This window comes from Gemmobacter caeruleus (assembly GCF_008271655.1).
Classification (GTDB): domain Bacteria; phylum Pseudomonadota; class Alphaproteobacteria; order Rhodobacterales; family Rhodobacteraceae; genus Gemmobacter; species Gemmobacter caeruleus.
In genome coordinates, this window is record NZ_VKKX01000033.1 from 167,998 (window position 1) to 564,923 (window position 396,926).

The 396,926-nt window shown below is 66.3% G+C and carries 370 protein-coding genes and 3 tRNA genes (1 of these 373 running past the window's edge); 202 read left to right on the forward strand and 171 right to left on the reverse strand.

Going from position 1 to position 396,926, the window contains the following annotated elements:
• The 9 genes from FOA17_RS11510 to FOA17_RS11550 all read right to left on the reverse strand — a co-directional run.
• On the reverse strand, positions 1–856 hold the 5' portion of the coding sequence (locus FOA17_RS11510; RefSeq protein ID WP_149141639.1) for a flagellar basal body P-ring protein FlgI. Its footprint begins 239 nt before the window's first position; 856 of the gene's 1,095 nt are visible here — the first part of the coding sequence; it begins with the start codon at positions 854–856; the stop codon falls past the left edge of the window.
• Positions 853–1,854, reverse strand: a complete 1,002-nt coding sequence (locus tag FOA17_RS11515; RefSeq protein ID WP_162528245.1) for a flagellin — start codon at positions 1,852–1,854, stop codon at positions 853–855. Before FOA17_RS11515 ends, FOA17_RS11510 begins: the two co-directional genes overlap by 4 nt.
• Position 1,855: 1 nt before the next feature.
• Positions 1,856–3,310 (reverse strand): flagellar hook-associated protein FlgK, encoded by a 1,455-nt coding sequence (gene flgK / locus FOA17_RS11520; RefSeq protein ID WP_149141641.1) that lies wholly within the window; start codon positions 3,308–3,310, stop codon positions 1,856–1,858.
• 9 nt (positions 3,311–3,319) lie between these two features.
• The gene (locus FOA17_RS11525; protein WP_149141642.1) at positions 3,320–4,630 is read right to left on the reverse strand and encodes a flagellar hook protein FlgE; all 1,311 of its coding nucleotides are present in this window, start codon (positions 4,628–4,630) and stop codon (positions 3,320–3,322) included.
• Between the two features lie 81 nt (positions 4,631–4,711).
• Positions 4,712–5,518, reverse strand: a complete 807-nt coding sequence (locus FOA17_RS11530) for a flagellar motor protein MotB (RefSeq protein ID WP_149141643.1) — start codon at positions 5,516–5,518, stop codon at positions 4,712–4,714.
• Positions 5,519–5,618: 100 nt separating this feature from the next.
• Positions 5,619–6,797, reverse strand: coding sequence for a beta-barrel domain-containing protein (locus tag FOA17_RS11535; RefSeq protein ID WP_149141644.1), 1,179 nt, complete (start codon positions 6,795–6,797; stop codon positions 5,619–5,621).
• The gene (locus FOA17_RS11540) at positions 6,794–9,010 is read right to left on the reverse strand and encodes an ATP-binding cassette domain-containing protein (RefSeq protein WP_149141645.1); all 2,217 of its coding nucleotides are present in this window, start codon (positions 9,008–9,010) and stop codon (positions 6,794–6,796) included. Before FOA17_RS11540 ends, FOA17_RS11535 begins: the two co-directional genes overlap by 4 nt.
• The gene (locus FOA17_RS11545) at positions 9,007–10,359 is read right to left on the reverse strand and encodes a TolC family protein (RefSeq protein WP_149141646.1); all 1,353 of its coding nucleotides are present in this window, start codon (positions 10,357–10,359) and stop codon (positions 9,007–9,009) included. The genes FOA17_RS11540 and FOA17_RS11545 overlap by 4 nt, the downstream gene beginning before the upstream one ends.
• A 13-nt stretch (positions 10,360–10,372) precedes the next feature.
• Positions 10,373–13,231, reverse strand: coding sequence for an Ig-like domain-containing protein (locus FOA17_RS11550; RefSeq protein ID WP_149141647.1), 2,859 nt, complete (start codon positions 13,229–13,231; stop codon positions 10,373–10,375).
• A 443-nt stretch (positions 13,232–13,674) separates the two neighbouring features.
• Here FOA17_RS11550 and hslV point away from each other — a divergent pair, with 443 nt between their 5' ends.
• Together hslV and hslU are read left to right on the forward strand one after the other, a co-directional pair.
• Complete coding sequence (gene hslV / locus FOA17_RS11555) at positions 13,675–14,232, forward strand: ATP-dependent protease subunit HslV (RefSeq protein ID WP_149141648.1); 558 nt, start codon at positions 13,675–13,677, stop codon at positions 14,230–14,232.
• Positions 14,229–15,527, forward strand: coding sequence for an ATP-dependent protease ATPase subunit HslU (gene hslU, locus FOA17_RS11560; RefSeq protein WP_149141649.1), 1,299 nt, complete (start codon positions 14,229–14,231; stop codon positions 15,525–15,527). Before hslV ends, hslU begins: the two co-directional genes overlap by 4 nt.
• A gap of 6 nt (positions 15,528–15,533) precedes the next feature.
• On the opposite strand, the gene FOA17_RS20380 is transcribed toward hslU, so the two are convergent.
• From FOA17_RS20380 to FOA17_RS11610, 10 genes are all read right to left on the reverse strand, one after another.
• Entirely contained in the window at positions 15,534–15,701 is a 168-nt protein-coding gene (locus FOA17_RS20380) for a hypothetical protein (protein WP_338029114.1), read from the reverse strand.
• A 67-nt stretch (positions 15,702–15,768) separates the two neighbouring features.
• Complete coding sequence (locus FOA17_RS11570; protein ID WP_149141651.1) at positions 15,769–17,325, reverse strand: nitrite reductase; 1,557 nt, start codon at positions 17,323–17,325, stop codon at positions 15,769–15,771.
• Entirely contained in the window at positions 17,300–18,508 is a 1,209-nt protein-coding gene (gene nirJ, locus FOA17_RS11575; protein ID WP_149141652.1) for a heme d1 biosynthesis radical SAM protein NirJ, read from the reverse strand. Before nirJ ends, FOA17_RS11570 begins: the two co-directional genes overlap by 26 nt.
• A 3-nt stretch (positions 18,509–18,511) precedes the next feature.
• Positions 18,512–18,997, reverse strand: a complete 486-nt coding sequence (gene ahbB, locus FOA17_RS11580) for a siroheme decarboxylase subunit beta (RefSeq protein WP_149141653.1) — start codon at positions 18,995–18,997, stop codon at positions 18,512–18,514.
• A complete protein-coding gene (locus FOA17_RS11585) occupies positions 18,994–19,464 on the reverse strand; it encodes an Lrp/AsnC family transcriptional regulator (protein WP_149141654.1) in 471 nt (156 codons plus the stop codon). The genes ahbB (FOA17_RS11580) and FOA17_RS11585 overlap by 4 nt, the downstream gene beginning before the upstream one ends.
• Complete coding sequence (ahbB, locus tag FOA17_RS11590; RefSeq protein ID WP_149141655.1) at positions 19,464–20,441, reverse strand: siroheme decarboxylase subunit beta; 978 nt, start codon at positions 20,439–20,441, stop codon at positions 19,464–19,466. Before ahbB (FOA17_RS11590) ends, FOA17_RS11585 begins: the two co-directional genes overlap by 1 nt.
• 3 nt (positions 20,442–20,444) lie before the next feature.
• Positions 20,445–21,584 (reverse strand): cytochrome D1 domain-containing protein, encoded by a 1,140-nt coding sequence (locus FOA17_RS11595; protein ID WP_149141656.1) that lies wholly within the window; start codon positions 21,582–21,584, stop codon positions 20,445–20,447.
• On the reverse strand, positions 21,581–21,889 hold the full coding sequence (locus tag FOA17_RS11600) for a c-type cytochrome (RefSeq protein WP_149141657.1): 309 nt from the start codon (positions 21,887–21,889) through the stop codon (positions 21,581–21,583). Before FOA17_RS11600 ends, FOA17_RS11595 begins: the two co-directional genes overlap by 4 nt.
• Positions 21,882–22,697 carry a uroporphyrinogen-III C-methyltransferase gene (cobA, locus tag FOA17_RS11605; RefSeq protein WP_149141658.1) on the reverse strand — a complete coding sequence of 272 codons (816 nt, stop codon included), beginning with the start codon at positions 22,695–22,697 and terminating at the stop codon, positions 21,882–21,884. Before cobA ends, FOA17_RS11600 begins: the two co-directional genes overlap by 8 nt.
• Positions 22,698–22,792: 95 nt before the next feature.
• Complete coding sequence (locus tag FOA17_RS11610; protein ID WP_149141659.1) at positions 22,793–24,556, reverse strand: nitrite reductase; 1,764 nt, start codon at positions 24,554–24,556, stop codon at positions 22,793–22,795.
• A gap of 131 nt (positions 24,557–24,687) precedes the next feature.
• Between FOA17_RS11610 and FOA17_RS11615 the strand changes: the two genes are divergently transcribed.
• The 9 genes from FOA17_RS11615 to FOA17_RS11655 all read left to right on the forward strand — a co-directional run bounded on the left by FOA17_RS11615 (position 24,688) and on the right by FOA17_RS11655 (position 34,314).
• The gene (locus FOA17_RS11615; RefSeq protein WP_149141660.1) at positions 24,688–26,697 is read left to right on the forward strand and encodes a NosR/NirI family protein; all 2,010 of its coding nucleotides are present in this window, start codon (positions 24,688–24,690) and stop codon (positions 26,695–26,697) included.
• Between the two features lie 67 nt (positions 26,698–26,764).
• On the forward strand, positions 26,765–27,937 hold the full coding sequence (locus FOA17_RS11620; protein ID WP_149141661.1) for an NnrS family protein: 1,173 nt from the start codon (positions 26,765–26,767) through the stop codon (positions 27,935–27,937).
• Positions 27,934–28,809, forward strand: a complete 876-nt coding sequence (locus tag FOA17_RS11625) for an FAD:protein FMN transferase (protein WP_149141662.1) — start codon at positions 27,934–27,936, stop codon at positions 28,807–28,809. Before FOA17_RS11620 ends, FOA17_RS11625 begins: the two co-directional genes overlap by 4 nt.
• Positions 28,810–28,902: 93 nt before the next feature.
• Positions 28,903–29,358: a c-type cytochrome gene (locus tag FOA17_RS11630; RefSeq protein ID WP_149141663.1), complete on the forward strand. Its 456-nt coding sequence runs from the start codon at positions 28,903–28,905 to the stop codon at positions 29,356–29,358.
• Between the two features lie 13 nt (positions 29,359–29,371).
• Entirely contained in the window at positions 29,372–30,736 is a 1,365-nt protein-coding gene (locus FOA17_RS11635; protein WP_149141664.1) for a cbb3-type cytochrome c oxidase subunit I, read from the forward strand.
• A gap of 5 nt (positions 30,737–30,741) precedes the next feature.
• A complete protein-coding gene (locus tag FOA17_RS11640) occupies positions 30,742–31,554 on the forward strand; it encodes a CbbQ/NirQ/NorQ/GpvN family protein (RefSeq protein ID WP_149141665.1) in 813 nt (270 codons plus the stop codon).
• An 8-nt stretch (positions 31,555–31,562) separates the two neighbouring features.
• Complete coding sequence (locus FOA17_RS11645) at positions 31,563–33,521, forward strand: nitric oxide reductase activation protein NorD (protein ID WP_149141666.1); 1,959 nt, start codon at positions 31,563–31,565, stop codon at positions 33,519–33,521.
• Positions 33,518–34,072: a cytochrome c oxidase subunit 3 gene (locus FOA17_RS11650; RefSeq protein WP_238991797.1), complete on the forward strand. Its 555-nt coding sequence runs from the start codon at positions 33,518–33,520 to the stop codon at positions 34,070–34,072. The genes FOA17_RS11645 and FOA17_RS11650 overlap by 4 nt, the downstream gene beginning before the upstream one ends.
• Positions 34,069–34,314, forward strand: coding sequence for a cytochrome C oxidase subunit IV family protein (locus tag FOA17_RS11655; RefSeq protein ID WP_238991798.1), 246 nt, complete (start codon positions 34,069–34,071; stop codon positions 34,312–34,314). The genes FOA17_RS11650 and FOA17_RS11655 overlap by 4 nt, the downstream gene beginning before the upstream one ends.
• On the opposite strand, the gene FOA17_RS11660 is transcribed toward FOA17_RS11655, so the two are convergent.
• From FOA17_RS11660 to FOA17_RS11705, 10 genes are all read right to left on the reverse strand, one after another.
• Positions 34,311–35,012, reverse strand: coding sequence for a Crp/Fnr family transcriptional regulator (locus FOA17_RS11660; protein ID WP_149141667.1), 702 nt, complete (start codon positions 35,010–35,012; stop codon positions 34,311–34,313). The two genes, FOA17_RS11655 and FOA17_RS11660, sit on opposite strands and share 4 nt — an antisense overlap.
• Before the next feature lie 112 nt (positions 35,013–35,124).
• A complete protein-coding gene (gene pta / locus FOA17_RS11665; RefSeq protein ID WP_149141668.1) occupies positions 35,125–36,135 on the reverse strand; it encodes a phosphate acetyltransferase in 1,011 nt (336 codons plus the stop codon).
• A gap of 3 nt (positions 36,136–36,138) precedes the next feature.
• Positions 36,139–37,152 carry a YeiH family protein gene (locus FOA17_RS11670; protein WP_149141669.1) on the reverse strand — a complete coding sequence of 338 codons (1,014 nt, stop codon included), beginning with the start codon at positions 37,150–37,152 and terminating at the stop codon, positions 36,139–36,141.
• Positions 37,153–37,200: 48 nt separating this feature from the next.
• Positions 37,201–38,982 (reverse strand): sulfoacetaldehyde acetyltransferase, encoded by a 1,782-nt coding sequence (gene xsc / locus FOA17_RS11675; protein ID WP_149141670.1) that lies wholly within the window; start codon positions 38,980–38,982, stop codon positions 37,201–37,203.
• Positions 38,983–39,009: 27 nt separating this feature from the next.
• A complete protein-coding gene (locus FOA17_RS11680; protein WP_162528246.1) occupies positions 39,010–40,407 on the reverse strand; it encodes an NAD(P)/FAD-dependent oxidoreductase in 1,398 nt (465 codons plus the stop codon).
• Positions 40,408–40,442: 35 nt separating this feature from the next.
• Positions 40,443–40,832, reverse strand: a complete 390-nt coding sequence (locus tag FOA17_RS11685) for a nuclear transport factor 2 family protein (RefSeq protein WP_149141672.1) — start codon at positions 40,830–40,832, stop codon at positions 40,443–40,445.
• A 16-nt stretch (positions 40,833–40,848) separates the two neighbouring features.
• Positions 40,849–41,340, reverse strand: a complete 492-nt coding sequence (locus FOA17_RS11690; protein WP_238991799.1) for a universal stress protein — start codon at positions 41,338–41,340, stop codon at positions 40,849–40,851.
• Position 41,341: 1 nt separating this feature from the next.
• Positions 41,342–42,682, reverse strand: a complete 1,341-nt coding sequence (locus FOA17_RS11695; RefSeq protein WP_149141673.1) for a TRAP transporter large permease — start codon at positions 42,680–42,682, stop codon at positions 41,342–41,344.
• Positions 42,682–43,221: a TRAP transporter small permease gene (locus FOA17_RS11700; RefSeq protein ID WP_149141674.1), complete on the reverse strand. Its 540-nt coding sequence runs from the start codon at positions 43,219–43,221 to the stop codon at positions 42,682–42,684. Before FOA17_RS11700 ends, FOA17_RS11695 begins: the two co-directional genes overlap by 1 nt.
• A 63-nt stretch (positions 43,222–43,284) precedes the next feature.
• Positions 43,285–44,295 (reverse strand): TRAP transporter substrate-binding protein, encoded by a 1,011-nt coding sequence (locus tag FOA17_RS11705; RefSeq protein ID WP_149141675.1) that lies wholly within the window; start codon positions 44,293–44,295, stop codon positions 43,285–43,287.
• A gap of 106 nt (positions 44,296–44,401) precedes the next feature.
• Between FOA17_RS11705 and pdxR the strand changes: the two genes are divergently transcribed.
• Both pdxR and FOA17_RS11715 read left to right on the forward strand, forming a co-directional pair.
• A complete protein-coding gene (pdxR, locus tag FOA17_RS11710) occupies positions 44,402–45,883 on the forward strand; it encodes a MocR-like pyridoxine biosynthesis transcription factor PdxR (RefSeq protein WP_149141676.1) in 1,482 nt (493 codons plus the stop codon).
• Positions 45,884–45,961: 78 nt separating this feature from the next.
• A complete protein-coding gene (locus tag FOA17_RS11715) occupies positions 45,962–47,083 on the forward strand; it encodes an alpha/beta hydrolase (RefSeq protein WP_238991800.1) in 1,122 nt (373 codons plus the stop codon).
• Here the strand turns inward: FOA17_RS11715 and FOA17_RS11720 are convergent.
• The 3 genes from FOA17_RS11720 to FOA17_RS11730 are packed head-to-tail and all read right to left on the reverse strand — an operon-like array spanning position 47,080 to position 49,369.
• Positions 47,080–47,685: a Smr/MutS family protein gene (locus FOA17_RS11720; protein WP_149141677.1), complete on the reverse strand. Its 606-nt coding sequence runs from the start codon at positions 47,683–47,685 to the stop codon at positions 47,080–47,082. The genes FOA17_RS11715 and FOA17_RS11720 overlap by 4 nt on opposite strands.
• 3 nt (positions 47,686–47,688) lie before the next feature.
• A complete protein-coding gene (gene mltA / locus FOA17_RS11725) occupies positions 47,689–48,708 on the reverse strand; it encodes a murein transglycosylase A (protein WP_149141678.1) in 1,020 nt (339 codons plus the stop codon).
• Positions 48,709–48,715: 7 nt separating this feature from the next.
• Positions 48,716–49,369 (reverse strand): Tim44/TimA family putative adaptor protein, encoded by a 654-nt coding sequence (locus tag FOA17_RS11730; RefSeq protein WP_149141679.1) that lies wholly within the window; start codon positions 49,367–49,369, stop codon positions 48,716–48,718.
• Positions 49,370–49,479: 110 nt separating this feature from the next.
• On the opposite strand from FOA17_RS11730, the gene FOA17_RS11735 reads away from it, so the two are divergent.
• Together FOA17_RS11735 and secB are read left to right on the forward strand one after the other, a co-directional pair.
• Positions 49,480–49,935, forward strand: a complete 456-nt coding sequence (locus FOA17_RS11735; protein WP_149141680.1) for an FxsA family protein — start codon at positions 49,480–49,482, stop codon at positions 49,933–49,935.
• A gap of 60 nt (positions 49,936–49,995) precedes the next feature.
• Positions 49,996–50,487, forward strand: coding sequence for a protein-export chaperone SecB (gene secB, locus FOA17_RS11740; RefSeq protein ID WP_149141681.1), 492 nt, complete (start codon positions 49,996–49,998; stop codon positions 50,485–50,487).
• 7 nt (positions 50,488–50,494) lie between these two features.
• Here the strand turns inward: secB and dnaQ are convergent, their stop codons facing one another.
• The 4 genes from dnaQ to FOA17_RS11760 are packed head-to-tail and all read right to left on the reverse strand — an operon-like array spanning position 50,495 to position 53,211.
• The gene (gene dnaQ, locus FOA17_RS11745) at positions 50,495–51,193 is read right to left on the reverse strand and encodes a DNA polymerase III subunit epsilon (protein WP_149141682.1); all 699 of its coding nucleotides are present in this window, start codon (positions 51,191–51,193) and stop codon (positions 50,495–50,497) included.
• Positions 51,186–51,779: a dephospho-CoA kinase gene (gene coaE, locus FOA17_RS11750; protein WP_149141683.1), complete on the reverse strand. Its 594-nt coding sequence runs from the start codon at positions 51,777–51,779 to the stop codon at positions 51,186–51,188. Before coaE ends, dnaQ begins: the two co-directional genes overlap by 8 nt.
• Positions 51,776–52,615, reverse strand: coding sequence for a shikimate dehydrogenase (locus FOA17_RS11755; RefSeq protein WP_149141684.1), 840 nt, complete (start codon positions 52,613–52,615; stop codon positions 51,776–51,778). The genes coaE and FOA17_RS11755 overlap by 4 nt, the downstream gene beginning before the upstream one ends.
• The gene (locus FOA17_RS11760) at positions 52,612–53,211 is read right to left on the reverse strand and encodes a Maf family protein (protein WP_149141685.1); all 600 of its coding nucleotides are present in this window, start codon (positions 53,209–53,211) and stop codon (positions 52,612–52,614) included. Before FOA17_RS11760 ends, FOA17_RS11755 begins: the two co-directional genes overlap by 4 nt.
• 420 nt (positions 53,212–53,631) lie before the next feature.
• Here FOA17_RS11760 and hemJ point away from each other — a divergent pair, with 420 nt between their 5' ends.
• The 7 genes from hemJ to FOA17_RS11795 all read left to right on the forward strand — a co-directional run bounded on the left by hemJ (position 53,632) and on the right by FOA17_RS11795 (position 61,024).
• Positions 53,632–54,081 carry a protoporphyrinogen oxidase HemJ gene (gene hemJ / locus FOA17_RS11765; protein WP_149141686.1) on the forward strand — a complete coding sequence of 150 codons (450 nt, stop codon included), beginning with the start codon at positions 53,632–53,634 and terminating at the stop codon, positions 54,079–54,081.
• 128 nt (positions 54,082–54,209) lie between these two features.
• Complete coding sequence (gene rho, locus FOA17_RS11770) at positions 54,210–55,481, forward strand: transcription termination factor Rho (protein ID WP_149141997.1); 1,272 nt, start codon at positions 54,210–54,212, stop codon at positions 55,479–55,481.
• A 19-nt stretch (positions 55,482–55,500) separates the two neighbouring features.
• Positions 55,501–56,793 carry a tRNA uridine-5-carboxymethylaminomethyl(34) synthesis GTPase MnmE gene (gene mnmE / locus FOA17_RS11775; protein WP_149141687.1) on the forward strand — a complete coding sequence of 431 codons (1,293 nt, stop codon included), beginning with the start codon at positions 55,501–55,503 and terminating at the stop codon, positions 56,791–56,793.
• An 11-nt stretch (positions 56,794–56,804) separates the two neighbouring features.
• Positions 56,805–58,673 carry a tRNA uridine-5-carboxymethylaminomethyl(34) synthesis enzyme MnmG gene (mnmG, locus tag FOA17_RS11780; RefSeq protein ID WP_149141688.1) on the forward strand — a complete coding sequence of 623 codons (1,869 nt, stop codon included), beginning with the start codon at positions 56,805–56,807 and terminating at the stop codon, positions 58,671–58,673.
• Positions 58,670–59,278 carry a 16S rRNA (guanine(527)-N(7))-methyltransferase RsmG gene (rsmG, locus tag FOA17_RS11785; protein WP_149141689.1) on the forward strand — a complete coding sequence of 203 codons (609 nt, stop codon included), beginning with the start codon at positions 58,670–58,672 and terminating at the stop codon, positions 59,276–59,278. The genes mnmG and rsmG overlap by 4 nt, the downstream gene beginning before the upstream one ends.
• Positions 59,271–60,095: a ParA family protein gene (locus FOA17_RS11790; RefSeq protein WP_149141690.1), complete on the forward strand. Its 825-nt coding sequence runs from the start codon at positions 59,271–59,273 to the stop codon at positions 60,093–60,095. The genes rsmG and FOA17_RS11790 overlap by 8 nt, the downstream gene beginning before the upstream one ends.
• A 2-nt stretch (positions 60,096–60,097) precedes the next feature.
• Positions 60,098–61,024, forward strand: coding sequence for a ParB/RepB/Spo0J family partition protein (locus tag FOA17_RS11795; protein WP_149141691.1), 927 nt, complete (start codon positions 60,098–60,100; stop codon positions 61,022–61,024).
• A gap of 2 nt (positions 61,025–61,026) precedes the next feature.
• Here the strand turns inward: FOA17_RS11795 and hemW are convergent, their stop codons facing one another.
• From hemW to rph, 3 genes are read right to left on the reverse strand one after another with little or no spacing between them, the layout of a single operon-like run.
• The gene (gene hemW, locus FOA17_RS11800) at positions 61,027–62,214 is read right to left on the reverse strand and encodes a radical SAM family heme chaperone HemW (RefSeq protein WP_149141692.1); all 1,188 of its coding nucleotides are present in this window, start codon (positions 62,212–62,214) and stop codon (positions 61,027–61,029) included.
• Entirely contained in the window at positions 62,202–62,810 is a 609-nt protein-coding gene (gene rdgB / locus FOA17_RS11805; RefSeq protein ID WP_149141693.1) for an RdgB/HAM1 family non-canonical purine NTP pyrophosphatase, read from the reverse strand. Before rdgB ends, hemW begins: the two co-directional genes overlap by 13 nt.
• Positions 62,807–63,523 carry a ribonuclease PH gene (gene rph / locus FOA17_RS11810; RefSeq protein ID WP_149141694.1) on the reverse strand — a complete coding sequence of 239 codons (717 nt, stop codon included), beginning with the start codon at positions 63,521–63,523 and terminating at the stop codon, positions 62,807–62,809. The genes rdgB and rph overlap by 4 nt, the downstream gene beginning before the upstream one ends.
• 116 nt (positions 63,524–63,639) lie before the next feature.
• Between rph and hrcA the strand changes: the two genes are divergently transcribed.
• Positions 63,640–64,713, forward strand: coding sequence for a heat-inducible transcriptional repressor HrcA (hrcA, locus tag FOA17_RS11815; protein WP_149141695.1), 1,074 nt, complete (start codon positions 63,640–63,642; stop codon positions 64,711–64,713).
• 20 nt (positions 64,714–64,733) lie between these two features.
• Positions 64,734–65,267: a nucleotide exchange factor GrpE gene (locus FOA17_RS11820; protein WP_149141696.1), complete on the forward strand. Its 534-nt coding sequence runs from the start codon at positions 64,734–64,736 to the stop codon at positions 65,265–65,267.
• Positions 65,268–65,304: 37 nt separating this feature from the next.
• Here the strand turns inward: FOA17_RS11820 and mutS are convergent, their stop codons facing one another.
• Positions 65,305–67,959 (reverse strand): DNA mismatch repair protein MutS, encoded by a 2,655-nt coding sequence (mutS, locus tag FOA17_RS11825; RefSeq protein WP_162528247.1) that lies wholly within the window; start codon positions 67,957–67,959, stop codon positions 65,305–65,307.
• A 112-nt stretch (positions 67,960–68,071) separates the two neighbouring features.
• Between mutS and FOA17_RS11830 the strand changes: the two genes are divergently transcribed.
• The 7 genes from FOA17_RS11830 to FOA17_RS11860 all read left to right on the forward strand — a co-directional run bounded on the left by FOA17_RS11830 (position 68,072) and on the right by FOA17_RS11860 (position 77,902).
• Positions 68,072–70,327 (forward strand): NADP-dependent malic enzyme, encoded by a 2,256-nt coding sequence (locus FOA17_RS11830; RefSeq protein WP_149141698.1) that lies wholly within the window; start codon positions 68,072–68,074, stop codon positions 70,325–70,327.
• A 14-nt stretch (positions 70,328–70,341) separates the two neighbouring features.
• The gene (locus FOA17_RS11835) at positions 70,342–71,208 is read left to right on the forward strand and encodes a ribokinase (protein ID WP_149141699.1); all 867 of its coding nucleotides are present in this window, start codon (positions 70,342–70,344) and stop codon (positions 71,206–71,208) included.
• Between the two features lie 155 nt (positions 71,209–71,363).
• The gene (locus FOA17_RS11840) at positions 71,364–72,311 is read left to right on the forward strand and encodes a TAXI family TRAP transporter solute-binding subunit (RefSeq protein ID WP_149141700.1); all 948 of its coding nucleotides are present in this window, start codon (positions 71,364–71,366) and stop codon (positions 72,309–72,311) included.
• 59 nt (positions 72,312–72,370) lie between these two features.
• On the forward strand, positions 72,371–74,458 hold the full coding sequence (locus FOA17_RS11845) for a TRAP transporter permease (protein ID WP_149141701.1): 2,088 nt from the start codon (positions 72,371–72,373) through the stop codon (positions 74,456–74,458).
• Complete coding sequence (locus FOA17_RS11850) at positions 74,455–74,820, forward strand: DUF1850 domain-containing protein (protein ID WP_149141702.1); 366 nt, start codon at positions 74,455–74,457, stop codon at positions 74,818–74,820. The genes FOA17_RS11845 and FOA17_RS11850 overlap by 4 nt, the downstream gene beginning before the upstream one ends.
• A 2-nt stretch (positions 74,821–74,822) precedes the next feature.
• Entirely contained in the window at positions 74,823–76,580 is a 1,758-nt protein-coding gene (locus FOA17_RS11855; RefSeq protein ID WP_238991801.1) for a sensor histidine kinase, read from the forward strand.
• Positions 76,577–77,902, forward strand: coding sequence for a sigma-54-dependent transcriptional regulator (locus tag FOA17_RS11860; protein ID WP_149141703.1), 1,326 nt, complete (start codon positions 76,577–76,579; stop codon positions 77,900–77,902). Before FOA17_RS11855 ends, FOA17_RS11860 begins: the two co-directional genes overlap by 4 nt.
• On the opposite strand, the gene addA is transcribed toward FOA17_RS11860, so the two are convergent.
• The 7 genes from addA to regB all read right to left on the reverse strand — a co-directional run bounded on the left by addA (position 77,882) and on the right by regB (position 89,362).
• Complete coding sequence (gene addA / locus FOA17_RS11865; RefSeq protein ID WP_149141704.1) at positions 77,882–81,187, reverse strand: double-strand break repair helicase AddA; 3,306 nt, start codon at positions 81,185–81,187, stop codon at positions 77,882–77,884. The genes FOA17_RS11860 and addA overlap by 21 nt on opposite strands.
• Positions 81,184–84,135, reverse strand: coding sequence for a double-strand break repair protein AddB (addB, locus tag FOA17_RS11870; RefSeq protein ID WP_149141705.1), 2,952 nt, complete (start codon positions 84,133–84,135; stop codon positions 81,184–81,186). Before addB ends, addA begins: the two co-directional genes overlap by 4 nt.
• Positions 84,128–84,823: a nucleotidyltransferase family protein gene (locus FOA17_RS11875; RefSeq protein ID WP_149141706.1), complete on the reverse strand. Its 696-nt coding sequence runs from the start codon at positions 84,821–84,823 to the stop codon at positions 84,128–84,130. Before FOA17_RS11875 ends, addB begins: the two co-directional genes overlap by 8 nt.
• A complete protein-coding gene (locus FOA17_RS11880) occupies positions 84,802–85,812 on the reverse strand; it encodes an aminoglycoside phosphotransferase family protein (RefSeq protein WP_203232324.1) in 1,011 nt (336 codons plus the stop codon). Before FOA17_RS11880 ends, FOA17_RS11875 begins: the two co-directional genes overlap by 22 nt.
• Positions 85,809–86,261, reverse strand: a complete 453-nt coding sequence (tsaE, locus tag FOA17_RS11885; protein ID WP_149141708.1) for a tRNA (adenosine(37)-N6)-threonylcarbamoyltransferase complex ATPase subunit type 1 TsaE — start codon at positions 86,259–86,261, stop codon at positions 85,809–85,811. Before tsaE ends, FOA17_RS11880 begins: the two co-directional genes overlap by 4 nt.
• Before the next feature lie 46 nt (positions 86,262–86,307).
• Positions 86,308–87,888 (reverse strand): PAS-domain containing protein, encoded by a 1,581-nt coding sequence (locus tag FOA17_RS11890; RefSeq protein WP_149141709.1) that lies wholly within the window; start codon positions 87,886–87,888, stop codon positions 86,308–86,310.
• A gap of 97 nt (positions 87,889–87,985) precedes the next feature.
• Positions 87,986–89,362 (reverse strand): sensor histidine kinase RegB, encoded by a 1,377-nt coding sequence (gene regB, locus FOA17_RS11895; protein WP_149141710.1) that lies wholly within the window; start codon positions 89,360–89,362, stop codon positions 87,986–87,988.
• A gap of 105 nt (positions 89,363–89,467) precedes the next feature.
• Between regB and FOA17_RS11900 the strand changes: the two genes are divergently transcribed.
• From FOA17_RS11900 to FOA17_RS11910, 3 genes are all read left to right on the forward strand, one after another.
• Positions 89,468–90,100, forward strand: coding sequence for an SCO family protein (locus FOA17_RS11900; protein WP_149141711.1), 633 nt, complete (start codon positions 89,468–89,470; stop codon positions 90,098–90,100).
• Between the two features lie 60 nt (positions 90,101–90,160).
• Entirely contained in the window at positions 90,161–90,715 is a 555-nt protein-coding gene (locus FOA17_RS11905; protein WP_149141712.1) for an ActR/PrrA/RegA family redox response regulator transcription factor, read from the forward strand.
• 96 nt (positions 90,716–90,811) lie between these two features.
• Positions 90,812–91,120 (forward strand): H-NS histone family protein, encoded by a 309-nt coding sequence (locus tag FOA17_RS11910; protein ID WP_149141713.1) that lies wholly within the window; start codon positions 90,812–90,814, stop codon positions 91,118–91,120.
• Positions 91,121–91,127: 7 nt separating this feature from the next.
• Here the strand turns inward: FOA17_RS11910 and FOA17_RS11915 are convergent, their stop codons facing one another.
• The gene (locus FOA17_RS11915; RefSeq protein ID WP_149141714.1) at positions 91,128–92,033 is read right to left on the reverse strand and encodes a helix-turn-helix domain-containing protein; all 906 of its coding nucleotides are present in this window, start codon (positions 92,031–92,033) and stop codon (positions 91,128–91,130) included.
• Positions 92,034–92,145: 112 nt separating this feature from the next.
• Between FOA17_RS11915 and FOA17_RS11920 the strand changes: the two genes are divergently transcribed.
• Together FOA17_RS11920 and aroE are read left to right on the forward strand one after the other, a co-directional pair.
• On the forward strand, positions 92,146–93,657 hold the full coding sequence (locus tag FOA17_RS11920; protein WP_149141715.1) for a GMC oxidoreductase: 1,512 nt from the start codon (positions 92,146–92,148) through the stop codon (positions 93,655–93,657).
• 20 nt (positions 93,658–93,677) lie between these two features.
• Entirely contained in the window at positions 93,678–94,520 is an 843-nt protein-coding gene (gene aroE, locus FOA17_RS11925) for a shikimate dehydrogenase (RefSeq protein WP_149141716.1), read from the forward strand.
• Between the two features lie 5 nt (positions 94,521–94,525).
• Here the strand turns inward: aroE and FOA17_RS11930 are convergent, their stop codons facing one another.
• Complete coding sequence (locus FOA17_RS11930; protein ID WP_149141717.1) at positions 94,526–95,896, reverse strand: four-carbon acid sugar kinase family protein; 1,371 nt, start codon at positions 95,894–95,896, stop codon at positions 94,526–94,528.
• A gap of 132 nt (positions 95,897–96,028) precedes the next feature.
• On the opposite strand from FOA17_RS11930, the gene FOA17_RS11935 reads away from it, so the two are divergent.
• Positions 96,029–96,856, forward strand: a complete 828-nt coding sequence (locus FOA17_RS11935; RefSeq protein WP_149141718.1) for a phosphogluconate dehydrogenase C-terminal domain-containing protein — start codon at positions 96,029–96,031, stop codon at positions 96,854–96,856.
• A gap of 27 nt (positions 96,857–96,883) precedes the next feature.
• Here the strand turns inward: FOA17_RS11935 and oiaX are convergent, their stop codons facing one another.
• A complete protein-coding gene (gene oiaX / locus FOA17_RS11940) occupies positions 96,884–98,143 on the reverse strand; it encodes a 3-oxo-isoapionate-4-phosphate decarboxylase OiaX (RefSeq protein ID WP_149141719.1) in 1,260 nt (419 codons plus the stop codon).
• Positions 98,144–98,275: 132 nt separating this feature from the next.
• Here oiaX and FOA17_RS11945 point away from each other — a divergent pair, with 132 nt between their 5' ends.
• The 7 genes from FOA17_RS11945 to nanR are packed head-to-tail and all read left to right on the forward strand — an operon-like array spanning position 98,276 to position 106,089.
• Positions 98,276–99,217: a D-ribose ABC transporter substrate-binding protein gene (locus FOA17_RS11945; protein WP_149141720.1), complete on the forward strand. Its 942-nt coding sequence runs from the start codon at positions 98,276–98,278 to the stop codon at positions 99,215–99,217.
• Positions 99,218–99,275: 58 nt separating this feature from the next.
• On the forward strand, positions 99,276–99,935 hold the full coding sequence (locus FOA17_RS11950) for a DUF2291 family protein (RefSeq protein WP_149141721.1): 660 nt from the start codon (positions 99,276–99,278) through the stop codon (positions 99,933–99,935).
• A complete protein-coding gene (locus FOA17_RS11955; protein WP_149141722.1) occupies positions 99,935–101,470 on the forward strand; it encodes a sugar ABC transporter ATP-binding protein in 1,536 nt (511 codons plus the stop codon). The genes FOA17_RS11950 and FOA17_RS11955 overlap by 1 nt, the downstream gene beginning before the upstream one ends.
• On the forward strand, positions 101,467–102,531 hold the full coding sequence (locus tag FOA17_RS11960; RefSeq protein WP_149141723.1) for an ABC transporter permease: 1,065 nt from the start codon (positions 101,467–101,469) through the stop codon (positions 102,529–102,531). The genes FOA17_RS11955 and FOA17_RS11960 overlap by 4 nt, the downstream gene beginning before the upstream one ends.
• 1 nt (position 102,532) lies before the next feature.
• Positions 102,533–103,552, forward strand: a complete 1,020-nt coding sequence (locus FOA17_RS11965) for a Gfo/Idh/MocA family protein (protein ID WP_149141724.1) — start codon at positions 102,533–102,535, stop codon at positions 103,550–103,552.
• Complete coding sequence (locus FOA17_RS11970; RefSeq protein WP_238991802.1) at positions 103,552–105,315, forward strand: D-apionate lactonase family protein; 1,764 nt, start codon at positions 103,552–103,554, stop codon at positions 105,313–105,315. The genes FOA17_RS11965 and FOA17_RS11970 overlap by 1 nt, the downstream gene beginning before the upstream one ends.
• 21 nt (positions 105,316–105,336) lie before the next feature.
• Positions 105,337–106,089, forward strand: coding sequence for a transcriptional regulator NanR (gene nanR, locus FOA17_RS11975; protein WP_149141726.1), 753 nt, complete (start codon positions 105,337–105,339; stop codon positions 106,087–106,089).
• Between the two features lie 9 nt (positions 106,090–106,098).
• Here the strand turns inward: nanR and FOA17_RS11980 are convergent, their stop codons facing one another.
• Entirely contained in the window at positions 106,099–106,716 is a 618-nt protein-coding gene (locus FOA17_RS11980; protein WP_149141727.1) for an HD domain-containing protein, read from the reverse strand.
• 84 nt (positions 106,717–106,800) lie between these two features.
• Here FOA17_RS11980 and ahcY point away from each other — a divergent pair, with 84 nt between their 5' ends.
• The 3 genes from ahcY (at position 106,801) to FOA17_RS11995 (ending at position 109,360) form a co-directional block, all read left to right on the forward strand.
• Positions 106,801–108,195: an adenosylhomocysteinase gene (ahcY, locus tag FOA17_RS11985; protein WP_149141728.1), complete on the forward strand. Its 1,395-nt coding sequence runs from the start codon at positions 106,801–106,803 to the stop codon at positions 108,193–108,195.
• A gap of 118 nt (positions 108,196–108,313) precedes the next feature.
• Complete coding sequence (locus FOA17_RS11990; RefSeq protein ID WP_149141729.1) at positions 108,314–108,916, forward strand: class I SAM-dependent methyltransferase; 603 nt, start codon at positions 108,314–108,316, stop codon at positions 108,914–108,916.
• A 102-nt stretch (positions 108,917–109,018) separates the two neighbouring features.
• Entirely contained in the window at positions 109,019–109,360 is a 342-nt protein-coding gene (locus FOA17_RS11995; RefSeq protein ID WP_149141730.1) for a DUF2853 family protein, read from the forward strand.
• A gap of 222 nt (positions 109,361–109,582) precedes the next feature.
• On the opposite strand, the gene FOA17_RS12000 is transcribed toward FOA17_RS11995, so the two are convergent.
• From FOA17_RS12000 to tsaD, 4 genes are read right to left on the reverse strand one after another with little or no spacing between them, the layout of a single operon-like run.
• The gene (locus tag FOA17_RS12000) at positions 109,583–110,002 is read right to left on the reverse strand and encodes an EVE domain-containing protein (protein WP_149141731.1); all 420 of its coding nucleotides are present in this window, start codon (positions 110,000–110,002) and stop codon (positions 109,583–109,585) included.
• On the reverse strand, positions 109,999–110,271 hold the full coding sequence (locus FOA17_RS12005) for a YciI family protein (protein WP_149141732.1): 273 nt from the start codon (positions 110,269–110,271) through the stop codon (positions 109,999–110,001). Before FOA17_RS12005 ends, FOA17_RS12000 begins: the two co-directional genes overlap by 4 nt.
• Before the next feature lie 4 nt (positions 110,272–110,275).
• Positions 110,276–111,211, reverse strand: coding sequence for an NAD(P)H-dependent glycerol-3-phosphate dehydrogenase (locus FOA17_RS12010; protein WP_149141733.1), 936 nt, complete (start codon positions 111,209–111,211; stop codon positions 110,276–110,278).
• The gene (gene tsaD / locus FOA17_RS12015) at positions 111,208–112,290 is read right to left on the reverse strand and encodes a tRNA (adenosine(37)-N6)-threonylcarbamoyltransferase complex transferase subunit TsaD (RefSeq protein ID WP_149141999.1); all 1,083 of its coding nucleotides are present in this window, start codon (positions 112,288–112,290) and stop codon (positions 111,208–111,210) included. Before tsaD ends, FOA17_RS12010 begins: the two co-directional genes overlap by 4 nt.
• A 22-nt stretch (positions 112,291–112,312) precedes the next feature.
• Here tsaD and FOA17_RS12020 point away from each other — a divergent pair, with 22 nt between their 5' ends.
• From FOA17_RS12020 to FOA17_RS12040, 5 genes are all read left to right on the forward strand, one after another.
• A complete protein-coding gene (locus FOA17_RS12020) occupies positions 112,313–113,080 on the forward strand; it encodes a uroporphyrinogen-III synthase (protein ID WP_149141734.1) in 768 nt (255 codons plus the stop codon).
• Between the two features lie 60 nt (positions 113,081–113,140).
• A complete protein-coding gene (locus tag FOA17_RS12025) occupies positions 113,141–114,241 on the forward strand; it encodes a COG4223 family protein (RefSeq protein WP_149141735.1) in 1,101 nt (366 codons plus the stop codon).
• Positions 114,242–114,254: 13 nt separating this feature from the next.
• Complete coding sequence (locus tag FOA17_RS12030; RefSeq protein WP_149141736.1) at positions 114,255–115,712, forward strand: heme biosynthesis protein HemY; 1,458 nt, start codon at positions 114,255–114,257, stop codon at positions 115,710–115,712.
• Between the two features lie 111 nt (positions 115,713–115,823).
• Positions 115,824–115,899, forward strand: a tRNA-Thr gene (locus FOA17_RS12035).
• Positions 115,900–116,025: 126 nt separating this feature from the next.
• Entirely contained in the window at positions 116,026–117,564 is a 1,539-nt protein-coding gene (locus FOA17_RS12040; protein WP_338029115.1) for a phospholipase D family protein, read from the forward strand.
• Between the two features lie 3 nt (positions 117,565–117,567).
• Here FOA17_RS12040 and FOA17_RS12045 read toward each other — a convergent pair whose 3' ends face one another.
• Entirely contained in the window at positions 117,568–117,846 is a 279-nt protein-coding gene (locus FOA17_RS12045; protein ID WP_149141738.1) for an SCP2 sterol-binding domain-containing protein, read from the reverse strand.
• Between the two features lie 125 nt (positions 117,847–117,971).
• On the reverse strand, positions 117,972–119,204 hold the full coding sequence (locus tag FOA17_RS12050; RefSeq protein WP_149141739.1) for an argininosuccinate synthase: 1,233 nt from the start codon (positions 119,202–119,204) through the stop codon (positions 117,972–117,974).
• A gap of 124 nt (positions 119,205–119,328) precedes the next feature.
• On the opposite strand from FOA17_RS12050, the gene FOA17_RS12055 reads away from it, so the two are divergent.
• Complete coding sequence (locus tag FOA17_RS12055; RefSeq protein WP_149141740.1) at positions 119,329–120,075, forward strand: hypothetical protein; 747 nt, start codon at positions 119,329–119,331, stop codon at positions 120,073–120,075.
• A gap of 36 nt (positions 120,076–120,111) precedes the next feature.
• On the forward strand, positions 120,112–121,359 hold the full coding sequence (ilvA, locus tag FOA17_RS12060; RefSeq protein ID WP_149141741.1) for a threonine ammonia-lyase IlvA: 1,248 nt from the start codon (positions 120,112–120,114) through the stop codon (positions 121,357–121,359).
• Here ilvA and FOA17_RS12065 read toward each other — a convergent pair whose 3' ends face one another.
• Entirely contained in the window at positions 121,360–121,689 is a 330-nt protein-coding gene (locus FOA17_RS12065) for an Hpt domain-containing protein (RefSeq protein ID WP_149141742.1), read from the reverse strand.
• Positions 121,690–121,846: 157 nt separating this feature from the next.
• On the opposite strand from FOA17_RS12065, the gene FOA17_RS12070 reads away from it, so the two are divergent.
• The gene (locus FOA17_RS12070; protein ID WP_420841706.1) at positions 121,847–123,118 is read left to right on the forward strand and encodes a PP2C family protein-serine/threonine phosphatase; all 1,272 of its coding nucleotides are present in this window, start codon (positions 121,847–121,849) and stop codon (positions 123,116–123,118) included.
• Here FOA17_RS12070 and FOA17_RS12075 read toward each other — a convergent pair.
• Entirely contained in the window at positions 123,115–123,552 is a 438-nt protein-coding gene (locus FOA17_RS12075) for an NUDIX hydrolase (protein WP_149141744.1), read from the reverse strand. The two genes, FOA17_RS12070 and FOA17_RS12075, sit on opposite strands and share 4 nt — an antisense overlap.
• A 71-nt stretch (positions 123,553–123,623) precedes the next feature.
• Between FOA17_RS12075 and hslO the strand changes: the two genes are divergently transcribed.
• The 7 genes from hslO (at position 123,624) to FOA17_RS12110 (ending at position 131,906) form a co-directional block, all read left to right on the forward strand.
• Positions 123,624–124,625, forward strand: a complete 1,002-nt coding sequence (hslO, locus tag FOA17_RS12080) for an Hsp33 family molecular chaperone HslO (protein WP_149141745.1) — start codon at positions 123,624–123,626, stop codon at positions 124,623–124,625.
• On the forward strand, positions 124,615–125,202 hold the full coding sequence (locus tag FOA17_RS12085) for a CoA pyrophosphatase (protein WP_149141746.1): 588 nt from the start codon (positions 124,615–124,617) through the stop codon (positions 125,200–125,202). Before hslO ends, FOA17_RS12085 begins: the two co-directional genes overlap by 11 nt.
• Positions 125,199–126,341, forward strand: a complete 1,143-nt coding sequence (locus tag FOA17_RS12090; RefSeq protein WP_149141747.1) for a CCA tRNA nucleotidyltransferase — start codon at positions 125,199–125,201, stop codon at positions 126,339–126,341. Before FOA17_RS12085 ends, FOA17_RS12090 begins: the two co-directional genes overlap by 4 nt.
• A gap of 61 nt (positions 126,342–126,402) precedes the next feature.
• Complete coding sequence (locus tag FOA17_RS12095; protein WP_149141748.1) at positions 126,403–128,244, forward strand: ABC transporter ATP-binding protein; 1,842 nt, start codon at positions 126,403–126,405, stop codon at positions 128,242–128,244.
• Positions 128,241–130,085: an ABC transporter ATP-binding protein gene (locus FOA17_RS12100; protein ID WP_149141749.1), complete on the forward strand. Its 1,845-nt coding sequence runs from the start codon at positions 128,241–128,243 to the stop codon at positions 130,083–130,085. The genes FOA17_RS12095 and FOA17_RS12100 overlap by 4 nt, the downstream gene beginning before the upstream one ends.
• Positions 130,082–131,302, forward strand: a complete 1,221-nt coding sequence (locus FOA17_RS12105; RefSeq protein ID WP_149141750.1) for a class I SAM-dependent RNA methyltransferase — start codon at positions 130,082–130,084, stop codon at positions 131,300–131,302. Before FOA17_RS12100 ends, FOA17_RS12105 begins: the two co-directional genes overlap by 4 nt.
• A gap of 103 nt (positions 131,303–131,405) precedes the next feature.
• A complete protein-coding gene (locus FOA17_RS12110) occupies positions 131,406–131,906 on the forward strand; it encodes a L,D-transpeptidase family protein (RefSeq protein WP_149141751.1) in 501 nt (166 codons plus the stop codon).
• 54 nt (positions 131,907–131,960) lie between these two features.
• Here FOA17_RS12110 and dalA read toward each other — a convergent pair whose 3' ends face one another.
• Positions 131,961–132,563 carry a divisome-associated lipoprotein DalA gene (gene dalA, locus FOA17_RS12115; RefSeq protein ID WP_149141752.1) on the reverse strand — a complete coding sequence of 201 codons (603 nt, stop codon included), beginning with the start codon at positions 132,561–132,563 and terminating at the stop codon, positions 131,961–131,963.
• 161 nt (positions 132,564–132,724) lie between these two features.
• Here dalA and FOA17_RS12120 point away from each other — a divergent pair, with 161 nt between their 5' ends.
• Together FOA17_RS12120 and FOA17_RS12125 are read left to right on the forward strand one after the other, a co-directional pair.
• A complete protein-coding gene (locus FOA17_RS12120; protein ID WP_149141753.1) occupies positions 132,725–133,294 on the forward strand; it encodes a L,D-transpeptidase in 570 nt (189 codons plus the stop codon).
• A gap of 143 nt (positions 133,295–133,437) precedes the next feature.
• Positions 133,438–133,617 carry a hypothetical protein gene (locus FOA17_RS12125; protein WP_149141754.1) on the forward strand — a complete coding sequence of 60 codons (180 nt, stop codon included), beginning with the start codon at positions 133,438–133,440 and terminating at the stop codon, positions 133,615–133,617.
• A 57-nt stretch (positions 133,618–133,674) separates the two neighbouring features.
• Here the strand turns inward: FOA17_RS12125 and hemH are convergent, their stop codons facing one another.
• Both hemH and FOA17_RS12135 read right to left on the reverse strand, forming a co-directional pair.
• Complete coding sequence (hemH, locus tag FOA17_RS12130) at positions 133,675–134,760, reverse strand: ferrochelatase (RefSeq protein WP_420841707.1); 1,086 nt, start codon at positions 134,758–134,760, stop codon at positions 133,675–133,677.
• Between the two features lie 51 nt (positions 134,761–134,811).
• A complete protein-coding gene (locus tag FOA17_RS12135; protein WP_149141756.1) occupies positions 134,812–135,624 on the reverse strand; it encodes a methyltransferase domain-containing protein in 813 nt (270 codons plus the stop codon).
• Between the two features lie 38 nt (positions 135,625–135,662).
• Here FOA17_RS12135 and FOA17_RS12140 point away from each other — a divergent pair, with 38 nt between their 5' ends.
• From FOA17_RS12140 to FOA17_RS12155, 4 genes are read left to right on the forward strand one after another with little or no spacing between them, the layout of a single operon-like run.
• Entirely contained in the window at positions 135,663–136,385 is a 723-nt protein-coding gene (locus tag FOA17_RS12140) for a ComF family protein (protein ID WP_149141757.1), read from the forward strand.
• Between the two features lie 45 nt (positions 136,386–136,430).
• Positions 136,431–136,688: a glutaredoxin 3 gene (gene grxC / locus FOA17_RS12145; RefSeq protein WP_149141758.1), complete on the forward strand. Its 258-nt coding sequence runs from the start codon at positions 136,431–136,433 to the stop codon at positions 136,686–136,688.
• A gap of 3 nt (positions 136,689–136,691) precedes the next feature.
• Positions 136,692–137,522, forward strand: a complete 831-nt coding sequence (locus FOA17_RS12150) for a carbon-nitrogen hydrolase family protein (protein WP_149141759.1) — start codon at positions 136,692–136,694, stop codon at positions 137,520–137,522.
• Positions 137,522–137,965: a MarR family winged helix-turn-helix transcriptional regulator gene (locus FOA17_RS12155; RefSeq protein WP_149141760.1), complete on the forward strand. Its 444-nt coding sequence runs from the start codon at positions 137,522–137,524 to the stop codon at positions 137,963–137,965. The genes FOA17_RS12150 and FOA17_RS12155 overlap by 1 nt, the downstream gene beginning before the upstream one ends.
• 21 nt (positions 137,966–137,986) lie before the next feature.
• Here FOA17_RS12155 and FOA17_RS12160 read toward each other — a convergent pair whose 3' ends face one another.
• Entirely contained in the window at positions 137,987–139,111 is a 1,125-nt protein-coding gene (locus tag FOA17_RS12160) for a polysaccharide biosynthesis/export family protein (protein WP_149141761.1), read from the reverse strand.
• Positions 139,112–139,224: 113 nt separating this feature from the next.
• Here FOA17_RS12160 and FOA17_RS12165 point away from each other — a divergent pair, with 113 nt between their 5' ends.
• The 7 genes from FOA17_RS12165 to FOA17_RS12195 all read left to right on the forward strand — a co-directional run bounded on the left by FOA17_RS12165 (position 139,225) and on the right by FOA17_RS12195 (position 146,831).
• On the forward strand, positions 139,225–140,079 hold the full coding sequence (locus FOA17_RS12165) for an NAD-dependent epimerase/dehydratase family protein (RefSeq protein WP_149141762.1): 855 nt from the start codon (positions 139,225–139,227) through the stop codon (positions 140,077–140,079).
• Complete coding sequence (locus tag FOA17_RS12170; protein ID WP_149141763.1) at positions 140,076–140,696, forward strand: sugar transferase; 621 nt, start codon at positions 140,076–140,078, stop codon at positions 140,694–140,696. The genes FOA17_RS12165 and FOA17_RS12170 overlap by 4 nt, the downstream gene beginning before the upstream one ends.
• A 96-nt stretch (positions 140,697–140,792) precedes the next feature.
• The gene (locus tag FOA17_RS12175; RefSeq protein ID WP_420841708.1) at positions 140,793–142,703 is read left to right on the forward strand and encodes a polysaccharide biosynthesis protein; all 1,911 of its coding nucleotides are present in this window, start codon (positions 140,793–140,795) and stop codon (positions 142,701–142,703) included.
• 90 nt (positions 142,704–142,793) lie between these two features.
• On the forward strand, positions 142,794–144,953 hold the full coding sequence (locus FOA17_RS12180; protein WP_149141764.1) for a YjbH domain-containing protein: 2,160 nt from the start codon (positions 142,794–142,796) through the stop codon (positions 144,951–144,953).
• Entirely contained in the window at positions 144,950–145,621 is a 672-nt protein-coding gene (locus FOA17_RS12185; protein WP_149141765.1) for a YjbF family lipoprotein, read from the forward strand. The genes FOA17_RS12180 and FOA17_RS12185 overlap by 4 nt, the downstream gene beginning before the upstream one ends.
• Before the next feature lie 63 nt (positions 145,622–145,684).
• Complete coding sequence (locus FOA17_RS12190) at positions 145,685–145,909, forward strand: hypothetical protein (protein WP_238991803.1); 225 nt, start codon at positions 145,685–145,687, stop codon at positions 145,907–145,909.
• 73 nt (positions 145,910–145,982) lie between these two features.
• The gene (locus FOA17_RS12195; protein ID WP_149141766.1) at positions 145,983–146,831 is read left to right on the forward strand and encodes a YihY/virulence factor BrkB family protein; all 849 of its coding nucleotides are present in this window, start codon (positions 145,983–145,985) and stop codon (positions 146,829–146,831) included.
• Here the strand turns inward: FOA17_RS12195 and FOA17_RS12200 are convergent.
• Both FOA17_RS12200 and FOA17_RS12205 read right to left on the reverse strand, forming a co-directional pair.
• Complete coding sequence (locus FOA17_RS12200; RefSeq protein WP_149141767.1) at positions 146,825–150,646, reverse strand: translocation/assembly module TamB domain-containing protein; 3,822 nt, start codon at positions 150,644–150,646, stop codon at positions 146,825–146,827. The two genes, FOA17_RS12195 and FOA17_RS12200, sit on opposite strands and share 7 nt — an antisense overlap.
• Positions 150,646–152,457, reverse strand: a complete 1,812-nt coding sequence (locus FOA17_RS12205) for an autotransporter assembly complex protein TamA (protein ID WP_149141768.1) — start codon at positions 152,455–152,457, stop codon at positions 150,646–150,648. The genes FOA17_RS12200 and FOA17_RS12205 overlap by 1 nt, the downstream gene beginning before the upstream one ends.
• Before the next feature lie 219 nt (positions 152,458–152,676).
• Here FOA17_RS12205 and xylB point away from each other — a divergent pair, with 219 nt between their 5' ends.
• The 6 genes from xylB to FOA17_RS12235 all read left to right on the forward strand — a co-directional run bounded on the left by xylB (position 152,677) and on the right by FOA17_RS12235 (position 159,093).
• Positions 152,677–154,116 (forward strand): xylulokinase, encoded by a 1,440-nt coding sequence (gene xylB / locus FOA17_RS12210; RefSeq protein ID WP_149141769.1) that lies wholly within the window; start codon positions 152,677–152,679, stop codon positions 154,114–154,116.
• Positions 154,117–154,213: 97 nt separating this feature from the next.
• On the forward strand, positions 154,214–154,867 hold the full coding sequence (locus FOA17_RS12215) for a transglycosylase SLT domain-containing protein (RefSeq protein WP_238991804.1): 654 nt from the start codon (positions 154,214–154,216) through the stop codon (positions 154,865–154,867).
• Positions 154,864–156,936: a flagellar biosynthesis protein FlhA gene (flhA, locus tag FOA17_RS12220; protein ID WP_238991805.1), complete on the forward strand. Its 2,073-nt coding sequence runs from the start codon at positions 154,864–154,866 to the stop codon at positions 156,934–156,936. Before FOA17_RS12215 ends, flhA begins: the two co-directional genes overlap by 4 nt.
• Positions 156,933–157,697 carry a flagellar biosynthetic protein FliR gene (locus FOA17_RS12225; protein ID WP_149141771.1) on the forward strand — a complete coding sequence of 255 codons (765 nt, stop codon included), beginning with the start codon at positions 156,933–156,935 and terminating at the stop codon, positions 157,695–157,697. The genes flhA and FOA17_RS12225 overlap by 4 nt, the downstream gene beginning before the upstream one ends.
• The gene (locus tag FOA17_RS12230) at positions 157,694–158,773 is read left to right on the forward strand and encodes an EscU/YscU/HrcU family type III secretion system export apparatus switch protein (RefSeq protein WP_149141772.1); all 1,080 of its coding nucleotides are present in this window, start codon (positions 157,694–157,696) and stop codon (positions 158,771–158,773) included. Before FOA17_RS12225 ends, FOA17_RS12230 begins: the two co-directional genes overlap by 4 nt.
• Positions 158,770–159,093, forward strand: coding sequence for a hypothetical protein (locus FOA17_RS12235; RefSeq protein WP_149141773.1), 324 nt, complete (start codon positions 158,770–158,772; stop codon positions 159,091–159,093). Before FOA17_RS12230 ends, FOA17_RS12235 begins: the two co-directional genes overlap by 4 nt.
• A 17-nt stretch (positions 159,094–159,110) precedes the next feature.
• On the opposite strand, the gene FOA17_RS12240 is transcribed toward FOA17_RS12235, so the two are convergent.
• From FOA17_RS12240 to FOA17_RS12280, 9 genes are read right to left on the reverse strand one after another with little or no spacing between them, the layout of a single operon-like run.
• Positions 159,111–159,614: a flagellar basal body-associated FliL family protein gene (locus tag FOA17_RS12240; RefSeq protein ID WP_149141774.1), complete on the reverse strand. Its 504-nt coding sequence runs from the start codon at positions 159,612–159,614 to the stop codon at positions 159,111–159,113.
• Between the two features lie 8 nt (positions 159,615–159,622).
• Positions 159,623–160,342: a flagellar basal body L-ring protein FlgH gene (flgH, locus tag FOA17_RS12245; protein ID WP_149141775.1), complete on the reverse strand. Its 720-nt coding sequence runs from the start codon at positions 160,340–160,342 to the stop codon at positions 159,623–159,625.
• Positions 160,343–160,351: 9 nt separating this feature from the next.
• Positions 160,352–160,771 carry a flagellar basal body P-ring formation chaperone FlgA gene (flgA, locus tag FOA17_RS12250; RefSeq protein ID WP_149141776.1) on the reverse strand — a complete coding sequence of 140 codons (420 nt, stop codon included), beginning with the start codon at positions 160,769–160,771 and terminating at the stop codon, positions 160,352–160,354.
• The gene (flgG, locus tag FOA17_RS12255) at positions 160,771–161,556 is read right to left on the reverse strand and encodes a flagellar basal-body rod protein FlgG (RefSeq protein WP_149141777.1); all 786 of its coding nucleotides are present in this window, start codon (positions 161,554–161,556) and stop codon (positions 160,771–160,773) included. The genes flgA and flgG overlap by 1 nt, the downstream gene beginning before the upstream one ends.
• 9 nt (positions 161,557–161,565) lie before the next feature.
• On the reverse strand, positions 161,566–162,279 hold the full coding sequence (locus FOA17_RS12260; protein WP_149141778.1) for a flagellar hook-basal body complex protein: 714 nt from the start codon (positions 162,277–162,279) through the stop codon (positions 161,566–161,568).
• A 1-nt stretch (position 162,280) separates the two neighbouring features.
• On the reverse strand, positions 162,281–162,547 hold the full coding sequence (locus FOA17_RS12265) for a flagellar biosynthetic protein FliQ (RefSeq protein ID WP_149141779.1): 267 nt from the start codon (positions 162,545–162,547) through the stop codon (positions 162,281–162,283).
• Complete coding sequence (fliE, locus tag FOA17_RS12270; protein ID WP_149141780.1) at positions 162,544–162,837, reverse strand: flagellar hook-basal body complex protein FliE; 294 nt, start codon at positions 162,835–162,837, stop codon at positions 162,544–162,546. Before fliE ends, FOA17_RS12265 begins: the two co-directional genes overlap by 4 nt.
• Before the next feature lie 11 nt (positions 162,838–162,848).
• On the reverse strand, positions 162,849–163,229 hold the full coding sequence (gene flgC / locus FOA17_RS12275) for a flagellar basal body rod protein FlgC (RefSeq protein WP_149141781.1): 381 nt from the start codon (positions 163,227–163,229) through the stop codon (positions 162,849–162,851).
• Positions 163,230–163,232: 3 nt separating this feature from the next.
• Positions 163,233–163,613, reverse strand: a complete 381-nt coding sequence (locus tag FOA17_RS12280) for a FlgB family protein (protein WP_149141782.1) — start codon at positions 163,611–163,613, stop codon at positions 163,233–163,235.
• 84 nt (positions 163,614–163,697) lie between these two features.
• Here FOA17_RS12280 and FOA17_RS12285 point away from each other — a divergent pair, with 84 nt between their 5' ends.
• Positions 163,698–165,086: a FliI/YscN family ATPase gene (locus FOA17_RS12285; protein ID WP_149141783.1), complete on the forward strand. Its 1,389-nt coding sequence runs from the start codon at positions 163,698–163,700 to the stop codon at positions 165,084–165,086.
• On the opposite strand, the gene FOA17_RS12290 is transcribed toward FOA17_RS12285, so the two are convergent.
• Positions 165,023–166,774, reverse strand: coding sequence for a hypothetical protein (locus FOA17_RS12290; RefSeq protein WP_149141784.1), 1,752 nt, complete (start codon positions 166,772–166,774; stop codon positions 165,023–165,025). The two genes, FOA17_RS12285 and FOA17_RS12290, sit on opposite strands and share 64 nt — an antisense overlap.
• A 279-nt stretch (positions 166,775–167,053) precedes the next feature.
• On the opposite strand from FOA17_RS12290, the gene FOA17_RS12295 reads away from it, so the two are divergent.
• Positions 167,054–167,578: a L,D-transpeptidase family protein gene (locus tag FOA17_RS12295; protein ID WP_149141785.1), complete on the forward strand. Its 525-nt coding sequence runs from the start codon at positions 167,054–167,056 to the stop codon at positions 167,576–167,578.
• 6 nt (positions 167,579–167,584) lie between these two features.
• Here the strand turns inward: FOA17_RS12295 and FOA17_RS12300 are convergent, their stop codons facing one another.
• Positions 167,585–168,499 (reverse strand): LysR substrate-binding domain-containing protein, encoded by a 915-nt coding sequence (locus FOA17_RS12300; protein ID WP_149141786.1) that lies wholly within the window; start codon positions 168,497–168,499, stop codon positions 167,585–167,587.
• Positions 168,500–168,589: 90 nt separating this feature from the next.
• On the opposite strand from FOA17_RS12300, the gene FOA17_RS12305 reads away from it, so the two are divergent.
• The 5 genes from FOA17_RS12305 (at position 168,590) to FOA17_RS12325 (ending at position 174,480) form a co-directional block, all read left to right on the forward strand.
• The gene (locus tag FOA17_RS12305) at positions 168,590–170,158 is read left to right on the forward strand and encodes a trimethylamine methyltransferase family protein (RefSeq protein WP_149141787.1); all 1,569 of its coding nucleotides are present in this window, start codon (positions 168,590–168,592) and stop codon (positions 170,156–170,158) included.
• A gap of 126 nt (positions 170,159–170,284) precedes the next feature.
• Positions 170,285–171,838 carry a trimethylamine methyltransferase family protein gene (locus FOA17_RS12310; RefSeq protein WP_149141788.1) on the forward strand — a complete coding sequence of 518 codons (1,554 nt, stop codon included), beginning with the start codon at positions 170,285–170,287 and terminating at the stop codon, positions 171,836–171,838.
• Positions 171,839–171,910: 72 nt separating this feature from the next.
• A complete protein-coding gene (locus tag FOA17_RS12315; protein WP_149141789.1) occupies positions 171,911–173,017 on the forward strand; it encodes a mandelate racemase/muconate lactonizing enzyme family protein in 1,107 nt (368 codons plus the stop codon).
• A gap of 9 nt (positions 173,018–173,026) precedes the next feature.
• Positions 173,027–173,752, forward strand: a complete 726-nt coding sequence (locus FOA17_RS12320; protein ID WP_162528249.1) for an SDR family NAD(P)-dependent oxidoreductase — start codon at positions 173,027–173,029, stop codon at positions 173,750–173,752.
• The gene (locus tag FOA17_RS12325) at positions 173,749–174,480 is read left to right on the forward strand and encodes an SDR family NAD(P)-dependent oxidoreductase (protein WP_149141791.1); all 732 of its coding nucleotides are present in this window, start codon (positions 173,749–173,751) and stop codon (positions 174,478–174,480) included. The genes FOA17_RS12320 and FOA17_RS12325 overlap by 4 nt, the downstream gene beginning before the upstream one ends.
• A 12-nt stretch (positions 174,481–174,492) precedes the next feature.
• Here FOA17_RS12325 and FOA17_RS12330 read toward each other — a convergent pair whose 3' ends face one another.
• Genes FOA17_RS12330 through FOA17_RS12345 form a run of 4 tightly spaced genes read right to left on the reverse strand, consistent with a single transcriptional unit; the run spans position 174,493 to position 178,961 of the window.
• The gene (locus FOA17_RS12330) at positions 174,493–175,833 is read right to left on the reverse strand and encodes an NAD(P)/FAD-dependent oxidoreductase (protein WP_149141792.1); all 1,341 of its coding nucleotides are present in this window, start codon (positions 175,831–175,833) and stop codon (positions 174,493–174,495) included.
• Positions 175,830–177,335, reverse strand: coding sequence for an aldehyde dehydrogenase (locus FOA17_RS12335; RefSeq protein ID WP_149141793.1), 1,506 nt, complete (start codon positions 177,333–177,335; stop codon positions 175,830–175,832). The genes FOA17_RS12330 and FOA17_RS12335 overlap by 4 nt, the downstream gene beginning before the upstream one ends.
• Positions 177,336–177,339: 4 nt before the next feature.
• Positions 177,340–178,242, reverse strand: coding sequence for a dihydrodipicolinate synthase family protein (locus FOA17_RS12340; protein ID WP_149141794.1), 903 nt, complete (start codon positions 178,240–178,242; stop codon positions 177,340–177,342).
• Positions 178,239–178,961: a GntR family transcriptional regulator gene (locus tag FOA17_RS12345; RefSeq protein WP_149141795.1), complete on the reverse strand. Its 723-nt coding sequence runs from the start codon at positions 178,959–178,961 to the stop codon at positions 178,239–178,241. The genes FOA17_RS12340 and FOA17_RS12345 overlap by 4 nt, the downstream gene beginning before the upstream one ends.
• A gap of 137 nt (positions 178,962–179,098) precedes the next feature.
• On the opposite strand from FOA17_RS12345, the gene FOA17_RS12350 reads away from it, so the two are divergent.
• Genes FOA17_RS12350 through FOA17_RS12365 form a run of 4 tightly spaced genes read left to right on the forward strand, consistent with a single transcriptional unit; the run spans position 179,099 to position 183,150 of the window.
• On the forward strand, positions 179,099–180,175 hold the full coding sequence (locus tag FOA17_RS12350; RefSeq protein WP_149141796.1) for a quaternary amine ABC transporter ATP-binding protein: 1,077 nt from the start codon (positions 179,099–179,101) through the stop codon (positions 180,173–180,175).
• Positions 180,175–181,128: an ABC transporter permease gene (locus FOA17_RS12355; RefSeq protein ID WP_149141797.1), complete on the forward strand. Its 954-nt coding sequence runs from the start codon at positions 180,175–180,177 to the stop codon at positions 181,126–181,128. The genes FOA17_RS12350 and FOA17_RS12355 overlap by 1 nt, the downstream gene beginning before the upstream one ends.
• Positions 181,129–181,160: 32 nt before the next feature.
• Entirely contained in the window at positions 181,161–182,147 is a 987-nt protein-coding gene (gene proX / locus FOA17_RS12360) for a glycine betaine/L-proline ABC transporter substrate-binding protein ProX (protein WP_149141798.1), read from the forward strand.
• 52 nt (positions 182,148–182,199) lie between these two features.
• Positions 182,200–183,150, forward strand: coding sequence for a GlxA family transcriptional regulator (locus tag FOA17_RS12365; RefSeq protein ID WP_149141799.1), 951 nt, complete (start codon positions 182,200–182,202; stop codon positions 183,148–183,150).
• A 6-nt stretch (positions 183,151–183,156) separates the two neighbouring features.
• On the opposite strand, the gene FOA17_RS12370 is transcribed toward FOA17_RS12365, so the two are convergent.
• The 4 genes from FOA17_RS12370 to ubiT form a co-directional block, all read right to left on the reverse strand.
• The gene (locus tag FOA17_RS12370) at positions 183,157–183,780 is read right to left on the reverse strand and encodes a TetR/AcrR family transcriptional regulator (protein WP_149141800.1); all 624 of its coding nucleotides are present in this window, start codon (positions 183,778–183,780) and stop codon (positions 183,157–183,159) included.
• 67 nt (positions 183,781–183,847) lie between these two features.
• Entirely contained in the window at positions 183,848–184,762 is a 915-nt protein-coding gene (gene ubiV, locus FOA17_RS12375) for a ubiquinone anaerobic biosynthesis protein UbiV (protein ID WP_149142003.1), read from the reverse strand.
• A gap of 4 nt (positions 184,763–184,766) precedes the next feature.
• A complete protein-coding gene (gene ubiU / locus FOA17_RS12380; RefSeq protein WP_149142004.1) occupies positions 184,767–185,744 on the reverse strand; it encodes a ubiquinone anaerobic biosynthesis protein UbiU in 978 nt (325 codons plus the stop codon).
• Positions 185,744–186,271 carry a ubiquinone anaerobic biosynthesis accessory factor UbiT gene (gene ubiT / locus FOA17_RS12385; protein ID WP_149141801.1) on the reverse strand — a complete coding sequence of 176 codons (528 nt, stop codon included), beginning with the start codon at positions 186,269–186,271 and terminating at the stop codon, positions 185,744–185,746. The genes ubiU and ubiT overlap by 1 nt, the downstream gene beginning before the upstream one ends.
• Before the next feature lie 116 nt (positions 186,272–186,387).
• Between ubiT and FOA17_RS12390 the strand changes: the two genes are divergently transcribed.
• The 4 genes from FOA17_RS12390 to FOA17_RS12405 are packed head-to-tail and all read left to right on the forward strand — an operon-like array spanning position 186,388 to position 190,252.
• Positions 186,388–187,872: a UbiD family decarboxylase gene (locus FOA17_RS12390; protein ID WP_149141802.1), complete on the forward strand. Its 1,485-nt coding sequence runs from the start codon at positions 186,388–186,390 to the stop codon at positions 187,870–187,872.
• The gene (locus FOA17_RS12395) at positions 187,869–188,450 is read left to right on the forward strand and encodes a UbiX family flavin prenyltransferase (RefSeq protein ID WP_149141803.1); all 582 of its coding nucleotides are present in this window, start codon (positions 187,869–187,871) and stop codon (positions 188,448–188,450) included. The genes FOA17_RS12390 and FOA17_RS12395 overlap by 4 nt, the downstream gene beginning before the upstream one ends.
• Positions 188,447–189,109, forward strand: coding sequence for an iron-sulfur cluster repair di-iron protein (ric, locus tag FOA17_RS12400; RefSeq protein WP_149141804.1), 663 nt, complete (start codon positions 188,447–188,449; stop codon positions 189,107–189,109). Before FOA17_RS12395 ends, ric begins: the two co-directional genes overlap by 4 nt.
• A 3-nt stretch (positions 189,110–189,112) precedes the next feature.
• On the forward strand, positions 189,113–190,252 hold the full coding sequence (locus tag FOA17_RS12405) for an NnrS family protein (RefSeq protein ID WP_149141805.1): 1,140 nt from the start codon (positions 189,113–189,115) through the stop codon (positions 190,250–190,252).
• A gap of 49 nt (positions 190,253–190,301) precedes the next feature.
• On the opposite strand, the gene FOA17_RS12410 is transcribed toward FOA17_RS12405, so the two are convergent.
• The 6 genes from FOA17_RS12410 to FOA17_RS12435 all read right to left on the reverse strand — a co-directional run bounded on the left by FOA17_RS12410 (position 190,302) and on the right by FOA17_RS12435 (position 194,100).
• Complete coding sequence (locus FOA17_RS12410; protein WP_238991806.1) at positions 190,302–191,045, reverse strand: DUF1217 domain-containing protein; 744 nt, start codon at positions 191,043–191,045, stop codon at positions 190,302–190,304.
• A gap of 71 nt (positions 191,046–191,116) precedes the next feature.
• Entirely contained in the window at positions 191,117–191,521 is a 405-nt protein-coding gene (flbT, locus tag FOA17_RS12415; RefSeq protein ID WP_149141807.1) for a flagellar biosynthesis repressor FlbT, read from the reverse strand.
• Positions 191,518–191,895, reverse strand: coding sequence for a flagellar biosynthesis regulator FlaF (gene flaF / locus FOA17_RS12420; RefSeq protein WP_149141808.1), 378 nt, complete (start codon positions 191,893–191,895; stop codon positions 191,518–191,520). Before flaF ends, flbT begins: the two co-directional genes overlap by 4 nt.
• A 70-nt stretch (positions 191,896–191,965) precedes the next feature.
• Positions 191,966–193,183 carry a flagellin gene (locus FOA17_RS12425; RefSeq protein ID WP_149141809.1) on the reverse strand — a complete coding sequence of 406 codons (1,218 nt, stop codon included), beginning with the start codon at positions 193,181–193,183 and terminating at the stop codon, positions 191,966–191,968.
• Positions 193,184–193,385: 202 nt separating this feature from the next.
• Entirely contained in the window at positions 193,386–193,718 is a 333-nt protein-coding gene (locus FOA17_RS12430; RefSeq protein WP_149141810.1) for a hypothetical protein, read from the reverse strand.
• Positions 193,708–194,100 carry a rod-binding protein gene (locus FOA17_RS12435; protein ID WP_420841709.1) on the reverse strand — a complete coding sequence of 131 codons (393 nt, stop codon included), beginning with the start codon at positions 194,098–194,100 and terminating at the stop codon, positions 193,708–193,710. Before FOA17_RS12435 ends, FOA17_RS12430 begins: the two co-directional genes overlap by 11 nt.
• Between FOA17_RS12435 and FOA17_RS12440 the strand changes: the two genes are divergently transcribed.
• The 3 genes from FOA17_RS12440 to FOA17_RS12450 are packed head-to-tail and all read left to right on the forward strand — an operon-like array spanning position 194,099 to position 196,804.
• Positions 194,099–195,280: a flagellar hook-length control protein FliK gene (locus FOA17_RS12440; RefSeq protein ID WP_149141811.1), complete on the forward strand. Its 1,182-nt coding sequence runs from the start codon at positions 194,099–194,101 to the stop codon at positions 195,278–195,280. The two genes, FOA17_RS12435 and FOA17_RS12440, sit on opposite strands and share 2 nt — an antisense overlap.
• 10 nt (positions 195,281–195,290) lie before the next feature.
• Positions 195,291–195,950: a flagellar hook capping FlgD N-terminal domain-containing protein gene (locus tag FOA17_RS12445; protein WP_149141812.1), complete on the forward strand. Its 660-nt coding sequence runs from the start codon at positions 195,291–195,293 to the stop codon at positions 195,948–195,950.
• 38 nt (positions 195,951–195,988) lie between these two features.
• Complete coding sequence (locus tag FOA17_RS12450) at positions 195,989–196,804, forward strand: phosphotransferase family protein (protein WP_149141813.1); 816 nt, start codon at positions 195,989–195,991, stop codon at positions 196,802–196,804.
• Here the strand turns inward: FOA17_RS12450 and ubiB are convergent.
• Together ubiB and ubiE are read right to left on the reverse strand one after the other, a co-directional pair.
• A complete protein-coding gene (gene ubiB / locus FOA17_RS12455; protein ID WP_149141814.1) occupies positions 196,801–198,324 on the reverse strand; it encodes a 2-polyprenylphenol 6-hydroxylase in 1,524 nt (507 codons plus the stop codon). The two genes, FOA17_RS12450 and ubiB, sit on opposite strands and share 4 nt — an antisense overlap.
• On the reverse strand, positions 198,324–199,073 hold the full coding sequence (gene ubiE, locus FOA17_RS12460) for a bifunctional demethylmenaquinone methyltransferase/2-methoxy-6-polyprenyl-1,4-benzoquinol methylase UbiE (protein WP_149141815.1): 750 nt from the start codon (positions 199,071–199,073) through the stop codon (positions 198,324–198,326). Before ubiE ends, ubiB begins: the two co-directional genes overlap by 1 nt.
• A gap of 94 nt (positions 199,074–199,167) precedes the next feature.
• On the opposite strand from ubiE, the gene mutM reads away from it, so the two are divergent.
• From mutM to gyrB, 10 genes are all read left to right on the forward strand, one after another.
• On the forward strand, positions 199,168–200,019 hold the full coding sequence (gene mutM / locus FOA17_RS12465; RefSeq protein ID WP_149141816.1) for a bifunctional DNA-formamidopyrimidine glycosylase/DNA-(apurinic or apyrimidinic site) lyase: 852 nt from the start codon (positions 199,168–199,170) through the stop codon (positions 200,017–200,019).
• A gap of 72 nt (positions 200,020–200,091) precedes the next feature.
• Entirely contained in the window at positions 200,092–200,868 is a 777-nt protein-coding gene (locus tag FOA17_RS12470; RefSeq protein WP_149141817.1) for an enoyl-CoA hydratase, read from the forward strand.
• A gap of 147 nt (positions 200,869–201,015) precedes the next feature.
• Positions 201,016–201,288 (forward strand): 30S ribosomal protein S20, encoded by a 273-nt coding sequence (rpsT, locus tag FOA17_RS12475; protein WP_149141818.1) that lies wholly within the window; start codon positions 201,016–201,018, stop codon positions 201,286–201,288.
• A 514-nt stretch (positions 201,289–201,802) separates the two neighbouring features.
• A complete protein-coding gene (dnaA, locus tag FOA17_RS12480) occupies positions 201,803–203,182 on the forward strand; it encodes a chromosomal replication initiator protein DnaA (protein WP_149141819.1) in 1,380 nt (459 codons plus the stop codon).
• Between the two features lie 172 nt (positions 203,183–203,354).
• Complete coding sequence (dnaN, locus tag FOA17_RS12485) at positions 203,355–204,473, forward strand: DNA polymerase III subunit beta (protein ID WP_149141820.1); 1,119 nt, start codon at positions 203,355–203,357, stop codon at positions 204,471–204,473.
• An 83-nt stretch (positions 204,474–204,556) separates the two neighbouring features.
• Positions 204,557–205,654 (forward strand): DNA replication/repair protein RecF, encoded by a 1,098-nt coding sequence (recF, locus tag FOA17_RS12490; RefSeq protein WP_149141821.1) that lies wholly within the window; start codon positions 204,557–204,559, stop codon positions 205,652–205,654.
• A complete protein-coding gene (locus tag FOA17_RS12495) occupies positions 205,651–206,076 on the forward strand; it encodes a VOC family protein (protein ID WP_149141822.1) in 426 nt (141 codons plus the stop codon). The genes recF and FOA17_RS12495 overlap by 4 nt, the downstream gene beginning before the upstream one ends.
• Complete coding sequence (locus FOA17_RS12500) at positions 206,066–206,254, forward strand: hypothetical protein (RefSeq protein WP_149141823.1); 189 nt, start codon at positions 206,066–206,068, stop codon at positions 206,252–206,254. The genes FOA17_RS12495 and FOA17_RS12500 overlap by 11 nt, the downstream gene beginning before the upstream one ends.
• Entirely contained in the window at positions 206,251–206,871 is a 621-nt protein-coding gene (locus FOA17_RS12505; RefSeq protein WP_149141824.1) for a LysE family translocator, read from the forward strand. Before FOA17_RS12500 ends, FOA17_RS12505 begins: the two co-directional genes overlap by 4 nt.
• Positions 206,872–206,952: 81 nt before the next feature.
• Positions 206,953–209,403, forward strand: a complete 2,451-nt coding sequence (gene gyrB, locus FOA17_RS12510) for a DNA topoisomerase (ATP-hydrolyzing) subunit B (RefSeq protein WP_149141825.1) — start codon at positions 206,953–206,955, stop codon at positions 209,401–209,403.
• Positions 209,404–209,420: 17 nt separating this feature from the next.
• Here gyrB and FOA17_RS12515 read toward each other — a convergent pair whose 3' ends face one another.
• Positions 209,421–210,455, reverse strand: coding sequence for a phosphatase PAP2 family protein (locus FOA17_RS12515; RefSeq protein WP_162528251.1), 1,035 nt, complete (start codon positions 210,453–210,455; stop codon positions 209,421–209,423).
• Positions 210,456–210,570: 115 nt separating this feature from the next.
• Between FOA17_RS12515 and serB the strand changes: the two genes are divergently transcribed.
• The 6 genes from serB (at position 210,571) to FOA17_RS12545 (ending at position 216,935) form a co-directional block, all read left to right on the forward strand.
• Complete coding sequence (serB, locus tag FOA17_RS12520; protein ID WP_149141827.1) at positions 210,571–211,446, forward strand: phosphoserine phosphatase SerB; 876 nt, start codon at positions 210,571–210,573, stop codon at positions 211,444–211,446.
• Complete coding sequence (locus FOA17_RS12525; RefSeq protein ID WP_149141828.1) at positions 211,443–211,922, forward strand: GNAT family N-acetyltransferase; 480 nt, start codon at positions 211,443–211,445, stop codon at positions 211,920–211,922. Before serB ends, FOA17_RS12525 begins: the two co-directional genes overlap by 4 nt.
• Positions 211,922–212,680 (forward strand): TSUP family transporter, encoded by a 759-nt coding sequence (locus tag FOA17_RS12530; RefSeq protein WP_149141829.1) that lies wholly within the window; start codon positions 211,922–211,924, stop codon positions 212,678–212,680. The genes FOA17_RS12525 and FOA17_RS12530 overlap by 1 nt, the downstream gene beginning before the upstream one ends.
• A 71-nt stretch (positions 212,681–212,751) precedes the next feature.
• On the forward strand, positions 212,752–213,669 hold the full coding sequence (locus FOA17_RS12535; RefSeq protein WP_149141830.1) for a hypothetical protein: 918 nt from the start codon (positions 212,752–212,754) through the stop codon (positions 213,667–213,669).
• Positions 213,670–213,681: 12 nt separating this feature from the next.
• Positions 213,682–216,117 (forward strand): hypothetical protein, encoded by a 2,436-nt coding sequence (locus tag FOA17_RS12540; protein ID WP_149141831.1) that lies wholly within the window; start codon positions 213,682–213,684, stop codon positions 216,115–216,117.
• On the forward strand, positions 216,111–216,935 hold the full coding sequence (locus tag FOA17_RS12545) for a glycosyltransferase family 2 protein (protein ID WP_149141832.1): 825 nt from the start codon (positions 216,111–216,113) through the stop codon (positions 216,933–216,935). Before FOA17_RS12540 ends, FOA17_RS12545 begins: the two co-directional genes overlap by 7 nt.
• A gap of 94 nt (positions 216,936–217,029) precedes the next feature.
• On the opposite strand, the gene FOA17_RS12550 is transcribed toward FOA17_RS12545, so the two are convergent.
• Positions 217,030–217,806, reverse strand: a complete 777-nt coding sequence (locus FOA17_RS12550; protein ID WP_149141833.1) for a glycosyltransferase family protein — start codon at positions 217,804–217,806, stop codon at positions 217,030–217,032.
• Positions 217,806–218,996, reverse strand: a complete 1,191-nt coding sequence (locus FOA17_RS12555; RefSeq protein WP_149141834.1) for a glycosyltransferase — start codon at positions 218,994–218,996, stop codon at positions 217,806–217,808. Before FOA17_RS12555 ends, FOA17_RS12550 begins: the two co-directional genes overlap by 1 nt.
• Positions 218,997–219,110: 114 nt before the next feature.
• Here FOA17_RS12555 and FOA17_RS12560 point away from each other — a divergent pair, with 114 nt between their 5' ends.
• The 3 genes from FOA17_RS12560 (at position 219,111) to FOA17_RS12570 (ending at position 221,951) form a co-directional block, all read left to right on the forward strand.
• Entirely contained in the window at positions 219,111–220,445 is a 1,335-nt protein-coding gene (locus tag FOA17_RS12560; protein ID WP_149141835.1) for an oligosaccharide flippase family protein, read from the forward strand.
• Between the two features lie 137 nt (positions 220,446–220,582).
• Complete coding sequence (locus tag FOA17_RS12565) at positions 220,583–220,786, forward strand: hypothetical protein (protein ID WP_149141836.1); 204 nt, start codon at positions 220,583–220,585, stop codon at positions 220,784–220,786.
• Positions 220,787–221,300: 514 nt separating this feature from the next.
• The gene (locus FOA17_RS12570) at positions 221,301–221,951 is read left to right on the forward strand and encodes a sugar transferase (protein ID WP_149142006.1); all 651 of its coding nucleotides are present in this window, start codon (positions 221,301–221,303) and stop codon (positions 221,949–221,951) included.
• Positions 221,952–222,020: 69 nt separating this feature from the next.
• Here the strand turns inward: FOA17_RS12570 and FOA17_RS12575 are convergent, their stop codons facing one another.
• Entirely contained in the window at positions 222,021–223,292 is a 1,272-nt protein-coding gene (locus FOA17_RS12575) for a Wzz/FepE/Etk N-terminal domain-containing protein (protein WP_149141837.1), read from the reverse strand.
• Positions 223,293–223,298: 6 nt separating this feature from the next.
• Positions 223,299–224,180, reverse strand: coding sequence for a CpsD/CapB family tyrosine-protein kinase (locus tag FOA17_RS12580; RefSeq protein WP_162528252.1), 882 nt, complete (start codon positions 224,178–224,180; stop codon positions 223,299–223,301).
• A 349-nt stretch (positions 224,181–224,529) separates the two neighbouring features.
• Between FOA17_RS12580 and FOA17_RS12585 the strand changes: the two genes are divergently transcribed.
• Entirely contained in the window at positions 224,530–225,486 is a 957-nt protein-coding gene (locus FOA17_RS12585) for a glycosyltransferase family 2 protein (RefSeq protein WP_149141839.1), read from the forward strand.
• A 13-nt stretch (positions 225,487–225,499) separates the two neighbouring features.
• Here FOA17_RS12585 and FOA17_RS12590 read toward each other — a convergent pair whose 3' ends face one another.
• Positions 225,500–226,249: a WecB/TagA/CpsF family glycosyltransferase gene (locus tag FOA17_RS12590; RefSeq protein WP_149141840.1), complete on the reverse strand. Its 750-nt coding sequence runs from the start codon at positions 226,247–226,249 to the stop codon at positions 225,500–225,502.
• A 280-nt stretch (positions 226,250–226,529) separates the two neighbouring features.
• Between FOA17_RS12590 and FOA17_RS12595 the strand changes: the two genes are divergently transcribed.
• From FOA17_RS12595 to FOA17_RS12630, 8 genes are all read left to right on the forward strand, one after another.
• A complete protein-coding gene (locus FOA17_RS12595; protein WP_149141841.1) occupies positions 226,530–227,912 on the forward strand; it encodes a hypothetical protein in 1,383 nt (460 codons plus the stop codon).
• A gap of 9 nt (positions 227,913–227,921) precedes the next feature.
• Positions 227,922–228,911 (forward strand): glycosyltransferase, encoded by a 990-nt coding sequence (locus FOA17_RS12600; RefSeq protein ID WP_149141842.1) that lies wholly within the window; start codon positions 227,922–227,924, stop codon positions 228,909–228,911.
• 193 nt (positions 228,912–229,104) lie between these two features.
• On the forward strand, positions 229,105–235,494 hold the full coding sequence (locus FOA17_RS12605; RefSeq protein ID WP_149141843.1) for a type I polyketide synthase: 6,390 nt from the start codon (positions 229,105–229,107) through the stop codon (positions 235,492–235,494).
• A complete protein-coding gene (locus FOA17_RS12610; RefSeq protein ID WP_149141844.1) occupies positions 235,491–236,495 on the forward strand; it encodes a glycosyltransferase family 2 protein in 1,005 nt (334 codons plus the stop codon). The genes FOA17_RS12605 and FOA17_RS12610 overlap by 4 nt, the downstream gene beginning before the upstream one ends.
• 36 nt (positions 236,496–236,531) lie before the next feature.
• The gene (locus FOA17_RS12615; RefSeq protein WP_149141845.1) at positions 236,532–241,046 is read left to right on the forward strand and encodes a MupA/Atu3671 family FMN-dependent luciferase-like monooxygenase; all 4,515 of its coding nucleotides are present in this window, start codon (positions 236,532–236,534) and stop codon (positions 241,044–241,046) included.
• Positions 241,039–241,665, forward strand: a complete 627-nt coding sequence (locus FOA17_RS12620) for a 4'-phosphopantetheinyl transferase family protein (protein ID WP_162528253.1) — start codon at positions 241,039–241,041, stop codon at positions 241,663–241,665. The genes FOA17_RS12615 and FOA17_RS12620 overlap by 8 nt, the downstream gene beginning before the upstream one ends.
• Positions 241,666–241,701: 36 nt before the next feature.
• Positions 241,702–242,781, forward strand: a complete 1,080-nt coding sequence (zapE, locus tag FOA17_RS12625) for a cell division protein ZapE (protein ID WP_149141847.1) — start codon at positions 241,702–241,704, stop codon at positions 242,779–242,781.
• A gap of 59 nt (positions 242,782–242,840) precedes the next feature.
• A complete protein-coding gene (locus tag FOA17_RS12630) occupies positions 242,841–244,451 on the forward strand; it encodes a DUF4139 domain-containing protein (RefSeq protein WP_162528254.1) in 1,611 nt (536 codons plus the stop codon).
• Positions 244,452–244,460: 9 nt separating this feature from the next.
• On the opposite strand, the gene FOA17_RS12635 is transcribed toward FOA17_RS12630, so the two are convergent.
• Positions 244,461–245,108 (reverse strand): carbonic anhydrase, encoded by a 648-nt coding sequence (locus FOA17_RS12635; protein WP_149142007.1) that lies wholly within the window; start codon positions 245,106–245,108, stop codon positions 244,461–244,463.
• Between the two features lie 139 nt (positions 245,109–245,247).
• Here FOA17_RS12635 and FOA17_RS12640 point away from each other — a divergent pair, with 139 nt between their 5' ends.
• From FOA17_RS12640 to FOA17_RS12655, 4 genes are all read left to right on the forward strand, one after another.
• Positions 245,248–245,628 carry a hypothetical protein gene (locus tag FOA17_RS12640; RefSeq protein WP_149141849.1) on the forward strand — a complete coding sequence of 127 codons (381 nt, stop codon included), beginning with the start codon at positions 245,248–245,250 and terminating at the stop codon, positions 245,626–245,628.
• A 56-nt stretch (positions 245,629–245,684) separates the two neighbouring features.
• On the forward strand, positions 245,685–247,061 hold the full coding sequence (locus FOA17_RS12645; protein ID WP_149141850.1) for a leucyl aminopeptidase family protein: 1,377 nt from the start codon (positions 245,685–245,687) through the stop codon (positions 247,059–247,061).
• 2 nt (positions 247,062–247,063) lie between these two features.
• The gene (locus FOA17_RS12650) at positions 247,064–247,888 is read left to right on the forward strand and encodes a C40 family peptidase (RefSeq protein ID WP_149141851.1); all 825 of its coding nucleotides are present in this window, start codon (positions 247,064–247,066) and stop codon (positions 247,886–247,888) included.
• A 74-nt stretch (positions 247,889–247,962) separates the two neighbouring features.
• On the forward strand, positions 247,963–248,724 hold the full coding sequence (locus FOA17_RS12655) for a pyrroline-5-carboxylate reductase family protein (RefSeq protein ID WP_149141852.1): 762 nt from the start codon (positions 247,963–247,965) through the stop codon (positions 248,722–248,724).
• An 18-nt stretch (positions 248,725–248,742) separates the two neighbouring features.
• Here FOA17_RS12655 and putA read toward each other — a convergent pair whose 3' ends face one another.
• Entirely contained in the window at positions 248,743–252,147 is a 3,405-nt protein-coding gene (putA, locus tag FOA17_RS12660; RefSeq protein ID WP_149141853.1) for a bifunctional proline dehydrogenase/L-glutamate gamma-semialdehyde dehydrogenase PutA, read from the reverse strand.
• Positions 252,148–252,257: 110 nt separating this feature from the next.
• On the opposite strand from putA, the gene FOA17_RS12665 reads away from it, so the two are divergent.
• From FOA17_RS12665 to FOA17_RS12680, 4 genes are all read left to right on the forward strand, one after another.
• The gene (locus tag FOA17_RS12665; protein ID WP_149141854.1) at positions 252,258–252,722 is read left to right on the forward strand and encodes an Lrp/AsnC family transcriptional regulator; all 465 of its coding nucleotides are present in this window, start codon (positions 252,258–252,260) and stop codon (positions 252,720–252,722) included.
• A gap of 119 nt (positions 252,723–252,841) precedes the next feature.
• The gene (locus tag FOA17_RS12670) at positions 252,842–253,627 is read left to right on the forward strand and encodes a ThuA domain-containing protein (RefSeq protein ID WP_149141855.1); all 786 of its coding nucleotides are present in this window, start codon (positions 252,842–252,844) and stop codon (positions 253,625–253,627) included.
• Complete coding sequence (locus FOA17_RS12675; RefSeq protein ID WP_203232315.1) at positions 253,627–254,676, forward strand: Gfo/Idh/MocA family protein; 1,050 nt, start codon at positions 253,627–253,629, stop codon at positions 254,674–254,676. Before FOA17_RS12670 ends, FOA17_RS12675 begins: the two co-directional genes overlap by 1 nt.
• 13 nt (positions 254,677–254,689) lie before the next feature.
• Entirely contained in the window at positions 254,690–255,838 is a 1,149-nt protein-coding gene (locus FOA17_RS12680) for a Gfo/Idh/MocA family protein (protein ID WP_149141856.1), read from the forward strand.
• An 8-nt stretch (positions 255,839–255,846) separates the two neighbouring features.
• On the opposite strand, the gene FOA17_RS12685 is transcribed toward FOA17_RS12680, so the two are convergent.
• The 4 genes from FOA17_RS12685 to FOA17_RS12700 form a co-directional block, all read right to left on the reverse strand.
• The gene (locus tag FOA17_RS12685; RefSeq protein WP_149141857.1) at positions 255,847–256,539 is read right to left on the reverse strand and encodes an RES family NAD+ phosphorylase; all 693 of its coding nucleotides are present in this window, start codon (positions 256,537–256,539) and stop codon (positions 255,847–255,849) included.
• The gene (locus FOA17_RS12690) at positions 256,536–256,925 is read right to left on the reverse strand and encodes an MbcA/ParS/Xre antitoxin family protein (RefSeq protein WP_149141858.1); all 390 of its coding nucleotides are present in this window, start codon (positions 256,923–256,925) and stop codon (positions 256,536–256,538) included. The genes FOA17_RS12685 and FOA17_RS12690 overlap by 4 nt, the downstream gene beginning before the upstream one ends.
• A 61-nt stretch (positions 256,926–256,986) precedes the next feature.
• Positions 256,987–259,653 (reverse strand): calcium-binding protein, encoded by a 2,667-nt coding sequence (locus FOA17_RS12695; RefSeq protein ID WP_149141859.1) that lies wholly within the window; start codon positions 259,651–259,653, stop codon positions 256,987–256,989.
• A 91-nt stretch (positions 259,654–259,744) separates the two neighbouring features.
• A complete protein-coding gene (locus FOA17_RS12700; protein WP_149141860.1) occupies positions 259,745–260,530 on the reverse strand; it encodes an IclR family transcriptional regulator in 786 nt (261 codons plus the stop codon).
• 144 nt (positions 260,531–260,674) lie between these two features.
• On the opposite strand from FOA17_RS12700, the gene FOA17_RS12705 reads away from it, so the two are divergent.
• The gene (locus tag FOA17_RS12705) at positions 260,675–261,796 is read left to right on the forward strand and encodes a type 2 periplasmic-binding domain-containing protein (RefSeq protein ID WP_149141861.1); all 1,122 of its coding nucleotides are present in this window, start codon (positions 260,675–260,677) and stop codon (positions 261,794–261,796) included.
• Entirely contained in the window at positions 261,793–262,923 is a 1,131-nt protein-coding gene (locus FOA17_RS12710) for a CaiB/BaiF CoA transferase family protein (protein ID WP_149141862.1), read from the forward strand. The genes FOA17_RS12705 and FOA17_RS12710 overlap by 4 nt, the downstream gene beginning before the upstream one ends.
• A gap of 173 nt (positions 262,924–263,096) precedes the next feature.
• Here the strand turns inward: FOA17_RS12710 and FOA17_RS12715 are convergent, their stop codons facing one another.
• The 12 genes from FOA17_RS12715 to FOA17_RS12770 form a co-directional block, all read right to left on the reverse strand.
• The gene (locus tag FOA17_RS12715; protein WP_149141863.1) at positions 263,097–263,936 is read right to left on the reverse strand and encodes a fumarylacetoacetate hydrolase family protein; all 840 of its coding nucleotides are present in this window, start codon (positions 263,934–263,936) and stop codon (positions 263,097–263,099) included.
• Positions 263,937–263,957: 21 nt separating this feature from the next.
• Positions 263,958–264,686 (reverse strand): SDR family oxidoreductase, encoded by a 729-nt coding sequence (locus tag FOA17_RS12720; protein WP_149141864.1) that lies wholly within the window; start codon positions 264,684–264,686, stop codon positions 263,958–263,960.
• A 10-nt stretch (positions 264,687–264,696) separates the two neighbouring features.
• Positions 264,697–265,890, reverse strand: coding sequence for a UxaA family hydrolase (locus FOA17_RS12725; RefSeq protein WP_149141865.1), 1,194 nt, complete (start codon positions 265,888–265,890; stop codon positions 264,697–264,699).
• Positions 265,887–266,201 carry a UxaA family hydrolase gene (locus FOA17_RS12730; protein ID WP_149141866.1) on the reverse strand — a complete coding sequence of 105 codons (315 nt, stop codon included), beginning with the start codon at positions 266,199–266,201 and terminating at the stop codon, positions 265,887–265,889. Before FOA17_RS12730 ends, FOA17_RS12725 begins: the two co-directional genes overlap by 4 nt.
• Positions 266,198–266,644 carry a MaoC family dehydratase gene (locus tag FOA17_RS12735; RefSeq protein ID WP_149141867.1) on the reverse strand — a complete coding sequence of 149 codons (447 nt, stop codon included), beginning with the start codon at positions 266,642–266,644 and terminating at the stop codon, positions 266,198–266,200. Before FOA17_RS12735 ends, FOA17_RS12730 begins: the two co-directional genes overlap by 4 nt.
• The gene (locus FOA17_RS12740; protein ID WP_149141868.1) at positions 266,637–267,674 is read right to left on the reverse strand and encodes a Gfo/Idh/MocA family protein; all 1,038 of its coding nucleotides are present in this window, start codon (positions 267,672–267,674) and stop codon (positions 266,637–266,639) included. The genes FOA17_RS12735 and FOA17_RS12740 overlap by 8 nt, the downstream gene beginning before the upstream one ends.
• Positions 267,667–267,996, reverse strand: a complete 330-nt coding sequence (locus FOA17_RS12745; RefSeq protein ID WP_149141869.1) for an L-rhamnose mutarotase — start codon at positions 267,994–267,996, stop codon at positions 267,667–267,669. The genes FOA17_RS12740 and FOA17_RS12745 overlap by 8 nt, the downstream gene beginning before the upstream one ends.
• 1 nt (position 267,997) lies before the next feature.
• A complete protein-coding gene (locus FOA17_RS12750; protein WP_149141870.1) occupies positions 267,998–269,110 on the reverse strand; it encodes a mandelate racemase/muconate lactonizing enzyme family protein in 1,113 nt (370 codons plus the stop codon).
• A gap of 2 nt (positions 269,111–269,112) precedes the next feature.
• Complete coding sequence (locus FOA17_RS12755) at positions 269,113–270,198, reverse strand: ABC transporter ATP-binding protein (protein ID WP_149141871.1); 1,086 nt, start codon at positions 270,196–270,198, stop codon at positions 269,113–269,115.
• A gap of 3 nt (positions 270,199–270,201) precedes the next feature.
• Positions 270,202–271,068 (reverse strand): carbohydrate ABC transporter permease, encoded by an 867-nt coding sequence (locus tag FOA17_RS12760; RefSeq protein WP_149141872.1) that lies wholly within the window; start codon positions 271,066–271,068, stop codon positions 270,202–270,204.
• A 1-nt stretch (position 271,069) separates the two neighbouring features.
• On the reverse strand, positions 271,070–271,966 hold the full coding sequence (locus tag FOA17_RS12765) for a carbohydrate ABC transporter permease (RefSeq protein ID WP_149141873.1): 897 nt from the start codon (positions 271,964–271,966) through the stop codon (positions 271,070–271,072).
• Positions 271,967–272,036: 70 nt separating this feature from the next.
• The gene (locus FOA17_RS12770; protein ID WP_149141874.1) at positions 272,037–273,341 is read right to left on the reverse strand and encodes an ABC transporter substrate-binding protein; all 1,305 of its coding nucleotides are present in this window, start codon (positions 273,339–273,341) and stop codon (positions 272,037–272,039) included.
• Positions 273,342–273,494: 153 nt separating this feature from the next.
• Here FOA17_RS12770 and FOA17_RS12775 point away from each other — a divergent pair, with 153 nt between their 5' ends.
• Positions 273,495–274,316, forward strand: coding sequence for an amidohydrolase family protein (locus FOA17_RS12775; protein ID WP_149141875.1), 822 nt, complete (start codon positions 273,495–273,497; stop codon positions 274,314–274,316).
• On the opposite strand, the gene FOA17_RS12780 is transcribed toward FOA17_RS12775, so the two are convergent.
• The 4 genes from FOA17_RS12780 to gabT all read right to left on the reverse strand — a co-directional run bounded on the left by FOA17_RS12780 (position 274,313) and on the right by gabT (position 279,143).
• Positions 274,313–275,227, reverse strand: coding sequence for a phosphate acyltransferase (locus FOA17_RS12780; protein ID WP_149141876.1), 915 nt, complete (start codon positions 275,225–275,227; stop codon positions 274,313–274,315). The two genes, FOA17_RS12775 and FOA17_RS12780, sit on opposite strands and share 4 nt — an antisense overlap.
• Positions 275,221–276,330, reverse strand: a complete 1,110-nt coding sequence (gene buk, locus FOA17_RS12785; RefSeq protein ID WP_149141877.1) for a butyrate kinase — start codon at positions 276,328–276,330, stop codon at positions 275,221–275,223. The genes FOA17_RS12780 and buk overlap by 7 nt, the downstream gene beginning before the upstream one ends.
• Before the next feature lie 2 nt (positions 276,331–276,332).
• Positions 276,333–277,772 carry an aldehyde dehydrogenase family protein gene (locus FOA17_RS12790; protein WP_149141878.1) on the reverse strand — a complete coding sequence of 480 codons (1,440 nt, stop codon included), beginning with the start codon at positions 277,770–277,772 and terminating at the stop codon, positions 276,333–276,335.
• Between the two features lie 75 nt (positions 277,773–277,847).
• Positions 277,848–279,143, reverse strand: coding sequence for a 4-aminobutyrate--2-oxoglutarate transaminase (gene gabT, locus FOA17_RS12795; protein WP_149141879.1), 1,296 nt, complete (start codon positions 279,141–279,143; stop codon positions 277,848–277,850).
• 150 nt (positions 279,144–279,293) lie between these two features.
• Here gabT and FOA17_RS12800 point away from each other — a divergent pair, with 150 nt between their 5' ends.
• Positions 279,294–279,872, forward strand: coding sequence for a cupin domain-containing protein (locus FOA17_RS12800; RefSeq protein WP_149141880.1), 579 nt, complete (start codon positions 279,294–279,296; stop codon positions 279,870–279,872).
• Positions 279,873–279,902: 30 nt separating this feature from the next.
• Here the strand turns inward: FOA17_RS12800 and FOA17_RS12805 are convergent, their stop codons facing one another.
• The 7 genes from FOA17_RS12805 to capB all read right to left on the reverse strand — a co-directional run bounded on the left by FOA17_RS12805 (position 279,903) and on the right by capB (position 288,470).
• On the reverse strand, positions 279,903–281,075 hold the full coding sequence (locus tag FOA17_RS12805) for an ABC transporter substrate-binding protein (protein WP_149141881.1): 1,173 nt from the start codon (positions 281,073–281,075) through the stop codon (positions 279,903–279,905).
• Complete coding sequence (locus FOA17_RS12810) at positions 281,072–282,151, reverse strand: branched-chain amino acid ABC transporter permease (RefSeq protein ID WP_149141882.1); 1,080 nt, start codon at positions 282,149–282,151, stop codon at positions 281,072–281,074. Before FOA17_RS12810 ends, FOA17_RS12805 begins: the two co-directional genes overlap by 4 nt.
• A gap of 3 nt (positions 282,152–282,154) precedes the next feature.
• The gene (locus tag FOA17_RS12815; RefSeq protein WP_149141883.1) at positions 282,155–283,063 is read right to left on the reverse strand and encodes a branched-chain amino acid ABC transporter permease; all 909 of its coding nucleotides are present in this window, start codon (positions 283,061–283,063) and stop codon (positions 282,155–282,157) included.
• On the reverse strand, positions 283,060–283,782 hold the full coding sequence (locus FOA17_RS12820) for an ABC transporter ATP-binding protein (protein WP_238991809.1): 723 nt from the start codon (positions 283,780–283,782) through the stop codon (positions 283,060–283,062). The genes FOA17_RS12815 and FOA17_RS12820 overlap by 4 nt, the downstream gene beginning before the upstream one ends.
• Entirely contained in the window at positions 283,779–284,507 is a 729-nt protein-coding gene (locus FOA17_RS12825) for an ABC transporter ATP-binding protein (protein WP_149141884.1), read from the reverse strand. Before FOA17_RS12825 ends, FOA17_RS12820 begins: the two co-directional genes overlap by 4 nt.
• 1 nt (position 284,508) lies before the next feature.
• Positions 284,509–286,629, reverse strand: a complete 2,121-nt coding sequence (gene capA, locus FOA17_RS12830; protein ID WP_149141885.1) for a caprolactamase subunit alpha — start codon at positions 286,627–286,629, stop codon at positions 284,509–284,511.
• A 92-nt stretch (positions 286,630–286,721) separates the two neighbouring features.
• Positions 286,722–288,470, reverse strand: a complete 1,749-nt coding sequence (gene capB, locus FOA17_RS12835) for a caprolactamase subunit beta (RefSeq protein ID WP_149141886.1) — start codon at positions 288,468–288,470, stop codon at positions 286,722–286,724.
• Between the two features lie 316 nt (positions 288,471–288,786).
• Here capB and FOA17_RS12840 point away from each other — a divergent pair, with 316 nt between their 5' ends.
• The 3 genes from FOA17_RS12840 to FOA17_RS12850 all read left to right on the forward strand — a co-directional run bounded on the left by FOA17_RS12840 (position 288,787) and on the right by FOA17_RS12850 (position 290,713).
• Positions 288,787–289,740, forward strand: a complete 954-nt coding sequence (locus FOA17_RS12840) for an AraC-like ligand-binding domain-containing protein (protein ID WP_149141887.1) — start codon at positions 288,787–288,789, stop codon at positions 289,738–289,740.
• A 41-nt stretch (positions 289,741–289,781) separates the two neighbouring features.
• Positions 289,782–290,132 carry a hypothetical protein gene (locus FOA17_RS12845; protein ID WP_149141888.1) on the forward strand — a complete coding sequence of 117 codons (351 nt, stop codon included), beginning with the start codon at positions 289,782–289,784 and terminating at the stop codon, positions 290,130–290,132.
• Between the two features lie 92 nt (positions 290,133–290,224).
• A complete protein-coding gene (locus FOA17_RS12850) occupies positions 290,225–290,713 on the forward strand; it encodes a copper chaperone PCu(A)C (RefSeq protein WP_149141889.1) in 489 nt (162 codons plus the stop codon).
• A 4-nt stretch (positions 290,714–290,717) separates the two neighbouring features.
• Here FOA17_RS12850 and FOA17_RS12855 read toward each other — a convergent pair whose 3' ends face one another.
• The 7 genes from FOA17_RS12855 to FOA17_RS12885 form a co-directional block, all read right to left on the reverse strand.
• A complete protein-coding gene (locus FOA17_RS12855) occupies positions 290,718–291,986 on the reverse strand; it encodes an amidohydrolase family protein (RefSeq protein WP_149141890.1) in 1,269 nt (422 codons plus the stop codon).
• Positions 291,986–292,933 carry an ABC transporter permease gene (locus FOA17_RS12860; RefSeq protein ID WP_149141891.1) on the reverse strand — a complete coding sequence of 316 codons (948 nt, stop codon included), beginning with the start codon at positions 292,931–292,933 and terminating at the stop codon, positions 291,986–291,988. The genes FOA17_RS12855 and FOA17_RS12860 overlap by 1 nt, the downstream gene beginning before the upstream one ends.
• Positions 292,930–293,973 carry an ABC transporter permease gene (locus FOA17_RS12865; RefSeq protein ID WP_149141892.1) on the reverse strand — a complete coding sequence of 348 codons (1,044 nt, stop codon included), beginning with the start codon at positions 293,971–293,973 and terminating at the stop codon, positions 292,930–292,932. The genes FOA17_RS12860 and FOA17_RS12865 overlap by 4 nt, the downstream gene beginning before the upstream one ends.
• Positions 293,963–295,465, reverse strand: coding sequence for an ABC transporter ATP-binding protein (locus tag FOA17_RS12870; protein WP_162528260.1), 1,503 nt, complete (start codon positions 295,463–295,465; stop codon positions 293,963–293,965). Before FOA17_RS12870 ends, FOA17_RS12865 begins: the two co-directional genes overlap by 11 nt.
• Positions 295,466–295,485: 20 nt before the next feature.
• A complete protein-coding gene (locus FOA17_RS12875) occupies positions 295,486–296,499 on the reverse strand; it encodes a BMP family protein (RefSeq protein ID WP_149141894.1) in 1,014 nt (337 codons plus the stop codon).
• Between the two features lie 155 nt (positions 296,500–296,654).
• The gene (locus FOA17_RS12880; protein WP_149141895.1) at positions 296,655–298,082 is read right to left on the reverse strand and encodes a mannose-1-phosphate guanylyltransferase/mannose-6-phosphate isomerase; all 1,428 of its coding nucleotides are present in this window, start codon (positions 298,080–298,082) and stop codon (positions 296,655–296,657) included.
• Between the two features lie 82 nt (positions 298,083–298,164).
• A complete protein-coding gene (locus FOA17_RS12885) occupies positions 298,165–299,058 on the reverse strand; it encodes a hydrogen peroxide-inducible genes activator (protein ID WP_149141896.1) in 894 nt (297 codons plus the stop codon).
• Positions 299,059–299,175: 117 nt separating this feature from the next.
• On the opposite strand from FOA17_RS12885, the gene katG reads away from it, so the two are divergent.
• Positions 299,176–301,383: a catalase/peroxidase HPI gene (gene katG, locus FOA17_RS12890; RefSeq protein WP_149141897.1), complete on the forward strand. Its 2,208-nt coding sequence runs from the start codon at positions 299,176–299,178 to the stop codon at positions 301,381–301,383.
• Between the two features lie 118 nt (positions 301,384–301,501).
• Positions 301,502–302,944 carry a cobyric acid synthase gene (locus FOA17_RS12895; RefSeq protein ID WP_149141898.1) on the forward strand — a complete coding sequence of 481 codons (1,443 nt, stop codon included), beginning with the start codon at positions 301,502–301,504 and terminating at the stop codon, positions 302,942–302,944.
• On the opposite strand, the gene FOA17_RS12900 is transcribed toward FOA17_RS12895, so the two are convergent.
• The 6 genes from FOA17_RS12900 to FOA17_RS12925 all read right to left on the reverse strand — a co-directional run bounded on the left by FOA17_RS12900 (position 302,941) and on the right by FOA17_RS12925 (position 311,692).
• Complete coding sequence (locus tag FOA17_RS12900; protein WP_149141899.1) at positions 302,941–306,792, reverse strand: non-ribosomal peptide synthetase; 3,852 nt, start codon at positions 306,790–306,792, stop codon at positions 302,941–302,943. The genes FOA17_RS12895 and FOA17_RS12900 overlap by 4 nt on opposite strands.
• A 363-nt stretch (positions 306,793–307,155) precedes the next feature.
• Positions 307,156–309,321, reverse strand: coding sequence for a hypothetical protein (locus FOA17_RS12905; protein ID WP_149141900.1), 2,166 nt, complete (start codon positions 309,319–309,321; stop codon positions 307,156–307,158).
• Entirely contained in the window at positions 309,321–310,190 is an 870-nt protein-coding gene (gene motA / locus FOA17_RS12910) for a flagellar motor stator protein MotA (protein WP_149141901.1), read from the reverse strand. The genes FOA17_RS12905 and motA overlap by 1 nt, the downstream gene beginning before the upstream one ends.
• Positions 310,191–310,246: 56 nt before the next feature.
• Complete coding sequence (locus tag FOA17_RS12915) at positions 310,247–310,816, reverse strand: MotE family protein (protein WP_149141902.1); 570 nt, start codon at positions 310,814–310,816, stop codon at positions 310,247–310,249.
• Positions 310,813–311,202, reverse strand: coding sequence for a DUF6468 domain-containing protein (locus tag FOA17_RS12920; protein WP_149141903.1), 390 nt, complete (start codon positions 311,200–311,202; stop codon positions 310,813–310,815). Before FOA17_RS12920 ends, FOA17_RS12915 begins: the two co-directional genes overlap by 4 nt.
• 10 nt (positions 311,203–311,212) lie before the next feature.
• Positions 311,213–311,692 carry a flagellar basal body-associated FliL family protein gene (locus tag FOA17_RS12925; RefSeq protein ID WP_149141904.1) on the reverse strand — a complete coding sequence of 160 codons (480 nt, stop codon included), beginning with the start codon at positions 311,690–311,692 and terminating at the stop codon, positions 311,213–311,215.
• 150 nt (positions 311,693–311,842) lie between these two features.
• Here FOA17_RS12925 and fliF point away from each other — a divergent pair, with 150 nt between their 5' ends.
• The 4 genes from fliF to fliP are packed head-to-tail and all read left to right on the forward strand — an operon-like array spanning position 311,843 to position 314,978.
• Positions 311,843–313,411, forward strand: a complete 1,569-nt coding sequence (gene fliF, locus FOA17_RS12930) for a flagellar basal-body MS-ring/collar protein FliF (RefSeq protein ID WP_162528255.1) — start codon at positions 311,843–311,845, stop codon at positions 313,409–313,411.
• Positions 313,411–313,989, forward strand: a complete 579-nt coding sequence (locus FOA17_RS12935; protein WP_149141906.1) for a FliH/SctL family protein — start codon at positions 313,411–313,413, stop codon at positions 313,987–313,989. The genes fliF and FOA17_RS12935 overlap by 1 nt, the downstream gene beginning before the upstream one ends.
• 3 nt (positions 313,990–313,992) lie before the next feature.
• Entirely contained in the window at positions 313,993–314,262 is a 270-nt protein-coding gene (locus tag FOA17_RS12940) for a FliM/FliN family flagellar motor switch protein (protein WP_149141907.1), read from the forward strand.
• On the forward strand, positions 314,262–314,978 hold the full coding sequence (gene fliP, locus FOA17_RS12945) for a flagellar type III secretion system pore protein FliP (RefSeq protein ID WP_149141908.1): 717 nt from the start codon (positions 314,262–314,264) through the stop codon (positions 314,976–314,978). Before FOA17_RS12940 ends, fliP begins: the two co-directional genes overlap by 1 nt.
• A gap of 39 nt (positions 314,979–315,017) precedes the next feature.
• Here the strand turns inward: fliP and FOA17_RS12950 are convergent, their stop codons facing one another.
• Positions 315,018–316,220, reverse strand: a complete 1,203-nt coding sequence (locus FOA17_RS12950) for an aminopeptidase P family protein (RefSeq protein WP_149141909.1) — start codon at positions 316,218–316,220, stop codon at positions 315,018–315,020.
• A 238-nt stretch (positions 316,221–316,458) separates the two neighbouring features.
• Here FOA17_RS12950 and FOA17_RS12955 point away from each other — a divergent pair, with 238 nt between their 5' ends.
• Positions 316,459–317,448, forward strand: a complete 990-nt coding sequence (locus FOA17_RS12955; RefSeq protein ID WP_149141910.1) for a P1 family peptidase — start codon at positions 316,459–316,461, stop codon at positions 317,446–317,448.
• A 3-nt stretch (positions 317,449–317,451) separates the two neighbouring features.
• Here the strand turns inward: FOA17_RS12955 and purU are convergent, their stop codons facing one another.
• Complete coding sequence (gene purU / locus FOA17_RS12960; RefSeq protein ID WP_149141911.1) at positions 317,452–318,345, reverse strand: formyltetrahydrofolate deformylase; 894 nt, start codon at positions 318,343–318,345, stop codon at positions 317,452–317,454.
• Between the two features lie 189 nt (positions 318,346–318,534).
• Positions 318,535–318,619, reverse strand: a tRNA-Leu gene (locus FOA17_RS12965).
• A 166-nt stretch (positions 318,620–318,785) separates the two neighbouring features.
• On the opposite strand from FOA17_RS12965, the gene FOA17_RS12970 reads away from it, so the two are divergent.
• The 7 genes from FOA17_RS12970 to gltB all read left to right on the forward strand — a co-directional run bounded on the left by FOA17_RS12970 (position 318,786) and on the right by gltB (position 328,816).
• Positions 318,786–319,772 (forward strand): complex I NDUFA9 subunit family protein, encoded by a 987-nt coding sequence (locus tag FOA17_RS12970; RefSeq protein ID WP_149141912.1) that lies wholly within the window; start codon positions 318,786–318,788, stop codon positions 319,770–319,772.
• A gap of 36 nt (positions 319,773–319,808) precedes the next feature.
• A complete protein-coding gene (locus tag FOA17_RS12975) occupies positions 319,809–320,603 on the forward strand; it encodes an undecaprenyl-diphosphate phosphatase (RefSeq protein WP_149141913.1) in 795 nt (264 codons plus the stop codon).
• Positions 320,604–320,811: 208 nt separating this feature from the next.
• Complete coding sequence (locus tag FOA17_RS12980; RefSeq protein ID WP_149141914.1) at positions 320,812–322,248, forward strand: NAD(P)-dependent oxidoreductase; 1,437 nt, start codon at positions 320,812–320,814, stop codon at positions 322,246–322,248.
• Positions 322,249–322,300: 52 nt separating this feature from the next.
• Positions 322,301–323,116, forward strand: a complete 816-nt coding sequence (locus FOA17_RS12985) for a hypothetical protein (protein WP_149141915.1) — start codon at positions 322,301–322,303, stop codon at positions 323,114–323,116.
• Entirely contained in the window at positions 323,113–323,829 is a 717-nt protein-coding gene (locus FOA17_RS12990) for a hypothetical protein (RefSeq protein WP_149141916.1), read from the forward strand. Before FOA17_RS12985 ends, FOA17_RS12990 begins: the two co-directional genes overlap by 4 nt.
• On the forward strand, positions 323,819–324,274 hold the full coding sequence (locus FOA17_RS12995) for a GFA family protein (RefSeq protein ID WP_149141917.1): 456 nt from the start codon (positions 323,819–323,821) through the stop codon (positions 324,272–324,274). Before FOA17_RS12990 ends, FOA17_RS12995 begins: the two co-directional genes overlap by 11 nt.
• 3 nt (positions 324,275–324,277) lie before the next feature.
• Entirely contained in the window at positions 324,278–328,816 is a 4,539-nt protein-coding gene (gene gltB / locus FOA17_RS13000) for a glutamate synthase large subunit (RefSeq protein ID WP_149141918.1), read from the forward strand.
• A gap of 60 nt (positions 328,817–328,876) precedes the next feature.
• Here the strand turns inward: gltB and mnmC2 are convergent, their stop codons facing one another.
• Positions 328,877–329,548 (reverse strand): tRNA (5-methylaminomethyl-2-thiouridine)(34)-methyltransferase MnmC2, encoded by a 672-nt coding sequence (mnmC2, locus tag FOA17_RS13005; RefSeq protein WP_149141919.1) that lies wholly within the window; start codon positions 329,546–329,548, stop codon positions 328,877–328,879.
• Between the two features lie 42 nt (positions 329,549–329,590).
• On the opposite strand from mnmC2, the gene FOA17_RS13010 reads away from it, so the two are divergent.
• Positions 329,591–330,631 carry an NAD(P)/FAD-dependent oxidoreductase gene (locus FOA17_RS13010; protein ID WP_149141920.1) on the forward strand — a complete coding sequence of 347 codons (1,041 nt, stop codon included), beginning with the start codon at positions 329,591–329,593 and terminating at the stop codon, positions 330,629–330,631.
• Between the two features lie 4 nt (positions 330,632–330,635).
• Here the strand turns inward: FOA17_RS13010 and FOA17_RS13015 are convergent, their stop codons facing one another.
• The 4 genes from FOA17_RS13015 to FOA17_RS13030 form a co-directional block, all read right to left on the reverse strand.
• Entirely contained in the window at positions 330,636–332,105 is a 1,470-nt protein-coding gene (locus FOA17_RS13015) for a carboxypeptidase M32 (protein WP_149141921.1), read from the reverse strand.
• Complete coding sequence (gene ctaA, locus FOA17_RS13020; protein ID WP_149141922.1) at positions 332,105–333,256, reverse strand: heme A synthase; 1,152 nt, start codon at positions 333,254–333,256, stop codon at positions 332,105–332,107. The genes FOA17_RS13015 and ctaA overlap by 1 nt, the downstream gene beginning before the upstream one ends.
• Positions 333,257–333,322: 66 nt before the next feature.
• Positions 333,323–334,981 carry an ABC transporter permease gene (locus FOA17_RS13025; RefSeq protein WP_149141923.1) on the reverse strand — a complete coding sequence of 553 codons (1,659 nt, stop codon included), beginning with the start codon at positions 334,979–334,981 and terminating at the stop codon, positions 333,323–333,325.
• A gap of 59 nt (positions 334,982–335,040) precedes the next feature.
• Positions 335,041–335,469, reverse strand: coding sequence for an organic hydroperoxide resistance protein (locus tag FOA17_RS13030; RefSeq protein ID WP_149141924.1), 429 nt, complete (start codon positions 335,467–335,469; stop codon positions 335,041–335,043).
• A 107-nt stretch (positions 335,470–335,576) separates the two neighbouring features.
• Here FOA17_RS13030 and FOA17_RS13035 point away from each other — a divergent pair, with 107 nt between their 5' ends.
• Positions 335,577–336,014, forward strand: a complete 438-nt coding sequence (locus FOA17_RS13035; protein ID WP_149141925.1) for a MarR family winged helix-turn-helix transcriptional regulator — start codon at positions 335,577–335,579, stop codon at positions 336,012–336,014.
• Here FOA17_RS13035 and FOA17_RS13040 read toward each other — a convergent pair.
• The 5 genes from FOA17_RS13040 to FOA17_RS13060 form a co-directional block, all read right to left on the reverse strand.
• The gene (locus tag FOA17_RS13040; protein WP_149141926.1) at positions 336,005–336,187 is read right to left on the reverse strand and encodes a hypothetical protein; all 183 of its coding nucleotides are present in this window, start codon (positions 336,185–336,187) and stop codon (positions 336,005–336,007) included. The two genes, FOA17_RS13035 and FOA17_RS13040, sit on opposite strands and share 10 nt — an antisense overlap.
• A gap of 66 nt (positions 336,188–336,253) precedes the next feature.
• Positions 336,254–337,282: a tRNA epoxyqueuosine(34) reductase QueG gene (gene queG, locus FOA17_RS13045; protein WP_149141927.1), complete on the reverse strand. Its 1,029-nt coding sequence runs from the start codon at positions 337,280–337,282 to the stop codon at positions 336,254–336,256.
• Between the two features lie 59 nt (positions 337,283–337,341).
• On the reverse strand, positions 337,342–338,007 hold the full coding sequence (fzlA, locus tag FOA17_RS13050; RefSeq protein ID WP_149141928.1) for an FtsZ-binding protein FzlA: 666 nt from the start codon (positions 338,005–338,007) through the stop codon (positions 337,342–337,344).
• 80 nt (positions 338,008–338,087) lie between these two features.
• On the reverse strand, positions 338,088–338,831 hold the full coding sequence (gene mtgA, locus FOA17_RS13055) for a monofunctional biosynthetic peptidoglycan transglycosylase (protein WP_149141929.1): 744 nt from the start codon (positions 338,829–338,831) through the stop codon (positions 338,088–338,090).
• Positions 338,832–338,878: 47 nt separating this feature from the next.
• Positions 338,879–339,391, reverse strand: a complete 513-nt coding sequence (locus FOA17_RS13060) for a DUF1269 domain-containing protein (RefSeq protein ID WP_149141930.1) — start codon at positions 339,389–339,391, stop codon at positions 338,879–338,881.
• A gap of 131 nt (positions 339,392–339,522) precedes the next feature.
• Between FOA17_RS13060 and FOA17_RS13065 the strand changes: the two genes are divergently transcribed.
• Positions 339,523–340,422 carry a DMT family transporter gene (locus tag FOA17_RS13065; protein ID WP_149141931.1) on the forward strand — a complete coding sequence of 300 codons (900 nt, stop codon included), beginning with the start codon at positions 339,523–339,525 and terminating at the stop codon, positions 340,420–340,422.
• A 6-nt stretch (positions 340,423–340,428) separates the two neighbouring features.
• Here FOA17_RS13065 and uvrC read toward each other — a convergent pair whose 3' ends face one another.
• The 5 genes from uvrC to FOA17_RS13085 all read right to left on the reverse strand — a co-directional run bounded on the left by uvrC (position 340,429) and on the right by FOA17_RS13085 (position 345,295).
• Entirely contained in the window at positions 340,429–342,300 is a 1,872-nt protein-coding gene (gene uvrC, locus FOA17_RS13070; protein WP_149141932.1) for an excinuclease ABC subunit UvrC, read from the reverse strand.
• 310 nt (positions 342,301–342,610) lie between these two features.
• Complete coding sequence (locus FOA17_RS13075; protein WP_149141933.1) at positions 342,611–343,390, reverse strand: SDR family oxidoreductase; 780 nt, start codon at positions 343,388–343,390, stop codon at positions 342,611–342,613.
• Positions 343,387–344,322: a calcium/sodium antiporter gene (locus FOA17_RS13080; RefSeq protein WP_149141934.1), complete on the reverse strand. Its 936-nt coding sequence runs from the start codon at positions 344,320–344,322 to the stop codon at positions 343,387–343,389. Before FOA17_RS13080 ends, FOA17_RS13075 begins: the two co-directional genes overlap by 4 nt.
• A 3-nt stretch (positions 344,323–344,325) precedes the next feature.
• Positions 344,326–344,493 (reverse strand): hypothetical protein, encoded by a 168-nt coding sequence (locus FOA17_RS19910; RefSeq protein WP_203232316.1) that lies wholly within the window; start codon positions 344,491–344,493, stop codon positions 344,326–344,328.
• Position 344,494: 1 nt separating this feature from the next.
• On the reverse strand, positions 344,495–345,295 hold the full coding sequence (locus FOA17_RS13085; protein ID WP_149141935.1) for a S49 family peptidase: 801 nt from the start codon (positions 345,293–345,295) through the stop codon (positions 344,495–344,497).
• A 104-nt stretch (positions 345,296–345,399) separates the two neighbouring features.
• Here FOA17_RS13085 and FOA17_RS13090 point away from each other — a divergent pair, with 104 nt between their 5' ends.
• The 7 genes from FOA17_RS13090 to queF all read left to right on the forward strand — a co-directional run bounded on the left by FOA17_RS13090 (position 345,400) and on the right by queF (position 352,943).
• Positions 345,400–346,284 (forward strand): LysR family transcriptional regulator, encoded by an 885-nt coding sequence (locus tag FOA17_RS13090; RefSeq protein WP_149141936.1) that lies wholly within the window; start codon positions 345,400–345,402, stop codon positions 346,282–346,284.
• Positions 346,285–346,373: 89 nt separating this feature from the next.
• Positions 346,374–346,841 (forward strand): formate dehydrogenase subunit gamma, encoded by a 468-nt coding sequence (locus FOA17_RS13095; RefSeq protein ID WP_149141937.1) that lies wholly within the window; start codon positions 346,374–346,376, stop codon positions 346,839–346,841.
• Positions 346,841–348,361, forward strand: coding sequence for an NADH-ubiquinone oxidoreductase-F iron-sulfur binding region domain-containing protein (locus FOA17_RS13100; protein ID WP_149141938.1), 1,521 nt, complete (start codon positions 346,841–346,843; stop codon positions 348,359–348,361). The genes FOA17_RS13095 and FOA17_RS13100 overlap by 1 nt, the downstream gene beginning before the upstream one ends.
• Positions 348,358–351,234, forward strand: coding sequence for a formate dehydrogenase subunit alpha (gene fdhF, locus FOA17_RS13105; RefSeq protein ID WP_149141939.1), 2,877 nt, complete (start codon positions 348,358–348,360; stop codon positions 351,232–351,234). Before FOA17_RS13100 ends, fdhF begins: the two co-directional genes overlap by 4 nt.
• Positions 351,231–352,037: a formate dehydrogenase accessory sulfurtransferase FdhD gene (fdhD, locus tag FOA17_RS13110; RefSeq protein ID WP_149141940.1), complete on the forward strand. Its 807-nt coding sequence runs from the start codon at positions 351,231–351,233 to the stop codon at positions 352,035–352,037. The genes fdhF and fdhD overlap by 4 nt, the downstream gene beginning before the upstream one ends.
• The gene (locus FOA17_RS13115) at positions 352,027–352,263 is read left to right on the forward strand and encodes a formate dehydrogenase subunit delta (RefSeq protein ID WP_149141941.1); all 237 of its coding nucleotides are present in this window, start codon (positions 352,027–352,029) and stop codon (positions 352,261–352,263) included. The genes fdhD and FOA17_RS13115 overlap by 11 nt, the downstream gene beginning before the upstream one ends.
• Positions 352,264–352,475: 212 nt before the next feature.
• Complete coding sequence (queF, locus tag FOA17_RS13120; protein ID WP_149141942.1) at positions 352,476–352,943, forward strand: preQ(1) synthase; 468 nt, start codon at positions 352,476–352,478, stop codon at positions 352,941–352,943.
• 3 nt (positions 352,944–352,946) lie between these two features.
• Here the strand turns inward: queF and FOA17_RS13125 are convergent, their stop codons facing one another.
• On the reverse strand, positions 352,947–354,182 hold the full coding sequence (locus FOA17_RS13125; protein ID WP_149141943.1) for an Hsp70 family protein: 1,236 nt from the start codon (positions 354,180–354,182) through the stop codon (positions 352,947–352,949).
• Positions 354,183–354,291: 109 nt separating this feature from the next.
• Between FOA17_RS13125 and pgsA the strand changes: the two genes are divergently transcribed.
• The 3 genes from pgsA to FOA17_RS13140 are packed head-to-tail and all read left to right on the forward strand — an operon-like array spanning position 354,292 to position 355,652.
• Positions 354,292–354,954 (forward strand): CDP-diacylglycerol--glycerol-3-phosphate 3-phosphatidyltransferase, encoded by a 663-nt coding sequence (gene pgsA / locus FOA17_RS13130; RefSeq protein WP_149141944.1) that lies wholly within the window; start codon positions 354,292–354,294, stop codon positions 354,952–354,954.
• Between the two features lie 4 nt (positions 354,955–354,958).
• Positions 354,959–355,210: a molybdopterin converting factor subunit 1 gene (gene moaD / locus FOA17_RS13135; RefSeq protein ID WP_149141945.1), complete on the forward strand. Its 252-nt coding sequence runs from the start codon at positions 354,959–354,961 to the stop codon at positions 355,208–355,210.
• Between the two features lies 1 nt (position 355,211).
• A complete protein-coding gene (locus tag FOA17_RS13140) occupies positions 355,212–355,652 on the forward strand; it encodes a molybdenum cofactor biosynthesis protein MoaE (protein ID WP_149141946.1) in 441 nt (146 codons plus the stop codon).
• Here the strand turns inward: FOA17_RS13140 and FOA17_RS13145 are convergent, their stop codons facing one another.
• Both FOA17_RS13145 and menC read right to left on the reverse strand, forming a co-directional pair.
• Complete coding sequence (locus tag FOA17_RS13145; protein WP_149141947.1) at positions 355,653–356,360, reverse strand: GNAT family N-acetyltransferase; 708 nt, start codon at positions 356,358–356,360, stop codon at positions 355,653–355,655. It abuts the gene before it with no gap.
• Positions 356,357–357,490, reverse strand: a complete 1,134-nt coding sequence (menC, locus tag FOA17_RS13150; RefSeq protein ID WP_149141948.1) for an o-succinylbenzoate synthase — start codon at positions 357,488–357,490, stop codon at positions 356,357–356,359. Before menC ends, FOA17_RS13145 begins: the two co-directional genes overlap by 4 nt.
• A gap of 87 nt (positions 357,491–357,577) precedes the next feature.
• Between menC and FOA17_RS13155 the strand changes: the two genes are divergently transcribed.
• Complete coding sequence (locus FOA17_RS13155; protein ID WP_149141949.1) at positions 357,578–358,456, forward strand: MurR/RpiR family transcriptional regulator; 879 nt, start codon at positions 357,578–357,580, stop codon at positions 358,454–358,456.
• 128 nt (positions 358,457–358,584) lie between these two features.
• Entirely contained in the window at positions 358,585–359,409 is an 825-nt protein-coding gene (locus FOA17_RS13160) for a L,D-transpeptidase (protein ID WP_149141950.1), read from the forward strand.
• 70 nt (positions 359,410–359,479) lie between these two features.
• Here FOA17_RS13160 and FOA17_RS13165 read toward each other — a convergent pair whose 3' ends face one another.
• Both FOA17_RS13165 and FOA17_RS13170 read right to left on the reverse strand, forming a co-directional pair.
• Positions 359,480–359,983 carry a YbjN domain-containing protein gene (locus FOA17_RS13165; RefSeq protein WP_162528256.1) on the reverse strand — a complete coding sequence of 168 codons (504 nt, stop codon included), beginning with the start codon at positions 359,981–359,983 and terminating at the stop codon, positions 359,480–359,482.
• Positions 359,984–360,044: 61 nt separating this feature from the next.
• Positions 360,045–360,386, reverse strand: coding sequence for a cupin domain-containing protein (locus FOA17_RS13170; protein ID WP_149141952.1), 342 nt, complete (start codon positions 360,384–360,386; stop codon positions 360,045–360,047).
• Positions 360,387–360,568: 182 nt separating this feature from the next.
• Between FOA17_RS13170 and panB the strand changes: the two genes are divergently transcribed.
• The gene (gene panB / locus FOA17_RS13175) at positions 360,569–361,408 is read left to right on the forward strand and encodes a 3-methyl-2-oxobutanoate hydroxymethyltransferase (RefSeq protein WP_149141953.1); all 840 of its coding nucleotides are present in this window, start codon (positions 360,569–360,571) and stop codon (positions 361,406–361,408) included.
• Positions 361,405–362,244 (forward strand): pantoate--beta-alanine ligase, encoded by an 840-nt coding sequence (gene panC / locus FOA17_RS13180; protein WP_149141954.1) that lies wholly within the window; start codon positions 361,405–361,407, stop codon positions 362,242–362,244. The genes panB and panC overlap by 4 nt, the downstream gene beginning before the upstream one ends.
• A gap of 9 nt (positions 362,245–362,253) precedes the next feature.
• Here the strand turns inward: panC and FOA17_RS13185 are convergent, their stop codons facing one another.
• Positions 362,254–363,537 carry an acetylornithine deacetylase/succinyl-diaminopimelate desuccinylase family protein gene (locus tag FOA17_RS13185; protein ID WP_149141955.1) on the reverse strand — a complete coding sequence of 428 codons (1,284 nt, stop codon included), beginning with the start codon at positions 363,535–363,537 and terminating at the stop codon, positions 362,254–362,256.
• A 195-nt stretch (positions 363,538–363,732) separates the two neighbouring features.
• Here FOA17_RS13185 and FOA17_RS13190 point away from each other — a divergent pair, with 195 nt between their 5' ends.
• From FOA17_RS13190 to FOA17_RS13215, 6 genes are all read left to right on the forward strand, one after another.
• The gene (locus FOA17_RS13190) at positions 363,733–364,794 is read left to right on the forward strand and encodes a coiled-coil domain-containing protein (protein ID WP_149141956.1); all 1,062 of its coding nucleotides are present in this window, start codon (positions 363,733–363,735) and stop codon (positions 364,792–364,794) included.
• Positions 364,795–365,925, forward strand: a complete 1,131-nt coding sequence (locus tag FOA17_RS13195; protein WP_238991811.1) for a hypothetical protein — start codon at positions 364,795–364,797, stop codon at positions 365,923–365,925. It abuts the gene before it with no gap.
• A gap of 3 nt (positions 365,926–365,928) precedes the next feature.
• Positions 365,929–367,854, forward strand: a complete 1,926-nt coding sequence (locus FOA17_RS13200) for an AAA family ATPase (RefSeq protein WP_149141957.1) — start codon at positions 365,929–365,931, stop codon at positions 367,852–367,854.
• 76 nt (positions 367,855–367,930) lie between these two features.
• Complete coding sequence (locus tag FOA17_RS13205; RefSeq protein WP_149141958.1) at positions 367,931–369,292, forward strand: DUF6638 family protein; 1,362 nt, start codon at positions 367,931–367,933, stop codon at positions 369,290–369,292.
• A complete protein-coding gene (locus FOA17_RS13210; RefSeq protein WP_238991812.1) occupies positions 369,271–369,555 on the forward strand; it encodes a hypothetical protein in 285 nt (94 codons plus the stop codon). Before FOA17_RS13205 ends, FOA17_RS13210 begins: the two co-directional genes overlap by 22 nt.
• 15 nt (positions 369,556–369,570) lie before the next feature.
• Complete coding sequence (locus tag FOA17_RS13215; RefSeq protein ID WP_238991813.1) at positions 369,571–370,224, forward strand: DUF1523 family protein; 654 nt, start codon at positions 369,571–369,573, stop codon at positions 370,222–370,224.
• A 3-nt stretch (positions 370,225–370,227) separates the two neighbouring features.
• Here the strand turns inward: FOA17_RS13215 and nagA are convergent, their stop codons facing one another.
• Genes nagA through FOA17_RS13235 form a run of 4 tightly spaced genes read right to left on the reverse strand, consistent with a single transcriptional unit; the run spans position 370,228 to position 374,004 of the window.
• Complete coding sequence (nagA, locus tag FOA17_RS13220; RefSeq protein ID WP_149141959.1) at positions 370,228–371,361, reverse strand: N-acetylglucosamine-6-phosphate deacetylase; 1,134 nt, start codon at positions 371,359–371,361, stop codon at positions 370,228–370,230.
• Positions 371,361–372,386 (reverse strand): SIS domain-containing protein, encoded by a 1,026-nt coding sequence (locus tag FOA17_RS13225; RefSeq protein WP_149141960.1) that lies wholly within the window; start codon positions 372,384–372,386, stop codon positions 371,361–371,363. Before FOA17_RS13225 ends, nagA begins: the two co-directional genes overlap by 1 nt.
• The gene (locus tag FOA17_RS13230) at positions 372,383–373,168 is read right to left on the reverse strand and encodes a GntR family transcriptional regulator (protein ID WP_149141961.1); all 786 of its coding nucleotides are present in this window, start codon (positions 373,166–373,168) and stop codon (positions 372,383–372,385) included. The genes FOA17_RS13225 and FOA17_RS13230 overlap by 4 nt, the downstream gene beginning before the upstream one ends.
• Entirely contained in the window at positions 373,168–374,004 is an 837-nt protein-coding gene (locus tag FOA17_RS13235) for a glucosamine kinase nucleotide-binding domain-containing protein (protein WP_149141962.1), read from the reverse strand. The genes FOA17_RS13230 and FOA17_RS13235 overlap by 1 nt, the downstream gene beginning before the upstream one ends.
• Before the next feature lie 151 nt (positions 374,005–374,155).
• On the opposite strand from FOA17_RS13235, the gene FOA17_RS13240 reads away from it, so the two are divergent.
• The 8 genes from FOA17_RS13240 (at position 374,156) to chrA (ending at position 382,526) form a co-directional block, all read left to right on the forward strand.
• Positions 374,156–375,043 carry an N-acetylmuramic acid 6-phosphate etherase gene (locus FOA17_RS13240; RefSeq protein ID WP_149141963.1) on the forward strand — a complete coding sequence of 296 codons (888 nt, stop codon included), beginning with the start codon at positions 374,156–374,158 and terminating at the stop codon, positions 375,041–375,043.
• A gap of 18 nt (positions 375,044–375,061) precedes the next feature.
• Positions 375,062–376,318 carry an ABC transporter substrate-binding protein gene (locus tag FOA17_RS13245; RefSeq protein ID WP_149141964.1) on the forward strand — a complete coding sequence of 419 codons (1,257 nt, stop codon included), beginning with the start codon at positions 375,062–375,064 and terminating at the stop codon, positions 376,316–376,318.
• Positions 376,319–376,401: 83 nt separating this feature from the next.
• Positions 376,402–377,322, forward strand: a complete 921-nt coding sequence (locus tag FOA17_RS13250) for a carbohydrate ABC transporter permease (protein ID WP_149141965.1) — start codon at positions 376,402–376,404, stop codon at positions 377,320–377,322.
• Between the two features lie 9 nt (positions 377,323–377,331).
• On the forward strand, positions 377,332–378,171 hold the full coding sequence (locus FOA17_RS13255; protein ID WP_149141966.1) for a carbohydrate ABC transporter permease: 840 nt from the start codon (positions 377,332–377,334) through the stop codon (positions 378,169–378,171).
• A complete protein-coding gene (locus tag FOA17_RS13260) occupies positions 378,168–379,190 on the forward strand; it encodes a Gfo/Idh/MocA family protein (protein WP_149141967.1) in 1,023 nt (340 codons plus the stop codon). Before FOA17_RS13255 ends, FOA17_RS13260 begins: the two co-directional genes overlap by 4 nt.
• A gap of 9 nt (positions 379,191–379,199) precedes the next feature.
• On the forward strand, positions 379,200–380,198 hold the full coding sequence (locus FOA17_RS13265) for an ABC transporter ATP-binding protein (RefSeq protein WP_149141968.1): 999 nt from the start codon (positions 379,200–379,202) through the stop codon (positions 380,196–380,198).
• A gap of 121 nt (positions 380,199–380,319) precedes the next feature.
• A complete protein-coding gene (locus FOA17_RS13270) occupies positions 380,320–381,162 on the forward strand; it encodes a chromate resistance protein ChrB domain-containing protein (protein WP_149141969.1) in 843 nt (280 codons plus the stop codon).
• A gap of 14 nt (positions 381,163–381,176) precedes the next feature.
• Complete coding sequence (gene chrA / locus FOA17_RS13275; protein ID WP_238991814.1) at positions 381,177–382,526, forward strand: chromate efflux transporter; 1,350 nt, start codon at positions 381,177–381,179, stop codon at positions 382,524–382,526.
• A gap of 10 nt (positions 382,527–382,536) precedes the next feature.
• On the opposite strand, the gene FOA17_RS13280 is transcribed toward chrA, so the two are convergent.
• Both FOA17_RS13280 and FOA17_RS13285 read right to left on the reverse strand, forming a co-directional pair.
• Complete coding sequence (locus tag FOA17_RS13280) at positions 382,537–383,409, reverse strand: hypothetical protein (RefSeq protein WP_149141971.1); 873 nt, start codon at positions 383,407–383,409, stop codon at positions 382,537–382,539.
• Positions 383,410–383,527: 118 nt separating this feature from the next.
• Positions 383,528–384,394, reverse strand: a complete 867-nt coding sequence (locus tag FOA17_RS13285; protein ID WP_149142013.1) for a branched-chain amino acid aminotransferase — start codon at positions 384,392–384,394, stop codon at positions 383,528–383,530.
• A gap of 144 nt (positions 384,395–384,538) precedes the next feature.
• Here FOA17_RS13285 and FOA17_RS13290 point away from each other — a divergent pair, with 144 nt between their 5' ends.
• From FOA17_RS13290 to FOA17_RS13320, 7 genes are all read left to right on the forward strand, one after another.
• Entirely contained in the window at positions 384,539–385,039 is a 501-nt protein-coding gene (locus FOA17_RS13290) for a MarR family winged helix-turn-helix transcriptional regulator (RefSeq protein ID WP_149141972.1), read from the forward strand.
• Positions 385,036–385,746 carry a response regulator gene (locus FOA17_RS13295; protein ID WP_149141973.1) on the forward strand — a complete coding sequence of 237 codons (711 nt, stop codon included), beginning with the start codon at positions 385,036–385,038 and terminating at the stop codon, positions 385,744–385,746. The genes FOA17_RS13290 and FOA17_RS13295 overlap by 4 nt, the downstream gene beginning before the upstream one ends.
• 8 nt (positions 385,747–385,754) lie before the next feature.
• Complete coding sequence (locus tag FOA17_RS13300) at positions 385,755–386,672, forward strand: histone deacetylase family protein (protein WP_149141974.1); 918 nt, start codon at positions 385,755–385,757, stop codon at positions 386,670–386,672.
• Entirely contained in the window at positions 386,669–386,908 is a 240-nt protein-coding gene (locus FOA17_RS13305) for an exodeoxyribonuclease VII small subunit (protein ID WP_149141975.1), read from the forward strand. Before FOA17_RS13300 ends, FOA17_RS13305 begins: the two co-directional genes overlap by 4 nt.
• Positions 386,905–387,774, forward strand: a complete 870-nt coding sequence (locus tag FOA17_RS13310) for a polyprenyl synthetase family protein (protein ID WP_149141976.1) — start codon at positions 386,905–386,907, stop codon at positions 387,772–387,774. Before FOA17_RS13305 ends, FOA17_RS13310 begins: the two co-directional genes overlap by 4 nt.
• 26 nt (positions 387,775–387,800) lie before the next feature.
• Positions 387,801–389,714 (forward strand): 1-deoxy-D-xylulose-5-phosphate synthase, encoded by a 1,914-nt coding sequence (gene dxs, locus FOA17_RS13315; protein ID WP_149141977.1) that lies wholly within the window; start codon positions 387,801–387,803, stop codon positions 389,712–389,714.
• Positions 389,715–389,793: 79 nt separating this feature from the next.
• Positions 389,794–389,867 (forward strand) — tRNA-Cys (locus tag FOA17_RS13320).
• Between the two features lie 204 nt (positions 389,868–390,071).
• Here FOA17_RS13320 and FOA17_RS13325 read toward each other — a convergent pair.
• Positions 390,072–390,284 (reverse strand): helix-turn-helix domain-containing protein, encoded by a 213-nt coding sequence (locus FOA17_RS13325; RefSeq protein WP_149142014.1) that lies wholly within the window; start codon positions 390,282–390,284, stop codon positions 390,072–390,074.
• Positions 390,285–390,401: 117 nt separating this feature from the next.
• Here FOA17_RS13325 and FOA17_RS13330 point away from each other — a divergent pair, with 117 nt between their 5' ends.
• The 8 genes from FOA17_RS13330 to FOA17_RS13365 all read left to right on the forward strand — a co-directional run bounded on the left by FOA17_RS13330 (position 390,402) and on the right by FOA17_RS13365 (position 396,875).
• Positions 390,402–390,821 (forward strand): ATP-dependent Clp protease proteolytic subunit, encoded by a 420-nt coding sequence (locus FOA17_RS13330; RefSeq protein ID WP_149141978.1) that lies wholly within the window; start codon positions 390,402–390,404, stop codon positions 390,819–390,821.
• Positions 390,822–390,845: 24 nt separating this feature from the next.
• On the forward strand, positions 390,846–391,163 hold the full coding sequence (locus FOA17_RS13335; RefSeq protein WP_149141979.1) for a hypothetical protein: 318 nt from the start codon (positions 390,846–390,848) through the stop codon (positions 391,161–391,163).
• A gap of 20 nt (positions 391,164–391,183) precedes the next feature.
• Entirely contained in the window at positions 391,184–391,555 is a 372-nt protein-coding gene (locus FOA17_RS13340; RefSeq protein WP_149141980.1) for a hypothetical protein, read from the forward strand.
• A gap of 65 nt (positions 391,556–391,620) precedes the next feature.
• Positions 391,621–391,830 (forward strand): hypothetical protein, encoded by a 210-nt coding sequence (locus FOA17_RS13345; protein ID WP_149141981.1) that lies wholly within the window; start codon positions 391,621–391,623, stop codon positions 391,828–391,830.
• A gap of 428 nt (positions 391,831–392,258) precedes the next feature.
• Positions 392,259–393,800 (forward strand): class I SAM-dependent DNA methyltransferase, encoded by a 1,542-nt coding sequence (locus FOA17_RS13350; RefSeq protein ID WP_149141982.1) that lies wholly within the window; start codon positions 392,259–392,261, stop codon positions 393,798–393,800.
• 36 nt (positions 393,801–393,836) lie between these two features.
• Positions 393,837–395,096: a restriction endonuclease subunit S gene (locus FOA17_RS13355; protein ID WP_149141983.1), complete on the forward strand. Its 1,260-nt coding sequence runs from the start codon at positions 393,837–393,839 to the stop codon at positions 395,094–395,096.
• Positions 395,096–396,211, forward strand: a complete 1,116-nt coding sequence (locus tag FOA17_RS13360; RefSeq protein ID WP_149141984.1) for a Fic family protein — start codon at positions 395,096–395,098, stop codon at positions 396,209–396,211. The genes FOA17_RS13355 and FOA17_RS13360 overlap by 1 nt, the downstream gene beginning before the upstream one ends.
• Before the next feature lie 127 nt (positions 396,212–396,338).
• Positions 396,339–396,875 carry a type I restriction endonuclease gene (locus FOA17_RS13365; protein ID WP_149141985.1) on the forward strand — a complete coding sequence of 179 codons (537 nt, stop codon included), beginning with the start codon at positions 396,339–396,341 and terminating at the stop codon, positions 396,873–396,875.
• The last annotated feature ends 51 nt before the right edge of the window (positions 396,876–396,926 follow it).

The following is a 396,926-nucleotide window of genomic DNA, read 5'->3' on the forward strand; positions in this document are numbered from 1 at the left end:
CCTCCTCGACCGTCAGGGTCAGGTTGCCCTGGGCCACGGCAACGCGGCTGATCCGCACATCCGCCCCCATGACGATGGTGCCGGAGCGCTGATCGACCACGACCCGCGCGCGGGTTTCGGGCTCGACAAGCAGGTTTTCCAACCGCCCGATCGCATGCGCGGGCGAGGTCATCCGCGTGCGTTGCAGGTCGAGCGAGACAGTTCCCGCATCGGTCATCAGCGCCACGGCACGACCGAATTCGCGATTGATCGCATCCTCGATGCGCGCGGCCGTGGTGAAATCGGGCTGGCGCAGCGCTAGACGCAGCGAGGTGACGGAGGTGAAATCGAATTCCACCTCGCGTTCAATCCGCGCGCCCGAGGGGATGACCCCCGCCGTCGGCACGCCCTGAACCACGCGCGCGGCCTCGCCTTCGGCCGAGATGCCGCCGGCAATGATCGTCCCCTGCGCCACGGCATAGATTTCGCCATCGGCGCCATTCAGCGGTGTCATCACCAGGGTGCCGCCCAGCAGGCTTTTCGCGTCACCGATTGCGGAGACGGTGACGTCAATGCGCCCGCCCGAACGCCCGAAGGCCGGCAGGCTGGCGGTGACCAGAACCGCCGCGACGTTCTTGGGGCGGATCTGCTCACCCGAGACGTTGACGCCAAGCCGCTCCAGCAGATTGGCCATGATTTCCTCGGTGAAAGGCGCATTGCGCAGCCCGTCGCCGGTGCCGTTCAGCCCGACCACCAGTCCGTAGCCGACCAGATCATTGCCGCGCACACCATCGAATTCCACCAGATCCTTGATACGGATCGGTGCCGCCGTGGCGGGCAGAGCGAAGAACAGAAGGACAAGAAGAATGCGGATCATCTGAGGTAATTCGCCAGAGAGAGGGAGGAGAGTCGCGAAGTAACGGCATAGAGGGTCTCAAGCCGGGTCTGCGCCTCGGTCAGGCCGGTCGCGGCCGCATAGGGATCGACCTCGACCAGCTTGGCGCGCGCGATTTCCAGCGCGGTCTCCTCGGCCTCGTTGCGGGTCTGCGCGGCGGCAACGCGATTTTCGATCACCGCAAGGCCGGCCCGCATATCGGCCCGGGCTGTCTGGCTGCCCAGCAGCGCCGCACCGGCCACCGAGGCGAGGGCGATCTTGCCTTCGTCATTGAGGGCGGTCGCGTCACTGCCCGTCAATGCCGCCAGTGACAGCGCCTTGAGGCTGTCCACCACACCCGGCGACAGGGCGGTGATGCCAGTGGCCGCGGTGACGCCGCCGCCAATCCCGATCGGTGCGACCGCATCACCACCCTGATAAAGCGCGGCATAGCCCGCGGGATCGTCGAACCAGGCATTGACCGCGTCGCGCAGGTCGGCCGCGCTGGTGGCGCCTGCGGCAACAATTTCGATCGCGGAAAGCAAGGTCTCGGCATCCGGCAGCGGCGGGCGATCGGTCATCTTGCCGGCAAACAGGCTCTGACCGCCGATCTCCGTGTTCAGGAGGGCGATTGTTGCCTTGAACTTTTCGCGGGCCTCGCCACCATTCGCGCGGATCGAGGACAAATCCCGCGCACTGGAGGAAGAGAGCAACGGCGTCGCCAGATCGCTTGCAAATCCGTCGATGCTTTCGAGCGCGGCCTGTATCGTCGAACTGTTCAGCGCCAGTTGCGCGGTCGCGTGGCGATAGCCGTCGAACCGCGCCAAGGCGCCATTGAGCGCGTCGAGCGGTGCGAGATTGCCGCGCAGATGTGCCGCCGTGTCGGCGACAACGCCTGTCGTCATCTCCTGGCTGCGGGTCTGGACCTGGTATTTCACCAGATTCATGTGCTGCCGCCGGATCATGTTCTGGGCCAGATCGCCCAGTGAAAGCATGGTCATCTCAGATCTCCAGCAAATCATTCAGCATGTTGTCAACGACCTGGATGACCCGGGCATTGGCGGCGAAGGCCTTTTCGATCAGCAGCAATTTCTGCAATTCCTGGTCGCTATCGACCCCGCGCGCGAGCTCCTGCTCCTGCAAGGCCGAGGCGCGGGCCTGGGCGAAGCTGACCGCCTCTTCAGTGGTGACGCGCTGGCGCGACAAGACAGAGGCGACCTCGGTGGCGAAACCGGCAAAACTGCGCTGGCCGGCAGCCAGGGCGCCGCTGCTGGCGCTGCGGGTCGCGGTCAGCGCGTCACGCAGGCCGGTCAGGAATCCGGTCTCACCGCTCGGCCCCGGCAGGGTCGCGCCCAAACCATCCCGCAGGCGCCAATAGGCACCGCCCTGCGCCGGATCGACGGTGGCCGAGATCTGCAATCGCGCCGCGAGACCCACATCATCGGCCGCGGTGAAGGCGGCCCCCAGATCGGTGAACAGGCCCGGCGCCCCCATGGGCAGGGTCGGATCCAGCCCGCCCTCCTGAAACCGCTCCACGAGATCGCGGGCCAATCCGTCAAGCCCGGCCTGCACCTCGGGCGCGAGACTGTCGCGCAGCGCGAAATTCGCCGCGAGCGACCCGCCCGCGATCAGGCTGCCATCGCCGGTGGAGATCGCCCTTCCGTTCAGCGTGAGCCCACTGAGCGGCCCACCTGCCAGCGTCATTTCCGGCGTGATCGCGCGCGTGGGCGTGAAGCCGAAGACCGAAGCCCGCCCGTCAATCAGCGGTGCGCCGTTCTGAGCATAGAGGGCGACCACCCCATCGTCGCGCGGGATCTGCCGCAGAGGCACGATGCTGGCGATCTGGTCGATCTGACGCTGCCGCAGATCCTCCAGCGAGGTCGTGTCGCGTCCTGCGGCCTGGGTGGCACGGATCTTGCCGTTCAGGTCCTCGACCTGCTGCAAGGCGCTGTTGAGCTGATCCACCTCGCCTGCGATGGTGGCATCTGCCTCGGTGCGGGCGTCCTGCACGGCGTCTGACAGCTGATTGATCTTTTCCACCAGGCGCGACGCCGCTGTAAAGACATCGCCCAGCTGGCTTTCGGATTCCGGCCGTCCGGCGGCGGCGATCAGGGCGGTGTCGAAATCGGCAATCAGTGCCGAGAGGCTGCCGCTATCGGAAGAAAGACCAAAGCCCTGTTCGATCCGCGCCAGAAAAGTCGCACGGGTGTCCTGATCGGCCAGCGCGGCCTCGGACCCGCGCCGCTCATTCAGCAGATAGGTGCTGACATCGCGCGAGACGCTGTCGATGGTGACGCCCGCCCCCTGCCCACCCAGCACGACCGAGGACACCTGCGCCTCACGCCGCACATAGCCGGGCGTCGCCGCATTGGCGATGTTGGTGGAGACGAGATCGGCCAGCCTGCTGGAGACCGAAAGCCCGGTCAGCGCCGAGCCGATGGCGGATGTGAGGCTCATCTTCTGTCCTTAGCGCTTGATGTTGGTGGTTTCCTGAAGCATCTCGTCCACGGTCTGAATGACCTTGGCATTGGACGAATAGGCCCGCTGGGTCTGGATCAGGCTGGTGAGTTCGGCCGCCATGTCGGTGGTGGACCCCTCACGCGCGAAACCCTCGACCGTGCCGGTGGGGCCGTCGCCCGCATTCCACAGGTAGAACGAGCCGGAATTGGTGGAGATCTGATAGGTCTGGTTATCGCCCGCCTTCAACCCGTTGATATTCGGCACATCCACCAGCGGGATTTGATAGAGCGTGCGGGTAAAGCCGGTATCGTAGGTGGCCTTGAGCATGCCGTTTTCATCCACCGTGACCTCGGTCAGGTTGCCCACGGGCGAGCCGTCCTTGGAAATCGAGGTCGGGGCAAAGGTATCGGACAACTGGGTAATGCCGGTCGAATCGCCCAGCTTGCCGATGGTCAGCGTCAGCGGCCCGCCATCGAGCGCAAGCTGCACCGTGCCGGAGGCCGCGTCATAGGCACCGCCCGACACCGCATTCACCGAGGCGAGGGTGCCGCCATTGGTGCGGCTGTCGTCGAAGGTCAGCACATATTCGCCCACCACGGCGCCGCCCTGGGCGGAATCGCGGATCTCCAGCGTCCATTCATTCGACCCCGCCGTTGTGCCAACGGTCGGCGTGAAGGTGACATCCAGCGTCTCGGAAGTGCCGAGATTGCCGAAATATTCGACCGAGAGCGGGATCGCATCACCGCTGGCGCCTGGCACCGTGGCGGTGGCGGGCAGGTTCACCCCCAGCTTCATCTGCGTCGTCGGATCGCCGGCCTGCTGGTTGGCGTTGATGACGATCGGCACAAGACCATTCGTCGTATCGCGCGCCATGGTGGGGATCGAGCCATCGGCATTGGCGGGCCAGCCCAGCAGGACAAGGCCCGACTTCGTGGTCAGGATGCCATTCTCGTCAGGCCGGAAGGCGCCGGTCGTGGTCATCATCAACCCGCCCTCGCCAACGCCGGTGCCATTCACGCTGGCCGCGTTCATCACCGGCAGCATCCCGCGCCCTGACACCGCAAGGTCCAGCGCGTTCGACGTGCCGACCAGCGCACCGCGTTCGTCGATCAGGCGCACCGATTGCGACCGCACGCCGCCCGCAGTATAAGCCCCCGCCCCCGCCGTGCTGGACAGCACGATGGATTCAAACTCGGTCGAGGCCCGCTTGTATCCGTAGGTCGCGGAATTGGAGATATTGTCCGAAATCGTGGCCAGGCGCGAAGCATTCGCATTCAGCCCGGCCACGCTGGCATTGAGAGCGGAAGAAATCGTCATGGGGCGCCTTTCTGAGCTTCGATTCCCGATCAAAGCCGACCCTGCGCCCTCCGTCTTAATTTCTGCCTAATGCCTCAAATTCTACCGATCCCGGCGCAGCAGGATCACCTCGATCCGGTTGTTGCGGATCGCCTGCGGATCGGCAGTGACCGGCACGCGATCGGCATGCCCGGTGACCCGCCGCAACCGGGACGGCGCCAGACCATCGGCCTGAAGCAGGGCGCGCATCGCCTCGGCCCGCGCGGCAGAAAGCGACCAGACCGGATTGTCGATCAGCGTCACGGGATAGGATCGCACATGGCCATTGATCGCGACACCATTGGTCGCAAGATCCATCACCTCGACCAGTGCCTTGGCGATTTCCCCGAGCGCGGGGGACGGGGTCGCACTGTCGCCCACGAACAGGCGCGCATCATCCAGATCGTAGATCTCGATCACCAGCCCCTCATCCGTCACCTTGCTGGTGACATGGCGCAGGGCGCGTTTCATCGTCATGCTTTCGCCGCCAAAGGCGGTGAGCAGGCGGTCCACCTCGGACTTGATTTCACGCAGGCGCGGCTCGCTCAGTTCGTTGCCCGGGGGATGACCCTTCAGCTCGACCTGACCCGAGGAATTGGCCACCGTCGCCGTCATCACGGAATCGCCGCCCAGCACATCGGCACCGCCACCGGATGCCGCGAGCGTCACTGTCGGATTGAAATAATCCGCCACCCCCTTGCGTTGCTTTTCGGTCGTCGCGCCCAGCAGCCACATCAGCAGGAAGAACGCCATCATGGCGGTCACGAAATCGGCATAGGCAACCTTCCACGCCCCACCGTGGTGCCCGTCACCGCCCGTGACTTTCTTCCGTTTGATGATGACGGGCGCGGCAGAATTCTTGCCGGCCATCACACACCCCTTTCTTCACCCGAAATCAGGTGTAGCAGCGGGCGGTGAACAGGGCCTTAAAGGGTAAAATGCCGGGCAATTTTGCTGCCCTGCGCGGCGATCAACGCTCGCGCAGCGCCTGCTGCGACTTGTAGAGCGGCTTGGTCAGATAGGTCAGCACGGTCTTGCCGCCGGTCTGCAATTCCACATCCGCCAGCATGCCGGGCCGGATCTCCAGCGCGCGCTGGCGTTCGGTGAGGCGGGACAGATCCACCTTCACCGTCACCTTGTAATGCGGATCGCCATCGGGATTGCGCGAGCGTTCGTCCTTGAACGTGTCGGCAGATATGAAATCGACCTTGCCCTGAAGCGTGCCATAGATCGTGTAATCATAGGCGGTCAGCTTGATCGTCGCCTCCTGATCCTTGCGGACCTGGGCGATATCCGAGGGCTTGACCCGCGCCTCGATGAACAATTCATCCCCCAGCGGGATGATCTGGAGGATCTCCTCGCCCGGGCGCACCGCGCCGCCCAGCGTCGTCAGCGACAGCTTGTTCACCACGCCGCGCATCGGCGCGATGAGGGTGGAGCGGGTCAGCTGATCCTGCGCGGTCTTCAGCTGCTGGCGCAGGGTGGCCAGCTTGGCCAGCGTATCGGAATAGGTGGTGGCGCGGTCCAGCTCCATCTGGGTGATCACGTCGTTCAGATGGGCCTCGGCCTCGGATTTCGCCTTGGTGGCCTGGGTCAGCTCGATCTTCGGGGCGACCTCCAGCTTGACCATGTTGGCGACGATATCCATTTCCTTCTGCGCCTGCGCGAGGATCTGTTCGGCGCCGTCCTTCTTCATCTTGAAGTCAAAGAGCCGGGCATTCAGCAACGCGGTTTCCGAGGCGACGATATCGGGCACCCGCGCGGCCAGATCGGCGGGCGCGTCGAATTCCACCACGCCAAGCGCCTCGGATTCCAGCCGCAGGCGGCGGATTTCCAGCGTGGCGATCTGGTCGTTCAGATCATCGACCTGCGACTGGTATTGCGTGCCGTAAAGCCGCGCCAGAACCTGCCCCTGTTCGACGATATCGCCTTCGGCCACGTCCAGCTCTGCCAGAATCCCGCCTTCGAAATTGGAGATGATCTGCGGGCGCGAGGACGAGACGACCGTGCCGGGGGCATGGACGATTTCGGCCACCCAGGCAAAGGCGGCCCAGCCCAGAAACACCAGAACCGCGGCACCGATGGTCCAGATGATCGCCGAGGGGCGCCGATGCGTTTCCGCCAGTTCGGGATCGTAGATCGCGCTCATGCCCGTGCCCCCGCCTGTTTGTTCAGATGCGCCAGCACCGCGTCGCGCGGCCCGTCCACCGCCATCTTGCCGTTTTGCAGGATCAGCGTGCGTTCGGTCAGTTGCAGGATCGGCACGCGATGCGTCGCGATGATCGCGGTGCGGCCTTGTAGCCAGTGATGCAGGCGGCTGACCAGCGTCGCCTCCAGCGTCTGGTCCAGCGCGGCGGTCGGTTCATCCAGAATCACCACCGAGGGGTCTTGCAGCCAGAGCCGCGCCCAGCCGATCGACTGCCGCTGCCCGACCGAGAGGCCCTCGCCCAGTTCGCGGATCTCCAGATCCAGCCCGCGCGGATGGTTGCGCACAAAGGGCCCCAGACCCGCGAAATCCAGCGCGGCCAGCAGGCGGCTGTCATCGCGTTCCAGCTGCGTCATGTTCAGGTTGTCGCGGATCGAACCGGCGAACAGCCGCACATCCTGGCCCAGATAGCCCAGGCTGCGCCGCAGATCGCGCGGATGCACCTGCGCCAGATCCACGCCATCAATCAGCACGCGACCCTTGGTCGGGTCATAAAGCCCCGCCAGCAGGCGCAGCAGCGTCGATTTGCCGGATCCATTGGCCCCCAGAACCGCCACATGCTGCCCCTGCGGAATGGCCAGCGCGGCGATATCCACCACCGGCGCCGCCTTGGGGTCATAGCTGAATTCCAGATTGCGCAGTTCGAAATGCCCGGCGATCTTGTCACGGCGCAGATAGTGGCGGCCGCTTTCCTCTTGCTGGGCCGATCCGGCAATCGCCTCCAGCCCGTTCAGCGCCTCTTTCACATTGGCCCAGCGGGCCAGCGTGGACGGGACCTGCGACAGCGGCCCCAGCGTGCGCGAGGTCAGGATACCGATGGCGATGATCGTGCCCACGGTGAATTCCCCGGCGAAAACCATATAGGCGCCGATCACCACCGCCCCGATATAGGTGATCTGCTGCATCGCCTGCGCCCAATAGGTCAGCAGCGACGAGATATGCCGCTGATCCGAGCTTTTCATGGCCGAAAGCGTGGTCAGTTCGGCCCAGATGCGGCGGATACGGTCCTGGCCGCGCTGCGTGGTGACCGTCTCATGTTCATAGACCGCTTCATACAGCAGCCGCGCCGCGCGGGTGGATGCGCCCTGCGTATCCTTGGTCAGCGCCATCATCTTTTTCTGGAAAAAGATCCCCGGCAGCACCATCAGCGCCGAACCCAGCACCAGAACCCAGACCAGATTGCCCCCGATCGAGGCGACCAGCGCAAAGAAGATGAACAGGAAGGGCAGGTCGGCCAGCGTGCCGATGGTGGTCGAGGTGAAGAATTCCCGCACCGCCGAAAATTCGCGCATCGCCGAAAAGGTCTGCGACGGCGTGGCGCGGTTCGGCCCGCCCTTCATGCCCAACAGACGCTCCATCAGCCGTTCCTGCACCGCCAGTTCGATGCGCCGCCCGGTCAGATCCATGAGGGTAGAGCGGGCGACCTTCAGGAAGGCCTCCATCATCACCGCCAGCATGGCGCCGATGGCCAGAACCCACAGCGTCGCCTGGCTTTGATGCGGGATCACCCGGTCATAGACCTGAAGCGAGAACATGGCGACCGCGACCGCCAGCAGGTTCGCCACCAGCGACCCCGCCGCGACCTCGATCATCTGGCGGCGGAAATTGCGAAACTCGCCCCAGAACCAGTGCGGGCGGCTGGCATGTTCGATATGCCGCGTCTCCAGCGCCTGCATCGACGGGCGGGCGCGCAGGATCGTGCCGCCATAGACGGCGGCGAATTCGGTGGTGGCGACCTCTGACCGCTTGTCGGGCAGGCTCGGGTCATAGATCGTGACCGTCGCGTCGCCCTGCCCCAGCACCAGAACAAGCTGCCCCGAGGTCATCTGCACCAGGGCCGGCCAGAGCGTCGGCGCCAGTTCCGGCGCGGTATCGACGCGCGCCGAAATGCCCATGCCGGTCAGGGCGCGGGCAATCTCGTGCAGGCCGGGCAGGTCATTGGTGCGCGTCGCGAGTTCGATCTGTTCCGACAGATCCGACACCGGCAGTTCCGCCCCCGCCAGCCCCAGATAGACCGAGGTCAGACGGGCGCGAGCCAGCAGCTTGTCGGTCTGGCGCTGCGGCGCGGCCTCGTTGGCGGCAGGCAGGGCGGGGCGCGGCGTCGGGGCGACGCGGCCGGCATTGATGTCAAAGGCAATGATCCGATTGTCGCTCACAATGACGCCCCGCTCACCAGAACACCCCTGTCGCGTGCGATCTGCACCTGCTTCAGGGCAATTTCATATTTCAGGCTGGCCTGTTCGCGCTGCATGGACGACACGCTTTCAAACATGTTGACCATCTCCATCAGGGTGCGCCGCCCGGCCTTGTATTGTTCGACGAACATCGCAAGGGTCTGTTCGCTCTGCGCCAGAACGCCGGCGCCTTCGGCCTGCCGCGCGGTCAGGGTGGCGATCTCGTGATGCAGGGCGACGATATCGCGGCTGGCCTGTTCCGATACCTTGGCCACGCGGCGATCCGTCACCTCGGTCGTCATCGCCAGCGCGTCCAGCTCGGCCCCGGTGCCCAGACCGATTGCCTTGTCAAACTCCACCGACAGGCCGCTTTCCACCTCGCCATCCTGATCCAGGGCGGCGCGGGCCTTCAACCCCGGGCCAAAGCCGGCGCGGGCGGCCTCGGCCTCGGCCACGCTGCGGGCGGCTTCGGCACGGGCCTTCAGCACGGCGAGCGGCTCGGGCGCGCCGGGATCGGCGGGCAGGCCCGACAGGCCCGTCACCCCCGACAGGTCGCGCGAAGCCATAGCGTTCAGCTCGGCCAGCGCCTGTTCGGCCTGAAAGCGGTCGTCATTGGCGCGGGCGCGCATCTCGGCGGCCTTTTGCTGGATGACTTGCTGTTCGGAACGGTCGGACATGCCGCCATCGACCCGGATCGTCACGATCCGTTCGTATTCCGCCATGCGCCCGGCGGCGGCAGTGGCCAGACGGCCCTGTTCGATCGCCCGTTGCGCGCGGATGTAATGGCCCAGCCCCTCGAAAACCCGCTGGTTGAAATCCAGCGCCAGCGTGGTGGCGGCAACCTCCACATCGGCGGCGGCAAAGGCGCGTTCGGCCTTGCGGGCACCGCCATCGAACAGCACCTGTTCGACCAGAAGCGAAGCGAAGGTTTCGCCCAGATCGGTCAGCGACAGGGTGGGCTTGATGCGCGGCAGCCAGTTCTTCGACCGCGCCTCGGCCTTGAGCCGCGCCACGCGCAGCTCGGCCCGGGCAGGGCCGGCATTGGCCTCGGTCACCGCCTGGGCGACCTGGCCATAGGCGCTGCCCGGCGACAGGACGCTGCCCCGGGACAGGAGATCGCCGATGATGGCAGAGCGTTGTTCACCCTGCCCTTCCGCCTGCGCCAGCGCACCGGCCGCCGCAGGTTGATCGGGTTGCATGGACGCACCGAAACCGAACTTGGAAACCCCCGGCCCGCCCCCCACGCAGCCCGTCAGGGCCAGGATGAGCGCGACAGCCGGGCCGGGGCGCAGGGCCCCGGCTCGTACTCTTTGACCCCGATGGCCGGGCATCCTGCCCTCCCCGTCAGATCGTGTGAACGTTGACGTCGTCCTCGATACGCAGGGTGGTGTCACCCAGCGTATAGATGTGGAAGCCGCCTTCGTGCTTGTAGCTCGCCGCGTCGAAACCGCTCAGGTTCACGGTATCGTCGGCGCCGCCCTTGATGACCAGATCGTCGCCCAGCCCGGTCAGCCGGTTCAGATCCGAGGTGGTCAGCGTGAGCGAGGCGCCCGCCGCTTCGCGCAGGTCGATCTGGCTGAAATCATGGCCCGACAGGCCCACATTCGCCAGGTTGACCTCGCCCACCGTGCCATTGTTATGCACGATGATGAGCGAGCTGCTGTCGTTGCCCGCCGCATCCTCGCCAGTCACGACCAGGAAGCTGCCATCGGGCACGAGGCCGTTATTGGTGAACTTGAACAGCGTGTCGTCACCGATGTTGTAGGCATTGGCCGACAGGTTGGAATGCGACCCGTCGGTATTGACCCGCTCAAAGGTGTAATGCGCGTCCGAGGCGTTGGAATAGTTGCCATCGGTATCCAGCGTCACCGCCGTCACGCCACCATTCACGGTCTTGGTGAACTCCACGAAATCCGCGACATCCGGGGCCGAGGTATCGACATGCACCGGGATGACCGAGGTCGCCGTGTAGTTGCCCGCCTTGTCCTGGGCATAGACCGAGACATTCAGCGTGCCATCCGCCATTTCCGGCAGTTGCGCCGCGGTGAAGGTGGCCTGCCAGTTGCCCGAGGCATTGGCCGTCACCTGCGCCGTCGCCCCCGAGGAGAGCGAGACATACACGGTCGAGCCCGGTTCCACCGTGCCGCTGAGCGTGACGCCCGCCGCCTGTTCGGCCGCGTTCATCACATTGTCGCCCGCGAACTGGCCGACGGTGAAGTTCCGCACGACCTGATCCACTTGCAGCGTGTCGTTCAGCGTGGCGGTGTTGCCATACTGATCCTCGATCTTGACCACGACATTCGCCAGCTTCTCGCCCGCCGGGATCTCGTTGGCGGGGATGTCCACGCTCCAGCCCGTGCCGGTGACGGTGGCCTGGTGGAACTGCTTGCCGTCGAAGGACAGCCAGACCTTCGCGCCCGCCTCGACCGTGCCGGTGATGGTGACCCCATCGCTGGCCTCGACCTTGTTCAGGATGGCGTCATCCTTGTTGTCATGGGTCGAATAGGTCTCGATCGTGCCTTTGGTCTCGGTATCGACCTTCACCACATGGGTGTCGGTGTCGGTGTTGCCGGCCTTGTCGGTCGCGGTGACGCTGACGGTGGATTCGTAGGTGCCCGCCTTGAACTCGCCGCCCGCATATTTCACCGACCAGGTGCCATTGGCGCCGACGGTGGTGACACGGGTCACGCCTTCGAAGGTCACTTCGATCTTGGCGCCCGCCTCGCCGGTGCCGGTCAGGGTGATGCCCGACGCCGCGCCGCGTTCGGCCCCCGAGATGACGTTGTCGCCCATCTGGGTCGCGTTGAACGCCACTTCGGTCAGCGTGTCGATCACCACGTTTTCGGTGATGACGGTCTTGTTGCCCAGCGGATCGGTCGCGGTGATGGTGGCCGCCACCTTGTGTTCGCCATCAGCGATTTCCGAGGTGGAGAAGGTGACCGACCATTCGCCCTTGGCGTTGGTCACAACGCTGTGGCTGAAGCCGCCGATCTTCACCTCGACGGTGGCGCCGGGTTCGCTGGTGCCGGCGATGGTCACGCCGTCCTTGTATTCGGCGGCATTTTCCACGTCGCCGACGCTTTCGACACCCTTGGTCGCATCGACCGGGGGCGGCGTCATGTCGATCAGGAAGTCCGGGCCATCCAGTTCATAGGTGAAGCCGCCGCCGGTGACGGTGACATGAGAGCTGTAATCGCCATCCGCCGGGAAGTTCGGCCCCTTGAACTCCACCCCCCATTTGCCATCGGTGCCGATGGTCGTGGTCTGGGTCTTGTCGCCCACCACCACGACGACATGGTCGCCCGGTTCACCCGTGCCGGTGATCACCAGCTTGGGATCCTTGGTGTTGGTGGTCAGCGTGGTGTCGGCGTCGGGGTTATCGACCGTCGGCTCCAAGCGGCCGCCGTCGTCATCGTCGTCGTCGCCGTCATCATCATCGCCGGAATCGTCGTCGTCGCCGGAGTCGTCATCGTCGCCGGAATCATCGTCGTCGCCGCTGTCGTCATCGTCGCCGGAATCATCGTCGTCGCCGCTGTCGTCATCGTCACCGGAATCGTCGTCGTCGCCGCTATCGTCATCGTCGCCGGAATCGTCGTCATCCGCGCCGGTGTCATCGTCGTCGTCATCGCCGTCGCCGCCGTCACCACCATTGTCGCCGTTGCCGTCACCACCGCCGCCGCCACCCAGCAGCGCGGCACCACCCAGCACACCGGCGGCGATGGCCGCAGCACCAAGACCGCCGGCGCCCAGCAGGCCCGGCACCAGGCCGCCCATGCCGGCCGGTTCATCCGAATAGATCTGCGCGTCGGCATAGGCGTCGCCGTCTTCAAAACGCAGGTCATCCAGGGTCGAAAACTTGTTCCAGGCATCCACCGGGCCGTAGCTTGCGGTGATCGGACCCTCAGCGCCGCTGTCATTCAGCAGAACCTCGGTCACCTCACCATTGGTGGAGAGATAGAGCCGGTTCAGATGCCCGGGCTGAACATCGTAGAACCCGCTCAGCGTGAGGTCGGTGCCATCCACCAGCTTCACGACCAGATTGCTGCCCTGGCGTTCATAGCCAAGCACACTGGACTGGGACAGGTTCAGCGAAACCTGCTCACCCGACCCGATCTGAATGAAATTTGCACCCGCGCCACCGGCAGTGCCATGAACGACCGCGCCCGCAGAATTGCGGACGGCGAAATCAATCGCCTGAACCATACTTACTACTCCGCCTCAAACCGGGCTGCTCGGCCCGTTCATGTTGTTGGTCCCGATTTGCCGGGATCCGATTGCATTCAGGAATAGCTGTGTTCAGGCACAATTTCTAGGGGTCTGTTGGCAAGCGCCCGCATTTTATCTTGGTTCTGTCATAGTTTCGCCCGGATCCGCATCCGCAACGCCGCATTGGCCGGGCAGGCGGAAACTAGATGTGGTGAGCATGGCGCAGGGCTTTCGCTAGAGTTTGACAGCACATTCCTGCATCTGCACGGTTTTCGCCGCAGCGGCAGCCCGGGGCAGACGGAGCAGACCGGCCTGTTCGGCGGAAAATCGCCCGTTTTCTGTGTCGGCCCTACAACATCTTGTGGCGCCAGACCGGCAGCCGCCCGCCTTGCCGGCGCAGGGCCGCCACGCCATATAGAGAGGGAGACAAGGGGGGCAGCATGGCCGAAGACAGATTTCCGGGCTGGCACGGCACCACGATCCTGGCGGTGCGGCGCGGCGGCGAGGTGGTGGTCGCGGGGGACGGGCAGGTCAGCCTGGGGCAGACCGTCATCAAGGGCAGCGCCCGCAAGGTGCGCCGGATCACCGCCGCCGGGCATGAGGTGGTCTGCGGCTTTGCCGGTTCCACCGCCGATGCCTTCACCCTGCTGGAGCGGCTGGAGAAGAAACTTGAGGCGACGCCCGGCCAACTGGCCCGCGCCTGTGTCGATCTGGCAAAGGATTGGCGGATGGACAAATACCTCCGCAATCTCGAAGCGATGCTGATCGTGACCGACGGCACCGCGCTGTTCGTGCTGACCGGCGCGGGCGACGTGCTGGAACCCGAACATGACGTGGCCGCCATCGGATCGGGCGGGAACTTCGCGCTCGCCGCCGCGCGGGGGCTGATGCAGACCGACCTGCCCGCCGAGGAGGTGGCCCGCAAGGCCATGGCGATTGCCGCGGATATCTGCGTTTACACGAATGGCAACCTGACGGTGGAGCGGATCGCGAAATGACCAACCTGACCCCGCGCGAGATCGTATCGGAGCTTGACCGCTTCATCATCGGGCAGGCCGATGCCAAGCGCGCCGTCGCCGTGGCGCTGCGCAACCGCTGGCGGCGCAAGCAGCTGGGCGATGACCTGCGCGACGAGGTTTACCCCAAGAACATCCTGATGATCGGCCCGACCGGCGTCGGCAAGACCGAGATCAGCCGCCGCCTGGCCAAGCTGGCCCGCGCGCCCTTCCTCAAGGTCGAGGCCACCAAGTTCACCGAGGTTGGCTATGTCGGCCGTGACGTGGACAGCATCATCCGCGATCTGGTCGATGCCGCGATGATCGAAACCCGCGACCGCATGCGCGAGGATGTGAAGGCCCGCGCGCTCAAGGCCGCCGAGGATCGGGTGATCGAGGCCATCGCCGGCAAGGACGCGCGCGAACAGACGCGCGAGATGTTCCGCAAGAAGCTCAAGTCGGGCGAGCTGGACCAGACCGTGATCGAGCTGGAGGTGGCCGACAGCGCGCCCTTCCCCATGATGATGGGCGGCGGCAACGGGATGGAGATGCAGATGCAGGGGCTGCAAGACCTGTTCAAGGCATTCGGCGGCCGCACCACCCGCAAGAAGATGACCGTCGCCGACAGCTATGAGATCCTGCTGGGGCAAGAGGCTGACAAACTGCTGGACGACGAGGCGGTGAAGGCCGCCGCGCTGGAGGCCGTGCAGGAAAACGGCATCGTCTTTCTGGACGAGATCGACAAGATCTGTGCCCGGGCCGAGGCGCGCGGCGCCGATGTCAGCCGCGAAGGGGTGCAGCGCGACCTGCTGCCGCTGATCGAGGGCACGACCGTTTCCACCAAATACGGGCCGGTGAAGACCGACCATATCCTGTTCATCGCCTCGGGCGCGTTCCATGTGGCAAAACCGTCGGATCTGCTGCCGGAATTGCAGGGTCGCCTGCCGATCCGGGTGGAATTGCAGGCGCTGACCGAGGGCGATTTCACCCGCATCCTGACCGAGACGGACAATGCGCTGACCCGGCAATATACCGCGCTGATGGCGACCGAACAGGTAACAGTGCGCTTTACCGAGGATGGCATCGCCGCGCTGGCGCGGCTGGCGGCCGAGGTCAATCGCAGCGTGGAAAACATCGGCGCCCGGCGGCTTTACACCATTCTGGAACGGGTGTTCGAGGAACTCTCTTTCTCGGCCCCCGATCGCGGCGGCGAGGAGGTGGTGGTGGATGGCGCCTATGTGGAGGCGCATGTCGGCGCGCTGGCGGCCTCGGCCGATCTCAGCCGCTATGTGCTGTGACGGCGCTCAGGCGCCGTCTTCCGCCGTGCGGATGAGGTGACGCGCCCAAAGCGCCGCCGCCCAGGTGGCAGGCAGGCCCAGCGGCAGCGCCCAGAACAGCGCCGTCAGCGGCGCGATCACCGGCAGGCCCAGCCTTTGCCACATCAGCCCCAGCAGGAACAGGTTGATCGCCACCGCCCCGGTAGCAAAGGGCCACAGGATCAGTGCCAGCCGCCACAGGCGGGTGTCCGTGCGCGCGGGATCAGTGGCTGGTGCCGTCCTCGAAGGTGATCTTGTTCCAGACATTGTATTTCCCCGAGGGTTTGCGCATCGGCAAGCGGCGCAGTTCCTGTTGTGTGGCGGCATCAAAGACGATCACCGCGCCGTCATCTTCCCAGATCGAGACAAGCGCCTTGCTGCCGTCGCGGGTGAATTCGGTATGGGCCACGGTCTTGCCCGGATCGGGGGTCATGACCTTGACCACCTCCAGCGACTGCTTGTCGATCAGGTGCATCTCGCCCTTGTGCGGGCCGGTAAAGACATCGGCCCAGAGGTAAGGCGTGTTGTGGTGGCTGCGCAGGAAAAAACCGGGGCCAGAGGTCTCGATCACCTTGACCAGATGCCAATCGGTCATGTCGATGATGCTGATCCGCCCCTCGTTCAGATGCGGCACCGCCATCACGCGATGACCGTCGCGCATCCAGCTGATGCCGGATCCCAGATGCGGCATGCCGGGCAAGGGCAGGGTCGCGATCTCGCGGCCCACATCCAGATTGACCACGACGCCGGTCTCGCCCTCGCGGTTGGCGCCGATCAGGTTGCGATAATCGGGATCGAAAAAGAAATCGTCCAGCGGGGCGGAAACGTCGATCCGGCGGCGGGCGAACAGGCCCTGTTCGCTGGCCAGCGCCTCCTCCATCCCGGCTTCGTGGCTATGCACGAACCCGTCATGAAAAGGGCCTGCCTTGGGGTCGGTCGCCACCTCCCAGATCTCGGGCACGTCTTTCAGCGCCAGCACAAAGGATTTGCGGCGCGGCGCCTGATAGACCGCCGAAACCCGGCTGGGCGTGCCGTCGCGCCCCGCCACGTCGATCACCCGCGCGACCGACAGATCGGCGGCCGACAGGATGGTCAGGGTGTTGGGCAGGTAATTCGCCACCGCAAGCCATTGGCCGTCCGCGCTCATGGCGATGTTGCGGCTGTTGAGGCCGGCGCGCACGCGGCCCACCTCATGCAGCGACCACAGATCGTATTTCTGCACCCAGCCATCGCGCGACATGACAAAGACGAACCGGCCGTCGGGGCTGAATTTCGGACCGCCATGCACGGCGAAGGGGGTCTCGAACCGATCCAGCACGGCGAAACTGTCGCCATCCAGCACCGAGATATGGCTGTCGCCGGTTTCCACCACCAGCGTCACGTTCATCGGATCGGCGGTAAAGACCGGCGCCGGCGCGGGGGTATAGTCGTCGCGCAGGCTGCGGCTGGCGGCGACATCCTCCACCGTCCAGGCCGGGGCCTGCGCCAGCGGCGCCGCGATATACTCGGCCACCGCGGTGATTTCGGCCGGGCCAAGCGTCGCCTTGAAGGCGGGCATCTGCGTCATGGCGCGGCCGTCGGCGATCACCGCCTGCAACTTGTCGCCCTTCAGCCGACCCAGGCTTTCGGGGATCAGCGCGGGGCCGGTGCCGCCCAGCCGGGTTTCGGCATGGCAGCCGGCGCAAAGATCGGCATAGATCGCGCCGCCATCCGGCCCGGCCGAGGCGGGGGCCGCCAGCGCGAGGCAGGCCAGGCTAAAGGAAACGATGCGCGGGATCATGGCTTTTCCCCCGGAAGGGCGTGACGGTCAGACGATCGGCATCCTCGACGCCGATTTCGCGATTGGACAGATAGCAGGCCGGGTCTTCGGCCCAGGGATCGCCGGTGATCTGCAAGGCCCGAATGCGGGTATTGCCGCCGCAGATCGCCTTGAAGGCACAATCGCCGCAGCGCCCTTTCAGCGGCCGGGGGCGCTGGCGCAGGGTGGCCAGCATCGGGTCCGCCCCGGTCCAGAGACTGCTGAACGGCGTGTCCTTGACCGAACCGACCGTATAGTCAGACCAATAGGTATCGGGATGCACCTTGCCCTGCGGGTCGATATTCGCGACCCCCAGACCGCTGGAATTGCCGCCCCAGGCCGCCAGATGCGCGGCCACATGCGCGGCCTTGTCGGCATCGAAATTCCGGCGCACCCAATGCAGGAAATAGACCGCATCGGCATCGTTATTGCCGGTCACGATCTCTAAAGGCTGATCCTCGGCCACGGCGACCCAGGCGCGGTCGATCAGCTGGTCCATCGCGTGCCGGGTGCGGCGCAGCGCGGTATCCTCGCCCCGGTTCTTGTCGCCCCGCCCGGCATAGACCAGGTGCGAGAGATAGAATTTATCCACCCCCTCGGCATCGCACAGGTCCATCATGGCGGGCAGCATCTGGGCGTTGTCCTCGGTGATGGTAAAGCGCAGCCCGACCTTCACACCCCTGGCCTTGCAGGCGCGCACCCCCGCCAGCGCGGCATCAAAGGCGCCGTCCACGCCGCGAAACCAGTCGTTCATCCCGCCGATCCCGTCGAGCGAGATGCCGACATAATCAAAGCCCAGATCGGCGATGCGGTCGATATGATCGGCCACCTTGGTGCCGTTGGTAGACAGCGAGAGGTGGCGGAAGCCCAGTTCGCGCGCCCGCGTCGCCAGATCGAAGAAATCGAACCGGCTCAGCGGTTCGCCCCCTGACAGGATCAGCGCGGGGATGCCGAAGGCGTGCAGATCGTCCAGCACAGCCATGGCCTGTTCATGGCTCAGCTCACCCGGAAAGGCCACGTCGGCGCTGGTGGTATAGCAATGCCGGCAACGCAGGTTGCAACGCCGCGTCAGGTTCCAGATCACCACCGGCTTCACCGCGCCAGAGCGCCGGCGCACCGGGGTCGGCGCGACGAGTTCGCGCATGTATTGGGTCAGACGGAACATGGATCAGCCCCCGTCGGCAAGGCGCATCCCGGTCTTTTTCAGGATGCGCGTGGAATAAAGGATGTCACGGCCGCGACAGGCATCGCCCAGCAGATCGGCGATGCAGGCGCGCAGGGCCTCCACCTCGTTGCGGCTGGCGCCGTGGATCATGGCGAACAGGTTATAGGGCCAGTCGGGCAGGCTGCGCGGGCGCAGGTAGCAATGGCTGACAAAGGGCAGCGCGCCGACCTGACGCCCCAGATCGGCGGCGCGGTCATCCATGACATCCCAGACGCTCATGCCATTCGCGACCATGCCAAGCGCATAATGGTTGGGCGCCACGGCGACACGGCGGATCACCCCGCTGGCCTGCATCGCGCGCATCCGCTCCATCACCTCATCGGTGGTGAGGTTGAGCCAGCGCGCCACCTCGGCATAGGGCGCCGCGGTCATCGGCAGGCCGCCGGCGGTGGCCTGAAGGATGCGGCGGTCTGTGGCGTCGATGGTCATGCCTCTACCCGGAAGCCGATGAAGAATTCCTGCAATTTCGGGAACAGATGCACCTTCAACCCGGTTTCCGCCCCGATCAGCCCCGCCACGCTTGCGATATCTTCCGGCCTTTCGCAGGCCAGCACGAACCACATGTTCAGGCGGTGCTGGCGTTCATAATTATGCGCCACCTCGGGATGGGCATTGACCAAAGTCATGACCTCGTCAAAGCGATCGTCGGGCACGGCCAGCGCGCAAAGGCAAAAGGCCCCGCCCATGGCCGCCGCGTCGATAAAGGGGCCAAAACGGGTGATCGCCCCGATCTCGCGCAGGCGGGTCAGGCGGGTCGCGATATCGACCTCCGGCAGGCCGGTTTCGGCGGCCAGCGCGGCAAAGGGTCGCTCGGTGATCGGCAGGCCATCTTGCAGGCGGTTGATCAGCAGACGATCCAGCGGATCAAGCGCGCCGTCGGACAAAATCTGTCGCATCAGGCCACCTCCGCGATACGGGCGCCGGTCTGCTTGAAGCAGCGGGTCGAGAACAGCACGCGATGCCCGGTTTCCGCCAGCAGCGGCAGGGCGCGGGCACGATCCAGCACCGCCAGTGCCTCGGGGCGGCTGCGGGCATGGATCATGCAATAGAGGCGATAGGGCCACAGCCCCGCGACGGGCCGGCGTTCATAGCACAGCGTCACCCCCGGCAGCGCCGCCAGCGCCTGCCCTGCCGCCGCCACGCGATCAGGCGGGCAATCCCAGACGACCATGGCATTCGCCGTCCAGCCAAGCGCGCGGTGGCGCACGATCACCCCCAGCCGGGTGATGATCCCGGCCGACAGCAACGCGGCGATGCGGGCACGCAGCCCGGCCTCGTCGCGCCCAAGCGTGGCGGCCAACGCGGCATAGGGCGCCGGCACCAGATCAAGCCCCGCGCTCAGCGCCTGCAACAGCGGGCGATCCTCGGGGCAAAGCGCGGCCAGATCGGGCGCCCGGCCGCCGGTCATCGCCGTGGCGGGGCCGGTCAGCCGGAACCCGAGGTCGATGTTGAAGGGCCGCACCAGCCGCAGGTCGATCAGCGGCACGCCGCTTTGCGCCTCGATCCGCGCCAGCAGGCGGGCCAGACTGTCGGGCGTGGGCGCGGTGGCGACGAACCACAGGTTCCAGTCATCCTCGCGCAGGTAGGAATGATTGACCCCCGGCTCCGCGCCCACCAGCGCGGCCACTTCCTCCAGCCGGTCGTCGGGCACGCGCAGCGCGGCCAGGGTCGAGGCGCCGGCGGTATTGGGCCGCACCGTGGCGCCGACGCGGGTGATCCGCCCCTCGGCCCGCATCCGCGCCAGCCGGGCCAACACCTCGGCTTCGCTCAGGCCCAGGGCCAGGCCCATCTCGGCAAAGGGACGGTGCCCCAGCGGCAGGTCACGCTGGAAATCGTCGAGCAGACGGATATCGCGCGGATCAAACCCCTCCATGACCTAAAGCCCCGGCTGATGCGCGCGCGCGGTGAAGAAGATGCCCGAGGGCGATTGCGCCGCGATCTCGGCCAGCTTTTCGCGGCTGCGGGTGTCGTAGATCAGCACCTTGTTGTCATCGCGGCTGGAGATCCAGACCTCGGCCCCGCGCGGGGCGAATTCCATGTGCAGGATCGCCTTGCCCGGGGTCAGGGTGGCGACGACGCTGTGGTCGCGGCTGTCAATCACCTGCACGGTATCATTCAGCGGCGTCGCGAAATTCACCCAGACATAGGGCGAGGCGGGCTGCGCGATGATGAAGACCGGCTGGCCATGCACCGGCGTCGTGCCGCGTTCGGCATGGGTTTCGCTATCGACCCACAGCACCTCGTGCCGGCCCACGGCGGGCAGGGCGAACTGGCCCTCGGTAAAGGCCCAGCCTTGCAGATGCGGCATCTTGTAGACCGGCATATCCTCGCCGGTCTTGCCGTAATCGGTCAGGAATTTCTCGGGCTGCGGCGCGTCGGACCACAGATCAAAGGCCGTCACGCCCTTTTCGCCGAACAGACCGACCAGATAGGTATGGGCATCGGCGGTCAGCACGGCGTCAAAGGGGTTCTTGCCGGCATTGCCGATCATGGTGACCTGCGGCGCGGGGGCCGAGAAATCGCCCACGAAAACCTCGCCCGTGTCCCAGACCGTCCAGGCAAAGCGGCGGCCCGGCAGATCGACCAGACCGATGGTCTTGCCCGCCGCCGGAATATCGGCCACTGGCGCCAGCGTTTCGGCATCGAACACCTTGACCCCGCCGGGTTCGTAATTCGACACCGCGACCAGACGCCCGTCATCGGAAATCGCGCCGCCAATGGAATTGCCGGCTTGCAGGGTGCGCGCCACGACCTTGCGGTCGATCAGATCGACCTTGCTCAGCCCGCCATCGCGGCCAAAGACATAGGCGAAACGCTCGTCGGGGCTATAGGTCATCGAGGCATGGGACAGATCGCCCAGCCCCTCGATCCGGCCCAGCGCGGCGCGGTCGGATCGGTCGATCAGCAGCAGGCTGCCGGTCGCGCGTTCGATCACCAGACCCAAATCGCCAGTGGCCTGACCCAGCGCGGGCAAAGGCAGCAGGGTCAGCAGAACAAAGGCAAGCGCGCGTTTCATCTTGTGTCCTTCGTCGTCAGATAGTCGGCGATCCAGCGGGCTTCGTCTTCGGTCAGCAGCGGCCGCCAGGGCGGCATCGCGGTGCCCGGCACGCCGTCAAGGATGATCAGCGCCAGCCCCTCGGGCGTGCTGTTGGCCAGCGCCTCGCGCGTGAGGGGGCGGCCAAGCCCGCCCTTCAGCGTCAGCCCGTGGCATGACCCGCAATCCTGCGTGACCATATGTTCCAGCGCGGCAGCCCGGTCGGGGGTCACCTCGGCCATGGCCGGGGCGGCGACCAGCGCCAGCGCGGCCGCAAGGCTACGCATGGGCCACCTGCCCGGCGGCCTCGGCCGCAAGGGCGGCGGGGTCGGCCAGGGAAACGACATGCCCGATGATGAACAGGACCGGCGCCTGCATTCCGGCGCGGATCACATCGGCGGCAATGTGGCGCAGCCGGGCACGCAGACGGGTTTCACGCGGCGTGGTGGCATGGGCCACGGCCAGAACCGGCAGGTCGGCGGGCATGCCATGCGCCATCAGTTGCGCGGCGATCTCTGTCATATTGGCGACGCCCATATAGACGACCAGCGTCGTCTCGGCACTGGCAAGCGAGTGCCAATCCAGATCCAGCGCGGCATCCTTGGCGCGATGGCCGGTGACATAGCGCACCCCGGTCGCCAGGCCCCGATGGGTCAGCGGCACCCCGGTCGAGGCCGCGGCACCCTGGGCCGAGGTGATGCCGGGGGTATAGTCGCAGGGCACGCCGGCATCCCGGCAGGCCGCCGCCTCCTCGCTGCCGCGGCCAAAGATCAGCGGATCGCCGCCCTTGAGCCGCGCCACGGTCAGCCCCTGCCGCGCCAGCCGCACCAGAAGCGCGTTGATCTCGTCCTGCGGCACCTTGTGATGTTGGGGCAGCTTGCCCACGTCGATACGCTGCATCGCGCCCGGCAGCAGCGCCAGAATTTCAGGGCTGACCAGACGGTCATAGACCACCACATCGGCGGCGCGCATCAGACGCAGCGCGCGCAGGGTCAGCAGATCCGGGTCGCCCGGCCCGGCACCGATCAGGTGAACCCGGCCCAGGGTGCCCTCGGGCAGGCCGGACGGGGTGCGAAGCTGCGAAAGATCGTTCATGGCTGTCGGGTCCGACTGGCTGGGCGGGAAGGGAAAGACCCCGGGCGGCGCACCGCCCGGGCAGTTTTCAGGGACCGCCCCGAAGGGCGTGGGGATCAGTAGATATCCTTCTGGGTGTTCAGCACGTTGAACTTGCCCGTCGGCGTGATCAGACGCGGATCCTTGATCACGGTCTTCAGCTCCAGCGTCTTGTCATCGACGACGACGATGGCGCTTTCCTTGTCCTTGGCGTTCCAGACGCTGAACCAGACCTCGGTGCCTTCCTTGTTGAATTCGGGCTGCACCACGCGCGGCTGACCATCCGCGATGCCGGCCCATTCACCGATCGGCAGGGTCTTGAACTCCGGGTCCACGTTCGGATCGCCACCCATGGCCGAAATATCGAACACCGCGACATTGGCCGACACTTCGGCATCCGGGTTCAGCGGCGCATCAACGTAAAGATGCGTGCTGTTCGGATGGGTCTTGATGAACAGCGACCCGCCGCCCAGACCAAAGAAGTTGTCCACGATCTTCCAGGCGTGGTCGGCATGCCCTTCCGGGTCGGTGCCGATCAGCGCGATGCTTTCATCGCCCAGGTGCGAGGTCGCCCAGACCGGCCCATAGACCGGGTGGGTGAAGTTCGCGCCACGGCCCGGATGCGGGGTCTGGCCGCCGGTTTCGATCAGCGCGGTCAGCTTGTCTTCCTTGGTGTCCACCACCGCGATCTTGCCGCGCTGGTTGGCCGCCACGAGGAAGTAGCGATGCGTGCTGTCAAAGCCGCCATCGTGCAGGAAGCGTTCGGCCTCGATCTCCACCGTCTTGAGGTTCTTCAGGTCGGTGTAATCGACGAACAGGATCTTGCCCGTCTCTTTCACGTTCACGATGAATTCCGGCTTGTAATGGCTGGCCAGGATCGAGGCGACGCGGGGTTCGGGGTGGTAGACCTGTTCGTCATAGATATTGCCACGGGTGGAGACGATCTTCAGCGGCTCCAGCGTTTCGCCATCCATGATCACATATTGCGGCGGCCAGTAGGCGCCGGCGATGGCCAGCTTGTCTTCCCAGCCCTCGAACTTGGAGGTCTCGACCGACCGTGCCTCGATGCCGATCTTGATCTGCGCGACCGAGGCCGGTTCCTTCATCCACAGGTCGATCATGTTGACCAGGCCGTCGCGGCCGATCACGAACAGATAGCGCCCCGAGGCCGAGATGCGGCTGATATGCACCGCATAGCCGGTGTCGATAATGGCGCGGATCTCGTGGGTGCCGCCGTCGATCAGCGCGATCTGACCGGCATCACGCAGCGTGACCGACATCAGGTTCTCGATGTCGATATCGTTTTCCTTCTGCTTGGGCCGGTCTTCGGGCTTGACCAGCACCTGCCAGCTTCCCTTCATCTCGGGCATGCCCCATTCCGGGGGGGCCGGCGGTTCCAGCAGCAGATAGCGCGCCATCAGATCGACCTGCGACTCGCTCAGTTCGCCCGAGGTGCCCCAGTTCGGCATCCCGGCGGGCGAGCCATAGGTGATGAAGCTTTGCAGATAGTCATAGCCATTGGCGCGGGTGATGTCGGTGGTCAGCGGCTTGCCCGTGGCCCCCTTGCGCAACACGCCATGGCAACCGGCGCAGCGTTCGAAATAGATCTGCGTCGCCTGCTGGAATTCCTCTTGCGTCATGACCGGATCGTCGGGTTTGCGGCCCGGGATCTCGACCTGCAACTGACCCAGCGTGGTCATCGAGGGTTCATAGGCGGCGGCGGGGCCATCGGTGTGGTCCTTGGGCTTGTCCTGTGCCGCAAGCGGCGCAGCCATCAGCCCGAGGGCCAAGGCGGCGCTGCCCAGCAGGACGCTCCTGGCGAATTTGGCTCGGGGTGTCATGGGATGTCTCCATAGAGCTGGTGAGGCTGGGCCGACCATGGCGCGCGCAGGGTGGCGCGACCTTGACTTTTGTTAAGGCTGGCAATCCGCCGCAGGGGCAGGGTCGGGCATCCTGAACGCGAGTGCCGAAGATGCGCCTTTTCCCCGCGCTCTGCCTGATACTGACCCTGATCGCGCCGGTGGCGCGGGCCGGCGGCGATGCGGTCGCCGCGCCCGACCGGCATGACCCGACCCCGGCCGAGGCCGCCGCCCTTCTGGGCAGTGCCACCCTGCCCGCCCTGCGCCGCATCGACGACGGCCTGCCGGGATGGGAGGCGACGGCGGACGGGCGGGTGATCGGGCAGATCGGCTCCACCTGGGAAATCGCGGGGTCGGTGGGCTATTCCGGGCGACCGCTGGATGTGCTGGTGGCGCTGGCCCCCGATGCCCGCATCGCCGGCGCCCTGCTGGTGCAGCATAACGAACCCGTGCTGACGCTGGGCATTTCGGATGCTGATATCGCCGCCTATGTGGACGGGTTTCGCGGCTATGACCTGGCCGCGCCTGCCGCCAGCGCCGAGCCGGGCCTGCCCGATGTGATCAGCCGGGCCACGGTTTCGACCGGCGTGATCCGTGACGGCATCCTGCGCACGGCGCGCACGCTGGCCATGGGGCGCGGGCTGATCGCGGGCGGGCGGGTCAACCGGCTTGACTATACCGCCGCCGGATGGGGGGATCTGATCGCCATGGGTGCCCTTGGCGAATCCGCGATTCCGATGACCGAGGCCGCCGCCGCGCTGTCCGGGGCCAAGGTGCCGCTGAGCCCCGGAAAGGGCGATTTCCTGCATCTCTGGGCCGGGATCATCGACCCGCCCGCCATCGGCCAGAACCTGCTGGGTCAGGCCGAATTCACCCGCGCGACCGGCGCGCTTGGTGCGGGCGATGCCGCCCTGATCGTCATGTCCTCGGGGCTTTATTCGCATCGCGGCACCGACTGGACGCGCAGCGGCGTCTTTGACCGGCTGGTGATCCGGCAGGGCGATACGGTCTGGCAGCCGACCGCCGACCGCTACCGCATGGTCAAGCGGCTGGCGCTGAAGGATGCGCCGGCAATCAAGGAAATCAGCCTGTTCGCCCTGCCCGCCGCCATCGACCCGACCCGCCCGATCCGGGTTGAGGTGACGGCGACCCGCGCGGCGGCCAGCGGCCCCGACCTGCATCTGACCCTGATGGCCGAGACCACCCTGCCCGTGCGCTTTCGCGCCGATCCGGTGGCGGAGGTGCCGCTCTGGCAGCAGATCTGGCAGCAAAAGCGCCTGGCGGCGGCCGTCGTCATCGTCATGCTGACGGCGCTGACCGTGATCCTGTTCGCGCAGGACTGGATCACCCGGCGGCCCCGGCTGTGGCGGGCGGGGCGTCTGACCTTTCTTGCGACCAGTTTTATGGTGCTGGGCATGGGGCTGAACGGGCAATTGTCGGTGGTGCAGGTGGTGGCCTTCCTGCATTCGCTGCTGAACGGATTCCGCTGGGAAACCTTTCTGATCGAGCCGGTGATCTTTCTGCTTTGGGGCTTTGTCGCGCTTGGGCTGCTGTTCTGGGGGCGCGGTGTGTATTGCGGTTGGCTTTGCCCCTTTGGCGCCTTGCAGGAACTGACCAATGCCGCCGCGCAGCGGCTGGGCGTCCGGCAGATCGCCGTGCCGCAGGCGCTGCATGAACGGCTGTGGGCGATCAAATACACGCTGTTCGTGGGCATCGTCGCGCTGTCCTTCTATTCGATGCATGACGCGCTGCTGATGGCCGAGGTGGAGCCGTTCAAGACCGCGATCTCGTTGCGCTTCGTCCGGGCCTGGCCGTTCCTGCTGTTCGTCGCGGTGCTGCTGGGGGCGGGGCTGTTCATCGAGCGGTTCTATTGCCGCTATCTGTGCCCTCTGGGCGCCGGGCTGGCGATTCCGGCCAAGCTCAAGATCTTCGACTGGTTGAAGCGTCGCCCGCAATGCGGCCGCGAATGCCGGATGTGCGAGACGAAATGCACCGTCGGCGCGATTGATGCCATCGGCCGTATCAACCCCAATGAATGCGTCCTCTGCCTGCGCTGTCAGGTCATCATGAATGACGGCACGCAATGCCCGGTGCTGAAGCGGCGGGCGCGGGCGGGCGATTGACTTTGCTCAAGGCGGGCGGCGGGCGCCGCGCCGATCTTGATCCGAACCATCAACCTTGGGGGCCGCCATGAATGCGCTGCGCATCCTGTTTTCCGAAGGGTTCCGGGCCTTTTTCTGGCTGGCCGGCGTCTTTGCCGTGCTGTCGGTCACGCTCTGGGACATGTGGCTGTCGGGCTGGATCGACCTGCCCGTGCCGGCGCCGCAGGACTGGCACGCGCATGAGATGATCTTTGGCTATGGCGCGGCGGCCGTGGGCGGGTTCTTCCTGACCGCAGTGCCGAACTGGACCGGCGCCCAGGCGGCGCCCCATCGCTATGTCGCGGGGGTGGTCGGGCTTTGGGCGGCGGGGCGGATCGCGGTCTGGGCTCTGACCGGCTGGCCCGTGCTGGTCGCGGTGATCGACCTTGCCTTTCTGCCGGTGCTGTCGCTGCGAATCGTGGCGATGCTGCTCAAGCGGCCCAAGGCGCAACAGATGATCTTTCTGCTGGCGCTGGCGCTGCTGTGGCTGGCCGATCTGCTGGTGCATCTGGATTGGATGGGCCTGACCGACACCGCCCCCGCCGGGCTGCGCGGCGGGCTTCTGGTCTTGTGCGGGCTGATCATGGTACTGGGTGGACGGGTCACGCCGGGCTTTACCCGCAACGCCATGGTGCAGGCCGGGCGTGAAGACCGGCTGCCGGTGAACCCCGCGCCGCTGGCCGCGCTGTCGATCACGGCGGCACTGGCGCTGCCGGTCGCCGTGCTGGCGGGGCTGCCCGCGCTGGTGCAGGCGCCGGTTGCGCTGATTGCCGGGGGCGCGGGTCTGGCGCGGGTGGCACTGTGGCGCGGGGCCTGGACGCGCAGCCGGCCGATCCTGTGGACCCTGCATCTGGGCTACGCGATGAACGCGCTTGGGCTGCTGGCCTATGGGCTGGCGCAGGCGGGAATCGGATCCGAGATCGCGGCGCTGCATCTTCTGGGGATTGGCGGGGTGGGCGGCATGACCCTGGCGATCATGTCGCGCGCCAGTCTTGGCCATACCGGGCGGCCGCTGGTCGCGTCGGGGCCGGTCGTGCTGGCCTATGCGCTGATCCCGCTGGCGGCGGCGCTGCGCTTTGCCGCCTCGGCCCTGCCGGGCTGGCGCGATATCGCGATGCCGCTTTCGGCGCTCCTGTGGATCATGGCCTTCGGTCTGTTCCTGCTGGCCCTGTCGCCCGTGCTGTGGCGGCCACGTCTGCCGCGCGGGGGGGCGTCGGCATGAAGCGCCGGCGTTTTCTGACCATCGCCGCTGCCCTGCTGGCCTGCCCTGCCGGGGCGACAGAGGCGGATTTCGTCTGGACCGGCACCGGCTTTGGCGGCGCCCTGTCGCTGCGCCTGTCGGGGCTGGCACCCGCGCAGGCGCCGCGCCTGACCCACCGCATCACGCAAGAGGTGGCGCGGCTGGAGGGGCTGTTCAGCCTGTTTCGCAATTCCGCACTGACCCGCCTGAACCGCGACGGCCATCTGGCCGGGCCACCGCCCGATCTGCTGGCGCTGCTGCGGCTGGCGCGGCAGGTGCATGAGGCAACCGACGGCGCCTTTGATCCCAGCGTGCAACCGCTCTGGCAGGCGATTGCCACGGGGGGCGACAGCGCCGCCGCGCGGGGGCGGGTCGGGCTGTCGCAACTGCGGCTGTCGGATCGCGAAATCCGGCTGGGGCCCGGGCAGGCGCTGACGCTGAACGGCATCGCGCAGGGCTGGGCCGCCGACCGTATCGCCGGGCTCTTGCGCGATGCGGGATTTGGCCCGGCGCTGATCGACATGGGCGAAATTGCCGCAGTCGGCCCCCGCCCCGACGGCACGCCCTGGCAAGTCGCGCTGGCAGGGCCCGAGGGGCAGGTGCTGGGCAGGGCGCGGCTGGAGGATCGGGCGCTGGCCACATCCGCGCCGCGCGGCACACTGATCGGGGCCGACCACCAGCCGCATATCCTTGGCCCGCAAGGGCAATCCCCGCTGTGGCGCACGGTTTCGGTCTCGGCCCCTTCGGCGGCGCTGGCCGATGCGCTTTCGACGGCGTTCTGCCTGATGCCGCGCGCGCGCATCGACCGCGCGCTGACGGCCTTTCCCGGCACGCGGCTGGAACTGCTGGCCTGACAGCACCTGCGAGATTGACTTTTGTTAAGGCCGGACTCGCGCCGCTCGTTCACAGAAGGGTGACTGCAACCGCTCAGGGAAGGACACCTCGCCATGCGCGAAGTCATGACCAAGAGCATGGCCCGGAATATCTTTTACGGCGGGTCACTGTTCTTCATCGCCATCTTCGTGGGCCTGTCGGTCCACTCTCACATCTACATCAACAATACCTCGACCGATCGCGCCACGCTGACCGACAGCGTCGCCGCGGGCAAGCATCTGTGGGAAAAACACGCCTGCATCAATTGCCACACCCTGCTGGGCGAAGGCGCCTATTTCGCGCCCGAACTGGCCAATGTGATGACCCGCTGGGGCATCGAACCGGGTGACAATGAGGGCGCCTTTACCGCGCTGAAGGGCTGGATGGATGCCATGCCCACCGGAATCGAAGGCCGCCGTCAGATGCCGCAGTTCAACCTGACGGATGACGAATATCGCGAGCTGGCCGATTTCCTGCTGTGGACGAACACGATCCGCGCGCAGGACTGGCCGCCGAATGACGCGGGCTGAGGGGGAAAGGATCATGAAATACCAATCGCAAAAGATCGCGCGGGCCTATTTCGGGGTCGCCATGGCGCTGTTCGCGGTGCAGGTGACGCTGGGCCTCGTGCTGGGCTATATCTATATCCAGCCCAATTTCCTGTCAGAGCTGCTGCCCTTCAATGTCGGGCGGATGCTGCACACCAACAGCCTGATCGTGTGGCTGCTGCTCGGGTTTTTCGGAGCGGCCTATTATCTGGTCCCCGAGGAAGCCGAACGCGAGATCCATTCGCCCAAGCTTGCCTATCTGCAACTGCTGATCCTGGTGCTGGGCACTGCCGGCGTGGTGGTGACCTATCTGTTCAACCTCTTTGACGGCAACTGGCTTCTGGGCAATGAGGGGCGCGAGTTCATCGAACAGCCCCGCTGGGTCAAGGTGGGCATCGTCGTCGCGGCGCTGATCTTCCTCTACAACATCTCGATGACGGTGCTGGCAGGCAAGAAGACCGCGATCACCAACATCCTGCTGCTGGGCCTCTGGGGGCTGGCGCTGCTGTTCCTGTTCGCCTTCTACAACCCGTCGAACCTGGCGCTCGACAAGCAATACTGGTGGTTCATCGTCCATCTCTGGGTGGAGGGCACCTGGGAACTGGTGATGGCCTCGATCCTCGCCTTCCTCATGCTCAAGCTGACGGGGGTTGACCGCGAGGTGATCGAGAAATGGCTTTATGTCATCGTCGCCACCGCGCTGTTCTCGGGCATTCTGGGCACCGGGCACCATTACTACTGGATCGGCATGCCGGGCTACTGGCAGTGGATCGGCTCGATCTTCTCCAGCTTCGAGGTGGTGCCGTTCTTCGCGATGATGGCCTTTGCCTTTGTCATGGTCTGGAAGGGCCGGCGCGACCACCCGAACAAGGCGGCGCTGCTTTGGAGCCTTGGTTGCGCGACGCTCGCGTTCTTTGGTGCCGGGGTCTGGGGCTTCCTGCATACGCTGCACGGGGTGAACTACTATACCCATGGCACGCAGATCACGGCGGCGCATGGCCACCTGGCCTTCTATGGCGCCTATGTCTGCCTCAACCTCGCGATCATTTCCTATGCGATGCCGATCATGCGCGGGCGCGATCCCTATAATCAGGTGCTGAACATGGCCTCGTTCTGGCTGATGTCGAGCGGCGTGGTCTTCATGACCTTCACGCTGACCTTTGCCGGCACCGTGCAGACCCACCTGCAACGGGTGATGGGCGAAGGTTTCATGGATGTGCAGGATCAACTCTGGATCTTCTACGCCATGCGCTTTGGCTCGGGCATCGCGGTGGTGCTGGGGGCGATCCTGTTCATCTATTCGGTCGCCGTGCCCCGCCGCGAGATGATCGAACCCGGCCTGCAAAGCCCGGCGGAGTGACAACCATGGATGGAACGCGCAACAACAACACGAAGGGGGGGGCCGAGGCCCCCTTCTACCTCGCGCAAGGCGATGAATGCGATGTCTTCGCGACCGCCGCCGCGCATCGCCTGCCGGTGCTGCTGAAAGGCCCCACCGGCTGCGGCAAGACCCGTTTCGTGGCGCATATGGCGGCGCGTCTGGGGCGGCCGCTTTACACTGTCGCCTGCCATGACGATCTGTCGGCGGCCGATCTGATCGGGCGCTATCTGCTCAAGGGCGGGGAAACCGTCTGGGTGGACGGGCCGCTGACCCGCGCGGTGCGCGAAGGCGCGATCTGCTATCTGGACGAGGTGGTCGAGGCCCGCAAGGACGTGACCGTCGTCCTGCACCCGCTGACCGATGACCGCCGCATCCTGCCCATCGACCGCACCGGCGAGGAGCTGGTGGCGCATCCCGATTTCCTGCTGGTCGCCTCGTATAACCCCGGCTACCAGAACATCCTGAAGACCCTGAAACCCTCGACCCGGCAACGCTTCGTGTCGCTGGAATTTGCCTTCCCCCGGCCCGAACACGAAATCCCGGTCGTCGCCCGCGAAAGCGGTCTGTCCGAAGATCGCGTGCAACCGCTGGTCCGTCTCGCGAACAAGCTGCGCGCGATGAAGGGGCAGGATCTGGAGGAAGGGGTATCAACCCGCCTTGTCGTCTATGCGGCCACGCTCATCGCCGGCGGTATGCCGGTAGAGCGGGCGATCCGCGCGGCCATGATCGAGCCGCTGACCGACGATGCGGATGTGAAGGCCGGGCTCCGCGATCTTGTGACAGCCGTGTTCGGGTGAGGCCGGTCATGTCACGGATCGAGTTCGAGCCATGGGAACCCGAAGAAACCGTCGGGAAACTGTGGCACGCCTTTGCCAGCCGTCTGGACGCTGATCCCGTCCACGAAGGAGCCCGTGTCCCGCTGTCACAGGTGGGTGGACGGTTGGCAGTCCTTTTTCGCGGTCTGGGCGGCGATCCGGCGGTGGAAATCCGCGCGGTGGCCGAGGAAACCAGCCAGCACCGCCTGTCGCTGTTGCGGCGGCTGGGCACCTGGGCCGAAAGCGCGCCGCGCGCCAGCTTTGACGGCGCGGCGTTGCGCCTGCCGGAAAGCCTGGCGGTATTTCCCGCGGCCGAGGCCAATGCCGCGCTTTATGTCTGGCTGGCCGCCGCTGCCGCCCATGCCGGCGCGGCGCCCGATGCGGGCGGCGATCCGCTCCATGCCGATCTGGCCCGCCTGGCCGCCGCGCAGGACATGGTCGCGGCGACGCTGGCCGATGCACCGGGCCTGCGCGCGCTCTATGCCGATCTGGCCGCCGCCACGCTGGCGCAGCGCAGCACCCCGCATCTGCCGCAGGCCGAAGCCATGGTCGAGGCGCTGATCCGGCATCTGCTGGGCGATCCGGCGCCACTGTCGGCCCGCGCCCGTGCCGCGCGCGCGCTGTTGCACAGCGGCGATATCGCCGCCCTGCCCCGTGCCCCGCGCGGCTATCGGCCGTTCCGGCCGGTCGCGCTCTGGCCCGATCTGCGGCTGCCTGAACGGTCAGAGGCGACGGCGGTCGAAACCCGCGCCACCGAGGGCACCCCCGAGGAAGGCGAGGGCCGCAGCCACCGCGCGCGCCGCCGCAAGGCCGATCAGGCCGAACGCAATGACAGTTTCATCCTGCACAAGTTCGAGGCGATCCTGAGCTGGGCCGAATTCGTGAACCTCAACCGCCGGGTCGAGGATGACGATCAGGACGACGCGAAAAAGGCCGCCGACGATCATGACGAGATCGGGCTGGGCCAGCTTTCCAAGGCCCCGGCCACGCGGCTGAAGCTGCATCTCGACCTTGCCCCCGAAGACGTGGATCGCGAGGCCCTGTCAGGCGTTTCCACCTATCCCGAATGGGATATGCGCAGCCGCAGCTACCTGCCCGCCCATGCCCGCGTGCTGTCAAGCCGTGCAGAGGCGGGGCTTGAGACCCCGGCCTTTCGCAGCGATCCGCGCGCCGTCGCCCGCATCCGCGCCGTGCGCCGCCAGTTCGAGGCGCTGCGCCCCAGCCGGGTCTGGACGCCGGGCCACCCGGATGGCGACGATCTGGACATGGATCGTGCGGTGCGCGCGCAGGTCGAACTGCGGGCCAATGGCGAAGGGTCCGACCGGGTCTGGCGCCAAAGCCGGGCCGAAAAGCGCGATCTGGCGGTGTCGATCCTGCTCGATATCTCGCGTTCGACCGAAAGCGCGATTCCGGGCCACGGCCATGGGGGACGTTCGGTGATCGAGGTGGAACGCGAGGCGCTGGCGGCGCTGTCCTGGGGGCTGGATGCCGTGGGCGACGATTTCGCGATCCATGCCTTTTCCTCGCTCAAGCGGCAGCGGGTCTTTGTGCAATGCGCCAAGGACTTCGGCGAGACCATGGGCCCAGAGGTCGAGGCCCGCATCGCCAACCTGCGCCCCGGGCATTACACCCGGCTGGGCGCGGCGATCCGACATGTGTCGCGCGGTCTGACCGATCAGGCACGGCGGCGGCGCCTGCTGCTGGTCATCACCGATGGCAAGCCCAATGACCTGGATCATTACGAGGGGCGCCACGGCATCGAAGACAGCATGATGGCGGTGCGCGAGGCACGTCGCGCCGGTCACGCGGTGTTCGGCGTCACCGTGGATCGCGACGGCAAAAGCTGGTTCCCGCGCATTTTCGGGCAGGGCGGCTTTGCGTTGATCCCCGATCCCGACCGGCTGACCCAGGCGCTGCCGGCGATCTATCGCCAATTGGTGACGGGATGAGCGCCGCCGATCAGCGCGCCCTGATCGACGATCTGCCCGGCGATCTGATGATGTGGGTGCTGATCGTGTCGGAACTGCTGGTATTCGGCGCCGGGATGCTGGCCTTTCTGGCGGTGCGGATCACCGACCCCGCCGGCTTTGCCGAGGCGCAATCGCATCTGCACCGCACCGCCGCGGGGATCAACACGCTGGTGCTGGTGACCTCGGGCTGGCTGGCGGCGCTGGCCGTGCGCGATGCCGAGGCGGGAGCCCTGGCCCGCCTGCGCTGGCGGCTGGTGCTGGCCGCCGGGCTGGGGGCGGTGTTTCTGTGGCTCAAGGCCGGGGAATATGCCGATCTGGCCCGCGAGGGCCTGAGCTTTGACAGTCACCCGTTCTTTACCTTCCATCTGCTGCTGACGGGCTTTCACGCGGCACATGTCGCGGCGGGGATGATCCTGCTGCTGATCGTGGCCCTGCCCGCCACCCCCCGCGCGACCGAGGCCGGCGCCGCCTTCTGGCATATGGTCGATCTGGTCTGGGTGCTGCTGTTTCCGGTGGTCTATCTGATATGACGCTGACCCGGGCCTGGATATTGCTGATCGCGCTGTCGCTGGGTTCGACCCTGGTCGCGGCCAGCGGGCTGAGCGGGCGCTGGCTGGCGGTTCTGGTGCTGCCCTTGGCCTGGGCCAAGGCGCAGGTGATCCTCACGCGCTATCTGGGTCTGGCGCAGGCCCCGGCCATCGCGCGGGGCTTTGCGCTGGTGCTGGCGCTGTTCATGGCGGCATTGATCGGGCTGGCCGCCTGGCCGGCCTAGCCGCGCGACCAGGCCAATGCGGGATCTTCCTCGACATAGTCGCGCAGCGCGGTGATATCGTCGATGATCGCGACGTTCTGGCGGATCTGCACGCCCTGATCCTTGAGCCTTGCAAAGGCGCGGCTCAGGCTTTCGGGCTTCATGCCCAGGCGGCCGGCGATCAGCACCTTGTCATAGGGCAGCGTCACCTGACAGGCGCCCTGGGTGCAGGGCGCCAGTTCCAGCAGGAATTCCGCCACGCGCTGCGCCCCGGTCTGCGCCTTGAGCTGTTCGACCTGCCCGACCAGACTGTGCAGATGCGCGAAGGTGGCCGACAGGATCGCAATGGCGACCTCGGGGTTTTCGCGGATCTGGCGCAGGATCACATCGGCCTCGATGCGGATCAGCGTGCAATCGGTGACCGCCTCGGCCGCGACGGGATAGGTGTCGTGGCGAAAGGCCACGGCCTCGCCAAAGCTGGCGCCCTTGGTAAATACGCCCACCACGGCCTCGGCACCGCTGGGGGCAACGCGATACAGCTTCACCCAGCCATCCACCACGATATAGATCGCGCTGGCCCGCTCTCCCTGCAAAAAGATCGTGCCGCCGCGCGGAAATTCACGGGCGCGGGCGGTGGCCAGCACGGCCTCGGCCACGGCGGGCGGCGCGGATTCCAGCAGCAGCGAACGGCGCGCGAGGGCGATATGGTCGGGCTTCATGTCTCCTCGGATCTGCCCCGCCTGGTGCGGGGTTCAGACGCGCGCATGGTGCAACGCCCCCGCCCCGGGTTCAATGCCAAAACGCCCGGAGCAAAAGCAGCCTGCCGGCAGGTCACCCCGCCGGCGCCGCGGCCATGGCCTGCATCGCGGTGACCGCGATCACCGCCAGCACCTCATCGGCGGTGCAGCCGCGCGACAGGTCATTGGCGGGTTTCGCCAGCCCCTGAAGCACCGGGCCAATCGCGGTCAGCCCGCCCAGCCGCTGCGCGATCTTGTAGCCGATATTGCCCGAGGCCAGATCGGGAAAGACAAAGACATTGGGGCGGCCGGTCAGGCGGCTGCCGGGTGCCTTGCGGGCGCGAATGGCATCGTCGAGTGCGGCATCGAACTGGATCTCGCCATCCACCTCCAGATCGGGATCGGTCGCGCGCAGTTGCGCCAGCCCGGTGCGAATGCGCCCCAGGCTTTCATGCTCTGCCGAGCCGGCGGTGGAAAAGGACAAAAGCGCGACGCGCGGCGCCTCATCCAGCAGCGCCCGGGCCGAGGCGGCCGAAGCGCGCGCGATATCGGCCAGTTCGGCCGCCGTCGGGGTGATGACCAGCCCGCAATCGGCAAAGATCATGCCGCCCTTGATCGGCGCATCCTTGGCGCAGGACAGCATGAGGAAAAAGCTGGAAACCGTGGTGATGCCCGGCGCGCGGCCGATGAATTGCAGGGCGGCGCGCACCGTATCGGCGGTGGTCGCCACGGCGCCGCCCACGGTGCCATCGGCCTGGCCCAGCCGCACCCGCAGCGCCGCCTGCACCAGCGGATCGCGCACCAGATCGCGGGCCTGTTCGATCGTCACGCCCTTGGCGGCCCGCAGGCGATGGCATTCCGCCGCCAGCAGATCGAGGTCGGGCGCGTGGGCGGGGTCGATCAACGCCACCGCATCGGGCGCGGCCCCCAGGGCGGCCAGCGCCGGCCCGACCCGCGCGGGGTCGCCCAGCAGGGTGATGCGCGCCAGCCCGTCGGCCACAGCCCGCACGGCGGCGGCCTGAATGCGCGGGTCTTCGCCCTCGGGCAGCAGGATATGCCGGGGCGCGGCGCGGCAGGTTTCGAAAATCCGGTCCAGCGGTTTCATCGCTTACTCCAGCACATGCAGGCCCATCAGCACGAAGGCGCCGATGAACGCGGTTTCGGTGACCAGCAGCGCAATGGCGAGCGGCCCCACCTCCAGCATCTTCGCAAGCGAAGTCTTGATCCCGACTGCCGCGATGGAAATCAGCAGCGCCCAGCGGGACAGGCCCGAGGCCGCCTCGGCCACCGCCGCCGGGATCAGCCCCAGCGAATTGAGCATGGCCAGCGCGACAAAGCCCAGCACGAAACCGGGCAAGAGCGGCGGGCGCTTGCCCTCGTCGCGGCCCAGCCCCTTGGCGCGGATCACCAGGGCCGAGGCCAGCACCACCGGCGCCAGCATCGACACGCGGATCAGCTTGACCAGCGTCGCGGTTTCGCCCGCCTCTTGCCCGACCGAGAACCCCGCGCCCACGACCTGCGCCACGTCGTGAATGGTGCCGCCCAGAAACACCCCGCTTTCCAGCGCGGAAAAGCCGAAGGCGGCGGAAATCATCGGATAGACCACCATCGCCACGGTCGAAAGCACGGTGACGGCCAGCACGGTGAAGACCAGATCGCGTTCCGATTTCTCGTGCCGCGGCAAGATGGCGGAAATCGCCATGGCGGCCGAGGCGCCGCAGATCGCGACCGACCCGCCGGTCAGCAGGCCAAAGCGCCAGTCGCGCCCGGTCAGCCGCGCCAGCAACAGACCGAACAGCACGGTCGCCACCACGCCCGCCACGGTCAGCGCGATCAGCCCGGGGCCAAGCGCCCCCAGCATATCGACCGAGATGCGCACCCCCAGCAGCGCAACCCCCAGCCGCAGCACATTGCGCGCGGTAAAGGCGATGCCGGGCGCGGTCTTGGTGCCCTCCTCCGACAGAAAGTTCAGCGCAAGCCCCAGCAGCAGCGCCAGCAGCATGGCCGGGGCGCCGTAATGTTCCGACAGGAACTGCGCGGTGGCGGCGACAAGCGTCGCGGTGATGAAACCGGGAAACAGCAGCCGGATCTGCGAAGGTGCCTGGGCGACGGTGGCGAGCATGATCATTCTCCGATGGGCGTGGCCCGCGAAAGGGCCGCGCCGTTGGCGTTAGAGTGCGCCTTTTTGCGGGCGCATGTCATCGCGGCTGATGCCCGCAACGGGCACCGGCTTTTTCATCGCATCGCGGCGGAAGGGCTCGCCCAGTTCCTGATTGAGCAGCACCTCGATGAAGGTGGTCTGGCGATCCTTCATCTGGCGATCGACTGCGCGGCGCAGCTCCTCGGTCAGCTCCTCGGTCGAACGCACCTGCACGCCATGGGTACCGCAGGCCCGGGCAATGCCGGCATAGCTGGTGTCGCGGTCCAGTTCGGTGCCGACAAAGTTGTTGGCATACCACAGCGTCGTGTTGCGCTTTTCGGCGCCCCATTGGTAGTTGCGGAAGATGACCATGGTGATGGCCGGCCAGTCGTCGCGTCCGCAGGCCGTCATTTCATTCATCGAGATGCCAAAGGCACCGTCGCCGGCAAAGCCGATCACCGGGGTATCCGGGCAGCCGATCTTGGCGCCCAGAATGGCGGGGAAGCCATAGCCGCAGGGGCCGAACAGGCCGGGCGCCAGATATTTGCGGCCCGCCTCGAAGGCCGGATAGGCATTGCCGATGGCGCAGTTATTGCCGATGTCGGACGAAATGATCGCCCCATCCGGCATGGCGGCCTGAATGGCGCGCCAGGCCTGCCGCGGCGACATCAGGCCGGCATCGCGGGCGCGGGCCTCCTCGTTCCAGACGGTGCCGGGGTCGTCCTGTTCATGGTCCAGGCTGGACAGTTCCTGCGCCCAGCGGGATTTGGTCTGCGACACCAGGGCGCGGCGGTCGGCGCGGCCTTCGTCGCCGGCGGTGCCCGAAAGCTGCGCAAGGATGCCGCGCGCCACCTTGCCCGCATCGCCCTGAATGCCGACCGTCACTTTCTTGGTCAGCCCGATCCGGTCGGCATTGATATCGACCTGGATGATTTTGGCCTCTTTCGGCCAGTAGTCGATGCCATAGCCCGGCAGGGTCGAGAACGGGTTGAGCCGCGTGCCAAGCGCCAGCACGACATCGGCCTTGGCGATGATTTCCATCGCGGCTTTCGACCCGTTATACCCTAGCGGCCCCATGGCCAGAGGGTGCGAGCCGGGGAAGCTGTCATTGTGCTGGTAGTTGGAGCAGACCGGCGCATCCAGCCGTTCGGCCAGCGCGACCACATCGGCAATCGCGCCGCCCAGCACCACGCCCGCGCCCGACAGGATCACCGGGAACCGGGCCTCGGACACCAGCCGCGCGGCCTCGGCCACGGCCTCTTCGCCGCCGGCGGGGCGTTCGAAATGCACCATCTGCGGCAGATCGACGTCGATCACCTGGGTCCACATGTCGCGCGGGATGTTGATCTGCGCCGGGGCGGAATTGCGCCAGGCCCGCAGGATCACGCGGTTCAGCACCTCGGGGATACGCGAGGCGTCGCGCACCTCCTCTTGGTAGCAGACGCTGTCGGCGAACAGACGCATCTGTTCCATTTCCTGAAAGCCGCCCTGGCCGATGGTCTTGTTCGCGGCCTGCGGCGTGACCAGCAGCATGGGCGTATGGTTCCAGTAGGCTGTCTTGACGGCGGTCACAAATCCGGTGACGCCCGGCCCGTTCTGTGCAATCGCCATGGCCATCTTGCCGGTGGCGCGGATGAAGCCGTCGCACATCAGCCCGCCATTGGTTTCATGCGCCACATCCCAGAAGGTGATGCCGGCCTGGGGGAACAGGTCCGAAACCGGCATCATGGCGGAACCGATGATGCCAAAGGCATGTTCGATCCCGTGCATCTGAAGCACTTTCACAAAGGCTTCTTCGGTGGTCATTTTCATCGCGTGTCTCCTTGTTCTCGCGCGGGATCAGCCGCGTTCGTCCCGATAGTGGTAAAGTTTGTAGAGGCCCCATTGGCCCAGCCGCCGGAACGGCGTCTTCCAGCCCTCATGCGGCAATTCCTGGTGAAAGATCGGCAGGCGCGGCACATCGGCGGCGCGGCCGGCGACCATCTGCGCCATGCGCCGCCCGGCCTGGGCGGAATACATGACGCCGTTGCCGCCATAGCCAAGCGCGTAATAGGCGTTCGGCAGGTCGGGCATGGCGGTGATGCGGGGCATCATGTCATGGCTGACATCGACCCAGCCCCACCAGCTGTAATCAAGGTCGATCCCGCGCAGCGCCGGAAACTTGCGTGCCAGTCCCTCGCGCAGGCCCGCCAGATGGGCGGGGTTGTCGGCATCCTGCCCGGTGATCGCGGCGCGGGATCCGATCTGCACCCGGCCATCGGGCAAAAAGCGGTAATAGTGACGCAGGGTGCGGGTGTCGGTCAGGGGCGAAAAGACCTGAAAGCCGCAGGCCTCGCGTTCCGCCGGGGTCAGTCTCCGCGTGACGATGGAATTCGACATGATCGGCATGATGCGGTCGCGCAGGCGCGGATGCAGGCCGCGCGGGGCATATCCCGCCGTCGCCACCGCCACCGCCCGCGCCCGCACCGTGCCGCCGGGGGTGCGCAGATGGTGGACGCCGTTCTTCGTCTCCCACCCTTCGACCGGGCTGTCGGTATGGATCTTCGCGCCCAGTTCGCGGGCCGCGCGCATATAGCCGAAGGCGAGCTTGGCCGCGTGAATGGCGGTGCCGTCGGGTTCCCACATGGCGCCATGCGCCTCGTGGTCGCGCACGGCGGTTGCGTGCAGCTCGTCCCGGGTCAGCATCCGCGCGCCGTAGCCGAAGGTTTCCCGCAACAGCGCGGCCTCTTGCGCCAGTTTCGGCATCATCCAGCCCTTGTGGGCGATGTAGTAATGCCCGCCGTCCTGCGGTTCGCAGTTGATGGCGTGATCGGCGATCAGCCCGCGGAACAGGTCGAAGGCCTCGGTCACCTCGGCATGCAGACCCTTGGCGGTTTCCAGCCCCCAGCGTTCGATCCATTGCGACCGCTTGAGCCGGCCAGAGGAGATCTGCGCCTGGCCGCCATTGCGGGTGGAGCAGCCATAGGCCACGCCATTCGCCTCCAGCACATGCGCCTTGATGCCGAATTCCTTGGCCAGATGCAGCGCACAGGACAGGCCCGTATAGCCCGAGCCGATGACGACGACATCCACATCCATGTCGCCCGTCACCGGGCCGTCATCCTGCGGCGGCGGGCCGGCGGTGCCGATCCAGTAGGTCGGGGCATAGTCGGAACCCGCGCCGATGGAACGATCGGTGATCGGGTCATATTTGGGGTTGTAGGCGGCGCGTGCGCGCATGGGTGTCGTGCCTGGCATCGACGTTATTCCTGCAATGAATTTCGGGGGTGGGATCAGCGCGTTTCGATCACGGGACGCTGCTTTCGGAAGGCCTGTTTCATCACCAGCTTGCCGTCGCGCAGGGTGAACAGATCGACGCCCTGCGCCTCGGTCCGGCGGCCCTCGGCATCGGTGCCGCGAAAGGTCCATTCCGACACGGCGCGGTCACCGCAGACGAAATGCCGGTGATCGGCCCATTCCGCATCGGGCATCGCGGTCCAGACGGCGGTGAAGGCGCGGGCGATGGCCTCGGCCCCGTCAATCCGGGTGCCAAAGACTTCGGGCCCGCCGACAGTGGTAAAGACGCAATCGGCCGCGAAATGGGTCATCACCGCGTCGATGTCATGCCGGTTGAAGGCGTCGAAGGTCGCCTTGAGGTCATCGGCGGTCAGGGTGCGGGTCATGGTCGGTCCTTTCAGATCAGTCTTCGGCATAAGGGACGATCAGCGTGGGCACCCGCGCGCGGCGCAGCACCCGTTTCGCCACCGTCCCGAGGAAGGTGTGGGAAATGCCATGGGCATGGCTGCCCATGAGGATCATGTCGGCGGGCAGGCTTTGCGCCCGCTTCAGGATGGCTTCGGCGGCAAAGCCCTCGATCAGTTCGATGTCATCGACCAGATCGCGCAGGGCCTGTTCGTCCTGCGGCATGGCGGCCCAGAAGGCCTCTTGCCGTTCCAGCAGGATCTGCCGGGTCGTCTCGGCCCGGCGGGTCATCGCCAGGCGCCGGGCCTCGGGATCCTGCATGAAAAGCTGGATGGTCAGCCTGGCCTCGTCGCTCATCGGTTCGATGGCGTGCAGGACATGCAGCCGCGCGTTCAACGCCGCCGCCAAACCGACCGCATGGCGGAAGGCATAGGCGGAGGTATTGGACAGGTCCGTCGCGTAGAGGATGGTGCGGATGGGTTTCAGCATCTCAATACCCCATGATCCTGGGCAGCCAGAGCGCGATATCGGGGAAGGCCGCGATGACCGCGATCATGGCCGTGCTGGCAAAGGCGAAGGGCAGGGCGCGCATCGAGATTTCCTCGATCGAGACATTGGAGATGCCCGAGGCGATGAACAGGTTTTCGCCCAGGGGCGGGGTCTGGAACCCGACCGACAGGGTGCAGATCATCACGATGCCGAAATGGATCGGGTCGATGCCCACCGAATAGGCGACAGGCAGCATGACCGGCACCAGGATCATGATCGCGGCCAGCGTTTCCATGAACATGCCGACGAACAGCAGGAAGACGATGATCAGCGCCCAGATCACGGCGATATTCTGCGTGAAGGACAGCATGGCCGAGGCGATATGCGCGGGGATCTGGTTTTCGACCAGAATGCGGCCAAAGATGGTCGCGGTGAACAGCACCAGCAGCACGCGCCCGGTCAGCCAGGTCGTTGCCTCCAATGCGCGCATCACCTCTTTCACGCGGATTTCGCGGTAGATGAAGATGCCCACGATCAGCGTGTAGAAGATCGCGACGATGGCCGCCTCGGTCGGGGTAAAGAACCCGGCATAGATGCCCCCCAGGATCACCACCGGCGCCATCAGCGACCAGAAACCCTTGTAGCAGGCCTCAAGGATATGGCGCAGCGACAGCGGCTCGCTTCCGCCGCGATAGCCGGCGGCGCGGCAGCGGATGTAGTTCATCACCAGCAGCCCCGACGCCATGAGGAAGCCCGGCAGGAAGCCCGCGATGAACAGTTTGGAAATCGACACGGTCTGAAAGGCGCCGAATTTCTCCACCGCTTCGGCCGGGGGCTGCATGCCCATGGCCGAGATGCCGAAGATCACCATGGGGATCGAAGGCGGGATCACGATGCCCAGCCCGCCCGAGGCGGCGGTGACGGCGGCGCCATAGCCCCGCGCATACCCGGCCCGCGCCATCGCGGGGATCATCAGCATCCCGACCGCCGCCGTGGTGGCGGGGCCAGATCCCGAGATCGCGCCGAAGAAAAGGCAGGCCATGACCGTGGCGGCCGAGATGCCGCCGGTGAAGGGCCCGGCCAGGCTTTCCGCCACCGTGATCAGCCGGCGGGAAATGCCCGCCGCCTCCATCAAGGCGCCGGCCAGGATGAAGGCAGGCAGCGCCATCAGCGGGAAGGCCCCGACCGACGAAAAGGCGATCTGCACCATCTTGATCGGGTTGTCGCCCAGATACCACATGGCCGCCAGCGCCGAGACGCCCAGCCCGACCGAGATCGGCGCGCCCAAGAGCAGCAGGAAAAAGAAGGTGCCGAACAGCACGAGAATGATCTGGCTATCCATCACGCCGCCCCCGCCTTGGCCGCATCGGCGGCGATGGCGTCAAGATCGACCTGATCGGGGTCGCGCGGGTCGATGCCCAGCACGAGCTTCATGTAATTCACCTGAAGGATGCGCAGCGTCATCAGGCCAAAGGCGATCGGCAGCACCAGCATGACATAGCGCATCGGCCAGCCCAGGGTCTGCGCCCGCACAAAGGGTTTCAGCAGGCCCAGATATTCGATGGCATACCAGACGAAGACCAGGTTGAAGCCGACCCAGAACAGGTCGCCCGCGGCCTCGACCCAGCGGGCCACGCGGCGGGGCAGGCGGTTCACATGGAAGGACACGCGGTTATGCGCATACATCCGCGCGGCATAGCTGGCGCCGAAATAGGCGAACCAGACGAACATGAAGACCGACAGTTCCTCGATCCAGGTGATCGAATTGCCAAAGACCGAGCGGGACACGATCTGGATGAACAGAAGGCAGACGAAGGCAGCCAGCAGAACCTGGCAGATATAGCTTTCCAGCTTGTCGAGATGTCGCCAGAAGGGGTGCATGGGGCATTCCTGTGGGCTGAGGGCGGACAGGACCGGGGCCGACGGGCGGCCCCGGCGCGGGCATCATTCGACCGTGGGCCGGCCCAGCGATTGCAGCACCCCGTTCAGCACCTCTTTTCCGCCGATGCTGTCATAGAATTTCGGCCAGACCGTCGTGGTGGCGAGGTCGATGAATTCCTTTTCGCCATCGGCGGGATCGGCGATTTCCATGCCCTTGGCGGCCAGTTTTTCCTTGATCGACGCCTCTTGCGCGCGCAGGAATTGCCCCGAGGCAAGCGTCGCATCGCGACCGGCCTCCAGCACCGCCGCCTGTTCCTCGGCCGAGAGCGACTGGAACATCTGTTCCGACACGATCAGCGGTTCGATGGAAAAGATGTAGCGGATGTTGGTGACGTATTTCTGCACCTCGTCGAACTTCATCGCGAAGACGGTCATGTAGGGGTTGTCCTGCCCGTCCACGACCTTTTGTTGCAGCGCGGCAAAGGTTTCCGACCAGGCCATCGGCGTGGGGTTGATGCCCCAGGACTTGTAGGTCTCGATCATGATCTCGTTCTTGGGAACGCGGATCACGAGATCCTTGAGATCGGCGACCGTGGTGACGGGATGTTTGGAATTGGTCAGCACACGGAAGCCCGAATAGGCCCAGCCGATGATGCGCACGCCGGCATCCTCGACCGTGCGGTCCACCATCTGCTGACCGATCTCGCCCTGGGTGATCTTTTCCGCATCCTCAAGCGACAGGATGACATAGGGCAGGGTCAGCGTGCCGACCGAGGGCGAAAACGGCGTGATGTTGTTGATCGCCAGGATCGAGAAATCCAGCGTGCCGGTGGCGGCGGCAGTGACGGTATCCTGTTCATCGCCCAGCTGACCGTTCAGGAACAGCTTGGCCGTATGCGCACCGGCCGATTTCGCCTCCAGCGCCTTGACGAAGGCGAGGCCAAGCGCCTCTTGCGTGCCACCGGCGCCATCGCCCACGGCGATGCGAAATTCCCGCGCGGCGGCGGGCATGGCGCTGGCCAGCAGCATGGCAAGGACGGTCGCGCGCCGCAGCGCCCGGAAAGAATGGAACATTGTAAACTCCCTGATTTCCCGACTCTGACGGCCGGACTGCGGCAGGTTGTCACGTTGCGCGGGTCATGGTTATATCCAGTTGAAAACAAGAATAGGTCCAGATTCGATGAGCCTGACCGGACAGATCTCGGCCGAAATGTTCTTTGTGGACCGGCTGCGCCCCGAGCCGTTGCAAATGCAGCTGGCGGCCTCGATCATCTCGGCGATCCTTGACACGCGGGCGCAGCCGGGCACGCGGATGCCCTCGACCCGGGCGCTGGCGGCGCATCTGGGCATTTCGCGCCTGACCGTCACGCTGGTCTATCAGGAGCTGGCCGCGCAGGGCTATCTGACCAGTCTGCCGCGATCGGGCTTTGCGATTTCGGAAAAGGTGCCGCATCGCCGGCTGGATCAGGCCGATCCCGCCCCGGCAGTGCAGGTGGACTGGGCCGCGCGTCTGCCCGACCTGACCAGCCGCCGGCAGATCCACAAACCGCTCGACTGGCGCAGCTATCCCTATCCGTTCATCTATGGTCAGGCCGATCCGCGCTTGTTCAACCATGTCGCCTGGCGCGATTGCGCGCGCCGGGCCCTGGGCGCGCGCGAATTTGCCGAACTGGCGGATGACCGGCTGACGCAGGATGACCCGGTGCTGGTGGATTACATCTGCCGCAACACCCTGCCGCGCCGGGGCATCCGCGCCCGGCCCGAAGAAGTGCTGATCACGCTGGGTGCGCAGAACGCGCTGTGGATCGCCATTCGTCTGCTGGCGCGGCAAGACCGGATGGCGGTGATGGAAGACCCCGGCTTCCCCGATTTCGCCGAGACGCTGCGCCTGCATGGCATGCCGATTCATTATGGCCGCAGCGACGCCGAGGGGCTTGAGCCCGCGGACCTGCCGGCGACCACCGGGCTGGTGCTGGTGACCCCCAGCCACAGCATTCCCGCCGGGTTGACCATGACGCTGGAGCGGCGCAACGCCTTGCTGGCGGCGGCGCAGGCGGGGGATTTCATCGTGATCGAGGACGATTACGATTTCGAGATGAGCTTTCTGGAACCGCCCTCGCCCTCGCTCAAGTCGCTCGACCGGGCGGGGCGGGTGATCTATGTCGGCAGCTTTTCCAAATCGCTGTTTCCGGGCCTGCGCATCGGGTATCTGGTCGGGCCGGAGCCGTTCATCCGGCAGGCGCGCGCCTTGCGGGCCATGATGTTGCGCCACGCGCCCGCGCATATGCAGCGCGTCACCGGCTATTTCCTCGCGCTTGGGCATTACGACGCGCATATGGTGCGGCGGCGCGAGGTCTTTCGCAAAAGGCGTGAGACGATGGTGGCTGCGCTGGCCGAAACGCCGGTGCAGATCGTCGGCGCCGCGAAACATGGCGGATCGAGTCTGTGGGTCGCCGCCCCCGAAGGGGTGGATAGCGGCGCCCTGGCGCGGGCGCTGCGTGATCAGGGCGTGCTGATCGAGCCGGGCCATCCGTTCTATCGCAGCCCGCCGGCGGTGTGCCAGACGTTCCGCCTGGGTTATGCGTCGATTGCCGACGGCGCCATCGCCGAGGGCATCGCCCGGATCGGCCGCATGGCGGCGCAGCTTGCCCGCGAAAGTTGAACGCCGCCGGCCCCGCTGGCCCTTGGCGCGCCCGCGAAAATCGGACAGGGTGCAAGGGTCGCGCCATGGGGGTTTGCCTTGCGTCATCTGGTCCGTTTCGTTCTTGTCCTGGCCGTGCTGACCGGCTGCGCCCAGCGCGGCACCGTCACGCTGGATCCCGACGCCGCGAAGGTCGGCGCGGTGCAGCAGATCTATGTCGGCACCACCCGCGAGATCGACCCGGCCACCGGGCGCTTTGGCAATGGCCGTTCCGAGGCCGAACAGTTCGCGCGCTTTGCCGTTTCGGTTCCGCCGGAACGGCAGCTGGGCAGCATCGTCTTTCCGCGCCGCCATGGCAGGCCCGATCCGCGCCGCGATTTTCTGACGACCGAGGCGGTGATGCAGCCCGGTCCCGCCGCCTTTCGCGCCGATCTGGCCGCCGGCCTGCGCCGGTTGCCCAAGGGCAAGCGCGACGCGGTGATCTATGTTCACGGCTTCAACAACACCTTTGCCGAAGGGCTGTATCGCATCGCGCAACTGTCGCATGACCTGGAAATGCCGGGCGTGACGCTGCATTACAGCTGGCCCTCGGCGGGCAATCCGCTGGGCTATGTGGCGGATCGGGACAGTTCGATGTTTGCCCGCGACGGGCTAGAGACGCTGATCCGCGAGACCGCTGCGGCGGGGGCGGAACAGATCGTGCTGGTCGCGCATTCGATGGGTTCGGCCCTGACGATGGAAACGCTGCGCCAGATCGCCATCCGGGGCGACACAAGGCTGAAAAGCCGGATTGCCGGGGTCATGCTGATCTCGCCCGATATCGACGTGGATCTGTTCCGCATGCAGGCCCGCGCCTATGGGCCGCTGCCGCAGCCGTTTCTCATCTTCGGATCGGATCGCGATTCCCTGCTGAACCTTTCGGCACGGCTGACCGGGCAGCCGGAGCGGCTGGGCAATCTGGGCGATCTGAGCCGGGTGGCCGACCTGAAGGTGACCTTTGTCGATACCAAGGCCTTCAGCGCCGGCACCGGGCATTTCAATCTGGGCGACAACCCCGCGCTGCTGCAACTGATGGGCCGCGTGCAAGAGGTGAACGCCGCGTTTGGCGCCGATCAGCGCGGCCGGGTCGGGCTGCTGCCGGGGGTCGTGCTGACGGTGCAGAACGCCACGCAGATCGTGCTGGCCCCGGTGGGCGCCGTGGCGCAGGAGCTGACGCGCTAACCGCGCCGACGCAGATAGACGTAATAGGCGCCGGCGCCGCCATGGCGCAGATGCGCCTCGGTGACCTGCAACACGCAAGGCCCCAAGGGCGGCAGGCGCAGCCAATGCGGCACCTGATGTTTCAGCACGCCATAGCGCATGGGGATCGGGCCGTGATCCGGCCCCTGCTTGCCCTTGCCGGTGATCACCAGCACCAGCCGCAACCCGCGCGACCAGGCGTTGAGGATGAAATGGATCAGTTCGGGATGTGCCTCGGACAGGGTCATGCCGTGCAGGTCGATCCGCGCCTCGGGGGCCAGCTTGCCGCGGATCATCCGGGCGTGGTTCTTGCTGTCCATCAGGACCGGCGCGGCGGTCAGACGTTCGGTCAGGCCGGGCTGGGTCTCGACCCCCGATTTCGGGGTGCTGCGTTCGCCCACGCGAAAGCGGTTCAGCTTGGGTTCCGGCGGGGCGGGGGTGACCTCGGGCTTGTGAAAGCTGGCGGGGGTTTCCGGCTCTGGTGCTTGCGGGGCGGGATGCGCGCCATGCATCGGCCGCAGCGTGCGCGCCACGGCCTGCCAAAGCTCTGCCTCCTCGGGCCGCAGGGATCGCCGGCGCGCCATGGCCTAGCCGTCCGGGTTCATCGCATAGGCGAGGTCGATCGGAAGCAGCACCAGCATCCGCCCGCCATCCTTGACCGTGCCCGCATCCTCGCCGGCATCAGCGCCAGTGCCGAAAAAGATGTCGGCGCGTTGCGCGCCCTTGATCGCGCCGCCGGTATCCTGCGCGACCATCAATTGCCGCAAGGGGCGGCGGCCGTCCTTTTCGATCCAGATCGGGGCGCCCAGCGGATTGTAGCGCGGATCGACGGCCAGCGACCGCATGCCGGTGATCGACCGGCCCATGGCACCGATTGGCCCCTTGTCCTGCGCCAGATCGGGCAGGCGGCGGAAAAACACATAAGAGGGGTTGTGATCCAGCACGGCATGGCCCGGCCCCGGATTGGCCCGCACCCAGGACCGGATCGACTGCGCCGAGACCTGATCGGGCGTATGGGTGCCACGACGCACCATTTCCTGCCCGACAGAGCGGTAGGCATGGCCGTTCTTGCCGGCATAGCCCACACGCATCATGCGGCCATCGGGCAGGCGAATGCGCCCCGAACCCTGCACATGCAGGAAGAACACCTCGACCGGATCGTCGAGCCAGGCAAGTTCCAGACCGCGCCCGGAAATCGCGCCGCCTTCGATCTGGGCGCGGGAATAATAGACCATCCCCTCTTTCAGCTCGGGCGGGCGGGCATAGATCGGATAGCGAAAGCGCGCGGTGCGATAGGGCGATCCGTCCAGCACGGGTTCGTAATAACCGGTGAACAGCGCCGGCGGATTGCCGATCAGCACCGGGCGATAGAACATCTCGAAATAGGCGCGGGCGCTTTCGGGGCTGTCGCCGGCATCGCGGGCCAGCGCGCAAAGCGGCGCCCAGGCCGGATCCTTGAGCAAGTCGCAGGTGACCAGAAAGGCCCTGAGCGCGGGGCGCGGGTCATCCTCATTCCAGGCGTCCAGTTCCTCGAAGGTCATGACCTGCGCCCGAACGGGTTCGGGCGCGGTCATGAACAGGGCCAGAAGCGCGAGGACCAGCCGCATCGGCGCCTCATTCCCCGGTGGCCACAAGCTGCCAGTTGGGGTCGCTGCTGCCCATCACGCGGCCAAAGGTCCAGATATCGCGCTGGCGCTTGACCTCGGTCGCGGAGCCTTCGATGACCTCGCCGGACTTGTCGCGCACGATGCTGGTCAATTCGCCCCCGAAACGGATCGTCACCTCGGCCTCGCGCGTGGCGGGGTCGAAGCTGGCCGATTGCAGGGTCAGTTCGCGCAGGCCCACGAAATTCGCCTCGACCGTCAGGCCCTGCGCCTCGCGCGCGGCGATGGCGGCGGCAAAGCTTTCATGCACTTCGGGCGCGAGGAAGGGGCGCACCGCCGCAAGGTCACCGCGTTCGAACGCCATGAGGATCATCTCATAGGCGCCACGCGCCCCTTGCAGGAAGGTGTTGACGGAAAAGCCCGGCTCGACCTGCTTCATCGCGGCCAGGGCGCGGGCCGTATCGGAACCTTCGGCGGCGTGGTCGGTGATGTCGAGATCAGGGCCACCCTCGATCACCTCGAACTGGCGGGTGACGGGTTTCGGCTCGGTCGGTTGCGGCGGTTTCTCGAACCCCTCGCGGCTGCCCAGCACCGAACGCAGCTTGAGGATGAGGAAGACCGCGATCCCCGCAAGCACAAGAAGTTGGATCAGGGCGTCGTTCATGCGGACCTCGGGCAGAGACAGGGAGGAGGGAGTGGTAAGAAGGGCCTTGAGCCCCTATGTAGGCAAGGGGTGTGGACAAGTCCACCTTGGGAAACGCGGAGAAAGCGAAGATGCGGCTGTTTGGCCCGATGATCGTGCTGATGCTGGTCGAAATTGCCCTTTTCATCACCGTGGGCGGCAAGATCGGGCTGCTGGCCTCGCTGGCGGTGATCGGTGGCACGGCCTTGCTGGGCGGCGTGGTGCTGCGCAGGTCGGGCGAGCGGATCGCGCTGGATCTGCGATCGGCCATGAGCGGAGCGCAGGTGGCGGCGGCGGGTGGGCATGGGCTGACCATGCTGGCCGGTGTGCTGCTGATCCTGCCGGGTTTTCTGGGCGATCTGCTGGGGCTGATCCTGCTGTTGCCGCCGGTGCGACATCTGATCGCGCGCCAGGTGGCGCGGCGGGTGCAGGTGCGGACAGGCTTTGGTATGGACCGGCAACAGGATGTGGTGATCGACGGCGAATTCATCGAACTGGACCCCGAGAATGTGCCACCGCGCGGCCCCTCGGGCTGGACGCGGCATTGAGGCCGCGCGCCCCGGCTGCTAGACAAGGCCCAGATTGGGCCGATTGGCGGGAGTAAAGAGATGGCAGAAGAAAACGGTGCGGCCGCGCCGCAGGTGAAGATGAGCGTGCTGGCGCAGTTCGTGCGCGACATGTCGTTTGAAAATGTGGTGGCGCAAAAGGGCCTGAACGGCGCCGATGTGCAGCCCGATGTGCAGGTCGCGGTCAGCCTGGATGCGCGCAAGCGCGCCGTGGAAAACCAGTATGAGGTGCTGAACAAGTTCCGCATCACCTCCAAGAACAAAGGAAATGGCGATACGCTGTTCCTGCTGGAGCTGGAATATGGCGGCATCTTCCATGTCGAGGGCGTGCCGGACGAACAGCTGCATCCGTTCCTGCTGATCGAATGCCCGCGTCTGCTGTTCCCGTTCATCCGTCGCATCATCTCGGACGTGACGCGCGATGGCGGCTTCCCGCCGCTGAACATCGACACGGTGGATTATCTGGCGCTTTATCGGCAGGAGCTGGCGCGTCGCGCGCAGGCCCAGCAGGCCGAGGCGCAGCCGGTGCAATAAGCCCGGCCTACTGGCGTTTCAACCAGATTGCGCCGTCGCCCAGCTTGGCCACAAAGGCCTCATGGGCGGCGGCTTCCTCGGCCGTAAGCCGGCTGGGAAGGGGCGCGGGGCGCGGCATGGGCCGCCAGGTTGCATCGGCCTGCGCCTGATTGCGCTGTGGCGTGGCCTGAGCCGCGGACAGGACCAGACCGGGCTGCCGCCCACCGATCAGTTCCAGATAGACCTCTGCCAGAATCTCGCTATCGAGCAGCGCGCCATGCTTTTCGCGCATCGAATTGTCGATGCCAAAGCGGCGGCACAACGCATCGAGCGAGGCCGGAGAGCCGGGAAACTTGCTGCGCGCGATCATCAACGTGTCAATCGCGCGGTCATTCGGGATCTGCGGAAAGCCATGCACGCGCAATTCCCAGTTCAGGAATTTCATGTCGAAGCTGGCATTGTGGATGACCAGCTTTGCCTCGCCGATGAAATCGAGGAAATTCTGCGCCTCATGCTTGAATAGCGGCTTGTCGCGCAGGAAATCGTCGCCCAGGCCATGCACCTCGAACGCCTCTTTCGGCATGGCGCGTTCGGGGTTGAGATAGACGTGAAAGGTCTGGCCGGTGGGCATGTGGTTGAACAGCTCCACCGCGCCGATTTCGACGATGCGGTGCCCTTCGGAAGGTTCAAAGCCGGTGGTTTCGGTATCCAGCACGATTTCACGCATGGCGGCCCTCGCGGATATAGGCGATCAGCGCGGCCACGGCGGCCTCGACCGCGGGCAGGCTGAGCGTTTCGATGATATGGGTGGCGCGGGCGCGTTTGTCGCGGTCGGGCATCTGGCGCGACAGGATCAGCGCCAATTGCGCCTCGGTCATGCCGGGGCGGGCCAGCACGCGGCGGCGTTGCAGATCGGCGGGCGCGGTGACCAGAAGGGTCGCGTCCATCTCGGCCTCGGTGCCTTTTTCAAACAGCAGCGGAATGTCGAAAACCGCAATGTCAGAGACGGTTTCGGCCAGAAATTGCGCCCGATCGGCAGCAACCAGCGGATGCACGATCCGTTCCAGCACCGCAAATTGCGCCGGATCTTGCGCGAGCAGGGCGCGCAGCGCAGTGCGCGACACGGCGTCCCCCTCGATCACGCCGGGAAGGGCCTGCGACATCGGCCTGACCGCCGCGCCCCCGGCGGCATAGAGCCGATGCACCGCGGCATCGGCATCCCAGACCGGAATGCCGGCAGCCTGAAAGAAGCCCGCCGTGGTGGATTTGCCCATGCCGATGGAACCGGTCAGGCCAAGGCGAAAGGCGGTCATGCCGACAGAACCACGCGGCGGGTTTCGTCATCCACCACGGGCTTGTGGCCGAACCAGCGTTCAAAGCCGGGCACAGCCTGATGCAGCAACATGCCCAGACCATCGACGACGCGGGCGCCGCGTTCCTCGGCCTCGATCAGGAACTGGGTTTTCAGCGGTGTATAGACGATATCGGTGGCCAGCGCCCCACGCTGGAGCGCATCAAGCGGCACGGTGAAATCGGCCTTGCCGGTCATGCCAAGCGAGGTGGTGTTGATCACCGTTGCCGCGCCTTCCAGCATGGCGCCGGCCTGTGTCCAGTCATGCACGACGACGCGGGCGCCGAAATCCTTACGAAATGCCTCGGCCCGCAGACGGGTGCGGTTGGCGATCCGCACCTCGGGCACGCCGACCTCCAGCAGGGCGGCGACGACTGCCCGCGCGGCCCCGCCGGCCCCCAGCACGGCGGCCGGCCCTTCGGCAGGGCGCCAGTCAGGCGCGTTCTGGCGCAGGTTGGCGATGAAGCCCAGGCCGTCGGTATTATCGGCGTGGATCTTGCCATCCTTGCGGAAAATCACCGTATTCGCCGCCCCGATCAGCGCTGCGCGATCTGTCACGATATCGGCGATACGCAGCAGGTTTTCCTTGTGCGGCAGGGTGACATTGACCCCGACAAAGCCCATCCGGGGCAACATGCGCAGCGCGGATTCAAAATCGGCGGGCGCAATGTCGAGCGGCACATAATGACCCTTCAACCCATAGCGCCGCAGCCAGAACCCGTGCAGCGCCGGCGAGCGGCTATGCGCGACAGGGTGCCCGATCACACCAGCCAGCGGAATGCGCGGAAGATCGGTCATGTCTCGATGAACCCCCTCTGTTCCAGATAGGCCAGCAGCGGCAGGAGCGGCAGGCCCAGAACGGTAAAGTAGTCGCCTTCGACCGAGGAGAAAAGGCGGATGCCTTCCTCCTCCAGCTTGTAGCCCCCGGCGGAGTGGCGCAGGCTGTCCCAGTTGCGCGTCAGATAGCCATCGAGCCAGATTTCGGAAAAGCGGCGCATGGTCAGATCGACGCGGCCGACATGGCGCCAGATCGGTTCACCCTTGTCATAAAGAACCACGGCAGAGAGCAGGCGGTGGGTCTGCCCGCGCAGGAGAAGCAGCTGGTCGCGGGCCTCGGCCGGCGAGGCAGGCTTGCCAAAGGCGCGGCGGTCGAATTCCAGCACCTGATCGCAGCCCAGAACCAGGGCCTCCGGGTGCTTGTCGGCCAGCTTGCGGGCCTTCATCTCGGCCAGGGCATCGGCGATATCACGGGGATGGGCGCCCTCTGCCTCCAGCGCGGCGCGGATGGATTCCTCATCAATGCGGGCGGGCAGGGCCGTGACGGTCAGCCCGGCATTGCGCAACAGGGAAAGGCGCGTCTCGGACGCGGAGGCGAGCAAAAGGGGGCGCGACATCTGAGGGTGCTTCTGTGGAAAATCCTGCTTTGTTCCGTTGGCCGGAAATCTGGGTAACCCGGCCCACAGCCCGGGATGGCGGGATGGGGGCCGAGTTGTCAAGACAAGCGCGGAAGATGTCCACCTGTGGGCGGCCTGTCAGGGCGGATGGGGAGGAGCGGTTGGCCCACAGGGGCAGGAAAAACGGCCCGGGACAGAATTGCTGACCAAACTGAGTCCATGATGTTGAATTTTATGAAATATTTGTGATGCCCGCGCTTTGGGCCTGACGATCATCCGACAGTTATCCCCGGAATCTGGACTGTGGAGAACTCTGGGGGCCGGGCGGGATATCCGGTTATCCCCATGCCCTATCACATCATTTTCTTTCTTCTTTCTTTTATTCATAAGAGGGGAAGAACAAGGAAGGCGATGGAACCGATGGGCGATTTTCTGGCAAGCGTTTACCCTTGGGTGAAGTTCCTGCATGTGATCTCGGTCATCAGCTGGATGGCGGGGCTGTTCTACCTGCCCCGGCTGTTTGTCTATCATGCAGAACAGGTCGGGCAGGGGAATGCGACCGATACGCTGTTTCAGACGATGGAGCGGCGGTTGCTGAAGGCGATCATGAACCCGGCGATGATCGCGAGCTGGATCTTTGGCCTGGCGCTGGTGCTGACACCGGGGATCGTGGACTGGACGATGGTCTGGCCCTGGACCAAGGCGGCAAGCGTGCTGGGGATGACCTGGTTTCACATGTGGCTGGCGGCACGGCGCAAGGATTTCGCCGGGGGGACCAATCTGCGCAGCGGCCGGACCTACCGGATGATGAACGAGGTGCCGACGATCCTGATGATCGTGATCGTGGCGTCGGTCATCGTGAAGTTCTGATTTTGTTGACTCGGGGCGGTGGCGCGCTTATGTGGGCGATTGAGCAGGGCCGTCCGGCCTGATGCCTTTCCCGATGACAGAATGATCCGGGCCCCCTGACGGGGCTTTCGTGGATGGACGATTTTCCCATGACCCTTGAGCGGCTGAACCTTTCCGATCTGAAAGCCAAGACCCCGGCGGAACTGCTGGCCATGGCCGAGGAGTGGGAGATCGAGAACGCGCCTTCCATGCGCAAGGGCGAGATGATGTTCTCGATCCTGAAAGAGCATGCCGAGGAAGGTTGGGAAATCGGCGGCGATGGCGTGCTGGAGGTGTTGCAGGACGGTTTCGGTTTTCTGCGCAGCCCCGAGGCGAACTATCTGCCCGGCCCGGATGATATCTATGTCAGCCCGGACATGATCCGCACCTTCAGCCTGCGCACCGGCGACACGATTGAAGGCGTGATCCAGGGCCCGCGGGACAATGAGCGTTATTTCAGCCTGGTGAAGGCGGAGCGGATCAATTTCGACGATCCCGAGAAGGCGCGTCACAAGGTGCATTTCGACAACCTCACGCCGCTTTACCCGAATGAGCGGCTGAAGATGGAAATCGACGATCCGACCATCAAGGATCGTTCGGCCCGGATCATTGATCTGGTGGCGCCGATCGGCAAGGGCCAGCGCGCGCTGATCGTCGCGCCGCCGCGCACCGGGAAAACGGTGCTGTTGCAGAACATCGCGCATTCGATCGAGGTCAATCACCCGGAATGCTATCTGATCGTGCTGCTGATCGACGAACGGCCCGAGGAAGTGACCGACATGCAGCGCAGCGTGAAGGGTGAGGTTGTGTCCTCGACCTTTGACGAACCGGCGACGCGGCACGTTGCGGTGGCGGAGATGGTGATCGAAAAGGCCAAGCGGCTGGTCGAGCACAAGCGCGATGTGGTGATCCTGCTGGATTCCATCACGCGACTGGGGCGCGCCTTCAACACCGTGGTGCCGTCGAGCGGCAAGGTGCTGACCGGCGGTGTGGATGCCAACGCGCTGCAACGTCCGAAGCGGTTCTTTGGTGCGGCCCGGAACATCGAGGAAGGTGGTTCGCTGACCATCATCGCGACGGCGCTGATCGACACCGGCAGCCGGATGGATGAGGTGATCTTTGAGGAGTTCAAGGGCACCGGCAACAGCGAGATCGTGCTGGACCGCAAGGTCGCCGACAAGCGGGTCTTCCCGGCGATGGACATCCTCAAATCCGGGACGCGGAAAGAGGATCTGCTGGTCGAGAAATCCGACCTGCAAAAGACCTATGTGCTGCGCCGCATCCTGAACCCGATGGGGACCACGGATGCGATCGAGTTCCTGATCGGGAAGTTGAAGCAGACCAAGACCAACGGCGAATTCTTCGATTCGATGAACAGCTGACAAGTTTCGGGGGCGGGACATGGACACCATCTTTGCCCTGGCGACGGCCCGGGGCCGGGCGGGCGTTTCTGTCATCCGGCTCTCGGGGCCCTTGGCGCATCAGACGGCGCAGCGGCTGACCGGGCGGGACTTGCCCGGCCCTCGTCAGGCGGCGTTGCGCCGGTTTTCCTGGCAGGGCGAGGTGCTGGACGAGGGGCTTTTGCTGATCTTCGGCGCGGGTGAGAGCTTTACCGGCGAGGAGGTCGCGGAGTTTCAGCTGCATGGCTCGATGGCAATCGTGGCGGCTCTGCTGCGGCTTTTGTCTGGCATGCCGGGCTTGCGGCTGGCGGAGGCGGGCGAGTTTACGCGCCGCGCTATGGAGAATGGCCGGCTGGATCTGTCGCAGGTCGAGGGTCTGGCCGATCTGATCGACGCAGAGACCGAGGCCCAGCGGCGGCAGGCGATGCGGGTATTTTCCGGCGCGATCGGGCAGCGGATCGAGCTATGGCGGCCCAAGCTCTTGCGGGCGGCCGCGCTGCTGGAGGCGGTGATTGACTTCGTCGAGGAAGACGTTCCGGTCGATGTGACGCCCGAGGTGCGCGACCTGGTGCGCGATCTTCTGACGGATTTGCGCCGCGAAGTGGCGGGAGCGCCCATGGCCGAGCGGATCCGTGAAGGATTCGAGGTGGCGATCCTTGGGGCGCCAAATGTCGGAAAATCTAGTCTTTTGAATATGTTGTCCGGCCGTGACGTGGCTATCACCTCTGAAATTGCGGGCACGACGCGGGATGTGATCGAGGTTCGGATGGATCTTGCCGGGCTGCCGGTGACCCTTTTGGATACCGCGGGTGTGCGCGACACCGAGGACCGGATCGAGGCGATTGGCGTGGAGCGGGCACTGGCGCGGGGACGCGTTGCCGATTTGCGGATCATCCTGCTGGACAATCCCGCGGATCCGTTGCCGGTCGAGCCGGGCGAGGATGATCTTGTCATGATCGGTAAGGCGGACCTGCGGCGGTTTGAGAATTGCCGCATGATCTCGGCCCGGACGGGCGAGGGGATCGAGGCGCTGATCGGTGAAGTTGGCGCCGTTCTGGCGCGGCGAAGCCTGGGTTCGGGTAGTCTGGTGCGGGAGCGGCATCGCCTGGCGGCAATTCAGGCGATTCAGGCTTTGGAATCGGCGCAGGATGAGCTAGACGGCGGGGCAGAGAGACTCGAGCTGGCGGCCGAGGAACTGCGCCGTGCGATTCGGGCGCTGGATTCTCTGGTTGGCCGGATTGGTGTCGAGGATGTGCTGGGCGAGATCTTCGCCTCGTTCTGCATCGGCAAGTAGGAGCGTTTCACGTGAAACATTTCGATGTCATCGTCATCGGCGGCGGGCATGCCGGATGTGAGGCAGCGGCGGCGGCGGCGCGGATGGGTGTGCAGACCGCGCTGATTACCCTGCGGCGTGAAGATCTGGGGACGATGTCCTGCAATCCCGCGATTGGCGGGTTGGGCAAGGGACATCTGGTGCGCGAGATTGACGCATTGGACGGTGTCATGGGTCTGGTCGCGGATCAGGCGGGGATACAATTCCGGCTGTTGAACCGGCGGAAAGGGCCGGCGGTGCAGGGGCCGCGCGCGCAGGCAGATCGCAAGCTTTACCGGGCCGCCATGACGGCGGCACTGGATGCCGAGCCGAGATTGACGGTGCTGGAGGCCGAGGTTGCCGATCTGCTGCTGGATGGGGACCAGGTGCGTGGCGTGCGGCTGGCCGATGGGGCGGAGGTCTTGGCGCAGGCGGTGATCCTGACGGCGGGCACCTTCCTGAACGGGATCATCCATATCGGGGATGTGCGACATTCGGCCGGGCGGATGGGGGACAGGCCCTCGATCTCGCTCGCGCAGCGTCTGGCGGAGATGGGCTTGCCGCGCGGGCGCCTGAAGACGGGAACGCCGCCGCGGCTGGATGGGCGAACGATCCGCTGGGAGGGGCTGGAGAGGCAGGACGGGGATGAGACGCCGACCATGTTCTCATTCCTCAATCGTGGCGGGCCGGTGGCGCGCCAGATCAGCTGCGGCATCACGCATACGAATACCCGCACGCATGAGATCATTCGCGAGAACCTGTCGCGTTCCGCCATGTATGGCGGGCATATCGAAGGGGTCGGGCCGCGCTATTGCCCGTCGATCGAAGACAAGGTCGTGCGCTTTGCCGAGAAGGAAAGCCATCAGGTATTCTTGGAGCCCGAGGGGCTTGATGACCACACTGTCTATCCCAACGGGATTTCGAGTTCGTTGCCGGTAGAGGTGCAGGAAGCTTATGTCCGGTCGATCGAGGGGCTGGAGGCGGTGACGATCCTGCAGCCGGCCTATGCGATCGAGTATGATTATTTTGACCCCCGCGGGCTGACGGAGACGCTGGAAAGCAAACGTTTCAAGGGGCTGTATCTCGCCGGGCAGATCAATGGCACGACGGGGTATGAAGAGGCAGCGGCGCAGGGCTTGGTGGCAGCGTTGAATGCCGCGTCTGGTGTCCTCGGGCGCGATCGGATCGTATTCAGCCGCACCGACAGCTACATCGGGGTGATGATCGACGATCTGATCACCTTTGGTGTGTCGGAGCCCTATCGAATGTTCACCTCGCGTGCGGAATATCGTCTGACGATTCGCGCAGATAATGCCGATCAGCGGCTGACACCTTTTGGTGTGGCGCGGGGATGTGTGCGGGAGGGGCGCCGCCAAGCCTTTGACGCGAAGATGGAGGCGCTGTCGCGTGGGCGTGATGCGCTTGCTGCGATTTCGTTTACCCCGAAACAGGCGCGGGAACTGGGCATCGAGGTCAGCCAGGACGGCGGGCGGCGCAGTGCGCTTGATCTGCTGACCTTTCCGGATGCGAGCGTGGATATGTTCGATACCCATGCTGCCGAATTCACCGCGCTTTCCCCGCTGATGCGGGAGCAAGTCCGTAATGATGCGCTTTATGCGCGGTTTGCTGAGCGGCAATCGGTGGATATCGCCGCGTTGCGCAAGGATGAGGCGACCCTCATTCCGGCGGATTTCGACTATGCTGCGCTTTCGGGTTTGTCCGGGGAGTTGACGCAAAAGCTCGTGCGGCAGCGACCTACGACTTTGGCGCAGGCGGGCCGGATCGAAGGGATGACGCCGGCGGCGCTAGTGCTGATCCTGGCGCATATTCGTCGCGGTCAAAGGAGTGTGGCCGCAGGATGACGACTAAAGGCATCAATGTTTCACGTGAAACACAGGAGAAGCTGGCGCTCTATGTTGATCTGCTGACCAAGTGGACCGCCCGTATCAATCTGATTTCCAAATCCACGATCCCGCATATCTGGGAGCGGCATATAGAGGACTCGCTGCAACTTGCGCGCTTTCTGGCGCCTGAACAGCGGGTCTGGGCGGATATCGGCTCTGGTGGCGGTCTCCCGGGGCTGGTTCTGGCGATTGCTGCGCTGGAACTGGCGCCCGATCTGTCATTTGATATGGTCGAGGTGGATCAGCGCAAGGCGACATTCCTGCGTGAGGTTGCGCGTCAGGTTGGGCTGCCGGTCCGGGTGCATGCCTGCAAGATCGAGCAACTTGCGCCGCTTCAGGCTGATGTTCTGTCGGCGCGGGCCCTTGCGCCTTTGGCCGAGCTTTGCGGACATGCCGCCCGTCATCTTGCGCCGCATGGAATGGCGATTTTTCCGAAAGGCGGAAACTACCTGAGTGAAATTGAACAGGCGCGGCAAAATTGGGATTTCCATATCCAGCAGCAGCCAAGTACAACCCTGTCCGAAGCCCGTATTCTGGTTCTGAGCAATATCCATCATGTCTGATCCCTCGCGCCCGCCGCTGCCCAAGATCATCGCCATCACCAATCAGAAGGGCGGCGTCGGCAAGACCACCACCGCGATCAATTTGGCGGCGGGTTTTGCCGAGCTTGGCGCGCGGGTCCTGATCGTCGATCTGGATCCGCAGGGGAATGCCTCTACGGGCCTGGGCGTGGAGCCGGCATCGCGTCAAGTGACCAGCTACGACGTTTTGCTCGAGGATCTGCCGATCGACGAGGCGGTCCAGCCGACGGTCATCCCCAATCTCTGGGTTTGCCCGGCCAATGCCGATCTGGCCTCTGCCGATATCGAGCTTGTCGCGAATGAAAAGCGGAGCTTTTTGCTGCATGACGCCCTGCGCGATGTGAAGATTGATGCGCTCGGGCTGGACTATGTGCTGCTGGACTGTCCTCCCTCGCTCAGCCTTCTGACGGTGAACGCGCTTTGCGCGGCGCATTCCGTGCTGATCCCGCTTCAGGCTGAATTCTTTGCGCTAGAGGGACTATCGCAGCTCATGCTCACCATTCGCACGGTGCGGGAGAGCGCAAATCCCGGTCTTCGGATTGAGGGTGTAGTGCTGACCATGTATGATGGGCGCAATAACCTGTCGCAACAGGTGGAGCGGGATGTGCGCCAGACGCTCGGGTCGCTGGTTTTTGATACGATCATCCCGCGCAACGTTCGCGTCAGCGAGGCGCCGTCCTTTGCGCTGCCGGTGCTGTCTTACGATGCGGCCTCGAAAGGGAGCGAGGCCTATCGCGGCCTTGCATTGGAAATTGCCACGCGCAATGGTTTCCGCGCGAGTTCGGCTGAAAGGAAATGAGCATGGAGCGCAAGTCGGATCGGCGGGGCTTGGGGCGCGGGCTTTCCGCGCTGATGGCGGATATCAATCTCGACAGCGCCCCCGTTGACACCGGAGCGGCCGCTGCCGGGCGACCCAAACGCGACATGATGCCGGTCGAAAAGCTGGAGGCCAATCCAGCGCAGCCTCGACGGCGTTTCTCTGACGATGATCTGCGCGACCTTGCCGATTCCATCCGCCTGAAGGGTGTCTTGCAGCCGCTGATCGTGCGGCCGATGGCCGGGCGTGATGGTATTTTTGAGATCGTGGCGGGCGAACGCCGTTGGCGGGCCGCGCAGATCGCACAAGTGCACGAAGTGCCGGTCGTCGTGCGTGATTTCGACGATGGCGAAGTGCTTGAGGTAGCGATCATCGAGAATATTCAGCGCGCCGATCTGGACCCGATCGAGGAGGCGCTGGCGTTTCGTCAGCTGATGGATCGTTTCGGCCATACGCAGGAAAAGCTGGCCGAGGCCCTTTCCAAGAGCCGGAGCTATATCGCGAACCTGTTGCGTTTGCTCGCTCTTCCCGATGAAGTGCGCGAGATGGTGTCGGATGGCCGCCTGTCTGCCGGCCACGCGCGGGCGTTGATCACTGTGCAGGATCCGGTCGAAATGGCGCGCCGCGTCGTTGAGAAGGGGCTTTCGGTGCGTGAGACTGAGGCGATGGTGCGGGCTCTGTCGGATCGACCTGAGCCAGTGAAGCGCGCGCGTAGCGCTGTTGCAAATCAGGAAGTTGATGCCGATACCCGTGCGCTCCAGCATGATCTGTCTGCCAACCTGAACATGTCGGTCACCATCCGGCATGAACCGGGTGGTGAGGTAGGGATCCTCAGCATCCGCTATAATACGCTTGAGGATCTGGATTTCCTGTGCCAGGCGCTGTCTGTTGCCAAGCGTGACATGTTCTAGGGCTACAGGGCCTCGACGAGCTTCAACAAAACAGCATTGAGCAGCGGACGGCCCTTCGGGGTTGTGCGCAGCCGATCTTCGGTATGTTCCAGCATGCCGAGTGTGGTCAGCTCCGCGACGATATCAGAGCTCGTGGTCAGGCCGGTCAGTCGTTGCAGCCGATCCAGTGCAACACCCTCCCTGAGCCGCAGACCCATGAGCAGAAATTCCGTGCCGATATCCTGTGCTGAGAGCGTGTGATCCAGATCTTCCAAGCGACCCGCGCTGGCCGCAGACAGCCACCCGGCTGGATCGCGCGCGGCAGCAGTCGCGATTCGCGCGTCTTTCAGCGTCACTCTCCCATGTGCGCCCGGGCCGATACCGATGAAATCGCCGGATTTCCAATAGATCTGGTTGTGCCGCGATTCCGCCCCCTCGCGTGCATGGTTGGAGATTTCATAGGCCGGCATGCCGGCGGCCTCACAAAGTTTCTGGGTCAGATCGTGGAAATCTGCCCCAAGGTCTTCGCTCGGCAGGCCCGGCAACAATCCACGCCGAAAGCGTTCGTTGAAGACGGTCCCTTCCTCAATTGTCAGTTGATAGAGTGACAGGTGATTGCTACCAAAGCTCAGAGCACGGGTGAGTTCGGCCTCCCAAGCCGCAAGTGTCTGGTTCTGGCGGGCATAGATCAGGTCAAAGGAGTAGCGATCAAACAGGTTCGCAGTCGTCTCCAATGCAAGCAGGGCTTCGGTGCTGCTATGGGTGCGACCGAGTCGGCGAAGATCTTCGTCATTCAGGGCCTGAACGCCGAGCGAGATTCTGTTCACGCCTGCATGTCGATAGGCGGCGAGACGCGCGGCCTCGACCGAGGTCGGGTTGGCCTCAAGCGTGATCTCGATATCATTCGCAAACCGCCATTCGCGCGCGGCCGTTTCCAGCAGCCGCTCCACCAACTTTGGCTCCATCAGTGAAGGCGTGCCGCCGCCAAAATAGATCGAATTGAGCGTTCGCTCTGGTGTCAATCGGGCATTACGGGCGATTTCCTTCACATAGGCATCGGCCCAGGCATTCTGGTCGATCTGCGCAGCGACATGGCTATTGAAGTCGCAATAGGGGCATTTCGAAAGGCAGAAAGGCCAATGAACGTAGAGCCCAAAGCCGCCTTGTCGCCAGTCGTCCTGCGTCGCAGCCGAGTGTTTCACGTGAAACATCCCGCCAGCAGCTTGCGGAAGGCATCGGCGCGGTGGCTGATCCGGTTCTTCAGTGCCCAATCCATTTCGCCAAAGGTGATGTCGTGGCCATCTGGGCGAAAGATCGGGTCATATCCATGCCCGGCCTCGCCGCGCATCGGCCAGACGATCTCTCCTTCAACAACACCCTCAAAGACCTCATCATGGCCATCTGGCCAGGCCATGACCAAGGTGCAGTGAAAGGCGGCGCGATATGGCGCTGACGTGCCGCTTGCCTGAAGCTCCGCCCAGACCCGCGCCATGGCAATATCAAACTGGCGGCCACTTGGCGTTTCCGCCCAATCTGCGGTGTAAACGCCGGGCGCGCCGCCCAAAGCCGCAACACATAGACCGGAATCGTCTGCCAGCGACGGCAATCCGGTTGCCGAGGCTGCCGCATGCGCCTTGATCCGGGCATTGCCGACGAAGCTGTTCTCGGTTTCAGCCGGCTCAGCCAGCCCCAACTCGCCAGCCGAAACCACCTCGATCTGCATGGGAGCGAGGAGGAGACGGATCTCCTCCAGCTTTCCCTTGTTGTGGGTCGCAAGAACCAGCTTCGATCCGGCGAGATTTCTCATCCCGCAATCGCCCGCGCCTGTGCGGCGAACAGCAAAGCGGCGCCGTGTTCGGCCAGATCCAGCAGTTGATCCATCTCTGCACGGCTGAAAGTGGCCCCTTCAGCCGACATCTGAACCTCGATCAGACGGTTATTGCCGGTCAGGATGAAGTTGCCATCGGTGCCTGCGGCGGAATCTTCAGCATAGTCGAGATCCAGCACGGGCTGACCGGCATAGATCCCGCAGGACACAGCGGCGACATGGTCGATGATCGGGTCCGAACTGATCACGCCAGCTTTCAGCAGACGATTGACGGCCAGGCGCAGGGCCACCCAACCGCCGGTGATCGAGGCGCAGCGCGTGCCACCATCGGCCTGGATAACATCGCAATCCACCACTATCTGCCGCTCTCCCAGGCCCGACCGATCAACGCCGGCGCGCAGCGAACGCCCGATCAGGCGCTGAATTTCCTGCGTGCGGCCGCTTTGCTTGCCGGCTGCGGCCTCGCGGCGGGTGCGGCTATGGGTTGCGCGCGGCAGCATGCCGTATTCCGCGGTCACCCAGCCCAACCCGGTATTCTTGAGAAAGGGCGGCGCCTTCTCCTCCAGCGTCGCGGTGCAGAGGACATGCGTATCCCCCATGCGGATCAGGCAGGATCCTTCGGCATGTTTCGTGACGCCGGTTTCAATGCTGACATCACGCAGTTGATCGAGGGCTCGTCCGGAGGGGCGCATGTTCTGTCCTTGTGTATAACTTTTCACCAGATATCCGCGCGGCGCAAACAAGTGCAACCGTTATTGACGTTGGCACCCGGCGCCTCCAAATTCGGAACAGGCCTTGGAATGGACGGATGATGGAGCGTTCACAACTGCTCTCGGAAATGAACGCGCGCTCGCGTGAGGTGTTTCGCCGGGTGGTTGAGGGTTATCTCGCCTCCGGCGATCCCGTTGGCTCGCGCACTTTGACGCGCGATTTTTCAGAGCGCATTTCGGCGGCGACCATCCGTAACGTGATGCAGGATCTTGAATATCTCGGCCTGCTGGGCAGTCCGCATGTCTCGGCGGGGCGGATTCCGACGCAGCTCGGCTTGCGGCTTTTTGTCGATGGATTGCTCGAGGTTGGCTCGGTCACCCATGCGGATCGTGAAATGATCGACGCGCATATGGGCGATGAGGCGGGCGATGTGGCGGCCCTGCTGGAGCGGGTCGGCACGACACTGTCTGGCGTGACGCGCAGCGCCTCGGTCGTGCTGGCGCCAAAGCATCAAGAGGCGGTGATCCGCCATATCGAATTCATTCACCTTGGCGCCGATCGCACGCTTGTCGTGCTGGTCTTCGCTGATGGCCATGTGGAGAACCGGATCTTCACACCGCCTGTCGGCCTGACCCCTTCGGCGATGCGCGAGGCGGCGAATTTTCTGAATGCGTTACTCGAGGGCAAGACCCTGTCCGATCTGCGCGGCTCCATCCGCAAGGACATCGCGGCGCGGCGGCAGGAAATTGATTCGCTTGCCGGTGCTCTGGTCGAAAGCGGCATCGCCCTATGGGAGAATGCGGGCGAGGCAGGTGAGCGGCTGATTGTCCGTGGTCGCGCTAATCTGTTGGATGGAACGCCCGTCGCTGACGATCTGACCCGGATTCGCAGCCTGTTCGACGACCTGGAGCGGGTGCGCGACATCTCCGACATGCTTGATCTGACCGAGCAGGGCGATGGCGTGCGCATTTTTATCGGGTCGGAGAACAAACTCTTTTCACTTTCCGGTTCCTCTTTGGTGGTCTCTCCCTATATGAACGCGGATCGAAAGATCATCGGCGCCGTCGGCGTGATCGGCCCGACGCGGCTCAATTACGGGCGCATCGTGCCGATCGTGGATTATACGGCGCAACTGGTCGGTCGGATGATCTCCGATCGCAGCCAGGGGTGAATGCGGAGAGAGGATGAAAGATGGCACAGGATCAGGCAGGGCCCAACGAGCTGAACCTGGAAGAATTCGAAGAGTTCATCGAGGCAGATGAACTGGCCGCCTTGCGCGCGGAACGCGACGAGTTGCGTGACAAATTCATGCGCGCGCTGGCCGATGCGGAAAACTCCCGCAAGCGGAGCGAGCGCGACCGGCGCGAGGCCGAACAATATGGTGGCTCGCGGCTCGCACGCGACATGCTGCCGGTCTATGACAATCTGCGCCGCGCGCTGGATTCGGTGAATGACGAGGCCCGTAGCCAGGCCGCCGCCGTGATCGAGGGCGTCGAGCTGACCCTGCGCGAGCTGACCTCGGTGCTGGGCAAGCATGGTGTCACCACCATCGCCCCCGCCATCGGCGATACCTTCGATCCGCAGATGCACCAGGCCATGTTCGAGGCGCCGGTGCCGGGCACCAAGGCCGGCCAGATTATCCAGGTGATGACCGAAGGCTTTGTGCTGCATGACCGCCTGCTTCGCCCCGCGCAGGTCGGTGTCAGTTCCAACACCGCCGGCTAAAGGGTGTTTCACGTGAAACGCGGGCGGGCGCTGATCCTCAGGTCAGCGCCCGCTTCAATTCGTACACCAGCTGCAAGGCCGCCATCGGCGTCAATTCATCAGGGTTCAACGCCGCCAGCCGCTGCTCCACCTCCGAGGCTTTGGGGGCCGGCGTGCTGACCGGGGCAGGGGGGGCGGCCCGGAACAGCGGCAGGTCGTCGATCAGCGCCTTCTGACGCTGACCGCCGGCCCGCTCTCCGGCCTCGAGCGCTTCCAGCACCACCTTGGCCCGGTCGATCACGGCCTTGGGCAGGCCCGCCAGCCGCGCAACTTGCACCCCATAGGACCGATCCGCGGCGCCCCGCTGCACCTCGTGCAGAAAGATCACCTCGCCTTCCCATTCCTTCACCGTCACGGTCGCGTTTTCCACGCCGGGCAACTTGCCCTTCAGCGCGGTCATTTCGTGGTAATGCGTCGCGAACAGCGCGCGGCAGCGGTTCACGTCATGCAGATGTTCCAGCGTCGCCCAGGCGATGCTCAACCCGTCATAGGTCGCGGTGCCGCGCCCGATCTCATCCAGAATTACCAGCGCGCGATCATCGGCCTGGTTCAGAATCGCGGCCGTCTCCACCATCTCCACCATGAAGGTGGACCGGCCCCGCGCCAGATCGTCCGAGGCGCCGACCCGGCTGAACAACTGGCTGACCAGCCCGATATGTGCCGCCCGCGCCGGCACGTAAGACCCCGCCTGCGCCAGCAGCGCGATCAAGGCGTTCTGCCGCAGGAAGGTCGATTTACCCGCCATGTTCGGCCCGGTCAGAAGCCAGATCGCCGGCGTGTCGCCTTCGGTCAAGGCGCAGTCATTGGCGATGAAGGGGGCGCCCTGCCGGCGCAATGCGGCCTCTACCACCGGATGCCGGCCGCCCTCGATTTGAAAGGCATGCGAGGCATCGACCCTCGGGCGGACCCAGTCCTCGCTCAGTGCCAGATCGGCAAGGGCGGCAATCACGTCCAGCTCTGCCAGCCCGCTCGCCGCCTGACCGATGGCGCCGGCTTGCGCCAGAACCTGCGCCCGCAGATCGGCGAAATGTCCCTTTTCCAGATCCAGCGCATGATTGCCGGCGTTCAGGATTCGCGTCTCCAGCGCGCTCAACTCCACCGTGGTAAAGCGCACCTGATTCGCCGTGGTCTGCCGATGGATGAAGGTCGCGTTCAGCGGCGGCGCCATCATCCGGTCAGCATGGGTTGTGGTGACTTCGATGAAGTAACCCAGCACATTATTATGTTTGATCTTCAGGCTCTGAATGCCCGTTTGTGTCACGAAATCGGACTGGAGCCCGGCGATCACACCACGGCCTTCGTCGCGCAGGCGCCGTGTGGCGTCCAGATCGCTGTCAAATCCGGTCGCGATAAAGCCGCCATCGCGGGCAAGCAGCGGGGGCTCATCCACAAGCGATTGATTTAACAGGTTTATTATATCTTCATTGCCGACAAGCTGCCGCGCGGCCGAAGCCAGAACCGGGTCTTCGCTGCCTGTCAGCTGATTGGCAATCAATGCCGCCTGCGACAGCCCGTTTCGGATCGCGGCAAGGTCGCGCGGCCCGCCCCGGTCAAGCGCCAGCCGCGACAGCGCGCGATCCATGTCCGGCACCCGGCGCAGCGAGTCGCGCAGCGTGTCGCGCAGGCGTGCAGCCTCCAGCAAGTTATCCACCGCATCATGCCGCGCCGCGATCAGCCCCACGTCGCAAGAGGGCGATGACAGACGCCGTTCCAGCAGCCGCGCGCCGCCCGCGGTCACCGTGCGATCCACCGCATCCAGCAGCGACCCGGCGCGCCCGCCCGACAGCGCGCCGGTGATCTCCAGATTGCGGCGGGTCGCGGCGTCGATCTGCATCGCACCGCACTGCATCTCGCGCTGCGGCGCGCGCAGCAGCGGCAGCTTGCCGCGTTGTGTCAGATCCAGATAATCGACCAGCGCGCCCATGGCGGCCAGTTCCGGCCGGGCGAAATTGCCAAAGGCCTCCAGCGTGCCCAATTGCCACAGCGCGCAAAGCCGCCGCTCGGCCCCGGCGGAATCGAAGGATCCGCGCGACAGCACGGTGACCGCGGCGCCCAGATCCTCGATCACCGGGCGCAAATCCGTGTCCATCGCCTCGCTGACCAGCACCTCGCGCGGGGCTAGGCGCGCCAGTTCGGGCGACAGGCGGTTGCGCGTGCAGGGCATGACCCGCAACTCGCCGGTAGAGATATCGGTCCAGGCCAGCGCCGCCTCGTCGCGCACCTCGGCATAGGCACAGAGGTAATTGTGGCGCCGCGCCTCCAGCAGCGTGTCTTCCGTCAGCGTGCCGGGGGTGACCAGGCGCACCACATCGCGCCGCACCACCGATTTCGACCCGCGCTTCTTGGCTTCGGCCGGGTCTTCCATCTGTTCGGCAATGGCCACGCGAAACCCCTTGCGGATCAGCGTCAGCAGATAGCCCTCGGCGGCATGCACCGGCACGCCGCACATCGGGATCGGCTCGCCCAGATGAAAGCCCCGCTTGGTCAGCGCGATGTCCAGCGCGGCGGCAGCGGCCACCGCGTCGTCAAAGAACATCTCGTAGAAATCGCCCATCCGGTAGAACAGGATCGCATCGGCATATTGCGCCTTGATCTCCAGATATTGCGCCATCATCGGCGTCACGGCGTCATCGGTCACGCGGAATTCCTCCATCAGCGTGACGACCCTACAAAAGCGCTTTCGCCGGGAAAAGCGGCAAACCGCAATTGGCAGGGGGCTGGCGGGGCGGTATGACGGCAGGGAACCCCAACAGGATGGCCCCCTGATGACCAAGACCAAGATCACCCCGGAAGAGGCGCTCGCCTATCACCTCGAACCCCGCCCGGGCAAATACGATATCGTCGCCTCTACTCCCATGGCCACGCAGCGCGATCTGTCGCTGGCCTACAGCCCCGGCGTCGCCGTCCCGGTCGAGGCGATCGCCGCGCGGCCCGAGACGGCCTATGACTATACGGTCAAGGGCAATATGGTTGCGGTGATCTCCAACGGCACGGCGATCCTGGGCCTGGGCAATCTGGGCGCGCTGGCCTCCAAGCCGGTGATGGAGGGCAAGGCGGTGCTGTTCAAGCGCTTTGCCGATGTGAACGCCATCGACATCGAGCTGGATACCGAAGACCCCGGGGAAATCATCAAGGCGGTCAGCCTGATGGGCCCCACCTTCGGCGGCATCAACCTTGAGGATATCAAGGCGCCGGAATGTTTCATCATCGAACAGCGCCTGAAAGAGATGATGGATATCCCGGTCTTTCACGACGACCAGCACGGCACCGCCGTGATCTGTGCCGCCGGGTTGATCAACGCGCTGACCCTGTCGGGCAAAAAGATCGAGGATGTGAAGATCGTCCTCAACGGCGCGGGGGCTGCGGGCATCGCCTGTCTGGAACTGCTCAAGGCCATGGGCGCGCGGCATGACAATTGCATCATGTGCGATACCAAGGGCGTGATCTATCAGGGCCGCACCGAGGGCATGAACCAGTGGAAGTCGGCCCATGCCGCCCGCACCGATGCCCGCACGCTGGAAGAGGCGATGGCGGGTGCCGATGTGTTCCTTGGTGTGTCGGCCAAGGGCGCCGTGACGCCTGAAATGGTGGCCTCCATGGCCGAAAACCCGGTGATCTTCGCCATGGCGAACCCCGATCCGGAAATCACCCCCGAAGAGGCGCATGCCGTGCGTGCCGATGCCATCGTGGCGACGGGCCGGTCGGATTACCCCAATCAGGTGAACAACGTCCTGGGCTTTCCCTATCTGTTCCGCGGCGCGCTGGATATCCATGCCCGCGCCATCAATGACGAGATGAAGATCGCCTGCGCCAAGGCGCTGGCCGAACTCGCGCGTGAGGATGTGCCCGATGAGGTCGCGATGGCCTATGGCCGCAAGCTCAGCTTCGGGCGCGATTACATCATTCCCACGCCTTTCGACCCCCGGCTGATCCATGTGATCCCGCCCGCCGTGGCCAAGGCGGGTATGGATACCGGTGTGGCGCGGCGGCCGATCGTCGATCTGAAGGGCTATGAGGCCAGCCTCAAGGCCCGGATGGACCCGACCGCCTCGATCCTGCAAGGGGTACATGCCCGGGCGCGCGCCGCGCAGGCACGGATGATCTTTGCCGAGGGCGACGACCCCCGCGTGCTGCGGGCGGCCGTGGCCTATCAGCGCGCCGGACTGGGCAAGGCGCTGGTCGTCGGCCGCGATAGCGATGTGCGCGAAAAGCTGGAGGCCGCAGGTCTTCAGGATGCCGTGCGCGAGCTGGAGGTGGTGAATGCCGGCAATTCCCGGCATCTCGACCAGTATCGCGATTTCCTCTACCAGCGTCTGCAACGTCAGGGCTTTGACGATCACGACATCCGCCGCCTTGCGACCCGCGACCGGCATGTGTTTTCGGCGCTGATGCTGGCCCATGGCCATGGCGACGGGCTGATCACCGGCGCCACCCGCAAATCCGCGCATGTGCTGAGCCTGATCAACCATGTCTTTGACGCCAAGGCGGCGGATGGGGCGGTGGGCGTCACGGCGCTCTTGCACAAGGGGCGGATCATCCTGATCTCTGACACGCTGGTCCATGAATGGCCCGAGGCCGAGGATCTGGCGCAGATCGCCATCCGTTCGGCCAGCGTGGCGCGCGGGCTGGGGCTGGAGCCGCGCGTGGCCTTCGTCAGCTTCTCCACCTTTGGCTATCCGGTGTCGGAGCGCGCGACCAAGATGCACGCCGCGCCCAAGGTGCTGGACCGGATGAAGGTCGATTTTGAATATGACGGCGAAATGGCGGTGGATGTGGCGCTGAACCCGCAGGCCCTGGCGCAGTATCCGTTCTGCCGCCTCTCTGGCCCGGCGAATATCCTTGTCGTTCCCGCGCGGCATTCGGCCTCGATTTCGGTCAAGCTGATGCAGGAAATGGCCGGGGCGACGGTGATCGGGCCGATCCTGACCGGGGTCAAGAAGCCGATCCAGATTTGTTCGACCAATTCGACGGTGAACGATATTCTCAACATGGCGGCGTTGGCCGCCTGCAAGATCGGCTGAAAACGGGGGGCGGCATGACGGTTTACAATCTGGGTTCGATCAATATCGACCATGTCTACCGCGTGCCGCATCTGCCCGCGCCGGGGGAAACCCTTTCGGCGCTGGCCTATACGCAGGGTCTGGGCGGCAAGGGCGCGAACCAGTCGGTCGCCGCTGCGCGGGCCGGGGCGCGGACGGTGCATATTGGTGCGATCGGGCCGAATAGTGACTGGGTGCGCGATGCGATGCGCGGTTACGGGGTCGATCTGGCCGGGGTTTCGCTGCTGGAGGAACCGACCGGCCACGCCATCATCAATGTCGATCCGGGCGCCGAGAATGCGATCGTGATCTATCCCGGCGCCAATCGGGCGGTGACCCCGGCAATGGTCGAAGCCGCGCTGGCCGAGGCCGGGCCGGTCGATACGCTGCTGATCCAGAACGAAACCTCGGCCCAGGCCGAGGCGGCGGCGGCCGCGCGGGCGCGTGGGCTCCGTGTGGTCTATTCTGCGGCGCCTTTCGACATCGACGCGGTCAAGGCCGCGCTGCCCCATGCCAGCCTGCTGGTGATGAACGAGATCGAGGCGGATCAGACCCGCGCCGCCCTTGGTGCGCTGCCGCCGCTTGATTGTCTGATCACCCGGGGCGCCAAGGGGGCAGAGTGGATTTCCGCCCGTGCAGAGCCGCTTTTCATGACGGCCTTCCGCGTGACGCCGGTCGATACCACAGGCGCGGGCGATACGTTCATCGGCACGCTGGCTGCGGGGCTCGATCTCGGGCTGGACCGCGCGGCGGCAATGCGGCTGGCCATGGCGGCGGCGGCGATCCAGGTCACGCGGGCGGGCGCGGCGCAGGCCATTCCTGACCGTGCCGAGGTCGATACCTTTCTGCGCGCCCAGGGCTGACCCGCGCCCGGGCAGAAACCTGCCACGGCACGGGCGGCCCCTTGCCCGGAAAGCGCTGGTTACGGGGCGGCTTGGGGTTGCCCCACGTGGCGGGCTTGCCCATGCTTGCCCCAGGCCTGCGAGGAGGCAGGCTTTGCAGATCAATGGGAGGAACCATGTCCAACCGCACCCGCTTTGCGGCAGCTTTCGCCTGCGCGCTTGCCGTCTATGCCCCTGCCGCCCAGGCAGAGGAATTCATCAACGTCCTGACTGGGGGCACCTCGGGCGTCTATTACCCGCTCGGCGTCGCGCTGTCTGACATCTATGCCAAGGGGATCGAGGGCGCGCGCACCCAGGTTCAGGCGACCAAGGCCTCGGTCGAGAACCTGAACCTCTTGCAGCAAGGCAAGGGCGAACTGGGCTTTGCGCTTGGCGATTCCGTCAAATATGCTTGGGAAGGCAATGCCGATGCCGGGTTCAAGCAGCCGCTGGACAAGCTGCGCGTCATCGCGGCGATCTATCCGAATTACGTCCAGATCGCCGCGCTGCAAGAGGCCGGCATCACCACGGTCGCCGATCTGAAGGGCAAGACCCTCTCGGTCGGTGCCGCGAAATCCGGGACCGAGCTGAATGCTCGCGCGATCCTGGCCGCGACCGGGCTGAGCTATGACGATCTGGGCAAGGTCGAATATCTGCCCTTCGCGGAATCGGTGGAACTGATGAAGAACCGTCAGCTGGAGGCGACGCTGCAATCCTCGGGGCTCGGCAATGCCGCGATCAAGGATCTGGCCTCGTCGCAGGCAATCACGATCGTCTCTATTCCTGCTGAAACGGTGGCGGCGATCGGCGCGCCCTATGTCGCAGCGACCATTCCCGCCGGCACCTATCAGGGGCAAGAGGCCGATGTGCCGACGGCGGCGGTGATCAATTATCTGGTCACCCATGCCGATGTCTCGGACGAAACCGCCTATCAGATGACCAAGCTGATCTTCGACAATCTCGACACGCTGAAGGCCGCCCATAGCGCCGCCGCCGGCATCAGCCTGGAAAGCGCCGCCAAGGATGCGCCGGTGCCGCTGCATCCGGGGGCCGAGCGGTTCTACAAGGAAAAAGGCCTGTTCTGAGCCTTGTCGGGCGGCCCCAGGGGGGCGCCCACGCATATCCATTTGGGAGGATGGATGGAATGACCCAACCCGATTCGACGGGCCAGGCCGCGCTGGTGCATGACCATGATCCGCTGGGGGCCGGATTTCCGCCCGGCGCGTTCGGGCGGGCGCTGTTCTGGCTGGCCGTGGTGTTTTCGGCCTTTCAGATCGCCATCGCGGCGCATCTGATCGACATGCCCAGCCAGGTTGCCCGGGCGCTGCATGTCGGTTTCCTCATGGCGCTGGCCTTTCCGCTTTTGGCGATTGCCAAGCGGATGGGGCCGGTTTCCCGGGCCGTCACCTATGCGCTTGCCGCGGCCGGCATCGCCGTCGCCGCCTATCAGGCGGTGGAATATACCGAATTGCTGCTGCGCGCGGGCGATCCGCTGCCGCGTGATCTCTGGGTCGGGGTTCTGGCGCTGATCGCGGTCTTTGCGGCGGCCTGGATGATGATGGGCCCGGCGCTGCCGATCATTTCGGGGCTGTTTCTGGCCTATGCGCTGTTTGGCGAATATCTGCCCGCGCCGCTCAATCATCGGGGTTACGATTTCGCGCAGGTGGTCGAACATCTGTCTTACGGGACCGAGGGCATCTACGGCATTCCGACCTATGTTTCCTCGACCTATATCTTTCTGTTCATCCTGTTCGGCGCCTTTCTGGAAAAGGCCGGGATGATCCGGCTGTTCACCGATGTTTCGCTGGGGCTGGTCGGGCACCGCACGGGCGGCGCTGCCAAGGTGGCGGTGCTGTCATCGGGACTGATGGGCACGATTTCCGGGTCGGGCGTGGCCAATGTGGTGACGACGGGGCAGTTCACCATCCCGCTGATGAAGCGTTTCGGCTACCGGCCCGCCTTCGCCGGCGGGGTGGAGGCGACGGCCTCGATGGGCGGGCAGATCATGCCGCCGGTCATGGGCGCCGTGGCCTTCATCATGGCAGAGACGTTGGGCGTGGAATATGTCGAAATCGTCAAGGCCGCGCTGATCCCGGCGATCCTCTATTTCGTCGGCGTGTTCTGGATGGTGCATCTGGAGGCCGGCAAACGCGGCCTGCGCGGCCTGTCGCGGGCCGAGTTGCCCTCGCCGCGCAAGGCGCTGCGCGAGGGGTGGTTCCTGCTCTTGCCGCTTGCGGTGCTGGTCTGGCTGCTGTTTTCCGGCTACACGCCGCTGTTTGCCGGCACGGTGGGGCTGGTGCTGACGGCGCTGCTGATCCTGGGCGGTTCGGTGGTGCTGGGCCTGCCCGAAGGCACGATCCGGGTGATCTTCTGGATCGGGCTGGGGCTGGTCGCCGCGGCGTTCTTCAAGCTGGGGATTGCGGTCGTGCTGGCCGCATTGGTGACGCTGATCGCGGTTTGCGCCTTCAGCGCAGGCGGGCGGGCGACACTGGCCCTGTGCCGCGACAGCCTGGCCGAGGGCGCGCGCACCGCCTTGCCGGTGGGCATCGCCTGCGCGCTGGTGGGGGTCATCATCGGGGTGATGACGCTGACAGGGGCCGCCAATACCTTTGGCCAGTTCATCGTGGGCGTCGGCAAAAGCTCGTTGTTCCTGTCGCTGATCCTGACGATGATCACCTGCATCATCCTGGGCATGGGCATTCCAACCATCCCGAATTACATCATCACTTCCTCCATCGCGGGGCCTGCCCTGCTGGAGCTGGGCGTGCCGCTGATCGTCAGCCATATGTTCGTGTTCTATTTCGGCATCTTGGCCGATCTGACACCGCCGGTTGCGCTGGCCTGCTTTGCTGCGGCACCGATTGCCAAGGAATCCGGGCTGCGGATCAGTCTGGAGGCGGTCAAGATCGCGGCGGCGGGTTTTGTCGTGCCCTTCATGGCGGTCTATACGCCGGCGCTGATGTTGCAGGATGGCGGGCCGATGGCGCAGGCGATCGGTTATTGGCCGGCCGTGGCCTATATCGTGCTGAAATCGCTGGTCGCACTGGCGCTTTGGGGTGTGGCCGTCATCGGCTGGCTGGGTCGGCCGCTGGGCGTGGCCGAGCGGGCTCTGGCCATGGTGGCGGCCTTCACGCTGGTCGCGGCGCTGCCCCTGACCGACGAGATCGGCTTTGCGCTGTTTGCCGTCTTTGCGCTGTGGCTCTGGCTTGGCCGGCGGCGGAGCCTGGCATGAGCGGCTGCCTGCTGGCCGGGGCGCTGCTGGTCGCGCTTGGCCCCGGCGGGGATTTCACGCTGGAATGGGCGCATTCGGTGGAAAAGACCCGCTGGCGGGAAAGCTGGCAGGTCACGCCCACCGGGCTGCGCCTGACCGAGGCGGCGGTGCAAGGGGCCGGCGCGGGGATGGAGCAGGGCGCGAATGGCCACGCCGAAGGTGGCTGGTGGGTGTGGCAACCCGATTTGCCGGCGGTGCCGCAGCTTGCGCTGGCGGCCTCGGGAATGACAGGGTCGGGCTGGCGGCTTTGCGGGGAACAGTGCCAGATGCTTGGCGCTGATGCCGCGGCGCCGCTGATCCTGCGCCCCTGTCCCAAGGATTGATCGTGACCCCGCCCCGCCGCCTTTCCCCGTCCGTCATGCTGCTGCTGGTCGGGCTTTGCGCCCTCAGCGCGGGGTGGGCGGCCTGGCTCTTGTCGCAGCGCGACATGGCGGCGCGGCTGGATCAGAGCCTGATCCTGACCCGCCGCGCGCTGGAGACGGAGATCGAGCGTTTCCGCTATCTGCCCCGGGTCGCGGGCGAGGATGCGCGCATCCGCGACGTGCTGGCCCGGCCCGACGATCCGGCCCGGGTGCAGGCGGCGAACCTCTATCTTGAAAGCGTCGTGCGGCATTCCGGGGCCAGCCATCTTTATCTGCTCGATGCGCACGGGCTGACGCTGGCCGCGTCGAACTGGAATATGGCCGAGACCTTTGTCGGGTCGAATTACAGCTTTCGCCCGTATTTTCGCGATGCAATGGCCCGGGGACAGGGTGATTTCTACGCGATCGGCGTGACGACGCTGACGCCCGGCTATTTCCTGTCGGCGCGGGTCGATCTGTCGGGCGGCGGGGTGGGGGTGCTGGTCGTCAAGGTCGATCTGGGGCCGTTGCAGGCCACCTGGAACGCCGCCGAACAGGATACCGCCGTGGTCGATGCCGACGGGGTGGTGTTCCTCGCCTCGGATCCGGCCTGGCTTTACCATCCGCTCAGCGCGCTTTCGGCCGAAGCTGTCGCGCGGTTGCAGGCCGAACAGACCTATTTCGGCACACAGGTCGAAACGGCAGCGCCCTTGCTGCGCCGGCCCGGGGGCTGGATCTCGGGCGGTGACGGGCAGAGCATGGCGATCCGCCGCGCCGATTTCGGCCCGGGCTGGCAGGTTGTCGCGGCGCTGCCGGTGCGCCCGGCGCTGCTGGCCGCGCTGCTTTGGGCCGCGCTGTCGGCGCTGCTGGCCGCGACCCTGCTGGGCTGGCTGAAGATTCAGCGCCAGCGCCGGGCGTTGATCGCGTTGCGGCTGCATCAGTCAACCATGCTGGAGCGCCGCGTCGCCGAGCGGACCGAGGCGCTTGCGCATGAGATCGAGGCGCGGCGCAAGACCGAGGCCGATCTGCGCGCTACGCAGGAAACCCTGATCCATGCCGAAAAGATGGCCGCGCTGGGCCGGATGTCGGCCGCCATCGTGCATGAGATCAGCCAGCCGCTTTCGGCCATGGAGGCAACGCTGGTCACCGCCGCGATGCTGGCCGAAACCCTCGCGCCAGAAGCCGCCAAGCGGATCGAGACTGCCCGCAACCTGATTCGCCGGATGCAGCGCACGACGCGGCGACTCAAGGGGTTTTCCCGCAAGGAAAGCGGGCAGCTTGAGGTGATCGACCTGCAACCCGTCATCGAAAGCGCGCTGGAACTGGTGCAGCCGCGGGCGCGTGCCGTCGGGGTCACCCCGGTCTTGCAGCCGATGGCGGCGCCCTGCCGGCTGCGCGTGGGCCGGGTGCGGCTGGAACAGGTTCTGGTGAACCTGCTGCTCAATGCACTGGACGCGGTCGAGGGGCGCGGTGGTCAGGTTCGGGTCGAGGTGTCGCAGACCCCGGCCCATGTCTGCATCGCGGTGCGCGACGACGGGCCCGGCATCGCACCCGATGATCTGGCCCGCGTGGCCGAGCCGTTCTTTACCACCAAGGCCAGCGGCGAAGGGCTGGGACTGGGCCTTGCCATCTCGCAGGAAATCCTGTCGGAATTTGGCGGAAGCCTGCATATCGCGGTGCCCGAAGGGGGCGGCGTGGTTGCGACGGCTTGTCTGCCCCGCATCCCGCCGGAGGAGCCGTGACCGCGCTGATCCATGTCGTTGACGATGATGCCGACCATCTGGCGGCGCTGTGCGATCTGTTGCAGGCGCGCGGGCATCGGACGGCGGGCTTTGCCTCGGCCGAGGCGGCGCTGGCGGCGGGGGATCTGCCTGACCTCGTGCTGTCGGATCTGCGGATGCCCGGCCTTGACGGTTTCGCCTTGCTGGAGGCCCTGCGCGCCCGCCACCCCGATCTGGCGGTGATCCTGCTGACCGGGCATGGCGACGTGCCCCATGCCGTGCGGGCGATGCGCATTGGCGCCGAGGATTTCATCGAAAAACCCTATGACGGCGCGCATCTCATGGCTGTGGTGGACCGGGCCTTGCGCGGGGCGGCGCTGCGGGCCGAATTGGGCCGCCTGCGCGACGCTCTGGCAGATCGTGAACAGCGGGTCTTGCTGGGGCAATCTGCGGCAATACAGTCTCTGCGCGGCCGAATCGACGCGCTGGCGCCGCTGGATCTCGATCTGGTCGTGTCGGGTGAAACCGGCACGGGAAAGGAGCTGGTCGCGCGGGCGCTGCATGCCGGCAGTTCACGCCGCAATGGGCCACTGCTGGCGGTCAACTGTGCCGCCCTGCCCGAAAGCCTGTTCGAGCTGGAGATGTTCGGCCATGTCGCCGGCGCCTTTCCCGGCGCGACCGACAAACCCGGCAAGCTGGAGGCGGCGGCCGGCGGGACGCTGGTGCTGGACGAGATCGAGGCGATGCCGCTGGCGGTTCAGCCCAAGTTGCTGCGCGCGCTGGAGGATCGGCAGGTGGTGCGGCTGGGCGAGAACCGCCCGCGACCGCTGGATTTGCGTCTGGTCGCGCTGTCAAAGGCCGATCTGCGCAAGATGACGCTGGATGGCAGCTTTCGCGCCGATCTGTTCTTTCGTCTTTGCGGGGCCGAACTGGAATTGCCGCCACTGCGCGTGCTTGGCGCGGATATCGGTCTGCTGTTCACGCATTTCGTGGATCAGGTCGCACAGCGGTCGGGGCGGCCGGCGCCAGAGGTGGATTATGCCCTGTGTCAGCGGCTTTCGCGCTTGCCATGGCCGGGCAATGTGCGCGAATTGCGCGCCGCCGCCGAACGCTTTGCCCTGGGGGTGACGATGCCCGAGCTTGCCGCCGTGCCCCGCGTCGCACCGCAGAGCCTGGCGGAAAAGGTAGCCGAATATGAGGCGCGCGAGATCCGCGCCGTGCTGGAACGCTGTCACGGCAATACCGAACGCGCGGCGCAGGTTCTGGGCGTGGCGCGGCGCACGCTGAATGACAAGATCAGCCGTTATGGCATCCGTCTGGGCTCAGGTCACGGGCATCAATAGGCCGGTCCGCGTCCAGAGGATCGCTGTCTCGATCCGCCGGTCGGGATAGATCTGGGCCATGGCGGCGCGATAGGCCCGCATCTGCGCCAGGATCCCTTCGGGCACCTCGGCCACATCGCGCGGCACGATCTGGTTCGATTTATAGTCGATGACGCGGATCAGATCAGGCGTGACGATCAGCCGGTCAATGGTGCCCAGCAGGCGCTTTCCCTCATATTCCGCGGTTACAGAGACTTCTGTCAGCGCATCGGGTGCAAAGATCGCGGCCAGATGCGGCGCAGTCAGCAGGGCCGACGCCTCGGCCAGAAGTGCGGCGCAGAGCGGCGGATCCTCGATCAGGCTGGCGGCCGCGCGCGGCCAATCGGCCTGTGGCAGTTCGGGCAGCGTCTCCAGCAGCAGGTGAAGCGCGGTGCCACGGTGCCGCGCGGCCTCGCCATCCTCGGGGCTACCCTCGCCGAACAGCACCTTGGCGCCGCCCAGCATTGACGGGCGCAGCAGCGCCTCTACCGCCTGGGGTGCGGGGGCCGGACGGCGCAGCCAGTCGGGCGGGGCGATATTGGGGGCATTTTCAGCGGTATCAGTGACGTTTTCGACCAAAGGCCAGGTGCCGAACTGATAGGTCAGCGCGCCATCCGGTGCGACGGTTGCGCCCAGTTGCGTTGCCCCGGCATGGATCAGATCATACCAGGCCGGCACTTTGCCACCCTCGCCCTTTTGCGAGGCAAGCTGCCCGGCGGCGCCCACGATCAACCAGCTTTGCGCCCGTGTCAGCGCGACATAGAGCAGGCGCAGCGATTCCGCCTGTGCGCGTTCGGCCCGGTCTTGCCGCAGGGCGGCGATCCGGTCGGGGCTGTCGGCCGAGGCGGGGCGCCAGACGGCAGTATCGTCCAGCCGATAGATCTCGTCCCGGTCATTGGCGCGCAGATCGGCGGTATCGGGCAGGATGACGATCGGCGCCTCCAGCCCCTTGGCGCCATGCACGGTCATCACGCGGATCTTGCGGCCGCCGCTTTCCATCTGACGCTTGACCTGCACATCCTCGCCCTGAAGCCAGGTCAGAAAGCCGGTCAGGCTGGGCACGTCATTGCGTTCATAGGCCAGCGCCTGATTGAGCAATTCGTCAATGCCATCTTCGGCCTCGGCACCCAAGCGTGCCAGAAAACGCCGCCGCCCGTCATGCCGGGTCAGCGCGCGTTCGATCAGGTCGAAGGGGCGCAGGAAATCGGCGTTATCACGCAAATCCTGCAATACAGAGACTGTTTCGGCGTGGCACGGGTCATTGCGCAGCGCCTCCCACAGAAAGCCCTTGCGCGGTTGCGCCAGCGCGTAAAGCGCGGCTTCCGACAGGTTGAACAGCGGCGAGCGCAGGCATTCCGCCAGCGCGAGATCGTCTTCGGGCAAGGCCAGAAAGGCCAGAAGGGCGGTGATGTCCTTCACCGCCATCTCGGCGCCCAGATGCAGGCGATCGGCGCCGGCAATTGGCAGGCCGGCGGCCTTGCAGGCGCGGATCACCTCGGCAAACAGCGGCGAGCGGCGCCGGACCAGGATCAGGATATCGCCGGCATGAACCGGCCGCATCTCCTTGCCCTCGGGGATCAGGGTGCCGGCGCGCAGGATCTGCGCGATGCGGTCGGCGACGCGCCGCCCCATCACGGCGGTATGATGTTCGCCGCTGATCAGATCGACGGGATCGGCCCAATCCTCTTCCTCCGGGGTTTCAGAGGGGGCGATGGGCGGCCAGATCTCGATCCTGCCCGGCATGGTTTCGTTGAAGGCGATGTGCCGCGACGGGCCGCCAAGCGCGGGGTGCAGCGGTTCGGGAAAGGTGCGGTCCACCAGATCCAGAATGGCGGGGGACGAGCGGAAGGAATGCAGCAGGTCAAGCGCCTGAAACGGTGCCTCAATGGCGGCAAGCCCGGTCTGGAACCGTTCGCGCATCCGGGCAAAGGCCGAAACATCGGCGCCCTGAAAGGAATAGATCGACTGTTTCTGGTCACCCACCACAAAGATCGTGCGGTCAATGTCGCGCGCGCCCTGGCCCGAGGTGAATTCCTGCGCCAGCAGTTCGATCACGCGCCATTGGTCGGGCGAGGTGTCCTGCGCCTCGTCCACCAGAATGTGATCCACGCCGCCATCCAGCCGGAACAGCACCCATTGCGCAACCGCCGGGTCGGTCAAAAGGCCGATGGCGCGGGCGATCAGATCGTCGAAATCCAGCGCGCCGCGCAGCAGCTTGCGCCGGGCATAGCGCGGCAGAAAGGCCCCGGCAAAGCGGTGCAGAACGGCGGTGCGTTCGGCGGCCAGCAGCGCCAGCCGCAACGGGCGCGCGGCCTCTACCCGCCGCATCAGCGCATCCAGCCGGTCTTGCAGGGGCGCAAGCTTTGGCTGCGTCGCCTTGGTGGCGATGGCTTCCAGCCTGGCGGTATAGCTTTTGCCCGGCACCTTCGATTCGCCATGCAGCAGCACGCCTTCCAACGCGGCGAGCGTTGCCAGATCGGGCGCATCAAGCGCTATCGCGGCCAGCTTGCCCGCCGCGCGCTGATCATTGACCGACCCGGTTTGCAGGATCAGCGCGGCGTCGCGCAGCAGTTCCGCCTCGCCGCCCCGCAGCACATCGGCGATCAGGCGGGGGGCGTCAGTGCCCGGCGGCAGATCGAACAGCGCGCCGGCGATGGCGCCGGCCTCGCCCCGGGGAAAGGCGGCAGCGTGGCGGGCGATCTCGGCTGTCAGTTGGGCGAAATCCTCGCCGGTGAAATGGGCGGCCAGATCGCGCACCACGTCCAGCCCCGGCCCGTCGGCCAGCTCCTCGATCACCGCATCGCGCATCAGCCGCGCGGCGCGGTCATCCAGTTCGGTGAATTGCGGGGATACGCCCGCCTCCAGCGGAAACCGGCGCAAAAGCGTGGCGCAAAAGCTGTGGATGGTCTGGATACGCAGACCCCCCGGGGTTTCGATGGCGCGGGCGAACAGGCGCCGCGCCTCGGCCAGCAGGGCGTCGGGCACGGCACCGGTGCCCAGATCCAGCAGCGCCTGCCGCAGCTCGGCCTCGGGCTTCATCGCCCAGGCACCGAGCCGCGCGAACAGGCGGTTCTGCATCTCCGAGGCCGCGGCCTTGGTATAGGTCAGGCACAGGATGCGCGCCGGATCGACCCCCGAAAGCAGCAGACGCGCCACGCGGTCGGTCAGCACGCGGGTCTTGCCCGATCCGGCATTGGCCGACAGCCAGGTTGACCATTCCGGCCGAGCGGCATCCTGCTGGCGGGCCGAGGCATCGTTCAGCGTCATGGCGCCTCTCCGCTCTGGTCGCCCACATCCGCGGCGGTGGCGGGGCTGGTCATATCCCATTCGCCGAAGCGCGACAGATGGTCGTAATCGCCGGGGAAATTCGTCTCGAACATGGCCCGGCGGGCGGTATAGCCCTTGGACCGCTGCATGTATTGCCCGATCAGGCGATGCAGCGATTCCCAGGTTTCACCGATGATCTGCGGCGTGATCTCGGTGCTGACCAGCTTGGGCGTGCTGCCCAGGCCCAGATAGCTGATCCGCGCCACCTCGGCGGGGCCAAGCTGGCGGAAACCGCCCTGTTCGGCCATGCAGGCCGCCAGCAGCAGTTGCTTGTCAAAGGCGCGTTGCTGGGCCTCGGTCGGTGGGGTGCCGGTCTTGTAGTCGATGATATGCAGTCGCCCGTCGGGCAGGGCGTCGATCCGGTCAGGCGTGCCCGACAGCGCGAAATCAAGGCCGGTCAGCGGCACACGGCCCTTTTCCTCCAGCATGACGGGCTTGCCGCCCTCCATGCCGTCATGCGCCAGAAAGAACCCGGCCGCTCGTTCCAGCCGCGCCAGCCAGAGCGCGCGGGCGGCGGGCCAGGGCACCTCGTCGGCCAGCACGCCCTCGGCCACGGCCAGAAGCTGCGCCCGCGCGGCGGCGGGGTCGGCGGGGCGGGGCATGCGCACATAGGTTTCCAGCACGCGATGCAGGATCGACCCGCGCAAGCGGGCATCGGGGCTGCGATGCAGCGGATCGAGCCGCGACAGCCGCAGCACATAGCGCGCATAGATGTCATAGGGGTTGCGGATCAGCGTCGCGATCCGGGTCAGCGCCAGTTCGCGCGGCCGATGCGCCACCGGCGGCCGGGGCGAGGGGCGCGGCGCCGAAGGCTCTGGCGCCTCGGGCTGTTCCAACTGCCGTGCCAGCGTCAGCCAGGCTTGCCCCCGCGCCTTCATCGCGGCCAGCGCCTGTGGCCCATTCCGGGCGGGCAGCCCCTCCATCAGGTTGGTCAGCCGGTTCAGCCAGCGCGAGGCGACCGTCTCGGCCTCGGCATCGCGGCGGGCGCGCGACAGCACGACGCGGGGCGCGGCGACGGCCTGCTGGTAATCATGCGCCGACAGGCCGATCAGTCGCTCGGGCAGACTCAGCCCGCATTCCTTGCGCATCCGGCGATTGAGCCAGGGGTCCGGCGGCGGCAGTTTGGGCCAGATCCCGTCATTCAGCCCGCCCAGGATCAGCAATTCGGCGCCGTTCACCCGGGCCTCCAGCGTGCCCCAGACCATCAGTTGCGGATGCACGCCGCGATCCTGGCGCACCTCGCCGGTTTGCAGCACGGCGTCGAACAGGTCGCGGTAATCCTGCACCGCCAGAACGCCGCCGGCCGCGGCCTCAGTGCGCAGCTCGCCGATCACGCGGGCGGCTTCCTCGCCGGCCGCATTCTGCCATAGCAGGCCCGGCGCATCGCCCCAGGGGCCGCGCGCCAGTGCCTCGGCGCAGGTCAGATGCCGGGTCAGATGGTCGGTCAGGCTCTGGCGGTCGATCCGGTCCAGCCCGTCAAGCGCGGCGATGATCCAGTCGGCCCAGGGGCGGGCATTGTCATCCTTGCGGGTGGCGGCCCAGGCGCGCAGGCTGTCGGGCGTGGGGAAGGGCGGCCCCTTGCGGCGCAGCGTCAGTTCCAGCTCGCGCGTCAGCAAGAGATGCGGCCCGCGCGCCCCGCCCGAGGCCGCCAGCGGATGCTTGAGCAGCGTCAGCAGCGCCTCGGAGGTCAGCTTTTCGCCCAGAAGCGCGCCTACATGGCGCAGAAAGCGCCCCGGCGCCGAAAGCGGCAGCGGCTTGCCGGCGGAATCATCGGGCGTGATGCCCCAGCGGTCCAGCGCGGCCTCTACCTGCCGGGTCAGGCCGCGGTCCGGGGTGATCAGCGCGGCGGCGGTGCCGGTCTCGGCCGCCTCGCGCAGGATCAGCGCGATCGACAGCGCCTCGGCACGCGGGTTGTCGGCCTCGATCAGTGTCAGATCGGCGGTGGCATCGGGCAGGTCATCCAGCCCCGCGCCCTCGCTCAGCCATTGATCGGTCACGGGTGCGGGCCGCAATGACAGCGAAATCAAACGGTTGCGCGCAGGGGCGGGCGGCGGCGCCTCGGTCCAGCGTTGCACGGCGGCGACGGGCGCGCCCAATTCGTTCAGCAGATGGCGAAAGCGGTATTGCGGATGATCCTCGGCGGTCAGGGCATCGGTCATGCCCTCCCAGATCGGGGGCGGCTGGTCGAAATCAAAGCCGGGCAGGATGATCGCGCCCTGCGGTTGCCGCGCCACCAGCTTCATCAGGCGCATCGTCGTGCCGCGCGACCCGGTGGAGCCTGCGATCAGGATCGGGTCTTGTGGCGGCGTCGCCTCCCACAGCGCGGCCAGCCCGTCGATCGTGCGGCGCAGGCGGGTCTGGGGGTCGGGCGCGGCCTCGGGGGCAAAGAAATGCCGCACGATGCCCATGAAGGATTGCGTCCGCGTCCAATGCGCCGAATGGTTCGACACATCCAGCGCGGCGATATCGTCGGGCGTCACCTCCTCGCCCTGCATTTCGTCCATCAACGTGGCCAGACTGTCGGCCAGATCGAACAGCGCGGCGCGGGGGGCAAGGTCGGGTTCGGCATCCAGCAGGCCCAGGATCAGCTGAATCAGCTCCAGCCGTCGGCGCAGGGCGGGGGGCGAAGGCGGGATGCCCAGCCGCATCGCCTCGGGCGCCAGGTCGGTGACCAGACGCAGCCGGGGCAGAAAGCGCGCGCCCTCGGCCGCCAGCAGCGCGCCGATCCGCCGTCGCATGCGCTGCGTGTTCACGAAAAGCGTGACGCGGGCCATGGCCTCGGGCGGCTGGCCGGCCATGCGCGCGATCAGGCCGCGCGCCAGTTCGGCCGGAAAGTCGCATCCCGGCGGCAGGGCGAACAGGCGGTGGCCGGCGCCCGGATCAAACATCGGCCAGCAGCCTTTCGGCCTCGGCAATGCCATCGGGGCGGCCGACATCGGCGCAGCCGCCGCGATGCACAAGGCCATAGGCCCGGCCCCGCGCGATTGCGTCATCCCAGAACAGATTGAGCGAGAAGGCGGTTTGCGGATAGGCCGCCAGCAGGTCGGTGCGGGTGACATGCGCGCCGATATAGCTGTGGCCGGGGCGACCGGCGGCACGGGTCAGCCGCCCATCCGGGGCCAGCACGAAATCGCCGGTGCCGCGATGGCCGGTGAAGTCGCCGGCAGGCAACAGCAGCAGCAGCGCGTCCATCCGTGCCGGATCCCAGGCGGCGGCCAGTTGCTGCAACGGGTTTTCGCCGGTCCAGACCCCGTCGGTATTCATGACGAAAACCGGATCGGGCCCCAGCAAAGGCCGCGCCGCGCGCAGCCCGCCGCCGGTTTCCAGGATCTCGGGCTGTTCGTCGGAAAAGGTGATCCCGGCGCGGTCATGCAGATGCGCGCGGATCTGGTCGGGCAGGTAATGCAGGTTGACCACGATCCGGTCGAGCGGCACCCCCGCCGCCTGCGCCAGCGCATGATCCAGCAGCGCGCGGCCCGCCACCTCGATCAGCGGTTTCGGGCGGCTGCGGGTCAGGGCGCCCATGCGGGTGCCGAAACCGGCGGCGAACAGCATCAGGGCGCGGGGCTGGGGCATGACTGGGCGATCCGGTTCAGGTTCTCGGGGGTTGGCGGTGGCAGCAGATCGGCGCAGATCCGCGCCAGCGGCGCCAGGGCGGGATGGGCCAGATTGCGCTGCAACTGCCCCCAGACCCGGGGCACCAGCCGCAGATAGCCGGGCTTGCCCGCCACCATGCAGAGCCGGGCAAAGATGCCCAGAATCCGCAGCGCCCGCTGGGCGCCCAGCACGGCATAGCTGCTGTCGAAATCGGTGGCCGTGCTGCCGGTCGCGGCGCGGAATTGCGCCTTGATGGCGGTTTCGGTCGCGGGGTCCACGTCGCGGCGTGCATCTTGCAGCAGCGATACGAGATCATAGCCCGGCTGCCCCATCTGCCCGAGCTGGAAATCCAGCAGCCCCACCCGCGCCAGGCCCGCGCGTTCCGGCAGCCAGAGCAGGTTTTCGGCATGGTAATCGCGCAGGATCAGCACGCGCGGACCATCGGCATGGCGCTGCATCAACCCGGTCAGGCAGGTGACGAAATCGCCACTATCGCAATCGCTGTTGGTGATGCCCCGGCGATACCATTGCAGTGCAAAGGCCGCGGCCGCGGCCCAATCCTGCGCCGAAAGGTCGGGCAGGCCGGGCGGGGGCGGCGCGGCTTGCAGATGCAGCAGAACCCCGGCCGCGGCAGCATAGAGCGCGGCTTCCTGCGACGGGTCTGCGTCCAGCACGCGGGCAAAGATCGCGTCGCCCAGATCCTCCAACAGCAGAAAGCCGTGATCCAGATCCTGCGCCAGAATGGCTGGGGCCGAAAGGCCAAGCGCGGAGAGGTGCCGCGCGATGCGGATGAAATCGGCCGGATCGTCGCCCTTGCCGGGCGGCGCGTCCATCAGCACCGCACGGCGACCGCCGAGCCAGAGCCGGTCATAGCTGCGATCCGAGGCATCACCGGCCAGAAAGGCGCGGCGGGCATCGCCCCAACCATTTGCCGCAAGAAAGGCGATGGATCGGCTTTGACGGGTCACGCGGGCCAGTCCTTCAGCAGCGGGTGATCGGTGGGGACGGGGCGCAGGGCGCGGCCCTCGCCCTCGGCCGCGAAATGCAGATGCAGCGCCTGTGGCGGCGTCTGGTCGCCCAGCCGGTCGGGCCATTCGATCAGGCTGATCGCATCGTCAAAGGCCGCCTCAAGCCCGAGTTCGACAATATCGTCGGGGTGGCCCAGCCGATACAGATCGGCATGCCAGAGATCGCCCCGCGGGTCTTCGTAGGTCTGGACCAGCGTGAAGGTGGGCGAGGGCACCTCGACCTCGGCGCCCAGCCGGGCGCGGATCAGGGCGCGAGCGAAATGGGTCTTGCCGGCGCCGATCGGGCCGGACAAGAGCAGCACATCGCCCGGCCGCAACCGCGCCGCGAACCACTGCCCCAGGCGCGTGGTCGCTTCGTCATCGGGCAGATACAGGCGGCGGTCGGTCATGCCGGCAATTTACCGCGCCTGCGTTCCGCCGCAAGCCGCTTTGCCCTCAGGCGCGCTTGCGGTCGCCGCCGCTGTCAAGAAGCGGCAGGCGCCCCTCATGCGGGGTGGTGCCGGCAAAGGTGACCAGCGTCATGTCGCCCGCCAGATGCTGCGCGCGGCACGAGATCAGCCGCCCGTCCAGCAGGCGCACTTCGCCCAGCAGGGTGTCGCGCTGGCCGGAACTGTCGCAAAAGGCCTGCAACTCCATCCAGAAGGCGCTGGGGGCAGAGCGCGTGCGCCAATGGGTGCTGATGCGGGCAAGGCTTGCCTCGCCCAGTTGGGCGGCGGGGTCGTGATCCCACAGCGCGGCATAGCTGGCATTGGCCATCACCAGCGCGCCGCCGGGGGCAAAGACCACCAGCGCCTGTTCGACGGTATCCAGCACCGACTGGCTCAGCTCCAGATCGGCGCGATAGCGGCGGATGCGCGACATTTCGGTGGTGATATCCTCGAACATCAGGGCCAGCGCGCCATTGGGATGCGGGCGCCCGGTCAGGCGGATGGTCTGACCGCCCGGCAGGGTCCAGGTTTCCTCGTGATGACCGCTGGAGGCGGCTTGCTCCAGCTCCGTCATCTGCCGGCGCCAGCTGCGGTAATCCTTGGGTTCGGGGATCATGTTGCGGTCGCGCAGCGCATCGAGAACGGCAAAGAGCGTGGGCCGCATCGACAGGAAATCCGGCGGCAGCGTGGTCAGATCGAGCAAGGCGGGGTTGAACATGGCAAGCTGGCGCTGACGGTCAAAGATCGCGATGCCGATCGGCAGATGGGCAAAGGTCTTGGCCAGGGTCTGCTTGAAATCGGCGGTGGATTCCTCGGCCAAGACCAGATCGTCGGCCGGTTCGGCAAAGACCAGACGCTCGGCCCCGTCATCGCGCGCCTGAAGCCGGAACCAGTGCGGCCGGCCATTGCCATCGGTCAGCTTGCCCCGCTGCGCGCCGCCGGTCGCGGCGGCCCCGGTATCGAACAGGCGCGGCAAGGGCCAGGTCAGATCCTCGCCGCTGGGCAGGCGCTCGGCCGCCTCGGACAGATAGGCGGCATTGGCCCAGACCACGTCGCCATCCCGCGTTTCGCGCCAGACAAGCCAGGGCGCATTGGCCAGCACCTGCCGCAACTGCCCCAGTTCCTGCTGGATCGCCTTTTGCGTCAGAAGATCCTGACCTGCCGTGCTGGCCGCCTCTTCGGCGTGGTGGAGCGCGATGCGGGTCAGGCCACCGCGCAGCTCTGCCTCGACCGTCAGCATGGCGCCATCGTCCTGCGGGGCGGTCAGCACGAAATTGCCCTCATCCGCCAGGCGGGCAAGGTGGGTTTCCAGATCGGGAAAGCGGGGCAGCAGGTAGGCAAGCAGCCGCGCGCGATGCGATCCGCTGCCGCTACGCTGGGCCAGCAGGGCGCGGGCCTGCGGCGTGGCATCCAGAAGCGCATCGCCATCGAACAGGAAGCACAGCCCGCCGCCGCGTTCGGCAAAGATCAGGCCCGCCTGTCGATCGGCCTGACCTTGCAGCGCGGCCAGAACAAAGACGCTGCCAAGCGCGATCAGGCCGCAGGTCACGAACAGCACCAAGGCGGGTGCCCAATCCAGACTCATCATGATCCCCAAGCATTCTTGCTGTTTTCGCTACTTTCGCGCGAGAAAGTTAACTCGGGGTTAATCGGAAATTGCGCGACAGGCAGACTGGCGGGCGGGATCAGGCGTTCAGCGGGTTGTCACCCAGGGCGCCCTTTGGCGCCTCGATCCGGCTCATGGGCCAGGTGACCTCGACAATGGCGCCGGTTTCGCCCTGGGGGCCGGGGCTGCGATTGGCGAAGGAAAGCTCGGCCCCCGTGCGCTCCAGCAGGGTCTTGGCGATGAAGAGGCCAAGGCCCATCCCGTCATATTCCGGGCGCGCGGCCAGATCGGCGGCGCTGCGGCGATTGCGCATGAAGGGTTCGCCCAGCCGGCCAATCACATGGGAGGGATAGCCCGGCCCGTCATCGCGGATGCGGAGCGTGAGGCGCGCCGCCGTCCATTCCGCCTCGATCGACACCTCTTGCCGCGCGAAATCGACGGCGTTCTGGATCAGGTTGCGCAGCCCGTGAATGACCTCGGGCTGGCGGCGCAGATCAGGCCCGGCGGCGGGGCTGCCGGCGCTGTCATCGGGCGGCAAAAGGTGAAACGCCACCCGTTTGCCGCGCGCGACATGCGGCTCGGCCGCCTCGCGCAGCAGCACCTCAAGGGGGGCGCGGCGCAGATGCAGGTCGTCCTTCCCGGCCCGCCCCATGGAGCGCAGGATCTCGCGGCAGCGGTCAGCCTGATCGCGGATCAGCTGCGCATCGGCCTGAAGATCGGGGTTGGTGTCCAGCTCGTCGATCAGTTCGGCGCTGACCAGCTTGATCGTGGCCAACGGCGTGCCCAGCTCATGCGCGGCGGCAGCGACCACGCCGCCCAGATCGGTCAGCTTCTGTTCCCGCGCCAGCGCCATCTGCGTGGCCAGCAAAGCGTCCTGCATCGTATGGATCTCGGCCGCGACGCGATGCGCATAGGCGCCCAGAAAGGCGATGCCGATGATGACCGACAGCCAGAAGCCAAAGGCGAACAGCGTGGGCAGGGTGAACAGCGTGCCATCGGGCAGGGTCAGCTTGAGATGCGACAGCGCCAGGATGGTGATCGCCGCCATAGCCAAAGTGCCCAGAACCAGGGTCGCCCGTGCCGACAATGCGGTGGCCGAAATGGTCACCGGCGCCACGATCAGCAGCGCGAAGGGGTTGGTCAGCCCCCCGGTCAGCCAGAGCAGCAGCGCCAGTTGCCCGAGGTCGAACAGCAGCGTCAGGAAGACCTGATATTCCGACAGCCGCGTGCTTTCGGGATAAAGAAAGATCAGCAGCAGGTTCACGATGACCGAACCGCCCACCACCAGCAGGCACAGGCCCAGCGGAAAGCCGATCTGGAACAGGTTGCTTGCAATCAACAGGGTGGCGATCTGCCCGGTGATCGCCGCCCAGCGGATCAGCACCAGACCGCGCAGATGCAGCACGCCGTTGCGCGGGCCGTGATCGGTCTCTGCGCGAAAGAAACTGGACCACATGATTGACACATCCTGCCGCAGGTGACGTTTTTGCCATTGTTATGGCCGCCCGGTTGCGGGATCAATGCGCGCCGGTCAGGTGCCGGAGAGACAAAGGGGGTTCCGATGCAAAAGCTTTATGCCGGTATTGCGGTGGCGGCGGTGGCGGCGCTGGTGGGGGGCAGCCTGTATTATGTGCAGTCGCGCCAGGCGGATGATCCCTTTGCGGCCTGCCGGGCCGGGGCCGTGGGCGGCGGCACGATTGGCGGGCCGTTCACGCTGGTCAATGGCGAAGGCAAGACCGTGACCGATGCCGACGTGATCACCAAACCCTCGATCGTCTATTTCGGATATACCTTCTGTCCCGATGTCTGCCCGATGGACAATGCCCGCAATGCGGCGGCCATCGACCTGCTGGATGAAAAGGGGGTGGATGTGCAGCCGGTCTTCATCTCCATCGACCCGACACGCGATACGCCCGAGGTGGTGAAGGATTTTGCCGCCAACCTGCACCCCAAGATGATCGGCCTGACCGGATCGCCCGAACAGGTCAAGGCGGCATCGCAGGCCTACAAGACCTATTACAAGGCGCAAAACCCCGAGCAGGAATTCTATCTGGTCGATCATTCGACCTTTTCCTATCTGGTTCTGCCAAAGCTGGGTTTCATGGAATTCTACAAGCGTGAAACCACGCCCGAGGAAATGGCCGCGAATGTCGCCTGTTATGTCGATGCGGCATCCGATCGCGCGGCAAATTGACCTTATGGGCAAAGCGGCCTAGGTTTTGGCGATAACGTGGGTCGTTGAAAGGATTTTGCCATGGTGGATGATCTGGGCGCCGAACTCGGGCCGGACCGGACCTTGCTGCTGGTCGATGACGACGAGCCCTTTGTGAAGCGTCTGGCGAAAGCCATGGAAAAGCGTGGATTTCAGCCCGAAACGGCAGAAAGCGTGGCGGCCGGCAAGGCCATCGCGCAAAGCCGCCCGCCGGCCTATGCGGTGATCGACCTGCGGCTGGAAGACGGCAACGGGCTGGATGTCGTGGAGGCCCTGCGCGAGCGGCGCCCCGATTGCCGGATCGTCGTGCTGACCGGCTATGGCGCGATTGCGACCGCCGTCGCCGCGGTGAAGATTGGCGCCACCGATTATCTGTCGAAACCCGCAGACGCGAATGAAATCACCAATGCGCTGCTGGCGCGGGGCGAATCGCTGCCGCCGCCGCCGGAAAATCCGATGTCGGCAGACCGGGTCCGCTGGGAGCATATTCAGCGCGTTTATGAAATGTGCGATCGCAATGTGTCGGAAACCGCGCGCCGACTTAATATGCATCGCCGGACATTGCAGCGTATTCTGGCAAAGCGCAGCCCCAAATAAGTTGCCGCAATTCGATTGGACGATTATACCGAGTTAAAGCCCGGCTCGAATAACCGCGCCGGGCTGCGATTTAATGGAAAGCGGGACTATCGAAACATGGATCTGAATGCGCTGTCTCTGAAGGAATTGAAAGACTTGCAGGCGCAGGTCGCGCGGGCCATCGCCTCTTTCGAGGAGCGCAAAAAGAAAGAAGCCCTGGCCGAGCTGGAAGACCGCGCGCGCCAGATGGGCTTTTCCCTGTCGGAATTGCTGGGCACACCGGTTGCCCGCAAGCGCGCCCCGGCCGCCGCGAAATATGCCAATCCCGAGAATGCGGCGGAAACCTGGTCGGGCCGCGGGCGCAAGCCGCGCTGGTTCGAAGCCGCGCTGAAGGCGGGCCGTGCGCCCGAAGAAATGTCGGTCTGACCGCGCCTCAATCCTGATCTGGTGCGGCGCTGCTCGGCCCTGTGGCGGCGGAGCGAAAGGTCGCGCGATAGGCGGTCGGGGTCTGGCCCCGCGCCCGGCGAAACCGCCGCGCCAGATCGGCGGCATCGGAAAAGCCGCAGGCGCCGGCGATCTGCGCGATGGTCCGGTCGGTTTGCACCAGTTGTTGACAGGCCTGCCCCAGCCGCAGCTGCATGACATAGGCGCTGATCGACATACGGGCGCTGCGCCGGAAAATGCGCTGCAACTGGCTTTCGGTCAGATGCACCAGATCGCAGAGCGGCGCCAGGCGCAGCGGCTGGTCGTAATGCTGGTGCAGGTGATCCAGCACCTTTTGCAGCCGGGCACGATCGCGCGGCAGATCGCTGATCGTGACGGCATCGGCCGCCAGTGGCCTGCGGTCGGGCGCCGCGGCCAGCGCAACGAGCAGCGATTGCAGTGCCATGACCTGCGAAAGATCGTCCATACCGCCCAGATCCAGAAACCGCTGGCGCAGCGCATCTGAGGTCGCGGGGCCGAAATGCAGCCCGCGCCGTGCCTGGGCCAGCAGATCGGCCACCGGCGACAGCTCGGGCACGGCGCGGATCAGGCCGGCGGCCCAATCCTGCGTGAACCAGCAGACCACCGCGCGGTGCCGCGTGGCGCCCCCGGTCAGGCCGCGCGACTGAAACGCATGGGGCAGGTTCGGCGCGATCAACACCAGATCACCGTCGCCATATTGCCCGACATGATCGCCGACAAAGCGCATCCCGTGGCTATCGACCGTCAGGGTCAGCTCGAATTCCGGGTGATAATGCCAGTTGAACGGAAATTCCGGCAATTGCCGGTCAAACACCAGAAGCGACCGGCCCGGTGCGATGGTCACGGTTTCGAAATAGGGCGGCGCTATGGGCATTGCGGATCATTTACCGTGATGGATGCGGCAATCATACAAGGATTCGCCGCTTTGGGGAATGGGCGCTGCGGGTGGCCTCTGGCATCAGGAAACGGTCAGGCGGGAGGCGGGCATGGACAGCATTCAGGCGGATGTGGTGATCATCGGGTCGGGCGTCGGCGGCTCGGCCGTGGCGCATCGGCTGGTCGGCAGCGGTGCCCGGGTGCTGATGCTGGAGCGCGGCGATTTCCTGCCGAACGAGTCGCAGAACAGCGATGCCCGGGCGGTATTCGGCGAACAACGTTACAAGACGCGCGACATATGGTTTGACGCGCGGGGCGCGGCGTTCCGGCCGGGGCAATATTACCATGTCGGCGGGCATACCAAATTCTACGGCACAGCGATGTTCCGTTTCCGTGAATCGGATTTCGCGGCGACGGCGATTGACGGTATGACCTCGCCGGCCTGGCCCATCGGCTATGGGGATCTGGCGCCGTTCTATGCCGAGGCAGAGCAGCTTTACGGGGTGCGCGGGGCGGCAGGGTTCGACCCGACCGAGCCGCCGCGCGACGCCTTTCCGCATGCGGCCATCCCGCATGAGCCGGTGATCGCCCGGCTGGCCGAAGGGCTGGCGGCACAGGGGTTGCGGCCTTTCCCCATGCCTTCGGCGGTGGATTACGGCCCGGGCGGCACCTGCCGGCGTTGCGACAGTTGCGATGCCTTTGCCTGCCGCTTTGGCGCCAAGGGCGATGCCGAGACGCGGGTCTTGCGCCCCTTGCTGGCGCAGGGCGATTTTCGGTTGGAGCGGCGGACGGAGGTGAGGCGGCTGATCCTTGACGATCAGGGCCGGCATGTCGTGGCGGCCGAGGCGCTGCGCGAGGGCGTGCCGATCCGGGTGGAGGCGCCGGTTTTCGTGCTGTCGGCCGGGGCGATCAATTCGGCGCTGATCCTGTTGCGCTCGGCCTGTGACGCGGCGCCGGCGGGGGTGGCGAACCGCTCGGGCGTGGTGGGGCGCTATCTGATGAACCACCACTTGACAGGGCTGATGGGCATCCGGCCGCTGGCGGTGAACGACACGCGCTTTCCCAAGACATTGGCGATCAACGATTTCTATCATGGCCTGCCGGGCGACGAGGGCGCGCGGGGCAACATGCAGATGCTGGGCAATATCCGGGGGGCGATGATCCGTCCGGCCTATCCGGCGCTGCCCGGCCCGCTGGCCGATTGGCTGGGCCGGCATTCCGTCGATGTGCTGGCCATGTCGGAAGACCTGCCCGACCGCGACAGCCGCGTGCGGCTGTTGCCGGGGGACCGGGTCGAGGTGGATTATCGCCCCGGCGGCACCGCGGCGCATGACCGCTTTGTGCGGCATCTGCGGGGCGTGCTGCGGCGCGCGGGCTTTCCGCTGGTGCTGCGTCACCGCTTTGGCATTCAGGCGCCGTCACATCAATGCGGCACGGTGCGGATGGGCCATGACCCCGCACAATCGGCGCTGGACGGTCTGTGCCGGGCGCATGACCACCCCAATCTGCATGTGGTGGACGGGGGGTTCCTGCCCTCATCCGCCGCGCTGAACCCGGCCCTGACCATCGCCGCGCAGGCGCTGCGGGTCGGTGCCCATCTGCGCGCCCGTCGCGCGCCCTGACCCGAGGGAGGAGAAGACCGATGAACTTTCTGTTGCCGCTGACCGGATCCTTTGCGCAGCCCGCCGCCGAGAACCCGACCGTCGCGATGATCGAGGCCGCCTTTGCGCATCACGGGCTGGACTGGCGTTACCTCAATGTCGAGGTGGCGCCCGCGGATCTGGGCGATGCGGTGCGCGGTGCGCGGGCGATGGGGTGGCGGGGGTTCAACTGCTCCATCCCGCACAAGGTGGCGGTGATCGCGCATCTGGATGGGCTGGGCCAGTCGGCGCAGATCATCGGCGCGGTGAATACCGTGGTGCGGCAGGGTGACCGCCTGATCGGCGAGAATACCGATGGCCGCGGCTTTGTCGCCGCCCTGCGCCAGGAGGTCGATCCTGCGGGCAAGGCGGTGGTGTTGTTCGGCGCCGGTGGGGCGGCGCGGGCGGTGGCGGTCGAGATGGCGCTGGCCGGGGCGCGGCAGATCACCATCGTCAACCGGAGTGCGGGGCGCGGGCAGGCTCTGGTCGATCTTTTGAACGATCGCACCCCGGCGCAGGCCCGGTTGGCGATCTGGGATGGCCCCTTTGCCGTGCCGGCCGGGACCGATATCGTGATCCATGCGACCTCGGTCGGGCTTTACCCTGATGTGGAGGCGATGCCCGCGATCGCGATCGAAAGCCTGACCCCGGCCATGGTGGTGGCCGATGGCATCCATAACCCGCCGCTCACGCCCCTGTTGCGGGCCGCGCAGGCACGGGGCTGCCGCACGGTCGATGGGCTGGGCATGCTGGTGCAGCAGGGGGTGATCGGTTTGAAATACTGGACCGGGGTCGATGCCGATCCGCAGGTGATGCGGCAGGCCTTGCTGGCGCTGCGGCTCTGACCGGATCAGCGCGGGCCGCCGCCGGCGCGGATCCAGCCAAAGTAATCTTCGCTGCCCATCTGCCCGCCCTTCAGCGCCAGTTCCAGCCCGTCATGCGGCCCGTCGCCATGGGCGCGGAACAGCGCCGCCCCGGGAATGGTGGGCGCAAGGGCCGAGAGCGCGAACAACCCGAGCTGCGCCGTGCCATGGCCCGACGTATCGCCGCCCGAGATCACCGCCCGGCGCAGGCCGGATTGGCGCAGGATCGTCTCCAGCACCCGGCCAAGCGCGGCGCCGATACGGGTATTCACCCGATCGGCTGGCAGGCCGCTGGTGGCGATGGCATCGCGCAGCGCGGCGACGGCGGGGTCGTCCGGGCCGGCGGCGCTGTGGATCAGCGGGCTTTGTCCGCGGTCCAGCGCGGCCAGGGCGGCGGCGATGGCGCGGCCTTCCTCGGCGGCAAGGTCGGCCTCGCTGCCGCAGGCGGCGCGGGCGTCCAGGCGGATGCCGGCAAAGCCGTTTTCCAGCGACCAGCCGATCTGCCCCGCCGTGATCGGCGAGACCGAGCCGGAGACCGCCACGATCCGCGCCACCGCCCCGGCAGATTGCGGCGGCGGGGCGTCGGGCAGCAGCCCCTTGTCCTGCCAGTGGCGGATCAGCGCATATTCCACCCCCTGCGACCCGACCGCGACCGGCATCCGGTCGCGATTGCGCCACAAGAGCCGGCCCACGGCGGTTTCGCTCGTGCTGTCCATCATGTCGCACAGGATCAGCCGCGCGCCGGCCTGCAAGGCATGGTCCAGCCGGGCCTGTGCGGTGTCGGGGCTGTGCAGGGTCTCCAGATCCAGCAGGGCGGGGGGCAGGTCGGTCTGCCCCGCCAGATGGCGCGCGACATCGGATTCGGTCATCGGGGTCACCGGATGGCGCGCCATGACCGGGTGGCGATCCAGCCGGAACACCCCGTCGGGCGTGCCGGCGAACAGATGACCGAAGGCCTGATAGCGGCGCATCTGCGGTGCGGCGACCACGACACTCGCCGCCTGCCCGCCCCGCGCCGCCAGCGCGAGTTCGGTGCCTTTGCCGATCGACCCGATCCCCGGCGCGGAGTCGAGGGTGGAGCAGATCTTCCAGTGCAAAAGCGGCGCCCCCAGCCCTGCCAGAAAACCCAGCGGTGCCGGCATGTTGGCCTGCATCCAGCCCGGATCCTGCGCCCGCGCGGTCGAGGCGATGCCGATGCCGCGCAGACCCGGAAACCGCGCCAGCCGTTCCGGCGTCGGGGTATCGAGGAACAGGATGGCGGGCAGGCCGGCGAAATGCAGCACCTCCATCACCGCGGCAGAGCCGGTGAAATCGTCGCCATACCAGGCGATCAGCAGGCCGGGGGGCAAAGCGGTCATATCGGGCCTCGGTGTTTTACTGGTATGATGAGTATATCATTGTTGCGGATTGGCAAGAAGCAATCTATGCTGCGCCAAAGGTTACCTCATCATACCAGTAAGGCGCTGGTTCCGGGAGGATTGGAGGAAGACATGACAACGATCGCTTTGTTCGGTGCAGGCGGCAAGATGGGCGTGCGCCTGTCGCGTAACCTGGCCGCGACCGATTTCACGGTGCGCCATGTAGAGGTGAGCGAGGCCGGGCAGGCGCGGCTCAAGGCCGAGGTCGGCGTCGATTGCATGGCCCCCGCCGTCGCGATCGACGGGGCGGATGTGGTGATCCTTGCGGTGCCCGATACCGTCATCGGCAAGGTCGCGGCCGGCATCGTGCCGCAGCTTGCACCCGGAACGATGGTGGTCTGCCTTGACGCAGCGGCACCCTTTGCCGGCCATCTGCCGCAGCGCGACGACCTGACCTACTTCGTCACCCATCCGTGCCACCCGCCGATCTTCAACAACGAATCCACGCCAGAGGGGCGGCGCGATTTCTTTGGGGGGGTGGCGGCGCAGCAAGGCATCGTGAATGCGCTGATGCAGGGCCCCGAGGCGCATTATGCACTGGGAGAGGCCGTGGGCCGCGCGATCTATGCCCCCGTCGCCCGCAGCCATCGCGTGACGGTGGAACAGATGGCCATCCTCGAACCCGGCCTGTCGGAGACCGTCTGCGCCTCGCTTCTGGTGGTGATGCGCGAGGCGATGGACGAGGCGGTGGCGCGGGGCGTGCCGAAAGAGGCGGCGCGCGACTTTCTGCTCGGCCATATGAACATCCTCGGCGCCGTGATCTTTGAAGAGGTGCAGGGCGTGTTCTCGGATGCCTGCAACAAGGCGATCGAATTCGGCAAGCCCGTGCTGATGCGCGATGACTGGAAGCGCGTGTTCGAACCCGAGGAAATCGCCGCCTCGATCCAGCGGATCACCTGACGAAAAGGGGCGCCGCGCAGCGGCGCCCTATTTGAGGAACTTCGCGAGACTGGCGGCCAGTTCGGGGTGGTCGCGGGCGTAATCGTCCAGCGTCACCCCGGCCTCGGCGGCCGCCCAGGCCTGACGGATGGCGCGCACGCCGTCGGCCGGGCCCCCCGGATGGCCATGAATGCCGCCACCGCCCAGATACATCAGATCGAGCCGCCCGCCGGTGCGGGCAAAGGTCTCGGGCGCCTGGCCGCCCCATTGGCCGGAACAGACCACCGGCAGGGCGCGGTCGGCCTCGGAAAAGATCGGCGTCAGGCAGGCGTCAAACGATCTGACAAAGCTGTCATCGGGTTCCCAGTATTTCGCGGCGATCCCGTTGACCTGAAACTGATCGACGCCCAGCAGCCGCCAGATCTTGTGCCAGGCGCGGAATTCCAGCCCAAGCGCGGGGTGCCGGGTCAGGATATCCCATCCGTTGCGATGCGCATGCAGGCACAGCGCCGAACGCCGGCGCAGAAAGCTCATGCCGCCATAGCCGATGGAGTTGATGTTGATCACCGCCGCATTGCCGCCCGCCGCCAGCACGCAATCATGGTTGCGCATCATCTCGTCCGGGTCGGCGGCCGAGATGCCAAAGGCATACATCACGCGCTTGCCGGTGCGTTGTTCATGGTCGCGGATCACCGGCATGATCGCCGCGACCCGCGCCGCCAGCGGCGAATAGGCCGGGCTCATCAGCTTTTCATCGTCCTTGATGAAATCCACCCCTGCCGCGCAGAGGGTGCGAACCACCGCCGCGGTATCTTCGGGGGAAAGCCCCAGCGAGGGTTTGATGATCGAGGCGATCATCGGCCCGCGCGCCACGCCCATCAGCCGGCGTGACCCTTCGATGCCGAATTGCGGGCCGGGGTGGCAGGCCCATTCCGGCGGCAGGTCGATATCCATCACCCGGATGCCGGTCAGCCCGCGCGCGGCAAAGACCCCGCCCACGGCGATGGTCATCAGGGCGGCGATATCGGTGCCCACGGCCTCCAGCGGGTAGCCGATCACCGCATCGGCGCGGTTGTATCGCGTGCCCGCCGGGGCGTCGGGCTGTGGAAAGCCGGGGGTTTCCGTGACGGGCAGGGGGGTGAGCGAAATCACCCGCGCCGCATAGCGGGCCTTGAGTGCGGCGGTTTCGCCGGGCAGGTCGGTAAAGGTGCCGGTCGATTGATCCGCCGCGATCTTGGCGGCCATGGCTTCGGGGTGGCCGGCTGTCTCGATCCGATAGGTTACCCGGATTTCCGCCCTGTCCGTCATCGCGCCCTCCCTCATTTGCAAATTGATATACTCATCATACCTGTTGACATCAAGATCATTCTACCTCAACGTCCATCTCGTCAGTGTGGAGACCGCGACCGTTCCGGCGCGGACTGATCTAGGGAGGATACAATGAAAATCTCGCGCCGGCTGATGCTCTCAGCCATCGGTATCGCCATGTCTGCCGCCATGCCAGGCCTTGCCTCGGCCGAGGGGCTGATCGCGATCCTGACCCCCAGCCATGACAACCCGTTCTTCAAGGCCGAGGCCGTGGGCGCCGAGGCGCGCGCCAAGGAACTGGGCTATGAAACGCTGGTTCTGGTGCATGACGACGATCCGAACAAGCAATCCGAGCTGTTCGACACCGCGATCGCGCGCGGTGCCAAGGCGATCATCCTCGACAATGCCGGGGCCGATGCCACCGTCGCCGCCGTGCAGCGCGCCAAGGATGCGGGGATCCCCTCGTTCCTGATCGACCGCGAAATCAAGGAATCCGGCATCGCGGTGAGCCAGATCGTGTCGAACAACTATCAGGGCGCACAGCTGGGCGCCGAGGAGTTTGTGCGCCTGATGGGCGAGACCGGCAAATTCGCCGAGCTGGTGGGCCGCGAGGCCGATACCAATGCCGGCATCCGGTCTTCGGGCTATCACGATATCATCGACCAGTATCCCGAGATGGAGATGGTCGCCCAGCAATCCGCCAACTGGTCGCAGACCGAAGCCTATGAAAAGATGGAAACCATCCTTCAGGCGAACCCCGAGATCAAGGGCGTGATCTCTGGTAATGACACGATGGCCATGGGCGCCTGGGCCGCACTGGAAGCGGCGGGGCGGACCGATGTGATCGTGGTCGGTTTTGACGGGTCGAACGACGTGCGCGATTCGATCAAGGCGGGCGGCATCAAGGCCACCGTGCTGCAACCGGCCTATCGGCAGGCGCAGCTTGCGGTGGAACAGGCCGATCAGTTCCTCAAGACCGGCACGACCGGACAGGATGAAAAGCAGCTGATGGATTGCGTGCTGATCAATGCCGACAATGCCGCCAAGCTGGAAACCTTTGCGCTGGCCGACTGAGCCCGCGCCTTTCGGGTCCGGCGCCGCGCCGGACCCTTTCCCCTATTCGGAGCCGCCCATGACCTGCCGCGCGCCGCATGTGCTTTTCGTCATCGTGCTGGGCCTGATGCCCCTGACGGGCTGCAAGATCGTCAAGACCCCGGAACCCGGTTCGGAAGCCGCCGGTTCCGCCACGGCCACCCCCGCCGATGATGCCGCCCGCATGGCGCGGATGGCGGCCGAAATCTTTGCGGCCAAGGTCGTGCCCTTTGTCGCCGAACAGGCGGTGGATCTGTCCACCCTGCGCGATGCGGTTGCGGGCGGGCTGGATGCCGCCGGCGCACAGCATGGCCACCGCCCGGAAAGCGAGGGCAGCCCCTGGAATTTCCTGGTGAAAGGGCAGGGCAAGGTGGTCAAGGCCGATACCGCCAGCCGCGCGGCAAAGCTGGAACTGGACAGCGACGGCGACGGGGTGGCGGATGTGACCGTGCAGCTTGGCCCTGTGATCAAGGGCACCTCGCTGCGCGATGCCGCCGATTTCCTGGTCTTTACCGATTTCCGCGATCAGATCGAATTCGCCAAGCTGGCCCGCGCCCTGAATGACGAGGCGCACAAGGCGCTGCGCCTGCCAGAGGGCGATCTGACCGGCCGACGCTTTGCCTTTGAGGGCGCGTTGACCTTGCGTGCCAAGGGCGATGCCCTGCTGCTGGTGCCCACGCAATTGTCCGAGGTGCCGTGATGGATCATCCGGTCGGCTTGCAGATCCGCGGCGGGACCAAGGTCTATCCCGGCACGCGGGCGCTGAAATCGGTGGATTTCGACCTGCGCATGGGCGCGGTCAATGTGCTGGTGGGCGAGAATGGCGCCGGCAAATCCACCATGATGAAGGTCATTGCCGGGGTCGAGCAACTGACCGAGGGCCGCATCCTCATGCAGGATCGCGAGGTGCATTTCCGGGGCACCGACGATGCCCGCCGCCATGGCATCGGCATCGTGTTCCAGGAACTGAACCTGTTTCCCAACATGACGGTGGCGGAAAACATCTTCATCGGGCGCGAGATCACACGGGGCGGCGTCGATATCGACATGGAGACGCAGCGCGCCGCCACAAGACGCCTGATGGAACGGCTGGAACATGACATCCATCCCGACACCCCGGTTGCAGAGCTGCGCGTGGGTCAGCAGCAGATCGTGGAAATCGCCAAATCGCTGGCCCAGGATGCGCGCATCCTGATCCTGGACGAACCGACCTCAGCCCTTTCTGCCGCCGAGGTGGAGATCCTGTTCCGCGTCATTGCCGAATTGAAGCGTGACGGGGTCGGCATCGTCTATATCTCGCACCGGCTGGAGGAACTGATCCGCATCGGCGATTACATCACCGTCCTGCGCGATGGCACCATCACCGGCGCGCGGGCCATGGCGGGGGTGGATGTGCCCTGGATCGTGCGCAACATGATCGGCGAGGCGTCCAAGGACTTCGCGAAAGAGGTCGAACACCCGTTCGGGGCCGAGATCTTTCGTGCCGAGGATGTCTGTCTGCCGCGTGCCGGCGGCGGGCTGGCGGTCGATCACGTCTCGCTTTCGCTGCGCGCGGGCGAGATCGTGGGGGTTTATGGGCTGATGGGCGCCGGCCGGTCGGAGTTTCTGGAATGCGTGATCGGCCGTCACCCCCATGCCACCGGGCAGATGGCCATTGCGGGAGAGCCGCTGCGCGACCGCAGCATTGCCGGGCGTATCGCCCGGGGCATCGCGCTGATCCCCGAGGATCGCAAGAATGACGGGCTGATCCAGATGGCCAGCATCCGCGAGAACATGACCCTGTCGAGCCTGGGCCGCTTTACCCGGTTGTTCCACATGGTTCTGGGTGCCGAACGTCGGGGCGTCGCCGAATTCGTGAAACGGCTGACGGTGAAGATCGCCTCGATGGAAAACCCGGTTTCCAGCCTGTCGGGCGGGAACCAGCAAAAGGTGGTGATCGGCAAGGCGCTGATGACCACGCCCAAGGTGCTGTTGATGGACGAACCCTCACGCGGGATCGACATCGGCGCCAAGGCCGAGGTGTTCCGCACCATGCGTCAGCTTGCGGCGCAGGGGCTGGGCATCCTGTTCGTGACCTCGGATCTGGAAGAGGTCATGGCCCTGTCGGACCGCATCATCGTGATGTCCGAGGGCCGCATCACCGGAGAATTCGACCGCGGCACGGCGACCGAAACCGCCGTCATCGCCGCCGCGGCGCCCGGACAGGGCCGCCCCGCACAGGAGCTTGTTGCATGAGCCACGCCGCCACCCATCCGCCCACCGGCGCCGCCGCGCCCAATCTGGGCCTGCTGGTGCTGAAGGCGCGCACCTTCATCGCCCTGATCCTGGTCTTTGCCTTTTTCGCCGTGGCCGCACCGAATTTCCTGTCGGCGGCGAATATGGTGATCATGTCGAAACATGTGGCGCTGAACGCCTTTCTGGCCATCGGCATGACCTTTGTCATCATCTCGGGCGGGATCGACCTGTCGGTCGGCTCCATCGTCGGGCTTTGCGGCATGGTCGCGGGCTGGCTGGTGCTTTATGGCGTCGATTTCGGGCTGGGCTGGTCGATCCAGTTCAACACGCTGGAAATTTGCCTGATCGTCTGTCTGGTCGGTATCGCCATCGGCGCGGTGAACGCGCTGCTCATCACCCGGCTGAACGTCGCGCCCTTCATCGCGACGCTGGGCACGCTTTACATCTGCCGGGGGGCGGCGATGCTGTCCTCGGACGGGCGCACCTTTCCCAACCTGAATGGCAGCGCGGAATACGGGTCGGAGAGTTTCCGCCAGATCGGGGCTGGCAGCCTGCTGGGCCTGCCGATCTCGATCTGGATGCTGATCGTGGTGGCGGCGCTGGCCGCCTATATCTCGCGGCGCACGCCGCTGGGGCGCTATATCTACGCTGTCGGCGGCAATGAACGCGGCGCCGCCCTGTCAGGGGTCAAGGTCAACCGGATCAAGCTGTTCGTCTACATGTTCTCGGGGTTTTGCGCGGCGCTGGTCGGGCTGATCGTCAGCTCGCAGCTTGTCGCGTCGCACCCCGCCACGGGCGAGACGTTCGAGCTGAACGCCATCGCGGCGGCGGTGCTGGGCGGCACCTCGATGTCGGGCGGGCGCGGGCGGATCGGGGGCACGATCATCGGGGCCTTCGTGATCGGCGTTCTGTCGGACGGTCTGGTGATGATGGGCGTCTCGGCCTTCTGGCAGACGGTGATCAAGGGGCTTGTCATTGTGGCCGCCGTGGTGGTGGATCAGGCACAGCAGAAACTTCAGGCCCGCGTCGCGTTGCAGGCGCAGGCCGCACTGGGGAAATGACATGCTGAACGGTGCCCTGATCGGATGCGGCTTCTTTGCACAGAACCAGATGCATGGCTGGGCCGGCATCGAGGGGGTGCGGATCGTCGCGGTCTGTGACCGCGACGCGACCCGCCGCGATGAAACCGCCGCCCGTTTTGGCGCCCGGCCTTATGCCGATGCGGCCGCGATGCTGGCGGCGGAACGGCTGGATTTCGTGGATATCGCGACCACCGTCGCCTCGCATCGCCCGCTGGTGGAACTGGCGGCGGGGGCGGGGCTGCATGTGATCTGTCAAAAGCCCTTTGCCGAAACGACGGCCGATGCCCGCGCCATGGTCGAAGCGGTGGAGCGTGCCGGCAAGACGCTGATGATACACGAGAATTTCCGATGGCAATCGGCGGTGCGCGCCGCGATCTCTGCCATCCGCGACGGTGCCGTGGGCAGGCCGTTTTTTGGGCGCGTCACTTTTCGGTCGGGCTATGATGTCTATGCCGGTCAGCCCTATCTGGCGACGGATGAGCGGTTCATCATTCAGGATCTGGGTATTCACATTCTGGATATCGCGCGCGCGCTGTTCGGCGATGTCGCGACGATCAGCGCCACCACGCGCCGTGTGAACCCGCGTATCCGGGGCGAGGATGTCGCGACCATGCTGCTGGAACATGAGGGCGGTGCGACGTCGGTGGTGGATTGTTCCTATGCCACGCGGCGCACGCCCGAGACCTTTCCCGAAACCCTGCTGGAGATCGACGGCGATCTGGGCAGCTTGCGGCTGGAGGCCGGCTACCGGCTGGTGATCCAGCGTGACGGCGAACAGACCCTGCGCGATGTGGCGCCGCCGGTCCTGCCCTGGGCATCGCGGCCCTGGCACAACATTCAGGAAAGCGTGCAGATCATCCAGCAACATTTCGTGGATTGCCTGCGCGCGGGCGGGGTGCCTGAAACCTCGGGTCAGGACAATCTGAAGACGCTGGCGCTGGTGGAGGCGGCCTATGTCTCGGCGCGCGAGGGCACGCGCATTGATCTGCGGGGCTGGTGATGGAGGCGCGCGCGCTCTATGGCACCGAGGCTCCGCCCGCGCTGCAACAGCGGTTGGTTGCAGGGCCGGTCTCGCTGGGGCTGGAGGGTGGCAATCTGCGCCATCTGCGTCATGGCGAGACCGAGCTGATCCGCGCAGTGGCCTTTCTGGTGCGTGACCGCGACTGGGGCACGCTGGCGCCCGAAATCCGCGATCTGCGCATCGAGGTGGGCGATGAAACGCGCGTCAGCTATACCGCGCATTTCGACAGCGGGGTGGCGCGGCTTGCGGTGGATGTGACGATCCGCCTGACCGCTGGCCTCCTGCGCTTTGCCGCCGAGGCGCGGGCGACCGGCGATTTCGAGACCAACCGCACCGGCTTTACGGTGCTGCACCCGATCGAGGGTGTGGCCGGTGCGCCGCTGCGGGTGGAACATGGCGATGCCCTGGCCGAAGACAGCCAGTTTCCCGTGCTGATCGCGCCGTGGCAGCCCTTTCAGAATATCACCGGGCTGATTCATCAGGCGGGCGGGCTGCGGGTGACCTGCCGGTTCGAGGGTGATGTCTTCGAGATGGAGGATCAACGGCAATGGGGCGATGCCAGCTACAAGACCTATGTGCGCCCGCTGGCCCTGCCCTGGCCCTATTGCATCGCCGATGGCAGCGTGATCCGGCAGGCGGTGGAAATCCGGTGGGAGGCGGTGGCGCCGGCCGCCCCGGTCGCGCCGCTGCGTTGTGTCGTGCCGGATGCGGTCTTTCCTGAAACCGCCTTGCTGCTGGACGCGGCCGAGGCCGCGCGCCCCGATGCGCCGGCGCTGATCCGTCAGATCGGGCCGCAGCGCCTTTTGTGCCATCTGGATGCGGCGGCGGGGCATGGGCTGACCGAGCTGCGGGCCTTTGCCGATTTGCAGGCGCGTCTGCCTGAATGCGCGTTCGATCTGGAGCTGATCGCGCACTGTCGTCCCGACGGTGATCTGACCGCAGAATTTACCGGCCATGCCGCCGATCTGGCGCGTGCGGGGTTCCACCCGGCCTCGGTCATGGTCTGCCCCGCGGTCGATCGGCAATCGACGCCGCCCGGGTCGGAATGGCCGGCCTGCACGCCGCTGGAGGCGATCCATCGCGCCGCGCGCGCGGCCTTTGCCGGTATCGCGCTGGGCGGCGGCATGGCAAGTTTCTTTCCCGAGCTGAACCGCAAGCGCCCGCCGGTGGCGCTGCTGGATTTCGTGAGCCATGGGCTGTGCCCCATCGTGCATGCGGCTGACGATCTTTCGGTGATGGAGACGCTGGAGACGGTGCCGCATATCATGCTTTCGGCGCAGGCGATCGCGGCGGGCGCGGCGCGGCGGCTTGGCCCTTCGACCCTCGCGATGCGGCAAAACCCCTATGGCAGCCGCACTTTGCCCAATCCGGGGCGGGGGCGGGTCTGCATGACCGACGATGACCCGCGTCAGGATGGCGCCTTTGCGGCCGCCTGGACACTGGGCCTTGCCACGCAGATCGCCCCGGCCGGGTTGCAGGTCTGGACACCCGCCGGGTTGACCGGGCCGCGCGGGCTGTTTCACACCGATGGAAGGGCGCGGCCGCTGGCGGCGGTGGTGGCGCGACTGGCGGGGCTTGCCGGCCAGCCGGTCAATGCGGCGGAACTGGGCGGCGGCCGGTCGCGGCTGGCCTGTGGGGCGCGCGTGCTGGAGGCGAACCTGACCGCCACCGCGCAGGGGCCCCTGCCGCCCTATGGCTGGCGCGAGGATTTGCAAGCGGGACGGCAAGGCACTATGCCTTGAGGAGCGCCGCAAGGAGAAGCCATGACCCGCCGAGCCAACCCGATTGCCCCGTCAGATCCTGCCGGTGCCCCCGTGGCGGAAAAGATCGTGCGGCGCAAGCTTTCGGATCAGGTCTTTGACCGCCTGCGCGACCTGATCGCGCGCGGTGAATTGCAGGCGGGCGATCCGATGCCCTCCGAGCGCGACCTGATGGAGCGTTTCGGTGTGGGCCGCCCCGCCGTGCGCGAGGCGTTGCAATCCATGCATACGATGGGTCTGATCACCATCGCCCATGGCGAACGCAGCCGGGTGAACGAATTGAATGCCGGCAGCGTGCTGAACCGGGTGGACGAGGTGGCACGGCTTCTGCTGTCGGCCGAGCCGGGGCAGCTTGACCATCTGAAAGAGGCGCGCGGCATGTTTGAATGCGGGGTGGTGCGCCGGGCGGCCGAAACGGCCGATGATGGCGCCGTGGCCGATCTGCGCGGCCTGGTGGCGCAGCAGCGTGATCGGCTGGGCGATCCGGCGGCCTTTGTCGCGGCGGATGTGGCCTTTCACGCGCGCATCGCGGCCATGACCGGCAATCCGATCATCGCGGCGGTCAGCCAGGCCATGCTGGGCTGGCTGTTCCAGTATCACGGCGGATTGCTGCACTGGTCGGGCAATGAGGACACGACGCTGCGCGAGCATGACGAGATCGTCAATCTGATCGCCGCGCGCGACGGCGAAGGTGCGGCGCAGGCGATGCGGCGGCATCTTGACCGTTCTAATGACTACTACCGCCATCCGGGCTGAGGCCGGCGCTCAGCTTTCCAGTTCCAGCAGGGCCTTGTGCCGCGCGGTGTAATCGGCCCGCACCAGCACGGGCGGGCGCAGCCGGATTTCCAGCGCGGCCACCAGCGTGGGGGCAGGCAGGCCGAACAGCTTGTTCGCCTCGGCCGGCGAGAAACCGGCGATCTGCACCGCTTCCAGCCAGGCAGAGACCTTGTCGGCGGCCTTGATCGCGCGTTTGATCGCAACCGGAAGGGCCGCCGGCAGGCCAAAGCGCAGATGAATGGCGGCGGTCAGGCGCTGATCCAGATCGCCATAGGCGGTGCCGATCGCGGCCTTGACCGGGCTGATCATGTCGCCGATCACATATTCCGGGGCGTCATGCAGCAATGCCGCCAGGCGCCACCGCGCCGCAATGCCGGGGTTTTGCCGGGTGAAGATATCCTCGACCAGCAGCGAATGTTCGGCCACGGAATAGGGGTAATCGCCCTGGGTCTGGCCATTCCAGCGGGCAACGAAGGCCAGGCCATGCGCGATGTCCTCGATCTCGATATCCATTGGGGTTGGGTCCAGCAGATCAAGCCGGCGGCCCGACAACATCCGCTGCCAGGCGCGCGGCGGTTGACCGCGCCGGGTGTTTGCAACCGCCATGATCCGCCCCACCCCCCAAAACATTGCCGCGCGTGTGTCAGAGTGCTATCTCAGCGCCAAATGTAAATGCAAGGAGTGCGGCGCATGCCGAAGGATTACATCGTCAGGGACATCGCGCTGGCCGATTTCGGACGCAAGGAACTGGATATTGCCGAAACCGAAATGCCGGGCCTGATGGCCTGCCGCGAGGAATTCGGCAAGGCGCAGCCGCTCAAGGGTGCGCGCATCGCGGGCAGCCTGCACATGACCATCCAGACCGGCGTGCTGATCGAGACGCTGAAGGCGCTTGGCGCCGATGTGCGTTGGGCCTCGTGCAACATCTTTTCCACCCAGGACCATGCCGCCGCCGCCATTGCGGCCTCGGGCACCCCGGTTTTCGCGGTGAAGGGCGAGACGCTGGAGGAATACTGGGAATATACCGACCGTATCTTCCAGTTCCCCGAGGGCACCTGCAACATGATCCTCGACGATGGCGGGGACGCGACGCTTTACATCCTGCTGGGGGCGCGGGTCGAGGCGGGCGAAACCGGCCTGATCGAAGTGCCGACCTCGGACGAGGAGGTTTGCCTGTTCAACCAGATCAAGAAGCGCCTGGCCGCCAGCCCCGGCTGGTTCACCAAGCAGCGCGAAGCGATCAAGGGCGTGTCGGAGGAAACCACCACCGGCGTGCATCGCCTGTATGACCTGCACAAGAAGGGCCTGCTGCCCTTCCCGGCGATCAACGTCAATGACAGCGTGACCAAGTCGAAATTCGACAACAAATATGGCTGCAAGGAATCGCTGGTGGACGGTATCCGCCGCGCGACCGACACGATGATGGCCGGCAAGGTCGCCGTGGTCTGCGGTTATGGCGATGTGGGCAAGGGCTCTGCCGCCTCGCTCCGCGGTGCGGGTGCCCGGGTGAAGGTGACCGAGGTCGATCCGATCTGTGCGCTGCAAGCTGCGATGGACGGGTTCGAGGTCGTGGTGCTGGAGGATGTGGTGCATGACGCCGACATCTTCATCACCACCACCGGCAACAAGGACGTGATCCGCATCGAGCATATGCGCGAGATGAAGAACATGGCCATCGTCGGCAATATCGGCCATTTCGACAATGAAATTCAGGTGGCCAGCCTGCGCAACCACAAATGGACCAATGTCAAGGATCAGGTGGACATGATCGAGATGCCTTCGGGCAACAAGATCATCCTGCTGTCCGAAGGGCGTCTGCTGAATCTCGGCAATGCCACCGGGCACCCGTCCTTCGTGATGTCGGCCAGCTTTACCAATCAGGTTCTGGCGCAGATCGAATTGTGGACCAAGGGGGGCGAGTATCAGCCCGGCGTCTATATCCTGCCCAAGGCGCTGGATGAAAAGGTCGCCCGCCTGCATCTGAAAAAGATCGGTGTGAAGCTGACCGAACTGCGCGCCGATCAGGCCGATTATATCGGCGTGAAGGTGGAAGGCCCGTTCAAATCGGATCATTACCGCTACTGAGGCGGCTTTTTTGCATCACGTCAAAGGCCCGCAGCGCGCTGCGGGCCTTTTGCTGTCGCAATCGCAGCGGCGGGGCCTATCATGCGGCCCAAAACATCGCAGAGTGTTGAGGGAAAGCATGACCGAGCAGGTTCTGGAAGAAAGCAAGCGTGACCGCATCCGCCGCAAGTTGCTGGCGGGTCTGCCCAAGGGCGCCCGCGTGGCCGAGGTCGGCGTCTGGGAAGGCGCCTTTTCGCGCCGGATCCTGGAGATCTGCGAGCCGGTCGAACTGCATCTGATCGACCCCTGGCTCTATCAGCCGGAATTCGCCAATACCGGCTTCGGGCGCAAGAAGAACGAAAACCTGATGGAGCAGAAGTATCAGGATGTCTGCGCCGCCTTTCGCGATGACGCACGGGTGAAGATCCATCGCGCCATGTCGGACGAAGCGCTGGCCGCGCTGCCCGATGCCTCGCTCGATTGGGTCTATCTGGACGGGAACCACAATTCTCCGTTTATCGACAATGACATCGTGCAATGCCTGCGCAAGGTCAAACATGACGGGATCATCGCGGGTGACGATTTCAACTGGATGTCCGATGCCCGGGGTGCGCCGGTCAAGCGCGCGGTAGAGGCCCTGGTGGCCGAGCTGGGCGACCAGGCAAAGCTGACCCTGATGGCAAATCAATGGGTGGTGCAACTGAACCGTCCGGCGCCCAAAGGGGGGAAGCTGCGGCGATAATTCCCTTTGTGATGATCGCCCCTTGGCCTAGTGTTCGCGCCGAGGCGGCACCTGCCAGAGTTTCAGCCGCCCGCAGTCATAAACGAATACAGGGAGTTTCACATGAGCAAACGTCAGGCTCTGATCGAGAAATACGCGGGCGATCTGCGCAACAAGTGCAAGGTCGAGCCGGATATGGCGCTCCTGACCAAGGTGACCATCGGTTGCGGCCCTGCGATCTATGACGCCGATGCCGAAACCGTTGCGGCCAGCCAGGAATCCGAGCTGGAAACCGTGAAGCGCAATTTCATGATCAAGAAGCTGGGCCTGAAGGACGGGCCGGAATTGTCTGAGGCGCTTTCTGCGGTGATCGACATTTACGGCAAGTCCGAGCGCAACAAATATCGCGCGGTCATCTATTATCTTCTGGTCAAGCATTTCGGCAAGGAAGCCGTCTACGCCTGATCGGCCGATAATCCCGCAAATGCCCGCCGTTCTGGCGGGCATTTTTCGTTTGATTGAAACAAATGCAAGAAAGACGGGTTTTGCGCCGGCCCGCCGGATCAGTTATACCTGATTCAACGGCAGTATGCCCGGGACCTTTATCGAACACGTGTGGTGCTAAGGGAGCACGTGGGGTGGATGGAGGGTCCCGTTGGGGTCGGGGCCCTCCGTTTTCATGAATTCTCAGGTCTCCAGACCGCCCAGCCGGCAGATGATCTGCCATTCGGCGTCTGTCACCGGCTGCACCGAAAGGCGCGAATTGTTCACCAGCACCATGTCCTGCAAGCCCGGCTCGACCTTGCATCGGTCCAGCGTGACCGGCTGCAACAGCGGCCTGACCGCGCGGATATGCACGCAATCCCAGCGGGGGTCGTCGGTGGTGCTGTCCGGCGCGCTTTCGGCGCAGACCTCGACTATGCCCACCACCGCCTTGCCGATGTTGGAATGGTAGAAAAAGCCCAGATCGCCCAGCCGCATCGCCCGCATGTTGTTGCGGGCCTGATAGTTGCGCACGCCGCCCCATTCCTCGCCCGCGGCACCCTTGGCGACCTGCTGGTCCCAGCTCCAGGTATCGGGTTCGGATTTGAACAGCCAATAGGTCATCCGACGACCTTTTTCCATTCGGTGATCTGCACGCTTTCGAACAGGCCGGCCTTGGCATAGGGGTCATTCGCGGCCCAGTCCTGCGCCTGGGCGAGCGTTTCCACCTCCAGGATCACCAGCGAGCCGCACATCTCGCCGGCCTCGCTCAGAAAGGGGCCGGCCATTTCCACGACGCCGGTGCTGCGGATATGCTCCAGATGGGCGGGGCGGTTTTCCTGGCGGATATGCAGGCTGGCGGGCTTGTCCTTGCAGACGAGGGCGACGCGCATCGGGTTACTCCTGTTTCAGCGGGCGGTTGAGAAGGCTCTGCATGGCGTCGGCAAGGCTGATCCTGCCATCCACCAGTGCGGCGACCATGGTCGAGATGGGCATGTCCAGCCCCTCGGTCCGGGCGATCTGTGCCACGGCGCGCGCGGTGGCGGCGCCCTCGACCGTGGTCGCGGGATCGAATTCCTGCCCGGCGCCAAGCGCCAGACCATAGCGGAAATTGCGCGAGTGATCCGAGGTGCAGGTCAGCACCAGATCGCCAAAGCCCGACAGGCCCGCCAGCGTCTCGGCCCGCGCGCCGCGCGCCAGCGCAAAGCGCAGCATCTCGGCATAGCCGCGGGTCATCAGCGCGGCGCGGGCGGAATCGCCCAGCCCGGCGCCAATCACCGCACCGGCGGCAATCGCGATCACATTCTTCAGCGCGCCACCCAGTTCCGCCCCGATGACATCCGGGCTGCGATACAGCCGCAGCGCCGCTGTCGAAAGCCGGGCCTGCAAGGTTTCGGCCAGCGCATCGTCGGCGCAGGCCAGGGTCAGCGCGGTCGGCAGGCCCCGCGCGATATCGGCGGCAAAACTGGGGCCGGTCAGCACGGCGGGGGCGGGGCCATCCAGCCGCGCCAGGATCTCGGCCGGGCCCAGCCCGCTGCGCAGATCGACCCCCTTGCAGCAGGCCACCAGCGGCCTGCCGCGCAGGCGGGTGGCGTGGTCATCGACAAACCGGCCCAGCACCTGCATCGGCAGCGCCAGAAGCACGATCTCCGCCTGGTCGGTATCGGCGATTTCAGCGGTGACAGTGACGTTTTCGGCCAATTCCAGCCCGGGCAGCTTTGCGATGCGGCGTGTCGTCTGGCTGCGGCCCCAGAGGATGACCGGCTCTTGCCGGCTGAGCGTTTCGGCCAGCGCGGCGCCAAAGGCCCCTGCGCCCAGAACAGCGATCGTCACGCCTTCGCTCCTTTCTTGCCCGACCCCAGCAGGGCGGGGCTGGTCTGATCCAGCGGCCAGCGCGGCCGCGCTGACAGTGTCATGTCATCGGCGCCGGTCAAGCGGAACCGCTCGATCCCGGCCCAGGCGATCATCGCGGCATTGTCGGTGCAAAGCGCCATCGGCGGCGCAAGGAACCGCGTGCCGGTGCTGGCGCAAAGTGCCTCCAGCCGGGCGCGGATCAGGCTGTTGGCCGCCACGCCGCCCGCCACCGCCAGGGTGGTGACCGGATGATCGGCCAGCACCCGGCGGGATTTTTCGGCCAGCACATCCGCCACGGCCAGTTGGAACGCGGCGCAGAGATCGGCGCGGTTCTGCCGGTGCAGGCCTCCCTCCGGCGTCAGCAACGCATCGCGCGCGCGCAGCACAGCGGTTTTCAGGCCCGAAAAGCTCAGGTCATAGCCGGGCCGGTCCAGCAGAGGGCGGGGCAGGGCGATGCGCCGGGCATCGCCGGTTTCGGCCGCGCGCTGCACCTCGGGGCCGCCGGGCTGTGGCAGGCCGAGGATCTTGGCGACCTTGTCGAAAGCCTCGCCCGGGGCATCGTCGATCGAACCGCCCAGACGGGTAAAGCGGTCGGCGGCATCCACGCGCAGGAACTGGCAATGCCCGCCCGAAACCAGCAGCATGACATAGGGATAGGCGATCGCATCGGTCAGGCGCGGGGTCAGCGCATGGCCCGCCAGATGGTTCACCCCCACCAGCGGCAGGCCGGTGGCAGCGGCCAGCCCCTTGGCGCACATCACCCCCGACAGCACGCCGCCAATCAGCCCGGGCCCGGCGGTGACGGCGATGCCATTCAAGGCCGTCAGCGGCAGGCCGGCCTCGGCCAGCGCCTGTTCGACACAAAGGTCGATGCGTTCGGCATGGGCGCGGGCGGCGATTTCCGGCACTACGCCGCCAAAGGCCGCGTGCAGGCTGGTCTGGCCCTGCACCACCGATGACAGGATTTCGGCGGCGCCAGAGCCGCTTTGCCGCACGACCGCCGCCGCGGTATCATCGCAACTGCTTTCGATTCCGAGGAAGGTCAGCGTTTCGGACATGGTGTCGCGGTTGAAACAGGGCATGACCGCAGGTAACACCGGACGCATGGTCAGGCAATCCCGTCTTCCCGACGACTCGGTCCTTGTGCTTGTGACGCGGCCGGCGGCGGATGCGGCGCGGTTCGCGGCGATGCTGGTGCAGGCGCGGCGGGGAACTTGTGTCCTGACTTCCCCTTTGCTGGCCCCGTCACTGCTGCCGGTCCATGTGCCGCCGGGCGGGCTGGGCGGGCTTGTCCTGACCTCGGGCACCGCGCTGGAGGTGGTGGCGGGGCTCGATCTGCCACCGGGCCTGCCGGCCTTTTGCGTCGGCCCCCGCACCGCAGAACGGGCGGCCGCGCTTGGCCTTGCCGCGCAAAATGCGGGCGGCGATGCCGAGGCGCTGCTGGCGCTGATCCTGCGGCTGCGGCCCCAAGGCCCCCTGTGGCATCTGCATGGCGCTGAAACGCGCGGTAACCTGTCGGAAAGGCTCAATTCCGCAGGAATAGAGACGATTTCAACCGTCTGCTACCGGCAGGAGGCCCAGCCATTGTCACCCGAGGCGGTGCAGGCGCTGGTGCGACCGGGGCGGATCGTGCTGCCGGTGTTTTCGCCGCGCTCCGCGCAGCTGTTGCTGGCCGCGTTGGCGCCGCTGGGACTGCGCGCGACGCTGGAATTCGCGGCGATATCGGAGGCGAGCGCCGCGCCGCTGCATGCGGCGGGGCTGGGTGCGATCACAGTTGCCGACCGGCCTGATGGCCCCGCGATGCGCGATTGTGTGCTGCGACTTCTGGACAGGGCCGAGTCGGGTTGAACCGGGGCGGCCGGAATGATTAGCTTGGTTGAAATCGACGCGGCACGAAGGGGGAGCGGAATGTCAGAGACCGAAAAACAAGAGGTTCCCGAACCCCGCGAGACTGACGCCATTCAAGATGGCACGCCCGATCCCGTTATCGAGGTGCCCGCCGTCACGCAAGAGGAGCCGGCGCCGCAAGAGGCCCCGCCGGTGATCGACACCATGCCGCCGCCGCCGCCCCGGCGGTCAGGCGGGTTCGGCCGCTTCCTCGGGCTGGTGGCCGGCGGCGCGCTTGCGGCGGGCATGGGTTTTGCGCTGGCGACCTATGGTGTGCAGCAGGGCTGGCCGTTGATGGATCAGTTCATGCCGCGCAACACGACTGAAACCGATGCGCTCCGCGCCGAGATCGACAAGCTGGGCCATGCGCTTGCCGCGCTTGAGGCCAATCCGGCCGCTGCCGTCGATCTGGCGCCGGTTGAACAGCGTCTGACCGCGCTGGAGGAACGCCCCGCCGCAAGCGCCGATCTTTCGGCGGTGGAGGGGCGCATCGCGGCGCTGGAAAGCCGGGTCGCCGCGCAACAGCCGGGCGACAGCACCGCCATCGCCGCCGAGATCGAGGCGCAAGTCGCCGCGCGGATGCAGGATGTAAAGCGCGAAGCCGACGCGATGCAGGCCGAGGCCGAGGCGCTGCGCGATAGCGCGGCACGCGATGCCGCGCTGATCGGGCTGCGCAGTGCCGTGCAGACCGGCATCGGTCTGCCCGCAGCCTTGGCCGAGATCGAGGCGCAAGGGATCACGCTGCCCGACCCCCTGCCGGCCTTTGTGGCGGCGCCGGTGTCGCTTGCATCCTTGCAGGACAGTTTCCCCGAGGCCGCGCGCGCGGCCCTTGCGGCGGCGCGGATGGCGGCGCAGGCTGACGGCACGGTGACCGACCGGCTGGCGGTGTTTCTGCTGAACCAGACCGGCGCGCGGGCGACCGAACCGCAAGAGGGCGACAGCCCCGATGCCGTGTTGTCGCGGGCCGAGGCCGCGCTGGCCAGCGGCGACGTGGCGGCGGCGCGTCAGGGCATCGCCACCCTGCCCGAAGCGGCGCAGCCCGCCCTTGCGGAATGGGCAGCCGAGGCCGACCGTTTTCTTGCCGCACAGGCCGCGCTTGCGGCGCTGATCCCCGCCCAATGACAGGAGCCATGGCATGATCTGGACACTGATCAAGGCGCTGACCTTCTTTCTGGTGGTCGCGGCGCTGACCTGGGGGGCGACACTGCTGCTCGATAGTGGCGAGGGGGTGCGCATCGTCGCGGCGGGCTATGAATTCACGCTGGGGCCATTGCAGGCGGTTGTGGCCGTGCTGCTGGCCCTTGTGGCGCTATGGCTGCTGGTCAGGATCGTCGGCCTGCTGATGGCGATCCTGCGATTCATCAGTGGCGACGAGACCGCGCTGTCGCGCTATTTCGACCGCAACCGCGAACGCAAGGGTTATGCCGCGCTGGCCGATGGTATGGTGGCGCTGGCCAGTGGCGAACATCGCGTGGCGCTGTCGCGTGCGCTCAAGGCCGAGAAGCTGCTGGGGAACCCGGAGTTGACCAACCTTCTGGTCGCGCAATCGGCCGAGGCGGCAGGCGATACCAGGCGCGCAGAACAGGCCTACAAGGCGCTGCTTGATCATGAGCGCACGCGCTTTGTCGCCATTCGCGGGCTGATGGCGCAAAAGATTACCGAAGGCGATCGCGATACCGCGCTCAAGCTGGCGGAAAAGGCCTTCACGCTGAAGCCGAAGCACGCGGATACGCAGGATATCTTGCTGAAATTGCAGGCGGAATCGCAAGATTGGAAGGGTGCACGCGCCACGCTGGACGCCAAGCGCCGCGCCGGCAGCCTGAGCAAGGATGTCTTCCGCCGCCGCGATGCCGTGCTGGCGTTGCAAGAGGCGCGCAAGGTGATGGAGGATGGCGCCAGTATCGAGGCGCGCGAGGCGGCGATCGCCGCCAACAAGCTGTCGCCCGATCTGGTGCCGGCGGCCGCGATGGCGGCGCGCAGCCTGTCGCTGGCGGGCGATGCCAAGGGGGCGACGCGGGTGCTGAAAAAGGCGTGGGAGGCACAGCCGCACCCCGATCTGGCCGCCGCCTTTGCCGAGATCGAGCCGGAGGAGACGCCTTCGGCCCGGCTCAAGCGGTTCAAGGCGCTGACGGCGATTCATCCGGACAATCCCGAAACCCGGATGCTGCTAGCAGAGCTGTTGATAGCGGCGGAAGATTTCCCCGAGGCGCGGCGCGCCCTGGGCGATCTGCCGGAAACCGGCCCGACCGGCCGGGTCATTGCCCTGCGCGCGGCGATTGCGCGGGGCGAAGGCGCCGACGAGGCCGAGGTGCGCGCCTGGCTGGCCCGCGCCCTGACCGCGCCGCGCGGGCCGCAATGGGTGTGTGACAAGTGCCACACGGTGCATGCGCAATGGGGCCCGATCTGCGACAGCTGCGGCGGGTTCGACACGCTGAGCTGGCGCGCGCCGCCAGAGGCCGAAGCGATGAGCCCGACCGGGACCGAGCTTTTGCCGCTTCTGGTCAATCCGCCCCGGCCCGAGGCGCCGCCCCCGCCCGAGCCGGAGCCTGAAGCGCCGGTCGATCTGGCCGAGATCGCGCGAAAGGGCAGTTGATCGCCCCCGCCCCGCCCCCGCCAGCGTCGCAAGACAAACTGGCGCGAAGCGGGGCCGGGGCCGGAATTGCTGTTGCACGCGCCCGACCGCTCGGTTAAACGAACTCCCGAAGCCGCAGTAGCTCAGCTGGTAGAGCACGTCATTCGTAATGATGGGGTCGGGGGTTCGAGTCCCTTCTGCGGCACCAGGTTTTCCCGCACAATCCTAACATTTGCTGCGCCCTGCTGGACAGGCGGGGGCAAAGGCGTCAGTCTTGGCCAAGGCCGGAGACGGTCTTTTGTCCTTGTGCGTGGGGTGTGCCGTGATGCGGCGGATGTTGCGAAGGCTGGTGGCGCTGATCGCCGGGGTGGCGGTGCTGATCGGGGCGGCGCGCCTGATCTTTCCGCTGCCGGATATCAGCGCCCGCCCGGCCGAGACCGCGCAGCCCGCCTCGGCGGATACGGCGCTTGGCGGGTTGATGGCGCGCGGGATGGCGGCGCATCCGGGCCTGTCCGGGGTGGTGCCACTGGCGAATGGCCATGACGCGCTGGCCAGCCGGCTGGCGCTGATCGAGGGGGCGCAGGCCAGCATCGACGCGCAATATTACATCTGGCACGACGACCTGTCGGGGATGCTGCTGCTGGCCGCGCTGGACCGGGCCGCACAGCGCGGGGTGCGGGTGCGGCTCTTGCTGGATGACAACGGGATTCCGGGCCTGGACGCGATGCTGGCGGCGCTGAATGCCGATCCGAAGCTGGACATCCGGCTGTTCAACCCCTCAACCCTGCGGCGGCCCAAGATGCTGGGCTATGCCTTTGATTTCTTTCGCATGAATCGCCGCATGCACAACAAGGCGCTGATTGTGGACGGCGCGGTGGCGATCATTGGCGGGCGCAATATCGGCGACGAATATTTCGAAATTGGCGAGGCCTTCTTCAAGGATATGGACGTGCTGGCCACCGGCGCCATCCTGCCCGATACCGCGCGGGTCTTTGACGAATACTGGAACAGCGCCTCGGTCTTTGCGCTGGAGACGATTGTCGCCGACCCCGGCGATCGCGCGGGGTTCGATGCGCGCCTGGCCGAAGTGATGGCCGACGCGGAAACCCAAACTTTGCTGGGCGATCTGCAAAGCAGTGCGGCGCGCTATGTGCAGGGCGCGCAGGCGATGGAATGGACGCAGGCGCAGCTTGTGGCAGATGATCCGGCCAAGGGGCAGGGCATCGCGCGCCGCGATCAGCTGATGATCACGCGGCTGGCCGAAATACTGGGGCCGGTGCAATCGCGGCTAGATCTGGTCAGCGCCTATTTCATTCCGGGCACGCCGGGCACCGCCTATTTCGCCGGGCTGGCGCAGGCGGGCAAGCAGGTGAACATTCTGACCAATGCGATGAACACGACCGATGTGGTCATGGTCCATGCAGGTTACGCGAAATACCGCCGCGATCTTCTGGCGGCCGGCGTGCGTCTTTATGAATTGAAGCTGCGCGGCGGGGTCACGCCGGAATCGCATCTGCAACTGAAACCGCTGGGCCTGTCGGGTGCCTCGCTTCATGCCAAGACCTTTGCGGTGGACGGGCGGCGGGTCTATATCGGGTCGTTCAACTTTGATCCCCGCTCGGCCCTGCTGAATTGCGAGATGGGCCTGCTGATCGACAGTCGCGACATGGCAAGCCGGGTCAGCGCGGGGTTCGACGGGCCGCTGGACAGGGTCAGCTATCGCCCGGATCTGAGCGCCGACGGGCGGATGATCTGGCACGAGGCCGGCGTGGACGGGCAAACCGAAACCTGGCAGCAAGAGCCGGGGACAAGCTGGTTCCGGCAGATCTCGTTGGCGGTGATCGGGCTCCTGCCGGTGGAATGGATGCTCTGAGCCTTAGCCCAGCAGCTTTGCCAGCCCCATTGCCACTGCCGGATTGCCCGAAAGCTTCAGCTTGCCCGTCGCCAGCGCCATCATCGGATTGAGCTTGCCTTTCAACAGGCTGACCAGATTGTCGCGCGACAGGCGCAGGGTGCAATCAGCGTCACCATCCTGTGTCGTCGCGGTGCCATCGGCCAGCACGATCACGCCATCGGCGCCGCAATCGAATTTCAGGCTGCCGGAAAAGCTTTTCGTTTCCAGCACGTTGCGAATATCTGCGGCGATCTGTTCCATGGCTCCCCCCTTGGTGTTGCCGCAGCTAATGCGGGATCGGAGGGTCGCGCAACCACGCCGTCACGTCACAAAAAAGGGCCGCGCCTGGCTGGCACGGCCCCCGGGTTCTTGTGGCGGGCGGGGCATCAGCCCTTGTTGGCCACCCGCGCATTGCGCGTCGCGATCAGTTTCAGGCGCAGCGCGTTCAGCCGGATGAAGCCGGCGGCGTCTTTCTGGTCATAGGCGCCGGCGTCTTCTTCAAAGGTCACATGCTTTTCGCTGTAGAGCGAATGTTCCGACCAGCGGCCGACGCAGGTGGCCGCGCCCTTGTAGAGCTTGAGCCGCACGGTGCCGGTGACATGTTCCTGGCTCTTGTCGATCAGGGCTTGCAGCATCTCGCGCTCGGGGCTGAACCAGAAGCCATTATAGATCAGCTCTGCATAGCGCGGCATGATCGAATCCTTCAGGTGGCCGGCGCCGGCGTCGAGCGTGATCTGTTCGATCCCGCGATGCGCCTCCAGCAGCACGGTGCCGCCGGGGGTTTCATAGATGCCGCGCGACTTCATGCCGACAAAGCGGTTCTCGACGAAATCCAGCCGGCCGATGCCATGCTTGCCACCCAGTTCGTTCAGGCGGGTCAGAATGGTGGCGGGCGACAGGGCCTCGCCATTGATCGCGACGGCATCGCCCTTTTCAAAGGTGACTTCGATATATTCCGGCGTGTTCGGCGCGTCTTCGGGCGAAACGGTGCGCTGATAGACATAATCGGGGGCTTCCTGGGCCGGATTTTCCAGCGCCTTGCCCTCGCTGCTGGTGTGCAGCAGGTTGGCATCCACGCTGAACGGCGCCTCGCCGCGCTTGTCCTTCGCGATCGGAATCTGGTTCGCCTCGGCGAATTCGATCAGCTTGGTGCGGCTGGTCAGATCCCATTCCCGCCAGGGCGCGATGACCTTGATCGACGGATCCAGCGCATAGGCCGAGAGTTCGAACCGGACCTGGTCGTTACCCTTGCCGGTGGCGCCATGGGCCACGGCATCGGCGCCATGCTTATGCGCAATCTCTACCAGATGCTTGGAAATCAGCGGCCGCGCGATGGAGGTGCCCAGCAGGTAAAGCCCTTCATAGACCGCATTGGCGCGGAACATCGGGAAGACGAAGTCGCGCACGAATTCTTCGCGCACATCGACGATATGGATGTTTTCCGGCTTGATGCCCAGAAGTTCGGCCTTGGCGCGGGCGGGTTCCAGCTCCTCGCCCTGGCCCAGATCGGCGGTGAAGGTGATCACCTCGCAGCCATATTCGGTTTGCAGCCATTTCAGGATGATCGAGGTATCAAGGCCGCCGGAATAGGCCAGGACAACTTTCTTGGGCTTCGACATGAGGATGCTCCGAACGGGTTTTGCCTGCGATTAAAGGGAAATCGCCCGGGTGGCAAGCCGGGCCACTGGTTGACAGCGGCCGATCCCTCTGCCTTTTGTGGCGCAACGGCGCAGGGAGATGGCGATGAAGGGCTGGGCAATATTCGTGCATTCGATCCGGCAGGTTTTCGGGAACCTGCCCGAGGCGCTGCATGTGTCGGGCCTGCTGTATCTGGCGCAGATGGCGGTGGCGGTGGCGCTTGGCGTCACGCCGTCGATGATGGCGCCGGGGGCCGAGCTGTCGGCCGGGCAGGCCGTCAATACGCTGGTTTCGGTGATCGTGCTGTTTCTGACGACGCTGTGGATCGCCGTCGCCTGGCACCGTTTCGTGCTGCTGGAGGAACGTCCGCAGGGCTATCTGCCGTCGTTTCATGCCGGGCGGCTGGCGGGCTATGCGGGGCGGTCATTGCTGATCGCGCTGGTCGTGGTGGCCATGGCGCTGGTGATCGGCGTTGCCGCGGCGGTGGTGCTGTCGCTTCTGTTGGGGCAAACCCCGCTGGCAAGCCTCTTGTCGGCGCTGGCGATGATCGTGCCGGCCTTTGCGGTGCTGTATCGGCTCAGTGCCGCATTGCCGGGGGTCGCGCTGGACCGCAAGCCGGGCTTTGCCGATGGCTGGGTCGCGACGGCGGGGGATACGGCGACGATCCTGATTCTGGCGTTCTTTACCGGGCTGATCGGCATCGTGCTGGGCGCGCCGTTGAACCTGATGGCGCAGGGGTCGGTTGTCGCGCTGATCTGGGAACTGGTGGCGGGCTGGCTGCAACTGATGATCTCCGCCTCGATCCTGACCACGCTTTACGGGCATTATATCGAAAAGCGCCCGCTGGTCTGACCTTGCCAAGCCGGGCTGGCCGGGTCTAATCGGCGCATGACCGATTTTGTCCAATCCGCCCGCCATACCACCGAGGCCCTGCGTGACCTGTTCGAGGCCACGCCCTTGCAGCGCAACGACCATCTTTCGGCGCGCTATGGGGCCGAGATCTGGCTCAAGCGCGAGGATCTGACCCCCGTGCGCAGCTACAAGCTGCGCGGCGCCTTCAACGCCATGCGCAAGATGCGGGCGGCGCGGCCCGATCTGGGGCATTTCGTCTGCGCCAGCGCGGGCAATCACGCGCAGGGCATGGCCTATGCCTGCCGGCATTTCGGGGTGCGCGGCACGATCTTCATGCCGGTGACGACGCCGCAGCAAAAGATCGACAAGACCCGCACCTTCGGCGGTGCGGCGATCGAGATCGTGTTGACCGGCGACTATTTCGATCAGACGCTGGCGGCCAGCCAGGCCTATTGCCGCGATCAGGGCGCACATTTCCTGTCGCCCTTCGATGATCCCGATGTGATCGAGGGGCAGGCCAGCGTGGCGGTAGAGGTGTTGGACCAGCTGGGCCGTGCGCCCGATCTGGTGATTCTGCCGGTGGGGGGGGGTGGCCTCGCCTCGGGCGTGACGCGATATCTGCGCGCGGCCGCGCCCGGCACGGCCTTTCGTTTTGTCGAACCTGCCGGCGGCGCCAGTCTGCGTGCCGCGTTGGAGGCCGGCGCGCCGGTCACGCTGCCGCGTATCAACAGTTTCGTCGATGGCGCCGCCGTGGCGCGGCTTGGCACCCATACGTTCGACGCGCTGAAATGGGCCGATCCGGCGCAGGTTCTGCTGGCGCCCGAGGATCGCATCTGCATCACCATGCTGGAGATGCTGAATGTCGAGGGCATCGTGCTGGAACCCGCAGGTGCGCTTTCGGTCGATGTGTTGCCGGTGCTGGCCGATGAAATTCGCGGCAAGACCGTGGTTTGCGTCACCTCTGGCGGGAATTTCGATTTTGAACGCCTGCCCGAGGTGAAGGAACGTGCCCAGCGATATTCCGGGTTGAAGAAGTATTTCATCCTGCGCATGCCGCAACGCCCGGGTGCGCTGCGCGAGTTTCTCAATATGCTGGGGCCGCAGGATGACATCACGCGGTTTGAATACCTCAAGAAATCGGCGCGCAATTTCGGGTCGGTGCTGATCGGCATCGAGACGAAACAGGCCGGTCAGTTTGCCTTGCTGGCCGAGCGGATGAACGAGGCGGGCTTTGCCTATCGCGATATTACCGGCGACGAGGCACTGGCCGAATTCCTGATCTGATCAGGCGGCGGGTTTGCGCTGCAACCGTTCCATCAGACTGCGCCGGGACGCGGCATAGATCTCGTGCAGCCTATTCAGATCGACACTGCCTGACCCGCCCGGCGCGCAGGCGCGCTCTCCCTCCTGGCAAAAGCGTGCCATCTGGTCGAAACCGAGATTGAGCGCGCTGCCTTTCAGGAAATGCAGATCCCGGCCCAGATGATCGGGTGCGGCACCGTGAATGCGTTGCATCACCTCATCGGTTTCCTCCAGAAACATGCCGACAACCTCATCAAAACCGTCTTCCCCGATTTCGGTGCGCAGCTCCTCCAGCCGTTCCCAATCCACCATGATCGCCCCCGTTTTCCTTTCGGCTGGTCGCAGTTTCGGGTGGCAAGGCTTAACGGCGGGTTAGGCGCCGCGGGCATTCCCTGTGCAATTTTAGCTTTCATGGTCTTTTAAGGTCCGGGCGCGAATCTGTCGGCTACCGGAGCTGATGGAGCCTGACGTGTCGTTTCCCAGTCGCACCCCTGTCGAACCCATTCCCGAGGCGCGTCCGGCGCGTCAGGTGCTTGTGGTCGATGACAGTCGCGCGCAGCGCCGGATCCTGACGCTGTGGCTGCAACGCTGGGGCTATGCCGTGACCGAGGCCGATTCCGCTGAACAGGCGCTGGATCTGTGCCGTGATCGCAGCTTCGACATCGTGCTGTCCGATTGGGTCATGCCCGGCATGTCGGGTCTTGAATTCTGCAAGGCTTTCAGGGCCTTGCCGCAAGACAGCTACGGTTATTTCGTGCTGCTCACCTCCAAATCCGAAAAGGGCGAGATTGCCGATGGCCTGGATGGTGGGGCCGATGATTTCTTGACCAAACCGGTCAATTCCGACGAATTGCATGCCCGCCTGCGCGCGGGTGAGCGGCTATTGGTCATGCAGCGCGAGCTGCTGCACAAGAACCGTCTGATCGGCGCTACATTGGAGGAATTGCAGCAGCTTTATGATTCACTCGACCGTGACCTGATCGAGGCGCGCAAGCTGCAACAGACACTGGTGCGCGAACGGTTCCGGCGGTTTTCCGGCGGCAGCGCCTCGATCCTGCTGCGCCCGTCAGGGCATGTCGGTGGCGACCTGGCGGGGTTCTTCGAAATCAGTGCGCGGCGAATCGCGATCTATTCGGTTGATGTCTCGGGGCATGGCGTGGCCTCGGCGATGATGACCGCGCGACTGGCCGGATTGCTTTCTGGCGCCGCGCCCGACCAGAATATCGCGCTGACCGGCGGGGTGGATGGCAATCGCGGCGCCTGGCCGCCCGAAATGGTGGCCTGGCGGCTGAACCGCATGATGCTCGACGATATGCAGGTAGAGCAGTATTTCACCCTCGCCTATGCCGAAATCGACCTCGTGACGGGCAAGGTGATGCTGGTGCAGGCGGGCCATCCGCACCCGGTGCTGATCCGCGCCGATGGCCGGGTGGAGCAGTTGGGTCAGGGCGGGATGCCCATCGGGCTGCTGCCGAATGTGGTCTATGAGCGCATTGATGCGCAGCTTGATCCCGGGGATCGGCTGTTTCTCGTGTCAGATGGCGTCACCGAATGCCCGGATTCGCAGGGGAATGAGCTGGGCGCCGAGGGGTTGGTGAAATTCCTGCACGAAAATCACCAGATGGATCCCCCCGATCTGCTGGAGGCGCTGGTCTGGATGCTGAACGCGCATACGGGGCATGGCGATTTTCCCGATGACGTGTCGGGTGTCCTCTTCGCGCGGTCGCAGGCACCGCCCTAGCGCAGGGCTTGTGCCAGAAAGGCGCGGTCGCCGGCATTGCCCAGACTTGTCAGCGCGGTTTCGATCGGCAGCCAGACAGCGCTGTGCCCCGGTTCCGACGGGGGCCCGATCGGGCGGGTCGGCCGCGCGAGATAGAGCGTGCAGAGCTTTTCGGCCCAAAGATCGTAATCCGGCATGTAGCAGAAGCGGCGGAACGCACCCAGGCGGCGCTGCACCTGAATGGTCCAGCCGGTTTCTTCACGCACCTCGCGATGCAGCGCGGCCAGGGGCTGTTCGCCGGGGTCGATTCCGCCGCCGGGCAACTGGAATTCCGGCTTGGGGGCCTCCTGAAAGGTGGTCAGGATGTGATCGCCATCCAGAAGCACCGCATAGACCCCCGGACGGCGCCGATAGGCAATGCCCGGCCTCACTGCCTCGCCAAAGCGTCGTATCATCCCTTGGGTCCTGATCTTGCTGCGCCTATATGATCGCGGTATGCCAGCAGTGGCGCCATCAGGAAACCCCCATGACCATCGGAACGCAGATTGCCTGGGACGATACCGTCCTGCCGTTTCAACTTGATCTTTCGGACATCCGCGGGCGGGTTGCCCGGCTGGACGGTGTGCTGGATCAGGTATTGAAGCAGCACGCCTATCCGCCGCAGGTCGAGGCGCTGGTCTGCGAAGCCGCCTTGCTGACCGCGCTGATCGGCCAGACCATCAAGCTGCGCTGGCGCTTGTCGCTGCAAATTCGCGGCACCGGCGCGGTCAAGATGGTCGCGACTGATTATTACGGCCCGACCGAGGACGGCGAGCCCGCCCGGATTCGCGCCTATGCGCATTTCGAGGCGGATCGGCTTGACCCCGAGGCGCGGCCCTTTGACCTGCTGGACGAAGGGTATTTCGTCATCGTGATCGACCAGGGGCAGGGGATGACGCCCTATCAGGGCATCACACCGCTGACCGGCGGGTCGCTTTCGGATTGTGCGCAGACCTATTTCGCGCAGTCGGAGCAGTTGCCGACCCGCTTTGCCCTGACCTATGGCCGCAGCCAGCAGCCCGGCGCCGCGCCGCATTGGCGGGCCGGGGGCGTCATGATCCAGCATATGCCGAAGGCCTCGCCCTTTGTCGCCGATCAGGGCGGGTCGGGCGCGGGCGGGCTGCTGCAATCGGCCGATATCCTGGACGGCTCCGAGGGCGAGAACTGGACGCGGGTCAATCTTCTGCTCGACACTGTCGAGGAGATGGAGCTGATCGGCCCCTCGGTCGCACCGACCGACCTGCTGATCCGCCTGTTCCACGAGGAAGCGCCGCGGGTCTATGACGCGCAACCGGTGCGATTCGGCTGTTCCTGCTCGGCGCAGAAGGTGCGCGATGCGCTGTCGATCTATTCGGCCAAGGATCTGCGCCACATGACGACGCCCGAGGGCGTTCTGACCGCCGATTGCCAGTTTTGCGGGGCCCATTACGAGTTTGACCCCGCGACGCTGGGTTTCGAGGCCGGAAAGGCCGCGCCCGATGGGGCCTGAAGCGCTGATCCGTGCGCTGGAGCGTCCCGCGCCGGAAAGCTCGGACTATGATCTCAACCCTGGCACGGTGCTGCCGCCCGGGCGCAAGCTGCGGGCGGCGGCGGTGCTGGTCGCGATCTGTGAAACGCCGCGCGGGCCGGCGGTGCTGCTGACCAAGCGTGCCTCGGGGCTTCAGCATCATCCAGGGCAGATTGCCTTTCCGGGTGGCAAGATCGACGCCGGTGATGCGGATGCCGAGGCCGCCGCGCTGCGCGAGGCGCGCGAGGAGGTGGGGCTGGACCCGTCCTTGGTGCGGATTCTGGGGCGGATGCCGGCGCATGAAACCGTGACCGGCTATAGCGTGACCCCCGTTTTGGGCCATATCAGTGACGTTTTCGTGCCCCGCCGCGAGATCGGCGAGGTGGACGAGGTGTTTCTGGTGCCGCTGGCGCATCTGCGCGATCTGTCTGCCTATCGGGTAGAGCGGCGGATGTGGCGCGGCGACTGGCGGCGATATTATGCTGTGCCCTGGGGCCCCTATTACATCTGGGGCGCGACGGCGCGGATGTTGCGGGGGCTGGCGGAGCGGCTGAGATGAAAGTGACCGGCGACTGGCTGGAAAATCCGGCGACTCAGGCGGTCTGCGCGGCCTTGTCGCAGGCGGGCTATCAGGCGCTGTTCGTCGGGGGCTGCGTGCGCAATGCATTGCTGGGCGCGCCGGTGGCCGATACCGATATCGCGACCGATGCCCTGCCCCAAACAGTCTCTGACATTGCGGAAAAGGCTGGTTTTCGGGTGTTTCCGACAGGAATCGAACATGGCACGGTGACGGTGATCGCCGAGGGTATTCCGCATGAGATCACCACCTTCCGCCGCGATGTGGAGACCGATGGCCGGCGCGCGGTTGTCGCCTTTTCGGACCGGATCGAAGAGGATGCGCAGCGGCGCGATTTCACGATGAACGCGCTTTATGCCCGTGCGGATGGCATCGTGCTTGATCCGCTGGGCGGTCTGCCAGACCTGCACGCTCGGCGTCTGCGTTTTGTCGGCGATGCCCATGCCCGCATCCGCGAGGATTACCTGCGCATCCTGCGCTTTTTCCGGTTCCATGCCTGGTATGGCGACCCCGATCAGGGAATTGACGCCGAGGGGTTGGCCGCCTGTGCCGAACTTTCCGCAGGAATAGAGACGCTTTCGGCCGAGCGGATCGGGGCGGAGATGCGCAAGTTGCTGGCCGCGCCAGACCCTGCGCCGGCGGTGGCGGTGATGGCGCAGGCCGGCGTTCTGGCGCGGGTGCTGCCGGGTGCCGACCCGCGGGCGCTGGCGCCGCTGATCTGGCTGGAAAAGGGGCAGCCGGGGCATTGGCTGCGCCGTCTGGCGGTGCTGGGTGGCCAGGATCCGAGCGAATCCTGGCGGCTTTCCCGGGCGGAATCGCGCGATTTTCGCCATGTCAGAGACGCTTTGACGGAAGATGCGGCGCCGGCGGTGCTGGGCTATCGTCTGGGTGTCGGCCTGGCAACGGACGCCATTCTGGCGCGCGCGGCGATGATTGCTGCGCCCCCCCCGACGGATTGGCAGGCCGAGGTCGCACGCGGTGCTGCTGCACAGTTCCCGGTGCGCCCGGCCGATCTGATGCCCGGCTTGCAGGGGGCCGCCCTGGGCGCCCGCTTGCGGGAACTTGAGGCGCGCTGGCTCGATTCGGGTTTGCGGGCCAGCCGCGCGGCGCTTTTGGGCTGAACTTTTCCTTCTGGTCAAACCGGTCTATATCAGGTGCCTGTCTGACCCGAAGGTTTCGCCGATGTTCCGGTTCTTTGAAGGGCTTGTTGACCCGTATCAGGCCTATCCGCGCTCTGACACGCCGCCGCGCCGGCTGTGGCCCTTTCTGAAGGAATATGTCCGCCCGTTCCGCAAGGTCTTTGCGGCGACGGCGGTTCTGTCGGTGATCGCAGCCGCGCTGGACGTGGCGCTGATCTGGTATGTTGGGCGGCTGGTCGATCTGCTGACGCAGGGCAGCCCGGCGCAGGTCTGGGCGGACTACGGCATCGAAATCGTCTCTGTCGGGCTGTTTGTGCTGATTGTGCGGCCCGCACTGATCGTGACGAATGTGGCGCTGCTGCATAATACGATTCTGCCGAATTTCGGCACGATGATCCGGTTCCGGGCGCATGATCATGTGATGCGCCAGCCTGTCGGCTGGTTCGAGGGCGATTTTGCCGGGCGTATCGCCAATCGGGTGATGCAGACCCCGCCCGCGGCCGGCGACGCGGTGTTTCAGACCTTTGATGCCGTGGCCTTTGCCAGCGTGACGGTGGTCGGCTCGGCGGTCATGCTGGCGGGGGCGGATCCGCGGCTGTTGCTGCCGATGCTGATCTGGTTCGCGCTGTATCTGGCGCTGGTGCGCTGGACGCTGCGGCGCGCGGGGCCGGCGGCCAAGGCGAGTTCCGACGCGCGCTCGGCCGTGACCGGGCGGGTGGTGGATGCCTATACCAACATCCATTCGGTCAAGCTGTTCGCCCATCATGGCCTGGAGATGCGGCACGCGACCGAGGCGATCGAACATGCCCGCGCGACCTTTCAGAAAGAAATGCGGATCATCACGCGGATGGACCTCGCGCTGACGGTGCTGAACGGGTTTCTGATCGTGTCGGTGACCGGCTGGGCGGTGCTGCTTTGGTATCAGGGCGCGGCGAGTGTGGGGACGGTGGCGGCGGCGACGGCGCTGGTGCTGCGGCTCAATAACATGACCTATTGGATCATGTGGGCGACGACCTCGCTGGTGCAGGCGCTTGGCGTCGTGCAGGAGGGGATGGAGACGATCACCCAGCCCATCGGTCTGGTCGATGCCCCCGGGGCGCGCCCGCTGCGTCTGACGGAAGGCGAGGTGCGGATCGAGGGCGTTTCGCATCACTATGGCCGCGGAACCGGCGGGTTGCGCGATGTGACGCTGACCCTGCGGCCGGGGGAACGGGTCGGGCTGGTCGGGCGTTCGGGTGCCGGAAAATCGACTCTGGTGAAGCTGATGCTGCGATTCTACGACTGTGAGGCGGGGCGGATTCTGATTGACGGGCAGGATATCGCGCAGGTCACACAGGACAGTCTGCGCCGCGAAATCGGCATGGTTCAGCAGGATTCGAGCCTGTTGCACCGCTCGGTTCGGGAAAACATCCTGTATGGTCGGCCCGACGCCACCGAAGATCAGATGATCGCCGCCGCCCGGCGGGCCGAGGCGCATGAATTCATCCTGACGCTGGAAGACCCGGAGGGGCGGCGCGGCTACGATGCCCATGTGGGTGAGCGGGGGGTCAAGCTTTCGGGCGGGCAGCGGCAGCGCATCGGGCTGGCGCGGGTGATCCTGAAGGACGCGCCGATCCTCATTCTGGACGAAGCGACCAGCGCGCTGGACAGCGAGGTGGAGGCGGCGATTCAGGATGCGCTTTATGGCGTGATGGAGGGCAAGACGGTGATCGCCATCGCGCACCGGCTTTCGACCATCGCGGCGATGGACCGGATTGTGGTGCTGGAGGATGGTGCTGTGGCCGAGGATGGCAGCCATGCCGAATTGCTGGCGCAGGGCGGGCTTTATGCCCGGTTCTGGGCGCGGCAATCGGGGGGCTTCATCGGAACAGAGGATGCGGCATGAACCTGACCCGGCGCCTTGGTGGCCTGATCGACGCCTTTCGCCCCGCCGAGGGGCAGCCGCCCCAGATGCTTGGCCCGTTCTTTCGCTGGTGTCTGCGCGGGGCCTGGGCACCGCTGATCGTGGCGGGGGTGATTTCGTCGCTGGCCGGCACGACCGAGGTGGTTTCGGCGCTGATCCTGGGCTGGGTGGTGGATGCCGCCGTCAATCACGGGCCGGTCGGGTTCTTTGCGCAGAACATGTCTCTGCTCTTGCTGTTTTTGCTGTTTTACCTGCTGTTGCGGCCTCTGGCCATGGCGGCCTCGGCCGCGTCGAATTCGATCATCGTGGGCCCGAATGTCATGCCCCTGGTGCTGAGCCGGCTGCATCGCTGGACGCTGGGGCAGGCGGTCACCTTCTTTGACAATGACTTTGCCGGGCGCATCGCGCAAAAGCAGATGCAGGCTGCGCGGGCGGTCACCGATGTCGCGACCGAGGTGATCAACACCGTCTGTTTCGCGCTGGCCTCGGTGATCGGGTCGGCGGTGTTCCTGATTTCCATCGACGCGCGCATCGCGCTGGCCTTGCTGGCATGGCTTGTCGCCTATCTGGCGCTGGTGCGGTTCTTTCTGCCCAAGGTGAAGGGAAATTCGGCGGCGCGGGCGGGGGCGCGGGCCATGGTCTCGGGTCAGGTGGTGGACACGATCACCAATATCAAGACGGTGAAACTGTTTGCCCATGCCGCCTTCGAGGATCGCGTGGCCCTGAAAAGCATGGAGGTTTTCCGCGAGCGCAGTCTCGAATTCGGGCAGATCTCCACCTGGTTCCGCTTTTCGCTGATGACGCTGGCGGGGGTGCTGCCGGTCTTGCTGCTCGGGGGCACGGTCTGGCTGTGGCAATCGGGCCATGCCACGGCGGGCGATATTGCGGCGGCCGGCGCGGTGGCGATGCGCATTGCGCAGATGACCGGCTGGGTCAGCTTTACCCTGATGTCGATCTATACCAGCGTGGGCGAGGTGGAGGACGGCATGCGCACGCTGGCGCAGCCGCATGTCCTGGCCGATGCGCCCGATGCGCTGGACCTGCCGCGCATCAAGGGGCGAGTGGCCTATGAGGCGGCAAGCTTTGCCTATGGGCGCCGGCGTGGCGGCATCGACGGTGTTACGCTGCATATCGCGGCGGGCGAGAAGATCGGCATTGTCGGGGCTTCGGGCGCCGGGAAATCGACGCTGGTTTCGCTGCTTTTGCGTCTCTATGACTGCGAAAAGGGGCGCGTTCTGGTCGATGGTCATGACGTGCGCGACGTGACACAGGAAAGCCTGCGCCGGCAGATCGGCATGGTCACGCAGGAAACCGCGATGTTCAACCGCTCGGCACGCGACAACATCGCCTATGGCCGCCCCGATGCCACCGAGGCCGAGATCATAGCCGCCGCGCAGGCCGCCGAGGCGCATGGTTTCATCATGGCGATGGAAGATCATCAGGGCCGCAAGGGCTATGACGCGTTTCTGGGCGAACGCGGGGTGAAGCTGTCGGGCGGGCAGCGGCAGCGCATCGCGCTGGCGCGGGCCTTTCTCAAGGATGCGCCGATCCTGGTGCTGGACGAGGCGACCTCGGCGCTGGACAGCGAAGTGGAGGCCAGCATCCAGGAGGCGCTGGACCGGGTGATGCAGGGCAAGACGGTGCTGGCCATCGCGCACCGGCTTTCGACCATCGCGGCGATGGACCGGATCATCGTGCTGGAAGAAGGTCGCATCGTCGAGGAAGGCAGCCATGAGGCGCTTTTGGTCAAGGGGGGGCTTTACGCCCGCTACTGGAACAGGCAATCGGGGGGCTTCATTGTCACCGACGAGGCAGCGGAATGAAACTGACGATCGCACGGCTGGGCCATCTGGGTGACGGCATCGCCGAAGGGCCGGAGGGGCCGGTCTATGTGCCGGGCATGCTGCCGGGCGAAGAGATCGAGGGCGATCTGTCGGGCGGCACCCTGCTGGCGCCGAAGATCGTCACCCCTTCGCCTGACCGGATCAAGGCACCCTGCGCCCATGCCAAAAGCTGTGGCGGCTGTCTGATGCAGCATGCCCGCGACGGTTTCGTGGCGGACTGGAAGCTGGGAATCGTGCGCGGGGCACTGGCGGGGCAGGGGCTTGAGGCGGCGCTGCGGCCCATCGTGACCTCGCCGCCCCGATCGCGGCGCCGGGCGACGCTGGCGGCGCGGCGCACCAAGGGCGGTGCGCTGATCGGATTTCACGCGCGCGGGTCGAACCTCATCATTCCGGTGCCGCAATGCCAGCTGCTCCATCCCGATCTGATGGCTGCCCTGCCTGCGCTGGAGGCGCTGGTGGTGGCCGGCGGGTCGCGCACGGCCGAGCTTGACCTTTCGGTCACGCGCACGCTGGCCGGGCCGGATGTGGTGGTGACGGGGGGCAAGCCGCTGGATGCCGAGCTGCGGCTGGCGCTGGCCCGCATCGCCGAGGCGCGGGGCCTGTCGCGCCTGACATGGGGCGATGAGGTGGTCGCCCTGCGCGCCGCGCCGATGCAGCGCTTTGGCAAGGCGCTGGTGGCGCCGCCGCCCGGGGCCTTTCTTCAGGCGACGGCCGAGGGCGAGGCCGCGCTGCTGGCTGCCGTGCAAGAGGCCATAGGCCGCGCGACCCGCATCACCGATCTGTTCGCGGGGGCGGGCACCTTTGCGCTGCCGCTGTCGGAACAGGCCGATATTCACGCGGTGGAGGGCGACGCCGCGATGATGGCCGCGCTGGACAAGGGCTGGCGTCAGGTCGGCGGCCTGCATCGCGTGACCTGCGAGACCCGCGACCTGTTCCGCCGTCCGCTGGAGCCGGATGAGTTCAAGGGCGTGGAGGCGGTGGTCATCGACCCGCCCCGCGCCGGGGCCGAGGCGCAGACCGCGACGCTGGCACGCAGCGCCGTGCCGGTGATTGCCATGGTGTCGTGCAATCCGGTGACCTTTGCGCGCGACGCGGCGGTGCTGGTCGCGGCGGGATACCGGCTGGATTGGGTGCAGGTGGTGGACCAGTTCCGCTGGTCGGCCCATGTGGAGCTGGCCGCGCGCTTCTGCCGCTGACATGCGCACGCAGCCGTGATCCGGTTGTGCGCCGGCGCACCTTTGCGGGCTTTGCAGAACATGCGAAAACCGCTAAGGGGCAGAAAAACACTCGGGCAGTTCCATGACATTCCTGCGCATCCTGATTCTGGTCACGCTGGCCTTCGGGCTGGCCGCCTGTGGCGGTGGCGGCAAGTTCCGCAGCTATCACGGACCGGCGGTGACGGCGATCCAGGTCCACAAGGCCGATCGCAAGATGTATCTGCTGCACAATGACAAGGTGCTGAAGCAATACGATATTTCGCTGGGTTTTGCCCCGGTCGGCCACAAGCAGTTCGAGGGCGACGGCAAGACCCCGGAAGGCGCCTATTACATCTCTTACCACAACCCCAAGAGCCGCTATCACCTGTCTGTCGGGATTTCCTACCCGAACCAGAACGATGTCGCCTTTGCCGAGGCGCAGGGCAAATCGCCCGGCGGGGACATCATGATTCACGGGCGGTCGCGCTACAAGGGGATCAACAAGGGCGACTGGACAGCGGGCTGCATCGCCATCACCGACAGCGAGATGGAAGAGGTCTATTCCATGCTGCGGCAATATACGCCGATCTATATCTTGCCCTGACGGCAGAAAGGGGGCCGCTGGCCCCCTTTTTCGTTTCGCGCAGGGTCGCTGGCCTTATTGGGCGGCCGCGAGGTTATCCATCTCGGAGGTGACGGTGCGGCCAAGCGCCAGCGAGGTCACATTGGCGACCGGCGGGCGGTTGCGGTCGCCGGTGACCAGCGTCCACCAGATCTTGCCGCTGGGTTCCTGATACCAGGAAAAGCCCATTTCATTGGCGGCGGCATCCATTATCACGCCCAGCGTATCGGCCTGACCCGACCATTCCGCCAGGGTCTCCAGATCGGATTCATAGGTTTCCGCGATCAGTTCGCCCTGAAGATGGCCGCCATAGCCGGCGCGTTGCGCCCGCACCAGCGGCGACGACCCGTCAGATCCGAAATGCCAGGGCCGACCCTGGGCCGACATGTCGCGCGCATGGGCCAGCGCCGCGGCGTTGAGGGCCGCGTTGAATTCCAGCGGAGCCAGACCACGCGCGGCGCGCAGCGTGTTCAGCGAATCGCGCACCCGCACGGGGATCTCTGCCTCGCTGCGCTTGTCGATCTTGTAGATCGTCGGCAGCGGGCGGCCGTCAGGCCCCAGTTGCGGCCCGGTCGGCGCCGAGGAACAGGCCGCCAGAAAGGCGGTAGCGCAGACCGCAAGCACGGTAAGTTTCGTCATTTCTCAAACACCAAAGGCTTCGGACCTGCTGTCTTTAGCCAATCACATGTGCAGGATCAAACCCAACTCTGCGTGAATTCGCCGAATGACACCTGTTTGATTTGCGATGCGGCGTTGCAGCGGCTAAAAACCGCCCAAAGTGCAATCTAAGGAGATCGCGGATGTCTTCGGACATGACGTTCAAGCCCAGCCGCCGGGCAGTTCTGGGTGGCGCGGCGGCGGTTCTGGGCGCCTCCGCATGGCCGGCGCTGGCGGAACAGGCGCCGGTGCGCAGCAATATCGCCAGCTTTCGCATGCTGGACTGGCAGTCGTATTTCCCGGATCTGAAGAACGGGGCGCTGCTGGTCGATACGCAGTCGCGGGCGCTGCATTTCTGGTCTGCCGACCAGTCGGTCTACAAGCTCTATCCGACCTCGGTCCCCGTCTCGCCGGAGCTGACCCGACTGGGCCGGACCAGCATCATCAAGAAAGACCCCGCGCCCAGCTGGCGCCCGACGCCTTCGATGAAGGAACGCAATCCCGACTGGCCGGATTTCATCCCGCCCGGGCCGGATTGTCCGCTGGGCACGCGCGCCATGTGGCTGTCCTGGGAATATTACCGCATCCACGGCACGCATGACACGCGCAAGATCGGGCGCAAGTCGTCGAATGGCTGCATCGGCATGTATAACGAACATGTCGAGGAACTTTACGATCTGGTGCAGGTCGGTGCGCAGGTGTTGCTGATTTGACGCCTTGAGGCGACTCGAACGGGGCGCCATATGCGCCCCGTTGCCAGAAAGATTGGCCGTGCTACAAGGCCAACACGAGGTCTGTTCGTGGCCTGATGTCCCACTCTGCAAACCCGGGCATCAGGTTCTATCTGGAGGTCATCATGAAAAAACTCGCTCTCGCTGCCGCCCTGTCGCTCGCTACCTCGACCGCTTTCGCGGGCGGCATGGTCCAGCCGGTGATGGAAGAAGAAGTCGTTGTGAATGGCACTTCGTCGTCGGCCGGCGGCGTCGTGGTTCCGCTGCTGCTCCTGCTGGTTGTGGCTGCTGCCGCCGCCAACTGAGCTGCGCTGTTTTCCAGTTGCGAAAGGCGCCGGGGCAACCCGGCGCCTTTTGTGTTTTCAGACCCAGCCGGCCAGATTGTCGCGAATCACCGCGGTCAGCGCGGCGATATGCGCGGGCCCGGCATTCAGGCAGGGGATATAGGTAAAGACCTCGCCCCCGGCATGTTCGAAACTTTCGCGGATCTCGCCATTGATTTCCTCCAGCGTCTCGATGCAGTCGGCGCTGAAGGCCGGGGCGATCACGGCGATGCGTTTCTTGCCCTGTTTCGCCAGTTCGGCAACATGTTCGACCGTATAGGGGCGCAGCCATTCCTCGGTGCCAAAGACCGACTGGAAGGTGGTGAGGATCTCGCCCTTGTCCCAGCCCAGCCGTTCCCGCAGCAGGCGCGAGGTCTTCTGGCACTGGCAATGGTAGGGGTCGCCTTCCATCAGATAGCGTTGCGGCATGCCGTGATAGGACGCGACCAGCACATCGGGCCGGTGGTCAAGGCCGGCATAGGCCGTCTCCACCGATTGCGCGAGGGCGTCGATATACTGCGGATGGTCGAAATATTCCGGCAAGGTGCGCGCGGCGGGCTGGCGCTTTTCCTTCATCAGCGCGCGAAAGAACTGGTCATTCGCGGTCGCGGTCGTCGCGCCGGCATATTGCGGGTAAAGCGGGCAGAACAGGATCTTTTCGCAGCCCGCCGCCACCATGGCCCTGACCTTCGATTCCGTTGAAGGATTGCCATAGCGCATGCAGAAATCGACCATGACGCTATCGCCCAGATCGGCTTGCAGGGCGGCGGCCACGGCTTCGGTCTGGTCGCGGGTGATGGTCATCAGGGGGCTTTCGTCGCGCTCCTGATCCCAGATCAGCTTGTAATTGGCGCCACTGGTGAAAGGCCGCTTGGACAGGATGATCAGCTGCAACAGCGGCTGCCATTTCCAGGCCGGATAGTCGATCACCCGCTTGTCCGACAGAAACTCGTTCAGATAGCGCCGCATGGACCAGTAATCGGTCGCGTCCGGCGTGCCGAGATTGGCAAGCAGCACGCCGATCTTGCGCGCCGCGACAGGCGGGTGCGTGGCGGGGGCATGTTCCAGCCGTTCCTCGCCGGGGCGGATCATCCGGGCCATGGTTTCGCGCAGCGCATCCAGCATCGCGTTCTCCTTCATTCCTGCCTTTCCCAGATAGCGGCGCGGCGCGCGGGGTCAACCACCCTGTTTTGTCGCAGCCTTCAGCGCGTCTTCCAGGCGCGCGATGGCCGAGCCGGGCCGCAGCGGTTTTTGCTGGCTTTCATGCGGCGCCCAGCCGGTGAGGCAGATCACCTCGAAACTGGCGGTGATGCGCCCGTCGGCGGTGGCAAAGCTTTCGGCATAGCGGCGGGCAGCATCGACAAACAGGCTGCGCCGCGTGGGGTGGCGCAGGCGTTCGGTCAGGGCATTGGTCTCGCCCATGGCGCGCAGATCGGCCATCAGGTGAAACATGTCGCGATAGCTGGCGGTGCGGGTGAACCCGTCGGCCACCGGCAGCGCCAGCCCTGCGCGTTGCAGCAAGGCGCCCAGATCGCGGATCTCGCCCATCGGCAGCACGCGGGGCGACAGGCCGCCGGTCAGTGCGGCCTCGGCGCCGGCCAGGCTTGCCCGCAGTTCGTGCAGGGTCTGGCCGCCCAGGGTAAAGGCCATCAGCAGCCCGTCGGGTTGCAGCGCGCGGCGGCATTGCACCAGCTGGCCCACCGGATCATTCGCCCAGTGCAGGCCAAGCGCGTGGATCACCAGATCATGCGCCCCGGGCGCGAGGTCGAGCAGTTCATCATCCGCGACGATGCGCGCGCCGGGCAACAGATCGCGCCAGATTTCTGCGAAAGGCGTGACGATGGCAGGTTTCGTAAACTGCCTGTTAACCGCGAGGAGTCTTTCCTGAACCTCGAAGACGGCTTCGTCATGCAGGAACAGCGCGTCGCGCCGGGCGCGGCGGCGGTTCCGGGTCAGGGCGGCGCGGTCTGTCAGCGGCGGGGGGGTCATGCGGCTCTCCTTGATCGCCGAGACCATAGGAGGGTCGGATGAGATTGCAAGCCGCGGTGCAACTGGTTTACCCGCCGCAATGCCTGAGCTGCGATGCGCTTGTGACCACCGATTTCGGGCTTTGCGCGAAATGCTGGCGCGATACGCCCTTTGTCACGGGGCTTGTCTGCGATTGCTGCGGCACCCCCCTGCCCGGGGATGATGCCGAGGGCGCGGTGCAATGCGACGAATGCCTGAGCATCGCCCGCCCCTGGAGCCGGGGGCGCGCGGCCATGCTTTATCGCGACAATGCCCGCCAGATGGTCATGGCGCTGAAACATGGCGACCGGCTTGATCTCGCGCGGCCGGTGGCGGGCTGGATGTATCGGGCGGCCGGGCCGCTCTTGCAGCCCGATACGCTGATCGCGCCGGTGCCGCTGCACTGGATGCGGCTGGTGCGGCGGCGTTACAACCAGTCGGCGCTGCTGGCCTCGGGGCTGGCACGGCTGGCCGATCTGCCGCATTGCCCCGATCTGCTGATCCGCCGCCGCAACACCCGCAGCCAGGAGGGGCGCGACCGCGAGGGGCGGTTCCTGAATGTGGAGGCGGCGTTTCGCGTGAATGAAAAACGCAGCTGGCAGGTGCAGGCTCGGCCCGTGCTGCTGGTGGATGACGTGATGACCTCGGGTGCCACGCTGGGCGCCTGCGCCGACGCGCTTCTGGCCGCGGGGGCGGCGCGGGTCGATGTTCTGGTGATGTGTCGCGTTGCGAAAGAAGGGTAAATGCCTATAGTTCGCGGCAAAACTGCCCTTGCCACGGATCCTGCCATGAAACCCGTCGAGATTTACACCACCCCGACCTGCCCCTATTGCGCCGCCGCCAAGCGGCTGCTGGGCAAGAAGGGCGCCGCCTATACCGAGATCGACGTGAGCCGCGACCCCGCGCTCCGCGCCGCGATGACCGACCGCGCGGGCGGACGGCGCACCGTGCCGCAGATCTTTATTGGCGGGCGGCATGTGGGCGGCAGCGACGACATTCACGCGCTTGACGCCGAGGGCAGGCTTGACCCGCTTCTGGCGGATTGAGCGATGCGTTGCGCCCTTGTCCAACTGACGGTGACCGACGATCCGGCGGCGAACCTGCCCGAGACGCTGACCTTTCTGCGCGCGGCGGCGGCGGGTGGGGCCGAACTGGTGCTGACGCCGGAATGCACCAACATGCTCAGCTCCAGCCGTGACCACCAGCGCGCCACCCTGCGCCACGAGGAAGAGGACGCCACGCTGGCCGCGCTGCGGGCCGAGGCGGCCGCGCTTGGCATCTGGGTGCTGATCGGCTCGCTGGGGGTGTTGACGCATGATGCGGACGGGCGTTTTGCGAACCGGTCTTTCCTGATCGCCCCCGATGGCAGCATCGCGGCGCGCTATGACAAGATCCACATGTTCGACGTGAACGTGTCGGAAACCGAGGTCTATCGCGAAAGCGCCGCCTATCGCCCCGGCACGCGGGCGGTGGTGGCGCAGACGCCGCTGGGCGCGATCGGCATGGCGGTCTGTTACGACCTGCGCTTTCCGCATCTGTTCCGCCGGTTGGCGCAGGGCGGCGCGCAGATCCTGACCGTGCCCGCCGCCTTCAACCACCTGACGGGCGAGGCGCATTGGGAAACGCTGTTGCGCGCGCGGGCGATCGAGACCGGCTGTTTCGTGCTGGCCCCGGCGCAGACCGGATTTCACCCCGAGACGCAGGGCAAGGGTCGGCGCACCCATGGGCACAGCCTGGCCATCGCGCCCTGGGGCGAGGTGCTGGTGGATGCGGGCACCGATCCGGGCGTGACGCTGGTCGATCTCGATCTGGCCGAGGTGGCGCGGGCGCGGGCGCGCGTGCCCTCGCTGTCGCATGATCGCGATTTCGAGGGGCCGTGATGGCGGAAAAGACCGACGATCTGGCAATCGCGCTGTTCGGCGAGCTGTTCATGGCCGATCAGCTGGCGCGCAACCGCATCTCCAAGGTGCTGCCCAAGGGGATGGAGCTGTCGCATTTCGGGGTGCTGAACCATCTGGCCCGCATCAATGAGGAACGCACCCCCGCGCAACTGGCACGCAGCTTTCATGTCACGCGTGGCGCGATGACCAATACGCTGACCAAGCTGGAATGGGCGGGGCATGTGCATATCCGCCCCGATTGGGACGATGCGCGGCGCAAGTTCGTGGCGATCAGCCCCGCCGGGCGTTCGGCGCGCGATGCGGCGGTGCAGGCCATCGCGCCGCTGATCGGCGAGGTGGTGCAGGCAATCGGCGCCGAACGGGTGCGCGCCGTGCTGCCGGTGCTGCGCGAGATGCGCACCCAGCTTGAGGGCGAGGAGTAACCTCGCCCCCGGCGGTCAGGGTCAGTTGGTGATCTGCTCTGCCCGCAGGCCGATGCCGAAGAGATCATAGATCAGCGTGATCGTCGCCGAATTGTTGATCAGCGGGCTTTCGGTGACCATGACCACGTCCCGATCCTGGATCAGGAATTCGCCGGCGCTGAACAGACCGTCGGCCGTGGTCAGATCGACGGTAAAGACCACGCGATCCTTGTTCGGGCCGGTGCCATCGCTGCGCACCTGCCGCGCGTCATAATCCCGCAACACCAGAACGGCCTTGGGATTGGCGCGCGTGTCCTTGAGACCGCCCGCCAGTGAGGCCGCGTCAAGTGCGGTGACCTTATCGTCGGGGAAGGGGATCTGCTGTTGCTTGTTGGTGGCGCCGAGCGACAGGAAATAACGCTCGTCGCTTTCGACATAGACCTTGTCACCGCCGCGCAGCGTGGTGTCGAGCGCGGGCGTCTTCATCAGCCGGTCGGCCGAGATGCCATAGACCTTGGACCCGCGCAGCAGCCGGACCTGCGGGTTCGTCAGATCCTTGGTCAGGCCGCCGCCCTGGGCGATCAGGCTCAGCACCGTGAAATCGCGGTCGGGCATCACGAAATTGCCGGGCTTGTTGACGCCGCTGATCAGATCGACCGAGCTTTGCCGCCCCGGTTCATGGCGCAGCTGCACCTGGGCCGACGGAATGATGGCGTCGAATTTTTCCTGCACGGCGGCGCGGGCGCGGTCGGGCGTCATATTGGCGATATAGACGCGGTCCACATAGGGCAGGAACACCTCGCCATCGGGCGAGACGCGGATGCCTTTCAGTTCCACCACCTTCTGTCCGTTCTGCGCCAGAAGCGAGCTTTCGCCGTTATCCCAGATCGACAGGTCGAGCGTGTCGCCCACCTCGATCGTCTGCGACGAGGGGCCGCGCACGCGGTCGATCCAGCCGGTCGGGTTGGGGTTGGGCTTGTGCGGCCAGCTGGACAGGATGGGCAGGGTTTCACGGGTGACCGGGAAAACCGCGAAAGTCGCATCTTCCTTTTCCGCGCCTTTCAGGATCTGTTCGGCGCGCGGCGCGGCGCCAGGCCCATCGGCGCAGGCCGCCAGAAGCGACATCCCCGCCGAAAGCAGGAGCAACTTGCCGGTCTTGTGAAACATTAACGAACTCCGGTGTCGTCGCACCTGCAAGGGTGGACTAATGCAGTCGGGGCAAGATACTTGGGTGCAGGAATGGGTTCAACGTCCAAATGCGGAGGCGGCGTCCGATCGGCATGATCTGTGTTCTTGGCGCAAATGGCCGGCTGGGCGGCATCCTGCGGCGTGGCTGGCAAGGCGGGGCAATGCCGGTGCTGTGGCAGGGCCGCGGCGTGGTGCCGGAGGGCTGGCTGAGCTGGGCGCCGCTGGAGGCGCCGGTGCCGGCATTGGCGGGTCCGGTTTCGGTCGTTCTGGCGTTGGCCGGAGTGACGCGGGGCGATGCGGTGGCGCTGGCGCGCAACACCGATCTTGCGCTGGCGGCCTGCGAGGCGGCGCGGATCTGGGGCGCGCGGCGGGTTTTTCTGTGTTCCAGTGCCGCGGTTTACGGGCGCAACGGTGCCGATGGCCGCAAGCTGCATGAGGACGCGCCCGCGCATCCCGCCAGCGATTACGGCCATGCCAAGCTGGAGATGGAACATGCGGTGGCCGCCTGGGCAGGCGCGGGCCGTCCGGCGGTCAGCGTGCTGCGCATCGGCAATGTTCTGGGGGCCGATGCGGTGGTCGGCCGCGGCCGCCGGGGGGAGGTCGTGCGGCTTGATCCGGTGCCGGGCCAGAAGGACGGGCCGCGCCGGTCCTATATCGGGCCGCTCGCGCTGGCGCGGGTGCTGGCCGCGCTTTGCGCCCGCGCGGCGGCGGGCGAGGCGCTGCCTTTCGCGATCAATATCGCGGCGCCCGGGGCCGTGGGCATGGCGGATCTGCTGACGGCGGCGGGCATCGACTGGCAGTGGGGGCCGGAAAACCCCGGCGTCTTGCCGCATGTGGAGCTGGATACCGCGCGGCTTGAAGCGCTTTTGCCCGGTCTGGCCGGCACCAGCCGGGCAGAGGCGCTGATCGCCGACTGGCGCGCGGCGGGGATGGAGGAGGGGGCATGACCCTGTCCAAGCGGCTGTTCGATCTGGTGCTGGCGGTGCTGCTGATCGCGCTTCTGGCGCTGCCCTTCGCGATTCTGCTCGGGGTGTTGCTGGTGGTCGAGGGGCGGCCGCTGTTCTATGTGGCCGAACGGATGAAGGCCCCGGACCAGCCCTTTCGCCTTTGGAAGCTGCGCACCATGACCGTGGTCAGTCAGGATTCCGGCGTGTCGGGCGGTGACAAATCGGCGCGGGTCACCCGCATCGGGCGGCTGCTGCGCCGGGCGCGGCTGGACGAGATCCCGCAATTGTGGAACGTGATCCGCGGCGACATGAGCTTTGTCGGCCCACGCCCGCCGCTGCGGCTTTATGTGGAGAAATTCCCCGATCTCTATGCCGAGGTGCTGAAATGCCGGCCGGGGATCACCGGCCTTGCCTCGCTGCATTTTCACGCGCATGAGGAATGGATCCTGCGCCAATGCGACAGCGCCGAGGCGACCGATGCCGCCTATAGCCGCCGCTGCGTGCCGCGCAAGGCGCGGATGGACCTGATCTATGCCCGGAACCGGTCGATCTGCTACGATCTGCGACTCATTGCCGAGACGGGTGGGCGCGTCCTTTTCAAAAAGCTGTTACAGTAGTAAGCGGGAAACAAGACAGGGTTGTATCGCCGCAGCGCGGCGCTGCGGCCCCATTGCAATTTGTGCAGTTGGCCTGCCACCAGGGCAAGGGAAGCCATGAAACAGATCCGGACGGCCCTTTTCGGCCTGCAATCCCGCCTGACGCGGCGCAACAAGCATGCGATCCTGCTCCTGATCGACGTGATCCTGCCGCCTGTCGCGCTGTTGCTCTGTATCGGGATGCTGCATGATGGCTGGGCGCTGCTGTTTCAGACCATGGGGCTGCGCGTCATCCTGCCGCTGAGCGGGGTTCTGGGCGGGCTGGTCGCGCTGCAACTGGGCCTGCCGCGCATCCAGCTGAAATCCTATGAAACCTCGGCCATGCTGCGGACCGGGATCTATGCGGCGGTGATGGCGGTTGCGGTGGGCATCCTGCTGCGGATCGCGCTGCCGGCCTTTCCGTTTCTGGGCATCGTCACCTTCGGGCTGATGCTGTTCCTGGCCTCGGCCGGGTTGCGCATCGCCATGCTGAACATGCTGCTCTGGGTGCTGCGGCAGGGCCAGCCCAAGCATCGGGTGCTGATCTATGGCGCCGGCACGACGGGGGTGCAACTGGCCGCCGCCCTGCGCTCGCATGAGCGGATCGCGCCGGTTGCCTTCATCGACGACAATGTGGCGCTGCAATCGACCACGGTCGCGGGGCTGCGGGTGCTGTCGCCCGACAATCTGAAACGTCTGGCCGAACGGCATGACGCGCATCGGGTGATCCTGGCGATGCCCTCGGTCTCGCCGCCCAAGATCGCGCGGCTGACGCGCAAGCTGCGCGACATGGGGCTGAAGGTGCAGTCGCTGCCGTCATTTTCGCAGCTTGTGGGCACCGAGGAACTGATCGACCGGCTGACGCCGGTGGCGCCGGGGCAGTTTCTGGGGCGTGAACAGGTGGATCAGGGTCTGTCGCGCGCGGCAGATGCCTATCGCGGCAAGTCGATCCTGGTCTCGGGTGCGGGCGGGTCGGTCGGGTCGGAACTGTGCCGGCAGCTTTTGCAATACGGCCCGGCGCGGATCGTGCTTTATGAGGTGAGCGAGGTCGCGCTTTATAATGTGGATCGCGAATTGTGCGACGCTGCCCGCCGCGCCGGGGTGGAGATCGTGCCGGTTCTGGGGTCGGTCACCGACAGCCGGCTGACCCGGATCGTGATGCAGAGCTATGGCATCCATGTCGTGTTCCACGCTGCCGCCTACAAGCATGTGCCGCTGGTCGAGACCAATCCGCTGGCCGGGCTTGCGAATAACGTGCTGGGCACCCGGACCATCGCCGATGCCGCGCATGAGGCCGGGGTGGGGCGGTTCATCATGATTTCCACCGACAAGGCGGTGCGCCCCACCAATGTCATGGGTGCGTCCAAGCGTCTGGCCGAACTGGTGGTGCAGGATATGGCCAAACGCTCGCGCGGGACGGTGTTTTCCATGGTGCGCTTCGGCAATGTGCTGGGCTCGTCTGGGTCGGTCATTCCGCTGTTCAAGGAACAGATCGCGCATGGCGGCCCGGTCACGCTGACGCATGAGGATGTGACGCGCTATTTCATGACGATTTCCGAGGCGGCACAACTGGTGCTGCTGGCGGGGTCTTTCTCCGACAAGGAAAGCTCGCGCGGCGGCGATGTCTTCGTGCTGGATATGGGGACGCCGGTGCGCATCCGCGAACTGGCGGTGCAGATGATCCAGGCCGCCGGCTATTCCGTGCGCGATGCCGATCACCCCGATGGCGATATCGAGATCAAGGTGACGGGCCTGCGTCCGGGCGAAAAACTGCATGAGGAACTGCTGATCGGCGAGGGGCAACTGACCACCCCGCACAGCAAGATCCTGCGCGCGCGCGAGGAAAGCCTGTCGGAAATCGAGATGGCTTCGGCGCTGCGGGCATTGCGCAGCGCCATTGCGACCGGCGATGAAGAGGCCGCGCGGCAGGTGATCCTGGCTTGGGTGAACGGCTATCAACCGCCGCAGCATGCCGCCGCCGTGCAATGATTCGCCTAAAATCATTGTCTCCGATTGTTGAACGCCGGGCTTTCTTCTAGACTGCCCGCGGATCCAAGTTTCTTGCAAGGCAAACGACGCATGACTTCTCTGGCTGCCCGGAAAGCCCGGCTTCTGATCGCAAGTTCCCTGGTGGCCATCGGCGCCCATCACGCCGCCCATGCGGAAACCGGAACCGTGGCGCCCAGCCTGAATGGCTACGGCGTGTCGGGTCTGATCGACATGCCCTCGGGGGAGATGCAGCCTGACGGTTACCTGACCATGACCACCGCGCATTGGGGGCCGATCAGCCGCACGACGCTGACCTTCCAGATCGCGCCGCGCATGTCGGCCAGTTTCCGTTTCCTGGGTATCCGCGACTGGTCGGATTGTCTGCCGGCCTGTAGCACCTCGACCTTCGGCACCTATTACGACCGTTCCTTCGATTTCCGCTATCAGCTGCTGGAAGAGGGGCGCTATCTGCCCGCCGTTACCGTCGGCTTGCAGGATTTCGCGGGGACCGGCGTTTTGTCGGGCGAATATATCGCCGCGACCAAGAACCTGACGCCGAATTTCAAGGCGACGGTCGGTCTGGGCTGGGGCCGGCTGGGCAGCCATGGCGCCATCGGCGCGCCCTTTGGCGAACGGGACAAGATCGACATCGGCAAGGGCGGCAAGTTCAACTACAACCAGTGGTTCCGTGGCGATGCCGCCCCCTTTGCCGGGGTCGAATGGCGCGCGACCGACAAGCTGACGCTCAAGGCCGAATATTCCTCGGATACCTACCGGATCGAGGATGACCAGCGCGGCACCTTCAAGCAGCGCAGCCACCTGAACTATGGCGCGGAATATCGCGTCAATGAATGGTTCCAGATCGGCGGCTATTACATGTATGGCAGCGAACTGGGCCTGACCGCCCATTTCGTGATGAACCCCAAGCAGCGGCCGCAGGGCAGCATCAAGGACGGCGCGCCCGATCCGGTGAAGCTCCGCCCCTCGCGCAGCGCCGACCCCGAGGCCTATTCGACCGACTGGGTCACCCAGTCCGATGCGGCGCCGATCCTGATCGTCAACCTCAACAAGCGGCTCAAGGCTGACGGGGTCGAGGTCGAGGCGATCTCCTACAGCGCCGACCGGGCGCAGGTGCGCATCCGCAACAAGCGCTATGACGCCGAGGCGCAGGCCATCGGCCGCGTGGCGCGCGCCATGGCCCATGCGATGCCCGAATCCATCGAGGTGTTCGAGATCGTGCCGGTGGTCGATGGCCTGCCCACCTCGCGCGTGACGATGCGGCGCAGCGATCTGGAGCGGTTCGAGAACAGCCCGACCGCGGCCGAATCGATGCGCGCGGCAATCGCGATCAGCGATCCGGGCCCGCGCCCGGCGCTGACCTACGACCCCGAGCGTTATCCCGACTTCACCTGGTCGATCAGCCCCTATAACCGCATCCGCCTGTTCGACCAGCGCGGCTCGCCCTTCAAGATGGATGTCGGCGCGCGTTTGGCCGCGCGTCTGGAATTCAGCCCCGGCTGGGTGCTGGAAGGCTCTGCCGTCAAGCGTCTGGCCGGCAATCTGGGCAATATCCCGCCGACCAAGCCGACGGCGCTGCAACCCGTCCGCTCGGATGTGGAGCGGTATGACGCCAATGGCGACCCGGCGCTGGAGCGGCTGTCGCTGACGAAATATGCCTATCTTGGCCATGATGTTTATGGCCGCGTCTCGGTTGGCTATCTGGAGCGCATGTTCGGCGGCGTGTCGGCCGAGGTGCTGTACAAGCCCGTCGATCGCAAATGGGCCATCGGCGCCGAGGCGAATTATGTCGCGCAGCGCGACAGCGACGGGTTGTTCGGCTTCAGCGAGTATGACTATCGCGTCGCCAGCGGCCATATCTCGGCCTATTACAACTTTGCGCCGGGCTATAATGCCCAGGTCGATGTCGGCCGCTATCTGGCGGGCGATGTGGGTGCGACCCTGCGGCTGGAGCGTGAATTCGCGAGCGGTTGGCGCATCGGTGCCTTTGCGACCAAGACCAATGTGTCGTCCGAGGATTTCGGCTCCGGCTCGTTTGACAAGGGCATCACGCTGGAGGTTCCGCTGGCCTGGGGCACCGGGCGTCCGGGCCGCAAGACCTATGAAACCACGATCCGGCCCTTTGGCCGCGATGGCGGCGCCAAGCTGGATGTCGAAGGGCGCCTGTTCGAGACGCTGCGCGACTATGATGCCAGCGGCATTGACGAACAGTGGGGGAGATTCTGGAAATGATGAGGCAAGGCGCCTTTCTGAGCGCGGGCCTCGTCAGCCTGCTGGTTCTGGCCGGCTGCGGCAACCAGACCGAGATCTCGCCCGTGCTGGGTGCCATGGCGGGGGCCGCCAAGGCGCTGACCAAGGGCAAGGCGGCTGCCGCACCCGCCGCCGAGGTGACGCGCGCCGATCTGGCCAAGCTGGGCGTGCCGGTGATCAAGGGCGAGATGAAGTCGGGCAATGCCACCTTCTATCTCGTGCCGATCGCGGTGAAGGGCAATGTGCAGACCTGGTCCACCTCGGATGACCTGACGGTGACCTTCCGCGATGGCGTGATGGTCGAGACCCGGGGATTCGGGCCGGACATCATGCAATCCACCGGCCCGAGCCTTGCACAACTGCGCGCAGGCAGCGGCAGCCACAAGCGGAGCTATACCTATCTGGACGGCGGCGACCAACTGGTTCGCTATTCCTATGAGTGTTCTGTCCATTTTGCAGGCGCAGCGAGCATCACTGTGGTAGCGCAGCAACATACGACCACTCGTGTTGTGGAGAACTGCACCGGAAAACAGGGTGATTTCACCAACGAATACTGGTTCGAAAACGGTGGAAAACTTAGAAAATCCAAAGAGTTACTGGTTCCGCAATGGGGCCATCTCGAACTCGCGCGGGTCATTGACGGCGGCTAGAAATCTGTCTTCCTTTACTAGTCCCGTTATGCTATCGCGTGGGCAATCGCCAATCTCAAGTGTATGGAGAAAATCATGAAAAAGTTTGCAGCTCTCGTCGCCGCCGCGTCGGTGATGTCGACCGCCGCCTTCGCCGGTGGCCCGGTCGCCGTTGAAGTCGAACCGACCCCGGTCGCCGTCGTTGCTCCGGCTTCGTCGGGTTCGCTGGGCGCTGGCGCCGTTGTCGCCGGTCTGGCCGGTCTGGCGCTGGTCGCCGCTCTGGTCGCCAACGACTCGGGCGATCACTAATCGTTCAGTTGCCTCTGGCAACGAATGACAGGGGGCTCGCATTTGCGAGCCCTTCTGCTTTTCTGGGGGAAGAATGTCGGATCTGCGCATCCGCCTGAAGCGGGTATTCATCCGCGCGGGCAATGCCAATATCAGCATGGCCGCCGCCGCAGTGGCGTTCTTTGGCCTGCTGGCCCTGTTTCCGGGAATCGCCTTTGTCATCGCGATCTGGAGCTTTGTGGCCGATCCTGCGGCGATCCGGCAGGAAATGATCCTGCTGGCCGAATTCCTGCCCGCAGACGCCTTTTCACTTCTCAATACCCAGGTCGAGGCGCTGCTGGCCGCCGATGGCAGCGAATTGGGCTGGACAAGCTTTGTCTCGCTGCTGGTGGCCTTCTGGTCGGCCCGTGCGGGCGTGCAGGGCATGATGTCGGGGCTGAATGCGGTGCATCACCGCCCCGATCACGACAGCCTGCGCGGCACGCTGCGCGCGCTGGTGCTGACGATGGTGCTGATGGCCATCGTGCTGGTGGCGTTGGTCGCCTCGGTCGCGGTGCCGCTGGGCATCGCGTTGCTGCCGTTGGGGGCGCTGGCCTCGATCGCGCTGGAACTGGCCAATACGCTGTTTGCGCTGTGCATGGTGGTGCTGGGGCTGGCGCTGACCTATCGCTTCGGTCCGAACCGTGCCGACCATCACCAGCCGCGTCTGCTGACGCTGGGGCTATTGGTGGCGGTGGTGCTGTGGTTCGCGGTGTCGCGCGGCTTTGTCCTCTACCTCGCGCATTTCAACACCTATAACCGGGTCTACGGCTCGCTCGGGGCGGTCGCGATCCTGCTGATGTGGTTGTATCTGAGCGCCTATGCCATCCTGTTCGGCGCCGCCGTGGATGCCGAGCGTGAGGGTGTGCCGGAGGCAGGCCTGCCTCCGGTCGAGGATCAGTAGTCCTTTTCCTTGAAGATGCCGATGCTGGTGCCGCCATCGGCGCCGACCGATCCGCGCAGGGTGACGGAATCGGTGATGTCGAGGTTCAGGTTGATCTTGGCCTTGCCCTCGCCATCCACCTGCACCTCGGTATAGGCGTTCTGCGAGATGTATTTGCCGGCCTTCAGTTCGGTCTGACCCTCGGCATTGGTGGACACGTCCAGATCGTCAAGCCCAAAGCCCTTGCGCAGCTTGCTCATGATGCCGTCGCCGCCCTTGCCGGCCAGCGTCGCCACCGCAGAGGCCAGCTGAGCCGCCTGAAAGGCCGACAGCGCGGTCAGGTCGCGCCCGAACAGCAGCCGCGCCAGCACCTCCTCCTCGGGCAGTTCCGGCGAGGAGACGAAGCTGACCTTCGGTTCGCTGGCCGGCCCCTCGATCTTGACCGAACTGGTGATGCCGTCGCTTTCGTTCGAGGCAAGGACCAGGATGTAGGGATCGAAATCGCCCTGCAATTCCAGCCGCCCCTCCGAGATGACCAGTCGCTTGCCCAGAATGTCGAGCCGCCCGCGCACCAGCTCAAAGGCGCCGGCGGGCACGACATTTTCAGTGGTGCCGGTGACACGCAGATCGCCGCCGAGTTCCATGTCCAGCCCGCGGCCGCGCACAAAGATGCGCTGCGGTGCCGAGATGTGCAGATCCAGCGGATAGGCCTTGCCGGCGCCGCCGGTGCTGCCAGAGGCCGCCTCGTCCAGCAGCCCGGCGTGGCGGCGCGTGGCCCTCACATCCGCCGGTTCAGCCACATGTTTCACGTCATCCAGCCCCTGCGCGGCGCCGATGCTGGTATTGGGGATGCGCAATTCGGTTTCGTTCAGCACGATTTCACCACCGATCACCGCGCCGCCCGTCAGCGGCCCGTTGACGGTGACGGTGCCGTTCAGCCGGGTCTGGTAAAGCTGCGGATCCTTGAGCCGGATCTGTTGCAGCGCCATGCGCAGATCGCCCGCATAGGGCGCGGCAAGGCTGCTGCTGCCGGTGACGGTAAAGCTGCCGCCGCTGTTCACGCCGCCGCGCAGGTCAAGCTGCGCCCGGCCGCCGCCCAGGGTGACGGTGCCGCCCAGCCCCTCGACCGTGGCGGGTGAGAGCGGGTTGGCGATGCGCAGCCCCTCCAGCCGCAGGGTGCCGCCCAGCGAGGCGGGCACCAGCGGCCCGTTCAGCCGCAGGTCATAGCCCAGATTGCCCGAAACCGTGGTCGGGGTGATGAAGGCATTGGCAAGGCCCGCCGCGGCGCTGCCGTTGATCGCCAGATCGGCGCTGGCCATATCCGCGGCAACCCGGCCCCGAATGCTGGAGTCGATGCCCCCCGGCCCACGCGCCGTCAGGTTCAGGTCATAGCCGCGCCCGTCATCGGTTGCGGTGCCGGCGACGGTCAGCTGGCCCGGAAATTCGGGCAGCAGGGTGGCAAGGCTGACCAGCACCGCCTCCAGCTTGACCTGCCGCTGCGTGCCGGCAATTTCGCCCGAGGCATTGGCGCGCAGTTGCGGGTTGGAAACGGTGGCATTGTTGATGCGAATGCGCCCGTCCTTGAGCGCGAGATCGGCGTTCAGCCGGGTTTCGCCCGACAGAAGGCGGTCGGTCTCGGCCTGGCCGATGGCCAGCCCGCTGGCGGTGGCGGTGGCGGTCAGGCTGCCCTCTTGCGGGGTGCCCTTGAACGCCGCCTGTCCGCGCAGCGCGCCGCGATAGCCGCCGCCAAGCGCGCGCAGGTCGTTGAAGACCAGATCCGCCGTCACGTCGCTGCCCTGTTGCGACAGCCGGCCCCGGGCGCGCGCCTCGAGGCTGGCGGCCTTGATCTCCAGGCTGGAAAGATCAAGTGTCGTGCCCGCATAATCGCCCGCCGCCGCGATGGTCGAGGCGCCTTTTAGCAGGTTGTCCACCTCGGCGATGCCGATGGCCAGTTTGTCGCCGGCGGCATCCAGCGTCACATTGCCCTTCTCGGCGGTGCCCAGCAGATGCGCTCGCCCCTTGAGCGCGCCGCGATATTGCGGACCCAGCACCGACAGGTCGCTGAAATCCAGATCGGCAGTCAGGTCGCTGCCGGCAGTGGCAAGGGTGCCAAAGGTCTTGGCCGTCAGGCTGGCAGTCTGGATATCCAACTGTTTGACATGGGTGCCCGCCTCGTCGCGCCGCAGCGCCAGATCAAGGATCGTGTCGCCCGACAGCAGGTTGTCAAACTCGGCCACGCCGATCTTCAGCGCCTGCCCGGTCACCTTGCCCGAGACATCGAAGGCGCCGGTCAGCAGTGTTGTCTTGCCCGACAGGGTGCCGTTGACGCGACCGGCCAGCGGCTGCCCGGCCAGATCGGCAAAGCGCGACAGGTCTTCGGCCCGCACACTGCCCTGGCCCTGCATGGTCAGCCCGGTTTCCAGGCCCTGCACGCTCAGCCCGCCGTCAAAGGCGTAATCGGTACCGTTCAGCCGCAGCGTCGGCAGCTCGAGACTGTCGCGCTCCTCTTGCCACTGAAAGGCGACCGTGCCGGACAGTTGATCGCCGACCGCTTTGGCCAGGGCCGGATCGGTGGGGTCTACCCCCTGCGCCACGATATCCAGCAGGCCGACGGCGCGGGCCTTGCCATCGGGGCGGGCGATGGTGCCGCCGCCCTTGGCCGTGGCCTCGCGCAGCGTGAAATCCGCGCGTTCCAGCCCGGTCATGGCGATATCGGCGGTCCATTTTTCGCCCGCCGCCTGATCGAAGGTCAGCGCGAGATCGGCATGGGTCAGCGCCGTAGGCATGTCGGTGGTCAGCGGCAGGGTGACCGGCGAGCCGTCCAGCCCCAGCTGTCCCTTGATGTCGAACCGCTCCGGCAGGCCATCGGCGGCCAGGACCAGCGCGCCGTCCAGCTCCATTGCCTGCGTGGCCAGACGGAACTGTTCCAGATCGAGGCGCCCGGTCGCCGCCCGGGTGCCATTGGCGCTGAGCGTGACCGAGGTGCCAAAGAACTCGCGATAGGCGGGCAGGAACAAGGGTGCCAGATCGCCGCCCAGATCGGCGTTGAAGGCCGTGTCGCCGGTTTCGGCCCGGGCGACCGTCACCTTGCCGGCCAGCCGATCCTCGCCATCCGAGGCAAGGCGGATCTCGGCGGTGTAATCCGACAGCGGCGCCTCGCCCTGCACGGTCAGATCGACCGCGGGCGCACCGGGCAGGCCGGCCAGCGTGGCGGCAATACCCTCGGCCCCCTCATGCGCGGTGAGGTCGAGCTTCAGCACCTGGCTCGTGTTGGAATAGGCAGCGTCCAGCTTGATCTCGCCGGCGGGGCCGCTATCGGTGCGCACCAGCGCCAGCTGGGCATTGCCCTCGCCGCCGGCCAGCGCCATGGCAGCCTCCAGCCGCGCCTCGATGGGCTGGCCCAGCACGCTTTCGCCAAGCGCGATGCGTTTGGCCGCCAATTCGCCGATATTCACCGAAACCGGTAGCTCCGGCAGGGCAAAGCTGCTGGCCTCGGGCGAGGGGGTGTCTTCGGCCACGGTATCGGGCAGGCGATCCAGAATGATCTCGGATGCCGTCAGCGTATTGACCGAAACCCGCCCCGCCAGCAGGGCAGAACGGTTCCAGTCCAGCACCACATCCTTGAGCGTCAGCCAGATGCCGCTGTCATCGGCGATGGTCAGTTGCCCGATCGTGGCCTGCGACGACAGCGCGCCGGCAAAATCGGTGATCGTGACCTTGCGCCCGGCGCCGGAGAGGTTGTCTTCCAGCAGGGCGGTCAGATAGCTGCGGTCATCCTCTTGCGCTTGGGCGGCAAGGGGCAGGGCGCAGAGGGTCAGAAGCAGGAACCGTTTCATCAGAATGCCTGTCCGATACCGACATAGATTTGAACACCTTCGCCGGTGTCGATGCTGCCGCTGACCGGCATCGCGACATCCAGGCGGATCGGGCCGAAGCCCGTTGCATAGCGCACGCCAAGGCCGGCCCCGGCATGCCAGTCGCCGCCGCCGAAATCGAACGGCCCGACATAGCCCGCATCGACAAAACCCACGACGCCGATCTTTTCCGTCACTCGGGCGCGGATCTCGGCCGAGACGGCGGCAAAGGCCATGCCGCCGATCTTGTCACCATAAATCTCGGTCAGATCGACGCCCAGCGATTGATAGGGCTGCCCGCGCACCGTGCCGCCGCCGCCGGAATAGAACAGATAGTCGCGCGGGGTAGCCAGCAGGTCTGATCCGACCACGGCGCCGACCTGCGCGCGGCCCGCCAGCGTCACCGGCCGGCGGTCGCCAAAGGTGACATAGGCGCGCCCGTCGGCCTTGATCTGCGCGCCGCTATCGGTGATGCCAAAACCCAGGAAGGGCCGCAATTCGGCGTCCAGGTAAAAGCCCTTCTTCGTGTCCAGCTTTTCGTCGCGCTTGTCCCAGGTCACCCCGATCGGAAGTGACAGATGCTTGTAGGTGTATTCGTCGATGGAATCGCTCAGCTTCGCATAGCTGTATTCCAGCCCCACCCGCCCCGTCAGCGTATCCGAGAAATAGTGCGAGAAGCCGAGCCCGAAGGTCGCGATATCGGCGGTGAAATCCTCTTCGGCAATATGTCCGAATTCGGTCTTCAGGCTGGCGGTGGTGTCGGGGGTGATGGTGGCCGGACGATCCAGCGTGATGCCGATGCCGTAATCGACCCCGCTGTTCTGCGCGCCGATATTGCGGATCTCGCCCTCGACCTTCAGCCGCTCGCCGCCGCCCATCAGATTGCGATGGAGCCAGTAGCCGGTCAGGTCCAGCCCCTCAAAGCTGGAGATCTCGGCCCCGATGGAATAGCGGCGCAGCTTTTCCTCGACCACGGCGGCGGTGATGTCCAGCAGGTCGGGGCTGCGGATCTGGTCGGCCTCGGTCAGCGAGACCGACTTGAACACGCCGCTGCGGCGCAGGCGTTCGGCGCTGCGGCGCAGTTCGTCGGGGTTGTAGACCTCGCCCTCGGGCAGGCCCGCGATCTTGAGGATGCGGCGCTCGCGCATGCGTTCCTCGCCCTCGACCGTCAGCTTGCCAAAGCGCAGGCGTGGGCCGGGTTCCAGACGGATATCGGCGGCCAGTTCATTCGTGCGGTGATCGGCGACGATGGCCTGATCGGCGACCTCGGCCTTGGCATGGCCCGCGTCGCGCCAGCCGTCGATCCCGGTCTGTGCCGCCTCGCGCACGATGCCGCTTTCGGCAGGCTTGCCGCGGGCAAACCCCTCGGGCAGGCGGGTTTCAGCGGGCACCGGCGCCACCCGCGCCTGCGAAAAGGTAAACTTCGGACCGGGGTCGATGCTGACCGCCACGGTGCCGATCCGCGTGGGCGCATCCAGCGGCGGGATCGCCGCCGCCTCGCGCCCGTCGATCAGCACATGGATCACCGGCGCGTAATAACCCAGGGCATAAAGCGAATTGACCAGCGGCGCATATTCGCCCCGCGCGGCGGCAAACAGATCTTCCGCCGTCATCTTGTCTTCGCGCCGCGCCGCCAGCACGGCCGAGGCGGCGCGCAGGTCGTCTTCCACCGCGGCGGCATGGGCCCCGGTCACGACAAAGGTCACCCGGTCATCAGCCAGAGCGGGCTGTGTCAGCCCCCAGGACGCGACTGCAAGCGCGGCCCAACCCGCCGCTGGACGCAAGGCACACATGGATGCGCGATCTCCCCCGAGAATATGGCGAAAACTATCGCAGCTTGTCGGTGCAACCTCAATGACAGAGGCGGGGCGCGTCCTGAAAATCTTGTGTGTGGCACGGGCTGCGCGACAATGGATAGCATGTTTGCGCAAACAATCCGCAATGGACGCGGGCCGGCGCAGGCCGTATTCAGAACGCGGTGGCACGACAGCGCGGCACAAGGAGGATTGTCCATGTTCATCGGTCTCGATCTCGGCACATCCGGCCTCAAGGGGCTGGTCATGGATGGCGATCAGCGCGTGCTGGCCGAGGCCTCGGCGCCGCTGACGGTGCAGCGCCCCGCCGAGGGCTGGAGCGAGCAGGCCCCAGAGGACTGGGTCGCCGCGACTGAAACGGTGATGGCAGCGCTGGCGGCCCGGATCAGCCTTGCAGCGGTGCGCGGCATCGGGCTTTCGGGGCAGATGCACGGCGCCACGTTGCTGGACCGCGACGACCGGGTTTTGCGGCCCTGCATCCTGTGGAACGATACCCGCGCCCATGCCGAGGCCGCCGCGCTGGATGCCCGCCCCGATTTCCGCCGCATCTCGGGCAATATCGTCTTCCCGGGCTTCACGGCGCCCAAGCTCGACTGGCTGCGCAAGCACGAGCCGCAGATCTGGGATCGCGTCGCCAAGGTCTTGCTGCCGAAGGATTACCTGCGCCTCTGGCTGAGTGGCGAACATGTCGCCGAAATGTCGGATGCGGCGGGGACAAGCTGGTTCGATACCGGCGCGCGCGACTGGTCCGACCGGCTGCTGGCGGAAACCGGGCTGAGCCGGGCGCAGATGCCCCGACTGGTCGAGGGGTCGGCCGTCTCGGCGCAGCTGCGGCCAGAACTGGCACGGCGCTGGGGCCTGTCCGACCGCGTGGTGATCGCGGGCGGCGGGGGCGACAATGCCGCCTCGGGCGTGGGGGTGGGCGTGGTGCGCGCGGGCGATGCCTTTGTCAGCCTGGGCACCTCGGGCGTGCTGTTTGCCGCCAATGACGGCTATCAGCCGGCGCCTGAAACCGCCGTGCACAGCTTTTGCCATGCGCTGCCCGATACCTGGCACCAGATGGGCGTGATCCTGGCCGCGACAGATGCGCTCAACTGGTATGGTCGGTTTGTCGATCGTGACGCCGCCGCGCTGACCGCCGAACTGGGTGCGGTGCAGGCGCCGGGCAAGACGGTGTTCCTGCCCTATCTGGGCGGTGAGCGGACGCCGCTGAACAACGCCGCCGTGCGCGGGGCCTTTACCGGGCTGGAACATGCGACCGACCGCGCCGCCGGCACCCGCGCCGTGCTGGAAGGCGTGACCTTTGCGATCCGCGATTGCCGCGATGCACTGGCCGCGACCGGCACCCGGCTGGAGCGTCTGATCGCCGTCGGCGGTGGGTCGCGTTCGGACTATTGGTTGCAGGCGATTGCCACCGCGCTGGAGGTGCCGGTCCTGCTGCCTGAGGCCGGTGATTTCGGCGGTGCTTTCGGCGCGGCGCGGTTGGCGCTGATGGCCGCGACCGGCGCCGGGCCAGAGATCGCGACCCTGCCGCCGATCGCCCGCGTGGTCGATCCGGTAACGGCGCTGGTGCCGGCTTTCGATGCCGGGCATCGCCGCTATTGCGCCGCCCGGTCGGCGATCTGCGCGATGGGTTGAAAGGCGAACAAAGCTAACGGTTTGGAAAGATTCGGCCCCTAGGCTTCGGGGAAACGATGCCTTCGGAGAATCCGATACCATGCCGTTGCGGCTGTTGTTGCTCGCCCTTCTGCTTCTCGCGCCCGGCCTTGGGCTGGCCCAGGCCGATCTTTGCGACCGTGCGGCGACCGGCGCCGCCGCGCAGACCGGCGTCCCGGTGGAGGTGATGCTTGCTCTGACCCGGGCCGAAACCGGCCGCAACCGGCAAGGCCAGTTGCAACCCTGGCCCTGGGCGGTCAATCAGGCCGGGCAGGGGCATTGGTTCGACACCGCCGCCGCCGCGCAGGATTTCGTGCAGGCCCAGCTATCGCTGGGATACAGCAATCTCGATATCGGCTGTTTCCAGCTGAATCACCGCTGGCACGGCATGCGCTTTCCCGATCTGGCCACGATGTTCGACCCCGAGGCCAATGCGCTATATGCCGCGCGGTTCATCGCCGGAAAATACCGTGAAACCGGCGATTGGGTGCGCGCCGCCGGGGCGTATCATTCCGGCACGGACAGTTTCGCCGAACGCTATGCCGGCCGATTTGCCGAGATCCTTGATGGGGTGCAGCCCGCGCCGCTGCATCTTGCCGCGCTTGACCTGCCCGGGGCCGCCCCGCCCCGGGTGAACGCCTATCCGCTGTTGCAGGCGGGGGCGGCGGGCGGGGCCGGGTCGCTGGTGCCGCGCCGCTCCGGCATGGGATCGCTGTTCGCGAGGCTGCCATGATCCGCATCAGCCCCCGCACGCTGTTCCAGCCGACGATCCTGCTTGCCCTCGCGCTGATGGCGGTGGTCGCCATGATGGTGCTGCCGGTGCCGGCCTTTCTGCTCGATATCGGCCTCGCGGCCTCGTTCGCGCTGGCGATCCTGATGTTCACCGTCACGCTCTTCGTAGAACGCCCGCTGGATTTTTCGGCCTTTCCGACGATCCTGCTGGCGTCGCTGATGCTGCGGCTGTCGCTCAACGTATCGTCCACCAAGTTGATCATCGGGCAGGGCCATACCGGCACCGCCGCCGCCGGTCATGTGATCGAGGGATTCGCGAATTTCATCATGGGCGGCAGTCTGTTGCTGGGTCTGGTGATCTTTTGCGTCCTGCTGATCGTGAACTTCATGGTCATCACCAAGGGCGCCGGCCGCATGGCCGAGGTTGGCGCGCGCTTTGCGCTGGACGGGATGCCGGGCAAGCAGTTGGCCATCGATGCCGACATGGCCGCCGGCGCCATCACCCATGCCGAGGCCAAGGCCCGGCGCGAGCGCGAACTCGCCGAGACGAATTTCTTTGGCTCGCTCGATGGCGCGTCGAAATTCGTCAAGGGCGATGCCGTTGCGGGGCTGTTGATCACCGGGTTGAACCTGGTGATGGGGCTGATCATGGGCATCGTGGTCCATGGCATGCCCGCCGCACAAGCCTTTGAAACCTATGCAATACTGACGGTGGGCGACGGGTTGGTCACCCAGATCCCCGCCGTGGTCATCTCGGTCGCTTCGGCGCTTTTGCTGGCGCGTGGCGGCACGACGGGGTCGGTCGATATCTCGTTTTTCCGCCAACTCGGGCAATATCCCGGCGCGCTGGGCACGGTGGCGGTGCTGCTGGCGCTGTTCGGCCTGGTGCCGGGGCTGCCGTTCCTGCCCTTCATGGCCGGGGCGCTGGCGCTGGCGGGCGCGGCCTGGTACCGGATGCGCCATCCACCCCTGCCCGAACCCGAGGCTGACGAGGCACCCGCCCCGCCGCCTCGCCGTTCGATGGGGGACATCCTCGATTTCGACGAGATTCATATCGAATTCGCGGCAAATCTTGTGGCCATGGTGCTGGATCCCGCGACGGGGCTGGATGTGCGGATCCAGAACATGCGCACCCATATCGCCACCGCCTATGGGCTGATCCTGCCCGAGATCCGGCTGACCGATGACGCCACGCTGCCGCCCGGCACCTATCGGATGCGCCTGCAAGGCGTGGAAAAGGTGCGCGACCGGCTGATCCCTGACCGGGTGCTGGTCCTGCTGAACGAGGGCGTCGCCGCGCCTGACGGAATGGATGTGCGCGAGCCTGTCTATGGCGCCCCGGCGCGCTGGATCCTGCCTGACGATCAGGAAACCGCGGCCCTCGCGGGGTTGACCGTGGTCACCGCGCCCGAGGTGCTGGCGACCCATCTGCTCGAGGTGCTGAAGGCCAATCTGGCAAGGCTGCTCACGCTCAAGACGCTCAGGCGGTTGCTGGACGAATTCACCAATGTCACCGACCCCGCCCGGGCGGCCGCCAACAAGCGCCTGCTGGATGAACTTGTGCCCGATCGGGTGCCGGTCGATCTGCTGCTGACGGTGCTGAAGCTGCTCTTGGAGGAGCGGGTCTCGATCCGCAACCTGCCCATGGTGCTGGAGGCCATCGCCGAGGCGCGCGGCCTGCCCTCGCCCGAGGCGGTCTGCGAACATGTGCGCCAGCGGCTCGGCTTTCAGATCGTGGCAGAGCTGAAGCGCGCCGATGGCACCATCCCCCTGTTGCAGCTGGCCCCGGAATGGGAGCGCACCTTTGCTACCTATCAGATCGACGGCGATCGCGGTTTGCGCGATGTGGCGCTGCCGCCCGACCAGTTCAGCCGCCTGGCCAATGCCATGGCTGAAAAGCTGACCAAGGCCGCCGAAAGCGGCACGCAGGCCGCGGTCGTCACCTCCACCGCGCGGCGCCGGTTCCTGCGCACGGTGCTGGGGGCCAAGGGCCTGCCGACGCCGGTCCTGTCCTATGAGGAAATCGGCTTCGAGGCGCGGCCGGCCATGATCGGCGTGGTGCCCGCATGACCGAGCTGATGGGCATCTTCGCCCGTCTTGCCGGGCTGGCGGAGCCGGTCTTTCTGGGCTGGTTCGTCGTGTTCTTGCGGGTCAGCGCGGCGGTGGCGTTGCTGCCGGCATTCGGCGAAGCGACCCTGCCCGCGCGGGTGCGCCTGGGCATCGCCATTGCGTTTTCGCTGATTGTCCTGCCGGCGGTCGCACCCGCCCCCGTCCTCACCCCCATGTTGATGCTGGCCGAGATGGCGGTCGGCGCCGCGATGGGGCTGGCGCTGCGCTTTCTGGTCTTTGCCTTGCAGACGGCGGGGGCGATCATCGCGCAATCCATTTCCCTCGCACAGCTTTTCGGTGGCGCCGGAGAGCCGCAGCCGGTGGTCGGGCACTTCCTCACTGTTGCGGGGCTGGCTTTGGCGGTCGCGCTCGGGCTGCATGTGCGCGCGGCGCAAATGTTCATCCTGTCCTATGATCTGTTGCCGGTCGGCGCGCCGCTGGCGGCTGCCGATTTCGCGCAATGGAGCGTGGCGCAGGCCGCGCGCTGCCTGTCGCTCGGGCTTTCGCTGGCGGCACCGTTTGTCATCGCGGCGCTGGTCTACAACATGGCACTTGGCGTGATCAACCGTGCGATGCCGCAGCTCATGGTGGCGATGATCGGGGCCCCGGCGATTACCCTGGGGGGGATCGCGCTGCTGGCCATGGCCGCGCCCGTGATGCTCCATCTCTGGCACGGCGCGCTGGAGACGACACTGTCCGCCCCCCTGGCGGTGCCGAAATGAGCGACGAGGACGAGGAAAAGCCGTTTGAGGCCAGCCAGAAACGGCTGGACGACATGCGCAAGGAGGGGCGGATCCCCCGGTCGCAGGATCTGCTGACCGCGGCCGCCTATGCGGGCTTCGTGCTGGCCATGGTGACACTGGGGCCGGCCATGCTCCGGCAGATGGGCGAGGCGCTGATGCAGCCGCTGGCCCGGGCCGAGACACTGGCCCCCGCACTGACTGCTGCGGCGCGGCCGGGCTTCGGGCGCGTCGTCCTCGCGCCCCTCTGGCCGCTGCTGCCGCTCTTTGTCCTGCCGATGGCGGCGGTGCTCCTGGTGCTTGTGGTGCAAAAGGCCGTGATCTTCACCCCCGCAAATCTGATGCCGCGCCTGTCGCGCATCTCGCCGCTGTCGAATGCGCGCAACAAGTTTGGCCCGAACGGCCTGTTCGAATTCCTGAAAAGCGGAATGAAGCTGGGGGTCGTGGCGACAATCCTCGCGCTGTTTCTCGGCTCGCGGCTGGACCTGATGCTCACGAGTTCCGCGCTGTCGGTGCCGGCGGGGCAGGTGGTGTTGCTCCTGCTCTTGCGGGACTTCTTTGCGGTGGTGCTGGTCGTGGCGCTTGGCTTCGGGTTGGTGGATTACATCTGGCAGATCCTGCGCCATCGGCGCGAGGCGCGGATGTCGCGGCAAGAGATGACCGATGAACACAAGGAGGCCGAGGGCGACCCGCATAGTCGCGCGCAGCGGCGCCAGCGTGGGCAGGAAATCGCGCTGAACCGCATGCTGCGGGATGTGGCGGGCGCCGATGTCGTCATCGTCAACCCGACGCATTACGCGGTCGCGCTGAAATGGGATCGTGCCTCCGGGCGGGCGCCGGTCTGCGTCGCCAAGGGCGTGGACGAGATCGCCGCCCGCATCCGCAACCAGGCGCAGCAGGCGGGCGTGCCCATCCACAGCGATCCGCCAACCGCCCGGGCGCTGCATGCCAGCGTCAGGATCGGGTCGGAAATCCCGCGGGATCACTATCGGGCGGTCGCCGCCGCCATCCGTTTCGCCGAGGCGATGCGCCGCAAAGCCAGGAGACATGCCCCATGACCGACCAGAAGCGCCTGGGCCAGCTGGCCGAGATTGCCCGTCTGCTGAGCGATCGCAAGCTGGAAGAGCTACGCCGGCAGCGTGAATTGCGCGCGGGCATTATCGCGCGGATCGCGGCCTTGGAGGAACGGCCCGCCGAGGGGCTTGACCCGGTGGCGGCGGCGCGTGCCGCGCTGGCCTATCAGGCCTGGGCCGACGGGCGGCGCAGCGAGCTGGGGCGGCAGCTTGCCGCGCAGGAAAGCCGGTGCGAGGAAAGCCGAATGGCCGCGCAGACCGCCTTCGGTCGCGCGACCATCCTGGATCGGCTGAGCCGGCGCTGAGGCGCACCGGCGGGGTGTCAGGAATCCTGGCGCCCGATATCGGTGATCAGCACATCGCTGACGAGATCGGGCATCTGCGCCAGGGCGACCTCGCGCAAGCGGACGCGCAGCCGGTCGATCGCGCGGCTTTCGGTAAAGGCGCCGTCAAAGCCGCCGGTATTGGCGTGGTCGAACAGAACCTGAAGAAAGGCATCGCGCAGCTTGGGTTCGCGGGCATAGAGATCTTCGGCATGGCCGGCGGTGACCTCCAGGCTGAGCGACAGCACCACGACCGAGGCGATGCGATCCTGCCGGATCAGCGGGATGATGAACTGATTGCTCATCTTCACATATTCCGGGGCATGTTCGTCACTCTGTTCGGCGTCATGTCCGGGCGCTACCGCCTCGCCATGGGCGGCGGGGGCCGCGTGGTCATCGGTTGCGGTGTCTTCGGCGGGGGCGGGGCGCAGCATGAGGCCCGCCCCCGCCCCGGCCCCGAGACCGATCACGCCAAGCACGATGGGGATCAACAGCTTCTTCATCGGTGACCTCAGAACGGAAGCAGGACGTCGGTGATCTGCTGGCCATAGCGCGGCTGCTGCACATCGCTGATCTGGCCGCGCCCACCGTAGGAAATCCGCGCGCCGGCGATCTTGTCGTAACCGATCTCGTTCTGGCGCGAGATGTCGGCGGGCCGCACATAGCCGGTGACCAGCAGTTCGCGCAGCTCATAGTTCACGCGCACCTCCTGCTGGCCCTCGATGCGCAGCACGCCATTGGGCAATTCCTCGACCACGGTCGCGGCCACGCGCAGCTCGAGCTTCTCATTGCGTTTGACGGTGCCATTGCCCCGATAGCTGGAGGCAGAGCTGGTATTCACCGCCTCGTCCATCGAGGCGCCGTCCGGCAGGTGTTCGTTCAGGCGTTCGGGGATGCCGAACAGCGAGGGCATGCCCATCGTGTCGCTGCCGGCGCGGCTGCGCCCGCTGGTGTTGGAGATCTCGGCGCTGTCGTCGATCTCGATCACCACGGTCAGGATATCGCCGCGCCGTTGCGCGCGCCGTTCGCCGAACAGCGATTCGCGGTCAGAGGCCCAGAGCGAGGAGGAGGAGGTCGGCAGGGTCTGCGGCAGGTCGCGCGGCAGCGGTGTGACATACATCGCATGTTGCTGGTCACTGCCGGCGACCGGGGTGAAATCGGGCGCTTTGCCCACTTCGCCCAGGCGACCGCAGGCGGAGAGGCACAGAAGGCTGAGAATGAGACGGCGCATCGGGATCCTTCAGGGTGCAGGGCCGACGCGCACGCTGCCATCCGCAGCGACGAAGCCGGACACGGTTGTTCGGGAAGACAGGTTCATGACCCGGACTGCATCGCCCAGGCCGCCGCGCGCGAGGGCGCGGCCTTCGGCGTGGATATTGAGCGGGCCGGTCGCATAGATCAGCGTGACGATCTGGTTGCGATCCACCAGCGCGGGCGGACCCAGATCCTCGGGGCGGATCGGGCGATTGGCATAGAGCGTGACCCGTGCCTCTTGCCCGATCGCAAGGTCGATACTGTCCAGCGCGCCCGTTGTGCCGGTGGGTTGCAGGGCCAGATCGGCCTCGGTCAGTATGGTATTCGCGCGGATCGTGTGGCGGGCGACCACCGTCTCGGCCAGGGCGGGGCCGGGCAGCAAGGCAAGGCAGAGCAGCAATCGCATCAGCGCACCTGCGTGGTGGCGGCCAGAATTTCATCGGCGGCGGTGATCACCTTGGCGTTCAGCTCATAGCCGCGCTGCGCCTTGATCAGTTCAGTGATCTCGCGCACCGAATCGACCGAGCTTTCCTCCAGATAGCCCTGGCGCAGCGTGCCGAGCCCGTCGGTGCCCGGCTGGCCTTGCAAGGCCGGGCCGGAGGCCGCGCTTTCCAGGAACAGGTTGTTGCCGATCGCCTCCAGCCCCTTTTCATTGGTGAAACCGGCGAGGTTCAGCTGCCCCAGCAATTGCGGCTGCACCTGATCGGGGAAATAGGCATAGACCTCGCCGTCGGCGTTGATCGTGATGCTGCGGCTGTCGGCGGGAATGGTGATGCCCGGCGCGACCTCATACCCTTCGGAGGTGACGATCAGCCCCTCGGCGGTGCGTTTCAGCGCGCCGTCCCGGGTATAGGCCGCGCCGCCCGAGGGCAGCGTCACCTCCAGATAGCCGCGCCCCTCGATGGCGACATCGAGATCGCCGCCAGTCTGCGCAAGCGACCCCTGCGCCAGGATGACCGAGACCGAGGCCGGACGCACCCCCATGCCGATCTGGACGCCGGTCGGCAGCATGGCGCCATCCGAGGCCGAGATGGTGCCGGGGCGGGCAACCTGTTGATAATGCAGGTCCGCAAACTCTGCCCGCCGGGCGTTATAGCCGGTGGTGGACATGTTCGCGAGGTTGTTGGAGACGACATCGACGCGCATCTGCTGCGCGGCCATGCCGCTGGCGGCGATCTGAAGGGCTTTCATGGCATCATCTCATTTGCCGAGGGTCTGGATGACGGTTTTCAGGCGGTCGTCCTCGCGGTCGAGGAAGGACTGGCCCAGTTCATAGGCGCGCTGCACGTCGATCATGCGCGAGATCTCGGACAGGGCATTGACGTTGCTGCCCTCAAGCTGACCTTGCAGAAAGCGCCCGGTCTCGACCGGGATTTCCCCCCGGGCGGTGCGAAACAGCGTGCCGCCTTCATGGATGAGGTCGGTCGGATCCTGCGGGCCCCAGAGGCCAAGCTGCGCCAGGGGGCGGCCGGCGGCCGAGAGCGTGCCATCGGCGGCAAGGGCGACCGGCCCCGCATCGGGGGGCACAAAGACCGGCGCGCCGCCCTGGTCCAGCAGGCGATATCCGTCGGGATTGACCAGCTCTCCCTCGGCCGAGGGCGAAAAGCTGCCCGCCCGGGTCAGCCGGTTGCCATTCGGCGTCTCGATCAGAAAGAAGCCGTCGCCCTCGATCGCGAAATCGAAACTGCCGCCGGTCTCTGATATCTCGGCCTGGCTCAGATCGACGTTGCGGGCCGAGGCATGCGCCATGGAGAGCGAGGGCGCACCGTCTAGCCGGCGCACATATTCCGAAAAGATCACGCCTTCGCGCCGGAAGCCGGTGGTGGAGCTGTTGGCGATGTTGTTGGCGATCGCCTGCATCTCGCGCAGCAGGCCTGACTGGCGGGTCAGGGTGGTGTGGCCGCTTGCGTCCATCTCAGCCTCCTGCGATCAGCGGGATGATCCGCTGTTGAAAGAACTCCACCAGGGAGCTCGTCATGAAGCTCATGCTCACCCAGAAGACCGCGAGCATCGCCGCGACCTTGGGCACGAAGGTCAGCGTCATTTCCTGCACCGAGGTCAGGGCCTGGAACAGGCCGATGACGACCCCTGCCACCAGTGCCACCATCAAGAGGGGCGCGGAGATGCGCACCGCCAGCCATAATGCGGCGCGCAGCATGTCATAGATCTGCTCCGCGCTCATACCGGCATCCTGAGGATTTCCTGGTAGGCCTCCACCACCTTGTCGCGGACGGTCACCACGGTTTCGACCGCCATCTCGCTGGCAGCAAGCGCCTGCACCAGCGCATGCGGGTCGGCGCCGCCCATCATGGCCGACCGCGCCGTCGCCTCGCCGGCCCCCAGCACGCCGACGAATTCTTCGGCGGCGGCGGTGAAGGCATCGGGCTTCTGCTCGCCCGTTCCGGGCTGGGGCGCCGCGGCCGTTCTGGCCGAGGCATAGGTCTGGCTGGCGACGTTCGTGCGCAAATCCATTCTGGATCTCCTTATTTGCGCAGAAGCTCGAACAGGCTCTGCGTCATCTGCCGCGCCTGATCGAACATCCGGAGGTTGGCTTCATAGCTTCGCTGCGCTTCGCGCGCGTCGGCGACCTCGATCACGAGATCGACATTCGAACCGTCGTAATGGCCGGTTTCATCGGCCAACGGGTGACCGGGGTCGTAGATCCGCGCGAGCACGGAGCGATCCAGATGCACCGGAGAGGTTTCGACGCCGCCCGTCTCGGCCATCTCGGCGAAGGAGATGGTCTTGCGGTGGTAGCCGGGCGTGTCGGCATTGGCGATGTTTTCCGACACATGGCGCAGGCGGCTGGCCTGGGCCTGCATGCCCGAGGCGGCGGTGGCCAGCGAGGTGGAGAGATCGGCCATGGCTTACCTCCGCCCCAGGCTGCTGCGCAGGATGCTGGAGCTGTTGCGATAGATCGCCAGCGCCATCTCGTGCTGCTGACGCACCTCGACCGCGCGGACCATCTCCTGCTCCAGCGAGACGCTGTTGCCGTCGGGCGAACTGGCGGTGGCCAGCAGCCGCTCTTCCGCCAGCGGGGTGCTGCCATCGGCCGCGAAGTGCCCGGGCCTTGTGGCCCGCATCGCCGAGGGTGCCGCCCCGTAGGATTCGGCAAAGGGTGCCAGATCCTGCGCCTTGAAGCCGGGCGTGTCGGCATTCGCGATGTTGCGCGCGATCTGGGCCTGGCGCGCGCCGGCATGAACGGCCAGTGACTGCGCCATTCGCACGATTTCAAGTTTTTCAAACATCGGGGCTTCTCCCTCGATCACCTTCATCAAGGCTTAAGGGTGATTCCTTTAGAAACGGTAAGCAGGGAACAAAGGGAGAAACCCATGGCCGGACTTTTCGATGGTCTCATCGCGGAAATCGGCACGACGCGGGTGACAACGCGCATCGGCCGCGTGGCCGAAATCGGCCGCGGCACCATCGTCGCGCAGGGCTTGTCGGGCCATGTCGGGCTGGGCGACCGCGTGACGATTCGCAGCGCGCGGGGGGCGCTTGCGGGTGAGGTGGTCCGGGTCGCGCGGGATGGGGTCTGCATCCTGCCGGAAAGCACGCCCGAAGGCACCACCATCGCCGATATCGTGGAGGTGGCGGGCCGCGCGGTGATTGCCCCGGATGACAGCTGGATCGGCCGGGTGGTCGATCCCTATGGCCGGCCGCTGGACGGGCGGCCGCTGTTTCGCGGTGCGGTGGAACGTGCGGTGCGCGCACCGGCCCCGCCCGCGGCGCAGCGGCGGCCGCTGGGCAGGCGGCTTGCCACCGGGATGGCGGCCTTCGACACGCTCTTGCCGCTGGTCGCGGGGCAGCGGATCGGGCTTTTTGCCGGCTCTGGTGTCGGGAAATCCTCGCTTCTGGCGCGGTTTGCGCGGGGGATCGAGGCCGATGTGGTGGTGATGGCGCTGATCGGTGAACGCGGGCGCGAATTGCGTGAATTCACCGACCGCGTGCTGGGTCCGCAAGGGATGGAGCGGTCGGTCATCGTCACCGCGACCTCTGACCAGTCGGCGCTGGCGCGGCGCAGCTGCGCCTGGACGGCGATGGCGGTGGCCGAACATTTCCGCGATCAGGGGCTGCATGTGCTGTTCCTCGCCGATTCGATCACCCGCTTTGCCGAGGCGCATCGCGAGATCGCCCTGACCGCGGGCGAAGAGGGGAACATGCGTGGTTTTCCGCCCTCGACCGCACATCTGATCATGTCGCTGGCCGAACGCGCCGGCCCCGGGCCCGAGGGGGCCGGCGACATCACGGCGGTCTTTTCGGTGCTGGTCGCGGGGTCCGACATGGAGGAGCCGGTGGCCGATATCCTGCGCGGCGTGCTGGACGGGCATGTGGTGCTGGATCGTCGCATCGCCGAACGCGGGCGGTTTCCGGCGGTGGATCTGCTGCGTTCGGTGTCACGGTCGCTGCCCGACGCGGCGACTGCGCAGGAAAATGCCCTGATCGCCGAGGCGCGGCGGTTGCTGGGCGCCTATGAACGGGCCGAGTTGATGGTGCAGGCCGGGCTTTACGCGCCTGGATCCGACCCGGTGATCGACCGGGCGATCAAGGTCTGGCCGGAGCTTGACCTTTTCCTGTCGGAAAGCGCCGAGGCGGGCGTGGATCAGAGCTTTCAGCGGCTGGCGGCCTGCCTCGGGTCGGGTGACGGTCCGGGCGGTCAGCCGCCCGGCACCAGCATGACGAGTGCCGCGCGCATGTCGTCGAGCCCGGCGCAGGGGTGACAGCCGAGTTGCCGCAGGTCAGGCGTGACATCGACCGGCAGGCCGGAATTCGAATCCGCCGGCACCTCGTTCAGGCGCCCGCCGATCAGCAGGGGGAGCGCCACCCCCCGCGCGGCCATCGCGGCCAGCACGGCCTTGGCATAGCTGAGCGCGACACCGTTATAGGTGCTGATCGCCACCGCCTCTGCCCCGCCTGCGATGGCGCGGTCGATCAGCACCTCGGCATCCACCGCGACGCCGGCATCCACGATCGCGGCGCCCAGCCCGTCCAGCGCCTGTTCGACCAGGTATTTGCCATGCTCGTGCACATCAGTCGTGCCGAGGCAGACCCGCAGGGGGCGCGGCAGCGCGGTCTGGGTGGCGAGCCAGCTTTCGGCCTTGTGGTTCAGTTCGCGCGCCCATTCGGCATGGATCAGCGGCAGGCGTCCGCGTGGCCCTTCGGCGCCGGGGCCGAACAGCGCCTCCATCCGCCGGGGGCCCATGCGCCGGATCGCCAGCAGAAGCGCGGCCGGATCGTCGATCGGCACGCCGCGATCGGCAAGCCCGGCCAGAGCTGCCGCCGCGAAATGCTGCCCGCCCGCGACCAGCCGGTCGGCCATCGCCTCGACCCGGGGCCAGTCGAAAACCGCGTCGTAAAAGGGCGCATGTTCGGCCAGTCGATGCGCAAAGATCTGGGCGTCGATGATTTCCTCGACATCGGGGATGCGCTGGTTCTCGGTCACCGGCACAGGGTTGATCGCGTGCCCCAGCGGCCAGCGGCCAAGCGCCACGATGTCGGTCAGCAGATAGCTGGCGAGGCTGGCGTAATTGCCGGCGGGCGAGGATTGATAGGCGACGGTATTGCCAAAGATCATCGAGCCGGGCGTATCGCTGACCCGCGCCAGCGCGGCGTGAAAGGCGCTGCGCGACAGCGGGTCGCTGAAATGGTGGCCATAGCAATGGGCGAGGCGGGCGCCGATCAGCCGCTCCACGATATGCTTTTCGATCAGCACCATGCCAAGCGCGCAGGACATGTCCAGAAACAGCCCGGCAAAACCGTCATCCAGGTTGGAATGGACCAGAATCTCGGCCTTTTGCGCGGCGAGAAGCGCGATGGCGGTGACCGTCGCCTCGGTCGTGGCGACGTCGTCGTCCCAATAGGGCAGGCGAAAGGTGAAATACTGGCCCAGATTGCCAAAGGTCGAAACCCCGGCGGCCAGCGCGGCGCAGGTGTTTTCGACGGCGCCGGGCAGGCCCAGCATGAAATCGCCGAAATGCGCTGCCGCCGGCGCGGCATGGGTGATGCGGACGAAATCCTCGGGCCCGTCCAGCACGATGCCGGTGCCGCGCGTCGCCCGGGCGCGCAGGGCGCGCGGATAGCCCATCGACCAATCGAGCGTGATGCCGAAGCGATCGACCGTCACGCCGGCGGCGCGGCAGTTCCGATGCACCTCGCCGATGGCCCAGATCGTGCGGTCCACATTGCGAAACCCGATATGGGCGTGCTGCATGATGCGGCCGCTGGCGGTGACCTGACGCTTGTATTCCGCCTCCGATCCGACGGCGTGGGTGGTCAGAAAGGGGCAGGGGCCCAGTTGCCAGTCGCGGGCCAGCCCACGCCCGGCGGCGATCAGTTCGACGCCGGGGCGCAGCCGGGGGTCGGTCAGGGGCGCGATTTCGGGGGCGGTTTCGGGCCGGGGCTCTGACATGCTCTGGCGTCCTTCGTTTCTGTCGGCGCGGCGGCAGGGCGCCCGCCCGGCCCGAGCCTAAGGGCGCGGCATTTCCGCTGCAAGCCGGCCGGTTTCCAACCCCGACCGGCACAAGGCGGCGATCCAGGGCGACATGCGCTGCGCGATGAACCTGCCGTCGTCACCCCCCGCTGCCTCTTCGCGCGCCAAAACGCCGGGCAGAGGAGGCCGCGCCGCAACAGGATGACTTTCGCGCGCTGGCCTGCCATTTTCCGAAGGATGACTGGACAGGAGAACGGATTGGATCTGATCGTGACCCCTCGGGACGAGACACAGGGCGGCGGCTGGCAGGCCCGGTTCGGCAGCCATGTCTGGCAGGCCGCTGTCGGGCGGTCGGGCATCGGGCCAAAGCGGGCCGAGGGCGACGGGATCAGCCCGCAGGGCTGCTGGCCGATCCACCGGGTGCTGTATCGCGCCGACAAGATCGCGGCGCCGGTTTCGGTGTTTCCGACCTTTGCCATCGCGCCCGATGACGGCTGGTGCGACGCGCCGGATCATCCGGACTACAATCGCCCGGTCCGACGCCCCTTTGCCGCCAGCCATGAGGAGATGTGGCGCAGCGATGATCTTTACGACATTGTCGTGGTGCTGGGGCAGAACGATGCGCCGGTGGTGCCGGGGGCCGGCAGCGCGATCTTTCTGCATGTGGCCAGCCCCGGCTATGGCCCGACCGCCGGCTGTGCCGCGCTGACGCGCGCGGATCTTTTGGCCTTTCTGGCCGAGGCCAACCCCGAGACGCGGCTGTGTTTCCGCGCCGACGGCTAGGAGCCGTCAGGGATGTGGGCTGCGTTGATCCAGCAGCCAGTCGCGCACCTGCGCCGCGTGGCGCGACAGCACCATGTCGCGCGGCCAGATCACATGGAAATCCTTGCCGGTGGCAAGCGACTGGTCGGTCATACGCGCCAGAACGCCCTTGGCGACCAACCCCTCGATCAGATGGTGCCAGCCAAGCGCCACGCCTTGCCCTTCGATCACCGCCTGCACGACCAGCACATAATCGTTGATCCTGAGCCCGCGCGGCACCGCCGAGGCGGCGATGCCCTGGGCGGCGAACCAGTCCTTCCAGGTGGTCGCCGACCGGAACGGTTCCTCCAGATGGATCAGCGGATGGGTCAGCAGATCGTGCGGCTGGACCGGGCCCGCGGACAGGCGCGGATGCGCGGCCGAGGCGACAGGATAGATCACTTCGGGCGCCAGCACGGCGGCCTGATATTGCGGCCAATCCGAAGGGTAGCCGCCGCGCACGCCCAGCGGAATGCCCTCGCCCACCAGATCGAGATCACGGTCCGAGGTCTGGATCCGCAGATCGACCTCGGGCAGGGCGGCGCGGAACCGCTCCATCCGGGGCACCATCCAATAGGCGGCAAAGGCGGTGGAACAGGCCAGCGTCACATGGCTTCCGGTCGCGGCCGCGCGCAGGCCCTGCGCCGAACGCTGGATATGCGACAGGCCGATCGTCACATCGGCATGAAAGCGCTGCCCCGCCTCGGACAGCCGGACGCGCCGGTATTCGCGCAGGAACAGCGCCGTCCCCAACTGGTTTTCCAGCCGCGCGATGGCGTAGGAGACGGCGGCCTGGCTCATGCCCAACTCGCGCCCGGCGGCAGAGAAACTGGCCAGCCGTCCCGCAGCCTCGAACACCACGAGACTGCCGAGCGAGGGGAGGAGATGGCGCAGCGTTTCCATAAGATCACCTTATCAGTTCAATGAAGATTTTCCAGCGTTACAGGTGGCGGGCGCAAGCCTAATCTCGCGGCAGATTCTGGAGGAACGATCATGGCGGACGGGAACGAGCTGGGCCGGGAAGCGAAACGCGCGCGCGGCGGTCGCACCCAGCGGCGCGAGGAGCGGTCGCGCGGTGCGGCGGTGCATCGGCCCTATATCGTGCGTGGCATCCCGACCTATGACATCCTGTCGGAAGAAAGCCTGGTGCGGATCGAACGGACCGCCGAGCGGATTCTGGCGGAAATCGGCATCGAACTGCGCGACGACGCCGAGGCGATGCAGCTTTACAAGCGCGCCGGCGCGCAGGTCACCGACCAGTCCGAGGGGATCTGGCGGATCCGGTTCGAGCCGGGCATGGTGCGCGAGATCCTGAAAACCGCGCCGGCCGAATTCACCCAGCACGCCCGCAATCCGGCGAACAATGTGCAGATCGGAGGGCGCAACGTGGTCTTCGCGCCGTCTTATGGCAGCCCCTTTGTCATGGATCTGGATCGCGGCCGCCGCTACGGCACGATCGAGGATTTCGAGAATTTCGTGAAGCTGAGCCAGGCTTCGCCCTGGCTGCACCACAGCGGAGGCACGGTCTGCGAACCGACCGACGTGCCGGTGAACAAGCGGCATCTGGACATGGTCTATGCCCATATCCGCTATTCCGACCGTGGCTATCTGGGTTCGATCACCGCGCCCGAACGCGCCGCCGACAGCGTGGAGATGTCGCGCATCCTGTTCGGCGCGGATTTCGTCGATCAGAACTGCGTGGTGATGGGCAATTTCAACACCACTTCGCCGCTGGTGCTGGATGGCGTCACGGCGGCGGGGATCCGCACTTATGCGGCGGCCAATCAGGGCTCCATCCACCTTCCCTTCCTGCTGGGCGGCGCAGTGGCGCCGCTGACCATTGCCGGGATGGTGGCGCAGGGCCTGGCGGAAAGCATGTCGTCCTGCGCGCTGGCACAGCTGGTGCGGCCCGGCGCACCGACGGTGCTGGCGAGCTTTTTCTCCTCCATGAGCCTGCGGACCGGATCGCCGACCTTTGGCACGCCGGAACCAGCCATCGGGTCGCTGGTCATGGGGCAACTGGCGCGGCGGCTGAACATGCCCTTGCGCTGTGCCGGGAATTTCAGCACCTCGAAACTGCCGGACGGGCAGGCGATGCAGCAAAGCATGATGTCGATGATGTCGGCGGTGCAGGGCGGGGCGAATTATGTGCTGCATTCGGCAGGCTTTCTCGACGGGCTCTTGTCGATGTCCTACGAAAAGCATGTGATGGATACCGACATGTGCGGCGCGCTGCATGCCTATCTGGATGGTATGGCCGTGGATGACGATGCGCTGGCCTTTGACGCGCTCAATGAGCTGGGGCCGGGGCAGCATCTGTTCAGCACCCAGCACACCCTGCGCCATTACGAAACCGCCTATTGGGATTCCGCGCTGGATGACAACCAGCCCTGGGAAACCTGGGATGAGCAGGGCGGCATCGACAGCGCCCGGCGTGCCAATACGCGCTGGAAAAAGACGCTGGCGGAATACGAGGCTCCGCCGCTGGATGCCGGCATCGACGAGGCGCTGCGCGACTTCATGGCCCGTCGCAAGGGTGCCGTGCCCGACATGTGGTATTGACCGCGAAAGGCGGGGTCGGAGCCCCCGCCGCATGTCGCAAAATCATCCGTCCGCTTCGCAGCCATGACTGTGGCGATTCGCGGTTCGGCGCCTGATGGCGTCATCCGTATCGCAAGGAGCCACGCGATGAACGAAGTCGTCAACAGGACCGGCCGTGCCGGTGGCCGCGGCGCCCGCCGCGCGATGCGGGCCGCGCCCGATTTCGACATGTTGCCGGCCCTGCGCCGGGGCATCCCCGAATGCGAGGTGATAGACCCTGCCCGGGTCGAACAGATCGACGCGGCCTCGATGGCGATCCTCGAAGACGTGGGCGTGGTCTTTCGCGACGAGATCGCGCTGGCCGATTGGCGCCGCGCGGGCGCAAAGGTCGAGGGCGACCGCGTCTATCTGGATCGCGGGCTGGTGCGCGAACTGATCGCAACCATACCCTCTGGCTGGACCTACCGCGCCCGCAACCCGGATCGCAGCCTGCCCTTTGGCGGCAAGCATTCGATCTTTGTGCCGATGACCGGCGCGCCCTTCCTGCGCGATCTCGACGACGTGCGGCGCTGGCCGACGATTGCCGACCTGAACATGTTTCACAAGTTGTCGCATATGTCGCCGGCGCTGCATTCGACCGCGCATCACATCGTGGAACCGATGGATCTGAAGGTGAGCCACCGCCACCTGCACATCACCTATTCGTCGATGAAACATTCCGACAAGACCTTCATGGGCATGACGACCAGCGGCCGGAACGCCGAGGATGTCATGGCGATGTGCGAGATCCTGTTTGGCCGCGACGTGATGGAGGAAACCCCGGTCACCACGGGCAATTGCAATGGCAATTCGCCGTTGGTCTGGGATGAAACCATGCTTTCCGCCATGCGCGCCTTCGTCAGGCGGCGGCAGCCGGTGCTGTGTTCGCCCTTCGTGCTGGGCGGCGCGAATACGCCGGCCTCGGTCGCGCCCGCCGTCGCGCAGCTCAATGCCGAGGCGCTGTCGGCGCTGGCCTATACGCAGGTGATCCGCAAGGGGGCGCCGGCGATCTATGGCCATTACCTTTCGACCGTCAGCATGAAATCCGGCGCGCCGATGGCCGGGACGCCGGAAATCAGCCTGATGAATTTCATGATCGGGCAGATGGCGCGGTTCTATGGCGTGCCGTGGCGCACCTCGAACCTGTTGGGCGGGGCCAAGACCTTTGACGCGCAGGCGGGCTATGAAAGCGCGATGACGATGAATGCGGTGCTGCATGCCGGGGCGAATTACATCTGGCATTCGGCCGGCTGGAACGAGGCGGGGATGCATTGTTCGACCGCCAAATTCGTCGTCGATGCCGAGATGTGCGCCATGGGCTATCGCATGGCCGAGGGTGTTCGCTGGGATGATTTCGATACCGCGATGCAGGCCGTGCGCGATGTGGGGCCGGGCGGGCATTACCTTGGCCATCCGCACACGCTTGAGAATTTCGAGCGCGCCTTCTTCATGCCCAGGCTCTTTGACAACAACTCGATCGAGCAATGGCAGGCCGAAGGATCGGTGGAAATCACGCAGCGCGCGCTGGATCGGGCGCGGCAATTGCTGGCCGATTACGAAGAGCCAAAGCTGGATCCCGGCACGGACGAGGCGCTGCGCGACTATATCGCCCGCCGCGAGCGCGAGATCCCGGCGGTGGACGAACTGAACACCGAATACTGACCCCCGCCAGGGGCCGCCCCGCATCGGGCGGCCCTTCTGCACCGCGATCCGCCAGCAGATGAACAGGGCATCATGAAGATCACCGAGATCCACATCTATTCGCACGACCTTCCGGTCAAGGACGGTCCCTATCGCATGGCCATGACCGAGGTCTGGACCCTGCCGACGACGCTGGTGAAACTGGTTTCCGACACCGGCCATGTCGGCTGGGGCGAGACCTGCCCCGTGGGTTCCACCTATGCCGAGATGCATGTCGGTGGCGCGCAGGCCGCCTTGCGCGCGATGGGGCAGGGCTTGATCGGTTGCGAGGTCGCGCCGATCCCGCTGCATCAGCGGATGGAGGCGCTGCTGAACGGGCACAACTATGCCAAGGCCGCCATCGACATTGCCGCGCATGATCTGCTGGGCCGGGCCTTGGGGGTTTCGGTGGCAACGCTGCTGGGCGGGGCGCTGACGGATCGTGTGCCCTCCTATTACTCGACCATCGTGGGCGACCCGGATGAAACCGCCCGGATCGCGGCGGACAAGGCCGCCGAGGGCTATCCCCGGCTTCAGATCAAGGTCGGCGGCCGGCCGGTAGAGATCGACATCGCCACCGTGCGCAAGGTGTGGGAACGGCTGCGCGGCACCGGCACCCGTCTGGCGGTGGATGGCAATCGCAGCCTGACCACGCGCGATGCGCTGACGCTCAGCCGCGAATGCCCCGACATCCCCTTCGTCCTGGAACAGCCCTGCAACACGGTCGAGGATTTGCAGAAGATCCGCCCGCAGATCCGCCATGGCCTTTACATGGATGAAAACAGCACCAGCCTGAATACGGTGGTCAGTGCCGTCGGCACCGGGCTGGTGGACGGGTTCGGGATGAAGGTCACCCGCATCGGGGGATTGCAGCCGATGCGGGTGTTCCGCGACCTTTGCGCCGTGCGCAACCTGCCGCATACCTGTGATGACAGCTGGGGCGGCGACATCATCGCGGCGGCCTGCGCCCATATCGGTGCCACGGTGGCGCCCAGGCTGATGGAGGGCGCCTGGCTCGCCCAGCCCTATATCGACGGCCATTACGATAGCCGCAACGGCGTGCGGATCGAGGGCGGGCATATCGCGCTGCCGCAGGGGCCGGGCCTGGGCGTGGTGCCCGATGACGGGCTTTTCGGCGCACCGATTGCTTCTTTTGCCTGAGGGGGGATCATGGATCTGCAAGGAAAATGCGCGCTGGTGACCGGCGCCGCCGGCGGGATCGGCGCGGCGGTGGTCGCGGCGCTGCGCGGGCAGGGCGCCCGGGTCGCGGTGGCGGACCGTGACGTGTCGGGCATCGTGGCCGAGGCGCATCTGCCGGGTGACCTGCTGGACCCGGCCTATGCCGATGGCCTGCCGGCGGCGGCGCAAGCGGCGCTTGGCGGGCTGGATATCGTGGTGAACAACGCGGGCGTCATCACGCGCGGCAAGGTGACCGAGACCAGCGACGCCGATTGGCTTCTGTCGCTGGGTGTCAATGTCGAGGCGCCGTTCCGCATCTGCCGCGCGGCGATCCCGCTGCTGCGGCCGGGGTCTGCCATCGTCAATGTCGCCTCGTGCTGGGGGCTGCGGCCCGGGCCGGGCCATGCGGTCTATTGCATGACCAAGGCGGCCATTGCCTCGCTCACGCAGTGCATGGGGATGGATCACGCCGAAAAGGGCATCCGCATCAATGCTGTCGCCCCGAATGAGGTGAACACGCCGATGCTGCGCAGCGGGTTTGCGCGGCGGGGCTTTGACCCGGATACGGCGGTGGCCGAGCTGGGCAAGACAGTGCCGCTGGGCCGCATCGCGGAACCCGAGGATATCGCCGATGTGATCCTGTTCCTTGCCTCGGACGCCGCGCGCTATATCTGCGGCGCGGTGATCGAGGTGAATGGCGGAAAGCCGGTCAAATGAGCCGCTTTGCAGGAAAGGTCGCGCTGGTGACCGGCGGGCGGTCGGGTATCGGCCAGGCCATTGCGCGACGGCTGGCCGAGGAGGGCGCGCGGGTCTTTACCGCGCAGCGCGGGCCGGACCCGGCATTCGAGGGGATCGAGGCCGATTTCACCGATCCCGCCAGCCCCGAAAGGGTGGTGGCGGTGCTGGTTGCGCGGGCCGGGCGGCTGGATGTGCTGGTCAACAATGCCGGCATGATGCAGGAGGCGGCGGTCGGCGACATGGCGCTGGCCGATTGGGAACGCACCCTCCGCGTGAACCTGACCGCGCCTTTTCTGTTCATCAAGGCCGCCCTGCCGCATCTGCGCGCCGTGCGGGGCGCCATCGTCAATATCGGCTCGATCGAGGGTCTGGGCGCCAATCCGCGCCACGCCGCCTATTGCGCCAGCAAGGCCGGGCTGCACGGGCTGACCCGGGCCGTGGCGGTGGATCATTCGACCGAATTGCGCTGCAACGCCGTGGCGCCGGGCTGGATCGACACCGATCTGAACGAGGCCTTTGTCGCCGCCATGCCCGACCCGGCGGCCTTTCGCGCCAATATCGGCCGCATCCACCCCGTCGGCCGCACCGGCCGCCCGGATGAGGTGGCGGCGCTGGTGGCCTGGCTGGCCAGTGACGAGGCGGGCTTTGTCACCGGACAGGTCTGGACGGTGGATGGCGGGCGCATGGCCCGGCTGTCGCTGCCGTGACGCGCGCGCGGCCTATTCCGCCGCCGCGCGCCATTCCTTGTAGCGCAGATAGGCATTGGCCCCGATGGTCGAGAACGGTCGCGGCGGCAATTTGCGCGGCGGCGCCTCGGCGGTGAAATGCCGTGTCGCGTCGCTCTCGATGCCGCAGGCCAGATCGGCGGCCGCGATGCCGGTCAGGGTGCTGCGGGTGGTGCCCAGCCCGTTGCAGATGCAGGCGGCGTAAAGATCCTGTTCCAGTTCGCGCATCATCGAGACGCCGTTCTGGCTCAGGCACAGATGGCCCGCCCAGGTGAATTCCATCGCCAGGCCGCGCAGCTGCGGAAAGCGGTCATCGAACTTTTCGCGATGCACGCCGGCGCTGCGGCGGATCATCGTTTCGGGGGCCTCCATCCCCGGTTCGAAACTGGCGCAGGTGCGGGTGATGATGCGATGGCCGCCCTGACCCGGGTCGATGCGGCGCATGGTGGTGCCCATCGGGTCTGACGGGGTCACCCCCCAACGGGGCTGCCCGCTCAGGGCGCGGATCCCCTCGGCGCCCAGATCGACGCTCATCGAGGCGTAAAGGAAGATGTGCATCAGACGGTTGCGGGCAAAGCCAAAACTTTCCAGCTGGCCGTTATTGGCCATGATCACCTTGCCCGCGCTGACCTGGCCCCCGGGCGTGCGCAGCGCCCAGCCCTGACCCTGCCGCACCATCGCCTGCACCGGCGAGGCTTCAAATACCCCGACGCCGTCGCGCCGCAGCCCTTCTGCAAAGCCGCGGATATAGCCGGCGGGTTGCAGCATCACCGTGCCCGGCGTGTACAGCCCCGAGACATAATGCGCGCTGCCGGTCAGTTCGCGCATGGCCTGCGCATCCAGATAGGTGCTGCCCTCGCCCATCGTCGCCAGATGGTCGGCATAGGATCGGTTCAGCCGGTCGGCCTGTTCCGAGGCGGCGCCGTTCACCTTGCCGGCGGGGTCAAAGAAATTGCGGTCGATGCCGTAATCCGCCACCACGCCCTCGGCAAAGCCGATGGCGCTGCGGTTCAGCGCGATCAGCGCGCGGTCATCGCCGCCGCCGGAATAATCCTCTGACGTCAGCTCATGCGGCAGGTCGATCATGAAGCCCGAATTGCGGCCCGAGGCGCCTTCGGCGATGCGGCTGGCCTCCAGCACCGCGATGCGGGCGGAGGGGTGCAATTGCCGCAGCCGTCGCGCCGCCGAAAGCCCGGCAAAGCCCGCCCCCACGATGGCGAAATCGACGACAAGGTCGGTGTCCAGCACCACCGGGCCGGGCTGGCCCGGCAGGATGGCGGACCATGCGGCGGGGCCCCGATGCACCGGGATCCGCCGCGCGGTGTGATCGGTCATTGCACCGCCTCGTCGCCGTCATCCGCCAGATCGACCCAGATCGTCTTGAGCTGGGTATACTGGTCATGGGCATGGATGCCGTTGTCGCGCCCGCCAAAGCCCGATTGCCGGAACCCGCCAAAGGGCGTGGTATTGTCGCCCTCGCCAAAGCTGTTCACCGTCACCGTGCCGGCGCGGATCGCCCGCGCGCCGCGGATCGCGCGTTTGACATTGGCGGTGAAGATCGAAGCGGCGAGGCCGTATTCGGTGTCATTGGCCAGCGCGATGGCCTCGTCAAAGCTATCGACCGTCAGGACGGACAGGACGGGGCCAAAGATTTCTTCGCGTGCCTGGCGGGCATCGCGGGCGACCTCCAGGATGGTCGGCTCCACAAAGCCGGCCTCGGCCTTGCCGCCCAACAGAACCTTCGGCCCGCCAGCCTTGCCGTTCTGGCCCAGGTAAGACGCGACCTTTTCAAAATGCGCGCTGCTGACCAGCGCCCCCACCCGGTTGACCGGATCGAGCGGGTCGCCCATCGGCCATTCGCGGGCATGGGCGCGGATGCGGGCCAGCAATGCGTCCTTGACGCCCTTCTGCACGATCAGCCGCGACGCGGCAGAGCAGTTCTCACCCATGTTCCAGAAGGCGCCATTGACGATATGCGCCGCCACGCGATCCAGGTTTTCGGCATCGTCCAGCACCACGGCGGGGTTCTTGCCGCCCATTTCCAGCGTGACTTCCTTGAGGTTCGATTCCCCCGCATAGATGAGGAAGCGCCGCCCCGTCGCGGTGGAGCCGGTAAAGGACACCGCGTCGATATCCATGTGGCGCCCGATGGCCTCGCCGGTCTCGCCGCCGCCGGGCAGCACGTTGAACACGCCCGGCGGAATGCCCGCCTCCATCGCCAGTTCCGCCAGCCGCAGCGTGGTGAGCGAGGTCTCCATCGCCGGCTTCACGATCACCGAACAGCCCGCCGCCAGCGCCGGCCCGATCTTCCAGGCCAGCATCAGCAGCGGAAAGTTCCAGGGCAGCACAAGGCCCACCACGCCCACGGGTTCGCGGACGATCATGGCGATGTGATTGTCGGAGGGGGGCGAGACCTGATCATAGATCTTGTCGATCAGTTCTGCATGCCAGGTCAGGCAGTGGATGGTTTCGGGCACATCGACGGTTTCGCAATCATAGATGGTCTTGCCGCTGTCCAGGCTTTCCATCACCGCCAGTTCGCGGGCATTGCGGCGGATCAGCTTGGCCAGCCGGATCAGCACCTCCTTGCGGTCGCGCGGATGCAGGCGCGACCAGCGACCGTCCTCGAAGGCGTCGCGCGCCCTGGCGACGGCGAAATCCACGTCCTCGGCACCGCAGGCGGCGATCTGCGCCAGCGCCGCGCCGGTGGCGGGGTTCACGCTGTCAAAGGTCTTGCCGGATTTCGCCGGGCAGAAATGGCCGTCAATGAAGGCCTGGGTCGGAAAGGTCAGGTCCGCGGCGATGGCCTTGTATTCTTCATGGGTCAGCAGGGTCATGGCCTTACTCCGCAACGATCTGGGCGATGGTGGTCTTGAGCACGCGCACCGTCTGTTCCAGCTGGCGCTTGTCGTCCTTGTTCAGGGGTTTCAGCGGCGGGCGCGGCGGGCCGGCATATTGGCCCATCATCTCGCAGCCATGCTTGATGCATTGAATGAACTTGCCGCCCTGTTCCAGCACCCGCATCAGCGGCATCAGCGCCGACATGATGCGGCGACCCTTGTCGAAATTGCCCTCGATCGCGCAGGCACGATACAGCGCCAGATGTTCGGCCGGCAGAAAGTTGGACCCGCCGCAGACCCAGCTGCGCGCGCCCCAGGCAAAGAATTCCAGCGCCTGATCGTCCATGCCGCAGGACATCTGGATATGCGGGTAATCGCGCGCCAGCAGATGCACGCGGTTGATGTCGCCGCTGCTTTCCTTGATGGCACAGATGTTGCGCGACCGGCCCACGCGGTCCAGGAATTCCTCGCCCATGGTGATGCCCATGCGGCCGGGATAGTTATAGAGCATGACCGGCAGTTCCGCCGCGCGGTCGATGGCCAGCGCGTTCAGGGCGTTTTCACGCTCGGTCGGGACGGAATAGGGCGGGCTGCCCACCAGGATGGAATCCGCCCCGATATGCGCCGCATGTTCGGCCATGGTCAGCGAATCCTCCAGCCGGATCGCGACGGTGCCCACCATCAGATGCGTGCGGCCGCGCGTCACCTCACGCGCGAGGGTCGCCAGTTCCTGCCGTTCCTGCATGGTCTGGGCATAATATTCGCCGGTCGAGCCGCCGTTGATGATGCCGTGAACCCCGGCCGCGATCAGATATTCCAGCTGCGCGACAAAGGCATCGTGGTCGATGCTGCCATCCTCGCGATGGGGGGTGATGGCGGGGGTGTAGATGCCCTCGAATCTCATGAGGCTCCTCTCTGCTCCAGCGGCTCCGGCGCGCGGCCGAGCGGGAAGCGAATGCTGACGGGGGTGACGAAACTTTCGATCTGGGCGCGCGACAGTTCCCAATGCGCCACGGCCAGATCGGCGGCGGCATCTGCATCGCCGGCCTCGATCAGCGCGATGAATTCGTCATGCTGATCGGCTGCGGTGGCCGAGATGCAGGCCATGGCGGCCTTGCGCGGGTCGTAAAAGGTCATGCCGATGCGGGTATGGTCGATGAGCAGGCGCCGCAGGCTGGGCATGAGGAATTCGTTATCGGCCATGTCGCCGATGATGGAATGGAACCGTTCATTGCCGACGGCGCGTTCGGCGGCATTGCCGTTGCGGATCGCCTGACGAAACGCCCATTGGCATTCCTTCAGCCGCGCGATCTGTGCGGCAGTGGCATGTTCGGCGGCCAGACGGGTGACCGCGGCATAGATCATCGGCGCCGCAACAAAGAAATTGCGCAGGGTCTTGTGCGTCATCGGCGCGACCTGCGCGCCGCGGTTTTCATGCAGCACCACATAGCCTTCGCCGGCCAGCTGGCGCAGCACCTCGCGCAGCGGGGGGCGCGAGATGCCATAGGTTTCGGCCAGCTCGGTTTCGTCCAGATAGACGCCCGGCTCCAGCACCTGGGTCAGGATCTTGCGGCGCAAGTCCTCGGTGCAGATGGCTTTCTTGCTGCGCGATTCGGTTTCCATGGGGATGCTCCTGCCTGAGTTGCCAGTCTGTTTTGACTGCGAGTCAGGGTTCGTGTCCATTGTGTAGTGCATCAAAATACATATTGTCTACTGAAAAAATCTGTGGTTAGTTTTCCTCAGTTCAAGGGGGATTCTGCATGGTCGAACTGCGCGAGGACGTCATCCGCTGCGAGGGGATATGGAAGATCTTCGGTGACAGATCGCGACAGGCGACAGAGGCCGTGCGCAACGAGGGCCTGACGAAAAAGGAAATCCGCGAAAAGTTCGACTGCGTGGTCGGCGTGCAGGATGCCAGCTTTACCGTCGGCAGGGGCGAGATCTTTTGCATCATGGGGCTGTCGGGGTCGGGCAAATCGACGCTGATCCGCCACATCAACCGCCTGATCGAACCGACGCTGGGCGCGGTCTATATCGAGGGGCAGAACGTCAATGCGATGAACGCGCAGGAGCTGCGGCAACTGCGGGCCGAAAAGATCGGCATGGTGTTTCAGTCGATGGCGCTGATGCCGCATCGCACCGTGCGCGACAATGTGGCCTTTTCGCTGGAGGTGCGCGGCGCGTCCGAGGCCGAGCGCGCCAAGGTGGCCGCGCGCGCGATCGAGATGGTGGACCTGACCGGCTGGGATCGCAAATACCCGGACGAGCTGTCGGGCGGCATGCAGCAGCGCGTCGGCCTGGCGCGGGCGCTGGCGGCGGACCCGACGATCCTGCTGATGGATGAACCGTTTTCGGCGCTCGACCCCCTGATCCGGCGGCAATTGCAGGGCACTTTCATGGATCTGTCGGCCGAGCTGCACAAGACCACCGTCTTCATCACCCATGACCTTGACGAGGCGATCCGCATCGGTGACCGCATCGCGATCATGAAGGACGGCGTGCTGGTGCAGATCGGCACGCCCGAACAGATCGTCACCGAGCCCGCCGACGATTATGTCGCCGAATTCGTGGCGGGGATCTCCAAGCTCGATCTGGTGACGGCGGCGCGCATCATGCAGCCGCTGGCCGCCTATACGCAGGCGCATGGCCCGCAGGATACCGCGCGCTGGCCGGTGGCGCGGCCAGAGCAAAACCTGAACGAACTGGTCGATCTGGCCGTGGGCACCGATCACCCGATCCTGGTCCGCGCCGAGGGCGTGGCGATCGGCGTGGTGACCAAGCGCGCGCTGCTGCGGGGCATCCAGGGCCGTGACGAAACCGAAGGGAGGGCCGCCTGATGGCCGAAACGACGACGTTCGACTGGCTCAACCCTTTCGCCTCGATCGACCTTGGCATCGCGACCTGGGCCGACGGGATCAAGCAATGGGCGATTTCCAACCGCGACATGATCCAGCCGATCAAGCGGGTCTTTGAAAAGGCGATCATCGGCATCGAGGGCGCGTTGCAGGCGGTGCCGCCGCTGGTCATGCTGATCCTGCTGGTGCTGATCGCCTGGCAGGCGGCGGGGCGGCGCGCGGCAATCGTGGTCGGTTGCTGTCTGATGGTGCTGGGCGTCCTTGCGCCCGAGGCCTGGGGCCTTGCCATGACGACGCTCGCCATCGTGACGGCTTCGGTGCTGCTTTGCGTGCTGATCGGGTTGCCGCTGGGCGTGCTGGCGGGCAAGAGCGACAGGTTCGAGGCCGTGATCCGCCCGGTGCTGGACACGATGCAGACCATCCCGGCCTTTGTCTATCTGGTGCCTGTGGTGATGATGATCGGCATCGGCAATGTGTCTGGGGTGATCGTGACGATCATCTTTGCGCTGCCGCCGCTGGTGCGGCTGACCTCGCTGGGCATTCGCGGCGTCAATCCCGCCGTGGTGGAGGCCGCCCGCGCCTTCGGCGCCTCGCCCGGGCAGATCCTGCGCAAGGTGGAACTGCCGCTGGCTACACCGACCATTCTGGCGGGGCTGAACCAGACGATCATGCTGTCGCTGTCGATGGTGGTCATCGCCTCGATGATCTCGGTCAAGGGGCTGGGCAACGAGGTGCTGCGCGCCATGGGGCGGCTGGATGCCGGCAAGGCCATCGTCGGCGGCCTTGGCATCGTCATGCTGGCCATCGTGCTGGACCGCATCACCCAGGGGCTTGGCCGGTCGGGCCGTGATCGCGGACACAAACCCTGGTGGCAGACCGGGCCTGTCGGCCTGGTGGCCGGATTTTTCACCCCAAAAAATGAAGAAACGCGCTGAACGCGACATCACCAACCAACCTGGAGATATCCATGAAACACCTCAGCACTGCCACGGCGCTTCTGGCGCTTCTGGCTTCGACCCCCGCCCTGGCGCAGGACAAACCCGGTGAAGGCGTGACCGTCCGGCCGATCATGTCCACCCAGATGGAGGAGGATTTCCAGCACAAGATCCTGTTCCGCGCGCTGGAAGACCTCGGCTATACCGTGGCCGAGCCGAACCAGGCCGATTATCAGACCATGATCCTGGCCGTCGGCGCCAATGACGCCGATTTCAGCGCGGTGGAATGGCGCAGCCTGCATGACGGCTTTTACCAGGAGGCCGGCGGCGATGCGGTGATGACCAAGGTCGGCACCTATATCGAAGGCGCGCTTCAGGGCTATCTGATTGACAAGAAGACCTATGACAGCGGCATCACCGATCTGGCCCAGCTGGCCGACCCCGAGGTGGCCAAGCTGTTCGATGCCGATGGCGATGGCAAGGCCGACCTGGCGGGCTGCATTCCCGGCTGGGGCTGCGAGCGCGTGATCGAGACTGGGCTTGACGCCTACAAGCTGCGCGACACCGTCACGCATAACCAGGGCGCGTATCAGGCGATCATCGCCGATACGATCGCGCGGTTCCAGAATGGCCAGCCGATTCTCTACTACACTTGGACGCCCTATTGGGTCTCGGGTGTGCTGGTCCCGGGCCGCGACGTGGAATGGCTGAGCGTGCCCTTCACCGCCCTGCCCGACGGCGCCACCGGCAATACCGAATACGAGGGCAAGAACCTCGGCTTTGCGGTGGACAGCATCGGCGTGATCGCGCGCAACGATTTTCTCGCGGCGAACCCGGCGGCGGCCAAGCTGTTCGAGGTGGCCAAGCTCGACATCAACGACATCTCGGCCCAGAACAAGCTGATCGCGGATGGCGAGAATACCCCCGCCGCCATCGACAAGCATGCTGCGGACTGGATCGCCGCGCATCAGGCGGAATATGACAGCTGGCTGGCGGCCGCGCGCGCGGCGGCAAAGTAACCACCACATGCGGGGCGCCTGTGACGGGCGCCCCTTTTCCCCGGGGCAGGCGATGACCGCGACCACCCATTTCGTCTTCCTGATGCTGCCGGAGTTTTCGCATCTGGCGTTTTCCTGCGCGCTGGAGCCGCTGCGCATCGCCAATCTGGTGGCGGGCAAGCCGCTGTATCGCTGGACGCTGATCAGCTCCGAGGGCGGGACGGCGACCTGTTCCAACGGCTCGGTCACGCTGGTGCAGGGCGGGCTGGAGCCGCTGCGTCATGCCGACCGGCTGTTCGTCATTTCGGGCATCCACATGACGCAGCATGTGACGCCCGAATTGCTGGCCTTCCTGCGCCGCGAAAGGGCGGCGGGCACGCCGCTGGGCGCCATCTGTTCGGGCGCCTATGTCCTGGCGCGGGCCGGATTCCTGGACGGGGTCGAGACGGCGGTCCATTGGGCCTATCACGATCTTTTCCTTGAGGAATTCCCTGACGTGCGACTGGTCCGCAACGTCTTTGTCGCGCGCGAGCGGATCATCACCGCCTCGGGCGGGACGGCGGCGGCGGATCTGATGCTGCATCTGATCGGCAGCCAGCACGGCACCGATCTCGCAACCGAGGTGGCCGACCAGATGGTCTACAACGCCGTGCGAGAGGGGAGTGCGGCACAGCGGGTTTCGCTGCAATCGCGGCACGGGATGCGCAATGACCATCTCAAGCGCGCCATCGCCATCATGGAGCGCTGCATCGAGGCGCCGGTCTCGCCCAGCCTGGTGGCCGAGGAGCTGGGCATTTCCACCCGGCAACTGGAGCGGCTGTTCGGCCGCTATCTGAATTCCACGCCCAAGCACTACTTCATGGAAATGCGGCTGAACCGGGCGCAGAACCTGCTGGTGCAGACCGAACAGTCGATCACCGAAATCGCGATGGCCTGCGGGTTTCAGTCCACTTCGCATTTTTCCAAGGTGTTTCGCGGCCATTTCGGCAAATCGCCGCTGTCGCACCGCACCACGCTGGCCTGACCGCCTTCAGGCCGTCAGACGGGCGCGAAACCGCGCCATCTCGTTCGCGGGGGGGCGCTTGCCGGTAAAGATCTCGACATAGTTCGGCACGCGGTCCAGCCGCAGGGCCATCGGTTCTTCGGTCTGCATCGAGATATAGCCGATCTGCACCAGATAGATCGTGCGCGCCCGCACATCGGCATCCTGCGGATCATGGCCCCAGCGTTCCAGCATCTGCTGCAAGGCGGCCAGACGCTCGGTATCCACTGCGCGCAGCCGCGCCAGCACGGCGGCATCCTGCAAGGCCCATCCCCGCACCGCGAATTCCAGCCGGGCATCAAAGCTGGTCTCCGACAGAAAGCAGCCGATGACGTTCAGCATCGCCTCGGTCCCGGTTTCGGCATAGGCGTGGCTGGCGGCGACCATCGGTTCGGTGGTGCGGCCGGCCCACATCTCGATCAGCGCGGACAAGAGCGCGGCGCGATCCTTGAAGAACCAGTAAAAGCTGGTGCGCGACAGTTTCAGCCGCGCGCCGAGGGTCTGAATCCGCACCGCATCGACGCCCTGTTCGATCAGCGCATCATAGGCGGCAGAGACCCAAAGTTCCGGCGACCCGCGCCAGCCCGTTTCCTGTTCATCCGGTCTGTCCATTGCGGCAGATTACGCCGCAAGCGGTGGGCGATCAAGGGAATGTGCAGCATTGCCCGCTGGCTGGACATTACTGAACACGGGCGGGGGTGGCATCGCCCGACCAGGCCGCGCCGGCTGGTCCGGTCAGGAACCCGTCCGACAGGATGCCATCGGGCACCAGCGGCCGCAAGCGCGCCGCCAGATCGGCCCCCGACTGTTGCCCCGCCAGCCCCGCCGCATAGGCCCGACAGATCTCGGCAAAGTCGCGCGATTGCGGCGACAGGCGCAGCGCGGCGACGCCCGCCTCGCGCAGGGCGTCGATCTGCAAGGCCATGCTGGCGGTGGATTGGCTCAGCGTCTGCACGCCGTTCACCGCCAGAAAGCGCTGATGGTCCAGCGTCGCCACGTCGCGGCCATCGGGATCCTCGCCGCAGACGAACTGGCAACTGTCCTTGGCGCGGTCATGCAATCGCGCGTGATAGCAGCGCGCCGAAATGGCCAGCGGCAGCCGGCCATGACCCCAGACCTCGATCGGCACGCCCTCCTCGCGCCCCAGACGGGCCAGCACGGCGACGGATTCCAGCGTCAGTTCCGGCGGCAGGCAGACCCGACGCGCGCCGCGCCGGATCAGCCAGCGCAGGGTGCCTTCGTTATAGACATTCACCAGCGGCCCGACCCAGAAGGGCTGTCCCGCCGGCAGATGCGCCAGGGCAGAGAGGTCGTTCACCTCGACCGGCAGGCCCGTTTCGAACAGATCGGCGGTCTGCCGGCGTTCGCGCCGTAGCGTGATCAGCGCGAGCGAGGTCAGCGCGACCTCCTTGCCGGCGGCGCCGAGCCTGTCGATGGCGGGGCCGATCTCATCTTGCCAGAAGGGCAGCCGCTTGGAACAGACCAGTTCCCCCAGCACGACGCGGGCGACCGGCGTCTCGGCAAGGTCGTGGTAAAAGGCGCGGACACGCGTGGCATCCCAGAAAAAGAAATTGGGGCCCACCGTCAGGTCCATCATGTCATCTCCAGGTCTTTGCATAGGCGCCGGTCGTGGCCTTTTGCCCCTCGGCCAGGCGGGCAAGCTGGCTTTCGGGCAGCGGCCGACCGGCGGCCTGCGCCTCGACCGCGGCGCGAAAGGCGCGCACCACCTGCGCCACATAGGCGCGGCTGCGCTGCCGCCCCTCGATCTTGAGCGCGCGCACCCCCGCGCCGGCCAACCGCGGGATCAGATGGGTGGCATCCAGGCTGACCGGATCCTCAAAGATATGGCCGGTCTGCGGGCCAGAGGTGAAACACCCCTTGCACAGCGTGGGATAGGGCGCCGGGGCGGTTCTGGCGGTGCGGTGGATGGTAAAGCCGCCCAGCCGCGCCGCCAGATCGTTGCCCTCTTCGGCATAGGCCACATGGCTGGCGGGCGAACAGACGCCGTTCATGTTGGGCGATTTGCCGGTGGCATAGGATGAAAGCGAACAGCGCCCTTCGGCCATCACGCAAAGCCCGCCAAAGACAAAGACCTCGGTCTCCACGTCGATCTCGCGATTGATGGCGGCGATTTCCTCGACCGTAAGGACGCGGGGCAGCACCACGCGGCGCACACCAAAGGCGCTGGCATAGAGGTTGATCGCATCGGGATTGGCCGCCGCCGCCTGCACCGACAGGTGTCGCCGCAGGCCGGGGTGATGTTCGGCGGCATGGGCCAAGAGCCCGAGATCGGCCAGGATCACCGCATCGACCCCCGCAGCCTCGGCATGGGCGAGGGCGCGGTGCCAGAGCGGCTCGGCCCCGGCGCGGGGAAAGGTGTTGATCGCGACCAGCACCTTGGCGCCGCGCGCATGGGCAAAGCGCACGCCCTCGGCCATGTCCTCGGGGGTAAAGTTCAGACCGGGAAAGTTGCGGGCATTGGTTTCATCGGCAAAGCCGCAATAGACGGCATGTGCCCCGGCCTCGACGGCGGCACGCAGGGCGGCGGGGGTGCCGGCGGGGCAGACAAGTTCCATCATGCGAAATCATCCTGGCGGTGAAGGGTCAGGCCGCTGGCGCGCTCGGCCCGCAGCAATGCCTGGCGCAGCGGCCCGGCCAGCGGGCCGGAAAGCGCGGCCAGTTCGCCGGCCAGATCCAGTTCGGCATCGTCGATCGCGTTGCGCAGGGCCAGCACGGCGGCGGTGTCGCCCTCAACCGCCAGATCGCGCGAAAAGAACAGCGCATCGCCATCCTCGGCCCCGTGCATCATCGCCAGAAAGGCCGAAAGCGGCCCGGCGATGCGCGCGTCACAGGCGGGCGGGCGGCTGCGGCGATGCGCGGTCATGGTCTGGCCCTGCGGATGCAGCAGCAAAAGCCAGGGCAGATCGACCGGATCAATCAGGAAATGCCGGTCGGCATGGTCGCCCATCCGGCGGGTCATCTCGGGGTGCGCTTGCGCCATGCGCCGGGTCAGGGCGCCCAGCAGCAGGCTCAGCGGTCGCAGCGGCAGGGGCAGGGCGGCCAGCCGCAGGGCATGCGGCAGGCGCGGCAAGGGTGCAGTCATGGATCGGTCCCGCAAGGCATGCGCCCTTTTAGGCAATCGGGGCGCGGCAGAGATTGACGATAGTCAAGTCGCCTCGCCGGGGCGGGCGTTATCCGGGCGGAAAAGGAACCCGTGTCATGCGCAGCCTGCCCGTCTTTGCCGATCTTCGCGCCTTTCTCGGCTGGACCGAGGAGGCGGGCGATCTGGCCCGCATCGCCGAGCCGGTGGCCCTGCGGCACGAGATGACGGCGGTGCAGCTTGCGGCGCTGCGGGCGGGCGGGCCGGTGCTGCGCTTTGACGCGGCGATGCAGGAAGGGCGGCCTGCGGCGATGCCGGTCATCGCCAATCTGTTTGGCACGCCGGCGCGGGTGGCGGCAGGGTTGGGCCTGCTGCCCGAGGAGGTGCCGGATTTTGGCGCCTTTCTGGCCGCATTGCGCAGCCCGCCGGCGGTGGAGGGCATGCGCGATGCGCTGTCACGCTGGCCGATGCTGCGGGCCGCGTTGCAGACGCGCCCGCGCATCCTACGGCGCGGACCGGCCCAGGATCACCGCGCGCCTGCCGACATGTCGCTGGTGCCGGCGCAGACGCCCTGGCCCGAGGATGCCGGGCCGCTGCTGACCTGGCCTGTGGTGATCACCCGGCCGCAGGATTCCGCCCCGGCGCAGGTGTCGCGGTATAATCTGGGGGTCTACCGCGCGCAGGTTCTGGGCGCCGACCGGCTAATCCTGCGCTGGCTGGCGCATCGGGGCGGCGCGGCGCATCACCGCACATGGGCCCGCGCGCAGGCGCCGATGCCCGTCGCCATCGCGCTGGGCGCCGATCCTGCCACCCTGCTGGCGGCCGCGCTGCCGCTGCCGGAAACCGTGTCGGAGATCGCCTTTTCCGGCGTGCTGCGCGGCGCGCGGGCGGAATGGACGCCGGCAAGCACGGTGCCTCTGCTGGTGCCTGCCACCGCCGAGATCATCCTGGAGGGCTGGATCCACCCTGGCGAAACCGCGCCCGAGGGGCCGTTTGGCGACCATACCGGCTATTACAACGCGGTGGAGCGGTTTCCGCTGATGCGGCTGTCGGCGATCACCCACCGGCGCGATCCGCTCTACCTGACCACGGTCACCGGGCGCCCGCCGGACGAACCCTCCGTCATCGGCGAGGTGTTCAATTCCCTGGCCCTGCCGGTGATCCGCGCCCAGATCCCTGAGGTGACCGACCTCTGGCTGCCGCCCGCCGCCTGTTCCTACCGCATGGCCGTGGTGCAGATCGACAAGCGCTATCCGGGCCAGGCGCGGCGGGTGATGCTGGCGCTGTGGGGCATGCTGGCGCAGTTCAGCTATACCAAGACCATCATCGTGGTGGATCGCGATATCGACCCGCGATCCTGGGATGACATCGCCTGGGCCATGGCCACGCGGATGGACCCCGCGCGCGATGTGATGCTGATCGACGGAACGCCGATGGATTATCTTGATTTCGCCAGCCCGCGCGAGGGGTTGGCCGGCAAGATGGGGATCGACGCCACCACCAAGATCGGGGCCGAGACGACGCGCGACTGGGGGCAGGTCATGGCACTGGATCCGGCGCATGCGGCCCGGGCAGAGGCGCTTTTGCGCGGTGTGCTGCGATGAGAGCGCGGGTCGTGCTGGGAGTTTCCGGGGCGTCGGGCGCGGTGCTGGCGCTGGATTGTGCCCGCGCCCTGGTCGCCCGCGGCGCAGAGCTGGATCTGGTGTTGTCAGCCATGGCCGAGCGCACGCTGGCGCTTGAGGTCGGGCCGGATGCGGTGGGCGCGCTGCGTGCCCTGGCGGCCCGGGTGCATCCGGTCACCGATCTTGGCGCCGCCATCGCCAGCGGTTCCTGTCCGCTGCACGGGATGATCGTCGCGCCCTGTTCGATGCGCAGCCTGGCCGCCATTGCTCAGGGGCTGGATGACAATTTGCTGACCCGCGCCGCCTCGGTCCAGCTGAAGGAGCGGCGGCCGCTGGTGCTTTTGGCGCGCGAGGCGCCGCTGACGCTGGCGCATCTGCGCAACATGACCGCCGCGACAGAGATGGGGGCGATCGTGATGCCTCCGGTTCCCGCCTTTTACCTGCGCCCCGCCACGACGGCGCAGATCACCGCCCAGATCGCCGCGCGCGCCGTCGATCTGCTGCGCATCGCCCCGCCCGCCGCGCCTGCCTGGACCCCGAACGAAGGACATGCCCCATGACCGAGCTTTCCCCTACCCTGCCTGTCGGTGATATCGCCGCCGATCTGCCCGGCGCCGCCGAGCTGTTCCGCCGGCTTGGCATCAGCTTTTGCTGCGGTGGCAATGTGACCCTGGCCGAGGCTGCGGCGCGCAATGGCCTTGCGGTCGCGGATGTGCTGGCCGCCTTGCAGGAACTGGCCGCCGGCCTGCGCCGCGATGCCCCGAACGAGACGCTGCCGCTGATCGACCACATCCTGTCGCGCTATCACGAAACCCACCGGACCGATCTGCACTGGCTGATCCCGCTCGCGCAGAAGGTGGAGACGGTGCATGGCGACCACGAGGCCGCGCCGCTGGGCCTGACCGAGGCGCTGCTCGCGCTGCGCGACGATCTGGAAAGCCACATGATGAAAGAGGAACAGGTGCTGTTTCCGATGATGCGGCAGGGTGGGCATGCGATGATCGCCCATCCGATCGCGGCGATGCGGCATGAACATGACAGCGCCGCCGCGCTGCTGGGCGCGGTGGAGCGGGTGACCCACGGGCTGACCCTGCCCGAGGGCGCCTGCGGGTCCTGGACCGCGCTCTATACCGGGCTGCGCAAATTCTCCGACGATCTGCGGACCCATGTCGCGATCGAGAATGACATCCTCTTTCCCCGGTTCGAACCGGCGCACTGAGCGATGCGGGCCTTCGGTCCTGTGGCGCCCTGGCGGGCGCCGCATCTGCCGTTTTTTCTGCTGGCCGCGCTTTGGGCCGCAGTCGCGCCGCTGGTCTGGCTGCTGCCGCTGGTGGCGGATCCGGTTGCCTGGCACCGGCAAGAGCTGATGCTCGGCATGGTGGGGGCCGCAATGGCCGGATACCTGCTCAGCGCGCTCCCGCACTGGATCAAGCGGGCGGGGCGCGGCTGGCGGCCGGGGCAGCGGGCGCTGCGCCTGCTGGTGCTGGCCTGGGTCGCCGGGCGGATCGCGGCGCAAGGGGGGGAAACGGACGGCATCGTGCTGGCCGGCATCGCGGCCTTTCCCTTGGGGTTGAGCTTTTGCCTGTTGCGTTCGGTGCTGTCGGCACGGCTCTGGTCGCGGGTGCCGATTGCGCTGGCGCCGGTCGGGTTGTTGATCGTGGGGTTGCGATTGCGACTGACCGGCGATGGCCTGTCGGCGGTGCTGGCGCTGGCCCTGCTGATCGCGCTGGTCGGCGGCCGGATCGTGCCGGCCTTTCTGGCGGCGCGGGCAGGGTTGCTTCCGCCCTCGCCCCCCATCTTGCCAAGGTTGGCCGATCTCGCGTTGGCGCTGGCCCTTATCGCCCCGCTTGCGGGTTGGACGGGGCAAGAGGCAGGGGCCTTGACGCTGATCGCCGCGGCAGGCCAGGGCGCGCGGATATGGTGCTGGCCCCTGCGGGCCGCCCGGCAGGCCGATCTGGCGATGCTGGTCATCGCCTGGTGCTGGTTGCCACTGGGCCTGCTGCTGACGGGCCTTGCGCTGGTGACGCCGGGGATCGTGCTACTGCCGGCAGGGCTGCACGCACTCACCATGGGGGCGATGGGCGGCATGATCCTGGCGGTGATGGCGCGCGCCTCGATGCGGCGCCTGCCCGGCGCACTGCTGGCCGGTACCGCGCATAAGGCCGCCTTTGGGCTGGTCATGTTGGCGACATTGCTGCGGTTTGCCTATCCGGCCTGGTCCGCGGCGCTGCCCCTGTCCGCAGCGATCTGGTGCCTGGGCTGGGCGGCCTTTGCGCTGGTCGCGCTCCGCGCGCTCTGGTCCCCGCTGCCCCATCCGATCCTCAGTGCGGCAAGGGTCAGCGTGGCCGCGCCGCAAGACTGACCGCGGTGCGCACACCGTGGTGGTGCAGGCGCGTGCTGGTTTGCGGAACTCATAACCGTAACGAGAGACTGCCCTGCCGGGCTTGCAGCAATTGCAGGGCCGCGCTCGCCGGACTTGTGCCGTTTGATCCTTCGGCGATCTGGGCCTGAAGCAGATAGCGCCGGACCGTCTTTTCCAGAACCTCGGGCTTGGCAAATTGCGACAGATCCGGCGAACCCAGCAGGGATTTGCTGCGCTTCCGCAGTGTCGCGACCTGCTGGTCGATATCAAGTGCGCCAAAGCTGGAGGGCAAGGCGAAAAGGGTCTGGAACATGTTGCGCAGCGGTTCAGACCCAATCACCTTGAACCATTTTGTCGTTTCGCTGTCAGAGGATTGTGCAAGGTCGGGCAGTTCGCGTTCCGCATAAAGCGCGATACGCATCGAGGCGCTCTGATCGCCAACCGCGGTCTCGAAACCCTGCTGGCGATATTGTGCGATGATCCTGTCGGCAAAGTCGGAAAGCTTGTTGCGCGGCGTCGTAAAGGTGCCGAAGCCAAAGGCATTGGCAAGATCGGCATAGCGCTTGTCCGACAGTTTGTTGGCGAGTGAATCGCCTTGCAAAGTGTCGCTTTCCAGAACCTTGCGCAGGAAGTAGCGGTTGTTGATATCGTCTGACAGGCCGAAGGCGCCGAGAGCGACACTCAGCAGGCGGCGATCGGCCACGAGCTGCTCGGCAGTGTCGATGCCGCCGATCTTTTCCCGGAAATACGTCTCGGCCCGGACCTGATCCGGTGCCTTGGCCAGCGTGGCCATCTGTTGCGCCTGGGTCCGTTTGAGGAAGGCCCAGCCGGCATAGCCGGCCAGGGGCAGAGAGATTTGCGCGCTCATGCGCGCCGCGCGGCAAAAAGACGCTCCTCCCGCGGCAGGAGTTCGCGCAGAGATTTCAGGGCCTGATAGGTCTGCCCGTCCAGAACCGCGCGACTGGCCTGGGCCAGCTGGAGCCGGCTGTCATGGTCGGTCAGAACCTGGCTCAGCTGCTCGATACCGCGCAAAAGCTGCTGGCGCGCATCCTCGGGGCTGGCATCGCCTGACAGCACAAGCTGCGCGATATAGCAGACCCGGCGGACGGGGGTATTCACCTCCTCGGGGTGAATCGCGTCGCGCAGGCGCAGGATATGCGCGTTGGGAGTCATGATCGCGATCCGCGACCGCCTGTCGCCATTCTCGATCACGGCACCATTGATCAGCACCCGTTCATGCGGGCCGAGTTTCAGCACAAGCCCGGTCATGGCCGATCTCCGTCACCGCGCAGGCCGCGCATGATAGCGGTATTGATCTCCACCAACACCTCGGGGGCGGCATTGCCGGACATGACCTTGCGGCTGTGCTGATCGGTGAATTCATAGAGATAGAACAGACGCGCCCGCAATTGCTGCGGCAGGCCGTTTTCGGGATGCGACACATCGGTCGCGAGCAGGCGCCAGAGCCGCAGGTTTTCGTGCAGGGCGCTGACCAGGCCCGGGAAATCCTTGCCCCGCAGGGCACAGGCATCCTGGAGGCGCCGGGTGATGCGCGCGAAGAGGTCATATTCGACCTGCCGCGGATTGCGGTGGGAGCCCTCGGGGCGGCCATAGGCGGCCCGGGCAAAAGCTTGTGCGTTCACGGATCATCCTTCCTGGATATGGGGTGCGAAGGAGAGGCCGCGGCGGTCTGGGTCGCCGCGGCCAGATCCGTCAACGGAACAGCGACAGGATCGACTGCGGCGCCTGGTTGGCGATCGACAGCGACTGGATGCCCAGCTGCTGTTGGGTCTGAAGCGCCTGGAGCCGGGCCGAGGCCTCCTCCATGTCGGCATCCACCATGGCGCCGATGCCGGTCTTCATCGCGTCAGCCAGCTTGCCCACGAAATCCTGCTGGATTTCGATGCGTTTCTGCGCCGAGCCGAGTTCCGCCGAGGCGTTGACCGCCGTTTGCAGCATGGTCTCAATCCGGGTGAGGGCATCGGTGGTATTGCTCACCACGTTGATCTGCGACAGCGCGCCAAGGCCACCGGCACCGGCATTGGTATACTGACCGTTCACCGACATGTCGTTCGTGCCGTCATTCACGAAGGAAAGCTGCCCCGGGGTGCCGCTGTCATAGTTCACCACCAGACCGTCGATGCCAAGGCTGTCGATGGCGTTCTTGAGCCCGACCGCGATCATGTCGGGCACGGTGTTCGACATGGAGGCGTTGGCGGCATCCACATCATCGGCGGTGACGGTATAGCTCACCGACTTTTCGCCGAGCCGCAACGAGATCTTGTCGCCCGCCACCCAGGCATTGGTGCCATCCGCGACGGTGAAGTCGCCGGTGCCGCCGCCGCCGTCGAGCGACAACACGAAGGTATCCCCATTGGTCGAGGCCGTGCCCGAGGTCGAGAAGACATCGTTCGCGGTATAGGTGCCAAAGCCCAGATCCTGACCGTTGACGGTGATCGAAGACGCGACCGTGGTGCTGCCCGAACGGTCAAGCGAGGCCAGCACCGCCATCGAGGCGGTATTGCCATCCACCAGATTGAGCCCGTTGAACTGCGCCGCCCCGACGACCGAGCCGATCTGGCCGGTCAGCGCGTCGATATCGGCCTGGATCTTGTTGCGATCGACATTGGCGCCCTGCGCCGCGACGATCTTGCCCTTGATCTCGGTCAGAAGGTCGGTGACGGTTTCGGCGGCCTGGCGCGCCACGGTCACGGTGGAATTGCCGAGGTTGAGGCTGTCGGAAATGCCGTCAAAGCCCTTCACATCCGATTCCATCACCTTGGAAATGGCCCAGACGGCCGCATTGTCCTTGGCGCTGGCGACGGATTTGCCCGTCGAGATCTCGCTCTGAACCTTGTTGAGGTTCGAATTGATGCCCTTCATGGTCTGAAGGGCCACCATTGCGCCGGTATTCGTCAGAATGGACGACATGTCCTGGTCCTTTTCATGCGCCGCGGCTTTGCTCGCGGCTGGGATGGCCATCTGGCCGATTTGGCTTTCGCGCCCTGCGGCTACCTCGGCGGCGCCGCGCCACCCCGTCGTGGGATGCCCTCCGATTGATGCGGTCCAACCGCTAACAGATCGCTAAGAGCCGGATATTCGGGCAGGCGGAATGCCTTGCATTTGAAGAAGATCAGAACCGTCTATGCAGCCGGGTCGCAGGTGCCGCGCTCTGGCGTTGCCCGGCATGGTCATAGGTCACGAGGCCGTCCAGCGCGGCCGCGATCTCGGCCAGGCGCCGCCGTGCCGCGCGCACGCCACGGGTTGCGGCTTGCAAGAGCGGACGGTTTGCCTCGGCCAATGCCAGCAACTGTTGCAGCGTTTCCGGGTCGCGGCCGGCCAGCCGTGGCAGCGCGGCGGAGAGGGCAACTTCGATCGCCTCGAGCCGCTCGATCCGCCCCGAAAGCAGGCAATCGCGCAGATCGCCCAAAAGCGATTCGATCTCGGTGGCGGGGTCATCCTTCATGGGTTTCGGCCCGGATCATGCTGCGAAAAAGGGCTTCGCTAAGGCCGATTCCTCCGGCGGCGACCATCTGGCGGGCTTGTTCCTCGCGCAGGAACGACGTGAACTGATTCTCGCCATCGCCGCCGCCAAAGGGGCCCCGCACGGGTTGGAGGCCAGCGCGGCCCAGCATTTCGGCCAGGAAGGCGCCCTCGAGCTCCTGCGCCTTCGCGCGTATCTTTTCCTGCCGGTCCACCGGAATGGCGGAGAGGTCTTGCGAATGCGAGGGGATTTGCATGGGCCACCTGATTTGCTGCGGATTTTCCCGATCATTTCGCAAGGCGGTAAACATCCGGTAACCAGTTGGCGGAATAAGATCGGGCAGATGCAGGAACGGATACCGCATGATCGAGCCCCTTCTTCCCGCACCCGTCGCGGTGCCCTTGCCGGCGATGGCCGTGGCCTCTGGTGATGGCGCGGCCTTCCTTGACGTTCTGACCGAGCTTGAGCCCGGAACTATAGACGACCCCGCGTCCGATGACGGTGAGGCGGGGCGTGAGACGGTCTTGCTCTGCGCGCCCCTGCCTTGCCCGCTTCCGACAGAACTGCCGCCTGCGTCAGAGGCGGCGGTTCCGGAAGCGACATTTGAAGGCGGGTGCAGGGTGGCGCCCGCCGAAGGAGGGGCCGAGTCAGCGCACCGGGTGCCGCTGTCTGAGGGCGCATTGCCGCCCGCGGCCGATGCAAAGCCCGAGGCCCCGGCGATGCCCGAAGGGACGGCAGACACTCCGCTACCCGACAGGGCTGCTGCTCCATCGCAGGTTTCCGAGAAAATGCCGACCGGTCCTGTCCTGCCCGCGCATGGGCCTGCGCCCACGCCTCTGCGAATCGCACCGGATGCCGCGCCGCAAAAGGTGGTTGCGCCCGACCTTCCCGAGGCGGCAGAGCGCGCCTTGCCGTCCCCCGAACGGCCCCATGGTCTGCCAGAGCCGCATCGGCATTCCCCGATTGCCGCTGCTGCCGATCCCGCGCCGGAGGGGCCGACGCAAATGACGGACGGCACGCCCGCGGCCGCGCTGGATATCGCGCAGGCAATGCCGCTCAGTCACCCACCTCTGATGCGCATCGGCAACCTCGTGCACGGCTATCTGCGGCAGGAATCAGTGCTGGTAACACACGCCCCCCAAGACGCGGCGCGGGCCGCCGAGCCCGTGATGATCGTCGCGCGGTCATCCGAGGGGGGCGCTGACCAGATCGAAATCCGGCTTGACCCGGAGGAGCTGGGACAGCTGCGAATCGCCCTAACGCGCGACGGCGACACCCTGCGCGTGTTGGTGCAGGTCGAGCGGGGCGAGACGCTCGACCTGATGCGCCGACATGCCGATACCCTCGCGCGCGAACTGCATCAGGCCGGTTTCTCCGGCGCAGAGATGAGCTTTGGGCAATGGTCGCAGCACGCGCCCCCGTCGCAGGCGGCTGTTGAAACGCCCGAGATGGCCGACCCGCCCAATGCGGCGCCTCACCCGTCCTACCTGTCCTCTCACCCCGCTGCGATGCCAGTGATGGCGGGACTGAACATTCGCATCTAGGAGGTTACCCATGGATGTTGCTGCAACGACTTCCGGCGCGACCAAGGTCAGTTCCGCCGCCTCGGGCAGTGCCGCGCTCACGTCGGATTTTCAGACCTTTCTCAAGCTGATGACAACGCAGCTGGAATTTCAGGATCCGATGAATCCGGTGGACAGCACCGAATACCTGTCGCAGCTGGCCAGCTTTTCCGCAGTGGAGCAGCAGACACAGACGAACAAGCTGCTGACCGGGCTTCAGTCCAGCGTCGCGATGCTGGGCATGGCGCAGGTCGCGACCTGGGTCGGGCATGAGGCGCGGGCGGTGATGCCGGCGCTGGTTTCGGGCGGTGAGGCGGTCCCGATCGTGCCCGAGATCGCGGCGGGCGCCGACAGGGCGGTCTTGGTCGTGCGCAATTCCGCAGGCCAGCTGGTGAGTCGCGTCGATCTGCCGGTGAATAGCCAGGGCTTTGACTGGCAACCGAAGGATATGGCGGGCCAGCCGCTTGCCGACGGGCTTTATGACTTGGTGGTGGAGAATTCGGCTGATGGCGAGGCGCTCGAGACGACCGGGGTCGAGGTTTATGGCCGGATCGACGAGGTGCAGAGCCTGAATGGCGAGATGATCCTGGTCATGCAGGGCGGGCGCAAGGTGGCGTCTTCGGCTGTGACGGCGCTGCGTGACGGGCTCTGACTTGCGCATGGCGGGGGCTGGCCCTAGCTTGCGCGGCGATGATGCAGGCAGCGCGCCCCCTCACGCCTTCGGCCCGGTTGAAACGGGCGGTTCAGCCCGTGCTGGACCCGGCCGCCTCATGGGAGCCGCTGAGGGGCGGGCGCAGCAATGCGGTCTGGCAGGTCGGGGATTGCGTGGTGAAGCACTACCGCCCGGAGGCCGCGAGCCCGCTTTTCGCGAATCTTCCCGCACAGGAACGGTTGGCGCTGGAAGCGCTGGCGGGGCAGGGTCTGGCGCCACGGCTGCGGGCCGCAGGCCCGGACTGGCTGGTCTACGATCATGTGCCGGGGGCGGTCTGGTCGGGCGATCCGGCGCCGGTGGCCCGCGCATTAGCGCGGCTGCATGGTCTGCCGCCGCCCGAGGGGCTGCGCAGGGGGGCGACCGGACCGATGCTGCGGGCCGAGATTCTGGGCTGGGCGCCTGCCGATGCCGGCCTGCCGGTCTGCCCCGCCTGGCCTGCCGACCTGTCGTCCTTGGGCCGCTTCATCCATGGCGACGCCGTGCCGGGCAATATCATCGCGGCGCCAGGTGGCCCGATCTTCATCGACTGGCAATGCCCGGCGCTGGGCGATCCGGCGGAGGATATCGCGACCTTCCTGTCGCCGGCGATGCAGATGCTTTATGTCGGGGCACCGTTGCAAGAGGATGCCGTGGCGCGCTTTCTGGCATCCTATCCGCAGACCGAGATCGTGGCGCGGTATCAAAGGCTTGCCCCGCTCCTGCATTGGCGTATCGCGGCGCATTGCGCCTGGAAGGCGGCCCGCGGCGATGCGGATTACGCGGCGGCGCTGCGGCTGGAACTGGAGCGGCGCTAAAGCAGCCCGCCCGCGACAACGCCCAGCAGCACGAGCCCGGCACCCGCCCCCATCCAGACCAGCGGATGCACAGCACGCGGCGGCTCGGCCGGTGGCCGCGACTGGCGCACCAGCTGCGCCTCAACCAGTGCCGGCAATTTGGGCCCGAAGCGGCCCAGCACGCGCGCCGTCTGCATCAGGTCCCGCAGCAGCGCGCGCGGGCCGATATTCGTCTTGATGTAATCCTCGACGATGGGGCGGGCGACCTGCCAGATGTTGATATGGGGGTCAAGCCCGCGCGCCACGCCTTCGACCACGACCATCGTGCGTTGCAGCAAGATCAGCTCGGTGCGGGTCTGCATCCCGAATTTCTCGGTGACTTCAAAGAGATAGGCCAGAAGGCGCGCCATGGAAATACGGCTGGCCTCCATCCCGAAGATCGGCTCGCCGACCACGCGCAGGGCGCGGGCGAATTCGTCGATATCGCGATCGGCGGGCACATAGCCGGCCTCGAAATGCACCTCTGCGACGCGGCGGTAATCCTTCTTGATGAAGCCGAACAGGATCTCGGCATAGACGCGGCGGGTATATTCGTCGAGCCGCCCCATGATGCCGAAATCATAGGCGATGATGCTGCCATCCGGCCCGACCTTCAGGTTGCCCTGGTGCATATCGGCGTGAAAGAACCCGTCGCGCAAGGCATGGCTGAGGAACAGCTGCAACACCCGCGCGCCAAGCGCCACGCGGTCATGGCCGGCGGCGTCGAGTGCGGCATTGTCGGCCAGCGGCACGCCTTCGGCCCAGCCCATCGTCATCACATTGCGCGACGACAGAGACCAGATCGGTTTGGGCACACGGAAACCGGCATCGCCTTCGGTATTGGCGGCGAATTCGGCGGCGGCCGAGGCCTCCAGCCGCAGGTCCAGTTCGCCCATTACCACGCCTTCGAAATGCGCGATGACATCCATTGGCCGCAGCCGGCGCGACGAGGGCGAAAGGGTTTCGATGGCGCGCGCGGCGAACCAGAAGGCGTCGATATCGCGGCGGAAGGCGCGTTCGATCCCCGGGCGCAGCACCTTGACCGCGACATCCTCGCCGGTGCCGGCAAGGCGCGCGCGATGCACCTGCGCGATGGAGGCGGCGGCGACGGGTTCGGAAAACGCGCTGAACAGGGTGTCAACCGGCTGGGCCAGTTCCTCCTCGATCATCGCGCGGGCGACCGAGACGGGGAAGGGCGGCAGCTTGTCTTGCAGATAGCGCAGCTGGTCGGCCAGTTCGTCGCCGACGATATCGGGACGGGTCGAAAGGATCTGGCCGAACTTGATATAAGCCGGGCCAAGTGCGGTCAGGGCGCGGGTGGTCGGCGGCAGGGACGGGTCGCCCTTCAGCCCCAGCCATTTGAATGGCCAGCCGAGGATGCGGGCGACGGCGCGCAGGCGCGGCGGCGCGTCCATCGCGGCCAGAACCTGCCCGATGGCGCCGGTGCGTTCCAGCGTCGCCAGCGTGCGCACGAGGCGGAGGATATTGTGGGGGCCGCGCATCAGATCTTCCAGCCGGAATGCAGCGCCGCGATCCCGAGCGAGAGGTTGCGATATTTCACCTGACCAAAGCCCGCCTTGCGGATCATGCCGGCGAAACTGTCCTGATCGGGGAATTTGCGAATGCTCTCGACCAGATACTGATAGCTGTCGCGGTCGCCCGCGATCACCTGGCCCATCACCGGGATCAGGTTGAAGCTGTAAAGATCATAGGCCTTTTGCATCAGGTCATTGGGGATCTGGCTGAATTCCAGCACCATCAGCCGCCCGCCGGGGCGCAGCACGCGATAGGCCTCGTTCAGGGCGTCCTGCACGCGGGTCACGTTGCGGATGCCGAAGCTGATCGTATAGGTGTCGAAGGTATTGGCCGGAAAGGGCAGCGCCATCGCGTCGCCCACCACCCAATCCAGCTGGTCGGTCATGCGACCGGCTTCGGCGCGCTGGCGCCCCTCGACCAGCATCGACTCGGTCATGTCCAGGACGGTGGCATGGGCGCCCGGCGCGCGTTTGAGGTAGCGAAACGAAATGTCGCCGGTGCCGCCCGCCACGTCGAGCAGCCTTGTCCCCGGGCGCGGGGCCAGCCAATCCATCATCGCATCCTTCCAGATGCGGTGGATGCCAAGGCTCATCGCGTCATTCATCACGTCATATTTGCTGGCGACGCGGGTAAAGACGCCATGCACCATGCCGGCCTTGTCGGCCTCGTTCACCGTCTGAAAGCCGAAATGGGTGGTTTTCTGGTCGTCGGTCATCGGATACTCGCAGGGCTTGCCGTCGCGGCGCTGGACCCCCTTATAGGCCAGAGCGCGCCCGCCGCAATGCGCCGATCTGTCCGAAGGGGAAGCCATGCCCGAACTGCCCGAGGTTGAAACCGTCCGCCGCGGCCTGTTGCCGGTGATGGAAGGGCAGGTGATCGCCCGCGCGCAGGTGAACCGGCCCGATCTGCGCTGGCCCTTTCCGCTGGGCATGGCCGACCGGCTGACCGGGGCGCGGGTCGATGCGCTGCGGCGACGGTCGAAATACATCCTGGCCGATCTTTCGACCGGCGAGACGCTGCTGGTTCATCTGGGCATGTCGGGGCGGATGCTGATTTCGGGCGCGCAGGTCGGTGGCTTTCACCACGATCACCCGGCGCCGGCCAAGCATGATCATGTGGTGCTGGATATGGCGGGCGGCGCGCGCGTGACCTTCAACGATGCCCGCCGCTTTGGCGCGATGGATCTGATGCCGACGGCGGGGGCCGAGGCGCATCCGCTGCTGTCGGTGCTGGGGCCAGAGCCGCTGGGCAACGATTTTCACGAGGATTATCTTGCGGCGCGGCTGCGCGGTCGCGCGACGCCGATCAAGTCGGCGCTGCTGGATCAGCATCTGGTGGCGGGTCTGGGCAACATCTATGTCTGCGAGGTGCTGTTCCGCGCCGGCATCCATCCGGCCCGTCTGGCCCGCGACGTGACGCCAGAGGAGATGGCGCGCCTGGTGCCGCTGATCCGCGCGGTGCTGGCCGAGGCGATCGAGGCCGGGGGATCGTCGCTGAAGGATTATCGGCAGGCGGATGGTGAGCTGGGCTATTTCCAGCACCGTTTTCGCGTCTATGACCGTGAAGGCCAGCCCTGTTTGACTCCCGGATGCGGGCAGGTGCTGCATCGAATCGTGCAATCGGGGCGGTCGAGCTTTTTCTGCCCTGCCTGTCAGCGGTAACGTCCCGTCCTTGCCCTTGCGCCCTGCGGTCAGGCTGGTAGGAGTCTTCGCAGACCAAAGGGGAGCCTCCGCATGGCCTATGAGACGCTGATCGTCGAGATCGAGGATTATATCGCGCTGATCCGCCTGAACCGGCCCGATGCGCTGAACGCATTGAACAGCAAGCTGCTGGGCGAATTGTCGGAGGCGCTGAAGGCCGCCGATCGCGACGATTCGGTGCGCTGCATCGTGATCACCGGGTCGGAAAAGGCCTTTGCCGCCGGGGCGGACATCAAGGAAATGTCCACCAAGGGCTTTGTGGAGATGTTCGGCGAGGATTTCTTTGCCGCCGAGGCCGATGCGATCACCCGCGTGCGCAAGCCGATCATCGCGGCCGTGTCGGGCTATGCCCTGGGCGGCGGCTGCGAGCTGGCGATGGCCTGCGATTTCATCATCGCCTCGGATACCGCCAAGTTCGGCCAGCCCGAGATCAATCTGGGCGTGGTGGCGGGCATCGGCGGCACGCAGCGGCTGACCCGTTTCGTCGGCAAGTCCAAGTCGATGGACATGCACCTGACCGGCCGCTTCATGGATGCCGCCGAGGCAGAGCGTTGCGGTCTGGTGTCGCGCGTGGTGCCGGCCAAGGATCTGATGAGCGAGACGCGCAAGATCGCCGCCAAGATCGCCGAAAAGTCGATGCTGACCGCGATGGTGGTCAAGGAATGCGTGAACCGCAGCTATGAGACCACGCTGCGCGAAGGCATCCTGTTTGAACGGCGGGTGTTCCATGCGCTGTTTGCCAGCGAAGACCAGAAAGAGGGCATGGCCGCCTTTCTGGAAAAGCGCACGCCGCAATTCCGCGACAAATAAGGCTTCCCTTTCCGCGGCCTTTCCCCTATAGGCCCACGTCACATGCGCGTGGGCCCGCTTAGGCAAGAATCATGACCGCTCTGTCGGAGGGGTCTGCCTTTGGGTCATTGTCGCCACCGAAACAGAAGATCCGAAGGAACCAAGCCCATGGCCAATACGCCCCAGTCCAAGAAACGCGCCCGTCAGTCGGAAGCCCGCTACGCCGTCAACAAGGCGCGTCGTTCGCGTATCCGCACCTTCCTGCGCAAGGTCGAAGAGGCCATCGCCTCGGGCGACCAGACCGCTGCTGCCGAAGCGCTGAAGAATGCCCAGCCCGAGCTGGCCCGTGGCGTCACCAAGGGCGTTCTGCACAAGAACACCGTCGCGCGCAAAATGTCGCGCCTGACCGCCCGTGTGAAGGCTGTCGCCGCCAAGGCCTGATGTAACGGCCGAATCCGGCGTGACATGAAGACCACGCACTAAGCGCGCCAATCGGCGCGCTTTTTGCGTTTTCAAGGGTTTTTTGACGAAATCTGGTGCCAAATCACCCCGGCGTGGCGTTTTTGCAAGGGGTGCGGGATTCGGTGCAACGGGCACCCCTGTCAACAGAGAAGATCGGTTGCAGGGCCTGCGCCCGCCTTGCTAGCTTGCCCATGCGATTCACGGTGTCCTGGGGGACAAGCCGAGATCGTGTGACAGATGAGGGGGCTGCCACCCTGCGCATTCACGCAGGTTCCCGTCAATTGTCACGCGAAGCTTGCTTGAGGTCTGCGCAACTTGCGCGACATGCACTTCTGTCACACGACGGGCCTTCCCGTCGTGCCGACTGTTTTGCGCCTCACCCCCCCGGCGCAGCCGCGCGCTGCGACGGTTCCCTGTTTGGAACCGCCAAGTTTCAAGACGGGCGTTTTGCCCCAATCAGGCCAAGAATGGCGCGGGACGGGTTGAGAAGAAAATGACGAACGAAACTTGGGGTGAGATTCGTGAGCAGCTTGAAAAACATCTTGGAAAGACCAACTACGCCACCTGGATCGAGCCGCTGCGGCTTTCTGATCTGAAGAACGGGGTTGCGCGGTTCGAGGTTCCGACCTCGTTCTTTGGCGATTGGGTCAACCGTAATTTCGGCGACCATATCCGGTCGCATCTGAATGCCAATGGTCAACAGGTCGATCGCGTGGAGTTCGCGGTCAAGGCCGCCCCGCGCGGCGCCGCCCGCCCTGCGGCCAAGACACCCGAATCGAAGCCCGCCGAGGCGCGGCCCCGCCCCGCCCCGCGCCGTGCCGCGGATGAGGATCTGCCCGGCGCGCCGCTGGATGCGCGTTTCACCTTTGACAGTTTCGTGGTCGGCAAGCCGAACGAGCTTGCCCATGCCGCCGCGCGGCGTGTGGCCGAGGGCGGGCCGGTCACCTTCAACCCGCTGTTCCTCTATGGCGGCGTCGGGCTCGGCAAGACGCACCTGATGCATGCCATCGCGCATGAATTGCAAACCCGACGCCCGGATCTGCGCGTGCTGTATCTGTCGGCCGAACAGTTCATGTATCGCTTCGTTCAGGCGCTGCGCGACCGGTCGGTGATGGATTTCAAGGAACTGTTCCGCTCGGTCGATGTGCTGATGGTCGATGACGTGCAGTTCATCGCCGGCAAGGACAGCACGCAGGAAGAATTCTTCCATACCTTCAACGCGCTGGTCGATCAGAACAAGCAGATCGTGATTTCCGCCGACCGCGCCCCGGGCGAGATCAAGGATCTGGAGGAGCGGATTCGCAGCCGCCTGCAATGCGGGCTGGTGGTCGATCTGCATCCGACCGATTACGAATTGCGGCTGGGTATCCTGCAACAGAAGGCCGATCAGTATCGCGACCAGTATCGCGGCCTGGTCCTGGCGCCCGGCGTGCTGGAGTTTCTGGCGCATCGCATCACCACCAATGTCCGCGTGCTGGAAGGCGCGCTGACGCGGCTTTTTGCCTTTGCCTCGCTGGTGGGGCGCGAGATCACGCTGGATCTGACGCAGGACTGTCTGGCCGATATCCTGCGCGCCTCGGATCGCAAGGTCACGATCGAGGAAATCCAGCGCAAGGTGGCGGAGCATTACAATATCCGCCTCAGCGACATGATCGGGCCGAAGCGGCTGCGCACCATCGCGCGGCCCCGGCAGATCGCCATGTATCTGGCCAAGCAGCTGACCCCGCGCAGCCTGCCCGAGATCGGCCGCCGCTTTGGCGGGCGCGACCACACCACGATCATGCATGGCGTGCGCAAGATCGAGGAGCTGATGGCGACCGACAGCCAGCTGGCCGACGATCTGCAACTGCTACGGCGTCTGCTTCAGGCCTGAGAAACGGGGGCTTCGGCCCCCTTTCTTCTGGCGCATTCGGGCCACGCTTCGGCCCGGCGCGGCCACATCCGCTTGACGCCCCCGACAATCCGGCGGAATGTCGCCAAAACTGCTTGAGAACCGGCGGGAACCGGGCCTATTTTGGTGTCCCGCAAGAAATAGGGTGACAGGGATGAAGATCAGCATTGAACGCGGCACGCTTCTGAAGGCCGTGGGTCAGGCGCAATCGGTGGTGGAGCGTCGCAACACGATCCCGATTCTGGCCAATGTGCTGATCGAGGCCGAGGGCGCGAATGTCAGCTTCCGCGCCACCGATCTGGATATCGAGGTGGTCGACAAGGCCGCCGCCATGGTGGAACGCCCCGGCGCCACCACGGTTTCGGCGGTGATGCTGCATGAGATCGTGCGCAAGCTGCCCGATGGCGCGCTGGTCACGCTGAGCGAGGATGCCGCGGCGGGGCGGCTGACCGTGATGGCGGGGCGTTCGACCTTCAATCTGGCGACGCTGCCGAAGGAAGATTTCCCGGTCATGGCCTCGTCGGAATATACCACCAATTTTGGCGCCCCGGCGCCGGTGCTGCGCCGGCTGTTCGACAAGGCGAAATTCGCCATCTCCACCGAGGAGACGCGCTATTACCTGAACGGCGTCTACATGCATGTCTCGACCGGCGAAGATGGCCCGGTGCTGCGCTGCGTGGCGACCGACGGGCACCGCCTTGCGCGGATTGACGCGCCGCTGCCCGAGGGGGCGCAGGGCATGCCGGGTGTGATCGTGCCGCGCAAGACGGTGAACGAACTGCGCAAGCTGCTGGACGATGACGAGGCGCAGATCGCCGTTTCTGTCAGCGAGACCAAGGTGCGCTTTGCCACGCCGACCATCACGCTGACCTCCAAGGTCATTGACGGCACCTTCCCCGATTACACCCGCGTCATCCCGATGAACAACACGCGGCGGCTGGAGGTCGATGCCTCGGATTTCGCCAAGGCGGTGGACCGGGTGGCGACCGTGTCATCGGAACGGTCGCGCGCGGTGAAGCTGAGCCTCGACGAGGACCGGCTGGTCCTGTCGGTCAATGCCCCCGACAGTGGCGCCGCCGAGGAAGAACTGGCCGTGGCCTATGGCGACGAGCGGCTGGAGATCGGGTTCAACGCGAAATACCTGCTGGAAATCGCGAGCCAGGTGGACCGCGAGAATGCGGTCTTCCTGTTCAACTCCTCGGGCGATCCGACGCTGATGCGCGAGGGCAATGACAGTTCGGCGGTCTATGTCGTGATGCCGATGCGTGTCTGACGACGCGCGGGCGGTGTGACCCGGGGGCTTTGCGCCCCCGGACCCCCGCAGAGTATTTGCACAAGAAGCAAAGGAAGCCGGGAGTGGCCGGGCTGGCGATCCTGTCCTTGCAGCTGTCGCATTTCCGCAGCCATCAGGCGGCGCGGCTGGTGTTTGACGGCCGGCCGGTGGCGCTTGTCGGTGCGAACGGGGCGGGCAAGACCAATATCCTGGAGGCGGTGTCGCTTTTGTCGCCGGGGCGGGGATTGCGGCGCGCGGCGGCCGAGGATCTGGCGCGACGGCCAGAGGCGATCGGCTGGAAGGTCGGCGCGACCGTGGCGGGGCTGAGCGCGGCGCATGAGCTGGAGACCTGGGCCGAGGCCGGGGCAGCGCGGCAGGTGCGTATCGACGGCAAGGCCGCGCCGCAGGTGGCGCTGGCGCGGGTGTTGCGCATGGTCTGGCTGGTGCCCAGTATGGACCGGTTGTGGATCGAGGCGGCCGAGGGGCGGCGGCGGTTTCTGGATCGCACGGTGCTGAGCTTTGTGCCCGATCATGCCGAGGCGGTGCTGGCCTATGAAAAGGCGATGCGAGAGCGCAACCGGCTGCTGAAGGACGGGGTGGCAGATGCCTTCTGGTATGGCGCGCTGGAGGCACAGATGGCGCAGGCCGGCGCGGCGATCCGGCGCAATCGCGAACTGGCGGTGGCGCGGTTGATGGCGGCGCAGGAGGGGGCGGAGACCGCCTTCCCGCGCGCGGGGCTGGCGATCACCGAGGCCGAGCCCTGGGGCGAGGATCTGGCGCTGGCGCTGGCCGAGGGGCGTCGGCGCGATCTGGCGGCGGGGCGCACGCTGGTCGGGCCGCATCGCGCCGATCTGGCGGCGGTCTTTGAGGCCAAGGGCGTGGCGGCGGATCAATGTTCCACCGGCGAGCAGAAGGCATTGCTGATCAGCCTGATCCTGGCCAATGCCCGTGCCTTGGCTGCCGATCTGGGCCGGCCGCCGATCCTGTTGCTGGATGAGGTGGCGGCGCATCTCGATATGGACCGGCGCGCGGCATTGTATGATGCGCTATGTGCCCTGGGGGCGCAGGCGATCATGACCGGCACCGAGCCGGGCCTGTTTGACAGTCTGGGCGCGCGGGCGCAGCGGATTCGTGTAACGGATGAGGCGGGCCGGTCGGCCCTGCAAGCGGAGGCACCATGACCCCTCAACGTGTGACCCTGATCACGCTTGGCGTGGCCGATCTGGCAGCAGCCAAGGCGTTTTACGCGCGGCTGGGCTGGCAGGAGCATGGCGCCCAGGAAGGTGTGGGCTTCTATCAGATGAACGGCCTGGTGCTGGCGCTGTTCGGGCGGGCCGATCTGGCGGCCGATCAGGGCAGGCCCGGGGCCGAACTGGGCTGTGGCGCCGTCACGCTGGCGCAGAATTTCGCGACCGAGGCCGAGGTGGATGCCGCCTTTGACGCGGCGCTGGCGGCGGGGGCGAGCGCGCTCAAGCGGCCGGAAAAGGTGTTCTGGGGTGGTTACAGCGGCTATTGGGCCGATCCCGACGGCCATGTGTGGGAGGTCGCGATGAACCCTTTCTGGCCGCTGGCCGAGGATGGCAGCCTGTGGCTTGCGCCGTGACGGCGATCCGGGCGAGAGGGGGCAAGGCGAGGCCACCGACCCGGCGGTGGATGCGCTGATGGCCGGCGAATTGCAGGCGGTGCAGGATTGGCTTTCCAACCCCCGCGCCACGGATTATCCCGATCACCGGGCGGCGGCCCACCGGCTGCATTGCGATCTGACGAGGCGTTTCGGATGAATGTCACCTTCTGGCAGTTGCTGGTCTATGCCGGGGGCATGGCGGCGCTCTGGGCGGTTCCCGGCCCGGTCTGGGTGGCGTTGCTGGCGCGGGCCTTGTCGGGCGGGTTCCGGGCGGCCTGGCCCTTGGCCGTGGGCGTGGCGCTTGGCGATCTGTTCTGGCCGCTGACCGCCATTCTGGGGCTGAGCTGGATCCATTCGGTCTATGGCGATGTGCTGGGCATGCTTCGCTGGGTGGCGGCGGCGGTGTTTCTGGTGATGGGGGTGCTGCTGATCCGCAGCAAGCCGCGCCCCCCGGGCAGCGACAGCCGACTGACGCGGCCGGGGCTTTGGGCGGGCTTCTCGGTCGGGCTGGCGGCGGTGATCGGCAATCCGAAGGCGATCCTGTTCTATATGGGCGCCTTGCCGGGCTTCTTTGATCTGGCGCGGCTGACATTGCCCGACATCGTGGCGATCATTCTTGTCTCCGCGCTGGTGCCGATGGCGGGAAACCTTGCATTGGCGCTGTTTCTGGATCGCGCGCGGCGGCTTCTGTCCACGCCCGAGAATATTCACCGGCTCAACCTTGCTTCGGGGGTGATGCTGATCGCCGTGGCCTGCGTGATCCCGTTCCTCTGACCCCCAAATCTTGTGGGGCAGGGGTGACATTCCCCGCCCCAACCGCTATAAATCGCGGGCAATTCGAAGGGTGCAGAGCATATGGCCGAAGCCGCGAAGAAGGCCGCCGAATACGGCGCCGATTCCATCAAGGTTCTCAAGGGGTTGGAGGCTGTTCGCAAGCGGCCTGGCATGTATATCGGTGACACCGACGATGGCAGCGGCCTGCACCACATGGTCTATGAGGTGGTCGATAACGGCATCGACGAGGCGCTGGCCGGCCATGCCGATTATGTGCAGGTGAAAATCCACGCCGATGACAGCGTTTCGGTGCGTGACAACGGGCGTGGCATTCCGGTCGATATCCACCCGGAGGAGGGCGTTTCGGCGGCCGAGGTCATCATGACCCAGCTTCATGCCGGCGGCAAATTCAACAACACCGATGACAGCGGCAATGCCTACAAGGTGTCGGGCGGCCTGCATGGCGTGGGCGTTTCGGTGGTGAATGCGCTGTCGGAATGGCTGGAACTGACGGTCTGGCGCAATGACCGCGAATATCGCGCCCGGTTCGAATTCGGCGAATGCGTGGTGCATGTGCATGATGTGGGGCCGGCGCCCGGTCAGCGCGGCACCGAGGTGCGTTTCCTGGCCAGCGCCAAGACGAACCGGCCCGATGGCACCTTTTCCAACCTGGATTACAGCTTCAAGACGCTGGAAACCCGGTTGCGGGAACTGGCTTTCCTGAACTCTGGCGTGCGGATCCTCATCGAGGATGACCGCCATGCCGAGCCGGTGAAGACCGAGCTGTTCTATGAGGGCGGCGTCAAGGAATTCGTGAAATATCTCGATCGTTCCAAGACCTCGGTCATGGCGGAGCCGATCTATATGGTGGGCGAGCGCGGCGGCATCGGGGTCGAGGTCGCGATGTGGTGGAATGACAGCTATCATGAATCGGTGCTGCCCTTCACCAACAACATCCCGCAGCGTGACGGTGGCACCCATATGGCGGGCTTTCGCGGTGCGCTGACCCGCACGATCACGAAATATGCCCAGGACAGCGGTATCGCCAAGCGTGAGAAGGTGGATTTCACCGGCGACGACGCGCGCGAGGGTCTGACCTGTGTCCTGTCGGTCAAGGTGCCGGACCCGAAATTCTCCAGCCAGACCAAGGACAAGCTGGTCTCGTCAGAGGTGCGACCGGCGGTCGAGAATCTGGTGAATGAAAAGCTGGCCGAGTGGTTCGAGGAAAACCCCGCCCAGGCCAAGATCATCGTCGGCAAGATCATCGAGGCCGCGCTGGCCCGCGAGGCCGCCCGCAAGGCGCGCGAGCTGACCCGGCGCAAGACGGCGATGGATGTCGCCTCGCTGCCCGGCAAGCTGGCGGATTGTCAGGAAAAAGACCCCGCGCTTTCGGAACTGTTCATCGTCGAGGGTGACAGCGCCGGCGGGTCGGCCAAACAGGGCCGGTCGCGCAAGCAACAGGCCGTGCTGCCGCTGCGCGGCAAGATCCTGAACGTGGAGCGCGCGCGTTTCGACCGGATGCTGTCTTCGGAAACCGTGGGCACGCTGATCACCGCGCTTGGCACCGGGATCGGGCGCGACGAGTTCGACATCAACAAGCTGCGTTACCACAAGATCGTCATCATGACCGATGCCGATGTGGATGGCGCGCATATCCGCACGCTGTTGCTGACCTTCTTTTACCGGCAGATGCCGGAGATCATCGACGGCGGTTACCTCTATATCGCGCAGCCGCCGCTCTATAAGGTTTCGCGTGGGAAATCAGAGGTTTACCTGAAAGATCAGGCTGCGTTCGAGGACTATCTGATCCAGCAGGGCATCGAGGGGGCGGTGCTGCGCCTGGGCGACGGGCAAGAGGTGGCCGGCGCCGATCTGCAACGCATCGTCGAGGGCGCGCGCGCCTTCCGCCGGGTGCTGGAGGCGTTTCCGACGCATTATCCGCGCAACATCCTGGAACAGGCCGCGCTGGCCGGGGCCTTTGATCAGGGCCGCGCGGATGCCGATCTGCAACTGGTGGCCGATACGGTCGCGCGGCGGCTGGATGGCGTGGCGGTCGAATATGAACGTGGCTGGGTCGGCCGCATCACCCAGGATCATGGCATCCGGCTGAGCCGCATCCTGCGCGGCGTCGAGGAGCTGCGCACGCTGGATGGCGCGGTGCTGCGCTCGGGCGAGGCGCGCAAGCTGTCGCAGCTTTCGGGCCAGGCGAAGGATGTCTATGCCAGCGAGGCGCGGCTGGTGCGCAAGGATCGCGAACAGCCGATCCATGGCCCGACCGAATTGCTGCGGGCCATTCTGGCCGAGGGCGAAAAGGGCCTGACCCTGCAACGCTACAAGGGGCTGGGCGAGATGAACCCCGAACAGCTGTGGGAAACCACGCTCGACCCCGATGCGCGGACGCTGTTGCAGGTGCGCGTCGATGACGTGGCCGAGGCGGATGACCTGTTCACCAAGCTGATGGGCGATGTGGTGGAGCCGCGCCGCGAATTCATCCAGCAGAACGCGCTGAACGTCGAGAACCTCGATTTCTGAGGCGGTCCGCGCCCGGTTCAGGCCGGGCGCGCCCAGCCGGCGCAGGCCCGCGCCGCCAGCGGGCCCGCCACCGCCCAGGCCATGACGGCCAGCACGGCCCCGGCGATGCCATCCACCGCATAGTGCCAGCCCAGCATGACCGAGCCGATAAAGGTCGCCAGCGCAAAGACCAGCGCGGCCCCGCCCAGCCAGCGGTTCGGCCAGAGCAGAAAGACCCAGAGCCAGGCCACCAGATTATGCATGCTCGGCATGGCCGAGATGCCGGAAATCGGTCCGTCCCAGTTCTGGAAATTGCGCCAGAACAGCGCCTGCATTCGCACCGACCAGTCAAACCCCGTCCGCCCGGCCGAGGCGTCCAGATGCGCCATCAGCGGCGCAAAGCTGTCATCGCCCAGCACCTGCTGGTAAAAGCAGGGCCCGGCCGAAGAAAAGACCGCCGCCAACAGATTTCCCGCCACCGCGAAGGACAGGATGAAGGCGATCAGGTAGCGTATCCGCCGCAGGTGGTGGCGGCTGAACATCAGCCAGGTGATCGACAGGATCAGGCAGACCAGCCAGGCCGGATAGATCAGGTTCAGCGCCGCCAGCATCCGGTCGCCCCCAAAGACCGGCAGCAGCCATTCATAGGGGTCACGCCCGGCAAAGATCAGCCGGTCCAGATCGCGAAACGGCTGGTCATGGGTAAAGGGCCGCAGCAGCGGGATCGACACCTTGACCGAGCCGAAGATGCTCAGCGATGCGGTGACGGCGACCAGGGTGACGATCGCATGGGCGCCGGTGGCCCGCGTCACCAGCCAGTCGCGCCCCTGCCGGGCCACCAGGCGCAGCGGATTCGGCGCGCGGTTCCACAGGGCGCGGAGCGTCTGCACCACCGTTGCCAGGATCAGCACCATGAGCGAAAGGGTCAGGGCCGACGTGGCATAAAACGCGCCGGTGTCGATATAGGGCCATGCGCCGGCCCGCAGAAAGGCCGCCGTGGCCAGCGCGAGATGCAGCGCAAGCAGGGCAAAGGCGGCGGCATAGCCCCGCAAAAGGCTGGTCAGTGCTGGCATGCGCCCCCTGTCATGATCCCCGCCGGGCGGCGGCCCGGTGCGGGGCTGGCATCCTTGCGGGAATTCCCCTATTCCAGCCACAGATTGCCGCAGCGTGAAAGACCGAAGTGCCGCCATGTTCACCGTGACCCTTCTGACCGATCCCGAAACCCCGGTGCTGGACCGCGCCACGGCCGAGACGCTGCGCAATGCCTGGGGCGGCGGCGCCTTGCGCTGGCTTGACCCGGGGGTCGCGGCGGAATTCGACATGCCCGCGCTGCCGGAAAACCGCTGGCAGGTCTGGGAGGACATGCAGGCGCTGCGCGTCGATCTGGTGGTGCAGCCGACCGAGGGGCGACGCAAGCGCCTGCTGCTGGCCGATATGGACAGCACGATGATCCGGCAGGAATGCATCGACGAGCTGGCCGACGAGGCCGGCGTGGGCGCCTATGTCGCCGATATCACCGCGCGCGCCATGAATGGCGAGCTGGATTTCGAGGCCGCGCTGAAGGAAAGGGTCGGGCTGCTCAAGGGCCTGCCCGAGGCGGTGATCGAACGGGTCTATCGCGACCGCATCACCTTCATGCCCGGGGGCAAGGCGCTTCTGGCGACGATGAAGGCGCAGGGCGGCTATGCGGCGCTGGTTTCGGGCGGGTTCACCGCCTTTACCGCACGGGTGGCGGCAGCGCTTGGCTTTGACGAGAACCGCGCCAATACGCTCTTGGCTGAGGGCGGGGCGCTGACCGGCGCGGTCGGCCTGCCGATCCTGGGCAAGCAGGCCAAGCTGGACGCGCTGGAGGAAATCGCGGCGCGGCTGGGTCTCGACATGGCGCAGACCATGGCGGTTGGCGATGGTGCCAATGATCTGGCGATGCTGAACCGGGCCGGGGCGGGGGTGGCGCTGCATGCGAAACCTTCGGTCGCGGCGCAATGCGATATCCGCATCAACCATGGTGATCTGACCGCGCTCCTGTTCATCCAGGGCTATGCGCGCGAGGAGTTCGCGGCGTGATCCTGCGCCCGGCAACCCGCGCCGATGCGGCGGCAATGACGGCGCTGCTGAACCGCATCATCGCCATCGGCGGCACAACGGCGCATGAGCAGCCGTTTTCCGAGGCGGCGGTGATCGCGCATTACATCGAAGGCGATGAGCCGATCTGTTGCCATGTGGCCGAGGATCCGGCGGGCCTGATCGGGTTCCAGTGCGTCGGGAACAATGCCGCGCTGCCAACAGGCTGGGGCGATATCGGCACCTTTGTCGATCCGTCGCGGCAGCGCAGCGGGGCCGGGGCGGCGCTGTTTGCCGCCACCGTGCCGACCGCCCGGGCGGCGGGTCTGCGGGTGCTGAACGCCACGATCCGGGCCGACAACCGGCCGGGCCTGGGCTATTACGCCCGGCGTGGTTTTGTCGATTATACCGAAGACCCTGATTTTAGACTAAAATCAGGGGCACGGGTCGGGCGGGTGTCGCGCAGGTTCGATCTGTGATGTTCGAGGTCTCTTACGATCTGGCGGCGATGTTGATCGCGGCGGCCTTTGCGGCGGGGTTTGTCGATTCCATTGCCGGGGGCGGCGGGCTGATCACCTTGCCGGCGCTCTTGCTGGCGGGGGCCAATCCGGTGCAGGCGCTTTCGACCAACAAGGTGCAGGGCAGTTTCGGCGCGGCGACGGCGGCGTTTTCCTATGCAAGGGCCGGGCATGTGGATGTGCGGCGCCAGATCGGCGCGGCCGCAATCGCCTGTGCGGCCTCTTGCGCCGGGGCCTTGCTGGTGTCCTGGTTGCCGACCGAGCTGCTGCGCATGGGGTTGCCGGTGCTGCTGATCGGTATCGCCCTGTTCTTTGCGCTGAAACCGGGGCTGAGCGACGAGGATCGCGTGGCCCGGGTCAGCCCGGCGGTCTTTGCGGCGACGGTGGTGCCCTTTGTCGGCTTCTATGATGGCTTGCTGGGGCCGGGCGCGGGCGCGTTCTACATGATCGGTTTCGTGCTGGTCGCGGGATATGGCGTGCTGAAGGCCACGGCGCATACCAAGTTCCTCAATTTTGCGTCGAATGTCGGTAGCCTTGCGGTCTTTGCCATGCAGGGGGCGCCCTGGTGGGCGATCGGGCTGGCCATGGGCGCGGCGCAGGTGGCCGGTGCGCGCATCGGGTCGCGGTTGGCGATGCGGATCGGCGCGCGGATCATCAAGCCCCTGCTGGTGTTCAGCGCTTCAGCCTTGGCGCTGCGGTTGATCTGGCAGATGTGGTAAACCGGCGCGGCGGGGCTTGTCAGGCCCGGCTTTTGCCGTGACACCAGAGGGAGCGAACCTGGCGGGGTGCCATGCGTCTGATTGTTCTTCTGCTGTTGATGGGGCTGGCCGCTGCGCTGGTCTGGCGGTTTGCGCCGGCGCGCAGCCTGGGCGAGGCGGCCTTTGCCGCGCGCTATGCCAACCCACCCGCGCCACGCCGACCGGCGGCAGTCTATCATCTGGGGCACAGTCTGGTGGGCCGCGACATGCCGGCGATGCTCGCACAGCTGATGGGCAACCGCTTTCACAGCCAGTTGGGTTGGGGGGCCTCTCTGCGGGATCATTGGCGCGACGAGGTGCCCGGCTTTGCCGAGGAAAACCGCCCGCCCGCCTTTCGCCCGGTGCGCGAGGCTCTGGCCTCGGGCGCGTATGACGCGCTGATCCTGACCGAGATGGTGGAGCTGAAAGACGCCATCCGCTATCACGACAGCGCCCGGTCTCTGGCGCTTTGGGCCGATCTGGCGCGGCAGGGACGCCCGGATATCCGGGTGTATCTCTATGAGACCTGGCACCGGCTGGATGACCCCGCCGGGTGGGAGGCGCGGATCGCCGCCGATCTGCCCGCCCTGTGGGAGGGCGCGGTGCTGCGTCCGGCGCTGGCGCGGGGCGATGCGACGATCCATGTCATTCCGGCCGGGCAGGTGCTGGCGGCGCTGGTGGCGCGGATCGAGGCGGGCGCGGTGCCGGGGCTGACGCGGCGCGCGCAGCTGTTCGGGCGCGATGCGGAGGGGCTGTCCGACCCGATCCATCTGTCGGATCTGGGGAATTACGTCGTGGCGCTGACCCATTTCGCGACGCTGACCGGGGAAAGCCCGCTGGGCCTGCCGCATCGTCTGCGGCGTGCCGATGGCAGCCCGGCTGACGCCCCCACGCCCGAGGCCGCGCGGATCATGCAGGAGGTGGTCTGGCAGGTGGTGACCGGCTATGCTCCCTCTGGTGTGCGGCGGTAAGGGGTCTGGTTCATGTCGATCTTCGCGGTTCTGGCGGAAATCCTGTTCGTGGGCCACAGCCTTGTCGGGCCGGATCTGGCGCCGATGGTGCAGGCTGGGTTGGCCGCGCAGGGGCAAGAGGCGGTGGTCGAGGCGCAGGTGATCAACGGCGCGCCGCTGGCCTATCAATGGGATCACGCGGCCGAGGCCGAGGCCGAGGGCGTGGATGGCAAGGCGCGGTTGGGCAGCGGCGCGGTTGGCACGCTGATCCTGACCGAGGCGATTCCGCTGGCAGGCGCGATCGAATGGAATGACAGCGCCGGGCAGGTGGCGAAATGGGCGGGGCTGGCCTGGTCGGCCAATCCGCAGACACAGGTTCTGATCTATGAGACCTGGCACAGCCTGAAATCCGGCACCGGCGCGGTGGTGGAACATGATCCGGGCGCCGACATCCCCTGGGCCGACCGGATCGCGGCCGATCGCGCGGCGTGGCAATCGCTGGCCTCTGCCGCCGAGGCGCTGCGCCCGCCTGAGGCGCCGCCCACCCGCATCGTGCCCGCCGGGCAGGCCATGGCACTGGCGGCACGGGCGGCGGCGGCGGGCGAATTGCCGGGGGTCGCGCGGATCGAGGATCTGTTCGCCGATGACATTCATCCCAATGCCAAGGGGCTTTATCTGGTGGCGGCGACGCATGTCGCCGCGCTGACCGGGCAAAGCCCCGAAGGCTTGCCCGCGCGGCTGGGGCGCAGCTGGCAAAACCGCGAGGCGCGGATCAGCCCCGAACTGGCGCTGGCGCTGCAACGCATTGCCTGGCAGGCGGCGCAGGGTCAGCAGGAACAGGTGGTGCCCGCCCCGGCGCCCTTGCCGAATGCCGCGCCCCCGCCCGCCGCGCCAGCCTTGACGGCGCTGCACAATCCGGCGCTGGCCTTTGGTCTGGCGGGGGTGAATGACTGGTCGGTGCAGCAGCCCTTTCTGGATGTGATGAAGACCGCCCGGCCCTGGACCGCCCATATCGGCGATCAATGGGGCGGCATGGATGAGGCGGCGCTGGCGCGTGACGGCTGGCTGGACGGCAATGGCTGGCCGAATGCCATTCCGCCGGGGATCAATGGCATTTCCACGCTGGTTCTGACCGATCTGCCCCCCGATGCCGCCGGGGTGGCGGGGCATTACCTGATGCGCTGGAAGGGGCGCGGCCAGCCCGAGATCAGCGGCCGCGCCACCGCCATCGCGCCCGAGGGCGGCGGCCTTGGGTTTGACTACAGCCCCGGCGAGGGCGCGGTGATCGTGACGCTGCGCGCGGTCGATCTGGCCGACCCGATCCGCGACATCACGCTGGTCCGGGCCGACCGGGCCGCCGCGCTGGATGCGGGGGAGCTGTTCAACCCCGACTGGCTGGCGCGCCTGCGCGGGGCGCGGATGATCCGCTTCATGGACTGGATGATGACCAATGATTCCACGCTGGGCACGGTGGAAGACAGCCCCAAGCTGGCGGATTACACCTGGGCGCGCAATGGTGTGCCGGTGGAGGTGATGGTCGCGCTGGCCAATGAGCTGGAGGCCGAGCCCTGGTTCACCCTGCCGCATCTGGCCGATGACGATCTGGCGCGGTTCTACGCCGAAACCGTGCATGATCTGCTGAAGCCCGGCCTGCGCGCCTGGGTCGAATATTCCAACGAGGTCTGGAACTGGCAATTCGCGCAGGCCCGCTGGGCCGAGGAACAGGGCAAGGTGCGGTGGAAACAGGATGGCACCTGGACGCAGTTCTATGCGCTGCGCGCCTCGGAGATCGCGGCAATCTGGGCCGAGGTCTTTCGCGACCGGCCCGAGGGGCTGGTGCGGGTGCTGGCCACGCAGACCGGCGGGCTTGGCGCCGAAACCGCCATTCTGGACGCGCCGCTGGTGGTGGCCGAGGGGCGGCCGGCACCGAAGACCGGCTTTGATGCCTGGGCGGTGACCGGCTATTTCGCGGCGCTTCTGGGCAGCGAGGCCAAGGCGCCGATGCTGCATGACTGGCTGGCCGAAAGCGCCGCGGCCGATCCCGCCCGGCCCTATGCGCTGGCCAATGCCCGCGCGGCCGAGGAATTGCGCGATGGCCGCCATTCCGGCCTGACCGAGGATACGTTGCAGGATGTGCTGACCCGCGTCCTGCCCTATCAGGCCGAGGTGGCGCGCAAGGCGGGTCTGCGGCTGGTGATGTATGAGGGCGGCAGTCATGTCGTGGGCTATGGTCCGATCGTGGAGGATGCCGCGCTGACCGCGTTTTTCACCCAGTTGAATTACAGCCCGGAGATGGGCGCGCTTTACCGGGATCTGCTGGCCGGCTGGGCGCGGCTGAGCGATGCGCCGTTCAACGCCTTTGTCGATATCTATACGCCGGGCAAATGGGGAAGCTGGGGCGCGCTGCGGCATCTGGGGGATGAAAATCCGCGCTGGCAGGCGCTGGCCGAAGGGTGCGGCGCATGCTGAGCGTGATCATCCCGGCCTCGAACGAGGAGGCGTTTCTGGGCGATTGCCTGACGGCGCTGTTTGCCTCGCAGCCCGTGCCGGGCGGGGCCGAGGCGGTGGTGGTGGCCAATGGCTGCCGCGACCGCACCGCCGATCTGGCACGCAGCTTTGCCGGTGCGGCGCGGCGGGCCGGCTGGCGGCTGGAGGTGCTGGATCTGCCCAAGGGCGGCAAGCCGGGCGCGCTGAATGCCGGCGACGCGGCGGCACGGGGCGAGATGCGCGCCTATCTGGATGCCGATGTGGTGGTGACGCCGGCCCTGATGGCGCAAATCGCGGCGGCGCTGGCGACCGGGGCGCCGGTTTATGCGGCGGGGACGGCGGTCATTCCGCGCGCGCGGTCGGCGGTCACGCGGGCCTATGCGCGCTTCTGGCAACGCCTGCCCTTCGCGCGCAGCGTGGCGCCGGGCTATGGGCTGTTTGCGGTGAATGCGGCGGGGCGGGCGCGATGGGGCGATTTTCCCGCGATCATTTCCGACGATACCTTTGTGCGACTGCAATTCCGCCCGTCCGAGCGGGTGCAACTGGCCGCGACCTATGCCTGGCCGATGATCGAGGGATTTGACGGGCTGGTGCGGGTGCGGCGCCGGCAGGATGCCGGCGTGGCCGAGATCGTCGCGCGCTGGCCCGAGCTGATGGCGCATGAGGCCAAGGCGCCGCTGGGGCCGGGGCAGATCCTGGCGCTGGCGCTGCGCGACCCGGTGGGGTTTGCGGTCTATGCGGCGGTGTCGGTCGCGGTGCGGCTGCGCCGGGCCGGGCCGGGCTGGACGCGGGGGCGCTAGGGCCTGCGCGCTGCGCGCCTGGCCGGCCGCCGGAGGGGTTTTGCACCCCTCCGGACCTCCCCGCAGGATATTTTTGAACAGATGAAGGGCAGGGTCAGGGATTGGCGCCGAGATCGAGCCAGCCACAGCGGCGGGCCAGTTCCTCGACCGGGGTGGCGGTGCCGACCGACATTTCGGCACGCAGCTTGAGCGAGCGGCGCGCCATCCAGAGGTCGCGGCGCAGATGCAGGCCGGAATGGCTGATCTTGGTGATGGGGGTGCGCAGCGGCAGGCGGGTGGCCCATTTGCGCTGCATCGCGCGATAGCAGTCGCGATAATCCGGGCCGAGCGCGGCATGGAAGCGGTCATTGTGCAGGCAGGGCAGGCTGGCCGCCCAGGCGCCCAGACCGCGTGCGCGGGCCTGGGTCACGATATCGGTGCCATACATGTGCCAGCCCGGCAGATCGGTGTCGAAGCGCAGCCCCGAGGCGCGGCGCAGCACGATGACCATTTCGTCATAGCTTTGCACCGCGACCGGGACGAGCGGCACCCGTCCGATGATCTGCCCCAGCGAGGAGGACCAGACCGGCCCGTAATGCGCGCTGTCCAGCCCGACGCCGAAGGCGCCGATCAGTGCCCAGTCGGGATCCATCGCCGCGATTTCGGCGATGCGGGCGGCGAGCAGGCGATCCCAGCCTTGCGGGAAATAGACATCCTGATGGGCGAGGACCACGATATCGGCCGTCGTGGCATCAAGCGCGCGGTTATAGGCGATGGCGGCCGAGGGGGCATTCCATTCCAGGTGCAGGCGATGGTCGGCCAGCAGGGGCGAGCGCGCCAGATTGTCGGCCAGCACCGTTTCGGAATTGCAGGCGGCGGCCAGGTCGAACATCACGCGCTCCGGATCAGCTGGGCGAGCTTGGCGGCCTCGCGGTCCACGTCGTGACGGATCAGCACGCGGGCGCGCGCCGCCTGTCCCATGCGCAGCAGTCGGGCATGGGGGGTTTCGGCCAGGGTGTCGATCGCATCGGCCAGGGCCTGCACATCGCCTGCCGGCACCAGCCAGCCGGTTTCGGCGGTGACCAGTTCGGGGATGCCGGCAATGCTGGTGGCGATGACCGGGCGGCCGGCTGCCATGGCCTCCATCACCACCATGGGCAGGCCCTCGGCGAAGGAGGGCAGGATCAGGGCCTGCGCCTCGTCGAGTTCGGTCTTGATCTGGGTCTCGTCCAGCCAGCCGGTCAGGGTGACGTGGCGGCGCAGGGTCAGTTCCTCGATCATTGCCTCGATCTCGCCGCGCAATTCGCCGTCGCCGACCAGGGTCAGCCGCAGCCCCGGATGCTGGCGCGCGGCCTGGGCGACGGCCTGGATCAGCAGGGGAAAGCCCTTTTGTTCGGAAAAGCGGCCAATCGCGACAAGGCGCAGCTTTTCGGGCAGCGGCGCGGGGGTGGGAAAGTGCGCGGGTTCGATGCCGCAATGGATGACCTTGAGGCGCGGCCAGATCTCGACCGGGGTCCAGCGGCAGAGCTGGCTGCGGCCATAGCTGGAGACCGCCACGCTGAAGGCGGCGCGGCTGGATTTCTCGCCCAGCGACAGCGCGCGGGGGGCGTCGAATTCCTCGGGGCCATGCACGGTATAAGACCAGCGCGGCCCGCCCAGAATATGCGCGAGGCAGGCGACGGTCGAGGAATTGGTGCCGAAATGCGCGTGCAGGTGACGGATGCCCAGTTCGGCGCAGCGGCGGGTGATCTCTACCGCCTCGACGAAATAGAACAGATGCTTGAGCCGCAGCCGCGCCCGCGCGCCCATGCGCAGCGTGCAATCGAGCGCCGCGACCGAGCGCAACGGATGGCGCAGCAGCCAGAGCAGCGCCGACAAGAGCAACGTCAGCCGGTTGCGTTCCAGCACATGTTCGGTGATCTCGTCCTCGGCCTTGTCCTCGGCGTCCTTGAGGTTGCGCCGGTCGGAGCGCATGGCAAAGCGATGCACCTCGAAACCCAGCCGCTCCAGCGCCTGAATCTCGCGGCGGATGAAGGTGTGCGACGGCCGCGGATAGGTGTTTACAAGATAGGCAATCTTCAAGATCGGGTTCCGGCTGCAACAGGTCGTTCATATCAGCATCTTTTGACTGACAGAAGCATGTGGCCGAAGAATGGCGCGATTGACCCTTTCCCATGGCGCGCCTAGGGTCCGCGCATGACCGAGTTGCGTGCCCCGCTGTTTTCCCGTGTCCTGCGAGGCTCTGCGCTGACCGCGGGTTCCTATGCCTTTTCGCAGGCGCTGCGGCTGGCCTCGAACCTGATCCTGGCCCGCCTGCTGTTCCCCGAGGCCTTTGGCCTGATGGCGCTGGTATCGGTGTTTCTGGTGGGCCTTGCGATGTTTTCCGATGTGGGCATCGGACCGGCCATCGCGCAAAGCCCGCGCGGCGACGAGCCGGGCTTTCTGGATACGGCCTGGACGATCCAGGTGGTGCGGGGCGGGTTGCTGTGGCTGCTGACCTGCCTGATGGCCTGGCCCGCCGCCTGGTTCTATGAGGCGCCGGAGCTGTTGCACCTGCTGCCCGTGGCGGGGCTGACGCTGCTGATCGGCAGCTTCAACCCGACGCGGATCGACACGGCGAACCGGCATCTGCTGCTGGGGCGGCTGACCGCGCTGGATCTGGTGGCGCAGATCATCGGGATCATCGCCATGGTCGTGCTCGCGGCGGTGCTGCGATCGGTCTGGGCGCTGGTGATCGGTGCGCTGATCGGCAGTTTCGCCAAGCTGGTGCTGACGCATTTCGGCCTGCCCGGGGCGCGCAACCGCTTTGCCTGGGAAGGCGAGGCGGGGCGTGCGCTCATCCATTTCGGCAAGTGGATCTTTCTGTCTACCGCCTGCGGGTTCCTGCTTTCGCAGGGCGACAAGGCCATTCTGGGCGCCTATCTCGATCTGGATGAGCTGGGGGTCTATAATATCGGCTATTTCCTCGCCTCGTTTCCGGTGATGCTGGGCGGGGCGGTGACCGGGCGGATCCTGATCCCGATCTATCGCGACCACCCGCCAGCCACGAGCGCCGAGAATTTCCGCCGGATGCGGCGGCTGCGCTTTGCCCTTTCGGGCGGCATGCTGGCTATGCTGGGGGTGATGGGGCTGATCGGGCAGCCGCTGGTTGGCCTCATGTATGACGCGCGCTATGTTCATGCCGGGATCATCGTCGTGGCCATCGCGGCGGTGCAATTGCCGCAGGTGATCGGCATGACCTATGACCAGTCGGCCTTGGCCGCGGGGGATTCGCGGAACTATTTCCTGGTCATGGCGCTGCGCGCGGCCTTGCAGACCGGGTGTTTCTGGCTGGGCGCGGCGACGCATGGCCTGCTGGGCGCCTTGGCGGGGCAGTTTCTGTCCAACCTGCTGGCCCATGCGCCGATCGTCTGGCTGGCGCGGCGGCATTCGGCCTGGGATGCGCGCCATGACCTTTTGTTCGGGCTGCTCGCGGTGGTGCTGCTGGCGCTGATCCTGTGGTGGAATGCGGCGGGCTTTGGCCGGCTTTAACACCGAATTGCCCCGGTGCCGCTCTGTTCGTGCCGCGATTTCGCCCCAATCCGTGCCTAGCTTCGGTTTCAGGACGGCAGGTGCGGAAGGCAGAGGGTCTGCACCGGTCGTCCTGGCGGTCAAGAGGGGACGGTGGAATGGCGATCGGTGTCATGATTTCTGGGATCCTGAGCGGGCTGACGGGCGTCGTCTGGATGCTGTTGGCCGGACACCCGGTGCTGCTGGCGCTGCTCTGCTATCCTCTTCTGGGGTTCCTGGGGGCGGCCGCCTTCATCGCGCTGACGCTGTCGCGCGGTGTGTCGCTGACCACCCCCGAAGCCGAACCCGCCCACGCCCACTGACCCCTACGAAGGCGCGATGCAGGATTGTCGCGTGGCACGGAACATTCGATCCGTCGCGACAAGTTGAAAGCTGGCCGACATGAGCCGATGACGAAAGCCGGGTGCATTGCGCCCGGCTTTCGTCTTGGTGCGAATCACTCCGCCCGTGGCTGGGTGTCCGGGATGCGGTGTCACAACCACTGATTGAGCCCCCCGCAATGTGGCAGGATCATGGCGTGAGTGAGGCAAAAATTCCCCCTCAGATTCAGCCTTAAACGACCTGTAAGGTTACCATTGGCTGTCGCCAAGCCTCCATCTGACCAAGTAAAATGGTCCTTGGGGGCGTTACATGTTGAGTAATCGCAATGTTCTGCAAGTTACCTGTCCGTTGGGGTCGTTTCCAAAGAAATGGCGTAAAATCAAGTTTTTGCGCGCCTGATATCGGCGCAGGACTGTTCACGGGGCTGGCACAATGACGATGGGGTATCCTCGTTTCCAGGGCGTTCGCCCTGTTCTTGCCGATGTGCCGCCGGTCATGCTGGCCGCCGCCAATCTGCGGGTGCGTCCGGTGGCGCCGCAGGGGTTTTATCGCCGCTATATCAAACGCGCGCTTGACGTGACGGCGATCGTTCTCGCCGCGCCTTTCGTGGTGCCGCTGGTGGCGACGCTGGCCTTTGCGGTGTCGCGTGACGGGAGCAAGCCCTTTTACAGCCAGCAGCGTGTCGGCCGTCACGGCCGGGCGTTCCGCATGTGGAAGCTGCGCTCGATGGTGCCCGATGCCGATGAGCGGATGGAGCAGTATCTGGCCGAGAACCCCGCCGCCCGCGCCGAATGGGACGAGACGCAAAAGCTCAAGAACGATCCGCGGGTCACGCCCTTTGGTCGCTTCCTGCGCAAAAGCTCGCTCGATGAACTGCCGCAGCTGTGGAACGTGTTTACCGGCGACATGAGCCTGGTCGGCCCGCGTCCGATGATGCTGAACCAGCAGGCGCTGTATCCCGGCATGGCCTATTACGCGCTGCGGCCCGGGATCACCGGCTATTGGCAGACCGCGGGGCGCAATCGCACGACCTTTGAGGCGCGCGCCGATTATGATGCCGAATATGAGGCCGGGCTGTCGCTGGCCACAGACCTGAACATTCTGGTGCGCACCGTGGGCGTCGTGATGAACGGCACCGGCTGCTGATCCACGCGCCGGGATGAAAAAGGCCGCCGGTTTTCCGGCGGCTTTTTCAATTGTGCGGGGCGGCTGGGCTCAGCCCAGGGCCTGTCGGGCGCGGCCGCGCAGCCAGGTGACCGCCCGTTCTGTCAGCGTGGCCTCGCGCGGGGCGCGCAGGCCCAGATCGGGCAGCACGATGACCGGGTGGATATCCATCTCGCGCTGCATCTGCGCGGCGCTGCGCAGCACCGGGTTCATCAGATCCAGAAACAAGGCTGCCGCGATGGCACCGACCAGGCTGGCCACCGCCCCGGCGATCACGATCTTCTTGCGGCCGCCGCCGCTGGTATAGGCCGGGGTGATCGCGCGTTCCAGCAGGGTGAAATGCTCGGCATGGTTTTCCTGTTCCAGCCGCAGCGCGGTTTCGGCCTCGACCTTGCGGGCGGTGACGGCCTCGAACTGGGTCTGGAGCTGTTCAAGCTGCCGGTCATAGGCGCTCAGCGTGCGTTCCACCTCGGGCGATTGGGCAGCGCGGGCATCCAGCGCGGCGCGTTGCTGCTCCAGCCCGGCCTTCTGCCGCTCCAAGACGGATTTCTGCGCGGCCAGATCGTCGATCCGGCGGCGATCGGTCTCGCGCAGGCGTTGCTTGGCCTGAAGTGCCGCCTGTTCCGCCTCGATCGCCAAGAGGCCCTGCGCCACGCGGCGCAGATCGGTGTCGATGGCGCTGCGTTCGTCGGAGGAGCCGCCGCCGACCGCGGCGATATTGGCGTTCTTGTAGGCGGCAAGCTCGGCCTCCAGCACCGCGATCTGCTGCGATACGCGCGCCTCCTCGGCCTGGAAAAAGCCCAGCGTTTCGCGCGCGCGGTCGTTCTGCCGGGCGACTGACATGTCCAGCACGCTTTGGGCGAAATCATTGGCGACGCGCGCGGCATGGTCGGCGGTATCCAGCCGCGTGGTGATCAGCAGCGCCGAAACCGAAGCGGCCGAGCCAAAGGTCTGTTCCCCCGCCCCGGCGACACTTTGAAAGGTGACGGCCTCGCGCAGGGCAAAGACCTTTTGTTCCGCGGTCATGCCGGGGGCCTGGGCGAACAGCCCGTGCCGGTCGATCATCGCCAGCAGGTTTTCGCGCGTCGTCAGCCGTTGTTCGATGGCCTGAAGGTTGGCGGCGGTCTGGCTGCGGGTCTGCTGTTCCTGCCCGGCGATGACCGGGGTCTGCACCTGGATGACGGCTGCGGTTTCGTAATACTGGCTGCGCGACAGCGCGAACATCAGCGCCAGGATCGTGCCGAGCAGAACCAGCGCGGCGATCAGCAGGCGCCGGCGGATCACCAGGTTCAGGAATTCGTCAAAGGTTTGAATCGGCCCCATCGGTCTTCACTTCTTGCCATAGCGATAGCGGCGCAGGCTGCGTTCCTGCGCGCGGTTCATGATGACCCCCATCAGGGTGGCGCGCCCCTCGAACAGGCGTTCGCAGGCGCGGATGTCGTCGGCGGTGGTGCGGGTCGCATCGGCCACCAGTAGCACCGCATCGACATGCGGCAGGACCGAAATCACGTCGTCGGACCCAAGCGCCGGCGGCAGATCCAGCACGATGACGCTTGGCTCCAGCAGCCGGGTCAGCGCGCGCAATGTGTCGGCCGTCTGCGGCGCCAGCAGGGTTTCGGCGGCATCGCCCACCGGCTCGGCATTCAGGGCCAGCGCGAGATTGCCGCCGACGCGGCGCAGATGGCTTTCCAGCGGCTGTTCGCCGGTCAGCACCTCGCGCAGCGGATTGGAGGCCACGCCCATCATCCGCGCCAGATCGGGGTGGCGCAGTTCCAGGTCCATCAGCACCGTCCGGGCCGAGGGCAGCCGTGCCAGCGACAGCGCCAGATTGCCGGCGACCAGGCTCTTGCCGCAGCCATGGGTGGGCGAGGTGACGGCGATCCGGTGCCAGCCGCGTTCCTGCATCGCTTGCAGCAGGCGGGTGCGCAGGATGTCGAATTGCGCGGTCACCTCATGCTGTCCTGTCTGTAGAAACAAACCGTTTCCGGCCAGATGGGCGGCGTCAAGCGTGATCGGGCTGAGGGATTCCCACGCCTTTTCAGGGCGATGCGGCGGCGCGATCGGGGGGGTATAGATCTCGGGCGTGGTGTTGCGCGCGGGTTGCGGGTTGTGCAGCGCGGGCAGTTCGCGGCTGCGAAACAGGGAAATGCCGGTCGGACGACGGGGGCGATCCGTCTCCAATCGTTCCGAGAAATCCGAATCGCTGCGCATGGAACCCACCATATCCGCGACGGAACTGCCCTCGGACATCAATATCCTGTGTTTCGTCATCAATCGCACCGGGCTCCAGTTCGCGCGGCGCGGTTGACGCCGGGCTTTGCGCATTCATCCCGCATTGCTGCGGGTCAAGGTCCGTAACGCCACAGAACCCACGGGCTGACCGCAGGCAGAGTGAATCGTCCGGGCCCCCGCCCAGTCATCGGAATATAGAGGATTTCTTAACAAATTGAAAGGCTCGGCGGGGTTTGGCGGCGTAGGGTCAGGGGGGCGGCGCGGCGTTTTGCACTGGACAAACCGGGGCCGGGCCGCTTCCCTTTGCGGCAGAGCAGCGGGGTTGGTAATGGTGCAGGATCGGGTCGATGCGGTGGTGATCGGGCGCAATGAGGGCGCGCGGCTGCTGGCCTGTCTCGACAGCCTGCGCGGTCAAGTCGGGCGGCTGGTCTATGTCGATAGCGGATCGACCGACGGCTCGGTCGCGGCGGCGCAGGCGCGCGGGGCCGAGGTGGTCACGCTTGACATGACGCAGCCCTTTACCGCCGCGCGGGCGCGCAATGCCGGCCTGGCGCGGCTGGCCGAGGATCCGCCGGCGCTGGTGCAGTTCGTGGATGGCGATTGTGCCCTGGATGCCGGCTGGCTGGCGGCGGCGCGGGCGGCGCTGGCGGCCGATCCGTCGGTCGTCGTGGTCTGCGGACGTCGGCGCGAGCGGCACCCGGAGCGGTCGGTCTACAACCGGCTCTGTGACCGCGAATGGAACACCCCCCCGGGCGAGGCGACGGCCTGTGGCGGCGATGCGTTGATGCGGCACGCGGCGGTGGTGGCCGTCGGTGGCTATGACCCGACGCTGATCGCGGGCGAGGAGCCCGATCTCTGTCTGCGGCTGCGGCGCGCGGGCGGGCGTATCCTGAGGATCGACGCCGAGATGACCTTGCATGATGCGGCCATGCTGCGCTTTGGCCAGTGGTGGCGGCGCAGCCGTCGCGCGGGCCATGCCTTTGCCGAGGGGGCCTGGCGGCATCGCCACGGGGCCGAGCGGTTCTGGCAGGCCGAGACGCGGCGCGCGCTGCTTTGGGGCGCGGTTCTGCCGGCGGGGGCGGTGCTGGCCGGAACGCTGTTGCACCCGGCGGGCTGGTTGCTGCTGTTGCTCTGGCCGGCGCAGGTGCTGCGGCTCTGGCCCCGGATGGGGGCCGAGGCCGCGTTCTTTACCGTGCTGGGCAAGTTGCCCGAGGCGCAGGGGGTGATCGGCTATCACCTTGATCGGTGGCGCGGGCGGCGTCAGGGCCTGATCGAATACAAGTGATCCCGGGCGCGGCTCAGCCGCGCGAGCCGAGCGCCTTGAGCGCCTCGCCGGGCAGCAGCTTGAAACAGGCCCAATAGCGCGGCGCCAGCCGGCCGGGATTGGTCATCATCCGCCAGACCCATTCCATCGCGATCTTCTGCACCCAGACGGGCGCGCGGGTCTGGGTGCCGGCAAGAAAATCCAGCCCGGCCCCGATCGAGGCAAAGCCGACATGCGGCGCGATTTCGCGGCCCCGCGCGGCCAGGATTTCCTGTTTGGGTGCGCCCAGGGCGAGGAAGGCAAGGCCGATCCCGTCACGCTCCAACCCCTGCAAGAGCGCGGCCGCCTCGGCGCCGGTCGGATCGAACCCCATGGGCGGGGCGATCATGCGGGCGATGCTCAGCTTGGGCAGGCTGGCTTGCAGGCTGACGGCGGCGGCGGTCAGCGCGGCCTCGGTCGAGCCGATCAGGGCGACCTTGACGCCACATTGCGCGGCGACGCGGGCCAGCGGCAGCACCATTTCCGACCCCGGCACCAGCGAGACCGGGCGCCGCGCCAGCCGCGAAAGCCAGACAATCGGGTTGCCATCGGCCACGACCAGATCCTGCGCGGCATAGGCATGCCGGAATTCGGGCATGGTGCGGAGCTTGACCAGATGATCCAGGTTGATGGTGGCCAGCGCAAAGCCTTCACCCGCGGCGAGGCGCGCCTTGACGGCGGTCAGCAGCGCGGCCGCATGCGGCACATTGACGGAAACGGGGGTATCTTCGAATTGAAACTGCATGGCTGGCACTGGCAAAAGGGTCTCTGGGAATGCCGCAGGGTCGCGGCTTGCCCCGCATAGCATGGAATTGCGGCAAATTCAGCGCCGCAGCCTGAAAAAACACTCTGTTTCCGCGCGGCGCATGGACAGGGGGGGCGGGCTTGACGTAGCGCTCGGCCATGACCCGTGCCCGCTTTTTGCCCCTTTTTCCTGTCATGATGACCGCGCCCGCAGGCCTGGCCCTGCTGCGGCGCCGGGAAGGAGGCCAACCCTGATCACGCCGAACCCGCTTGCCTGGCTGATGCTGGCGGTCTGGCCGCTGGTCATGCTGCTGCTGTTCCGGCGGCTGCCGGCGGATCGTGCGCTGATCTGGTCGGTGCTGGGGGGCTATATGGTGCTGCCGCCGGCCATCGCCTTCAACCTGCCGGTGGTGCCCGACATCACCAAGGACAGCCTGCCGGGGCTGGTGGCGCTGGCCATCGTGCTGTTCGTGCTGAAGGACCGCCTGTCGTTCTGGCCCGAAAGCTGGCTGGGCCGGGGGTTGATCGTGCTGTTCGTGCTGTCGCCCTTTGGCACCGTGCTGACCAACCCCGAGCCGGTGCCGATCGGGCCGGGCATGCTTCAGGGCATGCGGCTTTATGACAGCGTGGCGGCGGTCACCAACCAGATGATCGAGATCCTGCCGCTGTTCCTGGCGCGGCGCTATCTGGGCACGCCCGAGGGGATGCGCGCCATTCTGGTGGCGCTGGTCGCGGCGGGGCTGGCCTATTCGCTGCCGATGATGATCGAGGCGCGATTGTCACCGCAGCTCAATGTCTGGATCTATGGCTATTTCCAGCATGATTTCTTTCAGACCATCCGCAATGGCGGCTTTCGTCCGGTGGTGTTCATGCCGCACGGGCTTTGGGTTGCGTTCTTTGCGCTGATGGCCTTTGCGGCGGCGCTGGTCTTTCTGCGGCTGGGGCCGGTGGCGGCGCGGCCACGGCAATTCGCGACGGTGCTTTATCTGGGCGTCATGCTGGCGCTGTGCAAAAGCATGGGCGTGCTGATCGACGCGGCGGTGCTGCTGCCGCTGATCCTGTTCGCGCCGCGCCGCTGGCAGGTCTATGTGGCCTTTGTGCTGGCGCTGGTGGTCATCACCTATCCGGCGCTGCGCGGTCTGCATCTGCTGCCGCTGGACGAGGTGACGAATTTCGCGCGCGGCTTCTCGGCCGACCGGGCCGGGTCGTTCCAGTTCCGGCTGAACAACGAAGAGGCGCTGCTGGTTCATGCGGCGGAAAAACCGTGGTTCGGCTGGGGCGGCTATGGGCGCAACCTGCTGTATGACCCGCTCACCGGGGCGCGGCTGTCGATTGCGGACGGGGCCTGGATCATCACGCTGGGGCTTTATGGCTGGGCGGGCTATGTCGCGCAGTTCGGGCTTCTGGTGCTGCCGCTCTTGCTGCTGGGGCGCGAGGTCTGGCGCGGCGCGGGGCCGGCCTCGCCCTGGGTGGCCGGGGTGGCGCTGATCTTTGCGGCCAATCTGATCGACCTTTTGCCGAACGGGACGCTGGTGCCCTTTACCTGGCTGCTGGCCGGCGCGATCCTCGGTCAGGCCGAGCTGCTGTCGCGGCAACGCGCGCTGCGCCGTCAGCGCGATATTGCAACCCATTGGCAGGCCGGGCAGGGCCGCACGGTGATCTGAGGGCCGCGCATGAAGGTGGATATCGGGATCTTTGCCCATGATGAGGCCGCGGGGATCGCGGCGGTGGTCGCGGCCTTTCTGGCGCAGCGCCGCGACGGGCTGGATCTGCGCGTGCTGGTGCTGGCCAACGGGTGCCGCGACGCGACGGCGGCGCTGGCGCGGGCCGCCGGGGCCGAGGTGGCAGACCTGCCCGAAGGCGGCAAGAGCCGCACCTGGAACCGTTTCGTGCATGACCTGTCGCGCCCCGATGCGGCGATGCTGGTCTTTGCCGATGCCGATATCGAATTGCCCGAGCCGGATATGGTGCTGCGGCTGGTGCAGGGGCTGGCGGCGCGGCCCGGTCTGCATGTGATGAATTCGCGCCCCATGAAGGATATCGTGGCCCGCCCCGAGGGGCTGAGCCTTCAGGACCGGCTGATTGCCCTGGCCGGCGGCACACTGGATAATTGGCGTCGCGCGATCTGTGGCCAGCTTTATGCCATGCCGGCCGCGCGGGCGCGGGCGCATTGGATGCCGGTCGGCCTGCCGGTGGAGGATGGCTTTCTGCGCGCCATGGTGTTGACCGACGCACTGACGCTACCCGAGGATCTGACGCGGATCGACGGTGCCGATGTCTGGCATGTCTATGCGTCAGAGCGGGGTCTGGCCGCCTTGATCCGGCATCAGGTGCGCATCGTCATCGGCTCGGCGATCAATCTTGCGGTCTTCGACGCGCTGCGCGCCCGGCCCGCCGAAACCCGGGCCGCCGATCTGCGGGCGGCGGCGGCACAGCCCGGCTGGTTGCCCGCCCTGTTGCGGGCGCGGTTGCCGCGTTGGCCTTATGGCTTTGTTCCGCTTCACTTTCTGATCAAGCGCAGCCAGAACCTGCTGCGCGACCCGCGCCGGCTGCGCAGTCCCAAGGGAGTGATGCTGCTGGTGGCGGGCTTTGGTTTTGATCTGGTTGTCTATGTGCTGGCGCAAATCCGCATGGCGCGGGGCACCGGCGCCGGCCACTGGTAGCGCTGCCTGCCGCAATCTGCCGCGCATTGCGGCGCAAATGTGGCGGTTCTGTGGCATTGTGTCCCTGAAGGGGACGATTGGCGGATGGCTCCCCCTCGGGTATCGTCAACCCTTTCTTTACGTTAAGGTCTGACGGTGGGCTCCGCATGACTCGGTGGCGGAGTGGTGCGCAGATAGAGTGTGGCGGGTTTGAATGACGGATGCTGAAAGGCCGCGGTCCGAAGTCGCGGAAACGGATATTGCGATTGTCGGCATGGCGGCGCACCTTCCCGGTGCGGCCTCGATCAATGACTATTGGCAGAATCTGCGCGCGGGCGTCGAAAGTATCCGCCATCTGTCCGAGGCAGAGCTGATTGCCCATGGCGAAAGCCCGGCAAAGATGCGCCACCCCAATTATGTGCCCGCCGCCGCCCCGCTGGACGGCTTTGCCGATTTCGACGCCGATTTCTTTGGCTTTTCCCCGAAAGAGGCGGCGATCCTCGACCCGCAGCACCGGCAGTTCCTGGAGGTCGCCTGGGAGGCGCTGGAGAATGCCGGCCACATGCCCGAAGGGTTTGGCGGCGCGATCGGCGTCTATGCCGGCTGCGGCATGGGGTCGTATTTCTATTTCAACCTGTGTTCCAACCGCGACCTGGTCGAGAATACGGGCATGTTCCTGCTGCGCCATACCGGCAATGACAAGGATTTCCTGTCCACCCGCGTCAGCCATATCCTTGATCTCAAGGGGCCGTCGATCAATGTGCAGACCGCCTGTTCCACCAGCCTTGTCGCGCTGCATTACGCGGCGCAGGCGCTGTTGTCGGGCGAATGCGACATGGCGCTGGCGGGGGGGGTGACCATCGAATTGCCGCAGGCCCGTGGCTATGTGTTCAACGAGGGCGAGATCCTGTCGCCCGACGGCCATTGCCACGCCTTTGACCATCGCGCGCAGGGCACGGTGTTCGGGTCGGGCGCGGGCTGTGTGGTGTTGCGCCGGGCGGCGGATGCGATCCGGGACGGCGATCATATCTGGGCCATCGTGAAGGGTTCGGCGGTCAATAATGACGGTGCGGCCAAGGCCGGCTATCTGGCGCCCTCGGTCGAGGGGCAGGCGCGCTGCGTGGCCGAGGCGCAGGCGGTGGCGGGCGTCCCGTCCGATACCGTCGATTATGTCGAATGTCATGGCACCGGCACCTATCTGGGCGACCCGATCGAGGTGGCGGCGCTGACTCAGGGCTTTGCCGAAAGCGGGCAGGGCGTGGGCACCTGCCGCATCGGCAGCGTCAAGACCAATATCGGCCATCTCGATACCGCCGCCGGGGTGGCGAGCCTGATCAAGGTCGCGCTCAGCCTGCATCACCGCGAGATGCCGCCCTCGCTGGGCTATGAGGCGCCCAATCCGGCGATTGATTTCGAGACCTCGCCCTTTCGGGTGAATGACCGGCTGACCGCGTGGGAGGCAACCGCCCATCCGCGCCGCGCCGGGGTGAACAGCCTGGGCGTGGGCGGCACCAATGCCCATGCGGTGCTGCAAGAGGCGCCCGACCGCGCGGCCAGCGAAGAAAGCCTCTGGCCGTTTCAGCCCATCGTGATTTCCGCCCGGTCGAAGGCGGCGCTGGATGCGCAGGCGGCGCGGCTGGCGGCGCATCTGCGCGCGCATCCGGAACAGCCGCTCGCCGATGTGGCCTATACGCTGAAAGAGGGGCGCCGCGCGTTTGAAAAGCGCCGCGTGCTGGTCGCCGAAAGCCATGAACAGGCGGCCGATCTGCTGGAGGGCAAGGATCCGCGCCGTGTGTTCAATCATGAACCACTGGACGCGCCCGAGGTGGTGTTCATGTTCCCCGGCGGCGGCGCGCAATATGCCGGCATGGCGCGCGATCTTTATGATACCGAACCGGAATTCCGCGACTGGATGGATCGCGGCCTTGCCGTGCTGCAACCGAAGCTCGATTACGATATCCGCGCGCTCTGGCTGCCCGAACCGGGTGATGAGGCGGCGGCGAATGACCGGCTCAAGCGGCCTTCGGTGCAATTGCCGCTGATCATGATCACCGAATATGCGCTGGCAAAGCTGTATGAAAGCTGGGGGATCAGCCCGGCGGCGCTGATCGGGCATTCCATGGGCGAAAACACCGCCGCCTGTCTGGCCGGGGTGATGTCGTTCGAGGATTGCATCGGGCTGGTGCATCTGCGGGGTCAGTTGTTCGATACCGTGCCGCCGGGCGGCATGCTTTCGGTGCCGCTGGACGAGGCGGCGCTGCGCCCGCGCCTGACCGGCGATCTGGATCTGGCCAGCGTGAACGCGCCGGGCCTTTGCGTCGTCTCCGGCCCCGATGCGGCGCTGGCCGAGCTGGCCGCGACGCTGGCGGCCGAGGAGGTGGAGACGCAGCGCATCGCCATCGACATCGCGGCGCATAGCCGGATGCTCACGCCGATCCTGACGCGCTTTGGCGATTATCTGCGCGCGATCCCGCTGCATGCGCCGGCACTGCCGGTGATCTCCAACGCGACGGGCCTGCCGCTGACGGCGGAACAGGCGACCAGCCCGGAATACTGGGTCAGCCATCTGCGCAATACCGTGCAGTTCCGGCAGGGCATGGCGCATCTGATGGCCGATCCGAACCGGGTCTACCTGGAAATGGGCCCAGGGCGGGCGCTGTCATCGCTGGCCCAGGCCAATGGCGTGCCGCAGGGGCAGGTCATCGCGGCGCTGCGCCACCCCGAACAGCGCATGGCCGATGACCAGTGGCATATCGCCAGCATGGCCCGGCTCTGGGCTTGCGGCGTGGCGGTGGACTGGGCGCCGATCTGGGCCGAAGCGCGGCGCAACCGCGTGCCGCTGCCGGGCTATGCCTTCCAGCGCAAGACCTATTTCATCGAACCCGCGCAGCCCGCACTGGCCGAGGCAGATACCGCGCCCGAGCGGATCGAGGATCTGGCGCAATGGGGCTGGCAGCCGGTCTGGCGGGCGCAGGACGCCGAGCCGGCCGAGGAGGACAGCCCGCATGGCTGGCTGGTCTTTGCCGATGAGGCCGGGCTGGCCGCGCCGGTGATCGCCGGGCTGCGCGACCGGGGCCATCATGTGACCGTCGTGCGCAGCGGCGACGCCTTTGCCCGCGATGGTGAGGGGGGCTACATCCTCAACCCCGAACGCGGGCGCGAGGGGTATGACGCGCTGATCCGCGATCTGGTGGCGCAGGGCCGCGCGCCCGACCGGATCGCGCATTTCTGGCTGGTGACGGATCGCGAGACATTCCGCCCGGGATCGAGCTTTTTCCATCGCAATGTGGAGCAGGGCTTTTATGCGCTGATGTTCCTCGGACAGGCGATGGCCGAGGAAAACCTGCCGATGCCGATCCATCTGACGGTGGTGACGACCGGCGCCGCGCAGGTGGCGGACGAGGGCCTGCCCTGGCCTGAAAAGGCCACCATCTCGGGGCCGGCGCGGGTGATGCCGCGCGAATTGCCGGGGCTGACCTGCGCCACGCTGGATGTGGTCTTGCCGCCCCTGCCCAAGGGGCGGCGGGCAGTGCGCGATGGGGCGGCGCTGGAACGGCTGGCCGATCAGGTTCTGGACGATCTGCTGGCCGAGCCGGCGAACCGCGTCGCGGCGCTACGGGGCGATCGGCGTGTGGAACGCGGGCTGCGCAAGCTGCGGCTGCCGCCGGCGGCCATCGACCTGCCGCAGGGCGCGCCGGTGCTGATCACCGGCGGGTTTGGCGGCATCGGCCTGACCCTGGCGGAGCGGCTGGCGACCAGCTGCAAGGCGCGCATCCTGCTGGTGGCGCGGCGTGAATTGCCGCCGCGCGACCAATGGGCGGCGCATCTGGCACGCCATGGCGCGGCGGATGCCGTGGGGCGGCGCATACTGGCCGTGCAGCGGCTGGAGGGGTTGGGCGCGCAGGTCATGGTGGCGCGCGCCGATGTCTGCAATGCGCAGGAGATGCGGGCGGCCATCGCGGCGGGCGAAACCGCTTTTGGCCCCTTGCGGGCGGTGATTCATGCGGCGGGGGTGGTGGATGACGGCCCGCTTCTGACCAAGAGCCCGGCGGCGGTCGAGGCGGTCTTTGCGCCCAAGCTGCACGGAACCCATGTGCTGCATGACCTGTTCCCGGACGGGTCGATTGATCTGATGGTGCTGTTTGCCTCTACCTCCACGGTCACCGGGCCGGCGGGGCAGGTCGATTATGTGGCGGCCAACGATTATCTCAATGCCTATGCGCAGGGCCGCAAGGGCGGCAAGACCCGGGTTCTCGCGTTGAACTGGGGCATCTGGGCGGATGTCGGCATGGCGGCAGAGGCCCTCGCCGATCGCAGCGGCAGCGCCCCGGCGGCGCCGCGTCTGCCGGTTACGCGCCCGATGCTGGACAGCACCACCTATGATGCCACCGGCGCCCGGTTGTTCGAGACGCGGCTGACCACGGATCGCTGGCTGCTGGACGGGCACCGCACGACGGCCGGGCAGGCGCTGATCCCCGGCACCGGCTATCTGGAGATTGCGGCCGAGGCCGCCGCGGAGGAGGGTTGGAACGCCTTTGAACTGCGCGACCTGACCTTTTTCCGCGCGCTGGAGGTGGCGGATGATGCCGCGCGCGACATGCGGGTGCGGCTGCGCCCCTCGGATGAGGGATTCGGGCTGGAGGTGCGGTCGGGCCATGACATCCGGGGCCGCACCGGCTTTGCGCTCAATGCCCAGGCGCGGCTGATACCGTTGCGCGGCGCGGCGGGCCGGGTCGATCTGGCCGCTATTGCCGCGCGCTGCGGTGCGGCCGAGGAAGATCCGCGTGGCATCCGCACCTGGCAAGAGGCGCATCTGGCCTTCGGGCCGCGCTGGCGGGTGCTGAACCGCATGGCGCTTGGCGCGGGCGAGGGGCTGGCGATGCTGACCCTGCCCTTGGCGGCGCAGCCCGATCTGGCGCAGGGCTGGCTGTTGCATCCGGCGCTGCTGGATATCGCGACGGGCTGGGCGATGGGGCTGATCGAGGGCTATCAGCCCGATCACCTCTGGGTGCCGGTCTCCTATGGCCGCGTCCGGGTCTGGGCGCCGCTGCCCGCGCGCCTGCACAGTTGGGTGCGCAATGCCGCCGCCAATCGCGGCGCGGGGCCGGTTGCGGTGTTCGACATCACGCTGGCCGATGAAACCGGCGCCGTGGTGATGGAGATCGAGGGTTTCACCATTCGCCGCCTGGAAAGCGGCTTTGTTGCCCCCGCCCCGGCGGAGCGCGAGCTGGAATTTGACGGCGCCGCCGGGGCGAAGCCCGCCTCGGCGCAAGAGGAGCGGTTGTTGCACAACCTGGCGCAGGGCATCCGCGCCGCCGAGGGGGCCGAGATGTTCGGCCGCGCGCTGGCCACCGGGGCGGCGCAGGTCATCGTCTCGTCGCTCGATCTGCCGGCGCTGATCCGTCAGGCCGACCGGGCCGAGGCGACGCGCCCCGAGGGGCAGACCTTCGCGCGCCCCGATCTCGACAGCGCCTATGTGGAGCCGCGCAACGATCTGGAACGCACGCTGGTCGGGTTCTGGCAGGATCTGCTGGGGGTGGGGCAGGTCGGGGTCGAGGACGATTTCTTTGCCCTGGGCGGCCATTCGCTGATCGCGGTGCGGCTGTTTGCCATGGTGAAAAAGGCGTTTCGCGTCGATTTCCCGATCTCGGTCCTGTTCGAGGCGCCGACGATTGCCGGCTGTGCCGCGCTGATCGCAGACCAGATCGGCCCGCAAGAGGGCAGCGCCGCCCCCGTGCGCGAAGCCGCGCCGCGCCGCCGCTTTACCCATCTGGTGCCGATGCATGAAGGTGCGGGCGGGCCGAAGCAGCCATTCTTCCTGGTCGCGGGCATGTTCGGTAATGTGCTGAACCTGCGGCATCTGGCGCAGCTTCTGGGCGGCGACCGGCCGTTCTACGGCTTGCAGGCGCGCGGGCTGTTCGGTGAGGATCAGCCGCATGACACCCTGCCCGAGGCCGCGCGCGATTATATCGCCGAGATGCGGCAGGTGCAGCCCAAGGGGCCCTATCTGCTGGGCGGTTTTTCCGGCGGCGGGCTGACGGCCTGGGAAATGGCCCGCCAGCTCGAGGCCGAGGGCGAGGATGTGTCGATGCTGGTCCTGCTCGACACGCCGCTGCCGCTGCGCCCGCCGCTGTCGAGGCTGGACAAGGCCATGATCAAATGGGCCGAGCTGAAGGCGCGTGGGCCGGGCTATGTGATTGACTGGGCGCGCAATCGCTGGGCCTGGGAAATCGCGAAACGTCGGGGTGCCGACGCCACCGAGGTCGCGCATCAATTCCACAATGCCGAGATCGAGGCCGCCTTCCGTGCCGCGATCGCGGTCTATGCGCTGCCGCTGCGCAAGGGGCCGACGGTGTTGTTCCGCCCGCCGCTGGATCGGCGCTGGCAGGTCTCGAACGGGCAATGGGCCTCGGGTGCCAAGGAATATGTCTTTGCCGACAATGACCTGACGCGCTTTGCCCCGATGCTGCGGGTGCAAGAGGTGCCGGGCGATCATGACAGCATGGTGCTGGAGCCGAATGTCCGCGTGCTGGCCGCACGCCTGCGCGAGGTGATCGCCGGGGCAGAGGAGGCCGCGCCCGAACTGCGCCGGGCGGCGGAATGACCGCCGCGGTTCTCACCGTGATTCTCAACTGGCGCACGCCGGAGATGACGCTGCGATCCTGCGCCGCCGCCTTGCAGGCCATGGCGGGCATTTCCGGTGCAATCACTATCGTTGACAACGATTCCGGCGATGGCTCGTTCGAGCGGTTGCAGGCCGAGGTTGCCGCGCGCGGCTGGGGTCACGGCGCGGTGCCGGTGCGGGTGCTGCAATCGGGCCGCAATGGCGGCTTTGGCGCCGGCAACAATCACGGGATCAGGGCGGGGCTGCCGGGCGGGGCGCGGCCCGATTATGTCTATATCCTGAATTCCGACGCCTTTCCCGCGCCCGGGGCGATCCGGGCGCTGCTCGATCATCTGGAAAGTCACCCCGCGACCGGCTTTGCCGGCAGTTTCATCGCGGGCGAAGATGGCGCACCGCATCGCACCGCCTTTCGCTTCCCCTCGATTCTGGGCGAGCTGGAGGGCGCGGCGCGCTTTGGCCCGATCTCCCGGCTGTTGCGCAATCATATTGTCGCGCAGCCGCTGCCGGAACGCACCGGGCGGGTGGATTGGCTGGCCGGGGCGAGCGTGATGATGCGGCAGGATGTGCTGGATCGAATCGGCCTCTTTGATGAGACGTTCTTTCTCTATTACGAGGAAACCGATCTTTGCCTGCGGGCAGCGCGGGCGGGCTGGCCCACGGATTATGTGGTGGAAAGCCGGGTGATGCATATCGGATCGGTCTCGACGGGCATGAAGACCTGGGCGCGCATCCCGCAATTCTGGCTGGATAGCCGCCGCCACTTTTTCACCAAGAATCATGGGCATATCTATGCCGCCGCGGCCACGCTTGCCCATCTTGGGGGCGGGCTGCTCTGGCGGTTGCGCGTGTTGGTGCAGCGCAAGGACCGGGGCGATCCGCCGCATTTCCTGCGAGACCTGATCGTGCATTCATTGCGTCGGGCTGGGCGGGGCAGGCCGGGGGTAACCCCGGCATTGAACAAGGTCAGCCCCGAAGGATAGGGGCATCGCCGCCTTCAGGGGCGGAAGGAGTGTGAGATGAACCCGTTTTCCTGTTTCCTCATCGGCAATGAGAGTTTGACCCGCGAATGCGCCGCGCTGTTGCTCGCGCGCGGGCATCGCATCGCGGCGCTGGTCACCCGCAACCCCGATCTGCGCGCCTGGGCCGAGGCAAAGGGCCTTGCCGTCATCGCGCAGCAGGCGGGATGGGCCGAGGCCCTGCCGGGGCAGGTGGACTGGCTCTTGTCGGTGGCCAACCTCTCATTGGTGCCCGAGGCCGCCTTGCGGCGCGCGGCGAAGGGCGGGGTCAATTTCCATGACGGGCCGCTGCCGCGCCATGCCGGGCTGAACGCGCCGGTCTGGGCCATTCTGGGCGGCGAGGCGGAGCATGGTATCGCCTGGCACCGCATCACCGGCGGCGTGGATGAGGGCGCCATTCTGGTGCAGCGCCGCTTTGCCATTGCCGCGACCGATACCGCGCTGACGCTGAACACCCGCTGTTTCGAGGCGGCGCTGGACAGCTTCCCCGAGGTGATGGCGGCGCTGGAGGCCGATGCGCCGGGCGTGGCGCAGGATCTGGCCGGGCGCAGCCTGCATCTGCGTGCCGACCGTCCGGCGGCGGCGGGGCGGCTGGATTTCGCCCAAAGCGCGCCGCAGGTCGCGGCACTGGTGCGGGCGCTGGATCATGGCAGCTACTGGAACCCGCTGACCACGGCAAAGCTGTGGGATGGGCGGCGTTATGTCGTGGCCGGCGGGGCCGAGGAAGTGCCGGGCAGCGGTGTGCCGGGGCAGGTGCTGGCGGCGACCGAGGATTCGGTGGTGGTGGCCTGCGCTTCGGGCGCGGTGCGGCTGTCGCGGCTGACCTGCCAGAAGGGCTTTCCGGTCTCGGGTCTCAGCCTGCCGAACCCGCTGCTATCGGCAAGCCCGGCCGAGGCCGAGGCGCTGACCCGCGCGTTGGCGGCTGTGGTGCCGAAAGAGATGGCGCATCGCAAGGCGCTGCGGGCGCTTGACCCCGCCGAGGTGCCGGGCGCGACCGGCGCCGAAGGCGCGCCGCTTTGGGCGGCGGTGCCGCTGGCGCTGCCCTCGCTGGAACTGGCGGGTCTGGCGGCGGTGCGGCTGTCGGGCAAGCCGGTGGCGGATCTGGCCTTTGGCGCGGCCCATGCGGGCGAGGGGATCCTGTCGGATTGGGTGCCGCTGCGGGTGGCGGCCGAGGGTGCGTTGCCCGAGGCGCTGGCGCGCGTTGCGGCGGATTTGCAGGGGGCTGCGGCGCATCCGGCCTTTGCGCTCGACCTGCTGGCGCGCGACCGGGCGCTGTTCGGTCTGGTGCCGCCGGCCTTCGGCCTTGGCCTTGCGCCGGTGCAGGGCACGGTGGTCACGCTGGCCCCCGACGCGCTGCATTATGACACGAGCCGGCTGAGCGCCGATCAGGCCGAGGCATTGGCCGCCCGTCTGGCAACCTTTGCCGCCGCCGCGCAGGGCGATGCGCGGGTGGAACATCTGCCGGTGCTGACTGCGGCAGAGCGTGAGGCCGCGCTGGTCGCCCCGAACCGCACGGCGAAAACCTATGATGCCGCGCAATGCGTGCATCAGGCGTTTGAGGCGCAGGTGACGCGCAGCCCCGAGGCGGTGGCCGTGGTGTTCGAGGGCGAGAGCCTGACCTATGCCCAGTTGAACGCCCGCGCCAACCGCGCCGCGCATGTGCTGGCCGGCATGGGCGTCGCGCCCGGCACGCTGGTCGGCCTGCATTGCCGCCGTTCGCTGGACCTGTTGGTGGGGGCGCTGGCGATCCTCAAGGCCGGCGGGGCCTATGTGCCGATGGACCCGGCCTATCCGGCCGAGCGCACGGCGCTGTTCATCGAAGACAGCGCCTGCCCGGTGATCGTGACGCAGGCGGCGCTGGCCGGGGCCTTGCCCGGTGGCCCGGCGCACCTGTGCCTCGATACCGACCCCCGGCTGGTAGATGCGCCCGAGACCGACCCGCAAAGCGGCGTTGGCGGCGGCGATCTGGCCTATATGATCTATACCTCGGGCTCGACCGGCCGGCCCAAAGGGGTGATGGTCGAACATCGCAATGTCGCGAATTTCTTTGCCGGCATGGATGACCGGATCGACCATGCGGCGGGGGCGGTCTGGCTGGCCGTCACCTCGCTTTCCTTCGACATTTCGGTGCTGGAGCTGTTCTGGACACTGGCGCGCGGCTTCAAGCTGGTGCTGACCAGCGATGAAAACCGGGCGCTGGTGTCGAACGGGCGGATCGGGTCGGCCAAGGGGATGGAGTTCTCGCTCTATTACTGGGGCAATGACGACGGCGCGGGGCCGAAGAAATACGAATTGCTGCTGGAGGGCGCGAAATTCGCCGACAGCCACGGTTTCTGCGCGGTCTGGACGCCAGAGCGGCATTTCCACGCCTTTGGTGGCCCCTATCCGAACCCGGCGGTGACCGGCGCGGCGGTCGCGGCGGTGACGCGGAATATCGGCGTGCGGTCCGGCTCGGTCGTTTTGCCCTTGCATCACCCCGCCCGGGTGGCCGAGGATTGGGCGGTGATCGACAATCTGACCAATGGGCGGGCCGGGCTGGCCGTCGCCTCGGGCTGGCAGCCGGATGATTTCGTGCTGCGCCCCGAAAACACCCCGCCGAACAACCGCGCCGCGATGTTCGAGGGGATCGAGCAGGTCCGCCGGCTCTGGCGGGGCGAGGCCGTGGATTTCCCGACGAAAACCGGCACATTCGCGGTGCGCACGCAGCCGCGCCCGGTATCGAAGGAATTGCCGGTCTGGATCACCACCGCCGGCAACCCCGCCACCTGGCGCGAGGCGGGCGAGATCGGCGCCAATGTGCTGACCCACCTGCTTGGGCAAAGCATCGACGAGGTCGGCGACAAGATCCGCATCTATCACGAGGCGCTGCGCAAGGCGGGCCATGATCCGGCGGATTTCAAGGTCAGCCTGATGCTGCACACCTATGTCTGCCGCGACCGCGATCAGGCGCGGCGGGTGGCGGAAAAGCCGATGAAGGATTACCTCGCCTCGGCCGTCGGGCTGGTGCAGCAATATGCCTGGGCCTTTCCGGCGTTCAAGAAACCGCAGGGCATTGAAAAACCGCAGGATATTGACCTGCGCACCCTGTCCTCCGACGAAAGCGCGGCGATCCTCGATTTCGCGTTTCAGCGGTATTTCGAGGATTCGGGCCTGTTCGGCACGGTCGAGGATGCGCTGGACCGGGTGGAAGACCTCAAGCGTATCGGCGTGACCGAGGTCGCCTGTCTGATCGACTATGGCATCGCGCCCGAGGCGGTGATGGAGGGGCTTTATCCGCTGGCCGAGGTGCTGCGCCGCGCCAATGCGGGCGGCGAACCTGCCGCGGATGATTTCTCGATCGCGGCACAGGTGATCCGCCACAAGGTCACGCATATGCAATGCACGCCCTCGATGGCGCGGATGATCCTGATGAATGCCGAGGCCGGCATGGCGCTTGGTCAGGTCAAGACCCTGATGCTGGGCGGCGAGGCACTGCCGGGCGCCTTTGTGCGCGATCTGCGCAAGGTGACCGGCGCGCGCATCCTCAACATGTATGGGCCGACAGAAACGACGATCTGGTCCACGGTGGAGGAAGCGGGCGAAGGCGAGGGGGTGGTGAATATCGGCACGCCCATTGCGAATACCCAGGTCTATGTGCTGGATGACCGGCAGCAACCCGTGCCGCCCGGCGTGGCGGGCGAGTTGTGGATTGGCGGTGATGGCGTGACGCGCGGCTATTGGCAGCGCGACGATCTGACGGCCGAGCGCTTTCTGCCCGATCCGTTCCGGGCGGGCGGGCGGATGTATCGCACCGGCGATCTGGTACGGCTGCGGGGGGATGGCAAGCTTGATTACCTCGGGCGGGTGGATTTCCAGGTCAAGCTGCGCGGCTACCGGATCGAGCTGGGCGAGATCGAAAGCCGGCTGGAGGAACAGCCCGGCGTGACGCAGGCGGTGGTGCTGGCGCGCGAGGATCAGCCGGGCGATCTGCGGCTGGTGGCCTATGTCACCGGCACCGCGCAGGAGGCGGCGCTGAAATCCGCGCTGGCCGCCAGCCTGCCCGACCATATGGTGCCCGCCCATGTCGTCACGCTGGAGCGGTTCCCGCTGACGCCGAACCGCAAGGTCGATCGCAAGGCCCTGCCGGCCCCGCAAGCGCAGGCCGTGGCGGTGCTGCACGAGGCGCCGCAAGCCGGGCTTCAGGCCCAGATCGCCGAGGTCTGGCAGCGCGTGCTGGGCGTGCCCAAGGTGGGGGCCAAGGACAATTTCTTTGCGCTTGGCGGGCATTCCCTGCTGGCGGTGCAGGCGCATCGGGAATTGCGTGACGGGCTGGGGCTGGCGAAGCTGTCGATCACCGACATCTTCCGCTTTCCCGTGCTGTCGGCCCTTGCGGCGCATCTGGGCGATGGGGCGCGGCCGGCGGCGCCCCCGGCCAATGCGGGCGTCGCGCCCGAGGCGGCGGCTGCGGCGCGGGCGGATGCCCGGATGGATGCCATGGCGCGGCGCCGGGCGATGCGGGCGGGCCGGGATGGCTGATCACGGGCGTTTGCAACAAGTGGCGCGGGCGCTCTTGCCGCGCGCCGTCGGGCTGGGCGTCACCGATCCGCGCGGCGATCACCCGGCCTTTCCGGGCGAAACCGCGACGGGCCTGCCGCAGCGGCTGGCCGAGTTTCGCGCCGGGCGGGCCGCGTTGCGGCTGGCCATGGCCGAGATCGGCCTTCCGCCCCTGCCGGTCCCCATGGGCGAGGATCGCGCGCCGGTCTGGCCGCCGGGGATGATCGGGTCGATCAGCCATAGCGCGGATCTGTGCCTTGCCGCCGTCACCGTGCCGTCGCCGCTGCGCGGGATCGGGGTCGATCTGGAACCTGCCCTGCCGCTGGATCCGGCATTGCGCCCTGTCGTGCTGCGGGCCGAGGAACAGGGCGTGACCGACCATCAGGCCAAGCTGGTCTTTGCCGCGAAAGAGGCCGCCTACAAGGCGCAATATGGCATCAGCCGCACGCTGTTCGATTTCCATGTTCTGTCGGTGCGGCTGGAGGATGGCCGGTTCGAGGCGCGCTTCCGCGAGGAGATCACCCCCTTCCCCAGCGATTTCACGCTGCGTGGCCGCTGGGCCGAGATTGAGGGGCATTTCCTCTGTGTCGTGACGCTCTGATCTTTTCGCAGCGGCGCGGGCGCGGTATACAAACGTATGCGACAGACATTGACCGAGATCTATGAATCCCGTGTGGCCGAGGGCCGCCTGAGTGCCGACCCGGCGCAGCACGCGGTCTTGCCGCTGCTGGAGGAGTTGCGGCAATGGCTTGAGGCGAATGCGAACCGCAAGCTGGGCCTGTTTGCCGGTCTGTTCGCCCGGCCGGTGACGCCGCCCAAGGGGCTTTACCTCTGGGGCGGGGTGGGGCGCGGCAAGTCGATGGTGATGGACCTGTTTGTGGAAAACCTGGCCATCCCGCAAAAGCGGCGGGTGCATTTCCATGCCTTCATGCAGGAAATCCACAAGGGCATGCACGCGGCGCGGCAACGTGGCGTGGAGGACGCGCTCAAGCCCGTGGCCGAAGCGGTCGCGCACGATGTGCGTCTGCTGGCCTTTGACGAGATGCAGATCACCGACATCACCGATGCGATGATCGTGGGGCGGCTGTTCCAGTTGCTGACCGAACAGGGGGTGGTGGTGGTCACGACCTCCAATCGCGTGCCGGAGGATCTGTACAAGAACGGGCTGAACCGCGCGCTGTTCCTGCCCTTCATCGACTGGATCCGCGACCGTTTCACGGTGCATGAGCTGGAAAGCCCGAATGATTACCGCCAGCACCGGCTGCAAGGGGCGCAGGTCTATTTCCATCCGGCGGGGCAAAGCGGGGCGGCGATCGGGGCGATCTGGCGCGATCTGTCGGGCGGCGCGGCGGGTGAGCCGCTGTTGCTGGAGGTGAACGGCCGCAAGGTGGAGCTGCCGCTTTTCGCCAATGGCGTCGCGCGGTCAACCTTTTGGGATCTCTGCGCCAAACCCTTGGGCGCGGCCGATTATCTGGCCATCGCCCAGGCGGTGCGGGTGCTGATCCTGGAGGATATCCCGCAGCTTTCGGCCAGCAATTACAACGAGGCCAAGCGCTTTGTGACGCTGATCGACGCGCTCTATGAGGCGAAGGTGCGGCTGATCTGCTCTGCCGCGGATGTGCCTGAGCGGCTCTATATCGAGGGCACCGGCGCGTTTGAATTTGAACGCACCGCCAGCCGCCTGCGCGAAATGCAGGCCGCGACCTGGGGCCAATAGGCCCCTTGCGGGGTGCCGGGTGGTGGCGCATGCTGCGCGCATTGCAACCGGAGGGTTTGATGCGCCTGTTTTCATCCGTCAGTTTTCTGGTCCTGACCCTGGCCGCGCCGGCCCTGGCCGAGGTGGTCTCGGCGGGCTCGACCATCACCGCCGTCACGCTTTTCCCCGAAGGGGCCGAGGTCACGCGGCGGGTGCAGGTCGATCTGCCGGCGGGGGCGCATGAATTGCGCATCGCCGATCTGCCGCAGGGGATTGATCCCGGGCTGATCCGTCTGGCAGCGACCGAGGGCACCGGGCTGGGCGCGTTTTCAGTGCAGCAGGACGGGCTGGCGCCGGGCGAGACGGTCGCGCTGCCCGCACTGGATCAGGCGGTGGCGGCGGCACGGGCGGCGCGCGATGCGGCGGATCAGGCCCTGGGCGCGGTGATGGCCCGAATTGCGGCGGCCGAGGCGCGCGAAGGTTTCCTGCGCGGGCTGGAGACCGAGGGCGGCAGCCAGACGCCCGAGGGGCTGGCCGCGATGGCGCGCATGGTCGGGGTCGAGGTGCTGGCCGCGCGGCAGGAAATTCTGGCGCTGAACGCCGAGCGTGCGCCGCTCGATCTGGCGCTGTCCGAGGCCGACGCGCGACTGGCCGAGACGCTGGCCGCCCGTGATGACGCCCGCACGCGACTGGCCGATGCCGCCTTGCTGGTGGTGGCGGTGTCGCAGCAGACCGCCGGCCCGGCCGAGATCACGCTGCGGCATTTCGTATCCGATGCGACATGGCGCCCGGTCTATGATGTGAACCTGACGCGCAAGCCGGCACCGGCGCTCATCCTGACGCGCGGGGTGCTGGTCAGCCAGAATAGCGGCGAGGACTGGCGCGATGTGGCGCTGACCCTCTCCACCTCGCGGCCGTCGGATCAGGCGGCGCCGTCCGAACTGTGGCCCGATCTGCGCCGCGTCGAAAAGCCCCGACCGGTGATGCCGCTGGCGCGCGCGGCCGAGGCCGAAATGATGGGCGACGCCGTTGCGCTGGAGGCCGCGCCCGTGCCGATGGTCGTGGCGCAGATGCTGGAGGGTGAGGTGGTGCAGTATCGCGCGCCGATGCCGGTCAGCGTGGCGACCGGGGTGCAGGATCTGCGCATCGCCCTGTCGGAACTGGCGCTGACCCCCGAGGTCGAGGCCCGCGCCGTGCCGCGCTATGACAGCACCGCCTTCCTGATGGCTCATGCGGTGAATGGCGCCGAGGCGCTGCTGCCCGGCACCGCCTATCTCTTGCGTGACGGGGTGCTGGTCGGGTCAACCGATCTGGGTCTGATCGCGGCGGGCGACAAGATCGACCTGCCCTTCGGCCCGATCGACGGGCTGCGCCTGACGCGCGAGATGCCGCGCAATTCCGAGGGGGATGCAGGGTTCTTTGCCTCGGGCACCGCGCGGAAAGAGGCGGCGGTGCTGCGGGTGGAGAACCTGACCGATGAGGTCTGGCCGATCCATCTGGTCGATCAGGTGCCCTATTCCGAACAGGAGGAGCTGGAGATCAGCTTTGTCGCCACCCCCGCCCCGGACGAAACCGACCCCGAGGGCCGGCGCGGCCTGCTGGGCTGGCATTTCGACCTTGCCCCCGGCGACACGCGCGAGGTGACGCTGGAGGCCGATCTGCGCTGGCCCTCGGGGATGGAGCTGCGCTGAGGCGCGCGGTCAGATCGCGACGAAGCCGTGCTGGGCCGGATCGTAATGTTCCAGCCCGCCTTCGCCGATATCGTTCCACAGGCCATGCAGGGTGAGCAGCTCACCCTCCACCGCCTCGCGCACGAAGGGGAAGGTCATCAGGTTTTCCAGGCTGACCAGCACCGCCTGCTTTTCCAGCGCGCGGGCGCGATCGTCATCCGACAGATGGGCGATGCGTTCATAGCCGGGGCGCAGGATATCCATCCAGCGGCCAACGAAGCTTGATTTTTCAAGCAGTTGCGGTGCCTTGCCGGAACACATGTCATCGCAGCCCTTGACGCCGCCGCAATTGGAATGGCCGATCACGATGATATGCGCGACCTTGAGCGCGGTCACCGCATATTCCACCGTCGCCGAGGTGCCGTGATTGCCGCCATCGGGGCTGTAGGGCGGCACGAGGCCGGCGATGTTGCGGTGGATGAAGAACTCGCCCTCATCCGCGCCGAAGATCGAGGTCACATGCTGACGCGAATCGCAGCAGGAGATGATCATCGCACGGGGGTGCTGCCCATGGGCCGCCAGACGCCGATACCAGGATTTGTTGTCTTGATAGGTGGTGGCCTTCCAGCCGGCATAGCGGCTGATCAGATAGGAGGGCAGGGGCTTGGCGAGTTCCATCACATGCTCCATCGTGGATTTTGCCGTATCTAGTTTGCAATCGCAGAAAATTCGAGTGTTTTCTTTGGCGCGCCGCAACCTTTTGTTCAGCCTCGCCCCGCAGGATGGCCATGGGTGTTCCCTTGGGTTGGGTGTGAAAATGATGGGAAATGTGACGGTCTTGCGACCGAAGGATCAACTACGCCAGAACGCGGAGCCGGTGGCGGCCATGTATCGCGATCTGGGCACGGTGCAGGCCGAACAGGTGGTGACGCGGGCCCTGGGCGAACTTGCCCTGGCCATGTCGGGCCTGGCGGCGCAGGTGCGCGCGCATGAGATGCAGGATCTTTCGCGGCAGTTGCGGCGCTTGCAGCGCTTGTCGGAGCAGTTGGGCATGCTCAGCCTGGCGCAGGTGGCGGGGGATCTGCGGGTCTGTCTGGATCAGGCCGATGCCACCGCCTTTTCGGCGGTCTGGGCGCGGTTGCTGCGGGTGGCGGAGCGGTCCTTGGTGGTGGACAAGGCACTGCTGGAGACAAGCTGACTTGCGGGCGGCGATGGATGGGCTAGGCTTCGGACCGACTGACAGGAGGTTCGTCCATGAAGCCCGCCTTTGCCGATCCGCAAGCCGCGTCGCGCCCTTTGCATGCCGTGGCGCCCGAGGGGCTGGAGGTGTGGCTGGCTGCGCAGCCGGCGCCGGTGGCGGCCTGGGTGCAGGATGCAGGCTTCAAGGCCGGTCTGGGCGAGGCGCTGCTGCTGCCCGGTGCGGCAGGTGTCGGCGCGGCGGTGATCGGGCTGGGCACGGCGCGCGCGCGGTCGCGGCAACGCTTTGGTCTGGCAAAGGCCGTCGGGCAGTTGCCGGCTGGTGATTGGCATTTCGTCGGTCTTCCGGCGGAAATGGCCGATGAGGCGGCCTTGGGCTGGCTGCTGGCGCAGTATCGGTTCGACCGTTACAAGCCCGCCAGCACGGCGGTTCAGCCGGCGCTGAAATGCCCCGAAGGGGTGGATGCCGCGCGCCTTCTTGCCATGGCCGAGGGTGAATATCTGACCCGCGACCTGATCAATACCCCGGCGCAGGATATGGGTCCGGCAGAGCTGGAGGCCGCCTTCCTCGCACTGGCCGATCAATTCGGCGCCGCCACGCAGGTCATCGCCGGGGCGGAGCTGGAGCAGGGTTTCCCGATGATCCATGCCGTCGGCAAGGGTTCTGATCGGGCGCCGCGCCTTTTGTCGCTGCGATGGGGCCAGGCGGGGCCGAGCCTGACGCTGGTTGGCAAGGGGGTCTGTTTCGACACCGGAGGGCTGAACCTCAAACCCTCGGCCGGCATGCAGTTGATGAAAAAGGATATGGGCGGTGCTGCGACGGTCATGGGCCTGGCGCTGATGATCATGCGGCTGGGCCTGCCGATCCGGCTGCGCGTCATTGTTCCGGCGGTGGAAAACAGCGTGTCGGGCCGGTCGATGCGCCCGAAGGATATCCTGCATTCGCGCAAGGGGCTGACGGTTGAGGTGAATGATACCGATGCCGAGGGGCGGCTGGTGCTGGGCGATGCCCTGGCTTGGGCGGCCGAGGAAAACCCCGAAACGCTGGTGTCGATGGCCACGCTGACCGGGGCCGCGCGGGTGGCGGTGGGGCCGGATCTCGCGCCCTATTACACCGACGATGCCGGGATCGCCGCCGCGGTGGAGGCGGGCGCGCGTGCCGGGGCCGATCCGGTCTGGCGCCTGCCCTTTCACGACGCCTATGAAAGCGTGATCGAGCCCGAGATTGCCGATCTCGACAATGCGCCGGGCTTTGGCTTTGCCGGGTCGATCACGGCGGCGCTGTTCCTGCGCCGCTTTGCCGACCATCCGCGCTATCTGCATTTCGACATTTACGGCCATACGCCGACCGCCGCGCCGGCCCGGCCCAAGGGTGGTGTGGGGCAGGGCGCGCGGGCCTTGCTGCTGGCGCTGCCCGCCCTGCTGGGGATCTGAGGATGGACCGCCGCTTGACCCCCGCCAATGACCGTGCCGCGCTGGATCATCTGCGCGGCCAGGTTGACGCGCCCCGTTTCGTGCCGGGCGAGGCGGCCTCGGTCGCGGTGCCGTTGGCCGATCTGCTCAAGGCGCCGGGCGGCGCGCGCGACCGCCAGCTGATCTGGGGCGAGGCGGTGACCGTCATCGACCGGCATGAAGGCTGGGCCTTTCTGCGCGCCGAAAAGGATGGCTATTGCGGCTATCTGCCCGAAGGCGATCTGGGCCCCCACCAGACCGTGACGCATTGGGTGGCCAGCCCCGGCACGCATCTTTATGACGGGCCGAAGGTGCAGCATCGCGCGATTGCGCGGCTGTATCTGGGCGCGCGCCTGCGGGTGACGGGGTGGGTCGGCGCCTGGGCGGAAACGTCGATGGGCTTTGTGCCGGCGGGGCATCTGCGCGCGATTGGCGATACGTTGGACGATCCGGCCGCGGTGGCGCAGGGCCTACTGGGCACGCCTTACCTCTGGGGTGGCAACAGCCGTGCGGGGATCGACTGTTCGGGGCTGGCGCAGGTGGCGTTTCTGGCCTGCGGTCTCGGTCTGCCGGGGGACAGCGATCTTCAGTCCGGCTGCGGCAGCGCGATTGCCGAGGGCGCGCCGCTTTGCCGCAATGACCTGTTGTTCTGGAAGGGGCATGTCGCCATCGCCCTGTCGCCGGATCGCATGATCCATGCGACCGGCGCCTTCATGGCGGTGGTGGAGGAGGGGATCGAGCCCGCAATCGCGCGCATCCTTGCGGCGGGCGACGGGCCGGTGACGCATCGGCGGCGCATCTTGGGCTGATCCGGGCAGTTGATCGCGGGGGGCTGCGCGGGCATGCTGGTCGCGGGCCTGTTGAACGGGGGGAGGAACGCGCGATGCTGGGGTTTCTGGGGGTTGGCCATCTGTCGGCGGCGCTGCTGGCGGGGCTGGTGCGGGCCGGGCATGCGCCCGAGCGCATCCTGCTGTCGCCGCGCGGGCGGGCGGCGGAACTGGCGGCGCGGCATGGCTTTGGTCTGGCGCGCGACAATGCCGATCTGGTGAAGCGCGCGCGGCTGGTGGTGCTGGCCGTGCGGCCTGCCGATGCGCCGGGGGCGGTGAGCGGCCTGCCCTGGCAGGCGGATCAGCTGGTGATTTCGGCCTGTGCCGGGGTGCCGATGGCCGCGCTGGAGGTTGGACCCGCGCGGCTGATGCGCATCATGCCGGTGACTGCGGCCGAGGTGGGCGCCAGCCCGACCGCCTGCTTTCCCGATCTGGAGGAGGCGCGCGAGGTGCTGGAGGCCTTTGGCCCCGTGGTGCCGCTGACCAGCGAGGCAGAGTTCCAGTTGGCGACCGTCACTTCGGCGGTTTACGGCTGGGTGCAGGATCTGGTGCGCCAGACCGCCGATTGGTCGGCGGCGCAGGGGCTGGATCCGGCGGTGGCGCGGCGGCTGAATGCGCTGATGTTCAGCGCGGCGGGGGCGCTGGTTGCCGGCAAGCCGCAACCGATGGACCAGATGCTGCACGAATTGGTGACGCCCGGGGGCATCACTGAACGCGGCTTGCAGGTGCTGGCCCAGGGCGGCGTCGCCGATCAGTGGCGCGCCGCCTGCGACGCGGTTCTGGCCAAGCTGGAAGGCGCGGGCACGCTGCGCGGTTGACCGCGTGCCCGGCAGGGATCAACCCGCCAGCAGCGCGGCATTGCCGCCTGCCGCCGTGGTGTCGACGCAAAGGTGACGTTCATGCGCGACATGGGCGATGTCGGGCAGGGCTGTGATCAGTTGCACGATCTCGCCCTCACGCGCGGCCAGGGCCTCGGCGCAGGCGCGGGCGGCCTGGGCGTCACCCCACCACAAGGCGGCGGAAAAGCCCCCGAGGTCACGCAGGGTCTGCGGCGCGATGGCGCCCTCGGCCGACACGGCCACCCCGCCCAGCGATTGCACCGCCGCGACCTGTGCCGCCGCCGCCATGGCACCCGGCCCAAGGCACAGGACCGGCGGGCGGGTGTGCAGCGACAGGCGGTTCAGCTCTCCCGTCGGGCCTGGCATCAGCCGTTCGGCGATCTTGCGCGCGGGCTGTTCGGCCAGACGGCGCGAAAGATCGGCCAGATCGGCGCCGCGCGGCCAGTCGCCCGGCAGGACCGGCGCCGCCGCTGGGGCGTAGAAGCGCGCCAGATAGCTCGGTCCGCCCGCCTTGGGGCCGGTGCCGGAAAGTCCCTCACCGCCAAAGGGTTGGCTGCCGACCACCGCGCCGATCTGGTTGCGGTTCACATAGATGTTGCCGACATGGATCGCGTCGGTCACCTCTTGCACGCGGCCGTCGATGCGGGTGTGCAGCCCGAAGGTCAGCCCAAAGCCGCGCGCATTGATCGCGGCGACGACATCGGACAGGTCCTCGGCTCGGAAAGTCGCCAGATGCAGCACGGGGCCAAAGATCTCGCGCTCCAGATCGGCGATGCTCTTGACCTTCAGCAGCGTCGGCGGAATGAAGGTGCCCGCCTGCGGCACTGGCAGTTGATGCAGGATCTGCCCCTGTTTGGCGGCCAGATATTCGGCGATGCCGGTCTGTGCGCGAGCGTCGATCACCGGGCCGACATCGGTGGACAGCGCCCATGGATCGCCCACGCGCAATTCGTTCATCGCGCCCTTGATCATCTCGATCACATGTGGGGCAATGTCTTCCTGCACGTAGAGACAACGCAGCGCGGAACAGCGTTGCCCGGCGGAACGGAAGCTGGAGGCGACGATGTCGCGGACCGCCTGTTCCGGCAGGGCGGTGGAATCGACGATCATCGCGTTCAGCCCGCCGGTTTCAGCGATCAGCGGCGTGCCGGGGGCCAGATGGGCGGCCATGTTGCGCGCGATGGTCTGCGCGGTTGCGGTCGATCCGGTGAAGACCAGCCCCGCCACGCGCGGATCGCTGGCCATGGCGGTGCCGACCACGCTGCCGCGCCCGGGCAGGAGTTGCAGCGCGCGGACCGGAACGCCGGCCTCATGCAGCAGGCGCACGCCCAGCGTGGCGATCTGCGGGGTGGATTCTGCCGGTTTCGCGATGACCGCATTGCCGGCCATCAGCGCGGCGGCAATCTGGCCGGTAAAAATGGCCAGCGGAAAGTTCCACGGGCTGATCGCCGCGATGATGCCGCGCGGCGCGGCGGTCGCGCCTTCGCCCTCCGTCGCGTAGTAACGCAGGAAATCCACCGCCTCGCGCAGTTCGCCCACGGCGTCGGGCAAGGTCTTCCCCGCCTCGCGCGCCAGGGTGGCAAAGATCGTGCCAAAGTTCGCCTCATACAGATCGGCGGCCCGGCGCAGCACAGCGGCGCGCTCGGCGGGCGGCGCGGTCCAGACCTGCGCATCGTCAATCGCCCGGCGCACGGTTTCGGCATCGACATGGAGGCCCTGACCGATCACGGCGCCAGTGGCGGGGTTCAGGATGTCGTGCGCCTTGCCGGTGGCCGGGCGCAGCGTCAGCGCGGCGGCCTCCGCCCCCGCATCGCGGGCTGCGTCGATCACGGCCAGCGTGCCGGCATCCGACAGGTCGAACCCGGCAGAGTTGCGGCGGGCCGCGCCGAACAGATCGGCCGGCGCCACCAGCGAGGCCGGCGCCCGGGCCGTGGCCAGCGCGGCAAAGGGATCGCGTGCCACTTCCTCCGGCGGGATCGTGTCATCCACGATCTGATGCACGAAGGACGAATTCGCGCCGTTTTCCAACAGGCGCCGCACCAGATAGGCCAGCAGATCGCGATGCGCGCCGACCGGGGCATAAATCCGGCAGCGGCCCTTGGTTTCGGCCAGCACGATGTCATGCAAGCGTTCGCCCATGCCATGCAGCCGCTGGAATTCAAACGCCACACCGCCCGCCATTTCCAGCACCGCCGCCACGGTCTGCGCGTTATGGGTGGCGAATTGCGGATAGATGCGGTCGGCATAGCCGATCAGCTTTTTCGCATGGGCGATGTAGCTGACATCCGTCGCGGTCTTGGAGGTGAACAGCGGAAAGCCCGGCAGCCCTTCGACCTGGGCGCGCTTGATCTCACTATCCCAATAAGCACCTTTCACCAGCCGGACCATGATCTTGCGATCCAGCCGCGTGGCGGTGGCATACAGCCAGTCGATCACCGCACCGGCGCGCTTGCCATAGGCCTGCACCACCACGCCAAAGCCGTTCCAGCCCGCCAGCGACGGGTCGGACAGCACCGCCTCGATCACCTTCAGCGACAGGACCAGCCGGTCCTGTTCCTCGGCGTCGATGTTCATGCCCATGCCGCCGGCCTTGGCCTCTTGCGCCAGTTTCAGCACGACGGGCACCAGTTCGGCCAGCACGCGATCTTCCTGCGCGACCTCATAGCGGGGGTGCAGCGCCGACAGCTTGATCGAGATGCCGGGATTGGCCTCGACCGAGCCTTTGGTGCAGGCGCGCGCGATGGCGGCGATGGCCTTGGAATATTCCTGCGCGTAGCGTTTCGCGTCATGGGCGGTCATCGCGGCTTCGCCCAGCATGTCATAGCTGTAGGTGAAGCCCTGCGCCTCGCGTTTTTCGGCGCGTTCCAGCGCGGCGTCGATGGTCTGGCCCAGCACGAATTGCCGGCCCATTTCCTTCATCGCGCGGCCGACGGCGGTGCGGATCACCGGCTCGCCCAGGCGCTTCACCAGCCCGCGCAGCGTGCCGGCCAGGCCGGGCTGATCGGCGTCCAGCACCTTGCCGGTCAGCATCAGCGCCCAGGTCGAGGCGTTCACCAGGCTTGACGATGCCTCGCCCATATGGCGGCCCCAGTCCGACGGCGCGATCTTGTCCTCGATCAGCGCGTCGATGGTTTCGCGGTCGGGCACGCGCAGCATGGCTTCGGCCAGGCACATCAGCGCCACGCCTTCGCGGGTGGACAGGCCGTATTCCGACAGGAAATGTTCCATCAGCGTGGGCTTGGCCTCGCTGCGGATGCGGCGCACCAGATCGGCGCCGCGGGCCGAGATGCGGTCGCGCAGCGGTTGGTCCAGCGCGGCCTGCGCGACAAGCTGGTCCAGCAGCGCCGCTTCGGGGCGGAACTTGGCGTCAAGGTCGAAAGCGGCGAGATCGGCATGAGTCATGGGGGCACCCTCTGGCGTTTCCTCAGCATATACCGGAATCGCATTGGTCGATGCGCCTGTTTGTGGCAGTTTCCCTAGGCGATATGACCATGAAACGGGGTGTTTTCACGATGAGCGATGTTCTGGACCCGATCAACCGCAGGATTCTGGCCGAACTGGTGGCCAATGCGCGGATTCCCGTCAGCGAATTGGCGGCGCGGGTGGGCCTGTCCAAGACCCCCGTCGCGCTGCGGATCCGCCAGATGGAGGAGATGGGCCTGATCACCGGCTATCGCGCGATCCTGTCGCCGCTGCGGCTGGGCCTGACCCATGTCACCTATGTCGAGGTGAAGATGAGCGATACGCGGCAGACCGCGCTGGATCGGTTCAATACCGGGGTCCGCGCCATTCCCGAGGTCGAGGAATGTTACATGATCGCGGGGGGGTTCGATTACCTGCTGAAGGTGCGGTCGCGCGACATGACGCATTTCCGGCAGATCATGGCGGACCGCATTTCGGCGCTGCCATTCATTCATGCGACCTCCAGCTATGTGTCGATGGAGGCGGTGATCGAGCAGAACTGGATGGCGGTCTGACCGGGTCGTGATGCGCGGCCGGGCCGCCCGGCTTGACGGCGGCCGGCGCTTTGTGCAGTCTTTCCCAAAGCGCTTTGAATGGCTGTCGCCCAGGCGCGTTCTTCCGAAAAGGGGCTGTGATGTCGATCCGAGTGACCGTCTGGGGCGAGAATGTCCATGAACACGAGAATCGCGTTGTGGCGGGCGTCTATCCCGACACGATGCATGGCACGATTGCCGCGGCCCTGAACCGCGAGGAGGGGATCACCGCCCGGAGCGTGACCCTGCAAGACCCCGATCACGGCCTGACGCCCGAGCGGCTGGCGGAAACCGATGTGCTGATCTGGTGGGGCCATGCCGCCCATGGCGAGGTGCGCGACGAGATCGCGGAGCGGGTCTGCAATGCGGTCTGGGCGGGCATGGGGGCGATCTTTCTGCATTCGGCGCATTTCGCCAAGCCGTTCAAGCGGTTGATGGGGGCGCCCTGCAACCTGACCTGGCGCGAGGCGGGCGAACGCGAACGGCTCTGGGTCACCAGCCGCCACCACCCGATCACCCGCGGCCTGCCGGATCATTTCGAACTGGAACATGAGGAAATGTATGGCGAACCCTTTGGCGTGCCCGAGCCGCTGGAGACGGTCTTTGTCTCGTGGTTCGCCGGCGGCGAGGTGTTCCGCTCGGGTCTGACCTGGCGGCGGGGGGCGGGCAATGTGTTCTATTTCCGCCCGGGGCATGAAACCTATCCCACCTATCACGATGCCAATGTGCAGCGCGTGATCGCCAATGCGGTTCGCTGGGCGCATAACCCCCTGCCGCGCATCGCCGATCCCGGGGCTGCGCCCAATGTGCCGGTCAGCGCCGCGCTGGAACCGATCGAGGAACGCGGCCCCCGGCTTCATGCCGAGGGCGAGGCGGGGTATCGCTGATGGTGCGGCTGCTGATCGTGGGCACCGGCGGCATGGCGGCATCGCATGCCAAGGCCTTTGCCGCCATTCCGGGTGTCGCGCTGGTGGCCGGAGTGGACCGCGACCCCGCGCGGCTGGCGGCGTTTCAGGCCGCGCATGGCATCGCGCGGGGCTTTGCCTCGGTCGAGGCGGCGCTGGCCTGGGGCGGGTTCGATGCGGTGACCAATGTCACCCCCGATGCGGTTCATTGCGCCACGACGTTGCCCTTTCTTGCCGCCGGCAAGCATGTGCTGTGCGAAAAGCCCTTGGCCACGTCAGAGGCCGATGCCGCCCGCATGGCCGATGAAGCGCGGGCGGCGGGGGTGGTGGCCATGGTCAACCTGACCTATCGCAATGTCCCCGCGCTGCAACAGGCGGCGCTTATAGTGCGGGCGGGCGCGATCGGCGCGATCCGGCATTTCGAGGCGAGCTATCTGCAAAGCTGGCTCACGCAGGACGCCTGGGGTGCCTGGGACCGCGAAAGCCAGTGGCTCTGGCGGCTCTCCACCGCGCATGGGTCAAAGGGGGTGCTGGGCGATGTGGGGATCCATATCCTCGATTTCACCACCTTCATTGCCGGGCAGGAGGCGGCGCAGGTGTCGTGCCGGCTGGCGACCTTTGACAAGGCGCCGGGCGGGCGGATCGGGGATTATGTGCTGGATGCCAATGACAGTGCCACCATGCAGGTCACACTGGCGAATGGCGCGCTTGGCACGGTGGCGGCGACGCGCTTTGCCTCGGGTCATCTGAACGATCTGCGGTTGCGGATTTATGGCACCGAAGGCGGGCTGGAGGTGCGGTTCGAGGGCGGCGAAAGCCGGCTGCGCGCCTGTCTTACGCCCGATCTGAAAGCCGCGCGCTGGCAGGATATCGACTGCCCGCCGGTGCCCACGGTCTATGAACGCTTCATTGCGGCGATCCGCGGTGACGGCCCGGCCGAGCCGGATTTCGCCCGTGGTGCCGTGTTGCAGCGGCTGCTGGACCGGGCCGAGGCTTCGGCTGCGGCGGATGCGCGCAATCTGGCGATCTGAAGGGGGAGTGACGATGGAACCGAGGCTTCGGCTGGGCATGGTGGGCGGCGGGCAGGGGGCCTTCATCGGTGCTGTGCATCGGATTGCCGCGCGGATGGATGACCACTTTACCCTGCTGGCGGGGTGCTTTTCGTCGGACCCCGAGCGCGGCCGCGCTTCGGCCGCGGATCTGCGCATCGACCCGGCCCGCAGCTATGCCAGCTTTGAGGCCATGGCCCGGGCCGAGGCGCGGCGCAAGGACGGGATCGAGGCGGTGGCGATCGTCACCCCCAACCATCTGCATGCGCCGGTGGCCCGGGCCTTTCTCAAGCGCGGTGTGCATGTGATCTGCGACAAGCCGCTGACCGCGACGCTGGCCGAGGCCAAGGCGCTGCGGGCGCAGGCCGAAAAGGCCGGGGTGATCTTTGCGCTGACCCATAATTACACCGGCTATCCCATGGTGCGGCAGGCGGCTGCCATGATCGCGGCGGGCGAACTGGGCGAGATCAGGCTGGTGCAGGTGGAATATGCGCAGGACTGGCTGGCCGAACCGCTGGAGGCGACGGGCCAGAAACAGGCCGATTGGCGCACCGATCCCGCCCGCAGCGGGCTGGGCGGCGCCACGGGCGATATCGGCACCCATGCCTATCATCTGGCGCGTTTCGTGACCGGCCTGCCGCTGGAAAGTCTGGCCGCCGATCTGCACAGCTTCGTGCCCGGGCGGCGGTTGGATGACAATGCCCATGTGATGCTGCGTTTTGACGGGGGGGCGCGCGGGATGCTGTGGTGCAGCCAGGTGGCCACCGGCATGGAAAACCGGCTGGTGCTGCGAGTCTTCGGCACGAAATCCGCGTTGGAATGGAGCCAGGAAGACCCCAATTACCTCTGGGTCGGGCCATTGGATCAGCCGCGCTATCGTCTGACGCGGGGCGGGGCGGGCAGTGGGGCCGAGGCCGCGCGGCTGAGCCGCGTGCCGGCGGGCCATCCGGAGGGCTATCTTGAGGGCTTCGCCAATCTTTACGCCGAGGCCGCGCGCGCCATGGTCGCCCGCCGCGCCGGCGTGGCGCCCGATGCGGCGGTGCGCTTTCCCGGCCTGTCGGACGGGGTGGAGGGCGTGGCCTTTGTCGATGCCTGCGTGCGGTCGTCGCGCCGCAACGCGGCCTGGGTGCGGCTTGGCCTCTGAGGCACAGGTCAGACGGCGTTGACCGCGTAATCCTGCGTGCCGGACCAGACCAGATCCCAGCTTGCGCCCGGGCGCACGTTCTGGATCGCTGTCGGGGCAAAGGCCACCAGGCAGCGCCCGCGGGCCGCGCGCACCGACGGGTAGATCAGCCCGCGATGCCCCTCACGCGCCAGGGTCTGCGCCAGGGCCTGCCCCTGCGGATAGCCGGTCGCCGGATCGGGATGCAGCGCCGGGTGATCGGGGTTGTCGGTCAGGTCCGGGAAATCGCCGATGAAATCCGCCAGCAATTCGACATAGCGCGCGCGGTCGTGAAACAGGCCGATGAAGGCCAGTTCGCGCGTGCGGTGATACGCCACCTCGGCGACCGAGGTCAGGCTCTCCCAGCTGCAATACCACGCCCCCCGCGTTTCATCGTTGAAGCGGTTGCCGCCGGCGCGGGTATAGGTGAAGGCCGCGTTGACATGACTTTCGCCGTAAAGCCGCAGGTCGTTGCGCCGCCGCGCCCAGGCCAGTTCGCGGTGATCCAGATGCAGGTTGCGGCCGCGTTCGGCCTGAAGGCGCGCGCTGGTCAGGCCCTCGATCTCGGCCAGGATGGCCAGTTCGTCCTCGCTGTCCACCAGCCCGCGCAGGGCGGGCGGCTTGTGATAGGTGGCGGGGATCAGCCGCACCAGGGCGCGGTCACGGATGGCGGTGATCTTCACGCGCCGCCCCGCAGCGCATCGAGATAGGCGCGCACCCGCAGGAATTGCGGCAGGCCGTCCTCGATCATCGTGTCGATCGGCCGGGCGCCGTTGAACAGCGGGCCCTGATTGGGCAGCGCGATCCAGCGGGGCGCGATCTCGTCGCTGAAATAGAGCGCCAGCGCCTTGTAGATGCCGACCAGTGCCGACAGGCGCAGCAACTGGTCATGGGTCAGGTCGCCGGCAAAGCCGGGCTTGCGCGCGCGTTTCCAGGTGCTTTCCGACATGTCGGCCAAGGCGGCGGCCTCGGCCAGTGGCAGGTGCCAGGCCTCGGCGATGCGGGCAAAGGCCTTGAGCGCGACCGCAGCGCGGCTGTCAGCGGGGGATTGGGGCAGGGCAAGGGTCATGGATCATGCCTCCTGCCCTGCAATATGGATCATATGGCCAGAAATACAAGGCCATATGGCATCAGATAAAGCTGAAATCAGCGGCAGTGATCAGGGTATGGGCCAAATTCTCGATGATGATGACATTGGTGCCAAAGCTGACGCGCACATGGGCGCCCATATCCGCCACCGTGACGCCGGCGAAAGAGGTCGCGCCGCTGTCGATCACGATCCGGTCGAGACCATCTTCCCAACCGCGGATTGTGTCGGTGCCGTCGCCTGCGTTGAACAGGAACCGGTCCGTGCCGGCGCCGCCCAGCATCAGGTCATTCTGGGTGCCGCCATTCAGCGTGTCATTGTCGGCGCCGCCAAACAGGCTGTCATTGCCGGCCCGACCGTTCAGGATGTCATTGCCGCCGCGCGCATCGAGATAATTGCTGGCGCCATTGCCGCTGATGGTATCGGCCAGTTCGCCCGAGATCACCTGTTCCATGTTGCGGATGATGTCGGTGCCCTGGCCGGTGACCTGCGCCCCGGTGACTGACAGATCGACCCTGATCGCCGCCGTGCCATACATGTTCAGCACGTCGAAATCGGCGCCGCCGTCGATCAGGTCATTGCCGTTGCCGCCCAGCATCATGTCATTGCCGGCACCGCCATAAAGGCTGTCATTGCCGTCAAGGCCGTTCAGCGTGTCATTGCCGCCGCGCGCATCGAACAGGTTGGCGGCGGTATTGCCGGTCAGCCGGTCGTTCATGTCGCCGGAGATCACCCGCTCCACATTGCGGATGATGTCGGTGCCCTGGCCGGTGACCTGCGCGCCGGTCACGCCGAGGTTCACCGAGATCGCCAGCGGCACGAACATGATCAGCGTATCGGTATCGGCGCCGCCGTCGATCAGGTCATCGCCATCGCCGCCGACCAGGATGTCATCGCCGACCCCGCCATACAGGCTGTCATTGCCCTGCCTGCCGTCCAGCGTGTCATTGCCGGCGCGGGCGTCCAGCAGGTTGCCGGCCGCATTCCCCCACAGCTTGTCGTTGAAGTTGCCCGTGATGGCATTTTCCACGTTCAGGATGGTGTCGGTGCCCTGCCCGGTATTCTGCGCCGTCGCCAGGCCAAGATTGACCGAAACCGAGGCGTTCTCCCACAGGATCAGCAGGTCGGTATCGGCGCCGCCGTCGATGAGGTCATCGCCATAGCCGCCGATCAGCGTGTCGTTCCCCCCGCCGCCCAGAAGGCTGTCATTGCCGTCCTGGCCGTTCAGGTTGTTGGCGCCGGCCGATCCGGTGATGCTGTCGTTGAACTTGGTGCCCAGCACGTTCTCGATGTTGAACAGCTCGTGCAGGAACATCGGCACAGAGATGCCGCCGCCGAGATCCTGCCAGGCACCGGCCGAGTTGCCGGCAAGGTTGATATGCACCACCCCGCCGACGATGCTGGCGGCATTGGCCAGTTCGGACAGCACGTTGCGGTAATCGGCGGTATCGGTGTCGGCGCCGCCATCCAGCCGGTCAAAGCCGCGCCCGGCGACCAGCGTGTCATTGCCGTCGCCGCCATAGAGCGAATCGTCGCCGTCATAGCCGGTCACGCCATCGGTGCCGCCTTGCAGATAGTCGGCGCCGCCCCAGCCCACCAGCGTGTCAGAGCCCGCATTGCCATGCAGGCTGTCCATGCCGCTGCCGCCATTCAGCCGGTCATCGCCGCTGTTGCCATGGACAAGATTGTTGCCCTCGCCGGCCCAGATCACCTCATTCACAGTCGCGCCATAGATCGTGTCATTGCCGCCGGTGCCGTCGGTGGTCAGCTGGTCCATCTCGCCCGAGTAATTGTTCCAGTTCTGGAAGGTCACGGTCGCAAGATTGGTGACGACGCCCGCAATCGCGGTGATGCGCAGCGCGTCGCGGTCGTTCGATCCGCCGATGACCGTTTGCACCGTCGAGACGCCGCCCACCTGATTGGCGTTCAGCACGATCTCGCCCCAGGTGATGCGCACGGCCTCGATGTTGAAAAAGCTGACATTGCCGTAATCATGGCGCGGTTGCAGGCCCAGGCCGCTGGCAAAGGTGCCGGTCAGCGCCCAGGTGTCGAAATCGGCGCCGCCATCCAGGTAATCGGGGCCTTCATAGCCGACGAAGGTATCATTGCCCGCGCCACCATAGAGATCGTCGCCCGCCGCGCCCCCGATCAGCGAATCGTTGCCCGCCCCGCCATAGAGCCCGTCCGAGCCGCCATAGCCATACATCGTGTCATTGCCGTTATAGCCGAACAGCACCTCGGTTCCGGCATTGCCCTGAATGAGGTCATTGCCGGACAGCAGCGCATCGACAAAGGGCGTCTCGCCGGGGAGAAAGCTGTTGGCAAAGCTGTTGATCGCTTCGTTGTTGAAGGTCGTCTTGTTGGAATTCACCGCGAAGGAAATCCCGTCGAGCGAGTTGTAGATCTTGCCGGTCACGTCGATCACGTCGATCCGGTTGATGATGCTGCCGGCCATGACATAGGGCTTCAGCACACCGAAGGAATTATACAGGTTCTGGATGTTGAAATGGCCGTAGAGCCGGAAAAACAGCTGCGGAAAGCCGGAAACGCCGGACATCTGGATCGTCAGATAATCCATGTTGTAGGCCGCGCCATTCCAGGCGCCCTGCACCAGTTCCACGATACTGGCATAGGTCCAGTTGCCCATGGCCGATTGATCGAAATAGGTGGTCCCGTCAGGGCTGCGATTGACAACGGTGAAACTGGACATTTTTGCCTCCGGGCTAATGCCGAAGGCTTAATCCGCGGCGCGGCGGCGCGCATACTCCACAAATGGTATGGATCGCAAAGAGTTGCGGCGCCTATCCGTCCAGCGTGGCCCCGGCGCCGATCTGGTGCGAGATGCGCGCGCAGGTTTCCAGCAGCAGCGCCCGCGTTTCCTCCAGCGGCACGACCGAAGTGCCGGTCAGGCGGCGGATGAAGGGCACGGTGACGGCCGCCACCACGCGGCCGCGAAAATCGAAGATCGGCGCCGAAAGGTTCTGCACCCCTTCGATGGTGAAAGAGGGCGCCTCGCAGAAACCGGCGGCGCGCACGGCGGGCAGGTCGCGTCGAAAGGCGGTCTCGCGCTCGGGATCGGGCGGGGTGATCTCGGCCAGCAGGGCATCCAGCCGGTCCTGTGCCATCCAGGCCGCCAGCACCCGCCCCGAGGCGGTTTCATACAGCGGGATATGCGCGCCCAGCCGCACGCTGGTCAGGTTGTTGTCGGGGCAATCGACCTGGGCGATGACCAGCACCCGGCCGCCGTGCAGGATGCCCATATGCAGCGTCTGGTTCACCCGGTCGGCCAGACGCTGCATCGCCTCGCCCGCAAGCGCGGTCAGGCGGCGTGTCGGCGGGTGGCGATGCGCGATCTCGAACAGGCGCGGGGTCAGTTCATAGCGGTCGCCATCGGCGCTGACCTCCACATAGCCGCGTTTGCGCAGCACCATGAGCATGCGAAAGATCTCTGACGTGGTGCGCCCCAGTTCCTTGGCGATCTCGATCTGGCTCAGGCCCTGCGGGTCGCTGGCCAGCAGTTCCAGGATATCCAGCCCCTTGGACAGGGCAGGGGCACGATACTTGTCTTCTTCTTCGGATTCCGACATCGGCCCCTCTTTGCGCTTTGACGCAATAGACCGGGAAATTGCCTGTTGCGCAATCGTCCCGCAGCGGGATTTCGTTTGATATATAAAATTACCTTTTACTTGCGAACGCATCGCGCTAGTCTGGCGACAGGGATGGAGGACGGCATGACAGCGATCACGCTGAAAGGCATGACATGGTCGGACCCGCGCGGCTATGACCCGGTGGTGGCGGCGGCGCGGGATTTCGCGGCGCGGCATCCGGGCGTGACGATCGCCTGGGACAAGCGGAGCCTTCAGGGCTTTGAAACCACGCCGGTGGATGAACTGGCCACGACCTATGACCTGATGGTGATCGACCACCCACATGTCGGCGCCATCGTCGCGGAAGACTGTCTTCTGCCCTTTGACGCGCCCGAGGTGGCGCGGCTGGCCTCGGAAACCGTGGGCAAAAGTCATGCGAGTTACTACTACGCCGGCCGGCAATGGGCGCTGGCAATCGACACCGCCGCGCAGGTGCAGGCGATCCGCCCTGACCGGCGGCCCGCCCCGGCGACCCGCTTTGCCGAGGTGCTGGAGGCCGCGCGCGCGGGTCGTGTGCTGTGGCCGCTGCGCCCGCCGCATGTGTTGATGAGCTTTTTCACCCTGGCCGCCAATCTGGGCACGCCCTGCGCGGTGCTGCCCGGGCCGCTCTTGCCCGGGGCCGTCGGGGCACAGGTGCTCGCGGCGATGCAGGCGCTGGCCGATGCGGTCGATCCCGCCTGCCACGGAATGGACCCGATTGCCGCGCTTGATGCGCTGGCCGATAGCGCGCGCCACGATCTGATCCCGCTGACCTATCTTTACGCGACCTATGCGCGTGACGGCTATCGCGCGGCGCCGATCCGGTTTCACGACATCGCGGCGCTTGGGCAGAGCGGGCCGCTCGGCTCGGCCCTGGGGGGGACGGGGATCGCGGTTTCAGCCCGGACCCGGCACCCGGATCTTGCGATGCGCTTTGCGCTCGAACTGGCGGGGGCCGCGATGCAGCGGGGGCTTTACGCCCAGAATAATGGCCAGCCCGGCAATGCGCTGGCCTGGGGCGATGCGGCGGTGAATGCGGCGGTGAACGGCGCCTATCATCAGACCCGCATGACGCATGAGGCCGCCTGGCTGCGCCCGCGCCATGCCGGCTATATGGGCTTTCAGGAGGAGGGCTCGGCTATCCTGGCCGATGCGCTGCGCGGCAAGACCACGCATGCCGCCGCGCTGATCGCCCTCGATCACCGCTTTCAGGAGAGTTTCGGATGATGTTGCCGCTGGAAGGCCTGCGCGTGCTGGATTTCAGCCAGTTCCTTGCCGGGCCCTATGCCGCGCTGAAACTGGCCGATCTGGGCGCCGATGTGGTGAAGGTAGAGCGTGCGGGCCAGGGTGACCTGTCGCGCTATCTCTATCTGACAGATACAAGGATCGGCGGCGAAAGCACCATTTTCCACGCGATCAATCGCAACAAGCGCTCGGTAGCCATCGACCTGAAATCCGATAGCGATCGCGCGGCGGTGGCCGAACTGATCCGCGGGGCGGACGTGGTCTTGCAGAATTTCCGTCCCGGCGTGATGGAACGCCTGGGCTTCGGCTATGAGGCGGTGAAGGCGCTGAACCCGAAGATCGTCTATGGCTCGGTCACCGGCTATGGCAGCGCGGGGCCCTGGGTCGATCTGCCGGGGCAGGATCTGCTGGCGCAAGCGCGGGCGGGGGTGATGTGGCTCAATGGCGGGGCGGAGGACGGGCCGGTTGCCGTGGGCCTGCCGATTGCCGATATCCTGGCGGGTGCGGCTCTGGCGCATGGGGTGCTGGCGCTGCTCTTGCGCCGGGAAAGGGCGGGCATCGGCGGACAGGTCGAAACCTCGCTGATCGAGGTGCTGGCGGATTTGCAATTCGAACTGCTGACCACCTGGTTCAACGATGGGGGGCGGATGCCCAGACGCTCGGCCCAGAACCCGGCACATGCCTATCTCGCGGCGCCCTACGGGGTCTATCGCACGGCAGATGGTCATGTCGCCATCGCCATGGGCAAGCTGGACCTGCTGGCGCAGATCACCGGGCTGGACGCGGCGATCGCCGGCCTCGATGCCTTTGCCGAACGCGACCGCATCAAGGCGGGCCTCGCCGCGCGGCTGGCAACGCGGCCCACGGCGGACTGGATGGCGGCCTTTGTCGCCGCCGATATCTGGGCCGCCCCGGTGATGGACTGGCAGGAACTGACCAGCTCCGGCATGCTTGATCTGCTGGAGATGGTTCAGGAGGTGCGCCGCGGCGATGTGGCGCTGCGCACCACGCGCCTGCCGATGCGGATCGACGGCACCCGCCCCGCCTCGCCCCGCGCGGCGCCGGCGCTTGGCGATGCCAATGACCTTCTGTCGCGCGGCTGGGGCTGAGGTCGCAGGGGGGCTGTCTGCCCCCCACGGCCCTTCGGGCCTCCCCCCGAGGATATTTGTCAACAGATGAAGGGCAAGGCGCGCTTCTGCCCCTTCATCTGTTCATAAATATCCTCAGGGGGTGAATTGAGCCGCAGGCTCAAGAGGGGGCGCGAGCGCCCCCTTGTCTTGCGTCAGGCGTCGCTCTCGCAGACCTGTCTTTGGCTGCCCAGCCCCTCGATCCCGAGTTCCACCACATCGCCGGCCTTGAGATAGCGCGGCGGCTTCATGCCGAGGCCGACACCGGGCGGGGTGCCAGTTGAGATGATGTCGCCCGGATGCAGGGTGAAGAATTGCGACAGGTAGGAGATCAGGAAGGGCACCTGATAGACCATGGTGGCGGTCGAGCCATCCTGCATGGTCTGGCCGTTCACCTTGAGCCACATATGCAGGTCATTGGGGTTCGCCACCTCATCCGGGGTCACCAGCCAGGGGCCGGTGGGGCCGAAATTGTCGGAGGACTTGCCCTTGGACCACTGGCCGGCGCGTTCGATCTGATAGGCGCGTTCGGACACGTCGTTGATCACGCAATAGCCCGCGACGTGATTCAGCGCCTCGGCCTCGGTCACATATTTCGCGGGCTTGCCGATGACGAAGCCCAGCTCCACCTCCCAATCGGTCTTTTCCGAGCCGCGCGGGATCAGGATCGGGTCATCCGGCCCGCAGATGGCGGAGGTGTATTTGGCAAAGATCACCGGTTCGGGTGGCACTTCCATGCCGCTTTCGGCGGCGTGGTCGGAATAGTTCAGCCCGATGCAGATGAACTTGCCGGTGCCGCCGACGCAGGCGCCGAGGCGCGGGTTGCCTTCGACCAACGGCAGGGTTTCCGGGTCGAGGGTGGCGAGGCGGCCGAGGTCGGCCAGCACCGCGCCCGCGATGTCGGGCACATGGGCCGAGAGGTCGCGCAGCCGGCCGGCGGCGTCGAGCATCCCGGGTTTCTCGGCGCCGCGTGCGCCGTAACGGACGAGTTTCATGGGTCTTCCTTTCCGAAAGGCTCAGGTGGTCCAGCCACCGTCGATGACATGTTCGGTGCCGGTGGTGAAGGCGGATTCGTCGGCGGCCAGATAGCAGACCAGGGCCGCGATTTCATCGGCGCGGCCAAGGCGGCCCATGGCCTGACGGGCGATGAACGCCTTCATGGCGCCTTCGTAATCGCCCGTAGCGCGCAGGCGTTCATGAAGGCTGGGGCTATCGACCGTGCCGGGGCAGATGGCGTTGCAGCGGATGCCGCGGGTGACGTAATCGGCGGCCACGGCGCGTGTGAGGCCGACCACAGCCGCCTTGGAGGCCGAATAGACCGCGCGGTTGATCGGCCCTTTCTTCGGCCCTGCCACCGAGGACATGTTGATGATCGACCCCGCGCCCTTTTCCAGCATCCCCGGCAGCACGGCGCGGATCATGCGGAACTGCGCCTTGGCGTTCAGGTCAAAGGCGAAATCCCATTCGGCCTCGGTCGCCTCCAGCACGGTGCCGTTATGGACGACGCCGGCGCAGTTGAACAGAATGTCCACCGGGCCGATCTCGTCCATCAGGGCGGCGATGGCGGCGCCATCCAGCACGTTCAGCGCGCGGGTGGTGAGGCCCGGCATGTCGGCCAGCAGCGCGGGGTTTACATCGGTCGCGATGACCTCGGCGCCCTCGGCCGCCATGCGCAGCGCCGAGGCGCGGCCGATCCCTTGCCCCGCCGCCGTGACCAGCGCGCGTTTACCTTGCAGTCTTTGCATCTTTCCCTCCTCAGGCGGCGCCGGGCAGACAGGCCGGGCCGATCGGCTCGAATGACTTATAGGTCAGGATGAATTCGCGGTGACCCAGATCTTCGGATTTCGTCTTGGCGCCCCCGGCCACGGCCACCACCAGATCGCGGATCTCCTGCCCGACCTCGGCGATGGAGCGCGCGCCCTCGATGATGTCGCCGGCGTTCACGTCCATGTCGTCGGCCAGGGCGCGATAGGTATCGGGGTTGGCGCAGATCTTGATGACCGGCGAGATGGCGGAGCCGACGACCGAGCCGCGCCCGGTGACGAACAGCGTCAGATGCGCGCCCGAGGCGATCATTTCCACGATTTCGGCATTGTCGCTGATGTTCGGAAAGCCGAAGCGCACCTCGCCATCGGGCACGACATCCATCAGGTAAAGCCCGCCCTGCGGCGGCACGTCGCCGGGTTTGATCAGGCCGGAAATCGGGCTGTCACCGGATTTCACATAGGCGCCCAGCGATTTTTCCTCGATGGTGGAAAGGCCCCCGGCGGCGTTGCCGGCGGCAAAGCTGCCAAAGCCCAGCGTCGCGTAATAGCGTTCGGCCTTTTGCACGCTGTCGCGCAGGGCCTGCCCCAGTTCGGGGGTGATGGCGCGGGCTGCCATGATCTCCTCGCAACCGATCAATTCGCCGGTTTCTTCAAAGATGCAGGCGGCGCCCTCGGCGACCAGAAGGTCAAAGGCCCGCCCCGCCGCCGGGTTGCCGGAAATGCCCGAGGTGCCGTCCGACCCGCCGCAGACGGTGCCGATGATGAGTTCATTCACCGCCATGGCGACGCGCGGAACCCCGGCGATCTGCGTCAGCGCCCCGGCCACCCAGTCGCGCCCGGCCTGCACCGTGGCCCGCGTGCCGCCGGATTTCTGGATCACCAGCGTTTTCACCGGACGGCCCGAGGCATCGACGGCGTTTGCCGCGCGCACCTTGTCGAAACTTTCGCAGCCAAGGCTCACGAACAGCACGGCGCCGACATTGGGGTGGGTGCAGAGCCGCTCCATCATGCGGGCGGCGTATTCGTTGGGAAAACAGCCAGGAAAGCCGATTAGCTGCACATCCTGATCGCGGAAGGCCGCGACGATCTCGCTGGCGACGAAATGCGCGCATTCCACCAGATAGGCCACCACCACCGTATTGCGGATGCCCTTGCGCCCGTCGGCGCGCAACCAGCCCTTCATCGTGAAACCCCCGCGCTGATCCCGTCGGCATCCTGCAAGGCGTGGGTCGCCGTATAGGCCGAGCGGATATTGTGGATATGCACATGCGCGCCGGGTGCAATGTCTTCGGTCGCGATGCCGATGGGCATGCCGTATTTCAGGATCGTCTCCCCCGCCGCGATGGCATGGCGGGCGATCTTGTGCGCCATGGGAATGGGGCGGGCCAGGCGCACCGGGCCGCTGTCCAGCGTGATCTCCAGCCCTTCGGGTGCGTTCATGCGGGCGACCAGCACGTTATCGGCGTCATGCAGCAGCAGGAAGGGGCCGGTCATGGGCGACACTCCACCATATAGATATGATCGGCGACCAGCGCGGTTTCGCCGGTCTGCTTGGTGACGGTCAACCGTTCGGTGACGCGGCCGAAACCGGGGCGTTTTTCCATCAGCTCTTTCCCGATGATTTCGACCGTGCTGCGGATCGTGTCACCGATGAAGACGGGTTTGACGAAACGCATGCGGTCATAGCCGTAGGAAAAGGCGACCGGGTTGATGACGGTCGCCGTCAGGCCGACGCCGATGGTAAAGACCATGGTGCCATGGGCGATGCGCTGGCCAAAGGGCAGGGTCTTGCAGAATTCGGCATCCAGGTGATGCGGAAAGAAATCGCCCGAATGGCCGGCATGGACCACGAAATCGGTTTCCGTGATGGTGCGGCCGACGGTCTGCCGCGACTGGCCGATGTCGTAATCTTCGTAATAGCTGACCTGTTCAAGCATCGGGGCTTTCCTTGATCCTATGCGCCGGGGCGGCGGCGCTGTCATAGGCGGCTTCGACCAGCGCCATGGTGTGCCAGGCATCTTCGGCGCTGCCTTCCAGCGCGGGGTCAAGGCCACAGGCGAAACGCTGCACCTGCGTCATGCGGCCGACGAAGGCCGCGATGAACCAGTTGCCGGTCAAGGGCACCTGTTGCCAGTCGCCGCCGGTATTCAGCCAAAGCTCGTCCGGCTCGCCCTTGGGGTAATCGAGGTTCACGCCCAGCTTCAGATAAGCCGCGCCTTTGGTGCCGCAGATGCGGAACTCGCAGGCCTGAAACTTGCGGCCGAAGGCGTGGTTGTGGTTGATCGACAGGCTGCACCGCTTGCCCGGCCCGTAATCGAGGATCATCGCGCTGCGGGTGTTCGACACGGTGGAGGACGGATGCCCCGTCGTGCGGGCGAATACGCCCTGCGGGTTGCCCATCAGATCGCGGATGAAATCGAGGTAATGGATGGAATGCAGCAGGATTTCCACGCGCGGCAGGGTCGCGAGGAATTCCCACAGGTGCCAGGGCGTATCGAGCGCCAGCCAGGCGTCGAAATCCACCACCTCGCCCAAGAGCCCGCGCGCGATGGCATCCTTCAGCGCCAGCGCCATGGGCGCGAAGCGGAGCTGGAAATTCACCGCCGCGCGCAACCGGCGGGCGCGGACGATGCGCAGGATCTCGGTCGCTGCCGCCAGATCCGAGCCCATGGGTTTCTGGATCAGCACCACCGCCCCTTCGGGCAGTTCGCGCAGAATGCCGGGGATCGCGGCGGGTGGAACGGCCAGATCAAAGATCGCGTTAGGCACGGCGACCGCCTCGGCCAGCGTCACCGCGCGGCCAAGCGCGGCGGCCTTGGCGCTATCGGGGTCGTGGATCCCCGCCACCGGAAAGCCCGCCTGCGCATAGGCCGGCAGATGCGCGTCGCGCACGATGGACCCCGCGCCGAAGATGACGATGGGCTTCGGCTGCGCGGGCGGCGCAAGGGTCTGGCGCAGGTCAGTCATGGTGAAACACCTCGATCATTTCGGCCCACCATTCGCCCTCGGCCCGGGTCTCCAGCGGGCGTTGCAGCGGCATGCAGACCGCCCACCAGCGTTGGGTTTCCGGGTCTTCGGCCATTTTTGCCATATCGGCGGCGAAATCGGCCCCGTGATATTCGAAATAGGAAAACAGCAGGTTTTCCGGTTCCTTGAGGAAGATCGAGTAATTGCGGATACCGCATTCGGTGATCTTGCGCAGGACGCCCGGCCAGACCTCGGCGTGAAGGCGGCGGTATTCGGCCTTGCCCTCCGCGCTCAGCCCCAGAACAGATCCGTGTCGCTGCATGTCAGACCTCCGTCACGGTAAAGCGACTGCCCGGGGCGGTGCGGGCGGTCAGCACGGGCCAATCCCAGTCGATGCCAAGCCCCGGCGCGGTCGGGGCCAGCGCCATGCCGCCCTCGCGCGCCATCGGCGCCGATACGTCATCCAGTTGCGGGATATATTCCAGCCAGGGCGCGTTCGGCACGGCACAAACCAGGCTGACATGCAGTTCCATCAGGAAATGCGGGCAGATCGCCATGTTATGCGCCTCGGCCATATGCGCGACCTTGAGCCAGGGCGTGATGCCGCCCACCCGCGCCACATCGGCCTGCACGATGCCGCAGGCATCGGCGGCGATGTAATCGGCGAACTGGCCGGGGGAATAAAGACTTTCGCCCACGGCCACCGGCACGCGGCATTGTGCTTGCAGCCGGGCATGGCCGGCAATGTCGTCCGAGGGCAAGGGCTCCTCGAACCAGCCGATATTCAGCGCCTCCAGCATCGGCACGCGGCGCAGCGCCTCGGCGGCGGTCAGGGATTGGTTGGCGTCGGTCATCACCTCATAACCCGGGCCAAGGGCGGCGCGCACCGCCTCCAGCCTTGCGGCATCTTCGGCCAGATGCGGCTTGCCGATCTTGACCTTCGATCCGCGAAAACCCTGCGCCTGCGCGGCGAGGGCGTCGTCCACCAGCGCCTCGGGCGCCAGATGCAGCCAGCCGCCTTCGGTCGTATACATCGGCACCCGGTCCTTGGCGCCGCCGGCCAGCAGATGCAGCGGCAGCCCGGTCTTGCGTCCGCGCATGTCCCACAGCGCGCAGTCGATCGCGGCCAGCGCCAGCGCCATGATCGGCCCCACGGCGGTGGCGTGGGAATGGAACAGAAGCGCGCGCCAGTTCGCCTCGATCCGCTCCGCCTCGCGGCCCATCAGCGCGGGCAACAGCGTGTGCTGCAACAGCGACAAAACGGCCGGCCCGCCGTCACCGATGGTATAGCTGTAGCCGGTGCCCTCGGCCCCTTCGGCATCGCGCAGGGTGACAAAGATCGTCTCCTGGCTCTTGAAGCTCTGGATCGCGTCATGCCGCACCACCTTGGGCGGCAGATCGACCATGAAGGCCTCGGCCTGAACCACGCGCGCCATGATCACACCCGCAGCGCGACGCCGCTATCGGCGTCGAACAGGTGACATTTGTCGAGGCTGATCTGAAAGCGCAGCCGCTCACCCAACGGCACGGGGCGGGGGTTGAGCATCTTGGCCTGAACCTCGGTGCCCGCCAGCATGGCGAACAGCAGCGTTTCGGTGCCCAGTGGTTCGGACAATTGCACCTCCATCTCCACCTCGGCCATATGGGCCGTGGGCGGCAGGGCGTGGCCGACCGGCATGATATTGTCGGCCCGCACGCCAAAGGTGACGGCGCGCCCCTCGGCGGCGCCATGGCCGGGCGGGATGGGCAGGCGCGTGCCGTCGGCCAGTTCGACCGCGCCGCCGGCGATGCGGCCTGCCAGAAGGTTCATCGGGGGCGATCCGATGAAGGTGGCGACAAAGGTATTCACCGGGGTCTCGAACACCTCCAGCGGGGTGCCGATCTGTTCGATCCGGCCGTCGCGCATGATGACGATGCGGTCGGCCAGCGTCATCGCCTCCACCTGGTCATGTGTCACATAGACGATGGTGGTGCCAAGCCGCTGATGCAGTTTCTTGATCTCCACCCGCATCTGGGTGCGCAGCTTGGCATCCAGGTTCGACAGCGGCTCGTCGAACAGGAACACGTCGGGATGGCGCACGATGGCGCGGCCCATGGCAACGCGCTGGCGCTGTCCGCCCGACAATTGCCCGGGCTTGCGCTCCAGCAAGGGCGTCAGCGACAGAATCTCTGCCGCTTCGGTGACCGCCTTTGCAATCTCGGCCTCGGCGCGCTTGGCGATCTTGAGCGAAAAGCCCAGGTTCTCGCGCACCGTCATATGCGGGTAAAGCGCGTAGTTCTGGAACACCATGGAGATATTGCGGTCGCGCGGCGGCAGGTCGTTCACCACCCGGTCGCCAATGCGCAGCGCGCCGCCCGAGATATCCTCCAGCCCCGCGATCATGCGCAGCGTGGTGGATTTGCCGCAGCCCGAGGGGCCGACCAGCACGACGAATTCGCCATCGGCGATATCCAGGTCGATCGCATGAACGACCCGCAGCGCGCCATAGGCCTTCACGATGCCCTGAAGTTGGACCTGAGCCATGTCTTATCCTTTCACGCCGCCGAAGGTCAGACCGGCGATGAGGTGTTTCTGCACGAGGAAGGTCAGCACCAGCGCGGGGATGATCATCAACACCGCCAGCGCGCACATGCCGCCCCAGTTGAGGGTGAATTGCGAGGTGAAATCCAGCAGGCCCACCGGCATCGTCTTGGAATTGACCGAGCGGGTCAGCTGGCTGGCCAGCGCATATTCGTTCCACGAGGTGAGGAAGGCAAAGATGCCGGCGCTGGCGATGCCCGCGCGGGCCACCGGAAATTCCACCCTCCAGAAGGCTTGCCAGCGGGTGCAGCCGTCGATCTCGGCCGCCTCGGCCAGTTCGCGCGGCACCTGCCGGAAGAAACCGTCGATCAGCCAGACAGTAAAGGGCACGTTCAGCGCGACATAGGTCAGGATCAGCCCGAAATGGGTGTCGATGATCCCCGCCCGCGCCATGATGATGAACAGGGGCAGCGACAGTGCCACGCCCGGCACGGCGCGGGTGGCCATGAGACCAACGAACAGCGCCGCCTTGCCCTTGAAGCGGTAGCGCGCAAAGGCATAGCCCCCCGCCATGCCGACCAGCAGCGCCACCAGCGTCGAGGTGACCGAGATGATCAGCGAATTGCGGAAATAGGTCAGCACCGGCACGCCGCCTTCGCCCACCCCGCCGAACATGGCGCGGTAATGGTCGAGGTTCAGACTGTTGGGGATCCAGACCGGCGGCTTGGCCATGATTTCGACCGTGGGGCGGAACGAGTTCAGCACGATCCACAGGCCCGGCAGGCAGATCAGGCTCATCGCCAGGAACAGGCCGATGAAATGGGCGGCGGAAAGGGCGCGTTTGCGGGCGCGGTGGCTTGCATTCGAGGCCATGTCACACCCCCATGCCAAGTTCGCTGCGGGCGGCCGTCAGCTTGCGGAAGAAATAGATGGTGAAGAAGATCGACAGCAGGATCGCGATATAGCCCATGGCATTGGCATATCCCATCCGGGCATCGACATAGGCGGTGCGGCCGATCAGCGTCCACAGCAATTCGGTGCGCCGGGCCGGGCCGCCATTCGTCATGATCTGCACGATGTCATAGGCCCGCGCCACATCGAGCGAGCGGATCGCCATGGCGATATAGATGAAGGGCATGAGGAAGGGCAGCGTGACGAAGCGAAAGCTTTGCCAGGGCGTGCAGCCATCGACCTTGGCCGCCTCGACCGGGTCTTGCGGAATGGCGTAAAGCCCGGCCAGGATCAGGATCGCAAAGACCGAAGTGCTGGTCCAGATCTCGGCGAAGATGATCGAGAACAGCGCCAGATGGCCATCCACCAGCCAGGGGATCGCGACATCTGTCAGGCCCAGCGATTGCAGCGCATTGTTCACCAGACCCACATTGTCATTGAAGATGAACTTGAACTGGAACCCCACCAGCACCGGCGAGAACATCATGGGAAACATCATCGCGGTGCGCAGCAGGCGCTGCCCGGTGGTGACCTTTGACACCATGACGGCCAGGCCCAGACCCAGCAGCATTTCCAGGTTCAGCGCGATGGTCAGCAGCAGCACGGTGCGCCCGAAGGCCCACCAGAAATTCGCGTCCCCCGCGGCCTTGCGATAGTTGAAGGTCCCGATCCATTTCCACAGCGTCTCGGGGCGGGTGAGCTGATAGGCGGTGAAGCTGGAATAGAAAGACAGGACCAGCGGCACCAGCACCACGGCGGCCAGAATGATGATGGCGGGCAGCAAAAGCACCAGCCAGGGGGGCAGTCTCAGTCGGGTCATGGCGAGGTCCGCTGTGGGCAGGAAAGGGGCGGGCGCTCCGGCAGGGGGCGCCCGCTGCGACGGCATGCGCTCAGTAGACGCCGTTTTCGCGCATCAGGCCATCCACCGCGTCAGAGGCGGCTTGCAGCGCCTCGTCCACCGTTTTGTCGCCCAGGATGGCGGCTTGCAGTTCGGGGTAGATCAGGTTCGTCGCCTCGATCCAGTAGGGGGTGGCAGGCACGGCAAAGGCGGTCTTGCCGGTTTCCTGAAAGGCCGCCAGCACCTCGGTCTTGTAGGGATCGGATTTCGCGGCATCGACCACATGTTCCCAGACCTTCGTGCGGCTGGGCAGCGGCCCGGCGCTGCTTTCGAGGATCTGGCTTTCTTCGTTGGTCAGGAACAGCACCAGCGCGGCTGCGGCCTCCTTGTTGGCGCAGTTTTCCGTCACCGAAAAGCCGTGGAAGCCCGACCAGCCGGTTCGCACGCCCGCCGACCCTTTCGGCGCCGGTGCCACGCCGACATTGCCCGCGACCTTGGACGCGGCCGGATCGTTGAAGAACCCGGCCCAGCCCGGCCAGTCAAGGTTCAGCCCGATGGTGCCAGAGGCAAAGCCGTTGCCCAGATCATCCCACAGGTAATTGGTGGTGCCCGGCGGCACGGCGCCCGCCTTGTAGAGATCGACGAACCATTGCAGCGACTGCTTGCCCGCATCGGAATTGAAGGCAGGCGAGAAATCGTCGTTGAACAGTTTTCCGCCATTGGCCACGACCAGTTCGTAGAAACGGCCGACGATCGCCTCATCCTTGCCGGCATATTGCGTGCCGTAGAAATTCGGCGGGCTGGCAAAGAATTCGGCCTGATCGCGCAGCTGATCCCAGGTTTCGGGCACGGCCAGATCGTAACCGAACTTCGCCTTGAACGCCTCGGCCTTGGCCGGATCGGTGTAAAGCGACTTCTGGTAATAAAGCGCCGAGACATCGAATTGCGCGCGCGGCAGCATCACCAGCTTGCCGTCCAGCGTGGCGGCGGCAATGTTGGCGGGCACATATTCCGCCACCTGATCGGCCGGGATCAGCGGCGTCAGATCGGTATAGAGCGACGGGTATTGCGACGCGAAGGACGAATGGTTGGACCCCACGCACCAATTGGTCGTGCTGGCCGCCAGATCCGACTTGAATTCCTTGTCCAGCTCGAAATGGTTTTTCTGGCTGATGATCTTGACCGTGGCGCCGGTCATCTTTTCCCATTCCGGGATGCGGGCATAGAGCGCCTCATATTGCTGACCGCCGATCAGCTTGGCCTCCAGCGTGACGCCGGCGAATTCGCCTTCGGCGAATGCCGTGCCGGACAGGCCGAGCATGAGTGCGGCGACGGAGACGCCTGCAAGACGTTTCATGGTTTTCCTCCCCTGAATGGCGGGTCAGGGTTCCTCTGCCCTGTCGCGCCGGTGTGTCTGCGATATTTCATATTCGGAAGACAGTTTCATACATAAACTTGACTTTCATGCCGAGTCAAGCTGCACTGCGCCAGGGATCGGAGGAGTTTTGCCATGATCATCGACACCCATCTGCATCTGGTGGACCGCGCGCGGCTGACCTATCCGTGGCTGGCCGATGTGCCGGCACTGGATCGCGACTGGCGCTTTGACGATTATGCGCGCATGGCCGTGCGGGTCGGCATCACCGGCGTCCTGCATATGGAGGTGGATGTCGCCGCGCCGCAGATCGAGGCCGAAACGGCGATGGTCGCGGGGCTGATGGCCGATCCGCTGATGCGCGGGGCGATATCCTCGGCCCGGCCCGAGGCGCAGGATTTCGCCCCTTGGCTGGAGCGGCAGGATCGCCGCGTGGTCAAGGGCCTCCGTCGCGTGCTGCATGTGGTGCCCGACGACGTGTCGCAGCAGCCGCTGTTTCGTCAGAACATCGCGCGGCTGGGGGCGGCGGGGCTGCCCTTTGACATCTGCATGCTGCAACGCCAGTTGCCGTTGGCGGCGGCGCTGGCCGATGCCTGCCCCGAGACGGTCTTTGTGCTGGATCATTGCGGCGTGCCTGACATGACGGGCGATTTCGCGCCCTGGGCAGAGGCGATCACCGAACTGGCGCGGCGGCCCAATGTGAATGCCAAGATCTCCGGGATCACTGCCTATGCCGGGCCGGACTGGACGGTGGCGCGGCTGCGCCCCTATGTGGAGCAGGTGATCGCGGCCTTTGGCTGGGATCGCGTGGTCTGGGGCTCAGACAGCCCGGTCTGCACGCTGAATGCCTCTCTGGAGCAATGGGTGGCGGCGAGCCATGCCTTGCTGGCGGGCTGTTCCGCCGACGAAACCGCCGCCCTGTTCCATCGCAATGCCCGCCGGATCTGGGCGATCTAGCCGCCCGCCCGTGAAAGCCCCGCCCGCAGCGCGGCGGCGAGCAAGAGGCCGAGCCAGCGCTGATCCGGCCCGTCGGCCCGGGAATTGAGCAGGACCGGCACCCGCGCGCCCAGCACCAGACTGGCGGTGCGGGCCTGGCCGTGCAGCTTCCACGCCTTGACGGTGGCATTGCCGGCCTCCAGCGATGGAAACAGGATCAGGTCGGCGCGCCCCGCGACCGGGCTTTGCGCCAGGCCCTTGATCCGCGCCGCCTCGGGCGACAGCGCCACGTCATAGCCAAAGGGACCGGCAACCACTGCGCCCTCCAGCCCCGGATCGGTGGCCAGCGCGGCGGCGTCGGTGGTGGCGGGTTGGGCGGCGCTGATCTTTTCTGACGCCGCGATGGCCGCCACCCGCAACGGCGTGATGCCCAAGCCGCGAAACAGCGGCAGCGCATTCAGGATCATGTCGCGCTTTTGCGCCAACGTGGGCAGGGGGGTGATGCCATTGTCGGTCGCCCCGATCAGCCGGGGGATCGAGGGCATCTCGGCCATCGTCACATTTGACAGCGTGGCGCCCATGCGCAGCCCGGTCTCGCGCGCGACCACCGCGCGCAGATAGGCGGCGCTGTCCACCTGACCCTTGACCAGCACATCGGCCCGGCCCGCCGCCACTTCGGCCACTGCCAACCGGGCGGCAATGCCGGCATCGGCGCATTCGGCGATGTGCAGGCGGGCATGCAGCGCGGGCGTGACCGCCGCGCGCATGCGGACAGGATCGCCGGTCAGAAAGGCCTCTGATACCAGCCCACGGGACATGGCCACCTGAAGCGCGGCCAGCGTCGCCGGATCGTCGCCCCCGGCAATCGCCAGCCGCAGCGGCGGCAGGGTGGCGACCGCCTGTTCCAGTTCGGCAAAGCTGCGGATCACCATGGCATCGGCTCCACCTCGGGGGCGACGGGCCAGACGCGCGCGGTCTCGGCCCCGGCCAGAACCCGCGCGGCACCGGCGGCGAGGGCCGCGCTTTCATGGCTGCCGGGATAGATCGTGACCGGCGCGAGTGGGGCGCAGCGCGCGCTCAGCACGGCGGTCATCCGGGCCGATTGCGCCATGCCGCCGGTCAGGATGATGCCATCAGGGCGGAAATCTAGCACCGCCGCCATGGCGCCGATGGCCTTGGCGATCTGATAGACCATCGCCTCCCATACCAGCGCGGCCTTGGCATCGCCGGCGTCGATCATCGCCTCTACCCGGCGCATGTCCTTGGTGCCGAGATAGGCGAAGACCCCGCCCTGGCCATAAAGCCGCCGCTTCAGCGCCTCATGGTCGAAGCGCCCGGAATAGCACAGGTCAATCAACGAAAGCGGCGGCAGGCCGCCCGCGCGCTCTGGCGAAAAGGGCGAGGATTCCATGCGGTTGGTGCTGTCCACGATCCGTCCGCCCCGCAGCGCCGCGACAGAGATGCCGGCCCCCAGATGCGCAACCACCGCGTTCAGGCTGTCAAAGGGTTTGTCCAGTTGCGCTGCCAGTTGCCGCCCGCAGGCCCGCACATTCAGCGCATGCACGAAGGAAAAGCGCGGCAGGTCGGGGCAGCCCGAGACCCGCGCCACCGGCGGCAATTCATCGACCGAGACCGGATCGACGACATAGGCCGGGCAGCCCGCGCCCTCGGCCAGTCGCAGCGCCAGCGGCGCCCCCAGGTTGGAGGCGTGGTGATGCACGGGGCGGTGCAGCGCCAGATCGACCAGATCGGGATTGACCGCGATCACCCCGGCCGGCACCGGCGTCAGCATGCCGCCACGCCCGGCCACCGCCACCAGTCGCAAGGGGCCGGGCTGACGCGCCAGCCAGGCCGCAATCGCCTCTGCCCGAAAGGGCAGTTGCGCGGCGATGTTGGGGAAACCGGCCATGACCGTTTCGTCATGTTCCAGCGTTTCCTCGCGGACCGGCGTCACCGTCGCGCCCTGTGGTGCGAACAGGCCCAGCCGCGTCGTCGTGGTGCCGGGATTGATGGTCAGGATCAGCGGCGCGGCCATGGTCACCCCGCGAAACTGTAGGCGGTTTTCACCGTGGTATAGAACTCCACCGCGTGCCGGCCCTGTTCCCGCGCGCCGTGCGAACTGCCCTTGGTGCCGCCGAAGGGCACATGGTAATCCACCCCCGCCGTCGGCAGGTTGACCATGACCATGCCCGCCTTCGCGCCACGCCGGAACGCCGTCGCATGTTTCAGCGATGCGGTGCAGATCCCCGCCGACAGGCCAAATTCGCTGTCATTCGCCACCGCCAGTGCCGCGTCGAAATCATCGACCTTGATCACCGTCGCGCAGGGACCAAAGATCTCTTCCCGTGCCACCCGCATCGCATTGGTCGCGCCCAGAAACAGCGCAGGCGCCTGAAAGAAGCCCTCGGTCGGGCCGTTCAGCCGCGCGCCGCCGATCACCTCGCAGCCTTCGGTGGCGGCGAGGGCGACATAATCCAGATTGCCGGCCAGTTGCGCCGCCGAGACGACCGGCCCGATCTGGCTGGCGGGGTCTAGCGCGGGGCCGACACGCAGCGCCTGCATCTGCCGCGCCAGTTCGGCGACAAAGGCATCGTGGATACCCGCCTGCACGATCAGCCGCGACGAGGCCGTGCAGCGCTGCCCGGTAGAGAAGAAGGCCCCGTTCAGGCAGGCGGCGACGGCGGTCGGCAGATCGGCATCATCCAGCACGACCATCGGGTTCTTGCCGCCCATTTCCAGTTGCAGCTTGACCATCCGTTCGGCCCCGGCGCGGGCGATGGCGCGGCCGGTCGCGACCGATCCGGTAAAGCTGAGGGCCGTGATCTGCGGTGCCTCGACCATGGCGCGGCCCACGACCGAACCGGGGCCCATCACGAGGTTGAATACGCCGGGCGGGCAGCCGGCCTCATGCAGGATGGTGGCCAGCAGATGCGCGCAGCCGGGCACGAGTTCGGCGGGCTTCAGCACCACCGCATTCCCGAAGGCCAGCGCCGGCGCGATCTTCCAGGCGGGGATGGCAATCGGGAAATTCCACGGCGTGATCAGCCCGACCACGCCCACGGGTTCGCGCGTCACCGTCGCCTCGACGCCGGGCCGGACCGAGGGCAGCGCCTCGCCGGGCAGACGCAGCGCCTCGCCGGCGAAAAAGCGGAAGATCTGCGCGGCGCGGCGGGTTTCGGCGATGGCCTCGGGCAGGATCTTGCCTTCTTCCCGCGCCAGCATGGTGCCGATCTCGGTCGCGCGGGCGTCGATGGCGGTGGCGACCCGATCCAGCAGATCGGCGCGCGCCTGCGGCCCCGCTGCCCACCAGCCGGGTTGCGCGCGGGCCGCGGCCTCGGCGGCCAGCGCCACGTCGGCGGCCGAGCCGGCGGCGTAATGCCCGATCAGATCCGACAGATCCGAGGGGTTGCGGTTTTCGGTCAAGTGGTCGCCCGGCAGCCAGCGGCCGTCGATCAGGTTCAGATGGGGTGTCGTCATGGCATTTTCCCGGAAAAAAGCCGGCCGCGACCTGCCGGGGGCAGGCCGGGCCGTCAGGGAGGGTACTGGGGTGGCTCAGGCCGCGCGTTTCATCGCGGCGGCCTCGATCGAGGCTTCGAGAATATCGAGCGCCTCTTGCAATTGCGGCATGGGAATGGTCAGCGGTGGCAGCAGCCGGATCACGTTATAGCGCGTGCCGCAAGACAGCAGGATCAGCCCGCGCGCCTCGGCCTCGGCCACGATGGCGGCGGTCAGCGCGGCGTCCGGGGCGTTGGTGGCGCGGTCCGTCACCAGTTCCAGCGCGTTCATCGCGCCGAGGCCCCGCACGGCGCCAATACATTCCATGCCCTGCCGGTCGGCGATCTGGGTCAGGCGGGCGCGGATCACCTCGCCGATCTCGCTGGCGCGGGCGCACAGGTCTTCATCGGCGATCACGTCCAGCACCGCATGGGCGGCGGCGACGGCCAGCGGGTTGCCGGCATAGGTGCCGCCAATGCCGCCGGGACCGGGGGCATCGACGATCTCGGCCCGGCCCGTCACGGCCGAAAGCGGAAAGCCCCCCGCCAGCCCCTTGGCCATGGTCACCAGATCCGGCGCGACGCCGGAATGATCAAAGCCGAAGATGCGCCCGGTGCGCGCCATGCCGGCCTGCACCTCATCCGCGATCAAAACGATGCCGTGGCGGTCACAGATTTCACGCAGTGCGCGCAGGAAACTGAACGGCGCGATGTTGAAGCCGCCTTCGCCCTGCACGGGTTCGATGATGATGGCGGCCACGCGCTCCGGGTCCACCGACGAGGCGAGCAGGCGCTCCAGATGGGCAATAGCATCTGCCTCGGTCACGCCGTGAAATTCGTTCGGAAAGGGGGCATGCACGATCTCGGGCGGCATGGCGCCAAAGCCCTTCTTGTAGGGCGCGACCTTGCCGGTCAGCGCCATGCCCAGCAGAGTGCGGCCATGAAAGGCGCCGGAAAAGGCGATGACGCCCGACCGGCCGGTATGGGCGCGGGCCATTTTCACCGCATTCTCCACCGCCTCGGCGCCCGTGGTTACAAGCATGGTTTTCTTGGGAAAATCGCCGGGCGTCGCTGCGTTCAGCCGCTCGGCCAGCGCGATATAGCCCTCATAGGGGGCGACGTGGAAACAGGTATGGGTAAAGGCCTGCGCCTGGGTCGCCACGGCGGCCATGACGCGGGGGTGGCGATGGCCGGTATTGTTCACCGCGATCCCGGCGGCGAAGTCGAGAAAGCGGCGCCCTTCGGCATCCCACAGTTCGGCATTCTCGGCGCGGGTGGCATAGATGCCGCGGGTGGCGACGCCGCGGGCGACGGCATCGGATTTGCGGGAGGCGAGCTGGGCGGTCTGGGTCATGGCGCTCTCATATGGTTTGGTTTGCGCAGAATATGACGCTCAAATAATTGAGCAAGATGATTCGTGAAAGATGCGCGATTTGGCAACAGATTGTGCGCTCTGCCCTGGCCCGATATGCTGGGGTAAAGGGCGGGCAGCCAGGGGAAAGCGATGCAGGATTTCGATGTGGGCCAACGTCTGCGCCAGTTGCGGCAGGCTGCGGGGCAATCGCAGCGGCAATTGGCAGAGGCTTCGGGCGTGCCGCATGGCCAGATCTCCATGATCGAGACCAACCGCTCCAGCCCCTCGGTCGCCTCGCTGCGCAAGATTCTGGGCGGGCTGAACATCACGATGTCGGAATTCTTTGAACCCGACATGCCGGCGAGCCAGGCGGTGTTCTTCAAGCCGCAAGAGATGCGCGACCTGACCACGCGGCTTTATTCGACGCTGGATGCCGCGCAGGGCAAGATGACGCTGGCGCAGGTGGGCGATGCCCGGGCGCATAACCTGCAAATCCTGCATGAACGCTATGAGCCGGGCGCCGATACCGGGGCGCAGATGCTGGAACATGCGTCGCATGAGGGCGGCGTGGTCATCGCGGGCGAGATCGAGGTGACGGTGGGTGAGGAATGCGCGGTGCTGAAGGCGGGGGACAGCTATCTGTTCGATTCCACCCGCCCGCACCGCTTTCGCAATATCGGCGATCGTGAGGCGGTCGTCGTTTCCGCCTGCACGCCGCCTTATCTGTAAGCCGCGCGCCCGGGGACGCGCGGCCGGGGGTCATTGCCCCATGAGCACCGCCATCGGCACCGGGCTGGAGATGCGCCATTCATCCACCCGGGCGGGCTTGCCATCGGTGATTTCGATGATCTGCATCAGGGCGGCATCCTGATGATGCAGCGCGGCGGTGAAGCTGCGCGGACCAAAGGCGGTCGGTTCATCCGTCATCTTTTCCAGTTCCGCCGTGACGGCGGCGCCCTCGACGCTGCCCGCACGCTCTACCGCCTTGGCCCAGAGGTCGATCAGCACATAGCCCGGATAGGCGTATTGGCTGGACGGGCGCGCGCCGGTCTTGGCGGCATAGGCGGTGTTGAACGCCTCCACCTCCGCGCGCGGATCGTCGCCATAGATCGAGCCCTGAACCGGCACGACAAAGCCCGACAGATCCGGCACCGCATCCAGCCAGTAGGAGCCATCGACCGCAGAACCGTTCAGGATCAGCGCATTGATCCCGGCCGCGCGCAACTGCCGCACGGCCGCCGCCGCGCCGGGCATGACCGAACATAGCATGATGACATCGGGCGGGGTCGGCAGGGCCTTGATCCGGGTGATCTGGCTGGCGATGGAGGCATCGTCGTTCTTGAACGTGTCGCGCCCGAGGATCTGCGCGCCCTCCAGCTGCGGGAACATCCAGTCAAAGCCTTTGCAGATGCCCTTGTTATATTCGATGAACGTATCCTCCAGCACCCAGGCGGTGCGGGCGCCGCGCTTCGCATGGCTCCATTCCGCCATGGTCGCGCCCTGCACCGGCGCCAGGACCGAGGAGGAAAAGCTGTTGGGGCCGACGCCCTGAATGCCGGCCTTCACATCCTCGGCACAGAGGAAAAAGCTGTTCATCCCCTCGTTTTCCGCCATCAGTGCGGCGGGCGAGCCAAAGTCGTAATCGCAGGATACGACCATCATCTGCGCACCCTGATCCAGCACGTCGAGCCCGGCCTTGGCGGCCTCGGCCCGGTCGGTGCGGGTATCGGCCTCCACCACCTTGATCTGTTCGCCCAACAGCCCGCCGGCGGCGTTGATTTCGTCGATGCGGATTTTGGCGGCGGTGGCGGCGGGGGTGTCATAGGCCTCCATCCAGCCGGATTTCGCGATGGCGAAACCGACCGTGATCTCGGCCAGCGCGGCCTGGGGGATGGCCAGCGCGCAAAGCGCCAGCAGGGCGGGGGTTCTCATGTCTCTCTCCTGTCGGTAGCGGGTCCGTTATGGGTTGTGCCGCGTCCGGTGACCCAGCGGGCGGGCAAGGTGATCTCGCGCCCGGCCAGCAGCCCGGCGGGGCGAAAGATCAGAACAAGAATCATCGCGGCGGCGATGATGATTTCCTGGCTGCCGGCAGGCAGGGCAAAGGTGGTGGCGCCGAGGGTCACGCCCTTTTCCATGCGCACCAGCCCCTCTACCGCCAAGGACAGTGCCAGCACGCCGGCGACCGCGCCCGAAAGCGACCCGATCCCGCCCACGACCAGCATGGCCAGCATCAGGAAGGTCAGGTTCAGGTAATAGGCATCGGGGTTGATGACGCCGATGAAATGCCCCATCAGCGCGCCGCCCACGCCGCAGAAAAAGGCCGACAGCACATAGGCGAGCAGGCGATGGCGGTAACGGTCGATGCCCGAGGCGCTGGCCGCCACCTCATCCTCGCGGGTGGCACGCAGCGCGAGGCCCGAGGCCGAAAGCCCGTAAAGGCTGGCGGCGATCAGCGCGGCCACGGCCCAGCCAAGCGCGACCCAGGGGGTGACATAGCGATCCAGCCCGACGACCGAGGAGGTGCCGCCGGTGACCGGCGTCCAGTTCGCCCAGATCGTGTTGACCATCGCCAGAAAGGCAAAGGTCGCGATGGAGGCCGCGATCCCCGACAGCCGCAGGATCGCCGCGCCCGAGACCAGCGCCAGCAGCGCGGCCAGCGCGCCCCCCGTCAGCACTGCGGGCAGGGCGGGCCAGTCGGCGGCGGCGATCAGATCGGGCAGGCCGGGCAGCAGGGTGCCCTTCATCGCCGGTTTCAGCGTCAGCCAGGCCGAGACATAGGCGCCCACACAGGCAAAGGCTGCGTGGCCAAAGCTGACCACGCCGGAATTGCCGACAAAGATCCAGAACCCCGCGACCAGTGTCACGCGGATCAGTGTCTCGGTCGCCATGCGGGCGGTGGCCCGGTCGCCCATCGTGGTGGCGAGCAGCACGAAGGCCAGCAGGCCAAGCGCCAGCACAAGCGGGGTGCTGGCCGCCATGCGGCGGCGGATGGTGTGTTGCGACAGCATGGGTCAGACCCTCGGTTTGGCGCCGGCGGGCGCGAAAAGGCCCTGCGGGCGGAACAGCAGGACCAGGATCACCAGCCCGTAGAGAAAGGCGTCGCGGAAGGGCCGCGCCTCTGCCGGCAGGGCCATCTGCAATAGGGCCGAGGCCGCACCGATGGCAAAGCCGGCGGCGACGGCGCCCGCCAGGCTGCCCATGCCGCCCAGCACCGTGGCGATGAAGGCAATCAGCATGATCTGCCCGCCCATCCGCACATCGGCGACCCCGGTCTGCGCGACCATGACCAGCGCCACCACCGCCGCCAGCGCCCCCGACAGCGCAAAGGCGCCGGAAATCACCCGGTTAGCCCGCACGCCCAGCAGGCGCGCCATGCCGAAATCTTGCGCGGCGGCCCGCATCTCCAGCCCGATGCGCGAATGTTTGAGCATCAGCGCCAGCCCCGCCAGGATCAGCGCGACCGCGCCGATGACCAGCAATTGCAGCAGCGGCACCTGCGCCCCGCCGATCTGCACCGGATGGCCCAGCCCGGCCCAGAGGCTCACGGCCTTGGGGCGGCTGCCATAGATGACCAGCAGCAGGTTTTGCAGCGCCACGCCAAGCGCGAAGCTCGCCACCATCAGCGCGACCGGCGCGGCGTTGCGCAGCGGGCGGAACACCGCCGCCTCGGCCAGCAGCGCGAGCGCCGCGCCAAAGCCCAGGATCACCGGGATCAGCAGCGGTGTCGGCAGGCGACCCAGACCCAGTTCGGCCACCGCCTGCGACGAGGGCAGGATCAGCGCAAAGACCGCACAGGCGATGAACTGGCCATGTGCAAAATTCACCAGCTGCATCACGCCAAAGATCAGCGCGATGCCAAGCGCCGCGATGGCGTAGATGCCGCCCAGCGACAGCGCGTCGAACAGAAGTTGCAGGCTCATGCGGCGTCTCCGAAATAGGCTTCTGACATGAGGTCGGTCGCGGCAAAGGTCGCGGCATCGCCATCGGCGACGATGCGCCCGCCGCGCATCAGGATCATCCGCCCGCCCACCCGCGCGGCGCGGGTCGAGGATTGCTCCACGATCACCAAGGTCAGCCCGCGCAGGGCTTGCAGCGCGCAAAGCCGGTCATAGACCTCGTCCACGATGCGCGGCGCAAGGCCGAGCGAGGGTTCATCGACCAGCATGACCTTGGGGTTGGTCATCAGCGCGCGGGCGATGGCCAGCATCTGCTGCTGGCCGCCCGACAGCGCGCCCGCCGGCGCATTGGCCCGGTCGCGCAGGATGGGAAAGGCGGTGAAGGCGGTTTCCAGATCGTCGGCGATGGCGGCGCGGTCGCGGCGCATGCCAGTGCCGACCAGCAGGTTTTCCCGCACGCTCAGCGCGCCAAAGATGCGCCGGCCTTCGGGCACCATCGACAACCCGCGCCGGGCGATGCGTTCGGGGCCAAGGCCGGTCAGGATATCGCCGTCCATCTCGATCCGGCCATGGTCGGCGCGCACCGCGCCCGAGATCGCCCCGAGCAGCGAGGATTTTCCGGCGCCGTTCGGGCCTGATATGAACAATCGTTCGCCTTCGGCCACAGTAAAGGAAAGATCGGCGATGGCGGTCAGTTTGCCGTAGCGCACGGCAAGGTCGTGGATGCCCAGTTTCGCCATCATGCGGCCTCCGCCTGGTCGGCGCCGAAATAGGCCTCGCGCACGGGGCGGGAGGCCAGGATGGCGGCGCGGTCGCCGGTTTCGATCACCCGCCCGCCATCCAGCACCACCACCTGCGCGCAGACCGAAAGCACCAGACCGACATTGTGTTCGATCAGCAGACAGCCGATGCCCCTTTCCCCCGCAATGCGGCGGATCAGGGCGGCCAGATCGGCAGCCTCATGTTCCGACATGCCGGCGGCGGGTTCATCCAGCAGCAGAAAACGCGGCGCGCCCATCAGCGCGCGGGCAATCGCCACCCGGCGTTCATCGGTATAGGGCAGGCCGGCGGCGGGTCGGCTGGCAAGGGCGGCAATCCCCATCCAGTCCAGCAGATCCTGCGCGGCATGTTCGGCCTCGGCCCGGCGCTGGCCAAGGCCGACGCCGGTGCAGGCGAGGTTGTCCAGCACATCAAGGCCACCGAACAGCCGCCCGGCCTGAAAGGTGCGCGCGATGCCGGCGCGGCGCATCCGGTGGGCGGGCAGGGCCGAGATATCGGCCCCGTCCAGCAGCACGCGCCCGCTGCCGGGCCGTTGAAAGCCCGAGAGCGTGTTGACGCAGGTCGTCTTGCCGGCGCCGTTCGGTCCGATCAGCCCGGTGACCTGCCCGGGCGGGATGGCAAGGCTGACCTCGGTCAGCGCCCGGAAGCCGCCAAAGGCGACCCCAACCTGTTCCAGCGCCAGCACCATCTCAGGCGACCTCGGTCGCGCGCTGCGGCTGCGTGGCGGCGGTCTCGGTGCCCAGCGTCAGGACATAGACGCCCGAGGCGTCCAGTTCCGCCAGCCAGCCCGGTTCGATCACGATGGTCGTCGTGACCTCCTGAATGACCGCCGGGCCGGTGATACGGTCGCCCGCGCCAAGCGCCGCGCCCTCATAGACCGGCGTGTCCTGCGCGATGCCATTGGCCGCAAAGATCATCTCGCGCGTGCCTTTCAGCGCCGAATGCGCGCCCTTGCCGGGGTCAATGGTCATGCGGCCGGGCTTGTCCACCGCGCCGGTGATCGCGCTTTCGACATTCACCACCTCGACCGCGCTGTTCGGCTCGGCATAGGTGTAAAGCTCCTCATGCCGGGCGTGGAAGGCGGCCTTCAGACGCTCCAGCGCGGCTTCGGTCACCTCGAAAGGGTCCACGTCCACGGTGCATTCATGCACCTGCCCGACATAGCGCATGTCGAGACTGCGGCGGATGCTGATCGTGTCATCGGTGAAGCCATCGGCCATCAGATCGGCACGGCCGCGTGCCTCCAGCCCGTTGAACAGGCCGTTCAGCTTTGCGGCGGATTCGGCGCCTTCCAGACGGGCGGCGGCGGGGGCCATGAAGTTGTATTTCACGTCCGAGATGATCTGGCCAAAGGCGCAAAGCCCCGAGGCCAGCTTGGAGATCAGCACCTTGCGGGTGCCCATCTCGCGCGCCAGCGCCGTGATATGGGCCGCCGTCGCGCCGCCCGCGCAGTTCAGCACGAAATCGCGCGGGTCATAGCCGCGTTCGACCGAGACGCGGCGGATGGCGTTCACCATGTTGTTGTTGACGATGGTGAACATGCCATAGGCGGCCTTTTCCACGCTGATGCCCAGCGGGTCGGCCAGATGGGTCTTGATCGCGGCGCGGGCCTTTTCGACGTTCAGCGGCAGGCGGCCGCCCACCAGACCATCGGGGTTCAGATAGCCCAGCACCAGATTGGCGTCGGTGGTGGTCGGCTTCTCGCCGCCCTGATCGTAACAGGCCGGGCCGGGTTCGGACCCCGCCGATTGCGGCCCCATCTGCATGAGGCCCATGCTGTCGATCCAGCCGATCGAGCCGCCACCGGCGCCCAGCGTTTCGACCTGGATCATCGGAATGCCGATGCGATAGCGCAGGAAATCGACGTTCTTCGACACATTGGCCCGACCGTCGCGGGTCAGCGTGATGTCGAAAGAGGTGCCGCCCATATCGACGGTGATGATGTCCTTCATATCCCAAGGCTGGCCCAGCCAGAGCGCGGCCTGCGGCGCCGAGGCGGGACCGGAATTGATGGCGTAGACCGATTGGTCGGAGACCACGCGGCCAAGCGCCAGCCCGCCGTTCGACTGGAAGTAGCGCACCGGGTGACGGGCGCCGAGGCTGCGGAAATAGGCGTCCACCGCCTCGACATAGCGTTGCAGGATCGGGGCGAGATAGGCGTTCACGATGGCGGTGGAGGTGCGGGTATATTCGCGCACCTGCGGGTAAAGTTGGCTGCCCACGGTCAGCCGGACATCCGGCATCATCTCGCGCACGATTTCGGCGGCGCGGTTTTCATGTTCGGGGTGCAGCACCGACCAGACAAAGCTGATGGCGACGGATTCGACGCCTTCGCGGATGAAATGCCGGCAGGCCTCGCGCACGTCGTATTCGTTCAGGGGGGTGTGGACCTGACCGTTGGACAGCACCCGTTCCGCGACGCCCCGGCGCAGATAGCGCGGCACCAGCATGGTGGCGGGCGGATAGTCGGGGTCGTAGCGATAGCCGTCTTCCTTGTGGCCAAGGCGGATCTCGATGCTGTCCTCGTGGCCGCGGGTGGCGATCAGGCCGGTCTTGGCGCCGTTATGGGTGATCAGCGCGTTCAGCCCGACCGTGGTGCCGTTGATGCAGAGATCGGCGTTGGAGACGATAGTTTCGGGGGAAAGCCCGGTTTCCTCCTGGATCAGGGCGAGGCCGTTGCGGATGGCGGCGGTCGGGTCGTTGGGGGTGGAGAGCGCCTTGAAGATGCGCACGCCGCCCTTGCGATCGGCCAGGATGAAATCGGTGAAGGTGCCGCCGGCGTCGATGCCGAGACGATACTGGTTCTGCATGGGATGCGTCCTTTCGGGGTGTCCGAGGTCGCACGGGGGGGCTGCCTGCCCCCCCGGACCCCCCCGGGGATATTTTCGAACAGATGAAGGGATCAGGCGGCGCGGAGTTTTGCCGTGGCGGCGTGATCGACGCTGAGGCTGTCGCGGTCGGTGATGACGACGCCATAGTCGAGGCGGGCGCCCTCAAGGCTGACAAGGCCGTTGCGCACGTCTTCGACGACCTTCTGGATGTCGCGTTCGAACGGGTTGCCGTAACCGCCGCCGCCGGGGTTCTTGTTGGCGGCGCGTTCGCCGGGCTGGATCGTCTCGATCACGTTTTCGGTGATGATCCGGGTCTGGCCGTTGCGGGTCACCTCAAGCCGGCCGACCTTGGGCTGGATCAGCGCCGATTTCGCGCCGGCGGCACCCATGGCGGGGATGCGGCGGCCTTCGCCGAAGGTGACGAGGGTCATGGGCGCGTCCATCGGCTCCACCTCCCAGCAGGTGCCGGAGCCGCCGCGATTCTTGCCGGCGCCGCCCGAATCTTCCATCAGCCCGTAGCGGTGGATGATGATCGGGTAGCTGTGTTCCAGCATCTCGATATCGCCCGAGGTCAGCGCGCCGAAGCAGCATTCCGGGCCGCAGGCATGCCAGCCATCCTGGGCCGCCGTGGCGCCGGCGCCCGAGATGATGGAGGCCAGCACCATGGTCACATATTCCTCGTCGTGCCGCTTGTCCCAGCCGGCGATGTTGCAGCCATTGGCATGGCCCCAAGAGGCCGAGACCTTGGCGGGGGCGGCCTGTTCAAAGGCCAGCCGCACGGCATCGGTCAGGGTTTCCATCGGCGTGGTGGTGCAGTTCATGTGTGGGGCGGGGGATTTCGCGTTGCACAGCGTGCCCTTCGGCCCCATGTCGGTGGTGACGCAGCGATAGAGCCCCTCGTTATAGGGCGGCGGCAGTTGCGCGAACATCATCAGCCCGAGATAGACGCCGGAATGGCTGTTCCCCTCGTAGCTGTTGATGAAATAGGGCACCTGCGGCGGCGAGGCGATCTCGATATGGCAGGCATCGCCCTTGATGGTGACGGTGGCGGTGATGTCGAAATCGCCGAAGCCGTGGCCGGCATCCTCAAGGATCGCGGTGCCGGTATAGGTGCCGTCGGGCACGCCCGCGATCAGCTTGCGCATATGCGCCTCGGCCATGTCGAGCAGTTCGGCGATGCAGTCCTGCACCACGTATTTTCCGTATTTCTTCATCAGGTTGATGAGGTTGCGCGCCCCCACCTGACAGGCGCCGATCAGCGCGTTGAAGTCGCCCTCCTGGTCGCGGCGGGCGCGCATGTTTGTGAGCAGCAGGTTCATCACGTCATGGCGCGGCTTGCCCTTGTCCCACAGTTTCACCGGCGGGATGCGCAGGCCCTCGGCGAAGATCTCGGTCGCATGGGGGTTGTAGCCCGCCGGCACCGGGCCGCCGATATCGGTCAGGTGACCCTTGCAGACGGTCCAGAACACCAGTTCGCCTTCGTAGAAGACCGGGTAATACATGCAGGTGTCGATGATATGCGAACCGCCATAGGCCGGGTCGTTGTGCAGGATCAGGTCGCCCTCGTGGATCTCGCCCTGAAAGAACTTCGCCACCGATTTCATCGCGGGGATCAGCGATCCGAGGTGGATCGGGATGTCCTGGCCTTGCAGGATCATCTCGGGCGTGTGGTTGAACAGCGCCGTCGAATAATCATGCGCGAGGTTGAAGACCGAACTGCGCGCCGTCTGTTCCAGCGTCAGTGTCATTTCGCGCTGCGTGGTTTCCAGCACGCCGCGCACCACGGAAAGCGTGATCGGGTCAATCTTGCGTCTTGTCATCCCTGTCGGTCCCTTGTTCTGCGAACGGATACCGGAGGACGGCCGCCCGGAACGGGGCGGGGGATTGGTGTCGGTTCCCTGTCGTCATCCGGGCTGTTTCGCGCCTCTTGATGGGAAAAGACTGACGGAATCGGCGCGCGCGATCTTGCAGCCGGGTGCCCGATCCCTTGCATTTCCGTGCAGGGCGGTGCGGGGATTTGTCGATCCGCGCACAAGGATTTGTCGCAGGGCGCGGCGCGGGCGGGCTGTCATGGAAATTTCTTGATCGGATGACGGGCCGGGGCTACCGATTCTGAATTCCCTGACGGAGAGCAGGATGGAGGTCACGGCGCATAGCACGGCCCAGACGGCCCCGGCGCAGCGGGCGGCGCATTGGGGCCGTGTGATCGCCGACACCTATTTTCCGCTGCATCTGACCTTCCGCGATGCCGGGAGCTTTTCCGGCATGCTGGAGCGGCGGATGATGGGGCCGGTGTCGCTGTCGCGGCTGGAGACCGAGCCGATGCAGTTCGAGCGGCGCCCTGACCATATCAGCCACACGCGCGAGGAAGAATATCTGATCACCGTGCCACGCCGCAGCCCGGTGGAGTTTCGCCAGTTGGGCCGTGAGGTGCGTTGCGACCCCGGCGGTTTCATTCTGGAGCGTGGGGATGAACCCTATCGCTTTTCCTATGGCGCGGCCAATGCGCTGAGCGTGCTGAAAGTGTCCAAGAAGGCGCTGTCGGAAAAGCTGCGCGACCCGGATCGGTTCTGCGCCCGGATCGTCGATGCGGGCAGTGGTCTGCCGGCGCTGTTCACCGGGATGATGGCGCAGCTTCATGCCTTGCCGGCCTGCGAGGGGCAGGCGGCGGCGGTGCTGGGGCGGCAGATCGTGGAGGTGCTGGCACTGGCGCTGGATGAACGGCTGGATGCCGATGACGCGGCGCGCAGCGCGGTGCGGGCCGGCCATCTGCGGCGGGCCGAGCAGATGATCCGGCGCAATCTGGCCAGCCCTGCGCTGTCGCCCGAGGCGGTGGCCGAGGCTTGCGGGATATCGAAGCGCTATCTGCATGAATTGTTCAGCGACACCAACAAGACCGTGTCGCAATTCATCCGCGAAGAACGTCTGATCGCCGCGCGCGACATGATCGCGGGGGCGCGGGCGGCACCGCTGGCCGAGATCGCCTATCGCTTCGGCTTTTCCGATCAGGCGCAATTCTCGCGGCTTTTCAAGGCGATGTTCGGCATGACCCCCTCGGATTGGCGGCGCAATCCGCAGGGGCGCGGCTAGGCGGTCTTGCCAATCGGCGCGGGGCGGGGCAAGGCTCTGGCATGGGTGCGCGCAGCCGGATCATCTTTCTTGCCCTAGTCGGGGTGATTGCCCTTGCGCTGGCGGGGGCGGGGCTGGGCCATCGCGCGCCAGACGCGACCGAGGCCGCGCGCGACACCTATCTCTTGCTGGGCGGGGCCGAAGCGGCGCTTTGCGGGGGTGGGGCTGCGGCGGCACATGGCGATGGCTGTCCGCTCTGTCATCTGGCGGGGGCGGCGCTGGTGCCGTCGCGCAGTTTGGCGGCGGTGCCGCTCTCGGCCGGGCGGCCATCTGATCTGGCCGTGTCATCGCTGGTCTGGGTGCGGGCGCATCGCGGCCTGCCGCAGCAAAGCCGCGCGCCGCCCCGGGCCTGATCGCCCGCAATCCCCACCCATTGCCCCTGAACGGGGGCGCCGTTTCTGCCCGGCCCGATCCGCAAGACAGGCCGATGACAAGGATATCCGACATGAAATTTCTCATCCCGCTTCTGGGCGCTTTGCTGATCTCTGCCACCGGCGCGCTGGCGCATGGTGCCCGGGTCGGCACGCTGGAAATCATCCACCCCGCCATTCCGCAGCCGGCCGCCACCGCGAAAACGGCGGCGGGCTATGTTGCGATCACCAATGACGGCCCGCAGGCCGACCGGCTGATCGGGGTCGAAACCGCCGCCGCGCAAATGGCGATGCTGCATGTGACACAGGCTGGGGCGGATGGCGTCGCTACCATGACGCATCTGGAGGGGATCGAGCTGCCCCCCGGCGAAACCGTGGTGCTGGAACCCGGCGGCATGCATGTCATGCTGATGGGCCTGACCGGCAGCCTGACCGAAGGCCAGATGGTGCCCGCGACCCTGATCTTTGAACAGGCCGGGCGGGTCGAGGTGGAGTTCATGGTCGATCCGCCTGCCAGTGCCGGCAAGCCCGCGCCCGATCATTCGGCGCATGGCGGCAACTGACGCCTCAGGGATGCCGGCGGCGCACCGTTGCGGGGCGCCCCGGCAGACCCAGCCGCGCGTCATTGCGCGCCTGTTCCGACACGACCCTGCCCTTCGCGATCACGCAAAGCCGGTCTGGCCGTAGCCGCAGTGCCTCGGTCGGGGTGCCGGCATCCAGCACCACGAGCGAGGCCGTGGCGCCGGGGCGCAGCCCGTAACCCGCCAGCCCCATGATGGCGGCGTTATGTTCCGTGACCATGGTGAAGCAACGCGCCATTTCGGCCGGGTGGGTCATCTGCGCGACATGCAGTCCCATGAAGGCCACATCCAGCATGTCGGCGGTGCCGAGGCTATACCACGGGTCCAGCACGCAATCCTGCCCCCAGCCGATGGTGATGCCCATGGCCTGCATTTCCTTCACCCGCGTCAGCCCGCGCCGCTTGGGGAAGGTGTCGTGGCGGCCTTGCAAGGTGATGTTGATCAAGGGGTTGGGGATGGCCGTCATCCCGCTTTCCGCGATCAGTGGCAGCAGTTTCGAGACATAGTAATTGTCCATCGAATGCATCGAGGTCAGGTGACTGCCCGCCGCCCGCGCGCCCAGCCCGTGCCGGGTGACCTCGGCCGCCATGGTTTCCACATGGCGGGACATCGGATCGTCGGTCTCGTCGCAATGGATATCCAGCATCAGCCCGCGTTCGGCGGCGATGCGCGCCAGGTCACGCACGCTGTCGGCGCCTTCCTGCATCGTGCGTTCGAAATGCGGGATGCCGCCGACCACGTCGCAGCCCATGTCCAGCGCGCGGATCAGGTTTTCGCGCCCGTTCGGCGCGCGGTAAAGCCCATCCTGCGGAAAGGCCACCAGTTGCAGGTCCAGATAGGGGGCGACGCGGCGCTTGACCTCCAGCATGGCCTCCACCCCGCGCAGATGGTCGGGCGTGGTATCGACATGGGTGCGGATCGCCAGCAGGCCCCTGCTGACCGCCCAGTCGCAATAGCGCACGGCGCGGCCCACCATTTCCTCCACCGTCGCAATCTCGCGCAGTTCGCCCCAGAGGCTGATGCCTTCGAGCAGCGTGCCCGAGGCGTTCACCCGGGGCAGCCCATAGCTGAGCGTCGCATCCATGTGGAAATGTGGGTCCACGAAGGGCGGGCTGACCAGATCGCCGCTGGCGTCGATCACCCGGCCGGCCTCGGCCCCCAACCGGCCGACCGCAGCGATGCGATCGCCGGTGATGCCGATATCGGCCACCGTCCCGTCGGGCAGCGTGCCGCCCTTGACCAGAATGTCGAACATCAGCGTTCCCCTTTACGGTATGGCACCATCAGCGCGGCCGGGACCTCGGCCCGGCGCGACATCAGGATCAGCGCGAGGATGGACAAAAGGTAAGGCGCCATCAGGAAGACCTGATAGGGTAGATGTGCACCCAGGGGCGTCTGTTGCAGGCGGATTTGCAGCGCATCGAAGGCCGCGAACAACAGCGCCCCCAGCACCGCCTTGCCGGGCCTCCAGGCGCCGAACACCACCAGGGCGATGCAGATCCAGCCGCGCCCGTTGACCATTTCAAAGAAGAAGGAAGAAAAGGCCGACAGCGTCAGGAAACTGCCGCCCACGGCCATCAGGCCCGATCCCACGATCACCGCGCCCATGCGCAGCCCGGTGACGGAAAGCCCCTGCGCCTCTACCGCCGCGGGGTTTTCGCCCGCCGCGCGCACCGCAAGGCCCAGCGGCGTGCGGAACAGCACGAAGCCCACCAGCCCGGCGCAGATCAGCGCGGCCCAGGTCAGCGCGGTCTGCTGGAACAGCACCGGGCCAAGGAAGGGGATATCGGACAGGATCGGCAGGTCCATCGGCGCGAAGGGGGCGATCTTGGGCGGGCTGGTCACCTCGGGCAGCGCCAGCCGATAGGCGAAATAGCTGGTGGAGGTCGCCAGCATCGTGACCCCCAGCCCCACCACATGCTGCGACAGGCCGAAGGGCACGGTCAGCGTGGCGTGCAACAGGCCAAACAGCATCCCCGCCGCCATCGCCGCCGTGACGCCCAGCCACAGCGGCGCGCCCAGATAGACGGCCATCCAGCCCGCAAAGGCGCCGATCACCATGATCCCCTCGATCCCGAGGTTCAGGACGCCTGCGCGTTCGCATATCAGCTCTCCCATCGTGGCGAAGATGAGCGGCGAGGCGATGCGGATCGCGGCGGCCCAGAAGCTGACCGACAGCAGGATGTCGAAAAGATCGCTCATTTCCACACCACCCGATAACGTGTCAGCATCAGCGCCAGCACCATGAACAACAGCGCCGTCGCCAGAAGCATGTCGGCGATATAGGTGGGCACGCCTGCGGCGCGGCTCATGCTGTCAGACCCCACGAAGATTGCGGCGACGAACAGCGCGGTCGCCACCACGCCCAAAGGGTGCAAGAGCGCCAGCATGGCGACGATGATGCCGGTATAGCCAAAGCCGGGCGACAGGTCCGACGACAGGTGCCCCTTCAGCCCCGCCACCTCGGACCAGCCGGCCAGCGCGGCCAGCCCGCCCGACAGCAGCGCGGTCTTCACCAGCACGGCGTTCACCGGCATGCCGGCAAAGCGCGCGGCCTCGCGGTTCTGGCCGACGGCGCGCATCTCGAAGCCCAGGGTGGTGCGGGTCTGGATCACCCAGACCAGCAGCGCCGAGATCAGCGCCAGCGCGAAACCCCAATGCAGCCGCAGCCCCTCGACGATGCGGGGCAGCCGCGCCTCTTTGATCAGCGCGGCGGATTTGGGCCAGCCCATGCCGGCTGGGTCTTTCATCGGGCCTTCCAGCAGGTAGCTGACGAACAGCAGCATGACGAAATTCAACAGAAGCGTGGTCACCACCTCGTCCACGCCCAGCCGGGTTTTTAGCATGACGGGGCCCAGCAGCACCAGGGCGCCGGCCAGCATCGCGACCAGGGCCGAAACCGGCAGCACCATGGGCGCCGACAGCGCCCCGGTGCCCAGCAGCACGGCGACGATGGCGCCCGCGTAAAGCTGCGCCTCGGCGCCGATGTTCCACAGCTTTGCGCGAAAGGCGACGGCGACGGCAAGGCCGGTAAAGATCAGCGGTGTTGCGCGGTTCAGCGTCTCTAGGGCCGCGAATTTCGACCCGACCGCGCCCTTGGCGATCAGGCCCAGCGTCGCCAGCGGGTTGGCCCCCGCGATCAGTGCCAGCATCATGGCGACCGCGATGGTCGCCAGCAGCGCCAGCGCGGGCAGGCCGATCTGGCGCCGCAGCGAGGGGGCGGCGATGGGGTCAAGCCGCATGGTCGAACCCCTGACCGGCCATCCACAGCCCCAGTTCCGCCGCCGTCTTGCTTCCACGCGGGAAGCCGGGCGACAGCCGCCCTTCGGACATCACATGTATCACATCGGCCAGTCCCATGATCTCGTCCAGATCCTCGGAAATCAGCAGAACCGCCGCGCCGCCATCGCGCGCCGCGATCAGCCGCGATTGCACATAGGCGATGGCGCCGACATCAAGGCCGCGCACCGGCTGGTTCGCCAGAATGATCTTTGGCCCGGGTTCCAGCACGCGGCCCAGGATCAGCTTTTGCATGTTCCCGCCCGAGAGCAGCCGGATCCGCGCGCCCGGCCCGGGGCAGCGCACGTCATAGGCGGCGATGATGCCTTCGGCAAAACCCTCGGCCGCGCGCCAGTCCATCAGCCCGGCCTTGCTGAACCCGGGTTGCCAATACCCCTCCAGCACGGCGTTTTCGGTCAGCGTGAAATCGGCGATGGTGCCGGTCTTGTGGCGATCCTCGGGGATGCGGGCGATGCCCTGGCGGATCGCCTCGCGCGGGGACCAGCGGGCCGGCGGGGCGCCCAGCGTGATCTGGCCCGATGCCGGCACGATCAGCCCGGAAATCAGATCCGCCAGCGCCGCCTGCCCATTGCCCGAGACACCGGCCAGCCCGACGATCTCGCCCGCGCGCAGGTCGAGCGTGACCCGCTTCAACCCCGGCGCGGCGCCCTTGTCGGGCGTCGTCACCCCGTCCAGCCGCATCAACACCGCGCCGGCGGTGGCGGGGCGGGCCTCGGGCAGAGCGATCTCGCCGCCGACCATCATCGCGGCCAGTTCGGCGCCGCTGGTTTCGGCCGTCGCCACCTCGCCCACCACCTTGCCATGACGCAGGACGACGCAGCGGTCGGCAATGGCCATGACTTCGTGCAGCTTGTGACTGATGAACAGGATCGACAGACCCTGCGCGATGGCGCGGCGCAGCGTGGCAAACAGCGCCTCGGCCTCTTGCGGGGTCAGAACGGCGGTCGGTTCATCCAGGATCAGGATGCGGGCATCGCGATAGAGCGCCTTGAGGATCTCCACCCGCTGCCGTTCGCCGACCGTCAGGCTGCCGACCCGGGCGTCGGGATGCACGGCCAGCCCGAAATCGCGGCTGAGCCTTTCGACCCGCGCCCGCGCCGCCGCATGCGAGGTGCCGCGCGCGAACAGGCTTTCGGTGCCGAGGCGGATATTGTCCAGCACGGTCAGATTGTCGGCCAGCGTGAAATGCTGATGCACCATGCCGACGCCCGCCGCCAGTGCCGCACGCGGATTGCCGGGCGGGAGCGGCTGGCCGAACACCTCCACCCGCCCGTCATCGGCCACATAATGCCCGAACAGGATGTTCATCAGCGTGGTCTTGCCCGCGCCGTTTTCGCCCAGAAGCGCCACGACGTCGCCCCGCCGCAGCGTGAGGCTGATCGCATCAATCGCCGTCAACGCGCCAAAGCGCTTGGTGATGCGGTCCAGCCGCATCACCACGTCACGCGGATCGGTCACGACGATTTCGGCTCGTTGTCATCAATGGTGACGGTGAAGGAACCGTCCTTGATCGCGGCCTCCTTCTCGGCCACCAGCTTCACCGCCGCCTCGGGCACCTTGCCCTCGAATGTGCCCAGCGGCGCCAGCGAACAGCCACCCGCCTTCATGAAGCTGTAGACCCCGTAATTGTCGGCCTTGAAACTGCCGGCGCGGATCGCCTCCAGCGCGGCGTTCAGCGTGGGATCGAAATGCCACAGCGCAGAGGCGACGACGGTATCGGGATAATCGGCTTGCGTGTCGATCACGTTGCCGATGGCCAGCTTGCCCTTTTCCTTCGCCGCATCCGACACGCCGAAGCGTTCGGCGTAAAGCAGGTCGGCACCGCCGTCGATCATGGCAAAGGCGGTTTCCTTGGACTTGGGCGGATCGAACCAAGACCCGATGAAGCTGACCTGGAATTTCGCGTCCGGCCGGGTTTCGCGCACCCCCGCCATGAAGGCATTCATCAGGCGGTTCACCTCGGGGATCGGGAAACCGCCGACCATGCCGATGCTGCCCGATTGCGTCATCGCGCCGGCGATGATGCCCGACAGGTAGGAGGCATCCTGAATGTAGTTGTCAAAGACCGCGAGGTTCGGCACCGCCTCATCCGGCATCAGCGACGAGCCCATGAGGAATTTGACATCCGGGTATTCGGCGCAGACCTCGCGCGCCTCGGCCTCGGCGCCAAAGATCTCGCCCACGATCAGGGTCACGCCGCTTTCGCAATATTCGCGCATGACGCGCGGGTAATCGGTGTTGGCGACGTTTTCGGTATAGGTGTAATCCACCCCGCCCGCGGCCTTGGCCGCCTCGGCCGCGATATGGATGCGGCTGACCCATTGCTGTTCCACCGGCACGGTGTAGATGCCCGCGATCTTGATCGTGTCCTGCGCGAAGGCGTGGCGCGGCATGGCAAGGCCAAGCGCGGCCGCCCCGGCCCCCAGCATCAGGCCCCGGCGGGTCGGGGCGAGGTGAAATCCGGTCATGCGAAACTCCCTGACGGTTGGTATTATTTTGACCAAACGGTAAATCCTGCCGCTGATTCCCCCAAGCGCGGAAAGTGCCGCAGGGGAAAAGCCGCCCGAAAATGCGGGTCCGGCGCGCGAGCAGCGGGGGTATTGCCTAAAAAATGGGCAGAATATCAGCCCTTGGCACCCTGACCCCGGGCATAGACATCTTCGTAGCGCACGATGTCATCCTCACCCAGATAGGCGCCGGTCTGCACCTCGATCAGCACCATGGGCAATTGACCGGGGTTTTCCATGCGGTGTCTGGCCCCCAGCGGGATATAGACCGACTGGTTTTCGGTCACCAGTTGCACCGTATCGTCAATGGTCACCCGCGCGGTGCCGGACACCACGATCCAGTGTTCCGACCTGTGGAAATGGCTTTGCAGGCTGAGCGCCGCGCCCGGGTGGACATGGATACGCTTGACCTGAAAGCGGTCGGCCAGGGCCAGCGTCTCGAACCAGCCCCAGGGGCGGTGATCGCGGGGAAAGGTCTCGGCCTGGCGGGCACCCTTGGCCTTGAGCGCATCGACCGCCAGCTTCACATCCTGCGCGCGGTGGCGGTCGGCGACCAGAACCGCGTCATTCATCGCGATGGCGATGATGTCGCGCAGGCCGATGCCGACCAGCTCCACCCCTTCGGTCTCAGAGCGCAGCAGGCTGTCGGCGCAGTCGATCACCGTCACCTCGCCCGCAGCCGAGACACCCTGCGTATCGGCGCCCATTTCACGCGCCACCGCATCCCAGCCGCCCAGATCGTTCCAGCCCGCATCATAGGCCACGACCGACAGGTTCGGTGCGCGTTCCATCACCGCATAGTCGATGGAGATCGCCTCAGTGCCGCGCCAAGCCTCGGGGTCCAGCCGCAGAAAGCCCAGATCGGCACGGGCGCCCGCCACAGCCTTGCCGACCGAGGGCAAGAGACCGGGCGCATGGGCCTCGGCCGCCGCCAGCATGGTGCGGGCGCAGAACAGAAAGATGCCGGCATTCCACAGGAAGCTGCCGGCGGCCAGCATCGCCTCGGCCCGCGCGCGGTCGGGCTTTTCGACAAAGCGGGTCAGGGGCACCGGATCGACCCCGGCGGGGGCCGCAAGCTCCAGCCAGCCATAGCCGGTTTCGGCATGGGTCGGCGCAATGCCAAAGGTCACGATCCGCCCCTCGCGCGCCGCAGGCACCCCGCGCGCGACGGCGGCCCGGAACGCCGCCGCGTCGGTGATCGCATGATCCGAGGGTGCGATGAGGATCAGCGCGTCCGGGTCTTGTGCGGCGATGAACAGCGTGGCGGCCAGCACGGCGGGGGCGGTATTGCGCCCCTCGGGTTCGATCAGGATCGCGCCGGGGTCGATGCCGGCGGCCTGCAACTGTTCAGTGACGATAAAGCGGAAATCCGACCCGGTCACCACCACCGGGGGCGCGAAATCCGGGCCCGACAGCCGCTGGGCCGAGGCCGTGAACAGGCTGGTTTCGCCGGTCAGCGGCACGAATTGCTTGGGATAGCTCTTGCGCGACAACGGCCAGAGACGGGTGCCCGACCCGCCACAAAGAAGAACAGGTGTGATCATCGCGGATTCCCCCAAGGATTGCAGAGGCTTCGCCCCAGTCTAGCAACTGGTCCCCCCCGGGGCCAGCCCTTGTTGGCGGGGGTCAGCCGGCAGGGGCCAGACTGCGCACCACCCCCGCGATCCGCTGCATCTGCGGCGCCAGCGGGCTGGACCGGCGCCAGACCATGCCGATGGTGCGTTCGGGCTGCGGATCGGCAAAGCGTGCCACGCTGACGGCGGCGGCGGCGGTTTCGACCGGCACCGCCATTTCGGGGATCAGCGTCACGCCGATGCCCGCGCCCACCATCTGCACCAGCGTTGAAAGCGATGAACCGTCCAGCATCTCGCGCGGGCGGCCCGAGGGCATTTCGCAGAAGGACAGCGCCTGATCGCGAAAACAATGCCCCTCCTCCAGCAGCAAGAGCCGCATCTCGCGCAGGCGGTCGCGATTGGGCACCGGGCGGCCGGCATCGGCCTCTGGTCGCACCAGCACAAAGCTTTCGCGAAACAGCGGTTCTTCGGCCAGCGCGGGTTCGGAAACTGGCAGGGCGACGATGGCGCAATCCAGCCGGCCATCGAGCAATTCCTGCAACAGGCGCGGCGTCACGGTTTCACGCAGCGACAGGTCGATTCCGGGATGGGCCTGCGCCAGGCCCGCGATCAGGCGCGGCAGCAGATAAGGCGCGACGGTGGGAATCACCCCCAGCCGCAATCGTCCGGTCAATTCCGTCCGGGCCGCGCGGGCCAGATCGGCCAGTTCATCCACCCCGCGCAGGATATCCTGCGCCCGGGCCAGAAAGGCGGTGCCAAAGGCGGTCAGCCGCACCTGCCGCGCGCTGCGCTCGATCAGGGGGGCGCCCAGCACCTCCTCCAATTCCTTGATTTGCATGGACAGCGCCGGCTGCGTGATCGAACACAGATCGGCGGCCCGCCCGAAATGCCCCTGCCGGGCCAGCGCATCGAAATAGCGCAACTGTTTCAGCGTGATGTTTATCATAAGATCATCTTATCGGCATTATCAGGAGATACAAATTTATCTAATCGTTATGCTCTGATACTACAGTCGCGTCACGAGAATGGGCCTCAGCGCCCGCGCAGCCTATGGAGGATGAAGATGGACGGAAACGATCGGCCCGCTGGCCAATGCCCGGTTCTGCACGGCACCAACCCGAATGTGCGGATGAAGGCCCGGTCGAACCGCGACTGGTGGCCGAACCAGTTGAACCTGCGCATCCTGCACCAGAATGCGCCGGCCTCCAGCCCGCTGGGCGGCGGCTTTGATTATGCCGAGGCGTTCAAGGGCCTCGACCTGCCGGCAGTGAAGGCTGACCTGCACGCGCTGATGACCGACAGCCAGCCCTGGTGGCCGGCCGATTGGGGCCATTACGGGCCGCTGTTCATCCGCATGGCCTGGCATTCGGCTGGCACCTACCGCACCGCCGACGGGCGCGGCGGCGCGCGGTCGGGCACGCAGCGCTTTGCGCCGCTGAATTCCTGGCCCGATAACGTCAACCTCGACAAGGCGCGCCGGTTGCTCTGGCCGATCAAGCAGAAATACGGCAATGCGCTGTCCTGGGCGGATCTGATGATCCTGGCGGGCAATGTCGCGCTGGAATCCATGGGGTTCAAGACCTTCGGCTTTGGCGGCGGTCGCGCCGACGTGTTCGAGCCGGAGGAGGATATCTATTGGGGTGCCGAGGATAGCTGGCTGGGCGACAAGCGCTATTCCGGCGAGCGCGAGCTGGAAAACCCGCTGGCCGCCGTGCAGATGGGCCTGATCTATGTGAACCCCGAGGGGCCGAACGGCAATCCCGACCCCGTCGCCTCGGGCCGCGATATCCGCGATACCTTTGCCCGCATGGCGATGGATGACGAGGAAACCGTGGCGCTGACTGCCGGCGGCCATACCTTCGGCAAGGCCCATGGCGCGGGCGATGCCGGTCTGGTCGGGGCCGATCCCGAGGCCGCCGGGATCGCGATGCAGGGTCTGGGCTGGCAGAACGCGCTTGGCACCGGCATCGGCATTCACACCACCGGATCGGGCATCGAAGGGGCGTGGAAACCCAATCCGACGACCTGGGACAATGGCTATCTCAAGGTGCTGTTCAAATATGAATGGGAACTGGTGAAATCGCCGGCCGGCGCGCATCAGTGGCTGGCCATCAACCCCGACCCGGAAGACATGGTGGTGGATGCGCATGATCCGTCGCTGCGTCACCGCCCGATGATGACCACCGCCGATCTTGCCATGCGGTTCGACCCGATCTACGGGCCGATCGCGCGGCGCTTCCTCGACGATCACGCCGCCTTTGCCGACGCCTTTGCCCGCGCCTGGTTCAAGCTGACCCATCGCGACATGGGGCCGAAGGCGCTGTATCTCGGGCCGGACGTGCCGGCCGAAGACCTGATCTGGCAGGATCCGATCCCGACCTGCGACCATCCGGTGATCGACGCCGCCGATATCGCGGATCTGAAATCGCGCATCCTCGCCTCGGGGCTGAGCGGGGCGGAACTGGTGGCGACCGCCTGGGCCTCGGCCTCGACCTTCCGGGGCTCGGACCTGCGCGGGGGGGCCAATGGCGCCCGCATCCGCCTTGCACCGCAAAAGGACTGGGAGGCGAACCAGCCCGCGCAACTGGCCAGGGTGCTGGAAGTGCTGGAGGGGATTCAGGCCGCGTTCAACGCCGGGGCGACCGGCGGCAAGCGCGTGTCGCTGGCCGATCTGATCGTGCTGGGTGGCACGGCAGCGGTGGAGGCGGCGGCCAAGGCGGCCGGTCACGCGATTGCGGTGCCCTTCACCCCCGGCCGGATGGATGCCAGCCAGGAACAGACCGATGTCGAAAGCTTTGCGGTGATGGAGCCGCAGGCCGATGGCTTCCGCAACTACCAGCGCACGACCTTTACCGCCTCGGCCGAGGAACTGCTGGTCGATCGGGCGCAGCTTCTGGGCCTGTCGGCGCCGGAAATGGCCGTGCTGGTTGCCGGTCTGCGCGCGCTGAACGCCAATCATGGCGGCACGGCGCATGGCGTGTTGACCAGCCGCCCCGGCCAGTTGACGAATGATTTCTTTGTCAACCTGCTGGATATGGGCACGGTCTGGAAAGCCACGTCCGAGGCCGAAGACCTGTTCGAAGGCCATGACCGCGCGACCGGCGCCGCGAAATGGACGGCGACCCGCGTCGATCTGGTCTTCGGGTCGAACTCGCAGCTGCGCGCCATCGCCGAGGTCTATGCCCAGGCCGATGCCGGCGCGCGTTTCGCCGCCGATTTCGTCAAGGCCTGGACCAAGGTCATGAACGCCGACCGTTTCGATCTGGCGTGATCCTCTGGCCCGCCGCCGCATCCGTGGCGGCGGGCTTTTCCTTCGGCGCGGGCTGACCTAAGACTGATGCAGGTCACAGCCCCGGAGCGCCCATGTCTTCCCCTCAGAAAGTTTCCCCATGCGCGCGCTGATGGTGCAGGGCTGCGGGTCCAATGTCGGCAAGTCGCTGCTGGTCGCGGGTCTGTGCCGCGCGGCGCGGCGGCGCGGGCTTTCGGTGGCGCCGTTCAAGCCGCAGAACATGTCGAACAATGCCGCCGTGACGGTGGATGGCGGCGAGATCGGCCGCGCGCAGGCGCTTCAGGCCCGGGCGTCAGGTCTGGAGCCGCTGACCGACATGAACCCCGTGCTGCTGAAACCCGATAGCGAGACCGGCGCGCAGGTCGTGGTGCAGGGGCGGCGGCTGACCAGCACCCGCGCGGCGGATTACCCGGCGCTGAAGCCGCAATTGCTGCGCCCCGTGCTGGAGAGCTTTCATCGCCTGAAAGCCGCGCATGATCTGGTGATCGTCGAAGGCGCCGGCAGCCCGGCCGAGGTGAACCTGCGCGCGGGTGACATCGCCAATATGGGCTTTGCCCGCGCGGCCGATGTGCCGGTGGTGCTGGCAGGCGATATCGACCGGGGCGGGGTGATCGCGCAGGTGATCGGCACGCAGGCGGTGCTGGACCCGGCCGATGCCGCCATGGTGCGTGGCTTTCTGATCAACAAGTTCCGCGGCGACCCGCGGCTGTTCGACGATGGCTATCGCCTGATCGCGGAACGCACGGGCTGGCCCGGCTTTGGCGTGGTGCCCTGGTTTCCGCAGGCCTGGCGCCTGCCCGCCGAAGACGCGCTCGACATTCCGGCGCGCAGCGGTGACGGCGCGTTCCGCATCGCGGTGCCGGTCCTGTCGCGGATCGCGAATTTCGACGATCTCGATCCGCTGGCGCAAGAGCCGGGTGTCACGCTGACCATGGTGCGCGCGGGTGAGGCGATCCCGGATTGCGATCTGGTGATCCTGCCGGGGTCGAAATCGACGCGGGGCGATCTGGCATTTCTGCGCGCCCAGGGCTGGGACATCGACCTGCAAGCGCATCTGCGGCGCGGCGGGCATGTGCTGGGCATCTGTGGCGGCTATCAGATGCTGGGGCAGAGCATCGACGACCCCGACGGGATCGAGGGGCCGCCGGGGGTCAGCCCGGGGCTCGGCCTGCTGGATGTGGTGACGGTCATGACCCCCGACAAGCGGCTGACCCGCGTGCAGGCCACCCATGCCGCCAGCGGCGTGCCGCTGCAAGGCTATGAGATCCATATCGGTCGCAGCACCGGCCCGGATTGCGCCCGCCCCTTCGCCCATGTCGCGGGTCAGCCCGAAGGCGCCATGCGCGCCGATGGCCGCGTGGTGGGCAGCTATCTGCACGGCATGTTCACCGATGACGGTTTTCGCCGCGCCTTTCTGGCGCAATTCGGCGCGAGTGCCGCCCCGCAGGATTACGCGGCGACGGTCGAAACCGTGCTGGATCAGCTGGCCGACCATCTGGAAACCCATCTGCGGCTGGAGCCGCTGCTGGCGCTGGCGCGCTAATCCCGCTGCAACCTTGTGGCCAGATGCCGGGCCAGATGGCGGGCATTGTCCGGCGCCAGGATCGAAAGGTGGTCGCCCGGCACGTCGATCAGCTCCAGCCCGCCGGTCGCGACCGGGCGCCAGCCCAGCCCGCTGGCGATCGCCTCGGGGCTGTCCCAGAAACTGTCGGCGGCGCGAAAGACGGTGATCGGGCCGTCATAGGCGCGGGGCTGATAGTCCTCGACCGCGCGGACATTGGCCTCCACCAGATTGGCGCCGTTCACCTCGCCCGGGGCGGCATCGGCCAGTTCGCGCGCGATCTGGCGGTTTTCCAGCTTGAAGCGCAGCACCCGGCGCAGGTGATGCAGGCGGTGGCGGCGCAATTCGTGCAGATGCGCGACCAGCTTGCCCTTGCCTGAAAGCGAGGGCCGCCCGCCCGGCCCCATCGCATCCAGCACCGCCAGAACCCGCACCTCGCGCCCCGCGGCGCGCAGCATCTGCGCCAGTTCAAAGGCGAAATAGGCCGCCATCGACACCGCGCCCAGCCCGATTGGCCCTTCGGGAAAGGCGCGCTGGATATCGGCGAAATAGCGCCGCGCAATGCGCGAGACGCTGATATCTTCCAGATCCTTCGGCGGGCCGACGGTCAGGCCATAGACCGGGTAATCGGGGCCAAGCGCCTCGGCCAGCGGACGGAACAGGCTTTCCTTTTCCCCCAGCACATGCACCGCAAAGAACGGCACCTGCCCGCCCCCGGCCTGGATCGGCACGATCAGATGCGCCTCCTCATCCTCGGATTCAAGGAACCGGGCCAGGCTGCGCGCGGTGGGATAGCGATAAAGATCGGTCGTCACGATATCGCGGCCAAAGCGGGCCTCGATCACCGAGGCCAGCCGCAGCGCCATCAGCGAATTGGCGCCATGGTCGCGGATATCGTCATCCGGACCGAGATCGGGCTGGGCCAGAACCTCGATCATGCAGCGCTGCACGGCAAAGGCGAAACTGTCGAGCGGCGCATTGGCCGCCGTCTCGCCCGTGGCGGTGCCGGGCCGGGGCAGGGCGGCCATGTCCACCTTGCCATTCGGCCGGAGCGGGAACGCCGGCACCGGCAGGATCATCGGCATGGTCGCCCCGGTCATGTAGCGCGAGACATGTTCGACCAGCGCCGCCAGCGCCGGGCTGCCCGCCGCCAGATCGGGGCCGCAGACCCAGGCCAGCAGGCGGGCCTGATCGCTGCCGGGGTTGTCCACCGCGACGCGCACGTCGCGCACCCCCTCGAACTGCGCCAGCGTGCGCTCGACATCGCCCAGATCCAGCCGATGCCCGCGCAGCTTGACCTGACGGTCACGCCGGCCCAGAAAACACAACTGCCCATCGGCACGCCACAGCGCCCGGTCGCCGGTCGCATAGCGATGCGCCCCGGCCTGTGACGCCAGCGGATCGGGCAGAAAGCTGCGCGCGGTGATTGCCGGCTGGTTCAGATAGCCCAGCGTCACCGCAGGGCCGCCGATGAACAGGCTGCCCTCGGCGCCCAGCGGCGCCAGCGTGCGGTCAAAGGCCAGCACCTGCGCGGTGGCATGGCCCAGCGGCCGGCCGATCGGCACATCCTGCCGCTCATCCACCGGGCCGGCGGTCAGGTCGGGCGCATAGGCGGTGCAGGTGATCGTCGTCTCGGTCGGCCCGTAGCCGTTCATCCAGCGGCACTGCGGCGCCAGCCGCTGCCACTGCGCCAGCGCCGAGGCGGTGATCCTTTCGCTGCCGGTCACGGTCAGCCGGATCGATGGCGGCAGCGACATGCCGCGCGCGACCATCTCCTCCACCAGCACATGCCAGAAGCTTGCCGGCAGGTTCATCACGGTGACCTGCCGGTCGCGCATGAAATCGAGAAAGGCCTGAACCGAGGTGATCTCGTCCTCGCCGCGGATCACGACCGAGGCGCCGGCCAGCAGGCTGGGCACGATCTCCTCCAGCGCGACGTCAAAGCCGGGCGAGGCGAAATGCAGCACGCGATCCGCCGGACCCAGATCGAACAGCGCGATCATCGCCGAGGCATGGGCCGACAGCGCCCCGGTCGTGCCCATCACCCCCTTCGGCCGTCCGGTCGAGCCCGAGGTATGGATGATGTAGGCCAGCCGGTCGGCCCGCATCGGCGGTCGCGGCAGGGTATCGTGGCGTTCGGCGCGGTCGGGGCGCAGCAGTGGCACGGCGAGCCCCGCAAGACCGTTCTGCCCGATGATGGCCGACACGCCGGCCTCCACAGCGCGCAGGCAACGCTCGGTTTCCGGCAGCGCGGTGTCGAGCGGCAGGAACGCGCCGCCGGTCTTCAGCACCGCCAGCGCCGACACGATGAAATCGGCGCAGCGCGGCAGGTTGATCGCCACGATCTGCCCCAGCCCGGCGCCCTGCGCGATCAGCCGCCAGGCCAGCGCATTGGCCTGACGATCGAGCTGCGCAAAGGTCAGCAGGCTGCCATCGCTGTCCCGCACCGCGACCGCGTCGGGGGTGGCGCGGGCCTGGGCCTCGAACCGGGTGACGGGGCAGGGCACCTGTTCGCCGAGCGGCAGATCAGGCTGGCCCAGATGACGCAGTTGCGCGATTTCCTCGGCATCAAGCATGCCGAGCGTGCCCAGCCCGGCCTCGGGGCGGGCCTGCGCCATGGCGCCCAGCAACCGCAGATAGTGATCAGCGATCCGTTCAGCCTTTGCCGGGTCGATCTGGGCGGGGTCGAACTCCACCTCGATTTCCAGCCGATCCTGCCCGTAGATCGCCAGGGTCAGCGGCACGTCACCTTCCTCCAGCAGCCGCACCTCGCGGGTGGTCCAGGCCGGATCGCGGCTGCGCAGCAGCGCGTCGAGCCGTTGCGGCGAATAGACCAGAACACTGTCGAAAAGCGGCACCGACGCGGCAAGACCGGCCCATTCCCGCACCTCGCGCAGCGCGGTGGCGTGATGGGGGCGCAGGGCCACCGTTTCCGCCTGAGCGCGCGCGATCAGGCTGCGCAGGTCAGGCAGATCGGCCAGATGCAGGCGTTGCGGCAGGGTGGCGATCAGCGCGCCGACCGTCGTTTCATGCCCCGGAAACAGCCGCCGCCCGGCCAGCGTCAGGCCAAAGGCGCCTTCGTCCCGCCCGCTCCACCGTGCGAGCAGCAGCGCCCAGGCGGCCTGAAGCGCCGCAAAAAGCGTCCCGCCCGATTGCACCGCCAAATCGCGCAGCGCGGTGGTGTCGGGCTGGTTCAGCAGGCGGGTCAAGACTTGCATCCGCCCCGGCCGCGCGGGTCCGGCGGTCAATGGCGTGCCGGCATCGAATTCGGCAAAGCGGTCGGCGAAATGCTGTTGCGCGGCGACGGTATCGCGTTGCCACAGCGCCGCGACAAAGGCAGTCAGATCGCCTGCCGGCGCAGGATCGATGGGTTGCGCCGCCAGAAGCCCGGTCAGATCCTGCATCAGGACCGCCATTGAGGGCAGGTCAAGCAGCGCATGATGGGCGGTAAAGATCAGCAGCAGCCCCTGCGCATCCTGATGATATCGCAGCCGCCAGCCGTGATGGCGCAGATCGACCCCGGCTTCGCGATCCTGACCCAGCCATGCGACAAAGGTTTCGGGTGTCGTGATGCCATCCGGCAGGGGGGCCACATCTGGCAGCACATGGTCGGCAAGCTGCCAGAGCGCGCTGCCAACAGCACCAATTTCCGCCCGCAGGCGCAGCGCGGTGTGACGCTGTGCGAGTTCGGTCGCCGCGCGGCGGATCGTCTCGGCATCCGGGTGCAGATCCGGCGCGCGGATCACGATCTGTTCAAGATTGGTCCATGGTGCCGCGCCGTCCATGGCGGTGGCGATCATGGCCTCATGAAATGGCGTCGCCTGCATCATGCGGCCTTCATACCGCCTGATGCCCGCCCTGTCGACCGACGCATCCGCCTGCCGGCTGTCGAATTTCCCGCTGAGTGTCACCCGTCAGATATTCCGCTGTTTCTGCAATCGAGGCTCAAGAGGCCCGCGATGGTTACTTGGTCCGGAAATATGTCGTCGCTGCGGCAATGAAGCGACCATAATCTGCGGGCGCATGATGGTCCGGTTTGCAAGTCTGTGTTGTTGTCCTTTCATCAGTTCGCTCGGCCGGCAGAGCGCTAGGCGAGATGGTGACCTGTGACGATGGCGTGAGCCCTGCCGCCCTGCAATATGTGGGCTGGCGCGATCTCTGTCTGACCGGCTTGCCTGCGTCCCCGCCGTGGATCAGGGGGCTGCGGCGGGCGGGGGAGGTTGCGGTTCAGTCCCGGGCGCTGTGGTGGATTGGAGCAAGGCCTCCAACCGTTTCCGGCTGTCCTCGGATCGCGACAAGGTGCTTTCCGCCCCCGCAAGGCTGATCGGCGCCGGAGAGGGCAGGTTTTGCGGTACGATCATCAGGCTCGCGGCTCCGGACCATTCGGCCTCGTCCTGATCCGCGACAAGCGCCCAGTCACGCGATGTGCGTTGAATGTGCTGTAACCTGTCAGGCGCTGTACGCGCCAAAATCGGGCTTGCTTCCGCGCTGTGCCCAAGCAGCAAATTGGCCTGGGCGCGCAGCGGATCGGCGGCCGCGCCCAAGCCCGCTATGGCGCGCAGCGCATCAGTGCCACGATGCGTTGCGATCAAGGCACGCCCCCGTGCGAGCGACCATGCTTCCCTCTCGTCCTTCGACGGTGCCGTGCCGCCCAGCCAGAGCAGCGCCTGTTCGGGAAACCCGAGTGTCAGCAGCCTGTCGGCGATCAGCTGCCGGTCCCCTGGACTGACCGGAACTGTGTCAGGGACGGGCGGCGTGAAGGCGTATTCCAGAAGGGCCGCGTCGGATTCAGATCGGGTGACCAGATGCAGAAAGCGCTCCGCCGCGTCCGGTTGCCGCTCAAGCCAGCTTGCTGCCACACGAAATTCGCCTGCAAGCGCATAGGCACTGACCAGTGCCTGCCGGAGCAGGGGCGCTTTGGCTGTCGATTGATACTGTGCCTCAAGCGCCTCGAGCATCCGGATGCGGTCAGGCGCGACTGGAGTGCGGGTTTGGACCCCAAGCTCAACCAGTGCAATCAGCGCCTCTGCTTCGGCTGGTCCCGGCTTCGCCGCTGCGGCCTCCAGATCCATTTGCGCCTCAGGGGTTGGCCCATGCGCGAGTTCTGATCTGGCATTGGCGAGATGACCATTGCCCCCCTGCGCTAGGGACAACAGGGCACGGAGGCGGTCTGCTGTTGCGAGATCCCCCTGCTGCAACATGCGTTCGATGAGGTCTGGCCCCACTCTGGCCCGTAGCGGCGGGGGGAGTGCGGAATATGCCTGGAATATCTGTGCGGACGCGATCCTTTCAGAACGGCGCAAACTGCTGCGGGAAAGGATCGCCCAAAGCGCGACATCTGACGGGCAGGTTTCCATATTTTGAAAGGGCCCGTCATCATCATGTTCCCCTTCCAGGATGCGGGCCATCTGCGCCACGGCGCGTATTTCTGCGGTTGGTGGCTGCGACAAGGTCAGCACTTGCAGTGCCTCGACGCCAAACCCGAGGGACACATACTGCCGCGCGGCAGTGAGGATCCGGGTCGCGTCGATTTCTTCTGCCTCTGTCGTCAACAGCGCGTGGAGGGGGGCAAGCCCCTCTCCTCGTTTTGGGGCATTCATGTGCCAGGCGGCAACATCCACCAGCTGTTCATCAAGGCATTGTGCGGAGGAGAGCGGAGGTTTGTCGAGCGTTGCAGCGTTGGAAATGCTCAGCCCCGGTAGCGGCCCGCGATTGAGATGATCGGGTTGTCCTGGCGACTGAGCGGCCGACGGAGCTGGGTCGGCGAGGTCGATCAAGCCCTCGTCGGCCGAGCGCGCCATCTCCGCCGCAATTTCTGCGCGCAGATTGGTTTGCTGAGGCAGAGGCGCCACCTGCGGAGAGGTGGACGAAGTGGCATCCCGAAGCCAGTCATATGGGACGGATCGCTCGGTGGCAGCGGTCGTATCCTTGGCCGCGGTGTCATGTTGCGCCGAGACAGGCACCGGGTTAGGGACCGCTTTTTCAAATGGGGAACCGGGTTCCGGCAGGCCGGATTTGATATCGACAACGACGATATTCGGACGGAAAGAAAAGGCTTCGGCATGACATGCGCAGGCGAGCGTGAAGCGGAGGGTAGACGGCCGACTGTCCACCGCAAGATCCGCAACGCGCGATTTCGGGATGCGTTCAAACGCGGCAGAAAGATCAAATCTGATATCCGGTGATTCCAGCGTGAGCACATAGCTTTCGCCATCGCGCTGCAATTGCCAATCCTGCGCCTCGGGGCTCGTCACCACCAGCCGGGAGAAGCCGGCATGCTCGCCAGAGGTGACGATTGCGGTTTGTGCCGCAAGCGTGCCCGGCAGAAGGGCCAGAAACAAGACCAGCAAGATCCGCATCACGAGGCCTCCTGCTTGAGCGCGCGCAACGCTTCCTCCAGATCCGAGAAGCTTGGACGGAGGGCATGTGGTGTGTTCTGCCGACCAACCTCGATGCAGATGTTGGCGGGGTGGTTATGCAGGTTTGCAACCAGCACCTCGCGGATCAGCTGGTAGAAGTGATCGTCGTCCTCCACGACAGCCTTGACGCGGGTGGCGAAGGGGCCGACGATTCCGTAGGCGAGGAATACGCCCAGAAAGGTGCCGACTAGGGCGCCGCCGATCATCTTGCCCAGCACTTCGGGCGGCTGGTCGATCGACCCCATGGTCTTGATCACGCCCAGAACCGCCGCGACGATCCCGAGCGCGGGCAGCGCATCCGCGACAGATTGCAGCGCGTGACTGGAATGAAGCGCATGGTGGCGCGCGGTTTCCATGCGTTTGTCCAGCACCTCCTCCACCTGATGCGGATCGTCATAGTTCATGGAGGCTGCGCGCAGCGTATCGCAGATGAGATCTACCGCATCATGATCGTGCTGGATGCGCGGATAGCGCGCGAAGATGGTCGATTCCTCGGGCTTTTCAATATGCTCTTCCAGGGCCACCGGATTGCTGCGCGCGATGCGGATCAGCTCGAACAGCAGGCATAACAGATCACGATAGTCGCTGTTGCGCCATTTCGGGCCCTTGAACACCTTGCCGATATCGCGCACCGCGTGCTTGACCGAAGACAGGTCGTTGGAAAGCAGAAAGGCCCCCAAGGCCGCACCGCCGATCATGATCATTTCGAAAGGCAGCGATTTCAGGATGATGCCCATCTTGCCGCCGGCCAGCACATAGCCGCCGAACACCATCACAAAAATCACGACAATTCCGACGATTCCGAACATCGCTGTCTCCTGTCTTCGCCTCTGTCCGACCCTGTCAGCCCGGGTTTAAGAAAGCCTTATTCCTTGGGCACATTCGCATTGCGCCCGGCCATCAGGGCGCTGACCGCATAGGCGTGCTCCTCGGTCATGCCGGACAGGATCGCGGCCGCCTCTTGCGGGCCCATCCGCCCCAGGAAACCGGCGGCGAATTGCGGATCCATGCCGTTGAAAAGCCGGGCCGCATCCTTGGGTTTCATGGTCTGGTAGACCTCGGTCAGCTGGGCAAGATCCTTCTCGGCAGCGCTGTCGGCCAAAGCAAGCGTCGCGCGCAGGCCCGATTCCGCCTCGATGAGTTCGGCCATGCGACGGTCGATCACCTCTTGCGCGAGATCGAGCGCCGCCATCCGCTCCGCCAAGGCCGTTTCCTGGGCGCGGGCGCGGCTTTCCCGCTCCTGCAAGGCGGCGGTCAGGGCGGCCGGCGGCTGCGGGCAATCCAGCGGGGGTGCCTCCGGGTGTTCAGTGCCCTCCTGCGCGCCCGCCATCGCATGACCAACATTCATTCCAAGACGGATCGCTCCGCTCGCCATCAGCAGAAAGGCCAGCACGAACAATACGCTGCCGCGCAAACGACGCGATGGCCGGCTCATGACGCGGCCTCAAGATCATCGCTCGCGGATTTCCGGCGGACAAAGCGCAGGCGGCGCCCGGGTTCTGCGAAATCGGCAGGCTCCGCCGGGCGCGTGGGCGGAGTTTCCATGTCATGCATGGAGGCGAGCATCACCTCGAGTCGCGCGGCCACCGATTCGGCGCGCCCGGTCAACCCCTCCAGCGTCACCGCAGAATCGTTCGCGGTTTCGCGCGCGCGGGCCAAGGCGCGCGTCAGGTCATCAACCTGCGCCGAGAGGACCGCGATCGCGCCGCCCATGCCGGATTCCAGCGTGGAGAATTTCCGCAGCCGGCCGGCCAGGACAAAACAGTAGACCGCCACGCCAAAGGTTCCGGCGGTCATCAGTATATCGGCCACAAAACCCATGTTCTTTACCTCAATTTATCAGGAATTCGGTGATGAGGAGGTCATCGACCATCCCCTCGCCGGTCACGAGCTGGATGCGGCTCAGCAGGTGGCCGCGGATGCGCACAAGGGCGGCGGGCTCCTCCAGACGCGCGACCTCCACCGCCCGCAGATAAGCGTTGATCACGTCGAGGATGCGCGGTGTCAGATGGGTCACCTCTGCCGCCTTGGCCTGCGGCACCTCCAGCTGTGCGACAAGTCGCAGATGACGGTTCTGACCCGCCGTGCCGAGCGAGATCATCACCGGATCCAGCGGCACGAAGGCCGCCGTGGGTGCTGCGCTCTTGGCCGTTTCGGCGTGATCGGCGCCGCCTGCGCCGAGCAGCAGCCCTGAATAGGTCAGGAAGAACCCGCCGCCGCCCAGCAGCAGGGCAAGGCCCAGGCCCAGCAACAAGGCAAGGCGCGATTTGGGTTTCGGGGCTTCGTCCGGCGACGAATCAACAGCGGCCATGGGGGGCTCCGATCTTTTTCGACGAGTCATGCATAGCCGCGATGTCACTAACCGATTGTTAAGGCCGTTCCCGCAAGACTGCATCGTGAAGGGGCAGAAGCCCACAGACGGAGCCTGACCGTGCAGAACCTGATAACGCTTTGGTCACAAATGACTTTTCGTGCACGCATCATTGTGGGCACGGCCACAATCGCGATGTTTGCGGCGATTCTCGGGATGACGCGGCTGACCGGCGGATCGGAGATGGCGCTGCTTTATGCCGGGCTCGATCCGGCGGCCTCGGGCGAGGTCATCGCGGCGCTTGACCGGATGGGGGCCACCTATGAGGTGCGCGGCACTTCGATCGAGGTGGAGGCCGCGCGGCGCGATCAGTTGCGGATGGAGCTTGCTGGCGAGGGGCTGCCTGCGGCGGGCGGCCAAGGCTATGAACTGCTGGACGGTCTGTCGGGTTTCGGCACGACCTCGCAGATGTTCGATGCGGCCTATTGGCGTGCGAAAGAGGGCGAACTGGCGCGCTCGATTCTGGCGACGCCGGGGGTGAAATCCGCACGGGTGCATCTGGCGCAACCGGTTTCGCAACCGTTTCGCAAGGCCGGGTCGGGCACGGCCTCGGTCACGGTCACGACGGCGACGGGTGCCCTGCCTGCGGCCCAGGCGCGGGCGTTCAAGCATCTGATCGCGGCGGCGGTCGGCGGTATGACGCCCGAGGATGTGACGGTGATCGATTCGGTTGGCGGCCTCGTGCAGACCGGCCCCGAGAGCGCCGCCGATGACCCCGCTGGACTGGCGCGTGCCGCAGAGCTGCGCGCGAATGTGGAGCGGTTGCTGGAGGCGCGGGTCGGGCGCGGTAAGGCGGTGGTGGAGGTCAGCCTCGACCTGGTGACCGATCACGAACAGATCACCGAGCGCAGCTTTGACCCCAAGGGGCGCGTCGCCATCTCTACGGAAACGCAGGAGAAATCGGGCACGAGCAGCGAGGCCGCGCAGGATGTGACCGTCGCGTCGAACCTGCCGGAGGGCGATGCCGGCGCGGGCGGAAAAAACCAGAGCCAGAACAGCGAGACGCGCGAGCGGGTGAATTTCGAGGTTTCCGAGACGCAGCGCGAGGTCGTGCGGGGCCCGGGCGGTGTGCGCCGGCTGACGGTCGCGGTGTTGGTGGACGGGCTGCGCCAAACGGCGGCAGACGGCACGGTTTCACAGGTGCCGCGCCCGGAGGAGGAATTGGCGGTGCTGCGCGAACTTGTCGCCTCTGCCGTGGGGCTGGATGAGGGGCGCGGCGATGTCCTGACGCTGAAATCCCTGGCGTTCGAAGCGCCGCCCTCCGAGGGCACGTTGGCAGAGGCCGGTCTGCTGTCAGCCCTGCCTCATCTCGATGTGATGAGCCTTATCCAGATGGCGGTGCTGGCACTGGTCGCACTCATCCTCGGGCTGTTCGTGCTGCGGCCGCTGCTGCTGTCGGGGCGGGCCGGGCGCGCCTTGCCGTCCGAGCCGGCGCCGCTGGCGCTGCCACCGGCCCTGGCTTCCGACACGGTGAACGTGCCGCGCGTCGTGACGGGCGAGATCGACGATATCGGCGATCTGGCCGAGATGCCCGCGCTGTCGGGGCAGGCGACCGAGATCGCCGATCCCGTCGAACGGCTGCGCCGGCTGATCGAAAGCCGGCAAGGCGAATCGGTCGAGATTCTGCGCGGCTGGCTTGAGGACGGGGAGCGGGCGTGATGTGTGCATTGCGGCTGGAGGTGTTTGAAACCGGCGAGGATGCGGCGGTCGCGGCCGGGCCAACGGCGGAGAATGACGAGCGCCGGATCGAAGCCTATGAGCAGGGCTACCGTGCCGGATGGGATGATGCCGCGGCGGCTCAGGCCGAAGATCAGCGCCGCATCCGCATGGATCTGGCACGCAATCTTCAGGCCATGGCCTTTACCTTTCAGGAGGCGCGCAGCCATGTGCTGATGGCGCTGGGCCCGCTGATGCAGGAAATCGTCGGGCAATTGCTGCCCGAAACCGCGCGCGAGGCGCTGGCGCCGACCATTCTGGAAACGCTGATGCCGCTGGCCGAGGAGCTGGCGGATGCGCCGGTCTCCATCATGCTCAACCCCGCGGATCGTGGGGCGGTGGAGCTGTTGCTGGAACAGGCGACCGGCCTGCCGATCGCCATTGCCGAGGAGCCGACACTGGCCGAGGGGCAGGCTTTCCTGCGCATGTCGGGGGCCGAGGTGCAGGTCGATCTGCATCGCGCCACGGCGGAAATCGCGGCGGCGGTGCGCGGATTTTTCGGACTTTCACACGGGGAATGAACCATGGATGACGCCACGGATGCCAATCCTTTCGGCCAGGTGCCGATCGAGATCATGATTTCGGTCGGCAAGGCCCGGCCGCAGGTGCGCGACCTGCTCAAACTTCAGCGCGATGCGGTGCTGCCGCTGGACCGTCGGGTGGACGACCCGGTGGAGCTTTATGTCGGCGACCGGCTGATCGCGCGGGGCGAGTTGCAGGAGCTGGATGGCGAACAGGCCGGCCAGCTTGCGGTGCGGCTGATCGAGGTGGCCGCGTTCAAGGGCGGCATGTGATGCGGCTTTGCTGGTTGCTGGGGCTGCTGCTGGTGATCGCGGCCCCCGCCGGGGCGCAGGAGGGGGTGGACGCCCTTGTCGGCGGGGCGGAGCTCGGCACGCGCTCGGTTCAGCTGATCGCGCTGATCACGATCCTCAGCCTGGTGCCGGGAATCGCGGTCATGGTGACCTGCTTTCCCTTTGTCGTCACCGTCCTCTCCATCCTGCGGCAGGCGATCGGGCTGCAATCGGCCCCGCCGAACATGGTGATCGTCAGCCTTGCGATGTTTCTGAGCTGGTTCATCATGGACCCGGTGCTGACCGAGGCCTGGAACCGGGGCGCGGGGCCCTATTCCCGCGGCGAGATGACGTTGACCGAGGCGATTCCGGTGACGGTGCAACCGTTTCGCAGTTTCATGGCCGGCCGCGTGGACCCCGACACCTTTGCCGAGATGCAGGCGCTTCGACCGGGCGAGATATCTGCCGCGGCAGAGGCGCCGCTGTCGCTGCTGGTGCCGTCCTTCCTGTTGTCGGAAATCCAGCGTGCCTTCGAGATCGGGTTCCTGATCTTTCTGCCCTTCCTCATCATCGACCTTGTGGTCGCCGCAGTGCTGATGTCGATGGGCATGATGATGGTACCGCCGGCCATCGTATCGCTGCCGTTCAAGCTGGCGTTCTTTGTGGTGGCGGATGGTTGGGGGCTTTTGTCCTCTGCGCTGGTGCGCAGCTATTTCTGAACGGACGCGCCCCCGGGGAACGAGGGCGCGCCAGAGCGGTCAGACCAGGTTGAAGGCCGGACCATAGGGGTATTTGGTGATGTCTTCGTTGCCATCTTCGGTGATGAACAGGATGTCGTGTTCGCGATAGCCGCCGGCGCCGGGGGTGCCCTCGGGCAGGGTCAACATCGGCTCCATCGAGATGACCATGCCGGGTTCCAGCACGGTGTCGATATCCTCGCGCAGTTCCAGCCCGGCCTCGCGGCCATAATAGTGGCTCAGTACGCCGAAGCTGTGGCCATAGCCGAAGGTGCGGTATTGCAGCAGCTGGCGTTCCTCGAAGAATTCGTTGATCTTTGCCGTCACCTCGGCGCAGGAGGCGCCCGGCTTCAGCAGGCTCATGCCGTATTCATGTGCGGCGACATTGGCCTCCCAGATACGCAGGCTTGCGTCATCGACCTCGCCCACGAACAGGGTGCGTTCCAGCGCCGTATAATAGCCCGAGATCATCGGGAAGGTGTTGAGGCTGAGGATGTCACCGCGCCGCAATTGCCGCGCGGTGACCGGGTTATGCGCGCCATCGGTGTTGATGCCCGACTGGAACCAGACCCAGGTGTCACGATATTCGGCATCGGGGAAGCGGCGGGCGATTTCCAGCTCCATCGCGTCGCGCCCGGCCATGGCCACGTCGATCTCGCGCACGCCTTCGCGGATCGAGTCGCGGATGGCAAAGCCGCCGACATCCGCCACGGCGGCGCCGGCGCGGATCAGGTCCAGCTCGGCCTGCGATTTGCGCATGCGCTGGCGCATCGTGGCGGGCGCGATGTCCACCAGCCGCGACGGCGCCAGGAAGCCGGAGAGCTTTTGCGCCTGAAGCAGCGTCAGGTGATCGGCCTCATGCCCTATGACGCGGCCCGGTCCGGTCACCGACAGGATCGCGCGCCAATAATTGTCGCGCTGCCAGTCGGTATAGGTGATGTTGTCGCCATGGCAGCGCCGCCAGGGTTGGGCCGCGTCGATGCCCGCGCTGATCGTCACGCTCTCGGTCGCGGTGACGACCAGCCCATAGGGCCGCCCGAAGGAGCAATAGAGAAAGCCGGAATAATAGGCGATGTTGTGCATCGAGGTGAAGACGCAGGCATCCACCCCCTCGGCTTGCATGATCGCGCGCAGCCCCGCCAGACGTGCGTCATATTCTGACGCGGCAAAGGGAAGCACGCGGTCCCCCTGGTGGAAGCGATACATTTGCGGACGTTCCGTCATGTCAGACCTCATGTCTGGGGTCTGACGCAGCGCGCCACGGGACCCCGAAAGGTCCCGGCGTGCAGGACAGGAGCAGCCGGAGCTGCAAGCGGCGGGGCATGCGACCCCTGTGGCGACGCCATCGCCACGGCTCAGGCGCAATCATGCCGCAGCGGGGGCTTTCGCGCAAGGGGGTTGAGGGCTTGCCCCGCGCCGGCACAGGCGCCACTCTGACCCCTGCAAACAGGGGGGCGGGGCGATGCGCGCAGGGCCGTTGAATCTGGTCACCGATGTTGCGGGGCTGGTTGTCGGCCATGCGCAGCATGCGGGGCTGCGGTCGGGTTGCACGGTGCTGCTGGCCGAGGCGCCCTTTACCGCGGCGGTCAATGTGATGGGCGGCGCGCCGGGCACGCGGGAAACCGATCTGCTGGCCCCCGACCGGCTGGTGCAGCAAGTGGATGCGCTGGTGCTGTCGGGCGGGTCGGCCTTCGGGCTGGATGCGGCCTCGGGCGTGGCCGACGGGTTGCGCGCGATGGGGCGGGGCTTTGCCGTGGGGGATCAGCGGGTGCCAATCGTGCCGGCCGCGATCCTGTTCGACCTGCTCAACGGGGGCGACAAGCGCTGGGACCGCAACCCCTATGCCGATCTGGGCCTTGCGGCACTGCGGGCAGCGGGGCGGGAATTCGCGCTTGGCACGGCGGGGGCGGGCTATGGCGCGGCGACTGGCACGCTCAAGGGCGGGTTGGGCTCGGCCTCCGCGGTGCTGGACAGTGGCGTGACAGTGGGGGCGCTGGTCGCGGTGAATGCGCTTGGCTCGGCCACGGTGGGCGAGGGGCCGCATTTCTGGGCGGCGCCGTTCGAGCTGGAGGCCGAATTTGGCGGGCTTGGCCCGGCGCCGCGTTACCCGGCGGGGGCAGAGCCGTTGCCGGTGAAGCGGCAGGGCGAGGCGACGACGATCGCCATAGTCGCGACCGATGCCGCCCTCAGCCAGGCAGAGGCGCAGCGCATGGCGACGGCGGCGCAGGATGGCATGGCGCGGGCGCTGGTCCCGTCGCATACGCTGCTGGATGGTGATCTGGTCTTTGCGGCGGCGACGGGCGCGCGGCCACTGCAAGACCCGTTGCGCGACCCGTTCCAGATCGGCCACGCGGCGGCGGCGGTTCTGGCGCGGGCCATCGCGCGGGCCGTATACGAGGCGCGCGCGCTGCCGGGCGATTTGCAACCCTGCTGGCGCGCGCGCTTTGGTTAGGCGTCAGCCCATCCGCTCGGAGGCGTAGGAGCCGGGCGAGGGCGGGAAGACAACGGTCTTGTTGCCGTTCATGAAGACGCGGTGATGGATATGCGCGTGAATTGCGCGGGCCAGAACCTGGGCCTCCACGTCGCGGCCGAGGCTGACGTAATCATCGGCCGACTGAGCATGGGTCACGCGGATGATGTCCTGTTCGATGATCGGGCCCTCGTCGAGGTCGGCGGTGACGTAATGCGAGGTCGCGCCGATGAGCTTCACGCCGCGCTCATAGGCCTGCTTGTAGGGGTTGGCGCCCTTGAACGACGGCAGGAAGGAGTGGTGGATGTTGATGATCCGGCCCGACATCTTTTTGCACAGGGCATCCGACAGAACCTGCATGTAGCGGGCCAGCACGATCAGTTCGGCGCCCGAATCCTCGACCACCTGCAACAGCTGGGCCTCGGCCTGCGGCTTGTTTTCCTTGGTGACCTTGATGCAGTAATAGGGGATGTCCTGGTTCACCACGACCTTCTGGTAATCCATGTGGTTCGAGATGACGGCGACGATCTCGATCGGCAGGGCGCCGATGCGCGAACGATAGAGCAGGTCGTTCAGGCAATGCCCAAAGCGGCTGACCATGATGATGACCTTGGTCTTTTCATGCGCGGCGCCCAGCGTCCAGTCCATCGCGAAGGGTTTGGCCACGGCCTCGAATTCGCTGCGCAGGGTCTGGGCGGTGACGCCCTCCTCGCTGGTGAAGGTCACGCGCATGAAGAAGCGGCCGGTTTCGCGGTCGTCGAACTGGGCGCTGTCGGTGATGTTGCAGCCCTTGTCGGCCAGAAAGCCGGAGATGGCGGCGACGATGCCGCGCGTCGAGGCGCAGGCGACGGTGAGAACGTAATTGGAAGCGGAGGTCATCTAGCTGTTTCCTGAGGCCGGGGTTGTCGTCGCGTTGCCGCGCTGTGCGGAGAATGCGCCGAACATCGCCAAAAACCGGTATGGAAGCGACCTTGATTTGACGATTTTCGGCAAAACTCGGCAAAGTGGGCAGGGCCGGAAAAGACAAAAGCCGCGCAGCATTTCTGCTGAGCGGCTTTCGCAAGATATTGGTGCCCAGAAGAGGACTCGAACCTCCACGCCTTGCGGCACTGGTACCTGAAACCAGCGCGTCTACCAATTCCGCCATCTGGGCGATGTCGTGGGGCGGTATCTACGGCGGCGCGTGGGGGGTGTCAACAGGGGGCGACGAAAAAGTTTCAACAATTTGCGCGGCCATTTGCGCCTTGTCTGGTTTTGGCCTTAAAGCTATGGAGACAACGAGATTTGGCACCATTACCTGTCGGGAAAGGCGCGCACGGATGAGCAAGCTGGTCACCATCTACGGCGGTTCGGGTTTCGTCGGGCGGTATATCGCCCGCCGCATGGCGAAAGAGGGCTGGCGCGTCCGCGTGGCGGTGCGTCGCCCGAACGAGGCGCTGTTCGTGCGCCCCTATGGTGTCGTCGGCCAGGTGGAGCCGGTCCTTTGCAACATTCGCGATGAGGCCAGCGTGCGCGCCGCGATGCAGGGCGCGGATGCAGTGGTGAACTGCGTGGGCACCTTTGCCAGCGGCGGCAAGAACAACTTTGATGCGGTGCAGGTCGAGGGTGCGGCACGCATCGCGCGTCTGGCCGCGGCCGAGGGCGTGGCGCAGCTCGTGCATCTGTCGGCGATCGGCGCCGATGCGGGCAGCGACAGCGCCTATTCGCGCAGCAAGGCCGAGGGCGAGGCTGCGATCAAGGCGGCGTTTCCGGCCGCTGTGATCCTGCGTCCGTCGGTCATCTTCGGCAACGAGGATCATTTCTTCAACCGTTTCGCCGGTATGGCGCGGCTGTCGCCGGTGCTGCCGCTGTTTGGCGCCGCGACCCGGTTCCAGCCGGTCCATGTCGAGGATGTGGCGCGCGCCGCGGTCAAGGGAATCAAGGGCGAGGCCGCGCCGGGTATCTATGAACTGGGCGGCCCGGATGTCGAAACCTTTGCGGGGCTGATGACGCAGATGCTGGGCGTGATCCATCGCCGCCGGCTGGTGCTGCCGCTGCCGCGTCTGGTGGGCCGGGTCATCGCCTTTGGCGCCGATATGGTGCAGGCCTTCACGCTGCGTCTGGTGGAAAACAAGCTGCTGACGGGCGACCAGCTCAAGGGGCTGTATCACGACAATGTCGTGGCGGCGGATGCCAAGGGCTTTGCCGATCTGGGAATCACGCCCTCGGCCATGGGGGCGGTGCTGCCCGATTATCTGTGGCCCTACCGGCCGTCCGGCCAGTATGACGCGATCAAGGCTTCGGCCAAGAACCTGCGCAAGGCCTGATCCCGGCCGGGCTGCAACCCGCGAAGCGAGGGCGGCGTGTCTTATCTGAACGATGTGATCCTCGGCGTGATCGAGGGCGTGACCGAATTCCTGCCGATCTCCAGCACGGGGCATCTGCTGCTGGCGCAGCATTGGCTGGGCGCGCGATCCGACCTCTATAACATCGTCATCCAGGCCGGGGCGATTCTGGCGGTGACCGTGATCTATTGGCGGCGCATCGCGGATCTGCTGCTGAACTGGCGCGCGGCCGAGAATCGCGACTATCTGATCAAGCTGACGCTGGCCTTTCTGATCACGGCGGTTCTGGGGCTGGTGGTCAAGAAGCTGGGATTCGAGCTGCCCGAGACGATCCAGCCGATCGCCTGGGCGCTGGTCATCGGCGGGGTCTGGATGATCGTGGCCGAACGCATGGCGGCGCGGTTGCCGGATTCGGCGCGCATCACCCTGCGCGTGGCGATCGTGGTCGGGCTGGCGCAGATCGTGGCCGGCATCTTTCCCGGCACGTCGCGATCGGGGGCCACGATCTTTGCCGCGATGCTGTTCGGCGCGTCGAACCGGGCGGCGGCGACCGAGTTCGCCTTTCTCGTCGGCATTCCCACGATGTATGCCGCCAGCGGATATGAGCTGATCAAGCAGATGGGCGCGGATGCGGTGCCCGAAGACTGGCTCGGCCTGGGCGTGGCCTTCGTCGCCTCGACGGTGACGGCGTTCGTGTCGGTGAAATGGCTGCTGGGCTATATTCGCAGCAACCGATTCACCGTGTTTTCGATCTATCGCATCCTGTTCGGCGGGCTTTTGCTGGGCCTTGGCGCAGCGGGTGTGCTGGTCTGAGCCGCGCGAATCGCGGGCTTTCTGCCTGTCTTTGCGGCACTATTTCGCAGATTGGTCAGTGTAAGTGACCTAATTTTGCAACCCGACCCCAAAATAATTCCCCTCCGGCCCAATAATGCGGGATATAGGTCAGTTTTGCTGACTTTTATTCCCCGGGCGCCAGCGGTATCAAGGCGCACCCACCGATTTGCCGCAGGGAGGCGCCGACATGGCCAAGGAACGGATGCTCCAGTTTGTCACCGTGAACCGGGAAATGCCGGAGAAGCGCCCCGCCGATCTGCGCGCGCAGGATTTCCATGAAATCTACCGCGAATTCGCAGAGGCCAAGGCGACCGAACAGGCGAGCCGGTGCAGCCAGTGCGGCGTGCCCTATTGCCAGGCGCATTGCCCGCTGCACAACAACATCCCCGACTGGCTGCGCATGACCGCCGAGGGCCGGCTGGAAGAGGCCTATGCGCTGAGCCAGGCCACCAACAGCTTCCCGGAAATCTGCGGCCGCATCTGCCCGCAGGATCGCCTGTGCGAAGGCAATTGCGTGATCGAACAGTCGGGCCATGGCACCGTGACCATCGGCTCGGTCGAGAAATACATTACCGATACCGCCTGGGAAAACGGCTGGGTCAAGCCGGTGAAGCCGGCGGTGGAGCGGACGGAAAGCGTGGCGGTGATCGGTGCGGGCCCGGGCGGGCTGGCGGCGGCCGACATGCTGCGCCGCAAGGGGTTTCAGGTCACCGTCTATGACCGCTACGACCGCGCGGGCGGCCTGCTCACCTATGGCATCCCCGGCTTCAAGCTGGAAAAGCCGGTGGTCATGCAGCGTGTCGAACAGCTTGAGGCGTCGGGCGTGCATTTCGTGATGAATTGCCGTGTGGGCGAGGATCTGAGCTTTGACGCGATCCGGGGCCAGCATGACGCGGTGCTGATCGCGACGGGCGTCTACAAGATGCGCGATGTGGGCGGGCCGGGCGTGGGGCAGAAGGGCATCGTGCAGGCGCTGGATTACCTCACCGCCTCCAACCGCAAGAGCTTTGGCGATGAGGTCGAGGCTTTTGACAATGGCGATCTGAATGCCGCGGGCAAGCGCGTGGTGGTGATCGGCGGCGGCGATACCGCGATGGATTGCGTGCGCACGGCCATCCGGCAGGGCGCGACCTCGGTCAAATGCCTGTATCGCCGCGACCGCGCCAATATGCCCGGTTCGCAGCGCGAGACGCAGAATGCCGAGGAGGAAGGCGTCGAATTCGTCTGGCTGTCGGCGCCCAAGGCCTTTACCGGCAATGGTCATGTCGAAGGCGTGCTGGTGCAGAAGATGCGTCTGGGCGCGCCGGATGCGACCGGCCGTCAGACCCCCGAGATCATCGAGGGCGCCGATTATGTCGAAGCCGCCGATCTGGTGGTGACCGCGCTTGGCTTTGAGCCCGAGGCGCTGCCGACGCTTTGGGGCGTGCCCGATCTGGCCGTGACCCGCTGGGGCACGATCAAGGCCGATTTCCGCACCCATGCGACGGCGCTGCCCGGCGTGTTCGCGGCGGGCGACATCGTGCGCGGTGCCTCGCTGGTGGTCTGGGCCATCCGCGACGGGCGCGAGGCGGCGGATGCCATCGCCGATTATCTGGCGCAGCCCGCCTCGGTGGCGGCAGAGTGAACCGATGCCGCCCCGGGGCGGGGCGGCCAGATTGCACAGGGATTAGGCCATCATGGGCGAAGCGATACGGAACAGGCTTGGGGGCGACGCGGCAGCGTCCGATCCCGCACGCCCGGCCCGCCGCCCGGATGTGACGATCGACACGCTGCGCGACGATGCCCGGCTGCGGCTGTGGCGGCATCGCGGGCGCGGGGACCGGCTGGTCGTGTGCTTTTCCGGCGTCGGGCGTGACCGGCGCCAGCCGCCGCGGCTGGAATTCGCCAAGACCGCCAGCGGGGCGGGGCGCGATCATGCGCTGTTCGTGGCCGACCCCGCACGCAGCTGGCTGAACGCGCCGGGCCTGATCGAGGAAATCGCCGGTCTGGTGGAAACCGAGGCCGCGCGGCTGGGGGTGCGGCAGGTCGTGGCCATGGGGCATTCCATGGGCGGCTTTTCGGCGCTGGTGCTGGGGGGCTTTACCCGCGTGGATGTGGCGCTGGCGCTGTCGCCGCAATTCTCGGTCGCGGCGGATGTGGTGCCGGACGAGCCGCGCTGGATGATGTTCCGCAAGCATTTCACCGCGCAGCGCATCCGGCAGGCCGGCGATCACATGCCGGCGCAGACCCAGCATTATGTGCTGTTCGGCACCCATTACCGCGAGGCGCCGCAGCGGCGCCTGATGCGGCCCGCGCCGAATGTCTCGTGTTTTCTGCTGCCGAAGGTGCGGCATGATTCCGTGGTCAGGCTGCATGATGCGGGGGTGCTGGACGATGTGGTGCAACTGGCCTTTGCCGGGCGCACCCGGCGGTTGCGGCAGCTTTTGAAAGACCGGATGCAGGCGGTGCAACTTGCCCCTGCATCCCCGGCAAGCGAAGGAGCGGCGGAATGAAACGTCTGACCCTGGCCATTGCGGCCCTGATGACGCCGATCACCCCGGCGCAAGCCGGCAGCTTCAAGGCGCCCGAGGGCTGCGAGGCCTTTCTGACCGTGCAGGCGCGCGGGTGCCGGGTGTCGAACCATTACCGGTGTAGCGCCGATCAGCCCGGCGATCAGTGGCGCGCCGATTTCGATCAGGAGGGGATCTTCTTCCTCAGCCGGATCAACCGTGAAACCGAATGGGTCGAAAGCTTCAGCTTCGATCCCAAGGTGCGGCAGGTGCTGGAGGCAAGTCCGGCCGATCCGGCGCGGTTCAGCGGGCTTTTGTCCAGCGGGCGCGACGATTTCGATTTCTGGCTGAGCCGCGACGATGGCACGCGTAGCCATGTGACCGGCCATGACGCCCTGACCGGCCGCAGCATCACCATTGACGGGGTGCAGCTGCAACAGACCGAATACAGCTATACCGAGGTGGACCCCGAGGGCAAAATCCTGGGCCAGGCCAAGGGTAACGAATATATCCACCCCGACTGGCGGATGTTCTTTGCCGGCCCCTCGCAGCATTGGGACGGGCTGGACTGGGTGCCGATGGATGGCAGCCCGGTGCAGTTCATCCAGCCGGGCGAGCCCGGTTTCGCGGCGACCCAGCCGATTTTCGAATGCGGTGCGGTGATGTCGCTGGCGCCGCTGAACCTCTTGCTGCAACAGGTGCGCGATGAGCGGTGAGCTGCGGCCAGCGGCCCGGCAGGGCGGTTGTCTCTGCGGGGCGGTGCGCTATGTCGCGGCCGCGCTGCCCGCGCATATGCATGCCTGCCATTGCAGCATGTGCCGGCGCAGCAACAGCGCGCTGTCGCTCAGCGTGCTGGTGCCGTTTGACGCCCTGCGCGTCACGGGGGCCGAGCATCTGACCACCTATGCCTCGTCCGACTGGGCCGCGCGGTCGTTTTGCAGCCGCTGCGGCGCGGGGCTCTGGTATCGGCTGACCCAGCCCGATGCCGCGACCGCCGATTACTATCTTTCGGTGGGCACGCTGGACGATCCCAACGGCCTGCCCTTGAGCCGCGAGATTCATATCGACGCCAAGCCGGACGGCTATGCCCTCGCGGGCACCCATTCACGACTGACCGGGGCCGAATTCGAGGCCCTGCTGCAAGCCAACCCAGAGGAGTGAGCCATGACGATCTATGATGAAGCCTGGGTGAAGGCCGAGGAGACCAAGCGCGCTTTCCTGCACGAGCATGGGCTCTACAAGGAGGATGACGAACATTCCTCTTGCGGCGTGGGTCTGGTGGCCTCGATCAGCGGCAAGCCGTCGCGCAAGGTGGTGGATGCCGGGCTGGATGCGCTGCGCGCGATCTGGCACCGCGGCGCAGTTGATGCCGATGGCAAGACGGGCGACGGCGCGGGGATCCATATCCAGATCCCGGTCAAGTTCTTTTACGACGTGATCCGCCGCACGGGCCATGAGCCCGACATGAACAAGCTGGTCGCCGTGGGCCAGGTCTTCCTGCCGCGCACCGATTTCGCCGCGCAGGAACGCTGCCGCACGATCGTGGAAACCGAAGTGCTGCGCATGGGCCATTACATCTATGGCTGGCGCCATGTGCCGGTGGATACCAGCGTGCTGGGCGAAAAGGCCAATGCCACGCGCCCCGAGATCGAGCAGATCCTGATCCGCTGCGAGAAGGACATTGATCAGGAGCGCTTTGAACGCGAGCTGTATATCATCCGGCGCCGCATCGAAAAGGCGGTGACGGCGGCGGGCATTGCGGGCTGCTATCTGTGCAGCCTGTCCTGCCGGTCGATCATCTACAAGGGCATGATGCTGGCCGAACAGGTGTCGGTCTTCTATCCCGATCTTCAGGACGAACGCTTCGAATCCACCTTCGCGATCTATCACCAGCGCTATTCCACCAACACTTTCCCGCAATGGTGGCTGGCGCAGCCCTTCCGCATGCTGGCCCATAACGGCGAGATCAACACGCTGAAGGGCAACGTGAACTGGATGCGCAGTCACGAGATCCGCATGGCCTCCAGCGCCTTCGGCGAGATGGCCGATGACATCAAGCCGATCATTCCGCCCGCCACCTCGGACAGCGGCGCGCTGGATGCGGTGTTCGAGGTTCTGGTGCGCTCGGGCCGGTCGGCGCCGATGGCCAAGACCATGCTGGTGCCCGAAGCCTGGTCCAAGACCACGACCGACATGCCGAAGGCCTGGGCGGATATGTATGCCTATTGCAATGCCGTGATGGAGCCGTGGGACGGCCCCGCCGCGCTGGCGATGACCGATGGCCGCTGGGTCTGCGGCGGGCTGGATCGCAACGGGCTGCGCCCGATGCGCTATGTCGTCACCGGCGACGGCCTGCTGATCGCCGGGTCCGAGGCGGGCATGGTGCCGGTCGATGAAGGCACGATCCGCGAAAAAGGCGCGCTTGGGCCGGGGCAGATGATTGCCGTCGATACCAAGGAGGGCAAGCTCTATCACGACGCCGAAATGAAGGACCGGCTTGCCGCCAGCCAGCCCTATGGCGAATGGATCGAAAAGGTCGTTGACCTGAACAGTCTGCTGCGCGACGTGCCCGAAGTGCCGACCTTTGCCGGCGCCGCCCTGCGCAAGCGCCAGATCGCGGCCGGCTATACGGTCGAGGAGCTGGAGCAGGTTCTGGCCCCCATGGCCGAGGACGGCAAGGAAATGATCGCCTCGATGGGCGATGACACCCCGGTTGCGGTCCTGTCCAAGCAGTATCGCCCGCTGTCGCATTTCTTCCGCCAGAACTTCAGCCAGGTCACCAACCCGCCGATCGACAGCCTGCGCGAAAGCCGGGTGATGAGCCTGAAGACGCGGTTCGGCAACCTCAAGAACGTGCTGGACGAAAGCTCTGCCCAGACCGAGATCCTCGTTCTGGAAAGTCCGTTCATCGCCAATGCCGAATATGCGGTCATGCTGCGCCAGTTCGGCGCGCAGGTGACGGTGATCGACTGCACCTTCCCCGCTGGCGCCGATCAGGAAGCGCTGCGCCTGGGGCTGGAACGCATCCGCGCCGAGGCCGAGGATGCCGTGCGTTCGGGCGCCGCGCATCTGGTGCTGACCGATGAACAGCAGGGCGAAGGCAAGGTCGCCATGCCGATGATCCTCGCCACCAGCGCGGTGCATAGCTGGCTGACGCGCAAGGGGCTGCGGACCTTCACCTCGCTCAATGTGCGGTCGGCGGAATGTATCGACCCGCATTATTTCGCGGTGCTGATCGGCTGCGGCGCGACCACGGTGAACCCCTATCTGGCGCAGGATTCGATTGCCGACCGCATCGACCGCGGCCTGCTGGAGGGCAGCCTGACCGACGCGATGCGCCGCTATCGCGATGCGATCGACGCGGGCCTGCTGAAGATCATGGCCAAGATGGGCATCTCGGTGATCTCGTCCTATCGGGGCGGTCTCAACTTCGAGGCCGTGGGCCTGTCGCGCGCCATGGTGGCCGAATATTTCCCCGGCATGCACAGCCGCATTTCCGGGATCGGCCTGCATGGCATCCAGATGAAATCGGCCGAGGTGCATGCGAAGGGCTGGCTGGGCGGCAGCGACGTGCTGCCGATCGGCGGCTTCTACAAGGCACGCCGCTCGGGCGAGAAGCACGCCTGGGAAGCGCAGACCATGCACATGCTGCAAGCGGCCTGCGACCGCGCCTCCTATGACATCTGGAAGCAGTATTCGGCGGCGATGAAGGCGAACCCGCCGATCCATATCCGCGACCTGCTGGATATCAAGGCGGTCGGCAAGGCGATCCCGATCGAGGAGGTGGAATCCATCACCTCGATCCGCAAGCGGTTCGTCACGCCGGGCATGTCGCTTGGGGCGCTTGGCCCCGAGGCGCATATGACGCTGAACATCGCGATGAACCGCATCGGCGCGAAATCTGACAGCGGCGAGGGCGGCGAGGATCCGGCGCACCAGCACCCGTTCCCGAACGGCGACAACCCCTGCGCCAAGATCAAGCAGGTGGCCTCGGGGCGCTTTGGCGTGACGGCGGAATATCTGAACGCCTGCGAGGAACTGGAGATCAAGGTCGCCCAGGGCGCCAAGCCCGGCGAGGGCGGCCAGCTGCCCGGCATGAAGGTGACCGACCTGATCGCCCGGCTGCGGCACAGCACCAAGGGCGTGACGCTGATTTCGCCGCCGCCGCATCACGACATCTATTCGATCGAGGATCTGGCGCAGCTCATCTATGACCTCAAGCAGATCAACCCGCGCTGCAAGGTGACGGTCAAGCTGGTCTCGGCCAGCGGCGTCGGCACCATCGCGGCGGGCGTCGCCAAGGCCAAGGCGGATATCATCCTGATTTCCGGCCATAACGGCGGAACCGGCGCCAGCCCGGGCACCAGCATCAAATATGCCGGCCTGCCCTGGGAAATGGGGCTGACCGAGGCGCATCAGGTGCTGGCGATGAACAACCTGCGCGAGCGGGTGACGCTGCGCACCGATGGCGGGCTGCGCACCGGCCGCGATGTGGTGATCGCCGCCATGCTGGGCGCCGAGGAGTACGGTATCGGCACCGCCGCGCTGATCGCCATGGGCTGCATCATGGTGCGTCAGTGCCAGTCGAACACCTGCCCGGTCGGTGTCTGCACGCAGAACCCAGAGCTGCGCAAAAAGTTCACCGGCACCGCCGACAAGGTGGTCAACCTGATCACCTTCTACGCGCAGGAGGTGCGGGAGATCCTCGCCTCCATCGGTGCGCGGTCGCTGGATGAAATCATCGGTCGCGCCGATCTGCTGACCCAGGTCAGCCGGGGGTCGGCGCATCTGGACGATCTGGATCTCAACCCGCTGCTCATCAGCGTGGATGGGGCGCAGAAGATCACCTATGACCGGTCGAAGCCGCGCAATGCCGTGCCCGATACGCTGGATGCCGAAATCGTCAAGGACGGCGCCCGCTTCTTCGAGGATGGCGAGAAGATGCAGCTCTCCTATGCCGTGCGCAACACGCTGCGCACCATCGGCACGCGGTCGTCCAGCCACATCGTCAAGAAATTCGGGATGCGCAACAACCTGCAACCCGACCATCTGACGGTAAAGCTGACCGGTAATGCCGGGCAGTCTCTGGGCGCCTTTGCGGTGAACGGGCTGAAGATCGAGGTGCAGGGTGATGCCAACGATTATGTCGGCAAGGGCCTGTCGGGCGGCATGATCGTGGTGCGGCCGCAGATGTCTTCGCCGCTGGTCGCGGAGGAAAACACGATCATCGGCAATACCGTGCTGTATGGTGCGACCGACGGGTATCTGTTCGCTGCCGGCCGCGCGGGCGAGCGGTTCGGCGTGCGCAACTCGGGTGCCACGGTGGTGGTCGAGGGCTGCGGATCGAACGGTTGCGAATACATGACGGGCGGGGTGGCGATCATCCTGGGCCGGATCGGCGCCAATTTCGGCGCCGGGATGACCGGGGGCATGGCCTATCTCTATGATCCGAACGGCGTGGCCGAGGATTTCATGAACCTGGAAAGCCTGGTCACCTGCGCTGTCAGCCACCCGCATTGGGAGGCGCAGCTCAAGGGTCTGATCCAGCGTCATGTCGCCGAAACCGGCAGCCGCAAGGCCGAACGCATCGTGGCCAACTGGGAGGCAGAGCGCGCCAATTTCCTTCAGGTCTGCCCGAAGGAAATGCTGGTCCACCTGCCGCATCCCCTGTCGGACGAGGCCGCGAAGGTGCCGGCGGAGTGATCTTGCCCCTGTGAAATGCGAACGCCCGCGGTGCTGCCGCGGGCGTTTGTGTTTCGGCGCTCAGCCGGGGAACTGCCCGGCCGTCATATGTCGCTTGCGGCCATGGCCGGGCTGGCGTTCCACCGCGAAACCCGCCGCAGCCAGCGCGCGCCGAACGCCTCCGGCGGCGGTATAGGTGGCAAAGCTGCCGCCCGGCGCGGTGTGGCGGCCGACCTCGGCCATCAGGTCATCCGACCAGAGTTCGGGGTTCTTGGCAGGCGAGAAACCATCCAGAAACCAGGCATCGGCGCGGCCCTGCCATGTCGGCAGCGTCTGGCGCGCGTCGCCGATCACGATCTCGGCCCTGATGCCGGGCAGCGACAGCCGCGTCGTCCCCGCCGCCCATTGGTCAAGGAAGGGGCCGGCCACCGCCCGCGCCTCGGGGAAATGGTCAAGCGCCTGGGCGATATCGGCGGCGCGCATCGGAAAGGCCTCAAAGCTGGTGAAGCGCAGCGTGCCGGGCGCCCCCATCCCCGCCCAGAGGATCTGAAGCGCCAGCAGGTTCAGCCCGGTGCCAAAGCCCAGTTCCGCCACATGAAACCCGTCACGCAGCCGCGTCTCCAGCCGGTTGCCCGCCAGGAAAACATGTCGCGTTTCGCTCAGCCCGTCATTCAGGCTGAAATACGGATCGTCAAAGCGGGTGGAGACGGGTATCACCCCGTCGCGCCAGTCAAGTTGCGCGGTTTCGGTCATGGCAGGCCCTTTCTGCCGCGACCCTGCGGAAAGGGAACGGGAATGGCAAGCGTGGATGTCACGGTGCGCGGCGGCGGGATCTTTGGTCTGGCCTGTGCCTGGGTGCTGGCGGGGCGCGGCGCGAAGGTGCGGCTGATCGAGACGCGCGCCATCGGGGCCGGATCGTCGGGCGGGCTGGTCGGCGCGCTCAGCCCGCATGTGCCCGAACAATGGAACCCGAAAAAGCAGTTCCAACTGGAAAGCCTGCTGATGGCGGCCGCTTTCTGGGGCGGGGTGTCGCGCGCCTCGGGCCTGCCCACGGGCTATGTCCGCAGCGGGCGGTTGCAGGCGCTGGCCGATGCCGCTGCCGTCGCCAAGGCTTCGGAACGGGCCGAGGGCGCGCGGGAGCTGTGGCGCGGCGCGGCGGAATGGCAGGTGCAGCCCGCGACCGGCGCCGGGTGGGAGCCGCTCAGCCCCGGCGGTTATCTGGTGCGCGACACGCTGTCGGCGCGGCTGCATCCGCGTCTGGCGGCGCGGGCGCTGGTCGCGGCCTTGCAGGGCGCGGGCGCCGAGGTGGTGATCGGCGATGCGGCGGAAGATGGGCTGGTGCTGCATGCGACCGGCGCGGCGGGGCTGGCGGCGCTGTCTGACGATCTGGGCCGGCATGTCGGCGGCGGGTTGAAGGGGCAGGCGCTGGCGCTGCGCTTTGCCGCCCCGCCCGATGCGCCGCAGCTTTACGCCGACGGGTTGCATATCGTGCCGCATCCCGATGGCACGGTGGCGATCGGTTCGACCTCGGAACGCGATGTGACCGATCTGGCCACCGACCATCAGCTTGATGCGCTGCACGCCCGTGCGGTGGCGGCCTTGCCCTGTCTGGCGGGCGCGCCGGTGATCGACCGCTGGGCCGGGCTGCGCCCCCGCGCGCGGTCGCGGGCGCCGATGCTGGGGGCCTGGCCCGGGCGGCCGGGCCATTTCATCGCCAATGGCGGTTTCAAGATCGGCTTCGGCATGGCGCCCAAGGTGGCCGAGGTGATGGCCGATCTAATCCTGACCGGGCAGGACGACATCCCGCCCGGGTTCCGCGTGGAGGACAGCCTCTGACGGGTCAGAGCCCGTAGAGCGCGCCGAACTTGGCGTCGAGATAATCGAGCAACGGCGCCTCGTTCGGCTCGAACCCGCAGGCGCGGGCGATCACGTCGCGCGGCTCATACCGCCCGCCATGGCGCTGCACCTTTTCGCGCAGCCAGCCCGTCGCGGCCGAGGTATCACCGCGCGCGAGATGATCATCCAGATCGGGAATGTCGCCGCGCAGCGCCTGATGCAGGCAGCCGGCATAGACATTGCCCAGCGTATAGGTGGGGAAATAGCCGAACAGCCCCGCCGACCAATGCACATCCTGCAACAGTCCATGTGCCGGGCGATCCACCGCGACGCCGAAATCGGCGGCAAAGCGGTCATTCCAGGCGGCCTCCAGATCGTTCACCTGCAAATCGCCCCGGATCAGCGCGCGTTCCAGGTCAAAGCGCATCATCACATGCAGGTTGTAATGCACCTCGTCGGCCTCGGTGCGGATATAGCCGGGCTGGACACGGTTCACGATGCGGGCAAAGGCCTCGGGGCTGGCCACGCCGAAATCGCCAAAGCGATCCAGCATCTGCCGATACATCCAGCCGGCAAAGGCGGGGCTGCGGCCAAGCTGGTTTTCATAGATCCGGCTCTGGCTTTCATGCACGCCCATGGAGACGCCATTGCCCAGCGGCGTCAGCAGGTAATCCTGATCAATGCCCAGCTCATAGCAGGCATGGCCGACCTCGTGGATGGTGGAGTAGAAGCAGTTGAAGGGATCGGTTTCCACCACCCGCGTCGTGATCCGCGCATCATTGCCGGAGCCGGAGCTGAACGGATGCACTGCCAGATCCAGCCGCCCGCGCGTGAAGTCATAGCCAAAGCGCGACGCCAGATCGCGGGCAAAGCGCAATTGCGCCGGCTCGCCGAAGTGGTGGTGCAGGGCGGGCGGCGCGGCGGCGGCCAGCACGGCCTCGCGCAGCCGCACGAGGCGCGGGCGCATCCGGTCGAACATGCCGCCGATCACCGCCGCCGTGGCGCCGGGTTCGTAATCGTCCATCAGCGCGTCATAAAGATCGCCGCCCTGGGCCAGGGCTGCGGCCTCTTCGCGCTTGAGTGTGATGACCTCGGCCAGCGTGGGCAGGAAATCGGCCACCTTGTCGGCGGCGCGGGCATCGGCCCAGATCATCTGCGCCGTAGAGGTGACGCGGGCCAGCCGCTGCGCAAGTGCCGCCGGCACCTTGGTCGCGCGGGCATGGCTGCGGCGGATCAGCCGCAATTGCGCCGCCGCCTCGTCATCGGGGGCCTCGGCCGCCTCCAGCCAGTCGGCGATGCGGGGGTCGGTGCGGCGGCTGTGCAGCACGCCTTCGATCGCGGCCATCTCCTCGCCGCGCTGTTCCGCGGCGCCGCGCGGCATCACGGTTTCCTGATCCCAGCCCAGCCGGCCGGCGATCTGGCCCAGGGCTTCGGTCTCGCGCTGAAAGGCCATCAGGGCGTCATAGGCACTCATCACTGGGTTCCTTTGCGGATCGACCCGGCAACCGGGTATTGGGTGAAAAAGCGGGCGCGGATGATCAGCACCCAAAGCAGGATCGCGCCAAGCTGGTGGGTGATCGCCACATGCAGATGCGCCTCGGTCAGCGCGGTAACGATGCCAAGCGCCAGTTGCAGCAGCGCGACGCACAGCACCGCGAGAAACGCCGTGCGCGTGACGCCATGGGCCGAGCGGCGGCTGCGGATGAAGGCAAAGACGACAAAGGCCACCAGCAGATAGGCGATCATCCGGTGGACGAATTGCACCATGCCCTCGTTTTCAAAGAAGGCCCGCCAGACCGCGCCGCCATCGGGCACATAGAGCGCGTTTGACGGGAAGAATTCGCCGCTCATGTCGGGCCAGGTCGGGTAGGCGCGACCGGCATTGATGCCGGCGACCAGCGCACCCGCCAGCACCTGCACGAAGGCCAGATGCATCAGCCCGGTGGCAAGGCTGAACAGCCGCCCCTCGCGCCCGCGGCGGGCTTGCAGCAATTGCGCCTCGCTGCGCGACAAGAGCAGCACATACCAGGCGATCAGACCCAGGATGACAAAGGCGATACCCAGATGGGTGGCCAGCCGGTACGAGGCGACCTCGACCATGGTGCCGGTCAGCCCCGAGGCCACCATCCACCAGCCGATCGCCCCTTGCAGCCCGCCAAGCGCGCCAAGCGCCAGCAGGCGGCCGGTCCAGCCGGCGGGAATGCGTTTCGTGGCCCAGAATGCCACGAAGCCAAGCGCCCAGACCAGCCCGATTACCCGGCCCAATTGCCGATGCCCCCATTCCCACCAGAAGATCGCCTTGAAGGCCTCAAGGCTCATGCCCTTGTTTTGCAACTGATATTCCGGGGTCGCCTGGTATTTTGCGAATTCCTCGGCCCAGGCGGCGTCGTTCAGCGGCGGAATGGCACCGTGGATCGGCTTCCATTCGGTGATCGACAGGCCGCTATCGGTGAGCCGGGTCAGCCCGCCCACCAGGATCATTGCCGCGACCAGCACGAAGATCAGCGCCAGCCACAGCCGGATCGCGCCGCGCGCGCCGCTGCCCCGGTCAATCAGGCCGGGCTGCGGGGCGGGGGCCTGGGCCTTTTCGCCGACTTCCTCGAAAATGCTGCGTTTCTGCGCCATGGCGATCCCCCTGTTGCGGGCTGACACTATGCAAGGCGCCGCGCGGCTTCAAGCCGTCGCGGGTGGTCAGCGCCGCCCTTCCATCCGGGCCATCAGCGCGACGGCGACCAGCCCGACGCCCATGACCAGCAACGCGGCCGGCGCGGCCTGACCCAGCTTTTCAAGGCTCGCCAGTTCCTGCGTGCGGGTGGCCAGCGTATTGTAGTTGAAGGGCCGCAAGAGCAGGGTCGCGGGCAGTTCCTTCACGCAATCGACAAAGACGATCAGCAGCGCCATGCCGACCGATCCGCGCATCATTGGCAGGTAGACCTCGCGCAGCACCGCACCAGCGGGGCGGCCAAGCGCGCGCGCCGCCAGCGGCAGGTTGGGCGAGATGCGCCCGAAGGCCGCATCCACCGCGCCCTGCGCAATGCCGAAGAACCGCACGACATAGGCCAGCACGATGGCCGCCGCGCTGCCGGTCAGCAACAGGCCCGGGTCATGCCCGGTCAGCGCCAGAATGCCATCGGCCAGCCGGTGATCCAGGGCTGCCAGCGGGATCAGCAGCCCAAGCGCCAGCACCGCCCCCGGTGCGGCATAGCCAAGCGCGGTCACCGGCAGGATCCAGCGCGGCAGGCCCCGCCCGGCCATGCGCAGCCCATAGATGAACAGCACCGCTGCCGCGACCGTGATCGCCGCCGCCGCCCCGCCCGCGACCAGCGTATTCACCAGCGCGCGCAGCAGTCCCGGCTCGATCCAGGCTTGCGGGTTGCGCATCCCATGCGCGGCCATCACCGCGACCGGCAGCACGAAACCCATCCCGAAGGGCAGAAAGCACAAGAGGCTGGCCAACCAGCCGCGCCAGCCCCGCAGCGGCTGTGCCGCCACCGGCCGGATCTGCCGGGCGGAGCCGTGAAACCGCGCGCGGCGGCGGCCGATCCGCTCCACCGCCAGCAACAGCACGATCACCCCCATGGCAACACCGGCGATCTGCGCCGCGCCCCCGGCATTGCCGGCGGTCAGCCAGGTGGTGAAGATGCCGGTGGTCAGCGTCTGCACCGAAAAATGCGTGACCGTGCCGTAATCGGCCACTGTTTCCATCAGCGCGAGCGCGACCCCGGCGGCGATGGAGGGCCGCGCCAGCGGCAGGCCCACCCGCCAGAATACCGCCCATGGGCCGCTGCCCAGGGCGCGCGCCACCTCATATGACCCGCCGGATTGTTCGCGAAAGGCTTGCCGCGCCAGCAGATAGATATAGGGGTAAAGCGCCGCCGACAGCACGACGATCGCGGCCCAGGGCGAGCGGATCTCGGGGAACCAGTAATCGGCGGCGGTCTTCCACCCGGTCAGCGCCCGCAAGGTCACCTGCAAGGCGCCGGAATAATCAAAGAAATCCACCAGCGCATAGGCCCCGACATAGGCCGGCACCGCCAGCGGAAACAGCAGCGCATAGGACAGCCAGCCCGACCCGGGAAAGCGATAGAGTGTCACCAGCCAGGCCGCCCCGGTGCCGACCGCCGCCGTGATCACCCCGACCCCGGCCATGAGCAGCAGCGTCATGCCCATATAGCGCGGCATCACCGTGGCCAGCAGATGCGGCCAGATGTTTTCGGTCGGGTGAAAGGCGATCCAGATCACCGACAGAATCGGCGCCAGCACGATGGCCGCAATCAGCACCGCCCCGAGGGTCCAGCCATCGGGCAGGCGCAGGCGCCGCGGCGCTACTTGAGTGTTTTGCTCGGTCATCGTGCCGCCTGCCTAGCGCAAGGCAGGCGACAAGTCCAGAAACCCCGCGCGGGGCCGGATCATTCCAGAATGGTCACGACATGGACATTGCCCTTGATCGCATTGGAATAGGGGCAGATGAAATGGCCGCGCTCCACCATGCGTTCCGCCAGGGCACGGTCCACCCCCGGCAGGCTGACCTTCAGCGTCACCGCGATGCCAAAGCCGCCCTCGGCGCGCGGGCCGATGCCGACCTGTGCCTGAACCGTCGCCTCGGCCGGCACCTCGCCGATCTTTTCGTTGCTGGCGGCAAAGCGCAGCGCGCCCAGATAGCAGGCGGCATAGCCTACGGCGAAAAGCTGTTCGGGATTGTTGCCCTTGCCCTCGCCGCCCATTTCCTTCGGCACGCTCAGCGTGACGGCCAGCGCGCCGTCCAGCGTGGCGGATTGGCCGTTGCGGCCGCCGCCCTTGGCCTCGGCGGTGGTGCGATAGACGATGTCCTTGACCATGGGGCTCTCCTTTTCTGGTCGCGCAAGATCATATCGCGCACGATACAATTTGGGGCGCGGTTGTCAATCTCTTGCGATTGCATCGCGCACGATTTAATCTGGCTCCCATGTCAGACCCGCTGCCACTCTCGCGCATGCTTTGCTTTGCGCTCTACTCCGCCAGCCATGCCGTGCAGGCCGGCTACAAGCCTCTGCTTGATGCGATGGGGCTGACCTATCCGCAATTCCTGGTGCTGACGCTGCTCTGGGAACAGGATGACCAGCCCATGTTGCGCCTGTCTGCGGCGCTGCAACTCGACAGCAATACGCTGACCCCCATGCTCAAGCGGATGGAGGGGGCGGGCCTCTTGACCCGCCGCCGTGATGCCGAAGATGAACGGCAGGTGCGGCTGAAACTGACCCCGACAGGGGCCGCATTGCGCGACCGGGCCGGCGATATCCCGGCCTGCCTTCAAGCCCAAAGCGGCCGGAGCCTGCCCGAGCTGGAGCGGCTGACGGTCGAAATCACCGCCCTGCGTGATCGGCTCCGCGCTGCTCAGACCTGACGGCCGCGATCAATGCGCAGGAATTCCGCCGCGCGCCGGTTGCCGACCGGCACCGCCGCGGGCTTGCGCCACAGCGCCTCCCACACCCGGCTGCCTTCGCGCGCGATCTGCATGAAGCGCTTGACGCGCCCGCCATCCGAGGGTTTGCGCTTGTCTGCCATATGCTTGGTCATCTGAGCCTCCTCCGGTTGTTCGCCCGCAAGGATAGCGCAGATTCGCCCATTTCCCAAATCCGGCGATCAGGACAGGCGGTGAATGGCCCATTGCGCCGCATCCGCCACCGCCGGATCCGGGTCATCGCACAGCGCCTGCGCGACAGGCCGCAACGCCGGCAGACCGGAATTTCCGATGGCATAAAGCACGTTGCGCACGAAACGATCCCGCCCGATCCGCTTGATCGGGCTGCCGGCAAAGCGGGCGCGAAATCCGGCATCGTCCAGCGCGGCCAATTCGGCCAGTTCGGGCGCGCCGACCCGCGGCTGATAGCCGATCTCGTGCGCGGCCACCGCGAACTTGTTCCAGGGGCAGGCCGCCAGACAATCATCGCAGCCATAGATCCGGTTGCCCATCCGCGCGCGCAATTCCGGCTCCACCGGGCCCTTGTGTTCGATGGTCAGATAGGAAATGCAGCGCCGCGCATCCAGCTGATAGGGCGCGGGAAAGGCCCCGGTCGGGCAGATGTCCAGGCAGGCGCGGCACGATCCGCAATGGCTGATTTCCGGCCGGTCCTTCGGCAGATCCAGCGTGGTGAAGATCGCGCCCAGAAAGAACCAGCTTCCCAGTTCGCGCGACAGAAGGTTGGTATGCTTGCCCTGCCAGCCCAGCCCCGCCGCCTGGGCCAGCGGCTTTTCCATCACCGGGGCGGTATCGACAAAGACCTTGATCTCGCCCCCCGCCTGATCCAGCAGCCAACGCCCCAGCCGCTTCAGCCGGCGCTTGACCAGATCATGATAATCCTTGCCCTGGGCATAGACGCTGATCGCGGCGCGGTCGCGTGCCTCCAGCACCGCCAGCGGGTCGGTCCCGGGGGTATAGACCTCGGCCAGCATGATGACCGACCGCGCCTCGGGCCAGAGCGCGGCGGCCGATCCGCGCCAGGCCTCGCGCTCGGCCATCCAGCCCATCTGCCCGTGGCGCCCGGCCTCCAGATAGGCGCGCAGCCGCCCGGCGGTTTCGGGCGTCGCATCGGGGGCGCAGATGCCCATCCCCGAAAACCCTTCCTCTCGGGCGCGTGCCTCCAGCCGTTCCCGCAGCGATGAAAGGGTCATGCTCTTGCTCTTTGCCGAAATACTCCGGGGGTCCGGGGGCTGGCCCCCGGGGCGTGCCGTCAGAAATCCAGATCGGCGTAATGCGCGGGCGGCGGAAAGCCGGGGATCTGGTCGGCCAGCAGGGGCCGGAAACAGGGGCGCGATTTCAGCTTCACATACCAGTCCTTCACCGCGGCATGGCGGTTCCAGTCCACGTCGCTGATATAATCCAGGCAGCTCAGATGCGCGGCGGCGGCGAAATCGGCCAGCGTCATGCTGTCGCCCGCCAGCCAGCGCCGCTGGTCCAGCAGCCAGGCCATGTAATCCAGGTGGTACTTGATCCGGCTCGCCCCGGATTTCACCGCCTTGCTGTCGGGATAGCCGGTGCCCTGCACCTTGCGATTGACCCGTTCATACAAGAGCTTCGAGGTGACCTCGTTATGGAACTTGTCGTCGAACCAGTTGCACAGCCGGCGCACCTCATAGCGTGCATCCACGTCGCGGGGCATCAGCGCGGGCGAGGGATAGGCTTCCTCCAGCCATTCGCAGATCGCCTGGCTTTCGCTCATCAGCCGGTTCTCGACGCGCAGCACCGGCACCTTGCCGGCCGGGTTGCGGCGGAGGAATTCGGCCTGTTGTTCCCAATAGCGTTCCTCGACCAGTTCGACCTCGATCCGTTTCTCGGCCAGCGTCAGCCGGACCTTGCGGCAGAAGGGCGAAAGGGGAACGTGATACAGTCGGTTCATGGGGCAAGCCTGTCAGCGAATGCCATCTGATAGCCCCCACGCGCCGCGGGATCAATGGCGCAGCGGGCGCAAGGGGGCGGTCAGTCCTCGAAACAGGCGGCGCGACCATCGGCGGCGATGGTTTCGGCGCCAGAGAGGATCTGCGCGCTGCGCCGGCGCACCAGCGGGCCGGGCCTGGCCGCATTACGCACCTTCGGGTCGGGCAGCACGGCGGCAAGGCGCGCGGCCTGGGTCGGTGTCAGGTCGCGGGCGGGAATGCCGAAATAATGCTGCGCGGCCGCCTCGACGCCAAACACGCCCTCGCCGAATTCGGCGACGTTCAGATAGACATGCAGGATGCGCCGTTTCGACCAGACCAGTTCGACCGGCGGTGTCAGCACCGCCTCGGCTGCCTTGCGCGCCCAGGTGCGTCCATGCCAGAGAAAGACGTTCTTCACGACCTGCTGGCTGATGGTCGATGCGCCGCGACCGCGCCCTTCGTCCAGCGCGGCGCGGATCGCCTTCATGTCAAAGCCCCAGTGGTTGCAGAAATTCGCGTCCTCTGCCGCCACGACCGACCGGGCCATGACCGGGGCGATGTCATCCCAGCCGACCCAATCCTTTTCGATGCCGCCCAGACGCAGGCTTTCCTGCGCCTGATAAACGTTGATCGGCACCGGCAGCACCGCATAGATCAGGATCAGCGCGGCGTAAAAGGCCGCAATGCCCAGCAGCACGCGCTTTGCCCACAGCCGCAGCCGGGGTGCCCAGCGATGGGCTACCGGCGCCGGCTCGGCCAGCTCCGGTTCGGGCTCGGTCTTTTTCTTGCGGGTCGTCTTGGCCATGCGGCCCAAAGACCACGAAGCACTGCCGGCGGTCAAGGCGGCGGCGGTCAGCCGCCGGTCGCGGGGGGTGCCGAACGGGCCAGCACTTCGGCCAGACGGGCCTCCTGCTCGGCGCTGAGCGAGGTGCGCAGCACCCGGCCCTTGCCGGCGAAATCATCCAGCCCCGCCAGAACCTTGTCGGCGGTCATCTTGCGAATCAGGATGCCAAGCGCCGCGCCACCCGGCGGCAGGCTCTGCCCGACTTCCTTCAGGAAATCGTCATTGATGCCCAGATCGGTCATCCAGCCCGACAGGGCGCCGGCCCCGGCCCCCACGGCGGCCCCGATCAGCGGATTGAGGAACAAGAGCCCGATCAGACCGCCCCAGAATGTGCCGCCCACGGCCCCCATCGCGGTCATGTTCACCGCCTGATGCAGTTGCACCGACCCGTCATCGTTGCGGGTCATGACCACCGCATCTTCCATTTCGATCAGATATTCCCGCTGCATCTTGACCAGCGCGGCGCGGGCCTCAAAGGCGGTGGCTTCGGTATCGAAGGCCATGATGACAAGATCAGACATCGCACTCTCCTGAAACGGATGGGTTCATTGGCACAACCCCGGGGTCGCAGATCCGGTTCCCCGTGGCGCGAACGGACTTTCGCCCGCCCGCGCGTCAGGCTATGCGGAGACAACTTCCCGGGGGCAACGCCATGCAGGCGCGCATTTCGCAGAATACCACACTTGGCATTATTCTGATGTCGCTGACCGCGCTGGTCTTTGCCTTGCAGGACGGCATTTCGCGGCATCTGGCCGAGACCTATAATGTCTGGATGGTCGTGATGATCCGCTTCTGGGTCTTTGCGGTCTTTGCGGCGCTGCTGGCCTGGCGCAGCCCGGCGGGCCTGGGGGCGGTGATGCGGTCGCATCTGCCCTGGCTTCAGTTCCTGCGCGGGGCCGCGCTGGTGCTGGAGGTCTGCATCATGATTCTGGCCTTCGTGAAGCTGGGGCTGATCGAAAGCCATGCGGTCTTTGTGTGCTATCCGCTGATCGTGGCGGCGCTGTCGGGGCCGATTCTGGGTGAATCCGTCGGCTGGCGGCGCTGGCTCGCGATCGGGATCGGCTTCGTCGGCGTCATCATCATCCTCGATCCCGGCGCCGGGGTGTTCAGCCTCTGGGCGGCGGTGCCGTTGTTCAGCGCCTTTCTGTTCGCGCTTTACGGGTTGCTGACGCGCTATGTGGCGCGGGCCGATCTGGCGGCGACCTCGTTCCTGTGGACGGGCTGGGTCTCGGCGTTGCTGATCACGCCGGTCGGCCTCTATTTCTGGGAAACGATGAGCCTGCCCGACTGGGGCTGGATGGCGCTGCTGTGCCTGAGCGCGACACTGGCGCATTTCATGATGATCAAGGCCTACGAAGTGGCCGAAGCCAGCGACATCCAGCCCTTTGCGCTGTTGCAACTGGTGTTCATCGCCATGCTGGGCGTCTGGGTGTTCGGCGAGGTGCTGCGCCCGAATGTGGTGGTGGGCGCGGCGCTGGTCATGGCGGCGGCGCTGTTCACGCTGTGGCGGGCGCGGGTCGTGGCGCGCCGCGCCGCGCGGGCAGGGGGCTGACCCCGCCTAACCGCGATCGTGAAAGAAATCGTGGATCTGCTGGGCCAGCGCCTCGGAGATGCCATTGACCGCCATCAGATCCTCGACCGCCGCGCGGGACACCGCCTTGGCGCTGCCGAAATGCGCCAGCAGGGCGCGCTTGCGGCTGGCACCGACGCCCGGCACCTCGTCCAGCGGGGTGGCGGTGGTGGCCTTGGCGCGCTTGGCCCGGTGGGCGCCGATGGCCCAGCGATGCGCCTCATCGCGCAGACGCTGGATGAAATACAGCACCGGGTCGTTCATGCGCAGCGCAAAGGGCGGCTCGCCGGGGCGGTGGAATTCTTCCTTGCCATGGTCGCGGTCGATGCCCTTGGCCACGCCGACAAAGGGCAGATCGTCGATGCCCAGTTCGCCCATGATCTCGGCCACGGCCGAGATCTGACCGGCGCCGCCGTCGATCAGCAGCAGGTCGGGCCAGGCCTCTGACTTGCGGTCGGGGTCTTCCTTGAGCAGGCGTTCAAAGCGGCGGGTCAGCACCTCTTTCATCATGCCGAAATCGTCGCCCTGGCTGCCGGCCTCGCCCTTGATGTTGAACTTGCGATACTGGCTTTTCAGAAAACCCTCGGCCCCGGCCACGATCATGCCGCCGACGGCATGGGCGCCCTGAATGTGGCTGTTGTCATAGACCTCGATCCGCTTCGGCGGCGCCTCAAGGTCAAAGGCATCGGCCAGACCCTGCAACAGCCGCTGCTGGGTGGAGCTTTCGGCCATGCGCCGCGCCAGGCTTTCGCGGGCATTGCGGGCGGCGTTTTCCACCAGTTCGGCCTTTTCCCCGCGCTGCGGCACGGCGAGTTCGACCTTGCGCCCCGCGCGGTCCGACAGCAGGGCGCCGACCAGATCCTCATTCTCCACCGGATGCGACAGCAGGATCAGGCGGGGCGGTTCCTTGTCATCGTAGAACTGGCTCAGGAACGCCTCCAGGATCTCGGCCTCCTCGGCGCCGGCGCCGGTTCTGGGATAGAAATCGCGGTTGCCCCAGCTTTGGTGGCCCCGGATGAAGAACACCTGCACGCAGGCCTGCCCGCCCTCCAGATGCAGCGCGACCACATCCGCCTCGGCCACGCCGCGGGGGTTGATGCCCTGGGTCGTCTGCACGGCGGTCAGGGCCTTGATGCGGTCGCGCAGGGCGGCGGCACGTTCATATTCCATCGCCTCGGCGGCCTCGGCCATGGCGGTGGCCAGATTGGCCTGCACATCGGTCGATTTGCCGTCCAGAAACCGTGTCGCATCCTCGACCAGCGCGGCATAATCGGCCTCGCTGATGCGGCCGACGCAGGGCCCCGCGCAGCGTTTGATCTGGAACAGCAGGCAAGGCCGGGTGCGGCCGGCGAACATGCTGTCGGAACAGGTGCGCAGCAGGAACACGCGCTGCAACTGGTTCAGCGTGCGGTTCACCGCGCCCGCGCTGGCAAAGGGGCCGAAATAGCGGCCCTTTTCGCCGCGCTTGCCGCGATGTTTGCGGATCATGGGAAAGGGGTGATCGGTCGGGATCAGGATATTGGGGAACGACTTGTCATCCCGCATCAGCACATTGTAGCGGGGCTTGAGCTGCTTGATGAGGTTCTGTTCCAGCAGCAGCGCCTCGACCTCGGTGCGGGTGGTCAGGAACATCATGCTGGCGGTTTCATGGATCATCCGCGCGATGCGGGCCGAATGGCCCGAGGGGCGCGCATAATTCGAAACCCGGGCCTTCAGGTTGCGCGCCTTGCCGACGTAAAGCACCTCGTTCTGCACGTTCAGCATGCGGTAGACGCCGGGCGACCCGTCCAGCGTGCGAAGGTAATCCTGAATGACCGCGTGCCCGGTTTTCGGCGGCGGCGCGGGCGTTTCATCCTGCATCGAAATGCTCTTTTCCTGAGTCAGCGATTCCCCTCCTTGGCTGCAACAGCACAGGGGCCGGAGGCAAGGGCAAACCTGTCCCCAGTTTCTGTGGATAAGTTTGCGGAGAAAATCCGCAAGGCGGCGAATTTCCCTTGTTTTCGGCCCGGTTCATTGCATTGCCTAAAAAATAGGCGACTTTATAAATACATGATTTCAAACGAAAAATATTTATACATCTGGCAAATGACTGAAAATGCAGGGTTTTCTTTACAGTTTCGTGAAGGCGGGGGCCAAAGTGGACAACTCGTCGCAGCGCATTGCCGCAAGGTCACTCAACGCCAAGGACATCCGGGGTTTTCCAGCCCAGATGCTGCCCGCCATCGACGCACAAAAGCTGTCCCGTCACCGCCGGCGCATCGAGGAAATAACCAAGCGCCGCCGTAATGTCTGCGGGGTTGGCGCCGCGGCCCAGCACGGTTGCCGCGCGCTGATTGCGAAAGTGGCGCTCGCTCTGCCTTGCGCCTTGCAGCGTGGGGCCGGGGCCGATCGCATTGACCCGGATCGCCGGGGCCAGTGCCTGCGCGGCGGTCTGGGTCAGCGCCCAGAGCCCCATCTTGGCCAGCGTATAGGTGGCGAATTCCGGTGTCAGCTTGCGCACGCGCTGGTCGATCATGTTTACGATCAGGGCCTGGGCCAGCGGCTCGCCCGCGTCATCCATTGCGGGGGCGGGTGCCTGCGCGGCAAAGGCCTGGGTCAGTACGAAGGGCGCGCGCAGGTTGCTTTCCATATGCCGGTCCCAGCTTTGCCGGGTGGCGCTGTGCAGGTTGTCATATTCAAAGATCGAGGCATTGTTGACCAGCACGGTGAAGGGTCCGCCCAGGGCCTCGGTCGCGCGGGGCAGCAGGGCCTGCACCTGTGCCTCGTCCAGCAGATCGGCCTGCAAGGCCACCGCCCGGCGCCCCATGGCCTGCACCTGCGCGACCGTCTCGGCCGCGCCCTCGGCCGATCCGGCGTAATGCACCGCGATGTCATGGCCGCGCCCCGCCAGATAAAGCGCCATCGCCTGACCCAGCCGCGCGCCCGCCCCGGTGACCAGCGCCCGCATCACGCCACCAGCGCCAGCGCATAGGCGACATAGCCGCCGACAAGGCCGATCCCCGCCAGCTTGCCGATATCGCGGCGGAAGAACACGAAGGGCACCAGCAGAAGCGACACGCCCAGCATGACCCACAGATCGAAGGACAGCAGCTGATCGGGCACCGGCATGGGCGCGATGAGGCCGGTGATGCCCAGAATCGCCAGCACGTTGAAGGTATTGGAGCCGATCACATTGCCCATGGCCACATCGGCCTGCCCGCGGAACGCCGCCATGACCGAGGTCACCAGTTCCGGCAGCGAGGTGCCGATGGCAACCAGCGTCAGCCCGATCACCGTCTCGCTGATGCCAAGCGCGCGGGCGATGTTGATCGCCCCGCCCACCAGCAGATCGGCGCCAAAGCCGAGGCCGACCAGACCGCCCAAGATAAAGGCCGCGATCTTCCATCCCGGCATGTGGTCATCGGCGGGCAGGTCGTCGGGCTGGCTGTCACGATGCGCGCGCGCCTGACGCAGGTTATCCCACAGGGACAGGGCAAGGCCGGTCAGCAGGATCAGCCCGTGCCACCAGGTCAGCGGCCCGATAAAACAAAGCGCGATGAACAGGACCGCGGTCGCCAGCATCACCAGATAACCGCGCCGCGTGTCGATCTGGCTGGTATGAATGGTGGCGATCAGCGCCGGCAGGCCCAGGATCAGCAGGATATTCGCGATATTGGACCCGACGACATTGCCAAGCGCGATCCCCGCCTGGCCTTGCAGCGCGGCATTGACCGAGACCAGAAGCTCGGGAGCCGAGGTGCCAAAGGCCACCACCGTCAGCCCGACGATCAGCGCGGGGATGCCCAGCCGCAGGGCCAGCGCAACCGCGCCCTTGACCAGCGCATCGCCGCCGAAAACCAGCAGCGCCAGACCCGCCGCCACATAAACCAGATCGAGTCCCACGCCCTAACCCTTGTCCCTGCCGCAGCCGCAAGGGCCGGCACCAATCTTGTGTCTGCCGCATTTAGGGCAGGTCTGCCGCCGCGCAAGGCGGCGACGGTAGCCAAATTTCTCGAAAACCACTGCGCCGACCACGATGCCCAGCACGACAAAGGTGATGAGTTTGAGAAACATGTTACAGCCCGAACCGCGCAAAGGCCGCGCGGTCCTCGATTTCGGCCAGGGCGGCGCCCATGGCGCGCCCGGTCAGCCGCGACAGCAGCCCACGTTTCTGCCCCATCGGCACCAGCCGGGCCTTGTCGCCATAAAGCGCCTTCAGGCGCGGCACCAGATGCGCCACACCATCGGCCAGCCCCAGTTCGACCGCCTGTTGCCCGACCCAGACATCGGCGTTGAACAGGTCGGCCCCCTCGGCCAGACGCGGGCCGCGCCGGGCCTTGACATGGGCGATGAAGGCCTGGTGGATCGGCTCTTGCAGGGCACGCAGGCGGGCCTCGTCCTCGGGGCGGGCGGGCTGGAACGGGTCGGCCAGCGATTTCGACTTGCCCGCCGTGATCACCCGCCGTTCGATCCCGTGCCGCGCCATGAATTCGGGAAAGCCGAAGCCCGCGAAGATCACCCCGATGGAGCCGAGGATGGAACTGTCATCCACCCAGATGTCATCCGCCGCACAGGCCAGCCAATAGCCGCCCGAGGCCGCCACATCCTCGACAAAGGCATGCACCGGCACGCCCTTTTCCTCGGCCAGCCGGCGGATGCGCGCGGCGATCAGGCTGGATTGCACCGCCGACCCGCCGGGCGAGTTGATGGCCAGCGCCACCGCCCGGGGTTTCATGCGGAACGCCTTGTCGATCAGCGGCGCCAGCGCGGCGTCGTTCAGCCCGGCCGCCAGACGGCTGCCGGTGCCGATGGCGCCTTGCAGGCGGATGACCGGAATGACCGGCGGCTTTTTCAGAAAGGGGATGCGAATGTTCATACCAAGGATGTAGAGGCCGCCCCGCCCCCGGACAAGCCTGACAACTGCGCCTCTGTGCGAATTGTGCCGTTGCCCTGTCCGCGACATTCGCGCAGACAGGGGGCATGATCGACAAGCTGGAAATGTTCATCGCGCTCGCCAATGAAGGCCATTTCGGTCGCGCGGCCGAGATCTGCGGCGTGACGCAGCCCACGCTGTCTTCGGCGATCAAGCAGCTTGAGGAACAGTTGGGCGTGCAACTGGTCTGGCGCGGGTCGCGGTTTCAGGGGCTGACCCCCGAGGGGCAGCGCGTGCTGGACCGCGCGCGGCGGATCGTCGGTGACACCCGCGCCCTGCGCGACGAGATGCGCGCCTCGCGGCAGGGGCTGGCGGGCAATCTGCGGATCGGGGTCATCCCGACCGCGCTGCCGATGGTTGCCGATCTGACCCGGCATTTCGCGCATCGCCACCCGAATGTGCGCATCACCCTGCTGTCGCGCACCTCGGTGGAGATCCTGTCGGGGATCGAGCAGCTGGAGCTGGATGCCGGCATCACCTATCTGGATAACGAACCGCTGGGCCGCGTGGCGCAGGTGCCGCTTTATGCGGAATTCTACCGGCTGCTGTGCACCCGCGACAGCGCCTTTGCCGGACGGGAGCAGGTGACCTGGGCCGATCTGGCCGGGGCGCCGCTATGTCTGCTGACCTCTGACATGCAGAACCGGCGCATCGTCAACCAGCATCTTGCCGAGGCCGGCATTCACGGCGCGCCCGGGGTCGAATCGAATTCGACCATCGCGCTGCTGACCCATGTCCTGACCGGGGAATGGGTCTCGGTCCTGCCGAAAAAGCTGGCGGATCTGTTTGCGGGGGCCTCCGGTCTGGTGGCGGTGCCCATCGTCGGGCCGGAGGTGGAACATCTGGTCGGCCTGATTGCGACGCATCGCGACCCGCCGACGCCGCTGATCGCCGCGCTGACGGAAAGCGCGCGACGGATCGCCAAGGTTTGATAGGGTTTTTCTATCGACTGACGGTATATTGATATTGATTTGCCTATCGCGCCTCTGCATGGTCCCGCCAGCCATCGGGAGGAGAGCCAATGTCGGATCAGTCCGTCACCGTCGCGCGCGTGCAAGAGATTGTCGCCGCGCATCAGGGGCTTGAAGGCCCGCTTCTGCCGATCCTCCATGCGGTGCAGGCCGCCTTTGGCCATGTGCCCGAAGCGGCTGTGCCGGTGATCGCCGAGGCGCTGAATCTCGGTCGCGCCGAGGTGCATGGGGTGATGAGCTTTTACCATGACTTCCGCGAGGCCCCGACCGGGCGCCATGTGGTCAAGCTGTGCCGCGCCGAAAGCTGCCAGTCTGTCGGGGCGGACCGGGTCGCTGCGCATGCGCAGGCCCGGCTGGGTGTCGATTGGCACGGGACCACCGCCGATGGCGCGGTGACGCTGGAGCCGGTGTTCTGCCTTGGCCTCTGTGCCTGCGGGCCGGCGGCCATGGTCGATGGCCGGCTGATCGGGCGGGTGGATGAGGCCCGGCTGGATGCGATCGTCGAGGAGGTGCGCTGATGAAGATCTATGTTCCCCGCGATGCTGCCGCCCGGGCCCTGGGCGCCGATGCGGTGGTGGCCGCGCTGCGCGCCGAGGCGGGCCGGCGTGGCGTCGATGTGACGATTATCCGCAACGGTTCGCGCGGGATGGTCTGGCTGGAACCGCTGGTCGAGGTGGAATCCCCGCAAGGCCGCGTGGCCTTTGGGCCGATGGTGCCCGAGGCCGTGGCGCAGATCTTTGACGGCGGCGCATTGTCGCTTGGCCTGACCGACGAACTGCCCTGGCTCAAGGGCCAGACTCGCCTGACCTTCGCGCGCTGCGGCCTGATCGACCCGCTTTCGCTGGCGGATTATCGCGCCCATGGCGGGCTGGAGGGGCTGACCCGCGCCCTGACCCTGCCCGGCGCCGAGATCGTGCGCGAGGTGACCGAGTCCGGCCTGCGCGGGCGGGGGGGCGCCGGCTTTCCGACCGGGATCAAATGGAAAACGGTGCATGACGCTGCGGGACCGCAGAAATACATCGTCTGCAACGCGGATGAGGGCGACAGCGGCACCTTTGCCGACCGCATGATCATGGAGGGCGACCCCTTTGTTCTGATCGAGGGGATGGCCATTGCCGGCCTCGCCGTCGGCGCGACCAAAGGGTTTGTGTATATTCGTTCGGAATACCCCGACGCGATCGAGGTAATGACCGCCGCCGTTGACGTGGCGCGCGCCGAGGGCGTGCTGGGGGCGGCGGTCCTTGGTTCGGATCGGGGCTTTGACATCGAGATCCGCGTGGGCGCGGGCGCCTATGTCTGCGGCGAGGAAACCTCGTTGCTGAACAGCCTTGAGGGCAAGCGCGGCGTGGTGCGGGCCAAGCCGCCACTGCCGGCGCTGCAAGGGTTCATGGGCCGGCCGACAGTGGTGAACAACGTTATCTCGCTGGCCTCCGTGCCGGTGATCCTGGCCAGGGGCGCGGCCTATTATGCGGGCTTCGGGTTGGGTCGGTCGCGCGGCACGATCCCGTTGCAGATCGCCGGGAACGTGAAACAGGGCGGGCTTTACGAGGTGGCTTTTGGCCTGACCCTGCGCCAGATCGTCGAGGAAATCGGCGGCGGCACCGCCTCGGGCCGGCCGGTCAAGGCGGTGCAGGTTGGCGGGCCGCTGGGCGCCTACCTCGGGCCGCATCAGTTTGATATTCCTTTCGGATATGAGGAATATGCCGGCCAGAACGCGCTGATCGGCCATGCGGGGTTGACCGTGTTTGACGACAGTGCCGACATGCTGAAACTGGCGCGTTTCGCGATGGAATTCTGCGCCATCGAAAGCTGTGGCAAATGCACCCCCTGCCGGATCGGGGCGGTGCGCGGCGTCGAAACGCTTGATCGGATCGGGCGGGGCGACAGCGCTGCGATCCCGCTGCTGACCGACCTGTGCGAGACGATGAAATCCGGCTCGCTCTGCGCGCTTGGTGGATTCACGCCCTATCCGGTCATGTCTGCCCTGACGCATTTCGCCGATGATTTCGCCGCCCAAGCCAAGGAGGCCGCCGAATGAAAGACTTTGTCCTTCCCGATCGCGACTTCGGCACCCCGGCCGCGAAATCAAAACAAATGGTCACATTGAACATCGACGGCTTTGACGTGACCGTGCCCGAAGGCACCAGCATCATGCGCGCGGCCGCCGAGGCGGGCATTCCGGTGCCCAAACTCTGCGCGACGGACAGCGTCGATGCCTTTGGCTCCTGCCGTCTCTGCCTGGTGGAGATCGAGGGCCGCAACGGCACCCCGGCCTCTTGCACCACGCCGGTTGCGCCGGGGATCAAGGTTCATACCCAGACCAGCAAGCTCAAGCAGCTGCGCCGCGGGGTGATGGAGCTTTACATCTCGGATCACCCGCTGGATTGCCTGACCTGCGCCGCCAATGGCGATTGCGAATTGCAGGATATGGCGGGCGCCGTCGGCCTGCGCGACGTGCGCTATGAGGCGGTGGAGACCCATTTCCGCGCCAAGGACACCAGCGGCGGCGCCAATCCGCAATGGCTGCCGAAAGACGACAGCAACCCCTATTTCAGCTACGATCCGTCGAAATGCATCGTCTGTTCGCGCTGCGTGCGCGCCTGCGAGGAGGTGCAGGGCACCTTCGCGCTGACGATCCAGGGCCGCGGCTGGGACAGCCGGGTGCATGCCGGCGCCAGGGCCGACAGTTTCCTGACCTCGGATTGCGTGTCTTGCGGCGCCTGCGTGCAGGCCTGCCCGACCGCGACGCTGACCGAAAAATCGGTGATCGACATCGGCACGCCCGACCGTGCGATCGTGACGACCTGCGCCTATTGCGGCGTCGGCTGCCAGTTCAAGGCCGAAATGCGCGGCGATGAGCTGGTGCGGATGGTGCCCTACAAGCATGGCAAGGCCAATCGCGGCCATAGCTGCGTGAAGGGCCGCTTTGCCTATGGCTATGCCAGCCATCAGGACCGCATCCTGAACCCGATGATCCGTGACACGATCGACGAACCCTGGCGCGAAGTGTCCTGGGCCGAGGCGATGGAATTCGCGGCAAACCGGATGAAGGCGATCCAGCAGAAATACGGCCGCCAGTCGGTCGGCGTCATCACCTCCAGCCGCTGCACCAATGAAGAATCCTATCTGGTGCAGAAACTCACCCGCGCGGTATTCCTGAACAACAATACGGATACCTGCGCGCGCGTCTGCCATTCGCCCACCGGCTATGGTCTGGGCCAGACTTTCGGCACCTCGGCCGGCACGCAGGATTTCGATTCCGTCGAGGATTGCGACGTGGCGCTGATCATCGGTTCCAACCCGCATTCCGGCCACCCCGTCTTTGCCAGCCGCCTGAAAAAGCGCCTGCGCCAGGGGGCCAAGCTGATCGTCGTCGATCCGCGCCGCACCGAGATGGTCGAGGGCGCGCATTACAAGGCGGCGCATCACCTCGCGCTTCGGCCCGGGACCAATGTTGCCATCGTCTCGGCGCTGGCGCATGTGATCGTGACCGAAAAGCTTTATGACGAGGCGTTCATCCGCAGCCGCTGCGACTGGGCCGAGTTTGAGGATTACGCCGAATTCATCAGCGACCCGAAACATTCCCCCGAGGCGGTCGAGCTGCTGACCGGCGTTCCGGCGGAGGAGGTGCGCGGCGCGGCCCGGCTTTATGCGACCGGCGGCAATGCGGCGATCTATTACGGGCTGGGCGTGACCGAACACAGCCAGGGTTCGACCACGGTGATCGGCATTGCCAACCTTGCCATGCTTACCGGCAATATCGGCCGTCCCGGCGTGGGCGTGAACCCGCTGCGTGGCCAGAACAACGTGCAGGGCTCCTGCGACATGGGGTCGTTCCCGCATGAACTGCCGGGCTATCGCCATGTGAAGGGCGCCGAGGTGCGCGCGATCTATGAAAAGGCCTGGGGGGTGGAGATCGACCCCGAGCCGGGCCTGCGCATCCCCAACATGCTGGATGCGGCGGTGGAGGGCAGCTTCAAGGGCCTTTACTGCCAGGGCGAAGACATCCTGCAATCCGACCCCGACACCAGACATGTGGCGGCCGGTCTTGCGGCGATGGAATGCGTGATCGTCCATGACCTTTTCCTGAACGAAACCGCGAATTACGCGCATGTGTTCTTTCCCGGCTCGTCCTTCCTGGAAAAGGACGGCACCTTCACCAATGCCGAGCGCCGCATCAACATGGTGCGCAAGGTGATGGCGCCCAAGCAGGGCTATGCCGATTGGGAAGTGACCCAGATGTTCGCCAATGCCATGGGCGCCGGCTGGACCTATACCCACCCGTCGCAGATCATGGCGGAGATCGCGCTGACCACGCCCAGCTTTGCCGGGGTCACCTATGACCGGATCGAGGAAATGGGCTCGATCCAGTGGCCCTGCAACGACCAGGCGCCCGAGGGCACGCCCCTGATGCATATCGACGGCTTCGTGCGCGGCAAGGGCAAGTTCATCCGCACCGAATATGTCGCGACCGATGAAAAGACCGGGCCGCGCTTTCCGCTGCTGCTCACCACCGGGCGGATCCTCAGCCAGTATAATGTGGGCGCGCAGACCCGGCGCACGCAGAACACCGTCTGGCACGATCAGGATGTGCTGGAGATCCACCCCCATGACGCCGAAACCCGCGGCATCCGGGATGGCGATTTCGTGCGCCTTGCCAGCCGGGCGGGCGAAACCACGCTGCGGGCGGAAATTACCGATCGCGTCTCGCCCGGCGTGGTCTATACGACCTTCCACCACCCGGTGACCCAAGCCAATGTCGTGACCACCGATTTCTCGGACTGGGCGACCAACTGCCCGGAATACAAGGTGACGGCGGTGCAGGTCAGCCCCTCCAACGGGCCGAGCGAGTGGCAGGAAAGCTATGAGGCGCAGGCCAGCCTGTCGCGCCGGATCGCGGCGGCCGAGTGATGGAGACGCGGCGCAGCCTGCCGCGTCTGTCTGTCCGGGCGGGGGTCAGCCTGCCCGGACATCGCCTGCTGCCCGAGGAAGTGCCGGTCGCGCTCAGCTATAACGGCTCCACCCATGCGGTGATGATGGCGACGCCCGCCGATCTGACGGATTTCGCGCGCGGGTTCACCCTGACCGAAGGCATCGCCACCCCGGACGAGATCCAGAGCATCGAGGCGGTGGCCACCGACAAGGGCATTGATCTGCAAATCTGGCTGACCGAGGATGCCGCGCAGCGACAGGCGCGGCGGCGGCGCAGCATGGCGGGGCCGGTGGGCTGCGGCCTGTGCGGGATCGACAGCCTGGAGGAGGCCGCGCGCATCCCGCCGCGCCTGCCGCCGGGCAGCTTTACCATGACGCCCCATGAGGTGCGCGCCGCCATCGCCGGGCTGGAACAGCACCAGCCGCTGCATGACGCCACCCGCGCCGCCCATTGCGCGGCCTTCTGGTCGGAAGGGTGCATCCGCGCCGCGCGCGAGGATGTCGGCCGCCACAACGCACTGGACAAGCTGATCGGCGCGCTGGCTGGCAACGCCGCGCAGGGGGCGCTGATCCTGACCTGCCGCACCTCGATCGACATGGTGCAAAAGGCGGCCATCGCGGGCTTTCCGGTGCTGATCGCCGTCTCGGCCCCGACAGCCGCCGCTGTCGATCTGGCCGCCGCCGCCGGGCTGACCCTGATCGCGCTGGCCCGGCCCGACAGTTTCGAGATCTTCACCCACCCTACCCGTATCCCGCCAGAGGAGAGCGCCGATGTCGCATGACAGCAACTGGCAGACCAAGCTGATCACCATGGCAAACCAGATCGCCCGCTTCATGGAAAGCAAGCCCCATGCCGAAGGGGTGGCGGGTCTGGCGAGCCATATCAACGATTTCTGGGAACCGCGGATGCGGCGGCAATTGTTCGACATTCTCGATCAGGGCGGCACCGGCCTGCGCCCGCTGGTGATCGAGGCCGCGCCGCAGATCCGCCGCCCCGCGACGGCCTGACCTCTGCCTTGCTTCTTGCCGAAATACTCCGGGGGTGCGGGGGCTGGCCCCCGCTTGCGCCCGCGCGCCACGGGGCGCTTGCCAAGCCCGGGGGCGGCTGCTAGCCGGGGGCTCTGGCAAACGCCTCCGGTCGCAGACCACCCGGTCAAAACTGCGCTCAGGGCCCGCAAGGGCCCCCCGATGTGACCCGAGGCCCCAACAAGGGGCATCCCATGACAGACGACGATATCTATTCCGGCCTGCAACAGCTTGGCCAGCCCACCCGCGTTCCGACCGACCCTTCCGAGGCGGTGCTGGAGCGGGTGCAGAACCCCGAGGCGGGGCAGCGCTATGTCGTGCGTTTCACCGCGCCGGAATTCACCTCGCTCTGCCCGATGACGGGCCAGCCCGATTTCGCACATCTGGTGATCGATTATGTGCCGCGTGACTGGCTGGTGGAAAGCAAGTCGCTGAAACTGTTTCTGTTTTCCTTCCGCAATCACGGCGCCTTCCATGAGGCCTGCACCGTCAGCATCGGGCGGCGGCTGGTCGATCTGCTTGATCCCGAATGGCTGCGCATCGGCGGTTACTGGTATCCGCGCGGTGGCATGCCGATTGATGTCTTCTGGGCCAGCGGCCCGGCGCCGGCGGGGATCTGGCTGCCCGATCAGGGCGTGCCGGGCTATCGCGGGCGCGGCTGACGCTCAGCCGTGCCGGCGCCGCGCCTCCAGTGCGAGGCCGGTGCCCACGCTGCCGAAATCGTCGCCCCGGCTGTGCCGCGCCTCTGGCAACAGCCGGGTCATCAGGCCCGTCAGCGCCGGCAGGCGGCTGGAACCGCCGGTCAGAAACACGCTGTCCACCTGGCTTGGGGCAAGGCCCGCCTGCGCCAGCACCCGCAGGATCAGCGCCTCCAGCCGGGCCAGGGCCGGGGCCAGCACAGCCTCGGCGGCGGTGCGGCGCAGCACCGGGTTCGGGGCCGCACAAAGCGGCGACAGCATCAGCCGTTCGGCCTCGGCGCCGCTCAGCGCGATCTTGGCGCGCTCCACCTCCATGGCAAGGGCATGCCCATTCTCGCCGTCGATCAGGCGCAGGAAACGGTCGATCAGTTCCGGCCGGTCGATTTCGTGGCGCAGCGCCTTGAGGTCGGTCAGGGTCTGGCGGGCATAGATCACGTTGATGCGGTGCCAGGTCGCCAGATCAAGGTAGTAATGCCGCGGCATGGTGCCGGTGCCGCCCTTGGTCGCGGCGCCAAAGCCCAGATGCGGCAGCGCCTCGGCCAGGCTCAGCATGCGGTCGAAATCGGTGCCCCCCAGCCGGATCCCGTCATTGCCCAGAATATCGGCGCTGCGGTCGGGCTGGGCGCGCCGCGCCGGCCCCAGCCGCAACAGCGACACATCCGAGGTGCCGCCGCCGATATCGACGATCAACGCGATTTCCTCATCGCTCAGCCGGGTTTCGTGATGCAATGCGGCGGCGATGGGTTCGTATTGGAACGACACCGCGTCAAAGCCGATCTCGCGGGCAATCTCGGCCAGCACGGTCTCGGCCCGGGCATCGGCCTGCGGGTCGTCATCGACGAAATGCACCGGCCTGCCCAGCACCACCGCGCCGGTGGTTTCGGGCAGGGCGGCGCGCATGCGGGCCAGAAAGCGCGCGACCACCTCGCGAAAGCTGACGCTGCGCGCGCCGACCCGGGTGCGTTCTGCGATCAGCCCCGATCCCAGGGTGCTTTTCAGCGCCCGCATCAGGCGACCCTCGTCGCGTTCCAGATAGGCGGCGATGGCGGCGCGGCCGAATTGGGGCGCCCCGTCCGTGGGCCAGAACACCGCCGAGGGCAGCGTGACCTCTGCCCCCTCCAGCGGCACGAGCCGCACGCCCGCCGCATCGGCCAGGCCCAATGTGGAATTCGAGGTGCCAAAGTCGATGCCGCAAGACCGCATGAAAACCCCCGTCAAGACCGCCGGCGCGAAGGCGCCCGGGGTAACGCCGCGCGGCGGGGCTGTAAAGCACCCCCTTCCTTCCGGGCATGGCTTCCGCTACCAAGGCAACATGACCTGGAACATCCCGAATATCCTGACGGTCCTGCGCCTTTTGGCCGCCCCCGGCGTGGCGGTGATGTTCCTGTATTTCCATCGTCCCTGGGCTGACTGGCTGGCGCTGACCCTGTTCATCGGCGCGGCGGTGACCGATTGGTTCGACGGTTATCTGGCCCGGCTGTGGAAGCAGGAATCCAAATTCGGCGCCATGCTGGATCCGATTGCCGACAAGGCGATGGTGCTGATCGCGATTATGGTGATCACCGGCTATTCCGGCATGAACCCCTGGCTGATCCTGCCCGCCACGCTGATCTTCTTTCGCGAGGTCTGCGTTTCGGGCCTGCGCGAATATCTGGGCAGCCGAGCCGGGCAGCTCAAGGTCACGCGGCTGGCCAAGTGGAAGACCACGGCGCAGATGGTGGCGATTGCCGTGCTGTTTCTGGGCACCGGGCTGGAATATCTGGAAGGTATCCGCATGCAGGGCATGACGCCCGAGCAATATGCCGAGGCGGTGTCGGCCGGGCTGGCCGATCCGGTGCGCACCTGCGGCGGCAAGGATTGCGCGACCTATGCGACGAATATCGGGCTGGTGCTGATCTGGGTGGCCGCGGTGCTGACGCTGGTCACCGGCTGGGATTATTTCCGCAAGGCGCTGCCCTTCCTGAAGGATCACTGAGGCGATGCAGGTCACGGTTCTATACTTTGCCTGGCTGCGCGAACGCATCGGTCAACCGCGCGAGGTGGTGGAGACTGGGGCCATCACCGTCGCCGATCTGGTGGCGGAGCTTGCCGCGCGGAGCGAGGGGCACGCCCTGGCCTTTGCCGATCTGACCAGCCTGCGTGTCGCGCTGGATCAGGAATTGTCGGATTTCGCGGCGCCGCTGGCTGCGGCGCGCGAGGTGGCGTTCTTTCCGCCGATGACGGGCGGCTGACATGGCGGTGCGCGTCCAGTCCGCGCCTTTTGACGCCGGGGCCGAACAGGCGCAATTCGCCGCCGGGCTGCGGCAGGCGGGGGCGGTTGTCACCTTTACCGGCCTGGTGCGCGACAATGGCGGCACGCTGGCCGCGATGGAGATCGAGCATTATCCCGGCATGACCGAACGCGCGATTGCGGCGATGGTCGAACAGGCGCAAGCGCGTTTCGGGTTGGAGGCGGCGCTGGTCATCCATCGCCATGGCCGCCTGTTGCCGCAAGAGGCGATCATGATGGTCGCCACCGCCGCGCCGCATCGTGCCGATGCCTTTGCGGCGGCAGAGTTCCTGATGGATTATCTGAAATCCCGCGCGCCATTCTGGAAAAAGGAAATCGGCGCGGGCGGCGCGGTCTGGGTCGCGGCGAAGGACGCCGATGAGGACGCGCTGCGCCGCTGGTGATCAGCGCGGCAGCAGCAGATATTCGCCGCTTTCGCGGTCCAGCCCGGCGACCTCCAGCCCTTCGGCAAAGGCCGTGGTCATCTCGTCGCGCATCCGTGCGCGTTCGGCCCGGGCCTCGGGCAGCGGCAGCGCCTCGAAATCGGCGGGAATGGCGATGCGGCGGGCGGCCTGCATTTCGGCTTCGGTCAACATGGGGCGGCGCTCGCGCGCGGCCAGGACGCGGGGCGATCCGACCTGCCAGTCGGCCAGCAAGCGATCTGAGGCGGTGCCGGCATTGATCCCGGCCATCTCGCCGTAATAATCGGGCAGATAGACCGAGGCGCCGGCGCCCAGGCTTGCGATATTGAGCGTGGCATTGGCGCGGCGCAGCGGGTCATAGGTCCAGCGGATATGGCGGATGCCGCGCGCGGCGGCCCAATCATGCTGATACCATTTCAGCCGCAGCCCCAGCTTGAGCCCCCGCGCTTCGGTCCGCACCGCCAGGCGGTGCGAATGCTGCACCTGCGGGTCGCGGGTGGGAAAGCCGAAGACATAGCCCAGCAGACGGTCGCCGTCGAAGGCACCCGCGACCAGCCCGCCCTCATGCTGGATCACCATCATCAGATCTGCCGGATCGGGCATGTCGCCCGCGCCCCAGACCGCGCGTTGCAGATCTTCGGCGGCGCGAAATTCGGCCAAGCCGTGCAGGTCGCGCAGGGTGATGGTCATGCCCGCCCCTCGCGCCGTTCAAGGGTGACGCTGTCCAGAAAATCGCGGTCGAGCGTGACGCCGATCCCCGGCCCGTGCAGCGGCACCGGCATCAGCCCACCGGCGGTTTCCAGCTTTTGTTCGATGATGTCGCGGTGGAAATAGCGGCTGGCCGAGGACACGTCGCCCGGCTTGCGGAAATTCGGCAGGGTGGAGAGGTGGATGTTATGCGCCCGGCCGATGCCGCTTTCCAGCATGCCGCCGCACCAGACCGGCACGTCCAGCGCGGCGCAGAGATCGTGGATTTGCAGCGCGGCTGCATGGCCGCCCGACCGGCCGACCTTGATGTTCATCACCCGGCAGGCGTCGGATTGCAGCGCCTTGCGGGCATGGGCGGGGGTCTTGATGCTTTCATCCAGGCAGAGTGCCGTGCGCAGCCGGGCTTGCAGCGTGGCATGGTCGTGAATGTCATCCCAGGCCAGCGGCTGTTCGATGTAATCCAGGGCAAAGTCATCCATCGCCGCCAGCAGCGCGGTATCGGCCAGCGTGTAGCAGCAATTGGCGTCCACCGTCAGATGCGCCTCGGGAAAGGCGCCGCGCACGGCGCGCAGCAGCGACAGGTCATGGCCGGGGCGCACCTTCAGCTTGATCCGGCGATAGCCCTGATCCAGATGCAGCGCCACCTGATCCAGCGTTTCGGGAATGGCGCGGATGCCCAGCGACACGCCGACCTCCACCGCCTCGGCCTGACCGCCAAGCGCGGTCATCAGCGGCAGGTCCAGCGATTTGGCCCAGAGATCCCAGAAGGCCATCTCGACCATGGCCAGCGCCATGCGATTGCTGCGCCAACCCGCGAATTCCTGTTGCAGCAGGCGCGGATGGGCGATGCGGCGCCCGATCAGCCCCGGCAGCACCACATCCGACACAAAGGCCATGGCGCCGGCGGTGGTTTCCTCCAGATAATCCGGCAGCGGATCCATCACCCCTTCGGCATGGCCCTCCAACCCGTCGCTTCGCAGCGTCAGCAGCGGAAACAGCTTTTCGTGCATCGTGCCGGTGGCGATGGTGAAGGGCGTGACCAGCGGCAGCCGCACCAGGCGCAGCTCGGCATGGTCGATACGCAGCGCGGGGCGCAAGGGCTGGGCGGTCATCGGGTTCTCCGGGGTTTGGCGGCATGATTCAATATTTCTTGCATGACAGTCAAGGATGATAGAAATATATCATAAATGAGGGAAACCATGCCGGATACCGATGCCAGCCTTCAGGACCGGCTGTTGCGCAGCCTCGATCGTGCCAGCCGGGCCGAGGCGGCGCTGGCGCGGCATTTCCTCGATCATGCCGACAGCCTTCCGTTCGAGACCGCCGCCTCGGTCGCGCGCAAGGTCGGTGTGTCCGAAGCGACGGTCGGGCGCTATTGCCGCGCGCTTGGCTATCGCCATTTCAAGGCGCTGAAGGCCGCCTTGCAGGCCGAGGCCGGGCCGCGGCCCTGGCTGATCGGCGACCGGCTTCAGGCCTTTGCGGCGGGGGGCAGCGCCGAGCAGGCCCGCGCGCTGGAGCGCGAGCTGGCGACGGTGGTCGTCAATCACGAAACCGCCGCCCGGCCCGAATTTCACCGCGCGGCGCAGCGGATCGCGACGCGGCCGCAGGTCTTTGTCGCGGGGTTCCAGACCGAGCGGGGCCATGCCGCCTATCTGGCGCATCTGCTGCAATATCTGCGCCCGGGAGTGCAGCTTGTCGATCTGGCCGCAGGCAGTTTTGCCGAGGTGTTGACCGCCCCGCCCGAGACCGCCTGCCTGGTGATCTTCGAGGCGCGGCGCTATGCGCGGCAGGCGCGCGATCTGGCCGCCGAGGCGCGCAAGGCCGGCATCCCCGTGACGCTGATCACCGATCCCTATTGCCGTTGGGGGCAGGGGCTTGCGACCGAGGTCTTTGCCGTGCCGGTGGATCACGCGCAGTTCTGGGATGCGACTTCGGGTTTTGCCAGCCTGACGGCGCTGCTGGTCAATGCGGTCTTTCAGGCGCTTGGCCCCGGGGTGGAGGCGCGGATGACGCGGATCGCCGGGCTTTATGACCGCTTTTCCGGTCATCTGGGGGGCGGGCGTGGTGGCGAACTGTGACGCCCGCCGCGCAGCCGGTGCGAATAGTTGGGGCGGGGCGGACAAAAGGGTTGACCCCAACGGGGCGCAAGACTTTGTTCGGCAGACAAATCTGCTTCTGCTGACCGATTCCACGAATGGCTGCCCCCATGATAAACACTGTTATCCCGCGCCTTGCGGCGCTTTTCGGGCTTTTGGCCCTTGCTGCCTGTGCGACCCCAAAGGTCGAGCCCCAGCCCCAGGTCGTGCCCGGATATGAGGGTATCCAGGATGGCGAGTATTTTATCGAGCCGGTCGCCGCGCATCACCTGACCGGCAATGTGCCCCGGCAAGAGGTGGATTTCACCGGGGATGAGCCGGCCGGTTCCATCGTCGTGGACCCTTATGTGCGCAAGCTCTACTATGTGCTGCCGGGCGGGCGCGCGATGCGCTACACCGTGGCCGTGGGCCGCGCCGGTCTGGGCTTTCGCGGCAATGCCACGGTCAATCGCAAGGTCGAATGGCCGTCCTGGACGCCGACCGCGAACATGATCCGCACCCAGCCCGAACTCTATGCCGATTATGCCGGCGGCCTGCCGGGCGGGCTGATCAACCCGCTGGGGGCACGGGCGCTCTATCTCTATCGCAATGGCAAGGATACCTTTTACCGCATCCACGGCACGCGCGAGAATTCGTCGATCGGGCGGGCCACCTCGGCCGGCTGCATCCGGCTGTTCAACCAGGATGCGATCGACCTGTTCAACCGCGTCGATCTGGGCACCCGGGTTCATGTCCGCGGCCGCGAGGAATCGGAGCGTCTGGAAGGCAAATGGATGGATGACGAGAATGGCCATCTGATCCCTTATGACGCCGCGATGATCGCCGAGATCGAGGCCCGCCGCGAGGCGATCGAGGCGCAGAAGGCCGCCGATGAGGCCGCTGCCGCCGCAACGGCCGCCGCCGCGGCCGAAGCGGGCACCACCACCCAGGGCTGACCGCACCAGCCCGGAAATGCACAAAGCCCCGGCCAGGCCGGGGCTTTTCTTTTTGGCGCGGTGGCCGGGCTTACCAGTCGATATGGGTCTGGAAATCGGCGAGCATCCGGTCCCAGATCGACAGATTGTCCTCGAACAGGGCATTCGGGATGCCGCCCTCCATGTTCACGTCCATCTCGATATAGGGGTCGCGCTCGTCATCCAGATAGACCTTGCCGTAGCGCTTTTTGGTGTTCCAGTCGTTCGCCACCTGCATGTCCAGCCCCTTGTCGGTGTCAAACCCTGCGGAAAACTGGATCGAGGTGCAGTCCTTGCCGCTGGTGCAGCCATAGAAATAGACCGAGAAATTCGCGCCGCTTGCCGCCGACTTGATCTTGGGGTCGCCCTGATCGTCGGTCGTCAGTTCGGCCCGGTAGCCCAGCTTCTGCATCGCATCCACGATCGCCTGCGGGTCAGCCGGGCTGAGACTGCCGGGGCGCAGGTTCAGTTGCGGGGTCTGCGCCGAGCCGGTGGATTGCGCCAGGGCGGGCAGCGGCAGCAGCGCCAGCGCCAGGGCAAGACGAAGCATGGTCATGAAAATCTCCTTCGTTACGCTTTGGGTCCAAGGCCCCATTTCTAGCACGGGCCCTGCCTCCTCACAGACGGATCACATAATCCTTGAGCGTGGTTTCCACGCATTCCCAGGTGCCCTCGAACCCCGGACGGATCACGAAACTGTCGCCGGCGCGCAGGGTGGTCGCGGTGCCCGCGCTGTCCGTCAGGATCGAGACGCCTTCCAGGATATGCACATATTCCCATTCCTCATAGGCGACGCGCCATTTGCCGGGCGTCGATTGCCACAGACCGCAATAAAGCCCGTCGCGGTCCTCCAGGTTCCAGGTGGTATGGACCGGATCGCCCGCCAGCAGCTTTTCAGGCGCGGGGCGTTCGATTTCGGGGGTGATATGGGCGCGGTCGAGACGGATCAGATGGGACATGGTCTTGCCTTTGGATGAATGCGCCAATCCTGCGGCTTGGGCGGCAAAGGTCAAGGGGCGCTGCGTGCCGGCCAGAGGCATTCCGCGATGCTGCGCGGCGGCGAACAACTTTCGCTGGTGCGGCACCGGGGCGGGGGCTATACAGATCCCGCATTCCTCTTGTCAGGGAGAACGAGAGAGACATGAGCGCTTCCTCTTCGATGCGCCCGGTGCTGCCTACGGATATCCTTGCCCGCAAGGGATCGGAGCCGCTGGTCGTGCTGACCGCCTATACCACGCCCATGGCCCGGATCGTGGATCGGCATTGCGATATCGCGCTGGTGGGCGACTCGCTCGGGATGGTGCTGCATGGCCTGCCCTCCACCCTGGGCGTGACGATGGAGATGATGATCCTGCATGGCCGTGCCGTGGTGCGCGGGTTGCAAAAGGCCATGCCGGTGATCGACATGCCTTTCGGATCCTATGAAGAGGGGCCGCAGCAGGCCTTTCGCAATGCCGCGCGGCTGATGGCCGAAACCGGCGCCCCGGCGGTCAAGCTTGAGGGCGGTCAGCACATGGCCGAAACCATCGCCTTCCTTACCAAACGAGGGGTTCCGGTGATGGCCCATATCGGGCTGACGCCGCAATCGGTGAACACGCTGGGCGGCTACAAGGTGGTCGGGCGTGAGGGCGAGGCCGACAAGGTCATGGCCGATGCGCTGGCGGTCGAGGCCGCGGGGGCCTTCTCGGTCGTGCTGGAAAAGGTGCCCGAGGGGCTGGCCGGACGCATCACGCAGCGTCTCGCGATCCCCACCATCGGTATTGGCGCGGGCGTGGCCTGCGACGGTCAGGTGCTGGTCGTGGATGACATGCTGGGCCTGTTCACCGATTTCCGTCCGAAATTCGTCAAGCGTTACAGCGAACTGGGCCAGACCGCGGATGAGGCGATCGCCGCCTATGCTGCCGAGGTGCGCGCGCGGCATTTTCCCGGGCCGGAACATGCCTTTCCCGATGTGCTGCCCGCGAAGGGGCCGAAAAGCTGATGCAGATCCTGCGGACCGTTGCAGAATTGCGCACCCGTGTGCGCGGTTGGAAGGAAGATGGGCGGCAGGTCGGCGTGGTGCCGACGATGGGCGCCCTGCATGACGGGCATCTGAGCCTGGTGCGTGCGGCCAAGCGTGGCTGCGACCGGGTGATCGTGACGATCTTCGTCAACCCAAAGCAGTTCAACAACCCCGCCGATCTGGAGAAATATCCCCGGACCGAGGCGGCGGATGCCGCCCTTCTGGCGGCCGAGGGTGTGGACATCCTGTTCGCCCCCGGCCCCGATGAGGTTTATCCGCCGGGCTTTGCCACCTCGGTCACGGTGTCGGGGATCAGCGACCCGCTGGAGGGCGCGATGCGCCCCGGCCATTTCGAGGGCGTGGCGACGGTGGTGGCCAAGCTCTTTGGCATGACCCAGGCGAACCGCGCCTATTTCGGCCAGAAGGATTGGCAGCAGCTTCAGGTGGTCAAGCGCATGGTGGCCGATCTGAACATCCCGGTGGAGGTGGTCGGCGCCGAAACCGTGCGCGAGGGCGACGGGCTGGCCATGTCGTCGCGCAATGTGCGGCTGGATGCGCTGAGCCGGGCGCAGGCGCCGGGCCTCTATCGCGTGATGAGCAAGGTGGCGGCGGCGATCCGCAATGGCGGCGATGTCGCGGCGGCGCTGGATCAGGGCCGCGCCGATCTGGTGCAGGCCGGCTTTGCCGAGGTCGAATATCTCGATCTGCGCAGCGCCGCGCTGCTGGAGCCGATGACCACGCTGGATCAGCCCGCGCGGCTGCTGGCGGCGGCCTGGATCGGTGGCGTGCGGCTGATCGACAATATTCCGGTCTGATCGGGCGGCTCAGCCCAGCAGATCGGCCAGCACCAGCGCCATGACCAGCGCGCTGTCGGCCATATCCTGCACGCCGACCCATTCATCGGGCTGATGCGCCAGATGCAGCAGGCCCGGGCCATAGGCGATGCAGTTCTTCATGCGCCCGATGCGGTCGATATGTTTCTGGTCATAGGTGCCGGGCGACACCACATGTTCGGCCACCCGGCCCAGCACCCGTTCGATGGCGGCGGCGGTGGACCGCACCACGGGCGCATCGGCGGCGGTCATCACCGGGCGGACCTCGAACAGGTCGCGCAGGCTGTAGTCAAAGCCCGGCCGTTCGGCCTTCAGCCCGTCGAGCAGGCCCGTCACCTCGGCCTTGACCGCAGGCAGGTCTTCCTCGATCAGAAAGCGGCGGTCGATCACGATGCGGCATCGGTCGGCCACGCAGGGCGCGGGCAGGCCGGTAAAGCCCGGCTCCGCCTCGGCCTCGCCGCCATGGATCGAATTGATGTTGAGCGTGGATTGCCGCGCGCCTTCGGGCACGACCGGCATGGCGGTGCGCTTGGTGGCCAGCAGCGGATAGAGCTTGCGCTCGATCTCCTCCAGCACCGCGCCCATATGGCGGATGGCGCTGTCGCCCAGAAAGGGCATGGAGCCATGGGCGATGCGGCCCTTGGTCTCCACCTCGGCCCACCAGACGCCGCGATGACCCAGACAGATGCGATCCTTGTGCAGCGGTTCGGGGATAAGGACATGCTGCACCCGGTCAGGGTCGAACCAGCCCTGTTCGGCCAGATAGGCCACACCGCCATAGCCGCCCGATTCCTCGTCGGCGGTGGCAGAGATCTCGATGGCGCCGGCGAAATCGGGGCAGACGGCGACAAAGGCCTCGGCCGCGATGATGCTGGCGGCAAGGCCGCCCTTCATGTCGCAGGCGCCCCGGCCATAGATGCGGTCGCCGTCCAGCTCGCCGCCGAACGGGTCGCGGGTCCAGCCATGGCCAACCTCGACCACGTCGTGATGGCTGTTGAAATGCACGCATTCGCCGGGCCGCGCGCCATCGCGCCGGGCGACCATGTTCCAGCGCGGCCAGGCGTCACTGTCGCCGGGGCTGCCCTCGGCGCGGACCAGGGCGGTGACATAGCCCTGCGCCGACAGCCGGTCTGAAAGATAATCGCAGATCTCGCGGTAATGCCGCCCCGGCGGGTTCAGCGTCGGGATGCGGATCAGGTCCTGCGTCAGCGCGATCAGGCTGTCGCGGCGCGCGGCAATCTCGGCGGCAAGGCGGGCGTGCAGGTCGGGTTCCATGCGCCGATCATAGGAAGCCCGCGAATGTTTTGCCAAGGGGCCGCGACGCGCAGGCCGCCGTTGATTTCCGCCCGGGCTTCGCGCAGGCTGTCTGGCGACAAGTGCAAGGGGTGCGCGCAATTTTTCCGTGCAAGCCTCTGGTAACGTGCCCGTGACACGCACATATGTAAACATGATTTACTTGGGAGGAGCCCCATGGCCAGCCTTGATGCCCAGATTGCCGAAAGCCAGAAGCAGATCGCCGAGGCGCAGGCGAAGATTTCCGCCATCACCGACCGCATCGCCGCGACGCCCGAGGTGGAGACCTCGATCGACATCGAGAATGCGACGCTGGCCGATGTGCACAAGCATACTGATCTGATGAACGCCAATATCGCCGAGCTGATCATGGGGCTTGACGATGTGACGGCGGGCTTTTCCGAGGATTTCAACGAACTGCGGTCCAAGACCACGATGGAAAGCGTGGTCGGCTTTTTCTCGCGCGGGAAATCGGAATCGATGCGGCAGGAGCGGCTGCGCGATGCCTCGATCGACGCCAAGTTGCAGGATCTGATCGGCAAGTCGGATGTGATCGTGAAACTGCTGCAAGGCCAGCTTGACCTGCTGAACACCCAGAAGGCCCGGGTGGAGACCAATCTGGTCGGCACGCTGGACGAACGCGAGGGCACCGTTGCCGCGCTGGAGGCCGTGCGCGCCGAGATTGCCGGGATGGATCCGAAGATCATCGAGCTGGAGAACAGGATCGCGGTGGAGATGGACGCCGCCACCCGCACCCGGCTGGAGACGGAGCTGGCCACGCTCAACACCCGGCACAATGAACTGGTGCAGGACGAACAGGTGAAGCTGGCGAAAAGTCAGACGCTGGAACGCTATATCGAAAAGGGCAAGACCTGGGTGGACAGCCTGCAAAACCAGGCCGCCACCCAGATGGTGCTGATCAACAAGTTGCAGACCGATACCAAGCAGCGCGTGGTGCTGTATGATGCGCTGACCTCCAGTCTCAAGACCGCGCAGCAGCAGGATGTGGCGCACCGGATCAACGAGATCGGCGTGAAGACCGATCAGGAGGCGCAGGCCGCCATGGCCGCGATTGGCGCCGCGACCAATGACAAGATGGCCGACATGCTGGAGGCGCATGAGGGGCATATGGTCTTTGCCCGGCAGATCCTGGAGGCCAAGGCCAAGGCCGATGAACGCTTTGCCCGCCGCTTTGCGGCGATTGTCGAGAAACACGACAAGAACGCCTATGGGGAATAAGTGTCCGGCTCTGTCAAAGATGCGCTGACCGAAGATCACACGCCGCTGGCCGACAGTCTGGTTGCCCGCCGCTATTTCGACAAGTTCGACCGCATCATCGGCCATCTGGGCCGGGTCGCGGCCGAGCTGGAAAGCGAAGGGCGGCTGACCCGGCTGGAGGCGCGGGTGATCGCGGGTCATGTGGCGCGGCTGGCGGCGACGTTCCGGGCGCTCAGCCTGAAATATCTGATGACCGGCCGGGTCGAGGGGCCCTTGCCCGGCACGCCGACCTTTGACCGGCACGAAAGCGGCTTTCCCATCGCGCAAGAGCTGATGGTGATGGCGGTCGATGCCAGCCAGGCGGAAAAGCATCTGGCGGGCATGGCCTCGGAGACCGAGTTGAAGGACCGCATGGTGCGGCAGATCGTGGGCGAGCTGACCCTGCCCACGCGGCTGCAATTCGCCCTGTCGCAGAGGCTTTATTACGAGGCGCTGCGACAGGGCGGGCTGTTTCAGGCGCGCAATGACCCGGACGCGCAATGGGTGGCCGATATCGGCGAGCGGCGGCATTTCCTGCTGCATTGGGCGGTCTATGACACCCAGACCAACCTGCCGGTGCTGTATCTGCTGGATCTGGAGGATAGCGGCAAGCGTCCGCTGCCCACCGATGTGCGGCGTTGGCCGCAGGTGCAGGCGCATCTGATGGCGCAATCGTTGTCGGGGCTGAAGCTGCTGACCATCGCGCAGGGGCTGGATACCGATTTCGACGACCTGCATCCCAAACGGCTGCGCCGTATCACGCTGGGTCCGATGCATTCGCACAGCTTTACCCAGCAATCCGGCCCGATCTCGCAGGTTCTGGCCATGGCCAAGGCCCCCCCGGGCGAGGATTGGGCGCTGGTCTGGACAATCGAGGATCTGCTCTCGACCGAGGAGCAGGAGGTCAAGGATGGCTGGTTCTCCACCGCGCAGCGCCAGATCTACCGGCTCGATCCGGTGCTGGGCGGCGAAACCGGCGCCACGCGGACGGAACGGATGATCATCCTGCCCGAACGGCCCTATCAGGCGCTGGCCGAATTGAACCCGCCCGGTTTCGCGGGGATCCGCAAGTTCATCGTGGGCGCGGGCGGGCGCCTCATTCCGGCGAGGTAGGCCATGACGACACGCGACACGATGGAGCTGAGGGAAGACGCGATCTGCAGCCATTACGAGGCCGCGCTGGGCCTGCTTACCGGGTTCGACCATGCGCCACGCATCGCCACGGCGGCGCCGGTGACCGAGGCCGAACGCTCGCCCGGGGTCGGGGCGCGGCCGCGCTTTCGCTCCACCATCCCCGGCATGGCGGCGCGGCCCACGGCGCGGCCCGGCGGGGTGCGGCTGGTCGAACGGATCGAGGGGCTGGGCGACGGTCTGGTCAGCCCGGTGCAGGCAACCGCGCTGGGGGTGCTGCGGCGCGCGCTGGCGGTGGCACTGGCCATGGGCGAAACCTTTGCGCAGGCGACCCCGCTGGCCGAACTGAAACGCGCCAATCTGGAGGCCCGCCTGCCCGAGCCCCGACGCGCCGAATTTGCTGCCCTGCTGGCGGCCGAGGCGCTGGTGGTGCTGCACAGTTTCGGCAATACGCTGGCCTTTCTGCTGGCGCCGCATCTGGGCGAGGTGACGGTCGAGATCGGCGCGGTCGAGGAGATCCTAACCGACAACGCGCCGCTCGCGCTGCAAGGCGCGCTGTGGGAGCTGGATCAGGACATCGCCGCCCATGCCGGCGACGATCCGCGCCTGATCGCCACGCTGGCAGCCTTTGCCGAGGCGCTGATGACGCGGGTTGCGGCACGGGCCGAAACCGCCCCCGCCGCCGCGCCCTTCGCCGCCGCAAGCTGGCGGGTCGAGGCCGACGGGCTGACGCTCTCCGGCTTTACCCCCGCCCGCGCGGCCAAGGGCACCGCCCTGACCATGCAGTTCAAGAAACCGTCGGAGGTGATCGGCAACCATATCGCCAAATATCAGGCGATGCGGCTGGCCAAGATGCTGATGGCCTTTGATTTCACCCGCAAGCTCAACCCCTTTGCGGAACTCGGCGGCTTCATCTTCACCTTCATGGGCGACGGCAAGCCCGGCACCGGCAAGACGACGCTCATTCAGATGATGGCGGGGCTGCTGAACGACTATTGCAAGGTCGCGGGCTACCCCTTCCGCTATCAGAATTTCTCGATCGACCAGATCGACAGCTATCAGGGCAAGTCGGGGCAGAATGCCAAGGCCTTCATCACCAATATCATCGACCCGGCGGTGATTGCCTTTGGCACCATCGACGATATCGACCAGATCGCCGGCAAGCGCGGCGACCGGCAATCGAGCGCGGGGCAGCAAGAGGTGACAGCGGTCTTCATGGAGGCTTTTGCCGGCGCCAATACGGTCGTGCGCGGCAATTGCACCTTCGGCATGTTCTCGAACTATCCCGAGAATGTGGATGACGCGCTGCGCCAGCGGGCCGGGGCGCGGTTTCTGGTCGATGGCCCGCAAAGCCGCGAGGATTACATTGATATCCTGAGCTTGCTTCTGGGCCGGAACCACCAGATCCCGCTGGGCGAACATGACCTGTTCGCCGCCCAGGAGATCCGCCGCGCGGTGGCGGCCAGCTTCGAGAAACACGCCCGCCCGCAGGAAGACGGCCTGATCCGCGTCTTCGACAAGGTGGCGGGCGAGATCGGGCCCCTCGATACCATCGCCAAGCTTGGCACCTATCTCAAGGCGATCCAGCAGGCGGATGAGCGGTTCACCGGCCGCGCGGTCAAGAACATCACCGATGCGGTGAAGGTGCGGGCGATGGATTTCGAATTGCCCGACGACTGGATGGAAAATCCCGACCTGTTCCTGTTCCAGCCCTATGAGCGCAAGCTGGAGATGATCCGCGGGCTGATGACCCCGATCACGGTCGAGATGGTCTTGCAGGAAATCAACCGCTATGCCGACAGCGAATTCCGCTATGCCGACAAGAGCGACGAGGCCGCGATCACCGCCATGGTCCGCGATTTCGGCCGGCAGGAGGAGGCCAAGCGGCGCTATCTGGAGGGGAGGGGATGAGCAGAAGGGGGCGCTGCCCCCGCGCCTGCGGCGCCCCCCCGGGATATTTGGGAACAGATGAAGGAGGCGGGTTGCGGTGCGGCGGCTGATCGAAAAGGGCCTGATGTTCGGCAATCTGGTCGAGGTATCCTCGCCCGCGCTGGTGGAGCGGTATCGCCGGGCGCTGCGGCACCTGACGGGGCGGGAAACCGCGCTGGCCGATTTTCACATCGACATTTCCGGCTATTCACCGGAAATCGGCGATGAGCTGGGCGATGATCTTTACCTCAATCCCAACGGGTGCAACCGGCAGTTCATCCTGCTGTCCACCGCGCAGAAGACGGCGCCGTTGCTGAATGCCAAATTCTCCACCTCGCGCGGGATCTTGCGGCAGTTCATCGAGGCGAACGAGGCGCAGCTTTTCGCGCTGACCGCGCGGGATGCGGTGGCGGGAGAGCTGGAGAACAGCGTTTTCGATGTCTCCACCCCGGCGCGGCTGTTCGACATCCGCCGCATCACCGTGCAGGCCGATACCACGGCGGCGCATGTGCGCGATGCGGGCAAGCTGGCGACGCTGATCGACCGTTTCCGGCGCGAACCCGATGGCTGGCGCGACGATCTGCTGATCGCGGAGATGATCGAGCTGGCGAAAAAGACCGGCGATGTGACGCGGGCGCCGATCGCGCTGCCGGCGATGAGCTTTGAGCAGGCGAATTTCTGGACCTCGCATTTCGGGGGGATCTACATCTTTCGTCAGGCGCGCTTTCCGGGGGTGATCTCGGTCTTGCCGAAGCAGAGCCTCGGGCCGGTGCCGGTTTCGCCGGTGCTGGATATGCGCGACCGCAACGCGATTGCCGACTGGCTGGAGCGCAATGCGCTGGTGGAGCCGATCGTGCAGGCGCGCGGCGCGGATGTGGGCGCGATCCTGCGGCAGAAGATGGATTTCATTCTGGTCGAAGCGGCGGATGCGCTGAACCTCGATCTGGGCCAGGCGAGCCGCGCCGATCTGCGCAAGATCGCCTATCGGCTGGGCGATGCCCTGCCGGACGAGTTCAAGGGGCTGGCGGCGGTGCTGCGTTGGGCCGAGGGGGCGGGCGACTGGCCGCGCCTGACCTCGGAACATCCGAGCTATTTCTATACGCTGCGGGCCCGGTCCGGCCCTGACCGCGATCTGGTGAACATGCTGCTGGCGCAACTGGCGCCGCTGGATGTGCGGCAGATGTATATCACCCATAAGGAACTGTTCTACGCCAGCTATCGCGGATGGTCCGAGCGCAAGCGACAATATGTGGCGGATTTTCTGGAACGGGAGTATCTGGTGGACAAGCAGGGCGCGCGCATGGCCCTGTTCGGCCCCGAACCGGGCATGGACGAGGCGGCGCGGCCGGAAATGCGCGACGGACCGCGCGCCGCGCCGGATATGGCCGCGGTCGGACCATGGGGGGCCGTGAGACGATGATCGCCATCCTGCGCGCCTGGGCCTTTGCCTTCGTCATTCTGACGCTGTTCTACTGGCTGTTGAAGACCTACTTCAAATCGACCCGGCGCGAGGCGCTGGAAAAGCGCTTTGATGCCGAGGGCATGGCGGGCGACCGCGATGCCTGGGTCGAAGCGCAGATGAAGGATTACGGTCGGGGGCTGAAATTCTGGTTGCTGTGGCTGGTCTATATCCTGCCTATGGCGGGCATCGCGCTGACCGTGTATTTCGTGAATTACGACTGAGAAGGAGTGCCGCCTGTGTGGACCTATATCAAATGGGGCTTTCGCCTGACGATCCTGGCCATCGTCGCGGCCTTTCTGCATTACACGCTGCCGCAGCGCGATGTGGTGCGGCTGACCGGCACCTATAACCGGCTGACCGAGGTCGGGGCGAATTCGATCTTTTACGCCTCGCCCGACAGCGGCACCACCACCAGCACGGTGGACCGGCGCGACATCCGCTTTATCGAGGCAGTGTTCCCCGATGGCGGCGTGATGGTCTATCGCAACGAGGATACCGGCTGGATCTGGCCGCCCTATTTCAAATATGACAGCTCCAACCTTCAGGCCGAGGCGACCAATCTGGTCTCGCCGAAGGAAAAGCCGGAATGGGTGGCGGTCACGCATTACGGCTGGCGGATGCCGATCTTCTCGATCTATCCCAATGCGGTGAAGGTGCGCCCGGTCGAGGGGCCGGATGTGCGGCTGATCCCCTGGGTCAATATCGTGGTGCTGTCGCTGCTGGCGCTGGCCTTCCTCATGCTGTGGCGGATGTGGGCGCAGTTCAAGGAACGGATGATCGACCCGGCGGTAGACGATCTGAACACCAAGCTGGATGAGCTGGACGCGAGCGCCGATGCCGCGCGCGACAAGGCGCGCGGCTTCTGGTCGCGGCTGTTCGGCCGCAAATGAGGCTCAGCCGGGCGGCAGATGCCAGTCGCCGCCCGACCAGTAGCCTGAAAGGCTGAAATCGGGGCGCAGCAGCACCATTTCGGCGCGGCGGCCCGGCGCGATGGTGCCGTGACGATGCGCCTGGCCGATCACCTCGGCGGGGATGCGGCTGGCCATGGCCAGCGCGCGTTCCGGGGCGATGCCGACCTGTCGCACCAGATGGCCAATGGCCAGCGGCAGCGTCAGATCGGCCCCGGCCAGGGTGCCGTCCTCCAGCGTCAGGCGCCCGTCGCGGCGCAGCACGCGGCGGCCGTTCAGCATCATCTCTGTCAGATCGGTGCCGGCAAAGGACATGCAGTCGGTCACCAGAAACAGCCCGTCGCGCCGCGCGGCAAGCGCCACGCGCAGCGTATCGGGGTGGACATGGATCATGTCGGCAATCAGCCCCGCCGCGCCATCGCCTGACAGCACGGCCCCCGCCAGCCCCGGTTCGCGATTGCCAAGCTGGCTCATGGCATTGAACAGGTGGGTGGCGCAGGTGGCGCCGGCGGCCATGGCGGCGCGGGCCTGGGCCAGGGTGCAATCGCTGTGGCCCAGGCTGACCACCGCTCCGGCCGCGCGCAATTGCGCGATCTGTGCGGGCGTGGCGCTTTCAGGCGCCAGCGTCACCATCAGCGCCGGCAGGCGCCGCGCGGCGTCGCAAAGCCGAGCCAGATCTTCGGCGGTCATCGGGCGGATCAGCCCGGGATCATGCGCGCCCTTGCGCCGCGGGTCGAGATGCGGCCCCTCCAGATGCAAACCTAGAAAACCGGGCATGCCGATGGCCGCGATACCGGCGGCGATCACCTGCGCGGTGGCCTCGGGCGTGTCGGTGATCAGCGTCGGCAGGACGCCCGCCGTGCCAAGCGCGCGATGCGCGGCGCAGACGGTGGCCAGATCGGCTGCTGTGGTCGCGCCACTGACCAGATGCCCGCCGCCGCCATTCACCTGAAGGTCCAGAAAGGCCGGCGCCAGCAGGCCCGCCACCCGTTCGCTTGCCGCAGGGGCCTCGGCGGCTGGGATCAGGGCGGCGATCTCGTCCCCCTCGATCACCACCGCCAGATCGTCGTGGAAGGCGTGCCCGTCGAACAGCCGCGCCCCGGTCAGAACCCGCGTCATCAGACCGTCTCCGTCACCTTGCGCAGATGCGGCGGGGTGTCGGGATCAAACCCGCGCCGCCGCGCCAGTTTTTCGATGAAGGCGTAGAAGCCGGCAATCGTCACCAGCGGCGCCACCACCGGATGCAGCCCCGCAACCGAGGGCAGGCGCGTGGCCCCGGGCACATCGGCGCCGGTGACAAAGACATCCGCCCCCTGCGCCGCCAGCCGTTCCGCAGTGGCGCACAGCTGCGGCAGGGCCGCATCCTCGACCCCAAGCGCCAGCACCGGAAAATGCGCCTGCACGATGGCCGCCGGGCCATGCAGCACCTCGGCCGCGCTATAGGCCTCGGCATGGATGCCGCAGGTTTCCTTGAACTTCAGCGCCGCCTCATTGGCGATGGCAAAGCCCGGCCCGCGCCCCAGCACAAAGGCGGATGCGGCGCGCGACAGCCGGGCCGACAGCGGCTCCCAATCCAGCGCGACGGCCTGGGACAGGGCGTCGGGCAGGTCGGCCACGGCGCTGCGCAGGGCAGTATCCTCGCGCCATTCGGCCAGAAGCGCCAGGCCGGCCAGCACGCTGGTGACAAAGGTCTTGGTGGCGGCCACGCTCTTTTCCTCGCCGGCCTGAAGCGGCAGGCAATGCGCCGAGGCCTGCGCCATCGGGCTGTCGGCGTAATTCGTCACCGCGATGGACAGCGCCCCGCCTTCGCCGGCGCTGCGCATCATCTCCACGATGTCGGGGCTGCGGCCGGATTGCGAAATTCCGATGCAGGCCGCGCCTTGCAGGCGCAGCGGGCGGCGATAGATCGACGCGACCGAGGGCCCGACCGAGGCGACGGGCAGGCCCGCCTCCAGTTCGATCGCGTATTTCAGATAGGTCGCGGCATGGTCAGACGACCCGCGCGCCACGGTCACCACCAGCCCCGGATCCTTGCGGCGCAGCGCGGCGGCGGCGGCCACGACCGCAATGCGCGAGCGGTCGAGAAAGCGCGCGGCGGCCTCGGGGATTTCGGCCACTTCTCGGGCCATGTGACTGTCGGTCATTCCTGTATCCTTTCGCCCGCCAGACGGTCAGCGTCCGGCGCGAGTTTCAGTTCGACGGCAAAGTCATAGGCATCGCCGCGATAGAGCGAGCGGGTGAATTCCACCACCTTGCCCGAGGGCAGGTAGGAGACCCGTTCGATCCGAAGCCCGGCCACGCCGGGGGTGACGCCCAGAAGATCGGCGTCGCGCGGCCCCAGATTGGCCGCGGAAATCCGTTGCACCGCCCGCACCGGGCGCAGGCCCCGGCTTTCCAGCACCGCATAAAGCGAGGCGCCGACGCCCAGCGGATCGGGCAGGATCGCCTCGGGGAGCGAGGCGCGTTCGATCGCCAGCGGCACCCCATCCGAGCTGCGCACCCGTTCCAGCCGCGCGACGCGGTCGCCGGTGCCAAGACCAAGCGCCATCACCTCTTCGGGGGCGGGGGCGTGCAGGCCGCGGGCAATCCACTGGCTTTCCACCGTGCGGCCGCGCCGGGCCATGTCTTCGGTGAAGGAGGTCAGGAGCGACAGCGCCTGTTCCAGCCGTTCGACCCGGGGCGCGACAAAGGTGCCCGACCCGCGCCGCTGCACCAGTTGCCCCGATGCGACCAGCGCCTCCACCCCCTTGCGGACGGTGACGCGCGACAGGCCGGTCAGGGCGGCCATCTCGCGTTCGGGGGGCAGGCTGTCGCCGGGCTTCAACCGCCCCGAGGCGATGGCCTCGGCGATGCGGCGATGCAGTTGCAGATAGAGCGGGCCTGCGCCGGTGTCCTCGAACCCGCCGGGGGAAAACAGATCGTCCATCACGCCTCCTGCCCCAGTTCCATCGCCATGGCCAGTGCGCCGTCCAGCCCGCTGCCCAGCGGGGCGGCCTGCGGCCACAGCCCCGCGAGCGCCCCGGCATACCAGCCGCCCAGCCCGCCCAGAAAGACCACTGGCAGCGGGCCGGGCGCTTGCAGCGTTTCAAGGATGGCGCGCACCTCTTGCATCGCCTCGGTCTTGAGGATGCGGGCGGCGGGGTCGTCGCTGTCGATCAGTCGCGGGGCGAGCGTGGCAAAATCCGCGGGCCGTGCCGTGCTGGCAAAGCGGATAATGCCCTCGATCCCGTCGAATTCGGCCAAGGTGCTGCGCAAGAGCGGGGTCATCGGCACAAAGCCATCCTCGGCGCGCAGGGCGCGGGCCAGCAATGCCCGGCCAAGTGCCGCGCCGCTGCCCTCGTCGCCCAGAAGAAAGCCGCGCCCGCCATATTGGCGCACTGCGCCGCCCCGGCTGACCGCAAAGACCGATCCGGTGCCCATGGCCGCGACGATGCCGTCGCCGCCGCCAAGCGCGCCCTTGGCCGAGGTCACGGCATCGGTCACGATCTTGACGCGGGCAAAGGGCAGGGTCGCCGCCAGTGCCCAGGCCGCGGCCGTCACATTCGCCCCGGCAAGCCCCAGAACGGCGGTCAGGCTGGTCTGGTGGGAGGTGCCGCCAAGCGCCTCGGTCGTGGCGGCCAGCACATTGGCGCGCGTGCCATCGAGATCGGAGTTCACATTGGCAGGGCCGGCGGCGCCGGTGCCCAGCACGCGGCCGGTCGCATCGGCGACGACGGCGCGGCAGCCCGTCCCTCCTCCATCGATTCCCAGAAACAGCGGCATGGCGACTCCTTTTGCTGGAAGATACCAAATGCATACCAAAAGGAAAGCATTAACTGCAAACCGCTGAAATTTGACGTGTTTGAGCGTATTTCAGCAAGGGGGTTTACAATTGGTATTAATTTGGCATTATGTTGGGGCGGGGAGGATTCGCATGTTGAAAAGCCATACCGAAGATCGGCATCCGGCCTCTGACGGGCTGCATCTGCGCGACGGGGTTGCCGTTCTGGCTGACCTGCTGGCGGCGCAGGCGGCTGCGTTGGCGGCCTTGCGCCCGGCCTTGCCGGCGCTGGCGGGGCTGGCCGACCGGCTTGCGCCGCTGCTGCGCGGGGGTGGGCGGATGGGTTATGCCGGGGCGGGCAGTTCCGGCCTCATGGCGCTGTCGGATTGTCTGGAGCTGGCGGGCACCTTCGGCCTGTCGCCCGACCGCACACCGATGCTTTTTGCCGGCGGTGCGGCGGCGCTGCTGCATCTGACCGGCGATGTCGAGGATGACCCGGAACTGGCGCTGGCCGATCTGGATCGGTCGGGGCTGGCCTCGGGCGATGCGCTGCTGGTCCTGTCGGCATCGGGGCGCACGCCCTATGCGCTGGCGGTTGCGAGGGCGGCGCGGGCGCGCGGGATCCGGGTGGCGGGCTTCGCCAATGTGGCCGGCGCGCCGCTGCTGGCGCTGGCCGATGACGCGATCCTGATCGAGACCGGCCCCGAAGTGGTGACCGGATCCACCCGGATGGGGGCCGCGACGGCGCAGAAGGTCGCGCTCAACATGCTGTCGGTGCTGCTGGGCATCCGGCTGGGCCATGTGCATGACGGCTATATGGTAAATGTCGTGGCCGACAATGCCAAGCTGACTGACCGTGCGGCGCGGATCGTCGCCGCGGTGGCGCAGGTCGATCGCGCGGCGGCTGAACGCGCGCTGTCGCAGACCGGTGGGGCGGTGAAGCCCGCCATTCTGGTCGCGCGCGGCGCCGCACCCGATGCGGCCGAGGCCGCGTTGAAAGCTTCGGGCGGCCATCTGGCCGCCGCGATGGACGGACAATAACCAAACAGGGAGACTGAGATGAAAACCACGCTTCGCTTCGCGCTTCTGGCCAGCACGCTGCTGGCGGGCGCGGCCCAGGCCGAGGATGTCACGCTGACCATCGAAAGCTGGCGCAATGACGACCTTGCGATCTGGCAGGAAAAGCTGATCCCGGCCTTCGAGGCGGCCAATCCCGGCATCAAGATCGTCTTCGCGCCGACGGCGCCGGCGGAATATAACGCCGTTCTGAATTCCAAGCTGGATGCCGGTTCGGCGGGCGATCTGATCACCTGCCGGCCCTTCGATGCCTCGCTGGAGCTGTATAACAAGGGGCAACTGGCCGATCTGTCGGGGCTGGCCTCGATGGCCAATTTCTCGGATGTGGCGAAATCGGCCTGGCAGACCGATGACGGCGCCGCCACCTTCTGCGTGCCGATGGCCTCGGTGATCCACGGCTTCATCTACAATGCCGATGCCTTTGCGCAGCTCGGCATCGAAGTGCCGAAGACCGAGGCGGAGTTCTTTGCCGCGCTCGACAAGATCAAGGCGGATGGCACCTATATTCCCATGGCCATGGGCACCAATGACCAGTGGGAAGCCGCCACCATGGGTTATAACAATGTCGGCCCGAACTACTGGAAGGGCGAGGAGGGCCGCAAGTCACTGATCGCCGGCACCCAGAAGCTGACCGACGAGGCCTGGGTGGCGCCGTTCCGGCAACTGGCCAAGTGGAAGGATTATCTGGGCGACGGGTTCGAGGCGCAGACCTATCCCGACAGCCAGAACCTGTTCACCCTGGGTCGCGCGGCGATCTATCCCGCCGGGTCGTGGGAGATCTCGGGCTTCAATACCCAGGCCGGGTTCAAGATGGGCGCCTTCGCCCCGCCGGTCGCGGCCGAGGGCGACACCTGCTATATCAGCGATCACACCGATATCGCGCTTGGCATGAACGCGAAATCGGCGCACCCGGAGGAGACGAAGAAGTTTCTGGAATGGGTGGGCTCGGCCGATTTCGCCACGCTCTACGCCAATGCGCTGCCGGGTTTCTTCAGCCTGAATTCGACCCCGGTCGCGATGGAAGATCCGCTGGCGCAGGAATTCGTGAGCTGGCGTGACAAGTGCCAGTCCACCATCCGGTCGACCTATCAGATCCTGTCGCGCGGCACGCCGAACCTGGAGAACGAGACCTGGAATGCCAGCGCCAATGTGATCAAGGGCACCGAGACGCCCGAGGCCGCGGCGCAGCGTCTGCAAGACGGGCTTGCCAGCTGGTATGAGCCGCAAAAGGCCAAGTAAGGCCGTTCTTGCGGAGAGGCCGGGGGGCTGTCTGCCCCCCGGACCCCCCGAGAGTATTTTTCCAAAGAGCAAAGGGGAACGTCATGGCGCAGCGGAAAGCCGTTCGCTGGCATATCCCGGTGTTTCTGGCACCGGCGGTTCTGGTCTATACCGCGATCATGATCATCCCGCTTTTCGGGACGTTGAATCTGTCGCTGTTCAATCTGGACGAAACGAAGACGCGGGTCTTTGTGGGCCTGGCGAATTTCGCGACGCTGTTCGGTGATCCGCGCTGGTCGCAATCGTTCTGGAATGCGCTGGCCAACAATGCCTGGTTCTTTGTGGTGCATATGCTGGTGCAGAACCCGATCGGCATTCTGCTGGCGGCGCTGCTGTCGTCGCCGCGGCTGCGGATGGCGGCCTTTTACCGCACGGCGATCTTTATCCCGACGATCCTGTCTTTCGTGATCGTGGGCTTCGTGTGGAAGCTGATCCTGTCGCCGATCTGGGGCATCGCGCCGGGGTTGCTGGATATGGTCGGGCTGAAAAGCCTGTTCGCGCCCTGGCTCGGGAAAGAGGAATATGCGCTGACCACGCTGGCGCTGATATCGGTCTGGCAGTTCGTGGGCATTCCGATGATGCTGATCTATGCGGCGTTGCTGTCGATCCCCGATGAGGTGATCGAGGCGGCGGAGATGGACGGCGTGACCGGCTGGTCGCAGTTCTGGAAGATCAAGCTGCCGCTGATCCTGCCCAGTATCGGCATCATCTCGATCCTGACCTTTGTCGGCAATTTCAACGCTTTCGACCTGATCTATGTCAGCCAGGGCGCGCTGGCGGGGCCGAATTTCGCGACCGATATCCTGGGGACGTTCCTGTATCGCACCTTCTTTGGCTTTCAGTTGCAACTGGGCGACCCGCATATGGGCGCGACCATCGCGACGGCCATGTTCGTCATCATCCTGGTGGGGGTCTGCTTCTACCTGTTTGCCATCCAGACGCGGCTGCGCCGCTATCAGTTCTGAGGAACGGCCATGTCACAAGTGCACCATTCCCCCGCCCGCAGCATCGCGGCCCATGCCATCCTGATTGCCTGGACGATCGTCGCGCTGTTCCCGGTCTTTGTCGTCGTCATCAACAGCTTCAAGTCGCGCAAGGCGATCTTTGCCGATCCGCTGGCGCTGCCGGTGCCGGGGAATTTCGATCTGGTCGGCTATACGACCGTGCTGGCGCAGGGGGATTTCTTTCAATACTTCCTGAATTCGTTGATCGTGACCGTGGGGAGCCTGTTCTTTGCCCTGCTGTTCGGCGCGATGGCGGCATTCGCGCTGTCGGAATACCGGTTCAGGGGCAACATGCTGACCGGGCTTTATCTGGCGCTTGGCATCATGATCCCGATCCGGCTGGGCACGGTGGCCATTCTGCAATTGATGGTGGCAAGCGGGCTGGTGAACACGCTGACGGCGCTGGTGCTGGTCTATACTGCGCAAGGTCTGCCGCTGGCGGTGTTCATCCTGTCGGAGTTCATGCGCACCGTCTCGGCCGATCTCAAGAATGCCGGGCGGATCGACGGGCTGAGCGAATATACCATCTTCTTCCGGCTGGTCCTGCCGCTGGTGCGGCCGGCCATGGCGACGGTGGCGGTCTTTACCATGATCCCGATCTGGAACGACCTGTGGTTTCCGCTGATCCTGGCGCCGTCGGAGGCGACGAAGACCATCACACTGGGCAGCCAGGTCTTCATCGGGCAGTTCGTGACCAACTGGAATGCGGTGCTGGCGGCGCTGAGCCTTGCGATCGTGCCGGTGCTGATCCTGTATCTGATCTTCTCGCGGCAGTTGATCCGCGGCATCACGGCGGGGGCGGTGAAATGATCCGGGTTCTCGTTGCCGGGCTGGGGAATATGGGGCGTAGCCATGCGCTTGCCTATCATCATGACCCCGCGTTTCAGATCGTCGGGCTGGTGAACCGATCCGCAGTCGATCTGCCAGAGGAATTGCGTGCCTATCCGCTGTTTGCCGATTATGCCGAGGCGCTGGCGGTGGCGCGGCCCGACCTGGTCTGTGTGGCGACCTATTCCGACAGCCATGCCGATTATGCGGTGGCGGCGATGGAGGCCGGGGCGCATGTCTTTGTCGAAAAGCCGCTGGCGACGACGGTGGCCGATGCGGAGCGGGTGGTGGTGACCGCGCAGCGGCTGAACCGCAAGCTGGTGGTGGGCTATATCCTGCGTCATCACCCCAGTTGGCAGCGCCTGATCGCCGAGGCGCGGGCGCTTGGCGGGCCTTATGTGTTCCGGCTGAACCTGAACCAGCAATCCGCCGGCCCGACCTGGGAGGTGCACAAGGCCCTGATGCGCACCACGCCGCCCATCGTGGATTGCGGGGTGCATTACGTCGATGTGATGTGCCAGATCACCGATGCCGCGCCGGTGGAGGTGCGGGGCATGGGCCTGCGCCTGTCGGACGAGATCGCGCCCGAGATGTATAATTACGGCCATTTCCAGGTGCTGTTCGCCGATGGATCCTGTGGCTGGTATGAGGCGGGCTGGGGTCCGATGATGTCGGACACCGCGTTCTTCGTGAAGGATGTCGTCAGCCCGCGCGGCGCCGTGTCGATCCGCATGCCTGACACGGCGCGGTCGGACGATATTGATACGCATACCAAGACCTCCACCCTGCGGGTGCATCGGGTGGGGCAGGGGGACGAAGACCTCAGCATGGCGGACGAGCCGGGCCATCAGGCCCTGTGCGGCCGCGAGCAGGCCTTTGTCGCCCGTGCCATCGCCGAGGATCTGGACCTGACCCGCCACATGACCGATGCCGTGCGGTCGCTGGCCATCTGCCTTGCGGCGGATGCCAGCGTGCGCAGCGGCCAACCCGTAAAACTGTAAGGAAATCCCATGGGCGCTTTGACCCTTACCAATGTCGCCAAATCCTTTGGCGCGACCGATGTCATCAAGGGCGTGGACCTTCAGGTCGAGGATGGCGAATTCTGTGTGTTCGTCGGTCCGTCGGGCTGCGGCAAATCCACCCTGTTGCGGATGATCGCCGGGCTGGAGGATGTGACCGGCGGCGATGTAAAGCTGGATGGCGTGCGCATCAACGATCTGGCCCCGGCCAAGCGCGAGATCGCGATGGTGTTCCAGAGCTATGCGCTTTATCCGCATCTGACGGTGCGCGACAATATGGGGCTGGCGCTGAAACAGGCGGGCGTGCCCAAGGCCGAGATCGCGGCCGCCACCGAAAAGGCCGCGGCGATGCTGAGCCTGGATGCGCTGATGGGCCGGCGGCCGTCGGAGCTTTCGGGCGGGCAGCGGCAGCGGGTCGCGATCGGCCGGGCCATCGTGCGGACGCCCAAGCTGTTCCTGTTCGACGAGCCGCTCTCGAACCTCGATGCCGCGCTGCGGGTGCAGACCCGGATCGAGATCGCGAAGCTGCACCGCGATCTGGGTGCCACGATGATCTATGTGACCCATGACCAGGTGGAGGCGATGACGCTGGCCGACAAGATCGTCGTGCTGCGCGCGGGCCGGGTGGAACAGGTGGGCCGCCCGATGGATCTGTATAACGACCCCGACAATACCTTTGTCGCCGGCTTCATCGGCAGCCCGCAGATGAATTTCCTCAAGGGCGGGCCGCTGGGCCTGCGCTCCGACACGCTGGGCATCCGGCCGGAACATCTGACGCTGGGCGCGGAGGGCGGGCAGATCGCCGGCCGGGTCAGCCATGTGGAACGCCTGGGCGGCGAGACGCTGGTCTATGTGCATACCGAGGATCAGGGGCTGCTGACGGTGCGCTTGTTCGGCGAACACCATCACGCGGTGGACAGCGCCGTCACGCTGGGCATCGACCATGCCCGCGCCTTCCATTTCGACGCTGCCGGTCTGCGCCTGCGCTGATCGCTTGACATCGCATCCCCGCCCGGGCCTATTGCCCGCATGGGGATGCGCGACCTCCCCACGAGGCGACAGCCGAAGTTCGCGTTCCAGACGATAGATCCGTGCGACGGAGGGGAACGCCATGCCTGCACCTGATGCCATAACCTGTGACAAGCTTGCCAAGCTGATCGGGACGCCGCGCGCGCCGGTCGTGCTGGATATCCGGCGCGAGGCGCTGCGGGCAGAGGACCGCCGCCTGATCGCCGCGGCGCGGCCGCTGCCCGATGCGGCGCTGACCCCGGCGGGGCTGGCCGCGCTGGCGGCCGATCTGGGGGCCGATCTATCAGGCCCCGTGGTCGTCGCCTGCGCCGAGGGGCATGGCCGCAGTCAGGGCCTTGCCGCGTGGTTGCGGCAGGCGGGCATTGCGGCGGAATATCTGGAGGGCGGCTATGCGGCCTGGCGGGGCGGCGGCCATCCGACCTTTGATCCGGGGCGCATCACCGGGCGTGACGCGCAGGGGCGCAGCCTTTGGGTCACGCGATCGCGCCCCAAGATCGACCGCATCGCCTGCCCCTGGCTGATCCGCCGCTTTGTCGATCCGCGCGCGGTGTTCCTGTTCGTCGCCCCGTCCGAGGTGGCCCCGGTCGCGGATCTTCTGGGGGCGATGCCCTTCGATATCGAGGGCGTGTTCTGGAGCCATCGGGGCGAGACATGCAGCTTTGACACCATGCTGGCCGAGTTTGGCCTGCGCCTCCCGGCGCTGGACCGGCTGGCGCTGCTGGTCAGGGGGGCCGATACCGCGCGGCCCGACCTCGCACCCGAGGCGGCGGGGCTGCTGGCGGCCTCGCTGGGGCTGTCGCGCATGTATGCCGATGATCTGGCGCAGCTTGAGGCGGGGATGATGCTCTATGACGCGTTTTATCGCTGGGCGCGCGACGCCAGCGAGGAACGGCATGACTGGCCGGCGCGCGGGGGGGCGGCATGATGGCGCGGCCGGCAATGCCGACCCTCTCCGAGGCGACGCGGGTCTGGGCGCGGATCGCGCTGCTGTCCTTTGGCGGCCCGGCGGGGCAGATCGCGGTGATGCACCGGGTTCTGGTCGAGGAACGGCGCTGGCTGGGCGAGGCGCGCTTTCTGCATGCACTGAATTTCTGCATGTTGCTGCCCGGCCCCGAGGCGCAGCAACTGGCGACCTATATCGGCTGGCTGATGCATGGCGTGCGCGGTGCGCTGATCGCGGGCGGGCTGTTCATCCTGCCGGGGCTGCTGGCCATCATGGGGCTAAGCTGGGTCTATGCGATCTGGGGGCAGGTCGGTTGGGTGGCGGCGCTGTTCTTCGGGCTGAAGGCGGCGGTACTGGCCATCGTGGTGCAGGCGGTGCTGCGGTTGGGGCGGCGGGCGCTGACGACGCCCGCGCTGCGCGGCATCGCGGCGGGCGCCTTTGTCGGCATCTTTGCCCTGGGGGTGCCGTTTCCGCTGATCGTGGCGCTGGCGGCGCTGATCGGGTTTCTGGGCGCCCGGGCGGGGCTGACGGGGTTCCGGGCAGGGGGCGGCCATGGTGCGGGCACGGGCCCTGCGCTGCGCGATGCCGACAGCGTTCTGGGGCCGGATCTGACCCTGCCGCCCGCGGCACGCCGCGCCGCGCTGCGGGCCGGCTTGGCTGCGCTGGTGCTGTGGCTCTTGCCGGTGGTGATGCTGGTCTGGCTGGTGCCGGGCAGTGTCTTTGCCGGGATCGCGCGCTATTTCGCGGGCCTTGCGGTCATGAGCTTTGGCGGCGCCTATGCCGTGCTGGCCTGGGTGGCGCAGGATGCCGTCGGCAGCTTTGGCTGGTTGCACCCGGGCGAGATGCTGGATGGTCTTGGCATGGCCGAAACCACGCCGGGGCCGCTGATCATGGTGCTGCAATTCGTGGGCTTCATGGCGGCCTTCCGCGAGGCGGGCTGGGCCGCGCCCTTGCTGGCGGGCAGTCTGGGCGGGCTGCTGGCGACATGGGTCACCTTCGCGCCTTGCTTTGCCTGGATCCTGCTGGGCGCCCCCTATATGGAGCGGCTGCGCGAGAGCCGCGCGCTGGCCGGGGCGCTGGCGGCGGTGACGGCGGCGGTGGCGGGGGTGATCCTGAACCTTGCGCTGTGGTTCGCGCTGCATGTGATCTGGGCCGAGGTCTGGATCTGGCAGGCCGGGCCTGTGCGGCTGAGCCTGCCGGTGCTGACAAGCATCAACCCCTGGGCGGCCATCCTGGCGGCGCTGGCACTGCTCGCGGTGTTCCGGCTGCGGCTGGGCATGGCGACGGTGCTGGCGGGGGCCGCGGCCCTGGGGCTGGGCCTGCATCTGGCGGGGCTAGTCGCCTGACCGGCGCGGGTCACGGCGTCAGGCAGGTGACCCCGGGCAGCGTGGCGATATAGGCCATGTCGCGTTCATAGGTTTCGGTCAGCCGATCGAGCAGCGCCGCATCCCATCCGGGCAGGTCCACCTCGGTTTCCATCTGGTCGGGGCGGGCGAACTTGTCGAGAAAGGCCGACACGATGCGCCGCCGCTGCGCGATGGTCTGTGGCGGATGGGTATCGAGATAGGCGCCCATCCGTTCCATCCCGTCTTCGGTCATCAGCGTGGCCAGCAGATCGTCGCTGCCCTCCAGCCAGAGGTCATCGGGATGGGCGCTGACCGCCTGCAAGACCTCGGGCCAGACCAGCGGCGTATCCTCATCGGCCCAGACGGTGATCGGCACGCCGGGATTGCGTTCCAGCAGGTCCAAGATCAGGTCGGACCAGCGCAGTTCGGCCAGATCGGTATCGCCGATGAATTCGTCATAGGGCCGCCCGCGCTGGCGGCGATAGAGTTCCGGCAGATAGGTGGCCGGGTTGCGCAGGGCGAGAAAGAATTCGGCCTCGATCTCGGGAAAGATGTTGCGGATCGCCTTCATCCGGTCGCCGCCGGTGCGGTAGAAACGGCCCTTCACTGCCCAGGCCGGAAAGGCCAGAAAGTTTTCCCATGACAGGACGAGCCGGTCGGCGATCTCGGCCTCCATGATCTGATCCAGCACGATGGCCTGGGTCTCGGTCGGGGCGACCTGTCCCTTGAGCTGGATCGCCGTATCCCGGATCAGGTTGCGATAACGGTCAGGGGCGGGCACCTCGATGCCATGGGCGGCCAGGGCCTCGGCGTTGCGGTGCAGCGTCCGCACAAGGCGGTCGTCATCGGTGCAATGCACCCCGAGGTGATAAGCGATACGCATCTGCCTGCCTGCCGTTCTTGTTCTTTGCGCCGATTATAGGCGTTTTTGACGCGCAGGGAACCGTCTTGCTGAACCGTGGCTGCGGCATGGCCCCGGGGCGGGGCCATGCGGCGCGCGATCAGCGGCGCACCAGCGCCTCGTATTCGGTGGCGATGTCGCGGGTCAGCGCGCCCACCTCGAACATATAATCGCCGATCTGTCCCACCGGCGTCACCTCGGCCGCGGTGCCGGTCAGCCAGCATTGCTGGAAATCGGCCAGTTCGGCGGGCTGGATATGGCGCTCATGCACAGTGATGCCCTTGGCGCGCAGCATGCCGATCACGGTTTGCCGGGTGATGCCGTTCAGGATCGCGTCGGGCAGCGGGGTATGCACTTCGCCATCCTTGACGAAAAAGATATTGGCGCCGGTCGCCTCTGCCACATAGCCGCGATAGTCGAAGAACAGCGCGTCCGAGCAACCCTTGGCCTGTGCCGCGTGTTTCGACATGGTGCAGATCATGTAAAGCCCGGCGGCCTTGGCGGCGGTCGGGATGGTCTCGGGCGAGGGGCGTTTCCATTTGGCGATGTCAAGCTTGGCGCCCTTCATCTTGGCATCGCCGTAATAGGCGCCCCAGCTCCAGCAGGCGATGGCCAGACGAACGGGGTTACCCAGGCTCGCCACGCCCATCTCCTCGCCCGCGCCGCGAAAGGCCACGGCGCGCACATAGGCATCGGTCAGGCCATTGGCGGCCAGCACGGCCTCTTTGGCGGCGTTGATCTGTTCGACGCTGTAGGGGATCGGCATGTCGAGCAATTCGCCCGATTTCAGCAGGCGTTCCGAATGTTCGGTCGATTTGAAGATCTTGCCGTTGTAGCAGCGTTCCCCCTCGAACACCGACGAGGCGTAATGCAGGGCATGGGTCAGGATATGGACCTTGGCATCGCGCCATTCCACCAGATTGCCATCCATCCAGATCTTGCCGTCGCGATCGTCATAACCGGCCATCATGCCCCTCCAGATTTTCATATGTTGCGCAATTCGCGCAGATTTCAGCGTGAAAGTTGCGCAAAATCTGTGCGTCGCTAACAGTTGCGTCTTGGAAAGTCAACAAGGCTGACGTAACTTCGGCGCGAAGTGAGGGGGGCCGCGATGAGTGAACCGGGTGCGGGTGGCGAAAGCCTGCTGTTTCTGACCGATGAGCAGTTGCGCAAGGGCATCGAGGCGATGTTCTTTGCCTATCGCGGGTTTACCGCCGACCCCGACCGCATTCTGGACGGGCTGGATTATGGCCGCGCGCATCACCGAGCCTTGCATTTCATCCATCGCAGCCCGGGCACCACGGTCAACAACCTGCTGAACATTCTGGGCGTGACCAAGCAAAGCCTGAACCGCGTGCTGCGCGGCTTGCTGGATGACGGGCTGGTGGAAAGCCGCGTGGGCAAGCAGGACAAGCGCGAGCGCCATCTGTTCCTGACCGCGCGCGGCGCGGAGCTGGAGCGGCAATTGTCCGACGCGCAGCGGGCGCGGATGCGCGCCGCCTATCGCGCGGCGGGGCCGGTGGCGGTGCAGGGCTTCCGTCAGGTGCTGGAGGCGATGATGGACCCGGAGATGAAGCGCCAGTATCTTGCGCTGAAGGAGAGTGGGGCATGACCGAACCGCAAGCGCATCTGCTGGTCGTCGATGATGACGAACGCATCCGGGGCCTGTTGCAGAAATTCCTGATCCGCAGCGGGTTTCTGGTGACGGTCGCCCGCGATGCGGCACAGGCGCGGCGTCTGCTGGCCGGGCTGGATTTCGACATGATCGTGCTGGACGTGATGATGCCGGGCGAGGATGGCATCGCGCTGACCCGCGATCTGCGGGCGCGGCTGTCGGTGCCGATCCTGCTTTTGACCGCCAAGGGCGAGGCGGTGAACCGGATCGAGGGGCTGGAGGCCGGCGCAGACGATTATCTGGTAAAGCCGTTCGAGCCGAAGGAACTGCTGCTGCGCATCAATGCGATCCTGCGGCGGGTGCCGGCGGTCAAGCCGCAGGCGCCGGGGCCGAAGGTGCTGCATCTGGGCGAAGTGCGCTATGACATGGAGCGGGGCGAATTGTGGCGCGGCACCGAACCCGTGCGCCTGACCGCGACCGAGGCGCAGCTGATGCGCATCTTCGCGACCCGCCCGGGCGAGGCGGTCAGCCGCGAGCGGCTGGTGGGCGATCTGGGTCCGACCGAAGAGACCGGCGACAAGGCGCAGGAACGGGCGGTGGATGTGCAGATCACCCGCCTGCGCCGCAAGATCGAGGTCGATCCCAAGCAGCCGCGCTATCTGCAAACCGTGCGGGGCGCGGGTTACATGCTCCAGCCGGATTGATCTGCCCGATGCTGCTGTTCAGCCACGAGGATTGCCAGGATCATGCCGAGCCGCCGGGCCACCCGGAGCAGGCGGCGCGCCTGGTGGCGGTGGCGCGCGCGCTGGCGGGGTTCGATCTGGAGCGCCGCGCGGCGCCGCTGGCTGCGCGCGCGGATCTGCTGCGCTGTCATCCGGCGGGGTATCTCGACCGTGTCGCGGCGGCGGTGCCGGCCGAGGGGTGGGCCTTGCTGGACGGCGACACCTATCTGGCGCCCGGATCGTTGCGCGCGGCAGAACGCGCGGCGGGCGGGGTTTGCGCGGCGGTGGATGCGGTGATCGCGGGCGAGGCCGCGCGGGCCTTTGTCGCCTGCCGCCCGCCGGGCCATCACGCGGAAACCGCGCAGGCCATGGGGTTTTGCCTGTTCGGCAGCGTGGCGATCGGGGCAAAGCGCGCGCTGGATCATCACGGGCTGTCGCGCGTGGCGGTGCTGGATTTCGACGTGCATCACGGCAATGGGACGCAGGATCTGCTGTGGAATGAAGCGCGGGCGATGTTCGTCTCCAGCCATCAGATGCCGCTTTACCCCGGCAGCGGTGCGGCGTCAGAGATCGGAGCGCATGGTCAGGTGCTGAACCTGCCCTTGCGGGCCGGGACGGGCGGCGCGGCGATGCGCGCGGCCTGGGGGCCGGCCCTGGAACGGGTGCGCGCCTTCGCGCCCGAGCTGATTCTGCTCAGCGCCGGTTTCGACGCGCATGAGGACGATCCGCTGGCGAGCCTGTGCTGGCAGGCAGAGGATTTCCGCTGGCTCACCGCGGCGATCTGCGATCTGGCCGATGCGGTCTGCGGCGGGCGGGTGGTATCCGCGCTGGAGGGCGGCTATGATCTGCCGGCGCTGGCGGCCTCGGTCGCGGCGCATGTCGATGCAATGCTGCGGAGTGGCGGATGACCGAGAAACCGATTGCCGAGATGAGCTTTGAGGAGGCGATGGCCGCGCTGGAGGCCGTTGTGACCCAGTTGGAGCGCGGCGATGTGGCGCTGGATCAGAGCATCGCCTTTTACGAACGCGGCGCGGCGCTCAAGGCCCATTGCGAGGCGCGGCTGAAGGCCGCCGAGGAAAAGGTGGAGATGATCCGCGCGCAAGAGGGCCGGGCGGTGGGTGCCACCCCGGTTGAGGGGCTGTGAGCTTTCCCGACCTGCTGAAACAGGATGCCGCGCGGGTTCAGGCGCGGCTGGATGCGGCGCTGGCGGCGCATGACGATCTGCCGGTGGTGCAGGCGATGCGCTATGCGGTGCAGGGCGGCAAGCGGCTGCGTGCCTTTCTGGTGCTGGAATCGGCCCGGCTGCATGGCATTGCCCCTGAGGCGGCGGTGGCGGCGGCGGCGGCGGTCGAGGCGCTGCATGCCTATTCGCTGGTCCATGATGACCTGCCCTGCATGGATGATGATGACCTGCGCCGGGGCCTGCCGACCATCCATGTGAAATGGGATGAGGCGACCGCCGTGCTGGCGGGCGACGCCTTGCAGACGCTTGCGTTTGAACTGCTGTGCGACCCCGCGCTTGGCCCGGCCGACCGGCGGTTGGCGCTCGTGGCCGGTCTGGCGCGGGCCAGCGGGGCCGAAGGCATGGTGCTGGGCCAGGCGCTCGATATCGCCGCCGAAACCGCCGCGACACCGCTGACCCTGCCCGAGATCACCCGCCTGCAAGCCGGCAAGACCGGCGCGCTGATCTGCTTTTCCGCCGAGGCCGGGGCGCTGCTGGCCGGCGCCGACCCCGCGCCGCTGCGCGCCTATGCCACGGCGCTTGGCCTTGCTTTCCAGATCGCCGATGACATTCTGGATGTGGAGGGTGACGAGGCCGCGACCGGCAAGCGCGTGGGCAAGGATGCCGGCGCGGGCAAGGCGACCTTTGTCTCGCTTCTGGGTCTGCAAGGCGCCAAGACCCGTGCCGCCGATCTGGTCGCACAGGCGGAAACCGCCCTTTCACCCTATGGTGAGCGGGCCTCTGCCTTGATCGAAGCGGCGCGCTTCGTTATCTCGCGCCAAAGCTGACGCCCACATTCAGCCAAAGGGCTGCCATGACCGATCGACCCAAGACCCCCGTGCTGGACCGCGTTCACCTTCCTTCCGACATGAAGGGGCTGAGCGACCGTGACCTGCACCAGCTGGCCGATGAATTGCGCGCCGAGACGATCAGCGCGGTTTCCGTCACCGGCGGCCATCTGGGCGCGGGCCTCGGTGTGGTGGAACTGACCGTCGCGCTGCATGCCGTGTTCGACACGCCGCGCGACAAGCTGATCTGGGATGTGGGGCACCAGTGTTACCCCCACAAGATCCTGACCGGGCGGCGCGACCGCATCCGCACCCTGCGCAGCGAAGGGGGGCTGTCGGGTTTCACCAAGCGCAGCGAAAGCCCGTTCGACCCGTTCGGGGCGGCGCATAGCTCCACCTCCATTTCTGCGGCGCTTGGCTTCAAGGTGGCGGCCGATCTGGGCGGCGATCCGGGCGACGCCATCGCGGTGATCGGTGACGGGTCGATGAGCGCGGGCATGGCCTTTGAGGCGATGAACAATGCCGGCCATCTGGGCAAGCGGCTGTTCGTCATCCTGAACGACAATGAAATGTCCATCGCGCCGCCGGTGGGGGCGCTGTCGTCCTATCTCAGCCGGCTTTATGCCGGGGCACCGTTCCAGGAATTGAAGGCCGCCGCCAAGGGCGCGGTCAGCCTGCTGCCCTCGCCCTTTCAGGAAGGGGCGCGCCGGGCCAAGGAAATGCTCAAGGGCATGACGGTCGGCGGCACCCTGTTCGAGGAACTGGGCTTCAGCTATGTCGGCCCGGTGGACGGGCATGACCTCGACCAGCTTCTGCCGCTGCTGCGGACCTGCAAGGCGCGGGCGACCGGGCCGATGCTGATCCATGTGATCACGAAAAAGGGCAAGGGCTATGCGCCGGCCGAGGCCGCGGCCGACAAAGGCCATGCCACGGCGAAATTCGACGTGCTGACCGGCGTGCAGCAAAAGGCCAAGTCGAACGCGCCCAGCTATACCAAGGTCTTTGCGCAAAGCCTGGTGGATGAGGCCACGCGCGATGACAAGATCGTGGCGGTCACCGCGGCGATGCCCGATGGCACCGGCCTGAACCTGTTTGCCGAGCGTTTCCCCAAGCGCTGCTTTGACGTGGGGATAGCCGAACAGCATGCCGTGACCTTTGCCGCAGGTCTGGCGGCAGGGGGGCTGAAGCCGTTTTGCGCGATCTATTCCACCTTCCTGCAACGCGGCTACGATCAGGTCGTGCATGACGTGGCGATCCAGCGTCTGCCCGTGCGCTTTGCCATTGACCGGGCCGGGCTGGTGGGGGCCGATGGGGCCACCCATGCCGGCAGTTTCGACGTGGCCTTCCTTGCCAACCTGCCCGAGATGGTGGTGATGGCCGCCGCCGATGAGGCGGAGCTGGTGCATATGGTCGCCACCGCCGCCGCCTGGGACGCGGGGCCGAGCGCCTTTCGCTATCCGCGCGGCGATGGTGTCGGCGTGGAGATGCCCGAGCGCGGCATCCCGCTGGAGATCGGTCGCGCGCGCCTGCTGCGCGAGGGCGGGCGCGTCGCGCTGCTGTCGCTGGGCACGCGGTTGGCCGAGGTGCTGGTGGCGGCCGAGGCGCTGGCCGCGCGTGGCATCGCCTGCACCGTGGTCGATGCCCGCTTTGCCAAGCCGCTGGACCGCGCGATGATCCTGCAACTGGCCCGTCATCACGAGGCGCTGATCACCGTGGAAGAGGGCGCGATTGGCGGCTTTGGCAGCCATGTCGCGCAATTGCTGGCCGAGGAAGGCGTGTTCGACCGCGGCCTGAAATATCGCTCCATGGTGCTGCCCGATACGTTCATCGACCAGGCCAGCCCCGAGACGATGTATGCCGTCGCCGGCATGAACGCCCCGCAAATCGAGGCGAAGGTGCTGGAAACGCTGGGAATTGCCGTGATGGGCCTGCGCGCCTGACCGCCACTGCGCGCCGCCCGCCCCGCCCCGATAACCGCTTGACGCCACCGCCGGAAGAACCTAATGAAGCCAAGGCTCCGGCGGGTTGGCGGAGAGGTTACGCAGCGGATTGCAAATCCGTGAAGACCGGTTCGATTCCGGTACCCGCCTCCAAATAATCTCTCAAGTATCTGGATCCAAACAGAAATTCTGGTAGAGATTTTATCAACCCACCAAACAACCAACCTTCTCCAGGGCGCTTGCTTGCGTCTTCATGCGACAAAGAAGGGTGTTATGTGCGTGTCACGCCTTCCCATGGCCCTTAGCGTGTTAAGCTAAGGTGATCAGTGGCCGTATATGGGGCGAGCTCGACTGCACTCACTCGTCCGGCGCGACCAGTTCTGTGTGGCTGACACCGATGGCCTGCGCGAGTTCGTAGAGGGTGATGATCGTCGGGTTGCGCTGGCCTCTTTCAAGGCCGCTCAGATATTGCTGGCTGAAGCCTGACCGCGCCTCGACCTCTTCCTGTGTGAGGCCTTTTGCACGCCGCAGGCGTGAGAAGTTCCGACCGACGAGTTTGCGCATATCCATGCGCGGCACCATCGCCCTTCGCGAGGGCTGGAATTATCAATTATAATATGGATTGATGCGCAGCACGGCATTTCCAATGGCACCGTCTTTCCGCAGTACCCTTCATAGGCACTCCACATGACGCCCCTTCGACCCAAGCCCCTGATCCCCGCCCTTCTTGCGCTTTGCCTGACAAACATCCTGCCTGCGCAAGCCGACATCCGGTTTGCCTCGTCGCAAGATGGCCCCTATGGCGCGATGTTTGCCGGGCGCCTGACAGGGGAGATCACGGCAGCAGACGCTCAAGCCTTCAGCGCGCAGATGGAACAAGCCAGCACGGCAACGATCCGGCAAATGCAGCTCGACTCCATCGGCGGTGATCTGGCTGCCGCCTTTGCCATCGGTCGCCTCATGCGCAAGCACCAATTTGACAGCTTGGTCCTGCCAGATGGTCAAAGAGACAGCGCGTGGGTTTTTGTTCTGGCTGCTGGGATCGATAAGGTGGTGAAGGAGACTGTGGGCATCCACCCTCCCTACTTTTCGGCGATTTCTTCCTAAGATGTGCAGACGGCATTGCAGGAGGTGAAGCGCGACGCAGAAGCGTATCTGACCGAAATGAACATCCCCACGCGCTTGGTGGAGGAGATGTTCAGCACTGATCCAGCAGAGATGCGCAATCTGACACGACCGGAGCTGGAAGCTTATCGCCTCATCGGCTTGGATTATGTGGTGCGCGAACAGCGCGCGCAGCAGATGGCCGAAGAGCATGGCATCAGCCGCGAAGCCTATGAGGCGTTCCGCCAAGAGCTGAACCACAAATGCACGATTTTCACCGGGCTGCCGGAGCCGATGCTGCTGCGTGTGTCCCAAGTCGCCGAGCGCCACGGCATCCAGCTTTAAGTGCTTGAATGAGGCTTATGATGAAAACTGCACTCTGGACTGTCGGCCTTCTGGCGTTCGCCACGCCTCTGTTTGCGCAAAACTGGGTGTCATTGGGTGGGGACATGAACAGCGAAATCGACCTCGATTTCGTTCATCGCCGGGACGATCTGCCGGTTGCACGCATGCGCTTTTCCGTTACCGGCGCGCAGGGCACGGGCGGGATGACTTTGGAAATGGGCGCGATATGCACAGAAGGGTATCTGTATATCTTCGATGGCACGACCCATGCCAGTTGGTCATCGCGCATCATCGACATGCCCGAAGATGTACCAGAGGCCGAGCGCATCATCACGATGCCTGCCCCCCACCCCGCATTCACCAATTTCTTCGCCTATCTCTGCCGCCAGTAGGTGCGGTGCAGCCAAGGCAGCCATGCGTATCGGACTCCAACCCAGCATTCAGAGAGGATAATCAAATGACACCACAAGAGATCGAAGCCGCCATTCTGTCAGCGATGACCAACGCGGTTCCCAAGGCTGAGCGCAAACGGCGGCAGGCGGAATTGAACGAGGAAGCCGCAGTACGCGCGCAGATGGCAGAGGCCGAGATCGCAACCCTGATGTCCTCGGTGCAGTCTCGCTACGAGGCCTGGTCCGAGGCCGCCCGCCTATTCCTCAAGCCCTGACCTTATCGCAGTTGGGACGCGCGACACTGCGTGCGCTCCAACTGCATACTTCCAGTTCCCGACACTTTGGCAAAATGGGCCTTAACTTTTTATGCATAGGGTGGACCTCATAACCATCTGTGTAAAAACATAAAACTTGTTTAACTTTGAGTCGCCTTCGCCTCAGCATCGACTGACGGACTGATATGATGGGGACAATCGCAGGCGCAGCTTGCATCCTGCGCGCATAGGCCTTTGAACAGATGCGGTGGATGCCCTCACCCCGTGGTCATCGCGTATGCTGCCGCATCAGTTTAGTCTTCCCCATGCACAGGTCGCCTTGCGAGAAGGCCATGGCTTGCGGGAATGATCAGGATGCCGTGCGACTGGATTTCACCTTCTGGCTGCATTAGGGTCGGCGCAAATTTCTCCGAAGGGCAGGTTTATCGATGGCATCCAGCGACCTTGGCTCCGACCTTGGCATTGAAGCCGCGCTGTTCAAGGCTGCCGACAAGCTGCGCGGCAATATGGAGCCTTCGGATTACAAACATGTCGCCTTGGGCCTGATCTTCCTCAAGCACATCTCGGACGGGTTCGAACTGAAGCGGCAGGCGCTGCTGGCCGAATACCCGGAGGGGGCCGAAGACCCGGACGAATACCTGGCCGACAACATCTTCTGGGTGCCGTCCGAGGCGCGCTGGTCGCATCTGCAAGCCAGCGCCAAGCAGCCCATGATTGGCCGCCTGATCGACGAGGCGATGATGGCCATCGAGAAGGTGAACCCCTCGCTCAAGGGCGTTTTGCCAAAGGATTATGGCCGCCCCGCCCTCAGCGCCGTCATGCTGGGCGAGTTGATCGACCTGATTTCCGGCATCGCCTTGAACGAGGGCAAGGACCGTGCGCGCGACCTGCTGGGCCGGGTCTATGAATACTTCCTCGGCCAGTTCGCGGGCAGCGAGGGCAAGCGCGGCGGCGAGTTTTACACCCCCCGCTCGGTCGTGCGCACCATGGTGGAGATGCTGGAGCCCTATAAGGGCCGCGTCTACGATCCCTGCTGCGGCTCGGGCGGCATGTTCGTGCAATCGGAAAAATTCGTCGAGGCGCATGGCGGCCGGTTGGGCGACATCGCCATTTACGGGCAGGAAAGCAATTACACCACCTGGCGGCTGTGCAAGATGAACCTTGCCGTGCGCGGCATCGACGCCGACATCCGCTGGAACAGCGAGGGCACCTTCCACAAGAACGAACTGCCCGACCTGCGCGCCGATGTGATCCTGGCCAACCCGCCCTTCAACATCTCGGATTGGGGCGGCGAGCGGCTGCGTGAGGATGCGCGCTGGCGCTATGGCATCCCGCCCGCGGGCAATGCCAATTTCGCGTGGCTCCAGCACATCCTGCACAGCCTCGCCCCCAGCGGCACGGCGGGGGTGGTGCTGGCCAATGGCTCCATGTCCTCCACGCAAAGTGGCGAGGGCGAGATGCGCCGCGCCATGATCGAGGGTGAGGTGGTCGATTGCATGATCGCCCTGCCGGGGCAGTTGTTCTATTCCACGCAAATTCCGGCCTGCCTGTGGTTTCTGGCGAAGGACAAGTCGAACGGCATCGCCCGCGACCGCAAGCTGCGCGACCGGCGCGGCGAGGTGCTGTTCATCGACGCCCGCAAACTGGGCTTCATGGTGGACCGCACGCGGCGTGAGTTCACCGACGCCGATATTGCCCGCATCGCGGAGACCTACCACGCCTGGCGGCTGGGCGAGGGCTATGAGGATGTGCCGGGTTTCTGCAAATCGGCGAGCATCGAGGAAATCCGCGCCCACGGCCACGTCCTGACCCCGGGCCGCTATGTGGGGGCCGAGGCGGCGGACGAGGACGAGACGCCCTTTGCCGAACGCTTCGCCGCCCTGCAGGAGCAGCTGGAGGCGCAATTCGCCGAGGCCGAGGAACTGACGGCAACCATCCGGGCGCGGCTGGCGGGGGTGGTAGAGCAATGACTTCTTCCGCCCCGATCTGCATTTTGCGGGCTTCCCATGGCTGAACTAGAAACGGTCCTGCTCAGTTCCTTGCTCGCAGACGACAAGGCAATCGCTGTTGGAGTTATGTATCCCGGCGAGGATACACCGTCTGGTGTACCGCTCATTCGTGTCGCCGATATCGTTGATGGCCGCATCAGTTCGACAATTGGCTATCGGATTTCGGACGAAGTGAACGCTCAGTATCGGCGAACCCAACTGGCGGGTAACGAAGTTCTGATGACGCTTGTTGGTCGCCCTGGCATCGCCATTAAGGTTCCACCAGAAATGGGAGGATGGAACGTGGCACGGGCGCTAGCTGTTCTTCGGTTGGCCGATCCGGAGGAGCGTGATTTTTTTGTCTATGCGGTCGCCTCGCCTCAAGTTCAGCACACCATTCGAAATTGGTGCAACACAACCGTTCAGGCCACATTGAACCTAAAGGAGATCAAGGCTTTACCGCTTCCTTGGCCAGACCGAAAAACACGGCGCGCCATTGCGGCCACCCTTGGGGCGCTGGATGACAAGATCGAGTTGAACCGGAAGATGAACGCCACGCTGGAGGCCATGGCGAGGGCGCTGTTCCGAGACTGGTTCGTCGATTTCGGCCCCACCCGCGCCAAGATGGCGGGCGCTGCGCCATACCTCTCCCCCGACCTCTGGTCCCTCTTCCCCGACCGCCTCGACGCCGAGGGCAAGCCGGAGGGGTGGGAGGTTTCGACCATCGGCGACTTTATCGAGCTGCTGGACCACAAGCGCGTGCCATTGTCTTCTCAGGAGCGCGCTAAGCGGCAAGGACCGTATCCCTATCATGGGGCAACGTCTGTGATGGATCACATCGACAATTACCTCTTCGATGAACGGCTCCTGCTGCTTGGTGAGGACGGATCAGTGGCAAAGGGAGACGGACGGCCTTTCACACAGTATGTCTGGGGCAAGCTATGGGTAAACAACCATGCGCATGTGATCAAAGGGCGCGATTTGAGCGTCGAGCAACTCAAGTTGTTCTTTGACCAAATAGACATCCGGCCCTTCGTGACCGGCGCTGTGCAGCCAAAGCTGAATCAAGCGAACCTCCGGCGTGTGCCATATCTTCGCGCCAGCGATACAGTTCATTCTGCCTTCGATGCCACCATCGCCCCGCTCTATGATCTGGTAAGGCAACTGAATGAGGAATCCCGCACCCTCGCCCAGACCCGCGACCTCCTGCTGCCCCGCCTGATGTCGGGCGAGGTGCGGGTCGCCGACGCAGTAGCCGTGGCAAAGGAGATGGCGTGATGGCAGTTGCCTATCATCAGGGCCGCTTTCCGCCGGATGCGCTCAACTGGCCGCAGCTTCTGCCGCTGATCGGCCCCGCCAATGCCGCTGTCGCGCGGTATGAGGGGGTCCTGCACGGTATCCCCAACCCCAATGTCCTGCTCTCGCCCCTGACCACGCAGGAAGCGGTGCTCTCCAGCCGGATCGAGGGCACGCAAGCGACCATCGGCGAGGTTCTGGAGTTCGAGGCCGAGGGCGAACCGGGAGATGAAAGCACTGCGAAAAAGGCCGACATTCACGAGGTGCTGAACTATCGCGCCGCACTGGCCGAGGCTTCGCGCCTGCTGGACGAATTGCCACTGTCGCAGCGTTTGATCCGATTGACGCACGAACGCCTGATGCAGGGCGTGCGTGGCCGCAACAAGGCACCGGGCGAGTATCGCCGCATCCCGAACTGGATCGGCCCCGAAGGCTGCACCATCGAACAGGCCCGCTTCATCCCCTGTTCCGCCGAGGCGTTGCCGGGGGCGATGAGCAACTGGGAGGCCTATATCCATGCCGACGCCCCCGATGCGCTGATCCAGCTTTCCATCCTGCATGCCGAGTTCGAGGCGATCCATCCGTTTCTGGATGGCAATGGGCGGCTGGGACGGCTGATCATTCCCTTGTTTCTGAAATCCAAGGGCTTGCTGTCAGCGCCGAATTTCTATCTGTCGGAATATCTGGAAAGCCACCGCAGCGAATATTACGACCGGCTGCTGGCAGTCTCGCGGGATGGCGATTGGACTGGCTGGTGCGGCTTTTTCCTGCGCGCGATCATCGAGCAGGCGGGCACGAACCAGACCAAGGCGCAGGCGATCCATGCGCTGTATACCACGCGCAAGGATTGGATGGTCGAAGCGACCCGCTCTCAATACGGGGTGCGGGCGCTGGACTGGTTCTTCAGTCGCCCGATCTTCGTGGCCTCGGATTTCGTCACGCAGGCCGACATTCCCGAACCCACCGCCAAGCGCATCCTGCGTCTGGTGCGTGACAACGGATTGTTGCGTGAGGTCCGGGCGTCCAGCGGCAGGCGGCCCGCGGTGCTGGCCTTCCCGGAGTTGCTGAACATCTGCGAAGGGCGGGACGCGTTTTGAGGATCACTTGTTGGCGTCAAATTGGTTTGCGGGGCAAAATGTCGGGCAAACTGACCGACAAACTGTCTTGTGGTGCAAAAGTGATCGACAAGCCTTTGAAGCAGATCAAACCCAAGGATGTCGCCCGATGCTGACCGAAGCCGAAGTGGAAGGTGTGCTGCTCGATCAGCTTGCGGGGTTGGGCTATGCCTGTCTGAGTGACACGGTCTCGGGGCCGGATGGTGCGGTGCCGGAGCGCGAGGCTTATTCCGACACGATCCTGGCCCGGCGGTTGCGGGCGGCGGTGGCGCGGTTGAACCCGGCCATCCCCGAAGAGGCGCGGGAGGATGCGGTGCGGCGGGTCATCGCCTCGGATCGTCCCTCGCTGATCGAGGAAAACCGCCGCCTGCACCGCGCCATGGTGGAGGGTGTGCCGGTGGAATACCGGGCCGCCGATGGCACGATCCGCGGCGATGCGGTGCGGTTGGTGGACCCTGACGACCGGCTGAACGACTGGCTGGCCCTTTCGCAATTCACGGTGACCGAGGCAGGCCACAACCGCCGCCCCGATGTGGTGGTGTTTCTGAACGGCCTGCCGGTCGCGGTGATTGAACCGCGCCGGGTTTGCCGGAGGCTGATTGATCTTAGTTACGCGGCCATGGCTTCAGTTTCCAGAGCTGCGTAGAAATTGTCCTCTGCTTCTGCGGGCGGGATGTTCCCGATTGGCTCAAGCAGG

Excerpts from the sequence above, each read along its gene's own strand:
- xsc (WP_149141670.1), bottom strand. The coding sequence starts at position 38,982 with ATGAAAATGACCACCGAAGAAGCCTTTGTGAAAGTGCTTCAGATGCAC.
- FOA17_RS13300 (WP_149141974.1), top strand. The coding sequence starts at position 385,755 with ATGCTGCTGTTCAGCCACGAGGATTGCCAGGATCATGCCGAGCCGCCG.
- FOA17_RS11620 (WP_149141661.1), top strand. The coding sequence starts at position 26,765 with ATGAATGCGCTGCGCATCCTGTTTTCCGAAGGGTTCCGGGCCTTTTTC.
- FOA17_RS11585 (WP_149141654.1), bottom strand. The coding sequence starts at position 19,464 with ATGCGACAGATTTTGTCCGACGGCGCGCTTGATCCGCTGGATCGTCTG.
- nanR (WP_149141726.1), top strand. The coding sequence starts at position 105,337 with ATGACCCGCCGAGCCAACCCGATTGCCCCGTCAGATCCTGCCGGTGCC.
- FOA17_RS13060 (WP_149141930.1), bottom strand. The coding sequence starts at position 339,391 with ATGTCTGATCTTGTCATCATGGCCTTCGATACCGAAGCCACCGCCTTT.
- buk (WP_149141877.1), bottom strand. The coding sequence starts at position 276,330 with ATGGCCGCGCCGCTGATCCTGACCATCAATCCCGGCACCACGACGACG.
- FOA17_RS12095 (WP_149141748.1), top strand. The coding sequence starts at position 126,403 with ATGTTCCGGTTCTTTGAAGGGCTTGTTGACCCGTATCAGGCCTATCCG.
- FOA17_RS11755 (WP_149141684.1), bottom strand. The coding sequence starts at position 52,615 with ATGACCGATCTTCCGCGCATTCCGCTGGCTGGTGTGATCGGGCACCCT.
- FOA17_RS11995 (WP_149141730.1), top strand. The coding sequence starts at position 109,019 with ATGAGCAAACGTCAGGCTCTGATCGAGAAATACGCGGGCGATCTGCGC.
- ahbB (WP_149141653.1), bottom strand. The coding sequence starts at position 18,997 with ATGACCATCGACGCCACAGACCGCCGCATCCTTCAGGCCACCGCCGGC.
- FOA17_RS12445 (WP_149141812.1), top strand. The coding sequence starts at position 195,291 with ATGGATGTTGCTGCAACGACTTCCGGCGCGACCAAGGTCAGTTCCGCC.
- gyrB (WP_149141825.1), top strand. The coding sequence starts at position 206,953 with ATGGCCGAAGCCGCGAAGAAGGCCGCCGAATACGGCGCCGATTCCATC.
- FOA17_RS12075 (WP_149141744.1), bottom strand. The coding sequence starts at position 123,552 with ATGATACGACGCTTTGGCGAGGCAGTGAGGCCGGGCATTGCCTATCGG.
- FOA17_RS12325 (WP_149141791.1), top strand. The coding sequence starts at position 173,749 with ATGAGCCGCTTTGCAGGAAAGGTCGCGCTGGTGACCGGCGGGCGGTCG.
- FOA17_RS13365 (WP_149141985.1), top strand. The coding sequence starts at position 396,339 with ATGCTGACCGAAGCCGAAGTGGAAGGTGTGCTGCTCGATCAGCTTGCG.
- hslV (WP_149141648.1), top strand. The coding sequence starts at position 13,675 with ATGGCCGAAGACAGATTTCCGGGCTGGCACGGCACCACGATCCTGGCG.
- putA (WP_149141853.1), bottom strand. The coding sequence starts at position 252,147 with ATGACTCATGCCGATCTCGCCGCTTTCGACCTTGACGCCAAGTTCCGC.
- FOA17_RS12730 (WP_149141866.1), bottom strand. The coding sequence starts at position 266,201 with ATGACCGGCCCCTTCCTGCTGCTGCATGACGCCGATAACGTGCTGGTC.
- mnmC2 (WP_149141919.1), bottom strand. The coding sequence starts at position 329,548 with ATGACCGAAACCGCGCAACTTGACTGGCGCGACGGGGTGATACCCGTC.
- FOA17_RS11970 (WP_238991802.1), top strand. The coding sequence starts at position 103,552 with ATGGAGGCGCGCGCGCTCTATGGCACCGAGGCTCCGCCCGCGCTGCAA.
- FOA17_RS12645 (WP_149141850.1), top strand. The coding sequence starts at position 245,685 with ATGAAGCCCGCCTTTGCCGATCCGCAAGCCGCGTCGCGCCCTTTGCAT.
- FOA17_RS11845 (WP_149141701.1), top strand. The coding sequence starts at position 72,371 with ATGACCCAACCCGATTCGACGGGCCAGGCCGCGCTGGTGCATGACCAT.
- FOA17_RS12755 (WP_149141871.1), bottom strand. The coding sequence starts at position 270,198 with ATGGCTCAGGTCCAACTTCAGGGCATCGTGAAGGCCTATGGCGCGCTG.
- FOA17_RS12025 (WP_149141735.1), top strand. The coding sequence starts at position 113,141 with ATGTCAGAGACCGAAAAACAAGAGGTTCCCGAACCCCGCGAGACTGAC.
- FOA17_RS12690 (WP_149141858.1), bottom strand. The coding sequence starts at position 256,925 with ATGACCCTTGCCCTGCCCCAATCCCCCGCTGACAGCCGCGCTGCGGTC.
- FOA17_RS12305 (WP_149141787.1), top strand. The coding sequence starts at position 168,590 with ATGGCGGACGGGAACGAGCTGGGCCGGGAAGCGAAACGCGCGCGCGGC.
- ubiE (WP_149141815.1), bottom strand. The coding sequence starts at position 199,073 with ATGACCGACGACCAGAAAACCACCCATTTCGGCTTTCAGACGGTGAAC.
- FOA17_RS13095 (WP_149141937.1), top strand. The coding sequence starts at position 346,374 with ATGTCGGATCAGTCCGTCACCGTCGCGCGCGTGCAAGAGATTGTCGCC.
- FOA17_RS12940 (WP_149141907.1), top strand. The coding sequence starts at position 313,993 with ATGGATGACGCCACGGATGCCAATCCTTTCGGCCAGGTGCCGATCGAG.
- FOA17_RS13210 (WP_238991812.1), top strand. The coding sequence starts at position 369,271 with ATGGGGGGCCGTGAGACGATGATCGCCATCCTGCGCGCCTGGGCCTTT.
- dnaN (WP_149141820.1), top strand. The coding sequence starts at position 203,355 with ATGAAGATCAGCATTGAACGCGGCACGCTTCTGAAGGCCGTGGGTCAG.
- hemJ (WP_149141686.1), top strand. The coding sequence starts at position 53,632 with ATGGGCGATTTTCTGGCAAGCGTTTACCCTTGGGTGAAGTTCCTGCAT.
- FOA17_RS12020 (WP_149141734.1), top strand. The coding sequence starts at position 112,313 with ATGACCGCAGGTAACACCGGACGCATGGTCAGGCAATCCCGTCTTCCC.
- FOA17_RS12635 (WP_149142007.1), bottom strand. The coding sequence starts at position 245,108 with ATGGAACTCGCCAAGCCCCTGCCCTCCTATCTGATCAGCCGCTATGCC.
- FOA17_RS12745 (WP_149141869.1), bottom strand. The coding sequence starts at position 267,996 with ATGCAGCGACACGGATCTGTTCTGGGGCTGAGCGCGGAGGGCAAGGCC.
- ubiT (WP_149141801.1), bottom strand. The coding sequence starts at position 186,271 with ATGACTGCACCCTTGCCGCGCCTGCCGCATGCCCTGCGGCTGGCCGCC.
- FOA17_RS13345 (WP_149141981.1), top strand. The coding sequence starts at position 391,621 with ATGACACCACAAGAGATCGAAGCCGCCATTCTGTCAGCGATGACCAAC.
- FOA17_RS11600 (WP_149141657.1), bottom strand. The coding sequence starts at position 21,889 with ATGCGTAGCCTTGCGGCCGCGCTGGCGCTGGTCGCCGCCCCGGCCATG.
- FOA17_RS11760 (WP_149141685.1), bottom strand. The coding sequence starts at position 53,211 with ATGTCGCGCCCCCTTTTGCTCGCCTCCGCGTCCGAGACGCGCCTTTCC.
- FOA17_RS11830 (WP_149141698.1), top strand. The coding sequence starts at position 68,072 with ATGACCAAGACCAAGATCACCCCGGAAGAGGCGCTCGCCTATCACCTC.
- FOA17_RS11990 (WP_149141729.1), top strand. The coding sequence starts at position 108,314 with ATGACCGAGCAGGTTCTGGAAGAAAGCAAGCGTGACCGCATCCGCCGC.
- FOA17_RS11720 (WP_149141677.1), bottom strand. The coding sequence starts at position 47,685 with ATGGCGCGCCGGCGATCCCTGCGGCCCGAGGAGGCAGAGCTTTGGCAG.
- FOA17_RS11705 (WP_149141675.1), bottom strand. The coding sequence starts at position 44,295 with ATGTTCCATTCTTTCCGGGCGCTGCGGCGCGCGACCGTCCTTGCCATG.
- FOA17_RS12320 (WP_162528249.1), top strand. The coding sequence starts at position 173,027 with ATGGATCTGCAAGGAAAATGCGCGCTGGTGACCGGCGCCGCCGGCGGG.
- FOA17_RS12405 (WP_149141805.1), top strand. The coding sequence starts at position 189,113 with ATGCGGGCCTTCGGTCCTGTGGCGCCCTGGCGGGCGCCGCATCTGCCG.
- FOA17_RS11960 (WP_149141723.1), top strand. The coding sequence starts at position 101,467 with ATGAGCCACGCCGCCACCCATCCGCCCACCGGCGCCGCCGCGCCCAAT.
- dxs (WP_149141977.1), top strand. The coding sequence starts at position 387,801 with ATGACCGATCGACCCAAGACCCCCGTGCTGGACCGCGTTCACCTTCCT.
- FOA17_RS12750 (WP_149141870.1), bottom strand. The coding sequence starts at position 269,110 with ATGGCGCGCGTGGTTCAGGCCGAGGCCTTCATGGTCGATCTGCCGCCC.
- rph (WP_149141694.1), bottom strand. The coding sequence starts at position 63,523 with ATGCGCCCCTCCGGACGAGCCCTCGATCAACTGCGTGATGTCAGCATT.
- FOA17_RS12950 (WP_149141909.1), bottom strand. The coding sequence starts at position 316,220 with ATGACGGAACGTCCGCAAATGTATCGCTTCCACCAGGGGGACCGCGTG.
- addA (WP_149141704.1), bottom strand. The coding sequence starts at position 81,187 with ATGACGCTGAACGATGCCTCGGCCCGCCAGCAGGATGCCGCTCGGCCG.
- FOA17_RS12185 (WP_149141765.1), top strand. The coding sequence starts at position 144,950 with ATGATGAGGCAAGGCGCCTTTCTGAGCGCGGGCCTCGTCAGCCTGCTG.
- FOA17_RS12440 (WP_149141811.1), top strand. The coding sequence starts at position 194,099 with ATGATCGAGCCCCTTCTTCCCGCACCCGTCGCGGTGCCCTTGCCGGCG.
- FOA17_RS12575 (WP_149141837.1), bottom strand. The coding sequence starts at position 223,292 with ATGGGGCCGATTCAAACCTTTGACGAATTCCTGAACCTGGTGATCCGC.
- FOA17_RS13035 (WP_149141925.1), top strand. The coding sequence starts at position 335,577 with ATGTCAGACCCGCTGCCACTCTCGCGCATGCTTTGCTTTGCGCTCTAC.
- FOA17_RS13250 (WP_149141965.1), top strand. The coding sequence starts at position 376,402 with ATGGCGCAGCGGAAAGCCGTTCGCTGGCATATCCCGGTGTTTCTGGCA.
- FOA17_RS12165 (WP_149141762.1), top strand. The coding sequence starts at position 139,225 with ATGATCTGTGTTCTTGGCGCAAATGGCCGGCTGGGCGGCATCCTGCGG.
- FOA17_RS11790 (WP_149141690.1), top strand. The coding sequence starts at position 59,271 with ATGTCTGATCCCTCGCGCCCGCCGCTGCCCAAGATCATCGCCATCACC.
- FOA17_RS11535 (WP_149141644.1), bottom strand. The coding sequence starts at position 6,797 with ATGAGCGCGATCTACGATCCCGAACTGGCGGAAACGCATCGGCGCCCC.
- FOA17_RS12970 (WP_149141912.1), top strand. The coding sequence starts at position 318,786 with ATGAGCAAGCTGGTCACCATCTACGGCGGTTCGGGTTTCGTCGGGCGG.
- FOA17_RS13015 (WP_149141921.1), bottom strand. The coding sequence starts at position 332,105 with ATGAGTGCCTATGACGCCCTGATGGCCTTTCAGCGCGAGACCGAAGCC.
- grxC (WP_149141758.1), top strand. The coding sequence starts at position 136,431 with ATGAAACCCGTCGAGATTTACACCACCCCGACCTGCCCCTATTGCGCC.
- FOA17_RS11610 (WP_149141659.1), bottom strand. The coding sequence starts at position 24,556 with ATGACACCCCGAGCCAAATTCGCCAGGAGCGTCCTGCTGGGCAGCGCC.
- FOA17_RS12505 (WP_149141824.1), top strand. The coding sequence starts at position 206,251 with ATGAATGTCACCTTCTGGCAGTTGCTGGTCTATGCCGGGGGCATGGCG.
- FOA17_RS12290 (WP_149141784.1), bottom strand. The coding sequence starts at position 166,774 with ATGTCAGAGCCCCGGCCCGAAACCGCCCCCGAAATCGCGCCCCTGACC.
- FOA17_RS12865 (WP_149141892.1), bottom strand. The coding sequence starts at position 293,973 with ATGCGGCTTGACCCCATCGCCGCCCCCTCGCTGCGGCGCCAGATCGGC.
- FOA17_RS12155 (WP_149141760.1), top strand. The coding sequence starts at position 137,522 with ATGGCGGAAAAGACCGACGATCTGGCAATCGCGCTGTTCGGCGAGCTG.
- FOA17_RS12990 (WP_149141916.1), top strand. The coding sequence starts at position 323,113 with ATGAAACGTCTGACCCTGGCCATTGCGGCCCTGATGACGCCGATCACC.
- FOA17_RS12640 (WP_149141849.1), top strand. The coding sequence starts at position 245,248 with ATGATGGGAAATGTGACGGTCTTGCGACCGAAGGATCAACTACGCCAG.
- FOA17_RS13305 (WP_149141975.1), top strand. The coding sequence starts at position 386,669 with ATGACCGAGAAACCGATTGCCGAGATGAGCTTTGAGGAGGCGATGGCC.
- FOA17_RS12915 (WP_149141902.1), bottom strand. The coding sequence starts at position 310,816 with ATGAGCCGGCCATCGCGTCGTTTGCGCGGCAGCGTATTGTTCGTGCTG.
- dnaQ (WP_149141682.1), bottom strand. The coding sequence starts at position 51,193 with ATGCGTGAAATCGTGCTGGATACCGAAACCACCGGCTTTGAACCTTCC.
- FOA17_RS12815 (WP_149141883.1), bottom strand. The coding sequence starts at position 283,063 with ATGAGCCTGCAACTTCTGTTCGACGCGCTGTCGCTGGGCGGCATCTAC.
- FOA17_RS12985 (WP_149141915.1), top strand. The coding sequence starts at position 322,301 with ATGGGCGAAGCGATACGGAACAGGCTTGGGGGCGACGCGGCAGCGTCC.
- FOA17_RS13245 (WP_149141964.1), top strand. The coding sequence starts at position 375,062 with ATGAAAACCACGCTTCGCTTCGCGCTTCTGGCCAGCACGCTGCTGGCG.
- purU (WP_149141911.1), bottom strand. The coding sequence starts at position 318,345 with ATGACCTCCGCTTCCAATTACGTTCTCACCGTCGCCTGCGCCTCGACG.
- FOA17_RS12675 (WP_203232315.1), top strand. The coding sequence starts at position 253,627 with ATGGTGCGGCTGCTGATCGTGGGCACCGGCGGCATGGCGGCATCGCAT.
- FOA17_RS12765 (WP_149141873.1), bottom strand. The coding sequence starts at position 271,966 with ATGACCCGACTGAGACTGCCCCCCTGGCTGGTGCTTTTGCTGCCCGCC.
- FOA17_RS12605 (WP_149141843.1), top strand. The coding sequence starts at position 229,105 with ATGACGGATGCTGAAAGGCCGCGGTCCGAAGTCGCGGAAACGGATATT.
- FOA17_RS11965 (WP_149141724.1), top strand. The coding sequence starts at position 102,533 with ATGCTGAACGGTGCCCTGATCGGATGCGGCTTCTTTGCACAGAACCAG.
- aroE (WP_149141716.1), top strand. The coding sequence starts at position 93,678 with ATGAACTTTCTGTTGCCGCTGACCGGATCCTTTGCGCAGCCCGCCGCC.
- FOA17_RS11650 (WP_238991797.1), top strand. The coding sequence starts at position 33,518 with ATGAGCGCCGCCGATCAGCGCGCCCTGATCGACGATCTGCCCGGCGAT.
- FOA17_RS12585 (WP_149141839.1), top strand. The coding sequence starts at position 224,530 with ATGGTGCAGGATCGGGTCGATGCGGTGGTGATCGGGCGCAATGAGGGC.
- katG (WP_149141897.1), top strand. The coding sequence starts at position 299,176 with ATGGACGGAAACGATCGGCCCGCTGGCCAATGCCCGGTTCTGCACGGC.
- FOA17_RS12470 (WP_149141817.1), top strand. The coding sequence starts at position 200,092 with ATGGCCTATGAGACGCTGATCGTCGAGATCGAGGATTATATCGCGCTG.
- FOA17_RS12920 (WP_149141903.1), bottom strand. The coding sequence starts at position 311,202 with ATGGGTTTTGTGGCCGATATACTGATGACCGCCGGAACCTTTGGCGTG.
- FOA17_RS13280 (WP_149141971.1), bottom strand. The coding sequence starts at position 383,409 with ATGCGTATCGCTTATCACCTCGGGGTGCATTGCACCGATGACGACCGC.
- fzlA (WP_149141928.1), bottom strand. The coding sequence starts at position 338,007 with ATGAACCGACTGTATCACGTTCCCCTTTCGCCCTTCTGCCGCAAGGTC.
- cobA (WP_149141658.1), bottom strand. The coding sequence starts at position 22,697 with ATGAACGATCTTTCGCAGCTTCGCACCCCGTCCGGCCTGCCCGAGGGC.
- FOA17_RS12150 (WP_149141759.1), top strand. The coding sequence starts at position 136,692 with ATGCGTTGCGCCCTTGTCCAACTGACGGTGACCGACGATCCGGCGGCG.
- FOA17_RS13140 (WP_149141946.1), top strand. The coding sequence starts at position 355,212 with ATGGCGGTGCGCGTCCAGTCCGCGCCTTTTGACGCCGGGGCCGAACAG.
- FOA17_RS12615 (WP_149141845.1), top strand. The coding sequence starts at position 236,532 with ATGAACCCGTTTTCCTGTTTCCTCATCGGCAATGAGAGTTTGACCCGC.
- FOA17_RS12825 (WP_149141884.1), bottom strand. The coding sequence starts at position 284,507 with ATGGTGCTGGCGCTGGAACAGGTTGGGGTCGCCTTTGGCGGCTTCCGG.
- FOA17_RS12720 (WP_149141864.1), bottom strand. The coding sequence starts at position 264,686 with ATGCAAAGACTGCAAGGTAAACGCGCGCTGGTCACGGCGGCGGGGCAA.
- capB (WP_149141886.1), bottom strand. The coding sequence starts at position 288,470 with ATGACAAGACGCAAGATTGACCCGATCACGCTTTCCGTGGTGCGCGGC.
- FOA17_RS12885 (WP_149141896.1), bottom strand. The coding sequence starts at position 299,058 with ATGATAAACATCACGCTGAAACAGTTGCGCTATTTCGATGCGCTGGCC.
- FOA17_RS12230 (WP_149141772.1), top strand. The coding sequence starts at position 157,694 with ATGAGCGACGAGGACGAGGAAAAGCCGTTTGAGGCCAGCCAGAAACGG.
- FOA17_RS12600 (WP_149141842.1), top strand. The coding sequence starts at position 227,922 with ATGAAGGTGGATATCGGGATCTTTGCCCATGATGAGGCCGCGGGGATC.
- FOA17_RS11840 (WP_149141700.1), top strand. The coding sequence starts at position 71,364 with ATGTCCAACCGCACCCGCTTTGCGGCAGCTTTCGCCTGCGCGCTTGCC.
- FOA17_RS12085 (WP_149141746.1), top strand. The coding sequence starts at position 124,615 with ATGGGGCCTGAAGCGCTGATCCGTGCGCTGGAGCGTCCCGCGCCGGAA.
- FOA17_RS13090 (WP_149141936.1), top strand. The coding sequence starts at position 345,400 with ATGATCGACAAGCTGGAAATGTTCATCGCGCTCGCCAATGAAGGCCAT.
- FOA17_RS12000 (WP_149141731.1), bottom strand. The coding sequence starts at position 110,002 with ATGACCTATTGGCTGTTCAAATCCGAACCCGATACCTGGAGCTGGGAC.
- mutM (WP_149141816.1), top strand. The coding sequence starts at position 199,168 with ATGCCCGAACTGCCCGAGGTTGAAACCGTCCGCCGCGGCCTGTTGCCG.
- FOA17_RS12680 (WP_149141856.1), top strand. The coding sequence starts at position 254,690 with ATGGAACCGAGGCTTCGGCTGGGCATGGTGGGCGGCGGGCAGGGGGCC.
- FOA17_RS12055 (WP_149141740.1), top strand. The coding sequence starts at position 119,329 with ATGAAGGGCTGGGCAATATTCGTGCATTCGATCCGGCAGGTTTTCGGG.
- FOA17_RS13360 (WP_149141984.1), top strand. The coding sequence starts at position 395,096 with ATGGCAGTTGCCTATCATCAGGGCCGCTTTCCGCCGGATGCGCTCAAC.
- FOA17_RS12265 (WP_149141779.1), bottom strand. The coding sequence starts at position 162,547 with ATGAGCGCGGAGCAGATCTATGACATGCTGCGCGCCGCATTATGGCTG.
- zapE (WP_149141847.1), top strand. The coding sequence starts at position 241,702 with ATGCGACAGACATTGACCGAGATCTATGAATCCCGTGTGGCCGAGGGC.
- ubiB (WP_149141814.1), bottom strand. The coding sequence starts at position 198,324 with ATGCGCGGCCCCCACAATATCCTCCGCCTCGTGCGCACGCTGGCGACG.
- FOA17_RS12430 (WP_149141810.1), bottom strand. The coding sequence starts at position 193,718 with ATGAAGGATGACCCCGCCACCGAGATCGAATCGCTTTTGGGCGATCTG.
- FOA17_RS13190 (WP_149141956.1), top strand. The coding sequence starts at position 363,733 with ATGGCCAGCCTTGATGCCCAGATTGCCGAAAGCCAGAAGCAGATCGCC.
- FOA17_RS12760 (WP_149141872.1), bottom strand. The coding sequence starts at position 271,068 with ATGGCCTCGAATGCAAGCCACCGCGCCCGCAAACGCGCCCTTTCCGCC.
- FOA17_RS12895 (WP_149141898.1), top strand. The coding sequence starts at position 301,502 with ATGCGCGCGCTGATGGTGCAGGGCTGCGGGTCCAATGTCGGCAAGTCG.
- fdhF (WP_149141939.1), top strand. The coding sequence starts at position 348,358 with ATGAAAGACTTTGTCCTTCCCGATCGCGACTTCGGCACCCCGGCCGCG.
- FOA17_RS12235 (WP_149141773.1), top strand. The coding sequence starts at position 158,770 with ATGACCGACCAGAAGCGCCTGGGCCAGCTGGCCGAGATTGCCCGTCTG.
- FOA17_RS13350 (WP_149141982.1), top strand. The coding sequence starts at position 392,259 with ATGGCATCCAGCGACCTTGGCTCCGACCTTGGCATTGAAGCCGCGCTG.
- tsaE (WP_149141708.1), bottom strand. The coding sequence starts at position 86,261 with ATGACCGACCGCCGCCTGTATCTGCCCGATGACGAAGCGACCACGCGC.
- FOA17_RS12855 (WP_149141890.1), bottom strand. The coding sequence starts at position 291,986 with ATGTTCGACATTCTGGTCAAGGGCGGCACGCTGCCCGACGGGACGGTG.
- FOA17_RS12530 (WP_149141829.1), top strand. The coding sequence starts at position 211,922 with ATGTTCGAGGTCTCTTACGATCTGGCGGCGATGTTGATCGCGGCGGCC.
- FOA17_RS12190 (WP_238991803.1), top strand. The coding sequence starts at position 145,685 with ATGGAGAAAATCATGAAAAAGTTTGCAGCTCTCGTCGCCGCCGCGTCG.
- FOA17_RS11570 (WP_149141651.1), bottom strand. The coding sequence starts at position 17,325 with ATGATCCCGCGCATCGTTTCCTTTAGCCTGGCCTGCCTCGCGCTGGCG.
- FOA17_RS19910 (WP_203232316.1), bottom strand. The coding sequence starts at position 344,493 with ATGTTTCTCAAACTCATCACCTTTGTCGTGCTGGGCATCGTGGTCGGC.
- FOA17_RS12810 (WP_149141882.1), bottom strand. The coding sequence starts at position 282,151 with ATGCTGTCGCAACACACCATCCGCCGCCGCATGGCGGCCAGCACCCCG.
- ubiV (WP_149142003.1), bottom strand. The coding sequence starts at position 184,762 with ATGGACCTGACGGTGGGCCCCAATTTCTTTTTCTGGGATGCCACGCGT.
- FOA17_RS12315 (WP_149141789.1), top strand. The coding sequence starts at position 171,911 with ATGAAGATCACCGAGATCCACATCTATTCGCACGACCTTCCGGTCAAG.
- hslO (WP_149141745.1), top strand. The coding sequence starts at position 123,624 with ATGACCATCGGAACGCAGATTGCCTGGGACGATACCGTCCTGCCGTTT.
- FOA17_RS12300 (WP_149141786.1), bottom strand. The coding sequence starts at position 168,499 with ATGGAAACGCTGCGCCATCTCCTCCCCTCGCTCGGCAGTCTCGTGGTG.
- FOA17_RS11635 (WP_149141664.1), top strand. The coding sequence starts at position 29,372 with ATGAAATACCAATCGCAAAAGATCGCGCGGGCCTATTTCGGGGTCGCC.
- FOA17_RS13145 (WP_149141947.1), bottom strand. The coding sequence starts at position 356,360 with ATGACCATCACCCTGCGCGACCTGCACGGCTTGGCCGAATTTCGCGCC.
- FOA17_RS13200 (WP_149141957.1), top strand. The coding sequence starts at position 365,929 with ATGACGACACGCGACACGATGGAGCTGAGGGAAGACGCGATCTGCAGC.
- FOA17_RS12065 (WP_149141742.1), bottom strand. The coding sequence starts at position 121,689 with ATGGTGGATTGGGAACGGCTGGAGGAGCTGCGCACCGAAATCGGGGAA.
- queG (WP_149141927.1), bottom strand. The coding sequence starts at position 337,282 with ATGACCCTTTCATCGCTGCGGGAACGGCTGGAGGCACGCGCCCGAGAG.
- FOA17_RS11795 (WP_149141691.1), top strand. The coding sequence starts at position 60,098 with ATGGAGCGCAAGTCGGATCGGCGGGGCTTGGGGCGCGGGCTTTCCGCG.
- flgG (WP_149141777.1), bottom strand. The coding sequence starts at position 161,556 with ATGAAAGCCCTTCAGATCGCCGCCAGCGGCATGGCCGCGCAGCAGATG.
- dalA (WP_149141752.1), bottom strand. The coding sequence starts at position 132,563 with ATGACGAAACTTACCGTGCTTGCGGTCTGCGCTACCGCCTTTCTGGCG.
- FOA17_RS13100 (WP_149141938.1), top strand. The coding sequence starts at position 346,841 with ATGAAGATCTATGTTCCCCGCGATGCTGCCGCCCGGGCCCTGGGCGCC.
- rdgB (WP_149141693.1), bottom strand. The coding sequence starts at position 62,810 with ATGAGAAATCTCGCCGGATCGAAGCTGGTTCTTGCGACCCACAACAAG.
- FOA17_RS12450 (WP_149141813.1), top strand. The coding sequence starts at position 195,989 with ATGATGCAGGCAGCGCGCCCCCTCACGCCTTCGGCCCGGTTGAAACGG.
- FOA17_RS13155 (WP_149141949.1), top strand. The coding sequence starts at position 357,578 with ATGCCGGATACCGATGCCAGCCTTCAGGACCGGCTGTTGCGCAGCCTC.
- FOA17_RS12860 (WP_149141891.1), bottom strand. The coding sequence starts at position 292,933 with ATGAGCGATCTTTTCGACATCCTGCTGTCGGTCAGCTTCTGGGCCGCC.
- hemW (WP_149141692.1), bottom strand. The coding sequence starts at position 62,214 with ATGTTTCACGTGAAACACTCGGCTGCGACGCAGGACGACTGGCGACAA.
- FOA17_RS13255 (WP_149141966.1), top strand. The coding sequence starts at position 377,332 with ATGTCACAAGTGCACCATTCCCCCGCCCGCAGCATCGCGGCCCATGCC.
- FOA17_RS12345 (WP_149141795.1), bottom strand. The coding sequence starts at position 178,961 with ATGGAAACCGAATCGCGCAGCAAGAAAGCCATCTGCACCGAGGACTTG.
- FOA17_RS12845 (WP_149141888.1), top strand. The coding sequence starts at position 289,782 with ATGGGTGCGCGCAGCCGGATCATCTTTCTTGCCCTAGTCGGGGTGATT.
- xylB (WP_149141769.1), top strand. The coding sequence starts at position 152,677 with ATGTTCATCGGTCTCGATCTCGGCACATCCGGCCTCAAGGGGCTGGTC.
- FOA17_RS11930 (WP_149141717.1), bottom strand. The coding sequence starts at position 95,896 with ATGACCGCTTTGCCCCCCGGCCTGCTGATCGCCTGGTATGGCGACGAT.
- ahcY (WP_149141728.1), top strand. The coding sequence starts at position 106,801 with ATGCCGAAGGATTACATCGTCAGGGACATCGCGCTGGCCGATTTCGGA.
- FOA17_RS13160 (WP_149141950.1), top strand. The coding sequence starts at position 358,585 with ATGATAAACACTGTTATCCCGCGCCTTGCGGCGCTTTTCGGGCTTTTG.
- FOA17_RS12125 (WP_149141754.1), top strand. The coding sequence starts at position 133,438 with ATGAAAAAACTCGCTCTCGCTGCCGCCCTGTCGCTCGCTACCTCGACC.
- rsmG (WP_149141689.1), top strand. The coding sequence starts at position 58,670 with ATGACGACTAAAGGCATCAATGTTTCACGTGAAACACAGGAGAAGCTG.
- FOA17_RS12040 (WP_338029115.1), top strand. The coding sequence starts at position 116,026 with ATGTTGCGAAGGCTGGTGGCGCTGATCGCCGGGGTGGCGGTGCTGATC.
- FOA17_RS12900 (WP_149141899.1), bottom strand. The coding sequence starts at position 306,792 with ATGATGCAGGCGACGCCATTTCATGAGGCCATGATCGCCACCGCCATG.
- gltB (WP_149141918.1), top strand. The coding sequence starts at position 324,278 with ATGACGATCTATGATGAAGCCTGGGTGAAGGCCGAGGAGACCAAGCGC.
- rho (WP_149141997.1), top strand. The coding sequence starts at position 54,210 with ATGACCCTTGAGCGGCTGAACCTTTCCGATCTGAAAGCCAAGACCCCG.
- FOA17_RS12570 (WP_149142006.1), top strand. The coding sequence starts at position 221,301 with ATGCTGGCCGCCGCCAATCTGCGGGTGCGTCCGGTGGCGCCGCAGGGG.
- FOA17_RS12695 (WP_149141859.1), bottom strand. The coding sequence starts at position 259,653 with ATGTCCAGTTTCACCGTTGTCAATCGCAGCCCTGACGGGACCACCTAT.
- FOA17_RS11945 (WP_149141720.1), top strand. The coding sequence starts at position 98,276 with ATGAAAATCTCGCGCCGGCTGATGCTCTCAGCCATCGGTATCGCCATG.
- FOA17_RS11595 (WP_149141656.1), bottom strand. The coding sequence starts at position 21,584 with ATGAAACGCGCGCTTGCCTTTGTTCTGCTGACCCTGCTGCCTTTGCCC.
- FOA17_RS12335 (WP_149141793.1), bottom strand. The coding sequence starts at position 177,335 with ATGACCCTGCTGACCCATGAAGAATACAAGGCCATCGCCGCGGACCTG.
- mutS (WP_162528247.1), bottom strand. The coding sequence starts at position 67,959 with ATGGAGGAATTCCGCGTGACCGATGACGCCGTGACGCCGATGATGGCG.
- FOA17_RS12870 (WP_162528260.1), bottom strand. The coding sequence starts at position 295,465 with ATGCGGCTGGACCGCATCACCAAGCGCTTTGGCGCGTTGACGGCGATT.
- FOA17_RS11920 (WP_149141715.1), top strand. The coding sequence starts at position 92,146 with ATGGACAGCATTCAGGCGGATGTGGTGATCATCGGGTCGGGCGTCGGC.
- FOA17_RS12495 (WP_149141822.1), top strand. The coding sequence starts at position 205,651 with ATGACCCCTCAACGTGTGACCCTGATCACGCTTGGCGTGGCCGATCTG.
- flgH (WP_149141775.1), bottom strand. The coding sequence starts at position 160,342 with ATGCGCCGTCTCATTCTCAGCCTTCTGTGCCTCTCCGCCTGCGGTCGC.
- ubiU (WP_149142004.1), bottom strand. The coding sequence starts at position 185,744 with ATGGAACTTGTCTGCCCCGCCGGCACCCCCGCCGCCCTGCGTGCCGCC.
- FOA17_RS11680 (WP_162528246.1), bottom strand. The coding sequence starts at position 40,407 with ATGCCAGGCACGACACCCATGCGCGCACGCGCCGCCTACAACCCCAAA.
- FOA17_RS12030 (WP_149141736.1), top strand. The coding sequence starts at position 114,255 with ATGATCTGGACACTGATCAAGGCGCTGACCTTCTTTCTGGTGGTCGCG.
- FOA17_RS12225 (WP_149141771.1), top strand. The coding sequence starts at position 156,933 with ATGACCGAGCTGATGGGCATCTTCGCCCGTCTTGCCGGGCTGGCGGAG.
- pdxR (WP_149141676.1), top strand. The coding sequence starts at position 44,402 with ATGAGCCTGACCGGACAGATCTCGGCCGAAATGTTCTTTGTGGACCGG.
- FOA17_RS12240 (WP_149141774.1), bottom strand. The coding sequence starts at position 159,614 with ATGAAGAAGCTGTTGATCCCCATCGTGCTTGGCGTGATCGGTCTCGGG.
- FOA17_RS11545 (WP_149141646.1), bottom strand. The coding sequence starts at position 10,359 with ATGCCCGGCCATCGGGGTCAAAGAGTACGAGCCGGGGCCCTGCGCCCC.
- gabT (WP_149141879.1), bottom strand. The coding sequence starts at position 279,143 with ATGACCCAGACCGCCCAGCTCGCCTCCCGCAAATCCGATGCCGTCGCC.
- FOA17_RS12355 (WP_149141797.1), top strand. The coding sequence starts at position 180,175 with ATGGCCGAAACGACGACGTTCGACTGGCTCAACCCTTTCGCCTCGATC.
- FOA17_RS11615 (WP_149141660.1), top strand. The coding sequence starts at position 24,688 with ATGCGCCTTTTCCCCGCGCTCTGCCTGATACTGACCCTGATCGCGCCG.
- FOA17_RS12140 (WP_149141757.1), top strand. The coding sequence starts at position 135,663 with ATGAGATTGCAAGCCGCGGTGCAACTGGTTTACCCGCCGCAATGCCTG.
- mltA (WP_149141678.1), bottom strand. The coding sequence starts at position 48,708 with ATGCGGCTGGTCCTCGCGCTTCTGGCCCTGTTCATGACCGCGCCCGAA.
- FOA17_RS13025 (WP_149141923.1), bottom strand. The coding sequence starts at position 334,981 with ATGACCGAGCAAAACACTCAAGTAGCGCCGCGGCGCCTGCGCCTGCCC.
- FOA17_RS11630 (WP_149141663.1), top strand. The coding sequence starts at position 28,903 with ATGCGCGAAGTCATGACCAAGAGCATGGCCCGGAATATCTTTTACGGC.
- FOA17_RS13085 (WP_149141935.1), bottom strand. The coding sequence starts at position 345,295 with ATGAACATTCGCATCCCCTTTCTGAAAAAGCCGCCGGTCATTCCGGTC.
- FOA17_RS12285 (WP_149141783.1), top strand. The coding sequence starts at position 163,698 with ATGGCCGGACTTTTCGATGGTCTCATCGCGGAAATCGGCACGACGCGG.
- pta (WP_149141668.1), bottom strand. The coding sequence starts at position 36,135 with ATGAAACCGCTGGACCGGATTTTCGAAACCTGCCGCGCCGCGCCCCGG.
- FOA17_RS11700 (WP_149141674.1), bottom strand. The coding sequence starts at position 43,221 with ATGCACCCCTTCTGGCGACATCTCGACAAGCTGGAAAGCTATATCTGC.
- FOA17_RS11950 (WP_149141721.1), top strand. The coding sequence starts at position 99,276 with ATGACCTGCCGCGCGCCGCATGTGCTTTTCGTCATCGTGCTGGGCCTG.
- FOA17_RS12800 (WP_149141880.1), top strand. The coding sequence starts at position 279,294 with ATGCAGGATTTCGATGTGGGCCAACGTCTGCGCCAGTTGCGGCAGGCT.
- FOA17_RS11875 (WP_149141706.1), bottom strand. The coding sequence starts at position 84,823 with ATGCCCCAGCCCCGCGCCCTGATGCTGTTCGCCGCCGGTTTCGGCACC.
- motA (WP_149141901.1), bottom strand. The coding sequence starts at position 310,190 with ATGTTCGGAATCGTCGGAATTGTCGTGATTTTTGTGATGGTGTTCGGC.
- FOA17_RS13265 (WP_149141968.1), top strand. The coding sequence starts at position 379,200 with ATGGGCGCTTTGACCCTTACCAATGTCGCCAAATCCTTTGGCGCGACC.
- tsaD (WP_149141999.1), bottom strand. The coding sequence starts at position 112,290 with ATGTCCGAAACGCTGACCTTCCTCGGAATCGAAAGCAGTTGCGATGAT.
- FOA17_RS13030 (WP_149141924.1), bottom strand. The coding sequence starts at position 335,469 with ATGGTCAAGGACATCGTCTATCGCACCACCGCCGAGGCCAAGGGCGGC.
- FOA17_RS11670 (WP_149141669.1), bottom strand. The coding sequence starts at position 37,152 with ATGCTCGCCACCGTCGCCCAGGCACCTTCGCAGATCCGGCTGCTGTTT.
- FOA17_RS12090 (WP_149141747.1), top strand. The coding sequence starts at position 125,199 with ATGAAAGTGACCGGCGACTGGCTGGAAAATCCGGCGACTCAGGCGGTC.
- FOA17_RS12995 (WP_149141917.1), top strand. The coding sequence starts at position 323,819 with ATGAGCGGTGAGCTGCGGCCAGCGGCCCGGCAGGGCGGTTGTCTCTGC.
- FOA17_RS11850 (WP_149141702.1), top strand. The coding sequence starts at position 74,455 with ATGAGCGGCTGCCTGCTGGCCGGGGCGCTGCTGGTCGCGCTTGGCCCC.
- ric (WP_149141804.1), top strand. The coding sequence starts at position 188,447 with ATGACCGAGCTTTCCCCTACCCTGCCTGTCGGTGATATCGCCGCCGAT.
- hemH (WP_420841707.1), bottom strand. The coding sequence starts at position 134,760 with ATGCTGGATGCGCTGCGCGAAACCATGGCCCGGATGATCCGCCCCGGC.
- flgC (WP_149141781.1), bottom strand. The coding sequence starts at position 163,229 with ATGGCCGATCTCTCCACCTCGCTGGCCACCGCCGCCTCGGGCATGCAG.
- FOA17_RS12735 (WP_149141867.1), bottom strand. The coding sequence starts at position 266,644 with ATGCTTGAACAGGTCAGCTATTACGAAGATTACGACATCGGCCAGTCG.
- FOA17_RS13225 (WP_149141960.1), bottom strand. The coding sequence starts at position 372,386 with ATGACCGACAGTCACATGGCCCGAGAAGTGGCCGAAATCCCCGAGGCC.
- FOA17_RS12160 (WP_149141761.1), bottom strand. The coding sequence starts at position 139,111 with ATGTTTCACAAGACCGGCAAGTTGCTCCTGCTTTCGGCGGGGATGTCG.
- FOA17_RS13065 (WP_149141931.1), top strand. The coding sequence starts at position 339,523 with ATGCAGGCGCGCATTTCGCAGAATACCACACTTGGCATTATTCTGATG.
- FOA17_RS11955 (WP_149141722.1), top strand. The coding sequence starts at position 99,935 with ATGGATCATCCGGTCGGCTTGCAGATCCGCGGCGGGACCAAGGTCTAT.
- FOA17_RS11655 (WP_238991798.1), top strand. The coding sequence starts at position 34,069 with ATGACGCTGACCCGGGCCTGGATATTGCTGATCGCGCTGTCGCTGGGT.
- FOA17_RS12560 (WP_149141835.1), top strand. The coding sequence starts at position 219,111 with ATGACCGAGTTGCGTGCCCCGCTGTTTTCCCGTGTCCTGCGAGGCTCT.
- FOA17_RS11980 (WP_149141727.1), bottom strand. The coding sequence starts at position 106,716 with ATGGCGGTTGCAAACACCCGGCGCGGTCAACCGCCGCGCGCCTGGCAG.
- FOA17_RS12005 (WP_149141732.1), bottom strand. The coding sequence starts at position 110,271 with ATGCGCGTCGCCCTCGTCTGCAAGGACAAGCCCGCCAGCCTGCATATC.
- nirJ (WP_149141652.1), bottom strand. The coding sequence starts at position 18,508 with ATGTTCCGTCTGACCCAATACATGCGCGAACTCGTCGCGCCGACCCCG.
- FOA17_RS12955 (WP_149141910.1), top strand. The coding sequence starts at position 316,459 with ATGCGCGCAGGGCCGTTGAATCTGGTCACCGATGTTGCGGGGCTGGTT.
- FOA17_RS12180 (WP_149141764.1), top strand. The coding sequence starts at position 142,794 with ATGACTTCTCTGGCTGCCCGGAAAGCCCGGCTTCTGATCGCAAGTTCC.
- FOA17_RS12840 (WP_149141887.1), top strand. The coding sequence starts at position 288,787 with ATGGAGGTCACGGCGCATAGCACGGCCCAGACGGCCCCGGCGCAGCGG.
- FOA17_RS12100 (WP_149141749.1), top strand. The coding sequence starts at position 128,241 with ATGAACCTGACCCGGCGCCTTGGTGGCCTGATCGACGCCTTTCGCCCC.
- FOA17_RS12820 (WP_238991809.1), bottom strand. The coding sequence starts at position 283,782 with ATGATGGCGAAACTGGGCATCCACGACCTTGCCGTGCGCTACGGCAAA.
- FOA17_RS12110 (WP_149141751.1), top strand. The coding sequence starts at position 131,406 with ATGACATTCCTGCGCATCCTGATTCTGGTCACGCTGGCCTTCGGGCTG.
- FOA17_RS12710 (WP_149141862.1), top strand. The coding sequence starts at position 261,793 with ATGATGTTGCCGCTGGAAGGCCTGCGCGTGCTGGATTTCAGCCAGTTC.
- FOA17_RS12850 (WP_149141889.1), top strand. The coding sequence starts at position 290,225 with ATGAAATTTCTCATCCCGCTTCTGGGCGCTTTGCTGATCTCTGCCACC.
- FOA17_RS13295 (WP_149141973.1), top strand. The coding sequence starts at position 385,036 with ATGACCGAACCGCAAGCGCATCTGCTGGTCGTCGATGATGACGAACGC.
- FOA17_RS13125 (WP_149141943.1), bottom strand. The coding sequence starts at position 354,182 with ATGCGGTCTTGCGGCATCGACTTTGGCACCTCGAATTCCACATTGGGC.
- rpsT (WP_149141818.1), top strand. The coding sequence starts at position 201,016 with ATGGCCAATACGCCCCAGTCCAAGAAACGCGCCCGTCAGTCGGAAGCC.
- secB (WP_149141681.1), top strand. The coding sequence starts at position 49,996 with ATGGCAGAAGAAAACGGTGCGGCCGCGCCGCAGGTGAAGATGAGCGTG.
- FOA17_RS12395 (WP_149141803.1), top strand. The coding sequence starts at position 187,869 with ATGAGAGCGCGGGTCGTGCTGGGAGTTTCCGGGGCGTCGGGCGCGGTG.
- FOA17_RS13355 (WP_149141983.1), top strand. The coding sequence starts at position 393,837 with ATGGCTGAACTAGAAACGGTCCTGCTCAGTTCCTTGCTCGCAGACGAC.
- FOA17_RS12670 (WP_149141855.1), top strand. The coding sequence starts at position 252,842 with ATGTCGATCCGAGTGACCGTCTGGGGCGAGAATGTCCATGAACACGAG.
- FOA17_RS11835 (WP_149141699.1), top strand. The coding sequence starts at position 70,342 with ATGACGGTTTACAATCTGGGTTCGATCAATATCGACCATGTCTACCGC.
- FOA17_RS12740 (WP_149141868.1), bottom strand. The coding sequence starts at position 267,674 with ATGACTGACCTGCGCCAGACCCTTGCGCCGCCCGCGCAGCCGAAGCCC.
- FOA17_RS12550 (WP_149141833.1), bottom strand. The coding sequence starts at position 217,806 with ATGTTCGACCTGGCCGCCGCCTGCAATTCCGAAACGGTGCTGGCCGAC.
- menC (WP_149141948.1), bottom strand. The coding sequence starts at position 357,490 with ATGACCGCCCAGCCCTTGCGCCCCGCGCTGCGTATCGACCATGCCGAG.
- FOA17_RS12370 (WP_149141800.1), bottom strand. The coding sequence starts at position 183,780 with ATGGACAGACCGGATGAACAGGAAACGGGCTGGCGCGGGTCGCCGGAA.
- FOA17_RS11900 (WP_149141711.1), top strand. The coding sequence starts at position 89,468 with ATGCAAAAGCTTTATGCCGGTATTGCGGTGGCGGCGGTGGCGGCGCTG.
- FOA17_RS12425 (WP_149141809.1), bottom strand. The coding sequence starts at position 193,183 with ATGTCGTCCATTCTGACGAATACCGGCGCAATGGTGGCCCTTCAGACC.
- FOA17_RS11625 (WP_149141662.1), top strand. The coding sequence starts at position 27,934 with ATGAAGCGCCGGCGTTTTCTGACCATCGCCGCTGCCCTGCTGGCCTGC.
- pgsA (WP_149141944.1), top strand. The coding sequence starts at position 354,292 with ATGACCTGGAACATCCCGAATATCCTGACGGTCCTGCGCCTTTTGGCC.
- dnaA (WP_149141819.1), top strand. The coding sequence starts at position 201,803 with ATGACGAACGAAACTTGGGGTGAGATTCGTGAGCAGCTTGAAAAACAT.
- hrcA (WP_149141695.1), top strand. The coding sequence starts at position 63,640 with ATGATGGAGCGTTCACAACTGCTCTCGGAAATGAACGCGCGCTCGCGT.
- FOA17_RS12565 (WP_149141836.1), top strand. The coding sequence starts at position 220,583 with ATGGCGATCGGTGTCATGATTTCTGGGATCCTGAGCGGGCTGACGGGC.
- FOA17_RS12195 (WP_149141766.1), top strand. The coding sequence starts at position 145,983 with ATGTCGGATCTGCGCATCCGCCTGAAGCGGGTATTCATCCGCGCGGGC.
- FOA17_RS11645 (WP_149141666.1), top strand. The coding sequence starts at position 31,563 with ATGTCACGGATCGAGTTCGAGCCATGGGAACCCGAAGAAACCGTCGGG.
- FOA17_RS12580 (WP_162528252.1), bottom strand. The coding sequence starts at position 224,180 with ATGCGCAGCGATTCGGATTTCTCGGAACGATTGGAGACGGATCGCCCC.
- FOA17_RS12590 (WP_149141840.1), bottom strand. The coding sequence starts at position 226,249 with ATGCAGTTTCAATTCGAAGATACCCCCGTTTCCGTCAATGTGCCGCAT.
- flbT (WP_149141807.1), bottom strand. The coding sequence starts at position 191,521 with ATGACCGGGCTTGTGCTGAAACTCGGCCCGCATGAACGGGTGCTGATC.
- FOA17_RS12790 (WP_149141878.1), bottom strand. The coding sequence starts at position 277,772 with ATGACGACACCCCATCTGAACCTGATCGACGGCCGCTGGCTGCCGGGC.
- FOA17_RS13340 (WP_149141980.1), top strand. The coding sequence starts at position 391,184 with ATGAAAACTGCACTCTGGACTGTCGGCCTTCTGGCGTTCGCCACGCCT.
- FOA17_RS12655 (WP_149141852.1), top strand. The coding sequence starts at position 247,963 with ATGCTGGGGTTTCTGGGGGTTGGCCATCTGTCGGCGGCGCTGCTGGCG.
- FOA17_RS12280 (WP_149141782.1), bottom strand. The coding sequence starts at position 163,613 with ATGTTTGAAAAACTTGAAATCGTGCGAATGGCGCAGTCACTGGCCGTT.
- FOA17_RS11890 (WP_149141709.1), bottom strand. The coding sequence starts at position 87,888 with ATGATGAGTCTGGATTGGGCACCCGCCTTGGTGCTGTTCGTGACCTGC.
- FOA17_RS11905 (WP_149141712.1), top strand. The coding sequence starts at position 90,161 with ATGGTGGATGATCTGGGCGCCGAACTCGGGCCGGACCGGACCTTGCTG.
- FOA17_RS13115 (WP_149141941.1), top strand. The coding sequence starts at position 352,027 with ATGTCGCATGACAGCAACTGGCAGACCAAGCTGATCACCATGGCAAAC.
- capA (WP_149141885.1), bottom strand. The coding sequence starts at position 286,629 with ATGCAGAACCAGTATCGTCTCGGCATCGACGCCGGCGGCACCTTCACC.
- nagA (WP_149141959.1), bottom strand. The coding sequence starts at position 371,361 with ATGACGCGGGTTCTGACCGGGGCGCGGCTGTTCGACGGGCACGCCTTC.
- FOA17_RS12205 (WP_149141768.1), bottom strand. The coding sequence starts at position 152,457 with ATGTGTGCCTTGCGTCCAGCGGCGGGTTGGGCCGCGCTTGCAGTCGCG.
- FOA17_RS12200 (WP_149141767.1), bottom strand. The coding sequence starts at position 150,646 with ATGAAACGGTTCCTGCTTCTGACCCTCTGCGCCCTGCCCCTTGCCGCC.
- FOA17_RS11525 (WP_149141642.1), bottom strand. The coding sequence starts at position 4,630 with ATGACGATTTCTTCCGCTCTCAATGCCAGCGTGGCCGGGCTGAATGCG.
- chrA (WP_238991814.1), top strand. The coding sequence starts at position 381,177 with ATGCCGACCCTCTCCGAGGCGACGCGGGTCTGGGCGCGGATCGCGCTG.
- FOA17_RS11730 (WP_149141679.1), bottom strand. The coding sequence starts at position 49,369 with ATGAACGACGCCCTGATCCAACTTCTTGTGCTTGCGGGGATCGCGGTC.
- oiaX (WP_149141719.1), bottom strand. The coding sequence starts at position 98,143 with ATGACGGACAGGGCGGAAATCCGGGTAACCTATCGGATCGAGACAGCC.
- FOA17_RS12050 (WP_149141739.1), bottom strand. The coding sequence starts at position 119,204 with ATGTCGAAGCCCAAGAAAGTTGTCCTGGCCTATTCCGGCGGCCTTGAT.
- hslU (WP_149141649.1), top strand. The coding sequence starts at position 14,229 with ATGACCAACCTGACCCCGCGCGAGATCGTATCGGAGCTTGACCGCTTC.
- FOA17_RS11915 (WP_149141714.1), bottom strand. The coding sequence starts at position 92,033 with ATGCCCATAGCGCCGCCCTATTTCGAAACCGTGACCATCGCACCGGGC.
- FOA17_RS12515 (WP_162528251.1), bottom strand. The coding sequence starts at position 210,455 with ATGCCAGCACTGACCAGCCTTTTGCGGGGCTATGCCGCCGCCTTTGCC.
- FOA17_RS12365 (WP_149141799.1), top strand. The coding sequence starts at position 182,200 with ATGACCGCGACCACCCATTTCGTCTTCCTGATGCTGCCGGAGTTTTCG.
- FOA17_RS12340 (WP_149141794.1), bottom strand. The coding sequence starts at position 178,242 with ATGAGATTCGAGGGCATCTACACCCCCGCCATCACCCCCCATCGCGAG.
- FOA17_RS12805 (WP_149141881.1), bottom strand. The coding sequence starts at position 281,075 with ATGAGAACCCCCGCCCTGCTGGCGCTTTGCGCGCTGGCCATCCCCCAG.
- FOA17_RS12540 (WP_149141831.1), top strand. The coding sequence starts at position 213,682 with ATGTCGATCTTCGCGGTTCTGGCGGAAATCCTGTTCGTGGGCCACAGC.
- FOA17_RS11695 (WP_149141673.1), bottom strand. The coding sequence starts at position 42,682 with ATGGATAGCCAGATCATTCTCGTGCTGTTCGGCACCTTCTTTTTCCTG.
- FOA17_RS11550 (WP_149141647.1), bottom strand. The coding sequence starts at position 13,231 with ATGGTTCAGGCGATTGATTTCGCCGTCCGCAATTCTGCGGGCGCGGTC.
- addB (WP_149141705.1), bottom strand. The coding sequence starts at position 84,135 with ATGTTTGATCCGGGCGCCGGCCACCGCCTGTTCGCCCTGCCGCCGGGA.
- FOA17_RS12630 (WP_162528254.1), top strand. The coding sequence starts at position 242,841 with ATGCGCCTGTTTTCATCCGTCAGTTTTCTGGTCCTGACCCTGGCCGCG.
- FOA17_RS12390 (WP_149141802.1), top strand. The coding sequence starts at position 186,388 with ATGCGCAGCCTGCCCGTCTTTGCCGATCTTCGCGCCTTTCTCGGCTGG.
- ilvA (WP_149141741.1), top strand. The coding sequence starts at position 120,112 with ATGACCGATTTTGTCCAATCCGCCCGCCATACCACCGAGGCCCTGCGT.
- FOA17_RS12545 (WP_149141832.1), top strand. The coding sequence starts at position 216,111 with ATGCTGAGCGTGATCATCCCGGCCTCGAACGAGGAGGCGTTTCTGGGC.
- FOA17_RS13325 (WP_149142014.1), bottom strand. The coding sequence starts at position 390,284 with ATGGATATGCGCAAACTCGTCGGTCGGAACTTCTCACGCCTGCGGCGT.
- FOA17_RS12435 (WP_420841709.1), bottom strand. The coding sequence starts at position 194,100 with ATGCGGTATCCGTTCCTGCATCTGCCCGATCTTATTCCGCCAACTGGT.
- FOA17_RS12980 (WP_149141914.1), top strand. The coding sequence starts at position 320,812 with ATGGCCAAGGAACGGATGCTCCAGTTTGTCACCGTGAACCGGGAAATG.
- FOA17_RS12770 (WP_149141874.1), bottom strand. The coding sequence starts at position 273,341 with ATGAAACGTCTTGCAGGCGTCTCCGTCGCCGCACTCATGCTCGGCCTG.
- FOA17_RS12715 (WP_149141863.1), bottom strand. The coding sequence starts at position 263,936 with ATGAAACTCGTCCGTTACGGCGCACGCGGCGCCGAGAAACCCGGGATG.
- FOA17_RS12725 (WP_149141865.1), bottom strand. The coding sequence starts at position 265,890 with ATGAAGGGCTGGTTGCGCGCCGACGGGCGCAAGGGCATCCGCAATACG.
- FOA17_RS11910 (WP_149141713.1), top strand. The coding sequence starts at position 90,812 with ATGGATCTGAATGCGCTGTCTCTGAAGGAATTGAAAGACTTGCAGGCG.
- panB (WP_149141953.1), top strand. The coding sequence starts at position 360,569 with ATGAGCGCTTCCTCTTCGATGCGCCCGGTGCTGCCTACGGATATCCTT.
- FOA17_RS13040 (WP_149141926.1), bottom strand. The coding sequence starts at position 336,187 with ATGACCAAGCATATGGCAGACAAGCGCAAACCCTCGGATGGCGGGCGC.
- FOA17_RS13240 (WP_149141963.1), top strand. The coding sequence starts at position 374,156 with ATGTTGAAAAGCCATACCGAAGATCGGCATCCGGCCTCTGACGGGCTG.
- proX (WP_149141798.1), top strand. The coding sequence starts at position 181,161 with ATGAAACACCTCAGCACTGCCACGGCGCTTCTGGCGCTTCTGGCTTCG.
- FOA17_RS13170 (WP_149141952.1), bottom strand. The coding sequence starts at position 360,386 with ATGTCCCATCTGATCCGTCTCGACCGCGCCCATATCACCCCCGAAATC.
- FOA17_RS13185 (WP_149141955.1), bottom strand. The coding sequence starts at position 363,537 with ATGGAACCCGACCTGCACGCCCGCCTTGCCGCCGAGATTGCCGCGCGC.
- ctaA (WP_149141922.1), bottom strand. The coding sequence starts at position 333,256 with ATGGCGCAGAAACGCAGCATTTTCGAGGAAGTCGGCGAAAAGGCCCAG.
- fliP (WP_149141908.1), top strand. The coding sequence starts at position 314,262 with ATGCGGCTTTGCTGGTTGCTGGGGCTGCTGCTGGTGATCGCGGCCCCC.
- FOA17_RS13010 (WP_149141920.1), top strand. The coding sequence starts at position 329,591 with ATGGCAAGCGTGGATGTCACGGTGCGCGGCGGCGGGATCTTTGGTCTG.
- FOA17_RS12260 (WP_149141778.1), bottom strand. The coding sequence starts at position 162,279 with ATGGACGCAAGCGGCCACACCACCCTGACCCGCCAGTCAGGCCTGCTG.
- FOA17_RS12775 (WP_149141875.1), top strand. The coding sequence starts at position 273,495 with ATGATCATCGACACCCATCTGCATCTGGTGGACCGCGCGCGGCTGACC.
- mnmE (WP_149141687.1), top strand. The coding sequence starts at position 55,501 with ATGGACACCATCTTTGCCCTGGCGACGGCCCGGGGCCGGGCGGGCGTT.
- flgA (WP_149141776.1), bottom strand. The coding sequence starts at position 160,771 with ATGCGATTGCTGCTCTGCCTTGCCTTGCTGCCCGGCCCCGCCCTGGCC.
- FOA17_RS12045 (WP_149141738.1), bottom strand. The coding sequence starts at position 117,846 with ATGGAACAGATCGCCGCAGATATTCGCAACGTGCTGGAAACGAAAAGC.
- FOA17_RS12905 (WP_149141900.1), bottom strand. The coding sequence starts at position 309,321 with ATGCGGATCTTGCTGGTCTTGTTTCTGGCCCTTCTGCCGGGCACGCTT.
- FOA17_RS12665 (WP_149141854.1), top strand. The coding sequence starts at position 252,258 with ATGAGCGATGTTCTGGACCCGATCAACCGCAGGATTCTGGCCGAACTG.
- flhA (WP_238991805.1), top strand. The coding sequence starts at position 154,864 with ATGATCCGCATCAGCCCCCGCACGCTGTTCCAGCCGACGATCCTGCTT.
- FOA17_RS12875 (WP_149141894.1), bottom strand. The coding sequence starts at position 296,499 with ATGACCGGATTTCACCTCGCCCCGACCCGCCGGGGCCTGATGCTGGGG.
- FOA17_RS12610 (WP_149141844.1), top strand. The coding sequence starts at position 235,491 with ATGACCGCCGCGGTTCTCACCGTGATTCTCAACTGGCGCACGCCGGAG.
- fliF (WP_162528255.1), top strand. The coding sequence starts at position 311,843 with ATGACTTTTCGTGCACGCATCATTGTGGGCACGGCCACAATCGCGATG.
- FOA17_RS13165 (WP_162528256.1), bottom strand. The coding sequence starts at position 359,983 with ATGACCATGCTTCGTCTTGCCCTGGCGCTGGCGCTGCTGCCGCTGCCC.
- ahbB (WP_149141655.1), bottom strand. The coding sequence starts at position 20,441 with ATGGAGGGGTTTGATCCGCGCGATATCCGTCTGCTCGACGATTTCCAG.
- FOA17_RS12350 (WP_149141796.1), top strand. The coding sequence starts at position 179,099 with ATGGTCGAACTGCGCGAGGACGTCATCCGCTGCGAGGGGATATGGAAG.
- FOA17_RS11660 (WP_149141667.1), bottom strand. The coding sequence starts at position 35,012 with ATGAAGCCCGACCATATCGCCCTCGCGCGCCGTTCGCTGCTGCTGGAA.
- regB (WP_149141710.1), bottom strand. The coding sequence starts at position 89,362 with ATGTGGTCCAGTTTCTTTCGCGCAGAGACCGATCACGGCCCGCGCAAC.
- FOA17_RS13230 (WP_149141961.1), bottom strand. The coding sequence starts at position 373,168 with ATGGACGATCTGTTTTCCCCCGGCGGGTTCGAGGACACCGGCGCAGGC.
- FOA17_RS12620 (WP_162528253.1), top strand. The coding sequence starts at position 241,039 with ATGGCTGATCACGGGCGTTTGCAACAAGTGGCGCGGGCGCTCTTGCCG.
- FOA17_RS12105 (WP_149141750.1), top strand. The coding sequence starts at position 130,082 with ATGAAACTGACGATCGCACGGCTGGGCCATCTGGGTGACGGCATCGCC.
- fliE (WP_149141780.1), bottom strand. The coding sequence starts at position 162,837 with ATGGATTTGCGCACGAACGTCGCCAGCCAGACCTATGCCTCGGCCAGA.
- uvrC (WP_149141932.1), bottom strand. The coding sequence starts at position 342,300 with ATGCAGGATGAAACGCCCGCGCCGCCGCCGAAAACCGGGCACGCGGTC.
- FOA17_RS11685 (WP_149141672.1), bottom strand. The coding sequence starts at position 40,832 with ATGACCCGCACCCTGACCGCCGATGACCTCAAGGCGACCTTCGACGCC.
- FOA17_RS11640 (WP_149141665.1), top strand. The coding sequence starts at position 30,742 with ATGGATGGAACGCGCAACAACAACACGAAGGGGGGGGCCGAGGCCCCC.
- FOA17_RS12410 (WP_238991806.1), bottom strand. The coding sequence starts at position 191,045 with ATGGCCACGCTGGCCAAGGCACCGGATCAGGTCCGGGCCGAGACGTAT.
- queF (WP_149141942.1), top strand. The coding sequence starts at position 352,476 with ATGACAGACGACGATATCTATTCCGGCCTGCAACAGCTTGGCCAGCCC.
- FOA17_RS12170 (WP_149141763.1), top strand. The coding sequence starts at position 140,076 with ATGACCCTGTCCAAGCGGCTGTTCGATCTGGTGCTGGCGGTGCTGCTG.
- FOA17_RS11820 (WP_149141696.1), top strand. The coding sequence starts at position 64,734 with ATGGCACAGGATCAGGCAGGGCCCAACGAGCTGAACCTGGAAGAATTC.
- FOA17_RS11935 (WP_149141718.1), top strand. The coding sequence starts at position 96,029 with ATGACAACGATCGCTTTGTTCGGTGCAGGCGGCAAGATGGGCGTGCGC.
- coaE (WP_149141683.1), bottom strand. The coding sequence starts at position 51,779 with ATGACCGCCTTTCGCCTTGGCCTGACCGGTTCCATCGGCATGGGCAAA.
- FOA17_RS12535 (WP_149141830.1), top strand. The coding sequence starts at position 212,752 with ATGCGTCTGATTGTTCTTCTGCTGTTGATGGGGCTGGCCGCTGCGCTG.
- serB (WP_149141827.1), top strand. The coding sequence starts at position 210,571 with ATGTTCACCGTGACCCTTCTGACCGATCCCGAAACCCCGGTGCTGGAC.
- FOA17_RS12925 (WP_149141904.1), bottom strand. The coding sequence starts at position 311,692 with ATGGCCGCTGTTGATTCGTCGCCGGACGAAGCCCCGAAACCCAAATCG.
- FOA17_RS12705 (WP_149141861.1), top strand. The coding sequence starts at position 260,675 with ATGACAGCGATCACGCTGAAAGGCATGACATGGTCGGACCCGCGCGGC.
- FOA17_RS11690 (WP_238991799.1), bottom strand. The coding sequence starts at position 41,340 with ATGCTGAAACCCATCCGCACCATCCTCTACGCGACGGACCTGTCCAAT.
- FOA17_RS13290 (WP_149141972.1), top strand. The coding sequence starts at position 384,539 with ATGAGTGAACCGGGTGCGGGTGGCGAAAGCCTGCTGTTTCTGACCGAT.
- moaD (WP_149141945.1), top strand. The coding sequence starts at position 354,959 with ATGCAGGTCACGGTTCTATACTTTGCCTGGCTGCGCGAACGCATCGGT.
- FOA17_RS12135 (WP_149141756.1), bottom strand. The coding sequence starts at position 135,624 with ATGACCCCCCCGCCGCTGACAGACCGCGCCGCCCTGACCCGGAACCGC.
- FOA17_RS11530 (WP_149141643.1), bottom strand. The coding sequence starts at position 5,518 with ATGGCCGGCAAGAATTCTGCCGCGCCCGTCATCATCAAACGGAAGAAA.
- FOA17_RS12880 (WP_149141895.1), bottom strand. The coding sequence starts at position 298,082 with ATGATCACACCTGTTCTTCTTTGTGGCGGGTCGGGCACCCGTCTCTGG.
- FOA17_RS12120 (WP_149141753.1), top strand. The coding sequence starts at position 132,725 with ATGTCTTCGGACATGACGTTCAAGCCCAGCCGCCGGGCAGTTCTGGGT.
- FOA17_RS13270 (WP_149141969.1), top strand. The coding sequence starts at position 380,320 with ATGCCTGCACCTGATGCCATAACCTGTGACAAGCTTGCCAAGCTGATC.
- flgK (WP_149141641.1), bottom strand. The coding sequence starts at position 3,310 with ATGAGCCTCACATCCGCCATCGGCTCGGCGCTGACCGGGCTTTCGGTC.
- FOA17_RS12595 (WP_149141841.1), top strand. The coding sequence starts at position 226,530 with ATGCTGGCGGTCTGGCCGCTGGTCATGCTGCTGCTGTTCCGGCGGCTG.
- mtgA (WP_149141929.1), bottom strand. The coding sequence starts at position 338,831 with ATGGCCAAGACGACCCGCAAGAAAAAGACCGAGCCCGAACCGGAGCTG.
- FOA17_RS13235 (WP_149141962.1), bottom strand. The coding sequence starts at position 374,004 with ATGCCGCTGTTTCTGGGAATCGATGGAGGAGGGACGGGCTGCCGCGCC.
- FOA17_RS12780 (WP_149141876.1), bottom strand. The coding sequence starts at position 275,227 with ATGGTGATCCGCAGCTTTGCCGAACTGGAACAGGCGGTCGCCACCCTG.
- FOA17_RS11515 (WP_162528245.1), bottom strand. The coding sequence starts at position 1,854 with ATGACCATGCTTTCACTGGGCGATCTGGCCCAGAACATGATCCGGCGG.
- FOA17_RS13260 (WP_149141967.1), top strand. The coding sequence starts at position 378,168 with ATGATCCGGGTTCTCGTTGCCGGGCTGGGGAATATGGGGCGTAGCCAT.
- FOA17_RS13285 (WP_149142013.1), bottom strand. The coding sequence starts at position 384,394 with ATGGCCGGTTATGACGATCGCGACGGCAAGATCTGGATGGATGGCAAT.
- FOA17_RS12175 (WP_420841708.1), top strand. The coding sequence starts at position 140,793 with ATGAAACAGATCCGGACGGCCCTTTTCGGCCTGCAATCCCGCCTGACG.
- FOA17_RS12310 (WP_149141788.1), top strand. The coding sequence starts at position 170,285 with ATGAACGAAGTCGTCAACAGGACCGGCCGTGCCGGTGGCCGCGGCGCC.
- FOA17_RS12650 (WP_149141851.1), top strand. The coding sequence starts at position 247,064 with ATGGACCGCCGCTTGACCCCCGCCAATGACCGTGCCGCGCTGGATCAT.
- FOA17_RS12935 (WP_149141906.1), top strand. The coding sequence starts at position 313,411 with ATGTGTGCATTGCGGCTGGAGGTGTTTGAAACCGGCGAGGATGCGGCG.
- FOA17_RS13330 (WP_149141978.1), top strand. The coding sequence starts at position 390,402 with ATGACGCCCCTTCGACCCAAGCCCCTGATCCCCGCCCTTCTTGCGCTT.
- FOA17_RS12700 (WP_149141860.1), bottom strand. The coding sequence starts at position 260,530 with ATGTCGGAATCCGAAGAAGAAGACAAGTATCGTGCCCCTGCCCTGTCC.
- FOA17_RS11735 (WP_149141680.1), top strand. The coding sequence starts at position 49,480 with ATGCGGCTGTTTGGCCCGATGATCGTGCTGATGCTGGTCGAAATTGCC.
- FOA17_RS12330 (WP_149141792.1), bottom strand. The coding sequence starts at position 175,833 with ATGACCGATCACACCGCGCGGCGGATCCCGGTGCATCGGGGCCCCGCC.